This is a genomic window from Zhongshania aliphaticivorans (assembly GCF_902705875.1).
GTDB lineage: Bacteria > Pseudomonadota > Gammaproteobacteria > Pseudomonadales > Spongiibacteraceae > Spongiibacter > Spongiibacter aliphaticivorans_A.
In genome coordinates this window covers 2,652,883-2,980,335 of the sequence record NZ_CACSIK010000001.1, presented here as the reverse complement: position 1 = coordinate 2,980,335, position 327,453 = coordinate 2,652,883, and the positions used below count along the sequence as shown (strand labels likewise).

Annotated in this window: 294 protein-coding genes, 2 tRNA genes and 3 pseudogenes (1 of these 299 only partly in view); 185 read left to right on the top strand and 114 right to left on the bottom strand. The window is 47.0% G+C overall.

The window, feature by feature from the left end; all coding sequences use genetic code 11:
- Positions 1–377: 377 nt before the first annotated feature.
- The 11 genes from AELLOGFF_RS13425 to cyoA all read right to left on the bottom strand — a co-directional run bounded on the left by AELLOGFF_RS13425 (position 378) and on the right by cyoA (position 10,308).
- Positions 378–710 (bottom strand): BON domain-containing protein, encoded by a 333-nt coding sequence (locus tag AELLOGFF_RS13425; RefSeq protein ID WP_159269213.1) that lies wholly within the window; start codon positions 708–710, stop codon positions 378–380.
- Between the two features lie 224 nt (positions 711–934).
- Positions 935–1,309: an Hpt domain-containing protein gene (locus tag AELLOGFF_RS13420; protein ID WP_159269212.1), complete on the bottom strand. Its 375-nt coding sequence runs from the start codon at positions 1,307–1,309 to the stop codon at positions 935–937.
- Positions 1,293–1,697 carry a response regulator gene (locus AELLOGFF_RS13415; RefSeq protein ID WP_159269211.1) on the bottom strand — a complete coding sequence of 135 codons (405 nt, stop codon included), beginning with the start codon at positions 1,695–1,697 and terminating at the stop codon, positions 1,293–1,295. Before AELLOGFF_RS13415 ends, AELLOGFF_RS13420 begins: the two co-directional genes overlap by 17 nt.
- Positions 1,690–3,225 carry a PAS domain-containing sensor histidine kinase gene (locus AELLOGFF_RS13410; protein ID WP_159269210.1) on the bottom strand — a complete coding sequence of 512 codons (1,536 nt, stop codon included), beginning with the start codon at positions 3,223–3,225 and terminating at the stop codon, positions 1,690–1,692. The genes AELLOGFF_RS13415 and AELLOGFF_RS13410 overlap by 8 nt, the downstream gene beginning before the upstream one ends.
- Positions 3,226–3,409: 184 nt before the next feature.
- Positions 3,410–3,973, bottom strand: coding sequence for a response regulator transcription factor (locus AELLOGFF_RS13405; RefSeq protein WP_159269209.1), 564 nt, complete (start codon positions 3,971–3,973; stop codon positions 3,410–3,412).
- A gap of 4 nt (positions 3,974–3,977) precedes the next feature.
- Entirely contained in the window at positions 3,978–5,300 is a 1,323-nt protein-coding gene (locus AELLOGFF_RS13400; protein ID WP_159269208.1) for an ATP-binding protein, read from the bottom strand.
- A gap of 91 nt (positions 5,301–5,391) precedes the next feature.
- The gene (locus AELLOGFF_RS13395) at positions 5,392–6,126 is read right to left on the bottom strand and encodes an SURF1 family protein (RefSeq protein ID WP_159269207.1); all 735 of its coding nucleotides are present in this window, start codon (positions 6,124–6,126) and stop codon (positions 5,392–5,394) included.
- Between the two features lies 1 nt (position 6,127).
- Positions 6,128–6,508: a cytochrome o ubiquinol oxidase subunit IV gene (cyoD, locus tag AELLOGFF_RS13390; protein WP_159269206.1), complete on the bottom strand. Its 381-nt coding sequence runs from the start codon at positions 6,506–6,508 to the stop codon at positions 6,128–6,130.
- Entirely contained in the window at positions 6,505–7,137 is a 633-nt protein-coding gene (gene cyoC / locus AELLOGFF_RS13385) for a cytochrome o ubiquinol oxidase subunit III (RefSeq protein ID WP_159269205.1), read from the bottom strand. The genes cyoD and cyoC overlap by 4 nt, the downstream gene beginning before the upstream one ends.
- Before the next feature lies 1 nt (position 7,138).
- The gene (gene cyoB / locus AELLOGFF_RS13380) at positions 7,139–9,124 is read right to left on the bottom strand and encodes a cytochrome o ubiquinol oxidase subunit I (protein ID WP_159269204.1); all 1,986 of its coding nucleotides are present in this window, start codon (positions 9,122–9,124) and stop codon (positions 7,139–7,141) included.
- A 77-nt stretch (positions 9,125–9,201) separates the two neighbouring features.
- Positions 9,202–10,308 carry a ubiquinol oxidase subunit II gene (cyoA, locus tag AELLOGFF_RS13375; protein WP_235035724.1) on the bottom strand — a complete coding sequence of 369 codons (1,107 nt, stop codon included), beginning with the start codon at positions 10,306–10,308 and terminating at the stop codon, positions 9,202–9,204.
- Positions 10,309–10,339: 31 nt separating this feature from the next.
- On the opposite strand from cyoA, the gene AELLOGFF_RS13370 reads away from it, so the two are divergent.
- Positions 10,340–11,653: an MFS transporter gene (locus tag AELLOGFF_RS13370; protein WP_159269203.1), complete on the top strand. Its 1,314-nt coding sequence runs from the start codon at positions 10,340–10,342 to the stop codon at positions 11,651–11,653.
- Between the two features lie 351 nt (positions 11,654–12,004).
- On the opposite strand, the gene AELLOGFF_RS13365 is transcribed toward AELLOGFF_RS13370, so the two are convergent.
- Positions 12,005–12,081, bottom strand: a tRNA-Ile gene (locus AELLOGFF_RS13365).
- A gap of 305 nt (positions 12,082–12,386) precedes the next feature.
- Here AELLOGFF_RS13365 and AELLOGFF_RS13360 point away from each other — a divergent pair.
- From AELLOGFF_RS13360 to AELLOGFF_RS13350, 3 genes are read left to right on the top strand one after another with little or no spacing between them, the layout of a single operon-like run.
- Positions 12,387–14,252: an adenylate/guanylate cyclase domain-containing protein gene (locus AELLOGFF_RS13360; RefSeq protein ID WP_159269202.1), complete on the top strand. Its 1,866-nt coding sequence runs from the start codon at positions 12,387–12,389 to the stop codon at positions 14,250–14,252.
- A 15-nt stretch (positions 14,253–14,267) separates the two neighbouring features.
- Positions 14,268–14,639 (top strand): response regulator, encoded by a 372-nt coding sequence (locus tag AELLOGFF_RS13355; RefSeq protein ID WP_159269201.1) that lies wholly within the window; start codon positions 14,268–14,270, stop codon positions 14,637–14,639.
- The gene (locus AELLOGFF_RS13350) at positions 14,636–16,831 is read left to right on the top strand and encodes an ATP-binding protein (RefSeq protein ID WP_159269200.1); all 2,196 of its coding nucleotides are present in this window, start codon (positions 14,636–14,638) and stop codon (positions 16,829–16,831) included. The genes AELLOGFF_RS13355 and AELLOGFF_RS13350 overlap by 4 nt, the downstream gene beginning before the upstream one ends.
- An 11-nt stretch (positions 16,832–16,842) precedes the next feature.
- On the opposite strand, the gene AELLOGFF_RS13345 is transcribed toward AELLOGFF_RS13350, so the two are convergent.
- From AELLOGFF_RS13345 to rpsU, 5 genes are all read right to left on the bottom strand, one after another.
- Positions 16,843–17,394 (bottom strand): hypothetical protein, encoded by a 552-nt coding sequence (locus AELLOGFF_RS13345; RefSeq protein ID WP_159269199.1) that lies wholly within the window; start codon positions 17,392–17,394, stop codon positions 16,843–16,845.
- Positions 17,395–17,463: 69 nt separating this feature from the next.
- Positions 17,464–19,251 (bottom strand): RNA polymerase sigma factor RpoD, encoded by a 1,788-nt coding sequence (gene rpoD / locus AELLOGFF_RS13340; protein WP_159269198.1) that lies wholly within the window; start codon positions 19,249–19,251, stop codon positions 17,464–17,466.
- 171 nt (positions 19,252–19,422) lie between these two features.
- Positions 19,423–21,285, bottom strand: coding sequence for a DNA primase (dnaG, locus tag AELLOGFF_RS13335; RefSeq protein ID WP_159269197.1), 1,863 nt, complete (start codon positions 21,283–21,285; stop codon positions 19,423–19,425).
- 82 nt (positions 21,286–21,367) lie between these two features.
- Positions 21,368–21,820 (bottom strand): GatB/YqeY domain-containing protein, encoded by a 453-nt coding sequence (locus AELLOGFF_RS13330; RefSeq protein WP_159269196.1) that lies wholly within the window; start codon positions 21,818–21,820, stop codon positions 21,368–21,370.
- Between the two features lie 76 nt (positions 21,821–21,896).
- Complete coding sequence (gene rpsU / locus AELLOGFF_RS13325) at positions 21,897–22,112, bottom strand: 30S ribosomal protein S21 (RefSeq protein ID WP_103682796.1); 216 nt, start codon at positions 22,110–22,112, stop codon at positions 21,897–21,899.
- 185 nt (positions 22,113–22,297) lie between these two features.
- Between rpsU and tsaD the strand changes: the two genes are divergently transcribed.
- From tsaD to folK, 3 genes are read left to right on the top strand one after another with little or no spacing between them, the layout of a single operon-like run.
- A complete protein-coding gene (gene tsaD, locus AELLOGFF_RS13320; RefSeq protein WP_159269420.1) occupies positions 22,298–23,323 on the top strand; it encodes a tRNA (adenosine(37)-N6)-threonylcarbamoyltransferase complex transferase subunit TsaD in 1,026 nt (341 codons plus the stop codon).
- Positions 23,324–23,352: 29 nt separating this feature from the next.
- Complete coding sequence (folB, locus tag AELLOGFF_RS13315) at positions 23,353–23,706, top strand: dihydroneopterin aldolase (protein WP_159269195.1); 354 nt, start codon at positions 23,353–23,355, stop codon at positions 23,704–23,706.
- A 2-nt stretch (positions 23,707–23,708) separates the two neighbouring features.
- Positions 23,709–24,218, top strand: a complete 510-nt coding sequence (gene folK, locus AELLOGFF_RS13310; protein ID WP_159269194.1) for a 2-amino-4-hydroxy-6-hydroxymethyldihydropteridine diphosphokinase — start codon at positions 23,709–23,711, stop codon at positions 24,216–24,218.
- Positions 24,219–24,223: 5 nt separating this feature from the next.
- Here the strand turns inward: folK and AELLOGFF_RS13305 are convergent, their stop codons facing one another.
- From AELLOGFF_RS13305 to AELLOGFF_RS13275, 7 genes are all read right to left on the bottom strand, one after another.
- Positions 24,224–25,315 carry a multifunctional CCA tRNA nucleotidyl transferase/2'3'-cyclic phosphodiesterase/2'nucleotidase/phosphatase gene (locus AELLOGFF_RS13305; protein ID WP_159269193.1) on the bottom strand — a complete coding sequence of 364 codons (1,092 nt, stop codon included), beginning with the start codon at positions 25,313–25,315 and terminating at the stop codon, positions 24,224–24,226.
- Positions 25,316–25,406: 91 nt separating this feature from the next.
- The gene (locus AELLOGFF_RS13300; RefSeq protein WP_159269192.1) at positions 25,407–26,219 is read right to left on the bottom strand and encodes a symmetrical bis(5'-nucleosyl)-tetraphosphatase; all 813 of its coding nucleotides are present in this window, start codon (positions 26,217–26,219) and stop codon (positions 25,407–25,409) included.
- A gap of 8 nt (positions 26,220–26,227) precedes the next feature.
- Complete coding sequence (gene apaG, locus AELLOGFF_RS13295) at positions 26,228–26,605, bottom strand: Co2+/Mg2+ efflux protein ApaG (protein WP_159269191.1); 378 nt, start codon at positions 26,603–26,605, stop codon at positions 26,228–26,230.
- Positions 26,606–26,620: 15 nt separating this feature from the next.
- Positions 26,621–27,418, bottom strand: a complete 798-nt coding sequence (gene rsmA, locus AELLOGFF_RS13290) for a 16S rRNA (adenine(1518)-N(6)/adenine(1519)-N(6))-dimethyltransferase RsmA (RefSeq protein WP_159269190.1) — start codon at positions 27,416–27,418, stop codon at positions 26,621–26,623.
- Positions 27,418–28,413 carry a 4-hydroxythreonine-4-phosphate dehydrogenase PdxA gene (gene pdxA / locus AELLOGFF_RS13285; RefSeq protein ID WP_159269189.1) on the bottom strand — a complete coding sequence of 332 codons (996 nt, stop codon included), beginning with the start codon at positions 28,411–28,413 and terminating at the stop codon, positions 27,418–27,420. Before pdxA ends, rsmA begins: the two co-directional genes overlap by 1 nt.
- Entirely contained in the window at positions 28,413–29,678 is a 1,266-nt protein-coding gene (locus AELLOGFF_RS13280) for a peptidylprolyl isomerase (RefSeq protein ID WP_235035723.1), read from the bottom strand. Before AELLOGFF_RS13280 ends, pdxA begins: the two co-directional genes overlap by 1 nt.
- Complete coding sequence (locus AELLOGFF_RS13275; protein WP_159269187.1) at positions 29,671–32,076, bottom strand: LPS-assembly protein LptD; 2,406 nt, start codon at positions 32,074–32,076, stop codon at positions 29,671–29,673. The genes AELLOGFF_RS13280 and AELLOGFF_RS13275 overlap by 8 nt, the downstream gene beginning before the upstream one ends.
- 149 nt (positions 32,077–32,225) lie before the next feature.
- Here AELLOGFF_RS13275 and AELLOGFF_RS13270 point away from each other — a divergent pair, with 149 nt between their 5' ends.
- The 9 genes from AELLOGFF_RS13270 (at position 32,226) to AELLOGFF_RS13230 (ending at position 42,173) form a co-directional block, all read left to right on the top strand.
- Positions 32,226–33,260 (top strand): aminoglycoside phosphotransferase family protein, encoded by a 1,035-nt coding sequence (locus AELLOGFF_RS13270; RefSeq protein WP_159269186.1) that lies wholly within the window; start codon positions 32,226–32,228, stop codon positions 33,258–33,260.
- Between the two features lie 5 nt (positions 33,261–33,265).
- Entirely contained in the window at positions 33,266–33,961 is a 696-nt protein-coding gene (gene murU / locus AELLOGFF_RS13265; RefSeq protein ID WP_419183924.1) for an N-acetylmuramate alpha-1-phosphate uridylyltransferase MurU, read from the top strand.
- Between the two features lie 125 nt (positions 33,962–34,086).
- Positions 34,087–34,755, top strand: a complete 669-nt coding sequence (gene rpe, locus AELLOGFF_RS13260; RefSeq protein WP_159269419.1) for a ribulose-phosphate 3-epimerase — start codon at positions 34,087–34,089, stop codon at positions 34,753–34,755.
- Positions 34,752–35,447 carry a phosphoglycolate phosphatase gene (locus AELLOGFF_RS13255; protein WP_159269184.1) on the top strand — a complete coding sequence of 232 codons (696 nt, stop codon included), beginning with the start codon at positions 34,752–34,754 and terminating at the stop codon, positions 35,445–35,447. Before rpe ends, AELLOGFF_RS13255 begins: the two co-directional genes overlap by 4 nt.
- 146 nt (positions 35,448–35,593) lie before the next feature.
- Complete coding sequence (locus AELLOGFF_RS13250) at positions 35,594–37,588, top strand: sensor histidine kinase (RefSeq protein ID WP_159269183.1); 1,995 nt, start codon at positions 35,594–35,596, stop codon at positions 37,586–37,588.
- A complete protein-coding gene (locus tag AELLOGFF_RS13245; RefSeq protein WP_159269182.1) occupies positions 37,581–38,006 on the top strand; it encodes a response regulator in 426 nt (141 codons plus the stop codon). The genes AELLOGFF_RS13250 and AELLOGFF_RS13245 overlap by 8 nt, the downstream gene beginning before the upstream one ends.
- A 71-nt stretch (positions 38,007–38,077) precedes the next feature.
- On the top strand, positions 38,078–39,385 hold the full coding sequence (locus tag AELLOGFF_RS13240) for a cobyrinate a,c-diamide synthase (protein ID WP_159269181.1): 1,308 nt from the start codon (positions 38,078–38,080) through the stop codon (positions 39,383–39,385).
- A gap of 220 nt (positions 39,386–39,605) precedes the next feature.
- On the top strand, positions 39,606–40,424 hold the full coding sequence (locus AELLOGFF_RS13235) for a UDP-2,3-diacylglucosamine diphosphatase (RefSeq protein ID WP_159269180.1): 819 nt from the start codon (positions 39,606–39,608) through the stop codon (positions 40,422–40,424).
- Positions 40,425–40,442: 18 nt separating this feature from the next.
- Positions 40,443–42,173, top strand: a complete 1,731-nt coding sequence (locus AELLOGFF_RS13230) for a GNAT family N-acyltransferase (protein WP_159269179.1) — start codon at positions 40,443–40,445, stop codon at positions 42,171–42,173.
- Between the two features lie 140 nt (positions 42,174–42,313).
- On the opposite strand, the gene AELLOGFF_RS13225 is transcribed toward AELLOGFF_RS13230, so the two are convergent.
- From AELLOGFF_RS13225 to AELLOGFF_RS13205, 5 genes are all read right to left on the bottom strand, one after another.
- On the bottom strand, positions 42,314–43,114 hold the full coding sequence (locus AELLOGFF_RS13225) for an alpha/beta fold hydrolase (protein WP_159269178.1): 801 nt from the start codon (positions 43,112–43,114) through the stop codon (positions 42,314–42,316).
- Positions 43,111–44,241: a DUF2817 domain-containing protein gene (locus AELLOGFF_RS13220; RefSeq protein ID WP_159269177.1), complete on the bottom strand. Its 1,131-nt coding sequence runs from the start codon at positions 44,239–44,241 to the stop codon at positions 43,111–43,113. The genes AELLOGFF_RS13225 and AELLOGFF_RS13220 overlap by 4 nt, the downstream gene beginning before the upstream one ends.
- A gap of 10 nt (positions 44,242–44,251) precedes the next feature.
- Entirely contained in the window at positions 44,252–45,313 is a 1,062-nt protein-coding gene (locus tag AELLOGFF_RS13215; RefSeq protein WP_159269176.1) for an MJ1255/VC2487 family glycosyltransferase, read from the bottom strand.
- A gap of 125 nt (positions 45,314–45,438) precedes the next feature.
- A complete protein-coding gene (locus AELLOGFF_RS13210) occupies positions 45,439–45,969 on the bottom strand; it encodes a phosphatase PAP2 family protein (protein ID WP_200842672.1) in 531 nt (176 codons plus the stop codon).
- Positions 45,970–46,059: 90 nt separating this feature from the next.
- Complete coding sequence (locus tag AELLOGFF_RS13205; RefSeq protein WP_159269175.1) at positions 46,060–46,683, bottom strand: class I SAM-dependent methyltransferase; 624 nt, start codon at positions 46,681–46,683, stop codon at positions 46,060–46,062.
- Between the two features lie 162 nt (positions 46,684–46,845).
- Here AELLOGFF_RS13205 and sthA point away from each other — a divergent pair, with 162 nt between their 5' ends.
- The 3 genes from sthA to AELLOGFF_RS13190 all read left to right on the top strand — a co-directional run bounded on the left by sthA (position 46,846) and on the right by AELLOGFF_RS13190 (position 49,588).
- The gene (sthA, locus tag AELLOGFF_RS13200; RefSeq protein WP_159269174.1) at positions 46,846–48,237 is read left to right on the top strand and encodes a Si-specific NAD(P)(+) transhydrogenase; all 1,392 of its coding nucleotides are present in this window, start codon (positions 46,846–46,848) and stop codon (positions 48,235–48,237) included.
- 142 nt (positions 48,238–48,379) lie between these two features.
- A complete protein-coding gene (locus AELLOGFF_RS13195) occupies positions 48,380–48,562 on the top strand; it encodes a hypothetical protein (RefSeq protein ID WP_159269173.1) in 183 nt (60 codons plus the stop codon).
- A 246-nt stretch (positions 48,563–48,808) separates the two neighbouring features.
- Complete coding sequence (locus tag AELLOGFF_RS13190) at positions 48,809–49,588, top strand: DUF3014 domain-containing protein (RefSeq protein ID WP_159269172.1); 780 nt, start codon at positions 48,809–48,811, stop codon at positions 49,586–49,588.
- Between the two features lie 198 nt (positions 49,589–49,786).
- Here AELLOGFF_RS13190 and AELLOGFF_RS13185 read toward each other — a convergent pair whose 3' ends face one another.
- A complete protein-coding gene (locus AELLOGFF_RS13185; protein ID WP_159269171.1) occupies positions 49,787–50,656 on the bottom strand; it encodes a MaoC/PaaZ C-terminal domain-containing protein in 870 nt (289 codons plus the stop codon).
- Positions 50,657–50,828: 172 nt separating this feature from the next.
- On the opposite strand from AELLOGFF_RS13185, the gene AELLOGFF_RS13180 reads away from it, so the two are divergent.
- Positions 50,829–51,881, top strand: a complete 1,053-nt coding sequence (locus tag AELLOGFF_RS13180; RefSeq protein ID WP_159269170.1) for an AraC family transcriptional regulator — start codon at positions 50,829–50,831, stop codon at positions 51,879–51,881.
- A gap of 17 nt (positions 51,882–51,898) precedes the next feature.
- Here AELLOGFF_RS13180 and AELLOGFF_RS13175 read toward each other — a convergent pair whose 3' ends face one another.
- Complete coding sequence (locus AELLOGFF_RS13175; RefSeq protein WP_235035722.1) at positions 51,899–52,801, bottom strand: DNA ligase; 903 nt, start codon at positions 52,799–52,801, stop codon at positions 51,899–51,901.
- 134 nt (positions 52,802–52,935) lie between these two features.
- Here AELLOGFF_RS13175 and AELLOGFF_RS13170 point away from each other — a divergent pair, with 134 nt between their 5' ends.
- The gene (locus AELLOGFF_RS13170) at positions 52,936–53,652 is read left to right on the top strand and encodes an NYN domain-containing protein (RefSeq protein WP_159269169.1); all 717 of its coding nucleotides are present in this window, start codon (positions 52,936–52,938) and stop codon (positions 53,650–53,652) included.
- 119 nt (positions 53,653–53,771) lie between these two features.
- On the opposite strand, the gene AELLOGFF_RS13165 is transcribed toward AELLOGFF_RS13170, so the two are convergent.
- Positions 53,772–55,157 (bottom strand): 3-oxoacyl-ACP reductase, encoded by a 1,386-nt coding sequence (locus AELLOGFF_RS13165; RefSeq protein ID WP_159269168.1) that lies wholly within the window; start codon positions 55,155–55,157, stop codon positions 53,772–53,774.
- A 225-nt stretch (positions 55,158–55,382) separates the two neighbouring features.
- Here AELLOGFF_RS13165 and AELLOGFF_RS13160 point away from each other — a divergent pair, with 225 nt between their 5' ends.
- Positions 55,383–56,681 (top strand): acetyl-CoA C-acetyltransferase, encoded by a 1,299-nt coding sequence (locus AELLOGFF_RS13160; protein ID WP_200842671.1) that lies wholly within the window; start codon positions 55,383–55,385, stop codon positions 56,679–56,681.
- Between the two features lie 65 nt (positions 56,682–56,746).
- On the opposite strand, the gene AELLOGFF_RS13155 is transcribed toward AELLOGFF_RS13160, so the two are convergent.
- Entirely contained in the window at positions 56,747–57,088 is a 342-nt protein-coding gene (locus AELLOGFF_RS13155; protein ID WP_159269167.1) for a hypothetical protein, read from the bottom strand.
- Positions 57,089–57,447: 359 nt separating this feature from the next.
- On the opposite strand from AELLOGFF_RS13155, the gene AELLOGFF_RS13150 reads away from it, so the two are divergent.
- Positions 57,448–58,242 carry a DUF1223 domain-containing protein gene (locus tag AELLOGFF_RS13150; RefSeq protein ID WP_159269166.1) on the top strand — a complete coding sequence of 265 codons (795 nt, stop codon included), beginning with the start codon at positions 57,448–57,450 and terminating at the stop codon, positions 58,240–58,242.
- Positions 58,243–58,246: 4 nt separating this feature from the next.
- On the opposite strand, the gene AELLOGFF_RS13145 is transcribed toward AELLOGFF_RS13150, so the two are convergent.
- The gene (locus AELLOGFF_RS13145) at positions 58,247–59,377 is read right to left on the bottom strand and encodes a GGDEF domain-containing protein (RefSeq protein ID WP_159269165.1); all 1,131 of its coding nucleotides are present in this window, start codon (positions 59,375–59,377) and stop codon (positions 58,247–58,249) included.
- Positions 59,378–59,524: 147 nt separating this feature from the next.
- Between AELLOGFF_RS13145 and AELLOGFF_RS13140 the strand changes: the two genes are divergently transcribed.
- The 3 genes from AELLOGFF_RS13140 to AELLOGFF_RS13130 are packed head-to-tail and all read left to right on the top strand — an operon-like array spanning position 59,525 to position 61,792.
- Positions 59,525–60,364, top strand: a complete 840-nt coding sequence (locus AELLOGFF_RS13140; protein WP_235035721.1) for a DUF547 domain-containing protein — start codon at positions 59,525–59,527, stop codon at positions 60,362–60,364.
- 41 nt (positions 60,365–60,405) lie between these two features.
- A complete protein-coding gene (locus tag AELLOGFF_RS13135) occupies positions 60,406–61,116 on the top strand; it encodes a TIGR04283 family arsenosugar biosynthesis glycosyltransferase (RefSeq protein WP_159269164.1) in 711 nt (236 codons plus the stop codon).
- Positions 61,109–61,792 (top strand): TIGR04282 family arsenosugar biosynthesis glycosyltransferase, encoded by a 684-nt coding sequence (locus tag AELLOGFF_RS13130; protein ID WP_159269163.1) that lies wholly within the window; start codon positions 61,109–61,111, stop codon positions 61,790–61,792. Before AELLOGFF_RS13135 ends, AELLOGFF_RS13130 begins: the two co-directional genes overlap by 8 nt.
- Before the next feature lie 111 nt (positions 61,793–61,903).
- Here AELLOGFF_RS13130 and AELLOGFF_RS13125 read toward each other — a convergent pair whose 3' ends face one another.
- Complete coding sequence (locus AELLOGFF_RS13125) at positions 61,904–62,707, bottom strand: crotonase/enoyl-CoA hydratase family protein (protein WP_159269162.1); 804 nt, start codon at positions 62,705–62,707, stop codon at positions 61,904–61,906.
- A gap of 198 nt (positions 62,708–62,905) precedes the next feature.
- Between AELLOGFF_RS13125 and AELLOGFF_RS13120 the strand changes: the two genes are divergently transcribed.
- Positions 62,906–63,490, top strand: coding sequence for a TetR/AcrR family transcriptional regulator (locus tag AELLOGFF_RS13120; RefSeq protein ID WP_159269161.1), 585 nt, complete (start codon positions 62,906–62,908; stop codon positions 63,488–63,490).
- 173 nt (positions 63,491–63,663) lie between these two features.
- On the opposite strand, the gene nirD is transcribed toward AELLOGFF_RS13120, so the two are convergent.
- Together nirD and nirB are read right to left on the bottom strand one after the other, a co-directional pair.
- Positions 63,664–63,987 (bottom strand): nitrite reductase small subunit NirD, encoded by a 324-nt coding sequence (gene nirD / locus AELLOGFF_RS13115; RefSeq protein ID WP_159269160.1) that lies wholly within the window; start codon positions 63,985–63,987, stop codon positions 63,664–63,666.
- A gap of 73 nt (positions 63,988–64,060) precedes the next feature.
- On the bottom strand, positions 64,061–66,610 hold the full coding sequence (gene nirB / locus AELLOGFF_RS13110) for a nitrite reductase large subunit NirB (protein ID WP_159269159.1): 2,550 nt from the start codon (positions 66,608–66,610) through the stop codon (positions 64,061–64,063).
- A gap of 426 nt (positions 66,611–67,036) precedes the next feature.
- On the opposite strand from nirB, the gene AELLOGFF_RS13105 reads away from it, so the two are divergent.
- The 33 genes from AELLOGFF_RS13105 to AELLOGFF_RS12945 all read left to right on the top strand — a co-directional run bounded on the left by AELLOGFF_RS13105 (position 67,037) and on the right by AELLOGFF_RS12945 (position 101,932).
- Positions 67,037–68,509: a NarK family nitrate/nitrite MFS transporter gene (locus tag AELLOGFF_RS13105; protein WP_159269158.1), complete on the top strand. Its 1,473-nt coding sequence runs from the start codon at positions 67,037–67,039 to the stop codon at positions 68,507–68,509.
- 38 nt (positions 68,510–68,547) lie between these two features.
- A complete protein-coding gene (locus AELLOGFF_RS13100) occupies positions 68,548–70,266 on the top strand; it encodes a bifunctional protein-serine/threonine kinase/phosphatase (RefSeq protein WP_159269157.1) in 1,719 nt (572 codons plus the stop codon).
- A gap of 336 nt (positions 70,267–70,602) precedes the next feature.
- The gene (locus AELLOGFF_RS13095; protein ID WP_159269156.1) at positions 70,603–71,139 is read left to right on the top strand and encodes a hypothetical protein; all 537 of its coding nucleotides are present in this window, start codon (positions 70,603–70,605) and stop codon (positions 71,137–71,139) included.
- Positions 71,136–72,527 carry a hypothetical protein gene (locus AELLOGFF_RS13090; protein ID WP_159269155.1) on the top strand — a complete coding sequence of 464 codons (1,392 nt, stop codon included), beginning with the start codon at positions 71,136–71,138 and terminating at the stop codon, positions 72,525–72,527. The genes AELLOGFF_RS13095 and AELLOGFF_RS13090 overlap by 4 nt, the downstream gene beginning before the upstream one ends.
- 38 nt (positions 72,528–72,565) lie before the next feature.
- Positions 72,566–75,457 carry a tetratricopeptide repeat protein gene (locus tag AELLOGFF_RS13085; RefSeq protein WP_159269154.1) on the top strand — a complete coding sequence of 964 codons (2,892 nt, stop codon included), beginning with the start codon at positions 72,566–72,568 and terminating at the stop codon, positions 75,455–75,457.
- A complete protein-coding gene (locus AELLOGFF_RS13080) occupies positions 75,441–76,040 on the top strand; it encodes a tetratricopeptide repeat protein (protein WP_159269153.1) in 600 nt (199 codons plus the stop codon). The genes AELLOGFF_RS13085 and AELLOGFF_RS13080 overlap by 17 nt, the downstream gene beginning before the upstream one ends.
- The gene (locus AELLOGFF_RS13075) at positions 76,040–76,339 is read left to right on the top strand and encodes a hypothetical protein (RefSeq protein WP_159269152.1); all 300 of its coding nucleotides are present in this window, start codon (positions 76,040–76,042) and stop codon (positions 76,337–76,339) included. The genes AELLOGFF_RS13080 and AELLOGFF_RS13075 overlap by 1 nt, the downstream gene beginning before the upstream one ends.
- Positions 76,340–76,387: 48 nt before the next feature.
- Complete coding sequence (locus AELLOGFF_RS13070; RefSeq protein ID WP_200842670.1) at positions 76,388–77,035, top strand: MotA/TolQ/ExbB proton channel family protein; 648 nt, start codon at positions 76,388–76,390, stop codon at positions 77,033–77,035.
- A 34-nt stretch (positions 77,036–77,069) separates the two neighbouring features.
- Positions 77,070–77,633, top strand: coding sequence for an ExbD/TolR family protein (locus AELLOGFF_RS13065; protein ID WP_159269151.1), 564 nt, complete (start codon positions 77,070–77,072; stop codon positions 77,631–77,633).
- A 15-nt stretch (positions 77,634–77,648) separates the two neighbouring features.
- Entirely contained in the window at positions 77,649–78,149 is a 501-nt protein-coding gene (locus AELLOGFF_RS13060) for an ExbD/TolR family protein (protein ID WP_159269150.1), read from the top strand.
- Positions 78,149–79,147: a TonB family protein gene (locus tag AELLOGFF_RS13055; RefSeq protein ID WP_159269149.1), complete on the top strand. Its 999-nt coding sequence runs from the start codon at positions 78,149–78,151 to the stop codon at positions 79,145–79,147. Before AELLOGFF_RS13060 ends, AELLOGFF_RS13055 begins: the two co-directional genes overlap by 1 nt.
- A 1,378-nt stretch (positions 79,148–80,525) precedes the next feature.
- A complete protein-coding gene (locus tag AELLOGFF_RS13050; protein WP_159269148.1) occupies positions 80,526–81,563 on the top strand; it encodes a DUF3034 family protein in 1,038 nt (345 codons plus the stop codon).
- 39 nt (positions 81,564–81,602) lie between these two features.
- Positions 81,603–82,064, top strand: a complete 462-nt coding sequence (locus AELLOGFF_RS13045; protein ID WP_159269147.1) for a group I truncated hemoglobin — start codon at positions 81,603–81,605, stop codon at positions 82,062–82,064.
- Positions 82,065–82,082: 18 nt separating this feature from the next.
- Positions 82,083–82,676 (top strand): FMN-binding protein, encoded by a 594-nt coding sequence (locus AELLOGFF_RS13040; protein WP_159269146.1) that lies wholly within the window; start codon positions 82,083–82,085, stop codon positions 82,674–82,676.
- Positions 82,677–82,698: 22 nt separating this feature from the next.
- On the top strand, positions 82,699–83,589 hold the full coding sequence (locus tag AELLOGFF_RS13035) for a PepSY domain-containing protein (RefSeq protein WP_159269145.1): 891 nt from the start codon (positions 82,699–82,701) through the stop codon (positions 83,587–83,589).
- 63 nt (positions 83,590–83,652) lie between these two features.
- On the top strand, positions 83,653–84,447 hold the full coding sequence (locus AELLOGFF_RS13030) for a cupredoxin domain-containing protein (protein ID WP_159269144.1): 795 nt from the start codon (positions 83,653–83,655) through the stop codon (positions 84,445–84,447).
- 274 nt (positions 84,448–84,721) lie between these two features.
- The gene (gene mpl / locus AELLOGFF_RS13025; RefSeq protein WP_159269143.1) at positions 84,722–86,104 is read left to right on the top strand and encodes a UDP-N-acetylmuramate:L-alanyl-gamma-D-glutamyl-meso-diaminopimelate ligase; all 1,383 of its coding nucleotides are present in this window, start codon (positions 84,722–84,724) and stop codon (positions 86,102–86,104) included.
- Positions 86,101–86,700 carry a flavin prenyltransferase UbiX gene (locus AELLOGFF_RS13020; protein WP_159269142.1) on the top strand — a complete coding sequence of 200 codons (600 nt, stop codon included), beginning with the start codon at positions 86,101–86,103 and terminating at the stop codon, positions 86,698–86,700. The genes mpl and AELLOGFF_RS13020 overlap by 4 nt, the downstream gene beginning before the upstream one ends.
- Positions 86,701–86,805: 105 nt before the next feature.
- Positions 86,806–89,340: an efflux RND transporter permease subunit gene (locus tag AELLOGFF_RS13015; RefSeq protein WP_159269141.1), complete on the top strand. Its 2,535-nt coding sequence runs from the start codon at positions 86,806–86,808 to the stop codon at positions 89,338–89,340.
- Entirely contained in the window at positions 89,340–89,957 is a 618-nt protein-coding gene (locus tag AELLOGFF_RS13010; RefSeq protein WP_159269140.1) for an LON peptidase substrate-binding domain-containing protein, read from the top strand. Before AELLOGFF_RS13015 ends, AELLOGFF_RS13010 begins: the two co-directional genes overlap by 1 nt.
- A 184-nt stretch (positions 89,958–90,141) precedes the next feature.
- Positions 90,142–91,398 (top strand): glutamate-5-semialdehyde dehydrogenase, encoded by a 1,257-nt coding sequence (locus AELLOGFF_RS13005; RefSeq protein WP_159269139.1) that lies wholly within the window; start codon positions 90,142–90,144, stop codon positions 91,396–91,398.
- A complete protein-coding gene (nadD, locus tag AELLOGFF_RS13000) occupies positions 91,399–92,100 on the top strand; it encodes a nicotinate-nucleotide adenylyltransferase (protein WP_159269138.1) in 702 nt (233 codons plus the stop codon). It begins immediately after the preceding gene.
- A complete protein-coding gene (gene rsfS, locus AELLOGFF_RS12995; RefSeq protein ID WP_159269137.1) occupies positions 92,100–92,444 on the top strand; it encodes a ribosome silencing factor in 345 nt (114 codons plus the stop codon). The genes nadD and rsfS overlap by 1 nt, the downstream gene beginning before the upstream one ends.
- Positions 92,434–92,901 carry a 23S rRNA (pseudouridine(1915)-N(3))-methyltransferase RlmH gene (rlmH, locus tag AELLOGFF_RS12990; RefSeq protein ID WP_159269136.1) on the top strand — a complete coding sequence of 156 codons (468 nt, stop codon included), beginning with the start codon at positions 92,434–92,436 and terminating at the stop codon, positions 92,899–92,901. The genes rsfS and rlmH overlap by 11 nt, the downstream gene beginning before the upstream one ends.
- A gap of 12 nt (positions 92,902–92,913) precedes the next feature.
- Positions 92,914–94,821: a penicillin-binding protein 2 gene (mrdA, locus tag AELLOGFF_RS12985; RefSeq protein ID WP_159269135.1), complete on the top strand. Its 1,908-nt coding sequence runs from the start codon at positions 92,914–92,916 to the stop codon at positions 94,819–94,821.
- On the top strand, positions 94,814–95,959 hold the full coding sequence (rodA, locus tag AELLOGFF_RS12980; RefSeq protein ID WP_159269134.1) for a rod shape-determining protein RodA: 1,146 nt from the start codon (positions 94,814–94,816) through the stop codon (positions 95,957–95,959). The genes mrdA and rodA overlap by 8 nt, the downstream gene beginning before the upstream one ends.
- Before the next feature lie 68 nt (positions 95,960–96,027).
- On the top strand, positions 96,028–96,993 hold the full coding sequence (mltB, locus tag AELLOGFF_RS12975; RefSeq protein ID WP_200842669.1) for a lytic murein transglycosylase B: 966 nt from the start codon (positions 96,028–96,030) through the stop codon (positions 96,991–96,993).
- A complete protein-coding gene (locus AELLOGFF_RS12970; RefSeq protein WP_159269132.1) occupies positions 96,990–97,850 on the top strand; it encodes a septal ring lytic transglycosylase RlpA family protein in 861 nt (286 codons plus the stop codon). Before mltB ends, AELLOGFF_RS12970 begins: the two co-directional genes overlap by 4 nt.
- Before the next feature lie 26 nt (positions 97,851–97,876).
- On the top strand, positions 97,877–99,040 hold the full coding sequence (locus AELLOGFF_RS12965) for a D-alanyl-D-alanine carboxypeptidase family protein (protein ID WP_159269131.1): 1,164 nt from the start codon (positions 97,877–97,879) through the stop codon (positions 99,038–99,040).
- 39 nt (positions 99,041–99,079) lie between these two features.
- On the top strand, positions 99,080–99,379 hold the full coding sequence (locus AELLOGFF_RS12960) for a YbeD family protein (RefSeq protein ID WP_159269130.1): 300 nt from the start codon (positions 99,080–99,082) through the stop codon (positions 99,377–99,379).
- Positions 99,379–100,059 (top strand): lipoyl(octanoyl) transferase LipB, encoded by a 681-nt coding sequence (gene lipB / locus AELLOGFF_RS12955; protein ID WP_159269129.1) that lies wholly within the window; start codon positions 99,379–99,381, stop codon positions 100,057–100,059. Before AELLOGFF_RS12960 ends, lipB begins: the two co-directional genes overlap by 1 nt.
- Positions 100,059–101,060 (top strand): lipoyl synthase, encoded by a 1,002-nt coding sequence (gene lipA, locus AELLOGFF_RS12950; protein ID WP_159269128.1) that lies wholly within the window; start codon positions 100,059–100,061, stop codon positions 101,058–101,060. The genes lipB and lipA overlap by 1 nt, the downstream gene beginning before the upstream one ends.
- A 146-nt stretch (positions 101,061–101,206) precedes the next feature.
- A complete protein-coding gene (locus AELLOGFF_RS12945; RefSeq protein WP_159269127.1) occupies positions 101,207–101,932 on the top strand; it encodes an SDR family oxidoreductase in 726 nt (241 codons plus the stop codon).
- A gap of 3 nt (positions 101,933–101,935) precedes the next feature.
- Here AELLOGFF_RS12945 and AELLOGFF_RS12940 read toward each other — a convergent pair whose 3' ends face one another.
- Positions 101,936–102,745: a queuosine precursor transporter gene (locus AELLOGFF_RS12940; protein WP_159269126.1), complete on the bottom strand. Its 810-nt coding sequence runs from the start codon at positions 102,743–102,745 to the stop codon at positions 101,936–101,938.
- 35 nt (positions 102,746–102,780) lie between these two features.
- Entirely contained in the window at positions 102,781–103,620 is an 840-nt protein-coding gene (gene nadC, locus AELLOGFF_RS12935) for a carboxylating nicotinate-nucleotide diphosphorylase (RefSeq protein ID WP_200842668.1), read from the bottom strand.
- A gap of 249 nt (positions 103,621–103,869) precedes the next feature.
- On the opposite strand from nadC, the gene AELLOGFF_RS12930 reads away from it, so the two are divergent.
- Complete coding sequence (locus AELLOGFF_RS12930; RefSeq protein ID WP_159269125.1) at positions 103,870–106,329, top strand: DUF1631 domain-containing protein; 2,460 nt, start codon at positions 103,870–103,872, stop codon at positions 106,327–106,329.
- Between the two features lie 43 nt (positions 106,330–106,372).
- On the opposite strand, the gene AELLOGFF_RS12925 is transcribed toward AELLOGFF_RS12930, so the two are convergent.
- From AELLOGFF_RS12925 to AELLOGFF_RS12895, 7 genes are all read right to left on the bottom strand, one after another.
- Entirely contained in the window at positions 106,373–106,924 is a 552-nt protein-coding gene (locus AELLOGFF_RS12925; protein ID WP_159269124.1) for a hypothetical protein, read from the bottom strand.
- 14 nt (positions 106,925–106,938) lie between these two features.
- Positions 106,939–109,158: a xanthine dehydrogenase family protein molybdopterin-binding subunit gene (locus tag AELLOGFF_RS12920; RefSeq protein WP_159269123.1), complete on the bottom strand. Its 2,220-nt coding sequence runs from the start codon at positions 109,156–109,158 to the stop codon at positions 106,939–106,941.
- An 11-nt stretch (positions 109,159–109,169) separates the two neighbouring features.
- Positions 109,170–109,628 (bottom strand): (2Fe-2S)-binding protein, encoded by a 459-nt coding sequence (locus tag AELLOGFF_RS12915; protein WP_159269122.1) that lies wholly within the window; start codon positions 109,626–109,628, stop codon positions 109,170–109,172.
- 300 nt (positions 109,629–109,928) lie between these two features.
- The gene (locus tag AELLOGFF_RS12910) at positions 109,929–110,918 is read right to left on the bottom strand and encodes a serine/threonine protein kinase (protein ID WP_159269121.1); all 990 of its coding nucleotides are present in this window, start codon (positions 110,916–110,918) and stop codon (positions 109,929–109,931) included.
- A complete protein-coding gene (gene modC / locus AELLOGFF_RS12905) occupies positions 110,915–112,015 on the bottom strand; it encodes a molybdenum ABC transporter ATP-binding protein (protein ID WP_159269120.1) in 1,101 nt (366 codons plus the stop codon). Before modC ends, AELLOGFF_RS12910 begins: the two co-directional genes overlap by 4 nt.
- The gene (modB, locus tag AELLOGFF_RS12900; RefSeq protein ID WP_159269412.1) at positions 112,012–112,719 is read right to left on the bottom strand and encodes a molybdate ABC transporter permease subunit; all 708 of its coding nucleotides are present in this window, start codon (positions 112,717–112,719) and stop codon (positions 112,012–112,014) included. Before modB ends, modC begins: the two co-directional genes overlap by 4 nt.
- Positions 112,720–112,781: 62 nt before the next feature.
- The gene (locus AELLOGFF_RS12895) at positions 112,782–113,501 is read right to left on the bottom strand and encodes a ComF family protein (RefSeq protein WP_159269119.1); all 720 of its coding nucleotides are present in this window, start codon (positions 113,499–113,501) and stop codon (positions 112,782–112,784) included.
- Between the two features lie 82 nt (positions 113,502–113,583).
- Here AELLOGFF_RS12895 and bioB point away from each other — a divergent pair, with 82 nt between their 5' ends.
- From bioB to AELLOGFF_RS12845, 10 genes are all read left to right on the top strand, one after another.
- Complete coding sequence (gene bioB / locus AELLOGFF_RS12890) at positions 113,584–114,642, top strand: biotin synthase BioB (RefSeq protein WP_159269118.1); 1,059 nt, start codon at positions 113,584–113,586, stop codon at positions 114,640–114,642.
- A gap of 22 nt (positions 114,643–114,664) precedes the next feature.
- Entirely contained in the window at positions 114,665–115,855 is a 1,191-nt protein-coding gene (gene bioF, locus AELLOGFF_RS12885) for an 8-amino-7-oxononanoate synthase (RefSeq protein ID WP_159269117.1), read from the top strand.
- Positions 115,852–117,438 carry a malonyl-ACP O-methyltransferase BioC gene (bioC, locus tag AELLOGFF_RS12880; protein WP_159269116.1) on the top strand — a complete coding sequence of 529 codons (1,587 nt, stop codon included), beginning with the start codon at positions 115,852–115,854 and terminating at the stop codon, positions 117,436–117,438. The genes bioF and bioC overlap by 4 nt, the downstream gene beginning before the upstream one ends.
- A 76-nt stretch (positions 117,439–117,514) precedes the next feature.
- A complete protein-coding gene (locus AELLOGFF_RS12875; RefSeq protein ID WP_159269115.1) occupies positions 117,515–119,623 on the top strand; it encodes a YjbH domain-containing protein in 2,109 nt (702 codons plus the stop codon).
- Between the two features lie 36 nt (positions 119,624–119,659).
- Positions 119,660–120,352 (top strand): dethiobiotin synthase, encoded by a 693-nt coding sequence (bioD, locus tag AELLOGFF_RS12870; RefSeq protein WP_159269114.1) that lies wholly within the window; start codon positions 119,660–119,662, stop codon positions 120,350–120,352.
- A gap of 333 nt (positions 120,353–120,685) precedes the next feature.
- A complete protein-coding gene (locus AELLOGFF_RS12865) occupies positions 120,686–121,738 on the top strand; it encodes an OmpA family protein (protein WP_159269113.1) in 1,053 nt (350 codons plus the stop codon).
- Positions 121,739–121,767: 29 nt separating this feature from the next.
- Complete coding sequence (locus tag AELLOGFF_RS12860; protein ID WP_159269112.1) at positions 121,768–124,551, top strand: thrombospondin type 3 repeat-containing protein; 2,784 nt, start codon at positions 121,768–121,770, stop codon at positions 124,549–124,551.
- Between the two features lie 247 nt (positions 124,552–124,798).
- On the top strand, positions 124,799–126,586 hold the full coding sequence (locus AELLOGFF_RS12855; RefSeq protein ID WP_159269111.1) for an acyl-CoA dehydrogenase C-terminal domain-containing protein: 1,788 nt from the start codon (positions 124,799–124,801) through the stop codon (positions 126,584–126,586).
- Between the two features lie 74 nt (positions 126,587–126,660).
- Complete coding sequence (locus AELLOGFF_RS12850) at positions 126,661–128,451, top strand: acyl-CoA dehydrogenase C-terminal domain-containing protein (protein WP_159269110.1); 1,791 nt, start codon at positions 126,661–126,663, stop codon at positions 128,449–128,451.
- Positions 128,452–128,573: 122 nt separating this feature from the next.
- Complete coding sequence (locus tag AELLOGFF_RS12845; RefSeq protein ID WP_159269109.1) at positions 128,574–128,762, top strand: DUF3094 family protein; 189 nt, start codon at positions 128,574–128,576, stop codon at positions 128,760–128,762.
- Positions 128,763–128,838: 76 nt separating this feature from the next.
- On the opposite strand, the gene AELLOGFF_RS12840 is transcribed toward AELLOGFF_RS12845, so the two are convergent.
- Positions 128,839–130,839: an SDR family oxidoreductase gene (locus tag AELLOGFF_RS12840; RefSeq protein WP_159269108.1), complete on the bottom strand. Its 2,001-nt coding sequence runs from the start codon at positions 130,837–130,839 to the stop codon at positions 128,839–128,841.
- A gap of 46 nt (positions 130,840–130,885) precedes the next feature.
- Positions 130,886–132,295 carry a wax ester/triacylglycerol synthase domain-containing protein gene (locus AELLOGFF_RS12835; protein WP_159269107.1) on the bottom strand — a complete coding sequence of 470 codons (1,410 nt, stop codon included), beginning with the start codon at positions 132,293–132,295 and terminating at the stop codon, positions 130,886–130,888.
- Between the two features lie 259 nt (positions 132,296–132,554).
- Between AELLOGFF_RS12835 and AELLOGFF_RS12830 the strand changes: the two genes are divergently transcribed.
- From AELLOGFF_RS12830 to AELLOGFF_RS12805, 6 genes are all read left to right on the top strand, one after another.
- Positions 132,555–133,397, top strand: a complete 843-nt coding sequence (locus tag AELLOGFF_RS12830) for a redoxin domain-containing protein (protein ID WP_159269106.1) — start codon at positions 132,555–132,557, stop codon at positions 133,395–133,397.
- A 61-nt stretch (positions 133,398–133,458) separates the two neighbouring features.
- On the top strand, positions 133,459–134,130 hold the full coding sequence (locus AELLOGFF_RS12825; protein WP_159269105.1) for an NUDIX hydrolase: 672 nt from the start codon (positions 133,459–133,461) through the stop codon (positions 134,128–134,130).
- Positions 134,131–134,261: 131 nt separating this feature from the next.
- Positions 134,262–134,723, top strand: a complete 462-nt coding sequence (locus tag AELLOGFF_RS12820) for an EF-hand domain-containing protein (RefSeq protein ID WP_159269104.1) — start codon at positions 134,262–134,264, stop codon at positions 134,721–134,723.
- Between the two features lie 37 nt (positions 134,724–134,760).
- Entirely contained in the window at positions 134,761–135,297 is a 537-nt protein-coding gene (locus AELLOGFF_RS12815) for an RNA polymerase sigma factor (RefSeq protein ID WP_159269103.1), read from the top strand.
- Positions 135,294–135,728, top strand: a complete 435-nt coding sequence (locus tag AELLOGFF_RS12810; protein WP_159269102.1) for a hypothetical protein — start codon at positions 135,294–135,296, stop codon at positions 135,726–135,728. The genes AELLOGFF_RS12815 and AELLOGFF_RS12810 overlap by 4 nt, the downstream gene beginning before the upstream one ends.
- Positions 135,725–136,216 (top strand): periplasmic heavy metal sensor, encoded by a 492-nt coding sequence (locus AELLOGFF_RS12805; RefSeq protein ID WP_159269101.1) that lies wholly within the window; start codon positions 135,725–135,727, stop codon positions 136,214–136,216. The genes AELLOGFF_RS12810 and AELLOGFF_RS12805 overlap by 4 nt, the downstream gene beginning before the upstream one ends.
- Positions 136,217–136,231: 15 nt before the next feature.
- Here the strand turns inward: AELLOGFF_RS12805 and AELLOGFF_RS12800 are convergent, their stop codons facing one another.
- The gene (locus AELLOGFF_RS12800; RefSeq protein WP_159269100.1) at positions 136,232–136,891 is read right to left on the bottom strand and encodes a lytic transglycosylase domain-containing protein; all 660 of its coding nucleotides are present in this window, start codon (positions 136,889–136,891) and stop codon (positions 136,232–136,234) included.
- Positions 136,892–138,616, bottom strand: coding sequence for a proline--tRNA ligase (locus AELLOGFF_RS12795; RefSeq protein ID WP_159269099.1), 1,725 nt, complete (start codon positions 138,614–138,616; stop codon positions 136,892–136,894).
- Positions 138,617–138,696: 80 nt separating this feature from the next.
- Here AELLOGFF_RS12795 and AELLOGFF_RS12790 point away from each other — a divergent pair, with 80 nt between their 5' ends.
- From AELLOGFF_RS12790 to AELLOGFF_RS12705, 18 genes are all read left to right on the top strand, one after another.
- Positions 138,697–139,131 (top strand): HIT domain-containing protein, encoded by a 435-nt coding sequence (locus tag AELLOGFF_RS12790; protein ID WP_159269098.1) that lies wholly within the window; start codon positions 138,697–138,699, stop codon positions 139,129–139,131.
- 255 nt (positions 139,132–139,386) lie between these two features.
- Positions 139,387–139,791: an HU family DNA-binding protein gene (locus AELLOGFF_RS12785; protein ID WP_159269097.1), complete on the top strand. Its 405-nt coding sequence runs from the start codon at positions 139,387–139,389 to the stop codon at positions 139,789–139,791.
- 192 nt (positions 139,792–139,983) lie between these two features.
- Positions 139,984–140,232 carry an FmdB family zinc ribbon protein gene (locus AELLOGFF_RS12780; RefSeq protein WP_159269096.1) on the top strand — a complete coding sequence of 83 codons (249 nt, stop codon included), beginning with the start codon at positions 139,984–139,986 and terminating at the stop codon, positions 140,230–140,232.
- Between the two features lie 115 nt (positions 140,233–140,347).
- A complete protein-coding gene (aspS, locus tag AELLOGFF_RS12775; protein ID WP_159269411.1) occupies positions 140,348–142,120 on the top strand; it encodes an aspartate--tRNA ligase in 1,773 nt (590 codons plus the stop codon).
- A gap of 103 nt (positions 142,121–142,223) precedes the next feature.
- The gene (locus AELLOGFF_RS12770) at positions 142,224–142,979 is read left to right on the top strand and encodes a YebC/PmpR family DNA-binding transcriptional regulator (RefSeq protein ID WP_159269095.1); all 756 of its coding nucleotides are present in this window, start codon (positions 142,224–142,226) and stop codon (positions 142,977–142,979) included.
- 182 nt (positions 142,980–143,161) lie between these two features.
- A complete protein-coding gene (gene ruvC, locus AELLOGFF_RS12765) occupies positions 143,162–143,686 on the top strand; it encodes a crossover junction endodeoxyribonuclease RuvC (RefSeq protein ID WP_159269094.1) in 525 nt (174 codons plus the stop codon).
- A gap of 10 nt (positions 143,687–143,696) precedes the next feature.
- A complete protein-coding gene (ruvA, locus tag AELLOGFF_RS12760) occupies positions 143,697–144,293 on the top strand; it encodes a Holliday junction branch migration protein RuvA (protein WP_159269093.1) in 597 nt (198 codons plus the stop codon).
- Between the two features lie 15 nt (positions 144,294–144,308).
- Positions 144,309–145,340, top strand: a complete 1,032-nt coding sequence (gene ruvB / locus AELLOGFF_RS12755) for a Holliday junction branch migration DNA helicase RuvB (RefSeq protein WP_159269092.1) — start codon at positions 144,309–144,311, stop codon at positions 145,338–145,340.
- Positions 145,340–145,747, top strand: a complete 408-nt coding sequence (ybgC, locus tag AELLOGFF_RS12750; protein WP_159269091.1) for a tol-pal system-associated acyl-CoA thioesterase — start codon at positions 145,340–145,342, stop codon at positions 145,745–145,747. Before ruvB ends, ybgC begins: the two co-directional genes overlap by 1 nt.
- 23 nt (positions 145,748–145,770) lie before the next feature.
- Positions 145,771–146,445 (top strand): protein TolQ, encoded by a 675-nt coding sequence (gene tolQ / locus AELLOGFF_RS12745; RefSeq protein WP_159269090.1) that lies wholly within the window; start codon positions 145,771–145,773, stop codon positions 146,443–146,445.
- 11 nt (positions 146,446–146,456) lie between these two features.
- Complete coding sequence (gene tolR / locus AELLOGFF_RS12740) at positions 146,457–146,900, top strand: protein TolR (RefSeq protein ID WP_159269089.1); 444 nt, start codon at positions 146,457–146,459, stop codon at positions 146,898–146,900.
- 5 nt (positions 146,901–146,905) lie between these two features.
- Positions 146,906–147,661, top strand: a complete 756-nt coding sequence (locus AELLOGFF_RS12735; protein ID WP_159269088.1) for a cell envelope integrity protein TolA — start codon at positions 146,906–146,908, stop codon at positions 147,659–147,661.
- Complete coding sequence (gene tolB, locus AELLOGFF_RS12730; RefSeq protein ID WP_200842666.1) at positions 147,661–148,953, top strand: Tol-Pal system beta propeller repeat protein TolB; 1,293 nt, start codon at positions 147,661–147,663, stop codon at positions 148,951–148,953. The genes AELLOGFF_RS12735 and tolB overlap by 1 nt, the downstream gene beginning before the upstream one ends.
- Before the next feature lie 85 nt (positions 148,954–149,038).
- Positions 149,039–149,536 carry an OmpA family protein gene (locus AELLOGFF_RS12725; RefSeq protein ID WP_159269087.1) on the top strand — a complete coding sequence of 166 codons (498 nt, stop codon included), beginning with the start codon at positions 149,039–149,041 and terminating at the stop codon, positions 149,534–149,536.
- A gap of 15 nt (positions 149,537–149,551) precedes the next feature.
- Positions 149,552–150,358 (top strand): tol-pal system protein YbgF, encoded by an 807-nt coding sequence (gene ybgF / locus AELLOGFF_RS12720; protein WP_159269086.1) that lies wholly within the window; start codon positions 149,552–149,554, stop codon positions 150,356–150,358.
- Positions 150,359–150,425: 67 nt separating this feature from the next.
- Positions 150,426–151,076 (top strand): 7-carboxy-7-deazaguanine synthase QueE, encoded by a 651-nt coding sequence (gene queE / locus AELLOGFF_RS12715; protein WP_159269085.1) that lies wholly within the window; start codon positions 150,426–150,428, stop codon positions 151,074–151,076.
- Positions 151,077–151,111: 35 nt separating this feature from the next.
- A complete protein-coding gene (gene queC / locus AELLOGFF_RS12710; RefSeq protein ID WP_159269084.1) occupies positions 151,112–151,783 on the top strand; it encodes a 7-cyano-7-deazaguanine synthase QueC in 672 nt (223 codons plus the stop codon).
- Between the two features lie 76 nt (positions 151,784–151,859).
- Positions 151,860–151,934, top strand: a tRNA-Lys gene (locus AELLOGFF_RS12705).
- A gap of 162 nt (positions 151,935–152,096) precedes the next feature.
- Here AELLOGFF_RS12705 and AELLOGFF_RS12700 read toward each other — a convergent pair.
- Positions 152,097–152,336, bottom strand: coding sequence for a helix-turn-helix domain-containing protein (locus AELLOGFF_RS12700; protein WP_159269083.1), 240 nt, complete (start codon positions 152,334–152,336; stop codon positions 152,097–152,099).
- 352 nt (positions 152,337–152,688) lie between these two features.
- On the opposite strand from AELLOGFF_RS12700, the gene AELLOGFF_RS12695 reads away from it, so the two are divergent.
- The 5 genes from AELLOGFF_RS12695 to AELLOGFF_RS12675 all read left to right on the top strand — a co-directional run bounded on the left by AELLOGFF_RS12695 (position 152,689) and on the right by AELLOGFF_RS12675 (position 156,711).
- Positions 152,689–153,933, top strand: coding sequence for a site-specific integrase (locus tag AELLOGFF_RS12695; RefSeq protein ID WP_159269081.1), 1,245 nt, complete (start codon positions 152,689–152,691; stop codon positions 153,931–153,933).
- Positions 153,930–154,478 carry a hypothetical protein gene (locus tag AELLOGFF_RS12690; protein WP_159269080.1) on the top strand — a complete coding sequence of 183 codons (549 nt, stop codon included), beginning with the start codon at positions 153,930–153,932 and terminating at the stop codon, positions 154,476–154,478. Before AELLOGFF_RS12695 ends, AELLOGFF_RS12690 begins: the two co-directional genes overlap by 4 nt.
- 25 nt (positions 154,479–154,503) lie before the next feature.
- Positions 154,504–154,761, top strand: coding sequence for a hypothetical protein (locus AELLOGFF_RS12685; RefSeq protein ID WP_159269079.1), 258 nt, complete (start codon positions 154,504–154,506; stop codon positions 154,759–154,761).
- A gap of 244 nt (positions 154,762–155,005) precedes the next feature.
- Complete coding sequence (locus AELLOGFF_RS12680; protein ID WP_159269078.1) at positions 155,006–155,452, top strand: LexA family protein; 447 nt, start codon at positions 155,006–155,008, stop codon at positions 155,450–155,452.
- 5 nt (positions 155,453–155,457) lie between these two features.
- Positions 155,458–156,711 (top strand): Y-family DNA polymerase, encoded by a 1,254-nt coding sequence (locus AELLOGFF_RS12675; protein WP_159269077.1) that lies wholly within the window; start codon positions 155,458–155,460, stop codon positions 156,709–156,711.
- Between the two features lie 132 nt (positions 156,712–156,843).
- On the opposite strand, the gene AELLOGFF_RS12670 is transcribed toward AELLOGFF_RS12675, so the two are convergent.
- The 4 genes from AELLOGFF_RS12670 to AELLOGFF_RS12655 form a co-directional block, all read right to left on the bottom strand.
- Positions 156,844–157,695 (bottom strand): transglutaminase family protein, encoded by an 852-nt coding sequence (locus AELLOGFF_RS12670; RefSeq protein WP_159269076.1) that lies wholly within the window; start codon positions 157,693–157,695, stop codon positions 156,844–156,846.
- A gap of 91 nt (positions 157,696–157,786) precedes the next feature.
- Positions 157,787–158,590, bottom strand: coding sequence for a transglutaminase-like domain-containing protein (locus tag AELLOGFF_RS12665; protein WP_159269075.1), 804 nt, complete (start codon positions 158,588–158,590; stop codon positions 157,787–157,789).
- A gap of 243 nt (positions 158,591–158,833) precedes the next feature.
- Positions 158,834–159,535: a pseudouridine synthase gene (locus tag AELLOGFF_RS12660; protein ID WP_159269074.1), complete on the bottom strand. Its 702-nt coding sequence runs from the start codon at positions 159,533–159,535 to the stop codon at positions 158,834–158,836.
- A 57-nt stretch (positions 159,536–159,592) separates the two neighbouring features.
- Positions 159,593–159,970: a cereblon family protein gene (locus tag AELLOGFF_RS12655; protein ID WP_159269073.1), complete on the bottom strand. Its 378-nt coding sequence runs from the start codon at positions 159,968–159,970 to the stop codon at positions 159,593–159,595.
- A gap of 103 nt (positions 159,971–160,073) precedes the next feature.
- Here AELLOGFF_RS12655 and AELLOGFF_RS12650 point away from each other — a divergent pair, with 103 nt between their 5' ends.
- A complete protein-coding gene (locus tag AELLOGFF_RS12650) occupies positions 160,074–160,751 on the top strand; it encodes a class I SAM-dependent methyltransferase (protein ID WP_159269072.1) in 678 nt (225 codons plus the stop codon).
- A 104-nt stretch (positions 160,752–160,855) separates the two neighbouring features.
- Here AELLOGFF_RS12650 and AELLOGFF_RS12645 read toward each other — a convergent pair whose 3' ends face one another.
- Positions 160,856–161,788 carry a LysR family transcriptional regulator gene (locus AELLOGFF_RS12645; protein WP_159269071.1) on the bottom strand — a complete coding sequence of 311 codons (933 nt, stop codon included), beginning with the start codon at positions 161,786–161,788 and terminating at the stop codon, positions 160,856–160,858.
- 168 nt (positions 161,789–161,956) lie between these two features.
- On the opposite strand from AELLOGFF_RS12645, the gene AELLOGFF_RS12640 reads away from it, so the two are divergent.
- The 3 genes from AELLOGFF_RS12640 to AELLOGFF_RS12630 all read left to right on the top strand — a co-directional run bounded on the left by AELLOGFF_RS12640 (position 161,957) and on the right by AELLOGFF_RS12630 (position 167,101).
- Positions 161,957–163,372: an acetyl-CoA carboxylase biotin carboxylase subunit gene (locus tag AELLOGFF_RS12640; RefSeq protein WP_159269070.1), complete on the top strand. Its 1,416-nt coding sequence runs from the start codon at positions 161,957–161,959 to the stop codon at positions 163,370–163,372.
- A 14-nt stretch (positions 163,373–163,386) separates the two neighbouring features.
- Positions 163,387–165,201: a sodium-extruding oxaloacetate decarboxylase subunit alpha gene (gene oadA, locus AELLOGFF_RS12635; RefSeq protein WP_159269069.1), complete on the top strand. Its 1,815-nt coding sequence runs from the start codon at positions 163,387–163,389 to the stop codon at positions 165,199–165,201.
- Between the two features lie 214 nt (positions 165,202–165,415).
- The gene (locus AELLOGFF_RS12630) at positions 165,416–167,101 is read left to right on the top strand and encodes a VWA domain-containing protein (RefSeq protein ID WP_200842665.1); all 1,686 of its coding nucleotides are present in this window, start codon (positions 165,416–165,418) and stop codon (positions 167,099–167,101) included.
- A gap of 347 nt (positions 167,102–167,448) precedes the next feature.
- Here the strand turns inward: AELLOGFF_RS12630 and AELLOGFF_RS12625 are convergent, their stop codons facing one another.
- Together AELLOGFF_RS12625 and AELLOGFF_RS12620 are read right to left on the bottom strand one after the other, a co-directional pair.
- Positions 167,449–167,727 carry a peptidylprolyl isomerase gene (locus AELLOGFF_RS12625; protein ID WP_159269068.1) on the bottom strand — a complete coding sequence of 93 codons (279 nt, stop codon included), beginning with the start codon at positions 167,725–167,727 and terminating at the stop codon, positions 167,449–167,451.
- Positions 167,728–167,868: 141 nt separating this feature from the next.
- A complete protein-coding gene (locus AELLOGFF_RS12620) occupies positions 167,869–169,017 on the bottom strand; it encodes an acyl-CoA dehydrogenase family protein (RefSeq protein ID WP_159269067.1) in 1,149 nt (382 codons plus the stop codon).
- Between the two features lie 152 nt (positions 169,018–169,169).
- Between AELLOGFF_RS12620 and AELLOGFF_RS12615 the strand changes: the two genes are divergently transcribed.
- The 5 genes from AELLOGFF_RS12615 to AELLOGFF_RS12595 all read left to right on the top strand — a co-directional run bounded on the left by AELLOGFF_RS12615 (position 169,170) and on the right by AELLOGFF_RS12595 (position 173,944).
- Entirely contained in the window at positions 169,170–169,592 is a 423-nt protein-coding gene (locus tag AELLOGFF_RS12615; RefSeq protein ID WP_159269066.1) for a hotdog fold thioesterase, read from the top strand.
- A 93-nt stretch (positions 169,593–169,685) separates the two neighbouring features.
- Positions 169,686–170,387, top strand: coding sequence for a tRNA (guanosine(18)-2'-O)-methyltransferase TrmH (gene trmH, locus AELLOGFF_RS12610; protein ID WP_159269065.1), 702 nt, complete (start codon positions 169,686–169,688; stop codon positions 170,385–170,387).
- A 108-nt stretch (positions 170,388–170,495) separates the two neighbouring features.
- Positions 170,496–171,617, top strand: coding sequence for a DUF1214 domain-containing protein (locus AELLOGFF_RS12605; RefSeq protein ID WP_159269064.1), 1,122 nt, complete (start codon positions 170,496–170,498; stop codon positions 171,615–171,617).
- 27 nt (positions 171,618–171,644) lie between these two features.
- Positions 171,645–172,844 (top strand): sulfotransferase family protein, encoded by a 1,200-nt coding sequence (locus tag AELLOGFF_RS12600; protein ID WP_235036459.1) that lies wholly within the window; start codon positions 171,645–171,647, stop codon positions 172,842–172,844.
- 113 nt (positions 172,845–172,957) lie between these two features.
- Positions 172,958–173,944, top strand: coding sequence for a DNA-3-methyladenine glycosylase family protein (locus tag AELLOGFF_RS12595; protein ID WP_200842664.1), 987 nt, complete (start codon positions 172,958–172,960; stop codon positions 173,942–173,944).
- 106 nt (positions 173,945–174,050) lie between these two features.
- Here the strand turns inward: AELLOGFF_RS12595 and AELLOGFF_RS12590 are convergent, their stop codons facing one another.
- The 9 genes from AELLOGFF_RS12590 to AELLOGFF_RS12550 all read right to left on the bottom strand — a co-directional run bounded on the left by AELLOGFF_RS12590 (position 174,051) and on the right by AELLOGFF_RS12550 (position 185,495).
- Positions 174,051–174,932 (bottom strand): hydroxymethylglutaryl-CoA lyase, encoded by an 882-nt coding sequence (locus AELLOGFF_RS12590; protein ID WP_159269063.1) that lies wholly within the window; start codon positions 174,930–174,932, stop codon positions 174,051–174,053.
- Positions 174,929–176,938, bottom strand: a complete 2,010-nt coding sequence (locus AELLOGFF_RS12585) for an acetyl/propionyl/methylcrotonyl-CoA carboxylase subunit alpha (RefSeq protein ID WP_159269062.1) — start codon at positions 176,936–176,938, stop codon at positions 174,929–174,931. The genes AELLOGFF_RS12590 and AELLOGFF_RS12585 overlap by 4 nt, the downstream gene beginning before the upstream one ends.
- Before the next feature lie 78 nt (positions 176,939–177,016).
- Entirely contained in the window at positions 177,017–178,624 is a 1,608-nt protein-coding gene (locus tag AELLOGFF_RS12580; protein ID WP_159269061.1) for a carboxyl transferase domain-containing protein, read from the bottom strand.
- 47 nt (positions 178,625–178,671) lie between these two features.
- Positions 178,672–179,841, bottom strand: coding sequence for an isovaleryl-CoA dehydrogenase (locus AELLOGFF_RS12575; RefSeq protein WP_159269060.1), 1,170 nt, complete (start codon positions 179,839–179,841; stop codon positions 178,672–178,674).
- Between the two features lie 32 nt (positions 179,842–179,873).
- Positions 179,874–180,281 (bottom strand): MerR family transcriptional regulator, encoded by a 408-nt coding sequence (locus AELLOGFF_RS12570; protein WP_159269406.1) that lies wholly within the window; start codon positions 180,279–180,281, stop codon positions 179,874–179,876.
- A 165-nt stretch (positions 180,282–180,446) separates the two neighbouring features.
- Positions 180,447–181,808: a cytochrome P450 gene (locus AELLOGFF_RS12565; RefSeq protein WP_159269059.1), complete on the bottom strand. Its 1,362-nt coding sequence runs from the start codon at positions 181,806–181,808 to the stop codon at positions 180,447–180,449.
- A 16-nt stretch (positions 181,809–181,824) separates the two neighbouring features.
- Positions 181,825–182,478, bottom strand: a complete 654-nt coding sequence (locus AELLOGFF_RS12560; protein WP_159269058.1) for a TetR/AcrR family transcriptional regulator — start codon at positions 182,476–182,478, stop codon at positions 181,825–181,827.
- A gap of 349 nt (positions 182,479–182,827) precedes the next feature.
- A complete protein-coding gene (locus AELLOGFF_RS12555) occupies positions 182,828–184,618 on the bottom strand; it encodes a hypothetical protein (RefSeq protein WP_159269057.1) in 1,791 nt (596 codons plus the stop codon).
- Positions 184,619–185,024: 406 nt separating this feature from the next.
- A complete protein-coding gene (locus tag AELLOGFF_RS12550) occupies positions 185,025–185,495 on the bottom strand; it encodes a YbaN family protein (protein WP_235035719.1) in 471 nt (156 codons plus the stop codon).
- Between the two features lie 218 nt (positions 185,496–185,713).
- Between AELLOGFF_RS12550 and AELLOGFF_RS18105 the strand changes: the two genes are divergently transcribed.
- From AELLOGFF_RS18105 to AELLOGFF_RS12480, 13 genes are all read left to right on the top strand, one after another.
- Complete coding sequence (locus tag AELLOGFF_RS18105) at positions 185,714–186,691, top strand: Zn-ribbon domain-containing OB-fold protein (protein ID WP_159269056.1); 978 nt, start codon at positions 185,714–185,716, stop codon at positions 186,689–186,691.
- 1 nt (position 186,692) lies between these two features.
- Positions 186,693–187,751 carry a thiolase domain-containing protein gene (locus AELLOGFF_RS12535; RefSeq protein WP_159269055.1) on the top strand — a complete coding sequence of 353 codons (1,059 nt, stop codon included), beginning with the start codon at positions 186,693–186,695 and terminating at the stop codon, positions 187,749–187,751.
- Positions 187,751–188,914, top strand: a complete 1,164-nt coding sequence (locus AELLOGFF_RS12530) for a thiolase domain-containing protein (protein WP_159269054.1) — start codon at positions 187,751–187,753, stop codon at positions 188,912–188,914. Before AELLOGFF_RS12535 ends, AELLOGFF_RS12530 begins: the two co-directional genes overlap by 1 nt.
- 119 nt (positions 188,915–189,033) lie before the next feature.
- Positions 189,034–190,665 carry an acyl-CoA synthetase gene (locus AELLOGFF_RS12525; protein ID WP_159269053.1) on the top strand — a complete coding sequence of 544 codons (1,632 nt, stop codon included), beginning with the start codon at positions 189,034–189,036 and terminating at the stop codon, positions 190,663–190,665.
- A 29-nt stretch (positions 190,666–190,694) separates the two neighbouring features.
- Positions 190,695–191,516, top strand: a complete 822-nt coding sequence (locus tag AELLOGFF_RS12520) for a crotonase/enoyl-CoA hydratase family protein (RefSeq protein ID WP_159269052.1) — start codon at positions 190,695–190,697, stop codon at positions 191,514–191,516.
- Between the two features lie 89 nt (positions 191,517–191,605).
- Positions 191,606–192,757 carry a CaiB/BaiF CoA transferase family protein gene (locus AELLOGFF_RS12515; RefSeq protein ID WP_159269051.1) on the top strand — a complete coding sequence of 384 codons (1,152 nt, stop codon included), beginning with the start codon at positions 191,606–191,608 and terminating at the stop codon, positions 192,755–192,757.
- Positions 192,758–192,762: 5 nt separating this feature from the next.
- Positions 192,763–193,434 carry a nitroreductase gene (locus tag AELLOGFF_RS12510; RefSeq protein WP_159269050.1) on the top strand — a complete coding sequence of 224 codons (672 nt, stop codon included), beginning with the start codon at positions 192,763–192,765 and terminating at the stop codon, positions 193,432–193,434.
- Between the two features lie 42 nt (positions 193,435–193,476).
- Positions 193,477–194,244 (top strand): enoyl-CoA hydratase-related protein, encoded by a 768-nt coding sequence (locus tag AELLOGFF_RS12505; protein WP_159269049.1) that lies wholly within the window; start codon positions 193,477–193,479, stop codon positions 194,242–194,244.
- Between the two features lie 559 nt (positions 194,245–194,803).
- A complete protein-coding gene (locus AELLOGFF_RS12500; protein WP_159269048.1) occupies positions 194,804–195,535 on the top strand; it encodes a TIR domain-containing protein in 732 nt (243 codons plus the stop codon).
- 79 nt (positions 195,536–195,614) lie between these two features.
- Positions 195,615–196,166, top strand: a complete 552-nt coding sequence (locus AELLOGFF_RS12495) for a hypothetical protein (protein ID WP_159269047.1) — start codon at positions 195,615–195,617, stop codon at positions 196,164–196,166.
- Between the two features lie 173 nt (positions 196,167–196,339).
- A complete protein-coding gene (locus AELLOGFF_RS12490; RefSeq protein WP_159269046.1) occupies positions 196,340–196,582 on the top strand; it encodes a type II toxin-antitoxin system Phd/YefM family antitoxin in 243 nt (80 codons plus the stop codon).
- Positions 196,579–196,842 (top strand): Txe/YoeB family addiction module toxin, encoded by a 264-nt coding sequence (locus tag AELLOGFF_RS12485; protein ID WP_159269045.1) that lies wholly within the window; start codon positions 196,579–196,581, stop codon positions 196,840–196,842. Before AELLOGFF_RS12490 ends, AELLOGFF_RS12485 begins: the two co-directional genes overlap by 4 nt.
- Positions 196,843–197,292: 450 nt before the next feature.
- Positions 197,293–198,348 (top strand): YHYH protein, encoded by a 1,056-nt coding sequence (locus tag AELLOGFF_RS12480; RefSeq protein ID WP_159269044.1) that lies wholly within the window; start codon positions 197,293–197,295, stop codon positions 198,346–198,348.
- A gap of 182 nt (positions 198,349–198,530) precedes the next feature.
- On the opposite strand, the gene AELLOGFF_RS12475 is transcribed toward AELLOGFF_RS12480, so the two are convergent.
- On the bottom strand, positions 198,531–199,376 hold the full coding sequence (locus AELLOGFF_RS12475; protein ID WP_159269043.1) for a DUF4437 domain-containing protein: 846 nt from the start codon (positions 199,374–199,376) through the stop codon (positions 198,531–198,533).
- Between the two features lie 149 nt (positions 199,377–199,525).
- Between AELLOGFF_RS12475 and AELLOGFF_RS12470 the strand changes: the two genes are divergently transcribed.
- Both AELLOGFF_RS12470 and AELLOGFF_RS12465 read left to right on the top strand, forming a co-directional pair.
- Positions 199,526–200,485: a LysR family transcriptional regulator gene (locus AELLOGFF_RS12470; protein ID WP_159269042.1), complete on the top strand. Its 960-nt coding sequence runs from the start codon at positions 199,526–199,528 to the stop codon at positions 200,483–200,485.
- Positions 200,486–200,515: 30 nt separating this feature from the next.
- Positions 200,516–200,734, top strand: a complete 219-nt coding sequence (locus AELLOGFF_RS12465) for a TetR/AcrR family transcriptional regulator C-terminal domain-containing protein (RefSeq protein ID WP_268818556.1) — start codon at positions 200,516–200,518, stop codon at positions 200,732–200,734.
- A gap of 85 nt (positions 200,735–200,819) precedes the next feature.
- Here AELLOGFF_RS12465 and AELLOGFF_RS12460 read toward each other — a convergent pair whose 3' ends face one another.
- The 4 genes from AELLOGFF_RS12460 to AELLOGFF_RS12445 all read right to left on the bottom strand — a co-directional run bounded on the left by AELLOGFF_RS12460 (position 200,820) and on the right by AELLOGFF_RS12445 (position 204,095).
- Positions 200,820–201,674: an acyl-CoA thioesterase gene (locus AELLOGFF_RS12460; RefSeq protein WP_235035718.1), complete on the bottom strand. Its 855-nt coding sequence runs from the start codon at positions 201,672–201,674 to the stop codon at positions 200,820–200,822.
- 35 nt (positions 201,675–201,709) lie between these two features.
- Positions 201,710–202,150, bottom strand: coding sequence for an acyl-CoA thioesterase (locus AELLOGFF_RS12455; protein WP_159269040.1), 441 nt, complete (start codon positions 202,148–202,150; stop codon positions 201,710–201,712).
- Positions 202,147–203,298 carry an iron-containing alcohol dehydrogenase gene (locus AELLOGFF_RS12450; protein WP_159269039.1) on the bottom strand — a complete coding sequence of 384 codons (1,152 nt, stop codon included), beginning with the start codon at positions 203,296–203,298 and terminating at the stop codon, positions 202,147–202,149. The genes AELLOGFF_RS12455 and AELLOGFF_RS12450 overlap by 4 nt, the downstream gene beginning before the upstream one ends.
- Before the next feature lie 65 nt (positions 203,299–203,363).
- Positions 203,364–204,095, bottom strand: a complete 732-nt coding sequence (locus AELLOGFF_RS12445; RefSeq protein ID WP_159269038.1) for a hypothetical protein — start codon at positions 204,093–204,095, stop codon at positions 203,364–203,366.
- Between the two features lie 147 nt (positions 204,096–204,242).
- Here AELLOGFF_RS12445 and AELLOGFF_RS12440 point away from each other — a divergent pair, with 147 nt between their 5' ends.
- The 5 genes and pseudogenes from AELLOGFF_RS12440 to AELLOGFF_RS18145 form a co-directional block, all read left to right on the top strand.
- Entirely contained in the window at positions 204,243–205,280 is a 1,038-nt protein-coding gene (locus AELLOGFF_RS12440) for a helix-turn-helix domain-containing protein (protein ID WP_159269037.1), read from the top strand.
- Between the two features lie 109 nt (positions 205,281–205,389).
- Positions 205,390–206,565: an acyl-CoA dehydrogenase family protein gene (locus AELLOGFF_RS12435; protein ID WP_159269036.1), complete on the top strand. Its 1,176-nt coding sequence runs from the start codon at positions 205,390–205,392 to the stop codon at positions 206,563–206,565.
- Positions 206,566–206,576: 11 nt separating this feature from the next.
- Positions 206,577–207,266, top strand: a complete 690-nt coding sequence (locus AELLOGFF_RS12430; protein ID WP_159269035.1) for a glutathione S-transferase family protein — start codon at positions 206,577–206,579, stop codon at positions 207,264–207,266.
- A gap of 25 nt (positions 207,267–207,291) precedes the next feature.
- A complete protein-coding gene (locus tag AELLOGFF_RS12425; RefSeq protein WP_159269034.1) occupies positions 207,292–208,449 on the top strand; it encodes an acyl-CoA dehydrogenase family protein in 1,158 nt (385 codons plus the stop codon).
- A gap of 57 nt (positions 208,450–208,506) precedes the next feature.
- Positions 208,507–208,644 (top strand): annotated as a pseudogene (locus AELLOGFF_RS18145) (hypothetical protein); the annotation flags it as partial.
- Positions 208,645–208,729: 85 nt separating this feature from the next.
- Here AELLOGFF_RS18145 and AELLOGFF_RS12415 read toward each other — a convergent pair.
- Positions 208,730–211,189 (bottom strand): penicillin acylase family protein, encoded by a 2,460-nt coding sequence (locus AELLOGFF_RS12415; RefSeq protein ID WP_159269032.1) that lies wholly within the window; start codon positions 211,187–211,189, stop codon positions 208,730–208,732.
- A 601-nt stretch (positions 211,190–211,790) separates the two neighbouring features.
- Here AELLOGFF_RS12415 and AELLOGFF_RS12410 point away from each other — a divergent pair.
- On the top strand, positions 211,791–212,084 hold the full coding sequence (locus AELLOGFF_RS12410) for a hypothetical protein (RefSeq protein WP_159269031.1): 294 nt from the start codon (positions 211,791–211,793) through the stop codon (positions 212,082–212,084).
- A 22-nt stretch (positions 212,085–212,106) separates the two neighbouring features.
- Here AELLOGFF_RS12410 and AELLOGFF_RS12405 read toward each other — a convergent pair whose 3' ends face one another.
- Together AELLOGFF_RS12405 and uxaC are read right to left on the bottom strand one after the other, a co-directional pair.
- Positions 212,107–213,600: a mannitol dehydrogenase family protein gene (locus tag AELLOGFF_RS12405; RefSeq protein WP_159269030.1), complete on the bottom strand. Its 1,494-nt coding sequence runs from the start codon at positions 213,598–213,600 to the stop codon at positions 212,107–212,109.
- Positions 213,601–213,621: 21 nt separating this feature from the next.
- Positions 213,622–215,037: a glucuronate isomerase gene (gene uxaC / locus AELLOGFF_RS12400; protein ID WP_159269029.1), complete on the bottom strand. Its 1,416-nt coding sequence runs from the start codon at positions 215,035–215,037 to the stop codon at positions 213,622–213,624.
- A 147-nt stretch (positions 215,038–215,184) separates the two neighbouring features.
- Here uxaC and manD point away from each other — a divergent pair, with 147 nt between their 5' ends.
- Both manD and AELLOGFF_RS12390 read left to right on the top strand, forming a co-directional pair.
- Positions 215,185–216,393: a D-mannonate dehydratase ManD gene (gene manD / locus AELLOGFF_RS12395; RefSeq protein WP_159269028.1), complete on the top strand. Its 1,209-nt coding sequence runs from the start codon at positions 215,185–215,187 to the stop codon at positions 216,391–216,393.
- Between the two features lie 106 nt (positions 216,394–216,499).
- A complete protein-coding gene (locus tag AELLOGFF_RS12390; RefSeq protein WP_159269027.1) occupies positions 216,500–218,005 on the top strand; it encodes a glycoside hydrolase in 1,506 nt (501 codons plus the stop codon).
- 115 nt (positions 218,006–218,120) lie between these two features.
- Here the strand turns inward: AELLOGFF_RS12390 and AELLOGFF_RS12385 are convergent, their stop codons facing one another.
- Positions 218,121–218,531, bottom strand: a complete 411-nt coding sequence (locus tag AELLOGFF_RS12385) for a DUF6491 family protein (RefSeq protein ID WP_159269026.1) — start codon at positions 218,529–218,531, stop codon at positions 218,121–218,123.
- 151 nt (positions 218,532–218,682) lie between these two features.
- On the opposite strand from AELLOGFF_RS12385, the pseudogene AELLOGFF_RS12380 reads away from it, so the two are divergent.
- Positions 218,683–218,961: pseudogene (locus AELLOGFF_RS12380) on the top strand (integrase core domain-containing protein); the annotation flags it as partial.
- Between the two features lie 53 nt (positions 218,962–219,014).
- Here the strand turns inward: AELLOGFF_RS12380 and AELLOGFF_RS12375 are convergent.
- The 3 genes from AELLOGFF_RS12375 to AELLOGFF_RS12365 all read right to left on the bottom strand — a co-directional run bounded on the left by AELLOGFF_RS12375 (position 219,015) and on the right by AELLOGFF_RS12365 (position 224,767).
- On the bottom strand, positions 219,015–220,445 hold the full coding sequence (locus AELLOGFF_RS12375; RefSeq protein WP_159269025.1) for a coniferyl aldehyde dehydrogenase: 1,431 nt from the start codon (positions 220,443–220,445) through the stop codon (positions 219,015–219,017).
- 21 nt (positions 220,446–220,466) lie between these two features.
- Positions 220,467–221,675, bottom strand: a complete 1,209-nt coding sequence (locus AELLOGFF_RS12370; protein ID WP_159269024.1) for an iron-containing alcohol dehydrogenase — start codon at positions 221,673–221,675, stop codon at positions 220,467–220,469.
- A gap of 578 nt (positions 221,676–222,253) precedes the next feature.
- Positions 222,254–224,767 (bottom strand): TonB-dependent receptor, encoded by a 2,514-nt coding sequence (locus tag AELLOGFF_RS12365; protein ID WP_159269023.1) that lies wholly within the window; start codon positions 224,765–224,767, stop codon positions 222,254–222,256.
- A gap of 639 nt (positions 224,768–225,406) precedes the next feature.
- Here AELLOGFF_RS12365 and AELLOGFF_RS12360 point away from each other — a divergent pair.
- The 11 genes from AELLOGFF_RS12360 to AELLOGFF_RS12310 all read left to right on the top strand — a co-directional run bounded on the left by AELLOGFF_RS12360 (position 225,407) and on the right by AELLOGFF_RS12310 (position 239,096).
- Positions 225,407–225,847 (top strand): AraC family transcriptional regulator ligand-binding domain-containing protein, encoded by a 441-nt coding sequence (locus tag AELLOGFF_RS12360; protein ID WP_159269022.1) that lies wholly within the window; start codon positions 225,407–225,409, stop codon positions 225,845–225,847.
- A 13-nt stretch (positions 225,848–225,860) separates the two neighbouring features.
- On the top strand, positions 225,861–226,427 hold the full coding sequence (locus tag AELLOGFF_RS12355) for a helix-turn-helix domain-containing protein (protein ID WP_159269021.1): 567 nt from the start codon (positions 225,861–225,863) through the stop codon (positions 226,425–226,427).
- A gap of 405 nt (positions 226,428–226,832) precedes the next feature.
- Positions 226,833–228,308 (top strand): flavin-containing monooxygenase, encoded by a 1,476-nt coding sequence (locus AELLOGFF_RS12350; RefSeq protein WP_159269020.1) that lies wholly within the window; start codon positions 226,833–226,835, stop codon positions 228,306–228,308.
- 251 nt (positions 228,309–228,559) lie between these two features.
- A complete protein-coding gene (locus tag AELLOGFF_RS12345; RefSeq protein ID WP_200842663.1) occupies positions 228,560–228,853 on the top strand; it encodes a 4Fe-4S dicluster domain-containing protein in 294 nt (97 codons plus the stop codon).
- The gene (locus AELLOGFF_RS12340) at positions 228,846–230,210 is read left to right on the top strand and encodes an FAD-dependent oxidoreductase (protein ID WP_200842662.1); all 1,365 of its coding nucleotides are present in this window, start codon (positions 228,846–228,848) and stop codon (positions 230,208–230,210) included. The genes AELLOGFF_RS12345 and AELLOGFF_RS12340 overlap by 8 nt, the downstream gene beginning before the upstream one ends.
- 75 nt (positions 230,211–230,285) lie before the next feature.
- Entirely contained in the window at positions 230,286–232,403 is a 2,118-nt protein-coding gene (locus AELLOGFF_RS12335; protein ID WP_159269019.1) for a molybdopterin-containing oxidoreductase family protein, read from the top strand.
- A gap of 91 nt (positions 232,404–232,494) precedes the next feature.
- A complete protein-coding gene (locus tag AELLOGFF_RS12330; protein WP_159269018.1) occupies positions 232,495–233,925 on the top strand; it encodes a WS/DGAT/MGAT family O-acyltransferase in 1,431 nt (476 codons plus the stop codon).
- Positions 233,926–234,000: 75 nt separating this feature from the next.
- Positions 234,001–234,798, top strand: a complete 798-nt coding sequence (locus AELLOGFF_RS12325; protein ID WP_235036458.1) for a glucose 1-dehydrogenase — start codon at positions 234,001–234,003, stop codon at positions 234,796–234,798.
- A 142-nt stretch (positions 234,799–234,940) separates the two neighbouring features.
- Positions 234,941–235,717 carry an SDR family oxidoreductase gene (locus AELLOGFF_RS12320; RefSeq protein ID WP_159269016.1) on the top strand — a complete coding sequence of 259 codons (777 nt, stop codon included), beginning with the start codon at positions 234,941–234,943 and terminating at the stop codon, positions 235,715–235,717.
- 768 nt (positions 235,718–236,485) lie between these two features.
- Complete coding sequence (locus AELLOGFF_RS12315; RefSeq protein WP_235035717.1) at positions 236,486–238,114, top strand: AMP-binding protein; 1,629 nt, start codon at positions 236,486–236,488, stop codon at positions 238,112–238,114.
- Between the two features lie 34 nt (positions 238,115–238,148).
- Complete coding sequence (locus tag AELLOGFF_RS12310; RefSeq protein ID WP_200842661.1) at positions 238,149–239,096, top strand: alpha/beta hydrolase; 948 nt, start codon at positions 238,149–238,151, stop codon at positions 239,094–239,096.
- A gap of 429 nt (positions 239,097–239,525) precedes the next feature.
- Here the strand turns inward: AELLOGFF_RS12310 and AELLOGFF_RS12305 are convergent, their stop codons facing one another.
- On the bottom strand, positions 239,526–240,155 hold the full coding sequence (locus tag AELLOGFF_RS12305) for an SOS response-associated peptidase (protein ID WP_159269015.1): 630 nt from the start codon (positions 240,153–240,155) through the stop codon (positions 239,526–239,528).
- Between the two features lie 800 nt (positions 240,156–240,955).
- Between AELLOGFF_RS12305 and AELLOGFF_RS12300 the strand changes: the two genes are divergently transcribed.
- Positions 240,956–241,330: a hypothetical protein gene (locus AELLOGFF_RS12300; protein WP_159269014.1), complete on the top strand. Its 375-nt coding sequence runs from the start codon at positions 240,956–240,958 to the stop codon at positions 241,328–241,330.
- A 224-nt stretch (positions 241,331–241,554) separates the two neighbouring features.
- On the opposite strand, the gene AELLOGFF_RS12295 is transcribed toward AELLOGFF_RS12300, so the two are convergent.
- Positions 241,555–242,859, bottom strand: a complete 1,305-nt coding sequence (locus tag AELLOGFF_RS12295) for a spinster family MFS transporter (protein ID WP_159269013.1) — start codon at positions 242,857–242,859, stop codon at positions 241,555–241,557.
- A 276-nt stretch (positions 242,860–243,135) separates the two neighbouring features.
- Positions 243,136–244,362, bottom strand: coding sequence for a serine hydrolase domain-containing protein (locus AELLOGFF_RS12290; protein ID WP_159269012.1), 1,227 nt, complete (start codon positions 244,360–244,362; stop codon positions 243,136–243,138).
- Positions 244,363–244,708: 346 nt separating this feature from the next.
- On the opposite strand from AELLOGFF_RS12290, the gene AELLOGFF_RS12285 reads away from it, so the two are divergent.
- From AELLOGFF_RS12285 to AELLOGFF_RS12220, 15 genes and pseudogenes are all read left to right on the top strand, one after another.
- On the top strand, positions 244,709–245,476 hold the full coding sequence (locus AELLOGFF_RS12285) for a VOC family protein (protein ID WP_159269011.1): 768 nt from the start codon (positions 244,709–244,711) through the stop codon (positions 245,474–245,476).
- Complete coding sequence (locus tag AELLOGFF_RS12280; RefSeq protein ID WP_159269010.1) at positions 245,473–245,994, top strand: VOC family protein; 522 nt, start codon at positions 245,473–245,475, stop codon at positions 245,992–245,994. Before AELLOGFF_RS12285 ends, AELLOGFF_RS12280 begins: the two co-directional genes overlap by 4 nt.
- 602 nt (positions 245,995–246,596) lie before the next feature.
- Entirely contained in the window at positions 246,597–247,817 is a 1,221-nt protein-coding gene (locus tag AELLOGFF_RS12275) for an acyl-CoA dehydrogenase family protein (RefSeq protein ID WP_159269009.1), read from the top strand.
- A gap of 1 nt (position 247,818) precedes the next feature.
- Positions 247,819–248,871 (top strand): phosphotransferase family protein, encoded by a 1,053-nt coding sequence (locus AELLOGFF_RS12270; protein WP_200842660.1) that lies wholly within the window; start codon positions 247,819–247,821, stop codon positions 248,869–248,871.
- 71 nt (positions 248,872–248,942) lie between these two features.
- Positions 248,943–249,605, top strand: coding sequence for a nitroreductase family protein (locus AELLOGFF_RS12265; protein WP_159269008.1), 663 nt, complete (start codon positions 248,943–248,945; stop codon positions 249,603–249,605).
- 30 nt (positions 249,606–249,635) lie between these two features.
- Positions 249,636–252,005 (top strand): acyl-CoA dehydrogenase family protein, encoded by a 2,370-nt coding sequence (locus tag AELLOGFF_RS18100; RefSeq protein WP_235035716.1) that lies wholly within the window; start codon positions 249,636–249,638, stop codon positions 252,003–252,005.
- An 81-nt stretch (positions 252,006–252,086) separates the two neighbouring features.
- Positions 252,087–252,851: an enoyl-CoA hydratase gene (locus tag AELLOGFF_RS12255; protein WP_159269007.1), complete on the top strand. Its 765-nt coding sequence runs from the start codon at positions 252,087–252,089 to the stop codon at positions 252,849–252,851.
- Positions 252,852–253,079: 228 nt separating this feature from the next.
- Positions 253,080–254,534 (top strand): DUF3336 domain-containing protein, encoded by a 1,455-nt coding sequence (locus tag AELLOGFF_RS12250; protein ID WP_159269006.1) that lies wholly within the window; start codon positions 253,080–253,082, stop codon positions 254,532–254,534.
- 33 nt (positions 254,535–254,567) lie between these two features.
- The gene (locus AELLOGFF_RS12245; RefSeq protein WP_159269005.1) at positions 254,568–255,431 is read left to right on the top strand and encodes an alpha/beta fold hydrolase; all 864 of its coding nucleotides are present in this window, start codon (positions 254,568–254,570) and stop codon (positions 255,429–255,431) included.
- A 152-nt stretch (positions 255,432–255,583) separates the two neighbouring features.
- Positions 255,584–256,660 (top strand): alpha/beta hydrolase fold domain-containing protein, encoded by a 1,077-nt coding sequence (locus AELLOGFF_RS12240; protein WP_159269004.1) that lies wholly within the window; start codon positions 255,584–255,586, stop codon positions 256,658–256,660.
- A 60-nt stretch (positions 256,661–256,720) separates the two neighbouring features.
- Positions 256,721–257,152, top strand: coding sequence for a PaaI family thioesterase (locus AELLOGFF_RS12235; RefSeq protein WP_235035715.1), 432 nt, complete (start codon positions 256,721–256,723; stop codon positions 257,150–257,152).
- A gap of 218 nt (positions 257,153–257,370) precedes the next feature.
- Entirely contained in the window at positions 257,371–258,462 is a 1,092-nt protein-coding gene (locus AELLOGFF_RS12230; protein WP_159269003.1) for an NAD(P)/FAD-dependent oxidoreductase, read from the top strand.
- 550 nt (positions 258,463–259,012) lie between these two features.
- Positions 259,013–259,816 carry an enoyl-CoA hydratase/isomerase family protein gene (locus AELLOGFF_RS12225; RefSeq protein ID WP_159269002.1) on the top strand — a complete coding sequence of 268 codons (804 nt, stop codon included), beginning with the start codon at positions 259,013–259,015 and terminating at the stop codon, positions 259,814–259,816.
- 367 nt (positions 259,817–260,183) lie between these two features.
- Complete coding sequence (locus tag AELLOGFF_RS18140) at positions 260,184–260,312, top strand: hypothetical protein (RefSeq protein ID WP_268818555.1); 129 nt, start codon at positions 260,184–260,186, stop codon at positions 260,310–260,312.
- A pseudogene (locus tag AELLOGFF_RS12220) lies at positions 260,309–260,494 on the top strand (acetyl-CoA C-acyltransferase); the annotation flags it as partial. The gene AELLOGFF_RS18140 and the pseudogene AELLOGFF_RS12220, both read left to right, overlap by 4 nt.
- A 181-nt stretch (positions 260,495–260,675) precedes the next feature.
- Here the strand turns inward: AELLOGFF_RS12220 and AELLOGFF_RS12215 are convergent.
- From AELLOGFF_RS12215 to AELLOGFF_RS12160, 12 genes are all read right to left on the bottom strand, one after another.
- A complete protein-coding gene (locus AELLOGFF_RS12215) occupies positions 260,676–261,656 on the bottom strand; it encodes a tetratricopeptide repeat protein (protein ID WP_159269001.1) in 981 nt (326 codons plus the stop codon).
- 123 nt (positions 261,657–261,779) lie between these two features.
- The gene (locus AELLOGFF_RS12210) at positions 261,780–263,312 is read right to left on the bottom strand and encodes a WG repeat-containing protein (RefSeq protein ID WP_159269000.1); all 1,533 of its coding nucleotides are present in this window, start codon (positions 263,310–263,312) and stop codon (positions 261,780–261,782) included.
- 676 nt (positions 263,313–263,988) lie between these two features.
- A complete protein-coding gene (locus AELLOGFF_RS12205; RefSeq protein ID WP_159268999.1) occupies positions 263,989–264,762 on the bottom strand; it encodes an SDR family oxidoreductase in 774 nt (257 codons plus the stop codon).
- An 83-nt stretch (positions 264,763–264,845) separates the two neighbouring features.
- The gene (locus tag AELLOGFF_RS12200; protein WP_159268998.1) at positions 264,846–265,664 is read right to left on the bottom strand and encodes an enoyl-CoA hydratase/isomerase family protein; all 819 of its coding nucleotides are present in this window, start codon (positions 265,662–265,664) and stop codon (positions 264,846–264,848) included.
- A 24-nt stretch (positions 265,665–265,688) separates the two neighbouring features.
- Positions 265,689–267,743: an FAD-dependent oxidoreductase gene (locus tag AELLOGFF_RS12195; protein WP_159268997.1), complete on the bottom strand. Its 2,055-nt coding sequence runs from the start codon at positions 267,741–267,743 to the stop codon at positions 265,689–265,691.
- 303 nt (positions 267,744–268,046) lie between these two features.
- Positions 268,047–269,441 carry a phosphotransferase family protein gene (locus AELLOGFF_RS12190; RefSeq protein ID WP_159268996.1) on the bottom strand — a complete coding sequence of 465 codons (1,395 nt, stop codon included), beginning with the start codon at positions 269,439–269,441 and terminating at the stop codon, positions 268,047–268,049.
- Entirely contained in the window at positions 269,441–270,706 is a 1,266-nt protein-coding gene (locus AELLOGFF_RS12185; RefSeq protein ID WP_159268995.1) for an acyl-CoA dehydrogenase family protein, read from the bottom strand. Before AELLOGFF_RS12185 ends, AELLOGFF_RS12190 begins: the two co-directional genes overlap by 1 nt.
- A 58-nt stretch (positions 270,707–270,764) precedes the next feature.
- A complete protein-coding gene (locus AELLOGFF_RS12180) occupies positions 270,765–272,318 on the bottom strand; it encodes a long-chain-fatty-acid--CoA ligase (protein WP_159268994.1) in 1,554 nt (517 codons plus the stop codon).
- 427 nt (positions 272,319–272,745) lie between these two features.
- Positions 272,746–273,750: a zinc-dependent alcohol dehydrogenase family protein gene (locus tag AELLOGFF_RS12175; protein WP_159268993.1), complete on the bottom strand. Its 1,005-nt coding sequence runs from the start codon at positions 273,748–273,750 to the stop codon at positions 272,746–272,748.
- A 440-nt stretch (positions 273,751–274,190) separates the two neighbouring features.
- The gene (locus tag AELLOGFF_RS12170) at positions 274,191–276,431 is read right to left on the bottom strand and encodes a TonB-dependent receptor (protein WP_159268992.1); all 2,241 of its coding nucleotides are present in this window, start codon (positions 276,429–276,431) and stop codon (positions 274,191–274,193) included.
- Positions 276,432–276,781: 350 nt separating this feature from the next.
- Positions 276,782–277,615 carry a pirin family protein gene (locus AELLOGFF_RS12165; protein WP_159268991.1) on the bottom strand — a complete coding sequence of 278 codons (834 nt, stop codon included), beginning with the start codon at positions 277,613–277,615 and terminating at the stop codon, positions 276,782–276,784.
- Between the two features lie 9 nt (positions 277,616–277,624).
- Positions 277,625–278,686 (bottom strand): pirin family protein, encoded by a 1,062-nt coding sequence (locus tag AELLOGFF_RS12160; protein ID WP_159268990.1) that lies wholly within the window; start codon positions 278,684–278,686, stop codon positions 277,625–277,627.
- Between the two features lie 340 nt (positions 278,687–279,026).
- On the opposite strand from AELLOGFF_RS12160, the gene AELLOGFF_RS12155 reads away from it, so the two are divergent.
- The 4 genes from AELLOGFF_RS12155 (at position 279,027) to AELLOGFF_RS12140 (ending at position 282,541) form a co-directional block, all read left to right on the top strand.
- Positions 279,027–280,421 (top strand): NAD-dependent malic enzyme, encoded by a 1,395-nt coding sequence (locus tag AELLOGFF_RS12155; RefSeq protein WP_159268989.1) that lies wholly within the window; start codon positions 279,027–279,029, stop codon positions 280,419–280,421.
- Between the two features lie 124 nt (positions 280,422–280,545).
- On the top strand, positions 280,546–280,968 hold the full coding sequence (locus AELLOGFF_RS12150) for a DUF1330 domain-containing protein (protein ID WP_159268988.1): 423 nt from the start codon (positions 280,546–280,548) through the stop codon (positions 280,966–280,968).
- A gap of 190 nt (positions 280,969–281,158) precedes the next feature.
- Positions 281,159–282,130, top strand: a complete 972-nt coding sequence (locus AELLOGFF_RS12145) for an NAD(P)H-dependent flavin oxidoreductase (RefSeq protein ID WP_159268987.1) — start codon at positions 281,159–281,161, stop codon at positions 282,128–282,130.
- An 18-nt stretch (positions 282,131–282,148) separates the two neighbouring features.
- Positions 282,149–282,541 (top strand): nuclear transport factor 2 family protein, encoded by a 393-nt coding sequence (locus tag AELLOGFF_RS12140; RefSeq protein ID WP_159268986.1) that lies wholly within the window; start codon positions 282,149–282,151, stop codon positions 282,539–282,541.
- Positions 282,542–282,784: 243 nt separating this feature from the next.
- Here the strand turns inward: AELLOGFF_RS12140 and AELLOGFF_RS12135 are convergent, their stop codons facing one another.
- Positions 282,785–283,039, bottom strand: coding sequence for a Txe/YoeB family addiction module toxin (locus AELLOGFF_RS12135; RefSeq protein WP_159268985.1), 255 nt, complete (start codon positions 283,037–283,039; stop codon positions 282,785–282,787).
- The gene (locus tag AELLOGFF_RS12130; protein WP_159268984.1) at positions 283,036–283,287 is read right to left on the bottom strand and encodes a type II toxin-antitoxin system Phd/YefM family antitoxin; all 252 of its coding nucleotides are present in this window, start codon (positions 283,285–283,287) and stop codon (positions 283,036–283,038) included. The genes AELLOGFF_RS12135 and AELLOGFF_RS12130 overlap by 4 nt, the downstream gene beginning before the upstream one ends.
- Before the next feature lie 393 nt (positions 283,288–283,680).
- Between AELLOGFF_RS12130 and AELLOGFF_RS12125 the strand changes: the two genes are divergently transcribed.
- Both AELLOGFF_RS12125 and AELLOGFF_RS12120 read left to right on the top strand, forming a co-directional pair.
- Positions 283,681–284,367, top strand: a complete 687-nt coding sequence (locus tag AELLOGFF_RS12125; protein ID WP_200842659.1) for a peroxiredoxin-like family protein — start codon at positions 283,681–283,683, stop codon at positions 284,365–284,367.
- 97 nt (positions 284,368–284,464) lie between these two features.
- Positions 284,465–284,815, top strand: coding sequence for a hypothetical protein (locus tag AELLOGFF_RS12120; RefSeq protein WP_159268983.1), 351 nt, complete (start codon positions 284,465–284,467; stop codon positions 284,813–284,815).
- 60 nt (positions 284,816–284,875) lie between these two features.
- Here the strand turns inward: AELLOGFF_RS12120 and AELLOGFF_RS12115 are convergent, their stop codons facing one another.
- Positions 284,876–285,481 (bottom strand): Crp/Fnr family transcriptional regulator, encoded by a 606-nt coding sequence (locus tag AELLOGFF_RS12115; RefSeq protein WP_159268982.1) that lies wholly within the window; start codon positions 285,479–285,481, stop codon positions 284,876–284,878.
- Between the two features lie 133 nt (positions 285,482–285,614).
- The gene (locus AELLOGFF_RS12110; protein WP_159268981.1) at positions 285,615–287,150 is read right to left on the bottom strand and encodes an acyl-CoA synthetase; all 1,536 of its coding nucleotides are present in this window, start codon (positions 287,148–287,150) and stop codon (positions 285,615–285,617) included.
- A 249-nt stretch (positions 287,151–287,399) separates the two neighbouring features.
- On the opposite strand from AELLOGFF_RS12110, the gene AELLOGFF_RS12105 reads away from it, so the two are divergent.
- The 3 genes from AELLOGFF_RS12105 (at position 287,400) to AELLOGFF_RS12095 (ending at position 290,298) form a co-directional block, all read left to right on the top strand.
- Complete coding sequence (locus tag AELLOGFF_RS12105; protein ID WP_159268980.1) at positions 287,400–288,293, top strand: lysophospholipid acyltransferase family protein; 894 nt, start codon at positions 287,400–287,402, stop codon at positions 288,291–288,293.
- 94 nt (positions 288,294–288,387) lie between these two features.
- On the top strand, positions 288,388–289,242 hold the full coding sequence (locus tag AELLOGFF_RS12100; RefSeq protein ID WP_159268979.1) for an acyl-CoA thioesterase: 855 nt from the start codon (positions 288,388–288,390) through the stop codon (positions 289,240–289,242).
- Positions 289,243–289,302: 60 nt separating this feature from the next.
- Positions 289,303–290,298: an LLM class flavin-dependent oxidoreductase gene (locus AELLOGFF_RS12095; protein WP_159268978.1), complete on the top strand. Its 996-nt coding sequence runs from the start codon at positions 289,303–289,305 to the stop codon at positions 290,296–290,298.
- 152 nt (positions 290,299–290,450) lie between these two features.
- Here the strand turns inward: AELLOGFF_RS12095 and AELLOGFF_RS12090 are convergent, their stop codons facing one another.
- The 7 genes from AELLOGFF_RS12090 to AELLOGFF_RS12060 all read right to left on the bottom strand — a co-directional run bounded on the left by AELLOGFF_RS12090 (position 290,451) and on the right by AELLOGFF_RS12060 (position 298,763).
- Entirely contained in the window at positions 290,451–291,140 is a 690-nt protein-coding gene (locus AELLOGFF_RS12090) for a VOC family protein (RefSeq protein ID WP_159268977.1), read from the bottom strand.
- A gap of 54 nt (positions 291,141–291,194) precedes the next feature.
- A complete protein-coding gene (locus tag AELLOGFF_RS12085; RefSeq protein WP_200842658.1) occupies positions 291,195–292,241 on the bottom strand; it encodes a phosphotransferase family protein in 1,047 nt (348 codons plus the stop codon).
- Between the two features lie 217 nt (positions 292,242–292,458).
- Complete coding sequence (locus AELLOGFF_RS12080; RefSeq protein WP_159268976.1) at positions 292,459–293,808, bottom strand: short-chain fatty acid transporter; 1,350 nt, start codon at positions 293,806–293,808, stop codon at positions 292,459–292,461.
- A gap of 151 nt (positions 293,809–293,959) precedes the next feature.
- Positions 293,960–295,135, bottom strand: a complete 1,176-nt coding sequence (locus AELLOGFF_RS12075) for an iron-containing alcohol dehydrogenase (RefSeq protein WP_159268975.1) — start codon at positions 295,133–295,135, stop codon at positions 293,960–293,962.
- A 49-nt stretch (positions 295,136–295,184) separates the two neighbouring features.
- The gene (locus AELLOGFF_RS12070; protein WP_200842657.1) at positions 295,185–296,360 is read right to left on the bottom strand and encodes an acyl-CoA dehydrogenase family protein; all 1,176 of its coding nucleotides are present in this window, start codon (positions 296,358–296,360) and stop codon (positions 295,185–295,187) included.
- 18 nt (positions 296,361–296,378) lie between these two features.
- Positions 296,379–297,119 (bottom strand): SDR family NAD(P)-dependent oxidoreductase, encoded by a 741-nt coding sequence (locus AELLOGFF_RS12065; RefSeq protein ID WP_159268974.1) that lies wholly within the window; start codon positions 297,117–297,119, stop codon positions 296,379–296,381.
- 45 nt (positions 297,120–297,164) lie between these two features.
- Positions 297,165–298,763, bottom strand: coding sequence for an acyl-CoA synthetase (locus tag AELLOGFF_RS12060; protein ID WP_159268973.1), 1,599 nt, complete (start codon positions 298,761–298,763; stop codon positions 297,165–297,167).
- Between the two features lie 227 nt (positions 298,764–298,990).
- On the opposite strand from AELLOGFF_RS12060, the gene AELLOGFF_RS12055 reads away from it, so the two are divergent.
- From AELLOGFF_RS12055 to AELLOGFF_RS12040, 4 genes are all read left to right on the top strand, one after another.
- Complete coding sequence (locus AELLOGFF_RS12055; RefSeq protein WP_159268972.1) at positions 298,991–299,950, top strand: DMT family transporter; 960 nt, start codon at positions 298,991–298,993, stop codon at positions 299,948–299,950.
- A gap of 304 nt (positions 299,951–300,254) precedes the next feature.
- Positions 300,255–300,647 carry a hypothetical protein gene (locus tag AELLOGFF_RS12050; protein ID WP_159268971.1) on the top strand — a complete coding sequence of 131 codons (393 nt, stop codon included), beginning with the start codon at positions 300,255–300,257 and terminating at the stop codon, positions 300,645–300,647.
- Between the two features lie 136 nt (positions 300,648–300,783).
- Entirely contained in the window at positions 300,784–301,188 is a 405-nt protein-coding gene (locus tag AELLOGFF_RS12045; RefSeq protein WP_159268970.1) for a GFA family protein, read from the top strand.
- A complete protein-coding gene (locus AELLOGFF_RS12040; protein ID WP_159268969.1) occupies positions 301,185–301,874 on the top strand; it encodes a VIT1/CCC1 transporter family protein in 690 nt (229 codons plus the stop codon). Before AELLOGFF_RS12045 ends, AELLOGFF_RS12040 begins: the two co-directional genes overlap by 4 nt.
- 170 nt (positions 301,875–302,044) lie before the next feature.
- On the opposite strand, the gene AELLOGFF_RS12035 is transcribed toward AELLOGFF_RS12040, so the two are convergent.
- Entirely contained in the window at positions 302,045–302,536 is a 492-nt protein-coding gene (locus tag AELLOGFF_RS12035) for a DUF2938 domain-containing protein (protein WP_159268968.1), read from the bottom strand.
- A gap of 77 nt (positions 302,537–302,613) precedes the next feature.
- On the opposite strand from AELLOGFF_RS12035, the gene AELLOGFF_RS12030 reads away from it, so the two are divergent.
- The 6 genes from AELLOGFF_RS12030 (at position 302,614) to AELLOGFF_RS12005 (ending at position 310,516) form a co-directional block, all read left to right on the top strand.
- Entirely contained in the window at positions 302,614–303,060 is a 447-nt protein-coding gene (locus AELLOGFF_RS12030; RefSeq protein WP_159268967.1) for a helix-turn-helix domain-containing protein, read from the top strand.
- 193 nt (positions 303,061–303,253) lie between these two features.
- A complete protein-coding gene (locus AELLOGFF_RS12025; RefSeq protein WP_159268966.1) occupies positions 303,254–304,045 on the top strand; it encodes a crotonase/enoyl-CoA hydratase family protein in 792 nt (263 codons plus the stop codon).
- A gap of 44 nt (positions 304,046–304,089) precedes the next feature.
- Positions 304,090–304,854, top strand: coding sequence for an enoyl-CoA hydratase (locus AELLOGFF_RS12020; RefSeq protein ID WP_159268965.1), 765 nt, complete (start codon positions 304,090–304,092; stop codon positions 304,852–304,854).
- Between the two features lie 34 nt (positions 304,855–304,888).
- Complete coding sequence (locus AELLOGFF_RS12015; RefSeq protein WP_159268964.1) at positions 304,889–305,599, top strand: Crp/Fnr family transcriptional regulator; 711 nt, start codon at positions 304,889–304,891, stop codon at positions 305,597–305,599.
- A gap of 249 nt (positions 305,600–305,848) precedes the next feature.
- Positions 305,849–306,805 (top strand): SDR family NAD(P)-dependent oxidoreductase, encoded by a 957-nt coding sequence (locus AELLOGFF_RS12010; protein WP_159268963.1) that lies wholly within the window; start codon positions 305,849–305,851, stop codon positions 306,803–306,805.
- A 186-nt stretch (positions 306,806–306,991) separates the two neighbouring features.
- Positions 306,992–310,516, top strand: a complete 3,525-nt coding sequence (locus AELLOGFF_RS12005; RefSeq protein WP_159268962.1) for a thioester reductase domain-containing protein — start codon at positions 306,992–306,994, stop codon at positions 310,514–310,516.
- Between the two features lie 169 nt (positions 310,517–310,685).
- On the opposite strand, the gene AELLOGFF_RS12000 is transcribed toward AELLOGFF_RS12005, so the two are convergent.
- The 6 genes from AELLOGFF_RS12000 to AELLOGFF_RS11975 form a co-directional block, all read right to left on the bottom strand.
- Positions 310,686–311,555, bottom strand: a complete 870-nt coding sequence (locus AELLOGFF_RS12000; RefSeq protein WP_235035714.1) for an alpha/beta fold hydrolase — start codon at positions 311,553–311,555, stop codon at positions 310,686–310,688.
- A 224-nt stretch (positions 311,556–311,779) separates the two neighbouring features.
- Positions 311,780–312,169, bottom strand: a complete 390-nt coding sequence (locus AELLOGFF_RS11995; RefSeq protein WP_159268961.1) for a DoxX family protein — start codon at positions 312,167–312,169, stop codon at positions 311,780–311,782.
- Positions 312,170–312,231: 62 nt separating this feature from the next.
- Positions 312,232–312,726 (bottom strand): MarR family winged helix-turn-helix transcriptional regulator, encoded by a 495-nt coding sequence (locus tag AELLOGFF_RS11990; protein ID WP_159268960.1) that lies wholly within the window; start codon positions 312,724–312,726, stop codon positions 312,232–312,234.
- A 364-nt stretch (positions 312,727–313,090) separates the two neighbouring features.
- Positions 313,091–314,188: an aromatic ring-hydroxylating dioxygenase subunit alpha gene (locus tag AELLOGFF_RS11985; RefSeq protein ID WP_159268959.1), complete on the bottom strand. Its 1,098-nt coding sequence runs from the start codon at positions 314,186–314,188 to the stop codon at positions 313,091–313,093.
- 60 nt (positions 314,189–314,248) lie between these two features.
- Positions 314,249–315,856, bottom strand: coding sequence for an FAD-dependent monooxygenase (locus tag AELLOGFF_RS11980; RefSeq protein ID WP_159268958.1), 1,608 nt, complete (start codon positions 315,854–315,856; stop codon positions 314,249–314,251).
- Between the two features lie 49 nt (positions 315,857–315,905).
- A complete protein-coding gene (locus AELLOGFF_RS11975) occupies positions 315,906–318,239 on the bottom strand; it encodes a TonB-dependent receptor (protein ID WP_159268957.1) in 2,334 nt (777 codons plus the stop codon).
- Between the two features lie 868 nt (positions 318,240–319,107).
- Between AELLOGFF_RS11975 and AELLOGFF_RS11970 the strand changes: the two genes are divergently transcribed.
- From AELLOGFF_RS11970 to AELLOGFF_RS11945, 6 genes are all read left to right on the top strand, one after another.
- The gene (locus AELLOGFF_RS11970) at positions 319,108–320,844 is read left to right on the top strand and encodes an arylsulfatase (protein ID WP_159268956.1); all 1,737 of its coding nucleotides are present in this window, start codon (positions 319,108–319,110) and stop codon (positions 320,842–320,844) included.
- A gap of 132 nt (positions 320,845–320,976) precedes the next feature.
- Positions 320,977–321,966 carry a formylglycine-generating enzyme family protein gene (locus tag AELLOGFF_RS11965; protein WP_200842656.1) on the top strand — a complete coding sequence of 330 codons (990 nt, stop codon included), beginning with the start codon at positions 320,977–320,979 and terminating at the stop codon, positions 321,964–321,966.
- 230 nt (positions 321,967–322,196) lie between these two features.
- Positions 322,197–323,222, top strand: coding sequence for an NADP-dependent oxidoreductase (locus AELLOGFF_RS11960; protein ID WP_159268955.1), 1,026 nt, complete (start codon positions 322,197–322,199; stop codon positions 323,220–323,222).
- A 124-nt stretch (positions 323,223–323,346) separates the two neighbouring features.
- Positions 323,347–323,967 carry an FMN-dependent NADH-azoreductase gene (locus AELLOGFF_RS11955; protein WP_159268954.1) on the top strand — a complete coding sequence of 207 codons (621 nt, stop codon included), beginning with the start codon at positions 323,347–323,349 and terminating at the stop codon, positions 323,965–323,967.
- 266 nt (positions 323,968–324,233) lie between these two features.
- The gene (locus AELLOGFF_RS11950; protein ID WP_159268953.1) at positions 324,234–325,046 is read left to right on the top strand and encodes a tyrosine-protein phosphatase; all 813 of its coding nucleotides are present in this window, start codon (positions 324,234–324,236) and stop codon (positions 325,044–325,046) included.
- A gap of 26 nt (positions 325,047–325,072) precedes the next feature.
- Complete coding sequence (locus AELLOGFF_RS11945; protein WP_159268952.1) at positions 325,073–325,531, top strand: MaoC family dehydratase; 459 nt, start codon at positions 325,073–325,075, stop codon at positions 325,529–325,531.
- Positions 325,532–325,621: 90 nt separating this feature from the next.
- Here AELLOGFF_RS11945 and AELLOGFF_RS11940 read toward each other — a convergent pair whose 3' ends face one another.
- The gene (locus tag AELLOGFF_RS11940) at positions 325,622–326,425 is read right to left on the bottom strand and encodes an SDR family NAD(P)-dependent oxidoreductase (RefSeq protein ID WP_159268951.1); all 804 of its coding nucleotides are present in this window, start codon (positions 326,423–326,425) and stop codon (positions 325,622–325,624) included.
- 187 nt (positions 326,426–326,612) lie between these two features.
- Positions 326,613–327,453, bottom strand: partial view of an aromatic ring-hydroxylating dioxygenase subunit alpha gene (locus tag AELLOGFF_RS11935; protein WP_159268950.1) — the 3' portion only. 257 nt of this gene lie beyond the right edge of the window; the window shows 841 of its 1,098 coding nt (coding positions 258–1,098); its start codon lies beyond the right edge, outside the window — the gene reads right to left on this strand; the stop codon is at positions 326,613–326,615.

The following is a 327,453-nucleotide window of genomic DNA, read 5'->3' as shown; positions in this document are numbered from 1 at the left end:
GCCCCAGCCGAATTCGGTTGGGGCATTTTACTTTGTGGCGCAGAAAACGCTGGGCAGCTGGCGAAGACCAACGGCAATGATTCGCGCCGCTGGCGATCACCCTTCGGGCAGCGTTAGGCTGTCCAAACCTGCTGCACAGGTTTGTCGCCAGTGCCGACGGCGGCTCCCATTAATTTAAAACCCGAGATTCTAACAAGTCTCGGGTTTTTTTATGGGTCTTTGAAAATCGCGTCCATTAGGCGCTGAACTACGGTGAGGGCCCGCGCTGCACTGCAGCGCCTAAATCGTTTCCTGCCGATTTGTCACAAGGCTTCTAAATAAACCCCCTCACAGCAAAACTGAGCAGGGTTTATATTTAGGATGTGATGATTTGAAAATCAGGTATCAAGCTTGCGCGCATCTACTTGTTTTACCTCGGAATTACTTTTAATAAGTTCTACTACACGGTAAATCATTGCCACTTCATCAACTGTGCCTGAGACGAATATATTCCCGTTATAACTGTTTATTTCTAAATGTCCTGATAATTTTTTGTCTGCTTCCAATCTACTAATTAACGTATTGATTAGTTCTTGATCAGTGCTGGAAGAACTGAAGTGAGGGCTGGCTTGGACATTGACGGTATTATTGGAGAATGCTGCATTTGCAACGGCAAGGTTACTGCAGAGCAAGGCGATTGCCGAGATCATGGTGAGTTTTTTAATATTCATGATTGTAGCTCCTGTAATCTAAATGATTAGGTACTTTCCGCAAAATTATGTTTGCGGTTAACTTTTCATACGGCGAGTTGGGCAAATTAGATTTTAATGGTGAAGGCCGCTGGAGATTGCAGAAATAGAGCGTCATCTTGGGCTTAGTCGGACTGCAGTGTAGAAACAGCTTCAAAAGATTGAGGCCATGGATCTTGTTATCGAATCGGTTGATGTACGTTGTTTTACAGCTTAATGGGGGCGGGGTTAAAGTTTTTACTAATTAGAAGCGCTTTCAGATCGTCTATGTGAGGTTCTAATGTAGAAAAAATTTCTTGGTGATGAGCGTTTTTACTGATTAAGAGGATTAGGTTTTCTTCTATCGTTGTACATATGCGACTAACTTCTGAAATATTTAATATAGAAGCAGTGCCAGCTACTGAATGTACTGCACGATGAAACTCTTTCAATGTATTACTTGGGTCATCTTGAGCTTTGTATCGTAGCCAAAGATCAATTATGTGTTGGAGCTTATGGTCTAATTTAAGAATATAGCTCTTTTGTAACTCAACTAGCTGGGCGTCTACCGAGTCTGAACCAGTGTTATTGTTTTGACTCATGATAGGCCCGCCAAATTGTTCTGATATCATCGCCTAATGTCATAGGGTTGAACGGTTTAGTTATAACATCTTGCGCGCCTAAATTCTTTAGTTTCTCAATTTCTTCTGCTTGTGCTTTTGCGGTGATAAATACTACGGGGGTTGTGCTAAATGCGGGTAGGGTTTGTATTTTTTTAAGTATTTGCGGCCCGTCCATGCCGGGCATCATAACGTCCAGAAGTATTAACTGAGGCTCGAATTCATTGATACTAGCAAGCGCTTCGGTGCCGTTAGGACATACTTTAACGGTGAAGCCGGCAACTTGAGCAAGTGCGATCTCGGCGACAATGCGAATATCTGGTTCATCCTCTACGTACATTAAGCGTATTAGATCTGGTGGATTACTCATGCTGGAATCCTTGCGGTATATCAGGTTGTATAAGCTCTAATTCGATATAAAATTCACTGCCTTTATCAATGGAAGATTCGAAAGCTAATGTCCCCTGGTGTTGCTCAACGATTGCTTTAGAAATATGTAGCCCTAGCCCAGTTCCACTCATTTCACGTTTGTCAGAAGTATCTGCTTGGGTGAATTTTTCAAAAACACGCCCTTGGAAGTCGGGTGAAATACCAATGCCCGTATCACACACAGCAATACGTATTTTATTCTCGATAATTCGGGCATTTATTTCGACAACGGAATTATGATGAGAGAATTTTGCCGCATTAGACATTAAATTACTCATAACTTGCATTAATCGGTCTGGGTCAGCGTTGATAAAAACCAACTCAGGACAGTGCGTTAGAGTAAATTTAACATGATGTTTTTCTGCATACGCTTGATTGTCAAAAATAGCAGTCTCAAGAAATGGTTTAACGCTGATAATTTGACGGTTAAAGGGTATCTTCTCAGATTCAATTTTAGAAATATCGAGTATGTCGTTAATAAGCAGAAGTAATCTATCACTGTTTTTGTGAGCGATATTAATCAACATATCTGCTTGCTTGGAGCTGTTATCAATCGCTCCTCCGATCATGAGTTCCAATGAAGCTTTGATGGAAGTTAGAGGTGTTCTTAATTCGTGACTAACCGTCGCTATAAATTCGTCTTTTATTTGTTGTTCGTGGACCCGGCGCATAGCAGTGCGTAGTTTTTCTTCAGTTTCCTTACGCTCAGAAATATCACGTACGATTCCAGTAAACATACGTTGTCCGTTGACTTCCATTTCGCTAATGGCGAGTTCGAGGGGGAAGCTCTCGCCATTTTTACGTAAACCGGTAACCTCTCGACCGATGCCAATAATTTTTTTCTCACCGGTATTGAGGTAGTTTATAAGATATTGATCATGTTCGGCCCGATAGGGGTTGGGCATAAGTAATGACACATTTTTGCCAGCTAACTCGTCAACGGTATACCCAAATATATTTTCTGCTGCTGGATTAACAGTTTCTATTAACCCTTTGTCACTAATGGTGATAACGCCGTCTACAATTGTATCTAGTATGGCTTTTGTTCGAGCGAGAAGCCCCCTTAAAGTTTCCTCTGTATTTTTGCGCTGGGATATATCGCGAACCACCCCAGTAAACATCCGCTGGCCATTGACTTCCATCTCGCTAATTGCGAGTTCAAGGGGGAATGTTGTTCCGTTACTGCGTAGCCCGGTGACCTCTCGGCCAATACCTATGATTTTTTTATCCCCAGTATCGAGGTAGTTACTAAGGTAGATGTCATGCTCTTTGTGATAAGGCAGGGGCATCAGCATAGACACGTTGTTGCCAATTAATTCGGATTTGTTATAACCAAAGATATTTTCCGCAGCAGGATTGACGGTTTCTATGAGACCTTGATCATTAATGGTAATTACGCCATCGACAATCGTGTCTAATATTGCCTTGGTACGTGAGAGCAAATCATTGATAGCTTCTCTATCACTCATATTTCATCCTGATACGGTTGCTATCCTAGTTTTAATGTATTTAGAGGTATTGTGGCTATCTTTGCATTTTAAAATCACAAAGTTAGCACTGAAACTGGGACATATACTTAGGTGATTACGCTAGGGCCGCTTTATTATAGACATTAATATGTCTGAAATTATTGAGTATTTCTGCATAATGAGCTTATTTCACCTGTTGTTTTGCAAGTTTACGGGCAAGGGTTCGCCGGTGCATGCCCAGTCGTCTTGCGGTCTCTGAGATATTAAAGCCAGTTTCCGCTAAGGTTTCATGAATACGCTCCCACTCAAGGGTTTTTATCGAGGTGGCACGTCCGCGAATTTCTACTTCAACATTACCTTGGGCGCTGTTAAAGGCGGCTTCGATATCATCAGTATTAGACGGTTTGGCAAGATAGTGGCAGGCGCCCAGCTTGACCGCTTCGACAGCAGTGGCAATGCTGGCGTAGCCGGTGAGAACCACAATGAGCATGTCTGGGTCGTGTTTGTGCAAGGCTTGCACACAGGCAAGACCAGATGCTTCGCCGTCGAGCTTAAGATCAACGACTGCATAGCTCGGTGAATGGATCTTTAATAAATCGATAGCGCCTTCTAAGCTACTAGTATTGATAACCACGTAGCCACGGCGTTCAAATGAGCGCCCCAAAGTGCGCGCAAATGCAGCGTCATCTTCAATTAGCAGCAACGTCGGTAGGTCATTCTCGGCGCCTAGCTCTGTTTCGTCCACCATTGTCTTAAACCTCCTTAAGCTGGATTGCTGCAAGTGGCAGACGTAGGCTTATTTCGGCGCCGCCTTCTTGGCGATTACGGGCGCGAACTTGGCCACCTAATATACGGGCAACATTGAATACCAGAAATAAACCGAGACCACTTCCAGGCCGCCCTTTTGTTGATTGGTAGGGTTGCCCTAAGCGGTCAAATACTTCCTTTGCAAAGCCTGGCCCACGATCTGTAACCCGAATGAGTAGGTTGTCTTCTTGTCTTGATAAGGTAAGGCCGATCCAATTGGGCGAGGCATCTAAGGCATTGTCGAGTAAATTACAGATGGTCTGCTTAAATACTGTGTCAGATGCAATGTCGACATCGTCGCCAAAATTGTTTTCAAATTCAAAATTGTCCACTTTGCGGGTGCTTTGCCACTCAATCAGTAATTCTTCAAAAAAACTACACACGCTGGTTTCCCCAGAGGATTCGCCTCGGGTTTCGCCAGCAGACATCAGAATACCGCTTACGATAGATTTGCAGCGTTGTACTTGAGTCTGCATTTCAGTGATTTCTTCGTCTAGGTCAGGGTCGGCGTTTAGGGCTGGCATGCGCCGCCAGTCACCGAGAATAACCGCGATGGTCGCCAGTGGGGTGCCAAGTTCGTGGGCCGCACCAGAAGCCAGTAAACCCATACGTAAAATGTGTTCTTCCTCTGCCGCGCGTTGGCGTAATTCAGCGAGGCGGGCGTCGTGTTCACGGTGGGTTTGGTTGATGCGGTTAATAAATACCACAAGTAATCCGGCATTGAGGACAAGGCAGATGAACATACCTTCTAGGTAATAGCTGCGTATGCCTAAGTGATAGTCTTGGGGTAGGTCGATGGGCAGGCCTGCCTCGGCCAGCCACAGGAAGCACAAAGCCGCAACGCCAAGTAGCACCCACGTATAGGTTTGGGCCATGAGTACGGCCGCTAAGCAGACTTGTAATAAATAGAGAAAGACGAAGGGGTTGGTTGCGCCACCGCTAAAAAAAAGCTGGGCGGTCAGTGTGCCCATATCAACTAACAGACCCATGAATAACTCAGCTGTGTACACGCGGCGCTTAAAGCGTAAGCTCAAATCGGTTAGAGCATTGAACGCAATAAGGCCGGCCAAAATGCTGAGCATGGTCTGTATCGGCAGTGTGACGCCAAAGCCATAATGGGTAACGAGAATGGTGAGTAATTGGCCAAGTACGGCGACCCAGCGTAGCTGAACAAGCTGGCGCATATGCTTGCCAAGGGTGTCGGTGTCACTGGATTCGGTTTGTCTAAGCAGCTGGTTTACATCGGCCAGCGCTTTGGTATTTGTCATAATAGTGGATCTCTCAGCGACTTTTCAGCATGGCCAAGTATACTCATGTGGGGGTGAGTGCGCAGCGGGGAGCTGGAGTAATTACTTAAGCTTAGTCTACCTTGCGACGCCGTTCTTCCCGCCATACGATAAAACCGGCGATCAATACCGACAGCGCTAAGCTAAACCACGTAACGGCATAGACCATATGGCTATTATGGAATTTTACTACGGTCAGTCCGGCCACTGGGGCTGGGCTGAGATTGCTGTTGTCGTTTTGTGCTTGGTCTGGCTTGGCGTCAGCGTCGATAAAATAAGGCGCGGCGGTGAGTTCGAGGTGATCGGCAATTGCCGCAACATCACGGGAATACCACCGACCGGTCGTGGGGCTGTTTTCGCGGAGCACACTGCCGTTGGGTTCGCTAAGTCTGAGCAGACCAGTGATTGTCTGCGGTGCGGTCTCGGGAGGCAGTGGCATGATGCCCTGGCCAATATAGCCGCGATTGATCAAGACAGTGCTGTTGTCGCGGCGTTGAAACGGTGTCATTACCCAGTAACCACTGCCTAGCTCAGTAGCGGCCACCACCAAGGTATCTTTGTTCAGCAGAAACTGGCCGTCGACAAGGACGTGCCGGTATTCGTCGTCGGCTTGATTTATCGCAGCCCAGTCTTCCATACTGGGCGCGATTTCAGCTGGGGCGTGCACCCGGCTATCAATGCGTTCAATTAAGTCTAGCTTCCATACTCGGCGCTCGAGTTGCCAATTGCCGAGCATAATAAAACCACTAGAGAGAATAATGCCGCACAGGCTAAGGAGCGATAAAGTCGCTATGCGGCGAATCGGCATCTTAGCTGCCACCCGGCATCATCGAGGGCATCATATTCACGTTCATGTGATACATCACCCACAGCGAGCCCGCTAAGGTAATAAATAACAGCACCACCGTGAAAATCAGTGAGAGCATGGTCCAGCCACCCTCCGATTGAAAATTCATGTGCAGAAAGTAAACCATGTGCACCAGAATTTGGACTAGAGCAAAGGCGAGAATGATCAGTATGGTGGTATTGCGGGAGCTGAATACTTCGCCCATCACCAGCCAGAACGGAATGGCGGTAAGAAACACCGAGGCCATAAACCCCAGCATATAGCCGCTAAAGCTGCTGTGTGGACCTTCTTCGTCGTGATGGTCTGCGTGATGTGTGTCGTGATTTTGTGAATGCTCGCTCATGACAGTGACCCCATCAAATAAACAACAGTGAATACGCCGATCCAAATAACGTCAAGGAAATGCCAGAACATAGATAGGCAGAATAAACGGCGACGGTTAGCGGTGGTTAGACCGTGTTTGCGCAGTTGAAACAATAGCGTTACCAGCCAAATTATCCCCAGGCTTACGTGCAGACCGTGGGTGCCGACCAAGGTGAAAAAGGCTGACAGGAATGCGCTGCGCTGGGGAGTCGCACCTACATGTATTAGGTGGTAAAACTCGTACAGTTCAAGGCCAAGAAATGCCGCACCAAATACCCCAGTAATGGCAAGCCAGATCATGGTGCCTTGCAGTTTGCGCTGCTGCATCTGCAGCATGGCAAAACCGTAGGTTATGGAAGAAAACAGCAGAAAACTGGTGTTTAAGGCCACGAGCGGTAGGTCGAATAGATCGGCGCCCGATGGCCCGCCGGCGTAGTTTTGGCTCAGTACGCCATAGGTGGCGAACAGCGCCGCAAAGATGAGGCAGTCGCTCATCAAATACAGCCAGAAACCGAGCAGGGTGCCGTTGGCAACGTGGTGCTCGCCCTTTTCGAGAAAGTCGAATTGTCCCGGCGCAGCAGAGGCCGGCATAGCAGTCGAATGTGACATCTTAGGCAGTGGCCTCCCCGCGTTTAGCTTCTACTAGTGCTACCTCATCTGCAGGTATGTAGTAGTCGCGCTTGTAGTTAAAGGTGTGAGCAATAATGGCGATCATTAGCGCGGCAAACGTCAGTCCGCCGATTAGCCACATATGCCAGATCATGGCAAAACCAAATGCTGCGCTTAGGCCTGATATCACCATACCCGCGGCGGTGTTCTTTGGCATATGGATCGCTAAGAAGCCATCGCTTGCGCGCTTAAAGCCGTTGCTCTTCATATGCCACCACGCATCGAGATCGTATACCTTAGGTGTAAACGCAAAGTTGTATTTGGGTGGTGGAGACGAGGTTGACCACTCCAAGGTGCGGCCATTCCACGGGTCGCCAGTTTCATCGCGCAGCGAGTCGCGACGCTTGTAGCTCACATAAAGCTGGATCAAGAAACTGATGATACCCATACCAATCAACACCGCACCGCCCAGTGCAATCTGGAACCATATCTGCAGTGAGGGATCGTCGAAGTGACTCATACGACGGGTGACACCCATAAAGCCGAGCATATAGAGCGGCATAAACGCCAAATAGAAGCCGATAAACCAGCACCAGAAGGAGACCTTGCCCCAGAAAGGCTCTAGCTTGTAGCCGGTGACCTTGGGGTACCAGAATGTAATGGCAGCAAATGTCCCAAATACCACGCCACCAATAATAACGTTATGGAAGTGAGCGATTAAAAACAGGCTGTTATGCAGCACAAAGTCTGCGGGTGGCACCGCGAGCAGTACGCCAGTCATCCCACCAATGACAAAGGTGATCATAAAACCGATAGTCCACAGCATGGGCACTTCAAACTGAATGCGGCCACGGTACATGGTAAACAACCAGTTAAAGATCTTGGCGCCGGTCGGTATCGAAATAATCATGGTGGTGATGCCAAAGAAGCTATTCACCGTTGCACCAGAACCCATAGTAAAGAAGTGATGCAACCATACCAAGTAGGACAGAATGGTGATTACCAGCGTGGCATAAACCATAGACGAATAGCCGAACAAACGCTTACCGCTATACGTCGAGACGATCTCTGAGAACACCCCAAAGATCGGCAAAATCAGAATATAAACCTCTGGGTGACCCCAAATCCATATTAGGTTTACATACATCATGGCGTTGCCGCCAAGGTCGTTGGTGAAGAAATTCATACCGAGATAGCGGTCTAAAGACAGTAGCGTCATAACGGCAGTAAGTATGGGGAATGCCGCCACAATCAAAATGTTAGTACACAGCGCCGTCCAGGTGAAAATCGGCATTTTCATCATATTCATGCCGGGTGCGCGCATTTTTACAATGGTGACAACAAAGTTAATACCAGATAGCAGGGTGCCGACCCCGGCTATCTGCAATGACCAAATATAGTAGTCGACACCAACCCCCGGACTTTGCAGTATCCCGGTGAGTGGCGGGTAGGCTAGCCAGCCAGACTTAGCGAATTCGCCAACAAACAGCGACACCATGATCAATGCCGCACCGGCGCTGGTCATCCAGAAGCTGAGGTTGTTTAAGAAGGGAAACGCCACGTCGCGGGCACCGATTTGCAGCGGCACAATGTAGTTCATTAAGCCAACAACAAAGGGCATCGCCACAAAGAAAATCATTATCACGCCGTGGGCGGTAAAGATTTGATCGTAGTGATCCGGTGGCAGATACCCCGTGGCTTCACCAAAGGCCATGGCCTGATGGATGCGCATCATAATGGCATCAGCAAAACCGCGCAGAAGCATGACCAAGCCCAGAATCATATACATCACGCCGATACGCTTATGATCGATACTGGTAAACCATTCGCTCCAGAGGTATCCCCAGACCTTGTAATAGGTGAGTGCAGCGAGCAGGGCGATGCCACCAATAGCGGCCACCACAAAGGTTCCTATCAGTATAGGATCGTGAAAGGGGATCGAATCTAGGCTTAAACGGCCAAATACTAGTGTACTGAGATCAGACATGAACGTTACCGACGCTCTGACGCGCTATGAGTGAATGAGACGGACGCATTGCGACCACGGTAATTGCACAAGGGTAGCTAGTGGGCATGGTGACCCTCATCATGTGTGTTGGGGGTTGTCGACGGCGCGGCATGAGACTCAGCGTTATCACTGCCATGGTGGCCGTGATGCTTCATCATGTCTTTCATACACAGCGTGCCGGGTTCTACGCAGCGATTGAGAATCGCGTCGTACAGATCTGGCGCTACTTCACTGTAATACTGTACGGGGTTGTATTCACTGGGTTCTGCCAAGGCCTGATAGACGGGACGGCTAAGTAGCTCGCCTTCGTTCTTGACTTTGTTTGTCCACTGATCAAAGTCGGCTTCACTCATACCTAAAAACTTAAAGCGCATGCCGTTAAAGCCGGCGCCAGAATAATTCGCTGAGAAACCGTCGTAGCTTCCCGGTTCATTAATTACCGCGTGTAATTGGGTTTCCATGCCGCCCATGGCGTAAATTTGACCCGCCAGTGCCGGTATATAAAAGGAGTTCATCATCGTGGTGGCGGTGATTTTGAATTTGATTGGCCGGTCTACCGGCGCGGCCAGTTGGTTCACGGCCGCGATACCTTGCTCGGGATAAAAGAACAGCCATTTCCAGTCCATGGCAACCACTTCTATAATGAGTGGCTCAACATCTTCGGCGACGGGCTGGCCTTCTCTGATGCGATCCAGCGGTCGGTAGGGGTCAAGTTGGTGGGTGCTCACCCACGTTAATGCTCCCAAGGCGATGATAATCGCTAGCGGTGCAGCCCAGATGACTAGTTCTAAATTAGTGGAGTGATCCCAGTCTGGGGCATAGGTTGCGTCTTTGTTAGACGCGCGGTAGCGCCATGCAAACCACAGGGTAAGTACAATAACGGGCACCACCACGATCAGCATTAAAATGGTGGCCCAGATAATGAGATTGGCCTGCTGCGCTGCAATATCGCCAGAGGGAGACATAACCACGGTATCGCAGCCAGCCAGAAGGGCTAGTCCGATAGTGCCTATGGAAGTTGTACGCAGAGTTTTGGAAATCGACATCGCCACTCGCAAGTCCAGATAGTAATGAGAGGCGCAAACTTTAAGCGAATTACCGCGTGGAAAGAATTGGACAATTTGTCCTATGGCTGGCTCGGGTGAATCGGAGTAGTCTTTCATAATTCACAAAACTAGGGATGAGCGCCTCACCATGGCCAGTACAACAAACTCTGCTCTTGCAGCCGATATGCAAACGCCGGCCGGTCATTCGCCGGTAGCCCCCGGCGAGATCGCCATAGGTGTGGTTATTGGCCGCGCCTCGGAACATTTCGACTTTTTCGTGTTTGGCATGGCCTGCGTATTGGTGTTCCCAAGTGTGTTTTTCCCTTTCGCCAGCACACTAGAGGGCATGTTGTACGGCTTCGCCATATTCTCAATGGCATTTGTGGCACGGCCTTTTGGTACCGCTCTATTTATGAATATACAGCGGCGCTGGGGTCGCAGTGTTAAATTGAGTTCGTCTTTGTTCTTGTTGGGCACTGCCACCGCGGGCATCGCCTTTTTGCCGGGGTATGATTCCCTTGGCGGCAGCTCAATATTTTTTCTCGCCATCTTCCGTATTCTACAAGGTTTTGCACTCGGCGGCTCTTGGGATGGTCTGCCCTCGTTGTTAGTACTGAATGCGCCTCAGTCGAAACGCAGCTGGTACGCCATGATTGGTCAGCTCGGTGCCCCAATTGGTTTTCTTATCGCAAATTTATTGTTTTTCTACCTGATTAGCAGTGTTAGTCCAGAAGACTTTCAGGCGTGGGCGTGGCGCTATCCCTTCTTTGTTGCCTTGGCCATCAACGTGGTTGCGTTATTTGCGCGTCTGCGTTTGGTGCTCACCGAAGAATATACGGCGGCATTGGAAGAGAGCGAGCTGGAACCAATAAGCACAAGTGAAATGCTTGAAAAACAAGGGCCTAATATTTTCTTGGGTGCTTTTGCGGCACTGGCGAGCTATGCGCTATTTCATATCGTCACGATCTTTCCGCTTTCATGGATCTCATTGGGTGAGTCACAATTAATTGGCAATGTCTTAATAGTGCAGGTCTTTGGTGCCTGTATTGGGATAATCGCCACCGTTGTTTCTGGGATTATTGCCGACCGTATTGGCAAGCGCACCACCGTGTCGTTAATGGCAGTATTAATCGGTATCTTTGCACTGTTCACGCCGCTGCTGATGAGTGGTTCGGCAGTGATGCAAGACACCTTTATTTTAGTCGGTTTTGCACTACTTGGGGTTTCCTATGGTCAAGCGTCCGGCACTTTAACGGCCAACTTTGAACGCCGCTTCCGCTATGCTGGTGCGGCATTAACATCTGATTTTGCCTGGTTGTTTGGCGCTGCATTCGCACCTTTAATTGCCCTTGGTTTGTCTGTGCATTTCGGGTTATTTGCCGTTAGCTTGTATTTGATTTCCGGCACCTTTTGTACGCTTATGGCGCTGCGAATTAGCAAGCATATGGAAGCGGCTGACTAATCAAAGCACCTGTGAATTTATTATGTCGATAATATTGGCCCTCTCCGAGCGAGCAGCTACTTATATTCAGCTTAGCTGCTCCTAAGACGAATGTAGCGATTGGGAATGTCGCGTTGCCACTGCCTCAATATTCAATAAAATATCAGTACTTATTTTAGTGCTGATATTGAGGCGGGCGCTCTCCTAGCTTTTACGTGAAAGTCTTATTAAGTTTTAAGAAACTTGGGAAGATTCGTCAATACGCTCTAAGCTTTCTCTTGCCTCTACGGTTGGGAATAAAATCCAGTCGTGAATCATCCATATTTCGCGGTCATAAAAAAGCCCCACACCTTTCGGTGCGGGGCTTTGATATGGTGGGCCTTCGCAGACTTGAACTGCGGACCTGCCGATTATGAGTCGGATGCTCTAACCAACTGAGCTAAAGGCCCTTATAAGAATGATGACATGCTTTTTTGGACGTACCTATAACGGTTGCCGTCGTCATCATGTTCGCAGTAAGCAGTATATTACGTGCTAATACTGATTCTTAGGGCAGTCAATTTCACTGCTGGATAATCAAGTACTGGAGAAAAATCCCCTACCACGCTTAAAACGTGGGCGCATTATAGTGTGCGTTGGCGGGGTTGGCCAGTGCTTGATGCTATTTGCGTTGCAGATATCGCAGACGTAAATGCTATTTCTTCATTGAAGTGCAATAATCTGAGCCGTGAACTTTATAAGTTGGAGGCTGAGCTTGAGTAATCAAGACCGTATATTTAAAGCGTATTTAGATGATCAGCGTCAGTCGCTGCAGGCGCCGCTTGGGTCTGTCTTTGCGTTTACTGAGTCATTGCTTGAATTAAGTGTGATCTCTGAATTAGAGAGCTTAAAGGCGGACGTAGAGAAGATTGCGAATGCGTCGTCGTCCATGATGGAGATGTTGGCGTCTATTTCAGCGTTAACACCGAGTTCGCAAACGGAGTTGTCCCGCTTACGGCACGATTTACGCAATGCCATTGGTTTGGTTGATGGTTTTAGCGAAATCCTTTTAGAAGATTGTGACGATAAAATTGCCAGCGAGTATATTGGCCAGATTCGGCACCAGTCCCAATTGTTTCAAGCTCGATTAGAGCAGTTTACCTTGGGTAATGACGGTGCTGTGGCGGCTGACCCCATAGAGGCCATTTTCAAGAGCTTTAAGCGCGGTATTCTGCGCGATGATCGTGAGCATATGGCGGCAAGTATTTTGGTGGTTGATGATAATGATAGTAGCCGTGACTTACTTGCTCATCAGTTACAACGTCAAAACTATATGGTGATAGAAGCTGCCAGTGGTGAGCGCTGCTTAGAGATTATGCGCAGTGCAGAGCCAGATGTGGTGTTATTAGATTTGGTGATGCCCGATATGAACGGCTACGAGGTGCTTCAAGTTATTCGTGGCGATGAGGCCTTGCGGCGCATTCCGGTCGTTGTCATTAGTGGTATGCAAGATGAAGAAGGGGCGGTACGTTGCATTGATGCGGGTGCTAGTGATTATTTGCTTAAGCCCGTTAACGGTACGTTGCTAAGAGCGAGAATTAGCGCGTCGTTGGAGACCAAGCAATGGCGAGATCGCGAGCGTGAGTACCTTGCTGAGCTAGAGAAAAGTCAGCGCTTTATTCGCAAAATATTTGGTCGCTACCTATCAGATGAAATAGTTCAGCGTTTACTTGATGATAATGACGGCCTAAAGCTGGGCGGTGAGCTTCGTCAAGTGACGGTATTAATGGCGGATATTCGTGGTTTCTCGGCTCTAAGCCAGCAATTAGGGCCTGAACAATGTGTGACCTTGCTGAATAACTATTTTGGCAAAATGACAGAGGTAATACAGCGCTTTAGGGGCACCGTTGACGAGTTTGTCGGCGATGGCATTCTGGTTATTTTTGGTGCCCCCCTTAGTGATAAGGACGATTGCGATCGAGCGTTGGCTTGTGCTGTTGCGATGCAGCTCGCCATAAAAGATGTGAATGCGCTTAACGTGGCTGATGGTTTACCCGAAATCAGTATGGGTATTGGTTTGAATACCGGTGATGTAGTGGCCGGCAATGTGGGCTCTGAATTGCGCTCAAAATATGGCGTGGTTGGTCATAATGTGAATTTAACGGGCCGGATTGAGTCCTGTACTGTGGGGGGGCAAATATTGGCGTCGCCTGCCACCATGGCGGGGGCTTCTGTTGAGGTGTTAGCTGGAGAGCAAGTTAGCGTTTCGCTTAAAGGCATGGGTGATGCGGTACAGCTGTCTGAGGTTCTGGGGGTGGGTATGCCCTATGATTTATTGCTAAACCCAAGCTCAGTTCAATGGCAGGGCTGTAGTAATAAATTGTGTTTGCAGCTCACTTTAATGGCTGGGAAGCAGGCTGGGGCGAGTCAATATACTGTGACGCTGGATGCACGTGCTGGCGACAAGCTGCGGGTTATCAGCAGCGAGGCGTTACCGGTTTTGGCTGATGTTCGTATCGATGGCTTTGAGGCTTGCTATGCGAAAATCACCACCCAGAACACGGAGCGTGAATATGTCGTCACTATGACGTCGACCAGTCCTGAGCTGCAAGGGGTTTTGCAGCGTGCGTTTAGTGAATAAGGTGTAGGTGTGGTGATGCCAAAAATATTGCTCGTTGAAGACAATGAAATGAATCGAGATATGCTCAGCCGACGGTTAATACGCAAGGGGTATGAGGTACTACTAGCTGTTGATGGCCAGCTTGGTATTGATATGAGTCTTAGTGACAAGCCAGATTTAATGCTATTGGATATGAGTTTGCCGATCAAAGATGGCTGGCAGGTGGCCAGAGAAATGAAGGCAACGCCGTCGCTACAGGCTATCCCTATTATTGCCTTAACCGCCCATGCGATGGCCGATGATCGCCAACGAGCGTTGTTGGCGGGTTGCGATGATTACGATACCAAGCCTGTTGATTTACCGCGCCTGCTTGGAAAAATCGAATACCTACTTGGTACTAAAGGATGAGTTTTACCCGCCGTTTAACACTGTCTTTTGTCGCTATTTTGGTGTTGTCGTTGGGTAGCGTCTTGGTTCAAGTGTGGGGCAATGACACTAGACGTCGCAATGTTTGGTTGTTACAGCATGTGATTCGCTCGCAGTCTGAGTTGAATGACTTTAGTCAGCGGATGTATAGCACGCATCGAAAAATATTAGTGGTGGATGCGCTGTCGGAATCTGGCGGACAGAATGGTATTACCTCATCTGAGCGAAATGAGTTGCTCAGCGGTATTGATGCTTTGTCGGCACTTGAAGAAGAGCTTAATAGTGATTTGCATGAGTACTTAGAAGCGGGAAGTTATGAACCGTTAAATGCAGCGGCTTTGTTTGAGCATTGGCGATCATTTTTGCAGGCAAATGACACGCATAGTGCAAGCGGGTTACTTCGTGAGTACGAGGCCCTGAGTTCGCGGATTACAGCAAACGAATGGTATTTGCTGTCACGCTCTGACCAAATTAATGCTGACCTTCGTGAAATTGTCAGTATGACAAACAAAGTGGCGTTGGCCGTGTTTTTATTAGCGCTAATTACGACCTTTGTTCTTGGCTATTACATGACGCGTTACACCCGGCGGGCAATTCGACAGCTGCAAAAGGGTACGGCTGAGTGGCGTGAAGGTAATTTTGATTACAGCATTGCAGACATGGGGCATGATGAGTTTGGTCAGTTGGCGAACTCATTTAATGATATGGCGTCTAGTTTGCGCCAGGCGATGGGGCGAGTGCGTGAAGCAAGTCGACGCGCAGACGCCGCCAATCAGGCAAAAAGTGGCTTTTTGGCGAATATGAGCCATGAGTTGCGTACGCCAATGAATGCGATCATTGGTTATTCGGAAATGTTGCTGGAAGAGATTGCTGAAGAAGATGACTTGTCGGTCAGCGATCTGCAGCCAGACCTTGAAAAAATTCAATTAGCCGGTAAGCATCTTCTGGCATTAATTAATGATGTGCTGGATATCTCTAAAATTGAATCTGGTCGTATGGCGGTGTTCTGGGAAGATGTCGCCTTAGAGCCTGTTCTCAGGGATGTGGAGGTTACGGTTGCGCCATTAATGGAAAAAAATGGGGATACCTTGCATTGTCACTTCGCCTTAAAAAGTGATCGTATCCGAACGGATGTGACGCGCCTGCGGCAGATTTTATTAAATCTGCTGAGTAATGCGGCCAAGTTTACCCGATCTGGCGATATATACCTGTCGGTAACGGAGGAAGTTGAGAACGGGAATGGCTATTTGCTTGCAGAAGTCCGAGATAGCGGTATTGGGATGAATACTGAGCAGTTAAGTCGTGTGTTTGATGCGTTTGTGCAGGCTGATCAGTCAACAACAAAGCAATATGGTGGCTCTGGTTTAGGTTTAACGATTTCACGCAAGTTTGCCGAGCTATTGGGCGGCACGATTACCGCTGATAGCGAATTGGGAGTAGGCTCCACATTTAGACTTAGCTTGCCGGTGGGTGAAGCTGAGTCGTCGGCAACCTTAGATAAAAGTGCCACGGGTGATATTTTAGTGATAGATGACGATTTAGCTGCGTTGGATTTGAGCCATCGCGCCTTAAGTCGTGAGGGCTACCGTGTTCGGACCGCATCATCGGGCGCAGAAGGCTTGGTAATGGCGCGGCAACATCGGCCTGACTTGGTGGTGCTGGACGTTATGATGCCGGGCTTGGATGGTTGGCAGGTACTTCATAGTTTGCGAAGTGATGTCGTGCTGGGGAGTGTGCCGGTGTTGATGCTGTCAATGCTGAATGAGCGTGATCTAGGTTTGTTACTGGGTGCAAGTGGTTATTTAGTCAAGCCCGTGGAGAGTGCCGAGTTGGTCGCAGTGGTGCGAGATTTGCTGCCAGCGACTGCGGTGGGAAACATGCTGGTTATTGAAGAGGGCGACATCCTTGCAGAGGTGATTGAACAGTTATCTGGTGCCGAACATTGGAAGGTTTACCAAAGTGCTGATTTAACTCGGGTGGCCGAACTGCTTACTGAGTTGCCCTGGCAGTTAATTGTGATGGGACCCCATAGCGATAGCGGACAGGTGAGCCGTTTAGTGACGCATTTGCGTACAGAGCATTGGCGGAATGTGCCGGTCTTGATGGCGCAAACCGAGTTGGAAATTCAGAGTTTACGCGGTCAATTGGGCGCGTATTTGGATCGTGGCGCGTGATAGCCAGGAATTTACTGCAAACCTAATTGGCGTAGTTTTTCTATGGCACGTTGCAGGGTTGTGATTTCACGGGCTAGTAGTCGTTGCTGAATTTCAGCTTTTTCTCGTAGCGCAATTTCTTCTTGCTGTTGGGCTAGCTGCTCTAGGCTAAGGCTTAGGCTAAAAAAGAGTATATCTAAGCTGGGCTCATTTTGTGGCCAGCGCATCATTTGCTGATAAAGACGATCTATTGATGCAGTGGCAAGAGCTGAATTAAAGATTGGGCTATTAGGGTGTAAGTAACATAGCGCAAGCCCAGCCAAGGATTGTTGGAGCGTGTTTTGATCCGTGCTTGTTTCGAGTAAATTCTGATAGGTAGCTTCAGCGTCTAAAAAATTCTGCGAGCTAAGTAGCTGTTGAGCAATAAATAAACTAGATGTGCTCGTTTCAGTATTTAACGTGGGTGGGGCAAGCTGGTCTGAGTCAGCTGAAGGCGGTTGGCTTTGGCAGCCGCTGATAATAATACTGGTAAATGCAATATAGATACTGGCTGCATGTAGCTGCCGAGTTACGTTGGCGAGCATCGTAGATACATCCAATTGTAGATTTTGAGCCGAACTTGCCGAGTAGGCAAGTTCGGGTTTTCTGTGTTGTTATTCGTCTAAGAAGCTGCGGAGGTGGTCCGAGCGTGTTGGATGACGTAGCTTACGCAATGCTTTGGCTTCGATTTGACGAATACGTTCTCTGGTAACGTCAAATTGTTTGCCGACCTCTTCTAGGGTGTGATCGGTATTCATATCAATACCAAAGCGCATTCTCAGCACTTTTGCTTCCCGAGCAGTCAGCCCTGAAAGCACATCTTTAGTGGCTTCGCGTAGACCTTCGCCTGTGGCCGATTCAATGGGTGAAGAGATGGTGCCGTCTTCGATGAAATCACCTAAGTGAGAGTCTTCATCATCACCAATAGGTGTTTCCATTGAAATAGGTTCTTTGGCGATTTTAAGTACTTTACGTACTTTATCTTCAGGCATTTCCATACGCTCACCGAGTTCTTCTGGTGTGGGTTCGCGTCCCATTTCCTGAAGCATCTGGCGAGAGATACGGTTTAGCTTGTTGATGGTTTCTATCATGTGTACCGGAATACGGATAGTACGCGCCTGGTCAGCAATAGAGCGAGTAATGGCCTGGCGTATCCACCATGTTGCATAAGTTGAGAACTTGTAACCGCGACGGTATTCAAATTTGTCTACCGCTTTCATCAAGCCGATATTGCCTTCTTGAATCAAATCGAGGAATTGCAAACCACGGTTGGTGTACTTTTTGGCAATAGAGATAACCAATCGTAGGTTGGCTTCTACCATTTCCTTTTTAGCGCGGCGGGCGCGAGCCTCACCAATAGAAACGCGACGATTAATTTCTTTGATGTCAGAAATAGTTAAGTCTTGGCGTTCTTCAATATAGGCAATTTTAGTCTGAATACGGCGAATAACGTCGTTGTATTCTGCTAATTTTGGGTGTTTCTTTAACAGTTCATCAGCCCATTTAAGGTTGGCTTCGTTGCCTTGGAAGCTACGGATGAACTCTTTGCGATCAATGCCCACTTTTTTGATGCAGATGGACATGATTTCACGTTCCATTGCACGAATGGAGCTAAGTGTGGTGCGCACCTCTTCTATGAGGGGGTCAAAAATGCTTGGGGTCAGCTTAAAGAATTTGAATAGTTCGCCTAAGGCGCTTAATTCTTTTGCGGTTTGCTTGCTGTAGCGACCGTTTTCAGCGATGCATTTTTCAACCTTATCCGATTGCTTTTGTAATGCCGCAAAGCGAATACGTGCTTCTTCTGGATCTGGACCGGAGACGGCATCTTCATCGTCATCACTGGCTTCTGCAGCGGCTGCTGCTTGAGCTTGCGGTGAGGGTACATTGTCTGCTGGGTCTAAATAGCCGCTCATGATATCGCCGAGGCGACGCTCTTCTGTAGCAACTTTGTCGTATTGAGCTAGAACACCAGTAACCACGCCGGGGTAATAGGCCAGTGACGCCATTACTTCACGGATACCTTCTTCTATCCGTTTGGCAATGACAATTTCGCCTTCACGGGTAAGGAGTTCAACGGTGCCCATTTCCCGCATATACATGCGGACAGGGTCGGTTGTGCGGCCCGTTTCAGTTTCTACTGCGGCAAGCGCGGCTGCAGCTTCTGCGGCGGCGATGTCGTCAGGTGAATCGCTGCCGGCCATGATCAATGTGTCTTCATCAGGCGCGTGTTCAAACACCTGAATCCCCATGTCATTGATCATTTGGATGATTTCTTCGACCTGATCTGGATCCGAAATATCTTCCGGTAAGTGGTCGTTGACCTCAGAGTACGTTAAATAACCCTGCTCCTTGCCTTTGGCAATGAGTTGTTTGAGGCGCGATTGATGCTTTGAGTCACTCATTCTTTCAAATTACTCGTTGGGTGCAGGTTGAAAAATAGCCGCGGATTATACCCCATCTACCCCCTATACGACCAGTAAATTCCAGACTTGTTCAGGTTGTAGTTTGGTAAATTGTGCGGTTCTGCGTAATTGGACTAGGTAGTAGTGTATTAATGAAGCCTGTTTTCGTTTTTACAAGCGGTGTTTTTGTTTTAGCAGCTGTTGAATTGTGAGCAGCTGCTGTTTTTCTGACTCACTAAGCTCAGCGTAGTTGCTGTTTGGTGGTTTGTCGACTTCACTGTCGCCCCGTAATTTATCAACATGATTGCGTAATATTTCGCTGGATTGCTGGGTTTCGAGGTGAGTTAGGGTGTCGAAAAAGGCGGCTTCGGCTTTTTCGTCGGTTAATTCGTTGCCAAGCAGTTCGATGGTTTTTAGGGCCTCTGTCAAAACCTCGTATTCAGGTTGCCCGTACCAGTGCCCTAACAGCATCGCTGTGCTGGACTCGGGACGCTTACGCAGCAACGCGATAGTGTTATTTAGCAGTGCGGCTACCGGTGAAGAGTCTGAATGGGTGATATTGCTTGTACCCGTGGTAACGCCTCTCGGGTTGTAGAGCAGCATGGCCAATGCAAATAAAAGGGGGTCGCGGCGTCCCTTTGGTAATTGTACCTTTAGGTTTTGAGTGGCGTCGCGGCGTTGCGGAGCTGTGGGAGCGGTATTCTCCGTAATTGGTTTTTCGGCATTTGACTCATTAAGTAGTTGGTCTACGGATTGGCGGCTGAGGCCGGTCCGCTCCGCTAGGGAGTCGAGCATGAGTTGGCGAAAAACGCCATCGGGTAGCATTAGCAGCTTGGGTAGTGCTAGTTTACTCAGGCGCGCCTTGCCTTCCAGTGTGTCGGGGTCTGTTTGCTCGTGTAGCGATTCGAAAAAATAGCGCTCAAGAGGTGTGGCTTTGGCGAGTAGTTTTTGAAAGCCTGCTGCGCCATCGCGGTTGACCACGCTATCGGGGTCATCTCCTTCGGGTAAAAATAAAAAGCGAATTCGTCTGCCATCTTCCATTACTGGGAGGGCGTTTTCTAAGGCGCGCTCAGCCGCTTTGCGTCCAGCAGCGTCACCGTCGAAGCAAAATATAAGCTCGCTGGCATAGCGAAAAGCCGTGCGAAGGTGTTCTGTGTTACTGGCTGTGCCGAGGGTGGCAATGCCTGTCATAATCCCATGTTGCGCCAAGGCAACAACATCCATATAGCCTTCTACGATAAGGAGCTGTTCTAAATGGCGGTTATTTTGTCGAGCATGGTAGAGCCCATAAAGCTCTCTGTTTTTTTGAAAAATATCGGTTTCGGGGGAGTTTAAATATTTAGGTTTGTCGTCACCTAAAACCCGGCCGCCAAAAGCAATGACGCGTCCGCGGTTGTCGCGGATGGGGAACATGATTCTGTCACGGAAGCGATCGTAGAGCTTGCCGTCTTCTTTCTCAATGAGCATGCCGGCGTCAATAAGTTGCTGCTTTTGCTCGTCGGTATTGCCAAATGTGTTTAAGAGGTTGTCCCAGCCCGGTGGGGCAAAGCCAATGTTAAAGTCTCTGGCGATTCGGCCGCTGAGACCGCGGCGTTTCAGGTAGTCGACGGCGCGCTGGGATTGCGGGGAGACTCGAAGTTGTTTTTGGTAATGGGCGGAAACTTGCTCCATTAAGTCGTAAATGGTTTTACGGCGTTCTTGTTTGATTTGCTGCTGAGGGCTTAATTCTTCGCGAGGGACTTCTAGTCCCGCAACGTGAGCGAGGCTCTCTATGGCGCTGGGAAAATCCTGGCGCTCGTAATCCATAATGAAGCCAACCGCATTTCCCGCAGCGCCGCAGCCAAAGCAATAATAGAACTGTTTGTCTGGGTTTACGCTAAAAGAAGGGGTTTTTTCCTCGTGGAAGGGGCAGCAAGCACTATAATTCTTACCGGTCTTTTTTAAAGAAACGCGGCGGTTGATGACGTCGACAATGTCGACCCTTGAGAGCAGGTCATCGATAAAATATTGGGGGATACGTCCTTTTGCGGCCACGTCAGTATTTCCGAAAAAGCAGTTGGGTGAGCGTATCAGTTGATGCCGATGCTAGCAATTGGCCGGAGTGGGTTTGTCTTTGTTAAGCGAGTAATGCTTTGATTTTTTTGCTGACAGCGGCCATATCTGCGCGACCCTGAACTTTAGGTTTTAGTTCGGCTACAACTTTACCCATGTCTTTCATTGCCGTTGCACCGCTGTTACTGATGGCGGCTTTAATAAGACTCTCAAGCTCGTCGTCACTTAACGGGGTGGGCATATAGGTTTGGATGACGCTCATTTCAAAGCGTTCTTGCTCGGCGAGTTCTTCACGGCCAGCATTTTCATACTGGCTGATCGAGTCTCGACGCTGTTTGCACATTTTGTCGAGTACAGTAAGCACACGTGCATCATCTACATCTATGCGCTCATCAACTTCAATGCGTTTTATCTCGGCGAGTATAAGTCGCACGGCATTCAATGTCGCTTTATCTTTGGCTCGCATCGCGGTTTTCATCGCGTCTGTGAGAGTTTGCTTCAGCGTTTGATCAGCCATGGTCTCGCAAGATTCCTTTGATTTAAGGAGGGTAGAGCAAAGCGCAAGGCACTACTTAAGGTTCTGCGAAGAGACCTTAGTAGAGGCGTTGTTGCTTTTTGTTGTCGCGTGATACTTTTTTAGCGTGACGCTTAACAGCAGCGGCAGCTTGACGCTTACGAACTGAAGTTGGCTTTTCGTAGAATTCGCGACGACGAACTTCTGCCAGTACGCCTGCTTTTTCGCAAGAACGCTTAAAACGACGTAGAGCGATATCAAATGGTTCGTTTTCTTTGAGTTTGACTGAAGGCATTCGTTAAACCTGTCCTAATCAATGTGCAAAAATTGCTGTTTGCACCGCAAATTTCAAAGCGGTACTCCAAGGGCGCTGAATTCTATACTCTGTTGTGGCAAAAAGCAAAGCCATTAAGGCGATAACTGGTGTGAATCCTGTTGAGCCAGTATCATGCGCGCTCAATTAGCGTGGGAAGTCAGAAAGTGCGTGTTTTGGGACTTGAAACCTCTTGTGATGAAACGGGTGTGGCGATATACGACTCTGAGCAAGGTTTACTTGCGGAGGCCTTGTACAGTCAAATTGATTTGCATGCCGAATATGGTGGTGTGGTGCCAGAGTTGGCATCGCGAGACCATGTTAGAAAGTTACTTCCGTTGGTCCGCGAGGTTTTGACAAAGGCGGGTATGCGTGGCGAAGAGTTAGACGGGGTTGCCTTCACTAATGGCCCTGGGCTTGCGGGTGCCTTAATGGTTGGTGCCTGCGCTGGGCGGGCAATGGCTTATGGCTGGGGAGTTCCCGCTGTTGCGGTGCATCATATGGAAGGCCATTTACTGGCGCCAATGCTGGAAGAAAACGCGCCTGACTTTCCTTTTATTGCGCTACTGGTCTCTGGTGGTCATACCCAGCTAGTACGGGTTGATGGAATTGGCCGGTATCGTATTTTGGGTGAGTCACTTGATGATGCCGCTGGAGAGGCCTTTGATAAGGCCGCAAAAATGCTGGGCTTGGGTTACCCGGGTGGGCCGCAAGTGGCAAAGGCTGCAGAGCAGGGCACGGTTGGGCGATATAAATTCCCAAGACCTATGGTAAATCGTCCGGGTTTGGATTTTAGTTTTAGCGGTTTAAAGACCTTTACATTAAATACGGTGGCAGCTAGCCGCGAAGCTGGCGGCCATGATGCTCAAGATAAGGCGGATATTGCCGCTGCTTTCCAAGAGGCGGTCGTTGATACGTTGGTTATTAAGTGCACGCGAGCCTTAGTGCAAGAAAATTTAAATACTTTGGTGATGGCGGGGGGGGTGAGTGCGAATACCGTGCTGCGAGCGCGTTTAGCCCAAAAGTTAGCCAAAACAGGTGGTCACGTCTTCTATCCACGTCCCGAGTTTTGTACTGATAATGGTGCGATGATCGCATATGCAGGTCATTGTCGCTTACAGGTTGGGCAGGCGGAGGGGCTTGGTGTATCGATACGGCCTCGTTGGCCGATGACAGAATTGACGCCAGTCTGAATGACGCTTGGCTAGGCATGGGGCAGTTTATGGATATTGTTTTTATACGTGGTTTACGAGTAGATACGGTTATTGGTATCTATGATTTTGAGCGCGCACATCATCAAACATTGGTACTTGATCTTGAATTGGGTACAGATATTCGTCCCGCCGCTGCGGATGATGATATTAAGCTTACCTTAAATTACAAGGCGATCACTGAAGGCGTTGAAGCGTTTGTTAAGGCAAGTGAGTTTGCGTTAGTAGAAACGCTGGCGCAGCGTTGTGCAGAGATGATAATGACAGAGTTTGCTGTACCTTGGCTGCGGTTAACCCTGAGTAAGCCTGGGGCCATGCGGCAAGCCAGTGAAGTTGGCATTGTCATTGAGCGTGGTCAACGATAGCGATGGCTGACGTTTTTCTCAGTTTGGGCAGTAATACCGCTCGCTACCGTCATCTCACCATTGCGCTAGATAGCTTAACCGAGCTATTTGGTCCCTTAAAGTTGTCTAGGGTGTATGAGAGTGAGTCGGTTGGGTTTCGTGGTAGTTTATTCTTGAATATGGCGGTAGGGTTTTCTACCGATATGCCCTTAAGTGAGCTTGCCGTGCAAATGCGGGCCATTGAGTTGAATAACGGTCGTCAATTAGACGCGTTAAAGTTTAGCCCCCGAACCTTAGATATCGATATTTTAAGTTATGGCGAGCTCTGTGGTTATCATGCCGGTATAGAGTTGCCCCGTGAAGAAATTCTGTATAACGCGTTTGTCCTGTTACCGTTGAGTGAGCTCGCGCCCAACCACAGGCATCCACTAGATGGTCGCAGTTATCAAGAGTTGTGGCGTGCTTACGCCTCAGATCAAAAATTATGGCCTGTGTCCTTTTTATGGCAGGGCCGGGACCTTTCAGCGACTTAGTTCTTTTATTTGTAGCAAGCTAATTCGGTCAATTTTTTTAAGCGTTCTGCACGTAGTGCCTGCCCCAGAGCCGGACCTTTAAACCCCTGGCTAATCAAGTTAGCGGCTTGGATTTCTTGCAGGGCGGTAGCGGCGTTCTGTAATTTGTTTAGGCGTTCTTCCTCGGGTGTTAATTGTGTTGCTGCGGTGATGAACGCGGTTAATAGCTGTGGCCGACGAACGTAGTCAAAATTCTCAAGCAGTGTCAGCCAGTCTTCTGCGGTATTAAGCGATGGAAGTGGAATGTTGGCGGCGCATCGCTCTGCTAGCCATGTCGCACTATTACTGGCGCGAAGTTGTTTGCACAGGGTTTGGCATTGCTTGGTGTTTAATTCACTGCAAGTGATGGCAAAGCGAATATCAATATCTAAATTTAAATCAGCGGCATGATTTAAGCTTGTTAGTACTTGGGTGTTTAGGGCGGCTGGCCACAGAGGAAATAATGCCCGCAAGGCGCCGCAATCTAATAATGTTGTAAAAAAGGTGGCGGGAGATTTTTCGTTTAGTGCCTTAGTTAACTCTACCCAGATACGCTCGGCGGCAATGGTTGATAATTCACCGTTATCGCTCATCTCACGCATTAATTCTTGGGTTTCGTCAGCGACCACAAATCCTAGGTGGGCGTAGCGAGCAGCAAACCTTGCGACACGAAGAATGCGTAAGGGGTCTTCACTAAATGCGGGTGAGACGTGGCGGAGTACGCGGTTGTGTAAATCCTTAGTGCCGCCGTAGGGGTCAATAATGTCGCCCTTGTCGCTTTCTGCCATTGCGTTGATGGTCAAATCACGACGGCTTAAATCTTCTTCTAGGGTAATGTCTGGGCTGAAATCGCATATAAATCCATGATAACCCGCGCCAGATTTTCGCTCGGTGCGAGCTAAGGCGTATTCCTCTTTGGTTGTGGGGTGCAGAAATACGGGGAAATCTTTGCCTACTTGTTGATAATTTTGCTCGATCAGATCTTTTGGGTGTGCACCGACTACCACCCAATCTCGTTCGTGATAGGGATAGTTTAGTAATTTATCGCGTACTGCGCCGCCGACGAGATACGTTTTCATGGAGACCTGTGCTAAGGGTTTGTAAATAGGCTGGCAGTATAGCATTGACTATGGGCGGGTTTTCGAAAATAGCTGCCAAGGTATTATAGTGCTAGGGCTTGCACTCGCAGCGATACAATTGCTGTGTATCCATATTTAGCATGGTCATGTGACGGCCCCAAACGCAGCCGCTATCAAGGGCGATAATATCATTGCGTCCCGTGTTGCATTCCAATGCGGCCCAATGTCCAAAGATCAAGGTTTCTTGCCGTTGGTTTAATGGCTGCCACTCAAACCACGGGCGGTAGGGGGCGGGAATGTCAGCGGGGCTGCCTTTAAAGCTTAATTCGAGTTCGCCATGGGCATCGCAGGCGCGCATTCGAGTAAGGTAGTTTGTTATGGTGCGGAGACGTTCATTACCGCATAAGTCATCTCGCCAGCATAAGGGTGAATCCCCGTACATATTATGAAAGAAGTCGTCGACCTTGACGCTTTGCAGCGTGGACTCTACTTCTTTGCTGAGCGAGAGCGCTTGATGACTGCTCCAGATATGAGGAATACCTGCGTGGCTCATTAAATAGCGGCCATCATCTGATTTACGCACCAAGGGTTGCTGTAGCAGCCACTGGGTGAGTTCATCGCAATCATGGGCGTTTAACAGTGCTTCTAATGTGGGATGGCGCCCGCGTGTTGTGGCTTTGCGGGCTAAGGCAATGGTGTGCAGGTCATGATTGCCTAAGGTAATACGCAGGCTGTCTTTCATGCTATATAAAAAACGCAGGGTATCTAGTGAGTCTGGCCCTCTATTCACTAGGTCGCCGACAAGCCATAGCTGATCTACATTGGCATCGAAATTAACTTGCTTTAGCAAACGTTGCAGTGGCTTTAGGCAGCCTTGTAGATCACCTACGGCATAGTTACTCATAACACTAGTTAATGAAGCGCCGAAGGCTGGGCAAGTGAGAAAATTCCTATTGGCGCAATAAATGGACGACCGGAAGCGCTAATCATTTCATAGCTGCCTTCCATTGTGCCAACCGCGGTATCAATCACTGCGCCAGAGGTGTAGCTAAAAGACTCTCCTGGTGGAATTAGTGGTTGTTTGCCAATAACGCCTTCACCTTGTACTTCTTGAACTTGGTTGTCGCCGTCGGTAATAATCCAGTGGCGGTTTAATAGGCGCACGGCCTCATCGCCTGTGTTTTGAATGGTGATGGTATAGGCAAACGCAAAGCGTTGCTGGGTTGGTTCTGATTGGTCAGGTAGATACTGGCTTTCTACCTGAATATCTACTGGTGCTGTTTCTGGCATTATGTGCTCCGCAAATTACTCGCTGTTGCTGTTCACTGCATTGGCAATGGCAACATATTCCGCTAAGCCCAGCTGCTCGGGACGAAGGCCTGAGTCGATTCCAAGGCGTTCTATCTCGGTGCTATCGATAACCCCTTTAAGGGTATTGCGTAAGGTTTTTCTGCGCTGATTGAATGCGCTTCGCAATACCTTTTGCAAGGTGTCGACATTATTAGCTGGACATGGCGGCTTTTCGTAAGGGGTTAGCCTAACGATGGCGGATTGTACCTTGGGGCGGGGGGTAAAAGCTTCTGGTGGGACGTCAAAAAGTGATTCTACTTCGCAATAATATTGCGCCATGATACCCAGCCTGCCGTAGGTCTTGCTGCCAGGCTTGGCTGCCAGCCGGTCTACCACCTCTTTTTGCAGCATAAAATGCATATCTTTAATGCAGCTGTGGGCGGTGAGTAGATGAAAAATGAGAGGGGTTGAAATATTGTAAGGAAGATTGCCCACAACCCTTAATTGCTCTCCGGCAGCGAGCGCGGTGATATCAAATTTCAGCGCATCACCCTGATGAAGGGTGAAGTTTTTTTCGACACCAAATTTATCTTCTAAGATTGGTATGAGGTCGCGGTCTAGTTCTATGACATCTAGCTGGCAGTCAGTAGCTAAAATGGAGGCGGTTATTGCGCCTTGGCCGGGGCCAATCTCCAATACACGCTGATGCTCTTGTGGGGATACTGCGCGAACGATGCGGCGAATGATGCCCTGATCATTGAGAAAGTTTTGACCAAAACGTTTACGCGCTTGGTGTTGCGGTGGCGACTGCATTAATTGGGGTTCCTGATGCTGTGCTTGGCCATAGAGATGGCGGTGGTTAACGCGGCCTCAAAGCTACCGCAGTCTGCGCGGCCGCTGCCTGCTAGATCTAAAGCTGTACCGTGGTCTACCGACGTGCGAATAATGGGCAGGCCAAGTGTGATATTAACTGCACGACCAAAGCCTTGGTATTTTAATACGGGCAAGCCTTGGTCATGGTACATGGCAAGAACCGCGTCGCATTGAGCTAGATGGTGCGGTGTAAATGCGGTGTCAGCGGGCAGAGGGCCTATTAATTGCCAGCCTTTTTTTCTGAGTTGTTCAAGACAGGGGATAATCGTGTCGATTTCTTCGCAACCCATATGGCCGCCTTCACCGGCATGAGGGTTGAGGCCTAGTACCATTATGCGGGGTTGCTGGCAGCCAAATTGCTGGCGTAACGCTTGATGTAAAATTTCAGTTACGCGCTGTAAATTGTCATTCGTGATCGCCGCTGGAACTGCGCTGAGTGGCAGGTGGGTAGTAACTAGGGCTACACGTAGTTTTTCACTTGCTAGCATCATAACGACTTTATCGACATGGCAGCGTTCAGCAAGAAACTCTGTGTGGCCACTGAATGGGATGCCGGCATCGTTAATGATAGATTTCTGGACTGGACCAGTGACAACGCCGTGACAATCTTTATTGAGGCAGGCGTCAGTAGCTTGGCGCAGGGTTTCTAGCACGTAGTTGGCGTTGTCGGTATTTAATATACCGGGGGTTGCCTGAGTCTGGCATGCAATATCAACTACTCTTAAGTGGCCCGCATGGTGGCTACTTGGTGGCTTGCTAAAATCTGCGTTACTGAGGTGTAAAGGTAGGCCAATGGCTTTGGCGCGCTGAAGTAGTAAGTTTGCATCGGCAAAGGCAATGAGTTCTGCGTCACAATCTTGCTGAGCGAGTTTAACAAGGAGTTCCGGTCCTACCCCGGCGGGTTCGCCGGGGGTAATCGCGATGCGTACTGCCATTAAATTTTAATGTCGACAAAGGCTTCGCTGCGGATTTTGCGTAGCCAAATATCGAGTTCGTCAGCGTATTTGCGTTCGTGTAGTGCATTGCGGGCAATTTGCTTACGCATGTCATCTGTCACGTCTTTACTTCGGCGGTCTATCACTTTAATGACATGCCAGCCATATTGGCTTTTGGCTGGAGGGTGTATTTCACCTGGTGCAGTTTCATCCATTGCCTGTTGAAACTCGGCAACCAGTTGTCCGGGGCTAGTCCAGCCAAGATCACCACCTTCCTGAGCTGACCCTATGTCTTCAGAGAATTCTTTGGCTAAGTCACCGAAGTCTTCACCATTCAGGGCGCGTTGACGAAGCTCTTTGGCTAAGGCTAAGGTTTGTGCTTCATCACGTATTGCTGAGGGTTTTAGCAAGATATGGCTGGCGCGGGTCTGCTTTACCATTTGCTTAACGCCACGGCTTTCTAATAGCTTGATGATATGAAAGCCACTGGCGCTTTGCAGCGGATCAGATACGTCGCCATCGGTCATTTTTGCGGCAACGCCTTGGAACAAAGCGGGAAGTGCGGTGCCTTTTCGCCAGCCTAGATCGCTAATGCTGATGTCGTCATTGGCATTGTCAATATTGCTGCCCTTGCGCAATTTAGCGCTTAACGAGTTTGCTTTGTTCTCAGCTTGTTTGCGTTCAGCATCGGTAGCATCTGAGCTAACGGGGATAAGAATGTGCGAGAAGTGGAATTCGGGTGAAGTCACTTCTTTGCCTTCAGACGATTGCAGGTAGTTCTGAATCTCTTGTTCAGTGACCTGAATCCGCTGATTGACGTTGCCCATTTGGACCCGCTGAAGAATCATTTCGCGGCTAATCTGTTCGCGGATGGCGAGATAGGAACCGCCTCTCTCGGTAACCGTTTGCTGAAATTGCTCTAGGGTCAAATTGTTACTGGCAGCGATACGTGCAACGGCAGCATTAAGCTCTTCGTCTTCAATACGCAGGCCGTAACGATTTGCCATTTGCAGCTGAATATTTTCTAGCACCAGTAGGTCTAGCACTTCTTTACGCAGCTGTTCTTCTGGCGGTGACTGACTGCCAGAGCGGGCAATATTAGACTTGATGCTTTTGATGCGCTCGTCTAGCTCGCTAGTAAGAATGATATCGTCATCGACGATGGCTGCTACGCTATCAAGCCATTGAGTTTCTGCTTGAGCAAGCGGCGCGAGTGCGATAAGCAACGCGGAGGTTAAAACTTGTAATAAACGCATATTATTCATCAGATAAGTAGCCAAAAATACTGTCCTTTAAAACACTGGTGACTGCGGTGCCTAAGCCCCCCAATCCTTTTAACTGAAATTCTATTAACACGGCGGTCGTGTTCTGAGTGCCGGTGCTGCTGATGCCACTGACGTTAGACTCATTGTCGTCGTCAGGTTCCAAAGCTCGCTGATAAACTACACGAGTTAGCCAGCAGCAGTTTTGGTATTCCGCCCCGACAAGGTTCTCTATAGGACGATTGTCTTCGAAGTCATATTGAGTTTTTGCAAATATCTTCCACTGATCATTCAATGGCAGACTTAGGGACATATCGCCTTGCATAATGTCGTCTTCTAGACCGCCAAGATCACTGCCTTCGCGTCGGAAGGTGTAGTTTGCATTGAACAGTGTGCCGTTGTCGCTGCGCTGATGGTAGCCTAGATTGGACTGATTGAGCACCCCTTGACGTGCATCGTATAAAATATCTAGGCTGATCCAGCTATTGTCGTTGGGTAATAAACGAATTTGACCGGCTAAATCAGAATTGCTGCTTTTACGCACTTCATCACCGGGAAGTTGAACTTTGCCGTCGTCAAAATAGTGAAGTTGGCCGATGCTGGCGGTTAAAATTTCTCGCCCAGCGTCATTATTAATAAAGCGGCTACTCATACCGATGGCAATCTGATTGGCGTCGTCTAGCCGGTCATGGCCGGTAAAGCGGTTATCGCGAAACAACTGCTGATAGGTGAAGGTCAGTGCAGCGCTGTCAAAGTCGGGTTGATCGCTTTGGTCTTCATATTCAGCGTAGCGATAAAATAACCGGGGCTCTAGTGTTTGCGTCCAGTCTTGGTTGCTGATGATTAAATCGCGTTCAAAATATAAGCCACTGTCGATACTAAACTGATTACTGCTGGCGTCAGGATTGGAATTTGCACCCGCTACATTGGTGTTTTCTAGCTCATAAACAACATGACGACTTTTGACTGCGGGTTCAATGAACCCCCACCGCCAGCGCATTGGCAGGCTAGCCCCAGCAGTGCCGTATACGCGCTGACCAGTCACTTCTGTGCCTCCGTTTTCGATACTGTCTCGGTGATCAAATTGGGTGTACTCAAGCTCCATGCTAGGTTCTAGCTGGAAATTTTTAGCAGGTGATTGGTAATTTAAGCTTAGTTGAGGCAGTTTTTGATAGGGGTCTTCAACCGCTGCAATGGTTTGGTAGCGTTGCACTTCAATTCGACCGCTCCAATCGTCAGAGTTGTAGTTGATGGCGGCCTGCTGATTAAGGTGGGTGCTACGTTTTACGGCCAAGTTAGCTAGGCCTAAATCGCTGAAGTAGTCGTCGTCGCTAACTTTTGTAAAGTCTACTTCGGTGCTCCAGCGCTCATTTATATAGCCCTTTTCGCTGATACCGAGTAGCCAGCGGTCAATATCTTCTTTTTGGTCGTTACCCAGAAAGCTGGTGTTGACTAACCACTCGCTGTATTGATTTAAATAACGGAGCTCGGTTTCCAGCGCCTCACCGCGCTGTTCAATAAAGCGGGGAGTGATAATGGCGTCGTAGTTGGGGGCAAGATTTAAATAATACGGTGTAGAAATATCTAGGCTGCCATCGGAAACCCCGATCGAGGGGAATAAAAACCCCGTTGCGCGGCGGTCATCTACAGGGAAATTTAGGTAGGGGCTGTAGAACACCGGAATATCATAAACTCTTATGCTGGTTCCTCTAGCCACGCCGCGACCGCTATCGTAATCAAGTACAATACTGTCGGCGTGCAATGACCAAGTTTCATTATCTGGTGTACATTGGGTGTAACTAGCCTGTTCGAGTTCAAAGCGATCATAATCGGGACGGGCGATGCGCCCCGCCGTACCGCGTGCACCGGTTGCAAAGCTTAATATTTCAGCCTGCTGTAGTTCGCCAAGTCCTTTGTTGGTATCAATTTGCGCGAATTGACCGCGCAATAAGATGCCGGGTTGACGTAGTACAACATTATCTCTGAGCATGACAGTGCTATTGCTGCGATTATATTGCGCATAACCTGCATCAAGGCTTAGGTCGCCTTTGCGTAGCTGCACATCACCGGTCATGGTTGCCTTGGTGCCGACTGATTCAATGGTGTCAGCTGATACGTTAAGCGGGGCGCTGAGTGGCGATTGATTAGCTCCCTCCCAGTTTCTCTCAGGCTCAACGAAGCGCCCTTGGCAACCGGTGGCTATGCCGCAGCGTGACGATGCACTTAGGTAGTTATTGGGGACCCAATGCCAGTGTTGGTAATAAAGAGGTAGATCAGAAATGTCAGCGCTGAGTTTTGGGATATCCGTATTACCACAATCATCAGTGGTAGTTATCTGCGCTAACACTGGCCCAGTGAAGGCGATTAGCACGGTAAATATGGATAAGCGAAACACTGACATTAGATAGTGATTTTATTCTGGCGGTGGAGCCCGGATTGGCGAAGGTGGATAATAAAGCATTCTCTGCTAGGATGCCCGTTTGAGTGTATAAAAGGCGAAAAATTCTAGTTCTCGTCTGGCGCTTACACTGACCTTTTACGGAAAAATATATGGATCAAATTCTTGGTGAGCTACATAGCTGGAGCTTGCAGAAATTGGCTTTGTCGGCAGATCAAGCGGCAGAAGACTTAGATGTGGTGTCGGGTGATGCGAGTTTTCGGCGCTATTATCGTCTGATGCTCAAAGCGGGGGGCAGCGTGATTGTTGTACACGCCCCGCCGGAAAAGGAAGATAATCTCGCATTCTCGACGGTACAAGACCTTCTACATCGCCACGGTGCGCGGGTGCCCAAATTATTGGCTTGGGATGAAGACCGTGGCTTTTTATTGCAAGAAGACTTTGGCGATCAATTGTTGCATCCATTATTGGTAAACAGCGCAGCTGCTGACCATTATTACCGCCAAGCTTTCCGTATTTTACTTGCTATGCAGGCTATTCCGGCTTCGGCTCACGCACTTCCGCACTACGATAATACCCGTCTAAACGATGAAATGACCTTGTTCATCACATGGTTTGTCGAAGGGCTGCTGAGCTATTCATTAAACAGCGAAGAGCGTGAGATGTTGGCGAATGTCTTTGAGTTGCTTAGCCAGCGAGCGGAGCAGCAGGCGCAGGTGGTGGTTCATCGAGATTTTCACAGTCGCAATATTATGGTGCTAGCTGATGAGCAGTTAGGCGTGATTGATTTTCAGGATGCTGTGGTGGGGCCAATTACCTACGACTTGGTATCTTTGGTTCGGGATTGCTATATCAGTTGGTCGCCGGAACAGGTCGAAGAGTGGATTGGTGTTTATCGACTTATGGCCCAGCGTGCGGGTTTGTTGGGTGATAAGAGTGAGTCTGAGTTTTTACAAGATGCCGACTGGATGGGCTTGCAGCGACATATCAAAGTATTGGGTATCTTTGCGCGCCTCCACCTGCGGGACAATAAATCGGGGTATTTACCTGATTTACCCTTGGTTATTAGTTACACCCTGAGTGTGGCTAGTCAATACCCAGAGTTTGACGGATTTTGTGATTGGTTTGCAGAAAAGTTGATGCCAATCATTGTTGAGCAGTTTTGGTATCAGGAGCTAGAGCATTGAAGGCTATGATTCTAGCGGCAGGCCTAGGAACACGCATGCGGCCGTTGACGGATCATACGCCAAAGCCATTATTACAAGCTGGCGGCAAAGCCTTAATTGATTACCATATTGAGAAACTGGCGGCGATTGGGGTTAGCAATATTGTCGTGAATTGTTCCTGGCTGGCAGATCAGCTAGCGCATTACCTAGGTGATGGCAGCCGCTATGGTTTGAATATTATTGTTTCTCGTGAAGATCAGCCATTAGAGACAGCTGGCGGTATTGTTAATGCTTTGCCGCTGCTGCTTGACGACATGCAAAAGGATGAGCCTTTTATTTTAGTGAATGGTGATATTTGGACTGATTTTGATTTTGCAGATTTACTGAACTGTCGGCCAGAGTCCGGGCATTTGGTGATGGTAGAGAACCCACCTCATAACCCTAGTGGCGATTTTGTGCTTAGCGCCGAGGGCCTGATCAGCGAACGGCAGGGTTCACATGACAACGAAGATACTGCCAGTCCGGTTTATACCTTTTCAGGTATTAGCGTTTGGCGGCCATCGGTATTTGAAGATTTTAACCCGGGTAAGCGCCCTTTAAAGCCGGTGATGTTGGCGGCTATGGAAAAACAGCGACTCAGTGGTCGTCTGCATGCTGGGGCTTGGTGGGATATTGGAACCCCAGAGCGACTTGCGGCCTTGGATGCCATGTTAAGTGCTTGAAGAGTGAGCGTGACGTGATAGCTGAATCTGAAAGGGGTTTGTCGTAAAATGCGGCCCAATTTATCGCCCTTGTACGTTTCGGTACCAGGGATATTATTTGAAAGACTAATAGAGTGAGCACGACTATGGCAGATTACTGGATAGCCCCTTCAATATTGTCGGCAAATTTTGCCTGTTTGGGGGCAGAGGTTGATGCTGTGCTTGAGGCCGGTGCCGACATCGTGCATTTTGATGTCATGGATAATCATTATGTACCCAATTTGACGATTGGGCCTATGGTTTGCAAAGCCTTACGGAAACATGGCGTAAAAGCACCCATAGACGTTCACTTAATGGTAAAGCCGGTAGATCGTTTGATCGGTGATTTTGCTGAAGCAGGTGCAAGTATCATCACTTTTCATCCTGATGCATCAACGCATGTGGATCGTTCTTTACAGATGATCCGTGATGCGGGCTGTAAAGCGGGACTTGTACTGAACCCAGCTGTTGGCCCCGACGTACTTAAGTATGTCATGGACAAGTTAGACATGATTTTATTGATGTCGGTGAACCCGGGGTTTGGTGGGCAGAGCTTTATTCCCTCTACCATTGGCAAAGTAAAAGAAGTGCGAGCGCTTATTGAGGCTTCAGGGCGAGATATTCGTTTAGAGGTTGACGGTGGTATCTCGGCTAAAAATATTGCCGAAATTGCCGCGGCTGGTGCAGATACCTTTGTGGCCGGTTCCGCTATATTTAATGGCGGAGATTACACGGAAGTTATCGACAAAATGCGAAGTGAGTTGGCCGGAGTATGAAGAAGCTAGAAGGCTTGCTTCAGGGGCGTCAACTTAAGGCGATTCTATTTGATTTAGATGGCACGCTAATAGACAGCGTGCCGGATTTGGCAGCCGCTTTAGATACAAGTTTAGCGCAATTAAATTATCCTTCTGCCGGCCTTGAGCGCACCCGCTCATGGGTAGGCAATGGTGCCCGAAAACTCATCCAACGGGCATTATCGTTTGTTCTAGAGGTCCCAGAATCAGCCGTCAGTAATGAGTTAATAGACCAGCTACAATCGGTCTTTTTTGACCATTATGGCCAAAAAACCTGTGATCACACGGTCGTTTACCCTGGTGTTATGGCCGCCTTGTCGGCGTGGCATAAACAGGGCGTTAAAATGGCATGTGTCACAAATAAACCAGCGCGGTTTAGTCGACCAATTCTTACTCATTTTGCTATGGATGAGTTTATGCCGGTGCTTGTGGGTGGTGATACGCTTGCGGTGCGAAAACCTGATCCTGCGCCGTTATTATTGGCTTGTGAGCAACTGGGGGTATCGGCGGAAAATGTTGTGATGGTCGGTGATTCAGTTAACGATGTGCAGGCAGCGAGAGCAGCCGGTATGCCTGTAGCCTGTGTCAGTTATGGTTATAACCATGGTGCGCCAATAGCGTCTGCGTCCCCAGACCTTTTGGTGGATTGCTTTTCGATGTTGCTGGCCAACTAGCGTGGCGTAGTCTATTGAGCTTGCTTGTTACTATTGTATTAGGGTATTCGTAGTAACCCTTATCAGCTTTTCGTTTATTACCATGGTCAATATAGTTTCTCCAATCTATAGTGGTGGGATAGTTCATGGTTTAGAAAGGCGGTGTAATGGGAGGTTGGTCGCGCTTATCGGCTAAGGTTGGCATGGGTGGTATTGCTTGGCAGATACTATGCCCCTTGGTGGCGTTGATTATTGTTAGCAATATTCTCGTGATATCCATTGTCATGCGACAACTCGATGCTCAATTGCTAACCGTTGGGCAGAATAAACTTGATCAGATATCAGAGTTACAAGCGGTAAAATTCACTTCTAACATTGAGGAGTTAGTCAATGATGTTCGAATTGTGTCACGTACCGCGCCTGTCCAAGCGATCATAAATGCCTCGATATATAGTGACGGTGAGATTCAAGATGGCTTATCTGTTAAGGCTTGGCGTGCTCAGCTGGCAAAGATATTTTTTGAAATTCTCAATTTTAAAAGCCGATACGACCAAATCCGCTTAGTGCTTGCAGATGGCTCAGAATGGTTGAGAGTCGATCGCTATGGGCGAGATAACACGATAAGAATCGTCCCTGCCGATGAATTACAAAACAAAGGCTCAACGTCATATTTTCAGGCGGCAATCAAAACCAAAGCTGGCTCTGTCGCCCTGTCTAATATTGAATTAAACCGAGAGTTTGGTGACATTACCTTACCGCTAAATCCGATGATTCGGGCATCAATGCCGCTATACACCGACGGCGGACAGTTATTTGGGGTGTTGATTTTTAATCAAAGTTTTCTCGAAGGTTTTGCGGAATTGCGCGATTTAGCAGGTGAAGACACCAATGTACTGCTTGGTAATAGTGGCGGCGAGTATATTTTGCATAATGATGCCAATAAAAATTTTCAATTTGAATATGGACGTAGCGCAAATATTGTCGATGATTTTCCAGTTGCAAACGCTATTCTTAGCGAAAAAGCTGATAGCTATCGCGCTGGGATTTCGGGGGTGGGCGCTGAGGAAAAAATATATTCGATAAGGGCTATAAATTATGGTCCTGACCTTGAAAAGGATCGTCTGATCGTCGCCGCTACACATCACCTGTCCGATGTTTTGCAGGTGAGAGAGTCGTTATTGAAAAAGATCTACTTGTTGGTATTTCTTATTGTCGTGATTGCAATTGTGCTCGCAATTGTTATCTCACGGCGGATAGCAAAACCAATAAAGCGAATGCGTGATGTCCTTAAAGATAAAGGGCTGAATACTGATAGCAATGCCCTGCCATTATCGGCCCGAGGTGAGGTGGGTGATCTGGCCCGAGTTTTTGATAAATTTATTACAGAGCTATCGCATCGACAAAACATTCTGCGCGAAGAGGTACACGAGCGCAAAGGAGCGCAAGCCGCATTAGAGGATAATAATGATAAGTTGATTGCCTTAAATCAGGAGATGGAGCAATTTGCCTATATTGTGTCCCATGATTTACAAGAGCCTTTGCGGACCGTGGCGAGTTTTGTCGATTTACTTGTTCAGCATAATATAGAGCAACAAGATGAGCAGGTGAAAGTGTTTCACGGCTTTATAGACGATGCTATACGGCGTATGCGTGAACTGGTTACTGGGTTGTTAGATTTTAGCCGGCTGGGTGCAGAATCACAGAGTGAAAAGGTAGATTGTCAGGCGCTGGTTGAGGCTGTCTGTAGTGATTTGCGTACCCAAATTGAGGGTGTGCAGGCAGAGATACACTATGTCGATTTACCTTGCTTAACCGGTAGGCGAACTGAATTACGGGTGTTGTTTCAGAACTTGATTTCTAATGGCATAAAATTTTCTCGGAAAGACGTCTCCCCCGTGGTGCATATCAGCGCGGTTCGACAAGGTTGTGAGTGGGTGTTTTGTGTGCGTGACAATGGCATTGGAATAAGTGATGCGCATTTTGATAAAGTGTTTAGTATTTTTCAGCGTTTAAATAATCGTGACGATTACGAGGGCACCGGGATTGGTCTCGCACATTGTAAGAAGATTGTTCAAATGCATCGTGGACGGATTTGGTTAGAGTCGTGTCTTGGCGAGGGGTCCGCGTTCTATTTTAGTTTGAGGGACAGTGAAAATGAATAAGCTAAAAAGTGTGCTGTTAATCGATGACTGTAAAGCCACTAACTATATACACCGCTTAATTATAGAAAAGTATGGTTTTACTGAATCGATCACCGAGTTTATGAATGGTCGTGAAGCGATGGATTATCTAACAACAGCAGTAGACGGCGTTTTCCCTCAGCCTGATTTGATATTTCTCGATCTTAATATGCCGGTGATGAATGGCTGGGAATTTCTAGATGAATACAAACTTCTGCCTAAGGAACAACATGCGGGGGTGGTTGTGGTGATGCTAACAACATCGTTGAATCCTGATGATGAGTCTACTGCTAATACAATAGAGGATGTAAATACATTTTCGAGCAAGCCATTGACGATGGAGAAATTAGACAGTGTTTTGACCGAATATTACGCAGACTGTGTGCGTGAATTGCCTTAGTGATCGCAATTTTCAGTGAATTGATTTCTAATACGCCTTCAAAATTGAAAATGTATTAGTGATGTATTGTTATGAGCCGTATTTTTTGCCCTGCACTGTTTCTTGCTGCGCCATCTTCAGGTCAAGGTAAAACCACAATAACAGCGGCGATAGCCCGTTATCACCATGCCCAAGGTCGGCAGGTGCGTATTTTTAAAATGGGCCCAGACTACCTTGATCCACAAATCTTAGAACAAGCCTGTGGTTATCCGGTGGTGCAGTTAGATCTGTGGATGGCGGGTGAAGACTATTGCCGGCAACAATTTTATATTGCAGCGCAAACCGCTGATTTGATTTTAGTCGAAGGCGCAATGGGGATGTTCGATGGCGAACCCTCAAGCGCTGATTTGGCGTCGGTTTTTAATATCCCCATAGCCTTAATCATGGATGTTAAAGGCATGGCGCAGACTGCTGCTGCACTCGCATGTGGCTTGGCTAATTACCGTGATGATGTTCAAGTTGTAGGTCTTATTGCCAATAACTGCGCCTCGGAGCGGCACCGGAGCCTAATTGCAGAGGCCTTACCCGACAACTTGCCTTTGCTTGCTAGTATCAGTCGAGATCCAGAGATTAGCCTGCCAGAGCGCCATTTGGGTTTGGTGCAAGCTAGCGAAGTAAGTGAGCTGATCGAGACTCGTTTTACTAAAGCCGCGGCAATGATAGGTGTTAGTAACCTTGCCGACTTACCCGCCCCAGTTGCGTTTGATAGCCGAGAGTTACCTGAGCCACTCCCTTTATTATCCGGTGTGAAAATAGCGGTGGCACGGGATAGTGCTTTTAGCTTTATCTATGCTGCAAACCTAAATCTACTCACTGATATGGGAGCGGAGATAAGCTTCTTTTCGCCATTAGGTGATACAGAGTTGCCGCCTGCAGATGCATTGTGGTTACCTGGCGGCTACCCAGAGTTGCATCTGAAATCGCTTTCTGAAAATAGCAAAATGCTAGCGGCTATTCGCGCATTTCACGCTGACAATAAAGTGATTTTGGCTGAGTGCGGTGGGTTTATGTATTGCCTTGAAAGCATAAAAGATTTAGACGGGCAGGGTGTTGAAATGCTGGGCCTGTTAAACGGTGATGCCTGTATGCGTCCTCGCGGTGGTTGTCAGGGCATGCAATATGCCCAATTGCCTGAGGGAGATATTAGAGGACATGCGCATCATCGCTCACAAGCGGAAAATACTCCTGACCCCGTAGCGTATGGTCGCCGTCAGCGCCACCCCGCACCGGGTGAGCCTATCTACCAAAGCAGAGGTTTAACCGCGTCATATTTACATTTATTTTTCCCGTCAAATCCCAGCGCAATTGCGGCCTTATTTCGACCTTCACAGGCTCAATAACTGCGGTGTTATTGTGCGATTATTAACACCATAAGTTTGTTTAATTTCAATCTCTTGTAACATCATAGAGATAAAGTTCTTTTAATCAATATAGGTGTGCGCACCGCACTAGCTGCAATTTATGTGATGGCAGTTGTCATAAATTTGTCTTTAAAAAGCCCTCTATTTGTCACTATAAAGTCCTAATCTTGCCACAAATGCATAACGAGGATGCATGAGCATGGAAACTAGGAAACGATATAAAACCATTTGGTTGTCCGATATTCATCTCGGCTTTAAAGACTGTCGCGCTGACTACCTCCTTAATTTTTTAAATAATATTGAGTGCGAGACACTTTATCTTGTAGGCGATGTTGTCGATCTGTGGGCGCTCAAGCGTACTTTCCACTGGCCAGCAAACCACTACGAAGTAGTTAGGGCGTTGTTTTCTAAAGCCAGCGACGGTACTCGGGTTGTTTATATTCCCGGTAATCACGATGAACCTATGCGTGATTATGTTGGCCATATTCTTGGCCCCGTTGAGATTAAGCGCGAGGCAATTCATACCACGGTGGATGGTAAACGTTTGCTGATGTTTCATGGTGATTGCCTGGATGAACACATTCTTTTAAGTAAATGGGAAAACCTCATTGGTGACGCGGCCTATGATTTCTTGTTGTTTTTAAACCGGTGGGCAAATTTCTTTCGCCGTCGCTTTGGCCGTAATTACTGGTCCTTGGCAACCTATATTAAACAGCGGATACCCAATGCTAGGCAGGTTATTAGCGTATTTGAAGATGCAGCAGTTAAAGAGGCGTCTCGACGGGGATTAGATGGTGTTATTTGTGGCCATATTCATCAACCTGCACTCAAGAATGTTAAAGGTTTGTTGTACTGCAATGATGGTGATTGGATAGAAAACTGTACATTGCTGGGCGAGACGTATGACGGCACGTTGGAGCTTGTCCAGTGGACTGAGCATCAAACCCTACTGCAAAGCATGACCAGCAATGGTGGCCCAGCTAAAGCGGAAGTATTCCCGCTGCGTAGAGCTGGATAATAATTAGGAGTAAGCGCCATGATTTCTGTAGATTCGGTAATTGACGAACAATTCCCCAAAATTTCCAAAGGTAATCCGCGGATTAAAAGGACGTTATCTGCATTATTAAAATATTTGTTTCACGAAGCAGAATTTAAGCAGTTTGGAAAAGACTACCCCTATGTTCAGGGTTTAGATTTTGTTGAGAAAGCCCTCGATTATTTCGATTTTGGTTACGCAATTAGCGCACTTGATAAAGAGCGTATACCGGTAACTGGACGAGTAGTGATCATTTCCAATCACCCAATTGGCAGTCTGGATGGCTTGGCGCTATTAAAGCTGGTCTCAGAGGTGCGTGGAGACGTCAAAGTCATTGCCAATGAGTTGTTGTACGCAATCAAACCGCTGCGTTCCTTATTATTGCCTGTAGACAATATGAGTGGTAAGCGAAACCGAAAAGAGAACTTGCAGGCTATTCACCAGCATTTAAATAGTGAAGGTGCGGTAATTATATTTCCTGCAGGCGAAGTGTCACGGTTTAGTCCGGCGGGTATTCGCGATGGCCGTTGGCGTAACGGGTTTATTAAATTTGCGAGTAAAGCGAAGGCGCCAATCCTGCCTGTGCATATAAACGCCCGTAACTCAGTGTTTTTCTATGCGTTGTCTCTGCTCGCTAAACCCTTGTCGACGCTGTGGTTAATTCGCGAAATGTTTAAGCAAAATAATCGTACCGTGCGCGTTACCATTGGGCCTGCTATTGAAACGGATGTATATCAAAAGTTGCCGTTAACAGCGCCAGCAAAAGTCCGTTTATTTAAAAAACATATTTATAAATTGGGGCGCCGCAAGCGGGGTGGCGAGCCATGTTTTATGCCAGTTGCACAGGCAGTCGCACATCCAGAGGATCGTCAGGAGTTACGCCGCGCTATTCGTCAGTGTGACCATTTGGGCAGTACCCGTGATGGGATGGAAATCTACTGTTATCAATACAGTGGTGATTGCACCGTTATGCGTGAATTGGGCCGGTTGCGCGAAGTGAGTTTTAGGGCGGTGGGAGAAGGCACAGGTCGTCGTCGAGATGTTGATGCCTTTGATGCCTATTACGACCACATTGTGCTTTGGGATGAAAATCAACTCGAATTGGTGGGCGCATATAGATTGAAGCGGGTTGCAGATTTGGCTGACGATCAAACACTTTATAGCGAATCATTGTTTGAATACCAAATAGCCTACGCTGAAGAATATTTTGAGTGTGGTGCTGAGTTGGGTCGCAGCTTTGTGCAGCCTCGCTACTGGGGACGAAACGGCCTTGATTATTTGTGGCAAGGTCTGGGGACTTATTTGCGGCGTTATCCGGAAATTCGTTATTTATTCGGCCCAGTTAGTTTGAGTGATAGTTTACCCCGAGGCGCTAAGGATTTATTGATCCAATTTTATCAGCGACATTTCCCCGCTACACAGCCATGGGCCAGTGCAAACAGCCCCTATAAAAGTGAATTGGCTGAAACGGTTTTTAGTGGCAATGACTACCGTGCGGAGTTCACGGAGTTAAAAGAGAAATTGGCGGAAATGGGGTGTGCGGTTCCTACATTGTATAAGCAATATACAGAGCTTTGTGATGAGGGTGGTGTGAGTTTTGCGGCTTTCAATGTCGATCCAGATTTTGCAGATTGTATTGATGGCTTGGTGTTGGTGGATATTGAAAAAATGAAACCTGCAAAGCGCAAACGTTATTTAGAAGGGCCGGCAGCCGAGACTAAAGCTGCTTAGCTGTATTGTTTGGCTCGGGGGTTGTTTAAGAGATGGCATCTTAACTACCTTGGGCCAAAAATATTGAATAAATAAATGGTAAATCGCGGTTATATGTTTTTGTCTTCCGCAGACAGCTAAGCCCGAATGGTAGCTAGTGACTAACAAGTTTGACCGCTTATAGATTTCAGCGTGTGTATTAACCAGTCGGCGTCGTCAATGGGTAGGTCATGCCCAGCGGTGTTGTGTAGCGTTAATGGCCAGTGATATTTTTTGGCAAGATATTCGCTACATTGAAATGAGACCATGCGGTCAGCGCGGCTACTTATGAAATGCCCTTTTATATTGTTAAGACTCTGAGCGGACGGTGAGTTAAACCGTGAGGCGGCAATAAGTTGGCGAATAACATTTTGCTTTTTCGTGGGGCGAAGTTCGCGAATACGGCACCACAGATCCAATGCCTCTGCATGGCGGTGACGGTTATTGCTCACCATGGTTAATATTGCATGTTCTTGTTTGCGGGCTGTCATCGCAAATAAGGCGTATAGAGTAGAGGGTATGGCGTTAAATTTTAGACGCTTGCTCAGTCCGCAATCGGCAGCGCTGGTCCCTATCAATATCGCTTCATAGATATTTTCTGGATCATTGGCTAACCAGTCTAGAGCAACCATTCCCCCTAATGAAAGTGCGATGATACCAATGGGCTGGGTGTTAGCGCTTAGCTCCTTGGGAAGACGGGATTGAACATCTTGTCGTATTTCAGCAATGGAGGTGGGTGAGGGGCGCTGATGTTCGCTGCCAAAGCCTGGTAGGTCAATGGTGTAGCAATGCCAGCCTAATTCAATCTCACAGCGCTGAATAAAATCACCCCAATGGGCATGTTCGCGACTTAGGCCGCGAAGAAATATCCAGTGTTTAATTGCTTGGCTGGCCATGCCGCTAGTTGGGCGAGGCTTGGTCATAGCTGTCGATACCACAGGCTTTGTGCCATCTGTTGCATCCCTCGTTCTTGTTCACCTTTGGGTTGCCAATGTGCCATATTTCTCGTCGCCGCGAGTAGGAAGTCAATTAATAATAAGTGGCCACGCAATACTCGGGAGTGACGGTGGGGAACCGTTGGGTTGAATAAGCCCGCAAAGCTAAAGAGTTGTTGAGGGTGTTTTTTAACCCACAGCCAAGAGCCCATCTCTAGGGTAAGTGGTAATAATGTGATTCCCTTGGCTCGGCACTGACGATAAAAATAATCCCAAATATCACCGTGACTTAAGTAGTGCATGGCCTGGGGGCCAAAGACATAATTGTGATGCGGAAAATTTCTTTCCCATAATAATTTTAGTGCGACGTAACTGCCAATGTCGTCTATGGGTTGGCGACGGTAGGCATAGGGAATCCATATATGATCTTGGAAACCAAAGCCTGAGTGAAAATCTACCACGATACTTGGCCGTGACGGATGGCAATAGCGATTAATAATATTTTGCAGGGCGATGAATTCAATTTCATAATCTGCACCGCGCTTGCCTCTATACCAAGAGAGTCGTTTGGACATCCGCTGACCGCCGACTAAAAATGGGACTTTGTCTTCTGCGTCAATGGGAGCGTGACGGTTTAAATCTACGCCATTTGGATTGCAACGCGAGTCTTTCAGCATGCCACCGGGGTTGGCAATGGGAACGGCGACGATAGCGATGTCAGAGGTGAATTGCGCGCGCCAATGACTGTCCCAGCGACAGCGCTCTACCACGGTTTCTAGCCATGCTAATAAAACTTGGGTGCCAATGCGCTCTACGCCGTGAATGCCGCCGGTAAGCATTAAGCAATGTTTTGCGGTACTTGGATTGCCAATGGTCAGTGAAATTAACGGCAGGGTGAAATCATCCACCTTAACAAGGGCTTCTGTGCGGGTGGAAATCAAGTCACCTGCTTGCCGGCATAGCTGCTCCATAGAGATAAGCTCAGACAAGCGGTGTCTTAGGGGGCCTCTACAGGCATCCATTACGGTGGTGAAATCCGGTAACTGGGGACCGTAAAATTCGTTTTCCCCAGCAGCTTGTTGGCTGTGAGCACTAGTAGGTCTATGGTGTGCCATGGTGGGAAAGTTAACCTGCGGCTGTCATCGCGTTTGCGGGACGTCCAGTTTGTTTCCAGAGTTCGGATACCAATTGAGAACTGTCATGCCATTGACCGCTGATGACCCAGTCGCAAATGGCGGCTGCAACATCAGGATAATGGCGAGGAGTTAACGACGGGGTGTGCATTAACCATTTTTCAATTCGGCTTGCCGAAAATTCTTGCATGACAGTGGCTGCGCCTAGCTGTTGTAAGGCTGCCGCATTCCCCTGCTGCTCTGATTGACCCGCAACAGGTTTTGCAAGTGCGGGAATTCCCATGTGCAAACACTCACTAATAAGCTCAAAACCGGCATTGCAAATAACACCATTGGCTTGGCAAAGGTCATGTTTGAAGTTGTGCAAACTGGTTGGTCTACGGCTGATGTTACCGCGTTCTTCGTGTTGAAGCTGTGGGGCATATTGGATAAATTTCTGATTGGGAAATTGCGCCAAAGTGTCGCTAACCAGCTGTTGATCTTCAAAAGGCAGGTAGACCACAATATGCGGCGTCGCGTTATTGGGTTGGCGAACTTCATCGGGGTTGATGATGGGTGGAGCAATGCTGGCGTTAAAGCGATCCCAGTGCAGGCCTAGTTGGTAGCGAGCAGGCGCGAAGAACTTCATAATCAAACGATTACGTAAATCTACACCGCTTTGTGGTACGTCGGGGTAGCCAAAAGCATATTGGTGGCCGATACCGATAACTGGTTTGCTTTGCAGGCGACCAGCCCAGGCGGTAACAGGTTCAAAGTCAGTAATGATGGCGTCGTAGCTACTAAGGTCTAATGCGCGAATATCTCGAATAAATTTGAGTGGCTTAGTTTGCGCTAAGGTTTTTAGTGCGCTTATGCTGCCATTGCTGGTCGCAAAGCTGAGGCCGTCACGAAGCTGATAGTTGCCAAAGACGTCCATGTCAAAATATTGTTCTGGGGCGCGGCCAGAAAATAAAAATTGCACATCTATGTTTTTTTCTGCGAGGTGTTTCGCCATCATGCGGGCGCGAGAAATGTGACCGTTGCCGGTCCCCTGTACGCCGTAAAGCAATTTCATATTGTTTCTCTTGCGTTGTCGCGACAGCCGGATAGTTTTTTGCTCATACTGGCTCGGTCTGCAATGCTACTATTTGAATATTTTATAGCGTTATCTCTATTGTCAGATACGGCGATTGGTCGTGTTTAAATCGCGGTGACAATAGAGTGTCCTAAATGAGCAATCCCGATACCTAAGCTGGCGCCTGCCAGAGTGTCAGTGGGGAAATGCACACCGAGAATAACGCGAGAGGCTCCTACTGCGGTAGCCCATATAAACAGGGGTATTCCCACGGCGCCAAAAAATAATACGGTCATCGTGGCGAGCAAAAATGCGGCGGCGGTGTGTCCAGACGGAAAGCTAAATTCGTCAGAGGCAATGATGGCCGCGCTAAAGGTGGGTATGGCCGCGGGAGGGCGTTTTCTGCGGCAGGTATTTTTAAGCACCCAGTAGGCGGGCAGCCATGCAGCGAAGCTGATGATCACGGCACCAAAATACGCTAGGCCTTGGCTTACTCCCATTACATAAACACATAATGGAAGGCCTAGTTGGGCGTAGCCGTCGCCGGTTTTTGATATACTGCGGGCTACACGAGACAATTGTTGCTGGTGGCGAGTATTGACGCAAGCCAGGAACATTCGCACATCGAACTTATTTATCGACTGTATTAAGCGCATAGTTTTATCCTCACACCTGAAACAATACGCCCATGTGTTTTCAGTATTGTGACGACGATATTGCAGTTTGAAGACAGTGCAAATTATGTCTTAGGCATTTTCAATGACCAGTACGCTGCCCTGATGGCGGCGGTTGGTGGTAACGTCTCGAGGCGTAAGTTCGGCAAAGTATTCGTCAATACAGGCTTCGGCAACGGCTATAAACGGAGGTCGATGCGGGTCGGTGATAATGATTTTCTTTATGTTGGCATTGATTGCGCGTTGGATTAAATCAAATATGCTTTGACTCATTTCGTCCCAAAAACAGACATCACTGGCGATGATCACGTCGTATTGGCCTAGGGTATCTATGCTTAGCTCATCAAAGTGCGCGCAGAAAGTGCCTATGTGAACGTGGTTGTGGCTAGCTATTAGCGACAGGTAGGGAAAGACTGCTGGGTCAGCGTCGACACCGGTAACGATGGCGTCCATATATTTGGCGCAATATATGCTTGCAAGGCCCCATCCGCACCCTAAATCTAGTACTTTACTTGCCGTAGGTAAGGGGTTTTCTTGTAAGTAATCAATGAGCAAGTAAGCGCTTCCCCAAAGCTTATTGCCATGTAATTCAGTAGATTTTGACATGCGCTTTAGGCGGCGCATGTCGGGGTGTGACGCTAGCAGTGTGCGCACCCCAAAATAATCTCGAATGTGCTTTGTCTTTGCACTTGGCATATAGGGTTCTCAGTGAAGTTGGTTTGATGAATATTTTGCACTGCGGCAATAATGGCTGAAATAGTAATGGCGAAAATGTTGTATTGCCATTATCTACATTAAAAGAGGTGTAGGCTAAGTCTTGGGTGCAACGAGTTTAATCTAATGTGAGGGACAGAATCGGTGACAACATTTGATTATGACGTTTTAGTGTTGGGTAGTGGTCCAGCGGGTGAAAGTGCGGCGCTCAATGCAATGAAGCATGGTCACAGTGTGGCGATAATTGAAGCGCAGAGTGCCGTCGGTGGTGCGTGTACCCACCAAGGTACAATTCCATCCAAGGCATTGCGGCATATGGTGCGACAAGCTATTCGCTACAATAAAACACCTGCTTTTCGTGATATTGGCGATCCAAGAACGCTGACTTATCCCCGCTTATTGAGTCATGCCAATGAAGTTATTTCACGGCAGGTAAATATGCGCAGCCGGTTTTACTACCGCAATCAAATAAAGGTTATCTTCGGACATGGTCGCTTTGTAGACAAAAATACCGTTGAGGTGTTATCGGAAGAAGGCCAAGTGGAGGCTCTGACAGCGGCAAGAGTGGTTATTGCTACGGGCTCGCGACCATATCGACCAGACAATATTGATTTTTCTCACCCTCGGGTTTATGACAGCGATACGATTTTGAAAATGGTTAATACCCCGGCCAAGCTTATTATCTATGGTGCGGGAGTAATTGGTTGTGAGTACGCGTCCATTTTTTCAGGCATCGGTATAAAAATTGAGTTAATTAATAGCCGCGATCGATTATTGGAGTTTTTGGATGATGAAATTTCGGATGCCCTGAGCTATCAATTGCGAAATATGGGGGTAATGATTCGTCATAGAGAAGTGTATAAAACCGTGGAGGCTAGTGATAGTGGGGTTGAGATACTGCTGGAGTCTGGTAAGCGTATACACGCAAATGCTTTGCTCTGGTGTAATGGCCGCAGTGGTAATACCCAGCAAATTGGCTTGGAGAATATCGGTTTAGAAACGGATCACCGCGGTCAGTTGGTGGTCGACGAACATTATCAAACCGCTGTCCCTGGTGTTTATGCCGCGGGCGATGTAATCGGCTGGCCAAGTTTGGCTAGCGCCGCTTATGATCAGGGGCGCTCTGCGGCAGCGCACGCGCGAGGTAAGGAACAGTGTCGTTTCGTTGACGATGTGCCTACCGGTATTTATACCTTGCCTGAAATAAGCTCGGTGGGACGTACAGAGCGAGAGTTGACGGAAGCCAAGGTTCCCTACGAAGTTGGACGGGCTTTTTTCAAAGATACGGCCAGAGGTCAGATCAGCGGAGAGACCGTCGGTATGCTCAAATTGTTATTCCATCCGGATACCCTCGAAATATTAGGTATCCATTGTTTTGGTGCTGAAGCGGCAGAAATTATTCATATCGGTCAGGCAATAATGAAGCAGGAGAATGGTGGTAATACACTGCGTTATTTCGTTACCACAACGTTTAATTACCCCACGATGGCGGAGGCTTACCGAACAGCAGCGTTAAATGGTCTGAATCGTTTATAGTTGGCGAGCGTTTTAAATTATTTACGCAATAGGTATAAATTTTTATTGACAGAAAATCGATATCATCATAAATAGTGCCCTGAACAACCCGGTTAGCCGAGGGGTTCATTCTGTATCTATGACGTACTGGAGTGGGCAAGTAATGGCAAGTGATCTAGCGGATGATGATATCGACGATATCTTAGATGACGATTCGTCTTCTGACTTTGAAGAACGACGATTGATGGGCGGTGGCGACAGTAGTATCCGCCGCAAAATCGAAGAGCGCTTAGAGCGTAAGCGGCTAATGGATGAATTGGACATGCTGGACGATTTCGACCTTTAGTATCGCGAAACCACCACCGCAGGTGGAGGCTATGTCTTAACGTCACGTTCTGTGGCGTTTTTCTTAATAATTTATGACATTGAGTGCACTGTTCTTGCAGACTGTGTTGCTGATTATCGGTGGCGGTTATAACATGCTGAGATAATTTGCATGTAATAGCGGTCGGCGTTAGGGTTGTTGGCTGGGTATTACTAGGCATGTCGGTAAAGCAACGCGCTTGGGTCATGAATTAAATAGGATGATGTAATGAATTGGAAAGCCTTGTCTGCAGTGGTGGTGATAATCGGGGTCGCGGGTTTTGTATGGTATGTTCTGGATCAATCTACAGGTGGTGAGTTTAAAGACACCGTTGTAGAGATGGTGGAGGACACAACGACGCCGAAGAAAACGGTAAAAGAAACCCTTGCTGTCGAGTCGGAAGAAGATTACAGCGAGAAGTCTGCTGAGGCGCCAGCTCCCCCTGCGGCGATTAATGGCAGTGATGAGCAAATTCGCGATGCGGCGGCAACGCTGTCTGAACCTTTGGCTGGCTTATTACAACCTACTGAGCAGGTACGTAAATGGGTGTCGATTGTAGATCAGTTGGCCGGATACCGTTTTCCAACCAAGCATTTGCCCATTGTCTACAATAAAGAGCCGTTTTTGGCTGTTGAGACCGAGAAAGGCTTTAAGAACGATCCGGGTAATTATCAGCGCTGGAACGGCCTAGTTGCGACAGTAACGGCAGTTGATCCAAAGAGCTTAGCGATTTATTACAAAAAATGGTCGCCGTTTCTAGAGGGTACATACAACGAGCTGGGTAACCCGCAGTCCTTCGATAACCAGTTGCGTACGATGATAGAGCACTTGTTAATGGTAGAGGCGATTCCTGATGACGCCGCACTTAAGCGTCCCAAAGTGTTTTATGAGTATGTAGATCCGGTTTTAGAAAATGCAGACCCGCTTAGCAAGTGGATGTGGCGTCTTGGTTCTGAAAATATGAAGAAAGTGCAAGATTGGTTGCGCGAACTGGAAAGCTACCTTTAGCGTCCGCTATTTTATCGCCGTCCGTTCGGAGGGCGATAAATGTCACTTCTTTTAATCTATCCCTGCTTATAGTGCATTCTTGGCCGCATCTTAATACCATATATTTGCGCTAATCGATTAGCCAAGGTGAGTTGGCGCAAACACTTCGCGCCATGGTTGGTGGTTTTACTCTCGAAGGCTGCCCTGACTAGGCCTGTCTTAAAGTGGCTGAATACTACCTATTAAATGGGGTTTTACGCCTTTTTTGTCTCGTAATTCAAAATCGAGCTGCTTGCCTTGGGGTTCGTAATCTAGGCGCACATTAACGGGCAAAAAGATGGGGGTTTTGAATTCCACTTGGCAGCGATACGCTGGGCTGTCTATTTTCGGTGCCAGCGCCGCGAGGCAGGCGGCTTTGCTCCACATACCGTGAATGACCATGCGTTTAAAACCGAGTACTTTGGCGCTAATGTCATGAAGGTGAATTGGGTTGAAATCTCCAGAGGCACGGGCGTAATTGCGGGCATCGCGCCGAGAGATTGGCATAATTTGCGAGTGTGCGTAGTCGCGAGGCTCTGCGCGCGCAGCTTTGGGGGCGCTCGCTACACTGGTCTTAGCGCGAGATAAGTAACGGCTGTCATCCTCCCATACTAATTCATCGCCGCAAAATGCTTCACAGTGAAAGGTGAATTCATAACCTTTATCTGTGATTTTGTTATCTGCAATACAGCAGCTCAGGCGCAGCACTTCATCAGTCGCTATAGGGCGGTGCTGCACAATGATGTTGCTTAAATGTACGCAGCCCATAGGCGCGAGGGGGAAGGCTTTGTCTAGCATCATTTTCATATGAAGGCGAAAGGCTTGAATATGAAGAAAGCTAATTGATAGAGTCTTGGTATTGTCAGCAAAACCGCAGGCTTGGTTGTAGCGGCGCAGTTGGCTGGTGCGGTTGCGAATATTGGCTACTTCTATGGTATGTTGAGGAAAGCGAGGTGATTTACTCGGTTTTTTCCGAGTAATAGCGGCCTGTAGTAGCATCGGCGGTGTGCTAGGTAATTTTTTTAGCCTTAACTCATTGCTTGCGGTCATTCGACACTATCTCCATACTGAGCTTGGCACAGTAGTTTGTTGCAAATTTCGACAGACCTTAGAGTATAATGAAAAACGTGGCATCATTAATTTGCCCAGCCTCAGTGTCGTTTACGGCAGTTCGGTCAATGCGTACCAGCATTGCTTATTAGTACAGCAGATACCAGCTTGAATGACAGCATCAAACACTAAGCATTTTTCAGATTTAAGTGATTCCAGTTTCTTGATTCAGCTGGTATATCCGGCCATGCAAAATATGGGGCTGGATGTCGAGCGTATTGTAGAAGAATGTCGGATCTCTCCCTCTTTATTGCAGGATCGCAGCGCGCGCTTTCCTCATACCGCTCAGCTGCAGTTTTGGCGTGTGCTTGAAGCGGTTAGCGGAGATCAGCATATTGGCTTGCACCTGGCAGAGGCCGTGCAAGTGTATCGAGGTCAGGTATTAGAATACCTGTTTCTAAGCAGCCCGAATTTTGGTGAGGGCTTAAAGCGAGCTCAAAATTATCAGCGCCTAGTGACGGACGCCATGCAGTTTGAGCTGCAAGTTAGTGAGCAGCTTTCCCGTGTGTGTTTGGAGTTTGCTGGCGGCGATGACCCAGGGTTTCGACATCGTAATGAGTGTTTTGCGCGGTTTTTAATTCGCTATTTTCAGGCTGTGACCGAAGGTGCTTTTGTAGTCGAGACGGTTAATCTTAGTCATTCCGCAGTGGGTGATGTTGCTGAGTATGAGCGAGTATTTGGCTGCAATGTTAAGTTTGACAGCGCTGAATCCTCTTTGGTTTTTGCGACATCTATTCTTGCTACGCCGTCTACCCATGCAGAGCCAGATTTGCTCAAGTTACATGAAAAGCTAGCGAGTAAACAATTGGCGCGTTTATCGCGCCAAGATGTGGTGGGTGATGTGCGACAAATCATTGCTGAAATGCTTGAGCTGGGTCAGCCTAGTTTAGAGACTGTCGCCGCGCGTTTAGAAATGAACGAACGGGTTTTGCGCTCACGTTTAACAGAAGCGGGCACGAGCTTTAATCAGGTTTTGGCCGATTATCGCTGTGTACTGGCTAAGCGACTATTAGCCCGGACAGATGAGAGCATTGCCGATGTTGTGTATCTAACCGGTTTTTCTGAGCCCAGTACATTTTATCGCGCCTTTAAGCGTTGGACCGAGCTTACACCAATAGAATACCGGCAGTTAAAAAAAGCAGCAAAACCGACAAGCGGCGATTAAGCCCTTGTTATTAATGTTTATTGTGAATTCATCATTCTGAGCCGTAAAAAGCTAGCAAATCGCGGTGTGCCTTTATTTGTTAAGCCGTAATATTTATAAGTAATGATACTGCCGATGGCTGGTGGAGATCGGCGCTGAGCATCTGTAAAACCACTTCCGATTTTAAATCTTCGTCCGTCTTGCGTTTCAACCAGCAGGGAACCCAGCATGCCTTGGTATTTCCCTTTACCTGGTAAATGGGCTAATACGGTGGCCTCAGCATCTTGATAGCGTTTTAATTTTAGTAAATCGTCACTACGAGTGCTGCGATAGGTTGAGCTTCCCAAATGCAGCATTAGCCCTTCGCCACCAAGAGCGATGATTTCATCAAAGTGTTGTTGCAGTGTCGTGTGACTGCTGAATTTTCTTTGCTTTACTAGGGCTAAAAACGGAGAAGCTTGCTCATTGATAATATGTGAAAGCTTAATTAAACGGTTGTCAAAGTCACCGTCAGCGTTCGGCAGATCAAATACCATAAAACGAATGGTTTCCCATTCTGAGTCTAGGGCTACGGTTTTACGCACGGCGGCAGATAAGGCATCGAATTGTCCGCGCCCCATCCAAAGCTCGCCATCAAGTGGTGTGGCGGGGAAGTCTGCAATAAACCATTTTGGCGCATGATATTTATTCCCTTGCCGGGAAATGAGTTGATGCCCGTCCCAGTATGCGCGTACACCATCAAGCTTTTCACTTACCCAATAGGCGGTTATATCAATGTCGCTGTGATACCGATTGGCTAGCATCAAAGGGGGGGTGCCAGTGGTGCTAGCAGCGGCATGCAACAGGGTCGGCGTTGGATAAGATATTAATAGCAGTAAAAGCGTCATTACAGGCACTACGCGGACACTTATAGGTATCACTAAGTTGCGAGCTGATGGCATTGTGAATCCTCCTTGATTCAAACGATGCGAATGCCATCATAGCGTCACTCAACAGAAAAATAAAAATACTTGGGTGTATAGTGTAAATAGATACAGAAAACGCTGAGGTGAAGCTTCATTAAGAGATGATGACAATGGATGATTCTAAACAAAAAATCGCATTATTTATTGATGCCGATAATGCACCCGCCAACAAATTTGAAGATGTGCTAAGTGAAGTAGCAAAATACGGTGTAGTAACAATAAGAAAGGCTTATGGGAATTGGAAAAAGCCGTCTATTAAACCATGGGAAGATTTGTTGCATGAATATGCAATTCAGCCAGTGCAGCAATATGATTTATCCAAGGGCAAGAACGCGTCAGATATTGCACTTGTTATTGACGCAATGGATGTTATGTACACCAAAAATATCGATGTAATGTGCTTTGTATCGTCCGATTGTGATTTTACACCCATGGTTACTCGGGCACTTGCAGAAGGTAAAGTGGTGTTGGGTTTTGGCGAGCGCAAAACACCTACCCCTTTTGTTAATGCATGCTCTAAGTTCTTGTTTTTAGATCAAAAATCTAAATCCTGCGATGACAGTCAGGAAAAGCCCAAAAATATAAAATCTGATACCAAGCTAATAAACCTGCTCCGCCAAGCCATAGAGGCAACGGAAGAGGACAGTGGATGGGCTGCCCTTGGCCCAGTGGGAGCTCATATCTCGAATAAAACATCCTTTGATACCAGAAATTACGGCTATAAAAATTTAAGCAGTTTAATAAAGGCAATAGATTTGTTTGAGCTGAAACGCGGACCCAATAACTCGTATTTGCTTAGAGATGTCCGAAAAAGAAAAACTTCATAACACGACTGAGTTGATAGCGGTGCGCTAAGTTCGGATGTGTTGTGAATCGAAAGGAAAGCGGCCTTACCCTACTTATAAAATTAGGGTAAGGCTAGGTCAGCCTTGTTTAGGGCTAAGGTTTAAGCGCCAAACCAAGATTGGCCACAAACTCTGACGGTATTGCCGCTGACACCGCGTGATGCGGGGTTCGCAAAGAACGAAATGGTTTCAGCAACATCTAGGGGCAAGCCACCCTGAGACAAAGAGTTGAGGCGACGACCAAACATACGGGTAAATAACGGGATTGCCGCAGTCATGGCCGTTTCGATAAAGCCTGGAGCAACAGCATTAACCGTGATGTTTTTAGCCGCAAGCTCTTTAGATTGGGCCATAAAATCGACATAGCCAATGACACCTGCTTTGGATGCCGCGTAATTTGTTTGTCCGCGTTGACCGCCAATACCGTTCATTGATGAAACGCCAACAATACTGCCGCCGTCGTTAATCGTATTGGTTTTTAACAGCTCGCTGGTAATCCGTTGCGCGGCAGCTAAGTTAATGTCTAATGTCATCAGCCATTGCTGTTCTGTCATGTTGGCAATGGTTTTGTCTCGGGTGACCCCCGCGTTGTGAACAATAAGGTCTACGCCACCTAGATCGCTTAGGGCTTTAGCGATTGTGGCGGGGGCATCTGGGTTGGTGATATCGGCCACTACGGCTTTGCCGTTTAAACGTGCCATCACTTTGTTTAGATCCGCCTCCATGGGGGCGACATCTACGCCAACAACAGTTGCGCCGTCTCGGGCTAGGGTGTCTGCAATAGCCTCACCAATACCACGAGATGCGCCGGTGACTAAGGCTATTTTCCCAGCAAGTGGTTTGTGCCAGTCAGCAAGATTGACGATCTCGGCGGCACGAACTGTGATGACTTGTCCGCTGATATAGGCTGATTTGGGTGAAAGAATAAAGCGTAGGCTGCTGTCTAGGTTTGCTTCGGCACCTTCGGCAACCGTTATTAATTGGGCGGTAGCACCTTTGGCTCCGACTTCTTTAGCAAGTGAGCGGCTTAGGCCTTCTAGTGCTCGCTGCGTGGCGGCAGCCTCTGGTGTGGCGCATTGCATGTGAGGACGGCCCAGAATGACGATGCGACCGCTGCTTTTTAGCTTGCGAATATTGGCATTAAAAAAGTGGTAAGCGGAAATAAGCTCGGTGGCATCGATAAAGCCACTTCCGTCAAATATCAAGGCTTGGTAGCGGTCGCCATTGGTATTATCTGTGATACTGTCGCCAAGCTGTTGGGCCGCATCAGGGCTATAAGTGACTTGTGCATCGCTGTCGGCTAGGTTTTTTTGAACCGCGCTAAGTAGTTTTGCATTTTGACCGGCGCCAACTAGCACTGCACCGGAGAAATAGCTGCTTTGATTGGCATTGTAGCGCTGTAAGTCTGTTGCTACGGTTACCCCCATTGCCCCCAGCAACTTTTTACCAGCCGTTGAATTAATCAGCTCTTCAATTTTATCGCTCATATTCAGGTCTCCATTAGGGGTGTGATTGATATCAATTAGGTTTACATTGCCGTGTGGCCATAGAAAAGGCGTGTAGTTCCCTTTATTTTGGCATTGTAGCCTTACTGCGCCACGAGGTGATTGACAGTGCAGACTTGTAGCGTGGTCGATTCAGCCAATGTCGGCACAGATAAGCTTGATAAACTGCGTTCCCATTACTCCTAGTACGATTTCTGAGGTCAGATTATGTCCCAAGCAATTAAACGCGTTGCGATCATTGGTGGTAACCGTATTCCGTTTACACGTTCTAACACTGCTTACTTTGGTGTGAGCAATCAGACTATGCTCACAGCGGCAATAGAGGGTTTGGTGCAGCGTTATAGCCTGCAAAATGTATGTCTTGGCGACGTTGTTGCGGGTGCTGTAATGAAGCACAGCCGCGATTTTAATTTAACGCGTGAGTCAGTGCTGGGCACATCACTAGACCCCAATACGCCGTGTTTTGATATTCAGCAAGCGTGTGGTACGGGCTTGCAGGCTATCAATGTGGTTGCTAATAAAATTGCATTGGGACAAATTGATGCGGGTATTGCCGGTGGTGTAGACACCACTTCAGATGCGCCTATTGGCGTGAGTGAGGGCTTACGTAAAATCCTTTTGCAAGTGAATAAAGCGCGTAGTTTTGGTGATCGCGTAAAACCGTTTATGCAGTTGCGCCCTAAGGATGTGGGTGTATTAATTCCCGCCAATGCCGAGCCACGCACTCATAAGTCTATGGGTGAGCATACTGAAATTACCGCAAAAGCATGGCAGATTCCTCGTGATCAGCAGGATGAGCTGGCGTGTGCAAGCCATAAGAAATTAGGTGAGGCCTATGCTCGCGGATTTTTTGATGATTTGGTCACCCCATTTAATGGCGTGGAAAAAGATAATATCTTGCGTGCAGATACCACGATTGAAAAATTGGCTGGTTTGAAGCCAGCGTTCGATAAGGAAAGTGGCAAGGGAACATTAACGGCGGGTAACTCCTCTACATTGACTGATGGTGCCTCAGCGGTTCTTTTGGCTAGTGAAGAGTGGGCAAAAGAGCGTGGTTTGCCCGTGCGAGCTTATTTGACGATTGTTGAGACAGCCGCAGTTGATTTCTTTGGTAAAGATGGTGCCTCTGAAAAAGAAGGGTTATTACTTGCCCCCGCTTATGCTGTGCCTCGTATGCTGGCAAAAGCAGGGCTGACGCTACAGGATTTCGATTATTATGAAATTCACGAAGCCTTTGCCGCCCAAGTTTTAGCAACACTTAAAGCTTGGGAAGACGACGCTTTCTGCAAGGAAAAGTTAGGCTTGGATAAGCCGCTGGGTAGTATTGATCTCAGCAAGTTAAATGTGAATGGCAGCTCTTTGGCGGCGGGTCACCCGTTTGCGGCAACAGGTGGTCGAATTGTTGCCACCTTGGCCAAAATGCTGGAAGAAAAGGGCAGTGGTCGTGGCTTAATTTCGATCTGTGCCGCTGGTGGTCAGGGCGTTACGGCGATTATTGAACGCTAGTCGGAATTTACAAGGCTAAGCGAAAGGGTCCGATGTAAAATCCGGGCCCTTTTTTTATGGCGTGTTTATTTGCCATAGCTCGCGCAATCACCGATTTCATAACCAATCACATTTTCGTCTGCGCAGGCACTACAGGCGTTGCCATAGGTGTTGTGTCGCTCTGATGGACAGGGCGCTGTGACACAGCGTACGCCGGTATCAATATGACCACAGACAGGACGATATTCCCGTGTGCACATCTCAGGCCGAGTAGATTCACAGGCAGTGAAACCAGATTGCATGGTTGGCGGGGCAGGTGCTTGGGTGTCAGTACTTGTACAAGCACTGACTATTAAAAACGCCAATAAAATAATGCAACGCCGAGCGATGCTGGCAAGGTGCTTAGGGAGTCTGCTGAATATTGCCATACATAGCCTCAGATATTAGTGTGTTAGTTAATACTGCCAGCTTAACGGGCTATGGTCCTGCTCTCAAGGCTGATTTTTAGATGATATCTTGGCAATGTAGCTCATTTTTATAAAGATGCGCTCTGGTTCGCTGTAACTACGTTGATTCAGCAGTGGGTGTAATTGTCATAAAAGTCTATATTTACCTGTAATTGTGCTTAAGAAAGCTAATCGTTTCCTGTTCTAGTCATCTTTTATTAATTTCTTTTTTACTATTAATCCAAACTAGCTACGTTTTTTTGTAACACTTGTATTGCGTGTGCGTCTCAATCCGTAACGAAGGTTGTAGTCAATTAGTTGTTAATAATTAAGGAGAGGATATGTTGTTGCAGCGATACCTTTTGGAGCGGTGTGTTGTCGCAATGTGCCTGCTATTTATTTGTAGTTCGATACCGTTGTCGGCACGGGCGTTGACGCTACGTAGTGCGAATCATGCTACCACCACGGTTGAGCTATATACCTCAGAAGGATGTAGTAGTTGCCCTAATGCTGATGCATGGCTGTCATCTTTAAAGCGGGCCCCAAACTTGTTTTCACAGTTTATACCGATCGCATTTCATGTTGATTACTGGGATCAACTTGGTTGGCAAGATCGTTTTGCGCTCCCAGGGAATACTCGTCGGCAGCGTGATATGAGTCGCATCGGTATGGTGTCGCAAGTTTACACGCCGGGATTTGTGGTAAATAGTCGTGAATGGCGTGGCTGGTTTAGCGGTGGTAGTCAAGTAACCGCAAACCAGCTCCCAGTGAGTGATAGGACGGTGGGTGTACTGAGGGCTCGATGGCCTGAGGGGGCGCAAATGCTAACGCTTAGTTTTACCCCTGATTCTTTAGAAACAGATAACTTACAGTTACATATTGCGATAGTTGGTATGGGCTTAAAAACAGACGTGCGGCATGGAGAAAATAAAGGTCGATTATTACACCACGATTTTGTCGTACTATCTCATGGTATCTATCCGTTTGGTGACATTATAAAAGGCACAATACATAAACGTGTTACCGCTCCGGATATTCCTGATAGGGGGCAGGACGCCTCGGTGTTAGTTGTTTGGGTATCAGGAATGGAGCAGCCAGATATTTTGCAAGCAGTGGCGGGATATTTAGATTGGTGAATAATTATTTTGTGATTGCATTTTTGTGCGTGTTTTTAACTTTATACATATTTTGATCAGCAGCTCTTAATAAAGATTCATAGTCGTGGCCGTTGTCTGGGTAAATGGCATAACCCACACTCGCACTGATTAGGTAAGTTATATTTTCAATATGTATTGGCTCGTCAAGAGATAATAAATACGTGGATATTTTTTGTTTAATAATATTTTTATCGCAGAGGCCAAGCAGTAATATGCTGAATTCATCGCCACCAAGACGAGCAACTACATCGGTCGCACGGGTATGCGAGCGCAGTCGTTTAGCAAATTCCACCAGTATTGTGTCGCCGATGTGGTGGCCGCCAGTGTCATTGATTTCCTTAAATTGGTTTAAGTCAAAAAATAACACACTAAATGAGGTGTTAACGAGTTTAGCGTTATAGATAGCACTTTCAATTTCATTAATAAAATGTCGTCTATTTGCGATGCCAGTTAAACTATCATGGTGTGCCAGATGAATATATTTATTGTGTTCATCTTCAAATTGCTTGTGCAGTGTGCGTGATGTTAAATCGTAGTAAATCGTAATGAATATGATAAATGAGGTTGCGGTGGATAAACCCGCAAACACAGCTATACTCAGGTCTTTTTCTGGAATAACGCTGTGAAAGTGAATGCCTTGTTGATCAGCACTGAACAGCGTGTAAGCGGCGAGAAATAATGCAATGGACCAGGCAATACCCGCGCGAACACTAATCCCCATAATAGCCAAAATTGGTAAAATAATGACGCAGGGGTTAATTGGTGAGAATAGTCCTCCTGTTTGTAAGGCAGCCCAGGTAAAAGCAGCGCTTAAAGCAGCTATAAATGTATTAAGCGCAACAGCCCGCTGACCTGTGAATTTGAGAATAGCGACAGAGACAGTGGCGCCGATCAGGACGATTAGAGAAAATACACTAATGATGGTGTGTATTGGCTCAATTGGGGAGAGCGCAAAGCGGCTAAATAGATTGATAAACAGAATGTATAAATAGGCGCTGAGTAGAATACAAATAACAAACTGGTCGCGACTCTTTTGCAAATCGGAAACGCCGGGACGTCGCGGTAGCAGCGGGCTAATTAGGGTGTGATTGAGTAAAGTCCATTTACGAGTCATTGCAATCCATTCTGTGTCATGGCCCGTGTGGTTAAGGCAATAACAAATAGTGAGCATGTATTGAGTTTATAGGAATGGTTTGTAAATGCGCAATAGCTTTGTTTTGTGCTATTGCTTGAGAGGTCTAGGTATGGGGGGATCAGCTGGATGATGAACAGTCTACAAAGGGTAGGTTTTATATTAATGGCGATATTGGCCGCAAACTCTTCGTTTGCCAACACCTTTTCCCATACGCCATGGGCAACTATTTTACAGCAACATGTTGAAATGGTTCGAGATGGGCGGGAAAGTCGAGTCGATTACGCGGGAATAAAAAAAGATCGCTTGTTATTGCTTACCTATTTAACTGATATGTCGAAAGTGACGAAAAAGAGCTTTGATAGCTGGCCAAAAATGCAGCAACTCGCTTTTTTGATTAATGCCTACAACGCGTGGACAGTCGAATTGATTTTGAGCCGCTATCCCGATATTGATTCTATAAAGGATTTGGGGTCATTTTTTACGTCACCGTGGAAGAAAGAGTTTGTCAATTTGCTAGGAGAGGTTCGCAGTCTTGATGACATAGAGCATAACTTGATTCGAGGGTCGGGGCGGTATAATGAGCCTAGGATTCATTTTGCTGTGAACTGTGCAAGCATCGGCTGTCCAGCATTACTTAATGATGCCTATGCTGGCGATAAATTAGACGAACAATTGGCAGCGGTGACTGAAAATTTTCTGCGTGATCGCAATCGCCATTATTTTGCTAATGGAGAGCTTCATATCTCACCTATTTTCAAGTGGTATAAAGCTGATTTTGAGCAAGGGTGGAATGGCGTACATTCAGTGTCTCAGTTTTTAGCAGCTTATGCTGATGCATTAGGGTTGCAGGATTCAGGTTCGGGAATTATTGTTAATGGCAAGCTTGTGTCAGAACGGTTAAGTGAAGACAGTATTGGTATAAGTTATACCGATTATAATTGGGATTTAAATGATGTTGCTCGCTAGTAAGTTTATCCTCGCCGTGATTTCGAGAGCTGAAGAGCGGAATGAGTAAATCTGAGCTGCGTAAAGCACAAAGTCCGGCTTTGACTGTGGTAGTTCCGGTGCTTAATGAAATTCAGGGTTTACCTCAGTTTTGTACGCGTTTAGCTACGCAGATAACGGAAGAGCAATGTCGTGTAGACGTGATATTCGTTGACGGTGGGAGTGTGGATGGTTCGGAAGCAATGATCATGAATTATGGGTTTTCGTGCTTATCAAGTGAGCGTGGGCGAGCGAAACAAATGAATCTTGGTGCGGCAGCGGCGAAGAGCCCTATATTATTATTTTTGCATGCCGATAGTCTGCTGCCGAGCTTGGGTTTCAAAGCATTGCTGGAGGGTGTTAAAAAACATCAGTGGGGGCGCTTTGATGTCAGTATCAGTGGCGATGCGACGATATTTTTCGTGATTGCTTGGTTTATGAATTGGCGTTCTCGTTTAACGGGTATTGCTACTGGTGATCAAGGAATTTTCGTGCGCCGTGATGTTTTTGAAGAATTACGTGGTTTTCCTGAGCAGGATTTGATGGAGGATATCGCCTTGTCAACTAAGCTGCGAAAGCGATCCGCCCCCGCATGTTTGCGCTTAAAGATCATAACCTCGGGGCGTCGTTGGCAACGACGAGGCATTTGCAAGACCGTGATATTAATGTGGCGATTACGTCTTTTGTATTGGCTTGGGGTATCGGCAGATAAATTGGCGAAGCGTTATGACTAGTGCTGAGTCTAGCCGGTTGTTACGGCGAATTGGAATTCAAGTTATTGCCAAGGCTCCTGTTGCGGGCTTGGCGAAAACACGGTTGATTCCAGCTTTAGGTGCGCATGGCGCAGCGGCTTTAGCAAAAAAAATGCTTGTTAGAATGCTGGGGCATTGTGAGATTGCCGTTGAAGATTCGGAGCACAACTACCAGTTTTTTGTTAATTTGTGGATGACTCCCGCACCAGATTCACCAAGTTGGCGGGATATAGTCATCCCTAGCTGTGTTGAATTACATGGTCAGTGCAGTGGTGATTTAGGTGAGCGTATGTCATTTGCAGTACGCCATGGATTAGCTAATGTTGATGCAGTTTTGGTCATTGGTAGCGATTGCTTAGAAATAGATGTCGAGGTACTGCATTGGGCTGCTAGTGCATTAAAAGAGCATGATGCTTGCTTGGTGCCCTGTGTTGATGGCGGTTATGCTTTACTTGGCATGCGGCACTTTCGCCCTGAGGTTTTTCATAATATTTCTTGGAGCAGCGCAAGTGTGGCGGATCAAACTCGTCAGCGATTAGATCAATGCGGAATGTCTTATATTGAACGTCATGTTGTGCGCGATATAGATGACGCCGAGGATCTTGCCTATTTGCCCCCTGAATGGCCAGAGTACGATGCTAGATCACCGGATGCTTAGTCTGGGCGCGCATCGGGGGCTTTTGGCTAAGTCATGTCTATCGGTCTTGTGTGTCCACACTATTTCGGCAAATATCCTTGTGCGTATTTTGTTTGTGGTATTGGCATTTATTTACTGTGGTTTTGGTGGCTTTTCTTGACGCCCCTGACGTCCGTTGCCTTGTTCAAAACGCTTTGCGCCGGCATTTGTTTCACCGCTAGCGAGGGTCTTGAGACCTAATTGAAATTCGTTGTTTATGGCGGCATCTTCATTCATCCCCCATTGTTGATAAGCACTCTGGCGGTCGTTGCGTAGGCATTGTTGAGGGAAGTTGGCTATTTGCAGCGCAAGTTCCTCGGCTGTGGCACGTAAATTTTCTGGCGCCACTAAGCGATTTGCAAGGCCGATGTTTAGGGCCTCGCTGGCGTTTACAGCACGTCCGGTAAGAATCATGTCCATTGCGTGGCTCATGCCTATTAGACGCGGCAGGCGAACTGTGCCTCCGTCAATAAGCGGGACGCCAAAGCGTCGACAGAATACGCCAAAAACTGCTCGCTCAGTGGCAACGCGCAAGTCACACCAAAGCGCGAGTTCCAATCCACCGGCAACGCAATATCCGTCAATAGCGGCAATAACAGGTTTGCTCAAGGTTAGTCGGCTTGGGCCCATTGGCCCAATACCGTCACTGGTTAGTGGGTTGCGGAGTTCAGGGTTGTCACTGGCTATGGCTTTTAAGTCTGCTCCAGCGCAGAAGTTTTGCTCTGCACCCATTAAGATTGCCACCGATAAGTCTGGGTCGGCATCGAAATCTGTAAAAATACTGGCGAGTGCGCTAGCGGTTTTTCCATCTACAGCGTTGCGCGCTTGTGGACGGTTAATTGTTACCCATAATAGTGGTGGCTGGCGCTCTATCTTTACAGTGTGTGAGTGAGGCATTTTGCGTTACCCTAGTCATTATTTTGATTAAGTTGCCGATATGATATTTGCTATTCAACTTTTTTAGTAGTCAGGTCGTGTATTGTGGCCTCATGTTGAAGTAATGTGCTTTATAGGCTTTGTCATCGTATTTAAATGGATTTTGTCACTGGATTTTTACTCATCTTAGCGAGTGCCAGTGCTTTGAGGGATAAATGAATGGCTAGGCCAAGGGTTAGAGAAAAGTTGTTAGATGCCGCTTACGGATTGCTTCAGCAAAATGGCGTCACCGCTATGACAACACGTCATATTGCGCATTGTGCCGGTACGACAGAAGCGAGTGTGTTCAACAATTTTGGTGATAAAACCGGTTTGTTATACGCCTTAATTAGAGAGCGCCTACCTGAAGTAAGGGAGGTAAAGTTTGCCATTAAAGCGGAGCTTGATGACGACATAGTTGCATGGTTGCAATCGGTTTATATGGCAGCCAAATCATTTTATATTGCTATTATTCCGTTGACGGCTTCATTGTGGGGACGAAAGAATTTTAACGATGGGGCAATGGCGGAGCATTATTCTCTTCATGCGATGTTGTTACCGCGATTTCTTGAGTTACAGCAGAGTGGCACCCTATCTTCTAAAACCGATGCTGGGGTGTTGGCAACCATTTTTTTAGGTTCAGCTTTGCATAATAGTTTTCATTTTTTGGCGCAAGGTGATGGTGCTGTGAATGGGCAGTCGCAGCAGGAGTCAAAGCAAGTTGTGTTAAGTATACTGCCTTTGTTTACGGAGGGCGTGGCTTGATTATGTTTTCGATACCTAGTATCTGGTCGAGCTAGTAGCGTTAAGCTCTAACTACATTACTGTGGCGAGAAGAAAGTTAAAATATGTAAAAAAGCCGGCACCACGTTAAGTGGTGGCCGGACGAGGGGGGAGACTTAGTGTAAACCCGACAGTTTCTTTCTTTAGGTCGTGGTTTAATGGGAAACGTGTATTTGCACTGTGTCACCTTCAGTGCGTGCTTGGTAAGATTTTACTGAAACGCTGTCGTCTTCTAAGCATTGTCCAGCTTCTAGACTGAAATGCTGTTTGTAGATTGGAGAGGCAACGGCAAGAGTGCCTTTTACGCTACAAATAATGCCTCGCGAAAGCACGTTGGCATTGCTAAACGGGTCTTTATTAGCGAGCGCGTAAACCGTATTGTCAACGCGGAATATCGCTACTTGAGTTTCATCAATTAAAGCAGCAACACCAGTGTTGGGCAGTATGTCATCGAGCCGGCAGATAGTTGTCCACGACATTGGCTAATCCTTTGTAGTATCAATTATTGCGTCAGTCAGGTACTCAGGGTTCCTGGCTGGTCTTTAAAATGAGCTAGGCGACGGCGATTAAGTCGGCGCCAGTATTTATTTCAGCTTCGGTTGCGGGCCGGATTTGACCTCGCTCCTGTATGAATACAATTTCTTTGTCACTTTTGTCTGCATTAACAAAGCTGCGGAATTGTTTCACTTTTTCTGGATTTTCAATCGCTGTTTTCCACTCGCACTGATAAGTGTCGACAATGTGTTCCATTTCTGCTTCAAGGTCAGCGCAGATTCCTAGGGAATCTTCGATAATGACCTTGCGTAGGTAGTCGATACCGCCTTCTAAATTTTCCATCCATACTGATGTGCGTTGTAAACGATCTGCTGTGCGAATATAAAACATCAGGAAACGGTCGATGTACTTAACCATGGTGTCAGTGTCGATATCTGAAGCGAAAAGGTCTGCGTGCCGAGGTTTCATGCCACCGTTTCCGCAAAGATAGAGGTTCCAACCCTTTTCGGTTGCGATAACGCCAACATCTTTACTCTGCGCTTCTGCACATTCCCGGGTGCAGCCAGAAACCGCCATTTTTAATTTATGTGGTGAGCGCAATCCCTTGTAGCGATTTTCGAGATCGATGGCTTTGCCAACACTGTCTTGAACACCGTAGCGACACCATGTTGAGCCAACACAAGATTTGACGGTTCGCAGCGACTTACCGTAGGCGTGCCCAGATTCAAATCCTGCGCTAATTAACTCTTCCCAAATGAGTGGGAGTTGATCAAGAGTAGCTCCAAATAAATCGACGCGTTGCCCTCCTGTTATCTTGGTATAGAGCTGGTATTTTTTGGCAACCTGACCAACAGCGATTAAACCATCTGGTGTAACTTCACCGCCTGCCATGCGTGGGACCACAGAATACGTCCCGTTCTTTTGCATATTGGCTAAATAGCGATCATTAGTATCTTGCAGGCTCGCGAGCTGTGGCTCAAGAATATGGTCATTCCAGCAAGACGCTAGAATAGATGCTGCGGTTGGCTTACAAATTTCACAGCCATGGCCACTGCCGTGCTTCTCAAGGAGTTCGTCAAATGACTTGATTTGACTAACACGAACCAAGTGATAGATTTCTTGGCGGGTGTAAGGAAAGTGTTCGCAAAGATCGGTGTTAACCTCAACGCCCATTTTTGTGAGTTCGGCGTTGAGAACTTGTCCAACAAGCGCAGTACAGCCACCACAGGTAGTTGCGGCTTTTGTACAGGCTTTTAGGTCGCCTACTGTTAAAGCGCCGTCTTGTACCGCGGCGCAGAGATCACCTTTGCTAACATTATTACAAGAGCATATTTGCGCTGTATCAGGAAGGGCATCAACACCGAGACCGGCGCTGGCGCTTCCATCTAGGCTGGGTAGTATCATGCCTTCAGGTTGCTCGGGCAACGTGATTTTGTTGAGTGCAAATTGCAGTAAGGTGCCATAGTCGTTGGCATCGCCAATAAGTACGGCACCAAGTAAATGCTGGCCGTCATTACTAACAACAATCTTTTTGTAAATTTCGGTTTGTTCGTCAATAAAGGTGTAACACTTTGCACCGGGAGTGCTTGCATGAGCGTCGCCAATGGAGGCTACATCAACACCCATAAGTTTTAATTTGGTGCTCATGTCAGCACCTGTAAACGTATTTTGTTCGATGCCGCCTAGTACGTGATCAGCAGCGGCGCGAGCCATGTCCCAACCGGGTGCGATTAGGCCGTATATGCGGCCGCCCCATAGGGCGCACTCGCCGATAGCGTATATTGCAGGGTCAGAAGTTTGGCAGTTGTCGTTAATAACAATACCGCCGCGCTCGCCTATATCGAGTTCAGACTGGCGGGCAAGGGCGTCTTGTGGGCGAATACCTGCAGAAAATACTAAAATATCCGTTTCTAATTCAGCACCGTCAGCAAATTGCAGCTTATGAATACAGTCATCGCCATCAATAATGTGTTGGGTATTTTTTTGTGTGTGTACTGATACACCTAAATCTTCTATTTTGCGTCGCAGCAACGTGCCGCCACCGTCGTCGACTTGCACCGCCATGAGTCTAGGTGCAAATTCTATAACATGGGTTTTTAAACCGAGGTCCTTGATAGCTTTTGCGGCCTCTAGGCCGAGTAAGCCGCCACCGACAACGGCGCCGACTTTTGCATTTTTAGCTGCAGCAGTAATGGCTTCTAAGTCTTCAATAGTGCGGTAAACAAAGCAGTTTTTGCGGTCATGTCCAGGCACGGGAGGGACGAAGGGGAAGGAGCCCGTGGCTAAGACAAGCTTGTCATAGGTGTATTTCTGGTCTTTGTCGGTGCTTACGGTTTTTGCAGCTCGATCAATTTCAGTTACTTTTTCATTGCATAGAGCCGTGATGTGGTTGTCTTGGTAAAAGCCTTCTTTCACCATGTTTAAAGAAGACGCTTTGCGGGTTTCAAACCAGGCCGTTAAATGGACGCGATCATAAGCATGACGTGGCTCTTCACCAATAACGGTAATGTCGAATTGATCAGACTGACCGCTCTCGACAATAGATTCGATAAATTGGTGGCCAACTGGGCCGTTACCAATGATGAGCAGGCGTTGTTTGTCAGTCATTTACATACATCCTTAATACTTTCTTTTGTTCGTGCGGTGATGCTTGTCACTTTGATGCTAGGCTGTTTTAGGCTTTCGTGATCAGATTAGCAAGGTCTGTGCCATGGGTTTTGTTGAATTTTAATCTGTTGTTTTTTAAGGTTTTTTTGTTTTTTCGGCCCATTTAAGGTGCGTAAGCCTAGCGGTTTTAGCATCGGGAGTGGGGTTTGATAGGGCGTAATGTTCGTTTGTGGTGCGCTTGTTTTGGTTTGAGGGGTAATATCCGGTGATCTGTTTTGGTGCAAAATATGGACTTAAGCTCTTTAATATAAAAATAATTCTTTTGAATCAACGGTTTAGTTTATTTTTTGTGTGGTCGCGGAGCTGCTTGGCATAGTGATTGCTCATCGCTCGGAAGATACCCTTTTACTTAAAATGGAGCGGTGAATGTCTTCCTCGACCTTAAATGTGCTTGATCTCAAGCAAGATAAGATTCGGCTACTGCATCTGAGTTGGTTTGCTTTCTTCCTAACTTTTGTTGTGTGGTTTAACTTTGCGCCGATGTTGTCGGCTATTAAAGAAGCGTTCGACCTGAATACCCAGCAGGTTAAGGCGTTAATGATTTTGAATGTGGCATTAACAATACCAGCGCGAGTTATTGTGGGGATGTTGGTAGATAGATTTGGTCCTCGTATTGTTTTTAGCGCCTTATTGATTTCGGGTGGCCTTGTTTGTGTGGCCTTCGCCATGGCGAATAGCTATGAAATGATAGCTTTGTTGCGGTTTTTGATGGGGTTCATTGGTGCCGGCTTCGTTATTGGTATTCGTCTAGTTGGGGAGTGGTTCCCTGCTCGTCAGGTTGGCTTGGCTGAAGGTGTTTATGGCGGTTGGGGTAATTTTGGGTCGGCGGTGGCTGCAATGAGTTTGCCCACGTTGGCGTTAATTTATGGCGGGGAAAACGGTTGGCGTTATGCTATAGCAACCACGGGTCTGCTCGCGTTTGCGTATGGTTTTTTCTTTTATTGGCGCGCTCGCAACACGCCAAAGGGTTCGACATATTTCAAACCTAAAAAGTCTGGTGGTCTAGTTGTTAGTAATAAACGTGATTTGGTGTTTTACATAATCATGTGCGTACCGATGTACTTAGCGCTTGCTGTGCTGACTTGGAAATTGTCACCGGCAAATTTGGGCATGCTTAACGAAATGGCTTCGCTGGGCTTGTATATAGTTTTGGCGGTGTTGTTTGTTGTTCAGGTTAGTCAAATTCTGCGTGTTAATAGTGATGTATTGAATAATGTTCCTACACCGCCAATGCAGCAGTACAAGTTTAAACAGGTTGCTATTCTTAATGTTGCGTATTTTGTGACCTTTGGCTCTGAGTTGGCCGTAGTCTCCATGTTGCCGCTTTTCTTTATGGAAACATTCACATTGAGCGCTGTTGCGGCAGGTATGTTGGCCTCGGGTTTTGCGTTTATGAATCTTGCTGCTCGTCCTGGTGGTGGTTATTTGTCTGACAATTTTGGTCGTCGTAAATCGTTATCGATTCTTGTTGCTGGTCTGGCGGTAGGCTATATGGTGTTGAGTCAGATTGATTCAGCTTGGCCGGTTTGGTTGGCGGTAGTAGCGACAATGTGCTGCTCGTTCTTTGTTCAGGCGGGTGAAGGTGCGGTGTTTGCGATTGTGCCATTGGTTAAGCGCAGTATGACTGGTCAGATTGCGGGGATGACAGGAGCCTACGGTAATGTGGGAGCAGTTATTTTTCTAACCGTTTTATCTTTTGTGAGTAATGCTGATTTCTTTATGGTGATTGCAGCGTGTGCGGCCATTGTATTTGCAGCTGTCCAGTTCATGGAGGAGCCGCAAGGTCACACTGCCGAGTTGAATGAGGATGGTAGTGTTGCTTTGATCGAAGTAAGCTAAAGTGTCCATCTTATGACTTGGCCTTTGGGGTAGAGCTGATGCACTTTAGTGGCGGCTTGACGTTGTCGATTGCCCAGTACAGCAGTGCTGGGCAAAAGCGTGTTAATGAAGATAGTCTTGGCATTCGCGTTCCTGATAATCAACAACTTACTACCAAGGGTGCGGTGGCGGTAATCGCTGATGGCGTGTCTACGTCAGAGGCAGGAAAGGAGGCTGCAGAAGCGTGTGTCACAAGTTTTTTAAGTGATTATTATTCTACGCCAGACTCTTGGTCGGTTAAGCGGTCTGCGCAACAAGTGCTCAATGCCTTAAATCGTTGGCTTTACGGCCAGGGGCAGCATTATTTGCAGGCGGAGAAAGGTTATGTTTCTACGCTAAGTATTGCGATCTTTAAATCTCAAACAGCGCATTTATTTCATGTTGGTGATAGTCGCATATATCGTTTAAGAAGCGGGGTTCTTGAACAGCTTACGCGAGATCATGCTATGCCAATAGGTCGTGGTCGTCCTTGTTTGACGAGGGCGATGGGGCTGGATATTAATTTAGATGTAGATTATCGCGCTACGGATGTTGCCGTTGGCGATGTTTTTTTATTAAGTACGGATGGTATTCACGACGTACTTAGTAGTGCTGGTATGCTAACTATTCTTAACAGTTGCGGTGGGGTTTTAAGCGCGGCGGCGCAGAGTTTGATCGATGAGGCCTTGGCGGCGGGCAGTGATGATAATTTGAGTTGTCAGTTGTTGCGAGTTGACGCTTTACCTCTGGAGGATGCGGGTGATGTATACCGCAAATTAACGAAGTTGTCGTTTCCGCCCCCCTTGAACGCAGGCATGATTCTGGATGGCTTGGTGATAGAGGAAGAGATTCATGCCAGTCCTCGGAGTCAGCTGTATAAGGTTTATGATGCTACCGCTGACCAGCATTATGTGATGAAGACGCCGTCGGCTAATTATAATGATGACCCGGCGTACATAGAGCGATTTATATTGGAAGGTTGGATTGGTCGGCGTATTCAGAGCGAATACGTGATTGATATTGTTGAGCCTCCCAAGCCGCCTAGTTGTCTGTATTATCTGTCTGCCTATTCGCCGGGTTTGACCTTAGGGCAATGGATGGAAAGTAACCCTATGCCTGCCACTCAGAGTATGTTGAAAATGATCGTGCCGGTGGCGAAAGGGCTGCAGAGCATGCATCGACGCGATACATACCACCAAGATATAAAGCCTGACAATATACTCGTGGGTGATGATGGTGCGATTAAAATAATTGACTTTGGTTCCTGCTATGTTGCTGGGTTGGCTGAGATTGCTGTGCCTATTGAGCGTGATATTGTGTTGGGTACAGCGCAGTACTCTGCTCCTGAGCATGTTTTGGGGCGGCGTCCGACGGCTCGCTCGGATCAATTCTCTCTGGCGGTGATTGTGTTTGAGATGCTAACGGGGCATGCGCCATACCGAGGAAAATTGCCAAATTGCACAAGTGTGGCCGCGTTTTCTCGTCTAGAGTACGTATCTGCCTGTCATTACAATCCGCATGTGCCGCTGTGGCTAGACGCTGCATTGAGCCGTGCGTTAAGTGTTACACCTGAGCTACGCTATAGTGATGTTTCGGAGTTTGTTTATGACTTGGAGCATCCTAATCCCCAGTTTATGAGTGATGAATTTCAGCCACTTTTTGGTCGCAACCCTCTATTGGCTTGGCAGTTAACATCTCTCGTTTTATTTTTGTGTTTGCTGTGGTCGCTGCTGAAGTAGCGCACCCTAGTTGTCACGCAGTGGAATAATTGTGTCCTAGTGGTGCGTCGTGGATTTTTACAGTAGATATAAATTTGTTCCAAAGTGGTGCGTTTGCTAATTCTTTGGGCGAGATAGGTCGTCCAATACGTTGACGATACGTTTTTGTTCCGCTTGGTTTTGTGTGCTACTCCTCATTTTTCTTGCCTTCATATTTTCAATTACGGTTTGGCTAGGTAATAACCTCAGCTTTAAAACTCATTGGCGCGGCTCTTGCAGAGTTGTAGTTGTTGTAATACTTAGGACGAATTTTAATGTCGCAAAGTGAGCGTAATTAATCTAGGTGGCGAATAAATTATGATGTATTTTTCATGGAAAAAAATACAAAAGCTCCTGATTTCAATTCTGGTCGTGGGGTCGCAAAGTGGTCTTGCGAGTGATACAGAATTAGTGGATGTGAAGGCTGAAGCCCTGCGCTTTTACGCAACAATTAAGGCTGCAGAAAATGCCAATTCGGGTGAGCTGAATCGTGTTTCAGTCTATGTTGGAAATAATGCTGAAACCCTTGTTGTGCAAGCGGCTAAGATACAAATTGATGATCGCACCCCAGTGCGTTATGCCTACAGTAAAATTGAATCTAATGTTTTGTTAGATGGCGGCCTTCACGAAATTGAAAAATTACGATTACCTGTTGGAAATTACCGAATCCGAGCTGAAATTATTGCCCTTCCAAATGATGCTGGGCCGAATGCTGACCGTACCTTTCTGCGATTAGATCAAATGGTGAGTGTTAATAGTGAAACACACATAGAGTTAGGTGTTGTGAGTAACGGCATGACAAATATGATGGGTAGCGCAGAGTTGGCATTACGAGACTGGCGGCCCACGCTATGAAATTATCAATATTGATGGCGTTAATGGCCGCGTCGCTAAGTTCAGTGGTGTTTTCTGATAGCTATTCTCAGGAGTATTCTCCTGGCACGGGGCGAGACCCGCGATTGCGAGCGGCCTATTTCAATGCGCGAACCCATCGCCCATTTGATGCCCTAACAGAAGCAGCTGCAGCTGAGCAGAAAATGGGTGGGCAGTTAGCCATCTCAAATGAAATGGTAGCGGCCTTTAAGCTTGCTATAGCGGAGCTGGGGCTGGGCGTTGACGATGTTGGTGTTTCAATATTATCCGCCGCGAATGTTGACGGGCTTCAAGCGCCCCAGTCTCATCTTTATGAAAACTATAATCGTGGAGTGTCACTATTAAAATCGCCTTCTCCGCAGGATGGAGTACAAATTCTAACCGCTATTTCCACAGGGGAATACGGAGAAAATGATAATTTACTGCTTCAAGATAAGGCCAATTTAAGTTTGGGTTATTACTATATTGAAGCAGGCGATAATGTTGCTGCAATAAATTATTTTCGCCAAGTTAGGCGTTTAAGTTCTTATGCTAATAAGGCGCTAGTCGGTTTGGGTTGGGCCTTGTTGAGCCCAAATACACAAAGAAATAAAGTCGGTTTTGCAGCGCAGTCTGAAAGTGACGTGGTCGTAAGTGACTACTTGTGGTCAGGCTCAGAAGATGACATCGCTTGGTCTCGTAGAGAGTCCCCTTTTCGTCGTGCATGGGCAGTAGCCAAGGGTGAAAAAGAAAAAGACTTGCGTGCTGCAATGGTGCCGTGGATGGAGTTAATCAGTCGCGATCCGCTTGACCCTGCAGTGCAGGAAGTAATGTTAATTATTCCGTATTTAATGTTGCACTGGGACGGTCAAGAGCCGAGAGCCCAACAATATTATACCTCTGCTGTAGAGCGCTTAAAGCAAGCGATTACTGATTTAGATGTTATTGAGGAAGATATTCGTAGCGGCGGTTTAATAAAGAGTATCCGTAGCGCTGATGAGGCAGAAGATAACGGTTGGAATATTTGGTTGAGTGATTTAACCGCTAAGCGTATGGGCGGTTATCTGAGCTTAATACTAGATGCGCCTGGCTTTAGTGAGGCGCTTGGTGAGTTTCGCCAGTTAGATAGGATTTATACCCGATTAAACTCGGCCATTGAAGGTAGTGGTGGGGGAGTTAATAAGGATAAATCGCAGCGGTTATTACTTGAGGTTGAAGACCATCGTAGCTATTGGTCTGCCGCTCTAGAAAAAATAGCATTAGAAAAAATAGCCGAACGCCGACGTAGAACTGAGGCCTATTCTGCTGAGGCGGAATTTGCATTAGCTAGAAATTATGAGCGTCTTCGTCAACAGCTGTCTAGTGTTGTCTGGAGTGAAAACGAATCATGAGACTTGATTATTTCTTATCCAAAGTATGTGAATTTTCGATGGCTGAATCTAGGGCCTTGCTATTACTAGTATCGCTATCATGGGTGCTGCCTAGCTATGCAAGTGTCGATGGTGAAAGGCAGACTATTGGTGAGTACTTAGATAGGAGTGGGCAAAATCCTGATCGCTTAATCACACAGAAGCCACCCAAGCGAGAGATACCAAATGCAGCACAGGCTATCGAAGATGCAAGATTGTCAGCGATTGAGCATTATGAAAGGGTTATTAGTTTAAGTGCTGAACCGGCGGTGCGAGCTGAATCTCTGCGCCGAGCTGCAGATCTGAAGCTAGAGTATGCAGATTCTGAGTCAGCACATCTTGTGTCATCTAATCAAGATAGTGGATCTGTTGATGAGCAGGATAAGAGTTTGGGCGAAGCGATTAAATTATATACACAGTTGCTCACGGACTACCCCGATTACAGTGCTGCTGACCTTGTACTTTATCAATTGGCTCGAGCCTATGATCTTAATAGTATGGGTGATCGTTCCATCGATGTATTAAGACAGCTGTCTGCGGAATTTCCTCAATCAAAGCGTGTTAGTGAAGCCTCTTTTCGAGCCGCTGAGATGCTATATCTTCGCAAGCGTTATGAGGAAGCCATTGTTGAATATCAGCGAATTACCACAGCTGAGTCGGATGCTGAGTTTTGGTGGTTAGCGCAGTACAAGCAAGCGTGGACTTACTATCAATTAGATAACTACCGTGAATCGGTAGCATCATTTGCACAAATATTAAATGAAGTAGATCTTTCATCAGACGCAGCGACTCTGGAAGATATATTACTTTCAGCAATTGATAATAACGCTGAAATTGTAAGAGATACTGTTCGCGGCATGAGTAAGGCTTTTTCCAAATTTAGCAAAATAGAAGATATAAACGACTATTTGGCCGGTAATTCTGGTCGATATTATCCTGTCATTTATCGCGGTGTGGCTGAAATATTTAGTCAGGAAAAAAGATACACCGATGCTGCGTCTATGTATGAATCGTTCTCACGACAATATCCAAGTCACGAGCTAGCAAAGCAATATAGTGAATTGGCAATTGAACAGTATGTGAATGGAGGGTTTAGAGGATTGGCTGTGGCAGCGCAGGAGCAATACATTGCTGCGTATGGGGCTGGCAGTGAATTGTGGGAAGACCAAGAAGATAATGAAAATCATCGCGAATTAGTGCATCAATATATGGAGGCGGTTGTTGCGTATCGACACGCTGAGGCTCAGCAGCTCGCTAAAGAACAAAACTCGAATGCTAAGCCGCATTATTCAGCGGTGGCAGATCGGTATGCAGAGATCATATCTACTTTCCCAAATGATAAAAGTAATGGAGAAAATATAGCGCATTATGCCGATACGCTGTATGAGTCGGATCGATTTGATGAGGCTGCCATACAGTACGGAAAATTAGCCTATGAACCTAGCCTGACTGAAAATCCAGCTGATGCAGCGCTGGCACAAGTTAAATCATATCGACAATGGTTTGAGCTCTTAAAGCGTGAGGGTGCAAGTGAGGATGTGCTAAGTGAATCGCGAAAGTCGGTGTTTGAATCAATATCCGCTTTTGCATCACGATATCCAACACACGAGAAACGGTCCTTTATGCTGCTAGCTGCAGCAGAAGACTATTATCAGCTAGATAATTTTAACGATGTTATAGCCATTAGTTTACCGCTTGTTAATGCGGGTAACTGGAAGGATGAAAGTCTTCACAACAAAGCACTAGGGCTTTTAGCTGACGCGTATTTTTCTAAAGAAGATTATGTAAATGCTGAAAAATTCTATATTGCTCTTGTGCCTCGAATAGAGTCGGATAGTAATGATTTAAAAAATCTTGCACAGAGCCGGTTGGCGATTTCAGTATATCGTCAAGCTGAAGAGGCTAAAGATGACGGCGCAGCAAGAATCGCTGCTAATTTATTTCAACGCGCTGCGAGTTTGTCAACGGATAAGACACTAGTGGCAGATGCAATGTTTAATGCTGCGGGTCAATTGTATGAACTTAAAGACTGGGGGCAGAGTGCCAGCGTACTAAATCAATTTGTATCAGAATTCAGCGGCCACCAAATGATACTCGATGCAGAGAAGATGTTAGCTATCGCGTATGAAAAATCAGCAAACCCTCAGCGTGCTGCGGCTGTGTATGAACGCATTGCTCATCGTAAAGAATCACCAGCAGCGCTTCGTAGAACAGCGCAACTGACAGCGGGTAAGCTTTATATTTCTGCGGGACGTAATGGAGACGGTGAGCGTGTTCTTACTTCGTATTTAAAAAACTACCCCAATCCCTTGGGTGAGGCCCAGAAGATACGCCTTATGATTGCGGGCTTATACCCAGTGAACTCTACTACGCACCTCAAGTGGCTGCGAAATATTGTTGTTGCTGACGAGACTTCAGGGAGAAATAACTCCGCATCGCAACTTTTAGCTGCTGATGCAAGTTATACCTTGGCAATGTTAGATGTGAAGCGAGCTAATGCGGTTTCTCTTACTCTACCGATTGAAAAAAGCTTACCTCGCCGCCGTGCAGCAATGGAAAAAGCGATATCAGCGCTGATGAAAACTTCATCATATGGTTTCTCTGATGTAAGTACTTTGGCGAACTTTGAGTTGGGTGAGTTGTATCGGAAGTTCGCAATAGCATTAATGGAGTCTGAAGTTCCTAAGAAAATGGACGACGATGTACTTGAGCAATATATGATTCTTTTGGAAGAGCAGGCCTATCCATTTGAAGAGAAAGCCATTGCAGAATATGAAACAAATATGGCGTTAGTCGGTGAAGGTGTCTGGACATCAGGTGTTCGGAAAAGTTTATTTGCATTGGCCAAATTAGCACCAGCTAAATATGGTAAGCAGCCTAAGTTAGAGAAAGTTTATGATTCATTATATTAAGCCAATTGCGCTGATCTATCTGGCTAGTCTATTACTTGCTTGCTCCAGTTCGACCCAGCAGGCGGTAAGTCGAGATCGGCCTCAACGACAGTACTCTCAGGATTATGATAAGGCCATCGTCGCCATGCAGAATGGTGATATTGAATCAGCTAGGAATGGGTTCTATGCGCTTACTCAAAAGGCTCCCAGTTATACTGGCCCTTGGACAAATTTGGGCATCATTTACGCTAATCAAAGGAATTACATAGAATCTGAAAGACATTTTAAGGAAGCACTGAAGCGCCAAGCACAAAACACGGTGGCGATGAACTGGCTTGCCTATATTAGCAAGATTAAAAAGGATTATTACTCTGCATCAATTTTGTATCAACGTGCGATCGAGGTTGATCCAGAATATTCTGAAGCTCATCTAAATCTTGCAATATTATATGAAGAAAATTTATCTAGACCAAAAGATGCGTTGATACATTATAAGTTGTATCAGTCGCTAACTGGAGAGACTAATAATCTAGTTAGCGCTTGGATCCATAACTTAGAAGAAAGTATCAATAATTATGTGGCATCAAATGGGGAGGTCGACTAATGAAATATTTTCTATTTCTAGGTTATATTTTTTTTACGATTCCATTTTCTTATTCTGATGAGAGCTCAAGCAATAGCGATGTCGTTATGGGTATGACTGTGCATGGCGATGTTGCCGCTGCTGTTGGTTTGTATCTAATGCCGTGGAAAAATGAAGAATTGAGCGATGTAGATAGACCACCTCGCTTGTTAGATGAAAATATTGCAGTAATTGATGCAGAAGAATTTATACACCAGGCAGAGTGGGAACAAGCTAAGCGTGACTACCAACTTTGGCGTTTGCAAAGAAATAATTGGTAGTTTTAGATTTTGTTTTTGAATTTTTATGATTTTCTATGAGGGTTTTATATGGAAGCGATCAATAGCTTCGTTGTTTTTTTTAACAATGGTGGGCACTTTATGTACCCGATTGCCGTTGTGCTTGCTTTTGCACTGGCGATCAGTATTGAGAGATATATTTTTATTGGAAAAGCCCTGAGAGAAAATCGACGTTTGTGGGAAAAAGTTTCTCCTTTACTTGGCGAAAACAATCTCAGTGAAGCAGAAGCTTTAGTTGTCGATTCCGATGTGGCAGTCGCACGTATTTTAAATGAGGGCTTGCTGAAGGCGAGCACATCAACGCGTCGTGCAGAACTGGAAATGGCGACGGAGGATAGCTTGGTGTCGATATTGCCGACTATTGAGCGCCGGACTCATTATCTAGCCACTTTTTCGAACGCAGCAACCTTGCTTGGTTTGCTGGGAACGGTACTTGGCTTAATTACAGCATTTGGTGCATTGGGTGGTGCAGATCCAGTTGAAAAAGCCAATCTACTTTCTGCGGGTATATCAGAGGCGATGAGTTGTACGGCATTTGGCTTAATGGTGGCTATACCCAGTCTCTTTGCTCATGCATACCTTCAGAGTCAGGCGGAAGAGTTGGTCAATACATTGGAATCGGCGTGTGCAAGATTTGTATCGTTGGTGAGCAATAGTAATGCGATTCAGGTCAAGTAGTAGCGCAGTATTAGGCAATACATGAGGAGCGGTTGTGACGTCAATATTTCCAAGTGAACCCGGTTACGATGAGGTAGATTGTCGGCGTTCCCGACGGACTCGTCGATTGAAGCGGAAGCTGAAAAGCAATAGCGACGAAGAATTAAATATCGTATCGATGATTGATGTTTTTGCCGTAATGGTTTTTTTCTTGCTGGTTGGTTCTTCTATCTCTGCGAGTAAATTACACACCTTGAATTTGACGATCCCTGTTGCTAGTAATTCGCCGGCTGAATCAGATGATGACTTTCATTTAGCTGTCAGTTTGTATGCTGATAAAGTTGTAGTCTCACAAGAGGGGGAAGAGAACAGCATTAAATTTGTTAATGGCCAAGTTGACGCTACTGCTCTATTAGATAGTTTGAAAGAAATTAAAGCGCAACACCCTGAGGAAGAGCGGGTTAGCTTGCTGGTAGAAGATAAGGTTTCTTATGAACAAATTATACGGGTAATGGATGTGCTTAGAATGCCGGTATCTTCATCTGATGCGTCCGCAGAAACCGCGCTTTTCCCTGGGATTTCTATGGGTGATGCCGCCGTAGATCTAAACACGGATTAAAGGTAAAGGAAGTCAATGAGCTACTCAGCTGCCGATAGGCGCATTATCCGTAAGATTAAACAGGCGAAACGACAGGTTTCTATTAATGTTGTATCGCTTATTGATATTTTTGCAATCCTTGTTTTCTATTTACTAGTAAATGCCCTAGTTGTTGAGGTTATTCCAGAATACCAAAATCTGAAATTGCCTGATTCTGTGTCGCAAGAAAAGGCAGTACGCACGGTGGCCGTTGCCATTAGTGATGATAGTATTTTGGTTGATGAAGATGTCGTGATGAGTGTAGAAGCGGCGCTGTTGGACGAAGAGAGAGTGCTTGCAATCTTATCGTTAGCCCTCGATGCCAAAGTAAATGAATCAGAAAAACCAGATGATGAGCTAGGCCTTTTGGATGTGAATATCGTTGCAGACCATAAAACACCTTACCATCTTTTGAAAAAGGTATTGGCCACCTGTGTTGATGCAAAATTCGGTAAAGTATCCTTAGCAGTGAGGGCACTTGAAGGGAGTGATGGCTGATGAGTAATACGATTGAACATAATATGCTGGGATTCGATAGCTGGGGGATTCATCTCGATGCAGATAGACGCTTCAGAAAAATCCTTATTAATGTTCTTGGTGTCACCTGTGTTTTGCTCATTGCGATGTCTTATTGGGTGATGGCGCCATCAGATGATTTGCTTGAAGAAAAAAAGGAAGACTACTTTTTAGAAATCATTAAGCCTGCACCGATAGAAAAGCCAAAACTTGAGTTACCCAAGGTGGTTGAAAAAAAGGTGGTAGAAAAAAAAGTTATACCTCCTAAGCCCGTCGAAGTGGTAAAGAAGGCCGTGCCAGCTCCTAAACCCAAAGCGAATCAAGTTGCAGAGCGTAAAGCTGTAGACAAAGTTGCCGCTGCGAAGAAAGTCGCTGCAGCAAGTGGGGTTATGGCTTTTAGTGAACAGTTGGCAGTAATGAGAGAAACCAATTCTTCCGCTGTTGCATCTGCTAACACACTGCGTGATAGGGGTAGTGTTTTGGAAGAGATGAATGCACCTTCTGATAATATCCTTAGTACGAGCAGTAATGGAATTAAATCCGGCGTAAGTAACGGGGAAAATATTAGTGATCAAGGTCAAAAGCTCGTTATTGGAAAACATACTACCCAGAAAGTCTCATCTTTTGATGGAGGGCAACAAGTCGCTGCTGCTACCAGGGGTGGTTCAGCAGCTTCAGGCCCGCAAGGTCGAAGCTTAGAAGAAATCCAATTGGCTTTTGATAAGAGCAAAAGTGCTTTTTACGCAATTTTTAATCGCGCAGCGAGAAAGGATGCAAGCATCGGAACGGGCACCGTTGTTGTCTCTTTGACTATTCAGCCAGATGGGACTGTCAGTGATTGTAAAATTGTATCGTCTAGTTTCTTTAACCCTGACTTGAAAGAGAAGCTTATTCAGCGAGTTAAAAGAATAAGGTTTGAAAGTAAGTCAGTTCCTGTCTTTGTGTATGATAGTTATCCTATCAGCTACGTTCCATCCTAATTAATCGCTATATGTCGCGAGTATTAGCTATTATTTAGGGGCATACCTTAGCCTGAGCTTTAATCTACTCTTTGCTGATAAACCACCTAATGTTTGGAAAAATGTTGGGTTGGTTAGGCAATAAAAAGGCGGAGTTAACTAGTTGCTCATTCAGGGGGGGAACAACAGTTAACAGCTAACTCCGCAATCCGAAAATTAATGATCTTTACTTTAGTCTTCCGAATTAACGCATTTGAAATGACAAAGTAATTTTTGATCCTATGGGGTTCTATCTATATAGACTTTGTGTCAGTAGTTTACTTAATGACCGATAATTCTCTGTGGCTCGACGTTGAATAGTCAAATTTAGCTTTGAGATATAAGAAAATGCCTCTTTAGTTATTAGTTTCTCCTGTAGTGTATGCTTCATCCAAAACCCATTGCTTGTCCTGATAATGTATATATTACTTCCTCTCTTTCTATATTGATCAATTCAGCTGTACTAGTCGTAATAATCTATTTCTAGAATAAGACACAATAGGGCCTTGGGTTTCTGGTCATATAACAGCAATTAAAATGCCAATAGTGCTTGGTTATCCTGAGGAGGAGCGGGTTTCCTTATGAAATTGATAAAAGAATGTACACGAAAAATAATTAAGGAAATTTAAATAAGGTTTTTTGGGGTTTGTTTCTGTTTGGTGCGATTAATACTGTTGGTTTTGCATCAGCGTATGATTTTTTTGATTATATTTGGAGCGTCTGCGCACTATATGCATGCTGTTTTTGATAATTAGTGTGATGATTTCTGGAATATTATCGGTTTTATAACAGATAGTATTTTAAACGTACTATTGTGACATATTTATTTCTAAGCTTTTATTCCCTCAGATGTTGATAGTGCGCATGCCAAGTTGGTGCTCGAATGTAGTGCAGTGTGGGGGCAAGTGGCTTTCTTGTTTTTGGCTGCATAAGTGTGCAGAGCTTTTGGTTTGTCTTTTTTGAACTTCAGTGCAAAAAAAAACTGTGCACTGAAATTTTGCGGTTTTATTTTTACAAGCAATAAAGTGACGCTAATTGTTGAAAACCATGCTTTTTGGCCCTATTTGGTGCCATCTTTCTGTTCGGTCACCTCTAAAGATGCACCATAAATGCCCCTTCTGGTTTTTGTCTGAGGCTGTTTTTTACGTGCTTTTACCATATGGCACAGCCGTTGCTAGTTGTGAAGTGCACCCTTAAAAAGACGAATTTCGTGCTCAAGGGATAGTGAAGTTAGACAGTGATATTACGAATTAACACGAACTAATTTTTATTATTTTTATTCTTTGGGTACAGAATTTTCGCGAGAACGCGGGGCATTTATTTATGCATTGTGGTTTGTCTATTGATTAGGAGCATCAAAATGGAAGTAGCAAAAAGTAGTAAGTTAAAAGGTGCGGCATTAGTCGTAGCAATGCTCGCGAGCGGTATCTCACACGCCGATTGGTTTGATGACGGTAAGGTATTGGCAACGGGCGGCGTTAGCATGATTGATGGCGCTGGTGGTGGTGGTATTACACCTTGGGCAACAATTACAGGTTACGGAACAGATCAGGGTATTAACGGTAACGTACATTATACCTACGCGCCTCTGGCGAACTACACACTTCATTCTCTTGGTGTGGCAGTCGGTTTTTGGGATCGTTTTGAATTGTCGTACACGACCAGTTCATTAACAACAGGCTCTACGTTTAACACTGTAGGTTTGGTTGTTGATACAGTAAATGATCTTACTCAAGAACTTGGTGTGCCGGTAGACACTGGTATTGATCCATGGAATACCACTATTGATATGGAAATCATCGGTGCAAAATTGCGTGTATGGGGTGATGCAGTTTATGATTCTGATAGTTTCATGCCTCAGATCGCAATTGGTGGTTTCTACAAAACCAATAAAAACGAAGAGCTGTTAACTACCTTGGGTGCTGATACAGCGAAGGATTGGGAAGCGTATATTTCTGCGACCAAAATCCTTTTCCCCATTAATACCCTTATCAATATTACCGCACGTTATACCGCTGCTAACCAGACTGGTTTAACAGGTTTTGGTGGTCCAGATGGGAGTGATAAAGAATTCCGTCCTGAAGTGTCATTAGCGTACTTGCTACGTAAAGACACCGTAATTGGTGTGGAATGGGCTCAACATGGTGATAACCAGAGTGGGCAAAGCATCCAGGTTTCTGGGCTGTCTTTGACTTCTGTAACAGGTATTTTGGGTGATCTAGGTCTTGGCGGTGTTGAGAATACCCTGGAGCAACAAGAAAGTGATTGGTTTGATGCTTTTGTTGCTTTCTTCCCAAGTAAAAATCTATCTATCACAATGGCATATGCGATGTTAGGTAATATCACGCTTACTCCTGATCAGCACGGTTTTTACATGTCATTACAAGCCAGCTTCTAATTGTAGTTAAGAACTTATTTTTAAAATCAGGAGAGAATTATGAAACAGATATTTCGCACTATGGCCATGGCTTTTATGCTAACAGTGGCGGCGGCACCAAGTTTTTCACAAGGTAAAACCCCAACTTACCCACCTATCGATGCTGATGCACTTGAGCAGTTTGGTGGTCCTGAGGGCGTTCGCAACTGGGTAGAAGGTCTTTTCTACTACATTATGCTTGATAACCGTATCAACCACGTATTCCGTGAGTTCGGTAATATTGAGCGTCAAATTTTCTTAAACACTCAGTTTCTTCAAGTGGTGTTAGGTGGAAATGATGCTGAATATCAAGGTGCAAGTATGGCTGCAGCTCACTCTGATTTAGGTATCACTGTGACTCAATTTAATGCAGTTGTTGAAGCGGCCTATAACTCATGTGAGCGTATTCAGCTTACTTATGAGGCTTGTAACTTAATGATTGCTGGCTTGGCTCCTTATAAGCACGCCATCGTAACTCGTTAATCGGTATCTGGAGAACGCATGCTTTATCAATGTGAAAAAGCGGGCGAGGCGGCATCTTTTGATGCCGCTGTTTCTGCCCCTAAGTCAAAAATTGTTTTATTTGTTGCTCTGTTTGTTGCTCTGTTAGGCGCTACGCCTGTCAAAGCTTTTGAGCTTTATAAAACATTCCAAACCCCGGATGTGTTTTTGGCCGAGGTGTTCAATAACAGTGTACCTGCACCAAAAATGTTGATGTTAGATAACGCTTCACAACGGAAGATTTCTGCTGTGTTCAATCGTTCATTCCCGCAGCAACGTGTTCGCTACTGGGAAGACGGTGAAAGAACAGTGTGGATATTTGATGACATTGGTAAAGAAGGTTATGTGCCAACCACATGTGGGTTTGTCATTAACAATGGTGTTGTCGATGTTTCTAAGGTGCTTGTCTATCGTGAATCTCGTGGTGAGCAGGTAGCTGAACCTTCTTTTCTTAATCAAATTAATGGTTCTAAAGCAGCTGGTAATAGTCTAGATAAGCCCATTGATAATATTACTGGGGCTACTTTGTCAGTAGTTATGATGAAGCGTATGGCGCGAACGGCAATTACATTAGATTCTCTCGTAGGGAAGTGAAATTCGTAGTAAAGGGGGTTGTATGCATGATCAAAATGCGCTTCGTAAAGCTGATGTTCAAGAAGCGGCAGGTAGAGTTGACGCGCCAGTTAAACCAAGACCAGTTATGAAAACAGTGAAGCCAGCAGTGAAAAAAAAACCTAAATTAAATGTATCGATGCTACTAAGAAAGTGGCACCAACGGGTTGGCTTGTTTGCTTTCATTTTTATGGGTTGGCTTGGTTTTAGTGGGGTACTGCTTAATCAAAGTGTCAGTATGGGGCTTGATGCGATTCGGGTGAACTCGGTTGCATTAATGTCGATGTACGGTCTTTATGCACAGGTTCCCGAAAACGGATTTCGATCTGGTGATCACTGGTTGGTGACTACCACAGAAAATACAGTGCTGAATGACACTATGTTGGCTCAGCATATCCCGTCACCTCTTGGCTTTGTTGATGTAAATAACGCGCTTGGCGAAACCTTGTACGTTGCAACAAACGATAAGCTAACCTTGTTGTCACCAGAGGGTGTGGTCATTGAAGAGCAAAGTGGCTTCATGTTACCTGTTGGTCATATTCGAAATCTTGGTTTGTTAGAAAAAGACGGAAGTGCTTATTTGGCGCTACAAGGTGAGAATACGTACATCACTGAAGATGGATTATCTTGGAATGAGCTGGATGTAGTAGATGGAGTTTCTTGGTCGGCACTGGAAGGTTTACCTGACGAAGCAAAAGCCGATGTCGAGCCTTTTTCTCACCCTACAGTAGCGCTTGAGCAAGTGCTGATTGATTTGCACAGTGGTCGTTTATTTGGTAGTTTGGGTACTACTTTAATTAACCTTGTTGGCGTTGCGGCTGTTTTACTTTCTATTACGGGTGTTTGGATGACATGGCGAACTAACCGTATGCGGAATGCACGTCAGAAGAAATAGGTGTTGATTATTTATTTTAAGCCGTCCAGTGGTGTTGGCCTGGGGCTTATGTCGGAGGTTTTTATGAAAAAATATTATTGTATGTATACCGCTGCAGCATTAACAACTATGTTTTTAGGTGCGTTTATTTCTGCCGATGTTCTTGCAGCAGGAGCAGATGCTAAAGTTGCCATTAAGAGTTATAAATTTGGCCCGCAAGCAATAACCGTTCAGCCGGGTCAAAGTGTAGTTTGGGAAAATATGGATAGCTCTACCCATACTGTACTAATAGATGGTAAAGAAAGTCCTAGATTACGAAAGGGCGATGATTATAGTCAGATGTTCTCCGAGCCAGGCGTGCATAAATATCAGTGCGGTCTGCATTCTTCTATGAAAGGTGTGATCACGGTTGCAAGTGCTGGTATGGCAAGCTCTACTTCTGCACATGTAGCCCCTAGTGCTGTGCAAGTAAGCAGCCCCAGTGCAGTGCATGTTCACTCGTCTAGTCCTTCGGTTCCAAAACAAGTAACGCCTTCGGTTCCTAGCAGGGTATCGTCTAGCATGGCCATTAAGAAGGTGGGGTCACCTAGCCCTAGCCCAGTCGCGCCAACTCCTGATGCCGCGCATCAAAAGCCCAATACGGTGTCAATAGTGGATTTTATGCGCTTTACTCCTACTGTATTGAAAGTAAAAGCTGGTACCACTGTGACCTGGGATAATTTAGATGGCTCTAATCATATTATCCAAATGGGCAATGTTCGCAGCCCTAGAATGCGGCATCATTCGAGCTTTACCTACACCTTTGATAAGCCAGGAGAATATCCGTATATCTGTGCTATTCATGGTGACAAAATGTCCGGAACTATTATTGTAATGTAATGGTACTGATCGCCACCTTCGAACAGGTCCTCAAAGGTGGCGATTTATCAATGTGATTATTAACAGGAACTTGCCCAAGCAATCTCTCCATCTCATTGAGATAAAAGATTTACCCTCTTGCTTCCCTCTCTTGGTTTCTTTAATAAACGTTTACTCTTCTTGCATATACCGTCTGTGCGGTTTGCTCCTGCTAAGACTGCTTTGTTAGCGTAGAGCTGGCGCGATTGCAGTGATACCATGCCACTCAGTATTTTCTGCGCGGTGTTCTTATTTTATGCATCTTCATATTTTAGGTATTTGCGGTACGTTTATGGGTGGCTTAGCCATTCTTGCCCGTGAATTAGGGCATACCGTAACGGGTTCGGATGCCAATGTTTACCCGCCTATGAGTACGCAATTGGAGTCTCAGGGGATTACCTTAATGGAAGGTTATGATCCTGCGCACTTATCGCCTGAACCTGACCTGGTTGTTATAGGCAATGCAATGTCGCGGGGAAACCCAGCGGTTGAGCATGTGTTAAACCGTGGAATTCCTTATACCTCGGGCCCGCAATGGTTGAGTGATCATGTCCTGCAAAGTCGTTGGGTGCTCGCATGTGCGGGAACACACGGTAAGACAACCACAAGTAGTATGTTGGCGTGGGTTTTGGAAGACTGTGGTTTTCAACCTGGATTTTTAATTGGTGGTGTGCCCGGTGACTTTGGATTATCGGCGCGCTTGGGGCAGTCTGACTTCTTTGTGATTGAGGCGGACGAGTACGACAGTGCCTTTTTTGATAAACGCTCAAAGTTCGTTCATTACCGCCCTTACACGGCCATACTCAATAATTTGGAGTTTGATCACGCCGATATCTTTGATGATTTGGCGGCAATTCAGCGACAATTTCATCATTTGGTTCGCACCGTGCCAGCCATTGGTCGCATTGTTGTTCCAGCCGCAGCCCCAGCGTTAAATGAGGTGCTGGAAATGGGGTGCTGGAGCGAAGTTGAGCGAGTCAGCAGTCATCAAGGCCAAGTGGCAGAGTGGCAGGCTGAGGTACAAAGTGATGACTACTCCGTTTTTAATGTGTTTTATCGCGGTGTACTGCAGGGGCAGGTGAATTGGGATCATACCGGTGAACATAATGTAAACAATGCCTTAGCGGCGTTGGCGGCGGCGCATCATATCGGTGTTCAAGCAAAAGACGGTATCACAGCGCTGTGCCAGTTTCGAGGTGTTAAGCGGCGAATGGAATTGCTCGCTACCGTTGCAGGCATTGCCGTTTACGATGATTTCGCCCACCACCCCACGGCAATTGAGACCACCTTGAAGGGTTTGAGGGGGCGTGTTGAGGGTGGTCGAATTGTCGCTTTGATAGAACCAAGATCAAACACCATGCGTATGGGGGTGTATAAAGACCGGTTGGCGCCTGCCACAGCTTGCGCTGATGAGGTGATTTGGTATCAGCCTCCTGGTCTTGATTGGTCGTTGGATTCAGTCATCTCGCAAAGTCAGGTGCCAGCGCGCCTCAGTACGGATTTGGATGCGAGTATTCGTGAGTTGGTGCTATCACTTAAAGAGGGAGACCGATTAGTGATTATGAGCAATGGCGGTTTTGGTGGCGTGCATCAGCGGTTATTACGCGCATTGCGTACGCGCTGGGAGCGTGGCGAATGAAAGCAGTAACATTGGCAATGACTGGGGCGTCAGGAGCGCAGTACGGCTTACGTCTTTTAGAGTGTTTGCTGGCAGCCAAATGCGAAGTACATTTTATTATATCGAAAGCGGCGCTTTTGGTGGTGGCTACTGAGACGGATCAACCCTTGCCTGCACGCTCTAGTGCTTTGCGAAGACATTTATGCGAACGCTTTTCCTGTACTCCGGAGCAGCTGAAAGTGCATGGCTTGGAGGATTGGATGGCGCCGGTTGCGTCGGGTAGTGGTGCGCCATCCTCGATGGTGGTGTGTCCCGCCAGTACTGGAACGCTTTCTGCTATAGCTTGCGGAGCAAGCAATAATTTAATTGAACGCGCGGCTGATGTGGCACTCAAAGAGCGTCGCCAGCTTATTTTAGTGCCCAGAGAAATGCCCTTATCGGCAATTCATTTACAGCACATGCTAAGTTTGACGCAAATGGGGGCGACGATAATGCCAGCTTCACCGGGGTTTTATCGGCAGCCGCAAAGTGTGGCGGATCTGATAGATTTTGTGGTTGCTCGCATTCTGGATCATTTGGGTATTGAACAAACATTGTTGCCACGCTGGGGTGAATAATAATTAGCGGTAAACATGGTGGTTTGCTGCAAGTATTAAGTTAGCATTATTTATAATAAGTACCGGGTATTGGCTCGGTCTTCATTCGTTTATTGAGGGTTTGGCATGGCTGCGTCGCTGTTTTCGTTGTATCAACGCATAGTGTTGAAAAATGCATTTTGGGTCATGGTGATTTTGCTGGCGAGCATGACGTGGTTGGCGACGTATATTCCAAGTTTGAAACTGGATGCCTCGGCAGATGCATTGGTGCTAGAGGGTGATAGCTCTCTCGACTTTTATCGAGAGGTTAGCAAACGCTACGGTTCAGAAGACTTTCTGCTGGTGACCTACCAGCCCAATGAAGACTTGTTTGCCCCTGAACAGTTAAAAACATTGGATGAGATGCGAGGACGTTTAGCGACACTGCCAAATGTCTCTTCGGTGAACTCTATTTTGGACATACCCTTGCTGCAGAGCCCCAGAGTATCCTTGGGGCAAGTCACGGGCGGTGAGATTCCAACCTTGCGCAGCCCTGATATTGACATTGAGCTTGTCAAAAAAGAGCTTGCGACTAGCCCTATTTATAAATCATTGCTTACTAGCGCTGATGGCACTACGACGGCGATTCAGGTCAACTTGAAACGTGATGAGCGTTATTTTGAATTGTTGGGGCAGCGCGATGCCTTGCGCGCTAAAGGCGAGGAGAATGCGCTTTCTGCGGATGAACAAAGTGAGTTAATTGAACTTGAAAAAACTTTTGCGGATTATACCTCTGAAGCACACGAGCGGCAGGCAAGTTTAGTCGCCCAAGCGAGGGATATTGTCAAAGATTACCGCGACGACGCTACTGTATTCTTGGGTGGTGTACCGATGATCGCCGTGGATATGATCGATTTTGTGAAAGGTGATTTAAAAGTTTTTGGCACAGGAATTTTGATCTTCATTGTTGTGTTGTTGGTAGCTATTTTTCGCAGCTGGCGGTGGACGCTGCTTCCGCTTTCTACTTGTGTGCTCAACGTGGTGTTCATGTTGGGTTTACTTAGCTTTTTAGATTGGAAGTTGACGGTTATTTCTGCCAATTTTGTAGCGCTACTGTTAATTATTACGTTATCAATCACCATACATTTGGTTGTGCGCTATCGCGAATTCGCGGCGGCACAACCTAACGCAGATCAATATACCTTGGTCTCTGAAACGGTTGGCGTGATGATGCGGCCCTGTATTTATACTGCGTTGACGACACTGGTTGCCTTTGCTTCTCTGGTTGTTAGCGGAATTCGCCCTGTTATCGATTTTGGCTGGATGATGACGATAGGTGTTGTTGCTGCATTGGTGCTGACATTTATTGTTTTGCCCTGCGTACTGATGTTGTTAAAACCAAGAGCCGAGAAAGGTGGAAAGGACGAGCCGGCGACGTATACCCGCTACTTTGCTTTGGCAGCAGAATACTATGGTAAGACAATCTTGCTGGTGTCTGGCGGTCTGTTGGTGTTGAGTGTTTGGGGGATATCCCAACTCAAGGTTGAAAACCGTTTCATTGATTATTTTCACGACACCACCGAAATTTATCAGGGAATGGAGACCATTGACTCTGAGCTTGGTGGAACAATCTCTCTCGATATCATTATAGACCTTCCAAAACAAAAACCGCTTGCGGATACCCCTGCTATCGCTGATGATTTTGGCGATGACTTTGCTGATGATTTCAGTGATGCATTTGATGATGATTTTGGCGGTGACGATTTTAGTGGCGGTGGGGCGTCGCAAAGCGAATGGTTTACCGTGGCAGGTATGCAGCGTATTAAGACTGTGCATGATTATGTTGATGGCTTACCTGAAACCGGCAAGGTCATGTCTCTTGCGACCTTCTATGAGGTCATGCAGATTGTGATGGGCAATGTAGATGACCTCCAGTTGGCCCTAGCTGAGCGCTCACTTCCGGAGTCAATTACCTCAATATTAATGGATCCTTATTTGGCTGCAGATGTCGACCAGGTTCGGATTAATGTGCGGGTAAAAGAGACTAGCCGGAGCTTAAGTCGTCAGCAATTACTCGCGGATGTTCGCACTCATTTGGTTGATGAGCTGGGTTTTGAGCCTGAGCAAGTCCACCTTACGGGTATGTTGGTGTTATATAACAATATGCTGCAAAGCTTATTTACTTCACAAATTATGACTTTGAGTGCGGTATTTGTGGCAATTTTAGTGATGTTTGTTGTGCTGTTTCGCTCAGTGAGTTTAGCTTTGATTGCGCTTACCCCGAACCTTCTAGCCGCGGGTGCGGTGCTTGGAGGGATGGGTGTGGCCGGAATACCACTCGATATGATGACGATTACGATTGCTGCCATCACCGTGGGGATTGGGGTAGACGACACTATTCATTATGTCCACCGCTTTAAGGAAGAGTTTGCCCATGACCAGAACTATTTGGCAGCGATGTATCGCAGTCATGCCAGTATCGGTAAGGCCATGTATTACACCTCCATTATCATCGTGTTTGGTTTTTCAATTCTGACCTTATCTAACTTTACGCCCAGCATTTATTTTGGCTTGTTGACCGGACTGGCGATGGCGGCGGCCCTATTGGGGGCATTGCTATTACTGCCAAAGCTTATTTTATTGGTTAAGCCTTTGGGGCCTGATGCTGGAGAGCCTGCTTAATGTTGGATTCGACTACTGAAAACAGTGCTGAATTGCCGTTATTTCCTCTGCGTACAGTATTGTTTCCCGGTGGTCGTATGGGCTTGCGGATTTTTGAGCGGCGTTATTTGGATTTGGTGCGCGACACCATGCGCTCCCAAAGCAGCTTTGGCATTGTGTGGATGCCAGAAGGCGGTAAAGAAGTATTGTCGCCAGGTGATAAGCAGGCCACGCTAGCCTTAATGGGGACCGAAGCACGAATTGCAGATTGGGATCAGCTGCCTGACGGCCTGCTCGGTATTGTCGTTGAGGGCGGGCGTCGCTTTCAGATTGGCCGTGCGCAATTGGCTGATACGGGCTTGTATATAGGCGATGTCGAATGGTTGCCCGAACAAGCAGATTTACCGTTGCCGCCGCGCAGTGAAGAATTGCACGACTTATTGTTGCAACTTGGTGAGCATCCTCATGTTCAGCGTTTAGGAATGACGCTGGACATCGACGAGGCTGGTGCACTGGCCTACCGGCTTGCTCAGCTACTGCCCCTTCCTGAGGAGCAGGCGTATCAATTGTTGAGTATTAATGACCCGCTGCAGCGATTGGATACTCTCCATGAGCTGCTAGATGGTTTAGCTAGTTAGTGATAATCGCTTGGGCGATATTGTTGATAGTGAGACCATTTCCAATCCGCTATACTAGCCGTCTTTTTATTCTTAGCCATATTTAGTGCTGAGGAAGGTTGTCTTGCAGACTTTATTTTTTGCGAGGCGACATGGGTGGAGCAAGCCCTAAGTCATCAGTGCGGGTGCGGAGAGCCAGACGTTAATGGACATTAAACACTATATGGGCCAGCTGGGGCGGCAAGCTCGGCAGGCATCGCGAGCTATTGCAGCAGCAGATAGCGGCGTAAAAAATCGCGCATTGCTTGCAATGGCGGCATCGGTGGATGCACATCGCGAGGCGATATTACTGGCAAATGCTAAGGACCTTGCTGCGGGTGAAAACAATGGTTTAGAGCCTGCATTAATGGATCGCTTAGCTTTAAATGACAAGGGTATCGACGGCATTATTGAAGGCCTGACTCAGGTTGCCGCGCTGGCAGACCCTGTGGGTGCAATTAGTGACCTTAACTACCGCCCTAGTGGCATACAGGTGGGTAAGATGCGAGTACCTCTAGGTGTTGTGGGCATTATTTATGAATCTCGCCCGAATGTGACCTTAGAAGCCGCCAGTTTGTGCTTGAAGTCGGGTAATGCTGCAATTTTACGTGGTGGTTCTGAGGCAATTCACTCTAATCAAGCACTGGCTATGTGTATTCGAGAAGGTTTGGCCTCGGTGGGCTTGCCAGAAACAGTGGTACAAGTATTGGAAACCACAGATCGTGCGGCAGTAGGTGAGTTAATCACTATGCCGGAATTTGTTGATGTGGTTGTACCCCGTGGTGGTAAGGGGTTGATTGAACGTATTTCACGCGATGCGACGGTCACAGTGATTAAGCATTTAGATGGTATTTGTCATGTTTATATTGATGATGCCGCTGATGCGGATAAAGCGTATGCAATAGCGTTAAACGCGAAGACCCACCGTTATGGTACTTGCAATACCATGGAGACCTTGCTCATTGCAGAAACTCGTGCTGAGGAGCTATTGCCGAGAATTGCGGAAGCGATGATGGAAAAAGGCGTAGAATTGCGAGGCTGTCCGCGTACGCGACAAATATTTATGGGCGCCGTAGAGGCTTCAGAGGAGGATTGGGCGACGGAATATCTCGCGCCAATTTTGTCAATTCGTGTTGTGTCGGGCTTAGAGCAGGCAATGGACCATATTGCGCAATTTAGTTCGGGGCATACCGAGTCAATCGTTACTGAAAACTATACTGTTGGTCGTCGTTTTTTACGTGAGGTGGATTCTAGCTCGGTGATGATTAATGCGTCGACGCGGTTTGCTGATGGTTTTGAGTATGGTTTGGGCGCAGAAATTGGGATTTCAACAGATAAGATTCACGCTCGTGGCCCTGTTGGCTTAGAAGGCCTGACCTCCCAGAAATATATCGTGCTTGGCGACGGCCATATTCGGGTCTAGATGACGGATTTACAGCATAATTCAGACGCGCAGGCTAAAGAGCGCCACTCTGTTGCGATCTTTGGTGGCACCTTTGACCCCATACACAATGGTCATTTGCGTTCAGCGATAGAAATTAAAGAGGCATTAGGCGTGAGTGAATTGCGTCTAATGCCCAGCCATCGCCCCCCTTTGCGTGGTGCACCTGGTGCGGAAAGTCGCCAGCGGCTAGCCATGGTGAATGCGGCAATTTGTGGCGAAGTGGGGTTATTTAGTGATGATCGCGAATTAAAGCGTGATGGACCGTCTTATACGGTGGATACCCTGCGGGATCTGCGTGTGGAAATGGGCGAGGCAGTGTCGCTTACCGTAGTGATGGGCAGCGATGCCTTTAATCAATTACATCGCTGGCAGGACTGGCAGTCTTTGTTTGAATTGGCCAATGTATTGTTGCTTCATCGAGCCGATCACCCTGTAGCGGCACAGGCTGATGTCGACCAATTTACTGCAGCGCGCCGGGTTACCGACGTTTGCTCTTTAAAAACGATGAGTGCCGGTGGTTTTTATGAGTTAGGTTTGATTCAGTTGCCTATTTCGGCAACGGATATTAGGCAACGGCTGGCCTCCGGTAGGTCGATTCGATACCTTGTTCCCGACGCTGTAGCGAGCTATATCGCTGAACACGGTTTATACACAATGAAAGATATAGGAAATCCTGTTTAATGGATGCAGAACAACTTAAAAAGCTTGTTGTCGATTCGCTTGAAGATGTTAAAGGCCGAGACATTGTGGTCTTAGATGTGCGCGGCATGAGTGGTGTAACCGATTTTATGGTGGTGTGCAGTGGCACCTCGAATCGCCATGTAAAGTCATTAGCGAACAATGTGTGGGTTGACGCTAAAAAATCTGACGTTGTGCCACTAGGCATGGAAGGTGAGGATGCTGGCGATTGGGTGTTGGTAGATTTTGGTGATGTGGTGGTACATATCATGTTACCTGAAGCCCGGCTTTTTTATGACCTAGAGCGCTTGTGGCAAGTGCCTGTGCCTGGAAGCGATGAGAGTTAGTCTAATTTGTATCGGCACTAAAATGCCGGCATGGGTAGAAGCGGGGGTGGCTGAGTATCGCAAGCGGCTTCCGGCGGAAATTAATTTTGAGATTAAAGAGCTTCCCCTGCCTAAGCGAGGCAAAAATACGGATATTCGTCGCGCTATTAGTCAAGAAGGCGATGCAATGAAAGCGGCGATTCCGTCAGGAGATCACGTTGTTGCTTTAGATGTATTAGGTAAGGGGGTGAGCACTGAAAGCTTGTCAGAGTCTTTGCGTCGCTGGCAAATGGATGGTGACAATATCAGTATCTTAGTGGGCGGCCCCGATGGCTTGAGTGAATCCTGCTTGGCTATAGCGCGTCAGAAATGGTCTTTATCGGCAATGACTCTTCCACACCCGCTGGTGAGAGTGATATTTGCTGAGCAGCTATATCGGGCTTGGACTATTCTTAATAATCACCCTTATCACCGCTGATGGCTGGATAATATGCCTCGACGCCAGCAGTTAAAAAATACCTTTTATGAACGCCGAGTTTATGGGCATAGGGTCACGATATCAATATTGATGTTATTGGTGATGACCATGATTTTGATTGGTCGTTATTCTCAATTACAAATTTCTGATTACGAAATTTATAAAACCCAGTCTGATCGCAACCGTATTCAATTATTGCCGATTGCCCCAAAGCGTGGGCTTATCTTCGATCGCAACGGATTATTACTCGCTGAAAACATTCCCAGTTATACGCTCACGGTGGTAAAGGAACGGGTCAAGTCTCTGGATGAGACCCTAGCAATTATTAATGAAATTATTCCTCTTAATGATGACGATATAGCGCAGTTTCGCAAACGTTTGGGCCGCCGCCGGCCTTACGAAGCGGTGCCGTTAAAATTTAGGGTGAGTGATGAAGATATTGCAAAGCTGGCGGTAAATCGTTATCGGGTGCCGGGGGTGGAGATTGATGCGCAGCTAGTACGTCATTACCCGCAAGGGGAGCTATTTGCACATTTGCTGGGTTATGTTGGTCGAATAAGCGAACGTGAGCTCGACGTTATCGACCCGGTTAATTACAGTGGAACACATTACATAGGTAAAATCGGGCTCGAAAAATATTACGAGGAGTTGTTGCACGGCACTGTTGGATACCAAAACGTTGAGAGTAATGCGCACGGTCGCATATTGCGTGTTTTGGAGCGGCATGATCCCCTGCCAGGCGGGGATATAACGTTAAACGTAGACGCCCATGTGCAGCAAGTCGCCTATGACGCGCTGAAAGGTCATCGTGGTGCTATTGTTGCTATGGACCCGCATACAGGTGGTGTACTTGCGATGGTGAGTGCGCCTGGATACGACACTAATTTGTTTGTAAATGGTATTAGTTCTGCCGACTACGGTGCACTGCAAAACGATCCTGATCTTCCATTGTATAACCGTGCTCTACAGGGGCAATATCCTCCAGCATCTACCATAAAACCTATATGGGGTTTGGCAGGCTTACATTACGGCGTGGTCACGCCGGCGACTCGTATTGCTGATCCTGGCTGGTTTAGTCTGCCAGATGATAGTCGCCGATATCGAGACTGGAAGCGCGGTGGTCACGGTAGCCTGATAAACCTTGAACAGGCTGTGGTGCAATCCTGTGATGTGTATTTTTATGAATTAGCTTACAAGCTGGGTATTGATCGCTTGCATAGCTTTGGGATACGTTTTGGGCTTGGTGAGGTGACGGGAATAGATAATACCAATGAGCGCTCAGGCTTGATGCCATCTCGGGCATGGAAAGAAGCTAGCCGTGGTGGGCATTGGTATCCAGGCGAAACGATTAATGTCGGTATTGGTCAGGGGTTTATGTTGGCGACCCCACTACAATTAGCGGTGGCAACTTCAGTTATCGCCGCTAGGGGCGAACTCTACGCACCGCGCATATTGGCCGCGGCGGGAGAAGAGTCAATTGACTCACCTTTGCGTGGCCGCATGGATGATGTTTCAGAGGCTAACTGGGACGCCATTACGCACTCTATGGAGCAGGTTGTAAATGGTGCTCAGGGTACAGGTCGAGGTTTGAAAGCGGGTTTAAGCTATCGAATGGCGGCTAAAAGTGGCACTGCGCAGGTTGTTGGCATTGCTGCGGGTGAAAAGTATGACTCTGAAGCTTTGAATGCTCGTAACCGTGACCATGCGTTATTTGTTGCGTTTGCGCCGGCAGATGACCCGAAAATTGCGGTTGCCGTTGTTATTGAAAACGGTGAGCACGGTGGTAGTGTTGCTGGTCCGGCAGCGCGAAAGGTGATCGATGCCTATTTATTAGGCGATGAAAAGCCTGATGTTGTCGCTGGATCAGATAATCACGATTCTTTTATTGACGCTCATACTGGAGCGCACGTTCATGAATAACACCGATTTCTTGCGACAACTGCCCGGCGATAGCCGGAGTATGAGTAATCAAAAGAGCATTAGTCAGCGTTTGCGGATTGATATCCCACTTTTGATTTTGTTGCTTATTCTTTGCGGCGTGGGTTTAACGGTGTTGCACAGCGCAAGTGACGGTAGTGCCGGCACGGTGTTGCGGCAGGGGCGTTTTTTATCTGTTGCGTTTGTCGTTATGATTCTGGTCGCACAAATTCATCCTGGTCAGTTGCAGCGCTGGGCGCCATTTGCCTACATTGGGGTGTTAGTGCTGTTATTAGCGGTGGAGTTTTTTGGCGTTGGGGCCAAGGGCGCTCAGCGTTGGCTCAGTATAGGAGGGTTCCGTTTCCAGCCTGCTGAACTAGCAAAATTAGTGCTACCTATGGCGGTGGCTTGGTATTTATCAACCCATCCGCTGCCACCTGGGATCAGGCATACCCTGGGAAGTCTGTTGCTTATCTTGTTTCCGACGGTGTTGATTGTGATGCAGCCAGATTTGGGCACATCGATACTTATTGCGACCTCCGGGATATTTGTCTTATTTTTAGCAGGTATTAGTTGGGCGTTTATTTTTACCTGCCTTGGCTTACTAGCGTTGGCAGCGTACCCCATGTGGGAGTTTGTGCTTCATGATTATCAGCGTCAGCGTATACTTACACTCTTGAACCCCGAGTTGGATAAACTTGGTGCCGGTTGGAACATTATTCAGTCTAAAACAGCGATAGGGTCTGGTGGTTTTGAAGGTAAAGGTTGGATGCTGGGTACTCAATCGCATTTGGACTTTCTGCCTGAGAGTCACACTGACTTTATCATCGCTGTTTTGGCTGAAGAATTCGGTCTTCGAGGCGTATTACTGCTATTGTTGCTCTATGGTTTGATCATTAGTAGAGGCCTTTGGATTGCTTCACAAGCAAAGCATTGCTTCGGTCGCCTACTAGGCGGGAGTATTATTCTTACTTTCTTTGTCTACATATTTGTAAATATGGGTATGGTCTCAGGTTTGCTGCCGGTAGTGGGGGTTCCTCTGCCACTCGTTAGTCAGGGCGGTACGTCACTGGTGACCTTACTGGTGGGGTTTGGAGTTTTGATGAGTATTTGCGCAGACGAGCGATTAGTACATCAATAATGATAGGACATGACGTGAAAACACAAAACAAGCAAAGACATTTCGTTAAAAGAATAGCTGGAAGCCTGATGGCGACACTGTTGATTGTCAGTAGTGCGCAAGCGGATTACAGCAGTCATGCGGGATCTGCTGAATTTGTCAAAACCATGGTGGAAAAACACAATTTTGACAAAGAATGGGTGCAGGCAATTTTAAAGCAGGCAGAAGCTAAGCAGTCAATTTTGGACGCTATGTCTAGGCCTGCCGAATCGGTAATGACATGGGAGCGATATAGGAAAATCTTTATTCAAGATTCTCGCGTTACCCAAGGTGTGCAGTTTTGGGAAGAGCACCGCGACGAGCTGGCGCGTGCTGAAAAAGAATATGGCGTACCGGCGTCGATGATTGTCGGAATTATTGGGGTTGAGACTCGATATGGCCGTAATACCGGTAGTTACCGGGTCGTAGATGCCCTGGCAACCTTGGGATTTGATTTTCCTCGGCGTAGCAAGTTCTTTTTGGGTCAGCTAGAAGAATATATGTTAATGGTGCGGGAGCAGGGAATTGAACCGTTTAGTTTAAAGGGCTCTTATGCCGGCGCAATGGGATTTGGCCAATTTATTCCTAGTAGCTATCGCGCTTATGCGGTTGATTTTGACGGCGATGGCAAAGTGGATATTGTGAATAGCTCGGTAGATGCGATTGGTAGTGTCGCGAATTACTTTAAGCGTCATGGTTGGCGATACGGTGAGCCAGTGGTAAGTAGTGCTGTTATAAAAGAGGGTGTTGATCAAGCCTTGTTTAATACTGGCCTCAAGCCTGTAAAAACCGTTGCTCAATTTCGTGATGCGGGTATCACCACTAAAGCAACATTAGATGCGGCGCAGAAGGCGACAGCAATGCGTTTGGATGGCGCTGACGGTGATGAATACTGGGTTGGCCTGAAGAATTTTTATGTTATTACCCGTTATAATCACAGTGCTATGTATGCAATGGCGGCGTATCAGTTAAGCCAGCTGATTGATGCTAAAATGCATGAGGTTAGTAAGCCTTGAACCATCGCTTTTTGGCGATAGTTGCGGTTTTGGTGATGGCTGGTTGCGCGTCGGCACCGCCAGTTGAAAAGAAAGGGGATGGTATTGGTAGTGCTCCTAGAGAAACCTCAGGGGGCACTGGTGGATCACGTTATCAGTTTGATAAAGATGGTGCTCCTTTACAAAAGCTAGACCCTAATACCATTGCTGATGCAGAACCCCGCTACGAGGTGCTTCGTGTTTCCGGCAATATCAGCCCATATGTTGTCAATGGTAAGGAATATCGCTTAGTTGAACAGCATCGTGGCTTTAAGCAGCGTGGTATTGCTTCATGGTACGGCACTAAGTTTCATGGCCATGCTACGTCAAATGGCGAAATCTATAGTCTTTATGAAATGACGGCTGCCCACCGGACTCTACCTATTCCGGTTTATGTCAAAGTGACCAACTTGGATAATGGTAAAACAGCCGTTGTTCGAGTGAATGATCGGGGCCCTTTTCATTCTGACCGCATTATTGATTTGTCGTATGCCGCTGCAGTAAAGCTTGATTATGTTAACCAAGGAACGGCGCGGGTAGAAATTGAAGTCATTGATACGGATAATACCCAATTAGCACCTAATGCTGCCGCCGCGAGATATTATTTACAGGTGGCTGCGTTTTCTCAGCTGAACTCAGCTAATGTACTGCAGCAGAAGCTTAGCGCAGATTTAGCTTATCCCGTGATGATTGCAACTAGCGAGGGGCGCGGAACGACATTGCACCGGGTTAGAATTGGGCCGTTTATTGACTATTCGTCTGCCCAGGCGGCCAAAAAAGTATTAAAACAACAGTGGACCGGCGAGCCTCATTTAGTGGTTGATGCCGGTGACTCCTAATATTAACGAGAGCATTTAAGGGTCTTATGTTTAAGCGTGTTTTTGCAGCCTTTGTGGCAACAATAGTCGTATCTTCAAGTAGCTTGGCTCAGCTAAATTTAGTTCCTGCAGCGCCTAGTGTGGCGGCGTCGGCTTACTTCTTAATGGATGCAAATAGTGGTGAGGTGCTGATTGAGCATAATGCTGATGAACGCTTACCGCCAGCTAGTTTGACCAAGTTGATGACGAGTTATGTATTGTCTTATGAGCTTGAGCGAGGTCAAGTAAGCAATGATGACCTTGTTACCATTAGTAAAAATGCTTGGGCGCAAAACCCTATTTTTAATGGCTCATCATTGATGTGGATTGAGGTGGGCAAGCAAGTCACTCTAGGAGAGCTGCATAAGGGTGTGGTGATTTCATCAGGCAATGATGCAAGTGTCGCTGTGGCGGAGCATATTGCAGGTAGTGAAGATGCTTTTGCCGGCATGATGAACCAGCATGCTGCAATGCTAGGAATGAATAACAGCCATTTTGTTAACTCTCATGGTTTACCGGATCCCGAGCACTATACCTCACCTCGTGATCTAGCGATTCTTGCTAGAGCGATAATTGCTTATAAAAATGAGTATGCTTTGTATAGTGAGCATGACTTTGTGTTCAACAATATTCGCCAAAGTAACCGCAACGGCCTGTTGTGGAGTGACCCAAGTGTTGACGGATTAAAAACTGGCCACACCACCGCCGCTGGATATTGTCTTGTCACTTCTGCTAAGCGTGATGGAATGCGTTTAATTTCGGTTGTAATGGGGACATCCAGCACTCAAGCTCGGGAGCGGGAGACGCAAAAATTATTATCTTACGGGTTTCGCTACTTTGAAACGCACCAGCTATATGCGGGTGGAGCAGAGCTAACTCGCTCAAAAGTTTGGAAAGGTGAGGGCGAAGAAGTAAGTTTAGGGGTTAAAAAGGATGTGTTTATTACCATCCCTCGTGGCAAGAGTGATGCCCTTGAAGCCCAGTTAAATGTTGATGAGGTGCTTATTGCCCCTATTGTTGCCGATCAGGTTCACGGTGAACTTGTGGTGAATTTGGATGGCGAAGAGCGTTTGCGAACGCCTTTAGTATCGTTGCAGGCCGTAGAGGAAGGCGGTATTTTGAAGCGCCTATGGGACAGCATTATTTTGTTCTTTTTAAACCTGATTTCTTAACTTTTTATTAAGAGCGGGTTTTCCCGTGTGAGCGGTAATATGAATAAATTTACTTTTACTGAGTCCACTGACGCTGAAAGTGGGGAACCAAGGCTTGAATTTCCCTGTGCCTATCCTATAAAGGTAATTGGTGTCGGAAATCAAAATCTGCGCCAATGTGTGATTGATATTATGCGTGTGCACGCAGGTGATATTGATGAGACCCAGATAACTGAGCGGGAAAGCAGTGAAGGGCGTTTTGTTTCGGTGACGGTGGTGATTACAGCTACAGGAAAGCCCCAGTTAGACACTATATTTACTGAATTAAAGGCGACTGGTCTCGTTAAAATGGTATTGTAATGAGTAGGCCTGATACGCTTTGGTTGCGGCAACTGGGTCGACAACCTTACGAGCCGGTATGGCATGCCATGCAAGCTTACACAGATGTTCGAGATTCAAATAGCCCTGATGAACTGTGGTTTTTAGAGCACGATGCCGTGTTTACCCAAGGGCAAGCAGGTAAAGCTGAACATATATTGATGCCTGGAGATATTCCAATTGTTCAGGTAGACCGGGGAGGACAGGTAACCTACCACGGCCCAGGCCAGCTTGTGGGCTATATCTTAGTTGATCTTCGTCGTTTGGGGATGGGAATTCGAGAGCTAGTTACCGCGATCGAAAGTAGCATTGTTAACGTGTTGGCTGATCTTGGTATTCCGGCTCACCCCCGAGCAGACGCACCAGGGGTTTATGTAGATAGCGGTGCTAAAATAGCACAACTTGGTTTACGGGTTCGTCGAGGTAGTACCTTTCACGGCCTGAGCTTAAATATTGATATGGATCTCAGTGTTTTTCAGCGTATTAATCCCTGTGGTCATCAGGGTATGGTTGTGACGGATATTCGCCGTCAAAGTGAGTTGGAGCCCCTTTCACAGCAGGAGCTCACTGGTATGCTCAGCACGCAGTTGGCTGACGTATTGGGTTATAAACAGTGTCGGGAAGTCAGAGGAAATAGCTTGCCTGATCTATCGGAGGTTTGATGAAGTCTGAGAGTGATACAGCTGTTGGCATAGTGCCCAAAGCTGCAAAGAAAAAAGTTGTTCAGGGAGAGAAGTTGCGCGGGGCGGAGAAAGTCGCGCGCATTCCGATAAAGGTTATCCCAACTGTTGAGTTACCGACAAAACCGTCGTGGATACGAGTGAAAATGTCCACGGGGCCTGAAGTCAGCCGAATAAAATCGGTTCTGCGTAAGCACAAATTGGCATCGGTATGCGAAGAGGCGGCCTGCCCAAATTTAGGAGAATGTTTTAGCGGTGGTACGGCGACCTTCATGATTATGGGTGAGATATGTACTCGTCGCTGTCCTTTTTGTGATGTTGCCCACGGCCGACCGAATGCGCTTGATGAAGATGAGCCTCGAGAGTTGGCGGAAGCGATCGCTGAAATGAACTTGAAGTATGTGGTGGTAACGTCGGTAGATCGGGACGATTTGCGCGATGGCGGTGCTCAACATTTTGCTGATTGTATTCGAGAGACTCGCGCTCGTAGTCCAGAGATAAGAATTGAAGTCTTAGTACCTGATTTCCGTGGGCGTATGGATATTGCACTAGACATTCTAGAGCAAGAAGCGCCGGATGTGTTTAATCATAATTTAGAGTCAGTGCCCAGTTTGTACAAAAAAATTCGTCCCGGTTCAGACTACCAGTGGTCGTTGGATTTACTTAAAAAGTATAAAGAACGTCGGCCGGATGTGTTAACTAAGTCTGGCTTAATGCTGGGACTTGGGGAGACTGCGGAAGAGCTTATCCAGGTAATGAAGGATATGCGCGCCCACGGTGTTGATATGATTACCATGGGACAGTATTTGCAGCCAAGCCGTGATCATTTAGCGGTGGAGCGTTTTGTTACGCCTGAAGAGTTTGACGAATTTGGACGTATTGCTAAAGAGCTTGGCTTCAAAAGTGTGGCCAGTGGCCCATTGGTTCGTTCCTCATACCATGCTGACAAGCAGGTAGACTTGAGTTTGTTAAAAACGATGTAATACACTCATTATGCGGACGTTGGCGGCGCCCAGTTTAATCATTAAGGGCGCCGAAAGTTTGCATAAACCACCGGCTGCAGCCTTCGTTGCATTTAATCCTTGTTAGATCTAATTTAAATGCATGACTCGTGCGTTTAGGAGGCGTCATGCCTGAATGTAACCACATACCTGTCATTTTAATAAGCGGTGCGTCGCAAGGAATAGGTGCCGCGATAGCGCAGTGCTTTGCAGCCGCAAGTTTTCCCGTTCGCTTGGTATTGGTGGCTAGAAATAAGGCCGCACTTGAACGTGTTGCAGCGCAATGTGGCGGTGCCAATGAGGTACGTTGCTATACAGTAGATGTCAGTGATGAAGGGCAGGTAAGTGGTTTTTCTGCGGCGTTATCTCGAGATATCGGCGAGGTTGATGTTTTAATTAACAATGCTGGTAGTTGGCATGGAGCGACGGTTGACGAAATGGCAACCGCCGATTTTGACCGTATTTATGCGGTTAATGTTAGAAGTACCTTTCTTTTGAGTCGACTAGTGTTGCCGGCAATGTTGAAGCGTCAACATGGTGATATTTTTAATATGTCGTCCACCGCAGGTATTGAGGGATACGCTGGCGTATCTGCATATTGTGCGGCCAAACATGCGGTTGCGGGGTTTACCAAAGCACTGCGAGAGGAGGTGCGTGGGCAGGGTATCCGGGTTTCTTGTGTTTCTCCAGGGCCCACCTATTCGCCATCATGGCATGGGTCCGGCATTGCGGAAGAACGATTTATGCCTGCAGAAGATGTTGCAAAAGCATTCCTTGATATCTACCAGTTGGATCGTAACGTTGTGGTAGAAGATATCGTTTTGCGTCCACAGGCGGGGCACATCCGCAGTTGAAGTTTATTCTTTTAGTGCGCGGTGCTTCATCGCTGAGGCGGTCTCATTACCTAAGTATTGCTCGATAATAAAATGTACGGCGTAGAGTAGTGGGGTCATTAATATTGCCATCATAAATTTATAGATATAATTCACCAGCCCGATAGCGAGAACAAGTTGTAAACTCCAATCGGCACCTATGTAAAAGGCAATAAATAAAACCACAAAACTATCAATAAATTGACTCACAAGGGTAGAGCCTGTTGCTCTCAGCCAGATCATGCTTTCGCCCGTTATTTTTTTTACGCGCTGGAATACTTTGATATCAATGATCTGGCCGACGAGAAAGGCAATAAGTGAACCGATAATAATCCAGAGACCTTGACCAAAGACCAAGCCAAAGGCGGCATTATAATCGCCCACTTCACTACGTAGTTGGGTTTGTTCCGCTATGGAAAGATTTGCATTGATATGCGATTGTGGCCAGAAGTCGGCTGGAACAAGGTGTATGCCAATAAACACCATGGCGAAAGCGTAGATAATCAGCCCAGCTGTTAAATATGAAAGTAAGCGAACGCCTCGTTTGCCGTAATACTCATTAATCAAATCGGTTAATACAAACACAAAAGGCCAGAGTAAAACGCCAGTAGTTAAATTAAATGACAGTTTGTCTATTCCAAATATATTTAATTCAAGCGGAGGTATACCTAGGCTGTTTTCTAGGGAGAAAATCTTTACCCCAATAAGCTCGGCTAATATGGCATTGGCGACAAAAAAACCACCCAACACCACGAACAGTCTTGTTGCTTTATTGCCGAGCACGCTTGATTGCACTGAACCCTCCTGAACTGATTGTTTTTGAAGACTGCCTAGCTAAAGCGCATTGATAAATCGATAGCTTGTGCATGTTTTGTTAACGCGCCGATGGAAATAAAATCTACGCCTGTTTCAGCGATGCCGACTAATGTTGCCATGCTGACATTGCCTGAGGCTTCGAGTTTGGCGCGACCATTAGTGATGGCAACGCCTTCGCGTAACTCTTCAATGGTGAAATTGTCTAGCATAATAATGTCGGCATTACCTGTTAGAGCAATACTGAGTTCAGTTAAGTTTTCGACTTCAACTTCAACCGGCTTCAGTGGTGCTATGTCTCTGGCGGCGGTAATGGCGGCTTCAATACCACCGCAGGCTGCTATATGGTTTTCTTTAATAAGGAACGCATCATACAAGCCAATTCGGTGATTATGGCAGCCCCCACAGCTCACAGCGTATTTTTGCGCTGTGCGCAGGCCTGGTATGGTTTTACGGGTGTCCAGTAAGCGAACGTTAGTGTGTGCTACTAAGTCTGCATAGTGTTTACAGGAGCTGGCTGTTCCAGATAAGAGCTGCAAAAAATTGAGAGCAGTGCGTTCACCGGTAAGGAGTGAACGAGCTTGCCCCGATAATTCGAATAGCAGACTGTCTGCGGCGACATAATCGCCATCCTCGACATGCCATATAACTGTGACAGAGTTGTCAATTTGTTGAAAAACTTCATTCACCCAATTTACCCCGCAAATGACGGCGGATTCACGAGTAATAATACGTGCGGTGGCGGTATGGTTAGAGGGAATAAGTTGGGCAGTGATGTCGCCACTGCCAATGTCTTCGGCTAGTGCGAAACGCACGGTTTCCGTGATGTCACGCTGAAGAGCATCTGAAAATTGCATGATGATTTTCCGAGCTGATGAATGGTTATAAATACTGTGCGGGTATTCTACCAGCACAAACCGGATTGTGCGTATTATTGCGGTGATTTGACACCTGCCATAAGTAGTTTTAGCTATGGGTAGAAAAAGACTTTTTAAAGTATAACTATAGGATGCTTGGCCTTTGCGCCAAGTTGCGATAACTTGTGTGCGCACCAAATGAAAGCAAGGTGCTAGATTGCTGATATATCTTTAAAAAGCTAGGTATTTATGACGGACCCATCTTCAAAAGTAGTGGAGCTTAACGCGCGACGAGAGTCGCCTGTTGCCGCTGCACCATTGTCTGCTGCAGCACTTGCACTGCGGGATAACGCTGCTAATTTTTTGCAGGGGCAACTGGTGGTATTTCTTGATGAAGTTGATGATGCATTGTTTGAGCTGGCGGATGAGGCTAGTAATGCGCGTGAGCAGCATGTGTATTTTGATGCAATGCGAGAAGTTCGAGTGAACCGCGAGATTATTGAAAAGCGCTTTTCGGAAGCGTTTATCAATACTTTTGTTGCAATAGCCGCCGGTAATCCTAGTCCTTCCCCGGTAGAGCGTGGCCAGGCAAAGTTAAAATTGTTGGAATCTGAAGCCCTGGAGGAGCTGGTTGCACTTGAGGGAATGGCCAATAAGGCTGAGCGTCGTTTTCTGCGTGAAGTATGGGTTCTGTGCACTGCGTGGCAGCATGTGGTTAGCGGCCCTGTCGTTGCGGCGAAAGAGCTGCCAATGGGGCCAGCTAGAATCGCGTCAGCCTTTGGGCTTGCATGCCAATCATTAGATATTGATATTAAAGCAAAGCTAGTTGTTTTTAAATTATTTGATACCAAGGTGTTGACGAAGTTCGGCGACCTTTACAGTGTGTTAATACCGGTGTTAGAAGCGCAGGGTTTACCACTGGAGCAATTAGAGAATACGAGTCATAGCTCACCTTCGGCCGCGGTTACAGAGAATAGCGCAACAGGCTCGGCACTAACGGCTAATCAAGGTACTGCTCAAGATGCTGCTCAGGGTCCTTCGCCGTCGGCGGCATTGGTTACCCAGTTATTTGATGCACTTGAGGGTCTACTGCAAAATAACAGCAGTGATACTGTCACTCCTAAAACGGCGTTGTCTAAACCATCGTTTATGGTTGCGTTACAAGAAATGCAACTTGAGCAATTTGCTCAATTTAACGTGCCAGTGCCGCAGGGTGGCGAACGAAAAACTGATTTCAATGCAATGGCGAAAATGCTGGTAACGCGCTTGAATGATGTAAATTGGGTTGCAAATACGGATGTGTCGGCACTGTCATACCAGCGAGATCAAGATACGATTAATTTTGTTGGTACGTTATTTCAATTTATTCTAGATGGCGATGGCTTAGCGGAGTCCTTAAAAGGGTTGATTGCTCGTTTGCAGATTCCCGTTTTAAAAATGGCAATGCTAGATAAAGGCTTTTTTAGCTATGACGAACATCCTGCGCGTAAATTATTGAGTGCGTTGGTGAGTGCAGGTATAGGTTGGTCGCCTGTGGCGGGGGTGGAACGAGACCCACTTTATAAAAAAATTGAAGATGTTGTCATGCGTATTTTGCGTGACTTCGGTGTTGATACTCAGGTTTTTATCGACGCTTATGAAGATTTCTCAGCATTTAGTGAAAAGGCCAAACGTCGTGCTGAGCTAGTGGCGCGGCGGACGGTAGATGCTGAAGATGGCAAAGCCGCAGCGGAAAGTGCACGTATGTATATTGCGGCCATATTAGAGCGTAAGTTGGGTGGTGTTGATTGTCCTCCCGTCATCACTAAAATATTGCAGCTTGGCTGGAGCAAAGTACTGTTTCTAACCTACATTCAGCATGGCAAAGAGAGCGATCGCTTCACTGAAGATGTGGGTTTAATAGAGCGTTTGCTATGGAGTGTGCAGCCTTCTGATGATCCTGGGCATAGAAATGAACTCATTGCTGCATTACCGGTGGTGGTAGAAACCCTACGCTTGGGATTTACTCGCGTTTCTCTGAATTCGTTTGAGACAGATCGTTGGTTTGAGCAGTTAGAGCGTTTACATCTGGCTAAACTTAGTCGTAGAGATGTTGTGGTGACTGCGCCTGAGGACTCCACGAAGGTCGATAAGAGCGCAAAAGATGAGCCTGAACAGCGGCAAAGTATTGACGGGACGAGTGACGTTGAAGGCTCAGAGCTTGAAGAGACGCGTAATGACACGGGTGCTCAAGCTACCGTTATTGACAGCATAGAGAATAACGTTACTTCAGGTTTGGGTAAGGATGATTTAGCCGGTTTAGATGCGGTTTTGTCTAAGAGCCTTGGTGACGATGTTAATTTATCCGCTTCGTCTGTTCATTCGGTGCCTTTAACAGCGCTAACTTCTGATGACTCATCCACCGACGGCGTCGAAGGTTCTGAATTGGATGCTAAACGTATCCAGGCTTTGCGGGTAGGGAGCTGGGTAGATTTTCGGCAGGAAGATGGACAAATGTTGCGCTGCCGGCTGGCGGCGGTAATCAATGGCATTGGAAAATATATTTTCGTCAATCGCTCAGGTATTAAAGTGGCAGAGCTAAATCGTGACGAGTTAGCGTCGGCACTTGCGGACCACTCTGTGGTTCTCATTGATGATGATCGTTTGTTTGATCGTGCTTTAGAATCGGTGATTAGTAATTTACGCGATATGAAAGATAAGCCTCTTTAGTTTTTTTTGGTTAGCAATGGTGGTTTAGCCACTGGTTATTTGGCTAGCATGATCCACCCGCATCAATCCACGCTTTTAATGCTTCAGCAAAATCCGCTTGGCTCAACGGTGGTGTGGTGCGGTTCCCTCCTGGTGTCCAGCCCCACAAGACCAGTGCATCCTCCGTCATGTGTAGAAAAAGATCGTCTAAACTGCGGTTGCCATTTTTCTCAGTATCCTTAAGTGCGATACAAAGCTCGCTCGCATTTAGTCCTTCCCAGCCCATACTAAGAGGGGCGAGCCCCCAGTGCGGTGCGCCGGGTACTGCGCCATCCATTACATTCTGGTCTTGGTGGCAGGCGGAACACTGCAAGGTGGGAGCGCCGTGATTATCTTCTCCTCTGACTACCAATTGTGCATGCCGGATACGGCCGTCACCCTGGCGTGGAAAATTGGTGACGGTATGGCAATTAAGGCAGCGGGGATGGGTTAATACTTCATACAGGGGTTGGAATAAGGGCGATTGAGCGACTGCCTTATGAGTGGTTAAAACCGTAGAGCTGAACAGAATGAGAGCAAGGGTCAGACGAGCAATAGGTGTGATTGTGAAGGTCATAGTCAGCTCTCTAATTAGGCAATTTTAAAATTACTGCGAGTGAGAGGTAGCTCGCGAATGCGCTCGCCAATAGCATTAAATATTGCATTGGCTAGTGCGGGCCCCACACAGGGCACACCAAGCTCGCCAACACCGCCGACGGGGTTTTGACTGTCGATGATGATGGTTTCTATCACGGGAGTTTGGTACATGCGCAATACTGGGTAATCATCAAAATTACTTTGTTGCACAACGCCGTCTTCAAGCAATATCTCACCAAAGAAAATACTAGAGAGTGCAAAAACAACGGCGGATTCGACTTGCGCCTTGACTAAGTCAGGATTGATGGCTGTACCACAGTCGACAGCGCTCACCACTTTATGAACGGTAATTTCTCTATCGGCGGAAACGGATATATCAACTACCTGCGCCACAAAGCTATTCCAGTGCCCCATAACGGCAATGCCTTGGCTTGTGCCAGAAGGGCTGAACCCCCAGCTAGCTGCGTTGGCAGCGGCTTCTAGCACGGCTCGATGACGAGGTTTTTCAGACAATAGGTCATAGCGGAAATTATAAGGGTTCTTGCCGACTTTTAAGGCAAGTTCGTCAACAAAGGTTTCTTGTGCGAAAACATCTGAAAACTTGTTTACCGAGCGCATCCATAGCGCTGGCATAGAAAGATTGACGGTGAGGTGGGCGTCCATCAAGACATTATCAATGTCGTACGGCATGCCTGTTTCAAAGTCAGTGAGTTCCTTAAGTGGTGGTAAGGTGAAGTCAGCAAGGTTATCGAGTAAATTTTCTGAATAGAGCAAGGCTGTAACATCTTGGGTGACGGCGCGGTGTGTCCACGCGCTAATGTTGTTGTCGCTGTCTATGGAGGCTGAGACACGAACTGAGGCTGCTGGCCGATAGAAACCACCTTTCATGTCATCTTCTCTTGTCCACATGACTTTGACCGGCTGACGCAACTCTTTGGCAACGGCGCAAGCATCGCGAACATAATCGGCTAAGGGATTTCCTCGGCGGCCAAAACCACCTCCGGAGGGCATGGTGTGAAAGGTGATTTGATTTGGTAGTAAGCCGAGGGTCAGCCCAGCGAATACCTTGTCTAATGTAGCTGATTGGGTACCGGTCCATATTTCCGCGCTACTACCATCATAATCTACCACCACATTGAGCGGTTCCATTGCTGCGTGGGCCATAAAGGGGAAGTAGTAATCTGCGCTTATGGTTTCGCTGGCTAAGGTTTGTGCTAGTAGCACTAAGCCGTCACTTCTAATGGGAACCCCAGGTAGATTTAGTCTTAGGTCATAGGTACTGCGTTGGATGTCGGAATCGGTGCGCCCTGCTAGTAGTTCATTCCATTCAACATTCAGCGCTTTGCGCCCTTTGTCGGCGGCCCAAAAGTCGTCGGCGATAACAGCCACGCCGCCAAGAATGGTATGTACACTGTGCACACCGGGTATGGCGAGCGCGGCATTATCGTCAACATTTAATGCTTGTCCATTAAATCGCGGTGGGCGAGCGATTACCGCGGTCAGCATATTAGGAATATCAACATCAATGCCGTACTGAAAGCTACCGTCGGTTTTATTGGCTGCGTCGAGACGTTGGGTGGAGGTGCCAATGAGTGTATAGCTTGCAGGGTCTTTGAGTGAGGGATTAACGGGCACGGATTCTTCTGCCGCAGCGCTAGAAAGTTCGCCATAACTGGCAGTGCGACCGTTGGTATCGTCTATTACATAGCCTGACTCTGTGCGTAGGGAGCTCGCTGCCACGGCCCAGCGTTTTGCCGCTGCATTGACCAGCATTTGTCGAACGGCGGCGCCCACAGTACGCTGTGCGTCGAAATAGCCGCGAATACTTGAACTGGCAACGGTGAATTGCAGTAAGTTTTGAAAGTAGGGGTTGTTGAAATTGGCAGCAACAGGAGAAAGCTCGGCGCTTACTTGACTCCAATCGGCATCAAGCTCTTCAGCAACAATCATCGGGATTGCGGTCAGTGAACCTTGTCCAATTTCTGCTGCGCCAACTAAGATAGTGATTTTATTGTCAGTACTGATCCGCATGAATTCGCCAACACCATAGGTTTCTGCCGGTGTTGTGGGCGAGCCATTATTGTCTGTTGGGTTGTCGGGTGTACCGCCGTTGGATGAACCGGAGCCGCCCCCGCAAGCAACTAATAAACCACCGCCGGCAAGGACGCTAACGCGAATAAAATCTCGACGCGATATGCTTGTGAAGTTCGTCATTATGGCTAGCCCTATAGCTGTTCAGCAGCGATCTTATGAATCGCTTTACGTATGCGTGGATAGGTGCCGCAACGACATATATTGCCTGACATCGCTTCATCAATATCTTGATCATTGGGTGAGTTATTATCTTTAAGTAGAGCCGTTGCTGCCATAATTTGTCCTGATTGGCAGTATCCACATTGAGGAACATTAAGTTCTTGCCACGCGTTTTGTACTAAATTTCCGATATGTTCATTACTAATATCTTCAATAGTGCGCACTTGTTGTTCGCCCACGGCATTGATGGGCATAACACAGGAGCGGGTCGGCTGGCCGTCGATATACACTGTGCAAGCGCCACAGAGAGCTTGGCCGCAGCCGTATTTGGTACCGGTAAGTTTTAAATTCTCGCGTAATACCCATAGCAATGGCTTGTCTTCGCTGGCATCAACAGTGTGTGCAATACCATTTACATTTATAGTAAACATTCTTAATCCTGCCCATATTGGGGAGCGGTTTTATCTGCAATTTGAACATGATCCAAGGGAGACTATTTTTGTCATTATTCTTGAGTCGGGTTCAAGGGGTGCATTGCCCACCATTGAAGATGTACGTGCATAAATTACCCATATTAGCTTAATTTATGAATAATAGCGGCTAATGTGAATTGTTATGACAGTGTCGCAAAATATCAGTTGATGTTATACGTGTAAACACTGCAGGCGGATTGTGTGAGATAAAGATATAACATGTCCTTTTGTTATTATCATTTGCCCGTATGTTTTGTGCTAGTAAGGCATGCGCAGAGGGGGTTCTTGTATCAGGGCAAGCTGTTCGCGCAGTTGTAAGATATGTTCACCCCAATAGCGTTCGGTATTGAACCAGGGGAATGCTTTGGGGAAGGCGGGGTCTTGCCAGCGGTTGGCGAGCCATGCAGCGTGATGCATGATTCTTAAACTACGTAGGGCTTCAATTAAGCCTAGTTCGCTGGGATTAAAATCATAAAACTCTTGGTAGCCTTCTATTAGCTCCATCATGGCGCGTTGCTGGGTGTCTTGCTCTCCTGACAAAAACATCCATAAATCTTGAACGGCAGGTGCCATACGGCTGTCGTCGAAGTCGACTAGCCACGTCTCGTCATTTCGAGAAAGTATATTACCTACATGACCATCACCATGGGTGCGGATGTAGGTTGGGCTTATTTCATCAAAACGACGTCTAACGTGGAGCAGCAGGTCTTCACTAATGGTTGCATAGGACTCGCGTAAACTGTCAGGTATAACGTCAATGAGTATGTCTCGGCGACTGTTATCGCCAAAGCTCATGACGTCGAGTTTAGGGCGATATTGGTAAGCGCTACTAGCGCCAACGAGGTGTAAACGACCAAAAAGTCGGCCGAGCTGAAAAAGGTTGTCCATGTCGTCTAGAGCGGGTGCATGTCCGCCACGACGGGGGTAAATGGCAAACCGATAACCTTCAAAGTGGAATAAAGTATTCCCTTGTGGGTCCCTCCAGGCAGGGATAACGGCAATGTCGGTATCTGCTAGCTGCTGGGTAAAGCGGTGCTCTTCGAGTATTTGATCATCGCTCCAACGCTCGGGGCGGTAGAACTTAACCACGATGGGGTCTTTATCTTCGAGGCCAAACTGATAAACACGGTTCTCGTAGCTATTTAGTGCAAATACACGCAGATCACTGAGATAGCCGAGGCTTTCTACGGCGTCGATCACGCGGTCAGGATTGAGGTTGGCAAAATCGGTTTGTTCCGATGTATTCATGGTGCTACCCCGTATTCGTTGATCAAAGCGATCGTTTTTATTTGCGCAAAGACGCGTTGCCCAGCTTTAAGGTCTAGGCGATCACAGGATTTACGGGTGATGTGCGCTAATAAATACTGCGTTTCTAGTTTCAGGCGGATAGTGACTTGGGTGTGTGATGGTGTATCTGGGGAGCATTCGATGGTGTCGATGATACACGGTAAAATGTTCATTATACTGCTGTTTTTTGGCGCATCTAAATTGATACTGACATCACGCGCCGCGATAAATAATCGCAATGATTGCCCCTGCATTGCGTTAATTTGTTTAATTGAGAGTAGATGATGAGTATCAACTGCGGCCGTGCTGAGCTCATATTCTGGGTCGTGATCGTGTAGCTGAGCTAAAAGGACGGCACCAGCGCCTTGCTGGCGACTCAGAGGAAGATCTAAGCGGGTGCTCAGGCCAATTAGATCTCCCTCTCCTATGATCGTACCTTTATCAAGTAATATCAGGTGATTGGCGAGTCGACTGACTTCATGAAAGCTGTGGCTTACATAGATTACTGGAATGTCTAAATACGTCGGCAAGTCCTGCAGGATCAAGATCATCTCGTCTCTGGCGCTATCATGCAGACCTGTTAGTGGTTCATCCATTAACAGTAATTGGGGGTGACGAAGTAATGCGCGAGCAATAGCCACACGCTTGCGCTCGCCTCCAGATAGTTTGTCTGTGCTGCGAGTTAGCAATGGGGTAATTTGTAGCCAGTGGCACACTTGCTCTAGGGATGGGCCAGTACCGCTAAACTGTCGCTTACGAGCATAATTAAGATTGCCAATCACGGTGAGGTGAGGGAATAACTGACTGTCTTGAAATACCAGACCGATACCGCGTTGCTCTGGCTTGAGTGATTGTCGTTCAGTTTGCCAATCTTGTCCCGCGAATTGCACCATTCCTTTTGGGGGCGTCTCTAAGCCAGCAATACAGCGCAGCAGTGTTGTTTTTCCGCTGCCACTGGGCCCACAAATTGCGGTTATACCGCTAGTGGGTAGTGCGGTATTAATATCGAGTTGGAATAAGGCTGATCGCTGTACCTGTAGTGAGAGCAGTAAACTCATGCTGGGGTCTCATTCCGTTGGACTAGTGATGTCAGCCCGCGTGAATGGTTAAAAAGATAAACAAGACTCAGTACCGCAAGTGAAAATACAATCAGACCGCCCGCCAGCCAGTGCGCGCTAGCATATTGCAATGATTCCACGCGCTCATATAAGGCGATAGACAGTACCTGTGTTTGACCAGGGATATTGCCGCCAATCATTAAAACAACACCAAATTCACCAATAGTATGAGCAAACCCAAGCGTTGTCGCGACCAAAAAATTACTGCGGCACAGAGGTAAAATCACACTAAAAAAACGGTCAATAGGTCCAGCGCCCAGACTTGCTGCGGTGTCTAACAGGGGCTTTGGTAATTGTTGAAATCCGCTTTGTAGCGGTTGAACAACAAAGGGCAGGGAGTAAAGCACTGAGGCAATAACCAGTGCGCTAAAACTAAATGCGAGTGTGCTGTTGCTAATACCTAACCAGGCATCGGCGAGTACCGAGCCAGGAGCAAAAGCGATGAGTAAATAAAACCCTAAGACGGTGGGAGGGAGTACCAGTGGCAGGGCAATAATGGCTTCAAGTAAGGGTTTGATTTTGATTTGCGTGTGGGCGAGCCACCAAGCTAAGGGTGTGCCGATTGCTAATAAAATAACAGTGGTGACACCCGCTAGTTTTAGGGTTAGTAAAATTGCTAGCCAGTCATTGTGGCTCACGTTAATTCTCGCAAAGTACATTGGGGGATTGGATTGTTCAACATAGGGAATCCTCCAAGAATATCAATTTAAGGGGTGCGTGCAAGGGACCAAATATCGACCCGTGCTGCGCCGTTGCGCGCCAGTATAGCGGCCACAGTATTGGCTGTCGCGGTTGTTGTAATAACATCGTCGATTACTGCTAGGTGTTTACCTTTTATGTTGTAAGCATTAGAAAAAGTAAATGCGTGGCGCAGATTCTTGCGGCGCTCGGCGGCATTTAAACCTTGTTGTGAACGTGTTGCATTGGGGTGTCGTATGGCGTGGTAAATGGGGATACTTAGGTTTGTTCCCAGTTCATTGGCAATGAATAAGGATTGATTGAAGCCCCTTGTCATCCGGCGTCGCCAGTGAATGGGAACAGGTACTAGGGCATCGGGCTTGGTGTCTATTTGTGAGAGACATTGGTCTAGCCACAAATTGCAGAGTACGGCACCAAAGGTCAGCTTCCTCCGGTGCTTGAATCCAGCAATTAAGCGGTCCACAGGGAAATCGTAGCGTAGGGCGCAGATACATTTGTGAAAGTTTGGCGGTCTCTGCAGACAATTCCCACATAAAGTGGGCAGCGTATATTCCGGCAAGGGCAATGCGCAGCTTATGCAGTGGCTGCCTAGCCAAGGCAACTCTATTTCACAGTTTTGGCAGAGGTCTAGATGCCGTTGGCTGGCGCGCTCACACAGAATGCAGCGGCCTGGTGCGAGCTGATAACTGAGTTTTTCTAATTTACTATGCTGATATCTGTTAACCATATGCGTCCTTGCAGGTTGACAGCTTTATTTAAGCCTTTATGATTGGCACTCTGAAATCACAAACTTCATGTTGGACTTTATCATGACCGCAGGTGCTTTAACGACAATTCGAACAGACTGGAGCAGCGAAGAAGTGCAAGCTTTATTTGCGCAGCCATTTAATGATTTGCTGTTTCAAGCGCAAACAGTACATCGTGCAAACTTTGATCCCAACTCGGTTCAAGTTAGCACTTTATTGTCTATTAAAACGGGTGCCTGTCCTGAAGACTGTAAATATTGCCCACAGAGCAATCGTTACGATACGGGCTTAGAAGCTGAAAAGTTAATGGAAGTTGAAAAAGTATTGGCGGAAGCGCGTGCAGCGAAAGCATCTGGTACTACGCGCTTTTGCATGGGGGCTGCATGGCGGTCACCGAAAAAGAAAGATATGCCTTACGTCACCGCCATGGTGAAGGGTGTGAAGGAGATGGGCCTAGAGACCTGCATGACGCTGGGGATGTTAACTGGCGAGCAAGCCACTGAACTGGCTGAAGCAGGTTTAGATTATTACAACCATAATCTAGACACCTCGCCTGAGTTTTATGGCGACATTATTACCACTCGTACCTATCAGGATCGTTTGGGTACACTGGGTAATGTCCGCGATGCCGGTATCAAAGTGTGTAGCGGCGGTATTGTCGGTATGGGTGAGTCCATTAAAGATCGTGCAGGATTGTTGTTGCAGTTAGCTAATTTGCCTGTTCAACCTGAAAGTGTGCCTATCAATATGTTGGTTAAAGTTGAAGGTACGCCCATGGCTGAAGTGGAAGACTTGGATCCATTTGATTTTATCCGCACTATAGCTGTAGCGCGAATCATGATGCCAAAGTCACATGTGCGTTTATCGGCGGGGCGAGAGTCCATGAATGAGGAAATGCATGCATTGGCATATTTTGCTGGTGCTAACTCGATATTCTATGGCGAAAAGCTTTTGACCACACCAAATCCTAAAGCCAATAAGGATCTGGCGCTATTTGACCGTTTGGGTATAAAGCCTGAAGAGCGTGACGTTGAGCATGACGACGACGCGCAAAGTCAGGCATTACTAGGTGCTGTTGAGCAAGCGACAAATGATAGGTTTTTCTACGACGCAACGGCGTAGTTCTCAGCAATTGAGTTGAATTATGATCACTAAAGCTCTGCAGGATCGCTTGGCAGAGCGTCACCATCAATCTCGTTATCGAATGCGGCGTGTGCTGGAAACAGCTCAGGGCCCACGAGTTGCTGTGGATGGGCGCGAATATCTGTTGTTTTGTAGCAACGATTATCTTGGTTTAGCAAATCACCCTAAGCTTATTACAGCCATGCAGGAGGCCGCACAGCAGTATGGTGTTGGCGGTGGAGCGTCGCACTTAGTGTGTGGTCATTCTAGTTTACACCACCAGCTAGAGTTACGACTGGCCGAAATAACCGGTCGTGACCGTGCGCTGCTATTCTCTACTGGCTATATGGCTAATCTTGGCGCCATTACCGCGCTAATAAGTAAAGGCGATCATATTATTGAGGATCGCTTAAACCATGCATCTTTACTCGATGCAGCTCTATTAAGTGGTGCTAAATTTCAACGCTTCCACCACAATGATCTGGATGATCTTGAGCGCCGATTACAGAAATTACCACCCACAGGTAACCGCCTATTGGTGGTCGATGCCGTTTTTAGTATGGATGGTGATATCGCGCCATTGGATGAGTTAGCCGTGCTTGCCAAAAAGTATGATGCTTATTTAATGGCGGACGATGCCCACGGCTTTGGTGTGCTCGGTGGTGCCGGTGCAGGTAGTGCAGAAGTGTTTAATTTGGATCAGCAGCAGCTTCCGGTTTTGATGGGTACGCTGGGGAAAGGTATTGGTAGTTATGGCGCATTTATAGCTGGCGATGAGTTACTGATTGAGAGCTTGATCCAGTTTGCGCGGCCGTATATTTATACCACGGCCATGCCACCCGCTGTGGCCGCGGCAAGTTTGGCCAGTTTAGAATTGCTGAGCGCTGAGTCTTGGCGGCGTGATCATTTGCAGGCTTTAATACAGCAATTCAAGCGGGGTGCACAGGATTTAGGCCTGCCGTTAATGCCGTCGAATACGGCGATTCAGCCACTTTTGGTGGGTGATGAAGCGTTGGCAATGACGATTAGTGCAAACTTAGACATGGAGGGCGTGCTCGTCTCAGCTATTCGTCCGCCTACTGTTGCCATTGGCCAGTCACGACTTCGTATTACACTAACAGCGGCGCATTCAGCAGATGATATCGCTACCTTGTTAGCTGCATTAGATAAAACAGTGCCTGTTGAACTTCGTATTGCGGCGCAATATAAATGACCTTAATTTATCGAGAGTATCTTGCCGCTCACCATAGTGCTGCTGCCGAGCTGGTGTTGCTACACGGTTGGGCTAGTGATTCTGATATATGGCGCAGTGTCATTCCCTCCTTACGACAATATTTCAATATTACCTTAATTGACTTACCGGGCTTTGGTCGCAGTGTTGATTGCGTTGTTGAAAATGACATTGCTGTTGAGCTTGATACGCTATTAGAGGTGCTTCCTGAGTCTGCGATATATTGTGGTTGGTCCTTGGGTGGAATGTTTGCCGCTGCAATTGCCGAGGCTCACCCTCACCGAGTACTTGCTTTGGTAACGATAGCGAGTAATGCGGTTTTTGTTGCGAATGAAGCCTGGCCAGCAGCAATGCCACGCAAGGATTTTGACGCTTTTTGCCAGACAGTAGAAAAAAGCGCCGTGAAGGGCTTGCGCCGTTTTGAGTTACTGCAGCTTCATGGCGATGAGCGAGCAGCTGCGGTTAAAACGGTATTGAACCGTCAGCAGAAGCGAGTTAATGAGTTTGCCATGGCAAAAGGCTTACGATCTTTAAATGAATTAGATAATCGAGCGGCGCTGGCGGGTTTAACTTGCCCAGCTTTACATGTTTTTGGCGGTAATGATGCACTTGTACCGCGTCAAGCTGCTGAATGTTTTGCAGTCAATTACCCTAACCATGAAGTAAAGGTATTCCCTAGCTGTGGCCATATTCCTTTCTTGTCACAGCCCGAGGTTTTTCTAGCAGAACTTGTCGATTTTGTTAGCTCAAAAGGCTTTGTTGGTGATGCTAGCTCATATTGTCTGGATAAAACCAACGTTGGTCGTTCTTTTAGCCGAGCGGCTGTTAGCTATGATGGGGCTGCACTTCTTCAGCGTCGAATTGCTGATCAATTAATCACGCTGTTGCCACAGCCTGTTGAAGCTGCCCCGCTGGTGGATTTAGGTTGCGGTACGGGTTATAGCTTGCCAGCACTGCGGGAGTATGGCGGTGCACGAACCATGTTGGCAATGGATCTTGCTCCCGGCATGCTGGCTTACGCTAAAGATCGTTATTTAGCCTTGAGTGATGCCTGGATTTGTGGCGACGCTGAAGATTTACCTTTGGCGGATGGCAGTGTAGGTCTTGTGTTTTCTAGCTTGGCATTGCAGTGGTGCGAGAACTTAGCCGCGGTTTATGCTGAGATTGCACGGGTGTTGAAGCCTGGGGGCAGTGCGGTAATTGCAACGTTGGGTCCGAATACCCTGTATGAACTGCGTCAGTCTTGGCAGCAGGTTGATGCCTATGCGCATGTTAATAGCTTTGCTCAGGAGACTGAGCTTCGCTCCGCCATTGACCATGTGGGGCTTCAAATAGAAGCGTGGCAGGAAGCATCTGAGGTGATGGAGTATGAGCGCTTGTCTGAGTTAACCCGTGAATTAAAAAATATTGGTGCCCATAATGTGAATAGTGGTCGTCCCAGCGGGTTGACGAGCCGAGCACGGATTAAAGCACTCACAACAGCGTACGAGCACTTTAGGCAAGAGAATGCGTTGCTGCCGGCGACCTACCAAGTTTGGTATTTGCGATGTAAAAAAATCGCTTAGTTTCTGTGGCGCTTAATAGAGCATGTAATATATTTGCGAATAAAACGTATAAAAAAAGCAGCTACTAGGGGGCGCATTGAAAAAAGGACTTTTATCAACACTTTTGATATTCATATGTCTGCCAAGTCTTGTGCAAGCACAAGGCAGTTTGAATATGCAGGGCATGAGCGGATTATTGAATGTCCCTGATGCATCGGTGCACGAATATGGCATGGCGACTGCCGCTTGGGATAACCAAGTTGACGGTCGGTTTTCACGAGAGTTGACCCGGAATGATCAAGGAAATGATTTTAATGTCGGGGTGGGGATTTTCCCTCACGTAGAGGTGGTGGGAAGAAATGCTGCCAACCGGTCAACAGCTGGTGGTTCTGATTTATCGTTTAACTACAAGTTACAGCTGCCATGGGAGCTATTGCAGGGAGTGTCGTTAGCGATTGGAGAGCAAGATTTTGGCGGCTCTGTGAATGAATACGATACTAAATATGCGGTAGCAACGTGGCAGTATGGGAAATTTCGTTCAACGGTGGGTGTTGGGCGGTACGATGGTCGAGTTGGGCAAACTCAGCGATTAGATGGATTGTTTGGTGGTGTTGAGTTTGCTGCCACAGATTGGTTGAGTTTGCTCATAGAAGACGATGGTCATTCACAAAACACGGGTGTTCGAATATCAAGTCCTAGTGGTTTGTTGCCAGCGGGGTGGCAGGTTTCTACATTATTAATGTTGTCGGCGAAAGAAGGTGTTGATAGCCGAGATGATTGGTACGGTTTTAATATTAAAATCCCGCTGGGCAAAGAATATGAGCGAACACTGCCGTCTAGTCAAATCAGGGCGAACAGTTCTAGCTTAAAGCCTCGGATCATTGAGGAGCAATATGCGGGAACATCGTCCGGCGGCGCACAATCATCCCGGAGCTCAGAAACTCACGATCAAGAAGGTGGTAATTACGCATCACGCTTAACTGGCGAACTCGCCGAATACAATTTTGAAAAAATACGTGTTCAGCGTCAGGGGCAAGAATGGGTGATTGCCTTTGAGGATGTGAGTTTTAATCAGAATGCGCTTGATGGATTAGCTGTGGCTATTGGCGTTGTCACCTCAATACTGCCTGCGGGCGATCGATTTTATTTACAGCTAGAGAAGTACCGTATCCCTGTTTTTGGTCTTGGCGGTGGTGTGGGAGCGTGGCATGCTTTTATTAATGGTCGCGGGGGCTTACCAGATTCTGTAATGGTCATCGCGCCGTCAAGTAAATTGCGGCGTGGCAGTCGGTATGACAATGTGATTAGTTCGACGTTGGAAGAAGTAAAAGACTACCTCGCTTTTCGGCCTACGATTATGTTTAAGCCTGTCGTCTCATCTGCGTTGGGCAGTGAATATGGCGTTTTAGATTATTCTCTGGCGACAAGAGCCGATGTTGTTATACCGCTATGGCAAGGTGCGGCTTTTAATGTTTCAAGAGACTGGTCAGTATTAGAAACTAAGGACTTTACCGATGATGGTATTTACGGGGGAGTCTTTAAAGCACAGCGTATATCTGATGGAGTCAAAGATCGTGTGCTTAGCCAAACTTTCCGTCTGGGACGGGGGCTTACTACCATGCTTTCCTACGGCCGTTTTTTTGCAGAGAGTGACGGTGCCTCTATCGAGCAGCGTTGGGATCTAGGCGATGGTCGTAACCGTTTTCGCGTTATTCTTACTGACTTTAAGGATAAACATGATTCCCAGATCACCCGTAATGCACGGCTAGCTTCATGGCGTTATTTTTTTCAAAACACCAATAGCGAAGTTAATATCACCGGCGGTAAATTTTATAGTGAAGACTCCGGTTACAAAATTGATTTTACCCAGCATATTGGCAACACGCGTTTGCATCTCATTTATAAACGGTCTGATGGAGATGCGTTTGCTGGGGTAGGTTTTACAATACCACTGACGCCTCGGAAGAGTGGTGGGCGGATTGCCGCCATGCAGATCACCGGAACGCCAAGTTGGCGATATGAGGTAAATACTATATTGGGTGAGCAGGGGAATCGTTTGGTTTTTGGTCCCGCTGTAATACCTACCGAGCATTTCAATTTGCGTAATGGTTACTTTAATGGTGACCGCTTAAGTCCAGCATATATTAGAGCCAATCAGGAGCGCTTGCGAGATGCTTGGCAAACCTTCGGAGGGGCTGATGATTAAGCCTTCAGGTGTTTATGAAATATATTGTAGTAAATTATGAAACTAACTAGCCGACATTATTTTGTTACCGGCACAGATACTGATGTGGGTAAGACCTTAGTTGCTTGCGGCTTATTAAAGGCAGCTGCAGAAAAAGGCATGCGTACACTTGCCTTAAAACCCATTGCTGCAGGTGCAGAAAATACAAAGGATGGCCTGCGAAATATCGATGCCGTGATGTTAATGGCGGCGATGACCGAGCAGCTACCTTACCGACAGGTAAATCCGGTCTTGCTGGAACCCGCAATAGCACCTCATATTGCAGCAGAGCAAGTTGGGAAGCGTATTGGTGTGTCTCAGTTGGCAGGGATGTGTCGGGGCGCAATGATGCAACCGGCCGACTTTGTCTTAGTGGAGGGGGCGGGTGGTTGGCGAGTGCCGCTTAATCGTCAAGAATTGATGTCGGATTTGGCTGTTGAGCTTCAGGCGCCAGTTATTCTTGTGGTGGGTATGAAGTTGGGTTGTATCAGTCATGCTTTACTTAGCGCTGAGGCAATTCGAGCTGATGGCTTGCGTCTTGCAGCTTGGGTGGCAAATAGTATTGATCCCGATATGTCCTGTTTTGACGAGAACTTCACTACTCTACAGCAGATGTTGGGTGCACCCTGTCTTGGTGTGGTGCCTTATCTTGGCGCAAGTGATCAATGTATTGATACGGCTGCGACTTGCCTAGATGCCACGCTCTTGTAATGCAGGTCTTAGTCACTTGTAAATCTTAATTAGATCGAGTTGTTATGCCATGGGTGTTTATTTTGGATTTGTGATAACACACTTTTGAACTTCTGCTATGGCCTAATCTATAGAGCCTAGATTGATGGCTTATGAGCGAAAACGGGGAGTTACTAAAGTGATGTGAGTCGCGTAAATAGTAACAAATTCGGTATTTTTGTGATTCGCCATTAACAGCAGGTTAAAATTACGTAATACTCTAGTGTGAGCTATACGTATTTTTACTTACTATTGAAAGATTGCTCAGAAAACAACCGTCACATGGATAAGTAGCAACAATAACGAGGTTTAGGGATGCAGAAAGACACAGGTCTTGCTATTTCATTTTTGCTTGTATGTTTGGCTGGTGTAGCTTCAGCGCCGGTTTTGGCTGAGGAAGGTGTATACCCCCATATTTATGCCTTAGGCACAATGACAAACACTGACTCAGACCGGAATGTTGAATCTACTAACAATGGGTGGCAGCTGGGTTTTGGATATCCTTTAACTTCGCGTCTTTATATAGAAGGTTTGTATTTTGATAATACCTTTGAAACGGGCGACAACAATGGCAGTGATTTCTACCAATCAGGTGGTGGTCTAGATCTTCAATACGGTTTTGGTGATAGAGAACGATTTACGCCATTTATATTGGCTGGTGTTGGTGGCGCACAGAATGACGTAGTTCCCGATTCTCTCGATGAAGACTCTTTTTACTGGAATGTAGGGCTTGGTTTTGTTGGCCGCATCTTTGACCTGCAATGGCTGCGGTATCGCGGTGAAGCACGTTATGTGCAGGATGACTATTTAGATGGACGTAGTGATATTCGCTTTGGATTAGGCCTAGAAATTGCTTTGGGTACAGTTCAAGAGAAAAAGGAAGTTGTTGTCGAAAAAGTGGTTTATAAGCAAGTCAACGTAGAACCTAAAGATTCTGACGGTGACCGTGTTGTTGATCAATTTGATGAGTGTCCAAACACCTTAGCCGGGGCGCGAGTCGATGGGCGCGGATGTGTTATTGAGCAGCAAGTGATCAATATTGCCAATGTAACGTTTGAAACTAACTCCGCCCAATTAACATCTTTTGGTAAAAACACATTGGCGTCAGCAGTGTCATTTTTGGACAGTCAGAGCAATATCAATATTGAAATTGCGGGGCATACCGATAATGTAGGTTCCGACGCATATAATTTGAATTTATCTCAGCAGCGTGCAGCGTCTGTGAAACAGTATTTGGTAAGTAGTGGTATTGAATCTTACCGATTAATCGCAAAAGGTTATGGAGAATCTGCGCCGATAGCCAGCAATAATACGCCGACTGGACGTGCAACAAATCGAAGAGTTGAGTTTCGTTTAACGACTCGATAATTAAATAATATCGCTTGAAGGAGCAAGGCATGCATTTGCAGAAGTTAGTAGTGGCGTTGCTAATAGTAATGGCTACGTCGTTTCAGTTGACCGCGTGTAAGTCAGCCAATGACGGGGATTCTGGAAGCGGGAGTAATACGCAGACAGATACTGATAATGACGGTATATCTGACACAGTTGATAATTGTGTGGATATTGCCAACGTTGATCAGCGTGATACTGACGATAACGGCGTCGGTGATGTTTGTGACGAAGACAACGATGGTGACGGTGTCTTGGACGTCGACGATAATTGTCCAATCGTGGCGAACGCGGATCAAAATGATATCAGTGGCGATGGCGTTGGTGATGTTTGTGATGACAGCGACAATGACTCTATCTTTGATGATGTTGATAATTGCTTCGCAATCGCCAATGTAAACCAGCGTGATACTGACTTAGATGGTCAAGGTGACGCCTGTGATCAGGACGATGATGGTGATGGTAAGCTTGATGGCGATGATAACTGCCCCTTAGCTTCTAACCCTGGTCAAGAAGATACTGATGGCAACGGTACTGGCGATGTTTGTGAAAACGATGTCGATGGCGATACCGTTGTAAACGCAGACGATAACTGCCCATTAATTGCAAATTCAGACCAACAAGATACTGATAACAACGGTATCGGTGATGTTTGTGAAGATACAGATTCTGATGGCGTATTCGATCCAGCAGATAACTGCCCTACTGCTGCCAATTCAAATCAGGTTGATAGCGACTCGGATGGCATGGGCGATGTTTGCGATACAGATGACGACAACGATACGGTGCTTGATGGCGCAGATAATTGCCCGCTAACGAGTAACCAGAATCAATTGGATTCTGATAGCGATGGTACGGGTGATGCCTGCCAGACCGACGCTGATAATGACGGTTTAAACAATGGCTTAGATAATTGTCCATTTGTTGCCAATCCGAACCAAGCTGACGTGGATGGTGATGGCATTGGTGATGCGTGTGATGACTCTGATGCTGATGGTGTATTAGACACAGTAGATAATTGCCGTGTAGATCCTAATTCGGGACAAGAAGACCTTGATCTAGATGGTAAGGGTGACGTTTGTGACGCCGATGTGGATGGCGATAATGTTGAAAATGATGTTGATAATTGCCCCCTTGTCGTTAACACCAATCAAACGGATTCTGATGGTGACGAGATAGGTGATGCTTGCCAAGATGATGCAGATGGCGATTTGATTGCCGATATTAATGATAACTGCCCAAATGTTGCTAATTTTGATCAAGCCGATACGGTAAGTGTCAACGGTATTGGTGATGCTTGTGATGATACTGATGCTGATGGCTTGATTGATAATGCAGATAACTGCCCAACAACAGCTAACACTGACCAAGTCGATACTGATGGTGATGGCGAAGGTAATGAGTGTGATATCGATGATGATGCTGACGGTGTATTAGATGGTCCAGATAACTGCCCATTAGTGGCCAATTTGGATCAAGATGATGCCGGTGGTAATGGCGTTGGTGACGCTTGTGAGTTGGATGAGGATGCTGACAACGTATTAGACGACGTTGATAACTGCGTAGGTATTGCCAATACTGATCAAGCAGATTATGACGCTGATGGTGAGGGTGATGCATGTGATACTGATGTTGATGGTGATGGTGTCGATGAGCCTGGTGATAATTGCCCATTACCAAACCCTGGTCAGGAAGTAGATGAAGATGGGAATGCTGTGGCGTGTAACTCAACCGCGATTGCAGAGAACTTCCAGTGCACAGCAGGTGCGCCTGAAGGTGCAACTGTACAGGCAATTGAAACAGGGTTGATCTGTACGCTTACTAATATAACTGCGCCATTATTGGACGGCTGCTCGGTGGTATCAGCAGACAATGCCATAGACTTGGATCTTGGGTCATTCGCTATTGTTAGCTATGCTGTTGGCTTACTTGACGGCCTGCTAGGTGATGACGGTTTAGGCTTGACTGGATCGCAGTCTTTGCAAGTGACAATGCCAGAGGCAATTCCTGCCGGTCAGGTAGCTGGCTTTATCGTAAGTATTCCGAATAGCACAGTTGATTTAAGTATTGCGCGTCGGATTACCATCACCACTTACTTAGGTGACGAGCAGGTTGGTATAGCTGGTGTTGGCCAAAATACTGAAATCTCCTTGCTAGGTCAGGGGCTGGTTCGTACTGACGATGCTTTATTCCCCGCATTTGACCCAGAAGATCCCGCGTCTTTCTTTGATCCAGATGCATTTACTTTCCCTGATCCGACGGCAGCGAATGATGAGGTTAAGTACTTGCTTGGCTTTATTGCTCCCAATGATTATGACCGTATTGAGCTAAAAATTGATGCGCAGTTATTGTCAGTTGATCTTACTGAAGCGGTTAAGGTATATGAAACTTGTGTAGCTGCTGCACCAACGGGGGCTATGGACCCGACAGTAGAAGGTGGTGAGGGTAGTGATCCAGCTGCGCAACTGCAGAGTCTGTTTGAAACAATAGCTGATCCCGATGCGGTAACTAATGTAATTGCATTGTTGACGGAAAACACGCCCGATGCATTGCAACCTTTGGCAGACCTGTTATCGGACCCTAGTCAGGAGCAGCTAGAGGCAGTATTTGCTGCCTTCTCAGCATTGATTCCTGGTGAGGAGCTAGACCCTTCAGTAATTACTGATTTGTTCTCGGATATTCCCTTCCCGGGGTCTGATGAGATTGATCCTGCAGCACTGGCAGAGGCATTTGCTGCCTTTTTCGAGGACCCGGCGTCTTTCTTTGACTTGTTTACCTTGCCAGGTAGTTAATCTGCTGTTGTAGGTTTTATTTAAGTAATGAAAACCCCGGTTCTCCGGGGTTTTTTTATGGGTAAAGCTTTTTAAGCTGCCGGCTTGTAGGTCAGTTTATGGCTGTGGTGTTATTGATCTAGGGGTTTTATCTTATAGGTGAAATCCAAAAGGACTTGCAAGACGTAATAAAATCTCTATAGTTGTCACTGTCAACATTGGCAGCTACCGTCATATCTGCCATATTTTCGTTCATGAGGTCATTGTCATGCCGCAATATACAGCTCCACTTCGCGATATTAATTTTGTACTTAAAGAAGTACTCAATAGCGATAAACACTTTGCCAGTCTAGCTAGCCGTGAAGAGGTTAGTGAAGACCTGGTGGATGCCATTCTTTCTGAGGGCGCCAAGTTTTCTGAGAATGTACTTTCACCGTTAAACCAAATTGGTGATGAGCAGGGGTGTACCTGGTCTGAATCGGGTGTTAAAACGCCTGAAGGTTTCAAAGAGGCCTACTCTCAGTACGCAGAAGGAGGTTGGCCATCGATGACGGCTAATCCGGAATTTGGTGGCCAGGGCTTGCCAAATTCACTGGGTCTCGTTGTATCCGAAATGGTGGGCTCTGCCTGTTGGTCATGGGGTATGTATACGGGCTTGTCACAATCTGCCGCACGCTTGCTGGAAGTTTATGCAAACGAAGCGTTACAACAGACTTATCTTCCTAAAATGACCGATGGTACTTGGGGGGGCACAATGTGCTTAACCGAGCCTCATTGCGGTTCGGATTTAGGTTTGCTTCGTACCAAAGCTGAAGCAAATGCTGATGGTAGCTATAAGGTAAGCGGAACAAAAATTTTCATCTCTGGTGGTGAGCATGACATGATGGAAAACATCATTCACCTTGTCTTAGCTAGAGTTGACGGTGCACCATCGGGAACAAAAGGTATTTCGTTATTTGTGGTGCCAAAGTTTTTACCCGATGAAAATGGTGACGTTGGTGAGCGCAATAGTGTTCACTGCGGTAGTATCGAGCATAAGATGGGGATCAAGGCTCAGGCTACCTGTGTGATGAATTTCGATAGCGCTAAAGGTTTTTTGGTTGGCGAAGAAAATCGCGGCCTTAACGCGATGTTCCATATGATGAATTCAGCTCGCCTTGGTACAGCCGTGCAAGGTTTGGCCGCCGGCGAAGCGTCATTCCAGGGTGCTTTGGCCTACGCTAGAGAGCGTTTGCAAATGCGATCATTGAGTGGTCCTAAGAACCCAGATGGTCCTGCAGACCCATTGATAGTCCACGCTGATGTACGTCGTATGCTTTTGACCCAAAAGGCCTTTGCGGAAGGAAGTCGCGCGTTTATTTATTGGGTTGCGCAATTAGTTGATACTTTCTACTTTTCTGGTGATGAAGAAGAGCGTCGCAGTGCCGAAGAGCTTTCAGAATTGTTAACACCTATCGCCAAAGCTTTTGTAACGGAAACCGGTTTAGAGTCAGCAAATTACGGAATGCAAGTATTTGGTGGCCACGGCTTTATTTCTGAATGGGGAATGGAGCAAATTGTTCGTGATTTGCGCATTTCAACGCTATACGAAGGTACCACGGGTATTCAAGCTCTAGACCTATTAGGTCGTAAAGTAATGGGCAGTGGTGGTAAGCAGTTAATGGTATTCACCAAATTGATTCACCAATTCTGTAAAGAGCAAAGCGACAAGCCTGGTATGGCTCCATTTGTAGAGAAATTAGCTGCGCTGAATACCGAATGGGGTGAGGTCACCGGAAAAATAGGTGAAAAAGCCATGAATAATGCAGACGAAGTGGGCGCAGCATCGGTGGACTATTTGATGTACTCCGGCTATATCTCGCTGGCCTATATGTGGGCGCGTATGGCATCAATTGCTTTAGATGGTGATGCTGATGACGCCTTTCTTAAAGCGAAATTGCAAACCGCGCAATTCTATTATCAACGTTTGTTACCTCGGACCGAGTCCCACAAACAGGCGATGTTGAATGGTGCAGACTCTATCATGGCGATGCCTGAAGAAATATTTGCATTTTAAGCATTTTTAAACCGTACAGTTAAACATTGACGACGGCCTCAGCGGCCGTCGTGCTGATTTACAAGGAGTCATTTATGCCTGAATATAAAGCCCCACTTCGTGACATGCAGTTTGTTTTGCACGAGGTTTTTAAAGCCGAAAATTTGTGGCAGACAATGCCTGCCATGGAAGAAGTGAATCGAGAGTTAGCGGATGCAATTCTTGAAGAAAGCGCAAAGATTAATGAGTCATTGATTGCGCCGTTGAGTCAGCCTGGTCATGAAGAGGGTGTTAAATGGACTGATGGTGTTGTTACAACGCCCAAAGGTTATCCCGAAGCATTTCGGCAGCTTGCCGAAGGTGGTTGGGGCGGCCTTTCTGGTGCGCCTGAATATGGTGGTCAGACAATGCCTAAGATGTTGGTGTTGTTATTTGAAGAAATGCTGTACTCGTCAAATATTGCTATGGGTTTATATTTAACCCTGACTTCTGGCGCAGCGCTGGCTATCGCAAGTCACGCATCTGATGAGTTAAAAACTAAATTCCTGCCCAATATGTATTCTGGCAAATGGGCTGGTGCTATGTGCTTGACTGAGAGTCACGCGGGTACCGATCTAGGTATGATACGCAGCAAAGCTGAACCACTGGCAGACGGCAGTTATAGTATTAGTGGCACTAAAATCTTTATTACCGGTGGCGATCACGATTTAACGGAAAATGTTATTCATCTCGTGTTGGCAAAATTGCCGGATGCACCTGCAGGTTCAAAGGGTATTTCGTTATTCCTTGTGCCCAAAATGAAGGTCCATGAAGATGGTAGCTTAGGGGAAAACAATGGTGTTCACTGCGGCAGTATTGAACACAAAATGGGCATTAATGCCTCTGCCACATGCGTAATGAATTTCGATGGCGCTCAGGGCTATTTAGTCGGTGAAGTGAATCGTGGTTTGCAAGGCATGTTTACCATGATGAACTACGAGCGTCTTTCTGTTGGCATTCAAGGCCTTAGCGCTGCAGAAGCTGCTTATCAATGGTCTTCAATTTATGCACGAGAGCGCTTACAGAGTCGAGCGCCCTCTGGTCCGGTCAATAGTGCCGGTGCAGCTGACCCGATCATTGTGCACCCAGATGTTCGTCGCATGTTACTAACCCAAAAGGCGTATGTTGAAGCGGGACGGGCTTTTGCTGTTTACGTGGGCAAGCAATTAGATGAATCTAAATTTAGCAGTGGTGAGGCAAAAACTAAGGCTGAGGGAATGGTGGAATTACTCACACCAATTGCTAAAGCGTTTTTGACTGACAAAGGGCTAGAGGGAACCGTGGCTGGTCAGCAAGTATTTGGCGGTCATGGTTATATTCGTGAATGGGGTATGGAGCAGCTGGTTCGCGATGTGCGTATCAGCCAAATTTACGAAGGCACCAATGGTATTCAAGCACTGGATTTAATGGGGCGTAAAATTGCCGCTAATGGTGGCCAAAACCTTACGGTTCTGATTGCTGAGATGCGTGAGTTCAGTGCCAACGCTGCGGATGTTAGTGGCATGGATGAATTTTTAGCGCCATTAAATGAATCAGTGGACAACCTTGAATCACTGGCTGAATTTGTTTTGGCTCAAACCAAAGCCGGTGATGCAAACGCTATTGGTGCAGCCTCAGTTGAATTTCTGCATGTTATGGGCTTTACCCTCTACACCTATATGTGGGCGATGATGACGCGTACCGTGTTAAATGGTGAAAGTGATCAGGGTGAGGAGTTTGGTCAGGCGAAGTTACACACGGCTCGATTCTTTGTTCAGCGCCTATTACCCCAGGCTAAAGGCTTGAGCGAATCGATTCGCAATGGCAGTGCTAGTTTAATGGATATTCCAGAGGAAGCATTTGCCTAATTTGAGGTAACTGCGGTATAACTGGTTAATCAGGCGGCAACTTGCGATAATAGTGCCGCCTTTTTTATTGCCTGATGAAACACAGGTAATACCGTGCTTAATTGCTAGTCAGTGGTGAATTAATGGAAAACGAACACAATAAACTGTACCCAGAAGATCAAGCTAAAGTAGATGCATTTTTGAAACAGGGTTATAACAGTGTTGAGCGTAAGCCATATCGACCGTTGAAGTTACTGGCTATCTTGTTAGTCATGGTGACCACGATATCTGCCGGTGCATTACTGCTAGCTTGGGCAAGCGGCATTCATTAATCCTATCTGGTGATGTTTTAAAGCTAAGCAGCATAGCTGATCATTTTATGCTGCTTAACCAAACCAAGTCTTGTTCCTATACGTGGATACCCTTTAATACAGCAGCGAGAGCCATCTGTTCTGATGAGACTTCTGGGCTGCTTTCTTCGCCTTTACCCTCTTCGTTGCCTTTGGCGGCAGAAGAGTCTGGGAAGGTACGAAAGACGGTATTCATCGTAATTTCTACTGCCTTGGGCATTATGGCATTCAGCACTTGCATCGTAATCCCTAGACCAGTGGCAATACGTTTTGGTCGGCGAATAATCGCACTGCAAATCATATCTGCTGCTTCATCTGGAGACAGCGTTGGTACAGAGTTGTAGATTGATGTTGGCCCGATCATGGGTGTTCTGACCAGCGGCATGTTTATGGTGGTAAATGCGATATTTCGGTCAGAAAATTCTGCCGCCGCAGATCGAGAAAATGCATCTAATGCAGATTTTGACGCAGCATATGCCGAAAACCGCGGCGATGTACCCACAATCACAGCAATCGATGAGATATTAATAACATGGCCGGCTTTACGCTCTAGCATTGACGGCGCTAAGCCCATAATTAAACGAATAGCACCAAAGTAGTTAAGTTGCATGGTTCGCTCAAAGTCGTGGAAGCGATCAAAGGTTAATTCTAGCGAGCGACGAATTGAGCGCCCTGCATTGTTGACGAGTACGTCTACGTGGCCGTGATTTTCTAATAGCGTGGTGACCAGCTTGTCGCAGGAGCTTAAGTCAGAGACATCACAGCTATAAGCGAAGCTAGACCCGCCATTTTTAGTAATTTCTCGCTGTGTTTCTTCTAGTTTTTCAAGTGAGCGAGCGACCAGAACCACCTTGCCACCGGCGGCGGCTAACTTTATGGCTGCTGCTTTACCTATGCCCGATGAGGCGCCGGTAATAACAATAACTTTGTCTTTTACATTGCCTCGTAGTGAGCGGTCTTTAAATAAATCGGGATCGAGATTACGCTCCCAGTAGTCCCAGATTTTATGGGCGTAATCTTCAAGCGCTGGGGGCGAAATACCACTTCCTTTAAGTGCCTTGATAGTGTCGCGGCTATCAAATCGAGTCGGCATATTCATAAAACCAACCGCGTCTTGGGGGATGCCGTAATCAGACAAAACGGCATTAATAATTCGTCGTATCGGCGGCAAGCCCTTTATTAGGTTTAAAATTGATGGTGGGATGAATGCAAACATTCGCATGTCAATGCGCAGGGCAAAACGGGGGGCGTGAGCTGCTGTAGAAAAGATGTTTAATACTTCCCCCACTTGTTGTGATTCGGGGTTTACTAAATGGAAACATCTACCGTTTAAGCCCGCTTTATGTGACAGGAATTCCATTGCATCCGCAACATAGTCGACGGGGACGATATTCATTTGTCCCCCTTCGATACCAATTAATGGAACCCATTGCGGAACGCGATTACGTAATTTTTGCAGCAGTTTGAAAAAGTAATAGGGGCCATCGATTTTATCGATTTCGCCGGTTTTTGAGTCACCTACAACCATTGCGGGCCGGTAGATCCGGTATGGAATATTACATTCATTACGTACCAGTCCTTCTGAGACATGCTTTGTCCGGAAATAGGCGTGGTCGAGTCCCTTGGCCTCTTCAAACATATCTTCTCTAAATGTGCCGCGATACAGACCGGCTGCGGCTATAGAGCTAGCTAGATGGAAGCATTTGGCGGCCATTGCGTCAGCTGCACTAATCGCATTTCGTGTACCTGATACATTGGCTAGTTCTTGGCTAGCTGCATCCGCTTTAAGGTCGTAAATAGCGGCTAGGTGGTAAAAATGTTTTATCGCCCCTTTTAGCACGGCCATATCTTTTGCGCTTATTCCCAAGCGCGGTTTTGCCAAATCACCCGTTATTGCGACTAATCGGTCGCTGCTAAGTCCGGTATGTTCTAGTAAATCTTTGTACTTTTGTTTTGAGCCTCTTCTTACTAAAACATAGATAGTGCCTTTACGTTTAGCAAGACGTTCGATTAGGAAGCGGCCGATAAAACCGGTACCACCAGTGACAAAATAGCTCATGATAAATCTCCAATTATTTTTTTAAATTCTATGGATCTATGCCGTGTTATTTTTGTGCTTTTGCGTTTAGGGATGGTGAGATTGCCCTCTCTAGATCGTCAAATGCATCGTGTAAATAGTCGCTAAGGACATCTAATTTTGGCATGGCCGTGGTTGCAACTAAGCCAAACTGTAATCGGCCATCATAACTATATAGCGTAATATTTAAGTGGTTGCTTGGCGTTAAGGCGCTTATTGGGTACATCTCTTCAAGTTTTGCACCTTTTAGATAGAGAGCTTTTGGTGGCCCCGGCACGTTAGAAACTAGCGTGTTACCTAGTGGTGGTAGTACATCGCCCAGTTTCATTGCTTCGCCGATTAGTGATACGCCACCAAGGAGAACGGTATACGCCATAACCGAGGCGGGTGGTACACCATCAATTTGATAGCGAACATTTCTGAGGGTAAAACCAATTTCTCTCAGCCGTTCATAGGGGTCGGTAGTTTTATTGGCGAGTTCGACCAAAACTATGCCTATTTTATTGCCAAAACTATCGTCTCCGCTCTTTCGTAAATTGACCGGCATTTGGATAGTGATGGGTTCATCGATTTCTGCTCCGCAATCCTGGAGGTAACGATGTAGGGCACCGTCTATACAAGTTAAGGCAATATGGTTAAGGGTAGATCGAGTAAGTTTGCGTAGACGGTGGACACGCTGCATGTCTACTGCTGCGGTTGCTATCTGGCGTCCGGCACTAACTTGCCCTGTTAACGGTGTTGAGCTATTTGCTTTGAATGGGACGGCAACAGCATTTTTTGTTAAGTTTAGGGTCTCCAGTGCTAGCTGAGCACTGAGCTTTGTAAGGCCTGTAAATGCCTTTAGGTAATCACCATAACGTCCGCCCAGCTGGCTCATTACTTTCATAATGGAGATGCTGTCAGCGGTGTTTTGCAAACGTTTTTGCGGCAAGACTGACCATATCGGTGTAACCGATTTGGTGCGGGCCGATTTGCTCAGGCTGTTCACCAGCCAAGATGACATTGTTACACCGTCCGCATAAGCGTGGTGTAGTTTGGTATATATCGCAAAACGTTGGTCATCAATGCCTTGAATTACATGCATCTCCCACATTGGGCGCTCTCGATTCATGCGGACACTGTGTAATGTGCCGATGAGTTCATAAAGGCTTTCGCGGAAGTCATCGCCGTCTATGGTGTGATAAAAAATATGATTGTTGATGTTGAAATTCACATCACATTTCCAAGAGGGGGCGCTAAAGGTAGAGAATTGAATGATTTGATTAAAGGGCGCTTTAATTTCATCGATGTTTCCCGCGTATTCTTCAACAAGTTTTTCGACGTAATTGACTACCGGTTTGGCAGGTTTTCGAAACATGAGCAGGCCGCCCACATGCTTGGGGCTCGCGTCTGTTTCGGTCAGGAAAAACGCTAAATCCATCACTGAAAGTTTTGCCATTTTTTACGTGCCTTGTTTTTGTAACATATTGTTATCTTTAGGGTAGTTGGCTTGTTTATACCACTATAGCTAAAGTTGACTTGTTGAATATGACTTTAGTCTATGTCCTAATGTTTTTCTTGGCTATTGCCGTTTTTGAGTGTGATTTACACATCTCGGCCAATTCATTAGTGTTTTTATCTGAGCTCAAGCTACATCACAATAAGCTGATTTCATAGCCATAGGTCTAGAATTCGGTAAACATAAGAGACGATGGTTCATGATTAAAGGGCTTATTTCGCGCCTTAAGCGCTGGTATGCGATACCTTATCTACTACTGTGTATTGGTGTTTCCATTCAAAGTATTGCTTACCTATTGGGTGATGCGGCATTTAGTTATTCTTGGCTGGGAGCATTGGTGGCAGTGGGACCTTTAGTGCTTTTTATGAGTGTGGTGTACGCGCTGCCTTATACTCGAATCGTGCGCTTTATCGCCTTTCCTGTTGTTTCTGCACTGCTGGGAGCCGTTTTAGCCGTTATTGAAATGCGTCCTTTGCCCACGTTTTACACCTTGTTTTTTGGCTTGGGTGGTGTGCTGGTATATGTATTTTGGTACACCTATCTAGACCGTAGCGACAATATCTTGCTGCATAAAGGGGCGAAGCTACCTGATTTCACCCTAACCTCACTTGCTGGCGAGCCAGTCGTTTCATCAAGTTTTATAGGAAAAAAGGTGTTGTGGATATTTTTCAGGGGGAATTGGTGCCCAATGTGCCAGGCTCAGTTGGATAGTTTGGCAAAGGAATTTGATACTTTTAAGGCCTATGGTGTGGAGATGGTATTAATTAGTCCACAGAGCAGAGTTAAAAGTATAAAACAGAAATCACGTATGCCTGCGCCCATGCAATTTTTTGAGGATCAAGATAATCAAGCGGCCCAGCGTTTAGGTATTGTTCACCGTTACGGTGTACCGTTGGGGATTCGAGGGTATGGCCATGACACCACTCTGCCAACTGTCATTATGACAGATGAACTTGGTTGCATTATATATGTAGATTTAACAGATAATTTCCGAATTAGACCAAAACCTGAGGCTCTCCTTGAGGTTTTGAGTCACGGTTAGGGTTTAGGGGTTTAGGGGTTTAGGGGTTTAGGGGCATAGGGATTAGGAGCTAAATTTAATAATGACTAACGATGTTATAAGAGCCGCGGCGACAGCGGTTATTGTCAGAAATCATAAGGAAGGTTTGGAAACTTTATTGTTACGTCGCCATGCCCAGCTTAAGGTTGGCGGAGGACATTGGGTGTTTCCAGGCGGTACTATTGATGCTGAGGATTATTTGGGCACGGAGTCAGAGCAACAGGCTGCTCAGGTAGCTGCGGTAAGGGAGACTCAGGAAGAGGCTGGGTTAAGCCTAGTAAAAGAAAACTTCACATTGTTATCTCACTGGACAACGCCACCAGCCATGGGGCGTCGCTTTGCTACTTGGTTTTTCCTTGTTGAAGGCGGGAATGAGCCGGTCGTGGTCGATGGTGAGGAAATGGATGATTTTTGTTGGGCTAAGCCTAGGTATTTTCTGGATTTGCATCACCGTGGTGAGCTAGCGCTCATGCCACCAACGGTTGTGACCTTAACTGAATTAGCCGCTTGCTCAGCACACCTAGACGCACAGCGTTTTTATGCAACGCGCAAGGTGCCATTCTTTGAGCCTATAATCTCATCGCATAACGATAAAGTGTGTATGTTGTACGATGGTGATGCAGGTTATAGCGATGAAGCGCCTGATATTAACGGCCCAAGAAACCGTTGTTATCTAAATAATGGGGCCTGGCATTATGAGTTTAGTGCCGAATAGGGGCGAGACTATTGTGTAAATTCATATTTATTTTCCCCTCCCGCGAAGGATTTTTTAGTTAGCGGTGTTTAATCATTAACGGCCGTAACAATGAAGACATTTCTGATTAATGATGCTTGGGAGTATCTATTATGAATACTGCACAAAAAATACTTGGCGTTTTGGTTTCTCTAGCTGCTATGTCGGCGATTGCCGGTGAAGGCGAAAAGAAGCGTCCTAATTTTGATCTTAATAACGATGGTTCAGTGACAACTGAGGAACTGGCTCAACATCGCCAAACTATGTTTACTAAGATGGATTTAAATAGTGACGGTAATTTAACTCGCGAAGAGCTAGTTGAGTTTAAGGCGCAAATGAAAGCAGAGAAAGAAGCCAAAAAAGAAGCTAAGAAAGCAGATCGGGAAAAGGATCACTTTGACCGTGAAGATACCAACGGTGATGGCGTAATTTCTCAAGAAGAGTTTGCTGCAAGTGCAGCCAAGATGGCTGAACGTGTAGACCGAAATGATGATGGAACCATAGATCGTCGTGAGATGTTTAAAGCGATGCGTGATCTAGGTGGTGAGCGCCGTAAAGGTGGCGATGGTGCCTAGTTGAAACTCTGCTACTGCCAAATTAATAGGATTCAGCGTGCAAATATCTGATGTCGAATTAATGCGGCGAGTAGCAGATGGCGACCAGCAGGCGTTTTCAACGCTGCTGGATCGTCATAGTAAAATGGTTTTAAACCTTGTATATCGGATTATTCTTTCACGTGTCGATGCAGAAGATATTTGCCAAGAAGTTTTTGAGCGGCTCTGGATTCAGGCGCCTAAGTGGCAGGATGATGCCAAACTAACAACGTGGTTATATCGTGTGGCGAACAACCTAGCACTTAATCACAGTCAGCGCTTTCAGCAGCGTCATGTACATGATGATGGCTTAGTCGAGTTTATTGTTGACAGTGCTGCGGAGCCAGAATGCCCTTTGCGGGAAGCGGACTCTGAGGTGCGTGAGGCTTTGGGTGATCTTCCTGAGAATCAGCGCGCGGTAATGGCCTTCCGTTTTTATCAAGATGTTTCGGTAAAAGATATAGCCGTGATCATGGACCTATCAGCTAAGGCCGTAGAGTCATTATTAAGCCGCGCAAAGAAGCAGCTTCGAGTAAAATTGGGAGGTGTGAAATGACAGTGTTGAACAAGACCTTCTCTGTCTTAGTGGCGCGTTATGGCGGAAATTCGGCGCAGTGGCCTGCTGTATTTAGATGGTTGTTGCCCGTGTTTTTGACGGTGGACTCCTGTTCATCGCTGTGGGCGGAAACACAAGCTGAAGAGCGTAAGTTATCTGCTTTGTATCGCGATGAATTTCCGACTTTGGAGCCAAGTGATGCCTTTCGGGCGCGTCTGTCGACAATAGCGGTACCACGTCGGCAAGTGGTAAAAGAAGCGTTTATGCCAGTGTGGCGCTTGAGTTTTGCAACCGCCATGGCGTCGGCGTTACTGGGTGTGGTATTGGGTGCTGGGGGGTATTTTGCAGATTATTCTGAGTCTGATATTTATAGTTTTGATGCCACCGCAAGTTATGAAGTAAGTAATTGGATTGCAGGTACTGATTTATGAGCGCTCGTAGAAGTCTTCTCATCGCACTGTTTGTTTCTTTGGTGTTGAATGGGGTTTTAGTGGGGTCATATATTGGTCATCGCTTGATGGGCGAGGAGCGCCAAGCAATGCATGGTATGACCAAGCAGTTGTTAAAAGATGAGCCCAATGAGTTGGCCGAGCCTATGCGCCAAGTTTTGGAGTTACATCGAGGCGATATGGCAAAAGCATATCGGGAGCTTAGAAAAGCAAAGAGAGAAATGGGTGTGCTTTTAAAGCAGGAGCAAATTACCGAAGGCGATATTAGTAATGGCTTTGCCGCCATCCGACAGGCGGATGATCACTTAAAAGCAGTGAGCCATGAGGTATTGGCAACGATATTAGCTAGGCTGCCGCCAGAGCAACGCGTTAAGTTTGCATTGCGAGAACTGGGGCGAATGCAGAAGAAACCGCCTAAGCCCCAGAAACCGGGTTCACCCCCTAAGCGTGATGATAAACCCTCGCACTAGGCTTTCTAGGCGACATTACTGAGGTGTTAATTCGCCGTTGTACCAATGTCGACGCCAGCGATCAAAGACGCGATCTGGGTACCAGTTTTTTCCAAGGCTGCCATTGTATCTAGCCAACGCACGGTGAAGGTTGCCTTTTTCTTTTTGAATATAGAACTGTAGGATTTGGCAGCCGTAACGCAAGTTGGTGTCTGCATGGGTGAGATTGTCGTTTGGGCGGCCGATTTCTTTTTTCCAAAATGGCATTATTTGCATTAAGCCCTGTGCGCCAGCATGGGATACGGCAAAACGGTCAAAATAGCTTTCAACTTCAATCAGCGCCAATACTAACTCTGGGCTTAAATTGGCGGCGCTTGCCTCGCGATGGACGCTACGAAGAAATATAAGTCGTTCTTGTGGGTCCTTGATAAACCTGCTCATTCTTCCAGACATGTCGAATAACCAGACTTCTGCATCGAAACGGTCTTTGAAACTACTGGCGTTAGCGATAGCTTGCTTAAGATAAATACGTAATTCATCACGCTCTTGCTGATCTTTGGCAGATTTTGTGAGCGCTACTGCTGGCTGGTTATTTAAATCTATGGCGCTTGCTGGTGACGTTGCCAGCAGGACAAGAAACACTAACCTTGCAGTATATTTTGCAAGGCTAGTTTGTCTGCCGTTATCTGCCGTCATTTATCGGGGGAGTTGTTGTTGAATAAAATCAACAATACCGTCAATGGCAACATCTTGGTTATCACTTTCGAGGCGGTTTTTATATTCCAGCATGCCGTTATCAAGACCGCGATCACCAATAACAATACGGTGAGGAATCCCCGTCAGTTCCATGTCTGCAAATTTTACCCCTGGGCGTTCATTGCGGTCATCTAATAACACGTCATAACCCAACCCGCTTAGCGTGGCATAGAGTTGTTCTGCATGTTCGCGAACGCGCTCAGATTTCTGTAAGTTCAGTGGCACAATGGCAATTTCAAACGGCGCAATGCTAACTGGCCAGATAATGCCTTTGTCGTCATGGTTCTGTTCAATTGCAGAGGCCACTACGCGGGTAATACCAATGCCGTAACAGCCCATAGTCATCGTCTGATCTTTGCCATTTTCATTGAGGACTGTGGCCTTCAAGGCTTCTGAGTATTTTGTGCCTAGCTGGAATATGTGTCCCACTTCAATACCGCGCTTAATTAGTAAGCTGCCCTGGCCATCTGGGCTGGGATCACCTTCAACAACGTCACGTAGATCAGCAGTTTCGGTGTAGCTGGCATCTCTATCCCAATTAGCACCGCTAAGGTGGAAACCGTCTTTGTTTGCCCCACACACAAAGTCTGCGCAATGTGCAGCGCTACGATCGGCAATAATGCGTATGTTTACTCCCACGGGGCCAATAGAACCTGGTTTACAGTTCAGTGTGGCTTGGATGTCTTCTTCACTGGCAAAAGTAAGGGGGCAGGCGACGCCAGCTATTTTTTCAGCTTTTATTTCATTTAAATTGTGGTCACCACGAAGAATGAGTGCAATAAGCTGTTTATTGCACTCTTCGTCGGCATCACTGTATACAATGAGCGTTTTGAGTATTTCTGAGGTGGGTACTTTCAGAAAGGCGCTGACCTCATCGATGGTATGGGCGTCGGGGGTGGCGATTGATTCGATGGTTTTTGTGGCGGCAGGTCGTTTGCCTGCAGGCGCTAGCGCTTCTGCCATTTCAACATTTGCGGCATAGTCAGAAGTGTCGGAGAAGGCGATATCGTCTTCTCCGGAAGAGGCTAATACATGAAATTCATGTGAGGCACTGCCGCCGATAGACCCAGTGTCAGCGATGACTGGGCGGAAGTCTAAACCGAGTCTTGTAAAGATACGAGTATAGGCTGCATGCATGACGTCATAGGTTGTTTGTAAGGACGCCTGATCATTGTGAAAGGAATAGGCGTCTTTCATGATGAACTCGCGAGAGCGCATGACACCAAAGCGAGGTCGAATCTCATCGCGGAATTTGGTTTGAATTTGATAAAAATTGGCAGGTAACTGTTTGTAGCTTTTGATTTCATTGCGAATTAGGTCAGTAATAACCTCTTCGTGAGTGGGGCCGAGACAAAAAGCACGTCCATGGCGATCACCAATGCGTAATAGTTCTGCGCCGTATTGTTCCCAGCGGCCGGATTCTTCCCATAATTCTGCGGGTTGGACAATGGGCATCATGACTTCCATGGCGCCACTGCGATTCATTTCTTCGCGAACTATATTCTCAACTTTGCGTAATACTCGCAGGCCCATCGGAAGCCAGGTGTAGAGGCCGGTGGCAAGCTTGCGTATCATGCCTGCTCTAAGCATAAGTTGATGACTAATGACCTCAGCGTCGGCTGGGGTTTCTTTTTGAGTGGCAATAAGGAATTGGCTTGCGCGCATGGTGTTATTTAGGCCTTGTTTATCAATGTGGGTGCATTTTACGATTGATCGCTATCGCGGTACAGGCCATAGGAGGAGTGATGTTCAAATTACATGAGGCTTTGGCAAGAGATTGCGTTTTGGTGGGTGATTTACCCCTGTGTAAAGTGTTGTTGATGAATGACAACCAGTATCCGTGGTTGATTTTGGTACCACGTCGTCATGATATTCGGGAAATATGCGACCTAGAGCCCGCTGATCAGCAGTTATACCTTAAAGAATCGAATCTAAGCTGCGATGTTTTGAGAGCGGTTTTTAATGCTGAAAAATTGAATGTGGCCGCGCTCGGGAATATGGTGCCCCAGTTACATATTCATCATCTCGCTCGCTTTGCTAGCGACGTTGCATGGCCAAAACCAGTTTGGGGCGTGTTGCCAGCTAAACCCTATGAGCCCAGTATTTTAGCGTCGCATTTGTCCGAGTTAAGATCGGCTTATACGGCTAATGGCTTACCCTTGCTCGTCGAGGCTGATTAGGAACGGTTATGCCAAGTACTGCGTGTACCAGTGAATCGAGGGGTTAAAAATAGTCAGAAAAAGCATTGTAATTATACAAAATAGGCCTTTTTTACAGTGTTTTGAATCAAAATATGGCTTTCATCTTGTATTGGATAGCACAATCTACTATAGATAGACGCAGGCACAGGTTCGTAATTAGCATGCGGTACTTGCTGGTTGGTGCTTTAAACCAATGTAAGCTAATAAATTTAACGAGTGATACAGGATAATCTAATGGCGATAAAAAAAGCTGCTCCCAAAAAAGCTGCCGCGAAAAAGGCTCCAGCTAAAGCGAAGGTTGCTGCTGCACCTAAGCGCAAAACAACGGCTATCTCTGAGAAAATGACAAAGACGCAAATTCTGACTGAGATAGCTGAACATACCAATTTAACTCGCAAGCAAGTTGGTGAAGTGCTTGAAGAGCTGGAATTACTCATTGAGCGCAGTGTTAAAAAACGTTCACTGGGTGAGTTTACAATACCTGGATTGATGAAAATCACGACAGTTAAGAAACCAGCGACTAAGGCGCGTAAAGGCATTAACCCCTTTACTGGCGAAGAAACGATGTTTAAGGCTAAACCAGCGAGTGTTGCCGTTAAGGTGCGTCCACTGAAGAAGTTAAAAGACTTTGCTCTATAAGGTCTGAATGTCTACAGCCCCAGCAATTTTTTACGCTTGGGGCTGATTCTCCCCATTTTTCATAGATTATTTTCCCACAAATTAGCAGCTGCATTTATTGCCGCCCCCGCTTTGCGTTATAATCCCGCTCCTTTTGCGCCGCTTGGTTCGATAAGACTTCTTTTGTGCAGCTTGAGTTTTGGGAGTTTTCCTATGCCTATTTATGAATATGAGTGCCAATCGTGTCAATATGAGCATGAGGCCTTGCAGAAAATGAGCGATCCTGTATTAACGGAATGCCCTAAATGTGGGGCAGCTGAGCTTGTTAAGAAAATATCTGCTGCTGGTTTTCGCTTAAAAGGTGGTGGGTGGTACGAAACGGATTTTAAAGGCAGTGGCAAAAAGAAAAATCTAGCAGGTGAAGGCTCTGCCGGAGGATCTTCCTCTGCGTCGGATGCCTAGCGCTTTAATTGGCGAGCACTGACATCAGTTGTTTGCAACACCGAGAACCTGGCGCAGCATGCGATGCGCCAATTATGTTACTCAGAATACATTTGATATGGCGGGAATAGATCACATGCGCAGTCATTATTGCGGCAGCTTAAGTAGCGAACAGATAGATCAAGAGGTCACGTTGTGTGGTTGGGTTGACCGACGCCGTGATCATGGCGGTGTGATTTTCCTTGATATGCGTGATCGGGAAGGCATTGTTCAGGTCGTATTTGACCCAGATACAGAAGAACACTTTCGCACCGCGGACCGAGTTCGTGGTGAATACGTGTTGTGCATTCGTGGTCGGGTTCGTGCCCGTTCAGGTGCTACGGTAAACGCCAATATGAAAACCGGCGAAATCGAAGTGCTCGGCAAAGAGTTGGAGATTTTGAACGAATCTGAAACACCGCCATTTCAACTTGATGATCACACCAATGTTGGTGAAGATGTGCGCTTGCGGTACCGCTATTTAGACCTCCGTCGCCCGCAAATATCGGATAAATTACGTTTGCGTGCCAAAATTACTTCGGTACTGCGTCGTTATCTAGACAGCCAAGATTTTCTTGATATTGAAACCCCCATTTTAACCCGCGCTACGCCTGAAGGTGCGCGTGATTATTTGGTTCCTAGCCGTACCCATGCCGGTAAATTTTTCGCTTTACCGCAATCACCTCAGCTGTTTAAGCAACTGTTGATGGTGTCAGGTTTTGATCGTTATTATCAGATTGCCAAATGTTTTCGTGATGAAGATTTGCGCGCTGATCGTCAACCAGAATTTACTCAAATCGATATTGAAACTTCCTTCATGGATGACAAGCAGATTATGGCTGTCACTGAGGGTATGATTAGCGATTTGTTTAAAGAAGTCATGGATATTGACCTTGGCCGTTTCCCGACCATGCAATATGCAGAGGCAATGTCGCGATTTGGTAGCGATAAGCCGGATATGCGAATTCCGCTGGAAATGGTGGATGTTGGCGACCTGATGCAAGAGGTTGAGTTTAAAGTCTTCTCTGGCCCAGCAAAAAGTGCTGATGGCCGTGTTGCCGCTTTAAAGGTGCCAGGCGGAAATGAAGCACTGACTCGTAAGAAAATTGATGAATATACAAAATTTGTCAGCATTTATGGTGCTAAAGGGCTGGCGTATATCAAGGTTAATGATAAAGCGGACCTAGAGAATGGTTTGCAGTCACCCATTGTTAAATTTTTGCCGGAGCCTGTGCGTGAAGCAATACTGACACGTCTTAATGCAGAAAATGGCGATTTGATCTTCTTTGGTGCCGACACCACAAAAGTGGTTAATGAAGCGCTTGGCGCATTGCGTTGTAAATTGGGTGAAGATCTCAATTTATATACCTGTGAATGGGCGCCTTTATGGGTCGTCGATTTCCCAATGTTTGAGCAAGACGGCAATGGTAATTGGACGTCATTGCACCATCCATTTACCGCGCCAGCGTGTACACCCGAAGAACTCGAAAAAGCTCCCGGTGAAGCATTGTCGATTGCCTACGATATGGTGCTCAATGGCACCGAGTTAGGTGGTGGTTCGGTTCGTATTCACCGCAGCGAGATGCAGCAAGCGGTGTTTCGTGTGTTAGGTATTGGCCCAGACGAAGCAGAAGAGAAGTTTGGCTTCCTGCTTGATGCCTTAAAATACGGTGCGCCTCCGCACGGCGGTTTGGCCTTTGGTTTGGATCGTTTGGTCATGTTGATGACTGATGCCAAATCAATTCGAGATGTTATCGCATTCCCTAAAACGCAAAGTGCGGCCTGTGTTATGACCGATGCGCCGGGGCAGGTGGATGTTAAGCAATTGGGTGAGTTAAATATCCGTTTGCGTAAGTTAGAAGAAAAATAACTGAGAAATGGAGAGTAACACCTGCTCTTGTTATCTAAGGGCAGGTGTTAACATTCATCAGAAAAAATAATGGGTTAAAACCACCTATTATGGAGGGGCTGATATGGCGGGTCACAGTAAGTGGGCCAATATAAAGCACCGTAAAGCGGGGCAAGACGCCAAGCGCGGTAAAGTTTTCACTAAACTCATTCGAGAGATCGTCGTTGCGGCAAGGGCGGGTGGCCCATTACCGGACGACAATCCGCGGTTACGTGCGGTTGTCGACAAGGCGCTCACTGCAAATATGAAACGCGATACCATTGATAAGGCTATTGCGCGTGGTGCAGGGAATACCGATACCGATAATTATGATGAGGTTACTTACGAAGGTTATGGCAGCGGGGGTGTTGCCGTACTTGTTGAGTGCATGACCGATAATCGCAATAGAACCGTTGCAGATGTGCGTCATGCGTTTAATAAACGTGGTGGTAATTTGGGCACAGATGGGTCAGTTGCCTATCTTTTTACACGAATTGGTCAAATAGTTTACGGGCCAGATGTCAATGAAGATGCTCTTATAGAGGTAGCGTTAGAGGCCGGTGCTAATGATATTGTTCCCAGTCATGATGGCGGCGTGGAAGTACAAACAGAGTTTTCTGAGTTTCTGGGTGTAAAGGATACCCTTTTGGCTGCAGGATTTAGCCATAATCATGCCGATATTCAAATGTTGCCAGCAACCAGTATAGAGTTGGATCTCAAGGGGGCGGAATCCTTACTTGGCTTGGTAGATGCACTTGAAGATCTTGATGATGTGCAAAATGTGTATACCAATGCAGATATACCGGACGATGTTTTTGCTGAGTTAGCCGGGGACGAATAAGCCCTTTTCGTATTATCACTCGTTGGCGCTTGATCGTCAGCGTGTCATTATTTCTTTAAATCTGTGCATAATGCCTGCGGGAAAGCTGTTGGGTGTGTAAGTGTTTGTTAGCGCTTTTTACATCACCGGTAGCGTGGTTAGTTTTTTTTTCTACTTTATAAAGCACGCAAGATTTAAGGGTTATGACGATTATTTTGGGGGTCGACCCCGGATCACAAAAGACCGGCTTCGGTGTGATTGAGGCGGTTGGCAGTCGCCACCGCTACATTGCCAGTGGTGTGATACGCTTGCCACGGGGTGCGCTGCCTGCGCGCCTCGATATAATTTTTAAAAGTTTAACCAGCATTATTGACGAGTATTCTCCAGCCGAAGCGGTGGTAGAAGAAGTATTCATGGCGAAAAGTGCTGGATCAGCACTTAAATTGGGGCAGGCGCGCGGCGCGGCCGTGGTGGCTTGTGTCAGTAATGATGTACCAGTGGCTGAGTATACTGCTCGGCAAATTAAAAAGGCCGTTGTGGGAACCGGTGCTGCGGATAAATTTCAAGTACAGCACATGGTGAAGTTATTGCTTAAATTGCCGGCACTTCCTCAAGAAGACGCGGCTGATGCTTTGGCTGCAGCGATATGTCATGCAAATGCACGTCAGGGTTTGCAGAGTATGGCGGCAGAACCCGCGTTACGCTTGCGACGTGGGCGATTAAAATAAAGGAGTTAAAATGATAGGCCGATTACGTGGTGTATTGATAGAGAAGCAAGCGCCAGAAATTGTAATTGACATTAATGGTGTTGGCTACGAAGTGCAGGTGCCAATGACCACCATATACAGCTTGCCAGCCTTAGGCCAAGTGGTATCGCTTTACACCCAGTTTATAGTTCGCGAAGATGCACAACAGTTGTACGGCTTTGCTGATGTTGCGTCACGGCGTTTATTTCGTGATTTGATCAAGGTTAACGGGGTTGGTCCCAAGTTGGCGCTCACTATTATGTCGGGTATCGCTAGCGATGACTTTGTCCAATGTGTACAGGATGGGAATACCGCTGCTTTGGTTCGCTTGCCGGGGGTGGGAAAAAAAACCGCAGAACGTCTCGTCATTGAGATGCGTGACCGTTTACAAGACTGGGATTTACCGGCATCGAGCACTACTGCAGCGCTTGGTGGTTTGGCTAAATCCAATATTGCAGAAGCAGAAGCTGCGTTGGTGTCTCTAGGGTATAAGCCTCAAGAGGCGAGCAAGGCGATAGGTGCGGTAAAAGCGGATAACGCGAGTAGTGAGGATTTGATTCGCGCTGCTTTAAAAAACATGAGCAAGTAAAGATATTAATCTGACATGATAGAAATTGACCGCTTAATAGCACCCGATGCAAGTGAGCCTTTAGAAGAGCGCTTTGATCGCGCAATCCGGCCGAAAACCTTAGCTGATTATATTGGTCAGCCAGTGGTGTGCGAGCAGATGAATATTTTTGTGAGTGCGGCTCGGATGCGTAGCGAACCCTTGGATCACACCCTCATTTTTGGCCCACCGGGTTTAGGTAAGACAACTTTGGCCAATATTTTAGCCAATGAAATGGGGGTGTCATTAAAAACGACATCCGGCCCCGTATTGGAAAAAGCCGGGGATTTGGCTGCCTTGATGACAAATTTAGATGCCGGTGATGTGTTGTTTATTGATGAAATTCATCGTCTCAGTTCAAATATAGAAGAGATATTATATCCGGCAATGGAAGACTACCAGCTGGATATTATGATTGGCGAGGGGCCTGCAGCGCGGTCTATTAAATTAGATTTGCCGCCATTTACGTTGGTGGGTGCCACAACCCGTGCCGGTTTGTTAACGTCGCCGCTGAGAGATCGCTTTGGCATAGTGCAGCGATTAGAATTCTACGGTGTTAATGACCTTACAACGATTGTCTCGCGTTCTGCTGAGATCCTAGGTATGCAACTAGATCGAGATGGCGCCTATGAGATAGCGCTGCGCTCTCGGGGAACGCCGCGGATAGCTAATAGGCTGTTGCGTCGTGTGCGAGATTACGCTGAGGTGAAGTCTGATGGGCGTGTGAGCAAAGAGATCGCAGATCAGGCATTAAATATGCTTAACGTTGATGGTATTGGTTTCGATCATTTGGATCGACGCTTACTACTAATGATGATCGAACGCTTTGGTGGTGGCCCTGTAGGGGTTGATAGCTTGGCTGCGGCTATTAGTGAAGAGCGAGGCACCATTGAAGATGTGCTGGAGCCATATTTAATTCAGCAAGGCTTTATTATTCGCACCCCAAGAGGGCGTGTAGTGACAAATCATGCTTATCGTCATTTTGGCTTGCCAATGCCAAAAAGTGATGACGATGGTGGTGATAGTTAATGGAATTCAAAATGCCGTTGCGGGTCTACATGGAAGACACGGACGCCGGCGGGATCGTTTTTTATGTCAACTATTTAAAGTTTTTTGAGCGTGCCCGTACAGAGTACATGCGCGAACTAGGTTTTCATAAAGCCGCATTTATTGATGACTCGCTGATGTTTGTGGTCACCGGGTTATCGACAAAATATTTACGACCAGCCAAGTTGGATGAGCAACTTATTGTAACGGCTACGGTCATAGCGGCAACAAAAGTCTCGATACACTTTAAACAGCAGGTTTATCGTGGCAATGAGGTCTTATGTGACGGCGATGTAAAGTTAGCTTGTGTTGATAAGTTGAGCCTTAAGCCAAAACGAATGCCAGAAGCTCTATTATCAGTGTTAAATCGTAAAAACAACAAAGTGTAATCAAGAAACTACGGGAGTTAACTGTGGGACAAGAACTTTCCATTTGGCAATTAGTGAGTCAAGCCAGCGTGTTTGTGCAGCTGATCATGCTGATATTGCTGCTAGCATCAGTGGTATCTTGGTATCAAATTGCTCAGCGCATGATGTATTTTGGTCAGGCGCAAAAAGAGATGGTGCGTTTTGAATCGCGCTTTTGGTCTGGGACAGACCTTAATACCTTGTACGCCGAGGGAAGCGATAAACGCGGTGTTATGGGGATGGAAAGTGTTTTTCGGGCTGGTTTTAAAGAATTTACTCGCTTGGCAAAAAAGAAGCTAGATTCTGATGCCATGATGGAGGCTTGTCAGCGCTCTATGCGAGTTGCTCTGTCTCGAGAAGAAGAGGCTATGGAGAGTGGGCTTCCATTTTTGGCGACAGTAGGGTCAACGAGTCCCTATGTAGGTTTGTTGGGAACAGTTTGGGGGATCATGGGGTCATTTCATGGTCTTGGGCAGGTTCAGCAGGCAACCTTGGCGACAGTAGCACCAGGTATTTCTGAGGCACTGGTAGCGACGGCTATGGGTTTGATTGCGGCGATTCCGGCAGTGGTTTCGTATAACCGTTTTTCAGCCAAAGTTGACTCTTTTGCCGGTAAGTACGAGACATTTTCAGAGGAGTTTTCCAGCATCCTGCATCGCCAAATTCATTCGCGAGATTAGGAGTTTAGCTTATGTCTCGGCGAAATAAACGCAAGCCCATGTCAGACATCAATGTCGTTCCATACATTGATGTCATGCTGGTCCTGCTGATTGTCTTTATGGTAACCGCGCCACTGTTAGTGCAGGGTGTGCAGGTAGATTTGCCTCAAGCATCGACAGAGCCTGTTCCGCAAACTGATGACGATCCTATTGTTGTGTCTGTGGACAAGGCGGGAAAATATTACGTCACCTTGGGAGACCCAGAAAAGCAAGGTGAGCCGGTAGCGTTAGCAGAAATCAGCGATAAACTGGGTAAAATTTTGCGTAACAAACCTAAAACGCCAGTAATGGTAAAAGGGGATGGTGCAGTTGATTATGCCAGTGTTATTGCTGCGATGGCGGCCTTGCAGGGAGCTGGAGCTACATCAATTGGCTTGATTACCGAGGAACCACAGTCGCGCAGTGGAGCGAAATAAGCGCGATGAATGATTTTAAGTTGGTGCCAACCGCGTTCACGGTAGTCCTTCATGGTGTGGCAATTGCTTTTCTGCTTTTGGGGCTTCCTGAGAGTACCCAGGTGATCAAGCAAAATGAAAAGCCCTTAGCGATTCAAGCGAAACTGGTGATAGAAAAGCCTGTGTCGCGGCCAGTGAAACCCAAGCCGAAACCGAAACCAACGAAAAAGCCTGAGGTCAAACCAGAGGTGAAGCCTGTTAAAAAGCCAGAGCCGAAACCCGAGGTTAAGCCAGCGCCAACACCAAAGCCTACGCCAAAAGGGCCAACACCCGAAGAAGTGCGTAAGAAAAAGGCTGAGGAAAAAGCCAAAGCAGAAGCTAGGCAGCGCGCCTTGGAAGAGGAGATTCGGCAGCAACAGCAGAAAGAGTTGGCTGATGCTTTAGCCTCTGAAGATGAGCTGATGGATGAGGGGGAGTTGGCGTCAACGTATATTGAGTTGATTGCAAAATTAATTGGCCAGAATTGGACTTTGCCGCCAACCGCTCGAAATGGCATGAAAACAACCGTGCGGATAACAACGGCGCCAAGTGGTGATATTGTTGGGCACCAGGTGGTTAAGAGTAGTGGTAACCCAGCGTTTGATGACTCAGCAACAAGAGCCATCACGAGGTTGGGCCGAATTGAAGAGTTGGCGGATTTGTATAAAGAGAACCCCAGCGTCTATAACAGTAAATTCAAAGTATTTAACTTTGACTTTATTCCCACAGATTTGAGGCGGTAATGTTAATACGGATTATTACAGCAATCATGTTTTTGGCGGTCAGCGGGCTTTCTACCGCTGATTTGACTATTGAAATTAATAAGGGAAATGACGATCCTGTTCCCATCGCCGTTGTCCCATTTGGATGGCAGTCTGGGCTCACGGTCGCAGAAGATATTGCCGCCATTGTTGAAAGTGATTTACATCGCAGTGGTCAGTTCGCCCCTTTAAGTCGATCTGATATGTTGGGGCGCCCACAAAACTCTACAGAAGTTTATTATCGTGACTGGAAGAGCCTTGGAGTTGATTACGTTGTTGTTGGGACGCTTTCACAGGAAATGACGGGCTCCGTAACGGCAAATTATGAACTTTTGGATGTAAATACCCAGCGCGTCATACTTACCGGCAAAGAATCGGTAAGCCTTGATAAGCCCCGTTATTTAGCGCATAGCGTAAGCGATAAAATATATGAAAAACTCACAAATATTCGTGGTGCTTTCCGTACCCAATTGCTTTATGTTTCTGCCGTTCGCGAAGGGGGTAACCGAACCCGCTTCCGTTTGCTGAAAAGCGATATTGATGGCGCTAATGAATCGGTGTTATTTGATAGTCGAGAGCCCATTATGGCGCCAACATGGTCGCCTGATGGACAGAAAATTGCCTATGTATCTTTTGAAACAACGCGTCCTGCTATTTATATTCAGGACTTGCGGACCAATGTGCGCAAGCAACTTACCTCGTTTAGAGGGTTGAATGGTGCGCCGGCGTTTTCACCGGATGGATCAAAAATGGCAATGGTGTTGTCAAAAGATGGCAGCCCCGATATATATGTAATGGATCTGGCGAGTGGTAACTTACAGCGAGTCACGAATCATTTTGCTATTGATACCGAGCCAGCATGGATGCCGGATGGAAAATCGATAGTGTTTACATCTGACCGCGGCGGCAAACCTCAGATTTATAAGGTTGACGTAAATAGCGGGTCAGTAGAGCGGGTTACCTTTAGTGGTGATTATAATGCTAGGGCGAGAGTGTTAGCAGATGGTCTAGGTTTAGTGATGGTGCATAGAGAAAATGGTAATTTTCATATCGCGGTTATGGATTTAAAGCGTAACCGTGTTGAAATTCTCACCACCACAAATTTAGATGAGTCACCTAGTGTGGCGCCAAACGCCAGTATGCTATTGTATGCTACGCAGTATGATGGCAAAGGTGTGTTGGCGGCAGTATCGATAGACGGCGGTGTGAAGTATCGATTGCCGTCGCGATTCGGGGATGTGCGCGAACCGGCTTGGTCGCCTTTTCTTCAATGAAGTAGTAGCCGGGAACCAAATACCGATTAGACAATGGATATTGTATAGTCGGAAGTGTGTAATTAAAACTTGACGGGAAAATGCCATGAAATACCAAGCAAAAAATATGTTTTTTGGGGTCGCGATTTTGAGTGCGATGTTAGTAGGTTGTGCTTCAACTGATACTGATAGCAGTGGCCAAGCAGGCGCTGACACAGTAGATACGTACACAGAGACTACTGATACAATAAAAGACACAACCTATAACACTGACGAGATGGCAAGTCTCGAAACTGTATTTTATTTCGAGTTTGACCAAGCCACACTGACCGTAAAAGCACGTAAGGCATTGGATGCGCAAATTGCTCGTCTTAAAAAGACAACAGGACCTGTTCGTTTAGAGGGGCATGCGGATGAGCGTGGTACTCGCGAATATAATATTGCACTTGGAGAGCGTCGTGCGATTTCGGTTGCTGATTACATGGCAATCAATGGCATTCCACGCTACCGTATAGAAACTGTTAGCTACGGTGAAGAGCGTCCGCTTGCATTCGGTCAATCTGAATCAACGTACTCGCAAAACCGTCGTGTTGAACTGAAGTAATAGAAAGGCGTACTGATGCGGTTTATTAAACCACTGTTTCTGCTGCTGCCGGCAGCATGTTTATCGGCACAGTTGTGGGCGCAAGTCCCCGTTGTTGATGTAGGCTCCTCTCGCGCTGATACCAAGTCAAACCGAGGCATGGAAGGCGAGATGTATCAGCAATTGCAATTGCTACGTCAGGAAATTATGGCGTTGCGGGGAACGGTGGAAGAACAAGGGTATCAGTTACGCCAGTTAAAGCAGCAAAGCTTAGATCGATATATAGATATTGATCGACGCTTGACCGCGAGTAGTGATACAGCCGGTAGTGTCGATGTTACAGCAACAGTTCCGGCTGCTATTTCACCGGTAGATGGGCAGGTTTCAGCTGAAGAAAGTAGCAGTGTCAGTAATCCTACAGCGCCTTCACCTACCACGACTTCGTCAATACTCGATGGCGATGAATCATCAGATTATGCCAAATCGTATAGCTTAGTAAAAAGTGCGTCATACAAAGAAGCGATAACGGCGTTTACAAGTTACGTGGAAAAATACCCCTCTGGTCGGTATACACCTAATGCTTGGTACTGGCTTGGTGAACTATACGTCGCCGTAAAACCCCAGAACTTGCCCGCCGCGACAGAAGCATTTCAGCGATTGTTAACTGATTACCCCAATCACGGCAAAGTACCAGCAGCAATGTATAAGCTAGGTACCGTGTATTTTCTGAATGATGACAAGACCAAATCACAGGAAATGCTTACGCACGTTATTGATCGTTACGGCAACACGGGCAATTCAGCCGTGAATAAATCACGAGAGTTTCTCCGCAAGAATTTTTAAGCTTTCGCGGGGTAACGCTTTCGCGGCTGATCTCCGGCAATAAACTTGTATCCGGCAGCCTGCACTTATGAATACGAATACCTTGCGTATTACCGAAATTTTTTATTCTCTCCAGGGTGAGTCCCGCACCTTGGGTTTGCCTACCGTTTTTGTGCGCTTAACTGGTTGCCCATTGCGATGCGTGTATTGCGATACTGAATACGCATTTCATGGTGGTGAGCGTCGTCTTATTGACGATATTTTATCTGAAGTAGCATCTTATAAGCCACGCTATGTCTGTGTTACCGGTGGCGAGCCACTAGCGCAGCCAGAATGCCACACCCTGTTGGCGGCTCTGTGCGATGCAGGGTATCAAGTATCATTGGAAACCAGTGGTGCCTTGAGTGTTGCTAAGGTCGACGCGAGAGTGTCAAAAGTAGTCGATTTAAAGACTCCAGCTTCAGGTGAAATGCATCGTAATCTTATGGATAATATCGCCTTTATAACGAGTAATGATCAAGTAAAGTTTGTTTTATGCGATCGTGAAGATTATGACTGGGCACGATTTCAAGTTGATACACATAGCTTGGCAGATAAAGCGGGGGAGGTTTTATTCTCACCGAGCTTTGGTCAATTAAACGCGACAGACCTAGCTAATTGGATAGTTGATGACAATTTGCCCGTACGTTTTCAAATGCAATTGCATAAAATACTTTGGAATGATGCCGCAGGTCACTAAAAGTGCGAGTTTATAGGCAGAGAGGGCAGTAAATTTTGGTAAAGAAAGCAGTGGTACTGGTGTCTGGTGGCTTAGATAGCGCCACGGTATTGGCTCAGGCGCGAGCAGCTGGCTATGAGTGTTATGCATTAGCATTTGATTATGGTCAAAGACATAGAGCCGAATTGGTTGCCGCAAAGCGTGTTGCCGAATCGGGTGGAGCCGCAGCGTTTAAAATCATTAATTTGGATTTAAGTAGTATTGGTGGCTCCGCGCTCACAGATATGAATATTGACGTTCCTGATGCTGGAGCAAGTGGTATTCCAATTACATACGTACCAGCTCGAAATACCGTCTTTTTGTCGATTGCCCTTGGTTGGGCCGAAGTGCTAAATGCCAATGATATTTTTATTGGCGTTAATGCAGTTGATTACTCGGGTTATCCGGATTGTCGTCCCGCATTTATAGAGGCGTTTGAAACACTTGCAAACGTAGCCACTAAGGCAGGTGTGGAGGGGAATGGAATGCATATTCATACGCCATTGATGGCCCTTAGCAAGGCAGACATTGTAAAGGCGGGTACTCAACTGGGTGTAGATTACGCTCAGACGGTGTCGTGTTATCAGGCTAATGATAAGGGTGAGGCCTGTGGTCGCTGTGATAGCTGCTATTTACGACGTGAAGGTTTTGAGCAGGCGGGCATCATCGATCCAACGCGCTATAGCTAACCGTAATAAAACTGCTTTTTTTACACCTAGGTGGTTGTTTTTTATTTAGAAATCAGTATTATAAGCGCCTCTTTCGGGGCCGTTAGCTCAGTGGTAGAGCAGTTGGCTTTTAACCAATTGGTCGATGGTTCGAATCCATCACGGCCCACCATCAAATTCCGAAGAAAATCAAAGCGTTGCAGATGTGCAGCGCTTTTTTTTCGCCTACAGTTTTAGTCATTTTTGAGCCTGTGACGGATCTGTGACAAATTCGTGCCAAATCTGTGGCAAATCCTCTTTGATTGAGCTCATAAAAAGAGCTCCTTTTGACCTGTTAGCTTTCCTCTGTCACGGGGTTTGGTGCGCGTACTAACAGGTCAGTTATATCGCAATCAAAATAGTCACAAAGGCGATCAATAATGTCGAGCGTTGGATTGTAGCCTCGATTTTTCCCAATTTTAGAAAGTGTTGCTCGATGGATACCTGTCGCCTCGGACACGTCAACCATTGTTGCTGATTTGCCTTCGCGAAACTCTTTGTCTGCGAGCATTTCCTTTAAACGAACTCTTATCATGTTGATTAATTGGCCTATAAGTTAATTAATATGTTGGCACGCATACTAATGCGTGTATATCCTGCAAACAAGTTGGCATATGCGCCAACTCATGAATGGATAGGCAACTTAGAGGAAATATACATGAGTTATACGTACCTGACTACTGACGCTTTAGCGGCTCGAATTCACTATGAGCCAACCACTATTCGAACTTCCCTAAAGGACTCAGTCCTGATGGAAGGAACTCATTACATCCGCCCGTTTGGTGGACGTAAAATTCTTTATATTTGGGAGAACATTGAGCGCGATATGACGGCAGCATCAAATAGTGATTTGATTTCTATACCTCTTACATCGGGAGGTGTGTGCAATGGCTAAAATTACTGTCCGAAAGGAAACAGGAACTCTCCTTTTTGATTTTAACTATAGGGGTGCACGCTGCCGTGAACAAACTACCCTCAAAGACACTAAAACTAACCGTCGTAAGATGGAAAAAGTCCTTGAGCGTATTGAGCAGGAAATCGTGGCTGGTACGTTTGATTATGCGCGGTTCTTTCCTGGTAGCAATCGTGCGAGTCAGTTCGAGAGTAGTGCTCCTGTATCCGCTTCTGTTGTGCAAGGGACGGTGGCTAATAACGTCGTTGTACCTCCCTCTGTAGTTGCTCCGGTTGTTGTAGAGCGTACAACATTAACCTTTGTTGAGTTCACCGCAATTTGGCTGCGTGAGAATGGTGCTATATGGCGAAACAATACGTTGAGAGCTGCAAAGGTGCAGGTGAATGGTTACCTATTACCACGCTTTGGTTCAAAGCAACTGCATCAAATTCTAAAGGCTGACTGTTTAGCCTTTCGGGCAGATATCGCAGCACCAGGTGGCAGCATCAAAAACCGAACACTGTCAGCTAAAACCGTGAATGAAATTATGCAGGTCTTGGGTGCCATTCTCGCCGAGGGAGCAGACCGCTATGAATTCCCTAACCCCATGCAAAATGTAAAACGGCTCAAGGCACCGAAGGTGCATATCGACCCCATGTCATTCGACGAGGTCGAGAAGTTTATTTCCGCAGTACGTCCAGATTATAAACAGTATTTCATTGTGCGGTTTTTTACTGGTTTACGAACAGGGGAGGTGCACGGTCTTCAGTGGAAATACATCGACTTTGAGCGTCGCGAAATCCTTGTTCGAGAAACCTATAGCCACCTCGGTAAGGAATACACCAAGAATGATGGCTCACAACGTGAAGTCCACATGTCGGAGCCGGTGTATCAAGCCCTTAAGGCACAGCACACCGCGTCAGCTCATCTTAGTGAGTATGTGTTCTGTACTCGCATTGGTACGCCTATAGACCCGCTGAACGTCAATAAGCGGATATGGAAGCCAACCCTGAAATTACTGGGCATGAAAGACCGTCGCTTTTATCAAACACGTCATACCGCAGCAACGCTCTGGCTTGCGTCTGGTGAAGCCCCTGAATGGATAGCTAAGCAAATGGGGCACACCAGTACTGAGATGTTATTTAAAGTTTACTCGCGTTACGTGCCTAACTTGACCCGTCAAGATGGTTCAGCGTTCGAACGGTTGTTACTACAGAGAATGGGAGGGAATATCCAATGAATACATTAACGAAAGAGACTGCTTCAGTCCTAGCAAATTTACTCAGCTCTAGCGTAACAACGTGCTATAACGATGACTTAGTCGCAATCCTAGGCACTGGTCGGGAGCCAGATAATAAGGCGGCAATACAGTCTTGGTTGTTGTCTAGATTGCCTTATTTCGAACAAGAGGTGTCAGACAGAATTATGGCGCACTCGGCCGCGATGTTGGATTTATTCTTGAATGATGTACGGGTAGAAATAGCTATTGGTTTTGGATTAGAACTCCCGTTGCAAAATGATTTTATTCCATCCAAAGAGCTAAGTAATCAAGAATTGCGATGCATAGCCCGATCAATTTACTTACTGATGTTAGGGGAGGGCACAAGAACATACCTAGATGCACTTATCCGCGTGGCGTTGGGTGGCGACGATAATGTAGTCGATAGTATTGCAGCGTGGTTATCTTCGCAGGTGAGTGGCTATGTGTATAACCCTAGCGAATTAACCATTCCGTTAGCACAACGGTTTATGAAAAAGCTTAAGCAGGTCAGCGAGACATATTGATTTTATGTTGACCTTAGGAAAATGATTGGAGAAAAAAGATATGGAGCTAAATAGAAACATTGAAAATCAGAAAGAAAAAGTTATACCGATAAGTCGATTAAGGCGTGAGTTCAATAGCGTGATACGTAACATTATGCGCGGTAAGAATAATATTTATGCTGTCACCCGCAAGGATAAGCCTGTTGTTTATCTTGTAAAGCACGAGTTATATCTTGAGTGGTTGGATGAAGTTGAAAAAATACAGGCTCATATTAAATCGCTCGAAGAAATGTCTAGTGATTAAATTAACGGAAATTGAACCTGGAAATTATTTGAACTTGTAAAATATTTTGTGTATCTGCCTGAATAGCAGAATTATTGGGTTAGATGTTATCAAGTCGAATTCAAATTTTTAATCCGTCGCACTCCGACGCTCAGTCCAAAATTGCCGAAGAGTTTGTATAAGTTTATTGATTATACAGTATTGACCAAGCTAGCCCTTAAACTATACTGTATAAAAAACCAGTACTATTTATCTTGGGTAACTCATGGCGAACTCCAACTTTTATCCCGGTAGGTTACTCCCTGCCATTGGGCGGCAGCTTCGTCTCCCGCTGTTTTACGACACTGTTTCCGCAGGTTTTCCCAGCCCCGCAGAGGAATATTTAGAGCAGAGTATAGACTTGAATGAGCACTTGGTGAGCCATCCCTCATCGACGTTCTTTGTGCGCGCCTGTGGTGATTCAATGATAGAGCTGGGGATCTTTGATGGCGATTTACTGTTGGTCGATCGCGCCTTAGAGGCCAAACAGGGCGATGTGGTAATTGCCGCCATTGATGGTCAGCTCACCTGTAAGGTGTTGGATTTAAAAAACCGCCAGCTGCTTCCGGCCAATGCCAAGCATAAGGCGATCAAATTACCAGAAGAGATGGATCTGGTGATTGAGGGGGTAGTGCCGGCCCATATTCGCTATCACCGCCATTGGCCTTGGTGATCTTTATGTTTGCTCTTGTTGACTGCAATAGTTTCTACGCTTCCTGTGAGCAAGTATTTCGGCCTGATCTGCGAGGCAAGCCTGTGGTGGTGCTCAGTAATAATGACGGTTTTGTGGTTGCTAGAAGTAAAGAGGCCAAGCTGTTGGGTATTCCTGATCTGACCCTGTATTGCAAGGTGGCATCGCTGCTTAAAAAGCATCAGGTAACGGTCTTTAGCAGTAATTACCCGTTGTACGGTGATATGTCTGCCAATGTGATGAGCTTGCTAAAAACCTATTCGCCTCATATTGAGGTGTATAGCATTGATGAAATGTTCATTCAGTTTATGGGGATGCCCTCTGACCTGAAGGAGTTGGGGCAATCCATTAAGAAGCGCATTTGGAAAGAAACTCGGCTTCCGGTCTGCGTTGGTCTTGCCTCGTCCAAGACCCTCGCAAAGGCAGCGAATCATGCTGCCAAGAAAGTCCCTGTCCTCAATGGGGTTTGTCAGATAACGCGCGAAGATCAGCGAGAGTGGGTGCTTAAACGAATGCCTGTCGACAAGGTGTGGGGTATTGGTAGGCGGTTGAAAATTCAGTTAAATGATATGCAAATATATACGGCCTGGGAGCTGGCAAACGCCAACACCAAGCTGCTACGGAGGCGGTTTAGTGTCAATCTTGAGAGAACCGTTGCTGAGCTTAATGGCGAGCCTTGCCTAAAGTTGGAAGAGCACCCACCCGCCAAGAGGCAAATTTACTGCACAAGAGGTTTTGGGGTTAAAGCGACCTCGTTGCCTCCTATCAAAGAGGCTATCTCCCTCTATGCTAGCCGTGCGGCAGAGAAGCTGCGACAGCAGCAGGGTTTAGCCACAACACTGCATATTTTTATTCAAACCAGTCCCTACGACAAACACTATTACAGTCGCAGTACGGTGGTGCAACTGCCTTACCCCACCGACGATACGCGAATACTCAGCCAGTACGCCAAGTACGCTGTTACGGGCCTGTATAAGCCGGGCTTTAGTTATCTGAAAGCGGGTGTGGGCATTATTGAAATGGTCGATAGAAAGTTTCTGCAAAATGATATGTTTGAACTGGGTCAACCGAAGCAAACGGATCGTTTGATGACATTGCTCGACGGTGTGAACCGGCGCTATGGGCGGGGCACACTCCAGTTGGCTGGGGAGGGAGTGCAAAAGAAATGGTTTATGCGTCAGCAGTATCGGTCGCCCAGTTATACCACCAAGCTTAGCGAAATACCGCGTGTCTTAGTTTGAGAAGAGAAATCGATGTTTGCCCAGAAAATATGTGTCAGAAACGACGCGCGGCATGTGCCAGGGCACAAAAAACTTAGTCATGAACCTTGGGATGTACGCAATGGGGGAAGTAAAGCTATTGATCGGTTCAGTCTAAGGCAGCGTACTCACCCAAACTCCCACATCTAACGTAGATTCCGGTTCGCCGATAAACGATCCTTCAATCGGGGGTATTGCTTCAGGCAGTCGCGAAACAGCGACGGCAATATGATCGGTGCCGGCGAGTTTGCCAATGGTGGGGTCGAACCCTTTCCAGCCTGCGCCTGGTAAGTAGACTTCTGCCCAAGCGTGGGTAGCGCCGGCGGCATCAGTTCCAGGTGCGTGTAGGTAGCCGCTCACAAAGCGGGCGGCGAGCCCCATGCATTTTGCAGCGTCCATAAATAATTGGGCAAAATCTCGGCAAGAGCCAGTGCCACAGCTCAAGGTGTCTTTGGCGGTTTGTACGCCGGGTTCTTCTCTTAATTTGTAGGTGTGGCTTTCAAAAATGTGACTGGCAATACCTTGTAGCAAGGTGTAGGTCTGGATTTTTTCGTTTGATTGCCAGAGATTTTGGGCCCATAGGCTTATCATTTCTTGGGTTTCTTGATCGGGCAATTGCATGTATGGAGCCAGCAGGATTTGATCTTCTGGCTTGTAAGTAAAAGGGTAGTTGATGGCGTAGTCAGCAACTAAAAAATTTAAAGGCGATTCATTGTATTGCTGAATAATTAATTCACTATCAAATACCAATTGCTGGGTGGGGCGGTCAAAAGTCGCGGTGGCAACCGAGTTTCCTTCTACGTCGCGGTGCCAGCGTATTTTGGCGCTGGGGGTGATGTTGAGCGTGGATGATTCTATACGGAGCTCGTAATCTTCTCGCGGGCGCAGCCGTAAGTGGTGCGGGCCTAATTGCACCTCAGAAGAAAAGTTATAGTAGGTTCGGTGAAGAATTTTATAGCGCTGCATAAGGTTTCCTGAAGCATTTGCACGATCGTTGTTTGGCTCTCTGACTGGGTGCTTTATGGCCTCTCTTTCTGTATTAAAGAGGCTGCCGTGTTTAATTGCCGATGGTGCTTTCGCTAATCTGCTCTACGCTGACCACTTGGCTAGAGGGGTAAACTCCCGGACCAAACTGATTATATACCGCTACGTCGGCCGCATCGCGGCCATAGCCAATGGCGACGTAGCCGCCTCTTAAGCAAGGTTGTGTGGCGTCGAAGGTATACCAGCGATCACCAATATATGCTTCAAACCAAGCGTGTAAATCCATGGGTTGCAGGCCGTATAAATATCCCACCACCATGCGTGCGGGAATGCTTAGACTTCGGCACAGGGCAATGCCGAGGTGGGCCATGTCGCGACACACTCCCCATTGCCTAGTGTTGATTTCTATGGCGGTTACTTGGATGTCATTGGCGCCGGGGGTGTAGCTAATATTGGTACGCAACCAGTTTTCAATGGCGGCAACCTGGTCGTAACCCAAAAATTGGCCGTAAGTTATTTCTAATGCTAATTGGCCGAAGCGGTCGGATTCGCAGTAACGGCTGGGCAGTAGGTAATTTAGTACGGCGTCGGGCAGGTTTTGAATTTCTACAAAGGGCGCGCCGGGGGCTTGGTCAAGGAAGTCGGCGGTTTTGGCTTCTGCTCGGGTATGAATAGAAAAATAGCCCGGTTGGGCAACTAGACGTTGGCAGAGATTGCCATAGCCATCGGTGAATTCGAAGGCGGGCACACTTGGGGCAAGTTTGTATTGTTCGCTGGCAATCCACTGTTGGGCGCCACTTCTGGGTCTTAGCATTAAAACAAAGGGTGTGGGTACTTCTATATTGAAAGATAAATCACAACTTGTTTTTAACCACATGCAACTACTCCTATGGGTGTAGCAATTTGAATGAGGTGGAGCTTGGGCGTTTTGCTAAGTATTGGGTAACGCTATGTGTTATCTCGTGGCGTTTAGTGCTTGGATTAAGACGTTTGCTGCGGACGTTGATCGTCACCACTGAGGTATACCATCAATACAGGTTTATTGTGACAATTACTAAAAATATATCAAAAAATTTGTTGCGGAAGGGCTGGGTTTTCCTGCTTTGTGTTTGGTTTGCTGTTAATCCCAGAATGAGGCGTCCAGCGTGATATCTAACTCATTGTTGGTAATGGGGTGCGTAAATCGTAATCGAGAAGCGTGTAATAGTAGTCGATCAGCGGCGGCCTTGGCCGCAGGGTGAGCATAAAACTCACAACCCAAAATGGGGTGGCCGATGCTGGCAGTGTGGACTCGAAGTTGGTGGGAGCGGCCGGTAATTGGTATAAGGCGGAGTTTACTATTACCGTCATTATGTTGGCCGCAGTATTCATAATGGGTTTGGGCGTGTTTGCCGTAGTCAAAATTAAGTTCTTGGCGGGGGCGGTTGGGCCAGTCACAGGCCAGGGGTAAGTCGATAAATCCTTCTTTACTAATAACGTGGCCAAAAACGATGGCCTGGTATTCTTTGTGAATTTTTCGATCTTGGAATAAACGACTGATGGCGCGGTGACTTTCTGGGTTGCGGGCAATAATCATTAATCCAGAAGTGGCCATATCAAGACGGTGAACAATGCTGGCGCAGGGGTATTCCAAGTTTATACGGCTAATTAAGCAGTCTTTATTGCTGGGGTGGCGACCGGGAACAGAGAGAAGTCCGGCGGGTTTGCTGACGACTAAAAGCGCATCGTCGCAGTGCAAATAACGTATCTCTTCCGCACAATGAGGCACGATAAAGTCCGAGCCAGACGTGTTTGATTTGTTCGTGCTTGGGCTGTCTGACATAACTCAGTCTGGCTACCGATAAGGAGATCGGTAGCCAGTATACCGGAAATTGCGGCGCTAATTTGTACTGCTTAAAACGCTGGGGATTAGTGCAAAGAAAGATTCATTGGTGTCGTTTTCATAGTACCAGCCCAATTGTTCTGCGCAGTGCTCGCAGTGGGCGAATTGCCAGCGATAATCTTGAAACCAGCAATGTAGAGCGGTGGCTGCGCCATTGATTATGCTGCCGGGTGCCGCAGTAAAACAGCAGACATCGTAAATTACGCCATTGGGGTTTACGAAGCGGTGATGATGTTGGTCGTGAACGCGGGTGCGGTAGTGATTGGCGGTAATGGGTTGATTGCAGTTGCGGCAGGCGATGAAGTCAGCCGGCTCCTGATCTTGAGATTGAAACAAGGCGTCGTGTACCAATTGCTTAATAGGCAGATTACTCATTGTGCTCTCCGATTGTATGCAGAGCTAACTTGCGCGCTCCGAAAAACCGTATAAATCCGGTAAAATGCTGAACTAACATAGTTAACATATAAGGGTTCTGATTTTGCAGCAAGCGCTTTCGTCAGTTGATTTGGAACAATCTTTAGGAGGTTTGTTGCAGGAAATTTTACCTGCAGCAAAAGTGGTAAAAACCGCTTTACCCTTAGTACCGGAAATGAGCCTGTATTTGCTGAGTGAGGATTTCCCCCAGCATGATTTAAGTCCTGAGCAAACGCAGCGGATTATGAATTACCCTGCTTATTGGTGTTTTTGTTGGGCCAGTGGTCAGGTAATGGCGCGTTATATTTTTGATCACCCTGAATTGTTGCGGGGTAAAAGGGTGCTCGATTTTGGTTGCGGTTCCGGTGTGGCTGCAATTGCTGCAAAAATGGCTGGTGCACTTGAGGTTATTGCCTGTGATCTTGATGTTGATGCGATCAAGTCTAGCCGGGCCAATGCGGTGCTGAATAAGGTTGAGCTGACTTACTGTGATGACTTTTTTGCCAATGATGATTGCTATGACGTGATACTGGTGGCAGATGTTTTGTACGATCGCGCTAATTTGCCCTTGTTAGATGCCTTTTTAGCGCGTGCACCAAAGGTGTTGGTGGCAGATTCGCGAGTCAAAGATTTTTGTGTTGAAGGCTATCAGTGGCTCGATTTTCAGCAGGCTACCACAGTGCCAGATTTGGCTGAGTCAGAGGAGTTCTCGCGGGTTAATTTATATCTTGGAGCGAGCTAAAACAATTTTCAGCCCAAGCTCTTGTTGGTTTTAGGTAGGCTTTCATCTTTGACGTGGCAATCGGTCATTCATTTAATTTCAGTATCCATCAAATGACAGCTTTACTATGTTGCGGCTTGCTTACTTGGCGTGCTTGTTGCTTCGCCATGAAGCAGGTTTAAGAAGGCTTTTGTTAGCGGGTTTAAATGTTTCCCGCGTGGGTAGACCGTACACCAAGATCGGCTAATGGGGAATCCGTGCACGGGCAGTAAGCATAATGTGCCAGCGGCAACGGCAGTCTTGACCATAGCCGTTGGTAGCACTGCGCAATTAGGGCCGCTATTTAATGCGTGTTGGATGGCTGTGTTGCTGCCCATTTGGCGGATGTGTTTAATCACGCAGCTCTGCTGTTGGCAAAAGTGCTCAAATATTTGACGAGTGCCTGAGCCGGTTTCGCGCAGTACGATTGGGTGTTCGAGTAGCTCAATTAGGCTTATTTCGTCTTTGTGGCTTAAAGGGTGGTCAGGGTTGGCGACCAGTGATAATTGGTGTTCGGCAAAGGGGGTGAACGTTAGTGAGCGACCCTCTGGTACTTGGGTCATAATGGCCAAGTCGTCCAAGTTGTCTCTTAGTCGGTCTAGCAGTCGTAGATGGTTAACAACATGCAGAGTGATGTCTACGTCTGGGTGTTTTTGGCAAAAGGTGTTGATGTAGTCGGGTAATAAATATTCGGCGCTGGATTCGATGGCTATATTGATGCTGCCTTGCAGTCTGCCATGTAAGTCGGTAAGTTCAATCTCTAAGTGTACTAGGCGTTGTTTTAACTCTCGGGCAGCGCGGAGCATGACTTCACCAGCGCTGGTGAGAAATAATTGCTTGCCAAGGTAGTCAAATAAGGCTTGTCCGACTACCTCTTCTAGGCTACGTATTTGTGAGCTAACTGCCGGTTGCGTGAGGGCTAGTTGCTCCGCCGCCTTGGAGTAGCTGCGGTGAAGGCATACGGCTAAAAATACGTCAATTTGACGTAGAGTAAGGCGATTTAAGTAGCTGACGGTCATGAGATATCCCGATTATATTTTTGATTAAGTATAAGTTATTGGTTATCTTAACTGAAACAAATATTAATTTTTTATTTGTTGGGTTTTTCTGTACCGTTGTGAAGTTGCTGTAATCGGACTGAAAAGTCTGAGCAGAAGTAGGCGTGTAGCCTGTCATGGAGAGTCTCGATGCTGAAAAAAATCCTGATCGCCAACCGTGGTGAGATTGCTGTGCGAATTGTGCGGGCTTGTGCTGAAATGGGCATACGTTCGGCAGCGGTTTACACAGAGCCTGATCGTTTTTCATTACACGTTAAGCGTGCTGATGAAGCCTATAACGTGGGTGCTGATCCGCTAGAAGGATACTTAAACCCTCGCAAACTGGTAGCTTTGGCGGTAGAAACGGGCTGTGATGGCCTGCATCCAGGTTACGGTTTTTTGTCTGAAAATGCTGAGTTAGCAGAAATTTGTGCCCAGCGTGGTGTTACTTTCATTGGCCCTAGTGCTGAAGTGATACGGCGAATGGGTGATAAAACGGAAGCGCGGCGAGCTATGACCGCGGCGGGTGTTCCGGTAACGCCAGGTACCGAAGATAACCTAGCTGATGTTAATGAAGCGGTGACGGTAGCTGCAGGCATTGGCTACCCAGTGATGTTAAAGGCAACATCGGGTGGCGGTGGAAGAGGGATACGTCGCTGCGATAGTGAGGAAGATTTACTTCGTCAGTTTGATCGTGTGGTCTCAGAGGCAACTAAGGCGTTTGGACGTGCAGATGTGTTTCTTGAAAAATGCATCGTCAATCCGCGCCATATCGAAGCGCAAATTTTGGCAGATAGCCACGGCAATGTTATTCATTTATTTGAGCGTGATTGCTCTATTCAGCGCCGCAACCAGAAATTAATCGAGATTGCGCCTTCTCCGCAGCTTACGCCAGAGCAGCGAGCTTATATTGGTGAAATGTCCGTGCGGGCAGCTGAAGCGGTTGGTTATGAAAACGCGGGTACAGTGGAATTTTTGCTGGCCGATAACCAAATTTACTTTATGGAGATGAATACGCGGGTTCAGGTGGAGCACACCATTACCGAGCAGATAACCGGTGTGGATGTGGTTCGCGAGCAAATTCGTATTGCCTCAGGTTTGCCTTTGGGATACCGCCAGCAGGATATATCTTATCGTGGTTACGCAATGCAGTTCCGCGTTAATGCTGAAGATCCCAAGAATGATTTCTTGCCTAGTTTTGGCAAAATTAGTCGTTACTATGCCCCCGGTGGCCCCGGTGTGCGAGTAGATACGGCTATTTATACCGGTTATACAATTCCGCCGTATTTCGACTCCATGTGCCTTAAATTAATTGTATGGGGCTTAACGTGGGAAGACGTGTTGGAACGCGGTGTTCGCGCGCTAAATGACATGCGTTTACAGGGTGTCAAAACCACAGCCACGTACTACCAGCAAATTTTAAAACATCCCGAATTCCGATCCGGTACATTTGATACTAGTTTTGTAGAAAGTCACCCTGAGCTAACCCAATACTCGGATAAAAGCCGCCCTGAAGATATTGCGCTGGCAGTGGCTGCAGCCATTGCTGCCCACGCTGGTCTGTAAAAAAGGATATGACGATGAGCCAAGAAAAAGCTGTTCTGATTACTGATGTTGCCTTGCGTGACGGTCATCAATCGTTGATTGCGACGCGTATGCGCACAGAAGATATGTTGCCAGTGTGCGCCCAGCTCGACGCTATTGGATTTTGGTCGTTAGAAGTGTGGGGTGGCGCCACCTTTGACGCCTGTGTTCGATTTTTGAAAGAAGATCCATGGGAGCGTTTACGTCAATTGCGTGAAGCCTTGCCCAACACCAAATTACAGATGTTGGTACGCGGACAAAACCTATTAGGTTATCGCCATTATGCAGATGATGTTGTAGAAGCATTTATCCAAAAATCTGCTGATAATGGTATGGATATCTTCCGTATCTTTGACGCGATGAATGATGTTCGCAATTTAAAGACGGCCATTGAGGCTGTCCAAAAAACTGGGAAACATGCGCAGGGGACGCTTTGCTACACCACCAGCCCTGTTCATAACACCGCAAAATTTGTGCAGCAAGCTAAAGATATGGTGGCAATGGGTGTTGATTCCATTGCGATTAAAGATATGGCTGGGCTGTTAACGCCCACCGCCACATCTGAATTGGTATCGGCCCTGAAAGACACTGTGGATGTTCCCCTAGCGTTGCATTCACATATGACCTCTGGGCTTGCTGGTCTTTGTCAGTTAAAAGCCATTGAGGCAGGTGTGGATATTATTGATACCGCGATGTCGGCTTTTGCCAGTGGCACAAGTCACCCTGCTACTGAAACAATGGTGGCAGCACTTAAAGGTACGCCAAGAGATTCGGGCTTAGATCTTCCCGCGCTGCAAGAAATTAGTGCTAAATTGTGGGATGTTCGTAAAAAATATCATCAGTTTGAAAGTGAATTCACCCGCGAAGATGTGGGTGTACAGATTAACCAAGTGCCCGGTGGCATGATGTCTAATCTTGCTAATCAGCTTAAAGAGCAGGGCGCATTAAATCGTATAAACGATGTTTTTGCTGAGATCCCCGCTGTACGTAAGGATCTAGGATATCCACCATTAGTGACGCCGACTTCTCAAATAGTGGGCACCCAAGCAGTAATGAATATACTGGCAGATAAGCGCTATACCACCATTACCAATGAGGTAAAGCGTTATTTACAAGGACATTACGGAGCAGCGCCTGCAGAGGTTAATAAAGATTTAAGAGCCAAGGCCATTGGCAGCGAAGATGTGATTGATGTGCGCCCAGCAGACCTGTTGGCTCCAGAGTTAAGCAAACTTCGTAAAGAAGTGGGTGAGCTGGCCAAGTCAGAAGAAGATGTCTTGTTGTATGCGATGTTCCCTGATCTAGGACGTAGCTTTTTGGAAGAGCGCGAAGCAGGTACCTTGGTGCCAGAAGTGCTAGAGCCAATCGGTGAGGCTGCACGGCCAGTCAGTGAGGGTGGCGTTCCCACTGAATTTGTTATTGATGTTCATGGTGAGAGTTATCAAGTGGCGATCACTGGCGTCGGTATCAAGGGTTCTGGCAAGCGACACATTTATATGAGCTTGGATGGCATGCCTGAAGAAGTTGTGTTCGAAGCCCTCAATGAATATAAAGCAGAAGGTAGTAATAGCCGTAAATCGGCAAGCAAACCTGGCCATGTTAGTACTAATATGCCCGGTAATATTGTTGAGGTGCTGGTGGCGGTAGGTGACACCGTTACTGCTGGTCAGGCGGTATTGGTCACGGAGGCGATGAAAATGGAGGCGGAAGTTCAGGCGCCAATCGCCGGTAAAGTGATTGAGATATTTGTTTCCAAGGGCGACCGAGTGACGCCCGGTGAGGTCTTGATTGAAATTGACGCAGGTGCGTAATACATAGTACCAAGTTGTTAGTTAAATCTAATGTAGGCAGGGCTTGTGAGAGATCTCTTACAAGCCCTGCCTACATTCTTGTTTTACAACCCTGATATTTTTTGCTTTCATTGTCTGGCGCTAATTTTAGTGTTTTTAAAATATAAATGTTGCCGACAGACTGGGGTGTGGTTGCTAAGGATCGGCAGCAAAAATAGACAAATGGAGTGTCGTTATGAATTTTCCAAAGAATTTACTCATCTCAGTGCTGTGCCTTTCAGCGCTTAGTATTACTGCGTGTGGGGGCGGCAGCGGTGGTGGAGGCGATAACCCTCCCGAAGTTGAAGAGCCATCGACTAGTGCCGCAGTGACCAGCGAGCGGGCTGGTATTGCCTTATATGGGGATATTCCAGAGGACAGCACTCAGGAAGTGGGCGAGAGTCGGCCATCATTATTACTTGACGATGAGGATGTGAGCTATGCCGGTTTTGGGATGGCCTTTGTCGAATCGGAAGCGGCGGAGCTGGCAATAGCTCGTGCGGACGCTGAGCCATCTGCAGAGCAAGATGAAATTGATGCTAAGGTCGCTATTGTTACCGATGCTCTGGTTGATGATGGGGCTACTGTAAACCAGCTAGTAAACAGAAGCATAACAGGTGTTCAGTCTACTGTTGCCATTTTGGTTTTGGATGTTGAATACATCTCTGGTGGTCGTAGCAGTGCTGACTTACGAAATATTCTGCTTGCTGAGTTGGGGTCGGATGCTGATGTAGAAGTTCTTCCTGTTGGCAGTGATAGTGGGCGTGAATTCCGAGTAACGCTTGCGTTTTGGGAAGTCGAAGAGCGCTTATATACTTGGGTAGCGGTATTTGCGACGGAATTTGCCGATCTAGTCGGTAAAACTTACGGTGATGTAAATAATGCATCTGCGGTTACCTCTGTAACAGCTGTCGCAGCGCCGACAACTGCTGCTAGCCAAACCTTTTCTCAAGTAGAAAGCGCCAATAATGCCGCAGATATTCTCTGGGTGATCGATAATTCCGGTTCCATGAGTGAGGAGCAGGAAAATCTTGGCAATGGTATTGATCAATTTTTTGACAGCCTGAATGCAGCGGGCCTGGATTTTAGACTTGCCGCCACAACAACGGATGGCTCCACTTGTGGCGAACTACTGACCCTGCCAGATGATGAAACTGCTAATTATATTTCGCCTTCAACACCTGACGGCGAGGCTCAATGGGGCGATGATCCCGATGGTATTGCTCGTCCAGGAACATACGGAAGTGCCACTGAAACCGGTTTTTATTGTGCTGATACGGTTGATTTAAGTGGTTTTGATCGAGAGTCAGCGCCGAATATTATTATTTTTGTTTCTGACGAGCCTGAGAATGAGACTGCTAATGGTTACACCCCGTCTGGGGCTGGTTACGGTAGTTATGTTACAAGAGATTTTGCCACCTATAAGCAAGCGTTTATAGATAGCGGTGCGACGTTTTTTGCGATCGCAGGGCCCTATGAGACGGTTCGTGAAACTTTTGACGATCCTTATGCGTCATATGACTCGAGCTTTAGCTGCAGTGGTGACGGTGGTAATGCGGGTGGAGGTGCACATTATCGGGAAATTGCCGCTCTGACGGGTGGTAGTTCAGCGTCAATTTGCGCGGCATCAACCTCTTGGACTGTAATGTATGATGAAATTATTGAAACTGCCACGGGTTTAGCCAGTAGTTTTAAATTGGATTTTACACCTATTGCAAGCTCGGTGGTTGTAACTGTGAATGGTGTCGAGGTTAGCCGAGATACCGCCCATACTGATGGCTTTGATGTGCTTTACGGCAGTGAAGAGGCATCTATTGTATTTTATGGTGAGGCCATACCGCAGGCAGGGGATGAAATTGCTGTAAGTTATGAACATTTTTAGAAAATAATGATTGATTATGTAATTGATAATCATTATCATTAATTTAAGTCAGTGATGTTGCTCTTGTAAACCCCCATTTACATAATGCACTCTGATTCTCTCCGATTTACCCCGTATTCAATTTTGAATGCGGGGTTTTTTATGGGTGGCTTTTTACCTTCAATCAAATTGAATACGGATAACGTCCTCACTAATGAAGGTAACGGTGTCGCTTCACTGGTGTTTGGTTTTTCGTGGTTAGCTATCTTTGGGGGGTATTGAGTTGTCTGGTTGTGTTGGTTCAGATTATAAGTTGTAAGTTACAGTAACGAGGCATATTTAATTTATGCCTCGCTGTGGTGATAAGATTAATTGCGGTAAATGGTCTGAATCAAATGATAGCCAAACTGCGTTTTCACGGGGCCGTGGACGTCTAAAACGGATTCTTTGAATACCACGTCGTCGAAAGGTTTAACCATTTGGCCGGGGCGAAACTCACCTAGATCACCGCCTTGTTTTCCAGACGGGCAGTCGGAAAACTTTTTGGCTACTTCGCCAAAGTCGGCGCCTTTGGTGATTTGGTCTTTTAAATCTTGAGCTTGCTGTTCGGTTTTTACCAGAATGTGACGTGCGCTTGCGACGGTCATAGGGTGATCCTTATGGAATGATTTTTAGGGATTATAGCAGGAGCTGGGCTGTCATTACTTACTCATTGAGCGTGTTGCCAGCAGTGTAAGCGTAAAAAAGGGCTGCGAACGCGCAACCCTTAAACAACCGCAGGTAATGGTTTACTTAAGTAAATCGCGGCCGATAATTAACTTCATAACTTCGTTGGTGCCGGCGTAAATACGTTGCACGCGTGAATCGGCAAAAGCCCGTGCCACGGGGTATTCCCACATAAATCCGTAACCACCGTGAAGCTGCAGACATTCATCAATAACTTTGCACTGAAGGTCGGTGGTCATCAGTTTCGCTTTTGCTGCCATAACAGAGTCGAACTTGTGTTCGATATGCAGCTCTAGGCAGCGGTCTAGGAAAACCCGTGCAACGCTGACTTGAGTTTCTAATTCAGCTAGTTTGAACTGTGTGTTCTGGAACGTGGCAACTGATTTACCAAAAGCGGTGCGTTCTTTTACGTAATTAATTGTTTGCTCAAGAATGGACTCGGCATTGGCAATGGCGATGATAGCGACATTTAAGCGTTCTTGAGGGAGGTCTTGCATCATATAGACAAAGCCCATTCCCTCTTCTCCCAAGAGTTGGTCTTTGGAGACCCGAACATCTTGAAAGAACAGCTCTGAGGTGTCTTGTGCTTTTAAACCGATTTTTTCTAGATTTTTACCTTTGCTGAACCCTGGGGTGCCAGCTTCCATTAAGAATAGACTGATACCTTTGGCGCCAGCAGCTGGGTCTGTTTTTGCCACAACAATCACTAAGTCAGCGTGCTGGCCGTTTGTAATGAAGGTTTTCGAGCCATTAATAATATAATCGTCACCGTCTTTAACGGCGGTAGTTTTGATACCTTGGAGGTCAGAGCCCGCTGCTGGCTCAGTCATGGCGATTGCCATAACAATTTCGCCAGTGACGCATTTTGGCAGATAACGTTGTTTTTGGTCTTCGTTACCATAACGCTCAATATAGGGCACTGCGATATCAGAGTGTAAGCCCCAACCAATGCCGGTAAAACCAGAGCGACCGCATTCTTCGTTCACGATGGCGTTATAACGATAATCTACTTCTACGCCGCCGTACTCTTCTTTTACGCTAGGGGATAAAAAGCCTTGCTCACCGGCTTTCAGCCACAATGCGCGGTCTACTTGGCCGTCTTTTTCCCACTGAGCGTGGTAGGGTGCAGCTTCAGTTTCTAAGAATTTTTTTACAGTACTGCGGAATAGTTCATGCTCTTCTTCATAGACGGTTCTAGGTATAGCGGACATAGGGATTTCCTCCGAGTGTATTTGTGGCTATTATCGGGGCTATGTTAGCAGAGAAAACTTTAATTTACAGTGTCTCTTTAAAACCGGTTTTTGCAGTTTGATATTGGAATTAGCACCTTACTTCACAACAAGAAAAAGCGAGTAATTATTTTATGACTATTTGGAATCGATCTTACGATATAGATCAGGTAAATGCGTCAATGAATAACACCATTGCCGAAACATTAGGCTTGCTGGTGACCGAAATAGGCCCAGATTATATTGTTGGTACGCTGCCTGTAGACAAGCGAACACATCAACCTATGGGTATTTTACATGGTGGCGCCTCGGTGGTATTGGCTGAGAGCCTAGGTAGCTTGGCTGCCAATATGGTCTGTGAAAAGGGAAGCGCCTGTGTTGGTTTGGATATTAATGCCAACCATATTCGCTCAGTGAGATCAGGAATAGTGACGGGTACCGCAAAGGCTGTGCACATTGGTCGTCGCACGCAAGTTTGGGAGATTCGCCTTGCTAATGAGGAAGATAAAACCGTCTGTGTGTCACGTTTGACAATGGCTGTCATCGACGCGATTTAACAGAGGATAAGCCTTGGCCAAGCATGGCTTCATGCTTTGCGAGCGTGGTTAGCTGCAGTACACTAGCCGGCTTTTTTGAGAGAGATTGTGCCAATGACTGCCGCCCGCTTTCAACGTCTGCGTCAGGTACTGATGTGCCGACAGCCGGATCTGACGATCGTTACCGATAATGTCCACAAGGGTCGTAATCTGTCTGCGATTGTTCGTACTGCGGATGCGGCTGGTATTGGCAAAATGCATTGCTCGATGCCAGACAAGGATTACAAAGCGTTTCGTGGCACCGCGATGGGTTCCCACAGTTGGGTGTCGGTAGATCGACACCCGGATGTGAAAACAGCCTTAACGCCCCTTAAAAACAAGGGGTACCAGGTTTTGGCTGCGCATTTGGCGGAGGATTCTGTTGATTTTCGTGAAGCCGATTACACCCGTCCCACCGTCATTCTTCTAGGTGCTGAAAAAAAGGGTGTCAGTGCTGCAGGGTGTGAGTTGGCCGATATGCACATCACGATTCCTATGCGAGGAATGGTGCAATCATTTAATGTGTCGGTGGCGGCAGGCATTATCCTAGCCGAGGCGGAGCGTCAGCGCCAGCTTGCCGGTATGTATAGTCAGCGTCGTATAGATGATGATTGTTATCACCAAACCTTGTTCGAATGGGCTCAACCCAAACTCAGTGACTATTGCCGCCAGCACGATTTAGCATATCCCGCACTTGATGATGAGGGTGAGCTATTAGATGGGCTAAGCTGGCAGCGTGAGGTGCGAAAGGGTAGTGCACCTCGCTGTAATTGGTGAGGGTAATTAGAGGAAGGTAAGTTCATTTATTCCTGCGTCATCTATCTGGAGGATGGGGGAATAATTTTATTACTGTCAGAATGCCAGCGATAATAATAGGAGTATCGCATGGCTGTAGAGACCCCAAATACCCCGGTGGATATCGACGCTTGGGAGGCATTCTGTGATGAGCTGAAGTCAGCTGGGCAACAAATCATACGCCCTGAAACCCCAGCAGATGATGTAAGCCGCGCCGAGGGATGGCGTTATTTGACCCGTTTAACTCGTATTGCACTCGATATGTTTATGGAGTGTAGTGATCGGGATTTCCCCAGCTTTTACCGCCCTTCCCATGAAACGGCCAAAATTGGCGCGGATAATCCTGATAACTATTATTTACGCGCTGAAATTAATGGCCAACACGATTATAAAATTAGCGGAACCCGCGGAACGGTAGCCTACCTTGGTTTTATTGCCATTGCCGGTGGCTATGAGGAAAAAGATGGCAATATGCGTTCAATTTCTGCCATCGATACCCACACTGGTTTAGAGGTTAATGAAGACGGCACCATTGACGTGATACTGTCGCAGACGCCAAAGCCTGGTAATTGGTTAAAAACCACTGCAGACACGCTTGCTGTATTGGTGCGTGAAACTTACCTCGATCGTAAGACAGAAACCTTTGCCGATTTAAAAATTACGCGTTTGGATGCCTCGTCAAATAAGCCCGCTGCCCTTAGCGGTCAGAAATTAAAAACAGATTTAGCAAAAACGGCCGCGTTTGTTAAAGGAACGGCAACACTGTTTGCCGATTGGGCGGAGGGGTTTAAAGCCTTTCCAAATACTTTGCCGCCCGCCGATCAAGCCTATTGCCAAAAGTTGGGGGGTGATCCCAATATTTATTATTACCACGGTTATTTCAATTTAGCCGAAGACGAGGTTTTGTTAATAGAACTCGATGAATTACCAAGCTGCGATAACTGGAACTTTCAATTAAATAATTATTGGATGGAGTCTTTAGAATATCGATACGTGCAAATTCATGTGAACAAGCATACCGCAGTATATCGGGACGACGGTGGTGTCAGCATTGTTGTGGCTGCCAAAGATCCCCAGTGTCCTAACTGGCTGGATACTACTGGGCATACGGAGGGGACCATGGCTTTTCGGTGGATTGGTGCTGATCGAATAGTGCATCCACATTGTCGTGTGCTTAAGTCGAGTGAGCTTTCCCATTTAATCGCTAAATAAAGGTCGCAAGAATAAGGAGAAGTCGTTGTGAGTACTAAGCAAGAAGTGACAGACATTGCTATTCCCGATGTTGATTTAAGTACAGCGAACTTACTAGCCGAGGCCATGGAGGCAACAGGTCTACATGATTTTGGTGATGAATCTTTTCGTGAGCCATTTGATGTTTTACTCGCGTCGCTTAATAGCGAGGCAAATTTGAATCGCGGGGGGCGATTTGGCCAATATCAGCGTATTTTAAATATTTTAATTAATCGTTTGCGGGTTGAGGCATGGATAGAAAAGCATCCAGAAATTTTAGATGAAGAGATTATTTCTCCGGTAGTGATAATTGGATTGCAGCGTACTGGGTCTACGTTTTTTCATCGTATTTTGGCCGCAGATAAACGCTTCTATGCGCCTTTATGGTATGAAGTGCGCAATCCTGCGCCGACCTTAGATTGGGATTTTACGGGTAAGGATGCACGTATTACATCAGCAGAAGAAGAAGTAACGGCAATGCTGGCCGCCAATCCTGAACTGGCGGCGATCCACCCTATGGACCCAGTGGCCGCAGACGAAGATATCTTATTATTGGAACATAGCTTTTATAGCACCGTGCCCGACGCTTTTTGTAATGTACCTAGCTATGGGCAGTGGAATGATGAGCATGACAATACACCTGCATATCAATACCTAAAACATTTACTCCAGTTCTTGCAGTGGCAAAAGAAGAAGCGTGGGCAACTGGCTGAACGGTGGTTGTTAAAAACACCGCATCATATTCATCATATTGCAACCTTACTTAAGGTGTTCCCAGACGCGAAAATTGTTCAAACTCACCGTGACCCTCTGCAAACGATCCCCTCGGCCGCGAGCATGAATTACAACTTATGGGTTTTAGGTAGTGATGACGTTGACCCTAAAAAGGTTGGTGAACAGTGGTCTGCTAAATATGCACGTGGCACTCTGCATACTTTGAATGTTAGAGATCAAAATCCCCATGCCTTCTTAGATGTTTGGTATAAAGATACGGTGGTTGACCCCTTGTCATCGGTTAAAAAAGTATACGACTTTATTGGTATGACCTTAACGGATACCGCCCGAGCTGCAATGGAAAAACATCAAGAAGAAAATCGGCGTGATAGTCGGCCCAGTCATGAGTATACCTTGGAGCAGTTTGGCCTCAGTGAAGTAGGGTTGAAGCAGCAATTTGCTGAGTATCGTAAACGTTTTGTCGAAGATGCTTAAATCAATTTTAAGGGCAGTTGATCTAGTAAATGCGTAGATTCCAGTTGTACTGAGGCGCTTGCTAGCCCTAAGCTTAGCAGTGGTTGTCACATTGCTAATAGAGGGGTTATTAAGTGCTATCAAACGAGCAAGTCGTGTCGTTAACACTGACCTTGCCAATGCATTATCGCTTTAAAGATGTGCTGGCATTTCACGGGCGGGATAAAGAGCAGGTTTCGGAACGTATTTTTGCTCACGGTTATAAAGATAGTGGTGCATCGTTGGATGGTGGTGATGTCCAAGATGATAGTTTTGAAAAAGCGCTAATCTGGCAGGGACGGGTTTGTTGCCTGCGGGTGATTTTTTTACATGACATTGCCAAGGTGAGCTTGTGCTGGGATGGCAGCCTCTTTGCGCCAACAGAAAAAGCCCTTGTGTATGCGCGCTTAAACGAGCTAGCTGGTCGCATACTCGGTTTAAATCAAGATGTCGACACCTTTGAACATAAGATGGCAGCGCTATTCGTAGGCCAGCTTCAGTACAATCGTGGTTTACGTGTTCCCCAATCTGTTTCTCCCTTTGAGGCATTGTGCTGGGCTGTGATTGGCCAGCAAATAAGTGTCAGCGCGGCGATATCGATTCGGCGGCGATTCATTCAACAGTTTGGCGTAGCACATTCTAATGGGCTTTTATGTCATCCTGATCCAGCCTTGCTTGCCTCTGCCGATGTGGCGTCGCTTCGTAGTGTAGGTTTATCTGCCACAAAGGCTAGAACGCTGCTTGATTTAGCCCATGAGATTGACGGCCAAAGTTTGGTGCTGCCAGTATTGGATGATGGTGAGACGGTTGACACAGAAGTGGCAAACAGTATTAGTAAGGCCTTATGTGGTATCCGTGGTATCGGCCCGTGGACAGTTAATTATGCCTTACTCCGAGGCTTTGCTTTTCTCGATGGATCTCTGCACGGTGATGTTGCAGTGCGAAGAAACTTACAAAAGTTGCTGCAGCAAGAAGATAAAGTCACGCCGGAGCAAGCCCAACACTGGCTAGCCCAATGTGCGCCGTGGCGTGCATTAGCGGCCGCTCATTTATGGGCACTGGATAGCGGTGTAAATTACTGAATAATAAAATAGTTCATCGTATCTATACACAGCATTTTAAACTCAGCGCCAAGTATAAACCTTTGCCATTAATACAGTTTTATGGGTGAAGAAAAGCACACGCGCTTTATGGCGCACTGTTTGTTAAAGCTTGTCGAATATACTGACTGGCTTTGTTTAGTTTCTCCCAGTTAATGTCATGTCTGATGTTGAGCTTGTCTAATAAATCAACGACAGATTCTGTTGCCACGTTTCCTGTTGCGCCTTCAGCGTAGGGGCAGCCACCGAGGCCACCAATGGCACTGTCGATAACAGAAATACCGTATTGCAGGGCAACGTGAATATTTTCTATCGCGCGACCATTGGTGTCGTGAAAATGTACTGCCAGTTTGTCCGCGGGCACATAGGGCAATACACACTCTAAAATTTCAGAAATTTGTTCTGGTGTGGCGCTACCAATGGTGTCTCCAAGAGAGACCTCATAGCATCCCATTGATATTAATTGCGCCGCTAACTTAGCAACCTCTATTGGGGCGATAAGTCCCTCGTAAGGGCAGGCGGCAATACAGGAAATATAACCTCGCACAGGAATATTTAACGCTTTAGCGCGCTCGATAATCGGCTTAAAGCGTTCGATACTTTCTGCGATGGTGCAGTTGGTATTTTTCTTGGCAAAGGTTTCTGAGGCCGTGGTAAAAATAGCGACTTCATCGGCTTTAGCCGTAACCGCTTGTTCAAACCCCTGCATATTTGGAACAAGCGCGATATAAGCGGCGTTTGGCTGGCGATGAATGCCCGCAAAGACTTGGTCGGTATTAGCCATTTGAGGTACCCATTTGGGGCTAACAAAACTCCCTGTTTCTATATAGCTAAGGCCCGCCTCAGCAAGCATATTGACTAAGTTAATACGGGTGTCGATACCAATAGCTTGCTTCTCATTTTGTAAGCCATCACGGGGACCTACTTCTACAATGCGGGCATAGTTAGGTAATGTTGGATTACTAGTCATTGGCTTACCTCAAATTGAATTAACTCATCACCACCACTGACGAGTTCACCAGCTTGGAAATAGAATGCGTTAACAATACCATCTGCAGGCGCGCGGATGGTGTGCTCCATTTTCATGGCTTCCATAATCATTAATGGTGTCCCTTCCGTAACGGCGCTTTCAGGATCAACCAAATGACTGACCACGGTGCCATTCATGGGGGCTACCAATTGATTTAAATCATGATTTTGATTGTTGTCACCAAGATCAGGTTGCTCGACTGAAAAGTGAGCGGTGGGCCCAGCGCCAAACATGCAATAGGCGCCGTTATGTGACGACACAGTCACCGATAGCCTATGACCGTCTATCGTTGCTGTTAGTTGCCTATCTTTGAGTGAACCACTAACGGTGAAATGTTGGTCTTGATAAGCTAGGCTAAAAGTAGAGCGGGGCGAATTTTCTTGAGCTGAAATGGAGACAATATGGGTGTCGCCATTTAGCTTGATTGCCAACTCATAAGCCGCAACTTGGTTAAGACGCCAATTCACGGCGGTATTCCAAGGGGAGTTGTTATCATTGCTCGCGGTTGCGCGTGACTGAATAGCTTGCTGTTGGGTAATTGCAAGATACAGAGCGGCTAGCGGTAGTGCGGTGGTGGCGGCTTGATGTGCAATACTGATTAAACTGTCTTCATTTTTACCGATAAAACCGGTGTCAAAATCGGCAGCGATAAAAGCAGGGTGGCGGCTGATAGTCCGTAAAAAGTCGATGTTATTGATTACGCCATCTATACGATATTGTGAAAGTGCTGATTCTAAGCGTCTTAATGCGGCATTTCTGTCGTCGTCCCAAACAATAAGTTTTGCAATCATGGGGTCATAATAAACACTGACTTCATCACCTTGGCGTACGCCGGTATCCACCCGGACATGTGCAGACTCTGTTGGCGTTTCAAGAAAGTGCAAGGTGCCGGTTTGCGGTAAAAACTCATTGTCGGGATCTTCGGCGTAGATGCGCGCTTCAATCGCATGACCGCGAATGTGCAACTCGTGTTGCGCTAATGGCAGGCGGCCGCCGGTCGCGACCCGTAGCTGCCAATCTACCAAATCTAAGCCCGTGATCATTTCGGTGACGGGGTGCTCTACTTGCAGACGGGTGTTCATTTCCATGAAATAAAAACTGCCGTCACTATCCAATAGGAACTCAACGGTGCCCGCGCCAACGTAATTGATGGCCTGGGCCGCACGCACAGCAGCTTCGCCCATTTCCTGTCGTAGAGATTCACTTAATCCTGGTGCAGGTGCTTCTTCTATTACTTTTTGATGGCGGCGTTGAATAGAGCAGTCGCGCTCAAAAAGATAAACCGCGTTGCCATGACTGTCGCAAAATACTTGAATTTCAATATGTCGTGGCTGAGTTAAATACTTCTCTACCAGCATGGTGTCGTCACCAAAGCCGTTAAGTGCCTCGCGCTTAGCAGCCTCTAGGGCGGCATCGAATTCGTCTGCAGACCATACTTGTCGCATCCCTTTGCCACCGCCACCCGCGGTGGCTTTAAGGAGTACGGGGTAACCCATGTCGTTGGCAGACTGACGAATAATCTCTGGGTTTTGGTCGTCGCCATGATAACCGGGTACGAGGGGGACACCGGCTTTTTCCATGATTTGTTTGGCGGCAGACTTGGACCCCATAGCGACAATGGCGTCAGTGGGTGGACCGATAAAGACGATATTTTCTGCGGCGCAGCGACGACAGAAGTCGGCATTCTCTGATAAAAAACCATAGCCAGGATGAACAGCCTTTGCTCCGCTTTGTTTGGCCGCATTGATAATTTTATCAATGTCGAGATACGAGTCCCGCGCTGGAGAAGCACCAAGATAAATTGCCTCATCAGCCATATTGACATGAAGGGCGTCTTGATCGGCATCACTGTAAACAGCAACGGTAAGCACGCCTAATTTGCGAGCAGTTTTAATGACTCTGCAGGCGATCTCGCCTCGGTTTGCTATTAGAACTTTATCAAACATGTTGCTATTCCTAGCTGTAGTTGGCGGTGTTGAACATACCAATAATGACTCTATTAGATTTCTTAAGGCGTACTTTATTTACATGCGAAATACACCAAACTTGGTTTCTTCTATGGGCTTGTTTAAGCTTGCTGACAAGCTTAAACCTAGCACCATCCGCGTGTCGGCAGGGTCGATAACGCCGTCGTCCCAAAGCCGTGCCGAAGCGTAGTAGGGGTGGCCCTGTTCTTCGTAGGTATCGAGGATGGGCTGTTTAAAAGCGGCTTCCTCATCTAATGGCCAGTCTTTGTTTTCACGTTCATATTGATCGCGTTTTATTTGCGCCATTACCCCAGCAGCTTGTTCGCCGCCCATTACCGATATTCTTGCGTTTGGCCACATAAACAAGAAGCGTGGGTCGTAGGCGCGGCCACACATACCGTAGTTGCCAGCGCCAAAAGAGCCGCCAATAAGTACGGTGAATTTAGGGACTTGGGCGCAGGCGACGGCGGTCACCATTTTGGCGCCGTGTTTTGCTATGCCGCCCGCTTCATACTGCTGGCCAACCATGAAGCCAGTAATGTTTTGAAGAAAAATAATTGGAATTTTTCGCTGTGCGCAAAGCTCAACAAAGTGGGCGCCTTTTTGAGCAGACTCAGAAAATAAAATACCGTTGTTCGCGACAATGCCAACGGGGTAACCAAAAATACGGGCGAAGCCGCAGACCAAGGTTGTCCCAAATAGTGCTTTGAACTCGTCAAAATCAGAGCCATCTACAATGCGTGCAATAATGTCTCGCACGTCGAAGGGTTTGCGGCTGTCCTTGGGGACAATGCCGTAAATTTCTTCGCTGGGGAAAAGCGGTTCAACACTGGCTTGTACGTCGAGCGATTGAGGTTTACCGCGATTTAATCGTTTCACTGCGTTTCTGGCAATCTGCAAAGCGTGGTGGTCATTTTGTGCGTAATGATCTGCAACCCCTGATACTTTACAGTGTACATCGGCGCCGCCTAAATCTTCGGCGCTAACCACTTCACCCGTCGCCGCTTTTACTAGCGGTGGGCCTGCTAAGAAAATGGTGCCTTGCTCTTTGACAATAATTGACTCGTCAGCCATTGCCGGTACATATGCGCCGCCAGCGGTGCAGCTGCCCATAACAACCGCGATTTGCGGAATACCTTTTGCTGACATATTCGCTTGATTAAAAAAGATGCGACCAAAGTGTTCACGGTCTGGGAACACCTCGTCTTGTTGCGGTAAATTGGCGCCACCGGAGTCGACCAAATAAATACACGGCAAATTGTTTTCTTGGGCGATGGTTTGGGCGCGTAAATGTTTTTTAACCGTCAGCGGGAAATAGCTACCACCTTTTACGGTGGCGTCGTTGGCGACGATCATGCACTCTTGGCCGCACACTCTGCCAATACCGGTAATTAGCCCAGCCGCAGGTAAGACTTCTTTATAGACTTTATACGCAGCGAGTTGTGACAGTTCCAGAAAGGGTGCGCCGACATCAAGCAGCGCATTGATACGCTCGCGCGGTAGAAGCTTACCTTTGTCTTGGTGGCGACGTTGAGATTTCTCGCCGCCACCATCATTAATGCCTACGACAAGCTGCTTTAAATCGTCAACTTGTGCTTGCATATATTCGGCGTTTTCTAAAAAACTCGGATCGCGCGGGTTTATTTTTGATGTCAGTACAGTCATGGTTGTCGAGTCCAGGCTATTCGCTTAATTGTAGAATCTCTATTGAGTTACAGCGTTTCTTTAAACAGTTCTCGGCCTATTAACATACGGCGAATTTCCGAGGTACCTGCTCCAATTTCATAAAGTTTGGCATCTCTTAGCAAACGGCCAGTTGGAAATTCGTTGGTGTAGCCGTTGCCGCCTAGGGCTTGAATGGCCTGCAGTGCCATTTGGGTGGCGCGCTCGGCGGTGTAGAGAATAACCGCTGCGGCGTCTTTACGACTGGCTTCGCCACGATCACAAGCCTTGGCCACTGTGTATAAGTAAGCACGGCTGGCGTTGAGCTCGGTGTACATATCGGCCAGTTTGCCTTGCATTAATTGAAACTCACCTATGCTTTGGCCAAATTGTTTTCGGTCATGTAGATAGGGAATAACAACATCTAGGCAGGCTTGCATAATCCCCGTTGGGCCGCCGGAGAGCACGGTGCGTTCAAAGTCGAGGCCGCTCATTAATACTTTTACGCCGTCACCTTCCTTGCCCAAAATGTTCTCGGCGGGAATGTGGCAATCTTCAAATACCAGCTCGCAGGTATTTGAGCCACGCATACCTAATTTATCGAGTTTGGGTGAACGACTGAACCCGGGGTAATCGCGTTCAACAATAAAAGCGGTGATACCGCGGGGGCCGCCGTGAATATCTGTTTTTGCGTAGATAACGTAAGTGTGGGCATCGGGGCCATTGGTGATCCACATTTTATTGCCATTTAGCACATAGTGATCGCCTTGCTTATCGGCTTTTAATTTCATACTTACAACGTCAGAACCCGCATTTGGTTCAGACATGGCTAGGGCGCCAATATGTTCGCCAGAGCATAATTTGGGCAGATATTTTTCACGCTGTGCGTCGTTGCCATTCTTGAATATTTGATTGACGCAGAGGTTGGAGTGCGCGCCGTAAGAAAGACCTACAGATGCAGATGCTCGGCTAATTTCTTCCATCGCAATCACATGGGCTAGATACCCCATATTACTACCACCGTATTCTTCGGATACGGTGATACCCAGCAGCCCCATGTCGCCCATTTTTTTCCATAAATCTAGTGGGAACTCATTGTCTTTGTCGATGCTTTCGGCGCGAGGCGCAATTTCACTTTGCGCAAATTGTGCGGCGGCATCGCGTAACATTTCAATGTCTTCGCCTAATCCAAAATTCAGTGTGGGGTAGGAGGGGATCATGGGCTTGTCCTTTAAGTAAAAGTGGAATGCTTTTAATTTTTTTGTGGTTTATTCATCACGGTAAGCGCTTCTTGGCAGCGCTCTTCGGCTTCATTGAGTTCGTCAATCATGTCTTCTAGATCTTGTAATTGCTGCTTGTGTTGTTGTTCTAGCAACCGCCGGCGTTCACGTATTTTCTCAATTAATTTAAGGAGCTGGGGGCTGTTATCGTGTTCAGGGTGGTACATCTCAATGATGTCTTTGCTTTCTTCCAGCGATAAGCCTAGACGCTTGCCCCGTAAAATCAATTTCAGTTTGATACGGTCTGCCGGGCTATAAATACGGGTTTGGCCATTTCTCTGTGGGTTTAATAAGCCTTTTTCTTCATAAAAACGTATCGTCCGAGTAGTAACGTCAAAGTCTGAGGCGAGATCTGAGATGCTGTAAGTTTTGTTTGCCATCATGAGGAGGACGCTTGGCTGATTTAAAGTAGGGCTTACTTTATCGTCAGTTAACGTTAACGTCAACTTGGTGGTGTATTGTTTTTTGAGGGGTGAGATTACTGCGTGGGAAGTGGGTTGCACTGTCTCATTTAATGTTAAAGAGACAGTGCGCCGGCTAGAGGTTTATTTTCGTGCTTTTAGGGTAATTGGCAGGCCGTCCGTAGGGAAGGATATGGGCACTGCGTTGTACTTCATTTCATAGCCTGGCTTCACGCTGATGGTGTAGTGGCGCAGTAGGTGGAACATAAACAGCTTCACCTGCATTTCGGCAAAGTTAAGGCCAATACATTTATGTCCGCCACCGCCAAAGGGAACCCATTGATAGAGGTGGCGTTTGTGTTCTGCTCGTTCAGCGGAGAAGCGTTCAGGGTCAAATTTCTTGGGCTCGGTCCACCATTCTTCCATGTAATGCGTAAACAGCGGTGAAATACCAATACCGGTGTTAGCTGGCAAGGTGTAGCCCATAATTTCGGTTTCTTTAATCAGGCGTCTAGGAATGGCCGGAACCGGTGGGTACATCCGCAGCGCCTCTTTCATAACCAGCGCCGCCTTGTCTAGTTTTGGTAGGTCGTCATAGCTTAGGTGGTCGCCGTCAATTTGCTTGCACTCTTCGTACAAGATGTCTTGCCACTCAGGGTTTTTGGCTAAGGCGTAGATGATTGAGCACAGGGTGCTAGTGGTGGTGTCGTGGGCTGCAAAGAGTAAGAAAATGGTGTGGTCGCGCACGGCTTCATTGCTCAGTGCGTTGCCATCTTCGTCTTTGGCATGACAGAACTTAGAGAAAAAGTCGCTACTCTCTGTGGCGCGCTTAGATTCAATATGTTTTTCAATGAAGTTTTTTAAGGTCTTGCGGCCGTTCAAGCCTTTTTGCCAAGTGGTACCGGGTATGGGGAGTTTTACTACAGCAACAGAGGCTTCCATTGCGTGTAAGAAACCCTTGTTAACGGCATCAGCTTCTTTGCCCATTTCGACACCCATAAACACCTGGGCGGCAACATCGAGTAATAAGGATTTGATGCTGTCTTTAAAGCCAAATTCGCTATTTTTGGGAAAGTCTGCCACCCCATCGCGCATGCGGGGGTTCATATCATCTAGATAACCCTGCAAGGCATCTTTCTTGAATGCGGCTTGCAGTATGCGGCGATGAAAGCGGTGCTCATCAAAATCGCGAAGCATCAAGCCGTCTGGAAAGAGGCGATCTAGTAGTGGGTCCCATGCTTTTTTGCTGGAAAAAATTTTGCCGCTGTCTTTTAGTACCAGTTCATTTGCCTCCGGCCCTAGTAGGGCAACAGAGCGTTGTAAAATTGCATTGGTTTTAAAAATTGGCCCATAGAGTTTGTTTTTACGAGATACTAATCCAAGGTAATCCGTTAAAAACTCAACGGTGTCGCCCAGGATGGGTAAGGCACCTTTATCGCCAGGTATATGGGCTAGGTCGTCGGTAGATTTACGGGGTAGATCTAAATAATCCGTGGAAGTTTTCATATAGGTCTCCGTTTTATTATTTGTGCCAACCGTGAAACAGCAGGTCGATAGTTTGTTGAATATGATTTTCTACAAATTCTGGCGGTAGCTCATTTGTGCCAGTGAGCCGCTGATAAAAAGGTAATTGCACAATGGGTGCGGTGGCCGATTGCACGACAAAAAACAAGGTCTCTATGGGGATGTCTTTAATGATGTTAAGGGTGTCGACCTTCTTAACCATATCGCTAATTAATTGCCAGGCTGGACCATAATAATGCTTGTAAATATAGCTTAAGCGCGGTCCTTCGCAGCGTGACTCCTGTTGGCAAATATGGTGGAGCGCGGGATGTTCAAAGGCGCTGCGAATATACACCGCGATACCTTCTTTGAGGGCATCAAGCTCGTTGTGCTCCTCGTCAATATTTTGTAAGACGTCTAAAACCCTGGCGGTGGTCTCGCCACACAAGCGGTCAACCACCGCCTGCCAGAGAAGCTCTTTGGAGCTGAAATGATGATGGAAAAACGTGTAGCTAACGTTTAGCTCATCCTGCAGCTTACGCAGGGACACCCCGTCATAACCGTCGCGGGCAAAAATATCCGCAGAGGCATCCAATAGTTGCTCAATAGACAGCGCGGGTGCTTCGTTTTTTTTGGGGCGGCCACGGCGTCTTGGGGTTACGGGTAGATCCACTGTGCTAACTCAATATTAAACATGTGTTTAATATTGAGTTAGCACAGGCAAGACGTCAAGTTTTATTTGCAAAGCTAGCTAGAATGCCGAGCACTATTTGATCACTGCTTTACTCAATCCACATCTTTTGGGACGTAATAGGAGGCCGGGCTTATCTCGTTTCACGACAGAGATTAATAACTGAATAGTATGGGCGCTGCAAAGGGCTTGGTGGGTTTTAAGGCTTCTTGGCTGTTAGGTGGGGTGTTTGGTTCTGCTCTTGCGAGCAGAACGCCAGAACTGTTTGGGCATGTCTGCATTGTGTTCGGGTGACAAACTCTGGGTCACCTTGCACCGGCAAGTTAAGGTGTCAGTCTTCGGGTGCGGTACCGCAGTAGGCTACGTCGCATAAGTTCTCATAACAGTTAACCAAGCCGTCAACGGAGCACCTGACCTTACCTTTCTCGGACACCGACGGCTCACAAACAACGTCAGACCAGCGAATCTCTGTTTTCATGCCGCTGCCACAGAAGTCGGAAGCTTGGTTCATCAAATTTAATCTGGCTAGCTCCTCTGAGAGTTCTGGTTTGAAAAATTGACCGCTGGTGCCGCTAAAGGGGTAATCGCGGCCGGAGCCCACGTAGTTGTTTGGTTTCTTGGTGGCTTGTTTAGCTTGATTATCCATCGGTGAAGATGACGAAGGTGCTGTGCTAGCAGTGGCGCTGCTGTCGGCAGCCTGTGAACTGGAATTGGCCTTAGCGGGTGTTGATGGTGTTGCACTTGCTTGTGAAGTGTTTTCTTCACTCTTAGCCGCGGCGCCGGGCTTAGGTGTGCTTGTTGCTGCTTGAGAAGGCTGCCGGGTAGTTTTGGTCTCGTTCTGTTTTTTGCTCGGCTTATACTGGCTGCGCTTCGCGTTTTGAATCATTTTCTGGGTTTGTTGGTATTGCGCCCTTATTTTGTCATTGCGTGCCTGTATACCATTGAGGGTGTTTGCCCAATTTTGCTGGCCAAAGGCCTCAAGTTGCCGGTTGCGGGCGTCCAGCTTATCAGCAAGATCAAGCTCGCTGTAGGCAGATTCAATACCGTCTTTGGCCATGTCTATAGACTGCAATACACCATTTATGGTTCGCTCAGGGTGGGTGAGGCTGTGGCGTTCCTTTTTGCTGGAACGCTCCCATAAGGTGTTTTCGCGGGCAACAAGTTGTTCATATTTTGCAAGGTAGGGCGCAATGTCATAACGCTCCAATACTTCAGAATTACATTCAATATAGTCAAGATTGATACGAATAATGGTATTTGATTGACTGCGGCGGTCGCCATTTATCTCTCTGGGGTTGGCAATATCTTTCGGGCAGCCTGCTTTTTCCGCTAAATACTCAAATGTTAGTGGTTTGTGTTCGTTCTTAGTGAACTGACGATAGAGCTCATCGACTTTTTTGGCCTCGCTAATTGCCCCTGACAAGCCAGCGACATGATCCGCTAATAGAGCTTGTTGCTGTCTTGCTTCGTCGCCAGAATAAACGGTCATTGAAGAGCGAGACTTTAAATAAGGTATTTCTTTGGGGTCATTGAAGAATGCAATTGCAGCCAAGGGCTTTCTTGCCATCGTTATTTTGAACTCCTCGCGGAGGTAGGAAATATTCGCTGGGTTAAGTTGCTCTAGTGGTAGTGTAACAATGCAGTCGTAACAATATTGCCAGTCGGTGACCACCGCGCCGTTAGTGACTTTTGAGGGGGTTTTTGCCGGTAGGTGTTTAATTCTGTGGGTGTTATTGGTGATGTACTTACCCTGTAAAAGCAATTCTTCAGCGGTGATCGCTTTTAAGGGTTGAATAATATAGCGGTAGAGTGGAATGGGTTGATCTACTTCGCTGAACTCTATCCAAGCGAGAATGACGGGGGTATCTCTGGAGATAAGCTCGCTATCGTAAGCTAACTGGTTTGAGCGGGTGTAGTGGGTGGAGGCATAGGTGGCCAGTAACAGTGAACGCTCTGTTCTGGGGGTGAGCATGACCCATTTATCTATTGATGCATCGCGGTTTTCATAGGCAGACCATGCGAACTGCCTTGCGTTTATAGAGCAGCCGGATAAAAACGTAAGCGTGAGGAGAAGGGCGGCAATATAGAAAAGTCTGGATGAGTTGCGTGTGGCTAAAGTCATGTAGAACGTCCTTCGTCAAATGTCGGCGAGAGTAGTCTTGAGTACGCGAAGTTGGGTCCTGTACACGCGTTATGTTGTTTAAAACCTAATAGGCCTACCTAAATGAAATTATTGCTATTGGGTCACATCGTTTAGCTGAGTGAAATGACGTGAAAGCAACAAAATAGGGTGAATGGCTTCTAACTGAAATACTAAAGTTCAAGACCGCGCTAAGCAAGGTGAACTTTAGCCGTTTTAAGCGCTATTTAAAGTTTACGTGTTAATTACCCGTTAGGAGAAAGTCGTGGGCTGAAATGAGGGGGTTTTGGCTAAAATGGATTTTGATTTTTGAGGGGCATTTAGCTCCCCCTCTTTAATTATATCTCTTGGGAAATATTGTCGATTTAAAGGGTAATGCCAAGTGCTGTTATTCCGTATCTGAACCACTAGAATCAAGGTGCCTCGAGCTGGGCTCTGTTTCTTTTGTTTGCTTTGGTTCGGGTTGCCTAATCAAGTAAATCGTCATGATTACCGCAACGGAAATCATCATTACGCTAAGCCAGTAAATTTTAACAATCAGTAAGGCGCTGCTTAAAATTGTTATCCATAACATGACGATGATGACGACTTTGACGCGTCGTGGAATGCCTTCACCGTTAAGGTAGTAGCGAATGTATTTACCCCACCAGCGGTGCTCAGTTAGCCAAACATAAAATTTAGGCGAGCTTCGTAAAAAACAGGCTGCGCAGAGTAGTAAAAACGGGGTGGTGGGAACCACCGGTAGAAGTACCCCGATCATGCCGAGAACAAAAGAAATCCAGCCGATAATAAATAGCGTGTAGCGTATGGCGGGGTTGGTGTGCTGATACGGTGTTTTCATTATTTCTCGTTCTGGCATTTGCGCTGCCACCTTATCAAATTTGTGACGGTGGCGCGAAAGAGAATTGATAGTGAAAAGTTGACACCCAATTAGGGCTTGATCGTTTTTGTCATTTTCTTGATCAGCAGCGACATTGTCTGGGTTAAAGGCGACATAGATACTTTGTGCCAAGTGGGGCAGTGGTGCACTTAATGATGTGTGCGACTGACTTAATCTGTATACAAAGGAGAGACCGAATGTCGTCATCGGCTGAAATTCTTAGCCAGGCCTTTACGCTGGGCTATACCTATACGCGATCCACCGGGCCGATTGTGGGGCAGTTTTTGACCTCATTGCGGGCGCGCAAAATGGTGGGTATTAAAGCCAGTGATGGCAAAGTGCTTATGCCACCGCTGGAGTTTGATCCCGTGAGTGCGGATGCACTGAGTGAGTTTGTCGATGTGGCAGACGCGGGTATGGTCAAAACGTGGTGCTGGGTTAAGGAGCCGCGTAAGGCCCACCCCAGTGATAAGCCTTTTGCTTGGGCGATGATCCTTCTTGATGGCGCCGATACCCCCATGTTGCATTGGGTAGATGCCGGTGACGAGGCGGCCATGAGCACGGGAATGCGCGTAAAAGTACGTTGGGCTGAAGAAACCAAGGGCTTGATGAGTGACGTCAATGGTTTTGTGCCGGAGGCGGTTGCCTTGCTCGGTGAGCTAAAGCCAGCAGCATCTGATGAGCCGATTACCGGCGTGGAAGCCCCCATATATTTAACCTACAACTTTACTGCAGGTAAGGCCACGGCGCGATATCTGCAGTCACTTAAACAAGGCGAGCTTGTTGGTCAGCGCTGTCCTCAATGTCGCAATGTTTATATTCCTCCTCGCGGATCTTGTGCGGCCTGTGGTGTGCCGACCGAAGAAGAAGTGACGTTAGGGAACAAGGCGACCGTTGAGTCGTTCACCATTGTTTATATCCCTATTCCTGGAAACCCAATCAAGCCGCCTTATGTGATTGCCAATTTGGTATTGGATGGCGCGAATTTGAGTTTCTTGCATTTGCTTAGTGAATGTAAAAACGAAGATGTACGAATTGGAATGCGGGTGGAAGCCGTCTGGAAACCCAAGGAAGAGTGGGGTTTTGCGATGGAAAATATTCAGTACTTTAAACCTATTGATGAGCCGGATGTGCCGGTGAACCAGATTGGTAAAATGATTAAAGAGGGTCAATAACATGCGTGATGTTGCGATAGTTGCCTTTGCGCAGTCAGATTGTCAGCGAGATGCTGGCGCGCAAAATGAAGTAGAACTCATAATGCCGGTGCTGAGTGAGGTCTTTAAGCAAACAGGGATTGAGAGTGCGCAAGATGTGGACTTTACCTGCTCAGGTAGCTGTGATTATCAGCAAGGGGCAGCATTTGCCTTTGTAGCTGGTGTTGATGCCCTTGGAGCAGTACCGCCGATTAAAGAATCTCATGTAGAAATGGATGCGGCATGGGCGCTTTATGAAGGATGGCTGAAAATTCAAATGGGCCATGCCGACTCTGCATTGCTGTACGGCTTTGGTAAGTCTTCGCCTGGGGAGTTGCCCATTGTTTTGTCACAACAACTCGATCCTTATTACTTAGCGCCCTTATGGGTAGACAGCATCGCGTTTGCCGCAATGCAGGCCAGAACGATGTTGGATTCTGGTGAGATTACTGAAGCAGATATGGCTGAAGTAGTGGCGCGGTCAAGAAAAAATGCCCTGTCCAATTCGCACGCACAGTTAAAGGGTGAGCAGAGTGCGGCAGAATTATTAAAAGAGGCGAGCTATGTGTCGCCACTGCGTAAACACGATTGCTGCCCTATCTCAGATGGTGCTTGTGCAATGATTATTTGCACAGTAGAGAAGGCCGAAGAGTGGGGTAAACCCTACGCGTTAATAAAAGGCATTGATCACCGTATAGAAACTCATCATATCGGTTCTCGCGATTTATGCCGCTCTGTTTCAACAGAAATTGCTGGTGAAGCCGCAGGTGTAAACAAAGGTGATATCGACGTGGCAGAACTTTATGCCCCGTTTAGTCATCAGGAAATTATTCTTAAAAAAGCCTTGGGTCTGGGTGACAGCACCGTAATAAACCCATCAGGTGGAGTGCTTGCGGGTAATGTCATGATGGCCTCAGGCCTGTCGCGTATTGGTGAAGTTGCCATGCGGATAATCCGTGGCGAAGCCAAGCGTGGTGTTGCTCATGCTACCTCGGGGCCGTGCTTGCAACAAAACCTAGTAACCGTACTGGAGGCGAAATAATGGCTCAGTTAGCTGCTGTTGTTGGCGTAGGTCAAACAAAATATAAAACAAAACGCAAAGACGTTTCTATCGCCGGCATGGTGCGAGAAGCTGCCGTGAACGCCCTTGAAGATGCGGGCCTAGTCTGGAATGACATTGACGCGGTGATTATTGGTAAAGCCCCAGACATGTTTGAAGGCGTGGTGATGCCTGAGCTGTATCTGACTGATGCATTGGGTTGTAATGGCAAGCCTATGTTGCGGGTTCACACTGCGGGTTCGGTGGGCGGTTCCACGGCGGTGGTTGCGGCATCGTATGTGCAAAGCGGTGTGTTTAAACGCATTTTAACGGTGTCTTTTGAGAAGCAATCTGAATCTAATGCAATGTGGGCGCTCTCTAATCCGCAACCATTTTCGCCGCATTTAAATGCGGGGGCGGGTGGTTATTTTGCGCCTATTATTCGCGAATATATGCGTCGTTCAAATGCCCCCTACGATGCCGGTATAAAGGTCGCGGTAAAGGATAGACTGCATGGTGCCAAAAACCCATTAGCGCATTTGCAACTGCCAGAAATTAGCATGAAAGAAGTGGAAGACAGCCCTATGCTGTGGGAGCCGCTCCGCTTTTTGGAAGCGTGTCCATCCTCTGATGGCGCCTGTGCCATGGTTATTTCCAACGAAGAGTTAGCGAGTAAGTCACCCCGCAAACCTGCGTGGATACGTGGCACTGCAATGCGCTCTGAACCAACGATGTATGCAGGGCGAGAGCAAGTCAATCCACAGGCGGGTATTGATTGCGCTAAAGATGTTTATGCGCAGGCGGGGATTCACAATCCGCGTAAAGATTTCGACTGCGCTGAAGTTTACGTACCGTTCTCATGGTACGAACCCATGTGGCTAGAAAACCTAGGTTTTGCAGAAGAAGGTAAAGGTTGGGAGCTGACTATGAACGGTTCAACTTCCTTAATCGAGGGCGGTGATATACCGTGGAATTGTTCTGGTGGTGTACTGTCGTCTAACCCCATTGGCGCGTCAGGCATGATTCGGTTTGCCGAGGCCGTGCAGCAAGTGCGTGGTGAAGCTGGCGGTCATCAGGTAGACGGTGCGAAAACAGCGTTAGGCCATGCCTACGGTGGCGGTGCACAGTTCTTCTCAATGTGGGTAGTGAGTTCAGCAAAGGCGTAAAGACTAAAATTGCCGATTGTTTTGGCCACTGTGCTCTCGTCTTTTGAGAGGATGGTGGCTGGGGTTGACGGTTGATATATTGATGAATATCTCGCTGAAAATAATAAAGGATGTAAAGCATGGCTGCGCAATTTAACCTTGCAGATTTATTTGAAATAGTTGCTGATAAAGTGCCAGAGCGTGAAGCCTTAGTGTGTGGTAATAACCGCTCAAGCTTTGCCGAATTGGATGCTGGTGCAAATCAAATGGCGCATTACTTGGCGGCAAATGGTGTCAAAGCGGGTGACCATGTTGGTTTGTATATGTACAACTGCAGCGAGTATTTAGAAGCTATGCTTGCCTGCTTTAAAATTCGTGCAGTGCCTATCAATGTTAATTATCGCTATGTTAAAGATGAGTTACTTTATATTTTCGATAATGCCGACATGGTGGCTTGTATTCATCACCGCGAATTTATTCCTGCTATTGCAGACGTGCGCAGTGCAGCAAAAACGTTGAAGTTATATATTTCGGTTGCCGATGACAGTGACGCGGATCTGTCATCGATCGATGCCGTTGATTATCACACCGCACGTGAAGGCCAAAATAAAAACCGAGATTTTGCAGAACGGTCTGCTGATGATTATTTCATTCTTTATACCGGTGGCACCACGGGTATGCCCAAAGGGGTAATGTGGCCCCATGAGAATGTATTTTTTGCAGCCATGGGTGGTGGCGGTCATTTTTCACCTCTGGGCGCCTGTGAAAAGCCAGAAGATATTGCCAGCAGAGTGACTGAAAATCCATTGCGGGGAATTGCCTTAGCACCTCTGATGCACGGTGCTTCGTGGTGGTATGCCTGTATACAGCTATTAGCTGGCAACACCCTTATTCTTAATCATCAGCGCTCATTCAACGGTGAAGCCGTTTGGCAAATTGTGGCAGATGAAAAAGTGAATGCGGTGCAGATTGTTGGTGATGCAATGGCGATTCCATTGCTTGATGCCTTGGTAGATAACGAAGATCGTTGGGATTTAAGCGCAGTCTTTAATGTTGGCTCCGGCGGCGCAATTTTCTCAGAGGCCAAGCAAGAGGCGTTTAAAAAATATTTCCCCAATGTATTCATTACTAATAGTTTTGGATCGTCTGAAGGCGGCCAAATGGGTATGGATAATGGCAGTAAGAAAACGGCATCGGGCTTAGGTAATGTCACTCGCACCGACTTTATGGATGTGATTGTAGATGCGGATGGCGCTAGTCCGCGTCATGCCGAATTGGGCGAGTCCGGCATATTTGCTCGCGCTGGCTACATTCCCAATGGCTACTATAACGACCCAGAAAAAACGGCAAAGACGTTTATTCAAGTCGAAGGTAAAACCTGGTTGCTTACCGGGGATGAGGCAAAGCTAGAAAGCGATGGTTCTATCACCGTGTTTGGGCGTGGCTCTAACTGTATAAACAGCGGCGGTGAAAAGATATTTCCAGAAGAAGTTGAAGATGCCCTCAAAGCCCATGGCGGAATTTTTGATGCCTTAGTGGTAGGGGTTGATGATGAACGATGGGGTAGCCGGGTTAGTGCCATCATTCAGGCTAGAAAAGGTGTCGATCTAAACTTAGATAATATTCAAGAGCATTGCCGTCAGCATATTGCTGGCTACAAAGTACCTAGGGAAATCCATCTTATTGATGAATTGCCCCGTGCGCCCAGCGGTAAACCAGATTATAAAACCGCCAAAAAATTTGCTGAGAGTGGCAAGGGTGCGGTCGCCTAATAATAATTGATTACGGAGTGACTTGTATTATGGCAAATGAGTTAGCCATCAGTACCAAGAATTGCATTGTCGAGCAAGACGGAAATGTGTTGATTGTGACGCTTAACAGGCCTGAAGCAAAAAATGCGTTTAGCCCTGAAATGCTTTTGGGTTTATATAAAGCGTGGCGATTACTGGACGAAGACGACAGTCTTCACTGTGCTATTTTAACCGCCAATGGCGATACGTTTTGCGCAGGCATGGATTTAAAAACAGGGCCTGACGGTGACCAAGGAGCCACCCAAGAGTTTATGGACTTAATGGCCACCGTACCCAATATTCATTGGCAGGCATTGCTCCGTGAAAACCGTCCCTGCAAGCCCTTGCTGCTAGCCGTAGAGGGTTATGCGCTAGCTGGGGGGACTGAAATTCTTCAGGGCACGGATATTCGCGTTGCCGCTGAAGATGCCATTTTTGGCGTGACCGAAGTGGCGCGGGGACTGTATCCCATGTCGGGGTCTACGATTCGTTTACGAAAGCAAATTCCCTATTGTTTAGCCGCTGAAATATTGTTGTTAGGTGAGCATGTAACAGCACAACAGGCTTTGGATTTTGGCTTAATTAACCGTGTTGTTCCAAAAGGCGAAACCTTAAACGAAGCCAAGAAATTGGCAGAGAAAATCTGTGCTAATGGTCCGCTAGCGGTGAAGGCTGTGGTTAAGTCTTTGCGCGAGCACACTGAACATTTGGCAGAAGATGATGCCATGCAAAAATCAGATGAACTCGCTGGCCCCGTTTTTGGCTCAAAGGATGCCAAAGAGGGAATGCGTGCATTTAAAGAAAAACGTCCAGCGGTATTTGTGGGCGAATAACACCTTTGTACGGTAGGTATTCAATGTGCGAATGCCTACCGTGTCGTTTACTTTTTCCTTTTAATATTTAATCCATAGTGAGACTGCCTATGTCGGGTCCCTTGCAAGGCTTACGTGTTATTGAAATGGCGGGGATAGGACCGGCACCGTATGCCTGTATGTTATTGTCAGATCTCGGGGCTGAGGTCATTCGCATAGATCGTATCAATGGTGGTGGTTTGGATGGCCATCCCGGTGATGTCACCGCTCGTGGTCGTCAATCAATTGCCGTAAATTTAAAAGATCCCGAAGGAATCGATATTGTTTTACAGTTGATTGCCTCAGCAGATGTTCTGGTTGAATGTTATCGGCCCGGAGTGATGGAAAAATTAGGCTTGGGGCCTGAGGTCTGTGGTAAACGTAATCCTAGATTAATTTATGGCCGAATGACGGGCTGGGGGCAAGATGGCCCTATGGCAAAAACGGCTGGTCACGATATTAACTACATTGCTATTAGTGGTTTGTTAGCGAGTTTTGGTGCGGCAGGCGAGGCGCCGCCAACGCCCCTCAACGTGATAGGCGATCTTGGCGGTGGATCAATGTTTCTATTGCTAGGTATCTTAGCCGCGTTGCAGGAACGTCATCAGTCTGGTCTTGGGCAGGTAATTGATGCCGCAATCTGCGATGGAACAGCTTCTTTGTTAAGCACCATTCACGGCTTAAAAGGCATTCAATTTTGGGCGAATGAGCGGGAGAATAATGTACTAGATGGCGGCGCTCCATTTTACCGCAGCTATTTATGCAGAGATGGTCGCTCGATGTCGGTTGGCGCCATTGAACCTCATTTTTATTCACAATTACTAGAAACGCTGGACTTAGATTTTGGCGGCAGCGATTATTCCACCCAAATGGATAAGGCCAAATGGCCTGCGCAGCGAGCGAAAATGGCCGCAAAGTTTTTAGAAAAAACACGAGATGAATGGGCTGAGTTATTTTCCGGAAGTGATGCCTGCGCAGCTCCGGTGTTAGATTTGGATGAGGCAGAAAGCTTTTCGCATAATGCCTATCGAAAAAATCTTATTCGTCGTGACAAGGTTTTGCAATCGGCACCGGCGCCGCGTTTTTCAAGAACGCCTGGCACGATACAACACTCTCCGGTAGCGGAAGGCGAAAATACACTTTCAATCTTAGCCAGCTTAGGTATGCATGAAAAGGTGATCGCTGATATGGTCGTTAAAGGTGTTATTAAGCAAGCGGAATGAAAGCCATGAATGATGTAGATGTATTTTCAAGGGTTGTGAATCAGCGGCGCTCAGTACGTGCGTTTCTAGCAAAACCTGCTCCTGCAGACATAATACAGTCAGTATTTACCGCTGCTCAGCGAGCACCATCTAACTGTAATACACAGCCTTGGCATGTGGCTGTGGCGAGTGGCCAGAGTGTTGAGAATTTGCGCAGTAAAATTCCAGCTGCTTTCAGTGCTGGAGAGTGGACAATGGATTTTCCTTACGACGGTAAATATGAGGGGGTTTATAAGGAACGGCAATATCAAGCGGCTGCCGATTTGTATGCTGCTATGGGTATTAGCCGTGAGGACAAAATAGCGCGCAATGAACAATTCATGAAAAATTATACCTTTTTCGGTGCGCCACACGTGGCATTTTTGTTTCTTCCTGAGCCGTTTGGCCTTCGCGAAGCAGCCGATTTAGGAATGTATGCTCAAACCTTAATGTTGAGCTTGTCCGCTCATGGTTTGGCAAGTTGCCCGCAAACCGCCTTGAGCTTTAATTGTGATTTAGTGCGTCAGCAACTGAATATAGACCCTGCTAATAAACTTCTTTTTGGTTTGTCTTTTGGTTACGAAGACCAAGATAAATCAGTAAACCATTGTCGTACTTCGCGTGCGGATCTATCAGAAACGGTCACTTTTTATACTTAAGTGATTTCATATAGCCTTGAATAATAGGAATAATAGAGTCAGATGAGTGATACGGTAATACAGCAATTAGATAGTGATGGCGTGTTGCTCATCACTTTAAATCGGCCAAATAAAAAGAACGCTTTTAATATTGAGCAATGGTTAGCGTTTAGAGATGCCTTGCTTGCCGCTGAAGATAATCCACAGGTAGCCTGTGTTGTTATTACTGGGGCGGGAGATGATTTTTCATCTGGTGTAGACCTGAACGATTTTTCAGAGACCGAGGGGGAGCATCCTTTTACAATTTCGGCCAAGACCTTAGTCGATTTTAATAAACCCGTTATCAGTGCCGCAAAAGGGGTTGCAGTGGGTGGTGGTGCAACATTATTACTGCACACCGATGTTGTTTATGTTGGTGCCAGTTTGCGGCTACGTTTTCCATTTACAGCCTTGGGCTTGGTGCCGGAGTGGGGGAGCAGCTATCAGCTACAGGCAATTATTGGCGCGCGTAAAGCAGCAGAATTGATGTACACCTCTGAATGGCTTAACGCTGAGCGTAGCGTAGAGCTTGGTATTGCGACAGCAGCTTGTACTGACGAGGAGTTACTTGAGAAGGCGATGGCCAAAGCAAAAGAAATAGCCCAATGGCCTATATCCTCACTGGTCGAAACAAAAAAACTAATGCGTAATGTCCATCGTGCGGCGATTCATTCGGCAATGGGAGGCGAGTTAGAGGGCATGTCGCGCCTAGCGGGCTCGCCAGAAAATATTGAGGCGGTAGTGGCGCTGATGGAAAAACGCCAACCCGATTTTAAACAGTTTAGGAAGTAGTTCTACATTGCGCTAGCAAAAGCTAGCGCAATATTCTTCATTGTCGATTCACCCATAAATTGACCTAACTTTGAACCATAAAATGGCCAAATTGAGGTTTTGGGCGATGAAAAGCCAAATATGCCGCGTCCGTTTACTCATGACTTGACCGCGAGCTATCCCATATTGAATCCACCTCACTAAGCGGACATATTCGTCAGCAGTTATCCGTCATATTAGCGGACAGTCAGAAAGCCAAGTTCTCCGGCAGGACAAATCGTTCACGTCAGCGACGAGCTTGTTCAGTAGAAGCGGGCTCACTAATTCCGTAGATCGTAATCTAAGTTGTTGATTTCTTAAGGTATGGGTTTATGATCAGGAAAAGGGATTTAAGAAAAATAGAGGGAGTGAGTCTTGCTAACACCAATAGTCAATTCAACTAAATACAATCAAGTGAATGATATTGCTATGGTTTTTGACGCCATTTAAAATCCGGCTCCGAAGATAGGGAGCCAAAGTGATATAAGGCCCCAGTCTTTATAATAAAAATGTTATAAATCACTCGAATTGAGGTAATAAATTGAAGAATCCAAAAGTTTTTGTTGCGTCGTCTGTAGAAGGCCTGGATATCGCGTATCCATTACAAGTAAACCTTCAGCATGATGCGGATTTGACTATTTGGAGTCAGGGAGTATTTTCCTTGTCAGTTACCCCTTTAGATTCAATTACAGAAGCTCTAGATTCATCGGATTTTGGAATTTTTGTTTTTAGTCCGGACGACGAAACTACTATGCGAGGGGATGTAAGCGACACTGTCCGCGACAATGTTATCTTTGAGCTGGGTCTTTTTGTTGGAAGGCTAGGGAAAAGACGCTGTTTTATCGTAATGCCGGACAATGTTGATTTGCATATACCATCAGATCTAGTCGGAGTAACTCCTGCAAAATACTCCGGTGAAAGAGATAGGTCTGAGATCGCAGCTGCTTTGGGACCAGCGTGCCACGAAATACGTCTGGCTATGAAACTTCAGGGATTCTATAAGCCAAAAGAAGATTTGGCGCAAAAAATCCCAGCAAATGATCACGATAACTTTGATGAAAATGACAAGATCGTCCTACTAGAGGCATGGTTGTCAAACGAAGCGCAAGAAGGTGTAGCAATAAAATATATTGATGTAGACAACCATTTAAAATTGGAACTTGGTTCAACAAAAAGATTGCTACCTGCGGTGCTGCAACGAAACACTTCCTACAAAGTTAATATCGCCGGAGTGAACATTTTTAAGTTTGAGTATGTTTCGGAGTATTACTAAATGATTTATAGCAAGCGCAGGCAAGACGACGCCAAAAAGCGGCGCGCTTGCTGCGAGCGTTAAGCTAGAGAAAAAATATTTGGATATAATCGAGAAAAACAAGAAACTAGAAATTCATCGAGTCGCCGTAGCTGCAAGAGATATTCAATGCGCTAAAGAAGGCTTTGAGGCTATATATAAATTCGATTCTGAGCCAGCAGACAATCTCTATCAGACTCTACTTTTCGGCGCTGTTATTTCATATTGTCGGCCATTTATGTCTAGCGAGGGATTAGGCCGATCTTCAAAAAGATGGAACCGATTTGAAAGCGACATTGATAAAAAATATCACGAAATCCTTCTCAACTATAGAAATAACGTAGTTGCCCATAGCGACATAGATAACAATAAGCTCTATATCTACCCAACAGGTATGATTTTAACGGTTGGTGAACATAGTATTGAATTAGATGAACCTATGTTTGGTGTAACTACACCACTACTTAATAAGTCCGACATGGAGTTTTTCATCAATCTATGTAGCACTCAATGTTCTAGAATGTATAACTTTCTCATCCCGGAAATCGAATCACGGTTTAGAGGCAAGGGGTTAACGCCAGCGCCGATACGATTTAACCATGAAGAGATATAAGCTTAACAAGTTTGTCCAGCCGATGTTTTGGTTTTCGCTCCTTTTTGTGCACGGCCTTCAGCCATCTTTGCACAAAAATCACTAGAACCAAAACGCAACTGACAAAGGCGTTATAGCCTGTCAGTTGACAATGCGTACGTTTAGGCGTACGGTTTTAGGATCGGAGGTGACTTATGACTACACTGAACGCTACAGAAGCCCGCACCAAGCTCTATGCCTTGATTGATGAGGCGTCTACTAGCCATCAACCTATTGTTATTACAGGGAAAAGAGGGAATGCTGTCCTCTTGGCGGAAGAGGATTGGAACGCCATAAACGAAACGCTCAACTTGCTGGCTGTGCCTGGCATGAGAGAGTCTATCCGCGAGGGTATCGAGGCTGGGCTTGACGAGTGCGATCAGGAGCTTGATTGGTGACTTGGCAGCTTTACTACACCAAGCAAGCTCAAAAGGATGCACGCAAACTCGCCTCGTCGGGGCTTAAGAGCAAAGCTCAGGAATTGTTACAAATCATCGAGCAAGATCCGTTTCAGAATCCACCGCCCTTTGAAAAGCTTATTGGTGACTTGGCGGGAGCGTACTCCCGGAGAATCAATATCCAACATCGATTGGTGTACCAGATACTGGAAGCAGATAAGGCGGTTAAAGTTCTACGGCTGTGGACTCACTATGAGTAAAAGCTATAACAAATCAAAGCACTCGGACTTGGTTAAGCTTTCACCTTTTTTGTTCCAAAAAAACCGCCAAGTTCACCAAGCCGGTGTCCGAGGCGTTGAGTCCGTAGAATTACTCCTCTCACCGTCCGCTTTCGATGGATTTTTTCCTTCAATTTACCTTGGCACTGTCCGCTAATTTACCTTAGCAGTCGTTTTTTACGCACGATAAAGCAACTTTACTATAAGTTGGCCCCCATCATTTTTAACAGTCGTCCTTATCAGACTAAGGTTTTAAAACAGGGGTTTTAGAACAAAGGTTTTTATCCGGTGGGCACTACACCGTGTAATATGGTGCTGGTAGCTCGGAACAAGCAATCGTGGCATCCTTGCCGATTGGTTTGTCCCTGTATTTTCTTAAGGGGTTTTACTGTAATTAAAGTATCTTCGAGAATATTCGAAAAAGGCAAAATTATGCGTCTAACAAACAGTCCATTTTTAGTCAGTGTCTTTGTATTTTGCGCGCTAACGATAGCTGGATGTAGTGAGGGCACTGATAAAGTGAAGAAAACAATAATTGCGGCTAAGGGTATAGATATTTCTATGTTCGCAAAGAATGCATTTTCTCAAGAGCCTAAAATTGTTGATTGCGAGACCGCTGAAGGTACAAAAACAAGCTGTTATCAGCTAATAACTGATGGCGCGCCAGCAGGACGAACGCCGGGGCCATTCTGCCCTAGAAAAACCAGTGATGGTGCTGATGTAAGTGGAGCCTGGTTTAATAAAGATGGCATGGGCGATCTAGTCGACATCACTGGAGAATTTATTCTCAAACTTGGTGATTATTATGGTGACGAAAAATGGATGGTGTATGACGCGAAGACAAACGAGGTGCGTTATACCGCAACAAAAGAGGCCTGCTTAGGGGCCGCTAAGCCCGATGTTGAAGAAGAGTATATGCAAAATTGTATCGAGTGCGAGTTGTCTTACCTCGATGACGACTTTTCTCGTAGCTTCCTGATTCCAACGACGCCCATTCTTGCTAAGAATGTAGGCCGAGTGCACACAGTGGGTATCGCCCTAGATGGTAGCGAGTTATCCGCTGCAGCACCTGTTGATGCCATTCTGGGGGCTTATACGATAGCCGCCTTCGATGATTGTGGCGGGCATATTAACGCTCACCAAGGCTATCATTATCACTCTACAACGGGATGCACAGATAAATTAATGAATGATGACGGTCACGCGCCTTTGGTGGGTTATGCGTCTGACGGTTATGGTATTTATGCCTTGAAAAACGCTGCGGGAGAGGAGGCAGGGGCACTTGATGAATGCCGTGGTCAAACTGATGAAATCAGAGGCTATCACTACCATGCCGCTAGCCCAAGCGAGAACAAATTTATTGGCTGTTTTCATGGGGAAACGGTTAGTCCCGAAGGCCCAGCTCATGGCGCACATCCAATGGGACCGCCACCTCATGGGGCGCACCCAGATGGCCAGCCTTCCGCCGATAAGCCTGAAGTAAAGTAGTGAAAATTCAGTGGGAGTTTTTCTAATATCGGATTTTTGGTCTTGGCCGCTTTTTATGACTTTAATAACGTTCAAGGCTATAAACACGCTGTATAGTTAAATGATCTAGATGACGACGTATGAAACAGCTAGTTTTTTACGGATGAATTCTAATAAAAAGCTGGCCAGCAAATCATAGAGTTTTACTTTACTTGGTATCTACGATTGGTACGAATATAAAGCGTTGATTCGGTATTGCCCTTGTTTTTCATTTTATGAGTGAAGCCTCCTGTTGATTCCACATAGCTGCCGGCGCTGAGGTGCTGCGGCGCTGCTTGGTCTTTTGAGCTGTAGTCAAGGCTGCCCGAAATCAGCACGGCGCGGAATTCGCTGGCGTCTGTAATAATTTCGCCATCAAAGCCCACGGGTAGTTTAATCATTGAGCCGTTCATGTCTGCGGTGCTTCCCCACACATAGGTGGACTGCACGCCGTTAGCTTGAATGTCGTTTAGATCACTGTCGCCTAACCAAACAATATTATCTCTATGCAGGTTTAATGGGCGCTCACCGTTATCAAACTGTGCCGTCGACGGTTTCACCAAGTAAGGACCAGAGTCTATTTCAAGATAGATTAGGTTTGTCTCGGTATTCGCGGCAGTGGTGTGATCTTCACCAGCTGGCTGTGTCCAAAACGAGCCGGCTGGCATCCACATTTTTTCAGCATTTGGGTCGTCGTTGTGCATTTGGCCCTCAATCACAATCCCGCGATAAGTAATATTGTGAATATGTGGTGGTGACTCAAAGCCCTTCTTAAAGCGAACCAGCATACCGGTGGCGGTATCGAGAGTGCGATTGCCCCAGAGGTCTGCGGCTCCTGGGCTCTTATCGCCACGAAGCGGGTTAAGGTAGCCCCATTCGATGTTACTGGCGGCAACGACCTTTGAGGAGGCATCGGCAACGGAAACGGCCGGGGATAAGAGGGCTGTTACAAAAGCGGTTGCTAAGGCTGTCACTCGGGTTTGCTTGTCTACGCTGGATAATCGTGACATTTGAACGTCTCTCTTAAGTGGCGATGTGAATATAGTAAGAGCTGGTATTCCTTCTATAAATGGGTGAATCTACAATACACTTTCGTTAAAACGTGGATAATGACCTTGTAATTGTTGTTCTCCCTTTACGCTAAGCACCAGAGACCTCGATGAAAATTGCTGATCTACAAGTACTGTTAAAGGTTGCCGAGCTTCGTTCTATTACCGCCGCCGCAAATCAGTTAGATATGAGCTCATCTGCGGCTAGTGTGTCTTTGAAGCGTATTGAGCAAGCGCTAGGCGCGCAGATGTTTGTGCGTACAACTCGGCAATTGCGGTTTACCCCTGAAGGTGAGCGCTACTTGCCGTTTTGTCAGCAAGCCTTGGATTTGCTTCAGCAAGGCCAGGTCTTAATTACCGAAGAGCAGCATGCGATAAGTGGCGAAGTACGCATGGCGGTATCGTCGGAAATGGGGCGAAACTTAATGCGTGTCTTGCTTAATAAGTTTATGGCCAAGTACAGCGCGGTTACCTTGCGCTTGCATGCCAGTGATAGTCGAGCGGATTTTTATCGCGATGGGATAGATGTTGCTTTGCGTGCTATAACGAAAGACGCGGCAAAAGATCTTAATTTATACGGGTTTAAAATATGTAATATACCTCACGTGGTATGCGCCGCACCTAACTATATTGCCGAATATGGCGAGCCATTAATTCCGGACGATCTTCCCCAGCATAACGCGCTGCTCTATAAGCTCTACGAAGTGGTCCACGACACCTGGGCGTTTTATGACGATACGCAAAAATACAAAGTGAAAATGCGCAGTGACCGCGCCGTTAACGATGGCGATATTGTTAGACGTTGGTGTGTTGATGGCGAGGGTATAGCAAAAAAGTCAGCCATAGATGTCTCACAAGACTTATTGAGCGGCAGGCTGAAAAGGCTGATGCCAGAATATAAGATACCCTTAACTGAAATGTGGTTGGTGTTGCCCAGCCGGCAGTTAATTTCACCGGCTATTCGGCTTATTCGCGACGAACTTAAACAGACTATCAGTGAGCGGAGAGAGCAATTGATAGCTAATAAGGTACTGGCAGAAGAAGAATGGCCAGATGCGGCTATAAATTAATTTTTGCTCGCTTTTTAATCCCACAATTCTTTGTACACGGCGATTGTTCGCTGGTTAACAGCGGCAATGAAGGACGGCAGGCTCAAGCCCCTCAACGTTGATATTGCCAGTGAACAAATCCACAGCTTGATTAAGGGCAGCAGCTTTTGGCCGCAGCTGCTGCAAACTTCGCCGATATTGAGCGCGGCGCAACGTCATGATTTAGCTGAGCGCACTGTCACAATGGTGCTCAGTACCTACCAAGCTTAAGTTAGCCGCTCAGGCCGATGTTTGGGCAGGGTGGGCCCTATTAGTCTCGGTTCAGTTATGCAGTTGCGCAGTAGTTATAGCTGAATTAGTTTCCCCGTTTTTTCCGCAATATACCTTCTTGGGTGCTGCTGGCGACCAGCCGGCCGGCGCGGTCGTATATTTTTCCGCGCACAAAGCCTCGGCCATTTGAGGCGCTGGGGCTTTCCATGTCGTAGAGTAGCCAGTCGTTAAAGTCGAAGGGCCGGTGAAACCACATACTGTGATCAATGGTGGCCATGCGCATGTCGTCGGTTAAAAACGACACGGCGTGAGGCTGGCTGGCGGTGGCTAAAAAGAAAAAATCTGAGGCGTAAGCAAGCATATAATTGTGAATACAGGGGTTGTCGGGTAAGCGGCCATTGGGTCGCATCCAGGTTTGCTTGGTCGGTTTGCCGTGGTCGGGATTTTTTAAGTCGTAATAATCCACTGAGCGAAAATCGATGGCGCGCACGGCGTTAAATTTTGGCAACCATTCTTCGGGCGCATAGCGCAGGTCTTCTTCGCGTAGCTCAAGTTCCTGTGGTAAAAAATCTGGCGCGGCTACCTCGGGCATTTCACTTTGATGATCGAAGCTGTCGATGTCGAGTTGAAAAGAGCTGGTCATAAAAAAGATGGTTTTACCGCATTGCACTGCTTTCACTCGACGATTTGAAATGGTGCCTGCATCAAGATTACTTTCGACTTCGAAGATGATCGGATGCTCTGGGTCACCCGGCCGTAGAAAGTAAGAGTGGAAGGAGTGAATATGGCGGGCGGGGTCGGCTTGTTGAGCGGCGGCTGATAGCGCCTGGGCAATGACCTGACCGCCGTAGACCCGCCCCCAATCGGTTGCTTCTGACTGACCTCGATAGAGGTTCTCGTCTAATTTCTCTAGGCTGAGTAGGGCAATAAGTTGCTGCAATGAATCTGATATAGGCAGAGGTCTCTTAAATGAGGCTATTCAGGCTGGATGCGCTGGAGTACTTGGCGTACAGGTTCAGGAATCGGCACTGGACGATTGCTTTTGCGGTCTACGTACACATGGACAAATCGCCCTAGGGCAGACGCTTGGCTGTCGTCATTGCGAAAGAGCGCGGTTTCATAACGAACACTGCTATTGCCTAGGTGTGCGACTTTAAGACCAACGCTCACCTTGTCAGGAAAGCTCACCGATGAAAAGTATTGGCATTGGGTTTCTATCACGAGGGCGATGGTCGGGCTTGTTGCAATGTCTAGGACGCCACTGGCGATTAAGTGTTCGTTTACGGCGGTGTCAAAAAAGGAATAGTAAATGACATTGTTCACATGCTGATAGACGTCATTATCATGCCAGCGGGTTTGAATTTCGCAAAAGTGCGGAAATTCACTGCGGCTTGGTATCGGGGGGTTCTCGCTCATAGTGATTCCTTATACAGTGCCTTAGCGTCTGCTAAACAAATCTCGCGGGGATTATTGATTAAGAGTCTGGCCTGTTTCATTGCATCTTCGGCTAGGGCGGTTAGGTCTTTTTCATCAATACCCACTTCTCGCAGTGACGTGGCAATACCCAGTTCGCTAGCAAGGTCTTTTAAGTAGTTTATTAATGCTAACGCGCGCTCTTGTGCGGAGCCTTGCAGTGTTGGAAATACCACATTGGCGAGCTCGGCATACTCGCTTTCTGCCTCGGGTAAATTGAATCGCATTACCGCGTTTAGCATCAATGCATTAGACAGACCGTGGGGAACATGAAACAGTGCTCCAATGGGGTAGGCGAGGGCGTGTACGCCGCCGACCGGTGCGTTGGCAAATGCCATTCCGGCTAGGCATGAACCGATCAGCATATTTTCGCGTGCCTGAATATTGTTGCCCTGTTGGCAGACGATTTGAATATTGGCGGCGAGCAAGCGTAAGGCGTCTTTGGCGAGACTGTCCGAAATCGGGTTTTTGAGCCGCTTACTGGTGAAGGCTTCAATGGCATGTACCATGGCGTCAATTCCTGTTGCCGCGGTGACATGATTGGGTAGTCCTACGGTTAATTCGGCATCTAGCAGGGCGATGTCGGGTAGCAATAACGGTGACACCACGCCTTTTTTCTCGTTTTCGCCGGTGGTGACAATGGCAATGCCTGTTACTTCTGACCCGGTGCCAGCCGTTGTGGGTATTAACACCAGCGGCAGGCGTTGACCTTTGGCGGCATCAACACCGTAAACGTCGGCTAGACTTTGATCGCTATTGCCAAGTAGTGCGATGAGTTTGGCTGTGTCTAGGGAGCTGCCTCCACCGAGGCCGACAATACAATCTGCTCGATATGCCCTTGCTGCCAATATGCCGCGCTCCACAACGGATTCAGGGGGATCGGCGACGACCTCTGAATATACTGAAACAGCAATATCACTTTGTTCGATGTTAGCTAGCATGGCGGTTAATAGGCCTGCGCCGATAACCCCTTGGTCACTGATCACGAGCACCGATTGGCAGTTCATGTCGGCAATATGTGTAGCAAGACGCGCTGCGGAACCACGCTCAACGACAATAGATTTTGTGGTGTGAAACTCAAAAGTAGTCATGACAAGTTAGTCTCTGCAGTGCGGGACGCGTTTATTATATTGAATGTAAAGTAGGCTGAGCGGTGCTAAAAGCGATAGCCAAAGCCCAGCTTGGCAACAGGAAAAATTTCAAGTGATTCCATGTCTTCTTCAATTTCGCGTTCTTCAGCATCAAGTTGAGCCCGGCATGCGCTGGAGCTATTGCAAGACCCCGACGATTGTATGTCGACGTTGGCTTGACCAAGGTAAGCTAGGCCTAAATCTATATTGAAATGCCAGTGCGGGTTGTTTTGAAAAGCCCAGCCTATACCAATATAGGGCGCGAGTTCTTCTTCAAAATCAATGTGGGTACGAAGCTCTGCAATATCACCGCTGGGCACACTTGTTCCACCCACTTCGCAGCTGTTGGTAGCAATAGCGTCAGAGGTATTGGTCTCACAGTTGGTAGTGAGTGTGGTGCCGCTATTATTTAATAAAATACCCGCGGTGATTCTGAATACATTATTAGCGGGGTACCAATCGGCAAAAATACTGCCATTTTTCAGGTCTAGGTCGCCCCTATACTTTAATTCGTCGCCGGGTACGCCGTTTTCGTCCTCGGGCTGAAAGTCAAAAGAGGTTGATAGCTGCTGCCATGCGGCGCGAACACCAAACCCTGAATTAACTTTGTAGGACAGCTCTATACCGGGGCCAATGGTGGATATATGGGTGGAAACACTCATTTCGGCATGGCTGCTATTTGTACCGCCAACGCTGAGTATTGTGGCAATAGCCAGTTGGGCTACTGGGTAGAGAGGGGACTTAAATAATCGGCGCAAGAGGCCTCCTAACAGTATTGGTAAGCTAAATAATATCGACAAGTAGCCTAGTAGGTCTATGGCCGATATAGCAGAGACTTACTTGGTATAGACCTATTCAGCGCCTTTTGCCTCGAATACACTAGGGCTTTTCTATTAGCGGCTATTATGTCAGTGCCTAATCAATCAGCAAAATTGAGCTCTACGCCAATACGAACGGTCAATGGCTCAGCGTTTAAAGCGCTGTTTCAAGCAGCCGAAGTATTGGGTGCTGATCTTGCCGCGCTCTGTACTGACACCGGTTTGAGCTTGGATAATATAGAAGATGTAGATAGTCGTTACCCCGTTGATGACTTACTGAATTTATATGAGCTTGTGGCGTCGCAAACGCAAACTCCCGATATTGGCCTTTACCTTGGCCGGATAGATTATATCAACCGTTTAAATCTCCAGTTATACGCCTGTTCTGCTTGCGCAACTTTTCGTGAATACCTAAATGTTATGCCCAGTGTTTTACGCATAGTGGGGGATATTGGTGAAGTTAAAGTACGTCGAGACAGCGAGTTTATTCGTTTAGATTGGCAGCCTTTGGCACCAGAAACGGCACAGCAACGCTATTTGAGTGATTCTTCTCTAGCGGCAGCTGCGGTGATTGTTAACTCGGTGTGTGTACGGCCAATTGTAATTCGTGCGGCGCATTTCAGTTATCCTCAGCCAGAGGATTTAAGCATGTTAATTCAGCAATTTGGCGTTCATTTGCTGTTTAATCAACCAAACAGCTGTTTGTATATAGATCGTGCTTGCTTAGATTATGCGCTGATCCGCTTAGATGCCAATTGGGTTCAGGCCTTAGCGCAGCCCATTCGGTATTTATTTGAGGACAATAAAGGCAGTAATGATTTTGTGGTTGCCCTACGTAAAACATTGCTGCGTTTATTGCCTAGCGGTGACATGAGTATTGATAAAGCGGCTGAAGCGTTGAATATATCTCGTCGCACATTACAGCGGCGTTTGGCCGAACAGGGCACACAATTTTTGCATGTTTTGCAGGAATTGCGTGCCGAACTCGCCATTCAGTATTTAAGTGATGAACGCTTGAGTATTACTGATATTGCTTTTCTACTTGGTTATATGGATCAAAGCTCCTTTTCTGGTGCGTTTCGCAGTTGGCATGGCAAATCACCGCGTGACTTTCGAAAACAATAATACGACCAGCGTGGCACTTATTCCCAACTACGCTGGCACCATTGCCCAAGCCTAAAACTATCAGCACGTTACACTAGGCGCTAAGTTTTATTAATCATAAGTGAGCACCATGTCCTTAACGTTTGATAGCGCGCGTCTTTTTAATCCTTATTTAAAGCCTGAGCATGAAGAGTGGCGAACACAGCTACGAAAATGGCTAGAAAAGGAAGTAATCCCGTTTCTCGATGACTGGGAAGAGGCCGGCAAGATTCCTGACGAGCTTTGGCAAAAAGCTGCCAGTATTGGCGTAATGCAAATGGGCTATCCCGAGGCCTTTGGTGGGATTTCTGAAGGCATAGATCAGTGGCATATAAATATCAGCAATGAAGAATTTACCCGCGCCGGTTCTGCTGGCGGCCTGATGAGTAATTTACTTATTCATGGGATTGGCTTGCCGCCAGTAATGAATTACGGCAGCGATGAGATTAAGCAACTTGTCGCTCCTGCGGTGCTGGCCGGTGAGAAGCGAATTTCCCTTGGTATTACTGAACCCTCAGGAGGCTCTGATGTTGCTAACATCACAACCACAGCGGTACGCGATGGTGATGATTATATTGTCAACGGGAGTAAGACGTTTATCTCTGGTGTGATGAATGCCGATTGGGTGTCAACCGCGGTGAGAACTGGTGGCGAGGGAGGGCGAGGGGTGTCGATGTTATTAATCCCCACTGACTTGCCCGGAGTTGCTCGCACAGCGCTAGACCGTAAACAGGGTTGGTGGTGTGCCGAAACCGGCACCATATATTTTGACAATGTGCGGGTGCCCGCCAGTCATTTATTGGGCGAAGAAGGCCAAGGCTTTTTAGTTATCATGACTAACTTTAACCCCGAGCGTTTAAGTTTGGCGGTAACAATGGAAGCGGCGGCGCGTGCTTGTTTAGAAGATGCAGTGGAATGGGCGCAGCAGCGAAAAACCTTTGGTAAGCGCTTGGCAGATCATCAGGTTATTCGCCATAAAATTGCCACCATGAAACAAAAAATAAATGCGACGCAAACCTATCTACAATATTTAACCCAAGCTTATATCGAAGGGCGTTGTGATCCCGGTGATTTGGCCATGGCTAAAGTGCAGGCCAGTGAAACCATGGAGTTTTGCGCCCGTGAAGCCAGTCAGATACTTGGCGGCGCGAGCTATTTGCGAGGCAACCGCATAGAGCGTTTTTATAGAGAAGTTAGAGTTAATGCTATTGGCGGTGGCTCAGAAGAAATTATGCGCGACCTTGCTGCGCGTCAATATCGTTTGTAAGGAAATATAAAATGACATCAATCAATAAGCCAAAGCTTTGGCATTGTTACACCTCTCGATCCTTACGGGCTTTATGGGCGCTAGAGGAGATGGGCATAGAATACGATCTTGAGGTTCTGCCATTTCCGCCGCGCATGTTCCAGCGTGAGTTTTTAGACGTAAACCCTTTGGGGACCGTGCCTTATTTTGTGGATGGCGACACCCACATGACGGAATCGTCTGCCATCGGTCTGTATTTAGTCGAGCGCTATCAACGCTATGATGTTGGTTTAAAAGCCGATCACGCTGAGTACGGTGATTATTTAAACTGGTTGTTTCACAGTGATGCCACGCTGACGTTTCCACAGACCTTAGTGTTACGTTATTCGCAACTAGAGCCTGCTGAGCGTCGTCAGCCCCAAGTCGTTGAAGATTACTACAAATGGTTTTTGGCTCGTTTGAAACGCTTGAATTCGCACCTTATGGATCGTGAATTTTTATGTGACAAGCGCTTCACCGTGGCGGATATTGCGATTGTTTATGCCTTATATCTGGGTGAAGGTTTGGGCTTGTCGCAGTTTTACGAACCTCAGGTGCAGGATTATTTAAGGCGAATGACAGCGCGGCCTGCGTTTCAAAAAGTAGAACCTATAGGCAAAGAAAACGCATTGTTCAGCCCTACGCCATACCCTTTCGAGAACATCCCAGACTTGTTCGCCTAAAAAAATAACGAAGACGGAGCACAATATGATTTTAACTGAAGAGCATGAAGCCATACGGCAGACCACTGCAAAATTTATTGATAACGAAATAAACCCCTATGCTGACGAGTGGGAGGCAGCGGGCATTTTCCCCGCCCATGAGTTATTTAAAAAGATGGGTGACCTTGGCTTGCTGGGTATTTGTAAGCCCATTGAGTTTGGTGGTATGGGCTTAGACTACAGTTATCAAATTGTCTTTTCTGAAGAGTTGGGGCGAATCACCACCGGCGGTGTGTCTATGGGGATTGGTGTACAGACCGACATGGCAACCCCAGCGCTGGCGCGATTTGGCAGTGATGAGCTGCGTAAAGAGTTTTTAGTTCCGGCTATTGCCGGCGATGCGGTGTTTTCGATCGCGGTGAGTGAACCCCATGCAGGCTCGGATGTAGCCGCTATTAAAACCACCGCCAAAAAAGACGGTGATGATTACATTATCAATGGCTCGAAAATGTGGATCACGAATTCGACCCAAGCTGATTATTTGTGTTTGTTGGCGAATACCAGTGACGATAAGCCGCATATGAATAAATCCTTAATTGTGGTTCCCACCAATACGCCAGGTATTTCGTTTTCTGAAAAATTAGATAAATTGGGCATGCGTTCCTCTGATACCGCGCAAGTCTTCTTTGACAATGTGCGAGTGCCGCAGCGCAATCTTATTGGTGAAGAGGGGCATGGTTTTATTTACCAAATGCTGCAGTTTCAAGAAGAGCGTCTGTTTGCCGCCGCAGGCAGTTTAAAAGCGATGGAAGAGTGCATTAACAAAACCATTGATTACACCAGAGAGCGACAGATCTTTGGTCAGTCGGTGTTAGATAACCAAGTTGTCCACTTTCGCTTAGCTGAGCTACAGACCGAGGTTGAGGCCTTAAGGGCACTGACGTTCGACGCGGTAGAGGGCTACCTCAACGGCACTGACGTGACACGCAAAGCATCAATGGCTAAATTGAAAGCAGGTCGATTGCTGCGCGAAGTCACTGACAGCTGCATGCAGTATTGGGGCGGAATGGGCTTTATGTGGGATAACCCAGTGGCGAGGGCGTATCGAGATACTCGTATTACGTCCATAGGCGGCGGCGCCGATGAGGTCATGTTAAGCATTATCTGTAAAACGATGGGAACCTTGCCGGGCCGTAAGAAGTAGTTGTACGTAATCTATGCGCTGCTCCAGTATTGGAGCAGCGAGCCGTAAATAATGCTGTATGAGTTATTGGAAACGGCTTCCAAGCGAATCATTAATGAAACTAAGCAAGTGACGCGTGTTGCCTACAATGTGAGTAGCAAGCTGCCCGCGAAGATTGAGTGGGAGTGGTTTTTTTTTAGAGATCTAAAGAAGTGAGAAATTTTAAAGGGTAGTCTTAAAGACATTCTAATAAGGCCGCTGGTGGGTAACCCCAGCGGCCTTATGTTTGTATGGTAGTTGCTTATTCAGATAAATTTAGTGTCTCAATGGTATCTGCCGCAATATCTGCTTCCAAATAGGGAAATTTGATCCACTCTTTAGCTGAGTAGGCCTCGGTCATATTCTTGTAATACGGCGAGGCTGGATCGCCGGATTGCGAATAGGTGATAAACCCTTCGGCGACGGGATTGCCGGCAGTATCCCAAGTGACAGTTTGAATATAGCTGTTGCCGTAGGTGATGTTGTAGCCGTCCTCCTCAAGTCCACCGCCACGCGCATTGGCAATGGTGAATGAACCCTCAAAACCTTCGCCGCCGAATATGGGTATAACGCTGTCATGTGCACCGGAATGCTGTATTTGACCCATCGGCGTATCCAGTTCAAAGGGCGAGTCCAAAACTTTCTGCACCCCATCTGCCAAGGCGGTGGCGACAATGGGATTGAGCACATTAAGGGTCGCTGGGGTGTTGACCGGGTCGCTCGCGGAGAAGGGCGTCAACCAAAGGAGGTCATCCAGTGGGGTGGCGACCGGCAGGGGGCCACCGGTGCCACGCCAAAACTCGCGCCAGATATGCCCGCCGACGGAGTTTAGGTTGTTCTTCCCGTCCCAGCTTGCGAGTATCGAGCAGGCGTCGCTTATTTCTACCGGAGTGCCGCCAGTGCTAAGTATAGGTGTTGGCAGGGCACAATAGCTGCTCAACACAGATTGGCGCGCGAGCTGCTCTGACAGAACGGTGCTCTCTAGTGCAACTTCCTGCAGTGTATCCAAATTAAACAAGTTGCCGGGTCGGCCATCACTACTATCTAGGCGCTTGATGACCTGCTGCATACACAGACGGGTACGCAGGGTGCGCTCGGTACCTTCATCGCCAATGATGGCGGCAAAGCCGGTAAGTGGCTCGGCAGGATTGCTGACCCAGTAACTGTCATTGCAATTGTGTACCCAGTCGTTACGGGTGATTTTGGGTAGGTTTGCTGGGCCAAAAATGCCGGGCCGAGGAGCGTCTTCATCGTTGTCCCACTCGCAATCCGAACGCGAACCGTCAAGGATCGGCAAGCCGGGCATTAGCTGCCCGAGCACAACTTGTAAAGGCAGGGCGCCACAGGTCTGGACCTTGCCGTCGGAGACGTTGGGGACGACAGTGACATCACCGTAGTAGGCTGGTTTGCCGGGGCCGGTCGCGGCAGTGTTGACCCAGGGTACGCCGAGTACGCTGCCGTGCAGCTCCACAAATTCTTCAAAACTTTGCGCTCTATTCCACCTGAAAAACTGGTTCATAAGACTGCCGTTTTCGGCATTGGCGTCGCGCAGTGTGTAGGCTTTAAGGGGCGACCATTCAAGCACTGGTATACCGGAGACTGCCAGTTCCAACATCGGGCCATAATGTGATCGATATAGGGTGCGAGTTTCGCTGGTGCTGGTGCCGTCGTCTTCCAGTATGTTGATCGTCACCTCGTTTGCGTCCATATCGCGCATTTCACCGTCATAGAGGTACTGGGTGGGATCGGCTGGGTTCAGGGTCAGTTCGTAGAAGGTAAAGCGATAGGCAGTGGATACGGTATGGCTCCACGCGAAATGCTCATTGAAACCGATCAGCACCGCGGGTACGCCATATAGCGAAGCTCCCATGATTTCAGCATCCGGCAACTCTAGGTGCGTCAGATAGAGACGCTCAGTCCCGGTCCACGGAAAATGCGGATTACCTAACAGCAATGATTCTTCACTTGTCGCATCGGGCCCTAGGGCGTACATATTGCTGCCGATAGGTAGTCCATCCGACAGTGGCAATGCAGCGGGATCCAGCGCGAGAATGTCATCTAGATCGATGGGCAATGGCAGATTGTCTGGCCCCGGTGGTTTGGCCTGAGAAACCTCGTTCACAAACACCGATGAGCTGGCCAGAAGGGTTAACCGGAAGTATCGGCGGAACATATCGTCAGCGGTGATTTCGGTAAGCCAAGCTTCATTTCGGCAGGCCAAGTGGCGACCGGGATGTTGACCGGCTTTAAGCTCCTTTACATAGCGGTTGTAGCCAGCGACAAAACCTTTAGTGGCGTCGATTGCTTCTTGGTCACTGTTTTTAAGCGGCGCGATGGCCTCATCGGTGGCGATGAATTTCCAGAAAAAATCTGAATCTACGTTATTGGCCGTGGAGCCGTTGGAGACAATAGTGTAAGTGCCGTCGCGGCCGAGATATTTGGCGCGCTCACCGCGAATGGTTAACAAGTCTTCGGCCAGTATGCAGAGGTTGTCCTCTGCATGAACGTAGCCGTAGCCGTAGCCCATATTGCCGTAATTACTAGCTTTGATGTGAGGGATACCGAAGGAGGTGCGGCGTACCTCCACTTGGTATTGCGGGCCGCCGTTACCATTACCGCCATTGTCATCACCGCTGTCGGAGTTGCGAGAGCTTCCTCCGCCACCACAGCCGGTCATGCTTAATAGGACGATGCAGGTAATAATTAACCCGTAAATACGCATTTGGGTTCTCCCTCTTGGAATTATTTTGTAAGTGTAGCTCAGTGCTTTGGCTTGCGTTTTACTGACCACGAATCACTGGAATGCTGGGGCAGAATACATTTGAGCACTAGGTTTTTTGGCACATGGTTAAGCTGCGCGTTTAGCATCACTACGGAAAATCGTGTTGATACATTGAATTTTTTATGTCGCGTGCCAAGCTCTTTTGTCTAAGAGCGTATTGTTTGATTATTGTTGTAAGCACAATAATCGCTGCCCCTAATCGCAATGTCACGTTAATAAATTTTTAGGAAGTAGTGGCGCGGTGCTTATTAGAGTTATTAATACATTGAGAGACCAGTGATATACGCTGTATCCCCATATATCTATTATTTTATTTATCTTTGGGGATTTAACTAGGCTCGTAAGGCAGTACGTAATGTTTGCTGCATTCACTGAGATGAAAACATAGTTTGGAAATACAAGCGGGGCGGCTGCTTCTAGCAATGCGCAGCATCTTTTATCTGTTTGTTATTTTGACTTCAGCCTCAACTCGCTCTATAAAGTATTTCTATATTAGGTAACGCTATATTGTTACCAGCCTTTGAATTGTAGAGCGTCTGCGTTGAGAGCCCACGTACAGCATTTAATCTTACTGACCCTTGCATGGCTTCTCATTGCGATTGGCATTGTCTTTCTACTGTCGCCCATACCCGTTGGGGTGTTTTTTATTGCCGTGGGCTTATCGGTTCTCATTTCTACCAGCGATGCTGTGGCGGCTAAAGTGAGTCGATTTCGACGCCGGCATGTGAAATTTAATGACAGTTTACATTCGATAGAGAACAAGCTCGGAAACCGTCTAAAGTTTGTCAGCGCGGCAATGCGTAAAACACGTCCTTCGATAGAAGACGGACATTAATCCACCATAATAATATTGCGCCTTACAGGTCTGTTTTAACTTGCTTAGACGTGAGTAAAAAATCTTGAATGGCGTGGTTAATTCCCTGTTGTTCATATACCTTAAGCCATCCATCAATTGCGCTAAATACCTTGTCATTGCTTGCAATATCGGCAGGGAACAGTGTTTCTATTTGTCGTAGCTCGACTAAGGCTGTTCTGGCTGATTTTCTCTGATCTTTAAATATGGCGGCAAATTGAGCCGCCATTGGGTCTTCAATTGAGTAGCGATTGCCAAACTCATCTACACCTTGTAAATAGCGCACCCAGGCCGCCAGTGCGGCAGTGGTCAGGCTAATTGAGCCGTGGTATTGAAGTTGCCAACGGAGGATGGGGAATAGGCGGTTGGGAATTTTTTGGGAACCATCAATCGCGATTTGTTGGCACTGATGTTGTAAGGCGCTATTGGCGAATCGTTGTAGCAGGTTTTGTTGGTAAGCGTTTAGGTCGAAGGTGGCTGGCATACGCAGTGTTGGTGCCGCTTCTTCTTGCATTAACTTTTCGATAAAGCGGTGTAGTGACGGCTTGGCGATAACTTGGTCTACGGTGTTATAGCCGGCTACCGCGCCGATATAGGCAATGGCTGAATGGCTGGCGTTGAGCAGGCGGAGCTTCATGTTCTCGAAGGGCGTGACGTCGGCAACATATTGGACGCCGACTTTATTCCACTGCGGAACTGGCCCCGCAAAGTTATCTTCAATAATCCACTGGCTGAAGGGCTCGCTGAACACCGCGCCCTGATCTTCTAGACCAAGTTCATGCTCTAAGTGACGGAGATCGTCGGGGGTGGTGGCGGGCACGATACGGTCAACCATGGTGTTGGGGAAACGACAATGTTTGGCGATCCAGTCGGCGAGGGTGGGGTCGATTATACGGCTGAATTCTAACAAGGCTTGGCGAAGTTTTTTGCCGTTAGTCGACATATTATCGCAGGAGATGACCGTCAGCCCCGGCCGCTGTTGCTGCCGGCGTTCGGCCATGGCTGCGGTTAAAAATCCCAATGCGGTGCGCGGCTGCTTAATATGTTCGCGATCGTGTTGCAGGTCGATATGGTCTTTAGCTAATTCGCCTGTACTGGGCGCAAGGTAGTAGCCTTTTTCGGTAATGGTAAGGGTGACTACCGAAGTGTCTGCTGCGGCTAGCGCGGCAATGACGTTTTCCGGTTCTTTGGGGGCAACGAGGATATTTGCAATGGCGCCAATAAGCTGTCGCTCACGCTTGGCACCATCGCGAATTTCTAAGGTGTAGAGGCAGTCTTGTGGTGCTAATTGCGCATGTACTCTTTCGCTTCGCAGGCTTACACCGGTGATTCGCCAGTGGCCACCAAACTGCGCTAGGACTTGCTCGGTATACCACGCTTGGTGGGCGCGGTGAAACGCGCCGATGCCAAGGTGAACAATGCCGACGCGGTGCTGCTCACGCTGGTAGCGAGCGTGCTTTATGGCGCTTTGAAGGGCTGTATTTTGACTAAGACGCATTGTTTTCCCTGTTGCTTACACTCATAAACGATAGGCTTTTTTGGCTAGGGTGTAGCTCAGCTTTACGGCGAGCTCTGCCGCAGCGGTTTCAGTTAGGCGGTGATCGGCAACCAGCTCGGCGAGGTAGCCGCAGTCCATGCGGCGGGCGACATCATGCCTGGCGGGAATAGATAAAAAGGCACGGGTATCGTCATTGAAGCCGACAGTATTGTAAAAGCCGGCAGTCTCAGTGGTCTGTTGTCGAAAGCGGCGCATACCTTCTGGGCTGTCGTTAAACCACCATGCTGGACCGAGTTTGAGACTGGGGTAGTGCCCGGCCAAGGGTGCCAGTTCCCGCGCGTAACTGGTCTCGTCTAGGGTGAATACAATCAGTGTGAAGTTTGCGTGGTTGCCAAAACGATTCAGCAGTGGTCTTAGCGCCTTGACGTATTCCGTTGCCACAGGAATGTCGGCGCCTTTGTCGCGGCCGTAGCCTGTAAAGACGGTTTGATTGTGATTGCGATAAACCCCGGGATGCAATTGCATCACTAGGCCGTCGTCGATGCTCATGGCCGCCATTTCAGTGAGGACTTGAGCGCGAAATAATTCAGCGTCTTTGGCACAAAAGGCTTTGCTGATTATTTTGTGAAATAAGTGTTCGCATTCAGCCAGGGAAAGGTCGGCGGTTGCCGCAGTGGGGTGGCCGTGATCGCTGGCGGTGGCACCGTGTTGTTTGAAAAAAGCGCGGCGTTGACGCAGTGCCGCAAGATAGCCCGACCAGCTTGCGGTGTCTTGTTGGGTTAAGTCCGCAAGTTGTTTGAGATTGTCGCTAAAACCCTCGTATTCTGGGTCAACCACGGGGTCGGGGCGAAAGGTTGTTATTACTCGTCTTGACCAGCCGCTTGCTTGAATGGCGGCATGGTGGCTGAGGGAGTCTAAGGGGGATTCTGTGGTGGCCAGCAGCTCGATATTAAATTGATCAAACAGGGCGCGGGGTCGAAAACTCTCTTTTGCTAGTAATGTATTTATCCCATCGTAGTAGTGGTCGGCGGTAGCTGAGTCTAAAGCGACGTCAAACTTGAATATCTCTGCAAATACATGGTCTAGCCACATCCGCGAAGGTGTTCCTAGAAATAAATGATAGTGATTGGCGAACACCTGCCAGCTTTCTCTTGGGTCAACATTACTTGGCTTGCCGTCGGCACCGGGGATACCGATCGCCGCCAGTGAAATCCCCTGGCTATATAGCATGCGAAAGACATAGTGGTCGGGTTGAACTAATAATTCGCTGGCATTTTTAAAGCTGGCATTTTCTGAGAACCATATCGGATCGGTATGACCGTGGGGGCTGATGATCGGTAAATCTTTAACGCCAGAGTAAAGTGATTTGGCAATATCGCGGCTGTATTTATCCCTGGGAAATAGACGGTCGGGATGGAGTGCCAGTGGCGTGGTCATGGTGTGGTCCTAGTGTCAGCTTTGATGAAGATCGCCATTAAAGAAGCGTTTATTCCTGCTAGCTCTATCTAATGTCATTTATGTTTAACTTTTGTGAATTACATTGGTCATTCCTGCAGAATATTTTGGTAATGACAGAGAGCGCTTATGAAAATCCTTGATGTAAAAGTGATTGTTTGCTGTCCGGGGCGCAATTTTGTCACGGTAAAAATTGTCACCGATGAGGGCGTTTATGGAATTGGCGATGCGACCTTGAATGGACGTGAGTTAGCGGTGGCGTCTTATCTCGAAGACCATATTGCGCCGTGTTTAATCGGCCGTGATCCACAGCAAATTGAAGATATTTGGCAATACCTTTACCGCGGGTGTTACTGGCGCCGAGGTGCAGTAACGATGTCGGCCATTGCCGCGATAGACGTTGCCCTCTGGGATATAAAGGGCAAATTGGCAAATATGCCGTTGTATCAATTATTGGGTGGCCGCTCCCGTGAAGGCGTCATGGTCTACGGCCACGCTAACGGCGCGGATATAGCGGAAACCGTCGAGGAGGTGGGTCGTTACATTGATATGGGTTACAAAGCGGTGCGCGCTCAGTGTGGCATTCCTGGCTTACCGTCGACCTACGGGGTGTCCGGCGACAAAATGTATTACGAGCCAGCCAATGCAGATTTACCTGAAGAAAATATTTGGTCGACTGAAAAATACCTAAATCATGTTCCCCAGTTGTTTAACACCTTACGCGATCGCTATGGTTTCGATGTTCATCTTCTTCACGATTGTCATCACCGCCTAACACCCATAGAGGCGGGGCGCTTGGGTAAGGATTTAGAGCCCTACCGCCTATTTTGGCTGGAAGATACGGTACCCGCCGAATTGCAGGAACGTTTCCGCTTAATTCGGCAACATACCACTACACCCTTGGCGGTGGGGGAAGTGTTTAACTCCATTTACGATTGCAACACCTTAATCACCGAACAGCTAATCGACTACATTCGCTCGACGATTGTGCACGCGGGTGGCATTAGTCATGTGCGGCGTATTGCGGCACTTGCAGAAATTTATAATGTTCGCACTGGATTTCACGGTGCGACGGATTTGTCGCCAGTGACGATGGGGGCCGCATTGCATTTTGACACCTGGGTGCCGAACTTTGGCATACAGGAATACATGCGTCACACCGAGGCGACCGACGACGTTTTCCCCAGCGATTACTATTTTAAAAACGGTTACTTACACGTTGGCGACACGCCGGGACACGGTGTGGATATAGACGAAAGTCTCGCGGCAAAATACCCCTATCAGCGCGCCTATTTACCCGTAAATCGCTTACAAGATGGCACATTATTTAATTGGTAAAGCGAATGCTGTGTTTTAAGCACTGGCTAGCGTGTTATTGCTCGCCGCTATGGGGCTTCATATCTCAAGGAGATAGTGTATTAAGCTATTAGATGTTATCAGGCGTTTGACAGATTTACTGATAGAAAAAAGCGTGGCGCGTTATCGCCAAATTCTGCTGTTAATTCGCCCGAGTCCAAGTGTCTGTGACAAGGCGACGCTGACCTTGCAGGGCGCAGCGCCTGTAGCAGAGGTGGATAGCCGGTATTTGTCTTTTTCGGTCGATATTTCGGTGTTGGCGGGCGGCTTTTGGTGGGAGGGGACTAACGATAGCCGCCGGGGCTTGGGCACCTTGCGTATTCCGCCGCTGAAACTGACATCGGCAAAGCTAGATCGTTTGGTGGACTTGTTGGGGCCGGCCTATTTACGTATCGGCGGCTCAGAGGCCGACAAAATCCACTACTTTGATAATCCCGATGGTGACCCTGATGCACTAGTACTCACTAAGCCGCAGTGGGACGAGCTTCATGCTTTTTTGCAGCGCAACGATTTAAAGCTTATTTTTACCTGCAAGTATGGCCTGTTTAAACGCGAACACCACGGCCGCTGGCAGGGCACTGAACTGCAGGGTTTACTGGACTACAGCAAGGAACAGGCTTATCGCATTGATGTCTTTGAACTTGGCAACGAGCTTAATGCCTACTGGGCTTTTCACGGCGTGATGTCGCAGCCCCGCGCCATTAATTTGGCCCGTGATTACAATCGGTTTTATCGAGTGATTAGACGAGATTTTCCCGATGCAAAAATATCGGGGCCGGGGAGTGCTTTTTGGCCAAAGCTGGGCGAAACGGTTCGTCCAATTAGTAATATTACGCCTCGTTTTTTATGTAATTTAGATTTTAAATTGGATATTGTCGATTGGCATTACTACCCCTTTCAGAGTGATCGCAGCCCTGTGCGGACACGCTCAGCAAGGCTACATCATTTAGTGGACCCCAAATCCTTTGAGTATTTTCGCTTATATAGCCAGCGTTTAAACGCGCTCAGAGATCGATTTCAGCCCCAGGCCGCGGTGTGGACGGGGGAGACTGGCTCAGCCCAATGTGGCGGCCAACCCGAGCTATCAGACCGTTGGGTATCTACGTTTTGGTGGGCTGATCAACTGGGCATGGGTGCGCGGATGGGGCAGCAAGTCATGGTAAGGCAGTCTCTGATCGGCGGTGATTACGGCATGATTGCTAGACTGACCTTAAAACCGCGTCCCGATTATTGGTTAAGCTGGTTGTGGGGGCAGCTGATGGGGAACAAGGTGTTCGCTATTGACAGCAGCTCCCCACATATTCGTTGTTATTTGCATTCAGCGAGGGAGGGCGAGGGTAAAACCTTGTTACTGATAAACCTTGCTGAACATCGTGTTCAAGTCGATCTAGAGGAGTCACTACTGGCGTCCATTCGTGGAGGTTATGAGATGACTGCCAAAACACTGAGTAGTCGTCGAGTTCGGCTTAATGGTAAAAAGCTAAGATTCAATGGTGGTAGGGTGGCACTTGAGCACTTTGAACCCGCGTCTTTTACTTCTCAGTTGCCGCCCTACAGTGTTGGCTTTTGGCAGTGTGATCCGATTGCTAAATGATATTTAGTCTCGCAATGAAATGTTTTGCTAGCGCCAACTAAATGTGAGTGAAGGTGTCGGTATCGCCGAATCCATGTTGACCTATACACACTGTAAAACTCGAGTGCGGTGAACCTTATTCGCGAGCCTTACTTTTTATAATGTCAGCATTTTCTTTCGATATAGGATAAAACTGACCTAGACCACAGGATTGTCCGGGTAAAAATCCTGAGCCGACACTATTTAACACGGTAATGATATCAACGTTGCACAAGTCATTGAGCGAGGTGCGATACATGACGGTCTTATGACGTGACAAACCATGGCAGGGGTAAGGTAAGTCATTCAGGAAAATTTGCTTTCCTCTCATATAGAACAGAATACTACGGTTATCGACAACATCCATTCGGTCAATGCGTTGTAGGCTGACACAACGCTGCGGTTCGTCTGAAACATGAGCAAGGTTTTCGTTGGGCTCAGGTTTTTCTGCGTGAGCCAGCGGTGATAGAACCATTGAGGATAATATTGCACTCAGTAACAGTTTCATTAGTAGCCTCCTGATTATAAGTTTTGTAAATGGCGAACTTATTGTTAGTTGATTCTACTTCTACCGTGAAAGGAGGTATAGGGTTATTTATCTTAGTTTATTTTGAGTTTTTGTAGTTTATTTTGGTTGTGGGTGTCGGAATATCCCTAAAGCAGCACATTGTGATAATGGCCCTGAATTAATTAGTCATGAATTTACAGCATGCGCTAAATCACACGACATACGGATCGAATATATCCAGCCAGGCAAGCCTCAGCAGAATGCGTATATCGAGCGAGCTAACCGGACTATCCAGTATAGCTGGGTGAGTAAGCATTTGTTTGAATCATTGGAGCAAGTGCAAGAGTATGCAACTGAATGGCTTTGGTTTTACCATCATGAACGGCCACACAAAGCCAACATTGGGAGGCCACCATTGTTGGCCGCATAACCTCTACTTGGAGCACCAGTTAAAAAAGGGAGGATTACCCTAGCAACTAATGGCTATCGTTTTATCTGGCGGGCAACGCCATCTTCCACCATTTTGCCATAAGGTGGTCGCAGTATCTTAAATGGGTCCAGCTTAGACTGATTGTAAACAGCTTTGGCATGACTGAAGTTTTTAAAACCATCAAAGCCGTGGTAACTGCCCATACCGCTGTCGCCGACACCCCCAAAAGGCAAGTCTTCCTGTAGGATATGCGCCATTAAATCATTCACGACTAGGCCGCCAGATACGGTTTCATGGGTAAGCTTATCGATCTCCTGTTTGTCTGTTCCGAAATAATACACAGCAAGCGGCCTGGCCTTTTCATTGATGCCAGTAACAACTTCTTGGAGATTTTGGTAACTCTCAACCGCTAACAAGGGACCAAATACTTCTTCCTGGGAAATGCGGCAGCTACTATCGGCATTGATAACGAGTGAGGGTAATACACGGCGTCCACTACTGTCGCTCTCGTGTAAGGCGATCACTTGAGCACCACTTTCTTTTGCTTCAGCAGTCATCTCGCGAAGGCGATCTGCATGTCGTTGAGTGATGATGTGTGTATATTCTGGATCTGTAGCGACATCCCCAGGATATAATTTCTTTAGACTTGCCTTACAGGCAGAAATAAAGGCCTGCATCATGCTTTCTGGAACAAATATCGTATCTGGGCATAGGCAAATTTGCCCTCCATTTAGAGTCTTCGCCCACATTAACTTTTCTGCAGCTAATTGAAGATTCGCGGAAGGTGAGATTACAACTGGGTTTTTTCCACCTAACTCCAGTGTCAACGGGATTAAGTTTGAAGCCGATGACTGAGCAACTAATCTGGCAACGTTAGTGGATCCAGTAAACAATAAATGATCGAATTTAAGTTTAGAAAACTCAGCTGCTACTTCAGGTCCACCAAGTACCACTGTCAATTCAGTTTTATCAAAACTAGACTCGATCGCTTTAGCCATCAAGTTTGACGTCTCTGGGGTCAATTCCGAAGGCTTCAACATAATTCTGTTTCCAGCGCCTAAAATATCCGCCATTGGTGATAGTGCCAGATTGATCGGGAAATTCCAGGGAGAGATATTGCCCACAACGCCCATTGGCACATATTCAACTTTCGACTTAGCGCCAATCAAACCCAGCGGGAACTTGCTGCTGCGTTTTTCGGGTTTCATCCACTTCTTGAGGTTGCTGCGAACATACTTAAGGTTGTCTAAGGTGGGCATCAGATCTGACGTACGTGTGGTCATAGCTGAACGGTTTTCAAAATCCGCCATCACCGCATCAATCATGGATTGCTGGTTACTAACCACCATATCAATCAAGCGATTAATACGATCCGTACGTAATTCAAGACTTGGGTACGGGTCTTTAATATGTGCTGCGCGTTGAGCCGTTAATAAACTTTGCAGACTTGAAGTTTGGGCAATAGAAGTGTCGTTAGTATTCATTGTCATAATCCGAAATATTGGTTAGCTGACGAGCTTGCTGATTAAGGCTTCGCATTGTTGCTGATTCATATACTTAGGTACTGCATAGCCGTAGTGAGACTCTTTCAGGGCGGCTTTTGCAATGGCAGGAATGTCGGCAGTTTGGAGCGCATCTAATGTCGAGGGAATGTTCAAATCTGCACTAAGCTGACGTACGGCAGCAACAAATTTCTTGGCTTGAATTGCTGTCGAGTCTGAGGCGTTCGCCTGGCCAGTAGCCACAGCGAGTTCGGCAAGTCGTTTTTCGCTGGCATCTTGCTGAAAGTCTAGAATTGTCGGTAAGACTATGGCGTTGGCGACCCCATGGGGCGTGTTGTAGTGGCCACTGAATTGATGCGCTATACCGTGAACATAGCCAAGGGCTGTCTTATTAAAGGCGAGTGCGGCATAGCAAGAAGCTACCGCCATGGCTTCGCGGGCGCTGACATTTCCGCCGTTGCTATAAACTTCTGGTAAATTCTCAAAAATTAATTTGGCCGCTGCTAGAGCGTAAGCATCGCTCTCATCTGAAGCGATTGTTGCTAAGTAGGCCTCAATCGCGTGGGTTAAGGCATCCATTCCTGTGGCAGCCGTGATAGGGGCTGGTAAGCCGAGCATGATGTTAGGGTCGAGTGCCGCTGCAACGGGTACAGTTTTAGGGTCGCCGATGATGCCCTTTTTATGAGTAACTGGGTCAGAAATGACCGCCGCCACTGATACCTCTGAGCCTGTCCCTGCGGTGGAGGGTACCGCGTACAGGGGCAAGCCAGGTTTTTTGGCCTTAAAATAGCCAACCAGTGCTTCTGGCGTTTTGTTGTTGGTGGCGGCCACCGAGATAACTTTGGCCGCGTCAATGGACGAACCTCCGCCAAAGGCCAATACTGCATCACAGTTGTTGCTCTTTGCTAACTCAAGCCCAGCGTGGACTTGTGCAAAGGTGGGGTTTGGTTCGACACCGTCATAAACGCTCACATTGATGCCAGCGGCGCTTAATTTATCTTTAATGGCATCCACAAGGCCCATTTCGTGGAGCATTGCGTCGGTGACAATGATGACGCTTTTATAGCCAAAATGGATAATATTGTTGCACAGCTGCAGTGATGAATCCGGGCCAGAATAGATCATGGGTTTTGGTACGGGCACTATTTTTAGTAACAGCCCAGTGAAGAAAATAATGGTTTTATAAAATAGGGTTTGGAGGGCGAAAATCATTGGGGTTCCTTTAGTAGCAGCTTTGGGGTTGCCGAAATCCTGTTTGTTCTCCTGCCGTAAGAACCTTTTTTGTAGGCTGAGCAGGGATTCTGCTTCAGATTCTTACCTAGAGGCCGTGATGTAAGTGCCAAGCAATTAATGAGGGATGTTTAGCTCTTTACGGCGTGTACAGAACGGGATTTCAGCTACTATTCTGATAATTATGTGAGTAGAAACTATAGCGGTGTAATTATCTGTAAGGAATGCTATTTATGGCCAGCCATTTGACTAATATGGCCATCACTGAATTTACCTAAGCGAGTCACCCTAGCGCTAACATCCATGGTTGGGGAACTACCATATCACCCATTTTCTTGAAAAAAATGGATCAAAACCTGCCTCAAACCAGATCCTAATTTGGAAGTTGGGGGTGTTTTATTGGGGAGGTATTTAGAAATGTATGACTTGGATAAAGTCTATAATCCCGATCCAGTGTCAGACCTTCCGGTTCGCTCGGACTAATGCGTTAAAAACTGAGCCTAGCAAAGTTGCAGGGCTCAGTTAATGCTACCTCAAATTAAGAGGGGCGGGCTGCGCCATCAAAACTGAGTAGATAAACTCAGGCTAATTTGGCGCGGATCATTGATATAGGCATTGTAGCTACCGGCCTGCAATGTCGTAGCGAAGTTAAAGGATTCATAGGCAACATCGGTACAGTTTTTACAGGATAACCTCATTTCCCAATCCCGCATCTCTGCTGCGTACAGCAAGCCGACGGAAAGATCCCACAGTGTATACGAGTCTTGTTTTTCGTCGGCAGCATTAACACCGGAGAAGTAGCTGCCATTGTAGGATGCAGAAATTCGGCTGGAAAGCTCAAGCTTTTGCGTTAATGGCTGTATGTAGTTCATTGTTGCCACAGCGGCCAATTCTGGCGCCCGAGGCGTATCTCGATCAGTTAGAAAGCGAGTGAACTCAGGGCCATTATTTAAATCGCCGAACGTGGCGTCCAGGGCAGTAATACTTAATTCGGCGCGGAAGTTTTCGTTAACTTGGTATAGGTTTTCCAGCTCTATTCCCTGCGATACCGCTTCCCCGGCATTTTCGGTAAAGAAATTAAGTCCGTTGAAAAAGTTAAGCTGCAAGTCAGTATATTTGGTGTAAAAAATGGCGATATTGGTCTGCGCGCTGCCATCAAGATAGCGCGACTTCAAACCAAGTTCGGCACTACTCGCATACTCTGGGTCATAGGTAGTGTTGTCAAAATTAGCGGCTTCATTAAACAGATTTACCGCGCCTGATTTATAGCCTCGCCCGAAAGATAAGTAAGTGTTTACATCATCATTCAATTGATACTGAACTGCTAATGTCCCGGTGACCTCACCTGAAGAGAATTTATCATTAAAGCTTTCCCCGCGAAAAATTCCGGCGACATCGAAGGCATTTCTTGGTGTAGTTAGATCACCGCTTGGTGGTTGGCCGACTGCGCCTGAATTGACAATTGCTTGAGCAACTGGCGAGTTGTACCAATAAATATTATCAAAGCCCCCCTCTTTACTGTCGTAGCTATAGCGAAGACCAGCAATCAAATTCCACTTCTCGCTTAGTTCAGTTTGGCTGTGAATGAACGCGGCGAGGCTGGTAGATTCTTGGTGGTAGTCTTCTATAGAAACGGCTTCGCCTTTGTCACCTACCAGCTGGGCATCACCACAGCTACCAACGGTTGCAAGTCCTGCAGTGCATGTGGCAAGTGCGACCTCTGGTGAGGCAGCGGCTAATATAAGGTAGTTTACGTAGGAGTTCGCATCGGTGTCAGACTTTACAGACCGTGTGCTCTCAAAGTTTTCATATGAATAGTACAGGCCTGCGACAATATCGCTTGGCCCCCAAGCCCATGAGAAATTGAACTCTTGTGATATAAAATCTATGACCGAAGGCTCATCAAATGTGAGTATATGCGCTGGGCCAAAATCTGCATCAGAATCGATCTGCTCGTCAGAAAAGCGGCGTAGACCGGTGATGGATTTAATGTCGACATTCTTAAGAAAAAAGTCTAGTTGCCAGGTTAAACCGTAATCTTCAGTAATTTGTACTGACTCACTATTAACATTGGTGAGCCGTTTTTCTTTCGCGTCGTCATCTTCTTCTGTATACGTAGTAAGGCCACGGTGATTGGCAAACAATTCAATACCCGGTTGTACGGGTCCCGTGGTGACCTGAACAGAGCCAAAACAACACTCAGCATCTGACTTGGTGTAATCGGCAATCAACAGTGAACTTAGTTTGTCGCTAACATCAAATAGCCATTGGGCTTTAAGTCCATAACGATTGATATCGTTAAAGGTTTTATCTTGATCAGGGCTTTCATAAAAGCCATCTTGTTTATTAGCTATCGCCGCGAAGCGCAGGGCGTGCTTGTCATTGACAGGAATTGTTACAGCCCCTTTGAGTAGCCGCTGATTATAACTACCGGTAATGAGTTCTACCCCGCCGCTGACAGCGTCCATGTCGGGTTTGGCACTCGTCATCGAGAGCGCTCCCGCAACGGTGTTTTTACCAAACAAAGTACCCTGCGGACCACGTAGTATCTCTAGGCCGGCGATATCATTCAAATCTGTCAGTGCCATGCCTGAGCGAGAGCGATAGACGCCATCGATAAATACGCCAACCGCCCCTTCAAAGGTACGACCGTTGCCGACAGAGCCGATGCCACGGATTTTCAAGCTAGCGTTCTGTGAGCTTTGCGCCACATCAAAACTAATACTTGGATTTACATCTGTTAAGTCGGTGGTGGAGACAACGCCTGCGTCACGCATCGCTTCTGAAGACAGGGCCGTTACCGCGACGGGTACATCTTGCACACTCTCGGTACGTTTTTGGGCAGTAACTACCACTTCTTCAAGCGCCGCGGCTAAAATCTGGGTTGGCAGCAAGGTTGCCATTAAACTGAACGTTAGTAGGCCGAATGAATTCTTGTATCCTGTAATCGATTTGCGAGGAAGGTTACTCTGGTCGCGAATGGAATTATCTAATTTGATGGAGTTTTGAGCCTCAATATTGTGTGCTTCACGCATACTGGTTATTAATTGAGAGTGGTGTGCCGTCGAAGTCATTATTATTACCTCATATTATCAATATATTATTGTGGGTAATATTAATGTAGAAAAATAACCTTAAGAATGTTTACGGTGGCCATGTAATGACAGAACCGGCCATTTAATGGATATAAACAATTTACGAAACAGTGAGAGGAGTCACTCATTAACATTTAAATAGCATGCTCCTACTCAGAGTTAACCTGGCGAGTAATAGTAAGGTTATCTGTTCGCTTTTAATATAATCGGCGTGAAGTAATTAAAAAAAGTGAGCTATAAATTGACTGTGTAGTACAAAAAACGTAGACAATTTAGCAAGTTAATACTGTGTGAAAATGACGGCGGTAGCTACCACTATTTATATATGTATTAGCGGCCCGGAGCGGCAGTGATCATAGGGTGATTTTTTGTATTTGCACGTTAAGTGTGGATATTACAAATCCAGAGCACAATGGCCAAGGCTGATAAGCATTGTTGATGTTTTAGGGGCTTTGCTGGAAGGAGCGCGTAACACGCGCGGCGGAGAAAGCAATTATAGCGGTCGCCTAATAATGACCTTCTGTGGCAGCCAAAAATGGCTGCGGTGAGACCGGTATTGACATTCAGATATCACGGGTATCTAATTTGACATATTCGGCCATAAAATAGAATAACAGCATGTTGGAAAACCAAGCAAACATTCATTCTACTAGTCACCATACAGAGGGCTTGCCGCCACTATGGCCTCTTATGGAAACTTTTGGCGTGACGGTTAATCAGTGCCTGGAGGGAACAGGTCTTACCATGGATCAGGCAAAGGGTTACCAAGCCGGAATGACGCCTGAGCAAGAATTCGCGCTTTATCGTAACTTGTTACGTTTGAGTGGGGATGCCATGTTGGGCCTGAAGTTGGGTGAACTCTATCATCCACAATCTTACGGGATGTATGGCTATGCAATGCTAAGTGCCCGTAACGTGAAAATGCTTGTAGAGATTTGTAGTAAATTCCATGACCTTAGTTTTAGTCATTTCAAATTTCGAGATGCTCTAGATGAAATTGGAGGAACACGTCTAGAGTTTCGTTATCCACTTCCTCAAGAGTTAATCCAGGGATATTGAGGCTGGGTTTAATGTGCTCCAGTCGGTCGGTCTGAGTAGATCGGTAATTAAAGAGATCCACCTTGCGTACGTCGATGACGCTAACCATGAAAAATATGAAAAACATTTCGATTGTCCCATTGTTATGGGGCAGCCATGTAATGCATTTTTATATGATTCATCACTTTTGGATCAAGATCTGCCGTGGTCGCCTAACCAACGCACAGTGGATGCCTGTCTTGAGAGCTGTCGTGAATTACTCAATGAAATAAGAAGGAATAATAATTTTAGCGCAAAAATAGTCGATCAGATTATTAGCAACCCTAGAAAGTTTCCCTCTATTGTTGAGATTGCTCAAGAGCTATCGCTTTCTACGCGGAGTTTACGCCGGAAACTACAGCACGAAGGCACGAGCTATCAGGATATACTTAAAGAAGTGCGCTTGAAGCTCGCTAAGCAGTATTTGAAGGATAGCTTCACGGTAGAGCAAACTGCTGATTTGCTGGGATACTCTGAAAGCTCGGCTTTTTCTCGTGCATTCAAGAGCTGGACAGGCCGCACACCGCAGGATTACCGCATAAGTTCAATGAGCTCAAGTTAAGGGGGATGTATAGATGAGTATTAAATGGTTATCGTCTTCCTTCTGACAAACGAGTTATGCTGATTATTTAAAATAAAATCCGTCGGCTATTCTCTGTAATTTCTTTGGCTTATCTAAGCTTTTAACTAATGTGAGCTATAAATAACGTTTCTACTTGTGAGACTCGTCGTTTAATACAATGGATGTAAGTCTTTTGTTTCTGATCAACCTCTTGTCAGGCTTGTTCGAACTGTCAAAACATGGCCGAATCTATCATTCAGTTGATGACATATATACCTCAAGATAAACCTAATAAAATAAACCTCACTAGTAGTGAATTTGGCGTGAAATTAACGATTCGTATAGTTCTATAGATCTTTGGTAGAGATGGCCAATAGTTCGTCGTGCTATTCGATAGGGGATAATGTGAGCAATAAATCAAAAAATAACTATCAGGTAGCGATTATCGGAACAGGTTTTGGTGGTTTGGGCATGGCCTACTACCTCAAAAAGTCCGGGATAGACAACTTCCTTGTTTTGGAGAAAGGCGAAGATGTTGGCGGTGTTTGGCGTGAAAACACTTATCCAGGTGCGGGCTGCGATGTACCCTCACACTTTTACTCTTGGTCTTTTGAACCTCATTATCCGTGGCAATATCGTTACGGTAAACACTATGAAATCAAAGAATACATGCGCTTTGTTTCTAGGAAATATGACATTTACAGTCATATCAAGTTTAAGCAAAAGGTAATAGCGGCAAATTTTGACGAACAAAGAGCCGTTTGGGTTATACACAGTGCCAGCGGCGAGATATACGAAGCCGATATCTTAATCAGTGCTGTTGGTCAGTTACACCGCCCGTCAATACCTAATATACCTGGGCAGGATAAATTTAAAGGCACTAGCTTTCACTCGGCTACTTGGAACCATGACTTTGATATGTCTGGAAAGCAGGTTGCGGTTATTGGCACCGGTGCCAGTGCGGTGCAGTTTGTTCCCGAAATTGCCAAGCGGGTTGAAAAATTACATGTCTTTCAGCGCTCACCAGGGTGGGTAGGCCCTAAGGTGGAAAAGGCATTTAGTGGCTGGCAACGTTGGTTGTTAGATCATATTCCTTTAATTCATGACATTGATCGTCTACGTATTTTTCTGTTAACTGAAGCTCTTGGCTATGCCTATCGAGGACACCGCTGGGCAGAACGCTTGCTCACCGTTATGTCTAAGTTGCAATTGCGAATTCAAGTTAAGGATCCGGATCTTAGGGCGCGCTTGACACCTGATTACCCAATTGGTTGTAAACGTTTGTTGTTAACCACTGAATGGTTGAGGGCATTAACAAGGCAAAATGTAAATGTTGTGACGGAAGGGATAACAGAAATTACCGCTGAAGGAGTGCGCGGTGAAGACGGTGTATTGCATAAGGTTGACGCTATTGTGTATGGCACTGGCTTTGCTGCAACCGAATTTCTAGCGCCAATGCAGGTGACGGGTAAGAACGGCGAACTGCTACATGAACGCTGGGCAAAAGGGGCAAATGCTTATTTAGGTATGGCTGTCTCGGGCTTCCCAAATTTTTTCACTCTTTATGGGCCAAATTCAAATCTTGGATCAGGCTCTATCGTTTATATGCTTGAACGCCAGCAGCGCTACCTTGCCAAGTTGCTTATTGATCGACGAGATCGCAGTTGGGATGTTATTGATGTGCAAGAGAAGCACCACTTAAAATTTAATGAAGAAATTCGGAAGCGAAGTGAAGGCTCAACTTTTGAAGGTGATTGCCAAAGTTGGTATAAAACTGCCGAAGGCGTAAACACCAATAACTGGGTGGGGTCTATGTGCGAATATTCGCGACGTACAGCTAAACCTAATTTTGATCACTACGATTTTGAAAAGATAAAGTAGTAAGTGATTCTTTATGAGTAACCAATTTCGTATGGAATAATTTATAAAATATTGATGAATAAATAATTGTTGGCATGAAAAGGACGTTCAATTTGACATTGTTGGGCGTTGGTATGATTTCATATTAATCAACACTACACATGGCTGGGCGAACTGTTTCTAATTTCAATTTTATTGAATGGCTTTCATTCTCTGTGTTTGCATACGAAATTGAATAATTTGTAAAAATAAAGAAATATTGAGTAAATTTTATGACTTACGTAATAGCAGCACCCTGTATAGCCGATTATTCATGTGTGGAAATCTGCCCAGTCGATTGTATTAGCCCAATGCCACAAGATCCTGGCTTTGAGAAAGCTGAACAGTTATATATTAACCCTGATGTTTGTGTCGATTGTGGGGCTTGTGTCGAAGCTTGCCCAGTCCTGGCGATCTACAAAGAAGATCACCTCCCCCTCAAATGGCAGCACTATACCCAAATCAACGCTGATTACTTTAGCCAAAAACCTCTTGCAGCAGCGGGGAGCACATCAAACCATGAATGATAAGAATCTGCGTGTAGCGGTTGTCGGAGCTGGGCCTGCAGGACTGTACAGCATTGCTCATTTACTGGAAGACAATGACCATACCGTCGAGATCGATCTCTACGAACGACTTGCTACTCCTTGGGGATTAGTGAGGTCTGGTGTTGCGCCTGATCACAGTGAGAAAAAACTTGTGGCAGACCGTTTGTTTGATCACTACTTAAACAATCCTAGGGTTCGCTTTCTTGGCAATGTAGAGATTGGCACCGATGTGTTACCTGCTGAACTGTTAGACTGGTATGACGCGGTTATATACTCAGTGGGAGCCAACGACGATATTCGTATGGGCATCCCTGGCGAGAATCTTCCGGGTTGTTTGGCTGCACGTGAATTTGTTGCTTGGTATAACGGCCACCCAGATTATAGTAATTTAGATCTTGATTTGAGTCATGAGCGCGCTGTTATCATCGGTAATGGCAATGTTGCGATAGATATCGCTCGAATACTTACACTCCCTGTTAAAGAGCTACAGCAAACTGATATTGCCGATCATGCAATTAGCGCACTGCGTAAAAGTAAAATTAAAGAAGTGGTGCTACTTGCTCGACGTGGCCATTTTCAAGGCGCATTCAATAATCCTGAGATAGAGGAATTACTTCACCTTGTCGGTGTTGACGTTATTATCGACGATCCCGGCCAGCTAGACGACAACGATGGTCGTCTGGCATCAGCCACGTGGGAAGAGCGTCGTAAAGTAGAAACATTGCGATTACTTGCAGCCAAAGGTGCTAGTGGCGCTGAAAAGCGTATTGTCCTACGTTTTTTAGGCTCCCCAGTTGAATTATCTGGTAACGGCAAGGTTGAAAGCCTGTCGGTCGTAAAAAACAGTTTGGAATATAGTCACGATGGTTCAGTTCGTGCGCGAGCGACTGACAGATACGTTCAAATTAAGACTGGCTTGCTTATGCGGTCTATCGGATATAAGGGCTCACCTATTGCCGGATTACCCTTTGATGAATCGCGCGGAATAATTAGCAATACCCATGGCAGAGTTGACTCTGCAGGCACTGAGTTGCACGGAATCTATGTTTCGGGTTGGATAAAACGCGGCCCTAAAGGTGTCATCGGTTCTAATAAAAAATGCGCACGAGATACCATTGATAGCTTACTAAAAGACTTCGCTGGCGGCTTGCTAACACCGGCATCAAAAAGTTCTGCTGAGGTGCTTAGTGTACTCAGTCGTCGTCAGCCAAAGCTAATCAATTTTCAAGGCTGGAAAAACATTGATCGCCATGAGCGATTAAAGGGTGCCGAAGATGAAAGGCCACGCGTAAAAATATGTGACACCCGCGAGCTTCTAAAGGCTGCCGATCAATAATTTTGTGTCATACACACGTTCAAATCCCTGTGATTCATTTCACAACAGACGTCATCGTAACCAGAAGGGTTTCTCATGAATAAGCAACAACATACATTCTGTAGAATTTGTGAACCTATGTGCCCGATGTTGGCTGAAGTTAACGACAGCGGTGAAATCGTTGGGCTCAAACCCAATCACGATTACCCTTCAGGTGGCCTCGCTTGCCACAAAGGTTTGTCATACCTCCAGTTTCATAATGATCCAGATCGATTGAATTATCCCTTGCGCCGTCGCAATTCCCGTGAAGAAACCGAGGGCGATTTTGAGCGAATAGATTGGGAAACGGCTTATTCGGAAATCAGTACCAAGCTCACGTCTCTGGTTGATCAGTACGGGCCTAGCTCGGTTGCGGTTTATTCAGGCAACCCAATGGCTTTTAATTCCCGAATGCTTATGTCTGCAGCACAATTTATCGGCCTTCTCGGGACGGATATGGTCTTTAGTTCTTCAACACAAGACATGACCAACAAAATAGTCAGTGCTGTCGCTATCTACGGTTCAACTAGCGCAATGATTCCCGATATTAGCAATACCGACTATTTGCTCTGTATGGGTGCGAATCCACGGGTGTCCAAGTGGACGACAGTCTCAACCGAAAATACCTCCGGCAAAGTGACAGAGGACATTAAGTCTCGTGGCGGCAAAGTATGCTTTGTTAATCCGCGTAAAACTGAGTCATCGACCTCAAAGACCGGTGAAACATTGCTGATTAAGCCTGCGACCGATGCCTATTTTTTGGCGGCTGTACTTTGCGAGATTGAAGCACTGGGTGGCTTCGACGAAGAGATGTTAGCGAGGTATGGCAGTAATGTTGATTTATTTAAGGCGTTTATAAAAAAATACCCAGCGCAACGTGTTGCCGGTGTCACCGGTATTAGTATCGATGAGATCAAAACCGTTGCGGCTGATATTACTTCGGCAAAGTCGGCCACGGTTCACATCTCCACGGGCGTCAACATGAGTCGTCAGGGTGTTATCTGTCACTGGCTTGCTGAGATGTTAAATTTTGCTACTGGTAATTTGGGCCGTAAAGGTGGTAGTTACAAGCCTGCAGGGGCAATTGACGTGTATTCAAAGCAGGACCTTAATGGTCAGATTGTTAAGACAGCTTTGGGAGATTTTAATTTCACTAACCCCACCGGTTATATGGCAATGCCCGGTGCATTACTTGCCGATTTTATCGAATCCGGTGAGATCAAGGCCTTAGTTTGCCTCAGCGGTAATCCATTGTTGAGTGTTGGTGGCGAAACTAAAATGCGCAATGCTTTTAAGAAACTTGATGTGATGGTGTCAGTTGATGTTGTAAGAAATAACACCTCTGAGTTATGTGATTATGTATTACCAGGAACAGATTTCTTGGAACGTGCAGATACCAATCTGCTATCTAATGGCTTTCAAACAACGCCAAAGATCATCTATTCTGATGCGGTAGTTGCACCTAAAGCTGAGCGGCAAGATGAATGGAAAATTCTTGCCCGCTTAGAGCAGGAGATGGGCTTGTCGCTTACCAACGAAAGCACTGATGACCTTGCAGCAATACGTGGAATTCTTGCGTACAGCGGCACATCGATCGAAGCCCTCAGAGAACAACCGCATCAAACACTGTATCTCCCTGAAAAGAGTCGTGACGACTTATTCGAAAAATGCCTTCAGCATGACGATAAGCGTATCAACTGTTATCCACCAGAATTTGAGAGTGCTGGGCTTTTTGAACGTTGCGAATCCATCTTTGAAGAATTACAAAATGAGCCAGAAGATACACTCAAACTTATTTCACGACGAACGCCGTATATGCACAACACGTGGCTGGCAAATTCGAATAAGTTTAGGAGTGGGACCTTGCAAGTTAATCCGCTGAATATGTGCCCGCAAGATGCCGCAGAAAAAGGTTTTCTCGATGGTGACGAGGTGCGTGTGTACAACCAATACGGCAGTGTAATAACACGTTTATCCATTACCGATGACCTGCGTCCAGGAACGGTGTCTTTAAGCCACGGCTATGGCGCGGGTCGGCCTTCAATGCGTATAGCCGAGCGCAACCCTGGGGTTAACTGCAACGAGCTAATGCCGACGGGCCCAGGCAGTTACGAGCCCTTGAGTAATATGTCGTGGTTGTGCGGGGTGCCGGTCGATCTTGAGTTGGCTAGTTGAAGGATCCTGAAGTTCAATGTGAAATAGGGCTGCTTCACCGATGGGTGAATGTATACTAGAAAGTGATCATCAAAAATTATAAGGATATACCATGAAGCAGTTGAGTCCTACAGACACTCTCTTTGTTAATTTAGAGACGCCTAGAACCCCTTTACATATTTCAAGTCTTCAGGTTTATGACCCGCCAGCTGCTGGTGAAAATCCCGTACGATTTAAGGATGTTTTACAGCGTTATGAACAACGCTTGGGTAGATCATCGGTTTTCCGTCGAAAGCTAGCTAGGGTTGCCTTTGATTTAGATAGCCCATATTGGATTGAAGATGCTGATTTCGATCTGGAATTTCACGTGCGGCATATCGCTCTGCCTAAACCGGGTGACTGGCGTCAGTTTTGTATATTAATTGCCCGCTTGCAAAGCCAGTCGCTTGATCTTAGCCGTCCGCCATGGGAAGCCTATGTCATTGAGGGGCTAGATAATATTAATGGCTTACCCAGTGGCAGTTGGGCAATGTTGTCTAAAACTCATCACGCCGCTATTGATGGGAGTACCGGCAATCAAATGGCGGTGGCATTACATGATTTAGAGCCATATCCCGTGGAGATAAAGGTTGCTGATACTTGGAAACCCGAGAGTGAGCCAGGCCAACTTAAGATGTTGGGCAAGGCGTATCTAAACCTGTTTAAAACGCCTAAGCAAATAAAAACAATGGCAGGGCAGGTGATAAAATCTCGTAGTAACAAAATACGCAGTAGATTTGACAGCACTTCCCACATACATGATTTAAAAGAACGAATACGCTTTAACGCCGACGTTAGTCCGCAGCGCGTATTCGGTGGTTTACGTATAGAGTTAAGCCAACTCAAGCATATTAAAAATGTGGTTAAAGACGCGACCCTAAATGATGTTTTACTGAGTATTGTGAGTGGTGCTATGCGTCACTATCTCAGCGAGAAAAATGAAATGCCAGACGGCCCGTTGACGGTTATGGTTCCCATTAGCACCCGAACAAAAGAAGGCGTTAATGCTGACGGTGGCAATGAAGTGGCGGCGATGAATGTAAAAATGTGTATTGATATTGCTGACCCACTGGAACGCCTCAAGGGTATTCACAGCGATGCAGTAGCGTCAAAGGCCTACGCCGACGCAGTCGGTGCGGATATGATGAGCTCAATGATTGAGTCTATTCCAGCGGGTTTAATGTCATTGGGGATGCGAGCGGCTGCGAAAACCGGCTTGATGTCAAAAGCGCCGACTCCACATACTGTCGTTACTAATGTTCCTGGACCACAGTTTCCACTTTATTTTTGTGGTGCTAAATCGTCTCTAGCTATGGGGCTTGGCTGCTTGGCTGATGGAAGCGGTTTGTTCCACACAGTGGCAAGTTATAACGGCTACCTGTCGCTAACGTTTTTATCTTGTAAAGAGATGATGCCTGACCCTGATTTTTATCATCAATGTATTAATCGATCCTTTAAAGAACATTTGGAAGCCGCTGATGTGTTGGTAAATGCAAAGGAATGAAAACCTAATTTCAAGCCTAGGCCCGTAGTTCAGTAACATTCTTGTTTTATTGCATGCACTGGCTTCAAGAGCCGTATGTTAAATACTATCAAAGAGGAAATGATGAGACTTAAAGATAAAGTTGCAATTGTGACTGGTGGTGGTTCAGGTATTGGTGCAGCGATTTGTAACTGTTTTGCGCAGCAAGGTGCCAGCGTGGTCGTTACTGATATTAATCTAGCCGGTGCACAGAATGTCGTTGATCAAATTATAAAGAGCGGCGGTAACGCTATGGCTGTAGAGCAAGATGTGGTTGACGAACAGCGTTGGTCCGAAGTGATTGCGATAACACTCAGCGAGTTTGGTGGCTTAGATGTACTAGTTAACAACGCCGGCATTGGAATGCGTGGCAGTGTCGAAAGTACCACATTGGCAGAGTGGCAAAGAACCCAGAGCATTAATCTTGATTCTGTCTTCCTCGGTACTCAACAAGCTGTTCGGGCCATGAAGCAAAATGGCGGTTCAATTATTAATATTTCATCTATTGAAGGCATTGTAGGTGAGGCAACATGTGCAGCGTATAACGCCAGCAAAGGCGGAGTCCGCATATTTACTAAGTCTGCAGCCCTTCATTGTGCTAATGAAGGATATCGAATTAGGGTTAATTCGATTCACCCGGGGTTTATTGCGACACCTTTGGTGATTGCGGCGATTGAATCGCTTCCGGCGAGTGAAGCAGAGCAACTCAGCGCCCAATTATTGGCAAAAATTCCGTTTGGCGAGCTGGGGAACCCCGAAGATATTGCTAATGGCGCACTGTTTTTAGCATCGGATGAGTCACGTTATATGACGGGGTCGGAGTTGGTCATAGATGGCGGTTACACCGCGCAATAATCGTTACCGAGGCAGCGAGGTCTGTTGACGTTTTCCGTTAGTTCTAACGAGTGGGGAGTTAAAATGATGACTCCCTCTGTACGTTATTAGCGGTGCTTGCAGCTGCTAGTCAGCCGTTAACATTAATACCACTAGGTTTATTATGTCTGACAATAGAAAAACTGTATTTATAACCGGTGCATCTCGTGGGATTGGTGAAGCGGTAGCAAAGCTGTTTGCTCATCACGGTTGGTATGTGGGTCTATACTCTCCTGAAGTAGAACAGCTTGCGGCAATTAGTTCTGGTATTGGAGAGGAACAATCGACCTATAAGTTTCTAGATGTTAGAGATAAAGTCTCGATTGACGAGGCGTTTGCCCACTTCTCTGCCCAAACTGGGGGGCGTTTGGACGTGCTGGTCAATAATGCGGGTGTGCTTGCTAACGGGTCTTTTGAACAAATAGACCCCATAGAGCACGATAAAATCATTGATATCAATATCAAAGGAGCGACTCACGTTCTCCAAAGTGCCTTTCCCTTGCTGAAGAGTACATCTAACTCAGTGGTTATTAATCTTTGTTCAGCGTCCAGTATCCATGGATGGCCGCAACTTGCTGTTTATAGCGCCTCAAAGTTTTACATTGATGGTCTAAGCGAAGCTTTGAATATTGAATGGTCGCAATACGGTATACATGTGACGTCGATCAAACCGCCTTTCGTTAAATCTACCATGTTGGATAATATGTCTTTTGATGCTAGTAACAAGATGACGGTTGATATGACGCCTGAGCAAGTGGCTAATGCGATATTGGCTGCGGTTGATAGTGACAAGGTAGAGCATATTTTGGGTGGTGACGCTAAGCTGTGGGCGTTTATTAATAAGTGTATGCCACGCTCGCTGCGACGTAAAATAGTTCGTTCGAAGGCAGGTTATGTCTAGGACGCGGACGGTGTCCAGGTCAGAGCTGTCCTATACAAAAAAGCCTTACGTTTCCCCTTTGGAAAAAGTTAGCCAAATCAGCTTCGGTTCATAAAATTTCAGCTCAGATTAAAACTGACAGATTCCAAATGGCTAACGCACATAAATAGTTTGGGCGACTATAAACATACAGCGCAGTTTGGTTGTAGTTCTATTCCCTCCCCCTCGAATACAGGCGTATCGGCAATTTACTTTTGCCGGCTTACTTTGTCCCTATATTTCAACGTTATTAATAATTAATTTATATAGCATTTTCTTGTTTGTCGTAATTTAACTTGTCTCGGTTTTTAATTTTGAGTGAATTAATAGATAAGCTGTAGTTTAAGCTCGGCAGGAGACCATAGCTTGATCTGGGAGTTTTTAAATATGAATTCTAGGGAGTAGTTGGGTTTGATTGAATGATAGTCGGGGTCTGGATCTGGCATTCGCGGTTAACTAAATATTAGTAGCTTATTGTATACACATGCTTCTAGGTATCGAATGGCCATATTGGTCAAAACGTGGCCTCTATTAACATTACTTCTCACTGCAGATCTGCATTAGAGTTTCGCTCCAATAATCTTCAAAGATTGCTAATAATGAATTTGCGTAGCCTAGGGTGGGCGACATCGGGATTTTTTCTTTAAACGCGCTGAAAAAATGATGAGCGTAATAAACGTTATGTAAAACAGCTGCGCTAGGTTTTAGCGTGGAATCAATAATATTTTTATAAAAATTGGGAATGTAAAGATGAATTTAAAGATGTTGCCACTACAAAGTTTTTTGGCAAAGGTTGATGCCAACCCAAATGCGGCGTATTTACATCAGCCGGACAGCGGTGTGTGGACGACTTATACCTTGTCAGAGACAGCTAGCAGGGCTGCAAAGTTAGCATCGGCATTACTTGCCAATGGTTGTGATAAAGGGGATCGCATTAGTATCTTGTCCAAGAACTGTGCAGATTGGGTAATCGCCGACCTAGGAATAATGATGGCCGGTATGGTGAGCGTGCCTATCTACGCAAGTGCTGGCGAGTCGACGATATCGCATGTGGTATCGCATAGTGGGGCCAAGATTGTATTACTGGGGAAACTGGATGAATCCATTGCCGCGGATGCCGCATTGAAAGATGTTCCTGTTGTCACACTTGGTGGTCGAATTGAGGAGGGGAGGCCCAGCCTTGATTCATGGCTTGAACAATACGAGGAGCTCAAGAATATTGCACAAGCAGAACCGGAAGATCTGTGGACAATTGTGTACACCTCAGGAAGTACGGGTGTACCAAAAGGTGTTTGTTTAACGTATGGCAATATACGCGCAACGGCGCGAGATCAGCAGGCGGCTTATTATGAGTCAGATGACGGCAAAAGAGCGTTGTCTTATCTGCCTCTTGCCCATGTGGCGGAGCGTTCTTGTGTAGAAATTACTTCAATGTATTACGACCTAGAGGTGTTTTTTAACGAATCACTAGACACCTTTATGCGTGACTTGCAGCATGCCAGGGTCACTCAATTTGTGTCGGTTCCTAGGTTATGGGCAAAATTTCAAGCTCAAGTGTTGGCGCAAATTGATTATGACACCCTCGAGTCGCTACTTAGTTCGGATAGTGGTGCTGAAGTGTCTAGGTCAATTCGGGAAAAATTAGGTTTTGGCCATTGCAAAAGTTTTGGTTCCGGTACCGCGCCAATCGCACCTGCGTTGTTGAAATGGTACACACGTATTGGCATTGAGATTATGGAAGGCTGGGGAATGACCGAAACGTCCGGTGTCGCAGCGGGTAATACCCCGTTTGAACCAGAACGCCTAGGCAGTATTGGGGTGCCAGTAAATGATGTTGAAATGAAGCTTAGCGAACAGGGTGAGATTCTGATTCGGGGGGAGGCGATTTTTACTCAATACTACAAAAATGCCACGGCGATGGAGGAGGCATTTGTGGATGGCTGGTTCCGCACAGGGGACCGCGGTGATCTGCAGGCCAACGGAGCTTGGCGTATTATCGGGCGCGTTAAGGAACAGTTCAAAACGGCAAAAGGCAAGTATGTTGCGCCAGCACCAATAGAATCCCTGTTGTTGGCGGACCCCTATATTGAGCAGGCCTGTGTCTCAGGTTCGGGACAGCCACAGCCATTTGCGATCGTTGTTCTCGTCGAAGGTGTGTCATTGGAGAAAGAGGCAATGACTTCTCGGTTTGAACAATTGCTTACGGAAGTAAATGAGCAGCTTGAATCACATGAGCATTTGTCTGGTGTTTATATTGTCAGTGAACCCTGGACCATAGAAAATGAACGACTAACACCCACCATGAAATTGAAACGCGATAATATTGAAGCGAGCTACGCTGATATTATGGGCAGCGTGAAAGGGGTGATTTGGCAGTGAAGCGGCAGCACCTAGGAAAGATCGGTGAGCCTTTATGAGTTCCCATAAGCGCATGCAATTACGCGATCTGCAGCCACAATTTCGCCGAGGCCTGCTCCGCATGCCGCCAGTGCGTCTGGAATCTCGATTTCTGCGTGGGCTGACACGGATGCTCGAACCTGTTCTGTTTCGTGATGCTGGCGATCAGCAGGTGCATATCCAAGAAACCGAGATAGGCGCAGCCAAGGTGCGGGTTTATACACCCATAGGTCAGCAATCGGGTTGTGGGCTTATTTGGATTCATGGCGGAGGCATGATCACCGGCCGAGCGAGTATGAATGATCGTGAGTGCAGGCATTTAGTGAATGATTTAGGTGCTGTTGTCGTTTCTGTCGATTATCGATTGGCGCCTGAGCATATTTATCCTGCTGCTATAGATGATTGCTACGAAGCGTGGTTGTGGCTTCAAAAATCAGTGGATGATTTTGGCGTTGATCGTAATCGGATCGCGATAGCCGGCCAAAGTGCCGGCGGCGGCCTTGCCGCTGCTCTGTGTCAACGAGTTCTAGACTCCGGCGGTGTGCAGCCAGTAGCGCAATGTCTCTTCTATCCGATGCTGGATGATCGTACTGCTGCTCGCCAAGAGTTGGATGTTGTCCAACATCTTGGCTGGAATAACCTTAACAATCGATACGGCTGGTCCGCGTATTTGGGCCATGATGTAGCTCAGGAAAACCTGCCCGAATGGGCGATGCCAGCACGCCGAGAAGAATTGGCTAATCTTCCGCCAGCGTGGATAGGGGTGGGGGAACTCGATCTTTTCTATGAAGAAAATCTCGCCTATGCCCATCGTTTGCGAGAAGCGGGTGTGTCTTGTGATGTAGACGTTGTGGCTAGAGCCCCACACGCTTTTGACCTTTTTGTTCCCGGGGCGGAAGCATCCAAATCTTTCCAACAAGGCGCATGGGATTTCCTTCGTCGCTACTTGTGTTCGTCAGCATAAAGACCTTGGGGGTATTGTAAAAAAATGGGTTACTTTAAAGTGAAAATCAACAGGAAATGGCACGAAGTTTAGTCGCTCTATCTTCTTGGTAGTAACCTAGACCCCAGCGAAGCATGCTCTACCCGATGCGGCGGGAACCTCTATGTAGCATTATTTAGCAGCGCTGTACTCCGATTCGGAGACTGGAATTTATACATTTCGATATATGAATTTAGCAGTTAAAAATACGGGCTAGGTGTAGCATCTTCATAGCCATTCCGTGGTAGTTTCTAGTGTGTTCTATGTAGCTAGGAACACGACAAAAACGAATGATGAGGTATTTACTATGCTTGATATTACGATCACATTTATCTGTGTTTTAGGCGCACTTTCTACAACTCTGATTTTTTATGTCAAAGCACAACATACTGAATAAAACGGATAAACCTCTTACACCCATTCTTTTACTCTTCCATTATTAATCTGCGTGCTCACTGCTCTTGCGGAAAGCGTAATGCTCGCGCCATGTACGCTGGCAAGCTCGTCCTCTGCGGATATTGAATGATCCAGCCATTGCGTAATGTGATCGCCAGCAAGCATGACCGGCATACGATCATGGTATTGCGCAAAATCAGTATTTGCTGGCTGTGTCAGAATCGATACGGATAGTAATTCATCACGCCACGTTTCCCATATGGCGGCGAGGGCTAGTGATTGCTCCTGTCCCTCAAAGTAATAAGGCTGCTTCTTATTCGCTTCGCGCTTCCATTCTACGAAGCCACTGACTGGAACAATCCCCCTGCGGTATTTGAGTGGGCCTTTATAGGCTCGGCTGCTGGCGATAGTTTCGATACGTGCATTGAACATCGCAAACTTTGTGTTGGGGCCATCGGACCAACTTGGCACTAGCCACCAACGCATCGGGCTGACTGTTAGCCTATCCTCCCAGTAGTGAATAACGGGTATCGCTTCGGTAGGGGCGACATTCGGTGTGTCTGGGAGCGTAAAGTGTTCCAAGTTTAGTTGATGGAGTAGATTTTGCGTTTTGGCTTCCGGCCTAACAAATATTCTTCCGCACATATTTTAATCACTTAGCCTAATTGCCGGTTATTGTTGCTTATCCAATATTGACCATATTACCCTTCAAATATAACACTGTGTACAAATCTAGTTTTAAACATCAAGTTATGGATAGAAATATGAATCTTGCGCTTATCGATCAATATCTATTGAATAACTTTATTTCCTGAGAGGGTATAGAATAAAACTAAGAAGTTGGTTGATGAATAACCGAAAAAGGAGTGTCTAATGAGTGACTGGGTTGGTGTAGCTGCTGCAGTGCTTATCGTCTTAGCTGCTGTAAGTATCCCATTATTGTTCTATGCGAATGCGGATTACCTAGTGGATCGATTTAAGAAAAAGTAAGTAGCGGTCGGCGTGTTAAGCTTGCAAGTCGAGCATCCAGAACTGGGTTTTGATTGAAATCACGATTTTTCAAGATGTTGAAAGCACAATTAAGAATACCATTGGTATTTTATCCATAAGAAAATTATTATTTTCTTATGGATAAAGTGCTTAATGAGGATCTGGATGTTTTGTGTTGGTGAGTGAAATAAACGTGTCTAAAAATTGGCGCTCATATACCAATACCTGTCGCTCCCTGTACGCGATCGAAACGGTTTTGTAATAATATAAAGATGTTTTTAAATCTAATGAATCGCCAAGCTCATACGCGTGGGAATATCGTATGCTAAGTTATGGATGGCGTGTTTTTTAGAATAAATTCGTGTCAATAAAACGCTAAAAACTCATAGATTAGAATCGCGCACACCTTAAAATTCGATGAAATTTTGAAGAAAAAAATCTAAGGGTTAGATATAATGAAAGCCGAAATATCAGACTTATACTCGGATTATCTAAAAGAGTTTCACAAGCAAGAGCATGGTATGGCTTACTCATTCTACTCGGCTCCTTGCCTTTTTATTTCCGAAAGTGAGGTTTATGCATTAGAGAGTGAAAGTGCGGTTAAAAGCTTCTTTCAAAATATGTTTGATATGCTCAGAGAATCTGGGTATATGCATTCAGAAGTCGATAATTTTAAAATTGAAATGCTGGGTGTAAATTTAGCTCAACTATCTTGTTCGGTTCCCCGCTTCTTGAACAACCATGTCGAGCCAGAAACTTTCCATACGATTTATACAATGAAGAAAGATAATGCTCGGTGGAAGTTTGTCACCGTAATAACGTATACCTAAACATAATAGCCAATTAACTAAGTGGCTAATTATCTATGTTTGTCCCAAGGATGTACTGGGTCACTTTACTGGTAAATTCGCGACTATCCGTTGTAAGCGCAGTTTTATTGCAAAGTCTGATTTTATACGGGTTCCTAGAAACAGCTATTATTATAGTTTTATCATAGCTGCTTTACGGGTTTTTCTGCCGATGTTGGTCGGGGAATAGGCTGTGATTATAGTGTTTAAGAGGTTTCTTCACGAATGGTGCGGGCGGCAAGTGAAAAATGTACTATGCCAATCGTAATGGCGGTGGCTGCCAGCAATAGTAGCGAATAGCGAAGGCTCTCCGAGCCCAAAGAAGGTGCGAGTAGGTCGCTTACAATACCAACCAGTAGCGGTCCAAGACCTAGGCCGATTAAGTTAATAATAAGAAATACGATGGCAGAGGCCAGGGCCCGCATACGGTTCTCGACCAAGCTATGGGCGACGGCAATAACCGGCGCTAGATAAATCGTGCCCAATGCACCAGGAATGATGAAACATAGCAGGGCTGCGTTACTATTGTCGATAAGCAGCATTGTGATAATTAGTGGCAACTGAATACTAAATCCGAGTGCGCTTATCCAAACATACCAGCGACCATCGCGAGCACCTAAACGGTCTGCAAAGTACCCAGCGGCGAATGTGCCAATTCCACCGCCTATGCCCGCGATTAAGGCTAACCAAGTGCCAATTTCACCTGTGCCCAAACCGTGGCTACGTACTAGAAAAGACGGTAACCAATTGAGCAAGCCGTAGCCTGAGAATGCGACCATGCTTGAGGCGACCATTAAATGTCGAAACGTGCGCTTTGACCAAAGTAAGGTAATGACTTCTTTTGCCGTTGGCTGAGGCGTGGTGTCTGTGCTTTGCTTTTTACCTTCGGAATAGCCTCGCTGAGGTTCTTTTATCGTAAATCGAAATACTAGGGCTAATAATATGCCGGGAATACCAACGGCATAAAATGCGACGCGCCAGCCGTAGAGCTCATGCAGCCAACCACCCATCATAAAGCCCACTAAAATGCCGATGTTTACACCCACGTTGTAGGTCGCTAATGCGGTGGCGCGTGTGCTAGGGGGAAATATATCAGAGATCATGGAGTGCGCTGGCGGGCTGCAACCTGCTTCACCAACGCCGACGCCGATACGCGCTAGCAGTAGATGCATGAAGTTCTGGGCAAGACCACAGAACGCCGTCATAAGGCTCCAGATCCCAATAGCCCAGACAATAATGTTTCGTCGTATACCACGGTCAGCTATCCGCGCTATGGGGATTCCCATTACCACATAGAACATGGCAAAGGCGAATCCAGTGAGCAAGCCTAATTGGCCATCAGAAAGGCCTAGCTCAGCTTTAATTGGCTCTTGAAGAATGGCCAAAATCTGGCGGTCAACAAAATTAAAGGCATAGGCAGTGGTGAGTGCGCCAAGTACATAATAGCGATACCCCTTATTTGCGTAAGGATTGTTTTTAGCCCCGAGGGGTGCATTAATGTTTGATTCCATTCCGACCTCTTTTTTTATGTTTTGGCGTATAGCAAGTGCGTATTCGGAACAACTTTGTTTGGGAGCGATTATTTTCGGAAGCCGCTGGACTAGCTTATTGTTTACATATCTCGAAAAAATTCGTGACTTGATGGGGCCTCGCTTAAAACTTCTGCTTCTATCATCTCAATACACCTATTGCATTGGGGATGCGAATTCGCGGTGGTTAAGGTTTTTGTTAGCCCGTCGCGCCGCGAGCAAGTTGCTGGTTTAGTGATTAGCTTGATTGCGATTTAATTAGTACTTTTGGGCAATGGCTTGGAAAAAATCTTCGTAGCGCTCTTTCCACCAGTCGGGTGCAGAGTTGAAGTTGTTGTTGGCATTGTACATGGCAATAACGATGCCCTTGTCTTCATTGACAAAGAGGTACTGGCCGTAAAGGCCTGAAGCATAGTACTCGCGCCCGTTGGGGTCTACCGGTGTCCACCACAAATAGCCGTAGCCGAACGGTTTTTCCGAGAGGGGGTTATCTCGGCCGGGCATTTGGTAAGGCTTGCTTGGGGTCGTTGACTCAAGTACCCATGATTCGGGAATCAGTTGTTCGCCATTCCAGCGGCCGCGCTGCAGGTACAATTGTCCAATTTTTGCCAAATCGCGCAAGCTCATACTCAGGCCACCTATGGCGACTTCCATTCCTGCGCCATCCACATTCCAGTAGGCATTGTCCTGTGCGCCCAGGGGCTGCCAGAGTTTTTCGTGCATATAGTTTGATAGTGAGCGCTCACCAATGACGGAGCGAATGACAAACCCTGCGGCTTGGGTTTCCATGCTGTTATAGCCTTGGCTGATACCGGGTTCGCGATTTGATTTTAAGGATAATAGAAAGTCTTCCATAGGTTTGTCGAATAGATAGGCCATCTGGAAGCGACGCATATCGGTGTCTGTGCGTGAGTAATCTTCGTCAAACTCTACACCGCTGGACATCTCGAGTGTGTTGGCGATAGTGGCTTTATCCCAAGCGGAGCCTTTGAAATGAGGTAGGTATTTTGTGACCGAATCGTTCACGTCGTTGATTAGACCATCCCCGATCGCCATGCCGACAAGGACCGAGGTGATGGATTTGGCCACGGAGAAGGCGAACTGTGTGTCTGATTCTGTAAGACCACGCCAATAGTTTTCATAAATAATCTGACCATCTTTAATGATGACTAAGCCAGTAGGCTTTGCATCAGTAAAAAAAGCCTTGGTCTTGATGGTTTCGCCATGACTTTGAAATGATTCCGGCAGGACGTTTTCTTGCAATTGGCGAGGGAAGGGCTGCGGTGTGGCTGAGCTCTCAATGAGGTGGGTGCTGTAGTATTGGTGCAGCGTTCTTAAATTCTCCGGCATGCTGGCCTCATCCTCTATATTAAGAGAGAAGTAGAGCCTTTGTATCAGTGGTGCGTAATACACCCCAGCGATGAGAATGAGGCCAAGTAGGCTCAGCAATGCGACTTTTATGATTGAGGTCTTTTTTGTTGTCATCTTTCAGCTCTTTTCGTTTTATTGGTTATTGGCTGGAGTCATCACTCAGTGTGTGGCATCTAGGGCTGAGTATAGCGTGGCCTAGACGAATGGCTATGTGAGTAAGGCTTCAGCTTTTATGTGATCAGTTAATTGTTCTGGGCTGATGCAAGGCAATAATGTCATATTGCTATACAAAAGAACAATAACGAGGGTACACTAATGAATAGATTTAATTAAATTGAGAGCCTCTTGGCAATCTCGCGACCTGATTGTAAGGCCTGAGGCATCACTAGCTTGGAATAGCTTCTCAAGTTATACAGGTATCAATTTTTAATAAATAGCATCGAAAGTGGACGACATAATTATGTTACAACCAAATGGTATCCACCATCTCGCGCTCTGCACTTCAGATATGCGCAAAACCCTGCTGTATTTTAACGATGTGTTGGGGTTTCCCCTGGCAGCGCTGTATTGGATGCATGGTGTAAAAAATACGGTGCACGGATTCCTTAAGATTAATGACTCGGCGTGTATGGCCTTCGTGTACCACCCAGATATTAGCGCGGAACAAATTGTTGGTGTTACCCACCCCGGCGAGATGAGCGGCACCAGCACTCGGGGCACAATGCATCACTTGGCGTTCAACGTTGACAGTCTAGAAGAGCTGAGCAGTGTCCGGGAAAAAATTCAGGCTAAAGGCATTAGCTGTTCTGAGATCAACGCGGGTGGCTACCCTGTCTCCTTCGACTTTTCAGGCCCAGAGGGCATGCTACTGCAAATTAGCTGTCAGCCTAGCGCAGAGCAAAACGTGTTCGATGCTGATGCGGCGGCAGCCGTTGGCTTGGATAAGGACGCATTGGACGCCCTTAAAACACACAAGCCCTATACTCGGCCAAGTACTCCGGTTCCCAATCCGTTATTGGGTGCCGATGCCGGCTACCATATGAATTATCCAGACCCTGTATACCGAGCATTGCTTACGGTTTCAGATGAACTGCTGTTTGACGCTACGGTGGATAGTGTGCCCCCTAACGAGAAGCAACCGTTTAATTTGAAACGGCGTTTAGCGGGGCTAAAAATCACCTTAAAAGTGATTCTCAGTTCAATTATTTCTAGCAGGGGAAAGGCATGACACAGCAAAGAGTAAACGACTTCAGTCACTTTGAACTCAACTGCAGCAACATGAAAAAGTCTTTGGGCTATTTTTCTGATGTGCTTGGCATGACGCTAGTGTCAATTCAATGGGCCGACCCTGCAAAGAACGCCGTGCGTGCTTTTATGCGAATGAATGACCGCGCGACAATTTCTTTTCTTAGCACCCTGCGTACACCAATAGATATTAAAATGGGTGTCACCCATTCAAAAAATGCCGCCGATAATACGCGTGCCGGCACCCTGCAGCACACGGCGTTTAATGTTGATTCGATTGAGGAATTACTGGCTCTGCGTGATCGAATTCGTGCAAAAGGTGTACATTGTCTAGGGCCTATGGATCACGGTTTTTGTCATTCAATTTATTTTGCGGGTCCAGATGACATTGCCTTGGAAATTTCGACCACGACTACAGATGATATGGCTAAGTGGATTGTGCCCAGTGTAGTGGACTATATCGGCTTGACGAATGACGAGCTGGAGCGCTTAAAGGCTTAGGGTAAATGTGTCTGTGGGCTCTGGGCGTATGAGCTGGCCATCATAGGATTAGTAAAAAATCCTATGATAATGAAAACAATAATGAATCATGAAATAGCGCACCTAGTTAGAGATGACTCACATTGGCATGAGATGAGTAAGCAGTCCGGTAATGCTTGATCATTGCTGAGCTTTCTTGTTCAGGGTTGCCGTTTAGTTTTTATCGGAAATACACCGCCATAGTGTGAGAACAGGCCCCTGTTAAACTAGTTTAACGACCCTTTCTTTTTATTCTTTTATGCTGTTGCTGTATCAAATATAGAGCTCAAATAATGAATAACTACAGCCATTGCCTCGGGTCGTTAAGCAGTCAAACCTAGAGCTCGTTTTAGCCAAATTTGAATATCGTTACGAGACTGAATACTAAAAATTTGTTTATACATTAAAGGCAAAGGCGTGATGGGGTTTTGATGATTAGCGAGCGTGAACATCCATTAATGAGATGGCAGTAAAACTGTTTTTTGTCTGTTAATGAAAAATGCATGCTTGCAGAAATTATCAACCATCTATTACGCCGGAAAATATCGACGATGAATTCAACTTGCAATAAAAGGATAAGATAGATGGATTTCGAATACAGCGACAAGGTGAAAGAGCTTATGGCGCGGGTGGACGGGTTTATGCAAGAGCATATATTCCCTGCCGAAGCGGCTTTCGACGAATTTGTTGAGGATCCCGCCAATCTTTGGGTTGTGCCACCGCTTATTGAGGAGCTTAAGCAGAAAGCCAAGGAGCAGGGGCTGTGGAATTTGTTTCTACCTAAAGAGTATGAAGAATTTAGTCCCGGTCTGACGAATCTTGAGTATGCACCACTGGCAGAATTGATGGGCCGTAATGAGTGGGCTTCTGAGATATTCAACTGCAGCGCGCCTGATACCGGAAATATGGAAGTGTTTGCTCGCTATGGCACACCCGAACAAAAAGAGAAATGGCTCAAGCCTCTGTTAGCGGGAGATATTCGTTCGGCCTTTTTGATGACCGAGCCTCAAAATGCCTGCTCAGATGCCACCAATGTTGAGTGTTCCATTGTTCGTGATGGCGATGAGTATGTGATTAATGGCCGCAAGTGGTGGTCGTCAGCGGTTTATGACCCACGATGTGAAATCTTCTTGGTGATGGGTAAAACGGATCCCACGGCGGCAAAGTATATCCAGCAATCCACCATTGTTATTCCAAAAAATACGCCGGGCGTGAGGTTGGTGCGGCCTTTGAAAGTTTTTAACGCATTGCATTCACCGGGTGGTCACGGCGAAGTGGCGCTGGAGAATGTGCGTGTGCCGGTGAGTAATATTATTCTCGGTGAGGGGCGTGGCTTTGAGATTGCGCAGGGCCGTCTTGGGCCTGGCCGAATTCATCACTGCATGCGTTTGATTGGCGCGGCTCAGCGCTGCTTGGATTTGATGTGTAAGCGCGTCGACTCTCGCGTGGCCTTTGGTAAGAAATTGTCAGAGCAGGGCAGTATTCGCCAAGAAGTTGCTAAGTCACGCTGTGAAATTGAGCAAGCGCGTTTGCTCACCCTGAGCACGGCGGACAAGTTGGATAAGTTTGGTAATAAAGAAGCCAAAGATCTTATCGCCATGATTAAAATTGTGGCGCCTCGTATGTGCCAAGAAGTCGCCGACCGCGCCATGCAGGCACACGGTGGCATGGGTCTTTCCCAAGATACGCCAATTGCTAACCTCTTCGCTTACGCGAGATTCGTGCGTATGGCCGACGGTCCGGACGAGGTGCATATGGCTCAGCTGGGTAAAACCACGATCAAAGCCGCAGTGGAGGAGGGATAAGTTGACTCCTCTAGTAGAAAAAGATCTCGTAGACTTTGACCGTCTTGGTGAATGGATGCAGATGCAAGGCCTTCCGGGCGGTAGCTTTGATAATCAGCGCCTACTAACCGGCGGCACCCAGAATATTTTATTGTATTTTGAGCGCGGTGGTCGCCCCTTTGTGTTGCGCCGCCCACCTCGACACCTTCGTGCCAGTAGTAACAAAGTGATGTTGCGAGAGGCGCGAATGCTGAAATCCTTGGCGGGCAGCAATGTGCCACACCCTGGCTATATCGCGCATTGTGAAGATGAGTCAGTACTTGGTGCGGTATTTTTCTTGATGGAGCCGGTGGATGGATTTAACCCGGCTACCGTCATGCCCGAGCCCCATCGCAGCGATGCAGCCATGCGTCGTCGTATTTCAGAGAGCCATATGGAAGCCTTGGCGGCTTTGGGGATGCTGGACTATAAAAGTCTAGGGCTGACAGATTTTGGTAAGCCTGAGGGCTTTTTGCAGCGGCAGCCCGGCCGCTGGCGTGGTGAGTTGGACGGTTTTTCCAAGCTGGATGGCTATGGTGATAGCAACTTACCTTTTGAGAAAGAAATTTACGACTGGTTGGAAAACAATATCCCCGCAGACACGACGCCTGGGATCATCCATGGCGACTGCCATTTGGCCAATACCATGATTAATAATCACAATGGTGAATTGGCGGCGTTGATTGACTGGGAGATGAGCACTATTGGTGATCCGCTATTGGATCTTGGCTGGGTAATGGCAACGACCGACGATGATGATGGCTTTGCTACAGCAAGGATAGAGCCGACAGACGGGTTCTTATCGATTGCCGAATTAATTGCACATTACGGCAAGTATTCCAATCGTGATTTGTCGGCATTGCAGTGGTATGCGGTGTTGGCGTGTTTCAAACTCGGAATCATTCTAGAAGGGACGCATGCCCGTGCCTGCGCCGGAAAGGCAGACAAGGGCGTTGGGGATATGATGCATGGCTTTACGGTAGCGTTATTTAATCGCGCTCAGCGCTGGATTGAACGAGGCATACCTAACGGTTAGAGTCTGACGCAGTGAGAGCGATGGCTAAGAATAATATTTAACAATTTCATACTAAAATTTGGAGAGTATATATGAGTGTTAGGCAGCTATTAACGTCACGGTCTTCGACACGCGGTTTTTTGGATAAGCCGGTTGCCGATGAAGTGCTGCACCAGATTTTTAGCGATGCTCAGCAATCACCTTCTAATTGTAATACCCAGCCGTGGAAAACCCATGTGATCTCCGGCGAGAAAAAAGACGCCCTGAGTGCTCTCTTAGTCACAGAGGTCATGTCAGGCAAGCCACCATCTCCAGATTTTGATTGGACTGTTAGTTATCAAGGTGATCATAGAGAACGTCAGTTTGGTTCTGCTAGCGCACTCTATGGTGCGCTTGGTATTGAGCGTCAGGACAAACAAGCGCGAGGCGCCGCGATGATAAAAAACTGGCAGTTTTTTGGTGCGCCTCATGCGGTATTTTTTACGATGGAAAAGTACCTGAACATTATGGGTGCGGTCGATTTAGGAATTTATGCGCAATCACTGGCACTGCTGCTTGCAGAGCAAGGTATTGGTTGTTGTATGCAAGGTGCGCTGGGACAGTTTCCTGCGCCGGTACGAGAGTTTCTGTCGTTGTCAGATAGTGAAGGGGTGTTGTTTGGCATGTCATTTGGTTACCCCGATCCTGACGCGGCAATCAACCAAGCCAAGACGGATCGAGTCTCTCTCGACACCGCTGTAAATTTTGTTGCCTAAAGCTGTTTTATAAAAACAAGGAGCAAGTAAATGAATCTCGATTTTTCAGAAGACGATAAAGTTATCCAGGAACAGGTAGATAAATACCTAAGTAATAACAGCGGTATAGAAGAAGTCCGCTCGGTATTGGATGGCGAGAAGCCTTATTCTGCTGATGTTTGGCGAGGCATGGCCGAGATGGGCCTGATGGGCATTAATGTTCCCGCCGAATATGGTGGCGTCGAAACGGGTTATAAAAGTCTATGCTTGGTGGCGCAGAGCCTTGGTAAGCATGCAGCTGCTATTCCTTTTTCATCGACTGTCTATTTGGTAACTGAAGCGCTTGTGCAGTTTGGTAGTGAGGAGCAAAAGTCGCACTGGTTGCCTAAACTTGCCAGTGGTGAACTGATTGGTGCTTTTGCTGTTGCCGAGACACTTGAGCAAGTGACAGTGTCCTCAATTAGCTGTTCGGTAAGCGGCGATGTTTTAAATGGCACTAAGTTAGCCGTAGCAGATGGTGGCATTGCGGATATCGCTATCGTTCTTGCTAAGGGCGAAGCTGGCCCTGCGATGTTTATTGTCGAGTTGAGTGATAACGGTTTTGAGCGGAAAAATGTCAGCACCATTGATCCGGCAAAAAATACGGCAACGGTCACATTTAATAACGCAAAAGCTGAGTTGCTAGGTGTCGATGGCCAGGGCTGGGATCAGCTCCAGCAAGTGTATGACCGCGCCGCGGTATTATTTGCCTTTGAGCAAATTGGTGGGGCACAGTCGGCCTTAGACATGGCTGTAGAATACGCCAAAGAGCGTTACGCCTTTGGTCGGCCTATCGGTTCATTTCAAGCGTTAAAACATATAATGGCCGATATGTATACGGCGCTGCGCCTTGCCGAGTCCAATTGTTTTGAAGCTGCCGAAGTCCTAGCAACCGGCTCTGCAGACCTACCTTTGGTTGCGGCGACAGCGCGTGTATCTGCCACAAAGGCCTATCAGTTGTGCACCAAGGACAATATTCAGGTTCACGGTGGTATGGGCTTTACTTGGGAATTTGATTGCCATATCTACTATCGCCGCTCAAATTACCAAACATTAGAGCTTGGTGGGCTCAGTGTCTGGGAAGGCAAATTGGTGGACTTAATAGCGGCTCAGGGTGGCGATGTTGATAGCGCCGCAGTACCGAATGACAGCAGCCCCGAAGACAGTGCATTCCGGAAAGAAGTGCGAGCGTGGTTAGCAGAGAACGCGCCGACACATTTGGCACCACACCTTAAGAAAAGTGTATTTGGCAAGGCGAATACTGGCGGTGAAGACATCGTTGAAGTCTCCAAGGCTTGGCAGCGTAAGAAGGCTGAAGGCGGCTGGGCAGCAATGATGTGGCCACAGGAGTATGGCGGTCGTGGTGCAACGCCGATGCAGAGTATTATCTGGGGGCAAGAAGAGGGTGTTTATAGCCAGCTATCTGGCCTGTTTATTATCGGTTTGGGTATGTGTGGGCCAACTATGATTGCCTACGCCAGTGAAGGCCAGAAAAAGCGCTATCTTCCTAAATTGGCCAGTGGTGAAGAAGTTTGGTGTCAGCTTTTTTCTGAGCCTGGTAGCGGCTCAGACCTTGCTGGTCTGCGTACCAAAGCAGTTAAAGATGGCGATGAGTGGGTGGTTAATGGCCAGAAGATTTGGACCTCAGGCGCGCAACATTCTGACTACGGTATCCTGATTACGCGGACCGATCCGACGGTGGCGAAACACAAAGGTTTGACCATGTTTTTTGTGGATATGCGTTCTGCCGGTGTAGACGTGCGCCCGATTAAGCAAATCAATGGTGGTAGCTCCTTCAACGAAGTGTATTTCGAAGACGTCCGTATTCCCGACGCGCAGCGCCTTGGCGAGGTTGGTGATGGCTGGCGCGTGGCGCTCACAACATTGATGAACGAGCGTATGGCCATTGGTGGACTTATGCCAACGGGGCTTGCAGATTTTATGGAGCTGGTAAACACGCTGATTCTTGAAAACGACAAGGCGATAGCGCGTCCTGACGTAAAAGCCCGTCTAGCGGATTATTACTCCAAAGTGTCTGGCTTGAAGAACGCCGGCATTCGCTCAATCAATCTCGTAGCGAAAGGGGGCATGCCTGGCCCTGAGAACTCCATAAGCAAACTGGTTGCGGGTGAGTTGATGCAGGACCTCACCAAATACGCGATGGATATGCAGGGTTTTGCGGCGGTAATTGATGATGCCGATATTGCCGAGGGTGGCGCACGCTTCCAGGCGATGTTGATGCGTTCACCGGCGCTGCGCATCGAAGGCGGCACCGACCAAATTTTGCGCAATATCATTTCCGAGCGCGTGCTTGGTTTACCTGAAGAGATGCGCGCAGATAAAGGTTTGGCGTTCAACGACATTCCAACTGGGCGCGGTTGATTAGAAATGCGCTGCTGAAATGTGAATGCATTGCGCGTTCGCATCTCAGCGGATGAATCCGGTTTTAGAAGGAGTGGTGAGATGAGTGTATTACTCAGTCACACAGACGAGGGAGTGACTACCGTCACTCTAAATAGACCTGAGCAGCTTAATGCGCTCTCTTTAGAGCTTAGAGCGGCGCTGGCACAAGAATTCAAACGGTTGGCGACTGATCAGGCCACGGATGTGGTGATACTTACCGGGTCTGGTCGATCTTTCTCTGCCGGCCTTGATTTAAAAGAGTTGGGCCAAACAGGACTGCAGTCCGAGGGTGACGGCGGCCCTGAATTTCACGACGCGGTGCGCAATCTAGGTAAACCGCTCATTGGTGCTATTAATGGATTTGCGATCACTGGTGGCTTTGAAATTGCGTTGATGTGCGACATTCTCATTGCATCAGAGCAGGCTAAGTTCGCCGATACCCATGTGCGTATGGGTGTGGTGCCGGGTTGGGGCCTGAGCCAGCGCTTATCTATGTTAGTTGGTGCATCACGCGCCAAGGAAATGAGTTATTCAGCGCGATATGTCGATGCGCATACTGCGGCTAATTGGGGCTTGGTTAACCGTGTGCTGGCAGCCGATGAATTGATACCGTATTGCCTTGAATTGGCGAAAGATATTCAAGCCGCTGATCGCGATACATTGCAAGCCGTACAGCGCCTTATTAATTACTCGCTTGATCACGGATTGAGTGAAGGAATTGAGGAAGAGGGAAAAATTAGTCGAGCGCATGCCAAAAAAATTAGTGCTGCAGCGCTGGATGAGCGTAGAGACACCGTCATGGATGCAGGGCGTAAGCAGCATTAAAAATAAAATTAATAACTGCCCAATTGGCAAGGGTGACCGCAATGAAACAGCTAACGGCCCTGGACACGATTTTTGTTTCTAACGACTTCCCGAACGCTGTTACATATTTCGAGCCTAAGGTTTTATGACCGCTCCTTTGGAAGGAGCTCAATAGTAAACGTTCTAAAGTTGCTGAATTAAAAAGCCTGTGACAAGAAAAACTAAAACAACATTGGAGCTACATCAAGAATGCAAATATTAACTAGCCATCAACTCTCTCGCGCTTTGAAAAGCGCTCAAAGCTATGAGGAGTGGCTAGCCGCTGCCGAGTCTTATGACAAATATCATAAGCTGGATAAATGGCGTCGTACCGATACCAGTAGTCAGTTCGACTACGTATCCATTCGTGGACGGCTTGATCGTTTACGGAGTCTTAAAGCTAGGGGTGATATTCGTGGGTTGTTGTTTACCTTGAACGAGGGGATTCACGGCAACGTCGGTGGTATGGGGCGCGGAGGTCTGTATCAGCACGCCAAGGCGGGAACAAAAAACCTGATTGAAGAGTATATCGATGAGATTGTGCACACCTTAGATTTGATTGCTAATGACAGCAGTGCCGATATTGCCGCTGACACAAAGGCTCAATTTTTTGAACGCGCGAATCATTGTTTTGGCCATACAGCGTTAATGCTTAGCGGTTCGGGTTCACTCTTGTTCTTTCATATGGGCGTCGCCAAGGCACTGGTGGATGCAGGATTATTGCCTCGTGTTATTTCTGGTTCTAGCGGTGGAGCCATCGTTGCAAGCATGCTCTGTACTCACAGTGATTCTGAATTAAAGGAAAAACTCCATCTAGACTATTTGCTCGGTGATATTAAGGAGGGGGCCGCAAGATCGGGAGTGACCGATCCGACTGACCTAGAGGAAAGTATTGCTGGAATAGTGCCGGACCTAAGCTTTGAACAGGCTTATGCCAAAACTGGCCGCGCCGTAAATATTTCAATTGCCGCTGCTGAGACGCATCAAACATCGCGGTTATTAAACGAAACTACCTCTCCCAGCGTGCTGATTCACAGTGCCGTGATGGCGTCTACGGCAGTACCGGGAATTTATCAGCCGGTTACCTTAAAAGCCTTGGATGATCACGGTGAGCGTGTGAATTACCTCCCTTCTCGGCGTTGGGTTGACGGCTCTTTCAGCGACGATTTACCTGCTAAACGTCTCGCTCGCTTGTATGGCGTCAATCATTATATTGTCAGTCAAGCGAACCCTTTTGTAATTCCCTTCGACGCGGCTTCCATACGTCGCCCTAGCAACGCGGGAATACTCCGTGCAGCCGCGAGGCGCTCAGCGCGTGAATGGGTCAATGCCGCTACCATGATACTCGGTCGTGCGGACAGAAATAATGGCAAAGTGACCCAAGTGACGGGAATGATTCGTTCGCTGATAAATCAAGAGTACGGCGGCGATATTAATATTCTGCCAGATTATAGATTTTTCAACCCAAGAACCGTGCTGGCAACACCGAGCGCAAAAGAAATCACTCACCTTGTTAATTCTGGCGAACGTTGTACTTGGCCTAAGCTAGAAATGATTCGTCAGCAGACCAAAATTAGCCGCAAGTTAAAAGAAATTCTGGCTACTTATGATAGTGGCAAAATAGTTGATGTATCGTCCCGATCTAGTCACGATAAAAAATCTTAAATTTAAAAAAGGTATTTGTTGTTGGCACTTACTATGAACCCTATTTCACAAAACTACTATTCGCAGCGTTTGCGCCTCCATTATGTGGAATGGGGTGATGCTAAGGCAGAGCCGATTCTCATGATTCATGGTGGTTTGGATCACTGTCGGAATTGGGATTGGGTTGCTCAGGCGCTGAGCTCAAATTACAACATCATAGCCCCTGATTTACGTGGTCATGGCGACAGTGATTGGTCGGCAAGTGGCAGTTATCGTCAACTAGATTTTGTCCATGATTTAACACAGTTAGTACACGTTAAGGGTTATAAAAAAATTACCATTATTGCGCATTCCTTTGGTGGCTTTATTTCCTTGATGTACGCGGGAATAAATCCAGAAATCGTTGATAAAATGATTATTATTGAAGGCTTGATAAAGTCCAAAGAAGAAATTGAAAACAGCCTTTCCATTCCTGTCCATCAGCGACTCACAGAGTGGATGGATAGTGTCTACAACGTGTCTTCACGACAGGTCAAGCGTTACCCAAGCTTTGCTGAAGCCTTGGCCCGTATGCGTAGTGAAAATGGGCACCTTGATGATGAGCGAGCAATCCATCTAACCCGTCATGCGCTAAAACAAAACGAAGATAGCACTTATTCTTGGAAATACGACAACTACATTCACGCACTTTACCCGGATCATGAATATATTGATTTGTATTCACTTTGGCAGCGTATTAGTTGTCCCATATTAATGTTGCGTGGTGAAGATTCTTTCGCCGTTGATCCAGAAGTTGATGGGCGAATAAAGCATTTTCAAAATGTTTCTACTGTTAATATTCCACAGGCAGGGCATTGGTTGCACCATGATCAGTTTGATCGTTTTATGACCGAGGTCGAAGGCTTTCTTGCCAAGTGATGATGCCATGCGGGGTTGTATTTTTGTCAGTAATATCTCTTTTATAAATGCAGTGTCAGCTTGGCTTTGAATGATTCAGGAAGCGGGATTTTGTTTCCGCTGTTGGCGCCTGTAAGCTTGTAACAGTTAAATTAATATTGAGGTTTACCGTCTTGTCTGCCGAAATTATTTTAATAAGTGCCTTAATCTTATTGGTATTGCTTTGGGTATTTACTCACTTCTATCTGGGTGGAGAAAACCTTAGTCGCTATGACGGTGCACCTGAAACAGTGATGAGGCCTGCCAATCTTGCGCCCAGTCAGGGCCACGTTGATGCGCTGAATATGTTGAACGAACGGCGAAAATCTCAGCCCAAGGGCTCCTTCAGGGAAGTAGTCCCCACTATGCGCGAAACTATCGATGCCTTGGGTAGCGAGGTCCCGCTAGACGGAGTGCGTATACAGCCCGTGGATGTTGATGGTGTCGCTGCGGAGTGGGTGCTTGCCGACAATGCCGATCCAAATCGTCGCTTGCTCTATCTCCACGGAGGCGGGTTTATGGCAGGTAGTGCGCTCAGCCATCGTGCTATTACTACGCGATTAGCAAAATCTCAAGGAACATCTGTATTGGCAATTAATTACCGCTTGCTACCAGAGCACCGCAGAATGGATTGTATGGCAGATTGCCAGACGAGCTATCGTTGGATTTTGGAAAATGGCCCTGAGGGGACGTCTTCAGTAAAAACTTTTTTTGCAGCGGGGGATTCAGCTGGAGCTTTGTTGCTTTTAGCGCTGGTGGCTTGGGCGCGGGATGAGGGTTTGCGTCCGGTTAATGCCGCGGTTGCGCTGTCGCCGCCTGTTGACGGCACCTGTTCTAGTAAAAGCATGCGTGAAAATATTCCCACAGATCCAATGCTAGGGCCTGATTTTGGCAAGCTGATGAAAATCCCACGTTCGTTGCTTTTGTGGTTTAGTCTTTTTAGCAATCGCGCCCGCCCTCATGAACCGTGGTTGTCGCCTATTCATGGCGACCTCTCGAACTTGCCGCCCATACTTGTTCACGTCAGTTCGGCAGAGATGTTTTTCGACGACGCCTGTCGCTACGTTAATAAGGCTAAACAGAGTGGCACGACAGCGTTACTGCAGGTATGGCCGCATATGTTGCACGTTTGGCATATTTTTCATGATCAGGTGCCAGAGGGTGATGAAGCGATGTTAGAAATAGAGAAATTTATGGCCGCAAATTCTTAGTGGTAGATTTAGTAGTTGTAAGCTAGGCAATGATGATCTGTGGTAGGAGAAAACCAATTAATGCTAATGACTAAAACGATACAGGAAAGCATAGCTGATCTTAACCGTGATCAATTGCCCTTTTTGATATTGCTTGGTGCCAAGGTGCTCGACTTAGATCCCATTGAGCAAACCTGCAAAATGGAATTTAACGTCGATACTCAACTTTGCCATTCTGTCGACGTGGTGCAGGGTGGCTTTGTCACCGCCATGCTAGACGCGGCAATGAGCCATGTATTGTGGGGCTTGGATCATAGCATTGTTAATATGTCGTCTCTTGAGATACACACCACCTATTTAGAACCCACCCGTGCAGGCAAAATACTGGCAGAGGGTAAAATCGTTAAGGCGGGTTATAAAACCGGCTTTTTTGAGGCCAAGCTCTACACTTCTGATGGTGTGCTTACGGCGACAGGGACGTCTGTAGGAAAGTTGTCTCGAAAAGTAGATTAATGTCCTTAAGACTGATTATTAGAACTAAGCTGAATTTCTTTTTGGCAGGATTTGGCTGTTAGGTCAGCTTTGGATGAGTATATATCCATCTAGGTATCGGTAGAACCTGCGTGAGCGTTCTATCGTGAGGGGTTGCGGTAAAATAAGCTCTTTGCCCCCACTAAATATTTGATATATTGTATTACAATTTGGTGTATGCAACGAAGGTAATATCGTTAATGAAGAATGTCGTAATCATCGGTGGCGGGCACGGCGGGATAGACCTCGCTAAAAAATTGGATTCCGTGGCGATTGTCACGATGATCGACGGCAAGTCCTGCTTTGTGCATACCCCAGCCGCGATCAGAGCGCTTGCCGAGCCGGCGTTGTTGGATCAGTTAATTATGCCTTACGACAACTTATTAGCGCGCGGTAAGGTCGTACAGGGTTGGGTAGCAAACATCAAAGAAGATGGCGTAGAGCTAACTGATGGTCGTGAATTGCCCGCAGACATTATTGTGGTGGCCACAGGCTCAACGTATGCCAAACCTTTTAAGCATTCTGACGCTGGTTTAGATGACTATCGCGCTGCTCAGAAGGAGGTGGCGGCATCTCTTAATGCCGCTAATACGGTGGTTATTGTGGGTGCCGGCCCAGTGGGTACGGAGCTGGCAGGCGAGATTGCCTGTAAATACCCGAGCAAAGCGATTCATTTGGTCACCAATGAAGATCACTTATTTCCCACTTACACACCGAACTTGGCGAAGAAGCTGGAGGCAGACCTGCTCAAACTGGGTGTGCAATTACATACCGGTAAGGCTGTGGAGGATTTACAATCCCTTTCAGAGCCCTATGCGGGAAAGGTCACTCTAGAAGGCGGTCAGCAGATCGAAGCCGATCTTGTATTCCCGGTGGTAGGTTCTCGTCCACAGTCTGAATTGCTGGCCAAAGTTGATGGAGTGAAGCTCGCTACCGATGGCCGCGTGGAACACGACGGTTGGATGCGCCCGAGCCAATTGCGACCGAATCTCTTTGCGGTGGGTGATGTACTGGCATCGGGTGATGCCATGACCATCGTCGCCCTAGCTCGCCAAGTGCCTTGGTTGGAAAAGACCATTAAGGTCGTGTTGGCTGGCAAATCAGTAACAAGTTTAAAACCCTATACGCCCTGGCCAGTGGCCCCGATTCTTGTGCCGCTGGGCTCCAATTTTGGCGCCACTGCCTTACCTTTCGGAAAGCAGGGCATGGCCGTGGGCCATTTTTTTACGTCAAAAATAAAAGGTAAGGAGTTGTTTATTCCTAAATACCGCAAGCAGCTGCGTCTCAAATAAAGCGTGAGGGAGGTTGGCAGGCGTGATTGGCATGGTCTGATTGATAAATACTTCCCTAATATTATTGATGCTCGTAAATAAAATGACTTCATTGCTAGGCTAATACTTGGCTTTAGTGGTGAGTTATGAATAAAAATAAAATCTGATTTTTTTAAATTTTCTACACTTAATGTTCAGTTGACTATTTTTCCTACAGGGGGAGGTAAACCCCTAGCGCATCGATTGTGAACTTAAAAGATATCACCATCACTTAAAAGCTAGGGTCATTAAACTAGTTTAATGACCCTAGCTAGCTATTCTTTTATGCTGTTAATGTGGAAAATAGAGCTCAATTAATGAATAAGGTTAGCGGTTTTTCTTGAGATTTAATTGATGCTTATTCAATTGATGGTGAGAACTCAAGTTTGAAAATTGAAAAATAAAAAATAGATACTGAACAAGGAATCCTTAACATCATAAATGACTGAGGCTGGCCAAAAGGCTAATTAATAACGGTCTACGCATTCTTAGTAGACTATTTTGCTCAAGCGAGCAGAGGGGAGATTAATTGATGGAAAATAAAAAAAACGAACATTTAATTATTGAAGAGAAAGGCGCAGTCGACTGGGTAATATTGAACCGTCCTGATTCATTGAACGCACTTAATTTAGAGATGGTAACAGCCTTAAGAGATTATTTTCGCGGAATGGCTACTCGCCCCGAGCGTCGTATCATTGTGTTAAGAGGCGCAGGTCGTGCCTTTTGTGCCGGCTTGGATCTTAAGGAAGAAGAAACGCAAGACCTGAACTCCCCACAACAGGGATTGGCATTCCAGCGTTCTATTGCTGAAATCTACATTGCCATGCGTCGCTGTCCTCAGCCCATAATTTCTTTGATTAGCGGAGCTGCGTGCGGGGGTGGACTATCTTTGGCATTGGCATCGGATATCCGTATTGCCGACACCACCGCGAAAATGAACTGTGCCTATATACGTATCGGTCTCAGCGGCTGTGATATGGGTTCATCCTATTTCTTGCCGCGTTTAGTGGGTGCATCACTTGCGGCAGAACTGATACTTACAGGTAAGTTTATTCTCGCCCAGCGTGCGCTCGATATAGGCTTGGTGTCACAAGTGGTGGAGCTAGGTCAGTTGGAAAATGCAGTTGAAGAAGATCTTAAATTGATGTTGAGCAATTCCCCGTTGGGGTTGCGACTATCTAAAGAAGCCCTGAACGTTAATATCGATACCGCTTCTTTGGAGGCCGCCATCGCACTAGAGGATCGCAATCAAATTCTCTGTAGTTTGACCGAAGATAGCAAAGAAGGGCTAGTTGCATTTACAGAGCGGCGAGCGCCACACTATCGCGATATCTAAGGGTGTATTTGTAAGAGCCTGAGAGATTGTGCAATTGCCTGTGATCATGGGGGAGTGTACGACGGGGTTTGGCTAAGAGCGGGAATCAAATATTCAGATAAAACGCGACTAGGTTTGTTTGCTTATGCTATCTCGGTCGTCCAGATGGAATTATTGTTGACCTGTCTAAGCAGCTTAAGGCGTAACTAGAATCAGTGCGAACGCGGAAAATTGTAATCATTGAGTTAGCTAAGTAAGCGATATGGGTTCGTGTTTTCTAATTCAAAATAATTTAAAAGAACAGTAGTCAAAAATGCTGTGAGTAAAAGGGTTCAGTTGAGTTAATTTCAATTGAATATTTTGGAATGAGAAAGTAGAAGGAATTGTTATGACCGAAGCATATATTATTGACGCGTGCAGAACTCCGCGTGGTGTGGGTAAATACGGTAAAGGTGCCTTAACGCACATACACCCGCAACGCCTTGGTTCAACAGTACTGCGTGCTATTGCTGATTAGATCGCGAAAAGGTCAATGTTAACGGTGGCGCTATGGCGCTGGGTCACCCGATTGGGGCAACGGGTTCTATCTTGATAGGTACGCTGCTGGACGAGCTTGAGCGTCGTGACTTAAAGCGCGGCTTGGTCACCATGTGTGCGGCTGGCGGTATGGCGCCGGCAATTATTATTGAGCGCCTATAAAACCGATTGGATTATATTTTCGGTTAGTTTATTAGCAAAAAGGGCTTGTTTTAAAGCCCATGGAAGAGGCTAGTATCACGTTATTATAATAATTATTCGTGAATGCCTCTTGTTAAATTTCGCTATTGTTCTTTAGAGGCGGCAGTGAAATCAGATTAAAAATAGTCATTCAATTAACAATCTATTTAATATCGGGAATCATTACGGTGGCCTCTTTTTCGTATGTGCGTTTTATTGCGACCTTTAAATATTGCCGTGCTTTCGTAGCGGCAATATCAGGTTTTCCCGCTTTTTTTGCACTAAGAGCATAACGATACCAAAAGGATTCTGGTTTTTCAAAATCCATATCTTCAAGTTTTTTAAACGCAGCGAGGGCCGCTGAATGATTTTCTGCCTTTAATGCAGAGGTCAATTGGTAGAAATATTTGTGTCTATTCTCATCATGGCTATTCCAGCTGTCGGACTCGAGTGTGAGGGAGGCTATTTCTGTATCCGTAAAATCATACCTGGTGTCATAGCTTTCCTCTTTATGCGCGATATTAAATTGCACGCTTAATGTTGTCGGTTTTTCAGGCCATTTTTGCACTTTTCTTTTGACATCAACTGGTCCTACCCCACGCCATAGTTTTTCTGAGGGGCTCGTATATACCTTTCCTGAAGGCAGTTGCCCAGAAAATGCCAAACTGACAGTAGTGTCGTAAGGCAGTTTTGAGTATGTTTTTTCCTGAATATTGCCATTCGGCTGTTCGTTTTTACTTTTACTACTCGACCAGTCGCTCCAATCTGTGGTCCAGCCAAAGCACTCAGTAATATCAAAAAGGCAGGCCATCCAGCCTATGACGGGAAATAGAATAAAGTTCCATTTTGGACCGAAGTGCGTACGATCGTACTCCTCATAATGCTCAAAGTTGTATTCTTGCAGAATATAATGTGTCTGTGGAGAGAAGTGTAAAGAGCCATTAATGACATTGAAATTGCCGAACTCGATGTTGCGAACATTTTCTTCCTTTGCCTTAGAGTCGCTATCCCAGCGTTGCTCTATACCGATATATTCTGTTTTGAATTCAATGTGCCGAGATGGGCGCGTGGTACATGCCTGTAACGTCATTAACACGGCGATAGCGATTAGAATCTTAGCGGCTAGTGTTGTAGGTTTATTCATAATTGTTTATCGCGTTTCCATTGAGAGCCGGACTACTCGTTGTTACTGACCGCGTTTCGATCTGCTGTGTAAGTTTACCAAGGAGTGTATTTACCTGTGTCGTCATCAATATGCACCTTAGTATTAATTTGATCGTAGTAGGCATATATGCCTCTGACGATAGCTGTAGTATTTTTCTTCGCCGATCGGCTGTCCGTCGGCCGTGTAAGCCTGTGTAGAACCGCTTATTACGTCGTCTTCAGAACAGTTTCCTCTTTCGAAATCATATGTCTCACTGCTTATGTAATGACCATCTTTTAACTCGAAATTAATTGGACTGCGCGCTAAAACAGTGCCGTTTTCGTCAATCAGCTGGGCTCCTCGATTCTTTTTTACAATTGCTCGATCTAAGTCATCAAAAGATTCTGCGGCGCTGTACTGAAAATCTATGATCGTCTCGCCCTTGGAATTAATATAGCCATAGAGCTCGTCTTCTTTGGCGAGTATTAGACCTAGTGTAGAAAAGTAGCCTGATTCTAGGCTGATATCATAGCGTTGGTTATGTTCGTCACCGCTGGGAGTAATCGACAGTAGGCGGTCGTTCTTTACTACCAGTGCATAGCCATTTTTAAAGCTGGTTGCGTCTGAGTATTGCGCTTCAATAACGACTTCGCCGTTTAGTTTATAGCCGTAGCGACCATGCACATCGAAGGGTTCAAGTCCTTGCCATTTTTTCTGACATTCTTGAGTTTGGGCTAATAGGGCTTGGAGGTTTTCTGGTGTCTGTTCAGAGCAGGCTTTACTGACGCGTTTGACGCGGAGGTATTCTCGAAATAACGCATAACTCTTACTTTTTGATTGCTCCTCGCCGTTTTTAATGTCGTCGCGCATGGAAGTTAGTGCGGCTTGATCATCAACAGATTTACTGATGGCTTTCAATTGGGTATCAAACGCGGCATCGCTAAACAATGAGTCTATATCTTCAACAGTCACAACCTTTTCGGCTGCATTGGGTTTGGTGGTAACCTTTTCGCTGTCGGCTAGGCGTTTTTTCAGCACAATATTACGCAAGGGCCACAGATTGACCTCGCCTTTTTCAATGGCAGCGGTTCGCACCCAAGTTCCGGTTAGGGGTGATGCCTCCATAATAGATTGACGATACGTTGTTTTGGCGGAATCTGCGTCTAGGTACTGCGGACTGCGGATTGAGCGAAGATTGAATTGAGACTGTAGACTGTTGGTGTAGGTGTTTTTAATATCTTTACGGATTAATTTTTCCCACGAAGGGCTACCAGTAACAGTGAAACTCCATTTATTGCTCCCAGGTGCTTCGAGGTGGCCTGGATCACAGGCGATCGCGTTAAAGCCCGCTGGACTATCAATTTGAAAAATAAGTTGTAGTGAAAATAGGTTTATATCCTTTTGCGCTTCAGGAGGAAAAAAACTGAGCGGATAATTTTCCCCGTCAATATGAGCCGATTTAATCGACCATTTAGCCCGGCATGCAATAAGTGGTTCGCCCATGAGGATATCAGCAGATATCTCGGGCTGAATGGCCACGCGTAAGTAGTCGTTGCTGTTGTACGAGTACACGTCTGCGACTATGGTGTTTATCGCTGCAAGGCTGGGGGTAGGGGTAAGAACTACCAGAAATACTGCAATAAATCGTAAACGCATAATTTGTATTCGTTCCTTACTTATTACTGGGATAGGTGTGTGCCGTGTGGAGAGTCTAGTCATATTAGAGGATAGTGGATGCTTGATCAATTAAATGCGGCATAAGTGCTTCGATTAGAATCGGCTTCGTTTTGTGGGGTCATGGAGGATACTTTAGAGTATTAACCTGTGTCTTCGGTGATTAAAGCACAGGTATGAATATCTTAATGCAGTGCATTTTAATTTAATGTGAATAGTGTAATTTATAGTCACGTTACAGAAGCGGGCCAATACCTACTAAATTTTTCTCAATTAGCAGGCATTGGTCCCGTCATACAGGCTTTCTCAGGTATCAAATCAAGTTGATTAAATAACTTAGCCGCCTATGAATGGCTTCGCAAGTGGCGGCTAGTGTTTCTTTTACCGACTCTTCATCGCTGACGTTTACATTTTGGTAGATCGCGTTTTCGCCGAGCTTGGCGGCAAGTTCTTCACCAGCCGCTATGTTTTAAGTCAAGCAGGGCAACCTTCGCACCTTTGCAGACAAGGAGCCCTGCCATTGCTTGACCTAAACCAGATGCGCCACCAGTTATAACCGCGACTTTAATGAATATCTCTATTTTTCCTTTTAAACGAGATAACAAAAAATTAAATATGACTTTTTTAAATGGTTGAATTTTCTGGCACTTAATACTTTTTATAAAAGTGAACCGCCATCAATAGGAACGATATTGCCGGTCATATAACTGCTAGAACACAGGTAAATAGCTAGATTGGCAATGTCTTCGGGGTCACCCATACGCCCCATTGGTATGGTGGCCAAAACCGCTTGTTTGGCTTCGTCTGTTTTCATAATGCCGGCGGTCATTTTGCTGGGAAAGCTGCCAGGGGCAATGGCGTTGACATTGATGTGATCTTTAACCAAACCTTTTGCCAGTACGCCCGTCAAATGGTGAATAGCTGCTTTAGAGGTGCCATAAGAGTAGGCGCTTAAACTGTCGCTGCTTAAGCCAGCAATCGAGCCAATATTAATAATATGGTGGGGTTTCTTGGCCGTGACGCCATTACGTAATAAAGGCAGTAATTTTTGCACTAGCAGAAAGGGCGCTTTGACGTTGATGGTCATCACATCATCCCAGCCTTTTTCTGGAAAGCTGTCTAGTGGCGCTCCCCAAGTTTTACCGGCGTTATTGATGAGAATATCCAACTGAGATTCTTTTTCGGTAATGCTAGCGGCTAGTGCTTCTATTCCTGCGGTGCTGGCGACGTCGGCAATAATACCAATGCATTCACCGTATTGGTTGAACGCGGCCACTTTCTCATCAAGGTCTTCTTGCTTGCGAGAGGTGATATACACTTTTGCACCAGCCTTAATTAAACCCTCGGCAATCATTTCACCTATGCCGCGTGCGCCACCGGTTACCAGTGCGGTTTTTCCTTGCAATGAAAACTGCTGTGTTAAATAGCTCATCTTTCTTCCTTTTTTATGGGACGATTAGCACGAGGGTCAATCTTGTTTAATGCCAAGCGTCATTATGGATTTGTGAATACCGTTTATTTATCCGAATAGTCAGGCGTGCGTTTTTCACGGAATGCGGCTAGGGCTTCGTGATGGTCGTCGGAAAGACCACATAAAATTTGTTGGCGGTCTTCTAGCGAAATGGCCGCGCTCAAACTGCCGGCATCAACGTTAACATTGATGCCATCTTTGGTGAGACGCAGTCCCATCGGCGATACTTTTAACATGTCGGCAGCGATGGCGCGGGCTTCGTTTTCCATTTGATCTTTTTCAACTACTGCGGACACAAAGCCTAAGCTAAGGGCACGATCTGCCAGTAGATAACGACCTGTCAACATTAACTCTGAGGCAACCGATGTACCCAGCATACGAGTGAGGAAGTAGCTGCTTCCCACGTCGCAGGCGGAAAATCCAACTTGGGTAAACGCGGTATTCATTTTAGTTTGCGGTTCGGCAATACGCACATCTGCTGCCAGAGCCAGCGAGAAGCCGCCACCACAGGCAGCGCCTTGAATCATTGCGATAATAGGTTGCGGACAAGCGCGCATCAGTTTAATGATTTCAGCGACGCGATTTTGAATGCGCATTCCTTCGGAGCCACTGCTAATGTCGACGGCAAATTCGGGTGAAATGTCGAGTCCCGCGCAGAAGTGTTTGCCCTCTGATTTTAGTAATACCACCCGCACTTCCTGGCGGTAGCGCAGGCTGGCAAAGTAATGCTGAAGCTCCAGCATCATCAATGGATTCATTGAGTTCAATGCTTTAGGACGATTCAGCGTGACAACTTCCATGTCCTGCTCTTGCGTTACTAAAATCGTCTCGTAGGGCGTAGCCTGTGGTTCAAACTCGTTCATTATGTTGTCCTTTCTTCTTATTTTTTAGAGAGAAATCGCGAGCCTAAAACCTTGGTCAATGGCGCGCTTGGCATCAATTTCCATTGCCAGCTCAGCACCACCGATGAGATGCACATTATCTCGTTTCGACTTGATAGCCCGATACAGTGCATTATCTGATTCTTGACCCGCGCAAATGACGATGGAATCTACGTCAAGGGTTTGCGCTTCGTTTTGATACTGTATGTGTAAACCTTGGTCGTCAATACCTTCATACTGTACGCCGGCCAACATATGTACACCTTTGCGGCGCAGGCTGAGTTTGTGGGCCCAGCCAGTGGTGGTGCCAAGGGTTCGGCCTACTGATTGCGCCTTGCGTTGCAGAAGATAGATTTCTCTGCCGCTAGTTTCAACCTGGGGTTCAACCCCGGCGACGCCACCGCGCGGGTGATTTTTAAAATCTATCCCCCATTCACGGGCAAATACGTCGATGTCGAGACCGGCGGAAACACCGGCATGTGACAATAGCTCGGCAACGTCAAACCCGATGCCGCCAGCACCAACAATGGCAACGCGCTTGCCAATACGCTCGGGATGAAGAATAGCATCGCGGTAATTGAATACCTTGGCGTTGTCGATACCCTTTATCTCCGGTACGCGGGGCTTGATACCGGTGGCGATGACAACTTCATCCCAATCTTGAAGAGCATCTGCATCGACATAGGTGTTTAAGCGCAGCTCAATATTATTGAGCTCAATTTGCCGATTGTAGTAGCGAATGGTTTCGTGGAACTCTTCTTTACCGGGAATCACTTTAGCCATATTAAAGTGACCGCCGATGGCATCGGAGGCTTCGAATAGGGTCACTTTATGGCCGCACTGTGCGGCGGTAATTGCAAAGGATAATCCCGCTGGTCCGGCGCCGACAACGGCAATGCGTTTGCTTGTTGCTGCCGGTGTGATATTAATCTCGGTTTCGTAGCAGGCTCGGGGGTTGACCAAGCAGGTGACGCGCTTACCTTGGAAGGTGTGGTCAAGACAGGCTTGGTTACAGCCAATGCAGGTATTGATCTCGTCCTCGCGACCGGTACTGGTTTTGTTTACAAACTCGGGGTCGGCCAACATGGGGCGCCCCATAGAGACGATGTCGGCCCAGCCTTTGGCTAGCACGTCTTCTGCAGTCTCTGGCGTATTAATGCGGTTGCTGGTGATCACTGGGATACTGATTTCTTTGCGCAGTCGCCCCGTGACCGAGGCGAATGCCGCGCGGGGTACGCGGGTGGCAATGGTGGGTACTCGAGATTCGTGCCAGGTGAAGTGGGTACTGATTATGGTAGCGCCATGTTTTTCAATTTCTTTTGCAAGGCGTACCACCTCATCCCAGCTACTACCATCTTCCATCATTTCCATGGCGGCAATGCGGTAGACGATTATAAAATTCTCGCCAACGGTTTGGCGTACCCGCTTGATTACTTCAATGGCTAGGCGCATACGATTTTCGTAGCTACCGCCCCAGCGGTCAGTGCGTTGATTAGTTTTTTCTACCAAGAATGTGCTAATTAAATAGCCTGCTGAACCAATAATTTCGACCCCATCGTAGCTGGCTTTTTGCGCCAGTGCGGCGCAGTTAGCAAAATCACTGATCGTTTTTTCAATGTCGGCCTCGGTCATTATTTTGGGGTTTGGCGTGCCAAGGGGAGAACGGATGCCGGAGGGAGATACGGCGTCTGGATTTGCTGTTACCGGGCCGGGATGCAGTATTTGCATACACATTTTGCAGTCTGGTGCGGCTTCTTTCACTGCCGTAGTGACTAAGCTGTGTTGATGTACCTGATCTTCGCGATAGAGCATGGCACTATCGCTTTCTTGGTCCATCATGCTGACATTACTTTCTGGGTTGGGGGCAATGCCCCCCGTCATAATCATGCCAACACCACCTTTTGCGCGCTCCGCAAAGTAGGTCGCCATTTTTTGGTATCCTGGCTCGCCAACTTCCTCAAGACCCGTATGCATAGACCCCATCATGATGCGATTTTTTAATTGGGTGAATCCAAGGTCCAGCGGTTGAAAAATTGATGGATATTGGCTGTGTTTGTTCATGACGTAGTCTCTATATTGATTTATACCGTTAGCATAAAAGAATAAAAAGTGGGGGGCGTTAAACTAGTTTAACGCTAGCTATTATTACGGTATTTAGTTTTTATAAAATTAGGGTCGTAATACGTCGTTTTTGCAGAGTTTTAAAAAGGGATATTACTTAAAAAAAACCGATAACGCTGCATAAAACTTATTCGCTAATCTACTATTTGTATGTAGAATTTGGGCACATAAACAATGTGTGCTTGTAGAGTAATAGTGAGGATATAACCGCGCAAATTATGGTGATAATTTGCGCGGTTATGCTCATTGCAATGCCGAATAGTTTGGTTGGTCTATCGCCAATTGATTGGCAACGGTCTGTCGCAAATGTTCTGCTAACAACGGCGTGTCCAGTGGCATGCCATATCGCAAGCTATTGCTGAGTGAGGCTCTTAGAGAGTTAAGGTCGCCACTTTTTCCCAGTAGGGTTTGCAGGCGTTGCTGCTCTTGTACCTCCACGGTTGGCCCAATCAATAATTCTCGCTGAGCGATACTGAGTGAATTGGCCGCGACTTTAGCAAGAAAGCTTGAATGTGCTGCAAGGTTTACTGCGGCATCTTCTTTCAAAAATTTGATAACACCTTCAAGAAGTTCCGCAGGCATAGGAAGTTGTGTACCAGCATCTAATGCTGGCGTCTCTGGTAGTGTGAAATCACCGGGTATAAGAACGTTGACACAATCCATTTGCGCTTCAGAAGAACGGCGACCAATTACTGGACGCTCTAAACTCGGCGTCTCGCCGGTTCGCCAAGTATTCGCCATACGCAAGGTGCCTACTGACCACCAGAACGAGCCTAAAACTTGCCAAAACGCGACTTCTTGTTCTGTTACGGTAATGCCCGTTGCGTCGTGGTAGCCGGCTAATAGGTCTTCAAGATGACCAAAGCCGCCAACGACTAAGTCGCGATTACCAAAGCGCCATGAATTAACGCACAGCCAGCCAAGGTCTTGAATCGGGTCGCCGATATGAGCTAGCTCCCAGTCGAGAACGGCTTCGATACCGGCAGCATTAACCATCAAATTGCCATTGCGAAAGTCGGTGTGGACTAGGGTTTGGCGTCGCTGTTCAGGCTGATTTTCCATTAACCAGCGGGCGGTGAAATCAATCATTGGAACCGGGATATTAAGCTCTAAGTATTCATCCCATGACTTTTGGATCAGCGATTGGGTGTCAAGGACTTCTAGGAAACTGTCTAGCTTCTCGGCACGCCAATCGATGTTGTGAATGCGGCCCAGAATTTCACCGCATTTACGCGCTAGCTGGGGGCGTATTTCTGCTAACTCTGGGCGACGATTAATGCGGTGCCCCATGGTTTCGCCGTCTAGCCAATTCATTATAAAGCCGGAGCCAAGGCCATCTTCGGGCTGTAATTCATAGAGTACAGCAGGGCTGGGGATATCGTATTGCTTGGCCAGTTTAAATAAGCGCGCTTCGGATTCTAGGCTGATTCCGCCGACACTGGATTCAGAGTCGGAGGTGGGCTGAGCCCGTCGCAAAGCCACTTTGGTTTCACCCTCGGTGCTGCGGTAGGTGATACGGTATGTTTCCTGGCTTGCCCCAGCGGTTAGCTGCCGGCAATCGATGAGTGCTTCGAAGTTCGGTAGTGCGCGTGATAGGGTTTCACTCAGGCTGTCTGTAAAACTTTTTTCCGCAGACATTAGCTCACCCCCTTGGGTTTACTCTGTTTCATAAAGCCAAATAGATAACCGGCGACGCGGCGCATCTGTATTTCATCCGCGCCTTCGGTAATGCGGTAGCGGCGGTGGTGGCGATAGATATGTTCAAAGGGCTTGTAGCGTGAATAGCCCATGCCGCCGTGTACCTGCATAGCAAAATCAGCCGCCTCGCAGCACAGGCGGTTAGCCTGATAATTACAGATAGATACTTTGTCGGACACCGAGAACGCGCCGTCTTTGTCCATTAACCATGCTGTTTTGTGGATCAGTGCGCGCAGCATTTCTGCCCGTGCTTGCAGATCTACCAGCGGAAATTGAATGCCCTGATTACTAGATAGTGGCTTACCAAAAGGTTTGCGGGCATTGGCGTGCGCGACTGATTCATTGATACAAAACTGCGCGGCGCCCAAACTTGATGCGGCTTGACGAATACGGTTTTCATTAAAGAAATGTTGGACAATTTGCAGGCCTTTACCTTCGCCACCGAAGATCGACGTGTCTGGTACCCGCACGTCGGTAAAGCTGACCCGCGCATGGTCAGAGGGCATATTAAAGGTCCATAGGTATTCCTCGACCTTTACGCCGGGTGCATTCATAGGCACCAGAAAAGCGGTAATGCCTAGGCCTTCGCCGGGATTACCGCTGGTGCGGGCCATGACTAGGTCGGCTTGCGCAATGTGAACACCGGTGTTCCAGGTTTTTTCACCGTTGATGATCCAGTGATCGCCATCTTTCACCGCACCGGTTTCCATCCAAGTTGCGTCGGAGCCGTGCTCGGGTTCGGTTATGCCGAAGGCAAAAGCAGCCTTGGCGGATTTAAGTCCCTCCAGCCATTCAGCCTTTTGGGCCTCGGTGCCGTATTCCAGCATCAATAGCAGGCCGACGTTATTGCCTACTACCGAGTGCTCGTTCTGTAGGTCGTTGTGTAGCCCCAAGCCTTTCACCGCAAGGTGCTCACGGATAAGCGCCATGCCTAAATTGCTGCCGTCGCGACCGCCGTGTTCTTTGGGGAAGGGGTAGCTAAATATGCCCGCTTCAATGGCCAGGGTTTTGGCCTTGGCCAGTAGTTCTTCCCATTCTTCGTTGGGCAGGCCATCCCGTTCCCAGTCGGTACGAGCATTTTCGCGGCGATGGTCAAAAAAGCGGATATTGTCGTCTTGCTGTTCCAGAGGTTTAATTTTGGCGTCAATAAATTGATCGACTTCCTCTAGAAAACTAGTGATTTCTGCTGGAATAGTAAAATCCATTAGTGTCTACTCATTGTTGTTTTTTTGGTTTTCGGAACAGTATGTGATGACTTCTGACTCAGCCAATCCCTCGCTCTGAATTTTTCCAATAGGGCTCTCTAAGGATCTTCTTCAATATTTTGCCTGATGGGTTGCGCGGCAGTTCTGCAATAATGTCGAGTTGTCTAGGAATCTTGTAGCCAGCAATTTTATCTCGACAGAACTCGACCATTTCTTCGGCGGTCAGGGTGTGTTCCGGTTTGAGCACCACAACGGCCAGCAGGGCTTCGCCAAATTTATCGTCGGGTATGCCAATCACGGCAACGTCGGCAACAGCCTCGTGCTTGGCTACCGCGTTCTCTACTTCAACGGGGTAGATATTCTCGCCGCCGCTCACCACCATGTCTTTGATGCGGTCTTTGAGGTAGAGATAACCCTCGCTGTCTAAGTAGCCTGCGTCGCCAGTGTGAACCCAGCCATCAGTCAGATCTTTGGCGGTAGCTTCTGGCAGATTGTGATAGCGCATCATATTGGTATCAGATTTAATCCAGATCTCTCCAACTTCGTCGGCAGCGACACTGTTACCGGCTTCGTCGACAATCTTGATTTCTGCCCCGACCATGGGCTTACCGCAGGAACGGAGTAATTCGGGCCTGCCAGCCAAGGCACGACGGTGGTCACTGGGTAGCAGGGCGACCCCGCCTCCGGTAGTTTCGGTCATGCCGTAGAGCTGCATAAATTCGCATTGAAACACGTCAATGGCCTGGCGCAATACGGTTTCAGAAATCGGTGAGGCGCCATAGGAGACGATTTCAAGCTTACTGAAGTCCCGCTTTTCGATACCGGGCATTTGCAGCAAGAACATAATCATGGCAGGTACCATAAACATATTTCCCACTGGGTATTTCTCGATATCATCCAGCAGTTTTATGGGATCAAACGTCTGATGAACCAGTGTGTGCTGACCAAAACAAACACCCATAATGGCTGATCCTACGCCACCGATATGGAACAGGGGTGCCACCACAATGCCGGCGCTGCCTCTGCTGACCCGCGTTGGCGAACCGAGTAAGCTCATTGTGCTTAATTGCACCACATTGAAGTGGTTGATGACCACACCCTTAGGGTTGCCTGTGGTGCCGCTGGTGTATAGCTGTAGGAAGGGGGCGTATTGGTCTACATCTATTTGTGGTTTCGTGGTCGGGTATTTTTCTAGCCATTCCGACCAATGCAGACTGTCGTTCTGGCTTTCGGTAATAAGGTGTATTGACGGTGATAGGTGAGGGCGCAGGGCTGCAAGCGTGTCCGCCATTGAGTCCAGCACAATCAAAACGTGCGTCTCGGAGTCATTGATAATATATGCCAGCTCTGCCGCCGCCAAGCGGTAGTTAAGGGGCACCGCAACGGCGCCGATTTTACTGGTCGCCATAAAAAGCAAGCAATGCTCAAGGCTGTTTTCACCGAGAATGGCAACACGCTGCTCTTGCTTAACGCCAAGGTCAAGCAAGCCATTGGCTAAACGGTTTACGCTGTCGTTGGTGTCTTGGTAGCTTAAGGTGGTGCCATTAAAGCTATAGCAGGGGGCGTCAGCCGAGGTCTGTGTGTAAAATTCCAGATAATGGTGGACTAGCATAGTGATGCTCCTATCATGAGTCATTCGTTATTGTCGTGTGCAGGCTTCTACCCCTTGCATCGGCCTGATTACTTTCCGATAAATACCGGTTTTGTGTTACCAAAAAAAGCTTTTACGGCGGTCATGGCATCTTTACTGTTGGAGCAATTGACTTGCCGTTTCGGTTTCAAGATTAGGTCTCTTCGACGCTGCGGGTGTGTTTTGCCCGCATGATTTGCTTGCGGACCTTTTGCCCTTGCTTGAGGTGCGGACCCCATCGTAAATATAAGCGTGGTTTGTCATTGTCGTTTTCAATTTTTATTGCCCGGCCCTATTTGGGGCTTGCAGGGATGACAGCTTGGCTTGTCACCCCGTTATTCAGGTCAGTATTTTCTAGAGTACGATCATAATTGTATTACAATAATACATCAAGTGGTGTAAAGGCTGCTCATTTCTCGTAGTTCAGCACAATTTTGCCGAAATGCGCACCAGACGCTTGATGCTCAAAAGCTTCCTTCAGGTTATCAAAGCCAAAGCTTTTGTCGATGACGGGAACAATATGATTGGTGTTGATAGCGGTGATCATTTTCTCTTGCATCTCGCGGCTGCCTACAGCAATTCCGTTCATATGGACTTGTTTACCGAATGTCTTGGGCACCATCAGTTTTGCCGTTAGTCCACCGAGGACACCGATTAAAGTGACATTGCCACCCACTGCAACGGCGTTAAGAGAATGGTCGAGTGTGGCATCCGCACCAATATCCAGTACATGGTCGATGCCGCCAGATCGTTTGGCGAGGGTGATGCCCCAGTTCTCGTCAGTTCTATAGTTTAAAACCTCGTCTGCGCCCATAGCTTTCAGTCGCTCCATTTTTTCTTCTGAGGAGGAGGTCGCATAGACATAGGCTCCGGCCGCTTTGGCAATTTGCAGGGCAAACATCGACATGCCGCCAGTGCCTTGAACTAACACGGAGTCTCCAGCTTGTAGATTGCCTTCCACAATCAGTGCGCGCCACGCAGTAAGCGCTGCACAAGGCAGGGTTGCCGCTTGTTCAAAGCTGTAGTTGTTGGGCATGGCGGTCAACGCTTGGGCGTTAACGCAGGCGTACTCTACGGCGCAGCCATCGATGCTGTCGCCGGTGACTCCTAGGGTTTTGCTTAATGAAGGTTTGCCTTCTAGCCAGTCGGGGAAGAAGAGGCTGACGACTTTGTCGCCAGTATTCCATTTAGTGACGCCAGCTCCCACTGCGACCACTTCACCGGCGCCATCTGACATCGGTATGCGACCGTCTTCACTGGGAATGTGGCCGAGAATGACCATGTAGTCGTGATAGTTCAAAGAGCTTGCACGCCAGCGCACGAGTACTTCACCTGCGTTTGGTTCAGGTATCTCAGTGTTGGTGATACAGAGTTTGTCTAATCCGCCTGGTTTTATTACTTGGTAGCGTTTCATCTTATTCTCCCTAGCTTTGCCAAAAGTGTTTATTTGATAAGCGTGCTGCCATTAAAGGCCAGTATACCGCTGGTCATATAGTTACTCGTGCAAAGTTATATGCTGATGCCTGTATTGTGGTGCTGTTCTTTTTGGTGCACAGCTGGACATCATCATAGTCTTTGTTGGCGTAAATTATTGTTAGTGCAGCCGCTAGTGCGATTCTGCTTATCACTGAAAATCTTCAGTTATCGTTAGGGTACAGCTTATTCGAGGGGCTGAGGGGTGTCGTTAAACTAGTTTAAGGTGTGAAGGTTTTTGGCAGGGAACTATGGGCATTTCGGGTGTTTGAAAAAGTAAGTTCGCTGGTCATTCTATGGCTAGCGATTTTGGGCTAATTTATGGGGTATTACAGAAAAAGCTGCCGATTATGACACCGGCAGCAGGTTTTTTTGTGCTCTTTAGAAGTTCCAGCGCGCTTGTAGCGATACGGTTCTTGGACTGTTTTCGGATGCAATTTCGGTTCCGTATACCGCGCCGTAGAAGGGAAGGGCGAAACCAAAGTTCATTTCCTGTTCATTGAACAGGTTTCTAACCATCAGCGCGACTTCCCATTTTTCACTCGTTGGTAGCAGAGCGACACGAGTGTCGACTAGGGTGATTGACGGTGCCTCAAATGTCTCGCCGCCCTGGACAAAGCGTTCGTGCTGATAGTTTGCCGATATATTAGATTGTAATGTGTATTTTTGGCTAATGGGTTCAACGTGAGACAAGCTTACCGCTGCAGTCCATCTCGGAGCACCTGCCGGTGTGGTGTTTGTATCGGTGTTTTTTGCATCGGCGTAGGTGGCTGAACCAGAGATAGTCAATTTTTCTGTGGCTGCCCACATACTTTCGAACTCTACACCTTTGCTTTCAACGGGTATGGTTGACGTCAAAAAGCCAGTGCCAACAAAAGTAACCGATTGAAAGTCCTCAATTTCAGTACGGAACAGCGCGGCGTTCATGCGCATGCTGCCATTGAGTAGCTCTGTCTTAAAGCCCACTTCAGCGGTCTCGGCTTTTTCGGTATCAAACTCGGCGTCAGCGGGTGAAGAGGCCGATGTAGTGAAACCGCCACTTTTACTGCCTGTTGCCCATGATGCGTAGACATTACCTGTCTCTCCAAATTGATATTGGAGGTTTATGGAGCCGTCGATATTATCTTTGCTTTGTTCTAGCTCTGTTTCGGCAAACGGGGGGCTAAGAACAGTGCTGATAAATGTGGAAGGTGTTTGGAACGCGGCAGGGTCGGTATTTGGGTTGCCAACGAATATAGCACTGTCGTCTTGAGTATAGACTCTTTCCCATACTAGGTTCTGTGATTCATCGGAGTAGCGTAAGCCCACGGTTAATAACCAGCGTTCGCTGAGCTCAATAGCGGTATTGGTGAAGAAGGACCAAGAGTCAACATCTTGCTCGTAGTTACTGTAACCACGTGCTGGGCCGGTAGAAGCAAAAGCACCATTACCAAGTGGGAAATAGTCTAAGTTTTGAGCGAAATGAGTTTCCTCAAAGCTTTTGAAATTATGTTGCACATAATAAAGACCAGCTAGGTAGTTCACCTTACCGTCAAAAGCCGAGCTGTTAATGCGGAACTCTTGGCTGAACTGCTCAAAATCCGAGTCTTTATATTCCTCTAGCCAATCGGCATTCGAGAAATCGGCATCGTAGTATCGTTCGTTTTCGTACTCATTGTAGCCAGTTACTGACACAAGGGTTGTGAGGTCGCTGACAGAGTAGCTAACTTCCGCCACTGCCCAGTGTCCGCTCTGTTCATCAAAGTCCCTGCCGTTGTTGCCGTAGGTATTCGACGACTTGCGTTGGTCATCTAGGCTTACATCGTTATCGCCGGTTATGGCGCTATACCAACCGAAAGGATCTGCGCTGACTTGGAAGGCATAACCAGGTGAATCTCTATCGTCGTAGGTATAGGTTAGAAAAATGCTGAGACGGTCGCTTGGGTCCCAAAGCCCGCTTAAGCGCAAAGATTGCTGTTCTAGTTTAGGCTCGGTTCCGCCTAAGCGGGTGTTTTCAACATAACCTTCGCCCTCGCCAACACGCTTATAGGACACACGATAATTGCCGAACTCGGTTCCCCAGTTGCCCACGCCAGAGAGGGTATTGGTTTCTAGTTCAAAGTCGTATTCGCCTTGAACGAAACCGCCATTCTCATTTTCGGGACGTTTTGAGTGCAGCATGATGGCACCCAGGCTGGTGTTTTTGCCTAGTTGAGACGTTTGAGTCCCTTTGATTACCTCGACACGCTCGACATCGTGGAGTGCGGTTTGTAGATTTCGGACTTTACCCGTCCATACGCCATCAATAAATAGGCCGACAGATTGTTCTATGTTCTCGGCGCCCACGCCTGTGCCAAGTCCCCGTATATTGGGTGCCGACAGCCCTTGTGGTGCTGGGGATAAGGTCAACCCAGGCACGTTATTCGCTAAATCAGTGGCGTTGTTAATTGAAAATTCTTGCAGGGTTTCACCGTCTACAACTGCCACGGTTAGAGGAATGTCTTGAACGCTTTCTGTTCGTTTTTGAGCGGTAACCAGAACTTCTTCGAGTTCTTTGGCATGGATTTGCGAGCTGAAAATTGTTGCCACTCCTGCCGTAGTGAGTAGCGCACTTGAAAACAGGGAACGTTTACGTGAGTCCATATTAAGCTAGCCTTTTATGATTATTGTATTGTTGTATTACTAAGATTTAGTATAGCTATATTGTATTACAATACAAGTAGGTGTTTTCCACAATTTAGTGTTTGCTTCGATCGTGGCCAGGGCTAAATTTTAGAAGGCGGTTATATGACGGTGATGGGCAATATGCACAGCATTTTAACCACGGCTACTTCTTATGGAAGTTAGTGAGTATTCGTGTGGATTGATCAGCCAGAGGTGGCGATTAAGTGATTATTTATTATAGGTTTTCATTAGTTGTTCTGTAGAAAACTTAAATGCCCCAATGCATTTCTCCTTTGATTTTGTCGCTAAAGTCGCTTGATGATTCTGTCTTATAAATTCCCAAACTGCCCTTTTGAATAGCGCTCAACGGTGTTGCGCATATCTCCATCACTGTTTGCCACGAAGGGCCCGTAGCGAACGAGTTCTTCTTTAATTTTAGGACCACCGAGTATTAGTAATTGAGTATCAGTTTGGCAGGCAATATTGAGTATTTTTTTATTTTCACCTAGCAAGGCCAATTGGTTTGCGGCGACGAGATTGTCATTGAGGGTACAGGCTCCCTCTAAAGTAAAGACGCCTAACTCTTCGGTGTGTGGTAGTTCTAGGGAGAGCGGTGTATTGCTCTTTATGAGTAAGTGCAACAGTAGGGGTTCGGAGAAGGTTGTTAAGGGCCCGGTGAGGTCGTCGTATTGCCCCGCGATGATACGAATCTCCAAGCCTTTTACCTTGCTATATTTTGGTATATCACTTTGACGAAAGCTCTTATAGCATGGATCAGAAAATTTGCTATCGCCGGGCATATTGAGCCACAGCTGTATCGCATGAACACGGCCGCCGTGTTCAATCAGCGATTTGCCCGGCCCCTCGCTGTGCACTATGCCACGGCCTGAGCGCATCCACTGTACTTCGCCCGCACCTGTGGTGGCTTTATTGCCGAGGCTGTCTTGGTGAAAACCTTCGCCGTCGAGAAAATACGACAGTGTTTCAATACCTGAATGGGGATGGGGAGGGAAGCCGGCTGACTGGCCGGGAGGCGCAATAAGAGGCCCAATATGGTCGAGCAGAATAAAGGGGCCGACGGCTTCGCAGGACGGCATGGGAATGGGCCTTGCGATACTGATACCGCCGCCTTCTAGAGTGTGCTGGGCTTGCAATATTTTCACGCTATTGTCCTAAGTTGCATTAGGTTTACTTGGGCTGCAGGGAGTATCGCCATCGTCAGAAGGCGGAAAATCTTGTTTGCCGCCAACACTGATAAAGCGCGCTTGATGACGCGGATGTGTGGTATCGGCTTGCGGCCAAGGCCAGCCGCCAAATTGTGTTTTTTGATAATCGTTAAACGCTTCCATCAATTCAGATTGTTTGTTCATTACAAACGGACCTTGCTGAGCAATGGCTTCGTTAATGCTGCGGCCCTGCAATACTAGCATGTGGCTGGGTTCAGCGTGGTTGACAATCGACAGGTTTTGCTGAGGCTCAACATCAAAACAATGGCCTTGCGTTACGCGACTCTGGCCGGCTGTTAGAGATTGTCCTTGGTAATAGTAAACCCGTCGATTAACACCCTGCGGGCAGGGCGGCATTTGCCATTCTGCTTCTGCATCCATATGAATATGCCAGATGGCGACATGGTTGTGATCTTCTGCGGCCCAGGAGTTTGGTGGGGGCGAAAGCGGTGTGGTGTTCGCTAGTGTGCCAGCGATAATGTCCACCTGTGTTTCTCGTTGATGGCTATCTCGATGGCGAAAAATTGGCAGGGATTCATGCCAAAACATTGTGAACATCGGTGCGCAGAGCTTGTCTTTGGCGGGCAGGTTTAACCAGATTTGGAAGAGCTCTAGCGGATTTTCATTGTTTGGATTTAGCAGCGGAAACATCTCTGAATGCTGGATGCCATTGCCCGCGGTAAGCCATTGCACATCGCCATCGCCGTAGCGCCCGGTTGCCCCCATGGAGTCGAAATGATCGATGCTGCCTTTGCGGCTAATGGTGACTGTTTCAAAACCTCGGTGGGGATGGGCGGGAAACCCCGGCACCGTATGGCCGTGGTACATTCGCCAGTTGTCCTTGAGCGGTATGAAATCTTGCCCTAGCTGATGCCCTGATAGGGACGCATTTGGTCCCAATTGCTCGTTGCCTGTGGGGTAGTGGTCAACATGGTGAGCACAAAGTAAAAACGGGTCTACTGTTTGCCACAAGGGTTGTAGCTTTTGTAGGTTGTAAATCACGGTCATTAACTGAACCTGTATTAATTGATAAAGGCTAGGGAGCTTGGAGCGCGTGTAAAGACCAGCTTGCCGCTAATTCATAAGCGATTGTTTTGCGCTGAAATTACTGGAATGGTCGCAACCTTGATATTAGATGCTATCGGCTTGTGGCTACTATATAATTTGCAGTATTGTAATACAATATATCAAAGTTTCGACATTGGTCATTTCGGTATTAGCCTAAGAGGTTTTCCTTTTGGTCACAGGGTCTTTGTCGTTAGCAAATAACTATTTTTAGCAGTCACAATGGTCTTAATGAATAAGATTTACAAATAATTCGCACATGAGAACAGCAGGAGCGCGCTATATGAACGAAATACCTACCAACGCCAGCAATTCTATTATTCTACGTTTACGCCTTCAAAATCTGCCGGGTATTCTTGCCAGCGTGGTAGCGGAGATAGGTCGGGTTGGGGGCAATATAGGTGCTATCGATATTGTGCGCTACGAAGGCGACTTTGTGGTGCGTGATGTCACTGTAGAAACTAGCGGCACCGAGCAGGCGGCAGAGGTTGCAGAAAAATTGACAGCCCTCAACGGCGTGACGGTAGAACATGTTTCTGACCGCGTATTTGTGATGCATTTGGGAGGGAAAATCGAAGTCACCAGCAAGTCGCCGCTTAAAACCCGCGACGACTTGTCGATGGCATACACGCCGGGTGTGGCAAGAGTATGCCAAGCCATTCACGACGATGTGAGCAAGGCATATAACTTAACGATTAAAAAGAACACCGTGGCCATTGTTAGTGATGGCACCGCCGTACTGGGTATGGGTGATATCGGTCCCGAAGCGGCAATGCCGGTGATGGAGGGCAAAGCTATGTTGTTCAAAGAGTTTGGCGGGGTGGATGGCTTTCCTATTTGCTTGGATACCAAAGATACCGAGGAAATTATTAAAGTTGTAAAAGCGATTGCCCCGGGTTTTGGCGGAATTAACCTGGAGGATATTTCAGCGCCACGCTGTTTTGAGATTGAGCAGCGCTTGATAAACGAGCTCGATATTCCGGTCTTTCACGATGATCAGCACGGTACCGCAGTCGTGATGATTGCGGGCTTGATCAATGCTTTAAAAGTGGTCGACAAGTCGCCGTCAGATATAAAGGCCGTTGTAGCAGGGGTTGGCGCCGCCGGCACTGCCTGTACCCGAATGATGCGGGATTTAGGTATTAATAATATTATTGGCTTGGATAGAACGGGGATATTGCATAAAGGGCGAACTGACCTGAACTCCTCAAAGCAGGCTTATTGCGACATATCTAACCCCGAGGACATTACAGGCGGCATGACCGAGGCCATTGCTGGTGCTGATTTGTTTGTAGGATTGTCTGGGCCGAATATACTGACGGTGGAGCATCTAAAAACCATGGCGGCAGACCCCATCGTCTTTGCCATGAGTAACCCCACGCCGGAAATCATGCCGGAACTGGCTTGGCCACACGTTGCGGTCATGGCCACCGGTCGCAGCGATTACCCCAACCAGCTCAACAATGTGCTGTGCTTTCCAGGCCTGTTCCGGGGTGTGTTGGATGCGCGTGCAAAGAATATCACCGAGGCGATTAAAATGGCGGCAGCTCGCGCTATTGCAGAGACGATACCGGACGAAGAGGTATCAGCAGACTATATTATCCCCAGTGTATTTGATAAAAATGTTGCCAGAAATGTGGCTGAGGCGGTTAATCAAGCCTGTGTTGAGGGTCGCTGAGTGGCTTTTATTGGAGTTAGGTCCGTGTCTGGGTTTAGGGTTTCATAGCGCTAGACATGAGCCTAGGTGTACAGGCATTCTGTCAAACTCATATCCAAGCCCAAATAAATATTGAAGGCCAGCAATGATTTTGAATCAACCTCATCCAAGCAAAGAGCAAGTTCGGGCTCTGCGCGACCGCGCCAATGGCGAAGCGGTTGCCATGCTCAACTTACTTAAATTTAGAGAGCGTGCCGAGTACGAGGATGGTCGCGCGAGCGAGCTGAGTGGCAAAGAGGCCTACCTGCTGTATGCAAAGGCCTTCCGCAAACTGATGGAACCCAAAGGGGTTAGGGTGATTTTTGCCGGTGAGCCACAGGGGCTAGTGATTGGCGAGGGTAGCGAGCTGTGGGATGAAGTGGCGATTATTGAGTACCCGAGTGCGCAAGTGTTGTTAGATATGATGCGTGATCCGAACTATCAAAAGGCGTTGCCACATCGTAACGCTGGTCTTGAGGGGCAGCTGTTAATGGATTGTCAAAGCAAGGGAGTGGCTTTTACTCTTTGATTGCAGCGGTTTTCGAGCGAGTTGCTGGGTTGTTTAGAGAGCTGCTCGGTATTCTTGATGAGAATTTGTAAACAGTGTTGTAATACCGTAAGAACCTGCTTGAGGACTAGCCTACATTAATCCTAGGCGCTCAAAGAAAATTATTTCGATTAATAAGATGTAAAACATAATTAAAGCGGAGATTAGAATAATGGCATTACCAGAATTGCTCGCCCAGAAATTACGCCTACCCATGGTGGCGTCACCGATGTTTATTGTATCTACTAAGGAACTGGTCGTTGCCCAGTGTAAGGCGGGTATTGTTGGCTCTTTTCCTTCGCTGAATGCGCGCACCACCGAGGCATTTGAAGAGTGGCTGCAATACATTGTTGCTGAATTAGCGGCCTATGATGCCGAGCATCCCGAGGCCCCAGCAGCGCCCTTTGCCGTTAATTTAATTGTTCATAGAACCAATCCTCGTGTTGAGGAAGATTTGGCCCTGTGTGTGAAATATAAGGTGCCGATTATTATTACCTCCTTGGGTGCAAGGGAAGACGTCAACGAGGCTGTACACAGCTACGGCGGTATTACCTTTCATGATGTGATCAACAATAAATTTGCTAAAAAGGCCGTGCAAAAAGGCGCCGATGGCATTATTGCCGTTGCCGCTGGTGCGGGTGGCCATGCCGGTACGATTTCGCCGTTTGCCCTGGTACAAGAGATTCGTGAATGGTTTGATGGCCCACTGCTGTTAAGCGGCTCTATGTCGACAGGCCCTGCGATTCTGGGCGCCTTGGCCATGGGTGCAGACCTCGCCTATATGGGCTCGGCTTTTATCGCGACCGAAGAGGCGAACGCGGTTGACGAGTATAAGCAGATGATTACTGAGTCTGGCGCGGATGATATTTTCTATACCAGTGCGTTTTCGGGTGTCCATGGCAATTACTTGCTGCCATCTATTGTTGCTGCTGGCGTTGATCCTGCGACCTTAGAGAACGGTGACCCTTCCCAATTAGCGAAGCTCAGTAATACCGGCGACGATGTAAAAGCCTGGAAAAATATCTGGGGTGCAGGACAGGGTATAGGTCCTGTGAAGAAGGTGGTTAAGGCCGCAGACTTGGTGGCAAGATTGTCAGCTGAGTTTGAACAAGCCAAACAATCCTTGCAGTCTAAAATCGCCTAACAATAAGAGAATACTGCGATGAGTTCAACTCCCAGCTTTATTGACACATGGCATGACGTTGTAAAAAGCGGCGACTCGCAGCGTATGCGTGATCTTATTCACGATGACGCGGTGTTTTGGTCGCCCGTTGTGCACACGCCCCTCAAGGGCAAAGACCTGGTTTGCATGTATCTCGATGCCGCAGGCAAGGTACTCGGTGACGAGAACTTCACCTATGTGCGTGAGGTCATTGGTGAACGTGATGCAGTATTGGAGTTCACCAATGAAATTGAGGGTATAAAGATTAACGGCGTCGACATGATTCACTGGGATGACGACGGCAAAATTATTGACTTTAAAGTGATGGTGCGGCCCCTAAAGGCTATCCAAATCATTCACCAGCAAATGGGCGCAGCGCTCGCCAATAAATGAAATACGCTGAGTAAGCAATGAGTAGTAAGCCAATAAGCGCTTCTTAATAGGGGCTCTTTTTTTTGCTCGTCGACAGCAAACACGTTTAGAGACTTAATCAAAATTCTAAACAATAGAGGTCGTATTAATAAAAGCTAAGGATGTGCTGTTTGCACTCGCTGCGGTTGCTTGGGCGCATAACCGGGACCGCTTCGCGATTATAAGCCCGCGTCTGCGTCTAAAACTTGGCGTTATTATCTTCGCTCAGTAGTGGTATCGTAATTGGGCAATAAGAATGGAATCTTGATGTATTTTATAAATAATGCGGTGTTCGTCATTAATGCGCCGAGACCAATATCCGGAAAGAGCATGCTTCAAAGGTTCAGGTTTTCCAATTCCTTCGAATGGCTCTCGCTGAATTTCCTTAACAAGCGCGTTAATCCGTTTTAGCATCTGCTTATCGGTCTTTTGCCAATATAGATAATCTTCCCATGCCTTCTCAGCAAAAATGAGCTTCACTCAATCAATTCCTTGGCTTGGCCTTGTCCATCCTCAAGTTCAGCAATTGATTCAATCAAACGACGTGTATTTTTAGGGCTTCGCAACAAATAGGCGGTTTCTTCCAATGCCTGATAGTCGGCCATCGAAATCATTACCACGGCACCTTCGCCCTTGCGGGTAATCGCGATCGGCGCATGGTCGTTACATACCTGCTTCATAGTTTTGGCAAGGTTGCTTCGGGCGGAGGTATAGCTTATGCTTTCCATTCTATAATCCTGTACATGTACAAAAAATCGTACTTATTTTATCCGCGCATAGTATGTAAAGCAATAGGGCGGTTTCACCGCCGCGTCTTTCAAATGCTATTGAAATTGATGGAGTGGCGTAGAATAACCAAGAGTGGCAAATTCTTTTCCCGTTTGCTCGCGCCAAATCACATCCACCACTGCAACCCACGACATATTATGTTGAAGCCCTCAACGTAAGCCCATACCAGTATAATAAAACCGACTAGCCATGTTTGGTGCAGCGAAAAACAAGACTGGTAACGGATACTAGAAGGGGCAGCGGTCTATGACGCGCAGCCATAGGCAGTTAACAAGGCAATGCGCCCGACAAGCGGGTGATTGCGGTGTTAGATTGATAAACTGGCTTTAAGTATGAGTAAGGCAATTAATATATTGGAGGAAAATATGGGGACTTTAAAAAAACAAACGGATGCCAAAATTAAAGCAGGACGACAAGCTAACCCTGAGTTCATGAAAACCGTGGATGAGATTATTGAAAAAGCTAAGGCATTTCAGCAAGGCAGTAATGCACTCGAACTGGACCAAACCGCTCCTGATTTCTCATTACCTGATCCTGAAGGTAAATTAATATCGTTGGGTGATTTACTAGCTGAAGGCCCCCTTGTTGTTACATTTTATCGTGGTAGTTGGTGCCCTTATTGCAATTTACAGCTCAGGGCATTACAGGCAAGGTTGCAGGAAATTCATACCTTAGGCGCACAGTTGCTTGCCATCAGCCCTCAGGTGCCGGATGGTTCAATGACAAGTGATGAGATTGATGAATTGGACTTTTTAGTATTGTCAGACCAAGACGCAAGAGTTGCGTCACAATTTGGTGTGGCATGGGAAGTGCCAGAGTTTCTTGCTGAGCATATGCGAGTAGATCGTAAGCTCGATCTTGATGTTATCAATAATGGCAACGGTAATATCTTACCTATTCCGGCCACGTTTATCATAGGGCGTGACGGAAAGGTCCTATGGCGATATGTCGATGTTGATTATCGCACTCGCTCAGAGCCAGATGACATTATTGAAGTATTGAAAACAACGAGAGCATAATCTTAATAGTTAAAGTTGTTGACGGTTTTTGTTCCATAACATTTACGTAACTATCATTTTCCACTTATGTAAGCGTTAGTACTCATAAGGAGTTGAGATGAATTTCGAAGAAATGTCCGAGCAAGAAATACTTGAAATAGCCAATCCCATCATGGATAGGCTGATGAAGGCGTCAACAAATATTGACTATGAGGGACATGTTCAAGACTTTAATAAGAGAATGCTAAGGATCGTTACAAGAGATTATCTACATGAAGTCTGTGTGAAGTATCAGGCAGAGAAAGGTTTCTTTGCACAACGAGAGCCCGTTGCGGTATTTAGAAGGCCCGAATCCGCCGCTATTATATGGAAGCAATATTACACAAAAGCGCCGGGAGAGCATGTGGCAGAAATGGTCTTGGTTTATGAAGATGGTCGTTTCTTAGTAGATCACGCCATGGTGTTTTAATCGTTGCTAAGACGTGCAGGCAATATCTCCCGTCTAGGTCTCCACTCCGCCATTTAGACCTTATTGGTTCACAAGCCACTGTTGCTTGTATTTAGATAAGGCAACCGGCGTGATCCCCAGATAAGAGGCGATGTGGTATTGCGGGATACGTTCAAATAAATCGGGAAAGTTGCGAACAAACTGCTGAAAACGCTGCTTTGTCGTCATGGTGAGTAGTTCTGCCTCACGTCGTTCATTGCGTATCAGCATCATTTCGCAGCTGTATTTATGGAGGCGCTGCCATGCGGGCGAGGTATCTGTGGCGGTGGCTGAAATACCGCCTAGGTCGATACTGACCAGGGTGCTGGGTTCCAGTGTTTCTATGGCGAAGCGGCATGGCTCATCTAGGATGATTGCGCTGAGGCTGCCGACTATATGGTTGTTTTTGTAGAAGCCTTTGTTTAATTCTTTGCCGTCGGGGGTGATGTAGTAGAACCGCACTAGGCCATCGACGATGTAATAGTGACGGGTGGATTTTTCTCCCACAGATTGCAGCGAGTATTTTGCAGGAACTGTTTTTACGCTCAAGTGTGGCAGTGTTAGCTTCCATTGATCTTCTGGGAAGTCTAATAGCTGGTCGAAATGTTGGCGCATATTGGCCAGTATCTGTTGTTCAGTCATTGTCATGGCAACTGCCCGTCCATAACCGCCTCACTCCTAGCTCGCTCATCATTGCTACCTTATTCGCAGAGGTGGCAAGTATAGCGCTTTGCGTGCCGAAGCGAGAACTTTCAGCTAAAGAAGCGAGGCGGCTGACTACTTATTGTGCTTTGTATTGTTCTACCAAACGTTTTTTATAGAGTTTGCCATTGTCCATTCTTGGTAGTTCGGCGGTGAAATCAATGGACCGCGGTGTCTTAATTTTACTGAGCCGTTCTCGCGTCCACTCTCTTAATGATTCAGCCAGTGTCGGTGAGGCCTCTTCTGGGTGCAGTAATTGAACCACCGCTTTTACTTCTTCGCCAAACTCCTCGCTTGGTATACCGAAAACAGCCACATCGGCCACTTGGGGGTGGGTAATAAGCAAGTTCTCAATTTCTTGAGGGTAAATATTGACGCCACCACTGATGATCATAAAGTTCTTACGATCTGTTAAATACAGAAAGCCATCGTCATCGGTGTAACCCACATCGCCTAGCGTTGACCAACCATTTTTATCATGGGCGCTGGCGGTTTTTTCGGGTTCGTCAAAATATTCAAATTCCACCCCGTTGGCAAAATACATTGTCCCAATTTCGTTTGCGGGTAATACCTGGCCGGTATCACTGACAATGCGAATTTCTCCCACTAAGGCTTGCCCAACCGAGCCCTTATGGGTCAACCAGGATGCAGAATCAATCATGGTTATGCCGGAGCCTTCTGAGCCAGAATAATATTCGACAATAATAGGCCCCCACCAATCGATCATTTGTTGCTTGATTGCCACTGGGCAGGGTGCGGCGGCATGTATCGCAAATTGTAAACTGCTGATGTCGTATTGATTGCGCACTTCGGCAGGGAGCTTAAGCATCCGAATAAACATAATGGGCACCCACTGGCTGTGGGTGACCTGATATTTTTCTATGTTTTTTAAGGCTTGTTCTGGATCAAATTGCTGCATAACAACACAGCTGCCACCAAGCTGCATGACAAGCAGGCTGTAGTGCAGCGGCGCGGCGTGATAAAGCGGGGCCGGAGATAAATAAACCATGTTTTCATTGAAGCCGAATGCGGCGGCCAATGCCGCCATACTGGGGTGGATGTCATGAATGCTGTCAATGGGCAGCACCCCTAATATGCCCTTGGGTTGCCCAGTGGTGCCTGAGGAGTAAAGCATCGGCATACCCAAGCATTCGTCGCTTATGGGCGTGGTAGGCTGGCGATCTAACTCATTTCGCCAGCTTGCAAAGGGGGTTTTATTATTAGCTTCTCCGTCGACATTGTAGAGATTCTTTAGCTCGAGTAGTGACTCGCTAAGTGGGGACAGTTCATCGAGAAATTTATTGGATGTCACCAGCAGCTTGGCGGTACAGTTTTCCAAAATATAGGAGATTTCTGACCAGCGAAGGTGGGTGCTGATGGGCGTAAAAATAATACCACTGCGGTTTGCCGCTTGGGCGACTTCAAGGAGTTCTCGGCGATTCTCCAGCATCAAGGCAATATGGTCGCCTTTACGCAATCCCAGCGAACGAAATAAATGCGCAATGCGATTGGATTCCTGATCTAACTCTAGGTAGCTGACCGACTCCCCTGTTTCGGCAATTAAAAATGCGGATTTATTGGGGTGAGATTTTGCGGTAGTGCTGATATGAGGCATGGCGAAGATCCTTGTTATATTTATTAAGTATTTTTGCTCGCGTCAGCAAGATTATAACTAAGGCTTGCCGGTTTTGGCGACGGTTATCGTACCTAAATACCCGCCTATTATACCTTGCAGTTGGTAGTATGTTGCATAATGTACTAATGTAATACAATGGTTTGTTTTAACCTATTTACCTTGCTTTACGGCGGTCCTTGTTTGTCTGCTTAATTGGCGGAAAACAGTTATTTATTTGAGAGTGTGATAATGCGCAAAGGAAGCGATGAAAAGACAATGCCCCAGACCGATGAGGCATTGGTAAATAAGATTATTGATCAGACTTTGGCTTTGGATGACGACGCAATGCTGAAGATTGCAGATAAGTATCTCTCTGTATTGCGTAGCTTCTCAAAACCTATTGTTACAGGACAGGAGAATATCCCCACCACCCCCACGTTATTTGTAGCTAATCATTCCACTATGGCAGGAGATACCGTTGTTGTTATGCCTCTGCTTGCCGAGGCCGCGGGTCGATTGGTGCGAGGTATGAATGATAGGATGTTCTATCAAAATCCACGCCTGTGTGATTGGTCGGTAAAAAGTGGTGGTGTCATGGGCCATCCAGCAATTGGCTCTGCCTTGTTTGCGGCCGGTAAAGATATTCTGGTGTTTCCCGGCGGGGCTTACGAAGCGAATAAAAATGTTGATCTACGCTATACCGTGCAGTGGAAGGAGCGTACTGGTTTTGTGCGCCTTGCTGCAAAGCACGGTATTCCTATTGTGCCGGTGGGCATAGTGGGGCCAGATGACTGGTATGATCGTTATTTGGAGAGGGACGATCTAGCCGAGTCTGCTTTGGGCAAGTTATTACAGCGCGCAGGAGTATCTAAGGCGTTTCTTCAGTCGGATCTAGCGCCGCCAATACCCCGTGGTTTTATGGGGACCTTGTTGCCGAAGCCACAGCAAGTTTTTATTCATTTTGGTAAGCCGATCAAGACGGGGCGCTTCAAGGGCAAAAATATTAGCCAGGCAAGCCAGTTCAAAATTCGTGATCAGGCAAAGGAAGGTTTGGAGTCTGTGATTGAGAAAATGTTGTCCTTGCGAGAAGAGCTGAAAAGTTCTAAAAAAGGTATAATTTCAAAATTATTAAACAAGGATTGAAAGCATAATTTCGGTGACTGTTTTAACAGAGCATTGATGAGTGGCAAAAAAAAATCGGGCATGTTCAGTATAATATTGAACGCATAGGGGTTTTATGAAAACAGGCGTTAATCAAGTGTTAGGCCATCAAGATCTGTTGAACTTTATTAGCTGTGAAAAGCGCGATGAAAATTGTTATTTGGGGCAGAGTCAGGAGTTTGGTGGTGGCCGCATATATGGCGGTCAAGTAATGGCACAAGCACTCGAAGCGGCAAATGATACGGTAGATGATGTGCGGGTATTGCATTCAGCCCACGCCTATTTTTTGCGTATGGGGGACTCTAGTCAGCCTGTTGAATACCAAGTTGAGCGCTGTCGAGATGGTCGCAATTTCTCTTCGCGGCGGGTGGTTGCTGTTCAAAATGGCAAACAAATTTTTCATCTGTCGGCCTCATTTCAATTGCCTAATGCTTGCCCTGAGTACAGCCGGGAATCTTCAGTCCCGGTTGATTTGTTGGCAAAAAAAGTCGCTGCAACACCGCTAGTGCCATCGCAATTTCAAGCTGAATATTTTGATGCCTACATTCTTGATCCCGATGAAAGAACGTCACCGGGTTCTTTTCAAATGTGGGTGAAGGCTAAATCGCCCTTACCTAAGGCGCAGCATATACACCTTTCGGCTCTCGCCTATATCTCTGATATGGGCGTCATTATGTCGATGATCCATCCTCATGAGCCGGAATTATCGGGGATGAGTGGCGATGTTTTGACGCCATTGGGTTACTCGGTTGCCTCCTTAGATCATGCGATTTGGTTTCACCGGCCATTAAACGTTAATGATTGGATTTTTTATGATTGCCGAGCGGAGTCGACTGGGGGCGGACGGGGGTTTAGTGTCGGTCGAATCTATTCTCAAGACGGTGTCTTGCTTGCAAACACAACTCAAGAAGGGCTAATCAATAAATCTTGATGAGCTTCTTATCAATCTCTGTGATCACATAGTAATAATGAATAATAAGGGAGGCACATCGTGACGCCAAACAAACGTCTTGCCCTGACACTACCGTCGCCAGACGGCACAGTAGCAGGTTCAATCGCCGCTGCTCAGCAGGCTGAAGCCCTTGGTTATCAAGACGTTTGGCTGGCTGATGCCGGTGGCTTGGATGCACTGACACTCGCGCCACTGCTACTGGAACACACTAAAACATTACGTGTTGGCATAGCGGTGATTCCCATATTTACTCGCACACCTGCGGTGTTAGCGTCGACATTTTCTGTTTTGGCGCAAGCTTATCCCGGTCGCTTTATACCTGGTTTGGGCACTTCGAGCCACGCGATTATTGAGGGCTGGCACGGCCTGCCTTTTGAAAAGCCGGTATCTCGCACACGGGAAACAATGGCGCTGTTGAGAACGATATTGGCCGGTGAAAAAACCCATTACAGCGGTGAGATATTGCGTAGTCATGGTTATCGTCAAGCCGCTATTGATGTGCCGGTCTATCTTGCTGCTTTACGTCCGCGCATGCTGGAAACGGCGGCAGAGATTGGCGACGGTGTGATTTTAAATTTGTATCCTCGCGGCGCCTTGCCGAAGATTATTGATCATATACGTGTTGGTGCTGAACGCGCTGGTAAGAACCCAGATACAGTGGAAATCGTCAGCAGGCAGATGACTGTCGTAACTGAGGATAAAGCGAGTGCTAGGGCGGCGTTTAGAGCCACATTCAGCGCCTATTATTCAACGCCTGTGTACAATAAATTTCTTGCTTGGTGTGGTTATGAAGATGCCGCTCGTGAGATCCGTGAAGGTTGGGCGAGCAAAGACCGAGAGCGTACCGCTGCCGCGTTGCCTGATGAATTAGTGGATGATATTGCCTTTATCGGTTCTGCGGGTGAATGTCAGCAAAATATTTCATGGTGCGCAGATCAAGGCGTACACACTCAGATTATTTCTTGTGTTCAGCCTAGTGCAGATATTTATTCTAATACGGTTAAGGCCTTTGGCGCAGAGCAATTTGTTATATAGCCAATCTTTGCGGCTAGGGTATTCCCTTTTTATCCGCTTGGGGGCGGTCACGGTGTTAAAGCAGGTTTCAATTGGTGTGTTGAGTACTACTTTATAACAAACTGATCGAGACCTTCCCGAATGATAATTAAGCTGCGCCTAATAACAGAGGCTTATTTAGCTGGGGGCGTTGTATCGCTTGCCGCTTCGGTAAGGATGTGGTCTGGTGTTTCAAACATGGCCTTTAGCATTTCTTGAGGCAGCATGAATTGAGGTTTTGAACCATCTACAGGTGGATTCTGGACCGGTGTCTCGGGGCTGTCATACTTCGCAGGGTTACGATAACGCGCGAGCTCTTCCTCAGATATACCTGCTTGAGTGACAACTTCGCTGTCTATCCACGTTCCATCTAGGTCTAAAGGGGCATTGGCCTGATCACTGGTTGAAATTTCGAGTGTTAGATTCTCTGGCCCTGCGAAATAGATTGAAGAGCAGAAACCGTGGTGAATGGGGCCCATAACGGGAACGCCGCGAGAGCGAATGCGGTCACGCAGCGCTAACATGTCTTCTTGAGTGTCAACGCTTAGGGCTAAGTGTTGCATGGTACCGGGGGCAGAAATACCTGCGCCGTGACCGGAGTGGGTTTCACCAATTTTAGTGTCGACTTTTTCGTTTCCGGGCACAAATACAAATGCAACTGAGGATTGTCCGAGGCGCATAAAGCCATGCCATGCGCCTTCTGCGCCATGCATCCAATATAGTGCGATAAGCTCCATACCTAACACATCACTAAAGAACTCGATCTGCGTTTTAATGTTGCCGGTAGAAATGGCGATATGGTGAAGTGCATTTGGTTGTGTCATAACTGTTATCCCATTATTGCTGTTTTATTGTTTTAGCCGGTTCTGCTTAATGCGCTATTTCGATTCGCCGATTAATTTTAACGCGCGGGCGATGAGTCTGAGCGCAGAGTCGTGCAGCCGCTCGGCCACGTCTTTGGGCGCTTTGCCGGCGCAGTATCGTGCGTAAGTGCCTTCCAATATGATGGCCAGTTTGAAACAGCCCAAAACACCGTACCAAGTGATATTGCTCAGGTCACGGTGTGAATGTTTGCCATAGTGTTCGATCAACTCTTCAATACTTGGCCGCACATCCCAGTCTGCGCCTTCCAGAACCAGTGTGTCTGTGCCGTCTGGCTCTGGCCAAGTAGCGATGATCCAACCAAGGTCGATGAGTGGGTCGCCGATGGTGGCAAGTTCCCAGTCAATTAAAGCCGCGACTTCGCCGCTGTCAAACTTGAACATGACATTGCCGAAATGAGCATCGCCATGAAGTACGCCGGGTTCGAAGGTTGAAGGGCAGTTGTCATCCAACCAGCGAGCGATAGTATCAATGCTCTCGGCATTGCCGAGGCCGGGCCATTCGGGGTATTTCTTGTAGCGCTCTAATTGGTCTAGCCAGCGCGGCGCCTGTCTTGTTAGGTAACCTTCAATTTTGCCGAAGTCCTCTAGGCCAACCGCTTTGTAGTCAACCTCGCCGAGTGCGGTTAGGGCCTCAATATGTGAGAAGGCCATTCTGCGTTGCATTTCTTCGCTGGACTTGTGTAGTTCCGGCAAGCTATTGAGCACATTAAACCCGATGATGGGTTCCATTAAATAGAAATTGGCACCCAGTACCTCGGTATCCTCGCAGGCGGCGATAAATCCCGGATGCGGCACCTTGGAGCCGGCCAGAGCAGAGAGTACTTTCGCCTCTCTCTGCATGGTTTTGTTGGAATTTACTCGGGTGTGGACTGGCGGGCGACGAAGAACATAGGAGCGGCCCGCTCGATCAAATTGCAATAGTATATTTTGCGTACCACCGGTTAGCAGGTGCGCATTGCTAATGTCTCCGCTGCCCAAATTTTGGGAGTCCATCCAGTGTGTTAATGCATTTAGGTCAACTGCTTCACTAATGGTGTTCAAATTGCGCTCCGGGTCTGTTGCCTGATGTACTCGAGAGGCACTTACCTCTTGTTTATTTTTATATTGTATTACAATAATACATAAATTCAAGAAAATAAAGTATTAGATTAGACTAGCTCATAGTATTTGGGGTTGTTTAATATGCTTGATGGGCAATGGGAGGATGCAGTAAAACGGCTGCATTAAGCCGCGCAATTAAAAACTGCAGAGCGGGGTGTTAGCCCGCGCCCATTAATAATAGGCCACTAATAAAGATGACGCCGGTAACGATAAATATCATCACGGTATACGCCATGATTTGGCGCAGATGAAGACCGGCAATCGCCAACAAGGGGATTGTCCAAAAGGGCTGGATCATGTTGGTCCATTGATCGCCATAGGCGATGGCGAGAACAATAACAGAGTGATCTACCTGTAATTGATTGGCCGCCTCGATAAAGATTGGGCCCTGTACTGCCCACTGGCCGCCGCCGGAAGGAATAAAAAGATTAACTAGGCCTGCAGACAAAAAGGCGCCAATGCCAAGTGTTTCTGCGGTGGCTGCGGACACAAACCAGTCTGAGATAACGGTGACCAGCCCTGTGCCTATCATCATACCGAGAATACCGGCGTAAAAGGGGTATTGCAGAATAATGGGGCCAACGGTGGCGCTGGCATTTTCTATTAAGCGAACGTAATGCAGTGGTGAGCGGGCGAGTAGTAATCCAGCGCCAACAAAAGACCAATTAACAATATCCAGCGTTAAGAAAAAGCCTTTTTGGTAATAGCTATAAGCAATATAAAGTAATAAGGCGAGCCCCAGTATTGATGATAAGGCGCGCATATTTTCAAGTTTTTGAGCGGGGGTTTCGATGTTGTTACTGACTTGTTCTGGTTGATTTGAATCCTTTAATAAGGCGGGGTCAATTTCTAGGATTTCATCTTCTGTTGGTCGCATCATTGGGCAGAGCACGGCGATTGCGGCAAGGGTGATCAGGACAAGAATGCCATTTTCTGCTGTGAATATTGTTTCGGTAATTGGCAAGATGCCCATTTCTGCTTCTAAGGAATGGCCCGGTGTTGCCACAAATAAGGCGGCGGAGGCCGAGTAGCCCATGTGCCAAACAACGAAGCCTGCATAGGCAGAGGCGACCAGTAAGGGGTAGTGCACACGAATGCCGCGCTTATTACACTGGATGGCGACTTGGCGGGCAATTGTCGCGCCGGCAACCAAGCCCAGAGACCATGCAATCAATGACCCTATACCTGCTGTTAGCGCAACTAGGGCGTAGGCGGCGGCTGCGCTGCGGGGCAGTGCGCCAATGAAGGCGAGCACGCGCTGCACGCGGTCGGTATGGGCAAGGGCGTGGGCGCCTAACAGGGTGATACTCAATTGTGCGGTAAAAGATAGCAGGCTTGGCAAGCCGTCGCCCCAGGCTTGTAATGCAACTGCAGGGGTTGCGTCGGTAACAGCGACAGCCAAGCAAAAGGTCAGTAATGACATGAGTACCGCAAACACAAAGGGGTCTGGGTAGTAGCGCTCTACAAACGTGGTGAAGGGCTTAATCAACCAAGAGGGGATTTTCATTATAATAACCTCAGCTATTCGCCTTAATCCTAGCGCCTGTCAGTGGGCTTCGTCTACGGGAATAAAAAAGGCGCCAAAGGACGCCAAGTGCGCGAGTTTAACGTGGCGATATCGCTGCCAAGTTAAGATATTCGCGTCTGCCGCAGTATTGCTAGGTTTCCCAAGCCATTTCTAGGATGTCCATTATTTGGCTGGCATCGGTAATGGGTCGGGGGTTATTGCGAACAAAATAGCTGGGCAGTGCCGCCTTGGCCATTTGTTCAAATTGGTCTTTCTTAGCGCCAGCGGCCTTGAGGCTGTCCGGTAAGCCCAAACGTCTTATCAGGGCAAGTACGGCGTCTGCAGCACTGCTTTGCGGAGCACCCAAGGCTTCGGCAATCCACGCGTCGCGCTCGCCAGAAATTTCAGCGTTATACCGCAATACGGACGGCAGCATGGCGCAGGAACAAATGCCATGTTGTACCCCCGCTACCGCGCCGACTTGATGGCCAATACCGTGGCTGGCACCGTAGGGTGCGCGCATCAGGCCGATGGTGGCAGCCCAAACCGCAAACTGGCAATTTTGAATAGCCTCTAAGCTCATGGTTTTCTGGTCGCCAGCTTGAAGAGACTGCCCAAACAGGCGCAAGGCATGCAGGGCTGGGCCATCGGTAAACGGCGTGGCGCCAAGCGATAAAATGGTTTCTACGGCGTGATCCACGGCGCGCATAGCAGTGGCTATCCACAGTTCATTTGGGGTTAGTCTGCATAGCTCGGCATCGTAAATAATACTATCGGAGCACATCTGTGGATGGGTGTAGATGTCTTTGATATTGCGCTGGGTATCTACCGCGCCACCTATGGTGCCAAATTCAGCGCCAGATAAGGTCGTTGGTATTGCCACTTGGCGTAATATTGCGTCGGGTGTAAACGGTGCCACCTGCTCACCGTGTTCATTCATGGCAACCCGCAGGGCGGCGATTTCGTCGGTGCTTTGCGCATCAGCGGCATCGGCGAGGGTGGCGACCTTTACCGTATCAATGACGCTGCCGCCGCCAATGGAGACGATAAGATCAGGCTTCTCGCTGGCAAGAGTCCGGCGCAACTCCAGAATACTGTCCAAGGGAGCATGAGGCTCAATCTCATCGTAAACATCTATCAAACGCTCGCCGAGCTGCTCCCGTAAACTTTCAGTAGCGCCAAGACGTCGATTAATAGAGCGCGACGAAACCACAAGAACACGGCTAGCATTTCGCCGCTCTGCCTCTGCGGCGGCGGCCTTGCCGGCTTCCTGTCCAAAGATCACCCGCTTTTGGTCGAGGAAGAAATATTCGCCGTTTTTTATCATTGTCAGTTTCCTGATATCTCTTTTTATTTAGTGCTCAGTGCCGGTCGGATTATCCGTTTCTGAGTATCCGTTTGGCAATTGCCCAGCGGTGTACTTCAGACGGGCCATCGTAAATACGGAAGGCACGGGCTTCGCGGAAGACCCATTCTACTACCGTATCTTGGGTAATACCTGAGCCGCCCAAGATTTGTACGCAGCGATCGGCGACTCGGAATACGGCCTCGGACACAGCTGTTTTGGTGACGCTGGATTCATGACGACCTTTTTCGCCTTTGTCTAGCGCCGCGGCCGTCCACCAAATCATTAATTGGCTTTGCTGGATGTCGATCTCATTGTCTGCAAGCATAAAACCAATGCCTTCGTGCTCGCCAATGGGCTTGCCAAACGCGTGGCGATTACGTGCGTAGTCGCAGGCAATTTCATGTACTCGGCGCGCCGCACCAAGCCACCGCATACAGTGGGTGAGTCGCGCAGGAGCAAGCCGTACTTGCACATAGCGGAAACCTTCGCCGACTTCGCCAAGAACATTCTCGGGGGGAATACGGAGGTTTTCAAAAGTGACTTCGGCGTGACCACCGGTGAAGCTATTGTCGATAGTATCTAGCTCACGGCTGATTTTAATACCGGGCTGATCCATGTCAGAGATTAACATCGTTGGCCCGCCGGGCTTATCGCCGTCAGCCTGTACGTCGCAGAAAATAATGGTGAAAGACGAGCCTTTAGCGCCAGTAATAAGCCACTTTACGCCGCTAACAATGAAATCATCGCCGTCGTAGTGGGCTTTGGTCAGCATGCCCGATGGGTCAGCGCCGGCACCGCCGGGTTCGGTCATACAAAAGTTTGAACGAATTTCACCCGCGGCAAAAGGCTTTAACCAGCGCTCTTTTTGCGCCTGGGTTGCAACGCGATGCAGCAGGTTCATATTGGCTTCATCGGGCGCCGCGCAGTGCAGTGCAATCGGTCCTAAGGGGGAGTAACCTGCGGCATCAAATACCACCGCGAGGGTTGTATGGTCTAACCCCATTCCACCCCATTCTGTGGGTACGTGGGGCGCAAACAAGCCAGCTTCTCTGGCCAAATCATTTAGCTCTACACGCAGCTCGTCGGTTGGCCCATGGGAGGTCAAGCGCGGGTCTTTCTCAAAGGGAATGACCTTGTCGACCACAAACTGTTTAACACGTAGTTGGAGTTCGATTTGATCTTCTGTTAAATCAAAATTAATCATTTTGCTGTTCCTGTACCGTTACATTAGGGTGATGCCGCCATCGACTAGCAGCATCTGACCTGTGACATATGACGCCATTGGCGAGGCGAGAAAGAGGGTGGCATTACCCATTTCCTCGGGTTCGCCCCAGCGCTTAAGGGGAATTCGTGCAGACGATTCTTTGTAGACATTTTCATCTTGCCAGCTGCGTTGGGTCAGCTTGGTTTTAACAAAACCCGGGGCAATGCCATTAACCCGAATGCCCTTGCGAGCCCAAGCTTGGGCCAGGGATTTAGTCAGGGTTAACAGAGCGCCTTTACTGGCGCTGTAAGCGGGCTGGCCGGGGGTGGCGATAAAGCTGGATGTTGAACCGACCAAGACGATGGTGCCTTCCCGCTCATCATTGCCCTGCAATAAGTCGCGAAAACTGGTGCACAGGTGCATAACGCCGTTTAGATTGACATCCATCACCTTGCGGAAGGTCTCAATCTGATACTCCGTACCGCCATAGGCGACAATCCCGACGCTAGACACCAAAATGTCTAAGGCCTGAAAGCTCGCTGCAAAGGCATCTACCGCGGCGCTATCTGCCACGTCTAGGGAGTGGAATGTGAGACCGTCTAGAGCTTGTTCGTCGTAGTCCGCTGCGGTGGCGCGGGTGCCGGTAATATGTACGGTCGCGCCAGCGTCTAGCAGTTTGTGAGCGATGCCTAGGCCAATCCCGCTGGAACCTCCAGCAACTAAGGCCGTTTTGCCCTGTAGGCTTATTTCTACTGTCATTGTATTAATCCGCTTTTTAGTGGAGCGCTGTGGCTAGGGCGTGTATTAATTTTGTTCGCGGAGAATGTTTCTGCGAATTTTGCCGGTGACTGTTTTGGGCAGCTCGTCGGTGAAGGCAATGCGGCGTGGGTATTTATACGGCGCGGTGCTTGCTTTCACATGATTTTGAAGTTCTTTGATGAGGGCTTCATCACCCTCTGTGCCATTCTTTAGCGTGACCCAAGCTTTGACTAATTCACCCCGTTCTTCATCGGGGATGCCGACCACGGCGCATTCTTTAACCGCGGGATGACTGCTCAGGGCGTTTTCAACTTCCTGGGGGCCAATGCGATAGCCGGATGAGTTGATAATGTCGTCGGCGCGGCCGGTAAAAAACACATAGCCATCACTGTCGATTTCTACATTGTCTCCGGTGGCAAACCACTCTTTACCGTTGAGTTCTATGCGGGTTCCGGCGGTGCGCTCGGGGTCTTGCCAGTAGCTCAGCATGACCTGAGGATTGGGTAGGCCGATCAGCAATTCGCCGGTAGCAGAAATTGGTTTTGCTTCGCCGTCGCTGGTGCGTACGGCGATATTGATGCCCGGCAGTGGCCGGCCCATTGAACCCGCTTTTATCGGCCGGCCGGGGCGATTGGTGATCGTCATAAGGGTTTCGGTTTGACCGTAGCCATCAAGCACGTCGGTGCCGGTTAAGGTTTTCCAGCGGGTCAGAATTTCTGGGTTAACCGATTCGCCGGCGGATACGGTCTGGCGTAAATGGCTTAAGTCATAGCCCGATGCGTCTTCTAGTACCAGCTGGCGCAGCTCGGTTGCCGCCGCACAAAAGCAGGTGACTTGGTGACGAGACAGTAAATCAAAGCGCTTAGCCGGTTCAAAAGGGCCATCGTAAAATAATACTGCGCTGCCGCGACTCCATGGCCCAAAAAGAATACTGGTGCCAGCTTTAGACCAGCCGGTATCTGCGGTACACCAGATACGGTCACTTGGGTTTAGTTGTAACCAGTGTTCGGCTGAATTTTCCCACGCCCATAGTGCGCGTGAGGCGTGAGTAACGCCCTTAGGGGAGCCGGTAGATCCCGATGTGTAATAAATAATCGCCGCATCATTAATGCCGACGACGGCGGCGGGAAAATTCGCTGGCAGTGCCTTGGCTTCGCTCAGGCTGGTCCAGCCGGCGGGTGCATCACCTACGCAGATTCGGGTCGGGATACCGCTAATATCGTCAAATTTTGCGCATTCGGCTGAGGTGGTAATTACCCCCTTAACGCCAGCGTGGCTGGCGCGATAGTCGAGGTCCTTGGTGGTCAGCATTGTAATGCAGGGAATAGGGATGGCACCCATTCGTAATACCGCGACCATCGCAATTTGCCATTGTGGAATGCGTGGAAGCATAACAATGACGCGGTCGCCCTGAACAATTCCGCTGTCCTTTAGTAAATTAGCCAACTGACAAGATTGCTTGGCAACCTCGGCAAAGCTATAGGTTTGCTGTGCGCCCTTAGCATTTTCGGCAATCAGAGCCAATTTGCTGGGGTCTGCGGCCCAACGATCGACCACGTCGCTAGCAAAATTGAATGTGGCTGGAGGCTGCCAGCTAAAATCTATGTCTGTTGCGTCGTGAGAGGGCGCGTTATTATTGTTCATACTGTACCAATTTATCGCTTTGTCTTTACTGAATTTATTACAATGTAATATTGTAAGACAAAATATTCAAGGGGATTTTAATATTGACCATGCAATTTGATCGGCAGCAGTGAAGTGAGCTTGTGTTTTCTTGTTAGCCCGTCAGTAGGTTTGGGCGCAATACCAAGCCGCTATACACAAGAGTTAGTTTTGTTAGCTTGTTTTTTTGGAAATCCGAGTAGCCGCATATGAATTTCAGCCTAGCGTCAGTTAAAGGCAAACAGTCTGCAGATTTGCTTTTTGTCATTGTTACTCTGCTTGCGGCCATTAGCTGGATATTTTCTAAAGAAGCGGTTGCCATTATGCCGCCACTATTATTTATGTCGGCACGTTTTCTTATTGCCGCTGCGTTTTTAGCACTAATTGCTCACCATCAACTGCGAGCCTTGTCAGCGGCGAGTTTGTACCGCTGCGTTAAGGTTGGTGTTGTTTTTGGTATTGCAATGAGCCTGTGGGTACTTGGTCTTGCTGCGTCGAGTCATGTTGGGGAGGCTGCTTTTTTGGTGAGTTTGGCGGTGGTGGTAGTGCCAGTAGTCGGCAAGCTTTTTTTCAATGAACCTGTTCCAGGCAGTACATGGGTGGCTCTGCCTATCGCCTGTTCTGGGCTTGCGCTGTTATCGCTTAATCAGGCACTTAAGTTAGAGCTTGCTCAATTGTTGTTATTGGCCGCTGCGACGCTGTTTGCGATTTACTTTAATCTCAATACCCGTGCAGCCAACCCGATAACTAAAGTCGGCAAAGATGGCCAGACAACCAGTATTCCGCAAGTGCCGGTGTTGGCTCTAACCACCTTAGTGTTGGCCATAGTGGGAGTGGTAACGGGATTCTTTTCTCTGTTAAGCGAAACGTGGCATATTGGCAAACTGATTTCATCGCCAATGGTATGGTTGTGGGTAATGTTGTCGGCAACCGTTGGCACAGCGATGCGCTTTTATGTACAGACATATGCGCAGAGTTTATCCCCTTATAATAATGGCGTAGTCATTATGGTGTTAGAGCCAGTGTGGACCTCATTGATAGCGGCAATGTGGTTTAAGGAAAGTATGACGCTTATACAATTATGCGGTTGCCTATTGATTTTTGTGGCGCTGCTTGTAAATCGTTGGCGCAGTGTACAGCAGTTTTTGAAGCAGCTTTTGCGATCTTAGTTGTGTTGCAGGATGTGCTTGTGATCGATGTATTTCCGGTAAGAGGTATGGTTGTGTGATTTATATTGATGTGGGTCTACGATCAAGAGATGGGGGCTAAGAAAACATAGGGGGGAGCTAGTCTTGCTAACATCGACAGATGATTCCACGACACACGCTCAAGCTATGAAATATTTAGGGGGTTAATACCCTTCCGAATTATGTGTCTTAGATAGGAAGCCTTATATGATATAAGCTTCAGTTTTCATATTAAGCTGTTAGCTGCTTCAAAAGGCTTCCATGTCGATTTTAATTGAGAATAACAATGAATATAACTAAGCATTTTCAACTTCTTTTCTATAGTTTTATTACTTGGCTTAGCTTTTATCTTATCGGCTTGCCTGAGTATTATCAGCAATGGCCGATAGGGGCAAAATTAGCTATTTTACCTATAGTGACAATTTTGTATTTTCCCATAACTAAATTCTCCCTGAAAAAGTATTGGGATGATGGGAAACATGTGATTAATTCATGTTGGCTTGCGTTTTATCTAACATTCCCTTTGTTCGTATACGACTATTTGTTGTTGGCAAAGTACAAAGATTTAGGTATTAGTTTTGTCATTCCTTATTGGTATTTAACATTCTTTTATTTTTCTTTTTGGATACAATTTCCGTACATCGGTTGGCGCCTAGAAAAATCAAAGGAATACAGCTAGCAATTCACGTGAAAGGAGTAATAGCCAGCTGGTTATTGCTCCTTTGTCGCTAATTTTAGCTGCCTTTTAACCCGATATCATGGGGTTGTGCGGGCAGTTAACTGATTACTTTCAAAGTCTAATCTAGGAATATGTCATGGTTGAGGGAAGTTGTCTTTGTGGAAAGATTGGCTATCAAGTCGAAATCAATCCAGATAATGTGCTGAACTGTCATTGTAAGTTCTGTAGAAAAGCCCATGGCGCGGACTATGCAACCATGGCAATAGTTGATGCTTCAACATTTAAGCTCATTGATGAAAATGGGTGCTTAAAAGAGCATCAGAGTGGGGCTGGTGGTTATCGAGCATTTTGTTCTGAATGTGGAACAAGATTAATGAACTATTCCCCAGATAGAAAAAGCTTTTTTTGCGTTTCATTATCAACCGTGGATACAGCGTTGGATTTGAAGCCTGTTGCTCACATTAATGTGGAATCAAAGGCGCATTGGTGTGAGCCCTATGAAGGTATTCCTCAGTTTAGTGCTTTTCCGGAAAGCTTATGATTCATAGTGAAATTCATCGATCAAATCGCGCAGGTTGGTTACGAGCAGCAGTACTCGGTGCAAACGACGGAATTGTATCTACAGCAAGTCTTATTATTGGTGTGGCCGCTGCGAGTACTGCTCATGAAGGGATTCTTCTCGCAGGCGTGGCTGGACTAGTTGCCGGTGCGATGTCTATGGCCGCGGGTGAATACGTGTCGGTTAGTTCGCAGTTAGATACTGAAAATGCAGACCTCGAAATTGAGAAAAAATCGCTTGAACAAAATATAGATGCTGAAAAAGAGGAACTCGCTGACATATACGAAGGCCGGGGGCTGGATGCTGTTCTGGCTAAGCAAGTTGCCGAGCAGCTAATGGCTCACGATGCACTTGGTGCGCATGCAAGAGATGATATAGGTATATCGGAGAATGCAAGCCCTCAGCCCATTCAAGCTGCGTTTTCGTCGGCAGGTACGTTTACAGTGGGTGCTGCACTTCCCTTGCTTGTAGCGTGGGTTGTGCCAGGTAATCAACTTATTTCTGTTGTTGCCATTTCTTCACTGGTTTTTCTCGCTCTACTTGGCGGTATTGCAGCGCGTGTTGGCGGCGCGTCAATTATTGTGGGTGCCGTTAGAGTTACTTTCTGGGGTGCGCTCGCCATGGTGCTAACCGCAGGCGTAGGCCGAATATTTGGTGTTGCTGCATAAAATGGTATTTATAAATCGTGCGCATATCTTTCAGAACAACTGAGGATGGGCTCAAGTTGACACCAATGGCAGCGCATCATACTTAAGGCTTTTTAAGTCGGAGCGCATCTTCGTCGTGTTTGCCATCCGTTACCTGTAGATTTTTTCGCGCACCATTCTGAGTGCAATAATTATTGCGAAAAAGTACATTTGATTATCAGCGCTGAGAGGAATAAGCCAAAGCCAAATACGGCATGGTTGATGACGCTTTGTAGTCTAACTGAGTTTGGCTTGGGCGTCCGACACGCAGCAAACCCTGCTCCCATTCCTGGCTGCAATATAAAGAAGGGAGCGACAACGGTGGCAATGCCCACTGTGAGAGCAGGGCCAATCGATGGGTTGTGTATCCACTCCGTCCCACCAGTGATGACTAATAGGGTGGCATAAGCTATGCCTATTGCATAATGCGCCGTCCATCCAATGAGCTGTTCACCACGAAAAGGGTCCGATGCTGCAATGTTCGTGTGGTGAAATTGCCCGTATTTCATGTAGGCGATCCAGCGTCCCACCATTCCCCAATTGGTGGGTGGAATGTTAAACATCTGTTTCCTTAATAAAGACCATAAATCCATCCCGGCCGTTGCGCCAATTCCGATTAAAATTGTAAAGATCAGTTCGTTCATAAATGCACCATAACTAGTATTAATTTTAAAGTGGTGCTAGCGTACAACCTCAAGTCAACTTTAAGTCAAGGTGCGTTATGGATATTTCTCAGGTGGCGAAACAATCTGGTGTTCCTGCGTCAACGTTACGCTTTTATGAGGAAAAAGGCTTAATACATTCTGTGGGCAGGCAAGGAATTCGCCGAGTTTTTGGGGCCGGTATAATCGAGCGTCTTGCGCTGATTGCATTGGGTCGCGTTGCAGGATTTTCTCTGGAAGAAATAGCTGGAATATTAGGGACTGAAGATAACCCTGAAATTGATCGAGACTTGTTGCTAAGCAAAGCCGGAGAGCTGGATAAAACAATTCAAAAGTTAACCGCAATGCGTGATGGGCTTCAGCATGCTGCAGCTTGTAAAGCACCTAGCCACTTAGAGTGCCCGAGATTTCGTCGTTTAATGAACTTAGCTGCAATTGGGGCGATTAAAAGTGACGACTCAAATAAACTAATAGCGAACAAAGCGTTGCGCGGGACACGACTTTGAAGGCTTGGAGGTCAGAGTTCTGTAAAGGCATTGTAATTAGGTGGGGGAGATCGGCTTAGAATTTGGTTTGACGGTTGTGTAGACCCTGATTACAATGGATTTATTGTAATACAGTTATACATTTTTAGCAGGTTAATGCAGTGTTTTTGGTGCTGTGCTGCTAAGTGAATAAAGATAATAGAGACTCTAAACGATGACTGAATTGGTCACGGTGACGATTAAAAACCACATAGCAGATGTGCGCCTGAATCGCCCAGAAAAAATGAATGCGATTACCATAGAGCTGATGCATGCCTTGGTTGCGGCAGCGGAATCAATTAAATCGAATCGATCAGTTCGCGTGGCGGTGATATCCGGCGAGGGCAGGGCCTTTTGCGCTGGTTTAGACCTGAGTAACTTCGCCGATGATAAGGACGCTCCGAATCCCTTCATCAATAGCAACGGCAGCTATCCCAACGAAGCGCAGGCGTCGGCGTATTGCTGGAAGCAACTGCCTGTTCCCGTTATTTGTGCGCTTCATGGCGTTGCCTTTGGCGGCGGCCTACAAATCGCCTTGGGCGCAGACATACGCATTGCTCATCCTGAAACTCGGCTGTCGGTAATGGAAGTGAAATGGGGGCTGGTTCCAGATATGTCGGCAACCCAAACGCTGCGCGATCTGGTACGTATTGATGTGGCAAAGGAGCTGACTTTTACGGGGAGAGTTTTTTATGCCGATGAAGGTGCGAGCCTAGGCCTTGTTACCCGCCTCAGCGATACCCCCTTTGAAGATGCTTATAAAATTGCTGAAGAAATAGCGAGTAAAAACCCTGATGCCGTTTGTGCGGCCAAGCGCCTCTACAACGACAGCTGGCATGGTGACGATCGCAAGGGTCTACAGATGGAAGAAAAGCTCCAAGGCGAGTTGATGATGTCTGAAAATCAAATTGAATCGGTCCGTGCTGGTATGGAAAAGCGCGCCGCAAACTTTAAAGATCGCCGCTAGGGCTTTTAAGTTCTGGGCAATACTAATTAGAAATGGAGAAGTTTATGTCTGATCAACAGCCAGTCCTAACAGAAGTGTCTGATGGGGTGATGCTTATTACCCTAAACCGTCCCGAAAGTCTAAATGCGATTTCTGCGGGTTTGACCGCTGGGCTGATCGCCGCCATGAAACAGGCAGACCAAGATGATAGCGTAAAGGCGATTGTGCTGACGGGGGCGGGGCGGGCTTTCTGTGCAGGCGTTGATCTGAAAGAAATCAGCGGTGCCGGTGAAGGTAATGTTTTGGACAACGATAAAGAGTTTGTTGCTGCATTTGCCAATTGTAGAAAGCCGCTTATTGGTGCGATCAACGGAATAGTTGTGACTGGCGGATTAGAAATGGCGATGTGTTGCGACTTCCTTTACGCTTCTAGTACAGCTCGATTTGGTGATACCCATGCCAAAGTGGGTGTTATGCCAACATGGGGTATGTCACAAAGACTTTCCCGCCTGGTAGGGATTAATCGGGCGCGGGAAATGAGTTTGTCAGGTCAGTTGATTGATGTGCAAACTGCCTTTGACTGGGGTATGGTTAATAAAATCTGCAGTCCAGATAGCTTGTTAGAAGAGACCATGGAAAAGGCGAAACAAATCGCCGCTAACCGGACCTCTGCGGTGATGGGTATTCGCAAATTAATGAACAATGGTTGGGCCACCACCCTTACTGAAGGCTTGAGCTTTGAAGATGCTTGGTCACGGCCGCACAATAATGAGGTGGATTTTTCGGAAATGAATGACAGATTGAGTCAGGTCTCAAAATCGAATCGCTAGATCAAGAGGCGTGCCGTAAGGTGGTGTGGATTAAATGCCAACACTAAAAGAGCATTTTAAATCCAGTTGGATTCAAGTACTTCCTGAGGAAATTCGCTCGGAATTTCGTTCCAAAATGAGTTCTATTGACTTAAAAAATGGACAGGTGCTCTATAGCAAGGGCGATTTCTTGGCCGGGATTTATGAGATCCGCTCGGGCAGTATTAAACTCAGTGCTTTTGGTTTTAACGGCAATGAGATGGTGCTGAATATCTGTCACCCGCCGACTATCATTGGTGATCTTTACGTTATCACCAATTCAAAAAGCCTTTTCACTGCAACATCTATGGCGAAATCTGAATTAGGGATTTTGCCTCGAGAAAGCTTTGATCAGCTGCGTGCAAAATATCCTGCCGTCAATGAGCTTCTGCTTAAAGCTGCCAGTTACCGGCAGTTTTGGCTCTACCAATTTCTGCAGGATTTGTCGGTTTTAGATATTGAAGCCAGGCTGGCTGGACGATTACGCGACCTGGCGTTCTCGATGGGGGAAAAAATTAGTGACGGAGCCTTTAAGTTGGCGCTTAAACAGGATGACTTGGCTAATATGCTCGGTGTTACTAGACAAACCGTTAACCAGTTACTGAAGCGTTGGGAAGAGGCCGAGATAATCGAGTTGGTTTACAGGGGGGTAAAAATTCGAGATATCGGTCGTCTTATCGCGCTGGCTGATAGCAATAGAGAATCCAGTAAGCCGCAAGGTTTATAATGGGAATGCTGTTTTTAGCGTGACGAAAAAATAAAAAAAACCAATAAAACAGATAAAAAATTAATTGAATGATCGCAGTCTCAATGATTGTTGTGTTCCGGCATGGTGGTTAATGTCGCTTTGATCCGTTTAGGTGATGGGGTTGAAATAATTTAAGCAATTGTCGGCTAGCCGATATTCCCAGATTACCAAGGGTTTAAAATAACGACATACCATCAATAAATGAATGACGTCCTAAAGGTTCATATTATGCAGCTCCCCGTAGAAACACCCTATAACGCAAAAACGACAGCTCAAGAAGTAGCAAGCCATTACGATCTCACCGGAAAGATAATGATAGTTACCGGTGCAAATACTGGGCTGGGTAAAGAGACTGCGCGGGTTTTGGGGGGCTCTGGCGCTACCGTGATTTTAACAGTTAGGGATAAGCAGGTGGGTCTGCAAGTGGCTCAAGAGCTAAGCACGTCTACCGGTAAAGACAACTTTATTGTTGAAGAGCTGGATTTGTCTTCCAAGCCGAGTATTCGGGCTTTTGCAGCACGTATCAATGAACGTTATACACAGCTAGATGTACTGATTTCTAATGCCGGGATTATGGGCGTGCCCAAAAAGTTGATTGATGGCCTAGAGTCCCAGATGGCGGTCAACTACTTGGGGCATATGTTGCTTTCCGCACTATTATCTCCTTTGCTGAAAAAGACACAAAACGCTCGAGTGATCACCTTGACGTCGATTGCCCATCAAATTTCCGATATCAACTTTGACGATTTTAATTGCGAGAAAAAGGATTACATTCCAATGGTTGCCTACGGGCGATCTAAAACCGCTAGCAGCCTTTTGTCTATTGCTTTACACACTCGGCTGCAAAAATACGGAGTGACTTGTTTAGCGGTTCATCCCGGTGTGATCCATGAAACTGGGCTGACCCGCAGCATGGATGAGAAAGGGATCGCCCAGATTGCTGCTGTCGCCGAGGGCACCGATAAAACCATAGCCAGTGGCGCGGCCACAAGCGTATGGGCAGCGTTGAGCGAGGAGTTACAAGATAAAGGCGGTTTATATCTTGAAGACTGTAAAGTGGCAGAATTGGTGGAAAAACCAAACTTTGTTAGCGGGGTGCTGCCTCACGCGCTGAGTGTTGAAATTGCTGACCAGCTTTGGGCGCAAGCCGAGCAGTGGTTAGGTGAGCGCCTAGATATTGAGTAGAAAAATATCAATATAGGGTCTGATAAATTTCTAAGTACATAATAATTATTAGAGCCGCCAATAATAAAAACTAACAATCTAGTTAGCGATTAAATCACGTTATTTATTCTGTAGTCGATATGCCTACAAGCTTGGCTGAGCTTAAAAAATGACGCATCAAAAGAATGCCTTACTAAGGACTGCATCATGAGTGATAGAACCAGTGTTTCAGATGAGCGGATTAATAAATTAAAGGCACGCGCTAAAAAAATTATTGCGCAAGATCCCAGTGTTCTTAAGTTTATGCCGGATAAAGCCGTTATTGATGAAGCACTAAACCCGGAGCTATCACTTGTAGAAAAAATTGAAGTGCTTTTTTCCCGTTATGCTGAGCGTCCAGCCTTGCAGGAACGTGCTTATAACATTGAAAAAAATGCCAGCACGAATAAGCATTACCGAAACTATCAGCAGGCCTTTGCCGGCGTCACATTTCGTGAGCTTCAGCAGCGCATTCACAACCTAGCCTGTGCTTGGCAGCACAGCAAGGAACACCGTGTAAAACCAGACGATATGGTCTTTATCATTGGCTTTGCCAGTATTGACTATCAGCTAATTGATATCGCTACGCTGTACGCTCAAGCGGTGACCGTGCCAATGCAAAGCATGACCTCGGGTAGCGATTTAGACGAAACCATTGCAAATATTAATCCCGTCACGGTTTTTGCCAGTGTGGCCGACTTAAAAGTGGCTGCAGAACACACAATTCGTCACGGTGGTATTAAGAGTCTTGTTGTTTTTGATTTCGAGCCCCGCGACGATGCAGACCTGCAAATATACCGCGAAGTTGAGACATTGATTGCCGATTCCGGTTTACCGATTTCCTTGACGTCGCTGCAAGAGTTACTTGAATTGGGTAAATCTAAAGCTTGGCAACCTTTGCCAATACACCCACTAGGGGAAGATAGGCTGGCGGGAATTCTGCATTCGTCTGGCAGTACCGGTAAACCCAAGGGAGCAATGCTTTTAGAGAAATCTATGAAGCGAATGTGGGAAAACCTGCTAAAAGCTCCTGCCATATATCCACAAATTTCTGTGTGTTATGCGCCGTTAAATCATATTCTTGGCCGTTCTATGCCGGTTTATTGTTTAACCGCTGGTGGTCTTTGTAGCTTTACTTTAAAGCCTGATATGTCGACCTTGTTTGAGGATGTTAGGCTGACTAATCCCTCTCGCCTTAGTTTCTTTCCCCGAGTATTTGAGCTGATCTATCAGCATTATCAGAATGAAGTGGCTAAGCGAGTCCGCGAGGGCGAAGATGAGGCGTCAGCGGCGGCAGACGTGAAGGCTGATATGGGCGAGAATTTCCTCGGTAATCGTCTTCTCAGTGGGATGGTGGGCGGTGCACCGACATCTCCAGCCGTTCGTGAGTTTATGGCAGAGTGTTTTGAGTTTCACTTGATCGATGGCTATGGCAATACCGAATCCGGCAGTGGCAGTATTTCATTGAATGGCAAAATTCAGGAAAACTCAGTGTCAGAGTATAAATTGCGCAACGTTCCTGAGTTGGGTTATTACACCTCTGACAAGCCATACCCAAGGGGAGAGCTTTGCTATAAAAGTGAGGTTGGCATCGCCGGCTATTACAAAGATCCCAAAGCGACGGCAGGCTTGTTTGATGAAGATGGATTTTCATTAACCGGTGACATTGTTGAGGAGATTGGTCCCGGCGAAATAAGAGTTGTCGACCGCGTTAAGGACGTGCTCAAGTTGTCTCAGGGCGAGTATGTTGCGCTTGGCGCATTACAGACAAAGTACGAAAGCGGCAGCGCTGCAATAAAACAGATTTTTCTCTACGGTAATTCTCTGCAGGCTTATTTACTGGCTGTTGTTGTGCCCGATCTCGACGCGGTGGCCTCACTGATTGGAGTCAATGCCACTGATGCTGACCTCAAGGCCTTGCTGCGCCGCGAAATGGCCCGAGTCGCGAAAGAAAAAGACATTAAAAGCTTTGAGCTTCCCCGTGACTTTCTCATCGAGTTAGAACCTTTCTCGCAGGAAAACGGCTTATTATCCAGTGTGAGAAAACGCCTGATGCCTGCACTCAAGAAAAAGTACGGCCAGCGCTTGGAGGCGATGTACGAGGCAGATGGTAGCCAGCGGGACGAGGCAATGAAGCGCCTTAAGGATCCCGGTAGCAATATGACGACGGCAGAGAAAGTCAGCGAAACCTTAAAGGTGACTCTCAATATTGAGAGTATTACGGCTGACAGCGACGGCAATTTTACTGACCTTGGCGGTGACTCTCTGGCAGCGGTCTCGTTTTCACTTACATTGGAAGAAGTTTTCGGGGTTAATCTGCCAGCGGATCTTATCTTGAGTCCGACTGCCGATATAGCGCGCTGGTCGGCGATGATCGACAAGGCGCTGAGTGGTGATGGTGGTGTGAGCTTTGAGTCAATACACGGTAAAGATGCAAAAGAAATTTTTGCTTCTGACTTGAAGCTCAACCGATTTTTAAGTGAAGAGGACCTAGTAAGTGCCAGTACTTCTAAGCCGATGGTTGACGAAGAGAAAGTGTTTCTACTGACTGGCGCAAATGGTTTTCTTGGCCGCTTTGTGTGTATGGAATTGTTACAAAAAGCAGCTGCCGTGGGTGGTAAGGTTGTGTGCTTAATACGGGCTCAAGATGACGCAAGTGCTCGCCGCCGGCTTGACGCGGTTTTCAGTACAGATGCAGCACTGAATAAGGATTATTCAGATTTGGCGAGCAAACACCTTGAAGTGCTCGCGGGTGATGTGGGTGAGCCTGATATGGGGCTAGACAAAAACACCCATCGCCGATTGACCCAAGAGCTTGACCGTATTGTCCACGTGGCGGCCTTGGTGAATCACATGATGACTTATCAAAACTTCTTTTACGCGAATGTGGTGGCGACAGCAGAAATTATCAGGCTGGCGCTATTGAGCAAAAGAAAGCCAATTGATTTTGTGTCCTCCGTGGCTGCCAATGCCTATTTAGATGTCAGCAATGGCTTTAATGAAGACGCCCCGCTCCGTGAGTGTGTAAAACTGACTGATTCCTACGCGGCAGGCTATGGGATTAGCAAGTGGGCAGGGGAGGTCTTGCTTCAGGACGCCCATGCGAATTTCGGTATTCCCGTTAATGTTTTCCGTGGCGACATGATGTTGGCGCATGATCGCTATGGTGCTCAAATCAATACGGATGACATGTTCACCCGCTTGTTATTCAGTGTGATTGAAACGGGCTTGGCACCGCGCTCATTTTATCAGTTAGATGATAAGGGGCAGCTCCAACAAGGCCACTATAACGGTTTGCCGGTTAATATTGTGGCACAGACTGTGACGGCTGGGCGCAAGCTAAACACCGATGGCTACAAGAACGTGTATATCTCAAATTACCATTACGACGATGGCTGCTCCCTTGATGCCTTTGTCGACTGGATTGAGGCGGAAGGCTATAGCATCACTCGTATTGATGACCATCAGGAATGGGTGCAGCGCTTCGAGCAAAAACTTAAGTCATTACCCGAGGAGCGTAAGCAGCATTCAGTTATCGCATTGATGAGCGCGTTCCATATGCCGTACCCAGCACATCATTTCGGTTCTGACTGCGACAATTTCCAAACGCTAATGCCTGATATCCCACACCTTGATCAGCGATTTATACAAAAGTGTATTCGCGATATGAAAGCACAAAATTTGCTTGCTTAAGTGATAATCAGCTACAAGTGGAAATGCTCTCATTTGGGAACTCGAAAGGTGTAGTGTTTTGGCTTTCAGTCCGACTAAATTCCTCGCAAACTTCCACGAGCGAGGTAAGTCAGTGGCAAGGCGTATCATGATAGGGGCTTCTGGGTATCGCTGCTTTTTAGTACCTTTTTCAAGGAAGAATATTATTGAGATCGTCGACAAAGCGATCGAGTTGATCGTGATGCAGCCAATGTCCGGCATTGGCATAGCTGATAACCTCGGCGTTGCGGAAATAGCCTAGACGGCCGTCGCTGGCGGGGTTGCCGGCCCAACTGTCTTCGCCCCACATTAGCCACGTTGGGCAGGTGATAGCTCCCCAAATGGCATGCAGCTCGTCTGAGGGTAAGTCGAGGGGTAAGAAGGCATTCAGGTGATAGTCAAATTTCCAGCTGTAGCTTCCGTCTTCGTTTTGGTTAACACCGTGCCAGGTTAAATGCATCACCTGCTCGTCAGATAACTGCTGATTTGCCGCCTTCATACGTTGATAGGCATCGTCTAAACTCGAGTAGCACTTCGGCCCTTTAGCCGTGATTTTTTGCTTATGTTCGATCCATTCCCGCAAGCGATCTGGCAAGGGTTTGTCTTCAACAAGGCCATCTTCTGGGCTTAGTGGCCGCAAGCCTTCAATGGCTACTAATTTTTCAACATTATCGGGATAAAGCCCGGTATACCTCAGGGCCATCGCGCCACCCATGGAGTGGGCCACAATCCTGACTTTTTTATCGCCGCTTAAGTTTTGTATTAGCTGTGCCAAGTCATAAACAAATGCGCTTGATGAGTAATTTCCGTCGGGAGACCAGGCACTATCGCCATGCCCCCGCCAGTCGGGCGCAATAACGTGCCAGTCTTTGCTCAGTCGCTCGGCAACCCAGTCCCAGCTGCGGCAGTGATCTTTGCCGCCATGTATTAGCAACAGTAGCGGAGCGTCGGTGTTGCCCCAGTCGGTATAGTGCAATTTTAAACGCTGTGATACAAAATAATGAGAAGTAGGGTAATTCAACGGTATTCACCTAATGTTGCTTAATATATGTGGCTGAATTTGCCAGAGAATCCAATAGCCGCCATTAAACATAAAATCTTGGCCTGTGTGCCCCACTACTGGCAGCACTCATAATATAGACTGCAATGGCGGGGAAGTCAGAACCGAGGCCTAATCGATGCGCCGGTATTCCTAGCATCCTATTTTTGTAAATGCTTATGTTGAAAATGATTTTCGGGAGCATTTTATGCACCGGTGATCGCTGTTAATACGCTCATTGTTGCGTCCATGTAGTACAGCGCAATCAGTAACATCGGTAATGCGAATACTACCAGTACGCCGATAGCCATTTTTAATCCTCTACCCACCGACAAAAAATTAGTCAGTGAGGCACCCAGCATAACGCAGAACAAGATTGCTGAAGCGATGCCGGCTGCAGCGGGAATCCAGATGCCCGCTATCAGCGCTGGGCCACAGATAATTTCTACGCTACCGGATACGTAAGCGAGGACATAGGGTATACGCATACTATCGAATTCTTCGATAAAATGCGGGTGCCGGCTAAGTTTCAGTGCGGCAGCTCCCGTGAAAAAAATGCCAAATAGAACGAGTGCCACGTAGCTTAAATATATCATCGCGATAAACCTTATTAGTTATTAAGTGCTTCGTTGAAAAAAAATTACCTTGTGAGTGCCAGCTACTCTAGCGGCGCTCCGCGAGGCATTTCGAGAATATCTCGTAACAGTTTTAATTTGTCCGCGCCGATACGCTCGGCGAGTACTTTTTCTATCTCGTTTAGTGATTCTAAAGCACAAAGGACAATCCGCTTACCTTCCTCGGTTGGCTCAATGACCTTTGCGCGTTTGTCGTCGGGGTCGGGTGTCAGCTCAAGAAATCCTAGGTTAACGAGTTCGTTGACGCTGCGGTTGACAACTTGTCTGCTGACGCCGCCGTGCCGAGCGATGTCTGCGGTGCGAATCAGGCCGTAATCTATACACGTGAGAACTTGGGATTGCAGGCGCGTAATATTTGGCCAACCATTTTTTTTCAGTAAATTTTGTAGGCTGTCATCGACCCAATAGAAAGCATTCAAGGTGAGAGGTAGCAGACTGGCTGGGGGTGGAGAATCCAATAACTTTTGGAAAGCCTCTTCGGTTATATTGTCCTTAGCGCGTTTATTGGTGCGGGCCATATCTTGAGTCCTGTTTCGGTGTACAACCTAGGGCGGTGTGTAAGCCTGGTGTTTGATTCGGTATTCTTGAAACAGATCTATCTTGACAGGCCTGTGTAAAGAAGCGGGTATCTTGATTCATGTATAAGTAGTGATTTAGAGCTATTAAAGAACGCGTTCGTACAGGGCTTTCTTTGAGTAGCTTTTTGTGTAATTTGTCCTGCAGATTATATCGCTGAGCTTACGCCCGAGCCTAGGCGCGGGCGTAAGCTATTGCAGGGGTCACGGTAAAGCCTGCAATATTACAAGATATAATAGTAGCTTGGCGATAGCGTTTGTAGCGCTAACTTTTGGCTGGCCACTAGCTATGAACTGTGCGCTATGATTATGTAACCGTAGGATTTTCCTCCTTAGCCCACTCGAGAATTTTTCGGCGTATTTGCACACCGGCTTTATCACCGGCGATATTGATTTCCTTGTAGTCAGTTGTGTCTTCGCTCAGCAAGTGTTGCATGTGCTTGACGGCGTAAACGTCTTCTTCAAACGCTGTGCTGAACAGTTGTTGCATCAAGGCGATAACATCGGGGTCTGGCGCCAAGTAGTCTGCGGTCACAGAGTACCAGTAGTGGCAGCTATTATGTTTTTCGGGCGTGAGGTAGTGGTTGATATACATATTATAGCTTTCGGGCTGGCCTGGTGCCGGGGTTTTCACCTGCAACACATTGGAGCCTAGCCAAACGCCTGGAGAATGCGTGATACCGCCGTTTTTGTTCACGAGTTCGCTATCCCCGACGGCGGCCTGTTGTTCTGGTGAAAGTTCGGCCTTTAGGACTTCAGCGTTGTTCAGAATCCGATAGCAACCAGTAACACCATTGATTTCTGGGTACTCTAGGGGCAGCTTGAGGAAGGAATCATCTAATAGTTTGTTGTCTGCGCCAAAGGTATTGGCGTGTAAGAATGTGAAGTGGGTGAGATCGTTCAGGTTTTCCTGCATAAGCAGATAATTGCCTTCCAGATATTTGACGCCGTGGAAAGACAGGTAGTTGGGATTTTCAAGATAATCGAGGTTGGGTAATTTACTTTCGTCGGCATTTTCTGGATTACCCATCCAGATAAACACGAAGGGACCGGCTTCTTTGGTGGGGTATTTTCGTAGCTTGCCGCTGGGACATTGGGTTTGGCAGGGAACGTTGTTGATTTCCCCTTCAGGTGAATACTCTATGCCGTGGTAGCCGCAGACAATATTATCGCCCTTCAGTTTACTTTCAGCTAGGGGAAAGGAGCGGTGCAGGCAGCGGTTTTGCAAAGCCACCAGATCGCCAGCTTCGGTGCGGTAGAACACAATCGATTTTTCCAACAGGGTTCGGCCAAGGGGTTCGCGGCTGAAGTCTTCACTGAGCCCGGCCACATACCAGTGCTCATACAACAAGGGCAGATTGATGTAGCTTTGGGTGTCGCGGACGATGGTTTTCAAATCACTCATGTTATTGCCTCTCTTTATTAGGATTATTTGGATAGCTTTAAATGTTTGATCAAAACTAAATTAATTTTGGCCGATGGCGGTTTTAGTTTGAGCCACATCTTTCATTGCCGCTGAGGAATTGAGTCCATAGGCCATCAATGAAGAACGTAGTGCATTGCATATGTCGTTTGCGTCGCTACCGGCATCAAAAATGTAATAGTCAGGTCGAAGTAACAGCACGTCGGCCTTATTGTCGTTCAAATATTTCGTTAGTACGCCGCTACTGTCTTCGATATCCGTACCGATGATGAGCGTGACACCGCCGAGTGTTGATTGCAGCCACTCCACCGCATCGCCGTTAAGTGCTTGACGTGAAATCAGGGTGAAGCGCTCTTTTACTATTTCATCAATCAAAACCGTGTTTCCAGCCGAATTTGTTAACACCGGTGGGAAAAAACGTGCGCCGGCGAGAGGGTGGGTTTTGCCAATCAAACCATCTTTGTAAGGCTCAATATCCGACATTCTGGTGGTTAATAAGTAGGCAAGCTTGTTGCTAAGTCGGCCAATCATAAAGCTTAGATTGCGAGCTAGAATCTCACGTTTGCTAGAGGTGCTGAGCATCAGTCCGCGCTTGGTAGCGCCATTGATCATGTGGGCGCAATTCTCCCAACGCTCGTCTTGATAGGTATCTAAAAAAGATTCATTGACCAAGCCATTCAATACCATGTCGAGCTTTATCGATAAGCTGGCGGCATCCCGTATTCCCATGTTCAAACCTTGGCCCGCGAACGGTGAAGTTTGGTGGGCGGCATCACCGGCCAGAAATACACGACCTTTTCGCCATTGGTCAGGCATGCCTGCGTAAAATTTATAGGGCTGGCGACGAATTATTTCTATGTGGCGGGGATCGACATCGATGTACTCAGCTATCAGCTTATGGGCATCGTCTTCGCTGAACGCTAGTGCCGCTTCTACGCTGGGCTGCTCAAAGTCCATGCGGATATGGCCGTGTCGGCCTTTAACAACGACCACCGCGGCATTGGGTTCGCAGGTGAAGGCGCTGCCTTCACGAAAGGCATTCCACCAGTCTCGGTCATGGATAATGAGGTCCATCACGATCCAGTCGCGACTGTAGTTCAAGTCAACGCGATTGGCATTGAGGTATTTTCTGCAGGTGCTCGCTCCCCCGTCGGCACCGACAAGATATTGAGCTGAAAATGACTGCTCTTCGCCGGTGTCGAGATTCTTCGCTTGTAGGCTGGCGTGTTGCCCTTCGCCGTCAACGCTTAGCACCTCGTAGCCAAGAAAGGCGTCTACACCAGGGCCCTTTTTAAACTCCTCACGCAGCATCGCCTCAAGCGCGGGTTGATGAAACATCACCGGCTCGTAACCCTGCTCAGGGTCGCCAAGTGATGAGATTTCCATCAGCATCTTCTTCTTTCCCGATACAAAGCGATGGTGGTGAAAGGGTACGGCGTCTTTTTCCATTAAACGATGATACAGTCCCATACCGTTAACAATGCGGCAGCTTTCCATGTCCATCATCATTGCGCGGGGTGCGTGGAATATATCTTTGTCTCTATCGAAGATAGCGACTTTGTGGCCTTTGGCATTGAGCAAATTGGCGAGAATGGCGCCGGAAGGGCCGCAGCCAACTATGAGTACATCGTATTTATTTTCAACAGTCATAATTATTTCCGATTAGTTTCTATCATGGACCACTAAGGTCGATTTGCGTTTAAAAGGCACCGAAGTTCCATTGTCCGGATAGCGCAAAAGTACGCGGTGGCGCCAAGTTGCCTATGGTCTGGCGTGTTGCCAGCACGCCGGGTGAGGCAAAATTTAAGGTTGTCTCATCACTGAGATTATAGCCGGCCAGTGTGATAAACCATTTTTCGTCTACGCTAGAGACGCGAACACTTGCGTTGTATTTGGTGTATGCCTCTTGAATGGTTGAGGGCTGTAATGATGCGTCAAGAGCGACGTCATCAGAGTAAATGATGTCCAGCCGTGAGCTGACAAAAAAGGTGTCTGAAAAGAGATGAGAGTAGGATAAATAAACCGAACCACTCCATTCTGGCGCTTGATCCAAGGTGTCGCCGGTGCCGTCTCGTCCACCGCCGTTGCGTGCTTCGCACTCTGCGTTCCAGTCGCCTTGGTTACCGGGGCAGGGCGCATCGGGGAAGTCCAAATAGGTGGCGTCCAGGCGCGCAATATTACCGCCGATCAATAGTGATTCGGTGGCAACGAAGGTAAGCTCGATTTCAACGCCTTGAGTCACAGCACCCTCGGCATTGTCGGTGATCAGTTCTGAGCCATTAAAGTTAGCGACTTGTAGGTCATCGAATTGGGTGCGGAATATGGCGGTATTGGCTCTAAGACGTCGATCAAAGAGCTCTAGCTTGCCGCCTATTTCGTGGCTGGTGGCAGTTTCGGGTCTAAATCCAAACTCGTCGGGATTGCCGGTGATGTCCGCTGCGTCGAAGCCACCTGCCTTGGTGGCTCTGGCGTGGGTGTAGTAGAACATGGTGTTGTCTGACGGGGTCCATTGCAGGTTTACCGTGTAGTCAGTATTGGCTTCTTTAGAGGTCTGAAATGGTAAGGTATAGGCTTCGTATCCCAAGAGGCTTGCCATTGTTGTGCGAGTGAGACCTTCAACAATAACAAGATTATCAGATTGGTCGTCGTTGCTGCCGTAGCGCGTGATAATTTGGCTTGCGCGGCCCAGCTTTTCTTCGAAGGTACGGCGTATTCCAGCGGTGAAACTCAATTGCTCATTTATATTCCAAGTGCCTTGGAAGAAGGCGGATTTTGATTCGGTGGGTTCCTCGTATAATGAGTTTACTGAGACCTGCAGTCCAGGTAGTAATAGCAAATCAAAATCGAAGCGCCAGTTGGGTTGGTAGAACCATCTATCAACATAGAATAGGCCTGCTACATATTCAAATGTGCCGCCCACGGGAGAGGCGATACGCAGCTCGTGGGAGGTTTGCTCGAAGAATTCATCGCTGTAGAGTTGGACAAAGTTGGAGGCTGAAAAATCAGCATCTGTGTCATTCTTTTTCTCATATTCTGAATAACCGCTGAGCCAGGTCAATTCGTGTTCGCCCACCATACCGGTTAATTTAAACGTATAGCTGTCAGAGATAAGCCGTCGGCCGTCAGCTTTGTTACTGTAAGTGGTTTCATTGGCTGTGTAGTCCTCGCCTGCGGCGTCTTGCTGCGCGTATATCGTTTCAGCGATGAGATCTAGCGCGATTGGAGGGGCCGCAGAGCCAGTTGGCGCGCTTGCTGGTGCGTCGGCGTCGTAATCCACTAGTTGAAGGTTGCTGCTTTCGTCATTCTGGTCCGCGTGCTCAGCCTTAAAAAATATCGATATATGGTCACTTAAATCCCATTTAAAGCTTAGGCGGAATACCTCATTGTCGGCATTCATGCCGTCGGTATCTTGCACGGGGTTTTCCAAATAACCACCGGTGGTTTGTTTTTTGGCAATGAACCTTGCACCTAGCTTGTCAGTTAGCGGTAAGTTAATGACCGTCGTAACGTCGTGTTGTGAGAAGGAGTTGTAACCGGCATTCACATAGCCCCCAAACTCATCGCCGGGTTTTTGGGTAATAATACTAATCGCGCCAGCGACGCTGTTTTTGCCGAATAGCACGCCTTGCGGGCCACGTACCACTTCCACAGACGCAACGTCTAAAAAAGGTACCTGAAATTGCGCTGCGCGACCGGCATAGATACCGTCTATATACAAGCCAACAGACTGTTCAAAGCTGGGTGTGCCAGTCCCCGAGCCGATTCCTCGCATAACAATTTTTTTGTCATCGGGCGATGATCCCATATTTAAATTGGGAATCATCTCTGACATGCTTTCTAAATTGGTCAGGCCGTTTCTTGCAAGGGATTCCGCGGACATGGCCGTAACGGAAATAGGTACATCTTGAGCACTTTCTGCGCGCTTCTGGGCCGTTACTATTACCTCTTCTAATTGAGGGGCGGCAATGGCCGGAGGTATTGTTAATAACAGCAGGTTCGTTAACGCTAGCTTACATCGAGTTAGTTTCATCATTTGCTCACCTTTATTATTTTTGGGTTTTCTCTACTAATTTATGTTTTAAAACTTAGGAATTTATATTTATTATTTCTAATCATTAGCCAGTTACTTGGGAAATATTGGCCATAAAAAAGCAAGGTGTTACATCTATAATTTATATCGCCGACGGCATAGATTGAGCGACCCAGTATCTGAGCATCGTAGTTGTAAGTTGTCTTGCCTATTGAGAGCGTTCACCGGGGTTGGTATTGAGCTCTTATATAGATCGGTATTGATTATTTTGTCATCTATGATGCTTATATTGTCACCAATGCTTACTATATGTCAACGCTGGATTGAGCGTTTTTTTGTAAAGCAATTATCTTGAAGTAAAACTATTGTCCATGATGAGATCCGCTCGAATCTGCTCCCATTACGTCCTAAAAGGCGGTAACGCTATAGGCGAGTTGTGTTTCAAACACCTTCTCGGAAACTTTGTGGAGGGCGTAAAGTAAGAGCAGATTAAAAGCTTGTGATTAGCGCTCAACAGCACGCGGAGAGTATTCTGGGTGTGGCAGTATTGCTTATTGATGGGGTGTCTGAAGATAAGCACGGGGGCTAGATTTAGGGAATAGGACGCCTTTCAACTATGAAAATACGGGTAATTGTGCGATTGTATTACTATATGTCATACTTGCGGGGAGTGGTGGGTTATATCTATTCTGAGGTGTATAAGATTTATAATAGTTAAAGCATAGAAAGAGCTAAATCATACTTAGAATAAGACGAGAAGGGGCCGCTTGCTCGAGCATACTCGAGACTGACGACCGTACACCAAATAAAGTGCACTTCGTGTAAATTTTATTTTCATGATTCTATAATTGAAAATCTTGGTTAGGATAATATGTTGAAATTTAGCTGGAAAAAGATCTTACTCCTTGTTTTTATCCTAGCTGCGGTCGTCGCTATTTTTCAAATAATGGTTAAACCCCAAAGCGGTGAAGAAGCATTACCAAAAGTCCCCTCACCAAGTAGCCCCGTATCTGACGTTGAGAATAAACCCAATATTGTCATTGTTGTTGCCGATGACCTCGGCTACACCGATTTGGGTAGTTATGGCGGCGAAATCGAAACGCCCAACCTTGATAGCATCGCCGAAAGCGGCGTACAGTTTTCGCAGTTTCATGTTGGCGCAGCATGTTCACCCAGTCGCGCAATGCTAATGACGGGTGTGGATAACCACCTCGTTGGCCTTGGGGTATTTAATGAGAAAACCATCGCATCAAATCAAAAAGGCATTCCTGGCTATGAGGGAAAATTAAACAAAAGCGCCGCATCATTGAGCGAAGTTTTTCTCGACTCTGGCTACCATACCTACATCTCAGGGAAGTGGCATCTAGGCTATGACGCAGAAAGTAGCCCACCAGCGTTTGGTTTTCAGCGCTCATTTGTACAATTAGAAGGTGGGGCAGGTCATTTCAACGAATTACCGGTGCTCCCTTTCCAGCGCAAAGCGAACTACCGCGAAGATGGCCGACGAGTCAGCTTGCCAGAAAATTTCTATTCTAGTGATTTTTACACCGATAAGCTCATTAGCTATATTGATCAAGACAACTCATCAACACGCCCATTTTTCGCCATTCTCGCTTACACCGCACCGCACTGGCCCCTGCAAGCCAAAAAAGAGACGATTGATAAATATGAAGAAAAATATAAATTGGGCTATGAGCGCTTAGCCCAGCAACGGATTCAGTCTCTTGTCGAAAAAGGCCTCTTGGATAAACCCTCAGAAGCTCAGCCCTATATAAACGATGACCTGCAGCGATGGGACAGCCTCACAGAAGAAGAACAGCAATACGAAGCGCGGCGGATGGCTGTTTACGCAGCCATGATCGACGATATGGATAACGCGTTTGGTCGATTTGTGTCGCATCTAAAGGAAGTAGAAAAATACGATAACACGCTCTTTGTTTTTCTTTCTGACAATGGCGCAGAAGGTCACCAAATGGACTTTATGGCGTCGTTAGTTGAGCTGAGCACGCTATTCGGTATTGAGTGTTGCGATAACAGTTACGAGAATATCGGTGAGGCAAGCTCCTTTATTGATTTGGGACCACATTGGGTCCGCGCTTCAATCGGGCCGCATCGAATTTACAAGGGATTTCCTACTCAAGGGGGGATAATCGCCCCCGCGTTTATTAGTGGTAATGGGGTTGAAAAGAATAAGAAATTCCACGAATTTGCCAGTGTAAAAGATGTCTTTCCAACTTTGCTTGAATACGCAGGCATAGAAAACCACGGTAGTTTCTATGGCGGGCGCAAAGTGCATCCGTTGGAAGGTGTGTCCATGCTGGAGATGTTATCTGGACAAAGCGACACGGTTCATAATGACAAAGAGATGATGGGCTGGGAGCTCTTTGGAAAACATAGCGTACGTTTTGGCGAATGGAAGCTGTTAAGAATGCCCCCACCCTATGGAGAAAACCAGTGGGAGCTCTATGATCTTTCGAAAGACCCTTCTGAGGGGAATAATCTCGCAAGCACTGAACCTGAAATGCTGCAGAAAATGATCAAGAAATGGGAAGAATACAAAGACAATGCCAATATCGTTCTACCCGGAAAAATGTGGTGGACATACTAAAAAATAGCTTCATTCAGAGAGGTTGTGCAGCGCCCAAGTTCTTAATTAGCGAGTCGATAGGTTTCAATCAACTGTCGTGACCGGTCATATTATCAGCACTGCATTTACTACAAGATAGATAAGCAAGATATTATGAAAATGACAAAACGAGTTTCTATTCCACTACTTATAATTTTGGCGCTAATAGCTTTATACGTATTCAGATTAAGCACTGCTCAACCCTCGTCTGAGGGAATGGTTTTCATTCCCGCGCAGGTGTTTACCATGGGTCTTGACCACCCCATGACACCAGATGCCATGCCGCTTCATAAAGTTCGCGTCAATGCTTTCTATATTGATAAAACCGAGGTAAGCAACGCCGAATTTCAAGAATTTGTAAAAGCCACTGGCTATGTAACCACTGCAGAGCGACCCTTAAATCCAAAAGATTACCCAGGCGTTGACCCTGCATTACTTGTTCCTGGCTCATTAGTCTTTAACTCACCCAAAAAGCCGGTTAGTAAGCGTGATTACACTCAATGGTGGAGTTTTATCCCCAGCGCCAGTTGGCGCCACCCAGAGGGGCTGGGATCGACAATTTCGAAACGAATGAATCACCCCGTTGTTCATGTCACCTGGGAAGATGCATCCGCTTATGCAAGCTGGGTAAATAAACGACTTCCAACAGAAGCTGAGTGGGAGCTAGCTGCTCGTGGGGGATTGTCGCAGGCTGAGTTTTCATGGGGAAGCGAGCAGCAGGGCAGGGGCAACTTTTTAGCCAATATATTCCAAGGGATTTTTCCTCACAAAAACACAAATGAAGACGGATTTTTTACCACATCCCCCGTAGCAACTTTTGCTGCTAACGGCTTAGGTCTCTACGATGTTGCGGGCAACGTGTGGGAATGGGTGCAAGACTGGTATGACCCCACCTATTATCAGCAGCTACAAGGAAACGTTATCGACAACCCAAAGGGACCGAAGGCAAATAGCAAGCTAACAGGTTTTAGAGTGCAAAAAGGCGGATCATTTCTTTGCACAGATGATTACTGCGCGCGATATCGTCCAGGTGCAAGGGGCAAAGGTGATCCTAATAGCAGTAGTAATCACGTCGGATTTCGTCTGGTAAAAGATATTAACTAGCAGTATTGCACATGCGGCTATCGCCAATAGCTTGACGCCATAGTGCTTCGCCCCACCGTTTATGCTGGGTTTTGATATGGCATGAAAAGTTCACGGTATTAGGTGCGTCCATAATAATAATGATGCTTACAATAATGTCATCTATGTTGCTTATATTGTCATCTATGCTTACTATGTAAGACGCTGAATTAAGCGATTTTACAAAGCATATATCTCGGAGAATAAAAATTATGATTCCTAATAAGTATCGTCAGTGTGTTGTCGCATCACGCCCTGAACAGTCGGTAACACTTGAAAATTTTCGCCTAGAAACCGTTGCCATGCCTGATCTTGTTGATGGCGATGTGTTGGTGCAAACCGGTAGTGTTATGGTGAATCCTCCCGCTGTGGTTGCACTGAATCGTGGAGTGGCGAAGCAGCCGCCCGTGCCTGTCGACAGTGTAATGTGGGGGCAGGGAGTGGGCACGGTTGTGGCCTCTAAAAACGAATCTTTCTCAGTTGGCGACCGTGTGGTCGGTCCGTTGGGGTGGTCTGAGTACCGAGTATTTACTGGTGCGGAGTTAGCGCAACTTCGGCAAAATCATTTGCCCGCAGAGGTACCTGCAACCCTTGCGCTACATGTGCTGGGTGCGTCGGGGCCAACCGCTTACCTTGGCTTAATTGAGCACGGTAAGCCCAAGCTGGGTGATACCGTATTGGTTTCTGCCGCTGCGGGAACGGTGGGCAGCTTAGTGTGCCAGCTGGCTTTGGCGGCAGGATGCACGGTTGTGGGTATTATGGGCTCAGATGAAAAAGGTGAGTGGTTGAGTTCACTGGGCGTGCAACATGTCATTAACTATAAGCGCGAAGACATAAGTGCCCGAATTGCAGAGGTCTGCCCGAATGGTGTAGATGTGTATTTTGATAATGTCGGCGGTAGCACTTTGGAAGCCGCACTCAGTAATCTTGCGATGCATGCGAGAGTGGTATTGTGCGGCGCGACCTCGCAGTATACCGACGCATCGCCATTCAAAGGCCCATCAAACTATTTCGATCTGGTTCACAATGAAGCCACAATGCGGGGATTTCATATATTCCATTACATGGAGCAGATTCCAGCTGTGATTGGGCGTCTAGTACCTTTGCTCAAGGCCGGCAAGTTGCAATTTAAAGAAGATGTGCTGGAGGGGATAGAACACGCGCCTGCTGCATTGCTACGAGTAATGGATGGCAAGAACTTCGGTACCCAATTAGTAAAAATGTCAGCAACCAGCTAGATCTACTTAGTCTGTTTAATGTCGCTTAATTTTGTGACCTTGCTCAGTGTGACTTTGCGATAAAAGTTGGTATAGAAGTGGTTTGCTTAGAACTTATGTTTGTTAATTGTGGAGCGATAATAATATGATTTTATTACATGTAGAGGCGAGCCCCAAAGGGGATCATTCGTATTCTAGTCGACTGGCGACGTCTTTTTTGGATGAGTATAAATTAAAGAATCCTGACGACGAAATCCGAACATTGAATGTGTTTGAGCGTGATTTACCTGAGTTCGGGAAAATCGAAGCGCTTGCGAAATTCGCCCCGATTATGGGGGAAGTACGTAACTCTGAACAGGAGGAAGCCTGGGCTAGAATTAAGGAAGAAATTCGTTTTTTTGACGAGGCAGATAAGATTTTGCTTTCTTGCCCAATGTGGAATTATTCTGTTCCCTGGCGATTAAAGCAATATATAGATTGCCTAGTGCAGCCGATTGAAACCTTTGGTTATGATTTTGAAAAGATGGATCATGTTGGTTTGCTCAGAAATCGACCGCTTCAGTTTATTTTAACCCGTTCCTCAACCATGGCGGGTGATTACAGCGATTTCCAACTTCCTTATCTTAAATTTATTTTTGGCGCTATTGGTATCCGTGACCTTCGGGTTATCACTGCATCAAATACAACGCAAGCCAGCAGGGAAAATACTGAGGCTTATCTTACAAAATTTGATGGTGATGCTAAGGAAGCGGCCCAGCGGTTTTAGCATTAGAAAAATCAAACACTCAAGGCTAAAAGTAGAATAGCAGAAATAATAACTATTCTACTTTTCCCAATGGTGCGAAAATGCAGATCAACAATCAGTTTATAGATGCTATGGATTAAAAATATTATTTTCTAGTTTGCATTCGAAAATGATTATTAAACTATCAGCAAGGCTGTATGAATCTGCGAATACTTGACCACCTAGGTGGTGGCGAAAGTGCGACGGCGGGTATGCTTCCCGGTCGGTTCTTTTGTTGTGGTTCGTAAATGACAACGGAACAAAAGGTAGTGGAAAAAATGTTGAGTCAATTGCCAAAGCGAATTGAACTACAAGGTGCTCGTAATTTTCGAGATATGGGCGGTTATTCTGTGGCCAATGGCCGCACAATACAGTTCGGTAAACTTTATCGTTCTGATCAGCTGTGTGACCTCACTGACTCTGATGCTGATGTACTAAATGCGATTGGTATTAGAACCGTTGTTGATTTTAGACGTAGTAATGAACGTGGTAAGTCTCCAAATCACCCTATCAATCCTGATGTTAATCATATTAGTTTGCCGGTCGTCGAAAAGGGCACCGATGTATTTAATGTGTGGAAAGCCATCGAGGGTGGGGAGTTAGATGCTGAGAGTGCTCGTTCGTATTTAATCAAAGCCAATGCGGGTTTTATCAGCCGGCATTCTCAGGTATACGCTGACTTCATGGCGTTATTAATGAACCCTGACAACTATCCTCTGGTTTTTCATTGTGCTGCCGGTAAAGACCGTGCAGGTTTTGCTGCGGCATCTGTGTTGATGAATTTGGGTGCGTCGCATGATGTTATTTTTCATGATTACCTGGCAACAGGTCACAGTACTCAAGCTCTTATAGAGCATTTACTGGGCAAGCGGCCAACGCTGAGTAACGCCTTAGAGGGCTTGACTGCCTTGTTGCAGGTGCACCCTGAGTATTTGGGTGAGGCTTTTTTAACCATTGAGCGTGCTCATGGTTCTATCGATGCCTATCTGCAAAGTGAACAGAAAATGGATGCAAAAAAACGCGAAGCACTGGCAAATATTTTATGTGGAATCAGTGAGTAGTTAGATCTAAGTTGAAGGAAATAAAAATGGAAAGTGTAGCTCGTGAAAGTACTCGCGATATTATTGGTGCTCAACTTGAAAGCACCAATTGGTTTTCTGTTAACCAAGCACAAATCGACCAGTTTGCGGACTGTACTTTGGATCATCAGTTCATCCACGTTGACCCAGAAAAAGCAAAAGAGACCCCATTTGGATCTACGGTTGCCCACGGTTTTTTGAGCCTGTCTATGCTGGCATATTTTGCCGAAACCTTTGGTGTACAAATCGAGGGTCTGTACATGGGGATTAACTACGGTTTCAACAAAGTGCGATTTATTTCTCCCGTTAAAGTGGGTAGTCGTATTCGCTGCCACGCCAAGGTGCTTGATCTTGTTGAGAAAAATCCCGGCCAGTTTATGTTGACCTATGATGTCGAAGTGGAGATTGAAGGCGATAATAAACCTGCGCTTAAAGCCGAGTGGATCATGATGCAGATGGTTAAATGACGGCCTTAGTGGCTTGATGAAGTAGGTAATCGGCCAGTCCAGCTATCGCTGGCTTGTCGTAACCGCTCTGCTATTAGCGACAAAAATCAACTACATTTTATTCACTTCTTTCGCATTAGCGATAATATTGGTGATATTGGGTTGACCAGTATGTGCCGTGAGACCGCCGTCGACTGACATGATACTGCCTGTCACATAACTGGCATCATCAGATGCCAGAAACACCACCACTGCCGCTATTTCGTCTGCTTTTGCGAAGCGTCCCATAGGCACGGCAGCGTCCCATGCTTCTTGAAGACCGGGTATTTGCTGAGCCTTTGCGATAATCGGTGTTGCCACTGGTCCGGGGCAGATCGCATTGACGCGAATATTCTCTTTTGCGTGATCGACCGCGACAGCTCGGGTGTAGTTTACAACACCACCTTTGGCGGCGTTGTAGGCCGTCATACCGTAGTCGCCAGCGAGCCCTGACGCAGATGCGGTATTGATAATAGCGCCGCCACCATTTTCTCGCATTACTGGGATCACGGCCTTGCAGCCATAAAAAACCGAGTCCAGGTCAATGGTGATGACTTTGCGCCATTGTTCGACATCGAGATCAGGTGTTAGGCCGTAATTGTCGATGCCGGCGTTATTGAACAGCACATCAATGCGGCCAAATTTTTCTACGGAAAATGCCACCATAGCTTGAACCGAAGCCCAATCAGATACATTTGTCTTAACAAAGGCGACACGCTCTTCTCCTAACTCTGCAACTAGCTTTTCGCCACTTACGGTATCCATATCTGCAATGACGATGTTTGCGCCTTCGGAGAAAAAGCGTTTAACAGAGGCCGCTCCAATCCCGGAAGCTCCACCGGTGATTAATGCGGTTTTATTATCGAAACGACTCATTTTTTGCTCCTAGTTTTTGGTGGGAGTATTGTCAGTACGGAGAGGGGGATGTGGGTGTTTTTGATATTGTAATACAATATGTCAAAAATATATTGAACGCAATTAAATAAAAAAGCCAACCCCAGTAGTCACTGGAGTCGGCCAAAAGGTGATGTTTGCTAAGACTTAGCGATACATCGACTAGTTGCTAGTTTGCAGGGTATTCATTGGCTACCCATTCCAACATTTTGCGACGGATTAGCACGCCGGCCTTGTCGCCAAATACATTGATCTCTTTGTAGTCAGTGGTATCTTCCTCGAGCAGCTTTTGCATGTGATTGATGGCAACCACATCTTCCTCAAATGCGGCTCGGAATAGTGCGCTCATACCAGCTGAATTCTCGGGCGTTGGCTCGATAAAGTCAGTGGTGACTGAGTACCAGTAGTGACAGCTGTTGTGGGTTTTCGGCGTTAAGTAATGGTTTATGTAGATTTTATAGGTTTCAGGCTTGCCCGGTGCCGGATCTTCTACATGGAAAAAGTTCTCTCCTAGCCAGACACCGGGAGACACGGTAATACCACCATTGCGGTTAACCACCTTGCGGTCGCCAATCTCGGCAAGTACTTCGGGTGGCAGCCCAAGTTTGATGCGGTCACTATTGTCGTCGGTGCGATAGCAACCGGGGATACCGTTAGTTTCCGCAAAATCTAGTGGAAGCTTAATAAAGGATTCGTCAAGGGAGTCCACGGTGGCGCCAAAGGTGTTGGCATGAAGGTGAGTAAAATGGGTCAGGTCATTCAAGTTCTCTTGCAGTAGCAGGTAGCTGCCATCAACTAGAAACTCTTCACCGTAGAAAGAAACCTTTTGCGGGTTTTCCAAGTACGGTAATTCAGGAATATAACCCTGCTCGGCGTTTTCTGGGTTGCCCATCCAAATAAACACAAAGGGTCCAACTTCTTTGATGGGGTATTTTCTAAGTTTTCCACTTGGGCACTGTGTTTGGCAGGGAACGTTTTGAATTTCGCCCTCTGGGCTGTATTCAATACCG

Excerpts from the sequence above, each read along its gene's own strand:
- AELLOGFF_RS13195 (WP_159269173.1), top strand. The coding sequence starts at position 48,380 with ATGGCAAGTGATCTAGCGGATGATGATATCGACGATATCTTAGATGAC.
- AELLOGFF_RS13410 (WP_159269210.1), bottom strand. The coding sequence starts at position 3,225 with ATGAGTGATAGAGAAGCTATCAATGATTTGCTCTCACGTACCAAGGCA.
- AELLOGFF_RS13345 (WP_159269199.1), bottom strand. The coding sequence starts at position 17,394 with ATGCTCGCCAACGTAACTCGGCAGCTACATGCAGCCAGTATCTATATT.
- AELLOGFF_RS13010 (WP_159269140.1), top strand. The coding sequence starts at position 89,340 with ATGTTGGATTCGACTACTGAAAACAGTGCTGAATTGCCGTTATTTCCT.
- AELLOGFF_RS12425 (WP_159269034.1), top strand. The coding sequence starts at position 207,292 with ATGATTTTAACTGAAGAGCATGAAGCCATACGGCAGACCACTGCAAAA.
- AELLOGFF_RS12430 (WP_159269035.1), top strand. The coding sequence starts at position 206,577 with ATGACATCAATCAATAAGCCAAAGCTTTGGCATTGTTACACCTCTCGA.
- AELLOGFF_RS13425 (WP_159269213.1), bottom strand. The coding sequence starts at position 710 with ATGAATATTAAAAAACTCACCATGATCTCGGCAATCGCCTTGCTCTGC.
- AELLOGFF_RS12140 (WP_159268986.1), top strand. The coding sequence starts at position 282,149 with ATGAGTTCAACTCCCAGCTTTATTGACACATGGCATGACGTTGTAAAA.
- AELLOGFF_RS12155 (WP_159268989.1), top strand. The coding sequence starts at position 279,027 with ATGAACGAAATACCTACCAACGCCAGCAATTCTATTATTCTACGTTTA.
- AELLOGFF_RS13030 (WP_159269144.1), top strand. The coding sequence starts at position 83,653 with ATGAAAAAATATTATTGTATGTATACCGCTGCAGCATTAACAACTATG.
- folK (WP_159269194.1), top strand. The coding sequence starts at position 23,709 with ATGGCTGACGTTTTTCTCAGTTTGGGCAGTAATACCGCTCGCTACCGT.
- AELLOGFF_RS13350 (WP_159269200.1), top strand. The coding sequence starts at position 14,636 with ATGAGTTTTACCCGCCGTTTAACACTGTCTTTTGTCGCTATTTTGGTG.
- AELLOGFF_RS13250 (WP_159269183.1), top strand. The coding sequence starts at position 35,594 with ATGGGAGGTTGGTCGCGCTTATCGGCTAAGGTTGGCATGGGTGGTATT.
- AELLOGFF_RS12855 (WP_159269111.1), top strand. The coding sequence starts at position 124,799 with ATGCCGCAATATACAGCTCCACTTCGCGATATTAATTTTGTACTTAAA.
- murU (WP_419183924.1), top strand. The coding sequence starts at position 33,266 with ATGATTCTAGCGGCAGGCCTAGGAACACGCATGCGGCCGTTGACGGAT.
- AELLOGFF_RS12615 (WP_159269066.1), top strand. The coding sequence starts at position 169,170 with ATGACTATTTGGAATCGATCTTACGATATAGATCAGGTAAATGCGTCA.
- AELLOGFF_RS13270 (WP_159269186.1), top strand. The coding sequence starts at position 32,226 with ATGGATCAAATTCTTGGTGAGCTACATAGCTGGAGCTTGCAGAAATTG.
- ruvB (WP_159269092.1), top strand. The coding sequence starts at position 144,309 with ATGATAGAAATTGACCGCTTAATAGCACCCGATGCAAGTGAGCCTTTA.
- AELLOGFF_RS13205 (WP_159269175.1), bottom strand. The coding sequence starts at position 46,683 with ATGCCAAGTGCAAAGACAAAGCACATTCGAGATTATTTTGGGGTGCGC.
- AELLOGFF_RS12060 (WP_159268973.1), bottom strand. The coding sequence starts at position 298,763 with ATGAACAATAATAACGCGCCCTCTCACGACGCAACAGACATAGATTTT.
- AELLOGFF_RS12835 (WP_159269107.1), bottom strand. The coding sequence starts at position 132,295 with ATGGCAAAACTTTCAGTGATGGATTTAGCGTTTTTCCTGACCGAAACA.
- AELLOGFF_RS12655 (WP_159269073.1), bottom strand. The coding sequence starts at position 159,970 with ATGAGTAATCTGCCTATTAAGCAATTGGTACACGACGCCTTGTTTCAA.
- AELLOGFF_RS12340 (WP_200842662.1), top strand. The coding sequence starts at position 228,846 with ATGAATGATAAGAATCTGCGTGTAGCGGTTGTCGGAGCTGGGCCTGCA.
- AELLOGFF_RS12405 (WP_159269030.1), bottom strand. The coding sequence starts at position 213,600 with ATGCGTCTTAGTCAAAATACAGCCCTTCAAAGCGCCATAAAGCACGCT.
- AELLOGFF_RS12170 (WP_159268992.1), bottom strand. The coding sequence starts at position 276,431 with ATGGACTCACGTAAACGTTCCCTGTTTTCAAGTGCGCTACTCACTACG.
- AELLOGFF_RS13020 (WP_159269142.1), top strand. The coding sequence starts at position 86,101 with ATGAAAGCAGTAACATTGGCAATGACTGGGGCGTCAGGAGCGCAGTAC.
- AELLOGFF_RS13220 (WP_159269177.1), bottom strand. The coding sequence starts at position 44,241 with ATGGCACACCATAGACCTACTAGTGCTCACAGCCAACAAGCTGCTGGG.
- AELLOGFF_RS12530 (WP_159269054.1), top strand. The coding sequence starts at position 187,751 with ATGGCTCAGTTAGCTGCTGTTGTTGGCGTAGGTCAAACAAAATATAAA.
- AELLOGFF_RS13215 (WP_159269176.1), bottom strand. The coding sequence starts at position 45,313 with ATGAAATTGCTTTACGGCGTACAGGGGACCGGCAACGGTCACATTTCT.
- AELLOGFF_RS13255 (WP_159269184.1), top strand. The coding sequence starts at position 34,752 with ATGAAGAAGCTAGAAGGCTTGCTTCAGGGGCGTCAACTTAAGGCGATT.
- AELLOGFF_RS13135 (WP_159269164.1), top strand. The coding sequence starts at position 60,406 with ATGAGTAAATCTGAGCTGCGTAAAGCACAAAGTCCGGCTTTGACTGTG.
- tolR (WP_159269089.1), top strand. The coding sequence starts at position 146,457 with ATGTCTCGGCGAAATAAACGCAAGCCCATGTCAGACATCAATGTCGTT.
- AELLOGFF_RS12180 (WP_159268994.1), bottom strand. The coding sequence starts at position 272,318 with ATGCTAGTCCACCATTATCTGGAATTTTACACACAGACCTCGGCTGAC.
- AELLOGFF_RS13085 (WP_159269154.1), top strand. The coding sequence starts at position 72,566 with ATGGCTGAATCTAGGGCCTTGCTATTACTAGTATCGCTATCATGGGTG.
- AELLOGFF_RS13405 (WP_159269209.1), bottom strand. The coding sequence starts at position 3,973 with ATGGTGGACGAAACAGAGCTAGGCGCCGAGAATGACCTACCGACGTTG.
- AELLOGFF_RS12850 (WP_159269110.1), top strand. The coding sequence starts at position 126,661 with ATGCCTGAATATAAAGCCCCACTTCGTGACATGCAGTTTGTTTTGCAC.
- AELLOGFF_RS12945 (WP_159269127.1), top strand. The coding sequence starts at position 101,207 with ATGCCTGAATGTAACCACATACCTGTCATTTTAATAAGCGGTGCGTCG.
- oadA (WP_159269069.1), top strand. The coding sequence starts at position 163,387 with ATGAGCCAAGAAAAAGCTGTTCTGATTACTGATGTTGCCTTGCGTGAC.
- nirB (WP_159269159.1), bottom strand. The coding sequence starts at position 66,610 with ATGACTGACAAACAACGCCTGCTCATCATTGGTAACGGCCCAGTTGGC.
- AELLOGFF_RS11970 (WP_159268956.1), top strand. The coding sequence starts at position 319,108 with ATGTTGAAATTTAGCTGGAAAAAGATCTTACTCCTTGTTTTTATCCTA.
- rlmH (WP_159269136.1), top strand. The coding sequence starts at position 92,434 with ATGAGAGTTAGTCTAATTTGTATCGGCACTAAAATGCCGGCATGGGTA.
- AELLOGFF_RS12630 (WP_200842665.1), top strand. The coding sequence starts at position 165,416 with ATGAATTTTCCAAAGAATTTACTCATCTCAGTGCTGTGCCTTTCAGCG.
- AELLOGFF_RS12075 (WP_159268975.1), bottom strand. The coding sequence starts at position 295,135 with ATGATAAAAAACGGCGAATATTTCTTCCTCGACCAAAAGCGGGTGATC.
- AELLOGFF_RS13145 (WP_159269165.1), bottom strand. The coding sequence starts at position 59,377 with ATGACTCGTAAATGGACTTTACTCAATCACACCCTAATTAGCCCGCTG.
- rpe (WP_159269419.1), top strand. The coding sequence starts at position 34,087 with ATGGCAGATTACTGGATAGCCCCTTCAATATTGTCGGCAAATTTTGCC.
- AELLOGFF_RS12020 (WP_159268965.1), top strand. The coding sequence starts at position 304,090 with ATGTCTGATCAACAGCCAGTCCTAACAGAAGTGTCTGATGGGGTGATG.
- AELLOGFF_RS12820 (WP_159269104.1), top strand. The coding sequence starts at position 134,262 with ATGAATACTGCACAAAAAATACTTGGCGTTTTGGTTTCTCTAGCTGCT.
- AELLOGFF_RS12915 (WP_159269122.1), bottom strand. The coding sequence starts at position 109,628 with ATGTTTACTATAAATGTAAATGGTATTGCACACACTGTTGATGCCAGC.
- AELLOGFF_RS12185 (WP_159268995.1), bottom strand. The coding sequence starts at position 270,706 with ATGGATTTTACTATTCCAGCAGAAATCACTAGTTTTCTAGAGGAAGTC.
- AELLOGFF_RS13070 (WP_200842670.1), top strand. The coding sequence starts at position 76,388 with ATGGAAGCGATCAATAGCTTCGTTGTTTTTTTTAACAATGGTGGGCAC.
- AELLOGFF_RS13150 (WP_159269166.1), top strand. The coding sequence starts at position 57,448 with ATGTTGTTGCAGCGATACCTTTTGGAGCGGTGTGTTGTCGCAATGTGC.
- AELLOGFF_RS13080 (WP_159269153.1), top strand. The coding sequence starts at position 75,441 with ATGATTCATTATATTAAGCCAATTGCGCTGATCTATCTGGCTAGTCTA.
- aspS (WP_159269411.1), top strand. The coding sequence starts at position 140,348 with ATGCGCAGTCATTATTGCGGCAGCTTAAGTAGCGAACAGATAGATCAA.
- AELLOGFF_RS12010 (WP_159268963.1), top strand. The coding sequence starts at position 305,849 with ATGCAGCTCCCCGTAGAAACACCCTATAACGCAAAAACGACAGCTCAA.
- AELLOGFF_RS12640 (WP_159269070.1), top strand. The coding sequence starts at position 161,957 with ATGCTGAAAAAAATCCTGATCGCCAACCGTGGTGAGATTGCTGTGCGA.
- rodA (WP_159269134.1), top strand. The coding sequence starts at position 94,814 with ATGAATAACACCGATTTCTTGCGACAACTGCCCGGCGATAGCCGGAGT.
- AELLOGFF_RS12325 (WP_235036458.1), top strand. The coding sequence starts at position 234,001 with ATGTTAAATACTATCAAAGAGGAAATGATGAGACTTAAAGATAAAGTT.
- nadD (WP_159269138.1), top strand. The coding sequence starts at position 91,399 with ATGACGGATTTACAGCATAATTCAGACGCGCAGGCTAAAGAGCGCCAC.
- AELLOGFF_RS12490 (WP_159269046.1), top strand. The coding sequence starts at position 196,340 with ATGACTACACTGAACGCTACAGAAGCCCGCACCAAGCTCTATGCCTTG.
- AELLOGFF_RS12585 (WP_159269062.1), bottom strand. The coding sequence starts at position 176,938 with ATGTTTGATAAAGTTCTAATAGCAAACCGAGGCGAGATCGCCTGCAGA.
- AELLOGFF_RS12230 (WP_159269003.1), top strand. The coding sequence starts at position 257,371 with ATGAAGAATGTCGTAATCATCGGTGGCGGGCACGGCGGGATAGACCTC.
- AELLOGFF_RS12295 (WP_159269013.1), bottom strand. The coding sequence starts at position 242,859 with ATGGAATCAAACATTAATGCACCCCTCGGGGCTAAAAACAATCCTTAC.
- AELLOGFF_RS13300 (WP_159269192.1), bottom strand. The coding sequence starts at position 26,219 with ATGAGTAACTATGCCGTAGGTGATCTACAAGGCTGCCTAAAGCCACTG.
- AELLOGFF_RS11950 (WP_159268953.1), top strand. The coding sequence starts at position 324,234 with ATGACAACGGAACAAAAGGTAGTGGAAAAAATGTTGAGTCAATTGCCA.
- lipA (WP_159269128.1), top strand. The coding sequence starts at position 100,059 with ATGAAGTCTGAGAGTGATACAGCTGTTGGCATAGTGCCCAAAGCTGCA.
- AELLOGFF_RS12575 (WP_159269060.1), bottom strand. The coding sequence starts at position 179,841 with ATGATCCCCTCCTACCCCACACTGAATTTTGGATTAGGCGAAGACATT.
- AELLOGFF_RS12825 (WP_159269105.1), top strand. The coding sequence starts at position 133,459 with ATGACTAACGATGTTATAAGAGCCGCGGCGACAGCGGTTATTGTCAGA.
- AELLOGFF_RS12570 (WP_159269406.1), bottom strand. The coding sequence starts at position 180,281 with ATGGCAAACAAAACTTACAGCATCTCAGATCTCGCCTCAGACTTTGAC.
- AELLOGFF_RS13050 (WP_159269148.1), top strand. The coding sequence starts at position 80,526 with ATGGAAGTAGCAAAAAGTAGTAAGTTAAAAGGTGCGGCATTAGTCGTA.
- AELLOGFF_RS12920 (WP_159269123.1), bottom strand. The coding sequence starts at position 109,158 with ATGACGAACTTCACAAGCATATCGCGTCGAGATTTTATTCGCGTTAGC.
- AELLOGFF_RS12925 (WP_159269124.1), bottom strand. The coding sequence starts at position 106,924 with ATGACCTTCACAATCACACCTATTGCTCGTCTGACCCTTGCTCTCATT.
- AELLOGFF_RS12070 (WP_200842657.1), bottom strand. The coding sequence starts at position 296,360 with ATGATTAATTTTGATTTAACAGAAGATCAAATCGAACTCCAACTACGT.
- AELLOGFF_RS12845 (WP_159269109.1), top strand. The coding sequence starts at position 128,574 with ATGGAAAACGAACACAATAAACTGTACCCAGAAGATCAAGCTAAAGTA.
- AELLOGFF_RS13190 (WP_159269172.1), top strand. The coding sequence starts at position 48,809 with ATGAATTGGAAAGCCTTGTCTGCAGTGGTGGTGATAATCGGGGTCGCG.
- AELLOGFF_RS13155 (WP_159269167.1), bottom strand. The coding sequence starts at position 57,088 with ATGGCAATATTCAGCAGACTCCCTAAGCACCTTGCCAGCATCGCTCGG.
- AELLOGFF_RS13035 (WP_159269145.1), top strand. The coding sequence starts at position 82,699 with ATGCATGATCAAAATGCGCTTCGTAAAGCTGATGTTCAAGAAGCGGCA.
- AELLOGFF_RS12360 (WP_159269022.1), top strand. The coding sequence starts at position 225,407 with ATGTTGGAAAACCAAGCAAACATTCATTCTACTAGTCACCATACAGAG.
- AELLOGFF_RS11945 (WP_159268952.1), top strand. The coding sequence starts at position 325,073 with ATGGAAAGTGTAGCTCGTGAAAGTACTCGCGATATTATTGGTGCTCAA.
- AELLOGFF_RS13240 (WP_159269181.1), top strand. The coding sequence starts at position 38,078 with ATGAGCCGTATTTTTTGCCCTGCACTGTTTCTTGCTGCGCCATCTTCA.
- AELLOGFF_RS12785 (WP_159269097.1), top strand. The coding sequence starts at position 139,387 with ATGGCGATAAAAAAAGCTGCTCCCAAAAAAGCTGCCGCGAAAAAGGCT.
- AELLOGFF_RS12175 (WP_159268993.1), bottom strand. The coding sequence starts at position 273,750 with ATGAAACGCTACCAAGTAATAAAACCAGGCGGATTAGACAAACTCTGT.
- AELLOGFF_RS12125 (WP_200842659.1), top strand. The coding sequence starts at position 283,681 with ATGAGTAAGGCAATTAATATATTGGAGGAAAATATGGGGACTTTAAAA.
- AELLOGFF_RS13185 (WP_159269171.1), bottom strand. The coding sequence starts at position 50,656 with ATGACCGCAAGCAATGAGTTAAGGCTAAAAAAATTACCTAGCACACCG.
- AELLOGFF_RS12110 (WP_159268981.1), bottom strand. The coding sequence starts at position 287,150 with ATGCCTCATATCAGCACTACCGCAAAATCTCACCCCAATAAATCCGCA.
- AELLOGFF_RS12305 (WP_159269015.1), bottom strand. The coding sequence starts at position 240,155 with ATGTGCGGAAGAATATTTGTTAGGCCGGAAGCCAAAACGCAAAATCTA.
- AELLOGFF_RS12960 (WP_159269130.1), top strand. The coding sequence starts at position 99,080 with ATGAATAAATTTACTTTTACTGAGTCCACTGACGCTGAAAGTGGGGAA.
- uxaC (WP_159269029.1), bottom strand. The coding sequence starts at position 215,037 with ATGACCACGCCACTGGCACTCCATCCCGACCGTCTATTTCCCAGGGAT.
- AELLOGFF_RS12090 (WP_159268977.1), bottom strand. The coding sequence starts at position 291,140 with ATGACACAACCAAATGCACTTCACCATATCGCCATTTCTACCGGCAAC.
- AELLOGFF_RS12345 (WP_200842663.1), top strand. The coding sequence starts at position 228,560 with ATGACTTACGTAATAGCAGCACCCTGTATAGCCGATTATTCATGTGTG.
- modC (WP_159269120.1), bottom strand. The coding sequence starts at position 112,015 with ATGAGTTTACTGCTCTCACTACAGGTACAGCGATCAGCCTTATTCCAA.
- AELLOGFF_RS13415 (WP_159269211.1), bottom strand. The coding sequence starts at position 1,697 with ATGAGTAATCCACCAGATCTAATACGCTTAATGTACGTAGAGGATGAA.
- rpoD (WP_159269198.1), bottom strand. The coding sequence starts at position 19,251 with ATGAGTGACTCAAAGCATCAATCGCGCCTCAAACAACTCATTGCCAAA.
- pdxA (WP_159269189.1), bottom strand. The coding sequence starts at position 28,413 with ATGGCAGTACGCATCGCGATTACCCCCGGCGAACCCGCCGGGGTAGGA.
- AELLOGFF_RS12620 (WP_159269067.1), bottom strand. The coding sequence starts at position 169,017 with ATGTCCGCTATACCTAGAACCGTCTATGAAGAAGAGCATGAACTATTC.
- AELLOGFF_RS12590 (WP_159269063.1), bottom strand. The coding sequence starts at position 174,932 with ATGACTAGTAATCCAACATTACCTAACTATGCCCGCATTGTAGAAGTA.
- AELLOGFF_RS18140 (WP_268818555.1), top strand. The coding sequence starts at position 260,184 with ATGACCGAAGCATATATTATTGACGCGTGCAGAACTCCGCGTGGTGTG.
- AELLOGFF_RS12470 (WP_159269042.1), top strand. The coding sequence starts at position 199,526 with ATGAAAATTGCTGATCTACAAGTACTGTTAAAGGTTGCCGAGCTTCGT.
- AELLOGFF_RS12625 (WP_159269068.1), bottom strand. The coding sequence starts at position 167,727 with ATGACCGTCGCAAGCGCACGTCACATTCTGGTAAAAACCGAACAGCAA.
- AELLOGFF_RS11955 (WP_159268954.1), top strand. The coding sequence starts at position 323,347 with ATGATTTTATTACATGTAGAGGCGAGCCCCAAAGGGGATCATTCGTAT.
- AELLOGFF_RS11940 (WP_159268951.1), bottom strand. The coding sequence starts at position 326,425 with ATGAGTCGTTTCGATAATAAAACCGCATTAATCACCGGTGGAGCTTCC.
- AELLOGFF_RS12515 (WP_159269051.1), top strand. The coding sequence starts at position 191,606 with ATGTCGGGTCCCTTGCAAGGCTTACGTGTTATTGAAATGGCGGGGATA.
- AELLOGFF_RS11975 (WP_159268957.1), bottom strand. The coding sequence starts at position 318,239 with ATGATGAAACTAACTCGATGTAAGCTAGCGTTAACGAACCTGCTGTTA.
- cyoC (WP_159269205.1), bottom strand. The coding sequence starts at position 7,137 with ATGTCACATTCGACTGCTATGCCGGCCTCTGCTGCGCCGGGACAATTC.
- AELLOGFF_RS12435 (WP_159269036.1), top strand. The coding sequence starts at position 205,390 with ATGTCCTTAACGTTTGATAGCGCGCGTCTTTTTAATCCTTATTTAAAG.
- AELLOGFF_RS12030 (WP_159268967.1), top strand. The coding sequence starts at position 302,614 with ATGGATATTTCTCAGGTGGCGAAACAATCTGGTGTTCCTGCGTCAACG.
- AELLOGFF_RS12690 (WP_159269080.1), top strand. The coding sequence starts at position 153,930 with ATGAATACATTAACGAAAGAGACTGCTTCAGTCCTAGCAAATTTACTC.
- AELLOGFF_RS12795 (WP_159269099.1), bottom strand. The coding sequence starts at position 138,616 with ATGCGCGCAAGCCAATTCCTTATTGCCACTCAAAAAGAAACCCCAGCC.
- AELLOGFF_RS12455 (WP_159269040.1), bottom strand. The coding sequence starts at position 202,150 with ATGAGCGAGAACCCCCCGATACCAAGCCGCAGTGAATTTCCGCACTTT.
- AELLOGFF_RS12535 (WP_159269055.1), top strand. The coding sequence starts at position 186,693 with ATGCGTGATGTTGCGATAGTTGCCTTTGCGCAGTCAGATTGTCAGCGA.
- AELLOGFF_RS12805 (WP_159269101.1), top strand. The coding sequence starts at position 135,725 with ATGAGCGCTCGTAGAAGTCTTCTCATCGCACTGTTTGTTTCTTTGGTG.
- AELLOGFF_RS12725 (WP_159269087.1), top strand. The coding sequence starts at position 149,039 with ATGAAATACCAAGCAAAAAATATGTTTTTTGGGGTCGCGATTTTGAGT.
- AELLOGFF_RS12290 (WP_159269012.1), bottom strand. The coding sequence starts at position 244,362 with ATGACAACAAAAAAGACCTCAATCATAAAAGTCGCATTGCTGAGCCTA.
- AELLOGFF_RS13230 (WP_159269179.1), top strand. The coding sequence starts at position 40,443 with ATGATTTCTGTAGATTCGGTAATTGACGAACAATTCCCCAAAATTTCC.
- AELLOGFF_RS12065 (WP_159268974.1), bottom strand. The coding sequence starts at position 297,119 with ATGACAGTAGAAATAAGCCTACAGGGCAAAACGGCCTTAGTTGCTGGA.
- AELLOGFF_RS12210 (WP_159269000.1), bottom strand. The coding sequence starts at position 263,312 with ATGCGTTTACGATTTATTGCAGTATTTCTGGTAGTTCTTACCCCTACC.
- AELLOGFF_RS12200 (WP_159268998.1), bottom strand. The coding sequence starts at position 265,664 with ATGAACGAGTTTGAACCACAGGCTACGCCCTACGAGACGATTTTAGTA.
- AELLOGFF_RS12025 (WP_159268966.1), top strand. The coding sequence starts at position 303,254 with ATGACTGAATTGGTCACGGTGACGATTAAAAACCACATAGCAGATGTG.
- mpl (WP_159269143.1), top strand. The coding sequence starts at position 84,722 with ATGCATCTTCATATTTTAGGTATTTGCGGTACGTTTATGGGTGGCTTA.
- AELLOGFF_RS12415 (WP_159269032.1), bottom strand. The coding sequence starts at position 211,189 with ATGCGTATTTACGGGTTAATTATTACCTGCATCGTCCTATTAAGCATG.
- AELLOGFF_RS12245 (WP_159269005.1), top strand. The coding sequence starts at position 254,568 with ATGAACCCTATTTCACAAAACTACTATTCGCAGCGTTTGCGCCTCCAT.
- ybgF (WP_159269086.1), top strand. The coding sequence starts at position 149,552 with ATGCGGTTTATTAAACCACTGTTTCTGCTGCTGCCGGCAGCATGTTTA.
- AELLOGFF_RS12550 (WP_235035719.1), bottom strand. The coding sequence starts at position 185,495 with ATGCCAGAACGAGAAATAATGAAAACACCGTATCAGCACACCAACCCC.
- AELLOGFF_RS13180 (WP_159269170.1), top strand. The coding sequence starts at position 50,829 with ATGACAGCATCAAACACTAAGCATTTTTCAGATTTAAGTGATTCCAGT.
- AELLOGFF_RS13395 (WP_159269207.1), bottom strand. The coding sequence starts at position 6,126 with ATGCCGATTCGCCGCATAGCGACTTTATCGCTCCTTAGCCTGTGCGGC.
- AELLOGFF_RS12830 (WP_159269106.1), top strand. The coding sequence starts at position 132,555 with ATGATTAAAGGGCTTATTTCGCGCCTTAAGCGCTGGTATGCGATACCT.
- AELLOGFF_RS12680 (WP_159269078.1), top strand. The coding sequence starts at position 155,006 with ATGGCGAACTCCAACTTTTATCCCGGTAGGTTACTCCCTGCCATTGGG.
- bioF (WP_159269117.1), top strand. The coding sequence starts at position 114,665 with ATGATCACTAAAGCTCTGCAGGATCGCTTGGCAGAGCGTCACCATCAA.
- AELLOGFF_RS12205 (WP_159268999.1), bottom strand. The coding sequence starts at position 264,762 with ATGAGCTATTTAACACAGCAGTTTTCATTGCAAGGAAAAACCGCACTG.
- AELLOGFF_RS12480 (WP_159269044.1), top strand. The coding sequence starts at position 197,293 with ATGCGTCTAACAAACAGTCCATTTTTAGTCAGTGTCTTTGTATTTTGC.
- rsfS (WP_159269137.1), top strand. The coding sequence starts at position 92,100 with ATGGATGCAGAACAACTTAAAAAGCTTGTTGTCGATTCGCTTGAAGAT.
- AELLOGFF_RS12660 (WP_159269074.1), bottom strand. The coding sequence starts at position 159,535 with ATGTCAGACAGCCCAAGCACGAACAAATCAAACACGTCTGGCTCGGAC.
- rsmA (WP_159269190.1), bottom strand. The coding sequence starts at position 27,418 with ATGCAGTCGCCACCGCAACACCAAGCGCGTAAACGTTTTGGTCAAAAC.
- cyoB (WP_159269204.1), bottom strand. The coding sequence starts at position 9,124 with ATGTCTGATCTCAGTACACTAGTATTTGGCCGTTTAAGCCTAGATTCG.
- AELLOGFF_RS12115 (WP_159268982.1), bottom strand. The coding sequence starts at position 285,481 with ATGACAATGACTGAACAACAGATACTGGCCAATATGCGCCAACATTTC.
- tolB (WP_200842666.1), top strand. The coding sequence starts at position 147,661 with ATGTTAATACGGATTATTACAGCAATCATGTTTTTGGCGGTCAGCGGG.
- AELLOGFF_RS13140 (WP_235035721.1), top strand. The coding sequence starts at position 59,525 with ATGATGAACAGTCTACAAAGGGTAGGTTTTATATTAATGGCGATATTG.
- AELLOGFF_RS13160 (WP_200842671.1), top strand. The coding sequence starts at position 55,383 with ATGTCCCAAGCAATTAAACGCGTTGCGATCATTGGTGGTAACCGTATT.
- AELLOGFF_RS12265 (WP_159269008.1), top strand. The coding sequence starts at position 248,943 with ATGAGTGTTAGGCAGCTATTAACGTCACGGTCTTCGACACGCGGTTTT.
- AELLOGFF_RS13355 (WP_159269201.1), top strand. The coding sequence starts at position 14,268 with ATGCCAAAAATATTGCTCGTTGAAGACAATGAAATGAATCGAGATATG.
- AELLOGFF_RS12225 (WP_159269002.1), top strand. The coding sequence starts at position 259,013 with ATGGAAAATAAAAAAAACGAACATTTAATTATTGAAGAGAAAGGCGCA.
- mrdA (WP_159269135.1), top strand. The coding sequence starts at position 92,914 with ATGCCTCGACGCCAGCAGTTAAAAAATACCTTTTATGAACGCCGAGTT.
- manD (WP_159269028.1), top strand. The coding sequence starts at position 215,185 with ATGAAAATCCTTGATGTAAAAGTGATTGTTTGCTGTCCGGGGCGCAAT.
- AELLOGFF_RS12645 (WP_159269071.1), bottom strand. The coding sequence starts at position 161,788 with ATGACCGTCAGCTACTTAAATCGCCTTACTCTACGTCAAATTGACGTA.
- AELLOGFF_RS12665 (WP_159269075.1), bottom strand. The coding sequence starts at position 158,590 with ATGTGGTTAAAAACAAGTTGTGATTTATCTTTCAATATAGAAGTACCC.
- AELLOGFF_RS13165 (WP_159269168.1), bottom strand. The coding sequence starts at position 55,157 with ATGAGCGATAAAATTGAAGAGCTGATTAATTCAACGGCTGGTAAAAAG.
- AELLOGFF_RS12525 (WP_159269053.1), top strand. The coding sequence starts at position 189,034 with ATGGCTGCGCAATTTAACCTTGCAGATTTATTTGAAATAGTTGCTGAT.
- AELLOGFF_RS12285 (WP_159269011.1), top strand. The coding sequence starts at position 244,709 with ATGTTACAACCAAATGGTATCCACCATCTCGCGCTCTGCACTTCAGAT.
- AELLOGFF_RS12370 (WP_159269024.1), bottom strand. The coding sequence starts at position 221,675 with ATGATTTTCGCCCTCCAAACCCTATTTTATAAAACCATTATTTTCTTC.
- AELLOGFF_RS12040 (WP_159268969.1), top strand. The coding sequence starts at position 301,185 with ATGATTCATAGTGAAATTCATCGATCAAATCGCGCAGGTTGGTTACGA.
- AELLOGFF_RS12910 (WP_159269121.1), bottom strand. The coding sequence starts at position 110,918 with ATGAATACATCGGAACAAACCGATTTTGCCAACCTCAATCCTGACCGC.
- AELLOGFF_RS12280 (WP_159269010.1), top strand. The coding sequence starts at position 245,473 with ATGACACAGCAAAGAGTAAACGACTTCAGTCACTTTGAACTCAACTGC.
- mltB (WP_200842669.1), top strand. The coding sequence starts at position 96,028 with ATGGCGACACTGTTGATTGTCAGTAGTGCGCAAGCGGATTACAGCAGT.
- AELLOGFF_RS13235 (WP_159269180.1), top strand. The coding sequence starts at position 39,606 with ATGGAAACTAGGAAACGATATAAAACCATTTGGTTGTCCGATATTCAT.
- AELLOGFF_RS12100 (WP_159268979.1), top strand. The coding sequence starts at position 288,388 with ATGAAAACAGGCGTTAATCAAGTGTTAGGCCATCAAGATCTGTTGAAC.
- AELLOGFF_RS12565 (WP_159269059.1), bottom strand. The coding sequence starts at position 181,808 with ATGAAAACTTCCACGGATTATTTAGATCTACCCCGTAAATCTACCGAC.
- AELLOGFF_RS12670 (WP_159269076.1), bottom strand. The coding sequence starts at position 157,695 with ATGCAGCGCTATAAAATTCTTCACCGAACCTACTATAACTTTTCTTCT.
- AELLOGFF_RS13055 (WP_159269149.1), top strand. The coding sequence starts at position 78,149 with ATGAGTAATACGATTGAACATAATATGCTGGGATTCGATAGCTGGGGG.
- AELLOGFF_RS12050 (WP_159268971.1), top strand. The coding sequence starts at position 300,255 with ATGAATATAACTAAGCATTTTCAACTTCTTTTCTATAGTTTTATTACT.
- AELLOGFF_RS12700 (WP_159269083.1), bottom strand. The coding sequence starts at position 152,336 with ATGATAAGAGTTCGTTTAAAGGAAATGCTCGCAGACAAAGAGTTTCGC.
- AELLOGFF_RS13045 (WP_159269147.1), top strand. The coding sequence starts at position 81,603 with ATGAAACAGATATTTCGCACTATGGCCATGGCTTTTATGCTAACAGTG.
- AELLOGFF_RS18100 (WP_235035716.1), top strand. The coding sequence starts at position 249,636 with ATGAATCTCGATTTTTCAGAAGACGATAAAGTTATCCAGGAACAGGTA.
- AELLOGFF_RS11995 (WP_159268961.1), bottom strand. The coding sequence starts at position 312,169 with ATGATATATTTAAGCTACGTGGCACTCGTTCTATTTGGCATTTTTTTC.
- ybgC (WP_159269091.1), top strand. The coding sequence starts at position 145,340 with ATGGAATTCAAAATGCCGTTGCGGGTCTACATGGAAGACACGGACGCC.
- rpsU (WP_103682796.1), bottom strand. The coding sequence starts at position 22,112 with ATGCCTTCAGTCAAACTCAAAGAAAACGAACCATTTGATATCGCTCTA.
- AELLOGFF_RS12930 (WP_159269125.1), top strand. The coding sequence starts at position 103,870 with ATGACGGACCCATCTTCAAAAGTAGTGGAGCTTAACGCGCGACGAGAG.
- AELLOGFF_RS12440 (WP_159269037.1), top strand. The coding sequence starts at position 204,243 with ATGTCAGTGCCTAATCAATCAGCAAAATTGAGCTCTACGCCAATACGA.
- AELLOGFF_RS13305 (WP_159269193.1), bottom strand. The coding sequence starts at position 25,315 with ATGAAAACGTATCTCGTCGGCGGCGCAGTACGCGATAAATTACTAAAC.
- AELLOGFF_RS13225 (WP_159269178.1), bottom strand. The coding sequence starts at position 43,114 with ATGACCAAGCCTCGCCCAACTAGCGGCATGGCCAGCCAAGCAATTAAA.
- AELLOGFF_RS12790 (WP_159269098.1), top strand. The coding sequence starts at position 138,697 with ATGTTCAAATTACATGAGGCTTTGGCAAGAGATTGCGTTTTGGTGGGT.
- AELLOGFF_RS12235 (WP_235035715.1), top strand. The coding sequence starts at position 256,721 with ATGCTAATGACTAAAACGATACAGGAAAGCATAGCTGATCTTAACCGT.
- AELLOGFF_RS12510 (WP_159269050.1), top strand. The coding sequence starts at position 192,763 with ATGAATGATGTAGATGTATTTTCAAGGGTTGTGAATCAGCGGCGCTCA.
- AELLOGFF_RS12255 (WP_159269007.1), top strand. The coding sequence starts at position 252,087 with ATGAGTGTATTACTCAGTCACACAGACGAGGGAGTGACTACCGTCACT.
- AELLOGFF_RS12770 (WP_159269095.1), top strand. The coding sequence starts at position 142,224 with ATGGCGGGTCACAGTAAGTGGGCCAATATAAAGCACCGTAAAGCGGGG.
- apaG (WP_159269191.1), bottom strand. The coding sequence starts at position 26,605 with ATGCCAGAAACAGCACCAGTAGATATTCAGGTAGAAAGCCAGTATCTA.
- bioB (WP_159269118.1), top strand. The coding sequence starts at position 113,584 with ATGACCGCAGGTGCTTTAACGACAATTCGAACAGACTGGAGCAGCGAA.
- AELLOGFF_RS12335 (WP_159269019.1), top strand. The coding sequence starts at position 230,286 with ATGAATAAGCAACAACATACATTCTGTAGAATTTGTGAACCTATGTGC.
- ruvA (WP_159269093.1), top strand. The coding sequence starts at position 143,697 with ATGATAGGCCGATTACGTGGTGTATTGATAGAGAAGCAAGCGCCAGAA.
- AELLOGFF_RS13095 (WP_159269156.1), top strand. The coding sequence starts at position 70,603 with ATGATGTATTTTTCATGGAAAAAAATACAAAAGCTCCTGATTTCAATT.
- AELLOGFF_RS12580 (WP_159269061.1), bottom strand. The coding sequence starts at position 178,624 with ATGACTGTACTGACATCAAAAATAAACCCGCGCGATCCGAGTTTTTTA.
- AELLOGFF_RS11980 (WP_159268958.1), bottom strand. The coding sequence starts at position 315,856 with ATGACTGTTGAAAATAAATACGATGTACTCATAGTTGGCTGCGGCCCT.
- AELLOGFF_RS12160 (WP_159268990.1), bottom strand. The coding sequence starts at position 278,686 with ATGACCGTGATTTACAACCTACAAAAGCTACAACCCTTGTGGCAAACA.
- queE (WP_159269085.1), top strand. The coding sequence starts at position 150,426 with ATGAATACGAATACCTTGCGTATTACCGAAATTTTTTATTCTCTCCAG.
- AELLOGFF_RS13005 (WP_159269139.1), top strand. The coding sequence starts at position 90,142 with ATGGACATTAAACACTATATGGGCCAGCTGGGGCGGCAAGCTCGGCAG.
- AELLOGFF_RS12555 (WP_159269057.1), bottom strand. The coding sequence starts at position 184,618 with ATGACTTTAGCCACACGCAACTCATCCAGACTTTTCTATATTGCCGCC.
- AELLOGFF_RS12475 (WP_159269043.1), bottom strand. The coding sequence starts at position 199,376 with ATGTCACGATTATCCAGCGTAGACAAGCAAACCCGAGTGACAGCCTTA.
- AELLOGFF_RS11965 (WP_200842656.1), top strand. The coding sequence starts at position 320,977 with ATGAAAATGACAAAACGAGTTTCTATTCCACTACTTATAATTTTGGCG.
- nadC (WP_200842668.1), bottom strand. The coding sequence starts at position 103,620 with ATGCAATTTTCAGATGCTCTTCAGCGTGACATCACGGAAACCGTGCGT.
- AELLOGFF_RS12035 (WP_159268968.1), bottom strand. The coding sequence starts at position 302,536 with ATGAACGAACTGATCTTTACAATTTTAATCGGAATTGGCGCAACGGCC.
- AELLOGFF_RS12195 (WP_159268997.1), bottom strand. The coding sequence starts at position 267,743 with ATGAACAAACACAGCCAATATCCATCAATTTTTCAACCGCTGGACCTT.
- AELLOGFF_RS13245 (WP_159269182.1), top strand. The coding sequence starts at position 37,581 with ATGAATAAGCTAAAAAGTGTGCTGTTAATCGATGACTGTAAAGCCACT.
- AELLOGFF_RS13120 (WP_159269161.1), top strand. The coding sequence starts at position 62,906 with ATGGCTAGGCCAAGGGTTAGAGAAAAGTTGTTAGATGCCGCTTACGGA.
- ruvC (WP_159269094.1), top strand. The coding sequence starts at position 143,162 with ATGACGATTATTTTGGGGGTCGACCCCGGATCACAAAAGACCGGCTTC.
- AELLOGFF_RS13420 (WP_159269212.1), bottom strand. The coding sequence starts at position 1,309 with ATGAGTCAAAACAATAACACTGGTTCAGACTCGGTAGACGCCCAGCTA.
- AELLOGFF_RS13400 (WP_159269208.1), bottom strand. The coding sequence starts at position 5,300 with ATGACAAATACCAAAGCGCTGGCCGATGTAAACCAGCTGCTTAGACAA.
- AELLOGFF_RS12015 (WP_159268964.1), top strand. The coding sequence starts at position 304,889 with ATGCCAACACTAAAAGAGCATTTTAAATCCAGTTGGATTCAAGTACTT.
- AELLOGFF_RS12190 (WP_159268996.1), bottom strand. The coding sequence starts at position 269,441 with ATGTCTGCGGAAAAAAGTTTTACAGACAGCCTGAGTGAAACCCTATCA.
- AELLOGFF_RS12250 (WP_159269006.1), top strand. The coding sequence starts at position 253,080 with ATGCAAATATTAACTAGCCATCAACTCTCTCGCGCTTTGAAAAGCGCT.
- AELLOGFF_RS12605 (WP_159269064.1), top strand. The coding sequence starts at position 170,496 with ATGGCTGTAGAGACCCCAAATACCCCGGTGGATATCGACGCTTGGGAG.
- AELLOGFF_RS12275 (WP_159269009.1), top strand. The coding sequence starts at position 246,597 with ATGGATTTCGAATACAGCGACAAGGTGAAAGAGCTTATGGCGCGGGTG.
- AELLOGFF_RS12505 (WP_159269049.1), top strand. The coding sequence starts at position 193,477 with ATGAGTGATACGGTAATACAGCAATTAGATAGTGATGGCGTGTTGCTC.
- AELLOGFF_RS12300 (WP_159269014.1), top strand. The coding sequence starts at position 240,956 with ATGAAAGCCGAAATATCAGACTTATACTCGGATTATCTAAAAGAGTTT.
- AELLOGFF_RS12145 (WP_159268987.1), top strand. The coding sequence starts at position 281,159 with ATGGCATTACCAGAATTGCTCGCCCAGAAATTACGCCTACCCATGGTG.
- AELLOGFF_RS12315 (WP_235035717.1), top strand. The coding sequence starts at position 236,486 with ATGAATTTAAAGATGTTGCCACTACAAAGTTTTTTGGCAAAGGTTGAT.
- AELLOGFF_RS12055 (WP_159268972.1), top strand. The coding sequence starts at position 298,991 with ATGAATTTCAGCCTAGCGTCAGTTAAAGGCAAACAGTCTGCAGATTTG.
- AELLOGFF_RS13060 (WP_159269150.1), top strand. The coding sequence starts at position 77,649 with ATGAGCTACTCAGCTGCCGATAGGCGCATTATCCGTAAGATTAAACAG.
- AELLOGFF_RS12810 (WP_159269102.1), top strand. The coding sequence starts at position 135,294 with ATGACAGTGTTGAACAAGACCTTCTCTGTCTTAGTGGCGCGTTATGGC.
- AELLOGFF_RS12865 (WP_159269113.1), top strand. The coding sequence starts at position 120,686 with ATGCAGAAAGACACAGGTCTTGCTATTTCATTTTTGCTTGTATGTTTG.
- AELLOGFF_RS12780 (WP_159269096.1), top strand. The coding sequence starts at position 139,984 with ATGCCTATTTATGAATATGAGTGCCAATCGTGTCAATATGAGCATGAG.
- AELLOGFF_RS12130 (WP_159268984.1), bottom strand. The coding sequence starts at position 283,287 with ATGGAAAGCATAAGCTATACCTCCGCCCGAAGCAACCTTGCCAAAACT.
- AELLOGFF_RS13040 (WP_159269146.1), top strand. The coding sequence starts at position 82,083 with ATGCTTTATCAATGTGAAAAAGCGGGCGAGGCGGCATCTTTTGATGCC.
- bioC (WP_159269116.1), top strand. The coding sequence starts at position 115,852 with ATGACCTTAATTTATCGAGAGTATCTTGCCGCTCACCATAGTGCTGCT.
- AELLOGFF_RS11985 (WP_159268959.1), bottom strand. The coding sequence starts at position 314,188 with ATGAGTGATTTGAAAACCATCGTCCGCGACACCCAAAGCTACATCAAT.
- AELLOGFF_RS13105 (WP_159269158.1), top strand. The coding sequence starts at position 67,037 with ATGTCTTCCTCGACCTTAAATGTGCTTGATCTCAAGCAAGATAAGATT.
- AELLOGFF_RS13075 (WP_159269152.1), top strand. The coding sequence starts at position 76,040 with ATGAAATATTTTCTATTTCTAGGTTATATTTTTTTTACGATTCCATTT.
- AELLOGFF_RS13175 (WP_235035722.1), bottom strand. The coding sequence starts at position 52,801 with ATGCCATCAGCTCGCAACTTAGTGATACCTATAAGTGTCCGCGTAGTG.
- cyoD (WP_159269206.1), bottom strand. The coding sequence starts at position 6,508 with ATGAGCGAGCATTCACAAAATCACGACACACATCACGCAGACCATCAC.
- AELLOGFF_RS13275 (WP_159269187.1), bottom strand. The coding sequence starts at position 32,076 with ATGTCAGTGTTTCGCTTATCCATATTTACCGTGCTAATCGCCTTCACT.
- AELLOGFF_RS13330 (WP_159269196.1), bottom strand. The coding sequence starts at position 21,820 with ATGGCTGATCAAACGCTGAAGCAAACTCTCACAGACGCGATGAAAACC.
- AELLOGFF_RS13210 (WP_200842672.1), bottom strand. The coding sequence starts at position 45,969 with ATGCGCTTAATACAGTCGATAAATAAGTTCGATGTGCGAATGTTCCTG.
- nirD (WP_159269160.1), bottom strand. The coding sequence starts at position 63,987 with ATGTCGTGGACAACTATCTGCCGGCTCGATGACATACTGCCCAACACT.
- AELLOGFF_RS12675 (WP_159269077.1), top strand. The coding sequence starts at position 155,458 with ATGTTTGCTCTTGTTGACTGCAATAGTTTCTACGCTTCCTGTGAGCAA.
- bioD (WP_159269114.1), top strand. The coding sequence starts at position 119,660 with ATGAAACTAACTAGCCGACATTATTTTGTTACCGGCACAGATACTGAT.
- AELLOGFF_RS12120 (WP_159268983.1), top strand. The coding sequence starts at position 284,465 with ATGAATTTCGAAGAAATGTCCGAGCAAGAAATACTTGAAATAGCCAAT.
- AELLOGFF_RS12330 (WP_159269018.1), top strand. The coding sequence starts at position 232,495 with ATGAAGCAGTTGAGTCCTACAGACACTCTCTTTGTTAATTTAGAGACG.
- AELLOGFF_RS12045 (WP_159268970.1), top strand. The coding sequence starts at position 300,784 with ATGGTTGAGGGAAGTTGTCTTTGTGGAAAGATTGGCTATCAAGTCGAA.
- AELLOGFF_RS12860 (WP_159269112.1), top strand. The coding sequence starts at position 121,768 with ATGCATTTGCAGAAGTTAGTAGTGGCGTTGCTAATAGTAATGGCTACG.
- AELLOGFF_RS12520 (WP_159269052.1), top strand. The coding sequence starts at position 190,695 with ATGGCAAATGAGTTAGCCATCAGTACCAAGAATTGCATTGTCGAGCAA.
- AELLOGFF_RS12080 (WP_159268976.1), bottom strand. The coding sequence starts at position 293,808 with ATGAAAATCCCCTCTTGGTTGATTAAGCCCTTCACCACGTTTGTAGAG.
- AELLOGFF_RS13370 (WP_159269203.1), top strand. The coding sequence starts at position 10,340 with ATGGCCAGTACAACAAACTCTGCTCTTGCAGCCGATATGCAAACGCCG.
- AELLOGFF_RS13125 (WP_159269162.1), bottom strand. The coding sequence starts at position 62,707 with ATGCCTCACTCACACACTGTAAAGATAGAGCGCCAGCCACCACTATTA.
- AELLOGFF_RS13280 (WP_235035723.1), bottom strand. The coding sequence starts at position 29,678 with ATGAATAATATGCGTTTATTACAAGTTTTAACCTCCGCGTTGCTTATC.
- AELLOGFF_RS13090 (WP_159269155.1), top strand. The coding sequence starts at position 71,136 with ATGAAATTATCAATATTGATGGCGTTAATGGCCGCGTCGCTAAGTTCA.
- AELLOGFF_RS12385 (WP_159269026.1), bottom strand. The coding sequence starts at position 218,531 with ATGAAACTGTTACTGAGTGCAATATTATCCTCAATGGTTCTATCACCG.
- AELLOGFF_RS12150 (WP_159268988.1), top strand. The coding sequence starts at position 280,546 with ATGATTTTGAATCAACCTCATCCAAGCAAAGAGCAAGTTCGGGCTCTG.
- AELLOGFF_RS12365 (WP_159269023.1), bottom strand. The coding sequence starts at position 224,767 with ATGACTTCGACGGCACACCACTCTCAATTAATAACCAGTATGCGTGAA.
- AELLOGFF_RS11960 (WP_159268955.1), top strand. The coding sequence starts at position 322,197 with ATGATTCCTAATAAGTATCGTCAGTGTGTTGTCGCATCACGCCCTGAA.
- AELLOGFF_RS12840 (WP_159269108.1), bottom strand. The coding sequence starts at position 130,839 with ATGAGCTATTTTGTCACTGGTGGTACCGGTTTTATCGGCCGCTTCCTA.
- AELLOGFF_RS12735 (WP_159269088.1), top strand. The coding sequence starts at position 146,906 with ATGAATGATTTTAAGTTGGTGCCAACCGCGTTCACGGTAGTCCTTCAT.
- AELLOGFF_RS13170 (WP_159269169.1), top strand. The coding sequence starts at position 52,936 with ATGGATGATTCTAAACAAAAAATCGCATTATTTATTGATGCCGATAAT.
- AELLOGFF_RS12105 (WP_159268980.1), top strand. The coding sequence starts at position 287,400 with ATGCGCAAAGGAAGCGATGAAAAGACAATGCCCCAGACCGATGAGGCA.
- AELLOGFF_RS12320 (WP_159269016.1), top strand. The coding sequence starts at position 234,941 with ATGTCTGACAATAGAAAAACTGTATTTATAACCGGTGCATCTCGTGGG.
- AELLOGFF_RS12450 (WP_159269039.1), bottom strand. The coding sequence starts at position 203,298 with ATGACTACTTTTGAGTTTCACACCACAAAATCTATTGTCGTTGAGCGT.
- AELLOGFF_RS13130 (WP_159269163.1), top strand. The coding sequence starts at position 61,109 with ATGACTAGTGCTGAGTCTAGCCGGTTGTTACGGCGAATTGGAATTCAA.
- AELLOGFF_RS12215 (WP_159269001.1), bottom strand. The coding sequence starts at position 261,656 with ATGAATAAACCTACAACACTAGCCGCTAAGATTCTAATCGCTATCGCC.
- AELLOGFF_RS18105 (WP_159269056.1), top strand. The coding sequence starts at position 185,714 with ATGTCGTCATCGGCTGAAATTCTTAGCCAGGCCTTTACGCTGGGCTAT.
- AELLOGFF_RS12005 (WP_159268962.1), top strand. The coding sequence starts at position 306,992 with ATGAGTGATAGAACCAGTGTTTCAGATGAGCGGATTAATAAATTAAAG.
- AELLOGFF_RS12965 (WP_159269131.1), top strand. The coding sequence starts at position 97,877 with ATGTTTAAGCGTGTTTTTGCAGCCTTTGTGGCAACAATAGTCGTATCT.
- AELLOGFF_RS12800 (WP_159269100.1), bottom strand. The coding sequence starts at position 136,891 with ATGACGGCAGATAACGGCAGACAAACTAGCCTTGCAAAATATACTGCA.
- AELLOGFF_RS12695 (WP_159269081.1), top strand. The coding sequence starts at position 152,689 with ATGGCTAAAATTACTGTCCGAAAGGAAACAGGAACTCTCCTTTTTGAT.
- AELLOGFF_RS11990 (WP_159268960.1), bottom strand. The coding sequence starts at position 312,726 with ATGGCCCGCACCAATAAACGCGCTAAGGACAATATAACCGAAGAGGCT.
- AELLOGFF_RS12895 (WP_159269119.1), bottom strand. The coding sequence starts at position 113,501 with ATGGTTAACAGATATCAGCATAGTAAATTAGAAAAACTCAGTTATCAG.
- folB (WP_159269195.1), top strand. The coding sequence starts at position 23,353 with ATGGATATTGTTTTTATACGTGGTTTACGAGTAGATACGGTTATTGGT.
- AELLOGFF_RS12375 (WP_159269025.1), bottom strand. The coding sequence starts at position 220,445 with ATGAATACTAACGACACTTCTATTGCCCAAACTTCAAGTCTGCAAAGT.
- lipB (WP_159269129.1), top strand. The coding sequence starts at position 99,379 with ATGAGTAGGCCTGATACGCTTTGGTTGCGGCAACTGGGTCGACAACCT.
- AELLOGFF_RS13015 (WP_159269141.1), top strand. The coding sequence starts at position 86,806 with ATGGCTGCGTCGCTGTTTTCGTTGTATCAACGCATAGTGTTGAAAAAT.
- AELLOGFF_RS13100 (WP_159269157.1), top strand. The coding sequence starts at position 68,548 with ATGCACTTTAGTGGCGGCTTGACGTTGTCGATTGCCCAGTACAGCAGT.
- AELLOGFF_RS12310 (WP_200842661.1), top strand. The coding sequence starts at position 238,149 with ATGAGTTCCCATAAGCGCATGCAATTACGCGATCTGCAGCCACAATTT.
- cyoA (WP_235035724.1), bottom strand. The coding sequence starts at position 10,308 with ATGAAAGACTACTCCGATTCACCCGAGCCAGCCATAGGACAAATTGTC.
- trmH (WP_159269065.1), top strand. The coding sequence starts at position 169,686 with ATGACTGCCGCCCGCTTTCAACGTCTGCGTCAGGTACTGATGTGCCGA.